Genomic DNA, 332,268 nt, shown 5'->3' on the forward strand with positions numbered 1-332,268 from the left:
TTGCATGTGTTAGGCCTGCCGCCAGCGTTCAATCTGAGCCATGATCAAACTCTTCAATTAAAGTTTTGTTGGTCCTAAGACCGGCTCAATGAATACTGACTTCAAAACTGCTCTTACTCGAAAGTAAGACGTAATTTTAAAGCTATTGTTGTTCCAACAGAACAACAATGAATTGACTGTGCCAAAATCAAGTAAACTTGATTCTGATTGGTCACTCAGTTCATTGATAAATCTTTTTTGATTATCATCAACGAGTGCCCACACAGATTGATAGGTTTATATTGTTAAAGAGCGTTCTTCTCTGGCTTGCCGAGGCTTCCTTTGAAGAGGCGGCCATTCTAGCGAGATAATGAAAAGTGTCAAACACTTTATTAAATTATTTCGTCTTACCGATTTGACCTACTGATTGGCTGGCTAATTGGGCTTGAACCCTTACTGGCTGTGCCGTGTCAGTGAGGCGGCATTATAGGGAGAACGAAGATGAGTGCAAGCGGTTTTTAGAAAAAAGTACCTTCTGATAGCTCAAGTGAACAAAAAGACACCAAAGCGTTAAATATCGATTAATTAGCGACCTATTTCCCTCTCTAAATCTCCTTGTTATCACCAGAGCATTGAGGTGACACACTTCATATTGCGTGCTTTTCTTCGTCAATGAAAGCTCGCACTGAGGCAGTACAAAGAAGCATATTACTCATCACTATCGAAGAAATAAGAGATTCTAGAGCGTGGGTTAAGATAGTCTCGGATTTTATCCGGAAGTTTATGCGGAAGAATAGCATTAACAATTTTCAAATCTCGATCAGCTAAATCAATAATGGGCGCTTGGGTTCGCGGAACCGAAGGGTCGTAAATCAATACATTAGGATATAGTAAGTGGCTGGCGTTTACGGAGATGACTAACCCAACCATATTGTTAGAAAGCTGAACAACGGTTCCTGGAGGGAAAACACCCATAAATTTAACCAATACGTTTAAGTTTTCGTTACTATATAAGTGATTACAATGCTTATACATATAGGAAAGTGCAATATAAGGAATCTTCTGCTCTGCAACGATATTGGGATGACACAAATTATCAAATACATTCGCGACCGTAATGACCTGTGAAAGCTCATCAATAGCCGCTTCCTTTAAACCAAGCGGATACCCACTGCCATCATTAAGTTCATGATGCTGTTCTATTACTCTCTTTGCACTTTCTGGAAAGCTATCGATATGACTCGCAATATCCAAACCATACTTAGTATGTAATTTGAGATAATTTTGTTCGGGCTCTGTCAGTGTTGTTTTCTTTCTAACAATCGCGGTGGGAACCTTAATTTTGCCTATATCATGAAACAGCGCAGCAAAAGCAAGTTCTTTGATTTTTTGAGCATCATACCCTTTCGCTTTTCCTATCATCATTGCAATGACCGAAACGTTGAGTGAATGAAAGTAGATGTCTTCAAACTCACTTTTGCCATTCATTAAATGCAGCGTAACGCTATCTTCACTCAGTAGCTTATCGACAATATCTTCAACCAAAATTGAAGCTTCATCTATCGCATCCTCTGGCCGATTGCGTATCTTGTTCATTACCGCACGCATACGGGATAGAGAACGCTCAAACTCTTTTTCACAGTTTAGAACTCGCCTACGATATGCGTTCAACTTTTCAATCCGTTTCTGCTTCTCTTCCCACAATTTTTCAGCCTCACTCTCCATCTCTGAAGATTCTTCTATGGCTTCCGGCTGCGTATTGACAGGTAAGGGTTGAGTATCGCTTTGCGCAGGATTGATATAAACATGTTGAATCCCCAAGTGTTTTATCAATTGAATCTGTTCTTGGGATTTAATCTTAAAGCTATTAAAAAGAAAGGGGTGTTCGTTCCACTTTACGGGCAACTTAATGTGCAGGCCAGGCTGCAATCTATCTACTGTGATTTTTATGCTTGCCACAATTTATATAACACCTTAAGTACTAAGTAGTTAATGAGTTTAAAAGAAGCCACTCAAAAGTTCATCAACTACATATTAGTAGTGTTGATATAAATGTGTATGGCTAGAAGCGAGAAATGTGCGCTGTTCAATATAGAAGTATGTGAAGGCTATCAAAAGAGTCCCATTTATCTAAGATAGTGGACTATTATTTCGAGGACAAAAACAACAAAGCCCCGACTTTCGTCGAGGCTTTGTTGTTTAAATTATGGTACCGGTGGGCGGACTTGAACCGCCACTCCCGAAGGAAACGGATTTTGAATCCGTCGTGTCTACCAATTTCACCACACCGGCATCTTGGGCATTGCCCTTTGATGGTTGGCATTATACGTAAGAAAGTTATTGGCGCAATAACAAAATATTGAAATACAAATCGTTTGCCGATATTTTCGCCACAAACCTTCAAGCTGTGCGTCTCTTCTCTTTTCAGATCCTCTTCGAGGCTATATGCTGCTGCAATTTCGCGAATACAAAAGATGTTTAGATATGATGAGTAACTCTATTTCTCTACCGCCTGCCGGATTACTACGCCGATTTGGTGCGCTCATTTACGATGCATTAATCATCATTGCTCTTGAGATGATGGCTGCTGGTGTTGTCGTTGCTATATTAGAAGCTCTCGTTGCGTTGAATGTGATGAGCTATGGCTCGTATGCAGATGTCAGCGACCTTCTCACTCGTCATCCCATTTGGAGCTATGTTTACACATTTTACCTTGCCGCTGTCTGGGTCTACTTCTTCGTCTTTTTCTGGACAAGAGCAGGCCAGACATTAGGGATGCGTGCTTGGCGACTTTTGATAATTAACGAACAAGATGGAAATTCAATCAGCGTCACGCAAGCTTTAATACGTTTGTTCACCTCAGGCTTTGGCTTGGCAAACCTCACCGTACCCTTTGATCAACAAAAAAGAGGGTTCCAAGATATTTGGGCCAAAACGAAAGTAGTGGTACTTCCTAAAGTTAATTGAGTCGGAATAACAAAAAGGAAGGTTTGCCCTTCCTTTTTGTTAATAGTTCTTACCTGTCATTTTTAGAGTTTTCGTCTTAACAACATTACGGCAACGCTGAGAAACACCAAACTGGGTGCGACGGCACCAAACACTGGTGGGATACCATAAACAAGACTCAGTGGGCCGAAAAACTCACTGGAAATATAAAATGTAAAGCCTGCAATCACGCCTGACAAAATCCTTGCGCCCATAGTAACGCTGCGCAATGGCCCAAAAATAAACGATAGTGCCATTAGCATCATCACAGCAATAGAAAAAGGTTGAGTAATTTTACGCCACAACGCCAGATCGTACCGTGAAGCATCTTGCTCCGACGTTTTTAAATAGCTGACATAATCATACAAGCCACTCAGTGACAACTCTTCAGGCTTGACCGTGACCACTGCTAGTTTGTCTGGAGCTAATGAAGTCGTCCAACGATATTCGGGTAATGTTTGCTTTGTTATCAATACATCATCGCGCATGTCGGTGATTTGAACATTTTTCATTACCCATTGATTGTCTTTATCGTAATCCACCTCTTCGGCAAAAAGGATGTTTTGCAAACTCTTATTGTTATCAAAGCGCCACATATTTAAGCCATAGAGTTTGTTGTCATCAATTTTACCAATAAAGATAAAATCATTCACATCGCGAGCCCACACACCGCTACGCACTGAAACAATACTACCGCCAGAGAGAGAAAAAGCGCGCAGATCTCGCGCCATCTTCTGCGCTTGGGGTGCTCCCCATTGGCCAAGCAAGGTGACAATGATCATTAATGGCACTGCGGTTTTTAATACCGACATACCGATATTAAGCTTAGAAAACCCCGCAGCTTGCATGACAACGAGCTCAGAACTTGATGCCAACATACCTAACCCAATCAACGCACCGAGTAAGGCGGCCATAGGAAAAAACATCTCGATATCACGAGGAATGCTCAACACCACAAACAGTAAAGCTTGCAGTAAATCGTAGCTTCCTTCCCCGACTTTTCTCAATTGCTCAACATATTTGATAATGCCGGACAAACCAACAAAGGTCGCCAGCACTAGCGAGGTTGTCGCAACAATAGTACGGCCAACGTATAAATCTAAAATCTTAAACACGCGTTATGCTGCCTTCTTTAGTCTTAGTTTATCTTTGAAGCGCCGCACTGGCACACTGTCCATGATATTCACTGAAATCGCCGCCAAAAGTAACGCAGCATTGATTGGCCACATACCGATCACCGTAGCAAGTGAGCCATCTTCAATGGCGGACTTGGTTGCGCTGATGGCCATAAAATAGGCCAAATAAATTAAGATTGCAGGTCCCATTTTCGCAAAGCGTCCTTGCCGAGGGTTAACCGCCGACAAAGGGACCACCAGCATGGTGAGTAACGGAATACAAATCACCAGAGAAATTCGCCATTGCAACTCAGCTTTCGCTCTTCGATCCGGGTTGGAAAGCAGATTGGATGTCGGTAACGCCTCCCAATCACGTCCTTTGGGTTTAACTTCACGCTGCCCAATTAAACCTTCGTATTCGTCAAATTTTGTGATCATATAATCAACGCGTGTTGGCACTCCTTCATAGCGAATCCCGTCATACATGGTGATCATCTGACGGCCATCACTGAGCTCTTTAACATCACCAGAATTAGAGAACATCACACTCGGGAGTATCGAATCCTTTGGTGCAAGCTGCGCAACAAACACATTATGCAGTTTTTTGTTTTCAATATTTTCGATGAAAACTACTGAGGAACCATCTGGTGTGCGTTGAAATTGTCCTTTCTGTAGCAAATCAACACTATTTTCTGCTGCGAGCTGCTCCATTAATTGTGCTTCTTTGTCTTGGCTCCAAGGCGCCAACCAGAATGCGTTAAATGCTGCAGCACCTGAAGTGATCAAAGCCAAATAGAGTGCAGCACGGATCAAAAATTTATTGCCGATGCCAGTGGCATTCATCACCGTAATTTCGCTTTCTGCGTACAAACGCCCAAAAGTCAGTAAGATGCCGATATACAAACTCAAAGGCAGCATTAATAACCCCATTGCGGGCATATTTAAACTTACAATAGATAAGATCATTCGTGCTGGAATGTCACCATCGGAAGCTTCAGCCAAAACGCGAATAAATCGTTGGCTAAGAAACACGAGAAACAGTACGAAAAAGATCGCAAATTGGCTCTTGAGTGTCTCGCGGATCAAATATCTAACAATAATCACGCTGAAATTACCTATACAAAACTTGTTTTTTTGATTGAATCACTATAATTTCCCGTTGAACCTTTTATTTTTAAAATTTTCACTAACTGTTAGGCGTTCAATTAAAAGTAGATCCAAACTCGGATTCAACCACTAAGAGCGCATTATCTAACATTTAGTTCTATTTGTCTTCAGGATGTAGGAGTACGCATGGAGTTCAGTGTAAAAAGTGGCAGTCCAGAGAAACAACGTAGCGCATGTATCGTTGTTGGAGTGTTCGAACCACGCCGCCTTTCTCCAGTAGCAGAGCAGCTTGATAAAATCAGCGACGGCTATATTAGTTCACTACTTCGCCGTGGTGATCTCGAGGGTAAACCCGGCCAGATGCTACTGCTGCATCAAGTCCCTGGTGTTCTGTCTGAACGCGTTTTACTGGTAGGTTGTGGTAAAGAGCGCGAATTAGGCGAACGTCAGTACAAAGAAATCATTCAAAAAACCATCAGCACACTGAACGAAACGGGTTCAATGGAAGCCGTATGTTTTCTGACTGAACTACACGTTAAAGGCCGCGATACTTATTGGAAAGTACGCCAAGCGGTTGAAGCAACGAAAGATGGTCTGTACACCTTTGATCAATTCAAGAGCGTGAAACCTGAGACTCGCCGCCCACTGCGCAAACTTGTCTTTAACGTACCGACTCGCCGTGAGCTTAACTTAGGTGAGCGCGCGATTACACACGGCCTTGCGATTGCATCCGGTGTGAAAGCGTCGAAAGATCTCGGCAATATGCCACCCAACATTGCCAACCCAGCTTATCTTGCATCTCAAGCGCGCCGCTTAGCGGACGACTACGAGAGCGTCACCACCAAAATCATTGGTGAAGAAGAGATGGAAAAGTTGGGCATGACCTCTTATCTCGCCGTCGGTCGTGGCTCAAAAAATGAGTCGATGATGTCGGTCATTGAGTACAAAGGCAACCCAGATCCAGATGCAAAACCAATTGTGTTGGTGGGTAAAGGCCTAACGTTTGATTCCGGCGGTATTTCATTAAAACCAGGCGAAGGCATGGATGAAATGAAGTATGACATGTGCGGTGCGGCGTCAGTCTTTGGCGCAATGAAAGCATTGGCTAAATTGAAATTGCCATTAAATGTCGTGGGTATCTTAGCCGGTTGTGAAAACATGCCAGGCAGCAATGCCTATCGCCCTGGTGACATTCTCACGACTATGTCTGGCCAAACGGTTGAAGTACTCAATACCGATGCCGAAGGTCGCTTAGTTCTATGTGATGCACTCACTTACGTTGAGCGTTTTGAACCCGATTGCGTGGTAGATGTGGCGACACTAACTGGCGCTTGTGTGATTGCATTAGGTCACCACATCAGTGGCGTGGTTTCAAACCACAACCCATTGGCGCATGAATTGGTTAATGCTTCAGAACAAGCAAGTGATCGCGCATGGCGTCTACCAATGGCCGACGAGTACCATGAGCAGCTAAAGAGCCCATTTGCTGATATGGCAAACATCGGTGGTCGCCCTGGTGGTACGATTACCGCAGGCTGCTTCTTATCTAAATTTGCTAAGAAATATAACTGGGCGCATTTGGATATTGCTGGCACGGCATGGAAGTCAGGTGCAGCAAAAGGATCAACAGGTCGTCCCGTCTCATTGCTCGTCCAGTTCTTATTGAACCGCAGCGGCCAAGAGTCTGAGGAATAACCTCAAAATGTGAAAAGGGCCGCAAGGCCCTTTTTTGTTGATGAGCGATTAGATAGTAGGTGACAACATGCAGCGAGCCACCTTTTACATTGTGAACGAAGAAAGCCCTCAAGCAACGCTGGCAGGCTTTGAGCAATATGTCCTATTTCTGGCTCATCACTTCGCCAAACAAGGGGCAAAAATTTATCTGCATTGTGATGATAAAACTCACGCTGAACAGTTTGCCGAACATTTATGGCAAGTACCTGCAGAACAGTTTGTCGCGCACAATCTGGTGGGTGAAGGCCCGAAATACTCTACTCATATCGAGATTGGCTACCCCAACGTCAAACCCAATTGGAATCGTCAACTGGTAATAAATGTGGCGGATAATCATACAACCTTTGCGAACGCCTTTGCTGAGGTGGTAGACTTCGTCCCCTGCGAAGAAAAAGCAAAGCAACGAGCACGCGAAAGGTATAAAATCTACCGTCAAGCTGGCTACCAATTGCAAACAATCGAGATCCAACATCCATAGGTCAAACCTTATAGTTAAGGCGATCTTTAACAAGATCCTTCACTTATGAAGTTTGACTAAGATTAACCATTCACAGTATCCATTTAAGAGCACTATGGAAAAGACATATAACCCAACAGCAATCGAACAAGCTCTGTATCAGACTTGGGAAGAGAACGGCTACTTTAAGCCTCACGGTGATACATCAAAAGAAGCATACAGCATCATGATCCCACCGCCGAACGTCACTGGTAGCCTTCATATGGGTCACGCATTCCAAGACACCATTATGGATACTTTGATCCGCTGCGAACGCATGAAAGGCAAAAATACCTTATGGCAAGTGGGTACAGACCACGCCGGTATTGCTACCCAAATGGTGGTTGAACGTAAAATTGCTGCTGAAGAAGGCAAAACCAAGCATGACTACGGTCGCGAAGCGTTTATCGACAAAATTTGGGAGTGGAAAGGCGAATCAGGTGGAACCATCACTAAACAGCTTCGCCGCCTTGGCGCATCGGTAGACTGGGATCGTGAACGATTCACTATGGATGCGGGCCTATCCAATGCCGTTCAAGAAGTGTTTGTTCGCCTTTACCAAGAAGATTTACTCTACCGTGGTAAACGTCTTGTGAACTGGGATCCAAAACTGCACACTGCAATTTCTGATCTAGAAGTAGAAAACAAAGACGTCAAAGGTCACATGTGGCACTTCCGTTACCCACTGGCTGACGGCGTAAAAACAGCAGATGGTAAAGACTACATTGTTGTTGCGACCACTCGTCCTGAAACCATGCTGGGTGACACAGGCGTAGCGGTTAACCCTGAAGATCCACGCTACCAAGCTCTGATCGGCAAAGAGATCATGCTGCCAATCGTCAATCGTCGCATTTCTATCGTGGGCGATGAGCACGCCGACATGGAAAAAGGCACAGGCTGTGTGAAGATCACCCCAGCTCACGATTTCAATGACTATGAAGTCGGTAAGCGCCACCAACTGCCGATGATCAACATTTTCACCTTTGATGCCAACATTCGTGACGCCGCCGAAGTGTTCAACACCAATGGTGAACCAAGTGACGCTTACAGCAGCGATCTACCTGCTAAGTACCAAGGCATGGAGCGCTTTGCGGCACGTAAAGCCATCGTAGCTGAATTTGATGCTCTCGGCCTGCTTGAAGAAATCAAAGATCACGACCTCACCATTCCTTACGGTGACCGTGGTGGTGTGGTTATCGAACCGATGCTAACCGACCAATGGTACGTACGCACAGCGCCACTAGCGGAAGTCGCAACCAAAGCCGTTGAAGATGGCGAGATTCAATTTGTGCCTAAGCAGTACGAAAACATGTACTTCTCATGGATGCGTGACGTGCAAGATTGGTGTATCTCACGCCAACTTTGGTGGGGTCATCGTATTCCTGCTTGGTATGACAACGACGGCAACGTTTATGTCGGCCGTAGCGAAGAAGAAGTGCGCGAACAAAACAACCTAGCCCCAGTGGTGGTACTGCGCCAAGATGATGATGTATTGGACACTTGGTTCTCCTCTGCTCTTTGGACTTTTGGTACACAAGGCTGGCCAGAAAATACTGAGGCACTAAAAACATTCCACCCGTCTGACGTTCTTGTTACTGGTTTTGACATCATCTTCTTCTGGGTTGCACGCATGATCATGATGACCATGCACTTCTGTAAAGATGAGAATGGCAAACCACAAGTGCCATTTAAAACTGTTTATGTCACAGGCCTTATCCGTGATGAAAACGGCGACAAAATGTCAAAATCTAAAGGCAACGTGCTTGATCCTATCGATATGATCGATGGTATTGATCTTGAGTCTCTGGTTGAAAAACGTTGTGGCAACATGATGCAGCCACAGCTTGCAGCCAAGATCGAGAAAAATACACGTAAAACCTTTGAAAATGGTATCGAACCTTATGGAACCGACGCACTGCGTTTCACGCTAGCAGCGATGGCTTCAACCGGTCGTGATATCAACTGGGACATGAAACGCCTAGAAGGTTACCGCAACTTCTGTAACAAACTCTGGAACGCGAGCCGTTACGTGTTGATGAATACCGAAGATCTCGATTGTGGCTTTAACGCAGGTAGCGAGCTTGAGTATTCGTTAGCCGATAAATGGATCGAGTCTCAATTTGAATTGACGGCTAAAGAGTTCAACAACCATATCAACAACTTCCGTTTAGATATGGCGGCAAATACCCTTTACGAATTCATCTGGAACCAATTCTGCGACTGGTACTTAGAGCTGACTAAACCCGTATTGTGGAAAGGCAGTGAAGCGCAGCAACGTGCAACGCGCCGTACATTAATTACGGTATTAGAGAAAACATTACGCCTCGCGCACCCAGTGATCCCGTATATCACTGAAACTATTTGGCAAAGCATTAAGCCATTAGTGGACGGCGTTGAAGGTGACACCATCATGCTGCAAGCGCTGCCTCAGTACGATGAAACGAACTTCAACCAAGCAGCGCTGGATGATATCGAATGGGTGAAAGCCTTTATTACTAGCATTCGCAACCTGCGTGCCGAGTACGATATCAACCCAGGTAAACCTCTTAACGTGATGCTAAAAGCCGCCAACAAGCAAGAAGTAGCACGTTTAGAAGCGAACAAAGCGGTGCTGTTGTCACTGGCTAAACTGGAGGCTCTACGCGTTCTTGAAGAGGGTGAAGAGACTCCTGCTTGTGCAACGGCGCTGGTTGGTCAATCTGAGCTGATGATCCCAATGGCTGGTTTGATTGATAAAGATGCGGAGCTAGAGCGCTTAGCAAAAGAGATTGCTAAAACTCAAGGCGAAATCAAACGCATTGAAGGCAAACTCAATAACCAAGGGTTCGTCGCTAAAGCACCCGAAGCCGTTGTCGCTATCGAGCGTCAAAAGCTGAATGGCTATCAAGATACCTTGGTTAAACTGGAAGAACAGAAAGCGACCATAGCCGCGCTATAATCGCGATTGCGTTACCATTAAAAAGGTCGGTGTGAAAATACCGACCTTTTTTGTTTATTCACGCCATCAGCAGACGCGATTTTTGTGCTCTCCACGCTCAAACGCGGCAATGTTATCCATCAAAATCGTTGCCAATTGTGAAATAGCTGAGTCACTACCCCATGCCACGTGCGGTGTGAGCAACAAATTTGGCAAATCCATATTGGCTAGTAAGGGATTTGTTTTATCCGCTGGTTCTCGACTGAATACATCCACTCCAGCGCCAGCAATTTGCCCAGATTTCAATGCTGTCACAAGTGCTTGCTCATCAACCAAACCACCACGGCCTGCGTTAATCAACAATGCATTAGGCTTCATCATCTTTAATTCGTTCTCACCTATCAGGTTTCGGGTTTGCTCGCTCAATGGGCAATGTAAACTCACAACATCCGCCTCCGCTAACATTTGTTCAAAGGGCATAAAACCTTGTTGGCATAACTTGGCCCCCTTTCGTTCAGAAAATATCACCTGCATGCCTATCGCTCGTGCTAACGTTGCAGTTGCCTGTCCGAGCGCGCCACTCCCCACAATACCAAGCGTTGAACCTGCAACATCCCCTATCGGATGAGTAAAAAAGCAAAATTGTTGATTGCGCTGCCACTCGCCATTGGCAATATCTTGATGATAAGCAAACAAGTTACGCCTTAAGGCATAAATCATCCCAACTACATGTTCCGGAACAGAACGGGTGGCATAGCCTTGAACATTCACCAGTGCGATGCCTGCTTCACGACAGTAATCGACATCGACATTATTGACGCCTGTGGCCGACACAGCAATCAAGCGCAATTTCGGACATTGTGAGAGTAACGCTCTATCCAGCACCACTTTATTGGTGATTACGATATCGGCTTGAGATAGGCGATCGAGCGCTTGTTCGGCAGAAGTAAAGTCAAACTCAAGCCAATGATGAGCAAAAGGTAAGCTTGGCAATCGAATATAAGCAGGGATTGTGGCCCTATCGAGAAATACAACCGTGGGTAGTGACATATCAGCTCCTTGTCGCCACCCACATCACACTAAGGTCGGGGCAACGTTTTGTAATCTGGTAATTTTCGCTCAGGATCAAAGTGTTGCAAAATTTGCTCTTGTGCTTCGGGATAAAAGTCACAAGCAACAAAAAGGTTACGTAACCAATGACTCTTTGGGTGATAAAAACTGAGCTCTGCGGCATGCAGCGCTAAGCGATCGGAAAAATCTTGCGCTTCTTGCGGGGCATAAAACTCATCACCCACAATCGGATACCCCAAAGCTTGCATGTGCACACGTAATTGATGCGAACGGCCAGTCACAGGAAAAAGACGTACAATTGTCGTTTTTTCTTCTCTTTTCGCTACTTGATATAAAGTTTTTGATGGTTTTCCATCTTCAAAGCAGACTTTCTGTTTAGGCCGATTTGGCCAATCGCAAATCAGAGGTAACTCAACCACCCCCTCGTCAAGCTCCATTACGCCCCACACGCGAGCGTAATAAATTTTATGCGTTAAACGGTATTGAAACTGCTTTTTCAATGCCCCTTCCGCGTATTTATTTTTTGCCAGCACCATCAAGCCAGAAGTCGACATATCCAAACGATGCACAACTTGGATCTCTGGATATTGCTCAGCCAAACGACTCCACATACTGTCGTGATGCTCAGGCAAGCGTCCTGGAACCGACAGCAGACCTGAAGGTTTATTCACCGCGAGAATCTGATCATCTTCATAGACAATATCAATCCAAGGATCTGTGGGCGGCGTGTATTCAAGCATAGCCATCGAAGGTTTCTCCTAAAAAAATCGGCGCATTATAACAACCTCTCCGCCAAGCCAATAGAGAAGAGTCATCTTAGTTTCGTTAAATCACGAAATCGTCAGTAAGTTAGCCTTGCTTAGAAATATCACTTGAAATGTAACTTAAAATTGACAGATTAACTGGGTGTGATATTGATTGATGAGCTTGACATTAAAGTCAGCTTCAAAAGCAAAAATTATAAATAACACAACATCAAGTCTAAGGAACAAGAATGGAACACAGCGTCCCTTATCAATCGGCCAAACGTTTAACCCTGCCACAACTGCTTCGTTCACTCGGGCCGGGCATTATGATGGCAGCAGCAGCCGTCGGCGGCTCTCATCTCGTCGCGTCAACTCAAGCAGGTGCAATTTATGGCTGGCAACTCGCAGGCCTCATTTTGCTGGTCAACTTATTAAAATACCCCTTTTTTAAGGCTGGCATTCAATACACCATGGGGACAGGCAAAAGTTTAGTACAAGGCTATGCTCATCTCGGGCGTGCTTACTTATGGGTTTTTGCCCTCTTAAGCGTGGTATCGGCCATTATAAACACCGCCGCGTTACTGCTGTTTAGCGCCAGCTTACTGGCCTATTTTGTCCCTTTTGAGCTGGGCAATATTGTTCTTTCCGTGATTGTGCTGACCACTTGTTTGCTGATCCTTTTTGCAGGCCACTTTCGCGCGCTCGACTCACTTTCTAAAATGATTATGGCAGTACTGACAATCGCCACCTTACTCGCCGTGGTGATTGCCGTCGCAACCCCAGCGCAGATAGTGGTAGAAACCATTTCGCCTTCACCTTGGACACTCGCCGCGATCGGTTTTTTGGTGGTGACTATGGGCTGGATGCCCGCACCCATTGAGATTTCGAGCATCACTTCGGTGTGGCTCAAGCGTCAATGTCAAGAGCAGCAAGTGACGCCGCAATCCGCACTATTTGATTTCAATGTGGGCTATATCGGTACTGCAATCTTGGCGATTGTATTTTTGTCGCTCGGTGCCTTAGTACTACACGGAACAGGCGTTGAGCTCTCGAAATCTGGCGTCGGCTTTTCGCATCAATTGGTCGGATTGTACGCTTCAACCATAGGTGAGTGGTCACGTTATTTAATTGCAGTGATCGCCTTTTTCTGTATTTTTGGCAGCACCATCACCGTCATTGATGGCTATTCACGGGTGATTGCAGAATCACAACGTCTTTTGCAAAACAAAGAGAGCCAAAGCCCACGTTGCTACCAAACTTGGGTCCTCGTGGTATCGGCTTTAGCGCTAGCCATCATTGCCTTTTGGGCTTCAGCACTGATGCCAATGCTGAATTTTGCGATGATCATGGCATTTATGACCACGCCAATTTTTGCGCTGCTCAACTATATTCTGGTGACTAAAACACCTTTACCGGCTGAACTCGCAGTAGGAAAAAAACTCAAAGCACTATCTATCGTAGGGCTTGTTTATCTGTTTGGCTTTTTAGCGCTATTTATTTGGTGGAAGTGGATTATGTAACAGCAGATAAAACAAAGGCCTTATCGACAAAGGCCTTTGTTATTTTTAATGTAACGCCACAAGGGCCAAGTAAAGGGATCAGTTATGCGTCACAACGATTAAACGCAACGAATCCAGTTGGAATTGCGCTTTACCGATGTAACCGCTTAACTCGTTAATCTGCTCTTCAATCGCGCTGATCTCTTCATCACGAATGTTCGGGTTGACTGCTTTAAGCGCCAATAAGCGCTCCAGTTCACCGTTTAAGCTCGACTGCATCTCTTTCTGCGCTTGTTCACGAATCACTTCAACACGGCTCACAACTTGGCTTTCACTGGCAGCAATTAAGCTATGCACATCATTTTGTACCGACGTAACGAGCTTGCTGGCCAAATGACGATTCACTGGGCTTAATTGGCGATTGAAGCTTTCAAACTCAACTTGAGCGGAGAGATCATTACCACGCGCATCCATCATCAAACGGATTGGCGTTTGAGGAAGGAAGCGGCTGATACCACTGCGTTTTGGCGCTTGTGCATCCACCACATAGATCAACTCAAGCAGCAAAGTCCCAACAGGCAGAGCTTTATTTTTCAGCAGAGAAACCGCCGATGTTCCCACGCCTTCGCTCATCAGTAGGTCGATCCCGCCTTGAATCATCGGGTGTTCCCAACTGATGAAATTCATATCTTCACGCGATAATGCCGTATCACGATCAAAAGTGATGGTCGCTCCTTCATAGGGCAAACCGGGGTAGCTTGGCACCATCATGTGCTCTGATGGTGTGACCACCAGCGCGTTTTCACCCCGATCATCTTGGTTTAAACCGATCGCATCAAATAAGCTCAAAGCGAAAGTAACCAAGTTAGTATCGCCATCCGTTGATGCTATACTTTCGACGATTTTCAATGCTTTTTCGCCACCGTTTGAATGCATTTCAAGCAGTCGGTCACGCCCTTGTTCAAGCTGAGCCTTCAACGTTTTGTTGAGCGTTGCTGACTGTTCAATGATCTCATCCAACGTATCGATATTTCCCGAAGCCAGCATGTCAATCAGATCATCGGCATATTTATCATACACAGCGCGGCCTGTTGGGCAGGTTTCAGCAAATGCATTCAAGCCTTCATCAAACCAACGCGCCAAAATCGCTTGCGATGTGCCTTTAAGGTACGGCACATGGATATCGATATCACGGTGTTGACCAATACGATCCAAACGGCCAATGCGTTGCTCTAAAAGATCTGGGTTAAACGGCAGATCAAACATCACCAACTGGTTAGCAAATTGGAAGTTACGCCCTTCAGAGCCGATTTCACTACAGATAAGCACTTGCGCGCCACCCTCTTCTTGTGCGAAATAAGCGGCGGCTTTATCACGTTCTAAAATCGACATACCTTCATGAAAAACGGTGGCGCGAATGCCTTCACGCTCACGCAGTGCTTGCTCCAGTTGTAACGCGGTGCTAGCGCGAGAAGCGATCACTAAAATCTTTTCGCTGCGTTTCTCTTTCACTTTTTCAAGCAACCAATTCACGCGAGAATCAAACTGCCACCAGCTTGCATCATCGCCTTCAAACTCTTGGAAAATCTCTTCGGGGTAGAGCATTTTCATCGCGCGAGCCTGAGCACTGAGCTTACCGCCGATCATGCCAGCCACTCGCATCGAGGTGGTATATTGCGCGGGGATTTCCATCGGCATCAAGTGCACATTACGCACAGGGAATCCTTTAATCGCAGCGCGGGTGTTTCTAAACAGCACGCGGCCTGTGCCATGGCGATCCATCAGATTATCAATCAGCTCTTGGCGAGCAGAGGCTTTGCTCTCTTCATCGGCATCGCTTTCTATAATGCGAAACAGCGGCTCAACATCTTGTTCTGAAAGTAGCTCAGTTATTTGGTTTTTGGCTTCGTTTTGCAACTTCTCACCCGAAAACAGGGCACTGACGGAATCGGCTACGGGCGCATATTGCTCTTCTTCTTCAACGAACGCCTCGTAATCGTAAAAACGATCGGGATCGAGCAAACGCAAACGCGCAAAGTGGCTTTCACGGCCCAATTGCTCCGGCGTTGCCGTTAGCAGCAATACCGCTGGGGTGTTTTGCGCTAGCCCTTCGACCACTTGGTATTCGCGGCTTGGTTTATCTTGGCTCCATTCTAGATGGTGCGCTTCATCCACCACCAATAGATCCCACTCCGCCTCAAGTGCTTGTTCAAAACGTTGACGACTTTTACGCAGAAAATCGAGCGAACAAAGCACATATTGCTGAGTATCAAAAGGGTTGTGTGCTTCAGCGAACGCTTCAACACAGCGCTCCTCATCAAAAATGGAGAAATGAAGATTAAAGCGACGCATCATCTCCACCAACCATTGGTGCTGCAAGGTTTCCGGCACCACAATCAAAATACGTTCCGCACGGCCAGAAAGCACTTGTTGATGAATGATCATCCCCGCTTCAATGGTTTTACCTAACCCCACTTCATCAGCTAATAACACGCGGGGCGCATGGCGACGGCCAACCTCATGTGCGATATAAAGCTGATGAGGAATCAGGCCCGCGCGCATGCCACATAAACCACGCATTGGGCTTTTGTGTTGTTGATATTGGTTAGTCAGGGCGCGATAACGCAACACAAAGTTATCCATGCGATCAATTTGACCTGCGAACAATTTATCTTGCGGTTTGTTGAAACGGATTTGGTGGCTTAAGAAAATTTCACGTAGCGCCACGCCGCTTTCATCGTTGTCTTCGCGCGTGCCGAGATAAGTGAGTAGTCCTTGTTCTTCAACAACTTGCTCAACGCGTAGCGACCAGCCTTCTTGGCTTTCAACCACATCGCCGCTATTGAACGTCACTCGTGTTACCGGGGCGTCACTGCGTGCATAAACGCGGTTTTCTTCTGATGCAGCAAACATCAAGGTCACAGTACGCGCATCAAGCGCTACCACAGTACCTAAACCAAGATCACTTTCTGTATCGCTTATCCAGCGTTGCCCCAAAGCAAAACTCATGAATCGACTACCTTATTTATTTGGAATGGATTGTATCGATCTGCTACCACGTGAAGGCAACTCCTAATTATGATTGTTGTTGGAGTGTGGTGCAGAAAAAGGTCGCTAATCTTACTTGATGGCGTGATACAGGTCACGTGTAAAGCGAAGGATAACCAAGATTTTTTTCTTCAACTTTTGGTTGACATCAAACTGTAAGAAATCGGTGGCATTTGTAGTAAACAAGGTTGCTATACTTGTTGTAACGATGCTTGCTTTGCCAGTCAAAAGGATGACTCTGGCACGAAGCATGCAGACCAAACAGACAATGAGTATCAACACAGGCTTGCAGTAAGTCATCGAGCAATCGAGTCACTACCGGCATCCATTGATCGATAACCTCTACTTGCTGGCATCTTTTGTTAAGCACGCTGCACAGCAGCAAGGAGACGCTTATGGGCGATACCGATCGGAAACTGTTTGTACTTGATACCAACATCCTGCTTCATGAACCTTTAGCCATATACTCCTTCCAAGAGCATGATGTGGTCATTCCGATGACCGTTCTTGAAGAACTTGACCGGATCAAAGACAGTAAACGCGATGTTGCACGAGATGCGCGGGTCGCAATTCGTGCTTTAGAGCACTTATTCCACGATGCCACCCCAGACGAAATTACCGAAGGTATTCCATTTTCTAAAGAGGCCAGCAAGACGGGAACTATCTCGATCCTTGCCGACTTTGAGTTGCAAGAAACCGTCAAAGCCTTTGCTGACAAAGCTGGCGACAACCGTATCCTCAATGCTGTTCTTTACCTGCAAGCGAAACGAGCGCCACGCGCTGTGGTTCTCATCACCAAAGACATCAACATGCGATTGCGCGCTAAAGGTGCAGGCGTGCGCTATGTTGAGGATTACCGCACAGACCAACTGATTGATGATGTGCAGTACCTGACCAAAGGCTTCCAAGTTCGTGAAGGAAACTTTTGGAACAACGTCAATGAAGTTGAGAGTAGAACCGTCGGCGGAAAAGCCTTCCATACGCTAGATAAGGCGCCGTTTGACCCGACCTTTATTAATCAATATGTCATTGATGAAGAAAGCGATTTTTCGGCGCGCGTGCATGAAATCAACACAGACAGAATTACGCTGCTTGATATTGGCCGCGAGAGAATGATGCACCGCAAAGCGTGGGACATCACCCCGAAAAATATCTACCAAGCGATGGCTCTTGATGCCTTGCTTGATCCAAGCATTGATTTGGTGATTTTAACCGGAGCCGCTGGTAGCGGGAAAACGCTGCTCGCGATGGCCGCCGCTCTTGAACAAACCATTGAGAAGAAGATGTTCGATAAGATTATCGTCACCCGTAACACGCCAGATATCGGAGAATCGATCGGCTTCTTACCCGGAACAGAGGAAGAGAAAATGATGCCGTGGCTGGCGGCGGTTACGGATACATTAGAAGCCTTGCACAAAAACGATCACTGCACCGAAGGTTCACTCAAATACATCTGCGATAAAGCCAATATCCAGTTTAAATCGATCAACTTTATGCGTGGGCGCTCAATCCAAAATGCCTTTGTGCTACTCGATGAGTGTCAAAATTTAACCGCTTCTCAAATCAAAACTATCATCACGCGCTGTGGTGAGGGCACTAAAATTGTCTGTTCTGGTAACTTAGCGCAGATTGACTCCCATTACTTAACCCCTGTGACCTCAGGTTTGACCTATATGGTTGAGCGCTTTAAAAACTTTGAAGGCAGCGCCAACATTCACTTAAACGGCGTCGTTCGCAGCCGCTTGGCCGAATTCGCTGAAGAGAATTTATAGTCAAATTAGGTGAGATATTATTAATATCTCACCTTTGTTTTAAAATAATTATTCACAAATTTAGCATTTATATGTTTTACTAAGGCCATTCATCATTCACCGTTTAGGACTGGGATATGGCTTTAAATTTACGCAACCGCAACTTTCTCAAACTGCTCGATTTTACGCCGAAAGAGATCCAATTTCTGCTCGATCTCTCTGCTGATCTCAAAAAAGCGAAATACGCCGGATCAGAACAGAAAAGATTAGCGGGTAAAAATATTGCGCTGATTTTTGAGAAAGCCTCAACACGGACGCGATGTGCATTTGAAGTGGCCGCGTTTGATCAAGGCGCTCAAGTCTCTTACATCGGGCCATCAGGGTCGCAAATTGGTCATAAAGAGTCGATGAAAGACACCGCGCGCGTACTCGGAAGAATGTACGATGGCATCCAATATCGCGGTTTTGGACAAGACATTGTCGAAGAGCTTGGCGCACATGCTGGCGTTCCTGTATGGAACGGGCTCACCAACGAGTTCCACCCAACACAGATTTTAGCTGACTTTTTAACCATGATTGAGCATGGCCGTGGTAAACAGTTGCACCAAGTGTCACTAGCTTATCTAGGCGATGCACGCAATAACATGGGCAATTCACTGATGGTGGGCGCAGCAAAAATGGGCATGGATATTCGCCTCGTCGCACCCAAACAGTTTTGGCCAGAAGCGTCACTTGTCACCACTTGCCAAGAAATTGCCAAGCAGACGGGAGCCAAAATCACGCTCACTGAAAATGTACAAGAAGGCGTGCAAGGATGCGATTTTCTCTATACCGACGTTTGGGTTTCTATGGGCGAATCAGCCGATGCATGGGATGAACGCGTGGCCTTAATGACGCCTTACCAAATCAATATGAATGTGATTAAGCAAACTGGTAATCCACAGGTAAAATTTATGCACTGCTTGCCTGCGTTTCATAACGACGAAACCACCGTAGGCAAAGAGGTGGCGGAAAAATATGGCATGAAAGGTTTGGAAGTCACCGAAGAGGTGTTTGAGTCTGAATATTCGATTGTGTTTGATGAAGCTGAAAACCGCATGCACACCATCAAAGCTGTGATGGTCGCGACTCTCGGCGCTTAAAAAACAAGGCAACAATGGATCGAAGCCCGATGAACTTACATGAGTAAGTGATTCGGGTGAGTGAAAGCAGCTAACGCCGCGACAGTGCCAAAGCGACTTTTAATCCTCAAAATCATTAGTGCTGTCGCAAGGCAGCAAGAGAACGAAGCCCGATGAGCTTACATGAGTAAGTGATTTGGGTGAGTGAAAGCAGCTAACGCAGCGACAGTGCCAATGATGAAGAGGATTGCGAGGTAATCGCTTGCGCTCACACAACGAAAGCGTATAATTCCCAGCAATTTGTCTGAGGGGTAGCCATGAAAACGGACGTTGTTATTCACATCTACAACGCAATTCGATTCAATGTAGGTCAGCGTGCTGACTTACTGGGCGCGTTATTTTTCCCCTCTCTTGATTTTTAAAGCCTCCCTATTGGGGGGCTTTTTTATGACTACTAGAAAATTATAGGGAAGACGACCATGGTGAATTCGCTTTATCAAAAGCACATTATTTCGATTCCGGAGCTCTCTCGTGACGAGCTGGAATTGATTGTGAAAACCGCAGGCCAACTCAAAGCGGAACCAAAACCAGAGCTGATTAAGCACAAAGTGGTGGCAAGCTGCTTTTTTGAGCCGTCGACTCGTACTCGTTTGTCTTTTGAAACCGCTATTCAACGCATCGGCGGCAGCGTGATTGGCTTTGATAATGGTGGCAACACGTCACTGGCGAAAAAAGGCGAAACATTGGCCGATTCAGTACAAGTGATCTCCTCTTATGTGGATGCGTTTGTGATGCGCCATCCCCAAGAAGGCGCAGCACGTTTAGCCTCTGAATTTTCAAACGGCGTTCCTGTGATTAACGCTGGCGACGGCGCTAACCAGCACCCAACCCAAACACTGCTTGATTTGTTCACCATTGCCGAAACACAAGGCCGTTTAGATAACATTAATATCGCCTTTGTTGGCGACTTGAAATATGGCCGAACCGTCCATTCTTTAACCCAAGCTTTGGCTAAATTTAACCACATTCGCTTTTTCTTTGTTGCGCCGGATGCGCTGGCTATGCCTGACTATATTTGCGAAGAGTTAGATGATGCAGGCATTGAGTACAGCCTGCACACCGATATGGAAAGCGTTATTCCACAGTTAGATATTCTGTATATGACGCGCGTCCAAAAAGAGCGCTTTGATGAATCAGAGTACGCGCACATTAAATCGGCGTATATTTTAACAGCCGCCATGCTTGAAGGTGCGCGCGATAACTTAAAAGTGCTACATCCGCTTCCGCGCGTGGATGAAATCACCGTTGATGTGGACAAAACGAAGCACGCTTACTTCTTCCAACAAGCAGAAAACGGGGTCTACGCCCGTGAAGCTTTGTTGGCGCTAGTGTTAAACGAAACCCTGTAATAAAGGAGCCCCAACCATGACTAAAGAGACTCAATTGCAGGTTGAAGCAATTAAAAACGGCACGGTTATCGACCACATTCCTGCGCAAATCGGTATTAAAGTATTAAAGTTATTCGATATGCACAATTCTCATCAACGTGTCACGATTGGCTTAAATTTACCCTCTTCCGCGCTGGGCGCAAAAGATCTGCTGAAGATTGAAAATGTGTTCATTAATGAAGCCCAAGCCAATAAATTAGCACTTTATGCACCGCATGCGACTGTCAACCAAATCGAAAACTACCAAGTGGTGAAAAAGCTAGCGTTGACACTGCCTGAGCAGATCAATGATGTTTTTGCCTGCCCAAACAGCAACTGTATTTCCCACAATGAACCGGTCGAAAGCAGCTTTAAGGTTTTCGAAAAGAAAAACGATATTCGTTTGAAATGTAAGTATTGTGAGAAAGTTTACTCACGTGAGATTGTGACCGAACGCGAGTCATAATATAACCCCATTTAAGTCTATCGATGCCTCACTTTAGTGGGGCATTTTGCACTTTACCTGCCGTTTCTTTAAAGGCAAACTGACGCCTACCCTTCCCATAAAAACAGATGGAACACAATCATGACTAAAGTACTTCATACCGAATCCGCTCCTGCCGCAATTGGCCCTTATGTACAAGGTGTCGATCTTGGCAATATGGTGCTAACTTCAGGGCAAATTCCAGTCAACCCACTCACCGGCGAAGTGTCAGCAGATATCGCAGTGCAGGCTCGTCAATCTCTCGACAACGTAAAAGCCGTGGTGGAATCTTCTGGCTTAACAGTTTCTGACATCGTAAAAATGACTGTATTTGTTAAAGATCTGAATGATTTTGGCACGGTGAATGAAGTCTACGGTAAGTTTTTTGATGAACATAACGTGTCAAACTACCCAGCGCGTTCATGCGTAGAAGTCGCTCGCTTACCCAAAGATGTGGGTATTGAAATTGAAGCGATTGCGGTACGTAAGTAAGCATTGCTCATAATCAGCACAGTTTAAGCACCACCAGCATGCCACTCTGACGTGAATGTGCTTTTTCAAACCTCGAACCCCGTTCGAGGTTTTTGTTTAATCCAAAAAATCAATTTTTACACCTCATACTTGCTACTTTAGGGTTAGTCACCAACACTTATCGTACTTTTGAACCGTTCGAGGTCGTGAGATGCAAGGGATTATCTATACCGTTCTTTCTGATTTAGTCATCGAAAAATTTGGCGCACTGTTTTGGGATCAAATGCTCGAGGATTTAAAACCTAGCTCTCAAGGCATCTACACCGCTGGAGAGCAATACTCCGATGACGAACTGCTTGCAATGGTGGCTTATTTGAGCGAGCAGAAAAACATCCCCACCGATGATTTAGTCCGGCTTTATGGGCAATACCTATTTTCTCGCCTGTACAACAGCCTTCCTGAAAATTACCCAAATAAAAACAACTTATTAGAGTTTTTGATTTCGGTCGATCAAGTGATCCATAAAGAAGTGAAGCGGCTCTACCCCGATGCCTATTTGCCGCAATTTCAATGTAAAAGCGAGGGCGATCGATTAACCATGTATTACACCTCGAAAAGAAAATTGTGCGCTGCGGCAGAAGGACTCATCATCGGCGCTTCAGAACAATTTGGTGAAGAAGTCGAAATCGAGCAGCCCCAATGCATGCATCATGGTGCTTCATTTTGTGAAATTGTTGTCACCTTTAAGGGTAAACATGAGTGAAATAGAGCAATACCAACGCATTTATGAGCGTGAGCGTCAGGCTCGTTTGCTGGCAGAGCGGTTACTGCAAGAAAAAAGCCGCGAGCTCTACGATAAAATTTTAGAGCTGCAAGAGACTCTGGATCAACTTCATAGCGCGCAAGCACAGCTTGTACAATCAGAAAAAATGGCCTCCGTCGGTCTGCTGGCGGCTGGCGTTGCTCACGAGATCAATAACCCAATCGGTTTTTGTCTGAGTAATTTAAATACGCTGCGTGATTACTCTCACGCCTATATAGGAATTGTCGCTTTGGTAGCACAGCACAAAGCCGAAATTGCTAACACGGATTTCTACCGCAATTATCAAGATTATTATCAACGCCATGATATTGGTTTTGTCGAAAGTGATTTAACTGACATGCTTCAAGAGACTTCGGGTGGATTGCTCCGCGTAAAAGATATTGTCACTAGCCTACAAAGCGTTTCTCACTCCAGTGATGGCCGATTTGTCGAGTGTGAGTTAAATTCGTGTATTGAATCAACACTACACATGGTCTGGAACCAATTTAAATATACGATGGAGGTCGAGCAGCGGTTGGATGAGGCTTTGCCGAAAATCAATGGGATATCAGCAGAGCTACAACAAGTGTTTATGAACCTATTTATTAACGCCTCTCACGCTTGCGAAGCACAAGGAAAGTTAACGATTAGCACAGATTCTGTGGTCGAAAAAGGGAAACGCTGGGTGAGGGTGACAGTGGCAGATAATGGGCATGGCATGAATCAAGACATCATCAACAAGGTGTTTGATCCTTTCTTCACCACCAAACCTGTCGGCGTAGGGACGGGTTTGGGTTTATCGATTTCATACAGTATTGTTGAAAAGCATGGTGGGAAAATGCAGGTCGAATCTGAAGTGGGACAAGGCACCACCTTCATACTTCTTTTTCCCACCATTTAGTAAAGCGGTTACTGACTGCGTGATGTGACTTTCTTACCATCAAGCATCGCGACCTCTTCATCCAGCTGCGCTAATTTGGCCATCATCTGCTCACGGCATAATGTCGCTAATTCCCGTAAATTTTCTTTTCCATATCCTTCAATACTGATCGGTGGCAGCATCTCAACAATCACATGACCATTGTCCCAACGGTTAAGCTTAATATCATTAGTTGAGCTGCAAACGATGGGGATAATCGGTACACCTGCGCCAATTGCCGCATGAAATGCACCCATTTTAAAGGGCAGCATGCCACGGCCACGCGAGCGAGTACCTTCTGGAAACATCCACACAGACACATCACTGGTTTTTATGCTATCGACAACTTGATCAATGGTGCCTTTGGCTTTGTTGCGATTGGATCTATCAATTAAAATATTCCCTGCTAACCAATACAACTGACCAAACACAGGTGTCCAAACTAAACTTTTTTTCCCTACTGTCACGACTTTCGGCGTTACCGCCGCAGCAACAGTACACAGATCCCAGTTATTTTGATGATTCGCAATGTAGATGTGCTGGCCGCGTTGATAAGCATCTTCTGGGATACGCAGTTCTAATTTAATACCCATCAATTTTGACATGCGGGCGAATAAACGCCCAAACGTAAATACATGTTTGGGATTACGTGGGCTAAGTAAACAGTAGCCACATCCAAAAACAAACATCACAATGGCAAACAGTGCGACTGCCAATAGACGCAAAAGAGCAATCATTTCAGTTCTCCATGGAACAAAGATAAAAAATGAGCAAGGATAAAAAAGCCGAAACCCAGAGATTTCGGCTCCATTGCATGAGCGAGAGTTTAACTGCTGACTTGAATGCGCTCAATATTAGCGCCAAGAGCCGACAGTTTATCTTCAATTCTTTCGTAACCGCGATCGATATGGTAGATGCGATCAACGATGGTTTCACCTTTTGCGATACAACCGGCAATCACTAGGCTGGCTGAGGCACGTAGATCGGTCGCCATCACCTGCGCGCCACTCAACGATTCCACATCACCACAAATCACGGTATTCCCTTCAATCTCCGCTTTTGCTCCCATACGCATCAGTTCAGGAACGTGCATAAAACGGTTTTCAAAGATGGTTTCAGTGATCTTGCCACCACCTTTTGCCATCATATTGAGTAGGGTAAATTGTGCTTGCATATCGGTTGGAAAGCCAGGATGAGGCGCAGTGCGAATCGAAACCGCCTTAAGCTCTTTTCCGGTCATATCAAGGCTTATCCAGCCCTCACCCGTTTCAATCTCAGCGCCCGCTTCTTCCAGTTTTGCTAACACGGCCTCTAACAAATGCGAGTGAGTGTTGTGGCAAACAATTTTTCCACGAGAAACAGCCGCCGCGACTAAAAACGTGCCCGTTTCAATGCGATCAGCCACAACAGCGTGTTTACCACCCCCCAAACGTTCAACACCTTCAATGGTAATGGTATCGGTGCCTGCACCGGACACTTTTGCACCCAGCTTATTCAAAAACAGTGCGGTATCGACAATTTCAGGCTCACGCGCAGCGTTGTCGAGCACAGTTGTGCCTTCGGCAAGGGTTGCGGCGCACATAATGGTAATGGTGGCACCCACGCTCACTTTATCCATGACGATGTGTGCACCTTGTAGACGACCTTCGACACTGGCTTTCACGTAGCCATCTTCTAAGGTGATGGTGGCACCAAGCTGTTCTAAGCCGTGGATATGCAGATCGACAGGACGAGCGCCAATGGCACAGCCTCCAGGTAGCGAAACTTGGCCATAACCAAAACGAGCCACTAATGGACCGAGAGCCCAAATAGAAGCACGCATGGTTTTGACTAAATCATACGGCGCGCAATATTCATCAATTTGACTAGGATCGACATGAACTGAGCCATTACGTTCGACTTTAGCGCCTAAACGTTTGAGCAGTTCCATTGTGGTATCAATATCGCGAAGGTGTGGCACATTGGCCACTTCTACTGGCTCAGAGGCCAAAATAGACGCAAATAAAATAGGCAGTGCAGCGTTTTTGGCACCTGAAATGGTCACTTCACCTTGAAGAGGTTGTGTTGACCCAATAACTCGAAACTTTTCCATCAATAAACCTTACAGCGACATCAACTTTTTATCACGAGCCCACTCTGTTGGTGTGAACGCTTTAATAGAAAGGGCATGAATGTCGTTTCTTTGAATGTACTCCATCAGTGGAGCATAAATAAGTTGTTGTTTTTTAACGCGACTCATCCCTGCAAAACAAGCATCAACAGCGATAACTTCATAGTGGCTACCTTCACCTTTGACGTGGATCTCTTCAAGGTTTAGTGCTTGTTCTAATAACTGTTGTACTTTTGCGCTATCCACAATGTTCCCCTGCTTAATTCTTTATATGTTGAGCCATTAAACGATCAATGTTGCTCAATTGGAATAGTGTGCGCAGTTGCTCTGGCACGAAACTGAGCATTATATGACAGTTTCGTTTTTTTGCATGCTCTATTAGGTGGATTAACATCACCATTCCGGCAGAGTCTATGCGTTCAACGTTTTTCAGTTCAATCTCAAACTGTGTACTCACCGGGTTCCATTTTTGGATAAACGCCCATAAATCAGGCACATGCTCTCTGTCTAATGCGCCCGACAAAGCCGCAATCGGCATATCAGTTTGATGCCACTGCGGATGAATCATTGCGCTTTACCTTCAAAACGGATCGGCTGATCCGCCAATTGTTGCAGTTCATTGGCAACCGCTAAGATGCCATCTTGGCGAATTTTACCGCTCCATTCAGATTGCTTACTGGAGAGCAAACTCACTCCTTCTGCAATCATATCAAAGACTTGCCATTCGCCATTCTTCTCTTTGCGCAATTTAAACTCAAGCTTGATGTTCGGTCGTGGCGTATCAATAATATCCACCTTCACGCTGGTAATGCGTTTATCATCCGACACCGCCTGTTCAGGCTCGAACTCAATAATTTGGTTACTGTATTGAGTCAATACTTGCGCGTATGCACTGACAAGATAGGCACGAAATGCGGTGATGAAAGTGGCGACATCTTCACGCTTGGCCCCTTTTAAGTTTGGGCCCAATAACTTCAGTGCCGCATACTGCTCATTGACGTAAGGCATCAGTTCCTGTTCCACAATTTCTTTCAAATATTCAGGATGGTGGTGAATCGCTTCTTGTTCGGCTTTCAAACGAGTAAATGCCGTTTCAGACACCTGCTTCATCATGGTATAGGGCTGGGTTTTATCCACATTGGCCGCTTGCACAAACATAGCGGCAACAAGGGTAAATACAAAAATCAACGTCCGTTTAAACACTGTTGTTACTCCTTACCTTTTTCTTGTGAGCCACCACCGACGCTATACAGCACTTGACCAATCAAATCTTCTAATACGAGGGCGGATTTTGTGTCTTCAATTAAGTCGCCCTCTTTTAACATCTGTTCATCTTCAAAGACAAAACCGGGCACAAGCCCAATGTACTGCTCGCCAATCAATCCAGAAGTTAGAATTTGCACACTCGACGTTTCTGGAAATTGATCATATTGACTGTTAATAGCCATAGTAACCACAGGCAGCAAGCTCTCTCTATCGAGTTTAATCTCGGCCACTCGCCCAACGACTACACCACCAACTTTGACTGGCGAGCGCACTTTTAAACTACCGATATTGTCAAATTCAGCTTTCAATTGGTAAGTATGGTTGGAACCCAACCCTTTTACGTCAGCGACCTGAAAAATCATCACCAGAATTGCGCAAATTCCAGCAAGGACAAAGCTACCGACCCAAAGTTCTATTTTTCGTGTTTGCTGCATGATTAATTCCCAAACATCAATGCGGTGAGTACAAAGTCTAGCCCTAATACAGCTAAAGACGAATGCACTACGGTTCTTGTGGTGGCACGGCTAATACCTTCCGAGGTTGGAATAGCATCGTAACCGTTAAACAGTGCAATCCAAGTCACTGTGATGGCAAACATCACGCACTTGATCATACTGTTGCCAATATCTTGCCCTAGCTCTACCGATGACTGCATCGCAGACCAAAAACTGCCGTGATCAATCCCTTTCCAATCCACGCCAACAAGCTGGCCTCCCCAAATGCCAACCGCCATAAAAATCATTGCTAGCAACGGCATTGATATTAGCCCAGCCCAAAAGCGAGGAGCGATAATACGTTTGAGCGGATCAACCGCCATCATCTCTAAACTGGAAAGTTGCTCGGTGGCTTTCATCAGGCCGATCTCAGCGGTAAGTGCAGAACCAGCACGCCCAGCAAACAGTAGCGCAGTCACCACGGGCCCGAGTTCACGCAATAAAGAGAGCGCAACCATTTGCCCAAGGCTACCTTCCGCGCCGTAATCGACCAAAATCACATAGCCTTGCAGGCTCAGCACCATGCCAATGAACAAGCCAGAAACGACAATAATCGCCAGCGACTGAACACCAACACTGTAGAGCTGCTTCACTAACAATGGAAAATTCTGAATAGGCCGTGGGCGGCTCACTAATGCGCCAAACAGCATCAAGCTAGCTTTGCCAAAGGCTTGGCAAAATTCGAGCGTACGGCGACCGAGCCCTTCAATCCAGTCAGTCAATGTAGACATCATGAGAATAAATCCTTTTCTAGGCTTTGCGCTGGAAAGCGAAATGGTACTGGGCCATCAGCCTCGCCTTGTAAAAATTGTTGTACGCGAGGATCGCTATTTTGATAAAGATCGTTTGGCGTTCCTTTGGCAATCACTTTGCCGTCAGCCAGCAAATAAACCCAATCGGCAATGCTCATCACTTCAGGAACATCATGAGAGACCACTATCGAGGTCACCCCCAAAGCTTGATTCAAATTGCGGATCAATTCCACCAGCACGCCCATGGTGATCGGGTCTTGCCCCACAAACGGCTCATCATACATGATCAGTTCCGGATCCAGCGCAATCGCGCGCGCTAATGCAGCCCTTCTTGCCATGCCACCGGATAATTCGCTCGGCATGAGCAAGGCGGCACCGCGCAGACCAACCGCTTCTAATTTTAGTAAAACTAATGTCTTAATCAGCGATTCATCTAATTGAGTGTGTTCACGTAAAGGAAAAGCCACATTATCGAACACATTTAAATCGGTAAATAACGCGCCCGACTGAAACAACATGCTCATTTTTTTACGAGCTTGATACAGCTTTTTGCGACTGAGCATCGGGATGTTTTGTTTGTCGAACCAAATCTCACCTTGTTCAGGAAACAGTTGTCCGCCAATAAGACGTAGCAAAGTGGTTTTACCAATACCCGATGGCCCCATAATGGCGGTAATTTTTCCTTGCGGAACGCTGAGACTCACGTCATCGAAAATCTTCCGTCCTGAACGGGAGAAGGTTAAATTCTTGATTGTGACAAGATCGTTGATTGGCATCATGAGTGTTTCACTATTGTTGTCCGCCCCAAAATGATGGGCAATCATAAGCATAACGTTCTAAAATTAAAAGCACTGTTCAATTACATCCTAAAGTAAAGCATCATCTTTCGCCAAAACAATCTTCCGGTCATTTATTGATGGATAGCTAACTAAACCATGAATTGAACGTAATTAATTGGATCTTCAGCTTCCCTTTTCGCAACCAACACGTCAAAATTAGCGGTTAATTGCATCATTTTTTCACTCATTTCATTAATTAGGTATCATCATGATCGAAGCGGTAGCGTTTCTCATTGTAGGTTTGGTGTTTTTAGTCTGGAGCGCTGACAAGTTAGTCTTTGGTTCTGCCGCGCTTGCTCGCAACTTCGGCATCTCGCCATTAGTGATCGGCATGACTATTTTAGCAATGGGATCATCAGCACCAGAGATGATGGTATCGGCAACGGCCGCTTTGGATGGGAAAACCGATACTGCCGTCGGTAACGTGCTCGGTTCTAACATCGCTAACATTGCTTTGATCTTGGGTATTACAGCACTCATCAAACCGCTTTCCGTCAGTTCTGCGGTACTCCGCCGTGAACTGCCGCTGATGATTGCGGTCACACTACTTGCTGGTGCGTTATTGTGGGATAACCACTTAGGATTCTATGAAGGTGTGTTGCTGTTTGCACTTTTCGCCGTGTTTATCATTGCGATGCTCCGCATTAGCCGTAACGAGCAAAAACATGGTGACGCGCTGCTTACCGAGCAGGAATCTGAAATACCGCAGGGCGTGAGCAACGCAAAAGCGGCTATTTGGGTAGTGATTGGGCTTATCATTCTGCCGATTGCTGCCAGCGTGTTAGTCGATAACGCCGTCATTATCGCTAAGTTTTTTGGCATGAGCGACTTGGTAATTGGCCTGACGATCATCGCTGTTGGGACCAGCTTGCCAGAATTGGCCGCCTCACTCACAAGTGTGTTGAAAGGCGAAGATGATATGGCTGTGGGCAACATTATTGGCTCGAACGTATTCAATATTCTTGCCGTGATGGGCTTACCCGGCATTCTTAATCCATCGATACTCAGTGAGCATGCGATGGGACGCGATTTTTGGGTAATGCTTGGCGTATCTCTGCTACTGGTTGCCATGGCTTTAGGGAAATCGCGTAGTATTAACCGCATTGAGGGAGGCGTGCTCTTCCTCGCTTTTATCGGATACCAAGCTTATCTACTTATGAATATGACCGCTTAACCCAAATTCGGAGTATCGAATGTCGAATCAGTTTGATTATCGCAGTGTTGCACAGCAAGTTCTCGCCACCGAAATGGCGGCTTTACAGCAGCTAGAGCAATACTTTGACGACTCATTTTGCCAAGCGTGTGAAATGATCATTGCCAATGATCACGGCAAAGTGGTGGTGATGGGTATGGGTAAATCAGGCCATATCGGTAAAAAAATTGCCGCGACCTTAGCCAGTACTGGCACTTCGGCATTTTTCGTACATCCAGGAGAAGCAGCGCACGGTGATCTTGGTATGATCGAGCGTGGCGACATCGTAATTGCTATTTCAAACTCTGGCGAATCCTCGGAAATTTTATCACTGTTTACTGTGCTAAAACGGCTCAATATTCGCATCATCAGCATGACAGGCAACCCGTCATCGAATATGGCAAAGTTGGCCGATCTTCATTTGCAAATCACTGTCCCACAAGAGGCATGCCCGCTTGGCCTTGCGCCAACCTCCAGCACCACCGCAACGCTAGTGATGGGCGATGCGTTAGCCGTCGCACTCTTGCAAGCACGCGGCTTTACCGCTGAAGATTTTGCGCTGTCTCATCCCGGTGGGGCTTTAGGTCGAAAATTGTTGCTCAAGCTCTCTGATATCATGCACATTGGCGATGCACTACCAACAGTGCAACCAAACGCATTGATCCGCGATGCCTTACTTGAGATCAGTCAAAAAGGCTTGGGGATGACCGCGGTAGTAGACAGCAACATGCAGCTTATTGGCATCTTTACTGATGGCGATTTACGCCGCATCTTAGACAAACGAATCGATATTCACAGCGCGGCAATCAGCGAGGTGATGACGCAAAACCCAACGGTAGCAAGCCCTAAAATGCTCGCGGTCGAAGGGTTAAATCTAATGCAAGATAAACGAATCAATGGCTTGATGCTGTGCGAAAATGGCACATTGATCGGTGCATTAAACATGCACGATTTGCTCAAAGCAGGAGTGATGTGATGACCATGATTGATACACTCTACGGCCCGGTCTCACCGCCTATTCTCAATATAGCTAAGCAGATAAAACTTCTGATCTGCGATGTGGATGGCGTCTTCTCTGATGGCTTAGTTTATATGGGCAATCAAGGCGAAGAGCTAAAAACCTTCCACACTCGAGATGGCTACGGCATAAAATCATTGATGAATGCTGGCATTGAAGTGGCGATCATTACAGGTAGGCAGTCAAAAATTGTCGAAAACCGTATGGCCGTATTAGGCATTACACTGGTTTATCAAGGTCAGGATGACAAGGTCAAAGCCTATAACGACATTTGTCGCCAGCTCAATATTGCCCCAGAACACACAGGGTATATCGGTGATGACTTGATTGATTGGCCGGTAATGGAAAAAGTCGCGCTGAAAGTCTGTGTCGCGGATGGTCACCCGCTATTAGTTAAACGCGCAAACTACGTGACCCATATAAAAGGTGGGCATGGCGCTGTACGCGAAGTGTGTGATTTGATTTTGCAAGCTCGCGGTGAGTTAGATGTGCACAAAGGCTTAAGTGTATGAGTTTATCTCGTGTCCTCTATGTGATACTGATTTTTATCGCATCGTGGTCAGCCTATTACTTGTTCGATAAAGAACAAAATACCGATATACAAGTTGCTCCGAACTTGGAGTTACCGTCGTTTAGTGGAAAAAATCTCGACAACACCACCTATAGCGAGCAAGGTATCCGCAGCTACATCATTCAATCGACGCATCTGGATCATTACGCAAAAAGTGGCGACACCATTTTCGAGTACCCGATACTCAAAGTCTTCCGTGATGGTATTTTGCAAGAGTGGGAGATTACCGCTAAACGCGGCGTACTCGATGAAGAGCAAGTTCTGACACTGTATGACGACGTACTGGCAAAAAACCTATTAGCAGATTCTAGTTTTGATACGCTTTCAACCATTAAGATGAGCATTCAACTCAATAATCGCGATTTTTGGGCCGATAATCAGGTCGATTTGGTTGGGCCACAATTCGAAACACAAGGACAAGCGATGAAAGGCAACTTTGCCGACAATACCGCTATTCTTTATAACCATGTACAAGGTAGATATGAAACTCTCACACCTTAGTCTTATTGCTTGTTTAGCGATTTCTGGTCACGTATCCGCGTTGTCTACCGACAGTGCTCAGCAGATTTATCTGAATGCAGACAGCCAACTGCTTGACATGAAAAGCAACCAAATGACACTCCTTGGTAATGTCAATCTCAAACAAGGCAGTATCAATATCAACGCCGACAAAGTGATTGTAACCCGTGATGCGAAAGATGGCTCCATTCAAGAAATTGAAGGATATGGCAACCTCGCCACTTTTTCGCAATTAACCGACGATGGCAAAACCTTGTATGGTGAGGCGAAAGAGCTCTATTACAAATTGGCCGATGATCAGTTGACGATGATCGATCAAGCCATGTTGTCACAAGATGATAGCATCATCCGTGGTACGAAAATTCGCTACAAAATTTCGTCACAGAAGCTGATGGCTGATGGTAACTCTAACGAGCGAGTATCGACCGTGCTTCAACCGCAAGCCACTACGACACAAGAATAATTATGGCCATACTTAAAGCAGAACATTTAGCGAAAAGCTATAAAAAACGCAAAGTCGTCTCTGACGTCAGCTTGCAAGTAGAATCGGGGCAGATTGTTGGCTTACTCGGCCCTAACGGCGCAGGAAAAACCACATCGTTTTACATGATCGTCGGCCTTGTCGCTCGTGATGAAGGTAAGATCAGCATTGATGATCACGACATCAGCATTTTACCTATGCACAGTCGCTCACGCTTAGGGATCGGCTACTTACCTCAAGAAGCGTCTATTTTTCGAAAATTATCGGTCGAAGATAACATCATGGCGGTACTTGAAACCCGTGAATCGATGACCCGTGAAGAGCGCCAAGATAAACTCGAAGATCTACTAGAAGAATTTCACATTCAACATATCCGCCATAGTGCGGGGATGGCGCTATCGGGTGGTGAACGTCGCCGAGTTGAAATTGCCCGCGCTCTTGCCGCAAACCCACAATTTATTTTGCTTGATGAACCCTTTGCAGGGGTCGACCCCATTTCCGTTATCGACATTAAAAAGATCATCCAACACCTGCGAGATCGTGGCTTAGGCGTTTTAATCACAGACCACAACGTTCGAGAAACATTGGACGTCTGTGAAAAAGCCTATATTGTAAGCCAGGGTCGTTTGATCGCAGAAGGTACACCACATGACGTGCTCAATAATGAAGAGGTAAAACAAGTTTATCTCGGTGAACAATTCCGTCTATGATTAAGTAGAGAGTGACATCAATTCTAAAAATAATAAGGTAACTGGCACTGAATGAAACCCTCATTACAACTGAAGCTCGGCCAACAATTAGCGATGACACCGCAGTTACAACAAGCCATTCGTTTGTTGCAACTCTCCACATTGGAACTCCAGCAAGAGATCCAAGAGGCTCTAGAGTCTAATCCATTATTGGATGTTGAAGAGGCCTATGAAGAGAATGCCACCGCTGATGTTCATAGCATCAATGAGGAGAAAGAAGCCAGTGCTGAGGTGTTAGATATTGAGCCACAAGACAGCTCTGACTTAATTGAAAAATCCGAAATCAGCAGCGAGCTTGAGATCGACACCACATGGGATGATGTCTACAGCGCGAACACAGGCAGCACAGGGATCGCCCTTGATGATGACATGCCCGTGTACCAAGGTGAAACAACGCAAACCCTGCAAGATTATCTACTGTGGCAATTAGATCTTACGCCGTTTAGCGACACCGACCGCAGCATTGCTCTTGCCTTGATTGACGCCATCGATGACTACGGTTATCTCACCGTTTCTTTGGATGATATTTTAGAAAGCTTTGCCGATGAAAATATCGAGCTTGATGAAATTGAAGCCGTTCGTAAACGTGTTCAGCAGTTTGATCCCCTCGGTGTGGCTTCAGTCAACCTTCAAGACTGCCTGCTTTTACAATTAGCGACCTACCCTGCCAGTACCCCTTGGTTAGAAGAAGCTAAACAGCTGCTGATCCAACACATTGATCTGCTCGGCAACCGTGACTACAAGTTGATCATCAAAGAAACCAAGTTAAAAGAAGAAGATCTGCGAGAGGTATTGCAGCTCATTCAACAACTTGACCCAAGACCGGGAAATAATATTTCAACCGAGCACGCCGAATACGTTGTGCCTGACGTGTCTGTTTACAAAGATCACGGCAAATGGGTGGTAACAATAAACCCAGATAGCGTACCAAAACTTAAGATAAATCAACAATATGCAGCATTAGGCAAAGGTAACAGTGCCGATAGCAACTACATTCGCAGCAATTTGCAAGAAGCAAAATGGCTAATTAAGAGTTTAGAAAGTAGAAACGAGACACTGCTCAAAGTTGCCAAGTGTATTGTTGAACATCAACGTGATTTCTTTGAGTATGGTGAAGAGGCGATGAAGCCAATGGTACTCAATGACGTTGCTTTAGCGGTAGAAATGCATGAATCCACCATATCAAGGGTGACAACGCAGAAGTACATGCATACTCCGCGTGGTATTTTCGAATTGAAATACTTCTTCTCCAGCCATGTCAGTACCGACAGCGGGGGAGAGTGTTCATCGACTGCAATACGAGCACTGATTAAAAAACTGGTGGCCGCTGAAAATACAGCCAAACCATTAAGTGACAGTAAAATTGCAGATCTACTGGCTGACCAAGGGATTCAGGTAGCTAGACGGACGATAGCTAAATACCGTGAATCGTTGGGCATTGCTCCATCGAGTCAGCGCAAACGCCTACTGTAAGGCACAAAACAGAGAAGGAAAGTCTATGCAAATCAACATTAATGCCCATCACATTGATCTGACCGATTCAATGCAAGACTATGTAAACTCGAAGTTTCAAAAACTTGAGCGATTTTTTGACCATATCAATAACGTACAGGTTGTTTTACGTGTTGAAAAAGTACAACAGATCGCTGAAGCTACGCTCCACATAAATCAAGGTGATATCCACGCCGTGGCCGACAATGAAAATATGTATGCTGCCATTGATAGTTTAGTGGATAAACTCGTAAGACAACTCAACAAGCATAAAGAAAAGCTAAGTAGTCATTAATCATGCAATTAAGCGAAGTACTCTCATTGGACTGCACGAAAAGTGCGGTCCAATGCACCAGTAAAAAAAGAGCCCTAGAAATCATTAGCGAAATCGCTGCTGAGTATTCAGGTCAAAATTCCACCGAGCTGTTTGAATGCATGCTCAGCCGAGAAAAAATGGGCAGTACTGGTATTGGTAATGGCATCGCCATTCCTCATGCAAGAATGACCAACAGTGATCGTGCCATTGCCGTTTTGCTGCAGTGTGAAGAACCGATTGAGTTTGATGCTATTGATAATCGACCTGTCGATCTACTGTTTGCGTTGCTCGTTCCTGAAGAGCAGTGCAAAGAGCATTTAAAAACGCTCGCTTGTATGGCCGAGCGCCTCAATGACAAACAAGTTTTAAAACAGCTTCGAAGTGCACAAAGCGATCAAGAGCTGTACGACATCATGACTAACCAATAACCACCGAGCCGAAACTATGCGTTTAATCGTTGTGAGTGGTCAATCAGGCGCAGGGAAAAGCGTTGCTTTACGAGTACTGGAGGATCTCGGCTACTATTGTGTCGATAACCTTCCCGTCAACTTGTTGGATGCGTTTATTCAATCAGTCCAAGGCAGCAAACAAAATGTCGCGGTGAGTATTGATATCCGTAACTTGCCCCAGGAGCCTAGTTTGGTTGCGGATGTTTTAGAGCAGCTAAAACAGAATAACGACGTTAGTGTGCTGTTTCTCGATGCCAGTAAAGAGACACTACTCAAGCGCTACAGCGAAACGCGTCGTATCCATCCTCTCTCATTAAACGCCGATAAACCTTCACTTGCGCAAGCGATTGAATTGGAAAAGTCGCTGCTTGCACCGCTCAAAGAGCAAGCCGATTTAGTGCTCGATAGCAGTAATCAATCGTTGCATGAGTTGAGCGAAACTGTACGCATGCGAATTGAAGGACGTGAGCGCAAAGATCTGGTGATGGTCTTTCAGTCTTTTGGCTTCAAATATGGACTACCCAGCGATGCAGACTACGTGTTTGATGTGCGTTTTTTACCCAACCCACACTGGGAACCCGATCTTCGCCCATTAACTGGCCTGGATGCGCCAATTAAGTCGTTTCTTGAACGCCATAGTGAAGTAATTGAACTTAAACAACAAATTCAAAAGTTTGTTGAATACTGGCTGCCGATGCTCGAAAAAAACAACCGCAGTTATCTCACAATTGCGATTGGTTGCACCGGTGGTAAGCACCGCTCCGTTTACCTGACTCAACAGCTTGGCGAGTACTTTGCTCAATTGGGTCACCAAGTACAGATACGCCATACATCATTAGAAAAACAGCAATAGGAGCGATGGTATGCCACTATTAAGTAAAACGGTTTTAATCCAAAATCGCTTGGGCCTTCATGCTCGTGCAGCCGTTAAGCTGGTTGAACTGTCGCAATCTTTTGATGCGGTGGTCACCATTCAAAGTGAAGAAGGAAAAGAAGCCACTGCAGATAGTGTAATGGGTTTATTGATGCTCGAATCCGCACAAGGTCAATACATCACCATCAATGCTGAAGGCTCACAAGCAGAGCCTGCTTTGCAAGCGGTTAGTTCGCTGATTGAACATAAATTCGATGAAGACGAGTAAGCACAAGGCTTACACTCCACTCTCCCACAGACAGCGCATGCGCGCCCCTGATAGTCAAAATAAATTCAGTGCTTAATAAGAACTTATTAAATAAGGCCTAGAATTAAGTTACTATTCAACACATTGTAAGAATCCTAAGTAGGGGGAAACCATGGCCGAGCAAATTGAATTTGATCAAGCTCACCTAACCCTCCAAGAAGTCAGCGAAGCTTTAGAAAATGGTCGTTTTGTCCATGTCCGTCGCCAATTGCAGGACATGGAGCCAGAAGATATTGCTCACCTCTTAGAAGCCTCTCCACGTAAAAGTCGGGAGGTGTTATGGCAACTCACCGACCCAGAAGACTACGGTGAAATCCTTGATGAGCTCAACGAAGACGTCAAAGATGCCCTAGTTTCCAAAATGGCACCCGAAAAACTGGCGGAAGCGACCGAAGGCATGGACACCGATGACGTGGCCTATGTACTGCGTAGCTTGCCAGATGACGTGTCACGCGAAGTGCTTTCGCAGATGGACAGCGCTGATCGCCAGCGCGTTGAAACCGCGCTCTCCTATTCAGAGGAAACAGCCGGCGGGATCATGAATACCGACGTGATCACCATTCGTGGTGACGTTGATATTGACGTGGTTTTACGCTATTTACGCATGCGCGGCGATCTGCCCGAAGCAACCGATGCACTTTACGTGATTGACGATGAAAGTAAGCTGATTGGGCATCTCTCACTCACCACCTTGCTGACCACACAACCGGATATTCCAGTAAGTGAAGTCATGGATGATGCCGATGAGGCGATTTTGGTCACCACCAGCGACTCAGATGTTGCCAGCCTGTTTGAACGTCGCAACTGGGTGTCCGCGCCTGTGGTGGATGAAAACCAGCACTTGGTCGGTCGGATCACCATTGATGACGTCGTTGACATCATTCGTGAAGATGCCGAACACTCAATGATGAGCATGGCTGGTATGAACGATGACGAAGATACCTTTGCTCCGGTAGTCAAATCCGCTCGTAAACGGACCATCTGGCTTGGGGCAAATGTTTTGGCCGCCCTCGCCGCTGCCTCTGTTTCTAACATGTTTGAAGCAACACTGGATCAAATGGCCGCCATTGCCGTGCTAATGACCATAGTGCCCTCAATGGGTGGTGTCGCAGGTAACCAAACTGTGGCCTTGGTCATTCGTGGTTTAGCATTGGGACATATCGGTGACAGTAACCAACGTGAATTGCTATTCAAAGAAGCGGCGATCGGTTTTTTAAATGGCATCATGTGGGCCACCATCATTGGCGGCATTGTGGTGGCATGGAAAGGCAATTGGATGCTTGGCGGCATCATTTCCGCAGCAATGATGGCCAACCTACTCATTGCCGGGATCGCCGGCGTCACCATCCCAATTTTACTGAAAAAAATGAAAATCGACCCGGCTCTTGCTGGCGGAATGGCGTTAACAACCGTCACCGATGTGGTTGGGCTTTCTGTCTTTCTCGGCTTGGCGACCATTTTGATGTAGCCATATTTTGATGTAACCCTATAGTGATACATACCCAAACCACCCATAAAAAAAGCTTGGTTGTTATACCAAGCTTTTTCATATTCAGCTTAAGCGATTATTCGCCCGCAATTTTCATCGATTCAAGTAAAATAGACCCAGTTTGGATTTGCGAGCGTGTTTCGACATCACTCCCTACCGCCACCATTTGCTGGAACATATCTTTCAAATTACCCGCGATAGTAATCTCAGATACAGGGTATTGAATCACACCGTTTTCAACCCAGAAACCAGCGGCGCCACGCGAATAATCACCTGTCACTGCATTTACACCTTGACCCATCACTTCAGTGACTAACAAACCTGTACCCAACGCTTTGAGCATCTGCTCAAAATTTTGCCCTGTGGATTGAACATACCAGTTATGGATGCCACCCGCGTGACCAGTTGGAGTCATCTTCATTTTACGAGCGGCATAGCTGCTCAGAAGATAAGTAGAGAGCACACCATCGGTAATGATTTGGCGGTCTTGCGTAAATACCCCTTCACTATCAAATGGGCTTGATGCCAACGCACGTAATACATGGGGTTTTTCGGCAATATTGAACCAATCGGGTAAAATTTTCTCGCCTAACTTATCAAGTAAAAAGGAAGATTTACGATACAAGCTGCCACCACTGATCGCCATCACCAAATGGCCAATCAAACCTGTCGCTACATCTGCGGCAAACATCACCGGAACTTTGCCCGTCTTCAGTTTTTTTGCATCTAAACGGCTGATGGTTTTTTCTGCGGCTTGTTGCCCGACCAGCTCTGGCGACCATAAATCGTCGCGGTGACGTGCAACGGTATAGCTATAATCACGCTCCATCTCACCATTTTTACCCTCACCGATCACGCAGCAGCTAATGCTATGACGGCTAGAGGCATAACTCGCGAGCAAACCATGGCTATTACCATACACTTTCACACCGTAATGGCTGTCATAACTTGCGCCATCACTTTGTTTGATCTTGTTGCTGTAAGCTAACGCCTTCTCTTCTGCAGCAATGGCAATTTTAGCGGCCATGTCCGGGTTAGGTTCATCGGGATGGAAGAGATCTAAATCAGGAATATTTCGCACCATTAGCTCTTTAGGTGCAGGGCCTGCATAAGGATCTTCAGAAGTGTAAAGCGCAATATCAAGCGCTGCTGCGACCGTCTGCGCAATTGCTTTTTCACTGAGATCTGACGTCGACGCACTGCCTTTACGTTGCCCACGATACACGGTGATGCCTAACGCCCCATCACTGTTAAATTCTACGTTTTCAACTTCACACATTCGCGTCGAAACACTCAGGCCGGTACTTTTGGTGATCGCCACTTCGGCAGCATCAGAACTGAGCGCAGCCATCTCTAATGCCTTAGCAACCGCCGCTTCAAGTTCGATGCGCTGCTGAGCAACTTGTTGTTTTACGTCCATATCTCATCAATTATTAGCAAACAATGTCATTAGGATAACAAGAATTTCGCTTTCTCCCCACGATTCTTGCTAAAATAGCTGACATACATAACTCAATAGATGAAGAAAATGGCGCGTAAGAATCAAAAAGCTCCTTGGGAAGAAGAAGAGGAGATCATTTGGGTTAGCAAAACCGAAATGAAAAACGACATGACTGAGCTACAAAAACTGGGTGAAGAGCTGGTTGCTCTGAAGCCGTCTCAGTTAGCAAAAATCCCGATGTCTGAAGATTTGATGGATGCCATCAAAGATGCTCAGCGTTTTAGCATGGAAGCCAGACGCCGCCAACTGCAATACATTGGTAAAATGATGCGTACCATCGATGCCGAACCGATTCAAGCGGCATTGGATAAACTGCGTAACAAGCACTCACAAAATACCGCCATGCTGCACAAGCTCGAACAGATGCGTGATCGTATTGTGGAGAAAGGTGACAGCGCGATTGAAGATGCGATGGCACTCTATCCAGAGATGGATCGTCAACGTCTGCGCCAATTAGCGCGTCAAGCAAATAAAGAGAAAGCCAACAGCAAACCACCAAGAGCATCACGAGAGATTTTCCAAGTGCTCAGAGAGCATAACGATAAGTCAGTTTAACCTGTCATAGTGCTGATTAGACGCAAAAACCTCACCTAAACGTGTGAGGTTTTTTTATTCCCCTGCACGCACAAAATCACTGAGCTGCGCGTCTACGTGTTGCGCGGAAAGTGCCTCAATGCGATCACTCACTAACACATGTCCTTGAGCCATAAACGCAAAATGGCTCGCAATCGCTTTGGCATCACTAATATGGTGCGTCACCATCACAACAGTGATCTCTCTTTCTGCGGCTAACTGCTTAACCAAAAGCAGCATCTCTTCTCTGAGTAGCGGATCCAAGGCGGAAAAAGGCTCATCCAGCAGCCAGATAGGATGTGGTTGTACAAAACAGCGCGCCAGAGCAACTCGTTGACGCTGCCCCCCTGAGAGCTGCTCAGGCAAGCGATCAAGTAGCGCAGCCAAACCCACTTGCTGCGCGGCGCACTCAACTAACGCCTTTTGCGAAGTGGTTAATTTCAGCCCCGGATGTAACCCAAGGCTAATATTTTCACGCACAGTGAGATGGGCAAAAAGATTGTGCTCTTGAAACAGCATCGAAAAAGGACGCAAGTGTGGCTCCTGCCCAAGTAAGGATTGCCCTTGCACTTGGATATCGCCGCTTTTCGGTGCAATAAAGCCCGCAACTAAGCTCAGTAAAGTTGACTTGCCCGCGCCACTTGGCCCCATCAAAGAGAGAATCGCCCCTCGCGGTACAGAAAGCGAAAATTCAAACCACTCCTGTTGATACTCATAATGTACGGCCTTGAGTTCTAACATTGCTTTACCTTTGAATGTGAGTGAAATAACCGCTCAATGAGGGCAAAACACCCCACACTGAGTAGCAACAGCGTAAGAGAAACCACCGCCGCCGCTTGCATTTGGTAACTGCCCAGCAGTTGGAACAGGTAAAGCGGTAAGGTTCTAAACTCTTGGCTACCAAATAGAGCAATCGCACTTAAATCCCCCATTGAGAGCAAAAAGCTGATCGCAAAGGCATGCGCTAAGGGTTTACGCAACGCACGCAGCTCAATCACTTGCAAACGCTGCCACCCTTTAATGCCAAGGCTGGCACATAACCATTGATATTGCTGCGCGATATGCAGCATAGGTTGCGCCAATGTTTTCAACACATACGGCAATGCCATTAAGCCATTGACGAAAAAAACCACCCAATACGCTAGGCTAAATGCATCGGTCCAGATACGCAGCAACAGAAAAAGCCCGGTGCTGATAACAAGCCCTGGCGTGACCAAAATAATCGCGCCAATCAACTCTAGTTGGTCCGCCTTACGGTTGTGCTGCTGCAGGCGCCAAGCTCGAGTCGTGATGAGTATGGCAACCCCAGCCGAAACAGCAACCACGCTTGCCAATAACGCCACTTGCAGTGAAGCCCAAAGCGCACGCCAGAATTGCTCATCGCTCAAGACGTGAAAAAGCTGCGAATTTAAACCGCTCAAGATGACCATCACCAGCGGCGGAAGTACTAACAGCAACGCAAGGAAGATCCATGCGCCGTCCCAGTATTGTGCTTTTCGATTGTCTCGACTAACCACATAATCACTCGCTTGACGCCCTGTGGTGATGGCTAACGGCTTCGCTAGACGTGAAATGGATAGAGACAGCAGCCCGCATAACAGCATCTGCCACAGCGCAAGCAGCGCGCCGGCTTGTAAATCAAAATCAAATTTGATCGCCTGATAAATCGCCAGCTCAATCGTGGTAGATTTAGGCCCGCCGCCAAGTGCCATCACAGTGGCAAAACTGGTAAAACAGAGCATGAACACCAAACCACAGACATGAGGAAGCTGCTGACGCAAACGCGGCCATTCAACCCAACGAAATTTGTGCCAATGACTCATGCCAAGATGCGCGCATAACTTATGTTGTTCTGCCGGGATCGACTCTAACGCTTGCAGCAATAAACGGCTGGCATACGGGAGATTAAAAAACAGATGCGCCAGTAAAATACCGTTTAATCCGTAAATGGAAAACGGCAGTTTGCTATCAAACCACGCGAGCAGCGAGGCGAGCAGACCGCTATTACCATAAATGGCCAACAAACCAAATACGCCCACCAGCACTGGAAGCACTAAGGTCGTTGCAAACAATTTGATCAGCAGCGCACGTCCGCAAAATCGACGACGGTAAAGTGCGTGAGCAACAGGAACCGCGAAACCAACACTGAGCAGCATCGACAAGCTGGCTTGGTAAAAACTAAATTGAGTAACATGGCGATAATACGGGTCTTGCCATACGTGCATCACATTTAAGCTGGGTGCTTGTAACAGCAACGCCGCCAATGCACTGATGACAAAGGTCGCGACAAGCATCGCGACCCCAATGCCTATTTTAGGAATAGCATTCAAACTTTATCGAACCTTAAAACGTTAAGGCGGTTTGCCACTCACGGATCCACGCTTTACGCATCTCAGACACCTCTTGTGCGCTAAAGGTAAGCGCCTTTGGTGGCACAGCCAGCGTTTCAAAACCTTTCGGTAGCGCGACAGACGTCACAGGATACATCCAGTTTCCGGTTGGCATCACCGACTGAAATTGATCACTTAAAATAAAGTGCATGAACTCATCGGCCAATTTGCCGTTATCACTGTGTTTTACTTTCGCAGCCACTTCCACTTGCATGTAGTGTCCTTCGGCAAAATCGGCAGCCGCGTACTTAGCGTCATTTTCCGCAATCAAATGATAGGCTGGAGAGGTGGTGTAAGAGAGCACCAGATCGGACTCACCGTTTAAAAACATCGCATAGGCTTCTGACCAACCTTTGGTGACTGTCACCGTCTTATTGGCGAGCTGTTGCCATGCCAAATTGGCTTTCTCACCATAGACAGATTTCATCCACAGCAGTAAGCCTTGACCGGGTGTCGAAGTGCGCGGATCTTGATAAATCACTTTAAGATCATCTCGCTTTTCTACCAACTCTTTTAAGCTTTTCGGTGGGTTTGCTAATTTCTCTTTATTGTAAACAAAGGCAAAATAGCCGTAATCATAAGGAACAAATGTTTCATCACTCCAACCACCGGGTAGCGTGACTTGGCCCGTCTCGACATTATGATCTGCCAATAAGCCAGTCTGTTTGGCCTCGGCCATTAAGTTGTTATCTAAACCGAGTACGATGTCTGCTTTACTGTTATTACCTTCAAGACGCAAACGGTTTAGGATCGATACCCCATCATCGAGTGCCACAAACTGAAGATCGCAAGCGCATTGTGCTTCGAATGCTTTTTCAATCGCCGGTCCCGGGCCCCATTCTGATGCGAACGAGTCATAGGTATAAACGGTAAGGATATTGTCAGCGGCATGCACTGAAAAAGAGGTGATGGTGGCAAGTGCAATGGTATTAAGAGTGGTGTTCAACTGGTCGCTCTCCTTGGTTGAGCGGCACAGGCTTGAGGAGGATGAGAATATTCCATTATTCCTATTCTGAGATCCTAACCCAATTCCTACGCCAGCATTATCTGGTTCAGGTTTACGGGTCCCAAGCTCACGCTTGATCTCAGCAGCATTCATTGAGATGAATGATTTGCTCCCCGTTGAGTGAGGTGGATTGTAATTGGAATTAACGCAATAAGCTACACCGTTGGGCGTGAGTCATATCCCCAACGTGGCACAAGCCCTTGTTCAACGCTTAAATGGTCCAAAATACGCGCCACCATAAAATCGACCAAGTCTTCAATTGACTGCGGCTGATGATAAAAACCGGGGGCAGCGGGCATAATGGTGACGCCCATTTGCGACAACTTGAGCATGTTTTCTAAATGTAAGGTGGAAAACGGAGTTTCGCGCACCACTAACACCAGTTGGCCACGCTCTTTCATCACTACATCGGCAGCACGTTCGATCAAATTATCGGACATGCCATGGGCAATCGCCGCAACGCTGCCTGCCGAACATGGGCACACCACCATCTGTTTTGGCGCGGCAGAGCCCGAAGCCACTGGTGAAAACCACTCTTCTTTGCCGCACACGACAAGCTGTGAGGCATCGCAGTGTAAATGTTCCACCAACGCTGCTTTGGCTGCCTCAGTCCCACTGGGCAACTTCAAACCGTGCTCGGTTGCAAGCACAACGCGCGCGGCCGAAGAGATCAAAAGATATACTCGGTAATCTGCAGCCAATAAACACTCCAACAGACGAAGTCCGTAAGGAGCACCTGAAGCGCCAGTAAAGGCTAAAGTGATGGCTTTCTGTTTTGTTGTCATAACTCTCTATTTCGTTTGTGTCGCTGGCATTACATGGCTTGATTTAATGCAAGTAGGAGCTTGTTATGAATACCTTCAAAGCCACCATTGCTCATCACCAAAATGTGATCTCCCGGCTGGGCTTCCTGCGCAATTTGCGCGACGAAAGCATCAATATCATCATTCACTTGCGCTGGTTGTGAGCATTGGTCAGCCACATCCTGCACCGACCAAGCAAGATTGTTCGGCTGATAGAGATAAACTGAATCGGCTTGCTGTAATGACGCCGCTAAAGTTTGCTTATGTACGCCCAGCTTCATCGTAGCCGAACGAGGCTCTAAAACCGCGATAATTTTCTGATCGCCTACCTTGTTACGTAAACCACCCAAAGTAAGTTCAATGGCCGTTGGATGATGAGCAAAATCGTCATACAACGTAATACTGTTCACTTCGCCTTTGAGCTCTAAACGACGTTTGGTATTGATAAATTTGCCCAAAGCTTGACAGGCTAAATCTGGAGTGACCCCCACGTGACGCGCCGCGCCAATCGCCATTAAGGCGTTATCGACATTATGATCGCCAACCAAATCCCAAGTTACGCGCCCCACGCGTTCATTGCCAAAGAACACATCAAATTGCGAACCATCACGCGTGATTTTTTCAGCTTTCCACTGCGCTTGCTCACCGGTAAACTCGGTTTCGCTCCAGCAGCCACGTGCGAGAACATCCGCTAATGCGCGCTCTTTTTGCGGAGCAAAAATACGGCCATTGCCCGGCACAGTACGCACTAGATGATGAAATTGGCGCTTAATCGCTTCAAGATCGTCAAAAATGTCTGCATGATCAAACTCTAAATTGTTCAACACTAAAGTGCGTGGGTGATAATGGACAAACTTAGAACGCTTATCGAAAAAAGCGCTGTCATATTCATCGGCTTCAACCACAAAAAACATGCTTTCGCCCAAACGCGCAGAAATACCAAAGTTGCCAAGTACGCCTCCCACCAAAAAGCCCGGTTGGTAACCGCAATCTTCTAAGATCCACGCCAACATGCTCGACGTGGTGGTTTTACCGTGTGTACCAGCCACCGCAAGGACCCAGCGGTCATGCAACAGGAACTCTTGCAACCATTGCGGGCCAGAAGTGTAACGCAAGTTGTGGTTCAGCACATATTCAACACACGGATTGCCGCGACTCATGGCGTTGCCAATCACCACCAAATCAGGCTTGGGCTCTAATTGAGCAGGGTCAAAGCCTTCGATAATCTCGATCCCTTGAGACTCCAATAACGTACTCATCGGTGGGTAAACGTTGGCGTCGCTGCCGGTAACTTTATGACCTAATTGCCGCGCTAAAACGGCAACACCGCCCATAAACGTACCGCAAATCCCAAGAATGTGAATATGCATAAATCCTAGCCTCGCACATGGCGTTGTGAGTGATTGCCTCCATTATCACCATCCATTTAAGAAAAGCGAGCATGTTTGCAACTTCTAAAAAGTCGACAAACAAATTGAGATCTCAATCTGTTACTTCATTACCATTAAAAAGATCTAAGCCCTAGAATCGCAGTGTTACCCAAACGTTATCAAATGGGTCACTCGTTTCGGCCGACATCCCAACAAGAGGATGCGTTGTGAAACAATCACTCCCCCCTATATAGCTATGTTAAGGAAATAACATGTCTGAGATTCGCACTCTTGGCGAGTTTATTGTTGAGAAACAACATGACTTCCCCCACGCAAGCGGTGATCTTTCATCTCTGTTGTCCTCTATTCGTCTTGCGGCAAAAATTGTTAATAGAGAAATCAACAAAGCAGGCCTTGCTGATATTACCGGTGCAGTTGGTACGGATAATATTCAAGGCGAAGAACAACAAAAACTCGATGTGTACGCCAACGAAAAATTTAAAGCGGCGCTTGAAGCGCGCGATCAAGTATGTGGTGTCGCCAGTGAAGAAGAAGATGAAGCGGTTGCGTTCAGTAAAGAGCTCAACAAAAACGCAAAATACGTGGTGTTGATGGACCCGCTGGACGGCTCATCTAACATCGATGTCAATGTCTCTGTCGGCACGATTTTTTCTATTTATCGCCGCGTATCGCCAGTCGGCACGCCACCAACACAAGAAGACTTCTTACAACCCGGTAATAAACAGGTTGCGGCTGGTTATGTTATTTACGGCTCTTCAACCATGTTGGTGTATACCACTGGCAACGGCGTGAATGGCTTTACTTATGATCCGTCACTCGGCACCTTCTATCTTTCACACCCCAATATGATGACCTTCGATGATGGTAAAATTTACTCCATCAATGAAGGTAACTACATCCGCTTCCCAACCGGCGTCAAAAAATACATTAAATACTGCCAAGAGAATGTGCCTGAAGATAATCGCCCTTACACCTCACGTTACATTGGTTCGCTAGTGGCGGATTTTCACCGTAACCTGCTCAAAGGTGGGATCTATCTATACCCAAGCACGCAAAGCCATCCAAACGGCAAGCTGCGTCTATTGTATGAATGCAATCCTATGGCGTTTTTGATTGAACAAGCAGGCGGTATTGCTTCTGACGGTGTCAATCGCGTGTTGGATATTAAGCCGACAGAACTGCATCAACGTGTGCCATTCTTCTGCGGTTCAAAAAATATGGTCCATAAATTGGAAGAGTTCTTGGAACTCAATCGCGATTAAATCAGCTCAATGAGCGCCTAACTCTAGGCGCTTTTTTTATCGATAAATATGAGGCAAGACTCTCTTTTTACGGTTTACACCGTTTCCTATTTACCGCTAAAGTTGCAACACAAGCGTTTACGTTCTGTTAATCAACCCAAAACAATTCAAGTCCAGCGACGAAAAAGGAAATGCTAAATGAGCTTAAACAACGTTCCGGCAGGAAAATCACTGCCTGATGATATTTACGTGGTGATTGAAATTCCAGCCAACGCCGACCCAATCAAATACGAAGTCGACAAAGAATCTGGCGCGGTATTTGTGGACCGTTTCATGTCTTCACCTATGTTCTACCCATGCAACTACGGTTATGTGAATCACACCTTATCGCTCGATGGCGATCCTGTCGATGTGTTGGTGCCCACGCCTTATCCGCTCATGCCAGGCTCGGTGATTCGCTGCCGCCCAGTTGGCGTATTGAAGATGACCGATGAGTCTGGTGAAGATGCTAAAGTGGTGGCGGTTCCTCACTCCAAGCTAACCAAAGAGTACGACCACATTCAAGACGTAAATGACCTGCCAGTACTACTGAAGGCGCAAATTACACAGTTCTTTGAACGCTATAAAGAGCTTGAAGCGGGCAAATGGGTCAAAGTCGATGGATGGGAAGATGCCGCTGCCGCGCGAGCTGAAATCCTGACTTCATTTGAACGCGCTCAAAAATAGTCACCATCATTAAACAGTCACGATAGTTATATACCCAAACAACTTGGAGTTGCAGGTAGGCGGTAAGTGAGTGAGTCCCCATGAGCATAGGCAAACTATGTGATTGGGGTGAACGAACGTAGCCAACACCGCTGCAGCTTCAAGTAGGAAGGGGATAAGTGTCGTTATAAATAAAAAGCCACATCCTGTTAACGCGCGATATGGCTTTTTTATTTCCATTTTCAACGCCGTTCGTTACATCCGTTGGCACCAGTCTCCAGAATCAATCACAGCAGTAAGACGGCTGTGATCTTGATAGAGATAAATCCACGCACGGCCAAATGGGGTTTCGATCGTTTCACGGCGATATTCGATGGGAATATCTTCTAAAAGATCGAGCTTTGCTAGTGTCTGCTCATCCACTCGATATACCTCACCGACTATCGATTGCTGTCCCTGAACCAAGCCAGGATATGGACCTAGATCATACAGCGCATAGTCAGCTGGCGTGTAGAACGATCCTAACATTTCGCTTGTCTCAAGCAGATGCGCATTACTTTCACCACGGCGTAATGTGCCGTAGACAAAAACCAGATGTTGCATATGACTGTCCCTAGTTAAATTCAAACTGATACAAAAGATCCACCGCGCTATCTAAGCCGGATACCGCTTCAACGTACAAATCCCTCATCAAGCGGTAACGCACGGTAAATTCGCCCACCGAGCTGAAAATACCAACACCATATTTCACTTGTAGCCCCGGTAAAATATAGCCGCTTACCGTCACTTGTGAATCATCACCGGAACCAGCCGTATCCAATTGCAGATCTTGCACACCGAAGGCTTGACCAATTTCGCCCACCACCTTACCGCTTTGTGCCAAGCTCAAACCAATCAGTGCAGTGGTCATCGCATTGCCACCCGCCTCGCCATCAATATTCTGACCACGAAGTAGGTAAGAAAGTGCATTGGCTTGTGGCATCGCGGGTTCTGAAAAAATGGAGACTGTGGGTTCATCGGCAGAGCCGGTCACTTTTACCCCTGCAATCACGCCATCTTGTGTGTTATCCGGGTTGCGCACCGCTTTAATCGAAACATAAGGTTGATCAACCGGTCCATTCATTAAAATTTTGCCTTCTTGGATCAGCAAATCTTGTCCAAAGGATCGATACGAACCATTTTGGATATTTACTTCTCCAGTAATAAAAGGGCCTTTATCCTTTTGCGCCACATTGAGGCGGCCAATCAAGCCGCCTTGCAAACCAAAGGCACTGAGCCGGAAATCATCACCAATCGAGATGTTTACATTCGTTTCAACGTTAAATGGCATGGCGCTTTGCTCGCTCACAGGCTGTAAAGCAGCGTCCAATATCACTTGATCTTTGGAGACACCAATCGCGCTCGGAGGCAACTCTTCTACCACGATACGTCCCCAAGGTAGGTTAATATTCCCTGTCACAGTGGCCAGTTGAGGTTCTAGTGTGATGCTCATGTCTGGGATAACTTTAATCTTGACGATAGGCGGCAGATCCACCAATAGCTCATCGGCCAACACGCGCAGGTTGGCACGCCACTGCTCCATTTTCTGCCAGTCGGCATCCCCCTTGATACTCAACTCGCCATCCGCAGTTTGAATCGCTGCATTGAGCAAGGCTTGGTAACCATTAAAGTCCATCGCCACTCGGCCCGAGGTAACATCCAGCGGCGAAATATCGCCTTTGACGACAATGTCATCCACCACCACGCTGCCCATCACTTTCGGGTGCAACATCGGCCCACTGAAGGCAAGTTGACTGCTAATCTTCGATTTCGCTTGGCTATAATCCCCAAGCAGCGGCTGTAGAAAATCAATATTAAAGGTGGAAAGCGTTAATGCGCCATCCATCATTTTTTCTTTTGCCATTAGATCCGCAATGGTGATTTGCCCCGACAGATCGCCATTATCGGTCACATCCACTAGCCAACGAGCAAACAGCTTGTTCTGTTCAAGCGTACTTTCAATAGTGACGCTATCCCAACCTAAAGTAATGGCTTGGTCGATGTGCTGCGTGACTGCACCTTGGCTTAAGCTGAGTGACACTTTCGCTTGAGGCGCAGTATTGGGCGCCCATTGAGCAGTGAGACTGACATCGGCTTGGCCTTTAAGTTGAGTCTCTTGCGGTAAAAACATTGCGATTTGCTGAAAATCAAAATGGTTGAGAAAGAGCTCGGCCGCACCACTTTGCCCCACAGTCGCGTCTTTATCTAAGCAGAGCGATGCTCCCTCTTGCTGCCAACAATGCGCGGCAATCGTGGCTTGTTGTTTCTCGATATTAACCGCAACAGGTGTCGCTTGGTTTAATAGCCACGGCCCTTGTTCTGTGGACAGTTGTACTCGTTCCAGCGCACCTTGCCACTGCATCGTCGGCTTATCTTCAAAAGATCCGCTGATTACCAAGCTGGTTGAAATCAGATTTGAAATGACGTCTAAGCTCAGTTGATGCTGCGCCTGCGTACCTGAAAAACGCAAGTCCACACTATCAACTAACTGCTGCTGGTAGCTCAACTGGCTCGCCTGCAATTTCACTTCGGCTTGTGGCACAGGAAGTGGCGTAACATCACCAGTTAAAGTCACCTGCTTTAAGGTCGCTTGTTGCTGCCAAGCAAGATCATTTGCATTGAGGCGCAGCTTGATTTGTGGCTGCTGCAAATCACCACGCAGATAAATATCGCCAATCACTTTGCCGTGTAAATCAGGAACACTTTTCACCAGATCCGCAAAATCAACCGATAAGCCCATACGCCACTCTTTATCCAGCTCACCTTTGGCCGTAATCTGGTTGGGTCCATGGGCTAACGTTAAGCCGCTGGTCGACACAGTAAAAGCGCCTTTCCCTGTCATATCTGATGCGTTTAATTGACCTTCAATATTCAGTGGGTAGCCACGCAACACACCCTCAATATCCAAAATAGGCAGCGCAACGTTCCAACCGCCCTGCTCGGTAAGCTCACCCGTAGTTTCGAGCTTACCGCTGATCACGCCTTCGGCTTGCGGCCACTGTAATCCCGGCTGAATCTGCTCTAAATTCAGCGCCGCTTGCCAGTGAATTGGGGCTTGCCAGTTGGCCATCACTTGGCCAGCAATTTGCCCCCCTAAAGTGTCGATTAGCAAAGAATCTAAGTTGATTTGCTGTAAAGTGCCTTTACCAGCAACATCCAGCGTCACATCGGGCAGATCTTTACCTTGCAGTTGGCCATTGAGCGCCACGCTATATCCGTCGAGTGAACCTTGAGTTTTTAAACTCGGTACGCGAACAAAATAGTCTCCTTGCCCAATCAATGGCCACTGTGCTTGAACATCATCCAACGAAATATCAAACGGGATCTCAGGTTGCAGTAGCGCCAATTGCGCATTTAAGTTTGCTTGCGCAAGACCGCCCAGTTTCGCGTTGAGCGTTAAATCACCCAAGCTACCCGAAGCCTCTAGTGCCAGTGTTTGCCCCTGAGCTTCGGCCATTTTGAGCGTGCTTTTTAAAGAGAGATTGAGCGGATAGTCTCCCTTCAACTGCGCATCAGCTTTTAGGTTGGCAATCAATTGTGGCAGCTCAAGCTCAAGTGATTTTAATGAAACACTGCTCTGATAAGCATTGGCGACCAAACCAAGATGCTTGACAACCAAAGGCTCAGCTTGCTGAAGAGTAAACTGATTGATATCAAAACGCTCCACTTCCAATTGCAGCGGAATGATCACTTCTGGCAAGGTGATGGGCGTTTTCACCGTAGGTGCCGCCGTCGATGATACGGTTGTGGATGGAGTGGATTTAGATTGTGCGCTTGAGGCTGAATCGACATCTTCATTGGTCGCAAGCTTCAGTTGAATATCGCTCCAACTGGTTTTGCCAATCCGTAAGCGATTACCTTGAAATGAGGCATGAGTAGAAAATTGCTTCCATGCCAGCGTATTACCCAAAATATCCAGCTGAATATCATTGAGCTCCACACGGCCAACCTTAATTGGCACCGGTGTAGAGATTGACGTAATGGGATCAGAGGCAGACGAAGGCTCACCTTGCGTCGAAGGGGGAAGCTCTGGCAGTGCCAGCCTTAATCCACTGATCGCAAGTTCATTTAAGCAAATTGAAGGCTCCAATAAGCAGCTAGCACTTATGGCTAATGTCACGCGCTGCACATCGAGATCGAGCTTTAATGCTTCATCGGAAAAGGTGACTTGGTTGAGCGTGAAACGTGGAAAAATTGCACCTTGAGCGCTGGCAACCTGCAGTTGTGGCAGCGCTTTTTGTGCTCCCCACAACAGACCGTTAAGCCCTGTATTGGTAAACAACAAGGCTGCGAGTGCAATAAATACCGCGCCCAACAAGGTGAATAAAATCGCCGATGCCCATTTGGTTATCTTCAACATCACTTTGGTCATAGTTCAGGCCCCAAGGTGAAATGCAGCTGAAATTCATCGCCGGGATTAGCGTCAAGCCCCCATGCAAAATCTAAGCGGATAGGTCCAACCGGAGAAGCCCAGCGAATCCCGGCTCCCACACCAGTTTTCCAATCCGGTGAGTCATTAAAGGCATCGCCGTAATCGACAAACAGTGCGCCCCACCAATTTCCAACCAAACGATATTGATACTCCAACGAACTGGTGGCGATGTATTTGGCCCCAGTCAGTGCGCCGCTGGCATCTTTAGGTGAGATAGATTGATAGCTATACCCTCGCAAATTATTATCGCCACCAGCAAAGAAGCGCAGAGAAGGCGAGAGTTTGTCAAACTCTTCACTGAAGTTTGCGCCGCCGTCTAAACGCAATAAACCACGGTGGTTTTGCCCGGCGCTGCGTATCCAAGCCGTGCCCGCCAACAACCGCACCACACGCGTTTCAGAGACGAAATTTGGATCGCCATACTCAAGTGTGATGCTCTGTTTATCGCCCCACATCGGCATTGAACCACCACGAACACGCGTACGAGAATAGGTCGCTCCCGGTAATACAAACTGGCCGACATCGCTTTGCAAACCTTGTTCGTAGTTTTCTATCAAATAACGAACGAATAGGGTTCGATGCCAACCGCCATCACGCAGCCAGTGGCGCTCAAACGATAAGTTAGACTCCAAACTCTTCGTATCACGGTTATCGACATTCTTCATTCCATACTGAATTCGATAATATTCACGCCGCACATCTTCTAGCGGTATTTTGTAGCCAGCGGTAATAGTCTGCTCTGGGGCAGAAAGGGAGAAACTGCTATCAAAACTGTGGCCGAGGCTGTTAACCCAAGGTTTCTTCCACTTGAATGAACCACGCACTCCCACATCCGTTGAGTAACCTAAACCGGTTTCAAGCTGATTTCGAGCTTGCGGTGCAAGGGAAACCTTCATCGGCAGTTCGCGACCGTTCTCCAGTTGGCTAAGATCGGGTTCAACAAAAACAGAGGAAAACCAATCGGTATTGGATAAGTTTTGGTTATATTCCCCTACCTTGGAAACAAGGTAAGGATCATTGGTTTTATAGGGCTGAAGCGAGCGAACTCGCTGATCTTCAATTTGGCTGCCAGTAATGAGCGAAGGACCAAAATGGTAACGAATACCACTGTTAAAATGAAGGCGTACGAAAGCTTCATTCAACTCTGGCGCAACTTCCAAACGGCTTAATTCAAAATTCCCGTTAAAATAACCTTTTTGCAACGCTAAGTTACGGATACCCGATTTCAAAGCATCGTACTGGCCATGATTAACCGCCGCGCCCACTTTAAGGGCATTGCGGTTAATGAGATTGGCAAAATCAGCATCAGATTCAGCTTCCCCGCTAATCACCACATCCATCTCTTTAATGGTTGTTAGCGGTCCAGGATTGATATTGACCATCAGCTCTTGCTCATCGCTCACCACCACAAACTCAAATTGAGGATGGTAGTAACCCAGCGCGACAAGCGCTTCCGTCATGCTTTTCTCTAAACGAGATTGAAAACGAAGATGCGTTGAATAGTCGCTCTCTGGAATCGACGATAAATAGGCTTCAACATTGTTTTCTAATTCACCCTCTAAACCATTAATGGTTAACGCCACCTTGGCATACGCCGAAGTGGAAATAAGTAGCATCGTGAATAGAACTGGTAATGATTTTCGTCTCATGCTTAATTAAAGGAACAGTTGAGTAAACAGATCGTTAATGGATGGAAATCATACCGCCAATAGCAAGCTCCGTCTGTATGAAATCAGTCAATTATTCGGGCTGAATGTGAAACAGTGGCTCAACAACAATAAATAAAGCCAAAAATCGGTACATAAAAGGAAAGCTCATGCTCAATAAACAAACAATGGTCAGCGCACAAACAGCACTGAAAGGACGAGAAACCCCTATGTCAGTGGAGGAAATTCATTACGTTAACCACAGCAACATCACTGAGCAGCCTAATGAGCATCAGCAACAAATAGTGATTGGTATGGGCTGTTTTTGGGGCGCTGAACGCTTATTTTGGCAACTCGATGGTGTGGTGTCGACTTCAGTAGGCTATGCCGGCGGCTTTACCCCAAACCCAACTTACGAAGAAGTATGCAGTGGTGAAACTGGCCATACTGAAGTGGTACGCGTAATCTTTGATCCACAGCGCTTACCATTAGAAAAGCTATTAAGTCATTTTTGGGAAAAGCACGATCCGACCCAAGGCATGCGTCAAGGTAACGATAAAGGCACTCAGTATCGCTCCGCTATCTATACCTATTCAGAACAACAACAGCAAATAGCACAAGCCTCAAAGCAGCGATACCAGCAGGCGTTGTCAGCCAGTCAACGAGCCTTAATTACCACCGAAATTGCACCCGCTGGTCCTTACTACTACGCCGAAAGCTATCATCAACAATATTTAGCTAAAAATCCGAATGGTTATTGTGGGTTAGGAGGAACAGGCATCTGCTTCCCACCCCAGCTCAGCGAATAAAGCGTGTAGAATTGAGGCTTTGTTAGCATTTTGTTAACCGTTTAATGGCCTCTTTTCGTGGTTTTATTGATTCTATGCTATACCTTTGTTGCTCAACTAAAAGGGACCCCTACAATGAAAAGTAAACGAGTGATCGCCATTCTAATGGCCTGCTGTCCAGCGCTTGCCATGGCACACAACATTACCCAAGGTCAGCAAGTTGCTGATGTTTCAGTGGAAAAATATGGTGAAATCATCCTACAAGATGATAAAACGGCCTTTCAAACTTGGGATACCAGCCAACTGCTAGGCAAAGTGCGCGTCATTCAAGCCATTGCTGGTCGCAGCAGTGCTAAAGCGTTAAATGCACCATTGATGGCTGCCATTACGGCCGCACAATTTCCCGCAGAAGGTTATCAAACCACCTCGATCATCAACCAAGATGATGCGATTTGGGGCACAGGATCGTTTGTCAAATCTTCCGCTCAAGACAGCAAGAAAGAGTTTCCGTGGTCTTCCATGGTGCTAGATGAAGCGGGAAATGTAGCCAAAGCGTGGGATTTAAAAGAGGAATCATCAGCGATCATCGTTCAAGATAAGCAAGGTAAGGTACTGTTTGTTAAGGAAGGTGCATTGAGTGATGAGGAAATTCAAACGGTTTTAGGCTTGATCAAACAGAATTTATAATAACCTTAGGTGGCCGATAACACGGCTGCCTTTGCTAAACATATCGTGGTGAAAGGTGCTTTTATAAAAATAAGAGTACGCTTTATTCTCACAATATTGTTATATTATAACAATTATCATTTTACTACTGTATTGGTTTGATGTTTACCCGTCTACGTTGCCCCCATTACCGAGCTCAAAGCATTGCATTATGTGCCATGCTGCTGATGCTATGGTTGAATGTCGCTTATGTAGATCATCACCTCGATACTAATCCTGCGCATCACGCGCAGCATCATTGCCAACTTTTTTCTGGCTTTCAAAATGGTCTAAGCAGTGCGCTGCCTATCCTTCCTGCCGTTAGTGGCTGCGAAATTCGATCATCAGTAGAGAAAACTCAGCGTCGCCCTTCAGTTCATTACGCTTATCTTGCTCGCTCACCTCCTCACTTTTAGACGTCTTATCTAGTTATTTATGATTTGTTACCCAAAGCCAAAGCGCTAAGGGCTATTTTGATGTTTAAAAGGAATCACCCAATGTTTATCCAACGTAAACTCGCTCTCTCTATCGGCCTAATTTTAAGCATGCCAGCACTGGCAAATGAAGAGTTTCGCCAACATGAGGCTCATGTACATGGCCACGTCGAGTTCAATATTGCTCAAGATGGGCAAGATTTACTGATTGAAATCACCGCCCCCGGCGCTGATGTAGTCGGCTTTGAACATGCACCACAAAATGATGAACAACAACAGCGCTTAAATAAAGTCCTTGAGCAGTTCAGCCACGCCGATGGCATTTTCCAACTGCCCGCTCCGGCCAAGTGTCATTTAGAAGAAAGTCGTATCGCGCATACGTTAAATGGTGAGCACCACGACCACGACCACGACCACGACCACGACCACGACCACGACCACGACCACGACCACGACCACGACCATCATGAAAAACATGATGATAAACATCAAGATAAAGATGCTCAACACGCACACCATGACCATAAAAAAGATGTGCATGATGAAGGCGAGCATAGTGGTCACGGTGAATTCACGATTCAGTACCAATATCACTGCGATAACATGCCGCAATTGCAGTACCTCGACACGCAATGGTTTAACTTGTTCCCAAATACCCAAACAATCTCTGCCAATGTACTGACAGACAAAGCACAATCTGCCTCTGAGTTGAAAACAAACAGCACTCGCATTACGTTTTAAGGCGTATAAGCAACAACCTAGAGTAAGCACACACTTACTCTAGGTTCATTGTCGTTAAAGGAATTCACAATGAGTGATTTGCATATTCTATCGCTGACGTCTGTCATTGAATTGAAAGAGGTCGAATTTCGTTGGCCGAATAGCTCACAACCAGCCTTATCTATCCAGGATCTTTGTGTAAAACGTGGAGAGCACCTTTTTATTAAAGGGCCAAGTGGTTGTGGCAAATCGACCTTACTGAGCTTACTGACTGGGATCAACCAAGCACAACGAGGGGAGGTCTCTATTTTAGGCACCAACCTGTCGACGTTAACTTCCCGTCAACGGGATCGTTTTCGAGCCGATCACATTGGCTACATTTTCCAACAATTTAATTTATTGCCTTATCTCTCAGTGATTGAAAACGTTACGCTACCTTGCCATTTTTCCAGCACTCGCAAGCAGAATGTGGCAGGCGATCTGATTGAGAAAGCAAAACAGTTACTCACTCGCCTACATCTTGCACCTGAACTACTGACTAAACCGGTTATCGAACTGAGTATTGGCCAGCAGCAGCGTGTCGCGGCGGCGAGAGCACTGATTGGCGAACCCAAGCTGATCATCGCTGATGAGCCAACCTCGGCGCTGGATCACGACAATCGACTCGCGTTTATCGAACTGCTATTGGAAGAGGCGAATCGGGCAGGTTCAACACTGGTGTTTGTGAGCCACGATCCCACCTTAGAAGCTTTATTTGACCGCGCAGTTTACCTCCCTCAATTGAATCAGGCAGGAGTGACAGCATGAATGTAATTACCAATCTGGCGTGGAAAAGCGTACTTAACCGCAAAACCACAGCGCTACTCTCCATTCTGACGGTTGCCATTTCAGTCATTCTGTTAATGGGGGTTGAACGCATTCGAACTCAAGCCAAAGAGAGCTTTGCCAACACCATTTCAGGGACGGATCTAATCGTCGGTGGCCGCTCTGGACAAGTCAACTTGCTGCTCTATTCGGTATTTAGAATTGGCAATGCCACCAATAATATCGACTGGAAAAGCTACCAAGCCTTCAGTGAGCATCGCAGCGTCAAGTGGGCGATCCCCATTTCCTTGGGTGACTCACACCAAGGGTTTCGCGTTATGGGCACTAATCACCATTATTTCGAGCATTTCAAATATGGAAGTAAGCAACCACTCACCTTCTCTCAAGGCACTGAGTTTCATGGTTTATTTGAAACGGTATTGGGTTCAGATGTCGCCGAAACCTTAGGTTACCATATTGGCAGTGACATCATTATTGCGCATGGGATAAGCGATGTGGGTTTTAGCCGCCACGACAACCTCCCCTTCAAAGTGGTGGGCATTTTAGCGCCAACGGGAACGCCCGTAGACAAAACGGTACATGTTTCATTAGAAGCAATTGAAGCCATTCACGTGGGTTGGGAATCGGGTGCGCATTTAGGCAATTCGCCATCCAAAGAGCAGCTTGAACAACACAACTTTCAACCCAAGCAGATCACCGCCATGTTGATCGGTTTAAAATCGAGAATTCAAACCTTTGCACTGCAACGTGAAATCAATAACTATCGCCAAGAACCCTTGAGCGCCATTATGCCCGGCGTCGCTCTGCAAGAACTGTGGGGTATGATGTCAATAGCAGAACAAGCTTTAATGGCGGTGTCGGTCTTTGTGGTGGCGGCAGGGTTACTTGGTATGCTCAGCAGCTTACTGACAAGCTTGCAGGAAAGACGCCGTGAAATGGCGATTCTGCGCGCCATGGGCGCACAACCTAAACATATTTTTGCTCTGCTTATCAGCGAAGCGACGACGCTGACCTTCATTGGTATCTGCGTTGGATTAGCGGGGTTATATTCACTGCTCGCACTGGCGCAACCTTTTATTGCGCAGCATTATGGCATTCAAATCACACTCAGCGCCTTAAGCGGCTATGAGTGGCAATTATTAGCTTATGTACAGCTGGCTGGCATTATTATTGGTATAATTCCGGCTCTACGAGCCTATAGACAATCACTTAGCGATGGAATGACCATTCGAATTTAGGACTTAACGATGAAAAAACTACTGCTTATCAGCGCGCTGCTGCTATCAGGCTTGTTACCGATGTACGCACAGAGTAATGAACAAGTACTGACGCTCGATTGGATCGATCTGATCCCGGAGAACGAACGTAACCAATTCAACGCCGATGGTATGCCTGCATTGAACCATGATGGCGAAATGACGGCTGCACAATCAAAAATCGGCGGGGTTAGAAAAGAGCTCAATGGCAGCATGGTCAAAATACCCGGCTTTGTGATCCCACTGGAAGGTGACGCCAATAACGTTACTGAGTTTCTACTGGTGCCCTACTTTGGCGCATGCATTCACGTGCCGCCACCGCCACCAAACCAAATTATTTATGTGAAATATCCGCAAGGTGCTCCAATCCAGCAGCTCTGGGATGTAATTTATCTGATTGGGACACTGAAAACCGAAAGTGTTAGCCACGATCTGGCCGAAACAGCGTATGTGATCGAAGGCACTGCGATCGAAGAATACGACGACATGTAGTTAACAAAATAGCAACCTATTGATTCATCTAAACTAAACGATATATTTAGATAAATACGCTAGCAAAGCGACATATATCAACAATAGTAAAGTAATCGATAGGTGCTTTTTCAGTCTATTTTCTTTCCAACACTTCATAAGCGCCCCACAAATTCCGATAACAATTTTAACAAGTTATTATCATTAGGGATAGCGCAAATTTATGATCTAGAACGAATGTTTTTCCTAGATGGAAAATGCGTTACACGTTACATTTTAATCCATGAATGAAATGGGTGATTGAAGCGGACATAAAATGGCAGATACCAACAACCCTGTAGTGATTGAACATCAAGCTAACTCAGGTCAAAGCCACGAAAAAAAATCGAGCTATATCAAAGACAGTGGTAGTCGCATTTTGAATATTGCTCAATATCACGGCTTAGATGCGCTGCTACAAACGGATCCGCCAGAAAAAACCTCGCTTGATCGCGCCTTATTTAGAGAACAGCAACGTAAAGAGCAGCGACAAAAAAACCTAGAGCAGATCGTCAAACTGGCGCATATCTCTTGTAAAAATGAGACCGCGGGAGAGCCTGATCAAGATTGGTTACACCGTTTTTTCGATATGGCGCAAGACATCCACAACTCTTCGATGCAGCGACTTTGGGCGCAAGTACTCAAACGCGAGGTGACCAACCCCGGTTCAACCTCAATGAAAGCACTGCAAGTATTACAAGACATGACACCGAAAGAGGCGCAGATACTCCAAAAAGCCTCAGCGTTAGCCTGCTGTTTTGGTAGCGATAACAGCCGCAAGCTGTTGGTCGGCATTCGTGCTACTAACGGTATTTTTAGTTTAGGAAAACGCATCAACACATTTGTCATCAATATGGGTAGTTTCCAATTACCCTATTCGAGCCTGTTGGTACTGATCGAGCTTGGCTTACTGCATGCCACTGAACTGGAATCAGGAGAAATTGAACTTGAACCGGCACTGCTGTTGACCTATCAAGGCAAGAATCTGTCACTGCAATCGATGAGTAAAGGGGTAAGGCTGCTCTATTACCGTTTCAGTCCCACTGGCAATGAGCTGTGTAAGCTACTGGGTAATAAACCGAATATGCAGTACTACGATCAGATGTTGGCGGTGCTTAGCCAGAAATTCACTGTCCACACCGAAGTTGCCAGCAGTTCTTTTCATCACGCCGTCTAGCCTCAAAAATAAAGGGCTCAAGCTGATGAGCCCTCTTCTACATTAGGCGATTAGGCGATAATCGCTCGCACTTGCAGCGCTGTTAGGCAAATTTCCACTAGCTCATCAATGCTTTTTTCGCCAGCCGCAAGATCGATCTCAGGGTTTTGCGGCGACTCATACTCAGAGTCAATGCCCGTAAAATTACTGATTTCACCAGCGCGCGCTTTTTTATACAGCCCCTTCGGGTCACGCTGCTCGCACACGTCCAACTTGGTATTGACAAACACTTCGATGAATTCACCTTGTGGCAGCATATCGCGCACTAATTGACGCTCAGCGCGATGCGGTGAAATGAATGCTGATAACACGATTAACCCAGCATCGGCCATCAGCTTCGCGAGTTCACCAATACGGCGAATATTTTCTCGCCGATCTTGCTCTGAGAACCCAAGGTCGCTGCACAAGCCGTGGCGTACATTATCCCCATCGAGTAAATAGGTGTGATACCCGAGTTGAGCTAAACGCTGTTCCAACGCACCAGCAATGGTTGATTTTCCCGCCCCTGACAGCCCCGTAAACCACAATACTGCTGGCTGTTGTTGTTTTAAGTTGGCGCGAAACGACTTATCCACCGTATGCTGATGCCAGACAACATTTTCATCTTTATTGGCCAAATTCGTACTCATTACTCAATCCTTTGTTGCCTCAAACTAGCCAATAGAGGGACGCTGTAAGCGGCAATCCCTCCCACTGAATCACCACAGTTAAGCCTTGAGTAACTGACGAAGATCTTTAGCTTCCCAGTGTGGGAAGTGCTTGCGGATCAAGGTATTCAATTCAACTTCAAACGCAGAATAGACACTTTGAGCATGAGCGATGTTTTGCAAACTATCTCGAACCAAGCCCGCCCCCACCGTCACATTCGTCAGGCGATCGATGATGATAAAACCACCAGTATTTGCACTGTCTAAGTATTTATCCAGCGCGATCGACTCTGTTAGCGACCATTCACACAAGCCAATGCCATTGAGCGGCAACTCTTCACTGTGATAAGTCGATAAATTATTAATATCGTACTGGTGACGCACCGCTTGCAACTGACCGACGGTTTTCTTACCCGCAATTTTGATGTTGTATTCACGCCCGGCTTTGAGTGGTTGTTCTGTCATCCAGACCACATCGGCTAATAGATGGTTAGTTGATTCAACCTGCGCTCCTTGCAGCACAATAAGATCACCACGGCTGATGTCAATTTCATCGCTGAGCGTTAACGTCACCGCTTGGCCTGCTTGCGCTTGCGGCAAATCTCCATCGAAAGTAACAATACGTGCCACGGTGGATGTTTTTCCAGACGGAAGTGCAGTGATTGCATCTCCAACGCTGATACTGCCTGCTGCAATCGTGCCTGCAAAACCGCGAAAATCGAGATTAGGTCGGTTCACATACTGCACTGGAAAACGAAACTCACCGGCTCCTTTTTGCTGATCAACGTCAACCGTTTCAAGCAGCTCCAGCAGTGATGGGCCTTGATACCAACACATATGTTGGCTTGCTTCGACCACGTTGTCCCCTTCCAGAGCAGAAAGCGGGATGATCTGAATATCAGTATCACCTTGCAGATGCTTTGAAAATTCCACGTAGTCTTGACGGATCTGCTCAAAACGATCTTGTGAGTAATCGACCAGATCCATCTTATTCACCGCCACCACAAAATGCTTCAAACCTAACAGATTAGCAATGAATGAGTGGCGACGCGTTTGATCCAAAATGCCTTTACGGGCATCGATCAAAATCACCGCGAGATCGCAAGTGGATGCGCCTGTCGCCATATTGCGCGTGTACTGCTCATGCCCCGGAGTATCGGCAATGATGAATTTGCGTTTTTGAGTAGAGAAATAGCGATACGCCACGTCAATGGTGATCCCTTGCTCACGTTCCGCTTGCAGGCCATCAACTAACAGAGCTAAATCGGGGCGCTCGCCCGTCGTGCCAACACGCTGGCTATCGGAATGGACGGCGGCCAGTTGATCTTCATAAATCTGTTTTGTGTCATGAAGCAAACGACCAATCAAGGTACTTTTTCCATCATCAACTGAGCCACAAGTCAGAAATCTCAGTAACGATTTGTGCTGGTGTTGCGTGAGATAAGCTTCAATACCGATCTCAGAAAGCTGAGCCTGAACTGCACTATTCATAATCTTTCCTTAGAGGCTTAGAAATAACCTTGGCGTTTTTTCAATTCCATCGATCCTGATTGATCGTGGTCGATCGCGCGGCCTTGTCGTTCACTGGAAGTGGCCACCAGCATCTCTTCAATGATGCCCGTTAGCGTATTGGCCTCTGATTCAATTGCGCCAGTAAGTGGATAACAACCTAACGTGCGAAAACGCACACTCTTGTTCTGAACTTCTTCTCCAGGTTGCAGCTTCATCCGCTCATCATCAACCATGATCAGCATCCCATCGCGTTCGACAACTGGGCGAATGTCCGATAAATACAGCGGTACGATCTCGATGTTTTCCAAATAGATGTATTGCCAAATATCCAATTCAGTCCAGTTCGACAACGGGAAAACACGAATGCTCTCACCTTTATTGATTTGGCCGTTGTAGGTTTTCCATAGCTCCGGACGCTGGTTCTTCGGATCCCACGTGTGGTTCTTGTCACGAAAAGAATAAACACGCTCTTTCGCGCGTGATTTCTCTTCATCACGACGCGCACCACCAAAAGCGGCATCAAAACCATATTGGTTCAACGCTTGTTTTAAACCTTGGGTTTTCATGATGTCGGTATGCTTTGAAGAACCATGCTCAAAAGGGCTGATCCCCATCGAGATCCCTTCTGGGTTTTTGTGTACCAAAAGCTCAAAACCATACTTGTGCGCCATACGATCACGAAATTCGATCATTTCACGAAATTTCCAATCGGTGTCCACATGCAGTAGTGGGAAGGGAATTTTCCCCGGATAAAAAGCCTTGCGCGCTAAATGCAGCATCACCGAAGAGTCTTTACCAATCGAATACATCATTACTGGGTTATCAAATTCAGCGGCCACTTCACGTAAAATATGAATACTTTCGGCTTCGAGCTGTTGTAAATGGGTTAAGCGTTGTTGATCCATCTGCATGCTTCCTTTTCGCTCGCATTGCGAGCCTTGTGCAATGAGAAATTGGTTTGAGTATTGAGTTGGAACTAACTGACTAGCCTTGCAATCAGGCGTAATTCACTTGGTTTTGCTGCGCGGGTTGTTCACCAAACCAATGCAGTTTTTCCGACAGCGCCACCACTTCGCCCACCACAATCAAGGCCGGAGCCTGCGCCCGCGCCGCCAGTTGTGATAAGTCACTGAGCTGCCCTTTGAAGACTTTTTGTGAACGCTGAGTACCGCGTTCAATAATCGCGATTGGTGTGTTGGCTTGGCGTCCATGTTCAATTAACTGCTGCTGGATATAACTCGACTTCATCAAGCCCATGTAAATGACTAAGGTTTGATTACCACGCGCCAGTGTTGACCAATCCATGTCATCGTTTTCCGCTTTAAGGTGACCAGTGACAAACAAAGCGGATTGCGCATAATCACGATGAGTCAGTGGAATACCCGCATAGGCCGTTGCGCCTGCCGCCGCTGTAATACCGGGGATCACCTGAAATTTCACCCCCGCATCAAACAGCACTTCCAACTCTTCACCACCGCGGCCAAACATAAACGGATCGCCGCCTTTAATACGCACGACTTTGTAACCTTGCTGCGCAAAATCGATCAGCAATTGATTGGTTTTTTCTTGAGGAACACTGTGGTGTCCAGCGCGCTTACCCACGCAGACTAAGATGGTATCGCTCGGCACCAGCGCCATAATTTCATCAGACACTAGGTAGTCGTACAACACCACGTCGGCTTGTTGTAGAAAGCTCAACGCTTTGAGCGTCAGCAGTTCTGGGTCGCCCGGCCCTGCACCAATCAAAGCCACTTCACCGCAGGTCAATTGGCTTTTGACGTACGATGGAGCGCTACTTGCCAAAGCATCATTGTTGACCGCAACTAAGCGCGGCCCTTTGATTGGCAACTGAGAAATGGTTTCCGTCGTACTCATTGTTGTTATCCATAACTTAATTCATGGATGCATTATGGCGGGCTCTTCATATTACCTGAAATTCTAAAATTTCATTTTTTATATCAAAAGCTGATAAGGGAATGGATAATTCCGAATAAGAAGTGACTATCTCTCTGATTAAAAGCCAATCAATGATGAGATCTTGTCGACAGAATGCCAGTGAGTTAACGCGTAACATCACAAATTGATATTCATTGAAATCATCGTTTCATAAGATTTTGTTACATTAGACGAGTTATTTGTTCCCTACCCCTAACTGGAGTACACAATGAAAGTGGCAGTGAAACCTCTCTCCATCGCGATTTTGAGCGGTATGTTAGCAATGGCTGGCCCAGCAATGGCGGACACCATTAAACTGCGTATCGTCGAAACGACCGATATTCACACCAATGTGATGGATTACGATTACTACAAAGACAAGCCATCGAACCAGATTGGTTTATCCCGTGCGGCGACGTTAGTGAAGCAAGCGCGCAGCGAAGTCGAAAACAGCATTTTGGTCGATAACGGTGATTTACTCCAAGGTAGCCCAATGGGCGACTATATGGCCGCCAAAGGCATCAAGGTTGGTGAGGTTCACCCAGTTTACAAAGCGATGAATCAGCTCGGCTACGATGTGGGTAACATTGGTAACCATGAATTTAACTACGGTTTGTCCTTTTTAAAGGAGAGTATTAACGACGCCGCATTCCCTTATGTCAATGCCAACGTCTATGACCAACAAACGGGCAAACACCTCTTCAATCCCTATCTCATTAAAACGCACACGTTCAAAGATACCGATGGCAAAGAGCACCAAATTAAAGTGGGTTACATTGGTTTTGTCCCACCACAAATCATGGTGTGGGATAAGAAAAACCTTGATGGCAAAGTGTTTGCCAAAGACATCAAGCAAACAGCCGAGGAGCTGATCCCGCAGATGAAGAAAGAGGGTGCCGATGTGATCGTGGCAATCCCGCACTCTGGTGTCTCAGCTAACCCATATTCCGTTGGTGCAGAAAACTCGGTTTACTACCTCACCCAAGTAGAAGGCATTGACGCGATTGCTTTTGGTCACTCTCACGCGGTATTCCCTAGCCAAGATTTTGCCAAACTGCCAGGAGCAGATGTAACTAAAGGCACCATTAATGGCGTAACCGCTGTCATGCCAGGGCGCTGGGGTAGCCATGTTGGTGTGATGGATCTGACTTTGCAAAGCAAAGATGGCCAATGGTCAGTCGTGAATGGTCAATCCCAAGCTCGCCCAATCTTCGATAAAGCCAATAAGAAATCACTGGCAGCAGCCGATACAGGCATAGTGAAAGCCTTAGAGTCGGACCACAAAGGCACGCGAGATTTCGTGAATCAACCGATTGGCCAAGCGAATGATGTGATGTACAGCTTTTTAGCCTTGGTACAAGATGACCCAACCGTGCAAATCGTTAACCTTGCACAAAAAGATTATGTGGAACGCTTTATTCAAGGCGACCCTGATCTTGATGGTTTGCCGGTGTTATCGGCCGCAGCCCCTTTCAAAGTTGGTGGCCGTAAAGATGATCCTGCCGGTTTCACTGAAGTCGAAGCTGGCCAACTGACATTTCGTAACGCAGCAGATCTCTATCTTTACCCTAATACATTAGTCGCGCTGAAAATGACGGGTAAAGAAGTGAAGGAGTGGTTGGAATGCAGCGCGGGGCAGTTTAATCAGATTGATCCGCACAGCACTCAACCACAATCCTTGATCAATTGGGCTGATTTCCGCACGTATAACTTTGATGTGATGGATGGGGTGAATTACCAAATCGATGTGACTCAACCCGCCAAATACGATGGTGATTGTAAAGTGGCGCATAAAGATGCTGAGCGCATTGTAGGCTTAACTTATCAAGGTAAACCTATCGATGTAAAACAGACCTTTATTGTCGCCACCAATAACTACCGCGCTTATAGTAATAAATTTGCAGGCACGGGCGCACAATTTGTTGCCTTTGACTCACCCGACGAAAACCGCACGGCCGTTGCCAACTACATTTCGCGCGTGAGTAAAGAAAAAGGTCAAGTTACGCCAAGTGCTGATAACAACTGGTCGTTTGCTCCGATTAAAACCAATACTGCATTAGATATTCGTTTTGAAACCTCTCCAAGCGAGAAAGCAGCACAGTTCATCAAAGAGAAAGGCCAATACCCAATGACTTTGGTGGAAAACGATGAGGTTGGTTTTGCGGTTTACAGGATTGACCTTACCCAATAACCCCCCACTCAAATCGATTGAAAGAGGCCAATGAATTAAGGCGCTTTCACCCCACAAACGCAGCCTTTCGCTGCGTTTTTTATTTCCCGCTCGGCGACCCTAACTCTGATCTTGATGGTTCTTGACTATCCACGCTTCATTTAAGGTTCGTTACAACCTCTGTTTAATTTTCAAACATTAGTTTGATTAAATTTAATTATAAAAAATCATCAAATATGCAATTTTTCTATTCTTTGGCAGGTCTTTGTCCTCGTAATGAGAATAAAAGCGCAATCAGCGCCTTATTCTATACTTGATCATAATTTGCTAAGGAGGAAGTGTGGCGCTTGCTATCGACATTCAAACCTTTCTAACAGCCGAAAGTCATTCACTGACTTTACTATTCATCGGCGTAATTTTGCTTTCCTATTTGTTAGAGGATGTCGCTATTGTCACCGCCGCCACACTGGCTTTGCAAAATCTCATGCCACCTGGCTTGGCGTTGTTGGCTATTTTTGTCGGCATTGTTAGTGGCGATCTCGGTTTGTATTACTTAGGCCAAGTGGCACAACGCGTTCGTCCGCTTCGTTATCAAGCGCTGACCAATAAACATTTTCGAACCGTCCGTCGCAAGCTGCACCATCATACTTTTTTAAATCTGTTTATTATTCGCTTTGTCCCCGGCCTAAGAACGGTGGGTTTTACTTTGAGCGGCTTTTTTTCTATTCCGTTGGCGCTATTTCTGTGCTCCGTACTGACGGCCACAGCACTGTGGACACTGATCGTTTTTTCAACGCTTTATTACCTAGGGAGTCAGGTTTGGCAACAGTCCTCTCCTTATCAATGGATCATTATTCCTATCGCGGTTGGACTATTAATGCTCACCAATCGTCTTCTCAACAAATCATTTTCTAAAGGATTGTCATGAACGCCAAATTAGAAATGCCTTGCATTGCACATGGCAAAATCAACGCGGGTATGCCGCTTTTAGAGCAAGACACCCAACGCAGCATTTCTCCTTATGAATTTCTGCCCAGTTGGTTTTTCTACACTCCTGTGGTGATTCAAAGCCTGCTGCAAGGGCTGCGTTATGGCAACTGGGGCTTACCTTTAATTGCAAACCCCGGCATCAAGCTCAGCGGCATGGTTGGAGAGTCAAAACACGACATTCTTAATCTAGCCGGTGAATACGCTCAGCAGTGGATATCGCCCTTTATCACCCGAACGAAAAGCCATCAGACTTTGGATCAGCAAACGGCGCAGGCTTTGTCTGCAATGCAACAAGCATCGTTGGATTTCCCTCTTGTCGCTAAACCAGATTTAGGCTGCCGCGGCGTTGGCGTCAAACTGCTGCAAAATGAACAACAACTGAGTGACTACATTCAATCATTTCCGATTAATGCCCGTTTTTTACTGCAACAAAAAGCGCCGTATCAGGCTGAAGCTGGCGTATTTTATGTGCGCTATCCCGGTGAGGCTCAAGGCAACATTATTTCCATCACACTTAAGTATGCCCCGTTTGTCACTGGGGATGGCATTCACACTTTAAAGCAGTTAATTGAACGCTGCCCACGCGCAGGGCAACTCCCTCATCTCTATTTTCCTCGCCACCTTGAGAAGCTCGATCAGGTTCTTGAAGCAGGGCAGGAGTTTCAACTCGCCTTTGCGGGCAGCCATAGTCGCGGATCGATTTTCCGCAATGGTAACCGTTACATTACTCGCGCTCTCACCAACAAGCTGGATGAGATTTTTAACAATGTTGACGGGTTTCATTATGGGCGGCTCGATATCAAGTTTGCCAATATTCACCAATTGATGGCTGGAGAACAGTTCACGATTTTGGAAATCAATGGCGCAAGCAGTGAAGCCGCTCATATTTGGGATAGAGAAACACCGCTGCGTGAGATCTTCTCAACCTTACTTAGGCAGTACCGAATCTTATTCGACATTGGCGCGCAGCAGCGAAAGTTAGGCCATCAAACACCCAAAATGGCTGAACTGCTGAACGCTTGGCGCAAAGAAAAAGCCTTAACCGAACACTACCCAAGCACGGATTAACCTTATCCATAAGAACAATCATAGGGATAGAAATATGTTTGCAATCACCACAAGTTCACAACAAAGCGCATCGCAGCCTAATCATTCCCCCGTGATCCAAGGCGGCATTGAAACACTGGAACAAGCGCACCTATTTCTCGAACAGTTAGAAGATAGGCACTACACCCACTTAGCCACGCCAATTGTCGCCAGTTCAGTGGGGCAACATTTTCGTCATTGGTTGGATCTGTTTCATGCGCTGGCTAACTCAACTAGCACTATTGATTACAACCAACGCCGCCGGGGCCACCTCGTTGAGACGTCCCGCGCTGCGGCCTTGGCCGAAATTGAGTATTTAATTCAATGGCTAACGCAGTGCTCGGCCTCACTCCAAAAATCCGTTACGGTACTTGTTGAAACCTCATTGCAGGAAACGCAAGTGTGCTCTCTCTCATCAACATGGGAGCGAGAGTTAAGCTTCGCCACTTTGCATGCACAGCACCATTTTGCGATGGCTAAAGTGGTCGCTCATTTGCTGCATGTAGAAACCGATGCCGCTTTCGGCTTAGCGCCAGCCACGGCCTCCTTCATTCGGGGGCAATAACATGTGCTCAGTTTCTTGGTTACTCGACAAACACGGCTATCATCTGTTTTTTAACCGTGATGAACAAAAAAACCGCCCATTAGCGTTGCCGCCTAAACAATACACGCAAGCTGGTGTTGAAGTGTTGATGCCGATTGATCCTGCCGGTGGAGGCAGTTGGATCAGCCTTAATGAATGCGGTTTGGCTTTGTGCTTGCTCAATAATTACCAAGGTAAAATCCCCCAAGGAGCCGATGCCGAACGCTTAGTGAGCCGCGGTCAATTGCTTAAGCATTTATCCAGTCAAGTCAGTGTCGAGAAGGTTATCCAAGCGTTTACACAGCTTAATCTTCAGCGATTTGCACCATTCACTTTGCTTGCTTTCGACCCTGATTTAACTGATGTACAAGGCAATGTAATGGCTCTGGCGTGGAATGGTGAACAGAGCCAAATCGCGGTGACGCAATCGCCTCTATTTTCATCCAGTGTCGATTTAGAACAGGTGCAACACTACCGCTCGCAGCTCTATCAAGCTTTAATCGCCGAGGAAGATAGTGTGCAACAGCGCCTAAAGTTTCACGCCCACCACCATGTCGCCCATCCACATTGGGCACCCTGTATGCATCGTCAAGATGCGCACACCGTTAGCTTTACCTATTTACGCGTCACACAACAGCAGCAGTATATGACCTATATCTCAGGTTCACCTTGCTTACAGCTCAGTGAGACATCACTCCACCAGCAGCGCGATGAGATCGACAAAACCACTCCTTGGGTCGCCAATTTATGAGGAATCAACAATGAAACGTTTACTAGGACTATTACTGCTGTTTGTCAGCAACGTGAGCCTCGCTGAGGATGAAATTTACACCAGCTTTCTGAGCAATAAAGCGCTGAGTGGCTATGACACCGTCGCCTACTTCACCGAAGGAGAGCCGATAAAAGGCTCCTCCGATTTTTCGACCCTTTATAAAAATGCGCAGTGGTATTTTTCTTCAAAAGAGAACCTTGAACTGTTTCTGAATAACCCTAACCAATATGCGCCGCAATATGGCGGCTACTGCGCTTGGGCCGTCTCTGAAAAGAATGATTTTGCTCCGGGAGATCCCAATCAATGGGCGATTGTCGACGGCAAGCTCTATCTCAATTACGACAAAAAGATCAAAACATTATGGGATGCCAACCAAGCGGTGCACATCCAACAAGCCGATAAAAATTGGCCCAATTTAATTAAGTAGGAGCTACACCATGACGTTTAAAGCTAGCCAGCATCTCCCCTCAATCTTGATTGCGTTTGTTTTTATTCAATCGCTTGTCTTTAAGTTTTCCGGCTCTTACGAAACCAACTATATTTTTGGCACCTTAGGTGCGTGGTCTGGCCTCGGTTGGTTTGCTGTGTATGGCGGGTATTTAATCGGAACGGCTGAACTGATAGCCTCTATTTTGCTGTTTAGCCGCTGGCATGGCCTTGGTGCACTGATGAGCGTCGGCATTATGAGTGGTGCGATTTTCTTTCATTTATTTACGCCTCTTGGCATTGTGATGCCAGAGTTTAACCAGGTAGGAGAAGTGGTCGGCAATGATAGCGGCCTGCTATTTGCGATGGCTTGTCTTGTTTGGTTGTGTGCGGCTTTTTTGGTACGGCGTGATCTCAAAAACGGTGATGGTTTATTGCACCAGTGGCTGAATAAAGGAGTGTAATTATATGCTAGCCAGTCCTTTTCGTTTACCACGACACACTCCATTTGGCGTCGCAGAATCGATTGTTGAATGGGCCTCTGGGCTTGCAACACTGGATAAACTGTATCAGCAGCGTCCTGCCAAACCCTCTTGCTTTGAGTTTATGCGCTACACGCTAGCGGCACTCAATATCGAATATCGCCTTGCTTTGGGCAGCATCGATAACATTCCACAAACAGGCCCAGTGGTGATCGTCGCTAACCACCCGCTGGGCGCAATTGAAGGGGTGATATTAGCCGATTTAATTGGTTCAGTACGCACCGATATTAAAGTGCTGGCGAATCAGTTGCTAAAGCGCCTGCCTGAAATTAGTGAACTCTTTATCGGTGTCGATGTGTTCAATAGCAAAAGTGCTCGCAGCACCAATGCGCAAGCTATTCGAGATGCGAATCTTCATTTGGCTCAAGGTGGCTTATTGATTATCTTCCCTGCTGGTGAGGTATCTACTTACCCCAAAGGATCGCAAACACTGTCGGATATCGAATGGAGTCAATCTGTCGCCAAATTTGTTAAACGCGCCCAAGCCACCACCGTCCCAATCTTTATTAATGGTAAAAATAGCACTCTGTTTTATCAAGCGGGGCGAATTCATCCACTACTGCGAACGGCATTGCTCGGCCGCGAGCTACTGAATAAGCAGGCGCACAACATTGAAATTTCCATCGGCAATCCCATCCCCTATTCTGAAGTGAAAGCATTTGAACAGGAACGAGACATTGTTCATTATCTGCGTCTCAATACCTATTTAATGAGTGCAGCACCCACTGCAACGCCATCCTCACCAGAGTTAGTGACATCGCCCCTTCCTATTATTGATGCGCTTATTGTAGAGAAGCTTGAGCAAGATCTCGCCGCGCTGCCAAGCGAAAGCAAGCTCTTAGAGCAAGGTGATTGGATTGTCTATTGCGCCGCAAGCGAGCAGTTACCCCACATACTGCAAGAGATTGGTCGAATTCGTGAAGAGAGTTTTCGCGCCGTAGGTGAAGGAAGCGGCTTAGCTTGTGATCTTGATGAGTATGATCGTCATTACTACCAACTCTTTGTTTGGCACAAGAAAGACCGTCAAATTGTTGGAGCTTATCGATTGGGGTTAGTGGATGAACTGATAGCGAAGCAAGGGTTAGCAGGGCTCTATTCCCGTAGCTTATTTCAGTACGATGAAGCCTTCATCAACACACTCGATACCAGTATTGAGCTAGGTCGCTCGGTGGTTTCCTCGAAATACCAGCGCAACCTCAACTCACTGTTAATGCTGTGGAAAGGTATTGCTGCGTTTGTCGCGCGTCATCCACAATACACGCACTTGTTTGGCCCAGTAAGCATTAGCAACGATTACAGCCACACCGCGCGACAATTAATGGCCGCAACACTCTCTATTCATCATTATGATCATGAAAAGGCAACCTTGGTTTCACCTTCCACTCCACTACGGAGCAATGGGAACACATTTTGGCAAACCAACTTGCTCTCCTCTTTGGCAAGCATTTCTCTGCTGTCGAAAGTGTTAGCAAAAATGGAAAATGGCAAGGGCCTTCCTGTATTGCTGCGCCAATATTTAGGGATGAATGGCAAGCTCGTCTGTTTTAATGTCGACCCCGCGTTTAACAATGCGTTAGATGGCTTAATTGTGGTGAACTTGAAACAAGTTCCGCTGCATACACTGGCAAAATACATGGGTAAGGAGCAAGCCAGCGCTTATTTGGATTCGACACCCGTCAGTTCAAAGCCCTCATAAACGCAAAAGCCAGCGAGTTATTCGCTGGCTTTAATTCTAAATGAAGGGGCTTATTTTAGAAGGCGTGCTCTAAATTGGCGTCCTTTCATCTTACCGCTTTCCATTTTCTTCAGTGCTTTTTTCGCCACCGATTTATGGACTGCAACGTAGCTGCGCATCGGTAACATGTTAATTTTACCGACATATTGACCGTCAATACCGTCGTTACTGGTCAACGCCCCTAGAATATCCCCCGGGCGAACTTTCTGCTTTTTACCGCCATCAATCTGGATAGTGACCATATTGGCTTGATAAGGCGCGTTGTTTAGCGCACTGGCATCAGGCAATTTAGCGGGTTCGATGGGCATATCCATATATTCATCAATCATCGCCACTCGGTGCATTTCACTGTCACTGAAGAAGCTAAAAGCTAAACCTTTACTGCCCGCTCGGCCAGTACGCCCAATGCGGTGCACGTGCACTTCAGGATCACGTGATAACTCAAAGTTAAATACTGCATCTAAGTTATCGACATCAAGGCCACGTGCCGCAACATCGGTTGCAACTAAAATGGAGATACTTTTATTAGCAAACTGCACCAAAGCTTGGTCACGGTCACGCTGCTCTAAATCACCATGTAGTTCCACCACACTAAAGCCCTTGTGATGTAGATCTTCAGCAACACTTTGTACTTCTTTCTTTGTATTACAGAACACCACGGCAGATTCAGGCTGATGGTGTAAAAGCAGTAGTTCTAACGCGCGATCACGCGCCTCTGTACCCTCTACTTTATAAAAATATTGCTGAATGCTCGACGTATCATGGGTGGATTCAACTTTGACCATTTCAGGCTCACGCATAATCCGCTGCGCAATTTCTTTGATTTGATTGGGGAACGTAGCACTAAACAGCAATGTTTGGCGGCTGGTTGGCGTTTCATTGATGATCGCATCCAACGCTTCTTGGAAACCCATCTCGAGCATTCGGTCCGCTTCATCAAGCACTAACGTATTGAGTTCAGAAAGATCAATACGACCTTTGTCTAAATGGTCAAGAATACGCCCCGGAGTACCAACCAAAATATGTGCACCGTGCTCTAACGAACCAATTTGTGGCCCCATTGGCATGCCGCCACACAAGGTGAGCACTTTTATATTATGAATGGCGCGGCCGAGTGTGCGAATATCCGTTGCGACTTGATCGGCTAACTCCCGCGTTGGGCATAGCACCAAAGCTTGAACGCGAAAACGCTTAACGTTGAGGTTAGATAATACGCCTAAACCAAACGCTGCTGTTTTTCCTGAGCCTGTTTTTCCTTGGCCAATCACATCCTTACCCGCCAAAATGGTTGGCAAGCTTAACGCCTGAATCGGCGTCATCTTGGTGTATCCCAAAGTATCGAGGTTAGAAAGAAGTTCTGGTTGTAGATTTACCGTTGAAAAAGAGAGATTACTCAAGAGACCGTCCTTTCGTTAGACGAAAATTAAACGCCTATTATCGTTATTTAACCTCGTGTGGCTAGTGAATCTTTATTTATCATTCATCAAGTTTGTAGCTCACTCTTAACCTTTGTTAATGAATCATGCACTTAAGCTTGATAGAGTAACGACATCCATTTTTAAAGGGGCACTACGATGATTACTTGGCACTGTCTTTCATTCTCACAATTAACCACTCATCAACTTTATGCGCTACTTAAACTGCGCGTCGATGTCTTTGTGGTCGAACAAACCTGTCCTTACCCTGAATTGGATAATAAAGATATTCAGCCAGGTGTTTTTCATTTAATTGGTGAACAGGATCAGCAGATTGTTGCCTGCGCGCGCTTACTCCCTGCGGGGATTAGCTACCCAAGTGTCAGCATTGGTCGCATTGCAACCCAAAAAGAAGCGAGAGGAAATGGCCTTGGACACCAATTAATGCAGCAAGCATTAGCCGAATGCCAGAAGCTGTGGCCCAATCAAGATATTGAAATTGGTGCACAGCACTATCTTGCTAGCTTCTATCAAAGTTATGGTTTTCAACAAACGTCGGCGATGTATCTAGAAGATGATATCCCGCATATCGACATGCAGCACAGCAAGTAAATAACCCCCTTGATCAAAGCGTGTTATTTACTACGGCCAAATCCGCCATCTGAGCGCCTGAAAAACATCACTGATTGATCGTTTTTCTCAAGTTGCAGGATATCGAGTTGCCCATCAGCCGCGAGTTTAAAGCGAACTAATTGGCCTTGGGTAATTTGGCTGAGCGGTTTGTCACTGCCTTCAATTTTGACTAAGGCATTAAGATCAGACATCGGTAAATCATTTGCCCGAAAAACCTGCGACAAAGTGTCCCCGTTTTTAACCGTGTACTCTCGCCAGAACTCAGATTTACGATCGGTTTGTTGAGGCGTTTTTTGTTCACTCAACCCAACCGTATTAATGCTGATTTCCACACGCTCACTACTTTTCGGTAGAGCGGCCTGCTCTGTTCGCTCAGGAAAAGGAATAATAATGAGCAAACACACTACTGGAACGATCGCTAATAAAGCGCGCTGGTGAAGCTTAGGCAGCGCCAGCCAAACTGTGCGAACACGTAAAATAAGGCCACGCCAATCGAATGCATGCCACTTCTGTTGGATAAACGCTAAATAATCAGTTTGCGGTTTCTTCTTGTGACGACGATTCATCTTAACCCGTCTCCTTTTCTGTCGAGCTACAGTATAAAAACTCAAGAGGGATCAGTATAGAGCCAAGGTGGCGATAACGTAAACGTTGACACAATCTTGAACATTTTTCTTTGGGATCTGCGATTTGTCACAACCTGAAGGTTCAATATTGGATATTTCCCATTAGCATTTCATCCCATGCTTGAAACTGATATCCTTTGGCACTTGTTTATTTACATAAAAAGAGTGACTGTTTATGTCTGAAGTAAAATTTGACACTGTAGAGCAAAAAGCAAGCTACGGTATCGGTCTACAAATGGGCCAACAACTTGCGGGTAGTGGTCTAGAAGGACTTAACGTTGACGCCATCGCCGCAGGTATCGCAACCGCATTAGTAGGCGACATGCCATCAATTGAAATTGATGAAATCAATAATGCACTGCAAGAGTTGCACATGCGTGCAGAATCTCTACGCCAAGAAGCTGCCAAAGCAGCCGCCGCCGACGGTGAAGTATTCTTAACAGATAACGCACTACGCCCTGAAGTGACCGTGCTTGAATCTGGTCTACAGTACGAAATTCTTACAGAAGGTACGGGGGATATCCCGACATCTGACAAGCAAGTACGTGTTCATTACCACGGTGAATTGACTGATGGTACAGTATTTGATAGCTCTGTATCTCGCGGTCAACCAGCTGAATTCCCAGTAACAGGTGTAATCAAAGGTTGGGTAGAAGCACTACAACTGATGCCTGTGGGTTCAAAATGGAAACTCTATATTCCACAAGATCTTGCCTATGGTGAGCGTGGCGCTGGCGCTGCAATTCCTCCTTTTGCAGCTCTAGTATTTGAAGTAGAGCTACTCGATATTCTATAAATAGAATTGATAGTGAGAAGGTTGGCATTCGCTGACCTTTTTTTATTAGTATTTCTTACTTAGCATCTATCAAAAACGACACTACGCATACTTATCTGGTTAGCCCGTGTTCAAAGATAAAATCTACGCATACAAAAAAGCCGAGTATTACTACTCGGCTTTTTTAATTATACGAACTGATTACTCAGCAGCAGCTTCTACAGCTACGTCTGGGCGATCGACAAGCTCAATGTATGCCATTGGAGCTTTATCACCAGTACGGAAACCGCACTTTAGGATACGTGTGTAGCCGCCTTGGCGAGCTGCAAAACGTGGACCTAGTTCGTTAAATAGTTTTGCCACAACTTCGTTATCACGAGTGCGAGCAAATGCTAGACGACGGTTTGCAACACTGTCAGTCTTAGCTAGTGTAATCAAAGGCTCAACGACGCGACGTAGCTCTTTTGCTTTTGGCAAAGTAGTCTTGATAACTTCATGACGTACTAGAGAGCTAGCCATGTTGCTGAACATCGCTTTGCGATGACTGCTGTTGCGGTTGAGTTGACGACCACTCTTACGATGGCGCATGACCTAATCCTTCTAACTAGTATCGATTAATCTTCAGCGATAGACGCTGGCGGCCAGTTCTCTAGGCGCATGCCCAAAGATAGACCACGTGATGCAAGCACGTCTTTAATCTCTGTAAGAGATTTCTTACCAAGGTTTGGCGTTTTAAGTAGCTCAACCTCAGTGCGCTGTACTAGATCACCGATGTAGTGAATCGCTTCTGCTTTCAAACAGTTAGCAGAGCGAACTGTTAGTTCAAGATCGTCTACAGGACGCAGTAGGATTGGATCGAATTCTGGCTTCTCTTCCTTCTCCTCAGGTACACGTACATCACGAAGATCTACGAACGCATCCAATTGTTCAGCAAGAATAGTTGCTGCACGACGGATTGCTTCCTCAGGTTCTAGAGTACCGTTCGTTTCCATATCGATAACGAGCTTATCTAAATCAGTACGTTGTTCTACGCGAGCGGCTTCCACAGAGTAGGCAATTTTGTCTACTGGGCTGTAAGTAGCATCTACAAGTAGACGACCGATTGGACGCTCATCTTCTTCAGTATGGATACGAGCTGAAGCTGGAACATAACCACGACCACGTTCTACTTTGATACGCATAGCGATCTCAGCGTTGTCATCCGTTAGATGACAAATCACGTGCTCAGGGTTAGTGATCTCTACATCACCATCATGGGTGATGTCACCTGCAACAACAGGGCCCGAGCCTGATTTGTTCAGCGTAATGAACACTTCATCTTTGCCTTCGGCAACGCGAACAGCCAAACCTTTTAGGTTCAGAAGGATCTCAAGGATATCTTCTTGAATGCCTTCTTTGGTGCTGTACTCGTGTAGTACGCCTTCAATCTCCACTTCAGTTACAGCACAACCTGGCATTGAAGATAGAAGAATACGGCGAAGTGCATTACCCAGAGTATGGCCGAAACCACGCTCTAACGGCTCAAGAGTTACTTTTGCGTGTGTCGTGCTAATCTGTTCGATATCAACAAGACGTGGCTTAAGAAATTCTGTTACAGAACCCTGCATTGTGTCCTCTCTTTAGTTTAACCTTACTTAGAGTAAAGCTCGACGATCAATTGTTCGTTGATGTCAGCTGACAGGTCAGAACGCTCAGGCATACGCTTGAATGTACCTTCCATTTGGCCGCCATCTACTTCAATCCAAGTTGGTTTTTCGCGTTGTTCAGCAACTTCTAGAGCTGCTTTAATGCGAGATTGCTTTTTAGCTTTCTCACGGATTGCAACAACGTCGTTAACCGCAACATTGAAAGAAGGAACGTTTACAACTTTACCGTTAACTAGGATAGCTTTGTGGCTTACTAGCTGACGTGCTTCTGCGCGAGTAGCGCCAAAGCCCATGCGGTAAACTACGTTATCAAGACGACCTTCAAGAAGCTGAAGTAGGTTTTCACCAGTATTGCCTTTAAGACGTGCAGCTTCTTTGTAGTAGTTACGGAATTGTTTTTCTAGAACGCCATAAATACGACGAACTTTTTGCTTCTCACGAAGCTGAACACCGTACTCAGATAGACGACCGCGACGAGCGCCGTGTACACCTGGTGCGTTGTCAATTTTACACTTGGTATCAATCGCACGAATGCCTGACTTAAGGAACAAGTCAGTACCTTCGCGGCGGCTAAGCTTCAGCTTAGGACCCAAATATCTTGCCATGATCTTTCTCCAATCTTCCTAGAAACGTTATACGCGGCGTTTCTTAGGTGGACGACAACCGTTATGAGGGATTGGTGTCGCATCAACAATGTTAGTGATACGGAAACCAGCAGCGTTCAGTGCGCGAACAGTTGATTCACGACCTGGACCTGGACCCTTAACCATAACCTCTAGGTTCTTAAGGCCGTATTCTTTAGCCATTTCAGCACAACGCTCAGCAGCAACCTGTGCAGCGAACGGAGTAGACTTACGAGAACCGCGGAAACCAGAACCACCAGCAGTTGCCCAAGCTAGAGCATTACCTTGACGGTCTGTGATAGTTACGATTGTGTTATTGAAAGATGCATGGATGTGCGCTACGCCATCAGCAACTTGCTTGCGTACACGCTTACGTGCGCGAGTTGGTTGTTTTGCCATTGTACTCTATACCCTTCCGACTATTTCTTGATCGGTTTACGCGGACCCTTACGGGTACGAGCGTTGGTTTTAGTACGCTGTCCACGTAGTGGTAGACTGCGACGATGACGAAGACCACGGTAACAGCCAAGGTCCATAAGACGCTTGATGTTCATGGAAACTTCACGACGAAGATCACCCTCTACAGTGTATTTAGCTACACCATCACGCAGTAGATCGATCTGCTCTTCAGTTAGTTCACTGATCTTAACACTTTCAGCAATACCCAAATCAGCTAAGATAGCTTTCGAACGGGTCTTGCCGATGCCGTAGATTGCAGTTAATGCAATTACAGCATGCTTCTGATCAGGAATGTTAATGCCTGCTATACGGGCCACTATTCACTCCTAGTACTTATATAAGAAATTATCCGCAGCAAAGCCCGTCGAGGATACGCTGCGGCATACTACTTCTTTTGCACACAAAAGGTAGGCCGAGGAATATACTCGACCGACCTTTATATTTCAAGTAAAAATTTCTGCTAATTAGCCTTGGCGCTGCTTGTGCTTTGGCTCACTGCAAATCACGCGAACGACGCCGTTACGCTTGATTACTTTACAGTTACGACAGATTTTTTTAACGGAAGCACGAACTTTCATTGCTAAACTCCGTAAGTGAAATCTGAATTAACGGCCGTAGCCCTTCAGATTTGCTTTTTTCAACACAGAATCATACTGTTGGGACATCATATGAGTCTGTACCTGTGCCATAAAGTCCATAATCACAACCACTACGATAAGTAGTGATGTGCCGCCGAAGTAGAAACGTACGTTCCACGCGACCATCATGAACTCGGGAATCAGACAGATAAAGGTAATGTAGAGAGCACCCGCTAAGGTTAGTCTGGTCATTACTTTATCAATGTATCTCGCTGTCTGCTCACCTGGGCGGATGCCGGGTACGAACGCACCGGACTTCTTCAAGTTATCCGCTGTTTCACGAGGGTTAAATACCAACGCTGTGTAAAAGAAACAGAAGAAAATAATCGCTGCTGCATAAAGCATAACGTACAGAGGTTGACCAGGGCTAAGAGCCAAAGACACATCAGTTAACCAACCGAATGTGCTGCTCTCACCATTTTGACCAAACCACTGAGCTAATGTTCCTGGGAACAAAATAATACTCGATGCAAAAATTGCAGGTATTACACCCGCCATATTAATTTTCAATGGCAAGTGAGTACTTTGCGCTGCAAACACTTTACGACCTTGTTGACGCTTTGCATAGTTAACGACAATACGACGCTGACCACGCTCCATGAAAACAACGAAATAAATTACAGCAAAAGAAAGTACCGCAATTAACAACAGAAGAAGCACATGCAATTCACCTTGACGCGCTTGCTCAATCGTTTGTCCGATTGCCGAAGGCAATCCAGCAACAATACCTGCAAAAATCAAAATGGAAATACCATTTCCTATTCCACGCTCAGTAATTTGTTCACCTAACCACATTAAGAACATGGTGCCAGTTACTAAACTCACGGTAGCAATCAGGGTAAACATGGTTTGGTCGATAACAACCAGATTGTTGACCATGTTTGGTAAGCCTGTTGCGATACCAATAGCTTGGAATATTGCAAGTACAAGCGTGCCATAACGCGTATATTGGCTAATCTTACGACGCCCTGCCTCACCCTCTTTCTTGAGTTCGGCTAACGCTGGATGAACTACAGTTAGCAATTGGACAACAATTGATGCCGAAATATACGGCATGATGCCCAATGCTAAGATAGATGCACGCGAAAGAGCACCACCGGAGAACATGTTAAACATTTCAACGATGGTACCTTTTTGCTGTTCGAACAAATCGGCAAGTACAGCTGCGTCAATACCAGGAATCGGCACAAAAGAACCGGCTCGGAATACTAAAAGTGCACCAATTACGAATAATAAGCGCGACTTTAGCTCACTTAAGCCGCTCTGAGCACTACGAAAATCTTGTCCTGGTTTCTTAGCCATCTGTACCTCGTTCCTCGAGATTATTCCTCGATTTTACCGCCTGCAGCTTCGATTGCAGCTTTAGCGCCTTTAGTCACGCGAAGACCTTTCACAGTCACTGCTTTGCTAATCTCACCAGAAAGAACAACTTTAACATTTTCGATGTTCTTAGTGATTAGGTTAGCTGCTTTCAAGCTGTTTAGATCGACCACGTCACCCGTAACTTTCGCTAGCTCAGCTAGACGAATTTCAGCAGACACTAGGCTCTTACGAGAAGTGAAACCGAATTTAGGTAGACGTTGTTTTAGAGGCATTTGACCGCCTTCAAAACCTGGACGAACTGTACCGCCAGAACGTGACTTTTGACCTTTGTGACCGCGGCCACCTGTTTTACCAAGGCCAGAACCGATACCACGGCCTAGACGCTTAGGAGCGTGCTTAGAACCAGCAGCCGGTGATAGAGTATTCAAACGCATTCTGATTACTCCTCAACTTTAACCATGTAGTAAACCTTGTTGATCATACCGCGTACACACGGTGTATCTTCAAGTTCTACTGTATGGTTGATACGACGAAGGCCTAGACCACGCAAAGTAGCTTTGTGCTTTGGTAGACGACCAATTGAGCTTTTAGTTTGAGTTACTTTAATAGTTGCCATGGTGCTTACTCCGAAATCGCTTCAACAGTGAGACCACGTTTAGCTGCAACCATTTCTGGTGACTTCACATCTACTAGACCAGCAACTGTTGCACGAACAACGTTGATTGGGTTAGTAGAACCGTACGCTTTCGCAAGTACGTTATGTACACCGGCAACTTCTAGTACAGCACGCATCGCACCACCGGCGATAACACCTGTACCTTCTGCAGCTGGCTGCATGTAAACTTTAGAGCCCGAGTGACGACCTTTCACCGCGTGGTGAAGAGTGCCTTCGTTAAGAGCGATAGTAACCATGTTACGACGCGCTTTTTCCATTGCTTTTTGAATCGCTGCAGGTACTTCACGAGCTTTGCCGTATCCGAAACCTACGCGACCATTACCGTCACCAACTACAGTTAGTGCAGTAAAGCTCATGATTCGACCACCTTTAACCGTTTTAGAAACACGGTTAACTGCGATTAATTTTTCTTGCAAATCACTAGCTTGTTGTTGTTCTTTAGCCATCTTCCAACCCTACCTTAGAATTTCAGACCAGCTTCGCGAGCAGATTCTGCTAGCGCCGCTACTCGACCGTGGTATTGGAAACCAGAACGATCAAACGCAACAGCTGATACGCCTTTTTCAAGAGCGCGTTCTGCAATAGCTTTACCTACCGCTTTAGCTGCGTCTACGTTACCGGTGTTCTTAACTAGCTCACGGATCGCTTTTTCTACAGTAGAAGCTGCTGCGATAACCTCAGAGCCGTTTGATGCGATAACCTGAGCGTACACGTGACGAGGAGTACGGTGTACTACTAGGCGAGTTGCACCCAGTTCAGCAATCTTACGACGTGCGCGTGTAGCACGACGGATGCGAGATGCTTTCTTATCCATAGTGTTACCTTACTTCTTCTTAGCTTCTTTACTACGCACATTTTCATCTGCGTAACGGACGCCTTTACCTTTATAAGGTTCTGGCTCACGGTAAGAACGGATGTCAGCCGCAACTTGACCCACTACTTGCTTATCGCAACCAGTTAGGACAATTTCAGTTTGGCTAGGACATTCAGCATTGATACCCGCTGGTAGTTCATGCTCTACAGGGTGTGAGAAGCCTAAAGTAAGACTTACTGAGTTGCCTTTAATAGCAGCACGGTAACCAACACCTTTAAGAACAAGCTTCTTAGTAAAGCCTGCAGTAACACCAACAACCATGTTGTTTACTAGTGCACGAGCAGTACCTGCTTGTGCCCAAGCGTTAGCAACACCTTCACGAGGACCGAAAGTAAGGTTGTTTTCTTCCTGTGCAATAACTACGCCTTTATTCAGGACGCGAGTCAGCTCACCTTTACCACCTTTTACAGTGATTTCTTGGCCGTTTAGTTTCACCTCTACGCCAGCTGGAATAGCGACAGGTGCTTTAGCAACACGAGACATATCCTACTCCTTACGCTACGTAGCAAATGATTTCACCGCCAAGACCTGCTTTGCGAGCAGCACGGTCAGACATCAGACCCTTGGAAGTGGACACCACAGCAACACCCATACCGCCCATCACTGTTGGTAACGCGTCTTTTTTCTTATAAACGCGTAGACCAGGACGTGAAACACGTTGGATTTGCTCGATTACTGGTTTAGCTTGGAAGTACTTAAGAGTAACTTCTAGCTCAGGTTTTACTTCGCCTTCAACAGCGAAATCTGCGATATAACCTTCAGCTTTTAGCAGTGCAGCAATTGCAACTTTAAGCTTTGAAGAAGGCATTTTTACAGCAACTTTATTTGCTGCCTGACCGTTACGAATGCGGGTCAGCATATCCGAAATCGGATCTTGCATGCTCATAAGATTTACTCCAAATGATTAAGTGGCAATTACCAGCTAGCCTTACGAAGTCCAGGAATCTCGCCTTTCATGCAAGCTTCGCGAACTTTGATGCGGCTTAGACCGAACTTACGTAGGAAACCGTGTGGACGACCAGTTTGGTTGCAACGGTTGCGCTGACGTGAAGCACTTGAATCACGTGGAAGAGCTTGCAGTTTAAGAACTGCGTTCCAACGATCTTCTTCAGATGCGTTTACATCGCTGATGGTAGCTTTTAGCATTGCACGCTTTTCTGCGAACTTAGCTACTAGCTTTGCACGTTTTACTTCACGTGCTTTCATTGATTGTTTAGCCATAACAGTAACCCTTCACCTTACTTACGGAATGGGAAGTTAAAGGCAGCCAGCAGAGCACGGCCTTCCTCATCGGTACCAGCAGAAGTCGTGATAGTGATATCAAGACCGCGTACACGATCGACTTTATCGTAGTCGATTTCTGGGAAGATGATTTGCTCGCGAACGCCCATGCTGTAGTTACCGCGTCCGTCAAAAGACTTAGCGCTAACACCACGGAAGTCACGTACACGTGGAAGTGCAATAGAGATTAAACGCTCTAAAAAATCCCACATACGTTCGCCACGCAAGGTTACTTTACAACCAATTGGGTAGCCTTCACGAATTTTGAAACCTGCAACAGATTTACGAGCTTTAGTGATCAGTGGTTTTTGACCAGAGATCGTAGCCATATCAGCTGCTGCATTTTCTAATAGTTTCTTATCGTTGATAGCTTCACCAACGCCCATGTTTAGGGTGATTTTATCAATCCTAGGGACTTGCATGACGCTTGTGTAACCGAACTGTTTGGTCAGTTCAGTCACTACAGACGACTTGTAGTAATCATGCAGTTTCGCCATAGTAGAACTCCAAATTACTTCTAATTAGTTAGAAACGATTTCACCGTTAGATTTGAAGAAACGAACTTTTTTGCCGTCTTCAAAACGGAAACCGATACGGTCCGCTTTACCAGTTGCTGCGTTAAAGATTGCAACGTTAGAAGCATCAATAGCTGCTTCTTGTTCAACGATGCCACCTTGTTGACCTAGAGCCGGAACCGGCTTTTGGTGTTTCTTAACAAGGTTGATACCTTCAACGATAACTTTACCAGTTACGAGAACCTTAGTTACTTTACCTTTCTTGCCTTTATCTTTACCAGCAAGAACGATTACTTCGTCATTACGACGGATTTTAGCTGCCATGTGTGCCGCTCCTTACAGAACTTCAGGTGCTAGTGACACGATTTTCATAAATTTCGCATTGCGAAGTTCACGAGTCACTGGACCAAAGATACGTGTACCGATAGGTTGCTCTGTATTATTGTTCAACAATACGCAAGCATTACGGTCGAAGCGAATGACAGAACCGTCTGGACGACGTACGCCTTTACGGGTGCGAACTACCACCGCCTTCAGTACATCACCTTTTTTAACTTTACCGCGAGGAATTGCTTCCTTCACTGTAACTTTGATGATGTCACCGATATGTGCATAACGGCGGTGAGAGCCACCCAGAACCTTAATACACATTACCTTGCGCGCGCCTGAGTTATCAGCTGCATCAAGTGTACTTTGCATTTGGATCATTGTTAGTGCTCCGCTAAATATTAAAACTAGACCCTCTCGGGTCGGGCTGCCTCTTTAAAAGGGACGCGAATTGTACCACCCTTTCCTAAGATTGGGTAGACAAAAAATAAACGGCTCCAAAAAAACTTTGGAGCCGTTTAAAATCATAGAATAACGATGATTACATCTTCGCTTTTTCTATAACTTTAACCAATGTCCAAGACTTAGTCTTAGACAGAGGACGACACTCACGAATCTCAACGGTATCGCCTAGGCCACACTCGTTGTTTTCGTCATGTGCGTGTACTTTAGTCGTACGCTTTACGAATTTACCGTAAATTGGGTGTTTCACCATGCGCTCGATAGCAACAGTGATAGATTTATCCATCTTGTCACTAATAACACGACCTAGTTGAGTACGAATTTTGTCGCTCATTATTCGCCTGCCTTCTCAGTCAAAACAGTTTTAACGCGTGCGATATCACGGCGTACAGCTTTCAAAGTATGAGTTTGCTGTAGTTGGCCAGTTGCAGCTTGCATGCGCAAGTTGAACTGTTCACGTAGCAAATTCAGTAGCTCAGCGTTAAGCTCTTCAGCGCTTTTTGCGCGTAGATCTAGTGCTTTCATCACATCACCTGTTTAATTACGAATGTAGTTTTGAATGGCAGTTTACGAGCCGCTAGGCGGAACGCTTCACGTGCCAATTCTTCAGGTACACCGTCCATTTCGTACATAACCTTACCAGGTTGGATTTGGGCTACCCAGTACTCAACGTTACCTTTACCCTTACCTTGACGAACTTCTAGTGGTTTTTCAGTGATTGGCTTATCTGGGAACACACGGATCCAGATTTTACCTTGACGCTTAACGTGACGTGTCATTGCACGACGTGCCGCTTCGATCTGACGAGCAGTTAGACGACCACGTCCAACGGCTTTAAGACCAAATGTACCGAAGCTTACGTCAGTACCTTTAGCTAGACCGCGGTTGCGACCAGTATGAACCTTACGGAACTTAGTGCGTTTAGGTTGTAGCATCAGTCGACTCCTTACTTACGGCCTTTACGCTGCTTCTTAGGCTTGTCAGCCTTTGGCTCAACAGCGTTTGCAGCTGGCATACCACCAAGGATTTCACCCTTGAAGATCCAAACTTTAACGCCGATCACACCGTATTGAGTGTGAGCCGAAGAAGTTGCGTAATCAATGTCAGCACGTAGAGTGTGTAGAGGCACACGGCCTTCACGGTACCACTCAGAACGTGCAATTTCAGCGCCGCCAAGACGACCGCTTACTTCCACTTTGATACCTTTAGCGCCTAGACGCATAGCATTTTGTACCGCACGCTTCATAGCACGACGGAACATAACGCGACGCTCTAGTTGAGACGCGATGCTATCAGCCACTAATTGGCCGTCTAGCTCAGGCTTACGTACTTCAGCGATGTTAATTTGCGCTGGTACACCTGCAATTTTAGCTACAGCTGCGCGTAGCTTCTCAACGTCTTCACCTTTCTTACCGATAACAACGCCTGGGCGAGCAGTGTGGATAGTCACACGAATGCTCTTAGCAGGACGCTCGATAACGATGCGTGATAGAGACGCTTTTGAAAGTTCCTTAGTAAGGAACTGACGTACCTTGAAGTCGCCGTCTAGGTTGTCAGCGAAATCTTTGGTGTTAGCAAACCATGTAGCATTCCAAGGCTTAACGATGCCAAGACGAATACCATTAGGATGTACTTTCTGACCCATTGCTTACTCTCCTAGTCTCTTAGCGGTCTGCTACAACAACAGTGATGTGGCTTGAACGCTTCAAGATACGATCCGCACGGCCTTTTGCACGAGGCATAATACGCTTCATGACCGGGCCCTCATCTACGAAGATTTTAGCGACATTAAGATCGTCGATATCTGCACCTTCGTTGTGTTCTGCGTTAGCGATAGCTGACTCTAGAACTTTCTTAACTAATACAGCCGCTTTTTTGTTGCTGAAAGTTAGGATTTCAAGAGCCTGATCCACAGATTTACCACGGATTAGATCTGCAACTAAGCGAGCTTTCTGAGGAGAAATGCGAGCAAAGTTATGTTTAGCAATAGCTTCCATCATTTACTCCTTAGCGCTTCTTAGCTTTCTTATCCGCAGCGTGACCACGGTAAGTACGAGTTGGTGCGAATTCGCCCAGTTTGTGACCGATCATTTCATCAGTGACAAATACTGGAACGTGCTGACGACCATTATGGACAGCGATGGTCAAACCAATCATTGATGGAATGATCATTGAACGACGGGACCAAGTCTTAATAGGCTTTTTGTCTCCGCTTTCCACCGCTTTCTCTACCTTCTTCAGCAAGTGTAGGTCAATAAATGGACCTTTCTTGAGAGAACGTGGCATGGCTTATCCTCTTATATAGATTACTTATTACGACGACGTACGATGTACTTGTCGGTGCGTTTGTTGCTACGAGTCTTGAAGCCCTTAGTAGGCATACCCCAAGGAGATACTGGGTGACGACCACCAGATGTGCGGCCTTCACCACCACCGTGTGGGTGGTCAACCGGGTTCATTACTACACCACGTACAGTTGGACGTACGCCGCGCCAGCGTGAAGCACCAGCTTTACCTAGTTCACGTAGCATGTGCTCAGAGTTACCAACTTCACCGATTGTTGCACGGCCTTCAGAAAGTACTTTGCGCATTTCACCAGAACGTAGGCGGATAGTTGCATAAGTACCGTCGCGAGCGACAAGTTGAGCATATGCACCAGCCGAACGAGCTAGCTGTGCACCTTTACCAGGCTTAAGTTCAACACAGTGAATAGTAGAACCCACTGGGATGTTGCGCATTGGCAGAGTGTTACCTGCTTTAATTGGCGCATCAACACCAGACTGGATTGTATCACCAGCTTGAACACCTTTAGGTGCGATAATGTAACGACGCTCGCCGTCTGCGTACAGAACTAGAGCGATATTTGCGCTACGGTTTGGATCGTATTCTAGACGCTCAACTTTCGCTGGGATGCCATCTTTAGTACGTTTGAAGTCAACCAAACGATAGTGTTGCTTATGACCACCACCGATATGACGTACTGTGATACGACCGTTGTTGTTACGACCACCATTCTTAGAGTTTTTCTCTAGAAGAGGTGCGTATGGCTTACCCTTGTGTAGGTCAGCGTTAACAACTTTAACGACGTGACGACGACCAGGGGAAGTCGGCTTACATTTAACAATAGCCATTATTCAACTACTCCTGTTATTCCGCGCCGCCAACAAAGTCAAGATCTTGACCTTCTTTCAAAGTCACATACGCTTTTTTAACGTCGCTGCGGCGACCTTGGCGTAGACCTTGACGTTTGGTCTTACCCTTAGTGATAAGAGTATTTACAGACTTAACTTCAACTTCAAATAGCTTTTCTACAGCTGCTTTGATCTCTTTCTTAGTTGCATCTTTTGCTACTTTGAAAACGATAGTGTTCGCTTTCTCAGCAGTCATAGTTGCTTTTTCAGAGATGTGCGGTGCACGTAGAACTTTTAGTAGACGCTCTTCACTGATCATGCCAGCATCTCCTCAACTTGCTTAACTGCTTCTGCAGTCATTAGAACCTTGTCAAACGCAATTAGGCTAACTGGGTCAAGACCCGCTACGTCACGTGCGTCAACTTTATATAGGTTGCGAGCAGCTAAGAATAGATTCTCGTCTACTTCGCCAGTAACGATGAGTACATCGTTAAGCTCAAGTTCTTTAAGCTTAGCTAATAGCTCTTTAGTTTTTGGTGCTTCTACTGAGAAGTTATCAACAACGATTAAACGCTCTTGACGAACTAGTTCAGAAAGAATGCTCTTCATAGCACCACGGTACATTTTTTTGTTTACTTTTTGGCTGTGATCTTGTGGTTTCGCAGCAAAAGTAACACCACCTGTACGCCAGATTGGGCTACGAATTGTACCAGCACGTGCACGGCCAGTACCTTTTTGACGCCATGGCTTAGCGCCACCGCCAGAAACTTCTGAACGTGTCTTTTGAGCACGAGTACCTTGACGAGCACCTGCTGCATACGCAACAACTACTTGATGTACAAGGGCTTCGTTGAACTCACGTCCGAAAGTAGTTTCGGAAACAGTTAGTGCGTTAGCACCTTTAACCATCAATTCCATTACTTACTCCTAGACGTTATGCTTTAATAGCTGGTTTGACGATCACGTTAGCGCCAGTTGCACCTGGTACTGCACCTTTAATAAGAAGCAGATTGCGCTCAGCGTCAACACGTACGATCTCTAGGTTTTGAGTCGTTACACGCTCAGCACCCATGTGACCTGCCATTTTTTTGCCTTTGAACACGCGACCTGGAGTTTGACATTGGCCAATTGAACCCGGTGCACGGTGAGACAAAGAGTTACCGTGAGTCATATCTTGGGTACGGAAATTCCAGCGCTTAACAGCACCTTGGAAACCTTTACCTTTAGATGTACCAGTAACGTCTACTTTTTTAACTTCGTTGAAAAGTTCTACATTTAGCTCAGTGCCAACTTCAAACTCTTCGCCGTTTTCTAAACGGAATTCCCAAAGACCGCGACCAGCTTCTACACCTGCTTTCGCAAAGTGACCAGCTTCTGGTTTAGTTACACGGTTGGCTTTCTTAGTACCAGTAGTTACCTGGATTGCTGCATAGCCGTCAGTCTCAAGAGTTTTCACTTGAGAAATACGGTTTGCTTCAACCTCAACAACAGTTACTGGGATAGAAACGCCTTCTTCAGTAAATACGCGGGTCATACCCACTTTACGTCCGACTAGACCAATCATTCTTCTAATCTCCCTTAACCTAGGCTGATTTGTACGTCAACGCCAGCAGCTAGATCTAGGCGCATCAGTGCATCAACAGTTTTATCTGTTGGCTCAACGATGTCGATTAGACGTTTGTGAGTACGAATTTCGTACTGATCACGAGCATCTTTGTTGACGTGTGGAGAGATAAGAACAGTGAAACGCTCTTTACGAGTAGGAAGTGGAATAGGACCACGAACCTGTGCGCCGGTACGCTTAGCTGTTTCAACGATTTCCGCTGTAGAAGCATCGATTAGTTTGTAATCGAACGCTTTTAGGCGGATACGGATACGTTGGTTCTGCATGAGACAGAGCTCCAATAATTAAAAATTACACAAACAATATCGCCACTCAAACTCGTTAAAACGAGAGAATGCCGATTGATTTATGTGAAACCGTAGTGCCAAAATTAGGCACATTGTCAGTTAATTTTCGATTAACTTTAATCTATTACTAAACGCAACAGAGCTAATTGTATTAACTGCGAACATAAGCTGAGTATACGTTACTAAACTAACAGCTAGGTCAGTTTACTCCTCACTGCTCATTGGTTCACAACTGGATTTAACCAGTGCGGTGCATTATACAGATCACCATTACACATGCAAGCGCTGTGTAGAAATTAAACTTATAAACTATCTATTTCTTCTTTCACTGAGGAAGTAATAGAAGGGATAGAAGGATGAGGTGAGCACTCACTACCCTATCCTTTTATCCCTGATGCACAATTATACAGCTTGGCGCTGTCTCACTGCTTCAAACAGACATATCCCAGCCGCTACTGATACGTTCAGGCTAGAAACGGTGCCCGCCATCGGTATTTTAATCAGATCATCGCAGGTTTCGCGCGTTAAGCGGCGCATACCATCCCCTTCAGCGCCCATAACAATCGCAAGGGGCCCTGTCAGTTTGGCTTGGTAAATGTCATGCGTCGCCTCACCGGCAGTGCCAACAAACCATACGCCTTGTTCTTGAAGGGCGCGCATGGTACGTGCAAGATTCGTCACTCGTACTAAAGGCACAGTTTCAGCAGCGCCACAAGCGACTTTGCTGACCGTTGCTGTCATTGGTGCTGACTTATCTTTTGGTACGATCACTGCAGCGACCCCAGCAGCATCGGCGTTACGTAAGCATGCGCCGAGATTATGCGGATCGGTAACACCATCCAAAACAAGTAATAGCGGTTGTTCATGCTGTGCGATGATTGCTTCTAAATCATGCTCATTAAGCTGTTTTGCTGGTTTTACACGAGCAATGATGCCCTGATGATTCGCCCCTTGAGCCTTGTCATCCAATGTTTTACGTCCCATCTGTTGAATAGAGACACCGCAATGTTGCAGTTCATTTAACAGTGGAAGCAGGCGATCATCTTGTCGCCCTTTTAGTACAAACGCTTCTATCAATCGCGCTGGATCTTTTTCAAGTACAGCGCTGACCGCGTGAATACCATAAATACATTCGTTACTCATGATTTACCCATTGATCGTTATTTACTAGCACGCGCTTTATTTGCTTTGGCCGCGGGTTTCTTTTTGCGTGCTTTTGTTGTTTTGCTTTTTTTTCGTTCAGGTTTTGAGCCTTCACTACTTTTTTCATCTGGGCGTTTAGTCGCTTCAACTAAAGGAGTTGCCTTTCCTTTACTTGATGTCACCTTCTTGCCACGTGCTTTCTCTCGTGCATCCGTTGCACGTTTCTTCGCTGTCTTGCCTTCTCCGCGCAGCTTACGGCTAGTGCCCACGATTTCAAAGTCAATTTGACGATCATCCAAGTTGACGGATAACACTTTGACTTTAACGGCGTCACCTAAGCGATAGATGTTGCCAAAACTTTCGCCGATCAATCGTTGTCCCACGGGATCAAATTGATAGTAGTCATTCGCTAGCGTTGAAATATGGACCAATCCATCAATGTGCAACTCAGTTAAACGAACGAAGAAACCGAAACCTGTCACGTTGGCTATGACTCCATCAAGCTCTTCGCCTACATGATCTTGCATGTATTCACACTTGAGCCAATCAGATACTTCACGCGTCGCATCATCAGCACGGCGTTCTGTCATTGAACATTGCTGACCATAGAAGTCCATGTCATCAAAAGAGTAGTGATAACCACCTGTGGTTGTCCAACGGTCGGTGTGATTGCCCGATTCTTTGGCAATCAAATATTTAATTGCGCGGTGCAATAGGAGATCAGGGTAGCGACGAATAGGTGAAGTAAAGTGCGCATAGCGTTTGAGCGCTAAACCAAAGTGACCACAGTTATCCGCGTTATACACAGCCTGCTTCATGGAACGCAGTAACATGGTTTGGATCAACTCTTTGTCTTGGCGCTCACCAATCTGTTTCATTAAGTTAGCGTAATCGGTTGGCGAAGGCTCTAGCCCACCCGCTAAGTTCAAGCCAAGCTCGCCTAAGAAATCCCTAAAGCCGGTCAAACGCTCTTCTCCCGGTGATTCATGGATACGGTACAGAGCGGGCTCTTTCGCTTTTTCCACCAGCGATGCTGAAGCAATATTAGCGAGGATCATGCACTCTTCGATTATTTTATGCGCATCATTACGGACAACAGGTTCAATGCTGTCGATTTTACGCTCAGCATTAAAAATAAACTTAGTTTCAATCGTTTCAAATTCGATACCGCCACGCTCATCACGCGCTGCTTTTAGCACCTTATACATCGAATAGAGTTCTTCAAGATGAGGAACCACGGTTTGATAACGTTCACGTAGCTCTTCATCCCCTTCAAGAATGGCATGTACTTTGTTGTAAGTTAAACGGGCATGAGAGTTCATTACGGCTTCGTAATGTTTGTAACCCGAAATTTTGCCCGTTGCAGAGACTGTCATTTCGCACACCATGCATAGACGGTCGACTTGTGGATTAAGTGAACAAAGACCGTTCGACAGTACTTCCGGTAGCATAGGGACGACTTGCGATGGGAAGTAAACTGAGTTACCACGGTTGATCGCTTCTTTATCAAGAGCCGTATCGGGGCGCACATAATAACTTACGTCAGCAATCGCAACCCAGAGACGCCAGCCACCACCTTTTTTGGCTTCGCAATAAACCGCGTCATCAAAGTCACGCGCGTCTTCACCATCAATAGTCACTAAAGGTAATTGACGCAGATCCACGCGCCCTTGCTTCGCCTCTTCTGGAACTTCTTCTCTCAGGTTTTCGACTTGCTTTAATACTTCTTGCGGCCACTCATGAGGGATCTGGTGAGTGCGAATCGCTATTTGTGTCTCCATACCGGGAGCCATATTTTCCCCAAGTACTTCAACAACCCTGCCTGTCATTCCTCTTGCTCTGGCACCGCGATCGGTAATTTCAATCACCACCACGTTCCCCATGCGAGCTCCGCCTTTGTGCTCATTAGGGATCAAGATGTCTTGAGTGATGCGTGAATCATCGGGCACGACATAAGAGTAGCCATTTTCGAGGAAGAAACGCCCAACAAGTTGGGTTTTACGTTCTTCCAACACTCGGACCAAACGCCCTTCTTTACGGCCTCTTTTATCCGTGCCTGTCGGTTGTACCAGCACGTAGTCGCCATGAATAATGGTACGCATTTGGTGATGAGGTAGCAAAACATCGTTATCTTTGCCAACGCTGCCATCAGGACGAACCCACCCATGACCATCTTTATGTCCGATTACGTGACCTTTGATCATTTCCAGTTTTTCTGGCAATGCATAGCATTGGCGACGAGTAAATACCAATTGGCCATCTCGCTCCATCGCACGCAAACGACGGCGTAGCCCTTCGTATTGCTCTTCACCAGATAAACCCAATGCCTCAAAAAGATCATTACGATTCATCGGTACATTGGCTTCGGTTAGAAATTCGAGGATGAATTCTCGGCTTGGAATTGGATTTTCGTAATTGCTAGATTCTCGATCCGCAAAAGGATCGTTATTGATAATTTCAGACATAGGCAGACCTGCTAAAGCAAGGAGAGATAGCCAGAGTATAACTGACTCACGGCAGAAGCTACAGCAGCGTATTGATTATTATAGGCTAATGCGTTAGACGAAAAGCGCAGAAATGACTTCGCCCAACCGTGTGGGCGAAATAAGAAAAGCAATAATGAAGGCTACCAAAACGTATCTCTGCGCTTGGCTCGCGCAACCACATTTTGTGGCATTCGCTGCTCTAACCCCTGCCGGAGCATAGAGATCCGAGAATGTATTCTTTGATCGATAGTCACCGAATTATAGAGCCAGCGATAAGCATCTTCGTAATCGAGCGGGCTACCATAATCACGCAGCAACAGCTCAGCTAGATGGATACGAGCATTAATATTGCCCATCGCAGCGGCTTCACGCAGATAGGGAATAGCTCGCTCTTTATCCTGCTGTACTAAAGTACCACGCGAATAATAACGCCCAAGCTGCTCTAACGCAGCGGGTAAACCTTGATGAGCTGCATTTTCCATATAGTACAAGCCAAGTTCGACATCTTGATCTACACAGACCCCCCACGCTAGCATATCTCCATACAAAAACTCGTAGGAAGGCAGGCTGATGCGAGTAGCACGCGCAACAATATCTTCTACCAATTGGCAGTTGTCGGCCTTGACTTGCTCTAAATGTTTATTTTGCTCAATTAACTTGATTAGTTCAGCTTCGGTGTAAATAGGGACTGGCTCACCCACTTCCGCCACGTTGGCATGACTCAAGGATGAGGTCAGCGCTAAAAACAATGAAGCTGCTACCGTTCGTAGCTTCATACCTGCACTCTTTATGTCTATCGATAGCCTTAAAATTATAGCCTCAGTTTCATCTAGGGCTGGGCTTGATAACTTTATCGACCAGTGCGGCAAACTCTTTAGACAAAATTTGCCGTTATTCGGCCATTTATTGCCACACCAAGGACAAAATATCATCAATACAGGTATAAAAAAACCGGCTCTGAAAGCCGGTTTTAAAAACGTTTATCAATCAACCATTAAACTGAAAATGGGTGAACCTTGATAATGGTTTCGTTACGATCTGGACCTGTAGAAACGATGTCAACAGGTACACCAGTCAACTCTTCAATACGTTTGATGTAATCAAGCGCCGCTTGTGGCAGAGCATCAATTGATTTAGCACCGAAAGTATTTTCAGACCAACCAGGCATAGTTTCGTAAATAGGTGTTACCGCTTCAAAAGCGTCAGCTGCCATTGGTGATACTTGAGCAATTGAGCCATCTGGCATTTGGTAACCCGTACAGATTTTTAGCTCTTCTAGACCATCAAGTACGTCAAGTTTAGTCAAGCAGAAGCCTGTGACTGAGTTAATTTGAATGGCGCGACGCATCGCTACCGCATCAAACCAACCACAACGGCGCTTACGGCCTGTTGTAGCACCAAACTCATGGCCTTTCGTGCCTAGGTGATTACCGATTTCATCATCCAATTCGGTTGGGAATGGACCTGCACCAACGCGAGTACAGTAAGCTTTCGCGATACCTAGAATATAACCTAGATGACGAGGGCCGAAACCAGAACCTGCAGCAACACCACCAGCAGTCGTGTTAGAAGACGTTACGTATGGGTATGTACCGTGGTCAATATCAAGCATAGTACCTTGCGCACCTTCGAACATGATTTTGTCGCCACGCTTACGCGCTGCATCAAGTTCATCGGTCACGTCGATCACCATCGAAGTCAGCAAATCAGCATAGCCTTGTGCTTGCTCAAGTACGGATTCGTAGCTTACTGGTTCAGCTTTGTAGAAATGCTCAAGTTGGAAGTTATGGAACTCCATCACTTCTTTTAGCTTTTCTGCAAATGAAGCCATATCGAACAAGTCACCAACGCGTAAACCACGACGAGCCACTTTGTCTTCATAAGCAGGACCGATACCACGACCTGTCGTACCAATTGCTTTTTTACCACGAGCCGTTTCACGAGCTTGGTCAAGCGCAATGTGGTAAGGAAGAATAAGTGGGCAAGCTTCAGAAATGAAAAGACGTTCGCGGACTGGAATACCACGCTCTTCTAGAGGCTTCATTTCATTGATTAGTGCGTCAGGTGAAAGCACAACACCGTTGCCGATGATGCATTTCACTTTATTGCGAAGAATGCCGGATGGAATTAAATGAAGAACGGTTTTTTCACCGTCAATGACCAAAGTGTGGCCTGCATTATGGCCGCCTTGGTAGCGAACCACGTATTTTGCATCTTCAGTTAAAAGGTCTACGATTTTACCTTTGCCTTCGTCACCCCATTGGGTGCCTAGAACGACTACGTTATTTCCCATCTTTCCAAGTCTGATTGCTAGTTAAAAAAGGATTCTAGCACCGAATCCTTTTCCTTGCAGTCCTTTTTTAAACACGAAAATGTCATAAAAATATAACTTAATAAATGATTCAGTTATTAGGCGCGTAAGTTACTCATCCGAATATATTTTTACGATCAGCTCTCCTTGACGATCAACACATGCACGGTACATACCGGAACTGTTCATTGCAAAATGAATGTCGCCTTGCGCATCAATGGCGATCAATCCACCCTCACCACCGAGCGTTTTAAGTTCACCCTGAATAATGGTTTCACATGCGGTATGAACATCTTCTTTTAAATAACGCATGCGAGCGGCAACGTCACTGGCAACCATTTTACGAATGAAATATTCCCCCATGCCCGTTGTCGATACCGCTACATTACCATTTTCAGCCACCGTACCTGCCCCTATGATGGGAGAATCGCCGACGCGACCAAATTTTTTATTTGTGATGCCACCGGTACTAGTAGCAGACGCAAGGTTGCCTTGTTTATCCAATGCAACTGCGCCAACAGTGCCAAATTTCTTGTCATCTGGGAATTTTGCTTCCGACAAAGCAAATTGATTGTTGCTTTTCATCGCTAGCAACTGTTCATAACGACGCTCAGTAAAAAAGTAATCTTGTTCTGTATATTGATGCCCTTGAGTAAAAGCAAACGCTTCTGCGCCCTCACCAATCAACAACACATGATCACTGTGCTTCATTACATCACGCGCGAGCTGCACCGGATTTTTAATGTGCCGAACCCCAGCGACCGCGCCTGCGTCCATCATTTTGCCATGCATGACAGAGGCGTCCATCTCCACCATCTCTTGATGCGTTAACACCGAACCTTTTCCTGCGTTAAACAACGGAGAGTCCTCAAGTATTTTCACAGCCTCAACCACCGCATCCAGTGCATCACCACCTTGTGCCAGTACTTGATGCCCCGCTCGGACAGCACTTTCTAGCGTGTTCAAAATATCGCGCTTTAATGATTCGCTCATTTGTTGACGAATGATGGTTCCAGCGCCGCCATGAATTGCTATAGCAAAAGGTTGTGACATGAGAATTCCTTAACTTAATAAATTGAGAGGCAATACACTTCTGTTCTACACATTAACTATACCCAAATAACTTGAAGTTGCAGGTAGGCGGCAAGTGAGTACTGTAATAATTAACAAGCAACAAAAAAGCGCTAATCGCATGACGATTAACGCTTTCCATTTCATTGTATCAGTCGGTTATTACTGCCTACTTTGGCACTACCAACCAAAAAATGATTAATGTGAACCGCAGCTGCCGCCACCGCAACAACCTTCTTTTTTCTCACCATGGTCATGGCCTTCACCACCACAGCAACCACCTTCATGATCATGATCGTGGTCATGGTCGTGGCCATGTCCACAGCCACCAGCTTGGTGAATGTGACCATGTTGGATCTCTTCTTCAGTTGCAGCGCGAATCGCAACGACTTCTACATCAAACGTTAATGTTTGGCCAGCCAACATGTGGTTACCATCAACTACCACTTCGTCACCATCCACTTCCGTGATTTCAACTGGAATTTGGCCTTGGTCAGTATCCGCTAGAAAACGCATACCCACTTCAATTTCATCAACGCCTTGGAAAACTTCAGCAGGTACACGCTGTACAAGCTCATCGTTGTATTCACCGTACGCTTCTTCAGGAGCGATAGTTGCTGTGAACTTATCGCCCACAACTTTTCCTTCCAACTCATTTTCAAGGCCAGTAATTAGATTGTTGTGACCGTGAAGGTAATCTAGTGGTGCATCAACTGTTGATTGGTCTACGACTGCACCATCTTCCAATACTAATTGGTAGGCTAGGCTTACAACCACGTTCTTTTCAATTTTCATAACAACTCCAAGGAGGTTTGTTCCTAGGTTGTCATCTTCAAACCTAAGAAATCGATCGGTATGAGGCGTATTATGAAGATCTATTCCAGAAACTCAATTATTCTGGTTTAAAAATCCCGATCATCTCTTGCCGAGCATGTTCACTTTTTTCTACAGATTTGGGCTTTCGCTGCTCATGGTAGTCGCACTCGACACACTCAACGAGCTCTATGTTGTTTTCAACCCACCAGCGCAGAGTATCTTGTGACTGACAACTTGGGCACTTTGCACCGGCAATAAAGCGTTTTTTCTGTTTCACGTTACATCCTACAACTGAATATTGATTGGCGTTATTTTTCCCAATAATGACGAGATTGGCGATCATTATCCATTTCACGCCCAAATATTTCTTCCAGCTCTTTACGTGCCTCTTTGGCGCGCAGTGCGAGTTGTTTGTCTTGGTTATGTTGCGGTAGCAGCTCTTTGAGCATCGCATTATCGAGTTTTCTAAAATGTGCTTCGGCGCGCTTGGCTTGGTAAGGGTGCATGCCCAATTCGACCAGTACTTGTCGGCCGAGGTCCAAAGCGCCTAAGAAAGTTTCCCGCGAGTATTTATCGACCCCATGGCTGAGTAACTGATACGCCTCTACCCGGCTACGAGCGCGAGCTAAGATCTTTAACTGCGGGAAATGGTGCTGACAAAGCTCGACAATTTTCATCACTTCATCGGGCGCATCAGTACAGATGACAATCGCCTCAGCTTCTTCTGCACCCGCGGCGCGCAACAGTTCAAGTTGAGTTGCATCACCATAAAAAACGTTATAACCGTACTCTCTCAATAATTTAATTTGACTGGCATCGCTTTCTAATACGGTAATTTTAATCTTATTGGCGTACATCAAACGCCCTACAATTTGCCCAAAACGGCCAAAACCCGCAATGATGATTTGCGGCTGTTTATTGACGACATCGGAATGCATCTCATCGTCACTGCTGAGGTTCAATTTTCGCGCAAACCATTTGTCCTGAATCGTCAGTAATAAAGGTGTGGTGACCATCGACAGACTGACCACAACGAGCAAAAAGGCCACTTGATCCTGTGATAGCACACCCTGTGCGCTTGCCGCTGTGAAAATCACGAACGCGAACTCGCCGCCTTGGCTGAGGATCGCCGCCATTTTGCTGCGTGCTTTAGAACGCGTACCCGATAAACGTGCGAGGAGATAAAGGATTCCTCCTTTCAGCACCACTAGACCTAATACAGCCGCCAACACTTGCAGCGGCGCTTGCGCCAATAAGCCCAAATTAACCGCCATTCCAACGGCAATAAAAAATAGCCCGAGCAATAACCCTTTAAACGGTTCAATCGCGATCTCAAGTTCATGGCGAAATTCACTTTCTGCCAGCAACACGCCAGCAAGGAAAGTACCGAGTGCCATTGACAAGCCAAGCTGCTGCATTAACAGTGCAATCCCAATCACCAACAATAAGGCGGCAACGGTAAAAAGTTCACGCACACCACTGGTTACAATATAACGAAACAGCGGGCTCAATAGAAAATGCCCCCCGACCAGCAAAGCGGTAATGCCACCCAACATCCAAGTCACATCTAACCAGCTTCCACCGGCGTTGCCTGCCAGTAAAGGCAAAAAGGCCAACATCGGGATGACAGCGATATCTTGAAAAAGCAGTACCGCAAAACCAGACTGGCCAGCTTCACTGCGCGTTAGCCCTTGCTCTTCAATTACGCGTAATGCGATTGCTGTCGAAGAGAGCGCAAGGCCCATACCAATCACTAAACTACTCTGCCAGTTAACGCCTAATAGATAAGCAATACTGGCAATGACTAAGGTACTTACCACTACCTGCGCGCCACCCAAACCAAGGATCGGCCCACGCATCTGCCACAATTTTTTGGGGTTTAATTCCAGCCCAATCAGAAACAACAGCAGCACCACGCCAAATTCAGCAAAGTGCAATATGGCTTGCACATCACTGATTAAACCGAGCCCCCAAGGGCCTATGGCTACACCAGCTAACAAATAGCCGAGCACCGAACCCAGCCCTGCACGCTGAGCAATCGGTACGGCCACCACAGCCGCGGTTAAAAACACCACGCTGCTTTGTAAAAAATCACCGCTTAACGCCATCAAGCTCTCCTTGTGTGGCCAGTGGATGTTGTAACCAGTGCCGATAATGCTCAGCGTGTTGATAGCGCTCCATATCACTCACATTACGTGACCAGTAGAGGACTAACGGTTCCATCCAATTCATACAACACAGAGCCGCGGTTAATTCAAATGGTTGGAGAATTTGATCCAGTGGGTATTTGTTGTAGCCCCGCTCATCAAACGCTTCTTTTTTTCCGCCCGTGGTGATGACGCTACGCCAGTATTTACCATGCAACGCCGTCTGTCCGCCGAAGGCAAACCCTTTGGCAAGCACGCGATCAAACCACTCTTTGAGTAGCGCTGGGCAGGAATACATATAAAGAGGGTGTTGAAACACAATCACATCATGCTCAAGTAGTTTTTGCTGCTCTGCGTGCACATCGATAAAAAAATCGGGATAGGTTGCATACAAGTCATGCACTGTGACGTGGGAAAGTGACGCAATATTGAGCAGCATGGTTTGATTGGCGATGGAGTTTAATGGCTCAGGATGCGCATAAATCACCAATATTTTAGGTGTAATTTGGTCAGGCATGACGGTGGTGGACATTTTTGTCTGCGCTCCCAATAGTTATCAATATGTTATTAAGCATAATAACGCAATTTGCATAATGATCGACATTTATCCTTATTGCCCCTACTATTCCACGCGATAACGTCTCGATATGAAAAATAGATTTTTATGATTACCTTCTCTGATATTCAATTACTGCGCGGCGGTAAACCGCTCCTTGAAAAGGCCTCTGCAACTATCCAGCCGGGCGATAAAGTTGGCCTAGTAGGCAAAAATGGCTGTGGCAAATCAACGCTCTTTGCCCTACTCAAAGATGAGCTGTCTATTGACGCTGGCTCCTTCAGTAAACCAGCTCATTGGGAACTGGCTTGGGTTGCCCAAGAAACTCCGGCTCTTGATCGCAATGCGATTGAATATGTCATCGATGGCGATCGTGAATATCGTGAATTAGAACGACGCCTCAGCGTTGCTGAAGAGGCTGACCAAGGAACCTTGGTTGCAGAGCTGCATGGAAAAATTGAAACCATCGGCGGATACAGTATTCGCGCCCGCGCTTCTGAACTGCTTGATGGTTTGGGGTTTAGCCAAGAACAGATGGGATGGAGTTTAACGCAATTTTCGGGTGGTTGGCGGATGCGCTTAAACTTAGCGCAAGCGCTGTTGTGCCGCTCGGATTTACTGCTGCTTGATGAACCAACCAACCACTTGGATTTGGACGCCGTCATGTGGCTTGAACGTTGGTTACAAAACTATCCCGGCACCTTGATCTTGATTTCCCATGACCGCGATTTTCTTGATCCGATCGTCGGACGCATCATCCATATCGAAAATCAAACCATGAATGAATACACCGGAAACTACTCATCGTTTGAAAATCAACGGGCGCAAAAACTGATCTTGCAGCAAGCCATATACCAGAAGCAGCAAAAGCAGATGGTGCACATGCAAAGCTACATCGACCGTTTCCGCTACAAGGCCTCCAAAGCTCGCCAAGCACAAAGTCGTATCAAAGCGTTGGAACGAATGGAGAAAGTGCTGCCAGCTCAATTTGATAACCCATTTAATTTCGAATTTCGAGAGCCTTCAGCACTGCCTAACCCAATCATGATGATGGACGAAGTCTACGCCGGGTATGGTGAACGTTTAATTTTAGAAAAAATTCGCCTCAACCTTGTACCGGGAAGCCGTATTGGATTACTCGGACGTAACGGTGCGGGTAAATCAACATTAATTAAATTGCTCTCCGGTGAGTTAAAACCGCAAGGCGGCGATCTCACTTATTCGCAGGGTGTAAAGATTGGTTACTTTGCCCAGCATCAGTTAGAAACACTGCATCCAGAAGAGACCCCACTGCAGCACATGATGCAAATCGCCCCGGATAAAAACGAACTTGAGCTACGTAATTATCTGGGTAGTTTTGGTTTCCAAGGCGACAAAGCGCTAGAGAAAATCGCTCCGTTTTCCGGGGGTGAAAAGGCTCGCTTAGTGCTTGCGCTAATTGTGTGGCAAAAACCGAACTTGCTGCTGCTTGATGAACCCACCAACCACTTAGACTTGGATATGCGTCAAGCCCTAACGTTTGCCCTGCAAACCTTTGAAGGCGCGATGGTCATCGTCAGCCATGATCGCTATCTACTGCGCGCAACCACCGATGACTTGTACTTGGTGCACGATCGTCAAGTCGCGCCTTTCGATGGGGATTTGACCGACTACTACAAGTGGCTGACAGAACAGCAAAAAGCGGAACGTAGAGAAGTTCAATCTCAGCAACCTGCCAAAGACAGCAGCAACAGTGCCGCAGCCAAAAAAGATCAAAAGCGCCGAGAAGCGGAATTTCGCATCCAAACCGCACCAATTCGCAAAAAACTGACACAACTCGAAGCGAAAATGGACACATTGAACGCGGCACTGGCGCAAACTGAAGCGCAATTGTCTGATACTTCGCTGTATGAAGCCGAAAACAAAGCTAAACTTACCGAAGTGATTGCGCTTCAAGCTCGCAGTAAATCGGCACTTGAAGCGATCGAAATGGAATGGATGTCGGAACAAGAGACACTCGAACAACTAGAGCAGGAATTCAGTCGCTAAGATGAGCCAAGAGCACGTACGATTATCACTGACTTTAGAACGCTTATGGCAATTCAGTTTGCAATACTACAGCGTGCGAGAAGTGAAAGAGGCGTGCTTAAGTTTACAAAATAACTTCCACGGCAACGTCAACTTATTGCTGCTACTCAAATGGCTTGATGAGCAACAAGTGACGGTTGCCGATGCTGACTGGCAAAATGTCACTCAATGTATCGGTCGTTCAGAAGCGCTGCTGCACAGTTACCGAGAGTTAAGACGACGTTTGAAAAGCATGGTGCCAGATACGCTGTACCGCGAGGCGCTGCAATTTGAGCTGCAGCTTGAAAAGCAGCAGCAAGCTGACCTTGTGGAATGTATCAACGCATTGGCATTGCAGAATAACCATGATGAACAATTAACGCTGCGTTACTGTCGCCAGCTTGGCTGTGAGCATTTGCATCTCGCTTTTAAAACCCCGGCGCCTCATTCTCAAAAACCGTAACTACATCAATTGCTCGCTCGGTGTATACTGGTCGCAATTCATAAAAATAATACGCTATGGTTATGACTCCATTTATCGCTGCTACTGGACTAACAAATCCACACCTTCAGACTCTGCTTCCTCGTTTGTTGCGCAAACGCGCACGTTTTGAGCCGCTGTGGCAAACGCTGTTTACACCTGATGGTGATTTTTTAGACCTTGCTTGGAGTGATGATTGGCGCTCAGAGCGAGTACAAAATAAACCCCTATTTATCTTGTTTCATGGCTTAGAAGGCAGTTTTCATAGCCCGTATGCCAATGGCTTAATGTACGCCTTCGCACAGCAGGGGTGGTTATCAGTCATGATGCATTTTCGCGGCTGTAGCGGCAAACCGAACCATCTGGCACGTGCTTACCATTCTGGTGAAGTTGAAGATGCACGCTTTGTGCTCGAATACATACGCAAGCAATGCCCGAATAGACCTATCGTGGCGGTGGGTATTTCTCTTGGCGGCAATATGTTGGTTAATTACTTAGCGCAATATAATCACGACCCGATCGTTAGCGCGGCAACCGTTGTCTCCGCTCCGCTCGATCTGTCAGCGTGTTCCACACGCATTGAACAGGGATTTTCAAAGGTTTATCGCGCTTACTTACTGACATCATTGAAAAAAAATGCACTAAAGAAACAGCATCTTTTACATAATGAGTTAGGTATTTCTAACCATCAAATTAAACACATCAAAAAACTTTACGAATTTGACGATCTCATCACCGCGCCTTTGCATGGTTTTCAAGATGCGCAGGATTACTACCAGCAGTGCTCAGGCCTTTCAAAGCTGACACAAATTCGCGTGCCGCTACAAATCATTCAAGCGCAAGATGATCCCTTTATGACGGATGCCGTGATCCCCAAATTTTCCTTACCAGAGAACATCCATTACCGCTTATTTACCCAAGGTGGCCATGTCGGTTTTCTCAGCGGTAGCGCGCTTAAGCCTAAATTTTGGCTCGAAGAAGCACTTCCAACCTATTACGAAAACCTGCGTCACGGCAACCCTATTGACCATCAATGCAACGCATGATTAATCACATATCGCTTTAAATCGATACCCTTTTCTCCATGACAGTTTAAGAGGTCGTCATGCTTATTCCTTGGCAGCACATTGCGCCTGAAACACTGGATAATTTGATTGAAACGTTTGTATTACGCGAAGGTACTGATTACGGAGAGCAGGAAGTACCATTGCAGCAAAAAATCGAGCAAATAAAGAAACAGCTCGCAACAGGGGAGGCGATCATCGTCTATTCTGAGTTGCATGAAAGTGTGGATATTCAATTGCGTAAATAATTTCAGCTCAAAACAATCTACTCTTTTCGTGCTATATTGCAGCCATCGATAACAAGTACGTTACATACAGACAGGGTTTGTCATGTCAGCAAAACATCCAATTATCGCTGTCACCGGCTCGTCCGGTGCCGGTACAACTACGACCTCAGAAGCCTTTCGCAAAATGTTCAATATGATGAACATTAAACCAGCATGGGTTGAAGGGGATAGCTTCCATCGCTTTACACGGCCAGAAATGGATGTGGAAATTCGTAAAGCGCGCGAACAAGGGAAGCACATCAGTTACTTTGGTCCACAAGCCAATGATTTTCCTGCATTGGAAGAATTTTTCCGCCAATATGGGAAATTAGGCACAGGCCAAGTTCGTCGTTATCTACACTCTTTTGACGAAGCTGTGCCCTACAATCAAATGCCCGGCACCTTTACACCTTGGCAAGATTTACCAGAAAACTCGGATGTGATGTTTTACGAAGGTCTGCATGGCGGTGTAGTCGATGGCGATGTAAACGTCGCGCAGCATGTCGATTTTTTGATAGGCATGGTGCCAATCGTTAACCTTGAGTGGATACAAAAGTACGTGCGTGATACTCGTGATCGAGGCCATTCACGTGAAGCGGTGATGGATTCCATCGTCCGTTCGATGGATGATTACCTCAATTACATCACCCCCCAATTCTCACGAACTCACATCAACTTCCAACGGGTACCGACGGTTGATACTTCAAACCCACTTAACGCCAAGGGCATCCCTAGTTTAGATGAAAGCTTCGTCGTGATCCGCCTGCGCGGTATAAAGAATGTTGATTTCCCCTATCTACTCGCCATGATTGATGGCTCTTTTATGTCGCGCCACAACACCATTGTGGTGCCGGGTGGCAAGATGAGTTTTGCGATGGAATTGATCGTCAGACCGATCCTGCAGCAATTGATTGAAACAGGTAAAATTGGCTAAGTGATCGGACAAGTTGACGGTTACTTTTCATACCGTGATCATGTGCACAGTTTTGCGTAAAAAATCATGCCACTGACACGATTAAAATCAAGAAATCGTTTCTGAAAAAGGATACTATCCTTAACCGAAACACAAGTTAGCTTGCAGCATTTGGAAAGTGCTCTTATCCTAGTAAGCTTATTTTAGGCTTAGCTACAATATGGAAAGCGGCAAGCGTACCCTGCAGAGGAAGTGAGATATTATGGTTCTAGGTAAACCTCAAACCGATCCAACACTAGAGTGGTTTCTTTCACACTGTCATATTCATAAATACCCATCGAAAAGCACGTTGATTCATGCGGGCGAAAAAGCAGAGACGCTGTACTACATCGTCAAAGGCTCGGTAGCGGTATTGATTAAAGACGAAGAAGGTAAAGAGATGATCCTCTCTTACCTAAACCAAGGTGACTTTATCGGTGAACTTGGTCTATTCGAAGAAGACCAAGAGCGTACTGCTTGGGTTCGTGCAAAATCTCCTTGTGAAGTTGCGGAAATTTCATTTAAGAAATTCCGTCAGCTTATCCAAGTGAACCCAGACATCTTAATGCGTCTGTCTGCACAAATTTCTCGACGTCTACAAGTCACCAGTCAAAAAGTGGGTGATTTAGCCTTCCTAGACGTGACGGGTCGTATTGCACAAACGCTACTCAACCTAGCGAAACAACCTGATGCAATGACGCACCCAGATGGCATGCAAATCAAAATCACCCGTCAAGAGATCGGCCAAATTGTAGGCTGTTCTCGTGAAACTGTGGGACGTATTTTGAAGATGCTCGAAGAGCAGAATTTAATTTCTGCCCACGGTAAAACTATCGTGGTGTACGGAACTCGTTAATCTCAATCAAAATGATTGAAATTGAATGCATAAAGCCACCTTGGGGAACTCAGGTGGCTTTTTCTTTGGTGATATTTCGATACGAAAGTAAAAAAGATGAGAGGCTATTGCATGTCAGTGCTTTCAAATATCTTATCTGCAGAGGCCGCCACAAAACCGCTATAGAGTTCACCGTTGACCATTGGATAGCGTTTGGCAAATTCATAGAATCCACCGGGAATCACCTCCACCCCTTCCGTAAATTGCACCGGTACTTTATCGGCCATGGTCGACGACTGCTCAAGCAGCACATCAGGTGTACCTTTCACTTCTCCACCATTTTCATTGATGGTAAAACCCGCTTGGCGTAAGTGATCATTGACCGCTTTCACTTCATTAAACGCCTGCAGTTGATTAACACTAACAGTGAAATGGTTTGCGCCATAGCCATGCGCCGCCAACCAAGCGGCGTATTCACTTTCGTTGGCAAGCTGCAAATAATCGCTGTAGCTTAGTTGCCATAGACGACCGCCATATAAAAAGTCACTGCTGTTTAATTTATTGCTATCGACTTGATGTACCAGCTTCTCCACAATGGCTTGGAGTGCAGGTGAGCACTCTTCCACTTTCAGCTCGCTTATGAATACTTTAGGCTGAGTCGGATCAGGGTGTTCATAGTGCTTCGCTACCAGCTTCTTACTTTCAAACACATAATCACCACAGGCAACGTAGCCTAAGGCAAGAAAAGGCTTAGCCAGCGTTTCAATACCTAATGGCGCAACATTGAAGGTTCGCAACGCAATATGGTCATTAATCAACGCTTCCTCTTCTTGAAGCAAGTAATGGACTTTGTCGGCAGAAGGGCAAAGGCGCTGAATGTAGTCATTCCACAATGATTGAAATAAAACGGTTGGCGTCATAACGCCTCCTTGTCTGTGCTCGGTTTAAACCATGCTAGTAGGCATGGGGTTTTAGATAAAGTTTACTGCTATAGCTCAACCCCAGGGCTGAGCGTGGCAGGCAGTTCTGTCGAACGGCCTTCCATTGATGCCATTGGGTATGCGCAGTAATCGGCCGCGTAATAGGCGCTTGGTCTTAAATTTCCCGACGCTCCCGGCCCACCAAACGGTGCATCACCACTGGCTCCGGTTAATTGTCGATTACGATTTACAATGCCAGCGCGGATATGATCGACAAAGTAGTCCCATTCGGCATCATTGGTCGACACTAAGCCTGCCGATAAACCAAAGCGAGTTTCATTAGCCAGTTGTACCGCTTGCTCTAAGCTTTGGTAACGTACGACTTGTAACAATGGTCCGAAATACTCTTCATCAGGCAATTGGCTAACTGCGGTGACATCAATAATGCCCGGAGTGACAAACGCCGCCTGCAAAGCTGTCGCGGCCAGCAAGCTGACGCCACCCAAGGCGCGTAAATTGTCCTGAGCAGCAAGAATGAACTGCGCCGCCGCTTGTGATATTTGTGGCCCCATAAAAGGTGCTGGCTCAGCAAAGGGGTGATCAATACGCAATTTTTGAGTGGCACTGACCAGTTTTTCAAGCAATCGATCGCCTTCATTTCCCTCTGGAACATAAAGACGCCGCGCACAGGTACACCGCTGGCCTGCACTTAAAAATGCGGATTGAATAATGGTATACACTGCCGCATCAAGCTCGCCATACTGCTTAGAGATAACCATTGGGTTGTTGCCGCCCATTTCTAAAGCCAGCATTTTCCCCGGCTGCCCAGCAAACTGGCGATGGAGTAAATGACCTGTATTGGCGCTGCCAGTAAAGAGAAGGCCATCAATGCCTTTGGCCTGAGCAAGCGCAATACCCGTTTCCTTCGCGCCCTGCACTAGGTTAAGTACACCCGCAGGTAGGCCTGCTTCTTGCCACAACTTCATCACAAACTCACCAGTCCACGGAGTCTGCTCTGAAGGTTTAAACACAACCGTATTACCCGCTAAAAGTGCAGGCACAATATGACCATTCGGCAGGTGGGCAGGGAAATTATACGGACCAAAAACCGCAAGAACGCCCAATGGACGATGACGTAATACCAGTTGATTACCCGCTGCTTCGCGTGTGTTTTCACCAGTGCGATCATGATAAGCTCGAATGGATATAGCGATTTTACCCGCCACCGCCGCCGCTTCAGTACGCGTTTCCCAAAGTGGCTTTCCTGTCTCTTTGGCGATGATCTGCGCAAGCTCTTCACTGCGCTGTTTCACTTTTTCAGCGAAGGCTAAGACATATTGCTCACGCTCAACAAAAGGACGTTTTTTCCACTCTATAAATGCGACTCTTGCCGCCGTTACCGCAGCTTCTACTTGCGCGGGTGTGGCGCTATCGCCCTGCCAAATCGTCTCATTGTTATAGGGACTAAGCGAAAGCATTGCCTCGCCTTGTCCAGCTAACCATTCACCTGCAATCCACTGAGTCATCTGTTAATCCTTACCTTCCAATATACCTATTTTACTGCGCCAAAATTCGAACAAAATCACCACTATCAACCAATAGAGCTTGCGCCACTTTAGGTGAGATGATCACCGTTTCCGTTTCGCGGTTATAAGCACCTTTTGCAGCAGTAGCACGAAAGTTTTCAAACGAGCTATTGCAGATAAGATAATCTTGCGAGCTTGAATGCTCGGCCACTTCCACTTTAGCTCGCACCGAGTGACGTACGGATTCGATATTGCGCAAATCGCACTCAACCGTTGGACCTGCATCAAAAATGTCTACATAGTTACGGCTGGTGAATCCTTCGCGCTCGAGTAGCGTTAACGCTGGACGGGTATTGTCATGCACTTGACCAATCACCGCCTGTGCCTCTTTACTCAATAAGTTGACGTAAATCGGCAGTTTGGGCATCAGATCAGCAATAAACCCTTTTTTACCAATGCCGGTTAAATAATCAGCCATAGTGAAATCAATCGAGAAAAAATGCTCTTGCAGCCATTGCCAAAAGGGCGAGTTGCCTTCGGCATCAGACACACCACGCATTTCAGCAAAGATGGTTTTAGAAAAACGATGTGGGTGTTCCGCCATCATCAGAAAACGGCATTTAGACATCAAACGCCCATTCAACCCTTGACGAAAATCTGGGCGTAAAAAAAGCGTACAAATTTCACTGCATCCAGTGTAGTTATTACCAAAAGTAAGCAACTTGACGGTATTGTTAACCTTCAGCTTAGGCGACGAATGCACGATCGTGCTGATGTGATAAGAATAGAACGGCACGTCATGGCCAATCGATGCTTCAACGCCAGTCGTCCCTGCTACCTCACCGGTTTCAGAATCAAAACCGACCATCAGGTAACCTTCATCTCCTGGCTCTGAGACGTCGGGTTTAGCGAAGCTGTATTCAGAATGAGTAATACGGTTGGTTAAGAGCTTTTCATTCACGGGTAGTGATGTAAACCCGTGACCGGATTCAATAGCGCATGTGTGTAGCGCATCGTAGTCCGACATTGCGATAGGGCGAACAACTAGCATCAATACTTCCCTCCAGATGCTTGAAGTGGCCCAAGGCATCCTACCTTGGGCTGCTAGGCTTTTTCACTACATGAGTGATGCAATAGCTTTATCTAATCTTGCTAAGCCTTCTTCTATTTCTTGTTTGGTGATCACTAATGAAGGCGTCATACGAACCACGTTCATACCCGCAACCAACACCAGTAAACCTTGCTTGCCCGCGGCTTGTAGGATATCGCGAGCGCGACCTTGCCACTGCTCATTCAATGCCGCGCCAAGCAGTAGACCTTTACCACGGATTTCACTAAAAATGTGGTACTTCTCATTAATGTTAGCCAATCCTTCACGAAAGAGCGCTTCACGCTCCTTCACGCCAGCCAAGGTTTCTGGCTGGCTAACCACATTCACCACCGCTTCCGCTACCGCGCAAGCCAGTGGGTTACCACCATAAGTCGAACCGTGAGTGCCCACTTTAAAATGCGCGGCTAATTCGTTTGTGGTGAGCATAGCGCCAATAGGGAAGCCGCCACCGAGTGATTTCGCGGTACTTAAAATATCCGGCGTGACGCCCAATCCTTGATAAGCATAGAACTCACCAGTGCGGCCATTACCGGTTTGCACTTCATCAAAGATCAACAGGGCGTTGTGCTTATTGCACAATTCACGCACGGCTTGGACAAACTCAGCCGAAGGCGACACAATGCCACCCTCGCCTTGCAAGGGTTCCATCATTACCGCACAAGTGCGATCAGAGATGTGTGCTTGCAACGCTTCAATATCGTTATACGGTAGGTGGGTAACATCCGCAGGTTTAGGACCAAATCCATCGGAATAAGTCGCTTGCCCCCCGACCGTCACTGTAAAGAAAGTACGGCCGTGGAAGCCTTGGTTAAAGGCGATGATTTCTGACTTTTGTTCACCATGGACATCAGCGGCCCAGCGACGCGCCAGTTTGAGCGCCGCTTCATTAGCTTCCGCGCCGGAGTTAGCAAAAAACACCTTTTCAGCAAAACTGACTTGCGTTAATTTTTTCGCCAAGCGCAAAGCAGGCTCATTAGTCATCACGTTACTGAGATGCCACAACTTATTGGCTTGCTTGGTGATCGCATCAACCATCGCCGGATGGCAATGGCCCAAACAACTCACTGCAATACCGCCAGCAAAGTCGATGTATTCATGACCTTGTTGATCCCACACTCGAGAGCCCTGCCCTTTAACTGGAATCATTTCCATCGGGTTATAACAAGGGACCATCACCTCATCAAACAGACTGCGATCTACACTATTTTCCACTGTCATTACACATTCCCTCTTGATACCGCATGCCAAGCAGATTGCGATCTTCCTATTAAACGCTTGAGTGGAAGATATTGTTTCGCTTTTTAGCTAATGCAGCATTGTATTTACAAATTATTAACCATTTCAATAGTGATTTATTCTTTTAGATCGGCAGAACCACCGACAATCGTCACTACTTATGATTATTTATGCATTAAGTCACCTCTTTTATGAAGCACTTTTTTATAAATAATATGAATAAGCACAACAAGGCCTTGAGGCAACAAGCCATCCCTCATTCCAACAGGATGTATGGTGCATAATATTGCAAAGATAAAAAACAGCAGAAATGATGAAGAAAATGTTAAGAAAGGTGATCGCAGTCCGGTTGAGAATGGTTCAACGGCGCAAAAAATTTGCGAGCAGTTGATGACCCTGTTCTGTTTTAATTGATTCAGGATGAAACTGCACGGCATCAATTGGCAGTGTTTTATGTTGGTAACCCATGATTTCGTCCATCGAACCATCGGCCTGTTGAGTCCAAGCGGTGAGCTCAAAACAGTCCGCAAGAGAATCGGCTTTGACCACCAACGAGTGGTAGCGAGTAACGGTTAACGGGTTATTGAGCCCTAAAAAGAGACCACGGTTGGTGTGTTGGATCGGTGAGGTTTTACCATGCATCACCTTTTTGGCTCGCACCACTTGCCCGCCAAACACTTGCGCAATGGCTTGATGCCCAAGGCAGACTCCTAAGATAGGTAGTTTACCCGCAAAATGTTCAATCGCGGCCAGTGAAATTCCCGCCTCATTCGGCGTGCAAGGCCCAGGGGAAATAACCAGATGCGTTGGGCTGAGCGCTTCAATGCCAGCGATATCGATTTCATCATTACGCACCACCGTCACTTGAACTCCCAGCTCACAGAAGTATTGGTACAAGTTGTAGGTAAAGGAATCGTAGTTATCGATGATAAGTAGCATGTGAATTAAAACGCTCAGGGTAAAAGTCAGCGAGAGGCGCTATTGTGCAATACTGGTTTGGAAAGGCAAGAAGTTATCGATTCTGTACTAAATACACTATTTGCACATTCGTTCATTATGTAACCAGTTCGGTTGTGATCATTATTTTACTTGCTCTCATTTGAAAGTAACACTTCTCATCGTATGGTCGAATAAGAGAGCGGAAACAACGATAAAATAAATCTATCCCATAGTTAATGATCGATAAAAATAAAGCCAAGTAATCCGCTTACTTGGCTCTTCATGCTTATTTCCTAAAAATGTCGTTTATTTAAGCTGGGCTTTCTTGTAAATGCTCACTACTTGGTTGTTTGTTATGAGGCTGCCAAGGGGAATTTACCGAATAAGGCTGACGCACCGCTAATTCTGTTTCGGATAACACGCCATAACGAAGTACGGTGTGGTTATTCACCAGTAATATATCGCCAAGTTGTAAATCAAACACATGCTGTACTTGTGAACGTTCAAGAATAGGAGTTAAAACATTGGCTACTTGATTGATATTGTCAATTTCAGTCGACGACGATATATGCTTCGCCAATGATGGGCTCCAGCGTAAATTCATTCCCCAATCCCCCGACATAATCACAGGATAAGCAGCCGTATCATTGTACTGCACAATGGTATTTTTCAGCCAACCACTTGCTTGACCATTAAGACACAACGCAGCCAGTGAGGCATCCAGTAAGTTAACCTTCAGCGGAGCAGATGAACAGTAAATCGCCCATTCATCAGGAGTCATGTCAGTATAAGAATAGCGACGCGCTATGCTCGTTGACGGTGTTTTGAGTCCGTACCAACTGGGCTCTGCTAATGTACTACTCCGAACATATTCTTCCGGAAGCAGAGCATGATTTCCGGCAAACCACGAAGACCAAAATGAAGCTTGAGGCAACGGGTTAAAGCCTTTTAAACAGACAGCAGAGAACGCTTTTACTAATTGGCTCACTTGAGCCTGCGGTAGCGCGGTCAGTGAGCATCCATGGTGTGACTCTAACGTCAGGCCAAACTGCTCTGTTTGTAGAGTGGCTTTCACCTCTCGTATCAACTGTGCCTCGTTAGCGTCTTCGATATTGAAACGCAGTAAACACCACAGCGTTCCTTGATGCATTACGGGAATAATCACGCCTTCACGTTGTTTGTGATTGGCCTGCGTATCAATAATAAATTCTCCGTGGCAAGCATCAAATAAGACACAAGTATGCCAAGGTGTCTTAAACGATCGCTCATCAAAAAGAAACAGCGAATATTTTTTGCCTTGCATTGGGTGTTCATGAATGCTGAGACGGATAGCGTGGCTCAAATGAGTATTGAGGAAATTATCGAGTGCACGTCCTTGCACCATCATTCCCTTAGCCATAAGGGCTAGGCGCTCACGTCGTTTCTTATAACTCAGCGGAGCAAGCGCATATTTCTGATCCTGATGCATGAATTTTTTCAAGCCCAGATAGGTATGGTGCATTGCATTATCATGCTGTTTAAGACGTGCAAAATCACGCTCATATTCAGCATCACCAAAGCGCTGCTTTAATCCATTGAAATATTGATATTCATTTAAGTCATCAAACGCAGAGAAGTGCTCAAAGTTGATAATTTTGAGACAATCACTGGAGTTCATATTTTCCACCATATTCCGTAATTCATCAGAATAAGTGTAGTGATGTTCTAAATCGACATTAATATAATCAGAAAATGTATGATAATCAGAAAAAATGTAAAACATCACTCCTGGAGAATATACAGATTGAATATCACGAATGGCATTAACAAATTTTTGTAAAACTCGGTATTCACCCAAGTCAGGCTTATAACCTAATACCTTATCTAGGTTATTCGTTTTACATGGAAAAGCGGGTAGTAATAATGTAATGACTTTGTTTTCAATGACACACTGAGCTATCTGTTTTTTTAACTTCTGATACCCACTAAAAGTGGCGTCTGTTTGTGCTAATAATTGGTCTAATAAAATAAAAGCAATATTATCCACACATTGCTGCTGTTGATGATCAAGCATAGTGTTTCCTTATTAAAGGCGAAGACCATTGACAGAATGATGCAAAACCCTCGGCCTTCACTCTCGGTTAAAAAGTTTATAGGCCAGCTAACAGTTCAGCCGCGTGCGCAAGCGACGCGAAAGCCGCAATATAACCATCAGGGCGGATCAGTAAAGCCTGCCCCTGGTAGAATGAACTCTCACTCCAATACTGCCCAGGCTTCGCCTGATCGTACAGATGAAGGCAACGCACAAACGGAGGAATTTCTGGTGGTAAGTCCGCATCGCCAGTTAACAGAAGCGTAAAGGAGCGGTAATCTAGCCATTGGTAAAAACGGCAACTCTGCTGATCGCTATGCATCTCAAAGTCATACACTCGAGAACCGTTTAAGCCACCATTGCCATACCCAATGCCCATACCTGTGATGTTACCAGCTCGCTGTTCAACGATTTGTACATAGTCCTCCGCATGGGTTCCTCGTGCAGAATATTTAGTTGCACGCACCAATGCACCAGAGCTTTCAATCACGCTGCGAGCCACTGGTTGGCGCTCAGCCTGATAACTGTCTAGCAGCGTAGGTGATGCCTGACCACGCAACACCATATTGAGCTTCCAGATCAAATTGAACGCGTCAGCAACTCCGGTATTGAGCCCTTGGCCGCCATTGACCGAATGTATATGGCAGGCATCCCCTGCCAGAAATAGCCGTTGCTGGTGGTCATACCGTTCTGCAACAGACTCCTTAACCGAGAAATAAGAAAACCACTCAACCTGCTTAAACGTCAGTGAATGCGGCGACATTGCTCGGTTAATGCGCGCAATAACCTCTTGCTGAGTAAACTCTTCGGTGTCCATACGGATATAAAAACGATCCAAATCACCTTCACGTGGAATCCAGGCGACATCTGACGTCTCAGCCTGAAATACGATGATTTCTGGCACTTTCGGAAAATCTGACTCAATAACACCATCAATCACCGCCCAGATAATCTCTGGTCTCTCGATTTCAAATGGAATCGAAAAATGCTGACGTACAAAAGAGCGCCCACCGTCTGCACCAATCACGTAACGTGAACGAACTCGCTCGCCACTGCTCAGTTCCGTCACGCAGCCTTGCTCATCAACAGTGATATCGACCACAGATAAACCACGGCGCACGGCCGCGTTCTGCGCTTTGACTGCACTATCTAGCGCTTTTTCAATATGTGCTTGCCCCAACATCAGAAAGTGAGGATAGAAGCAGCCTTGCAGCGCTGTCCACCAATGAGACTGGCGTGACAAAAATTGACCATCAGCCCATACCGAACTGGTATTACAGGGTTTGCCTTGCACGTAAAGTGGCTCAAATAAGTCAACGATATCAAGTAACTGCAGAGTTCGAGCATTAAGCGCATCGGCCCGTCCGACCACCAGTGGCCCATTAGATTTATCAATAATTTGTGAGTTCAGACCGCAGCGCTGCGCTAAATAGTGGCACATAAGCCCGACAGGGCCGGCTCCAACGATCATAATATCAGTGTGGTAATCACTCATCGGTAAGACTCCAAACTTGGGTTATCAAACGGTGGATCGCTTAGCACCTGAACTCGACGGATATGACGTGGGGTATGTGATAAAAAGCTTTCTCGACCATGCAGTAAGTTAAAGTTATCCGTAATGACCACATCATCATTTTGCCACTCGTGAGCATAAAAATGACGAGGGTCATACAGTGCGTCACGTAAGCTACGGTGGAACTCAGCTATTTGCTCACTATCAATACCACTAAAGGTCACATTTGGTGGGTTTAGCAGATCGCCACGTTCAGCGAAATGTGGTTCGGCGTAACGAATGACCTCGTGTGAGAGATAGGGATGTTGAGCAATAATGGGGGAAATAGTGTGACTGCAATAGAACTCCATCTCTCGCTGATAGTGCCCCGTGACTTTTCGCCACAATGAGCGCTGCTGTTCGGTTGCGTTCTGTAGCGCCTTGGTTGTATGAGTGAAGGTCGTCCGGCCGCCTTGTGCTGGCAATGGCGCTTGAACACATTGAAATATCTGATATTCAGGCACTTGAGGACGAAACATGCCATCCCAATGCAGCGGCATATAGCTACTATCAAAAATATGGTCCTTTGGCTGATCTTTTTGAATTAAATCTAACACTTTGCCAAATGGCCAAATACTGATCTCTCCCCATTGCTCGCAATATTCCGCAAATTGCTCGGCCTGTTCAAAGGCTTTAAATCCACGTATCAATACCAACTGATGCTCAATAAATAGTTTACGCAGTAGTGCTATTGGTACTTCGCTAATGGGAATTTTTAATCCATTTGCTTCTATTTTTACTCCAAAAGGGTGGAGCTTCGTGACCTGATAATTCATCACCCGTTCCTTTAAATTAATTTTTAATAAAACGTTAGAAATAAAACAACATTGCATCCATCATTTTCGAAAATTCGGCTGGATAATATTAAAAATATTTACACAATATTGATATTTATAAGATTGACATTGCTAATTTAATTATTAATCCCAGTTTATTTAGGAATAGATATCTCAATAGTGCCATCATTCAGAAGAAATTTATTATTTACCCGTATTTAAAGGAAACCAAAATGGTTTATATCTCTCTAATTAGAGCTGTCATTATTTGATGAATGACAAAGGTTGACTAGATAACAAAACAAGAACGAAAGGTTACCAATAAGGGAACAATTATGTTGAGTGAGTTAAAACGTATTGCCATTTTTAATAAAGTGGTTGAATACGGTTCGTTTACCTCGGCTGGTGAATCGTTAGGCATAGCAAAATCGAAAGTGAGCGAGCAAGTTAGCTTGCTAGAATCACATCTTAACGTACGTTTACTGCATCGCTCTACCCGTAAAGTTAGCCTAACGACTGAAGGGCACGCATTTTATCAACATACCAATGGCCTCTTACCGCTGGCAGAAGGCGCGCTACGGGCCGTCCAGCATTTGTCTACCGATGTGGCAGGCGTGATTAGGATCGGTACAACCATTGATGTCGGCAGCTATATTTTAAGTCCGCTGATTTCAACATTTTCTGAGAGTTACCCCAATGTGCTGTTTGATATTCAACTCGAAGATGGTTTACAAGATCCAGTAGCCACACAATTAGATGTGCTGATCAGAATGGGTGAACTGACATCTTGCTCAATGGTTGGCCGCGAATTAATGCCTTTTAAAATGGGGATATACGCCAGTAAAAAATACTTAGCTAGTGCACCTTTATTAAGGAAACTACGAGATTTAGAGCAGCACCCATGGGTTGCGTTAACTTTATTGAATCTTCCTCAAGATAAAGTCACGCTAATCAATCCAAAGGGAGTGAGATGCAACATTAAAACCCGCCCTAAACATATCTGCAATGCGCCGCTTGGTGCGATGTCAATGGTACAACAAGGCATGGGGATCGGCTTGATTGCCAATTTTCTTGCTGACGAAATCAATGATCCTAACCTCGTCAGGCTTTTTCCAGATTATTATCTATCAGATAACACCATGAACATTCTTTACCCGAGCCGTCACCACCTTGCGCCACGAGTAAGGCTATTTATTGATTATTTAATTGAAAAAATCCGAGCTTGAGCAAAACAAAAACGCCCCGTCAGTTAACGGGGCGCACTTTAAGCCTTAACGACGACGTCGCCACATACCAAAGCCGAGTAATGAGAAGAGTGCTCCTAGGCCGAATGAACCGCCATAGATGTTCAGTTCTAACACGGCAGGATCATGATCAGATGCGCGGAAATGATCTTGATATTTGGGCAAATCACCTTTGAATTCACTGTTGTAATCAAACAGTGTCGATTCACCACCGTTGATGTGCCAGTCGGTCGCATCCACCACTTTGCCTTTCAAACTTTTGCTGACCAGCAAATGATCCAGTGCGCCAACTTCATCATTAAATGAGTAACTCCAGCTCTCTGGGTGTTTTATCGCCACGGCGTTAAGGTACCCATAATTGTGAGTAATCAACGCGCCATCATCACCAAACTGAGGAGTACCTGCAATGTAAGTGTTACGTGCCGCACGAATGGTTTTGCCATACTTCTCTGGGCTGTAGTCCGTCAATACGAGCATCGGGTCTTCCATACCGTAAGAGTTCATATCACCCAAAATGACTTTATGCCCTTTTATTTTTTGTAACGCTTCACCTAAAGCAACTGCAGCTGCGACACGGAATTGTTCACATGCACCTTGAAAATCAAGATCTTTACCGCCTTGCCCACCTTGCTCAACTGGTGCAGCATCTTCCCAACATGCCGAGCCTTTGGATTTTAGATGGTTAACCGCGACGGTAATTTTCTCATTGCCACCTTTAACTTTGAAGGTCGGTGCAAGCGTGTCACGCTGGTAATTTTTACCATCTTCAATCACTTTGCCTTTGTCATCCAACACTTCAGGTGCTTGTTGGCTTGGCATTGGAATTACACGATTTTCTGTCAACTTCACCACTTTTTCACGATAAATCACCCCAGTGGTGATCACATCCGTACCGAGCGAGTCCTGCGCATCGGCTTTACCATCATGATTAGAATCAATCGCGACAAAACGGTAATGCTTTTTCTTATCCGAGATCTGGCTGTTGATCTGATTGACCAATTGCGCAATCGCCGAACCTTCACCGAAACCGTTATTCTCAATTTCCATCAAACCGACAATATCGGCATCCAAACGTACAATCGCATTAACGATCTTCGCTTGCTGCAATTCAAATTCTGCAAGGTTATTAGCACCACGATTATCACCATGCTGATTTGCATCACCGCCAAACGGCGAGTTGAAATAGTTAAGCACGTTGAATGTGGCAATGCGCAGATCGCCTTCATCGATATCCGGTTTCTCGCTGCGAGGATCATTGCGCACGAAATTCTCTTGATTGAGCGAATTGGTCACAATCAAACGATATTCGTTGTAACCGTATGAGAGCACACCTTCTAAACCTATGATGCTGTCATCAATGCGGATGTAATCTTCCGTTGAACCATTTTGATCAATATCACTGCGACCAAACTCTGGGTAGTACGGAATTTGGCCATCGGCGGCTTTCGCATCTGATTCAATAAACAAGCGGCGCTGCGCGTTTTCGATGCTCTGCTGTTTGGCTTGCTCAGAGCCCGCAGCGAATAGCTGGTTCGGCTGCATGTTAATACGACCTTGCGCTAACACCATGTTATTGCGACGAGAAGCATAGTCATAACCAAAGGTGCGCGTCACACGCATATCCAGCTCTGGTGTGGTTTTTACCAACATGCCTTCATAACGCTCTAATGTGTGCTCAAAGTTCTCATCGGTGGGCAAAATCTCTATCGCGGTCGCTTGTGGAGCCTCTTGCTCACCTTGTTTTAGCCATTGGTTGTTTTCGACTTTAAGCTGTGTGAGGTTGTAATACTCCTGTACTTTACCTTTCACACAAACCACATCCCCCGGTTTTAAACTTGAACTTGATTGATCGGTAAAAACAAACAAACCTTCAGAGGTATTTAAGTTGTAATCATCTTCCAACGCTTGCAGATAAAAACCTTTAGTCAACCCTGTGGTAATGGCACTCACGACACCTTTGACAAAATATTCTTGGTCGGTGATGTAAGGGTAGCCACTAATAAAAGGAGAGGTTTGCCCTTCACCTTGGATCGCTTGAATAGAGGTAAAGGCGGGCTCAGATCCCTCTTGAGTACAGGTAAATTCAGCCGGTGGCTCAACGGCATCGAGTGCGCCTAACCCTTCAATATTATCCTTGCCTAACGCGCTCCACTGCGCAGCTTGATAAGCCGCTGAGGGCGTGAGGCTATCGCTATTACGCACTAAAGTGGTATCCTTGCCCCAGTTAATGCCGCCCATCACTCCCAACACATCATGTACGCTACCATCACTGTTTAGCAGTGCCACCGGATCATCACCGTTAAAATTAATCACCGAGCCATCATTTTCATCACTCACCGCTTGGATAGCACTATTGGCGCTGACATGAGAAATCACTAACACATCGTTCGCGGCAATTACTCGCCCAGTCAGGGGCAACTGTGTATCCCAGTTCCCACCGCCATTGCTTGATTTCGCTAAAATGAAATTGTCTAAACTGACGGATGCATTGCTAGTGTTAGCAATTTCGATGGCCTTATTGAAGCTGCTGCCTTCTACATACTGAGAAATAATAATCTCAGCTTGAGCTGATACAGCCAATGTGGAGCTTATCGCCGCAGCGAGTAATGTTCGGCCAAAGGGTTTAATTCGTGTCGATTCCATTGTTCACCTCTTTCCCTGCTCTGTAACCGAAGTGGTAAGCAAGGTGTTGTAAATCACGTTTATAAAGGGGATTGGTTCCATTTGCGCGTACAGTGTTGTGTTTTTAAATGAAAGATAAAAACATTCACCATTCATATCGAGATCAACATCGCATAGCTAGAGCAAATACTTGAACTAAGCGCAAACTTTCAACAAAGAAGGTAAAGGGGGTTTTCGACAGTGGTATTGCAGTAAGGTGAAAAGTCTTATTTTTCTAAAAAGAAAAGCAAACAAGGTGCTCCGTACACGACAAACACCTTAGTTCGATTATTGTGGCTGGCTAAAAGAGAGGTAACGATCAAAGACCGCCTGCGCGCGACCAGTTTGCTGCGCATCGAGAAAATAGTCATTAAGCTGATTTAACAGCGGCATCGAATTTTCTAAGCTACGGCGAACTTGCACGTGGTACGGCTTGTTTCTAGCGAGAAAATGATGAACGATTGGCCGATCAATTTTATATAGACCCAACTGAATTCCACCATAAATGGGTTCAATTTCACTCACAAACCAATCACACCGCTCTTTTTGCAGCATATTCAGCGCTTGCTGTACGGAATTTAAATAGAGAGAGGGTTCTCTAGACAGTGCAAAATTCTCATAATTAAAGCCATTAACTCCGCATAATACGCCATCAACGGATGGGTCTTTTAAATCTTCATGGTTGTCTGGCAGCGTAAAATAACCGAGTTGGATCGTATAAAGCGGGACCGAAAAATAGCTGTACTCAGCCCTTTCTGCGCGATAACTTGCATCCCATGTCAGATCGCAGCGACCGCGCTCTTGCGTCAGTTCATGTTGGACTCGCGCCCAAGGCATAAAATAAAACTGGTAATCGATGTTGTGAGATTTTAATGCGTCCAACACCAGCGTTGTGGCTGAGCCAGTCAAGGAATCGGCTTTTTCTTGATACGAGCTCCCCTGCCAATAAGTGAACGGGGGCCAAACATTCACATCACCAACACAAATACGAACTGGCTCTGCGGCGGCGGCACTACAGATGAACATCAATCCTAATAACAGCAGTCGTCTCATGTTCAAAACTCATCATCATGGTTATGATTTAAAGTGTAGACCTAAGCCTACAATACAAAGAGAAAGATCAAATTTTATTAAGCAGAAGTAAAAAATAAAGCTAGGAAAACCTAGCTTTATTTAATGCGAAAAGAGTTAGATTGTCGCAGGAAAAACTAAGGACGCTCGACAAACCCTACCGCTTTAAATGCTTTTTTCAAAGTGATCGCAGCGCGGGCCGAGGCTTTTTCTGCACCCGCTTTCATTACTGAATCAAGATACGCGCGATCTTCTCGAATGCGCGCGTATTCAGCTTGTACAGGCTCCAGCATGGCAACCAGCGCTTCGCCAACATCTTTCTTGAAAGGACCGTACATCTCAACACCTTGATATTGCGCTTCGATCTCAGCAAAGCTTTTGCCTGTCGCTGCAGAGTACAAACTCATCAAGTTGGAGATACCCGCTTTATTTTCGGTATCAAAAGCGATGCGTGGTGGCGTTTCAGTATCTGTCTGAGCCTTATTAACCTTCTTGATAATCGACTTTGGATCTTCCAGCAAAGTGATGACGTTCTTACGGTTATCATCTGACTTAGACATCTTCTTCGTCGCATCTTGCAGGCTCATTACTCGCGCGTTCACTTGCGGAATGTAAGGCTCAGGAATGGTGAAGATCGGCTTTTCAGGACTATAGATATTGTTAAAACGAGTCGCGATATCTCGCGCAAGTTCTAAGTGCTGCTTTTGGTCACTGCCCACGGGTACTTGGTGCGCGCCATAAAGTAGAATATCGGCCGCCATCAACACAGGATAACCGAATAAGCCCGCATTCACATCGTTCGCATAACGTGCTGATTTGTCTTTGAACTGAGTCATGCGGCTCAATTCACCCATCTGCGTGTAGCAGTTGAGAAGCCAACCCAATTGAGCATGCTCTGGTACGTGTGACTGAACAAATAGCGTGCTCTTTTTAGGGTCAACACCAACTGCAAGACAGATTGACAATGCATCTAACGTGGCTTCATGCAGTGCTTTCGGATCTTGACGAACCGTGATCGCATGCAGGTCAACCACGCAGTATTGACAATCATAGTCATCTTGCATCTGTTGCCATTGACGTAGAGCACCCAAATAGTTACCGATACTTAGTTCACCTGACGGTTGAACACCACTCAATACAATGGGTTTGCTCATAGGGATGATTTCCTTGCTACTTAAAATGAGATAAGACTGAAAATGTCTGTGAAAAAAACCGCGCTTATTCGCTAAGTGATACTTGATTTAGCGATAACGCGGTTTATGCAGTGTACTCATTGACGAGTATTTTACTAGCGCATTGTGTGAACTTTTATGCTGAAACTCGCAACACATCAAGCAATTGGTCGATACAGTCCGCCACGTAATCAGGGTTGGAAGCTGAAATGAGCTCACCGTGATTGTAGCCATAAGTCAAACCAAACGAATAACAACCCGCATTTTTAGCCGCTAAAATATCGTTTTTCGAATCCCCAACCATCAACATTTTCTTGGCCGTTAGTTGATGTTTATCCAATAGCCAGTTAAGCGCCATTGGATCAGGTTTTTTGATCGGGAAGGTATCACCACCAATCACATCACTAAAAAAGTGCTCAATACCATGTTGTACCAATACGTCAGGTACAAACTTAGACGGTTTATTGGTCACCAAAGCTAATGTGAATCCAGCACTGTGTAGCTGCGCTAAGGTTTCTTTCACTTGGGGATATAAATGGCTCAGTTTATGGCCCGTTTGGGCATAAAATTCATCAAAACGCTCACGAGCGGTGGCTTTGATCTCATCGCTAAGATCAGGGTTGATGGTTAAACTTTGGCTAAGTGAGCGAGCGATCAGCACATCTGCACCATTACCGACATAATCACGCACTTGCATTTCTGATACTGATGAATAGCCTAACGATTGTACCGCTTGGTCGGCGGCTACTGCTAAATCTGGCACGCTGTCGAGCAAGGTACCATCGAGATCAAAGGCGATTAATTTAATTGAGCTTAAAGACATCTTAACTTCCGAATAATAGACAAGGGGCACAAAGCCCCTTGCTGCGTTATAAGTGTGTTGCGTGGTGATTATTGAGGTGTAGTCAGTATTATGACTTAGCGCGCCACTTTGGCTAATTCTGCGCGCATCTCATCAATCACAGTTTGGTAATTAGGTTGACCAAAAATAGCCGAGCCTGCGACAAACATATCTGCGCCCGCTTGTGCAATTTCACGAATGTTATCGACTTTGACCCCACCATCAATCTCAAGGCGGATATGACGACCCGATTGCTCAATCAATTGACGCACCGCGCGCAGTTTATCCAACGTATGCGGAATAAAAGATTGGCCACCAAAACCAGGGTTAACCGACATCAGTAAAATGAGGTCCACTTTATCCATAATAAATTCGAGATGCGCAAGTGGCGTAGCTGGGTTGAGCACTACACCCGCTTGGCATCCGTGCTCTTTGATCAATTGCAATGTGCGATCAACGTGATCAGAAGCTTCCACATGAAAAGTGATCATCGAAGCCCCTGCTTTGGCAAAATCAGGAATGATGCGATCAACTGGTTTCACCATCAGGTGAACATCAATCGGTGCCGTAACACCATAGTCACGCAGCGCCTTACAAATCGGAGCACCAAAGGTCAAGTTGGGAACGTAGTGGTTATCCATTACATCAAAATGGACAACGTCTGCCCCAGCGGCAAGCACTTTCTCAACATCTTCGCCAAGACGAGCAAAATCTGCTGAGAGTATAGATGGGGCAATTAGGAAATCTTTCATACCTGACCTCTTAGGCTAGTGGGCGCAAATGCGTGATGAGCAAAATTCGCCCGCAATTCTACCTAAGCTGGCCAAGATATCCTAGCGCGACACCCGATTTAACTGCGAAATGTTAACCTTCGCATTCCGCTGTATTGAACAGTGCCAACAACTCATCTACTTTGTTGCGCCCTGCTCCATTACGGCTAATGGTGCGCTTAACCTTGACCACGTTAAGTTCTGCACCATGATATAAACGGCGCGTTAACTTAGTGTCATGATTGGAAATCAGTACCGGTATGCCACGATCATTGGCGGCTTTTTCAGCGACATCGGCCAATGAGGCTTGATCATCCAATGAAAAGCCATTACCAGAATAAGAAGTAAAATTGGCGGTAGTAGAGAGTGGCGCGTATGGCGGATCGCAATAGACAACACAGCCCTTGCGAGCACGACGAAACGTCTCTTCGTATCCTTCGCAAATAAAGGTCGCTTTCTTGGCTTTCTCGGCAAAAAACTCCAATTCTGCTTGCGGGAAATAAGGCTTTTTGTAGGAACCAAAAGGCACATTGAAACCGCCTTTTTTGTTGTAGCGACATAAACCATTAAAACCAAAACGGTTCATGTATAAAAACGCCAACGAACGATACAGTACATCATCGGTTTTATTGAACTCTTTGCGAATATCGAGATACGCTTCTTTACGGTTGTTATCGGCCGTGAACCAACGCTTAGATTCGGTGATGTACAGTTCAGGTTGATCTTTGATCAGGTTGTACAAGTTGATGAGATCAGGATTGATATCGGCCAACAAATACTGTTCAAAATCAGTATTGAGGAACACAGAGCCAGCACCAACAAAGGGTTCAACCAGTTTACGCGCTGGCGGCAGGTGACGTTGAATCTCTTCGACTAGGCCATACTTACCACCAGCCCATTTAAGAAAGGCACGCTGCTTCTTCATTTACTGCTCTATCTTTCAACCACGAAATAAGGCTGCGGAATGTAACATATTTTTGCGTCAAGCTCAGCGTTATTTCGCACGATCAATCTCTCGCTGTACTTGGCTGAGCGATTTGGCCCAAGGGCCTTGCAATTGCAACGCTTTCGGTAAGGTTTCCACGGCATCACGCGCAAACTGGATGGTTGGATAATTACCATAGGTGATGATGTACCACTCCACATCATTGCGTGCTGTCGGATAAATACGCACCTTTTCTTGCAGCGCGTAGGTGTTAATAAAGTTTTGTGCTTCAGCAAGCGAACTGACTGCCGCTAATTGCAAAGTATAACTGCGTGGCGAGAAGGCTTTGAGTTCTTCTCTCGCAAAGGAGAAGGTGATTTTCGTTGGCGCAGCAGCAGTGGCAGTCTCACTTACTGGCACAGTTTGCGCCGTGCGGTTTTGTGCATCAGCAAGTGCATTATTAATCACTGACGTATCGGCTTTGGTCGAATTGCCTTCCAAAAGAGCATCCACAACATCAGACTCAATCACCACTCGTTGCTGATCGCTGTCAATTATGCCCACGCTCTCTGAATTCTCCATCACATCGGGTGGTAACGAACTGGAATCATCTTCAGCATCTAAATAACTCGGGTCACTTTTCGCAAGCTCCTTCCCATTATTGGTGGCGTCAGTTGCTGAATCATCGTTAAGCGTATTGACTGTTGGTGCAGCAGCATCCCCTAGCGTCGGAATCACCGTCTGCTCGAGTGTGCCTGTAATTTGCGACGCTTGCTCATCGGGTGAGGGCTGGGTGAATAGCCACCAGTAACCACCACCGATGATGAGCAGAAGCAGTAAAACCAAGGCAGCGATCTGCACAGGAGAACCGATAATCGAACGGATGATGATCCTTTTTTCCATTTTCTGCTCTCCTAATGCCATGATTTCCCCAGGCACGCGTTTCACCTTTTTGTAAGCGTTGCGTACGCGGCGCTCCATCTCATCGGGTACATAACGCATGACCAGATTTTCAAAAAAGCGATCCGCTTCTTCATTGCTTAGGGCTTCAATCTCAAGCTCTACGGGTTTATGCTCTTGTCCGTAGCTTAAACGAGTCAGCAAAGCATCAAGGCTATTAGCTTGTGCAAATAATACGACATTGATGGTCCACAATGGATTGGCTTGTGCTTCTAACACCAGCATCCATAGCTCAGACACTAAGGTTTCGGAGAGTAGATGAGCGTCATCAACAACAATCACCACATCACAACCGCCACCATCTAGCAGGCGAGCTAAGCTGTCAGAAAGTGTATCGTGAGGATTAAATAACGGGCCTGAAACGATTTGGGTAAGAATGGTCGCTCGACGCTGCTGGTCATCTTGATTGGGATGACACAGCAACAGCGATTGGTTTTTATCTTCGGCCCACGCTTCTAAATAACGCTGCGCTAACCAAGATTTACCAAAACCTAATCCACCACCAACGGTAATGACATTTGAGCCAAAATTGGTCAATAATTGCAAACGCTCAAGTAGCTCGACTTGCGAATCTAATTCCAATATACGTAATTCATTCGCCAAACTCATTAGGCCGTCCTACTGACAGACAACTGTCAAATTAGTATCAATGAAGATTTACAGGGTGCGGCAGAAGTCAATCGCTTGTTCAATGACCGCTTCGGGTACACCTTTCACTACTTGTGATGTACCAATACTGGTTGGTAGCACCAAACGTAGTTCGCCTGAAAGCACTTTTTTATCACGCATCATGTGTTGCATAAAGTCAGAAAACGACATGCTTTCGGGCGTATGAATCGGTAAATTTGCTCTTTTGAGTATAGAAACAATCCGCTCAACTTGCTGATCGTTAATTAAACCTTGTAACTGCGCCGTTTTAGCGGCCATCACCGTTCCGGCAGAAACCGCTTCACCGTGTAGCCAATTACCATACCCGAGCTGCGCTTCAATCGCATGACCAAATGTATGACCTAGGTTCAACAACGCGCGAATTCCCGACTCTTTTTCATCTTGAGCGACCACATCGGCTTTAATTTGACAGCAGCGAGCGATGGCATAACTTAGCGCTTGCTCATCTAAGGCATAGAGTTTATCGAGATTATCTTCCAACCAGACAAAGAAATCATGATCGTAAATGATGCCATATTTGATCACTTCCGCCATACCAGCGGCAAATTCTCGCGCAGGTAAAGTCGCCAAACATTCAGTATCAATAATGACGGCTTTCGGCTGATAAAATGCACCAATCATGTTTTTACCTAAAGCATGATTGACTGCGGTTTTACCGCCAACGGAGGAGTCCACTTGCGAAAGCAGCGTGGTCGGTATTTGGATAAAATCGACTCCGCGCTGATAACAGGCTGCGGCGAATCCAACTAAATCACCAATCACGCCACCACCTAAAGCGATGATCACCACATCACGGCTGTAATTACCTTCCAGCAGGTAACTCATCACCGTGTTAAATGTATCTAAAGTTTTGTACTGCTCGCCATCTGGCAGTTCAAGCAAGGAGACGTTACAAGCATGCGGTGCAAGAAGGGCGAAGATTTTATCCGCGTACAAAGGCGCGACCGTCACATTACTGATGACGACGACTTTTTGTTTGGCCGATAAGAAAGAAAGGAGGGCCGGATCATTAAATAATCCGGCGCCAATTGAGATTGGGTAGCTACGCTCATCTAAACTGACCGTAATCCGTTCCATGGTTTGCACTCCAAATAAAGAACTTAGGAATGTTCTTCTAGCATTTTTACGATCTCGTTGGCTACCACTTTTGCACCTTGATCGTCAGTACGAACCGTAAAATCAGCGATCTCAGCGTAAAGATCGTTACGTTCATCAGCCAAGTATTCTAAGACTTCACGTGGATTGTCTGTTTGAAGCAATGGCCGTTTTTTGTCACGGTTCGTGCGTGCAAGTTGTTTTTCAATCGTCGTTTCAAGGTAGACCACAATACCACGAGCAGATAAACGATTACGGTTTTCTTTACTCTTAACAGAACCACCGCCTGTTGCGAGTACAATACCTTGTTTCTCGGTTAGGTCATTAATTACAGCTTCCTCACGTTTACGGAAGCCCTCTTCACCTTCGACGTCAAATACCCATGCGATATCTGCGCCTGTACGCTCTTCAATGACTGTATCTGAGTCTAAAAACTCCATATGCAGTTGTTGAGCAAGATGTCTACCAATTGTACTTTTGCCGGCGCCCATTGGGCCAACAAGGAAAATATTGCGTTTCTCAGCCATGTTTAGCAGTAATTTACAACGTTAATTCAATGACATCGCCACAAGATTAGCCAGTATAATACTGACCGTTAAGACGCTCGTGGCACCTATTCCTCACAGATGATTCGTGATAAGACCCGAAATTATCTAGATATGGTGCCACTAATGCAACTTTATTTTTTAACCAATCGCAATATCAGCCGTAAGTTATTGAATGACGACTTTCGGTGTCACGAAAATCAGCAGCTCACTTTTGCCCACTTGCTCATAGGAACGGCGGAACAATGCACCAAGTAATGGCAAATCACCAAGTAATGGCACCTTATCTACCGTATTGTTGACGCTATGTTGGAATATTCCACCAAGGACCACGGTTTCTCCATTATTGACCAATACTTGAGTGCCAATACGCTGAGTATTAATTGCAACCGCTTCTCCCGTCCCTGTTTTTACAATATCCCCAGGCCGGTCTTGAGTGACACTGAGATCTAACACTAAACGATTATCCGGCGTTATCTGCGGCGTTACTTTTAAACTCAGCACCGCTTTTTTGAAGGCGACTGTCGTTGCCCCGCTGGAAGAAGACTCCAGATAAGGGATCTCCGTACCCTGCTCGATATAAGCGGGTTTCTTGTTGGTCGTGATCAAACGAGGGCTGGAAATGATCTCCGCTTTCGACTCACGTTGTAGCGCTGAAAGCTCTAAATCCAACAACATATCCGACCCCAACTTAGCCACTTGGAAGGCAATACTTGAGGCGTTAGCGGAGGTCGCCGCTAAGTTTACGTTAAGGAAGTCATCAACGGGCAATGTGCTTTCCCCCAACTTGCCCACTTGGAATAAATTACTTTCAATACTTCCGCCTGCGGTGTTGTTGCCATTGGTCGAAGTAAAGCCCCAGCGTACGCCAAGTTCATCCAAATTACCTTCGTTGACCGTAACAATGCGCGCTTCAATCTGTACCTGTTTGACCGGGATATCGAGCGATTCAATAATTTGGCGTATCACCACAATATTCTCAGCCAATTCGCGGATCAGCAGTGAGTTGGTTCGCTCGTCGATACTGATGGAACCTCGCTCAGACAACATGCTGACTGCCCCTTCGCCGCCAATCATCTGCGCAATATCAGACGCCTTAGCAAAATTAATTTTGATGATTTCAGAACGCAGATCGCCCAACTCTTCAGCCAAACGTGCTTTTTCAAGCTGCTGCTTTTCACGTAAATCCAACTCTTCTTTAGGTGCAACTAAAATCACATTGCCGTCAACACGTTTATCTAATCCCTTGACTTGCAAAATGATATCGAGCACTTGCTGCCAAGGCACGCCATCAAGCCGTAGCGTCAGATTACCAGTGACCGAATCTGAGACGACTAGGTTAAACGCGTTATAATCTGCGATAAGCTGCAAAACATTTCGCACAGGAATATCTTGAAAGTTAATCGAGATAAGCTTGCCCTCTTTCTCAAGAATGCTCTTCGGCTTAGGTTTTTCTTGTTCTTTCAGTTTGCCAATCACCACCTCAAGGTATTTCCCTTTCAAGCTGTAATCATACTTAAACTCGCCATGAATGGTCGCTAGTAACTGTGTACTTGGCTCTTTGCGCAATACCTCGATACTCTCAACAACGGTTGCAAAATCTTTGACGTCCAAGACATACAGTTTCTCATTGGAGACATCCGTCTTAAGCAGTTCAATTTGTAAACCGTCAGCCACTTTCTGCACATTAACTACTGTCGAAGGTGATGCGAGTTCAACAATCAATACAGCGTCTTTGTTTTTATTGACTCGAAAATCAATGCCTTTAAGCTCGTTGGTCTGCGTCGTTTCTGCCGCCACACTTAGCCCTGCCACACTCAATAATAAGCCAAATAAGAGGCTCCGAAATACCATAGTCATTTGTGTCTGTAGTCCTTTAATCATAGTGATTTCTCTAAATTCAAATTCTATTTCAGAGCCAATTTGACGTTACGTTGATTCCAACAACCTAAGCCGTCTGGCAAGGTTTCATTGATCAGCAGGTAATTGGAATTAACTCGAGTAACTTTGCCGTGATTCAAACCTAAATATTGTCCCGCTTTCACGTTGACGACCTTGCCTTGGGGCGCTTGCACTAATGCCGATACCGCGCCCCCGCTACTCATCACGCCTTTTAATCGAAGTTGATTAAGCGGATAGCGCTCTAGTTGGCCATTTTTACTGCGAGCCGGAGGTTGCCAGCAGTCTGCCTTCACTACAGGCTGATTTTGTACAATAGCTTCTTTAGGCAGCACAAAAGGTTCGCGGGATTCATGTTGCGCATAATGAGCAACTTCAAATTGAATAATGGGTTTTAATTTGGAAACTTCTTTGCGTGCTTGCCCCTCGACCTGCTCCACATAAACCTTCAATGAATCTTGATTCGCCTTACAACCAACCAATACACTGGTACTAAACAGCACCATCAGCAGCAGATTATTGTTTTTCATCGTCCACCTCTTGCTTGAATTGATAGGTATAAGCGCGCACCCTAAAATGCAACGTGCTGCTTTCCTGGCTAACCCGTTGCCAATCAACATCATCGAAATTAATAATGCGGGGCAATTTCGCGATCGCCTCTGAGAAATCACCAATGTCGTGGTAATTCCCAGTTAATTCGATATTGAGCGGCAAACGATACAGAAACTCTTTATTCTGTTTTTCTCCCCAATCAATACGTGTAAAGGTTAACGCGTTATCTAGCCCTAGTTCATTGACCGACGCGAGCATGCTTGCGAGCTCTTTTTGCACGGGTAATTGGCGTAATAAAAAATCATAACGTTCAGTTAATTCATCCAGTTGAGCTTGCAACTGGGGTAAGGTAGCAGCTTTGCTGGCCTTAATCCGTAAGGTCGATTTCAGCACCTCTTCTTGCTGTTTTAAGTTCTGCAATTGCTCATTTTGAGGCATAAGATAGAACCACGCGCCAACGCCTTGAATAATCAGCATCAACACCAAAATAACCAGCAGTTGAGGCAGCAACGGCCATTCAGCCATTTCATCCATATCAAGATCTTGAAAACTAGTCATGGACAGCTCCTATAGGCCGAATCTTGGTTAGTGCAGCGCCCTGTGGTGTCGGGGAATGAAACATAAATGACACTTTAAACGTCTGAAACTCCTTACCAAATCGCTTATTACCGTGCACGATAGAGTGCATGTTGACATCGGAAAGTAAGGCTGATTTTTCAAAATTATCGAGCATGGTCGCAAGACGCGCAGTGCTGTCACTGATGCCCGTAATTTCAATTTCTTCACCATTCATTTTGATCTTATCGACGTAGACTCCTTCAGGCATAAGCTGTGGCATCAAGTTCATCAACTCGGTGGTTTTATTGCGTTGACTTTGCAATGACTCAACAACCGATAAGCGAGTTAATAGTGCCTTGTGTTCTTGTTCCGTCATTTTTAATGCATTGATCTGTTTATCAAGCTGCTGAATGTATTGATTCAAATAGGCCAGACGAGACTCTTGCTGCTGCGCTTGCCCAGAGAAATACAAACCGATACCCCATTGAATACCAACAGCGCTCATCACACCTAAGACGACCAAGCCCATAAAACGACGCTTATGCGCCGCTCTTTGTTCCTCTCGCCAAGGCAGTAAGTTAATGCTATGCAACATGAGAAGACTCCAACCACTCGATACCACGCAGTGCAAGGCCAGCCGCGGTGCTAAAACTCTGCCCAGATTGCTTACCTCGCTGGCGTCTCGCTAACTTATTGTTAAACAGACGGAAGGGATCGAGAATCTCGCACTCAAGCTTGAGACGCCGCGAAATCTCTTGCGCCAACATCGGAGTATCTGCGCCACCACCTGAGAGCCAAATGCCTGCTAAACTGCCCGCGCCATTGACGGAGGTGAAAAGCTGCAACTGACGTTGAAGTCGCTCGATCAACTCATGCACAAGGCGCTCGTTTTTATCGGCTAATTCGGCATTGGTGCCCGACATCGCGCTGTCTTGGGACAACCACTGACAACCGAGAGGGATCTCTTTATGAAAAGGGGCTTTATCAGTAAAATCAATACAGAGCGCCGTTTGGGTATGGCCCACATCCATGAGCATCCAATCGCTGCGATGTTGTGCCCTGCTCGCCAACTGCCAAATGTTTAACAAACTGTGTATTTGCACATCAACCGCGATCGGTAAAAAGCCCGCTTTTTGAGCCGCTAACGCACGGCTTTCCACGACGTCTTTACGAGTGGCGTAAACTTGATAACTTACGGTGCTACTGCGACTCACGCTTTTTTCCATCACTTTGACGAAATCGAGACTCAGTTCTTCTATCGGGAACGGTGACTGATGAGAAAATGCCTGATAAATAGCAAACTCTTTTTCACGCGCCTGCAGGTCACTATCTATCTGTAATACCTTACTTATTACTGCATTGTCCGGTACCGATATGGCGACTTTGCGACTAAATAGCGGTAAACCCTTTCTTAGTTCTTTGAGTTTCTTTACAATTTTCTGATAATCCAGCGTGTGGTTATCGGAGAATATGTCCTCAGTAATAAATAATTCTTTATAACCGACGAGTGCATATGAATCACCCGCTAGCTTTAACACCACCGCTTTAATACTATGGTGGCCAATATCTATACCCGTAACCAATGATTTACCCATACGGCTTAGCTCCAGTAACGCTGCTTAGGCTTAGCTCGATTTGCTTATTTTGAGGTTAAATAAGCCACAATTTATTTTTAGAGCTAAATTTTTAGCCTAGAGTACAAGGGTTTGCATAAGGGCAGCCTTAACTAAACAGGGATTATCCGGTGAAGTTCATAAAGCGATTGTTATTACTTTCATTGATTTGCATTATTCTTGGAGTCACTACGATATTTGGCTTCTATTTTTACGTGAAGCCAGACCTCCCCGATGTAGCGACTTTACGTGATGTACAATTGCAGACACCGATGCAGGTCTATAGTCAAGATGGCAAGCTCATCGCCCAATTTGGAGAAAAGCGCCGAGTTCCGTTGCGTATTGAAGAGATCCCGCCTGAACTTATCGAAGCGATTATCGCCACCGAAGATAGTCGCTTCTATGAACACTATGGTTTTGACCCAATTGGTATCACTCGTGCTGCGGTCGCTGTGATCGCCTCAGGTAGCGCTAAACAAGGTGCAAGTACCATTACTCAGCAGCTTGCTCGTAACTTCTATCTCTCTAATGAGAAGAAGATCATGCGAAAAATCAAAGAGATTTTTATCGCTATTCATATCGAACAATTGCTGACGAAAAAAGAAATCCTAGAGCTTTATCTCAATAAAATTTATCTCGGTTACCGATCGTATGGAATTGGAGCGGCAGCCCAAGTTTATTTTGGAAAAGAAGTCAAAGATTTAACGCTGAGTGAAATTGCCCTGATTGCAGGACTTCCCAAAGCACCTTCAACCATGAACCCTATCTATTCTCTAGATCGCGCGACTAACCGCCGTAACGTGGTGCTACAGAGAATGCTTGATGAGAAATACATAACCCCAGCGCAATATGCGCAAGCCCGCTCTGAGCCCTTAATGTCGAAATACCACGGTGCTGAAATTGAACTTAATGCACCTTATGTGGCAGAAATCGCCCGTTCATGGATGGTGGAGCGCTATGGTGAAGAGTCGGCCTATACCTCTGGCATGATTGTCACCACAACGGTAGATTCCAAACAGCAGCAAGCCGCGAGTAAAGCTGCAATCAATAACCTACTCGCCTATGATGAGCGTCATGGCTATCGCGGTGCTGAAAAAGTAGTTTGGAAAGAAGGCCAAACGCCATTGAATGAACAGCAACTGGCCGAGCACTTAAATAATGAACCGACTTATGGAGATTTATTACCAGCCGTCGTTACCCACGTAAGCAGCCAATCGGCTACGGTTTGGGTTAAGAACCAAGGATTGCAGACCATTGAATGGCAAGGCATGAACTGGGCTCGCCGTTTCTTAACTGATTCTCGACAAGGACCAGTTCCGAGTACAGCGACGGAAATCATCGCCGCTGGTGAACAAATTTGGGTACGTAATCGTGCTGAATACAGTGATGACCATACCACCGACGAAGTACCACAGTGGTACTTAAGCCAAGTACCCAATGCCAACACTGCCTTTGTTGCCATGAACCCAGAAAATGGTGCGGTACTGGCGCTGGTTGGCGGCTTTAACTTTGTGCACAATAAATTTAACCGTGCGACTCAATCGGTGCGTCAAGTCGGCTCAAGTATTAAACCCTTTATCTACTCTGCCGCCATCGATAAAGGCATGACCTTAGCGACGCTCATTAATGATGCGCCGATTAACCAGTGGGACCAAAGCCAAGGTACAGCATGGCGTCCTAAAAACTCACCACCGACTTATATTGGCCCAACTCGTCTTCGCGTTGGCTTGGCTCAATCCAAAAACGTGATGGCGGTGAGAGTGCTACGCGCTGTTGGGCTGGATGAAACACGTGAGTATCTCACTCGCTTTGGTTTTGATATTGACCAAGTACCACGCTCAGAAACCATTGCCTTAGGTGCGGGAAGCTTAACGCCGGTTAAGATGGCGCAAGGCTATTCCGTGTTTGCCAATGGCGGCTATTATGTTGAACCCTATTACATCAGCAAAGTTGAAGATCCCTTTGGCAAACTTGAGTATCAAGCCACACCAAAAGTCGTTTGCCAACAGCAATGCACCCCAGACACAAATGAGTTCGATGAGCAAGATGTTGCATCGCACTATGCTCCACAAGTAATTTCCGAACAAAACGCATTTCTTGTCCGAGAGATGATGTACAGCAATATTTGGGGTGGCGGAAATTGGCGTGAAGGAACGGGTTGGAATGGTACAGGCTGGCGTGCACAAAAGCTGGGGCGTCGTGATATTGGTGGTAAAACAGGAACGACCAATGACTCCAAAGATGCGTGGTACAACGGCTATGCACCGGGCATGGTCGCTATTGCTTGGGTCGGATTTGATGATCATAACCGCAACTTAGGTAGGACAACCGAAAACAGCAATGTAGATGACGATGGTGTATCCGGTGCGGAAGCGGGAGCAAAAACGGCACAACCTGCTTGGATTGATTTTATGCGTCAAGTACTGCTCGATGTGCCAGCGCAAGACAAACCCATTCCCGCCAATATTGTGCGGGTAAGAATCGATATCGATACCGGCTTATTAACCAATAAGTTTGATTCAAGTTCGATGTTTGAATACTTCATTCAAGGCACTGAGCCAACCGAGTATGTCGCAGAGAGTGTCTCTGACAACATCTACTCTTCACCTACAGGTGAAGAGCTATTCTAAAGCTCAGTAAAAAGAGGCTACATTTAGCCTCTTTTTTTATTTCTCATTTAGCTTTGTTTTGATTGCGTGAGCCAACTGCTCAAAACGCTGCCTCAGCGGCGATCCCGGCCGATAAGCTAATACTAAGCGGCGTGAAGGCTGCGGGTTGACCGCTTTAAGGTAACAAACGCCATCCTTCTCTTTGACATCTGGTAAAGAGAGCTCAGGTAACAGGGTAATTCCCCCACCCGCTGCGACCATATTACGCAGCGTCTCTAAGCTGGTCGCTTTAAAACGTTCGTCATCTTTTGCGCCTGCCGCAAAACAGAAACCTAAGGCTTGATCGCGTAAGCAATGACCGTCACCTAAAGCCAATACCGTTCGCCCTTTCAAATCCAACATACTTACTTCACTTTTTGCAGCCCATTCATGCCCACTAGGCACGGCAATACTCAATGCTTCGTCATACAGATCAATCTCTTTAAAATGAGCCGTTTCCGCAACGGAGGCCAACACTAAACAATCGAGTTTTCCATCCTCTAGCTGGCGCACAAGCTGTTGGGTTTGCGCTTCGTGTAAATAGAGCTCCAGTTCAGGAAATTGCTCTTTTAAAAAAGGCACAATACGCGGCAAAAGGTAGGGGCCTAAAGTGGGAATGAATCCAATATGGATAGGACCACTCATCGAGCCACCCTGGCCGCTAGCCATATCTCTGAAGGTTTTGATTTCACTTAAAATACGCTTGGCCTGATCGACCAATTGCAGGCCCGAATCGGTGAACAATACTCGGCGACTGCTGCGCTCTAATAATACTGTTCCCAGCTCATCCTCCAGTTTGCGGATCTGGCCACTGAGTGTTGGCTGGCTCACAAAACAAGCTTCTGCTGCTTTACGAAAATGTTTATGTTCAGCTAATGATACTAAGTACTCAAAATCACGAATGTTCATCTTCAATCTCAATAGAATCCACCTATCAAAACCATAGCATCAAACGATTGGAGCTATCAAAGGTTTTCTTCCATAATGGCTTCAACAAATGAGAGCAGCGGCTCTTAAAATCATAACCTAACTTAGAAAATCACAAGGAAAATAGAATGTTAGTATCTAAAGAAGGCCAAGCGGTACCACAAGTCACTTTCCCTACTCGTCAAGGTGATGCTTGGGTTAATCTCACAACAGATCAATTATTCAAAGGTAAAACCGTTATCGTATTTAGCTTGCCAGGTGCCTTCACCCCAACCTGTTCATCAAGCCACTTGCCGCGTTACAACGAACTGTACCCGGTGTTTAAAGAGCATGGCGTTGATGACATCCTATGTGTTTCGGTGAACGATACCTTTGTGATGAATGCTTGGAAAGCAGACCAAGAAGCAGAGAATATTACTTTCATTCCTGATGGCAATGGCGAATTTACTGACGGCATGGGTATGTTAGTTGATAAAAGCCAAATCGGTTTTGGCAAACGTTCATGGCGTTACAGCATGTTAGTCAAAGATGGCATCATCGAAAAAATGTTTATCGAAGCTGATGAACCGGGTGACCCGTTCAAAGTATCAGATGCTGACACCATGCTGAAATACATTGCACCTAACTATAAAACACAAGAATCGGTTACCGTATTTACTAAACCAGGTTGCCCATTCTGCACTAAAGCAAAACAACTCTTGATTGACCACGGTCTTCAATATGAAGAAGTGGTATTGGGTAAAGATGCAACCACAGTGAGCTTACGAGCTATCACAGGCCGTACCACCGTTCCGCAAGTTTTCGTTGGTGGTAAACACATCGGCGGCAGCGAAGAGCTAGAAGCTTACCTGGGCTAATCACGCCTGCCCTAGGAAAATCTTCCTAGGGCATCCTCCTCATTTAGACTCAATGACAGCATTATTAAATGTTGCCATCGACTATTCACATTCCAAATTTAGAGAAAGCGATGATGAAACAGTTAAACGTTGATGTAGCCATTATTGGTGGTGGGACCGCAGGACTCGGCGCTTATCGTGCAGCAAAAGCACATACGACTAGTATCGTCATGATCGAAGGTGGCCCATACGGAACCACATGCGCTCGCGTCGGCTGCATGCCATCTAAGTTACTGATTGCGGCCGCTGAAAGTGTCCACCACATCCACAAAGCTCCTGCTTTTGGTGTTCATCCTCAAGGTGAAATTGTCATTAATGGACGTGAAGTGATGGCGCGGGTAAAACGTGAACGTGACCGCTTTGTCGGATTTGTGCTTGAAGGCGTTGAGGAGATCCCCGCTGAAGACAAAATCTCAGGCTACGCCCAATTTATCGACAACCACACCCTGCAAGTTGACAACCATACACGAATCAGCGCCAAGCGGATCGTGATTGCTACCGGTTCTCGCCCAGCCTACCCCGCGGTATGGCATGAACTTGGCGATCGCTTAATCATTAATGACGACCTATTTGAGTGGGACGACTTACCGGAATCTGTTGCCGTATTTGGCCCTGGGGTGATTGGCTTAGAACTAGGTCAAGCCTTACATCGCTTAGGGGTAAAAGTGAAGCTGTTCGGCATTGGTGGACAAGTTGGCCCATTAACCGACCCTGATGTGATGGCTTACGCCGATAAAACGTTTAAAGAAGAATTCTATTTAGACGCTGACGTTAAAGTGGAAAGCATGAAACGCATTGCTTCTCCAACAGGCCAAAACGACAAAGTTGAAATCCAATTCATCAACCGTGAAGGGCAGCTCGAGACATTTGTCGTTGACTATGTGTTGGCGGCAACCGGTCGTCGCCCGAATGTAGATAAATTGGCAATTGAAAATACCGATATAGCCCTTGATGCGCGTGGCGTACCGACGGCCGATCACTATACGCTGCAAACCTCTGTAGACAATATTTTCATTGCTGGTGATGCCAGTAATCAACTGCCACTGCTTCATGAAGCAGCCGATCAAGGTCGTATTGCAGGGGATAACGCTGGCCGCTACCCAGATATTCGTGCAGGGCTTCGTCGTTCCTCTATCTCAGCGGTTTTTTCAGACCCACAAATTGCGATGGTCGGTGAATCCTACAAACAGCTAACCACTCGTTTGGGAAATTGTGGCTGTTTTGCTATCGGTACTGTGTCGTTTGAAAATCAAGGCCGTTCACGCGTCATGCTGCGCAATAAAGGGTTATTGCATGTGTATGGCGAACAAGGAACAGGGCGATTTTTAGGCGCTGAAATGATGGGGCCGAATGCGGAGCACTTGGCTCATTTACTGGCGTGGGCACATCAAAATCAGATGACGATTTCACAGATGTTGGATATGCCTTTTTATCACCCCGTAATTGAAGAAGGCGTGCGCACCGCGCTGCGTGACCTAAACGCGAAACTTCATTTGGGCCCTGAGATGATCAAGCATTGCATGGACTGCGGTCCGGGCTGTTAACCTTAAATATCCATTCATGCGGTCGCCCTTGTGCGGCCGTTTTTTATACGCTTTAGTTTCAGCCACGCCTTAGACTCACACCTTCGCGCACGTTATACTGCCGTTATTTTCTCTTTAATGAACGCGCTTATGCCTTGCAATAACTGCCAATCTTCGTGGTTTTGGAAAAAAATCGGCCGCTGCCAACGTTGTATGGATCAGCTCACTGTTTTGTCAGTTGGGTGCTGGCTTGTGTGGTGGTGGTTATGCAGGGAGAACCCCAAAACCATTGAATCGATCAGCTTGCTAATAGCGGGCTTTGCCTTTAACGGTTTGCTGTTTTTACATCTGTGGATGAAGTTTGTGGTACTCCCTTGGCGTAAGCGGCAAGGGCGCGACAAATAAAAAGCTAAAGAGCACAAAAGAAAAAGCCCCAGAACCAATAGTAGGTTTGGGGCCTTCTTAGATTCTTCTAAGAAAAAGCAGTGGTACAGTTATAGACCACGCTTTTCTTAAATTGTTCCGTGATCATTCGATCTTTTTGAGATCTTTTTCCAAGGCCTCATTAACAGCAATGATCGCGTTTGTAATCAACGTATTAAGCGACGTTGACTCGCTTGATGATCTGCTCAACCAAATTGATCTCAAGCGCCACTTCATCACAAGCGTGCTGCCGTGGGCATTGTTCACAATCTTTGAGCACTTTCTCTGGCAGTAAGCTTTTTGAGGTTGGAATAAAATCATGCTTCATGAAAAACTCTGGCGTTCGAGTCAGAACAAACACTTTCTTAATCGCCATTTGCCGCGCTTTATTCACCAAATACGAGACGATCGCTTTTCCTTGTCCTTGACCTTGCCAACCTGCTTCTACACCAAGCGAACGAATTTCAGCCAACCCAGAGTCATAGACATATAACGAGGCGCATCCCGTCACTTCACCATGGTGTTCCGCCACGGCAAATGAACCAATATCGCGCACCAACTCATTGCGTGAACGAGGCAGATTTTCTCCCATATTCGCCCAATAAGTGACCATACTTTCTAGCGTTTCAATATCCGTCAAACGGGCAGGACGAACTTTCACCGCCGTGGTGTCACGTTTGTCTAAACGCGCTTTAGCTTGATCAACCGCATAGGCCACTTGTTTTGGCGAAACGCCACCTAAAGCGCTGCGTTTTTCTAAGCAAGATTCAATGGTGAGGATCGCATAAACATCATCTTCAATGACCGACGAAAACTCTTTAAGCTCGGCAAGGGTCAGTTCTTCAAGCGCACACCCTTTCGCAATCGCGCCAACCACAGCTACGCCCACAATATGGTGCGCTTCACGGAAAGGGATCCCTTTGGCGACTAAATAATCAGCTAATTCGGTAGCATTGGCATAGCCTTGTTTAGCCGCTTCTAAAGTCCGTTCGGTTTTAATTTTGATGCCATCAAAGCAAAGCGCAGCCATTTCCATGCAGTCGTTCCAAGTATCCAGCGCGTCAAACAGCCCTTCTTTGTCTTCTTGCATATCTTTGTTATAAGCCAATGGTAAGGCTTTGACCGTCATCATCATGCCCGCAAGCGAGCCATAAACACGGCCAGTTTTGCCACGGATCAGCTCTAATGCATCAGGGTTTTTCTTTTGCGGCATCAAGGATGAACCCGAAGTCACGGTGTCAGCCAGTTCGATAAAACCAGACTCACCCGAGTTGTAGAAGATCATATCTTCCGCCAAGCGCGATAAATGCAGCATCGAGATCGACGCCACCGACATCAATTCCATCACGTGATCTCGGTCGGATACTGAATCGAGCGAGTTACGCGTGGCACGGCGAAACCCTAAATGATGAGCAAGCTGTTCACGATCAATCGGATAGGCCGTACCTGCCAGCGCGCCGGAGCCAAGTGGACAAGTATCAAGGCGCTTAATCGCATCATTTAAACGAGAGTAATCACGCTCAAACATTTCAACATAGGCCAAACACCAATGCGCAAAGGTCACTGGTTGCGCACGTTGCAGGTGGGTATAACCGGGCAAAACCGTCGCTTGGTGCTGCTGAGCAACCGACACTAGTTTCGTTTGCAGGCGATCTAACCCCAACAGTAATTGCTGACCTTGCTGGCGGCACCACAATTTTAAATCGGTCGCGACTTGGTCATTACGAGAGCGCCCAGTGTGCAGCTTTTTGCCTAAATCACCCACTTTGCTGATCAACTGCTGCTCAACCCAAGAGTGAATATCTTCTGCATCAGAGCGTAAGATCTGCTCAGGATCTTCCATCACTTCCAGTTTGAGTTCGTTGAGCGCAAGTTCTAGTTTTTGCTGCTCCTCTTCGCCCAAAACATTCACTGACACCAACGCCTTTGACCATGCTATAGAGCCCACAATGTCTTGTTCAGCCAATCGGTAATCAAAGCGAAGTGAATCGTTGAACTCTTTGAACCTCGTGTCTGCTGCTTGGGTAAATCTACCGCCCCATAATGCCATTGCGTATCTCCTGCTCTTAGGTCGCGACTGAGCGTGACCACATCAAATTGCTCAATCATTTTTATAATAAAGATCGCTACTAGAGCGATCTTTTATTGTTATTTTTGTGTCTCTACCTTGGGTGTTAACCTAGGCTTTATTCTTCTTCGCTTCGTTCAACGCTCTGATCCGGCTTGCCAACGAATAGAGACGAATGAAGCCGCCCGCGTGGCTTTGGTCATACACAACATCTTCACCAAAGGTCGCAAACTCTTCCGAGTACAAGCTGTTTTCAGAACGTTTTTGCGTCACTGTCGCTTGCCCTTTGTAAAGCTTCACAACCACTTCACCATTAACATCCTGTGCCAGCTCATCGGCTGCGGCCATGATGGATTTACGCAGCGGAGTGAACCAACGCCCATCGTATACAAGATGCGACGCTTTGACACCCAGTTCTTCACGAAATTCGAATGAGGCTTTATCGAGCACTAACTGCTCAACAGCACGCAACGCTTCCATCATGATGGTGCCTCCTGGGGTTTCATAACAACCACGAGACTTCATACCAACCAAACGGTTTTCAACGATGTCGATACGACCAACTCCGTGTTTAGAGCCTTTCTCATTAAGGTAAACGAGTGCGTTGTAAGGCGTCATCAGTTCACCATCGACGCCAACGACTTCGCCTTTCGCGACCTGCAGTGTGACAAACTCTGGCTCATTTGGCGCTTGTTCTGGATCTACTGTCCATACCCAGCAATCCTCATTAGGGGCGTTCCAAGTACTCTCAAGCACGCCACCTTCGGTCGAAATGTGCCACGCGTTCGCATCACGCGAGTAAATTTTCGTCAATGAAGCGGCGCAAGGAATGTTACGCTCAGCAAGGAAATCAAGACACTCTTCACGACTCACGATGTCCCACTCACGCCAAGGGGCAATCACATGTAAATCAGGCGCTAGGGCTGCAAACGCACCTTCAAAACGCACTTGGTCATTACCTTTCCCCGTACAGCCGTGACACAGCGCATCGGCACCCACTTTACGCGCTACTTCAACTTGCGCTTTGGCAATGATTGGGCGAGCCATTGACGTCCCAAGCAGGTATTTACCTTCGTAATAAGCACCTGTTTTTAGTGTTGGGTAGATGTATTCAGCGACCATCTCTTCTTTAAGATCGACCACATAACACTCTGACGCGCCAGACGCTTTCGCTTTCTCTTCGATGCCGACCAATTCTTCTTCACCTTGGCCGACATCGGCAACAAAGGCAACCACTTCACAATCGTAGTTTTCTTTTAACCACGGAATGATCACCGATGTATCTAGACCGCCAGAATATGCGACAACGACTTTATTGACTTGAACCTTGCTCATCTTACTTTCTCCATTTCCCGGCGCTGCGCTTGGCGGTCAGTGCTCTGGGTGATTAATTACTTACAGCTGTTATCAACAACTGATTAAATGCGTTTATTGAGGTAAAAATTGGGTCCCGATACTTTCGCCCGCAAACAATTTGCTGAGCTTATCTGGGTAACGCCATGTCGCCACTTCAATCGGGCGACCTAAATCATTTGCCGCTTCCAGCGCCGCTTTCACTTTGACAATCATGCCATCCGTGATCACTTTGCCTTTAATCAGCGCATTGGCCTGCTGCTCATTGAGGCTCGACAACAAATGGCCTTTGCCATCCAGCACACCGCTCACATCGGAAAGCAGAACGAGCTCTGCGTCCAATGCGCCAGCCACTGCAACGGCTGCTTGATCGGCGTTGACATTCATCATTTGGCCATCAGCAGTCAGGCCAATCGAGCTGATAATAGGCAAACCACCAGCGGCTAAAATCGCTTGCACGATTTGTGAATCACCAGGAGAAGCCTTGCCCACTGCGCCGAGTTCTGGATCCAACTCTTCGACTTTGCATAGCCCGCCATCAGCGAGCGATAAACCAACCGCATTTAAGCCATCTTTAATCGCTTGCCCTTGCAGCATTTTGTTGGCTGTCCCAGCCAGCGCGCCTGCAATCAGCGGAATTTGGTCATAAGGCGTGACACGCAAACCTTCTTTCTTCACGGTTTTTAGTTGTAATTTCGCCATCAGGTCATCGACGAGATAACCGCCCCCGTGCACGATGACAATTCGTCGCTGAGCTTGGGCTTGATACAGTGCGATTGCGCCAAACAGTTTGCTTAGCGTTTCAGAACAAGACAGCGCCGCGCCGCCTAACTTAATCACTAATGGATTTTGCTTTGTATCTATCATATTTAACCCTTACGCTTGGTGCGTTACACCAAAGCCGTTAGCTCAGAAAAACCGTAATGAATATTTAAACACTGCATCGCTTGGCTCGATGCCCCCTTTAATAAATTATCGATCGCGGACACGACGATAATATGCTCACCTTGCACTCGCCAACCGAGGTCGCAAAATGGTGTAAATTCAACATCTTTGATGCTCGGCAAGGTTGATTTGAGCCGAACCGCTGGTTTGTTAGCGTACGCCTTCTCAAAAGCATGGCTGACTTGTTGCTCTGAAATACCTGATGCAAGCTTCATTGTCACGGTGGCCAAAATACCGCGTTTGAAATTCCCTAAGTGAGGCGTAAAAATCACATCACATCCTAAATGGGCGACGATTTCAGGTTGGTGGCGATGAGTAAACACGCCGTATGGCTGTAAGCTCACTTCACAAAAACTGTTGGTTAATGTCGCTTTTCTGCCCGCGCCGGTGACACCGCTGGTGGCATTAATCACCGGCCATTGAGTTGTATCTAACAAACCCGCTTCAACCAAAGGCTTTATCGCAAGTTGCGATGCGGTTGGATAGCAACCCGCAACAGCGATCAATTGGCTCTGCTTAATTGCCTCACAATTCCATTCCGCCAGTCCATAAACCGCGTTTTCTAACCATTTAGGGTGTTGATGTTTAAAACCATAGTAATTTTGGTAAAAATCATCACCTTTGACGCGAAAAGCACCAGAAAGGTCGAAAACTTGACAATTTTGCGCAAGAAAAATAGGCGCGAGATCATGGCTCACCTCATGAGCCGTAGCTAAAAACACCACATCACATTGGCTTGCAACGCTCACCGGATCCATTAATGGTTGTACCTGCATGTCGACAATACCGGAGAGTTTGCCATGCAGCTCAGCCATTGGTTTTCCAGCATCTAGGCTATTGGCGGAAACGTATAAACCTGATAGCGTGAGTTGTGGGTGTTTTTGCACCATATACGCCAACTCAGCGCCGGTATAACCGCTAGCTCCGATAATTGTGGTTTTCAACATCTCGTGACATCCAATTTCAAGGTAAAAAAGACAATCTAAAAATGACTATAAATTTCAAAAAAGACACTTAACTCGGTTTTTTATTCACACAAAGTGATTTAATATGTGTTTTACCTTCTCGCAATTACTCTGTCAATACTAGGAGCAAAGATAATATGCAATTACCCAGTTTTCTTGAGGTTTACCAAGGTCTGATTTCAACCTCTTCCATCAGCTCCACAGATGCTCGTTGGGACGAAGGTAACCAGAATGTGATTGATAAATTGGCAAGCTGGTTTTCCAGCTTAGGGTTTGTAGTCGACACCATTGAAGTCGCGCCGGGAAAATACAATTTAGTGGCGAAGAAAGGTTGCGGCGAAGGTGGTCTACTGCTCGCGGGGCACAGTGATACCGTTCCATTTGACGAAGGACGTTGGAATTTTGAACCACACGCGTTAACGCAAGCCAATGATCGTTTCTATGGCTTAGGCACGGCAGACATGAAAGGCTTTTTTGCTTTTATCTACGAAGCGGTGAAAAAAGTCGATTGGAGTAAACAGAGTAAACCGCTGTATGTGTTGGCGACCTGTGATGAAGAAACCACCATGCTCGGCGCACGTCATTTCACTGAACATGCACCATTTCAACCGGATTACTGCATTATTGGTGAGCCGACTAGCCTTGTGCCCATCCGCGGCCATAAAGGCCACGTAGCCAACGCTATTCGAGTGACAGGAAAATCGGGCCACTCTTCTGATCCTGCTCTGGGCGTAAATGCCATCGAAATCATGCATGAAGTGCTGTTCGCGTTAATGCAACTGCGCGACAAATTGATCAAAGAGTACCATCACCCAGGCTTTGCCATTCCTCACCCGACTTTGAACCTCGGTCATATCCACGGTGGCGATAGTCCAAACCGCATTTGTGGCTGCTGCGAATTGCATTACGATGTGCGCCCGCTGCCCGGCATGAGTCTAGATGGGCTCGATAACTTGCTGCGCAGTGCACTGAATGAAGTCAGTGCAAAATGGCCCGGCCGCATTGAGATTACCGCGCTGCATGATGCGATTCCGGGTTATGAATGTCAGCAGGATCACCCCTTTATTGGCAACATTGAAGAGATTTGCAATACCGCTTCACAAACCGTGAATTACTGTACTGAAGCACCGTTCTTACAACAATTATGCCCAACACTGGTACTCGGCCCAGGTTCGATCGATCAAGCGCATCAACCGGATGAATTCCTAGCGTTTGAATTTATTGATCCAACCATCTCGATTTTGTCCAAAGCAATGTATAAATACTGCTTCTAGCCTACCAAGCTTACTCAAGCGATAAATGCCTGACAGCGTTTCTACGGTCGGGCATTTTTGTAATAAAATTTCAGTAATTTACGCCAATTATTCACCAAATGATCACGTTCAATAACATTCAGCAATAATCGTAAAAATAGTCGGCTTTATTTGACTCTACAGGGATCTTTTCGCTAGATTGTGTACTTAGCAAGGAACAATGGATGTAATTTTTTTACAAGGCAGGATGACAATGAACGAAAAATACGCTGCGCTCAAAAGTAACGTGAGCATGCTTGGCCGTTTGCTGGGCAACACCATTCAGGACGCCCATGGTGACGTTATCTTAGAGAAAGTGGAAACCATCCGAAAACTTTCAAAATCAGCCCGTAATGGCAATCAAGCCGACCGAGACAGCTTGGTTGAAGAGATCAAAAACCTTCCCAACGAACAGCTCACCCCAGTAGCGCGGGCATTCAACCAATTTCTTAACTTAACCAACATGGCCGAGCAGTACCACACCATTTCACGTCACTGTGAAGAACATGTGTGTGAGCCTGATGCGATTAATTTACTGTTTACTAAACTGAATCAAAATAAAATCAGTAAATTGGATGCTGCTCAAGCGGTACGCGATCTCAATATCGAGTTAGTGCTAACGGCTCACCCAACCGAAATTACACGCCGCACGATGATCAACAAGCTGGTGAAAATTAACGAGTGTCTCTCCAAGCTTGAACTCAGTGATCTTTCATTTAAAGAGCGCCAAAAAACAGAACGCCGTTTAGAACAGTTGATCGCGCAAAGCTGGCATTCAGATGTGATTCGTAAGCAGCGCCCTACGCCACTGGATGAAGCAAAATGGGGCTTTGCGGTGGTGGAAAATTCTCTATGGCAAGCCGTGCCTGATTTTCTTCGTGAATTTGATGAGCACCTCACCAACTACTTAGGTGAAGGGCTACCAATTGATGCACGCCCTGTGCATTTTTCTTCGTGGATGGGCGGCGACCGTGATGGTAACCCCTTTGTGACTCATAAAATCACCCGTGAAGTAATGCTGCTTTCTCGCTGGAAAGCGGCCGATCTCTACCTAGGTGATATCAATGAGCTGGTCAGCGAATTGTCGATGACCAAATGCAGTGACGCGCTACGCGATTTGGCTGGCATAGATGAACACGAACCTTATCGCGCTATTCTCAAACGCCTGCGTGAACTACTCAGCGAAACACTGGAAGTGTTGGATGCCAAGATCAATGGCCAACAACTGGCACGCAAAGCACCACTGCAAAATATCGCACAGTTGTGGGAACCGCTTTATGCCTGCTACCAATCTTTACATCAATGCGGCATGGGCGTCATTGCCGATGGCTCGCTGCTTGATACTCTGCGCCGGATTAAAGCGTTCGGCGTGCATCTTGTGCGTTTGGACATTCGCCAAGAGAGCACTCGCCACTCTGATGTGATCTCCGAGCTCACCCGTTATTTAGGCATTGGTGATTATGACCAGTGGAGCGAGCAAGACAAAATTGCGTTTCTCACCAATGAGTTGAGCTCAAAACGTCCTTTGTTACCTCGTGACTGGCAGCCTTCAGAAGCGGTACAAGAGGTGATCGACACCTGTAAAATCGTTGCTTCTCAGCCTCGCGAAGCCTTTGGTGCTTATGTGATTTCGATGGCTCGTACCGCATCAGATGTACTTGCTGTACATCTATTGTTGCAAGAGTGTGGCTGCCCTTATCGCATGGACGTTTGTCCACTGTTCGAAACTTTGGATGATTTAAACAACGCAGAAACGGTGATCCGCCAACTAATGGGCATTGATCTCTATCGTGGCTTTATTCAAAACCACCAGATGGTGATGATTGGTTACTCTGATTCCGCTAAAGATGCAGGTGTAATGTCCGCCGGTTGGGCGCAATACAGCGCAATGGAAGCTTTGGTTAATGTCAGTGAAGAGGCCGGAATTGAACTGACACTATTCCATGGACGTGGCGGCACCATTGGTCGCGGGGGCGCTCCAGCACATGCGGCACTGCTTTCACAACCACCCAAAAGCTTAAAAGGTGGCTTGCGTGTGACGGAGCAAGGCGAAATGATCCGCTTTAAACTTGGTCTACCAGAAGTAGCGGTCAATAGTTTTACGATGTACGCCAGCGCCATTTTAGAAGCAAACCTGCTGCCACCACCAGAGCCAAAACAAGATTGGCGCGACTTAATGGAGGTATTGTCTGAAGTCTCTTGCGAAGCGTATCGCCATATTGTTCGCGGCGAGCCGGACTTTGTCCCGTACTTCCGCCAAGCAACGCCAGAGCTAGAGCTGGGTAAATTACCGCTCGGTTCACGTCCGGCTAAACGCAACCCTAATGGTGGGGTCGAAAGCTTACGTGCAATCCCGTGGATCTTCTCTTGGAGCCAAAACCGCCTCGTGCTACCAGCCTGGCTAGGTGCGGGAGAAGCAATTCAGTTTTCTATCGATAAAGGACACCAAGCACTGCTGGAAGAGATGTGCCGTGAATGGCCATTTTTCTCAACGCGTTTGGGCATGCTAGAGATGGTTTACTCCAAGTGCAACATTGAAATCTCACGCTATTACGATGAACGCCTAGTCGATGAATCGTTACGCCCGCTCGGTGAGCGTTTGCGTTCTCAATTACAGAAAGACATCAAAGCGGTATTAAATGTAGAAAACAATGAGAACTTGATGCAAAGCGATCCTTGGGGTCAAGAGTCAATCCGTTTGCGCAATATCTATGTTGAGCCATTAAATATGCTGCAAGCAGAGCTGTTGTACCGCACTCGCCAAACCGAAACCGCACCAGCAGAGTTAGAAGAAGCCTTAATGGTGACTATCGCGGGTATTGCAGCAGGAATGCGTAACACAGGCTAAGTAACAGCATTTTGTTTCACAAACTAGCTAAAAGGCCGCCTCTGTGCGGCTTTTTATTTTAAATCACAAAAATTATTGAGCATATTATCAGTTTTTTTAAGCTAAACTAACAAAGTATTCTACTTTATGCTTATTATTTAGATATACTACTGCTCCTCTGCGGTAGCATACAAACATAACAAATCGCAGGTCGATATGCGTCACGCATATAATCCTAGGTGATAAACGGCTTTTTAAGGTGACACAACCCACTCCGTCAATAGAACGGTGGGTGTTGCTTAAACTCATTCATGATTGATGCCATCAGAAGCACAACACGAGTTTGAGCAAGTTGTTTTTGAGTTTATTAACCATTTGGATTAAAGACATGTCATTACCACACGTTATCCTCACTGTTTTGAGCACTCGCGATGCCACAGGGTACGACATCACAAAAGAGTTCTCTTCGAGCATTGGCTATTTTTGGAAAGCCAGCCACCAACAAGTTTACCGCGAACTGAATAAAATGGGTCAACAAGGCCTAGTCACTTGTGTATTAGAACCGCAAGATGGCAAGCCAGATCGTAAAGTTTACTCCATCACCGATGCAGGTCGCAGCGCTTTAGGTGAATGGTTTGACCAACCTACAGCTCACCCAACCGTACGTGATGAATTTAGCGCTAAATTGATCGCTTGCTCGGTACAACCAGCAACACCTTACCGAATTCAACTGGGTGAATTAGTTGAAGAATCGAAAAAACTGGTTGCTCACTACAAAGAGATTGAGTCTGCGTACTATGCAACACCAGCTACTCTCGATAAGCTACAGCGCCTTGAGCGTCTAACACTACGCCGCAACCTACTGGTTCGCCAAGCGTGGGTTGATTGGGCTGAAGAAGTGCTTGCTGAACTCGATGCAATGGCTTAATGCCAACCATAAAAAAGGGTGATGCTCTGTGAGCATCACCCTTTTTGTTTTTCGCGACCAAATCAAATACCATCACCGGCAATGAAACTTTGAGAACGGCCATTAAATTGTTGGTCCATATCTAACGAAGGCTTATCGGTTTGCGGACGACCGACAATTTTGGCTGGCACTCCAGCGACGGTAGTGTGCGGAGGCACCGCTTGCAATACCACCGAACAAGAACCAATTTTCGCCCCTTCGCCCACTTCAATATTACCGAGAATTTTGGCACCCGCGCCAATCATCACGCCTTCACGAATTTTCGGGTGGCGATCGCCGCACTCTTTACCCGTTCCGCCTAGCGTTACATCTTGTAAAATAGAGACATCATTCTCCACCACCGCGGTTTCACCGATCACAATGCCCGTAGCATGGTCAAGCATGATGCCGCGACCAATACGTGCAGCAGGATGGATGTCCACTTGGCAAGCTACCGAGATTTGGTTTTGAAAATAGGTAGCCAACGCCACTCGACCTTGCTTCCATAACCAGTTCGCGACGCGATAGCCTTGTAAGGCATGGTAGCCCTTGAGATAAAGTAGAGGCATTGAAAACATAGATACCGCGGGGTCACGATTGACAGTCGCGCAGATGTCACACGCCGCCGCTTCCATAATGCTGGGGTCTGCGGCAAATGCCTCTTCGACCACTTCACGCACCGCCATCGCTGGCATTGAGGCCGTATTCAGCTTATTGGCAAGAATGTAGCTCAAGGCCGAGCTTAAACTATCATGCTTAATAATAGTGGCATGATAAAAACTAGCCAGCATCGGTTCTTGCTCTGACTGCTCGCGCGCCTCTTTGACTATGGCTTGCCACACTTTGAGTTTTTCGCAATGTTTCATCGTTGGTTGATCACCCTTCCTCATCCAATCTCTAGAGCGTCAATGTAGATTGCTAATAGGCTTTGTGCCTAATCATGAGCAATGAATTAGCGTTCTGCTTTTTTATCACGAGCCAGCAAATCTTGTGCTGCAACACGCGCATCTTTTCCTTGATACAGCACTTGATAGATTTGATCAACTATTGGCATTTCAACCTCCATGCGCGCCGCTAATAACCACACCTCTTTGGTGTTGCGATAACCTTCAACCACTTGGCCAATTTCTTGCTGCGCCGTATCCACGTCTTTCCCTTGTCCCAACGCCAAACCAAAGCGACGGTTACGTGATTGGTTATCGGTGCAAGTGAGCACTAAGTCACCCAATCCAGCCATCCCCATAAAGGTTTCAGGCTGAGCACCTAACGCTGCACCCAAACGGCACATTTCGGCCAGACCGCGCGTAATCAATGCAGTACGCGCATTCGCACCAAAGCCAATCCCATCGGACATGCCAGCGCCAATCGCAATCACGTTTTTCACCGCACCACCTAGCTGCATGCCAATAAAATCACTATTGGCGTAAACGCGGAAAGTTTTGCTGCAGTGAATTTTGCCTTGCAGATCTTCGACAAACTGCGCGTCAGGCGAGGCAACAGAAATTGCAGTAGGCATTCCCATCGCCAGCTCTTTAGCAAAAGTCGGTCCAGATAACACTGCCAATGAATAGCGCTCGCCAATGGTGTCATAGGCCACATCCATCAGTAACCGGCCCGTTTCAGGTTCAAGCCCTTTGGTTGCCCAACAAATACGGGAATCATCACGCAAGTGAGGCTTTAAACTCTTCATAACAAGGCCAAATACGTGGCTCGGAACTACAACCAACAAATCGCGGCTCGCTTGTACCGCTTTTTTCAAATCGGTTTCCACAATCAGCGAATCGGGAAAATCAATACCGGGTAAAAATTCTTGGTTAGCACGATCAGCGTCAAGACGAGCCATATGCTTAGCATCGTGTCCCCAAAGGACAACATTAGCACCGTTACGTGCTAAAGAAATCGCCAGAGATGTGCCGTAAGAACCCGCACCAACTACTGTCATGGTGATCGCTTTACCGTAAATACTGTTAGGATCTGTCATTGTTTCGTCCATTGCTATTCGTGTTGTCATGTTATACCTAAATTCCTTCCGATACAGCTTTCAATACGGAGTAGCAAGGAACGGAGGTATTGGCATTCGAAATAAACAAAAAATGCACAACGCACCATCATTATCTGGGATGCTTTGTGCATTTTTTATCATCAAAGTCTGACGTGGAACGCCAACGTTAATGATCTCACGTCATTAACGATTAAGCTTCTGCTTGCTCGCCTTGAGTCGCTTGTTGTTGTAGGTAGTTCATGAACAATGCATCAAAGTTCACTGGTGCAAGGTTAAGTTGTGGGAATGTCCCTTTAACAACTAAGCTAGAAATTGTTTCACGTGCATATGGGAACAGAATGTTCGGGCAGAATGCACCTAAACAATGAGCAAGTTGACCCGCTTCCATTTTTTCAGCAGTAAAAATACCACCTTGTTGCACTTCGCATAAGAACGCGATTTCTTCCGCGTTTTTCACTGTCACCGTTAGGCGTAATACGACTTCATACACACCCTCACCCAGATCACGACTTTGAGTGTCAAGATCCAACTTCACATCTGGATTCCACTCTTTTTGGAACATAACAGGTGAGTTTGGCGCTTCAAAAGAGACATCTTTTAGAAAGATACGTTGAATTGCGAAATTTTGTTGTGCTGTTTGTTGTGCGGCTTCAGCCATGATTAAATCCTTAAATACTTACAAATTCAGTGTTGCTTTTAGACTAACCGAGCTGATTTCGAATGACTAGATGAGCTCACGATTACGTGGAAAACATCACAACTCTTAGCATCAAATGCTGGCTTTTCAGCCAGCACACTCAGTTCAAGATAACCGCGATCAGTGAATTATTTATTGCCACGAACCAATGGCAAGTTCGCTTCATTCCAAGCTACAAGACCATTTTTCAGTAAATTCACATTCTCAAACCCAGCTTTAGCAAGCAGGTTGGCACTCTCTTGCGCGGTTTGACCCGTTTTACATACCACAATGATTGGGTCAGACTTGTGCTTTTCAAGGCTAGCCAAGTTACCGGATTTAATATCTGACGGTAAAATGTGAACCGCATCGGTAATATGGCCTTTTTTAAATTCATCTTTCGTGCGGATATCGACAACAACACCGTTTTCACGATTCATTAAAAGCGTCGTTTGTGAAGCGGTGATCTCTTTATAGGCTGCCGTGGTTGATTTCACGATGCTCATGATTAAGGCGACGAGAATACCTACCCATGCCAAAGATAGAATCATATTGTGTTGGAAAAATTCGATGTACTCTTGCATATTCTGTGCTCTTGCAATGTGGGCTTAAAATCAGACAAGGAGTATAACGAGGTTGTCAGCCAGACGCGAGGGCTTACATTGCATAATAAGAAACTGTTGCCGTTTTTCAGCGCGCTCATCGCACTACAAGCGCGCAATCCACATAAGCTTAAAAGCTTAAGCTATCGGAAAAGGAAAAGCCGTCACGTTATCAATATGATCTTGGCCTAACGCCAGCATAATCAAGCGATCAATACCAAGCGCCACTCCTGAACATTCAGGTAAGCCAGCCTCTAACGCCGCTATCAAGTGGTAGTCAATCGGCTGTTCGACCAGCCCCATCGTTTTACGCTTTTGGTTATCCGCTTCAAAACGAGCCAGTTGCTCTTGTGGGTTGTCCAGCTCATGAAAACCATTCGCAAGTTCAATCCCTTTGAAGTAGGCCTCAAAGCGATCCGCAACACGATGATCTTGCGGGTTAATCTTAGCTAGCGCCGCTTGTGATGCAGGAAAATCGTAAACAAAAACGGGGACCTGTTGACCAATTTCCGCCTCAACACCGACACTAAATAGCAGTTGCAGTAAGGTATCTCTATCCTCTTCTGGCTCAGCAATGTCACTTAGACCTAATCGGCTCGCAGCCGCTTTTAACTCGTCCATTGAGCCTTCTAACGGACAAACCCCAAGTACCTGCAAAAATGCTTGTTGGTAACTCATCTTCTGCGCCGATCCACACTGCAAAATAAGTTGCAGTAATTGATCCATCTCATCCATTAAATCATGGTGAGTAAAACCAACCCGATACCACTCTAACATCGTAAATTCTGGGTTGTGATAGCGGCCATTTTCCTCGTTGCGAAACGCTTTATTGATCTGATAAATCGAACCACTCCCCGCTGCCAAAAGTCGTTTCATATGAAACTCTGGGCTGGTCATTAAATAGAGTTGACGGCCATCAGCATATCCTGGACCAACAAATTGGGTTTGGAAGGTTTGCAAATGAATGTCGGTTACCGTGGCATGACTCATAGCTGGTGTATCGACTTCCAATACATCTCGTAGTTCAAAGAAATGGCGGATCTGCTTGAGTAACTGAGCACGCTGTTTGAGTTGTGATATTGATGCGGTTGGCATCCAGTTTTTTCTATTCATGTTCTGGCACACATAAGTTTGGATGATATGAATTTTACTGACTTGAAGCGCAATTCCAAATTCTAACGTGATTATTATCACACAAAGAAAAATAAGTATGCTCGCGCTTGCACTTCCGAAGCAAAAACCTAACAGAATCAATTTTTTCCTTACACAGCTCTTCTACACTACCCGTACCACTTAAGGCTTACGAACCTTTAACTATAACAAGCGGATTTTCCGCATCACACACCGGAGGATAACTGTGCAAATTATCACCACAGATATCGCAGTCATCGGCGCAGGCGGCGCTGGTCTTCGCACTGCAATTGCAGCCGCTGAAGCAAACCCTGATTTAGAAGTTGCTCTGATTTCTAAAGTTTATCCTATGCGATCTCATACGGTTGCAGCGGAAGGAGGCTCAGCAGCAGTTATCAAGGAAGAAGATAGCCTTGACAACCACTTCAACGATACCGTTGGTGGGGGAGATTGGCTATGTGAACAGGATGTTGTTGAATATTTTGTGGCCAACTCGACCCGCGAGATGGTGCAAATGGAACAGTGGGGTTGCCCATGGAGCCGTAAAGAAAATGGCGAAGTCAACGTACGCCGTTTTGGTGGCATGAAAGTCGAGCGTACTTGGTTTGCGGCTGACAAAACAGGCTTCCACATGCTTCACACCCTCTTCCAAACTTCAATGAAGTACCCACAAATCAATCGATTTGATGAGTATTTCGTGGTGGATCTACTTGTTGAAGATGGCGAAGTTCAAGGGCTTATCGCGATTCATATGTCCGAAGGTGAGCTAGTAACCATCAAAGCAAAATCTGTGGTATTAGCCACTGGTGGCGCGGGCCGTGTGTACCACTGCAACACCAACGGCGGCATTGTAACTGGCGATGGTATGGCGATGGCTTATCGTCATGGCGTCCCTCTACGCGATATGGAGTTCGTGCAATACCACCCAACTGGCCTACCTGGCACGGGTATTTTGATGACGGAAGGCTGCCGCGGTGAAGGTGGTATCATCGTCAATAAAAATGGCTATCGTTATCTGCAAGATTACGGTATGGGCCCAGAAACTCCGGTGGGTCAGCCTAAAAACAAATACATGGAACTCGGTCCTCGCGACAAAGTTTCTCAAGCTTTCTGGCATGAACAACAGAAAGGCAACACCATCAAACATCCGCTTGGTGATGTGGTGCTGCTTGATCTTCGCCACCTCGGTGAAGAGTACTTACAAGAGCGTTTACCGTTCATCTGTGAACTAGCGAAAGCTTACGTCAACGTTGATCCAGCAAAAGAGCCGATCCCAATTCGCCCAACCGTACACTACACCATGGGTGGTATCGAAACGGACGGTCAGTGTGAAACGCGCATCAAAGGTCTGTTTGCTGTCGGCGAATGTGCCTCGGTTGGCTTGCATGGTGCAAACCGTTTGGGTTCTAACTCGTTAGCTGAATTTGTGGTTTTTGGCCGCGTTGCGGGTGAAAGTGCAGTGAAACGCGCAGCGGAATTCAAAGGTTGGAACGATGAATCTATCGCCAAACAAGTCAAAGCCGTAGAAGAGCGTATTGCAGCGTTAATGAACCAAGAAGGTGATGAAAACTGGGCCACCATTCGCACTGAGATGGGTCACACCATGGAAGCGGGTTGTGGTATCTACCGCCAAGAAGATTTAATGCAAGCGACGATTGATAAAATCACCGAGCTAAAAGCACGCTACAAGAACATTAGCATTAAAGATAAAGGCAAAGTGTTCAACACCGACCTTCTGTACGCTATCGAAGTCGGTTATGGCCTTGAAGTGGCTGAAGCTATGGTTCACTCAGCTATCTTGCGTAAAGAATCTCGCGGTGCGCATCAGCGTTTAGACGAAGGTTGTACTGAGCGTGATGATGTGAACTACCTCAAGCACTCTTTAGCTTTCTATCAACCAGATGCCGCTCCAAGTATCGACTACAGCGCGGTTAAGATCACGAAATCTCAGCCGAAAGCTCGTCTCTATGGTGAAGCGGCAGAACAGGCTGCCGCCGCGGAAAAAGCGGCAGAAGAGAAAAGCGCAGAGGAGCAAAAATAATGTCAGCAAATCGCATTCAAAAAGTAGACATTTTGCGCTACGACCCAGAAAAAGATGCCAAGCCACGCCTGCAAGCGTTTGAAGTTCCCTTTGATGACACCATGTCAGTGCTCGACGCGATTGGCTACATCAAAGATAACCTCGATAAGGATCTCTCTTATCGCTGGTCTTGCCGTATGGCGATCTGCGGTTCGTGTGGTGTGATGGTTAATGGCGTACCTAAATTGGCTTGTAAAAGCTTCCTGCGCGATTACCCTAATGGCGTGAAAATTGAACCTTTAGCCAACTTCCCAATTGAAAAAGATTTGATCGTGGATATGACTTCGTTTATCGAGCGTCTTGAAGCCATTAAACCCTACATCATTGGCAACGATCGCAAACCTGAAGATGGCACCAACTTACAAACGCCAGAGCAAATGGCCAAATACAAACAATTTGCTGGTTGTATTAACTGCGGTCTTTGCTACGCGGCCTGCCCTCAGTTTGGTTTGAACCCTGAGTTTATTGGTCCTGCAGCATTAACCCTTGCTCACCGCTACAACTTAGATAGCCGTGACCATGGTAAAGCCGAGCGTATGAAGCTCATCAATGGTGATAACGGTGCTTGGGGTTGTACCTTTGTTGGTTACTGCTCTGAAGTGTGTCCAAAACACGTTGATCCAGCAGCAGCCGTCAACCAAGGCAAAGTTGAGTCTTCAATGGACTTCGTGATTGCCATGCTAAAACCTGACGGTTCACCAAAGAAAGTGGAGGGATAAGGATGAGTAACCGTAAACCTTACGTTCGTGAAATGACACGTACTTGGTGGAAAGATCACCCATTCTACCGCTTCTACATGTTGCGTGAAGCCACGGTACTGCCACTGATATTCTTTACCTTATTCCTTACCTTTGGCTTGGGCTGCTTGGTTAAAGGCCCTGAAGCATGGGAAGGCTGGCTAAGCTTTATGGCAAACCCAATTGTGGTCGCAATCAATATTGTCGCGTTAGCGGGGAGTTTGCTGCATGCACAAACCTTCTTTAGCATGATGCCGCAAGTGATGCCAATCCGCTTGAAAGGTAAGCTAATCGACAAGAAAATCATCGTCTTAACTCAGTGGGCAGCGGTTGCGTTTATCTCACTGATTGTTCTCATCGTGGTGTAGGAGCTTATAGTCATGAACAACAATTATAAGGTAAATCGCACGCCAAAACGTTCTGATGAACCTATCTGGTGGGGGCTGTTTGGTGCCGGTGGAACATGGTTTGCGATGATTACCCCGATCACCATTCTCGTGTTGGGTATTTTAGCACCATTAGGCATTATCGATGCTGAAGCAATGAGTTATGAACGCGTTTCGAGTTTTGCGACTAGCATCATCGGCGCACTGTTTATCATTGGCACATTAACCTTACCGATGTGGCATGCCATGCACCGTGTCCATCACGGTATGCATGACCTAAAATTCCACACCGGTTTAGTGGGTAAAATCGCTTGTTATGCGTTTGCAGGGCTGATTTCCGCACTCGCTGTCGTTTTTATCTTTATGATTTGAAGATAGAAAAGTGATGACATCAAAGAGCTGCCTCGGCAGCTCTTTTTTATTACGGCACTCACTCAGCTTTGGAGCAATAAAAAAGGCCGCTAACCGAGCGACCTTCTTACTTATCTTGAGGTGATTATTTGACTCGACCTACGTATTCGCCAGAGCGGGTATCCACTTTGATCACTTCACCGATAGAGATGAACAGTGGCACACGTACCACAGCACCTGTGACCAACGTAGCGGGTTTACCACCCGTACCTTGCGTATCACCTTTCAAGCCCGGATCAGTTTCAGCCACTTCAAGTTCAACAAAGTTTGGTGGTGTTACCGCAATTGGGTTACCGTTCCAAAGCGTCAACATGCAAGTGTTGTTTTCCACTAGCCATTTTGCGCTTTCACCCACCGCTTTATTATCCGCCGCAATTTGCTCGAATGTTTCATTATTCATAAAGTGGTAGAATTCGCCGTCGTTATAGAGATAATCAAGATCGATATCCATTACGTCAGCCGTTTCTACTGAATCACCTGACTTAAATGTTTTTTCCAACACTTTGCCAGAAAGAAGTTTACGGATTTTGACACGGTTGAAGGCTTGGCCTTTACCTGGTTTCACATATTCATTTTCGAGAATGACACAAGGCTCATTATCAAGCATAATTTTGAGACCGCCTTTAAATTCATTCGTGCTAACAGTAGCCATTTTTTCCTCTTACCATTCTTCGAGTTAAATTCAATGCCGCATATAATAACCCGAAAACTTGATTCTGTTGAGCAAAACTGGCTTCAACAATTAACGAATGCGATCTCAAACCCTGCCGAGCTTCTCCAGCAGTTAGAGATTGATCCTGCCCTTTGGCAAAACGGGTTTGCCGCACGCAAACTCTTCGCACTACGGGTGCCACAAAGTTTTGTCGATCGCATGGAAAAAGGAAACCCTTACGATCCCCTGTTGCGTCAAGTTTTGCCACTCAATGAAGAGTTTGAATGGCATGATGGGTACTCAAATGATCCGCTTGATGAGCAAAACAATGCCATTCCGGGATTGCTGCATAAATACCGCAACCGAGTGCTAATGATAGTCAAAGGTGGTTGTGCGATTAACTGCCGTTATTGCTTTCGTCGTCATTTCCCCTACCAAGAGAATAAAGGCTCAAAGCAGGTGTGGCAGCAAAGCGTCGACTATATTGCCGCGCATCCCGAGCTCAATGAGGTCATTTTATCGGGCGGTGATCCGCTAATGGCGAAAGATGAAGAACTGCGTTGGCTCATCGATGCAATCAGCAGCGTGCCTCATATTAAACGATTGCGTATTCACTCGCGCTTACCCGTGGTGATCCCCGCTCGAATCACCGATGCATTGTGTGATCTGCTGCGTGAAACTCGCTTACAAGTCATTTTGGTGACGCACATTAACCATGCCAATGAAATCAATCTAGAATTCAAACAGCAGATGAGTCGTCTGCGCGCCATCAATGTTACCTTACTCAACCAAGGTGTATTGTTAAAAGGTGTTAATGATAGCGTTGACGCGCAAGTCGCGCTCAGCGAAACGTTATTTGATGCAGGAATTTTGCCTTACTACTTGCATGTGCTGGATAAAGTGCAAGGCGCAGCGCACTTTTTTGTTAGTGATCAAAAAGCAAAAGAAATAATGGCAGGTGTCATTGAGCGAGTCTCGGGCTATCTTGTTGCTAAGCTAACTCGAGAAATCGGTGGCAGAGCCAGTAAAACGCCACTCGATCTGCATCTTGAGTAATTACAGAACTTCAAAAGAGCGGTTCGGTGTCAATCAACGAACTCTTACCTTCATACTTTTGGGAAAACCATCATGCAATCTCTCGGACAATTTCTTGATCTTAGTCCATTCAGTTGGTCTGCATTATTGTGCTGTGCTATCAATGGGTTACTGATTGGCGTTGAACGCCAAACCCGCGGTAAACCTGTGGGCATTCGCACATCAATATTAATCATCTCAGGGACTTATCTCTTTCTAGCGATGGCCGTATCACTGTCCCCTAACACCTTAGATCAAGCTCGCGTGCTTGGACAAATTATTACTGGGGTTGGTTTTTTAGGCGCAGGCGTGATGATGACTCAAGATGGGAAAATCCATGGCGTCACCTCAGCCGCTGTTATTTGGGTACTGGCATCACTGGGATTGATGATCGGTCTTGGTTACTTACAGCAATCCATCATTATCACGGTATTGGCATTGTGTGTGTTGTATGGCGTGGATAAGGTAGAAAATAGCTTTCAAAGTTTGCGCCGTGGTGTTCATCAACGCTTTCGTCGTCGTACATAAGGTGAAAAAAAGAGCAGCTTGATGCTGCTCTTTCGATTTCAATTCATCGGCTATTTAGCAAAGTTGATGATAGGAAAACACTTAAAGAAACCATTATCCGCACAGTTAATTAGACCAACCTGAATACCTTCAATTTTTGTGGTTTTGTTGAACAAACCCACTTGCACTTTCGATGTATCTGAGAAGTTTGCTGCACCAACATCAACCATGGTATTACCTTCAGAGTAGTTAACTAGACTGACGTTAGCACCTTGTACATTGTTGGTCAGATTCACTATACCCACGTTAGCACCCACGGTTTGCCCTGTATTCCAGTTTAACAAACCGAGTGAAGCACCGGTCATCTCTTGATTGACTTTCGATGCCCCTAAAAGACCTAAATTTACACCCGTCGTAGAGTCAGTTTCAGATAATCCAACAACGGCGAGATCTAAGCCTTTAACTTCATTCACTTTACCGTAAAGAGCCGCAACACGAACACCTGATACCGCATTTTCATCCGGCGCATTGAAGTTATTGATGGAAGAAAACATAACTGGAGTGCCAGCCATCGCAACAGAAGAAGATAACGCAGCCACTACGGCTAGTGCTGAAAGTACTTTTTTCATAAAGATCTCCATTGACCAATGAAACCGTTAATATTGGGTTTGTTCACGCTATTTCACTCACATCATCACCAAATTGTGATCAGTGAAGAAACGAAGTCTAGAAGAGTCGGATCACTCAAACGTCAGGATTGAGCTAATTATGCGAAAAAAAAACCGGAGGCAAGCTCCGGTTTCTTATTGAGAGAGGATGATTACATCATCCCTCCCATACCGCCCATGCCGCCCATATCAGGCATTGCCGCTTCTTTCTTCGGTAGCTCAGTCACCATAGCTTCTGTGGTGATCATGAGGCCCGCGACTGAAGCTGCGAACTGTAGCGCACTGCGAGTCACTTTGGTTGGATCCAAAATACCCATGTCGATCATATCGCCATATTCACCCGTCGCAGCGTTGTAACCATAGTTACCTTCACCAGCGCGAACATTGTTAGCCACAACAGAATCCTCTTCGCCCGCGTTTTTCACGATTTGACGAATTGGTGCTTCCATCGCACGTAGTGCAACACGAATACCTACGTTTTGCTCTTCGTTGTCACCTTCAAGACCCGCAACTTTAGCAGCCGCACGGATCAGTGCAACACCACCACCCGCAACCACGCCTTCTTCAACGGCTGCGCGAGTTGCATGCAGTGCATCTTCTACGCGATCTTTCTTCTCTTTCATTTCAACTTCAGTGGTTGCACCGACTTTGATCACTGCAACGCCACCTGCCAGTTTGGCCACGCGTTCTTGTAGTTTTTCTTTGTCGTAATCTGAAGTTGCGTCTTCAATTTGTTGACGAATTTGTGCAACGCGACCTTTAATGGCTTGCTCTTCACCCGCACCATCAATGATGGTGGTGTTTTCTTTAGTGATAGAGATGCGCTTCGCTTGGCCTAGATCTTCCAAGGTCACTTTTTCAAGCTCAAGACCGATCTCTTCAGAAATCACAGTACCGCCCGTTAGGGTAGCAATGTCTTGCAGCATCGCTTTACGGCGATCACCAAAACCAGGTGCTTTCACGGCAGCAACTTTTACAATGCCACGCATGTTGTTCACAACCAGCGTCGCCAATGCTTCACCTTCAACATCTTCCGCCACAATCAGTAGTGGACGAGAAGCTTTTGCTACCGCTTCAAGTGCAGGAAGCAGTTCGCGAATGTTAGAAATTTTCTTATCAACCAATAGGATGAATGGGCTATCTAGATCAACACTGCCCGCTTCTTGGTTATTAATGAAGTAAGGAGATAGGTAACCACGATCAAACTGCATACCTTCCACGACATCGAGTTCATCTTGCAGTGCTTGACCTTCTTCAACAGTGATAACGCCATCTCGGCCCACTTTTTCCATCGCTTCAGCAATGATGTTACCCACGCTTGAATCCGAGTTTGCAGAAATAGTACCCACTTGCGCAATCGCTTTAGTGTCTGAACAAGGTACTGAAAGCTCTTTCAACGCTTCAACCGCCGCCACGACAGCTTTGTCGATGCCACGCTTAAGATCCATTGGGTTCATACCCGCCGCTACAGCTTTCAAGCCTTCAGTGATGATCGCTTGCGCTAATACCGTTGCGGTTGTCGTTCCGTCACCCGCTGCATCGTTAGCTTGAGAAGCAACTTCTTTCACCATTTGTGCACCCATGTTCTGGAATTTGTCTTCCAGTTCAATTTCACGCGCAACAGTGACACCATCTTTGGTGATAATAGGTGAACCAAACGATTTATCTATCACAACGTTACGGCCTTTAGGGCCAAGGGTGACTTTTACTGCATCGGCTAGAATATTAACGCCTTCTAGCATTTTAATACGTGCATCGTTACCAAATTTAACGTCTTTAGCAGCCATCTTTAATTTCCTTTTCTAAATTCTGTTTTAATCAATCGTTTTTGAATCAGAGCAAAAATTACTCAATGCTTACTCGACAATCGCCATGATGTCGTTTTCAGACATAATGAGCACTTCTTTACCGTCGATCTTTTCCGTTTTAGTACCGTAGCTTTCTGCAAAAATAACCGTATCACCTACTTTGACATCCAGCGGTTGTACCGAACCATTTTCAAGGATTCGGCCTTTGCCTACTGCTAAGATGACGCCGCGAGTCGATTTCTCTGCAGCGGAACCTGTTAGAACAATGCCACCAGCAGATTTAGATTCAACTTCTTGGCGTTCAACGATAACTCGGTCGTGTAATGGACGAATGTTCATCGGTCGTCTCTCCTGATTAGATTTTCCGTTAGGTTTATGAAAAGGCTGATTACTCAGCTCGTGAGTGATATGTGGGGGAGCAAGCAAGGGATCCCAAGGGGGGAAAACGAAAATTTTGTGATCTATTTAACGAATTGATAGCGAATCTTGGTTCTGTGCTGACAAAAGTTACTAGCGGCTCATCCTGTATAGTCAATAATTTGCTTTATTAAGCTGCTTCTTCATAATAGATAAGGCAAACAGAGGAATGCGATGAAAACCATTGACCGAATACTTCAAACCATCAAACGCGATGGAGCGGTAACCGCTAAACGACTGGCCGACGACCTAGGAATTACCACCATGGGGGCTCGCCAGCACCTACAAAGTTTGGAAGATGATGGCATTGTGGCGTTTCATGATGTCAAAGTAAAAGTCGGACGCCCTACTCGACACTGGTCTTTGACACAACAAGGCCACGACCAATTTGCTGATCGGCATGGCGAGTTGATCATCCAAGTGATTGATGCTGTTGAGCACCTTTTTGGTAAAGAAGGACTAGCCAAAGTGGCGGCAGAACGTGAAGCTCACACATTAGCACAGTATCAACACGCATTAATTGATTGCCACAGTTTAGAAGAAAAACTAGCTAAGCTAGTGACGCTTCGTGAGCAAGAAGGCTATATGGCAGAGCTCATACCATCAACGAACGGTTACACTTTAATTGAGAACCATTGCCCTATCTGTAAAGCTGCGGCACGCTGCCCTAATCTGTGCCAATCTGAACTTAATATTTTCCAAACGTTGATCGGTGAGCAATATGTAGTTGAGCGGAGCGAACACATCATTATGGGTGAGCGTCGCTGCCGTTATCAAATCACACCACGCTAAGATCGTCTCATTAGTAAGAAATGGCGATTTCGTTCCAACTCCTACCTTATTGATCGGTTATGCTTTCATTGTGTTGATAAAATAATCAACAGAGAAATAGTGTAAAGGAGAAAGATATGGAGCCCCCTCAAAAACAGGCCTTACCTTCTTTTGATGAGTTGGTTGAACTTGCCAAACATAATCCAGATGCCTTTACGCAACTGAAAAAAGATATCTGTGAAGAGATGATCCTCTCCTCTTCCAACAACATGCAAGACAGGTTATGGGCTCAGCAAAGTCACATTGACTTGGTGGTGAGCCAATGCAAAAACCCTGTCCATGCTAATGTTATGCTGATGCGTGAGCTCGGCGAACAGATGATGAAATTTAGAAATGCCTTAGATGGCGAATCGGCGCGCACTCAACCGAGCGCGACCATCATTCCATTTGTGCCGCACCACAGCGACTGGCGTTAACCTCGCTATTTGAAGCTTTTTAAAACAACAGGAGGCATTGGCCTCCTGTTGTTTCATCAATTTTTTTCTATCAAGTTTACTCTGGTTCAGGTCCGTAGCGGTTGCGGCTTTGCGTTCCCTTCATAAAACCACATTCGACTAAAATCCATGAGCCACAAACCAGTGCGACCAGCGATACCAATGACTCTGTCATACTGGCTTGAGTGGCAATCTCGGCACTGGCAAAAGGCATACTCATACGGCCTATCACCAAAGGGACATTAAGCAATAACCACCAAGCAGACTTATCTCTGTCATGCCAACGTTTTACCGTGATGGCCAAATCAGGCAGTAACACCACTAGCAAAAACAGCGGCAAGATCAGGTGCGTATAGGCAGGAAACATTTGGTTTGCAGCGAGTGCGAAGCCCATAATGGACGCGTAATAACAGAGATTCCACATCCAAAATACTTTGCGCCCGATGCGTCCTTGAAATGAAAATAGCAGTTCTTTAATTGACATCTTGTTACCTAAAATGGTTAATTTACAACCTTTTGGAAGCAATCTTTATCCATATCACGCACATTCACGGTCAGACTCCTGACTTGACTAGCTTGCTGTTGCAATACCGCCATTAATTGACGTGACAACTCTCTTTTTTGTTCAGGTGTCCGCCCTGACAGCAAATCAAAGCTGAGGTGAATAAAATCAACACTGTCGCCCTCTTCACCAATGCACCAATGGTGGCAGCGTAGCGCCCGTGATTTCACTGAGTCAGCGTCAAATAATCCGCAGCGAAGTGCGACTTGGTGAAGATCTTCCAATAACCCTTGAACATTCACACGTTCATCCACAGAGTTCGAGTATTCCATAACAAGGTTGGGCATACGAATTCCTTTTCTTCATTCATGATCAAATTTCAACACTAGTGAGCCTTATTGGTATCACTAGCTTTTCTTTTAACAGCCACTAATAGCAATTAATCTCGTAAAATCCGAGCCATTATCGACTATTCTGTCTATCTGATCACTGATAAGGGGTGTCACGCATTGCCTAAGATCCCATAAAGTCATGACTCGAATCATGATCTGACCGATTTTATCTGTTATATTCTTTCGCAATCACGTTTATTTTTGACATTCATTCATTTTAACTTTGATAGATAATGGAGATATTCCTATGCGTCATCCTGTAGTTATGGGTAACTGGAAACTAAACGGCAGCAAAGAGATGGTTGTTGAGCTGCTAAATGGTCTGAATACAGAGCTTGAAGGCGTAACTGGTGTTGACGTAGCCGTTGCTCCACCAGCACTTTTTATTGACCTAGCAGAGCGCACTCTGACCGATGCGGGTAGCGCGATCATTCTGGGTGCCCAAAACAGCGACGTACACAACAGTGGCGCATTCACTGGCGATATGTCTCCAGCAATGCTGAAAGAATTCGGTGCAACACACATCATCATTGGTCACTCAGAGCGTCGTGAATACCACAACGAATCCGATGAATTTGTGGCGCAAAAATTTGCATTCCTAAAAGAAAATGGCCTAACACCAGTACTTTGTATCGGTGAATCTGAAGCACAAAACGAAGCTGGCGAAACAGTAGCCGTATGTGCACGTCAACTTGACGCTGTGATCAACACCCAAGGTGTTGAAGCGCTAGAAGGCGCGATCATCGCTTACGAACCAATCTGGGCGATCGGCACAGGTAAAGCAGCAACAGCAGATGATGCTCAACGTATTCACGCTGCCATTCGCGCGCACATTGCTGCAAAATCAGAAGCAGTCGCGAAGAATGTCGTTATCCAATACGGCGGTTCTGTAAAACCTGAAAATGCAGCAGCTTACTTCGCACAACCAGACATTGATGGTGCTCTAGTTGGCGGCGCAGCACTTGATGCGAAAAGCTTTGCAGCTATCGCAAAAGCAGCAGCTGAAGCGAAAAAAGCGTAACTATTCACACTAATTATCATTACGAAGGTCAGCATTTGCTGGCCTTTTTGTTTCTTCACTCTCGTCACGCTTCCCATCCTAGCAGCTATAGTCGCGATCGCCAGAATCAAGTATCCTAACGTTTTGCTTAACCTACGTTGCCAGTAATGCACGATAAACACGGCCTATTAACCGCCCCAATTCCAAATGTGCTCAGTCAAATGACGATCCCAATGATTTTTGGTTTGATCGCGATTTTGATGTTTAACTTGGTCGACACCTTTTTTATCTCACTGTTGGGCACCGAATCTCTTGCCGCCATCAGTTTTACCTTTCCCGTCACCTTTGCGGTCAACTGCATTACCATGGGAATTGGTATTGGACTTTCGACGAGTATTGGCCGCTTACTCGGTCAAGGTGACGCTAAAAATGCGGCGCGTTTTTCTAGTCACGGCGTGTTGCTGGCTGTGGTGCTGGTGACATTCGCTTCAATTCTGGGGTTACTGACCATTAAGCCACTCTTCCTACTGCTTGGTGCCACTGACGATTTAATTCCTTTGATTGAGCAATACATGCAGGTTTGGTATTTGACTATTCCTTTGCTCGTTATTCCCATGGCTGGTAACAGCGCAATTCGAGCCACGGGTGACACCAAAACACCGGCTAAAATTATGATGCTCGCAGGTTGTATTAACGGTCTGCTCGATCCGCTGCTGATTTTTGGTTATGGCCCTTTCCCTGAATTAGGAATCCAAGGTGCTGCTATTGCCAGTGCATTCAGTTGGTTAGGCGCACTGTGTGGATCGCTATATGTCTTAATCAAAAGAGAAAAATTATTGGCATGGCCGTATTTTCCTACTTTATGGCATGATTGGCAGCAGATCTTAAAAGTGGGCACACCAGCGGCACTCTCCAATGCAATGAATCCACTCTCTGGCGCGCTATTAATGATGATGCTGGCCAGTCATGGCACGGCTGCAGTAGCCGCTTACGGCGCCGCGCAGCGTATTGAGTCGATACTCATTTTGGTCTTGATGTCACTAACCTCAGCACTGACTCCCTTTATGGCACAAAACATCGGCGCAAAAAATATCGAGCGTAGCTTTGCTGGCCTGTTCCTCAGCATGCGTTTTTCTATCGTATTCCAATTGATGATTTTTGCGATGATGGTACCGCTGAGCATCCCTTTGTCAGCCCTATTTTCTCAAGAGCCCTCGGTGCGCGATCTATTGTGGCACTATTTGCTGGTGGTGCCACTGAGCTATGGCTTTCAAGGCATTGTGATGATGCTTGTCTCTGGATTGAATGCATTGCATCAACCCATGCGCGCCTTTCAGTGGAGCGTGATGCGGCTATTTGTGTTCACTCTTCCTGCCGCGTGGTTAGGTTCGTATCTCTATGATGTCGAAGGGCTGTTTATCGGTATTGCCGCAGGCAATACCTTAGGTGGGCTGCTGGGTTATTACTACGCCCTGCGTCTAAAACGAACTTACCTGTTTCGCTAATGCTACCATTTATCTGGTTGAGCACGTCGTGGTGAACTAAATATAAAAAAGCCAGCATTCACGCTGGCTTTATCACTTAGAAACATCGCCTTTCAGCGCGAGAAACTACTCTTCAATCTCGTCAAGGTCATCATCTAAGTCCATATCCACATTTAAAGGCTCAGGAGATAAAATAATACCCGTATTATCAGCGTATAAATAATCTTCAGGTAGGAAAGTGACGCCACCAAAATTGACAGGAACATCCACTTCACCGATACCTTGATTGGATGCTCCAACAGGAATAGAGGCGAGCGCTTGAATGCCGATGCTCATCTCTTCGAGTTCATCCACTTCGCGGACACAACCGTAAACAACGATGCCTTCCCACTCATTTTCTTCAGCAAGAGCGGCCAATTCTGCATCAATCAGCGCACGGCGCAGTGAACCACCACCATCAATTAACAGCACCCGTCCTAGCCCATCTTGCTCTAATACTTCACGGATTAAGCCATTATCTTCAAAACATTTAATCGTCGTAAGCTGGCCAGCAAAGGATGCGCTTCCACCAAAGTTACTAAACATTGGCTCCACCACATCGACTTGGTCGAGATAAATATCACATAACGCAGAGGTGTTGTATTCCATAATGGTTCTTCTCTTGCCGAAAATTATCTTCACCGAGTATATAGGGTCATTAAGTCATTGCAATGACAAGCGACAATTAACTCGTCAGAGTTTGAGCTATAACAATTCCAACAAACAACAAGTTGGTGATCAGTGAACATTTGACGATAGCGGGCATCATAGGTGCTATCTGCGCAGGTTGATCACTCACCCACACCGCTTTACTGTGTTTTACCACTACCACAATGCTCAACAAAAAGGGCAAACTTATCCACGTTGGGCTGCTTTGCATCACTAAATACCAAGCAAAAGCGATCACCGCACCCGCCAATAGCATAAAGTGATATTGCTTGGCGCGCGTTTGCCCAAGACGTACGGCAACGGTTTTTTTACCGCAAACTGCATCATTTTCAATATCACGCATATTATTGACATTGAGCACAGCGACCGCCAATAAGCCACAGCCTAACGCGGGTAAGAACAGGCTCGATTCCACATGGCCGGTATGCAAGAAATAGGTTCCAGACACCCCAAGTAAACCAAAGAAAATGAATACGGATAAATCACCTAAGCCGACATAGCCGTAGGGTTTGTTACCGACTGTGTAAGCAATCGCGGCCACAATAGCGAGCACGCCAAGCCCGACAAAAGCCAGAATACTTTGCACGCTATCCAGTGCATAAAAAATCAACACCAAACCCGAGATAACCGTCAATGTGATGTTAATCAGCATCGCTTGCTTCATATCATCGAGCGTCACCGCACCGGATTGAATCGCTCTGATTGGCCCTAAGCGAGCCTCATTATCCGTACCCTTGACCGCATCACCATAATCATTTGCAAGGTTGGATAAGATTTGTAATAAAGTTGCGGTAAGCAGAGCAAGCAGCGCTACTGGCAACGAAAAATGGCCCGATGAGAAAGCTAACGCGCTGCCCGTTAAAATAGAAACTAGCGCGAGAGGGAGCGTTTTAGGCCTGGCCGCATCAAGCCAGATATGGAGCGAATTCTTCATGCAAGGTCACTGCCGTTCAAAAAAGGGGTCAGTATATACTGTTCTGCTGGCGAGTATAACACGGCAATAAAAAGCCCGTCACTTTGGACGGGCTACAAACAGTGTACTGACCATTCGACCAGCTAAAGAATAAAGCGGCTCAAATCTTCATTCTCGACTAACTCACCTAGGCGCTGCTTGACGTAGTCGGCATCGATAATCATTGAGGAGCCCGGTTTTTCTGTTGCATCAAATGAGATTTCATCCATCAAACGCTCCATCACGGTATGCAGGCGACGTGCGCCGATATTTTCCGTGGTTTCATTCACTTTCCACGCGGCTTCCGCAATTTGAGTGATGCCATCTTCAGTGAATTCAATACTCACATCTTCCGTCTTCATCAGCGCAATATACTGCTCGGTCAGAGAGGCTTTCGGCTCAGTCAAAATACGTTTAAAGTCATGGCTCGATAATGCTTCAAGTTCGACGCGAATCGGCAAGCGGCCTTGCAACTCGGGGATTAAATCAGAGGGCTTCGCCACTTGGAATGCACCCGACGTAATAAAGAGGATATGATCAGTTTTAACCATGCCGTGCTTAGTCGAGACGGTACTGCCCTCAATCAAAGGTAGCAAATCACGTTGCACCCCTTCACGCGATACATCTTGACCTGAGCTTTCGCCGCGTTTACAGATTTTGTCAATCTCATCGATGAAGACAATACCGTTATTTTCAACATTAAAAATAGCTTGATCTTTCAGCTCTTCCTGATTGACCAATTTTGCCGCTTCTTCCTCAGTCAAAGCTTTGAAGGCCTCTTTGATTTTGAGTTTGCGTTTTTTCTTGGTATCCCCTGCAAGGTTCTGAAACAAACCTTGCAGCTGATTGGTCATCTCTTCCATGCCTGGAGGTGCCATAATTTCAACCCCCATTTGAGGGACAGCGACATTGATTTCAATCTCTTTGTCGTCGAGCTTTCCTTCACGCAACTTTTTACGGAAGATTTGGCGAGTGTTCGAGCTCTCTTCGCCCTTTTCATTCTCTCCCCAAGCATCACGAGCTGGCGGCAATAAAGCATCTAAAATACGCTCTTCTGCTTGCTCTTGCGCGCGAAATTGCACTTTTTCCATCGCTTGCTGGTGAGTCATTTTTACCGCAACATCGGTTAAATCGCGAATAATGGTTTCCACTTCTTTACCAACATAACCCACTTCGGTAAATTTGGTCGCTTCCACTTTAATAAATGGTGCGTTGGCAAGCTTGGCGAGACGACGAGCAATTTCCGTTTTTCCCACCCCAGTTGGACCAATCATCAAAATGTTTTTCGGCGTTACTTCGGCGCGCAAGCTCTCTTCGAGCTGCATGCGACGCCAGCGATTACGCAGCGCAATCGCCACCGAACGTTTGGCTTTATCTTGACCAATAATATGGCGATTTAATTCGTGAACAATTTCACGTGGAGTCATTTCAGACATCAGATTTTCCTTAATTCTTTACCCTAACACTGTCTTTATTTTTCGGTGGTCACTGTTTGTTGCAGTAGCAATTCCGCCGGTATTTCTAGTTCTTCGATAGTGTGGAAATGGTTGGTAAACACGCAAATGTCGCCCGCAATTTTCAGTGCTTTTTCAGCGATTTCACGTGCATCTAAATCGGTATTTTCTAATAATGCGGTCGCCGCAGCTTGGGCAAAATTACCACCCGAACCGATAGCAATCAGGTCGTTTTCTGGTTGAACGACGTCACCATTGCCCGTAATAATGAGTGATGCCGTTTCATCTGCCACCGCTAAAATCGCTTCTAGCTTACGCAGTGCTCGGTCACTACGCCAATCTTTTGCCAGCTCAACCGCGGCCTTAGTAAGATGACCTTGATGCATTTGCAGCTTACTTTCAAAGCGCTCAAACAAGGTAAACGCATCGGCTGTGCCACCTGCAAACCCTGCCAAGACTTGATTATTGTACAGACGGCGAACCTTGCGCGCGTTGCCTTTCATTACGGTATTACCGAGCGATACTTGTCCGTCACCGGCGATGACAACTTTATTATTACGACGTACAGAGACGATGGTAGTCACGACAGGACCTCTTATTTGTTTTCACGATGGAGTTAGCAAATATATGAGGATGGTTGGGGAAGATTTCAAGTCACAAAAAACACTCACCGCGAATCGATTGGATGCGGTGAGTGATCGCTCTTATTGTGGTTCAGTCCAAATGGCGCACGGCTCAATTTTAGCGCGTTGTAATTTATGCTCGTCACGCTGCGCATCACGCTTATATTTGTATGGCCCTAATACCACGCGATACCAACTGCTGCCTTCCGTTTTTCGGATTTCACTTTTTAAACCCTGAAACGCGATATCAAGTTTACGGCTTTCAGCCTGTGCCGAGGTTTTGTACGCCCCACACTGCATGATATAAGGGATTTCAGACACTTTTTGTTCTTTGGCTACCACTTCTACTTCACGTTTCGGCAAGCTATCCACGTAATCCCATTTTTCCTCTGGGGGCGGTGGGATCACTTTCTCTGGCTTAGGTTTTGCGACTGGTTTTGTAGGAACCACAACCGCTTGAGGCGGCTCAGGATCACGGTTGAGTAAGAACAGCCCATAACCAAAACCGGAAACGAGCAACAGTGCCAATAAGCCACTACGCCAAGGTTTACGACGTGGAGCTGTTTTTTTCGGGGTAGGCTTTTTCGGACTACGACCGCGCCTTACATAATCTTTATTAGCCACAGAGAATTCAAAAGTTGATGGTTTGTGCCAATGTTAATGCAGTTTCCAACGACTTAATAGTGTTGAAAGAGTTGCAGCGCATCAAAAATGCGCTGCATGTGGTTAGCTCAAGCGAGGAGGCGCTGCGCTTTCTCGAATCACTAACTTGGTTTCTAATAGTCGAGAACCTGCGCCAACCTCTTGACCGCGAAGAAGATCGAGCATCATGAGCATCGCTTGACGCCCTATCTCATAGCGCGGCTGTGAGATGGTCGTTAACGGTGGATCGCAGTAGAGCGCAAATTGAATATCATCAAATCCCACCACTGAAATATCTTGTGGAACGCGCAAACCCAATTTTTTGGCTTCCTTAATGACACCGATCGCCATACTGTCATTATGACTAAAAATGGCTGTGGGTGGCTCAGATAACGCCAATAATTGGCGCAGTGCTTTAGCCCCAGCTTCAAAAGTAAAATCACCATAAGTGCAATAATTAGGGTTCATGGTAATTCCTGCGCGGCGTAAAGCTTGTTGATAACCTTGATGGCGGAACTTACACAGCGTGGCCTCTGCTGGCCCCGATATTTGCGCGATGCGTTTGTGCCCGAGCTGCGTCAAATAGTTCACCGCTTCAAACGCTGAAGTAAGGTTATCAATATGTACCGTCGGCAACTCAAGTTCTGGCGCAAATTCACATGCCATGACCATAGGTGGCAGGTTTTTTTGCTCCGGCTTACTAACATCAAACGGCAAATCAGTTCCCAGCAACAACATGCCATCGGCCTGCTTAGTAAATACGAGGTTAACTAACGAACTTTCTCGCTTTTTCTGCTGACCACTATCACCCAACAGTACTAAATAACCATGTTCCATCGCCGCATCTTCGATACCACGAATGATCTCTGTGAAGTAAGGGTCACAAATATCAGGCACGATAGCGACAATGGTTTTAGATTCATTACGGCGTAAGTTGCGAGCGAGAGAATTTGGTGAGTAACCAGCTTCCAAAACAGCATCTTCGACACGCTTTCGCGTTGAAGATGATACTTTTTCAGGGTTCATCAACGCCCTAGATACTGTGGCGGTTGATACACCTGCAAGCTGGGCAACATCCTTCATTGTCGCCATAGAAATTAACCTCTTTAAAAGTTGTTACTGGGCTGAAATCACCCGTTGTTATGTTTATAAAATCCGGTTGTAAAATCTGGTTATCCATTTTGAACGCTGAGCTGTTATTCACAGCGGATATATGAGTGATAGTCTATTCATTTCCACCCAGAAAGTTACGGTCAGATTAACAAATTTTACATAATAAGCGTGAAGCCACTCACATTAGAGAGGATTAAATAGGCTGACAAAAATAACAGTAACCGTTTTAGCACTCGATTGCTTCAATATGTTACATCTCATTTCATCGAAAACGCTACGGAGGTTTAACTGAGATCTTGCGGTTCAATATCTAACGACCAGCGAATTTTCTTGGCTAATGGTAACAGTCCAATCGCAGGCTTAGCACTCATCAATAGTTTTTGCATTTTGGAGCGATGCTGAGTTTGCAGTAATAACTGCCAGCGATATTTGCCCGCTCTTTTCGCCAATGGGGCTGGGGTTGGCCCTAATACTAAGCACGAATCATCAAATAACGGATGCGCTTCTAACGTATGCCTAATTTGGCGTAAAAACTCTTCCACCATCGAAGCTTGATTGGATTCCGCTTTAAACAGTGTGAGATAGGTGTAAGGTGGCAACATCGCTATTTTCCGCTCTTCTAACGCGGTTTCTGCAAAATGACGATAATCCTTTTGCAACAATGCTTGCAGCAAACTGTGTTCCGGGTGATGCGTTTGTAAAATCACTTCGCCGGGTTTACTAGCGCGCCCTGCTCGACCTGCCACTTGAGTAAATAGCTGCGCCAAGCGTTCGGCGGCGCGAAAATCACTGCTGTATAGCGAACCATCCACATCCAATAACGCTACTAAAGTCACATCGGGAAAATGGTGTCCTTTAGCGAGCATCTGCGTGCCAATTAAAATCTGATACTCACCTTGGCGAATCGATGATAACGCACTTTCTAAACTGCCTTTACGACGCGTACTATCGCGATCAATACGCACCGTTTTATATTCGGGGAAAAGCTGCGCCAGTTGCGCTTCAAGTTGCTCGGTACCTACCCCAACCGTAACCAACTGAGTGGAACCACAACCTTGACACTGATGAACCACCGGACGTTGCGAGCCACAATGGTGACAACGCATGTCACTGCTATATTGGTGAAAGGTATAGTACGCATCGCAACGTTTACACTCGGCAATCCAACCGCATTCATGGCACATCAGCGCGGGCGAGAAGCCGCGGCGATTGAGAAACAGCATCACTTGGTTACCTGCGCTGAGGTGTTTTCTCATCTCAGCAATCAGCGGCGCTGATAAACCACTCTCTAAAAACAGGCCTTTCACATCCAACACCTTGTTTTTAGTGGGAACCGCTACGCCCGCACGCTGAGTTAAGCTTAAGTGATGATATTTGCCGCTCAATGCATTATGCAACGTTTCTAATGCTGGAGTGGCAGAACCAAGCACAATCGGGATCTGCTCAAGGTTTGCACGCATTACCGCAACATCTCTTGCATGGTAGCGTAGGCTATCTTGCTGTTTATACGAAGCGTCGTGCTCTTCATCAACAATGATGATACCTAGGTCTGCAAAAGGCGTTAGCAGCGCTGAGCGAGTACCAATGATAATGCCCGCAATATTATCACGCGCCGCTAACCACGCGTTGAGGCGCTCGGTTTCATTGAGCCCCGAGTGGACCACGGCAACTGGCACATTAAATCGCTTACGAAAGCGGTTAATGGTTTGTGGTGTTAGACCAATCTCAGGCACCAGTACCAATGCCTGACGTCCTTTTTCTAAAACGGGCTTGATTAAGTTTAGATAAACTTCGGTTTTCCCTGAACCGGTGACTCCTTCAAGTAAATAGCATGCGAAATGGTGATGGCTATTAATTGAAGCAATCGCGATCGCTTGTTCTTGGTTGAGCTTGGGCTTTTCCACATCCGCTTCAACATTTTGCGGCCAAGCCGTCAGTGTCGGCCGTTTTTCCAGTGATTCTATCCAGCCTTTCTCTTGTAAGGTTTTGAGTACGCTGCTACCTACCTCTTCATCAATAAACAGTTGATGGGGCACAGCGCCAGACTCAAGCATCGTCATCACTTTGGCTTGCTTTACCGCTCGCCCGAATCCTTGCATGAGTTGATCGCGCCCACTGGGCGTCAGTTGCCACTCCACTAAGGTCGAAAAATCGGCCGCTTTCCCTTTGCGTAATGCGCCAGGCAATGCATTAAATAACGTGTCGCCTAATGGGTATTGATAAAATTGGCTACACCATAACAGCAATTGATAGAGTTTCTCTGGCCAGACTGGCTGGCTATCGAGCACCACTTTTAGCGGCTTTAATTGATCGACTGAAAACTCAGACTCACTGACTATAGCGGTGACGATACCCACCAGAGTTTGCCGACCAAATGGCACCGACACTCGTCCACCAACAATCGGAAACAGATGACTTGGGATCTGATAATCAAACTGCTTATCCAATGGGACAGGTAAGGCAACGCGTGCAATGGTGGGGCGCATAATCGACCGTTCGTTCTACAAAAAATGTGAAAAGACAGTCTACTGGATGCGTCACCGAAATTCGAGCTTCGTCATTGGACAAAAATGTGGCGAAAATAGCGGCGAAATGGCTTGATCCACTGAAGAGGATTCATTAATATATCGCGCCTTGATGATATGGCTTCTTGCTTGATGTTAAGCAGTCAGCGGTATCAACATTTTTTTATTAACTACGTGTGGTGTCCGGCATAGATTCGGATAGCGACGCGGCCCAATTTGAGGTTATCCCATGAAAGCTGGTATCCATCCAGAGTACAAAGCAGTTAGCGCGACTTGTTCTTGCGGCAACTCTTTCGAGTTCAGCTCAACGCTAGGCAAAGATTCTATCCACCTAGACGTGTGTGACAAATGTCACCCATTCTACACTGGTAAGCAACGTATCGTTGATACCGGCGGCCGTGTAGATCGCTTCAACAAGCGTTTCGGTGCTCTTTCTAGCAAATAATTTCTTTTTTGCTAGAAAATTAAAAAAGGATGCTTCGGCATCCTTTTTTGTTGGCATTTTTTGTATAGTTGTCAGTACGCACTGGTCTTATCTGCGACATTTTCTCCATTTTTTGATGAAGCACGTCAGGTTCCCGCCTAGGAAGTTTGAGCGACATCCATTAGAATTATGGACCTTTTCCAATCCAACACGAGCACTTATACCTATGTCTGATGACACTCACCAAGAATTAACGGCAGAAGAACAATTTCGCCAACGCGCACTCGATTACCATGCTTACCCAACCGCGGGTAAAATTGCCATTTCATTAACTAAGCCTGCCGACTCGGCTGAAGACCTTGCTCTAGCTTACAGCCCGGGCGTTGCTGAACCGGTTCGTGAAATCGCACAGAACATCGACAACGTTTATAAATACACTGCGAAAGGCAACACCGTCGCTGTGATCTCAAACGGCACGGCTATTCTTGGTTTAGGTAACTTAGGTCCGATGGCTTCCAAGCCCGTCATGGAAGGAAAAGCGCTACTGTTTAAACGCTTTGCTGGGCTTGATTCAATTGATATTGAAGTAAAACACCGCACAATCGATGAATTTGTCGATACGGTTGCCAACATCGCCGACACCTTTGGCGGCATCAACTTAGAAGATATCAAAGCACCAGATTGCTTTGAGATTGAACGCCGTTTGATCGAGCGCTGTAATGTGCCTGTTTTCCATGACGATCAACACGGCACTGCGATTGTTACCGCAGCTGGCATGCTCAATGCGATTGAACTGCAAGGCAAGAAACTCAACGAATGCACTATCGTCTGTCTTGGCGCTGGCGCAGCAGCCACCGCTTGCATGGAACTACTGATTAAGTGCGGCGCAATGCGTGAAAAAATCTACATGCTTGATCGCAAAGGTGTGATTCATACTCGTCGCGATGACATCAATGAATATAAGCAGTTGTTTGCTAATAACACCGACAAACGCACACTGGAAGATGTGATTGAAGGCGCTGACTTATTCCTAGGTGTGTCAGGCCCCAACCTGCTGCCTGCCGAAGCGCTAAAATTAATGGCCGATAAACCGATCGTATTTGCTTGCTCAAACCCGGATCCAGAAATTAAACCGGAACTCGCACGCGCGGTACGTGATGATTTAATTCTCGGCACAGGTCGTAGCGATTATCCAAACCAAGTCAACAACGTGTTGTGCTTCCCATTTATTTTCCGTGGCGCTTTGGATGTCCGTGCTAGTGAAATTAATGACCAAATGAAGCTAGCCGCAGTTGAGGCGATACGTGAACTGGCTAAAGAAGAAGTGCCGGCTGAAGTGTTGAAAGCCGCAGGCGTAAAAGCATTAAGTTTCGGCCCTGAATACATCATTCCAAAACCGATGGACCCACGCCTACTGCCTCGTGTTGCTAAAGCGGTTGCTCAAGCAGCGGTTGACTCTGGCGTCGCTCGAATCGAGATGCCTGTCAATTACATGCAAGAATAATCATAAGCTTGAGCGGCTAAATGCCTCGCTCGAAAAAAAAACCGCTGACTTTCAGCGGTTTTTTTATATTCTGAGACACAGAGCCAAAGTCACAATGGCAACTTACCCAGTATCCTCTCTATTTTATCTCGTTGTACCGCAATTACGCGCTACACTTCTTCATCATCATACGCTTCAAATTCAATGCCCATGGCGGTCATTAATGCTTTTGCTTCCGTCGGAATATCGTCTGGACGATCTTTTCTCAAATCTTCGTCGGTCGGTAAAGGTTGACCAGTATAAGCATGCAAGAAGGCTTCACACAGCAGCTCACTGTTCGTTGCGTGGCGTAAGTTATTGATTTGACGGCGAGTGCGCTCATCAGTTAATACTTTCAACACTTTCAATGGGATTGAAACGGTGATTTTTTTGACTTGCTCACTCTTCTTCCCATGTTCAGCATATGGGCTAATGTATTCCCCATTCCAGTCTGCCATTGCGCACCTTCGTTATCGTAATTGGTCGTTAAAAATTTGAAAGTTGGATTTTAGCGGGATTTACCGCCACAAGCAAAGACATATAGACGTCTAGATATATTGACGTCTTCTTTTGAGTTCAGTAAAGTGTGCCATTATCGACAAAGAGATACCCGAAATACTTGAAATTTCAGCAGAGCGGCAAGTCAAGGCAGCCAGACTATGTTATTGAAGTAGGTGAACCTAGCCAACATCGCAGCAACTTCAAGTTAGAAAGGGGATAGCAATCTCACGCACTATCGGATATAGCTAATACTCGAGACAATGGACGTTGCCCTTTCGTTGTCCCCAGATAAAGCAGGAACCCCTCAATAAAAGTCAGTTTATTGAGTTTAATTAAGTAAGGAAACCGTCATGACCACTCGCAAGCCAGCCACCATCGCCGTTAGAACCGGTATTGAATCCGACTCTCAATATCATGCTGTTGTGCCTCCAATTTATCTTTCGACAAATTATAGCTTTCCTGCGTTTGGTGAAGTGCCTAAATACGATTACACACGCTCTGGCAACCCAAATCGAGGTCTGCTCGAAAAAGCGTTGTTTGAACTCGAATCGGGTCAAGGCGCAGTGGTGACTAACTGTGGCACTTCGGCGCTGAATCTATGGGTTTCCGCCTTTTTAAGTCCTGACGATCTGATCGTGGCCCCGCATGACTGTTACGGTGGCACATATCGCCTGTTTAATACACGCGCCAAAAAAGGCGATTTTAAGACACTCTTTATTGATCAATCCGATCCAAACGCTTTGCAGGCCGCTTTGGCGAAAAAACCCAAATTGGTACTCATTGAAACCCCATCCAACCCATTAGTTCGCGTGGTAGATATTGCTGATATTTGCCAACAAGCACACGCCGTCGGTGCATTAGTGGCGGTTGACAACACCTTCTTAACGCCAGTCTTCCAAAAACCATTAGAGTTGGGCGCAGATTTTGTCATCCACTCCACCACCAAATTCATCAACGGCCACTCCGATGTGATTGGCGGAGTTGTTATCACCAAAACAGAGCAGCACGCTGAAGAGCTAGCATGGTGGGGTAACTGCCTTGGCTCAACGGGAACCCCTTTTGATAGCTATATGACGCTGCGTGGCATTCGTACCTTAGGCGCAAGAATGCGCGTCCATGAGGAGAGCTCACGCGCCATTTTGGACTATCTGCAAAGCGAAGCCTTAGTTAAGGTCATTTATCACCCGAGTTTGCCAGAGCATCCTGGCCATGAGATAGCGAAAAAGCAGCAATCTGGCTTTGGCTCTATGCTCAGTTTTGAGTTTGCGGGCAGCTTTGAACAGCTCAAATATTTTGTCTCTCAGTTAACATTATTCTCACTGGCAGAATCATTAGGAGGCGTGGAGAGCTTAATCTGCCACCCCGCTTCGATGACTCACCGAGCGATGGGCGAAGAAGCGTTGGCCGAAGCTGGTGTTTCACAGCAGCTATTACGCCTATCGGTCGGCTTAGAAGATGCCCAAGATTTGATTGACGATCTCGCGCAAGCCTTTGCTAAAGCGAAGGAGGCCTATTAATGACTGCCCTACGTCAATTGCACAAGTTTGGCGGTAGCAGCCTTGCCGATCCTGAATGCTACAAACGGGTCGTTAATATCTTAAAAGAGTATTCTCAAGCTGATGATTTGGTGGTGGTTTCTGCCGCAGGAAAAACCACCAATCGTTTAATCGAATTTCTCGACGCTCTCAATAAAGATGGCCGAGTGGCTCATGAGAACTTGCAATCGGTCCGTCAGTACCAAATCGATTTAATCAACGCGCTGCTCGATGAAGATGCAGCGCAGCCGTTCATCACTTTACTCACCAACGAAATTCGCACTTTGGGTCAGCTTTGCGCGCCCCTATCGCCAGCTCAACAAGCGGCGGTACTTGGCCATGGTGAAGTGTGGTCATCACGCTTATTGGCGGCGTTACTCAATCAACATAATCTTGCGGCTGTGGCACAAGACGCCCGCGAATTTCTTCGCGCGCAAGCAGGCACACAACCGGAAGTGGATCGCGCTCGCTCCTACCCTTTGCTGAAAGAAATTTTGGCACAACACGCGCATCACCGAGTGATCATCACAGGCTTTATGGCTCGCAGTGAACAAGGTGATACTGTGCTACTTGGGCGCAATGGTTCCGATTACTCCGCCACTATGATCGGTGCACTTGCGGAAGTAAACCGGGTAACGATTTGGAGTGATGTGGCCGGTGTTTATAGCGCCGACCCGCGTATTGTCAGTGATGCCTGTTTACTGCCGCTACTGCGTTTGGACGAAACCAACGAGTTAGCGCGCCTTGCCGCCCCAGTATTACACAGCCGAACTTTGCAGCCCGTGGCGCAAAGCACCATGGATTTGCACTTGCGCTGCAGTTATCAACCCGAAGCAGGATCGACTCGTATTGAGCGTGTATTGGCATCGGGACGCGGTGCCAAAATCATTACTTCACTTGATGATGTGCTGTTGGTTGAGCTTAATTTTGCTCACGGGCATGACTTCCAGCGCCTACAAAACGATGTGCTGCGCAGCTTGCGTCGTGCTCAACTCGAACCGCTAGCTTTCGATACTCAAGCCGATCAACACCAACTGCGCCTTGCCTATACTGCTGAGATTTCAGGTGGAGCCCTAGCCCATCTGCAAGATGCCGCTTTTGAAGCGGAAATTAAACTCAAAGAAGGCTTTTCATTAGTGGGGGCTGTGGGTGCGGGAGTGACGAAAAACCCCAATCACTGCTACGGCTTTTATCAACAGCTACGTTCATCACCGATCGAGTTTATCTGTGAAGCCGAATCTGGGCTGAGTTTAGTTGCGGTACTGCGTAAAACGCCGATCACCCCCTTAGTGGTGGGTATGCACAACCAACTATTTCAGGCGCAAAAACGGGTCGCACTGGCACTGTGTGGCAAAGGCAACATTGGTTCGAGTTGGTTAAAACTCTTTGCTGAACAAAAATCAGAGTTAGAAAAACGCCATGGCATGAACTTCGAGTTGGTCGCAGTGGTCGATAGCCAAACCTATTGGTTTGATGAGCAAGGGATTGATGCGGCATCGGTTTTAAAGCATTTTGACGATGAAGCGATTGCCAGTGAGGGAATGGCTTGGCTACAACGATTAAGCAATATTCAAGGATATGACGAAGCGGTTGTGCTCGATGTAACCGCAAGCAAAGAACTGGCTGATCACTATCTCAGCATTGCTGAAAATGGGATGCACCTCATCTCAGCGAATAAAGTCGCGGGCTCTTCCTCTAGCGTCGATTACCACCAAATAAAAGAAGCGTTCGCGAAAATTAGCCGCCATTGGCTCTACAACGCGACGGTTGGCGCAGGCTTACCCATTAACCACACGGTACGTGATTTGCGTGAAAGCGGTGATGAAATCGTCGCCCTCTCTGGTATTTTCTCTGGCACTTTATCTTGGTTATTTCAGCAATTCGACGGCTCAATACCGTTTAGCGAACTGGTCGATTTAGCATGGCAACAAGGACTTACCGAGCCTGATCCGCGCAGCGATCTGGATGGTTCAGACGTAATGCGCAAACTGGTGATCCTAGCCCGTGAAGCGGGATTACATATCGAACCGGAAAATGTCAAAGTTGAATCACTGGTTCCTGATGAGCTCAAGCACCTTTCACTGGATGACTTTTTAGACAAAGGCCAACTGCTGAGTGAAAAATTAGCAGAGAGACTAACCAAAGCACAACGTGAAGATAAAGTGCTACGCTATGTCGCAAGGCTTGAGAAAAATGGCAAAGCAACGGTGGGGGTTGAAGCTTTAGAGCGTGAACACGCTTTGGCTAACCTTTTACCTTGTGACAACATTTTTGCTATCGAGAGTAAATGGTATCGCGATAACCCGTTAGTGATTCGTGGCCCGGGCGCTGGTAGAGAAGTGACAGCAGGAGCTATCCAATCGGACCTCAACTTGCTGTCAAGCTTGCTGTAACACTCCAGCTTATTCCAGATTAAGGGGCCACTAGGCTCCTTAATTTAACTGCGAAAGGATGATATTAGGTCATGCATACCGAGGTTGAGCATGACTTGAAGGTCACTCACAATCAACATGAATAATATTCATAATTACAGTGTTGACATTAAATGCTATTCAATACATTCTGTGGACATATAGACGTCTAAACGTCAACTTAAGGAATGATAGATTGGCGGAAGAACGCCACAGGGAGAAATAAAATGGGATACACGCACGCCGGTCATATTGATGCACTCAACCAGAACGTGGCTGAGCTATCAGATAATATCAATGTCTCATTTGAGTTTTTTCCACCCAGCTCAGCGCAAATGGAAGAGACATTGTGGAATTCCGTTCACCGTTTAAAAACCCTACAACCTAAATTTGTTTCTGTGACTTACGGAGCAAACTCTGGCGAGCGCGACCGCACCCATTCGATCATTAAAGAGATTAAAGATCAAACTGGCCTTATTGCAGCACCGCACCTCACTTGCATTGATGCCTCTCGCGATGAGCTGATTCAGATTGCCGATGACTACTGGCACAACGGCATCCAGAACATAGTTGCACTGCGTGGCGACATCCCCGCTGGTGGCGGCAAACCAGAAATGTATGCTTCCGACTTAGTTACTCTACTCAAATCTCGCCATGATTTTGATATTTCTGTCGCGGCATTTCCAGAAGTCCACCCTGAAGCGAAAAGCGCGCAATCCGATCTGGTCAATCTAAAACGCAAAATTGATGCAGGTGCAAACCGCGCAATTACTCAATTCTTTTTTGATGTTGAAAGCTACTTACGATTTCGCGACCGCTGCGTAGCTGCTGGTATTGATGCTGAAATTGTACCGGGCATTCTACCGGTATCAAACTTTAAACAAGCTTCTCGCTTTGCCGCGCAAAACAACGTTAAAGTCCCCGGATGGATGGCGAAACAATTTAATGGATTAGATGATGACCCAACCACACGCCAGCTCGTGGGTGCAAGCCAAGCAATTGACATGGTTCGCATTTTAAGCCGTGAAGGTGTCAAAGACTTCCATTTCTATACGCTCAATCGCGCTGAAATGACCTACGCATTGTGCCATACGTTGGGCGTAAGACCGAAAGCATAAACTTTCTCTGCACTCATAACGCTATTATTGGTAAATGTTGCTCGTGATAAAACGCGATGATTGATTAAAAGCAACGCCGACTTGATGTCGGCGTTGTGGTATCACTTAAGTGTGCAGATTATTCCACGTCGTCCATTTTACCAAGTAAGCTACGAATACGATCTTGCCATGCATTCTGCTCTTGCTCCATTTGTTGCGCTTTTTGCTCAAGCTCTTCACGCGCTACTTTTAGCTCATTCGCTTCATTCACGAGCTGCTGTTTCTCTTCTTTAAGCTCTTCCACTTCCATTTGTAGAAGTGCGATGGTGTCAACTGCGGTTTGAATTTTTGCTTCTAGTAGTTCTAATACTTCAAAAGACATGGTGCATACCCTTAGTTATTCGGTTGAGGTGAACAAAATTTCACTTATTGGTTCATTCTACTCAGCACAGCGCTCAGAAACACTCACTATATGCAAATTTTCTCGCTATTTGGCTAAAAAATCGGCTCAACTTAACCGTCAACTCACTTAAGCGCCAAACCTAGGCCGAAAAACACTTTATCTAGCCATGGATTTGCTCAATTTGAGGCTTAGCTTTGATCAAGTGCAACCCTTGTGAACTAAAAAAGCAAACGTTTACTATTTGATATGCTAAAATTCCCGCCGAAATTTCCTATTCCCTTTTCTTTGGAGCTAGCATGAAACGCGATTTAGCAATGGCATTCTCTCGAGTCACTGAAGGTGCCGCACTGGCAGGTTACAAATGGCTTGGCCGAGGCGATAAAAATGCGGCCGATGGCGCAGCGGTAGAAGTCATGCGCAACCTACTCAATAAAACCGACATCCAAGGTGAAATTGTAATCGGTGAAGGCGAAATTGACGATGCTCCAATGCTCTACATTGGCGAGCTTGTTGGCCTTGGTGGCGATGCGGTTGATATCGCAGTGGATCCTATTGAAGGTACGCGCATGACGGCAATGGGCCAGTCAAACGCATTGGCTGTTTTGGCGGCTGGCGAAAAAGGCAGCTTCCTTAAAGCACCTGATATGTACATGGAAAAATTGGTGGTTGGCCCCGGAGCTAAAGGGTGCATTGACCTCAATAAGCCTTTAAAAGAGAATTTAGAAAATATCGCCGCCGCGCTGAATAAACCATTAGACACTCTAGTTGTGATCACCTTAGCGAAACCTCGCCATGATGCCACCATAGCGCAGATGCAAGAGATGGGTGTTCGCGTGTTTGCTGTGCCAGATGGCGATGTCGCCGCCTCGATCCTAACTTGCATGCCTGATAGTGAAGTCGACGTGATGTACTGCATCGGCGGTGCACCTGAAGGAGTGGTTTCAGCCGCGGTCATCCGAGCTCTAGATGGTGACATGCATGGCCGTCTACTACCACGTCATGAAGTCAAAGGCGATACGGAAGAAAACCGCATTTACGGTGCAAAAGAGTTAGCTCGCTGCGCGGAAATGGGTGTCGAAGCTGGCGTAGTGCTGAAAATGGAAGAGATGGCCCGCAGTGATAACGTCATTTTCTCAGCTACTGGTATCACCAAAGGGGATCTGCTGGAAGGTATTACCCGCAAAGGCAACATCGCCACCACAGAAACGCTATTAATTCGTGGCCGCTGTCGTACCATTCGCCGTATTAAATCAATTCACTACTTAGAGCGCAAAGACCCAGAAGTGCGCGCGATCATTTTGTAATCCGCCAGTGCTTTGCTCTGTTTTATTTTAACGACAAAGCATAGAGAGACAAAAAAGACCGCAATGCGGTCTTTTTTACTTAATCACTTTATACCGAGATGGAAGAAGTGATTAGAATAACTCTTCAGCCACTTTATACAAATCAGTGCGAACTGGACGCTTCATATTTTCAATTGCGTCGATAATATCGTGGTGAACCAACTGCTCCTTCTGAATACCAACACAACGACCACCGTGGCCATCAAGCAGTAAATGTACCGCAAAATTACCCATGCGTGACGCAAGAACACGGTCAAACGCCGTCGGGCGACCACCGCGTTGAATATGACCCAGCACGGTAGCGCGAGTTTCACGTCCCGTTGCTTTTTCAATTTCTTTCGCCAGTTGGTTAGCATCCATCATCAACTCAGTCAGTGCAATAATGGCGTGTTTCTTACCTTTCTTAATACCGTCTTGAACATTTGCAATCAGTTGCTCCATATTCAGGCCAGTTTCAGGGGTGATGATGTATTCACAACCGCCTGCAATCGCCGACATCAGAGTCAAATCACCGCAATGACGACCCATAATTTCAACAATAGAAATACGTTGATGAGAAGAGGAAGTATCACGTAAGCGGTCAATCGCATCGATAACCGTATTCAATGCCGTTAAGTAGCCAATGGTGTAATCGGTACCAGCAATGTCGTTATCAATCGTGCCTGGTAAACCAACGCATGGAAAACCCATTTCGGTCAGCTTTTTCGCACCCATGTAAGAACCGTCACCGCCGATGACAACTAAAGCATCAATACCATGTTTTCTTAGGTTTTCGATCGCTTTTTCACGTACTGCGACTTCACGAAATTCAGGGAAACGCGCAGAACCTAGGAAAGTACCACCTTTATTGATAACGTCAGAAACGCTTGAACGATCCAATTTTTTAATGCGATCTTCATAAAGACCAAGGTAGCCATCGTAAATACCAAATACTTCCAAATCAGCACCGAGTGCCGTACGAACAACACCACGGATTGCTGCGTTCATGCCAGGTGCGTCACCGCCACTAGTCAAAACACCGATCTTCTTAATCATGCTCACCCTCGATTTTTTGGGAACTTAATACTAATTTTTTACGCTGTCCGTTAGCGATAAAACCGACAGCAAAATCTTTCTAATCTGTGCATAATGTTACCTTTCCTAAAGAGGAATACTACTGTTATTTGCACGAAATTATGTAAGTTTGCTACTTATGTAAGAGTATTACAGTTTTGAGTTAATGCTTTGTTGATTCATATCAGAATCAGGCTTATTTATTGTTCTTAAAAAGATAGTTAATAAGCGCGTTTTTGTCGCTACCACCCTTGTGATTTTTGCTTTTTTTCTGGTCCAAACACCACAGAATAAGGATCTTGGTGGATTAATACATCAGCTCCAGGGAAAGCCTCGAGTAGCTTATCTTCCACCTCATCGGAAATGCGATGCGCCTCAATCAAGCGGATATTGTCATCTAGTTCCAGATGTAACTGAATGAATCTTACAGGTCCAGACATGCGAGTTCTTAATTGATGCACACCCAACACACCAGCCACAGAAAGACATTCTGTGCGGATTTGCTTCAATTCCTCATCAGGTAACTTACGATCCAATAAGGTCTGAATGGCCTCTTGCACCATACGAAAAGCGCTGTAAAGAATATAAACGCCAATGCCGATCGCAAAGATGGCATCGGCCTGTTTAAAGCCAAACCAGCTCAATATAAGCGCGATCATAATCGCCGCATTCATGAACAGATCGGTTTGGTAATGCAATGAATCCGCGGCAATGGCTTGGCTGCCCGTTTTTTTCACGACATGCTTTTGGAACAACACTAAGCCAAAAGTCACTAGCATTGCAAACAGGCTGACATAAACGCCATATTCAGGAGAAGTTAATTCGTGTGGGCGGAAAAAACGGTCAACCCCATTGAGGATAAGAAAACAGGCCGAGCCTGAAATGAACATCGCTTGGGCAAGAGCCGCAAGCGATTCCGCCTTACCATGACCAAAGGCGTGCTCTTTATCTGCGGGCTGCAGTGCGTAACGCACCACAATTAAATTGACCACGGAAGCGGCAATATCAAGTAAGGAATCAATCAAGGATGCGAGTAGGCTGACCGAGCCAGTAACCCACCAAGCGATCACTTTTACTATCAGCAACAATGAGGCTACAAGGGTTGCTGTCCAGGCAGCAAGCGTAACAAGGCGTGCGTATTCTTGTTTCATATCACTAAAATCAGCTTGAGAATGAGCAGGTAGTATACCTTCTCAAATTAAGAATGAATATGACACAAAAATGAACAGGCCTCACCCGAGGCCTATTATCAATGATTAGCGGTTATCAATGACTAGCTATTTTTTTTCATGTGCTTAGGACCATTTTCCATGCACTTCTGCATGCGATCTTGTTGTAGCGTTTGCAGTTTTGCTTTTTGTTCCGGAGTTAGCACACTCATCATGTCATGACGTTTTTCTAGCATCTTGACACGGTGAGCGACCTGTTGATCGACCATCTCTTTGGCTAGTTCATTTGCCGCTGCCGCATCAAAGTTCTCAGCGAGCACGAGAGCCTGTACTTTGTCATGGTGCGCTTTCATTTTCGCTTGGCGTTGACCTTTGTGCTCACCCTTCATCGCTTCGCGATTCGCCTCACGCATTCCTTTCAACTTTGCTTGTTGATCAGACGTCAAATCAAGCTGCTGCATCATGCCGCGATCAAAACCGCCACACTCATCATTTGGGCCTTTATGCTGCTCTTTACCACCAAATGCAAAGACGCTTGCTGTGCTAAGAGTCAGAGGAAGTATCACCGCCGCAAGTACTAATTTTTTTGCCATTTTCATCATCTATTCCTTCACTAAGTGGATTCTAACAAGCTGTATTCACAGCGCTTGAGTGTAGAATAGGGCCTGTACGGTAAAGCAACGTATAGTGAGCGTAAAGAATCGTAAAGAGCTTACCGCTCACTGAATATCTTGCCTATTTCGCAGTAAACTGTACCCATAACTTCCCCAACGACGAGGCGACACATGGCGCATATTCTTCTGATTGATGATGATACTGAGCTCACCAGCTTACTAAAAGAAGTCTTGAGCTATGAAGGCTTCGATGTCTCTGAAGCGAATGATGGAGAGAGCGGGCTCGCGGCCATTCATGATCGCATTGATCTTGTCTTACTCGATGTAATGATGCCTAAACTTAATGGGATGGAAACGCTGAAAAAGTTACGTGAAAACTGGCATACCCCGGTATTAATGCTCACCGCCAAAGGAGAGGAGATCGATCGCGTCATCGGTCTAGAACTCGGCGCGGATGACTATTTACCGAAGCCTTTCAGTGACCGAGAGCTGCTGGCACGCATTCGCGCGATTTTGCGCCGAACCCAAACCAGCAATGGCACCAAACATAATGAAGTCATTGAGTGCCAAGATATTCAAGTATACCCCAGCAAGCAGGAAGCCTATTGCCAAGGGCAATTGCTGGACCTTACCACCACGGAATTTGCCTTGCTGACTCATTTTGTGCAAAACCCAGGCGAAACCTTAACTAAAGAAGCGCTCAGCCTTGATGTTCTAGGAAAACGGTTGGCGGCCTTTGACCGCGCGATTGATATGCACGTCTCGAATTTACGCAAGAAATTACCTGAGCGTGTCGATGGTAAATCACGGATTAAAACGCTGCGTGGTCGTGGCTACCTCATGATTCTGGAGGATTAATGCGCCTACCTAAAATCAACAGCCTTTATGGCAGAATTTTTGCCATTTTTTGGTTTACGATGCTGCTGGTGCTGATCGCAGTATTAGCACTGCCGCACCTTGATCCTCGTAAAACCCGTGATATACCTAGCGATGAATACCAACGTCTTACACACTTAAAACAAAAAATAGAGAGTATGTTTAAAGATGAGCATGAACTCACACGCATCCTCTTTCGTTTAGAAAGTAGCAGCAACAAGCGTGGTGAAGGGCACATGCGCGAGAAGAACGGCACTCCACAATTCTTTATCACAACGCCAGATGGCACAATTCTCACCACCAAAACTCAAGCCGACTTTAAGTTTAAAGCACTCCAAAATTTCGTGACCAGCATTGAATCCATTGATAAGCCACAACAGAAGCTCTATGGCCGTTATATGATTTCAGGTCCATTGCCAATTACCCTTGCTAAGCAAGATCTACTCATGTTTGTCGGTATTCGCTGGAATGAGCCCCCCCCGTTCTTATTGCAACTATTTGACCGTCCGTTCGGCCTACTGCTTGCCGTGATGCTCGTCAGTACACCACTACTCTTATGGCTCGCATGGGCATTGAGTCAACCCGCCAGCCGCCTCGAGCAAGCCGCCAAACGGGTCGCTCGCGGCGAATTTGTGGTCGACCCAAGCTTAGAAAAAGGCACCAGTGAATTTCGCCAAGCAGGAAAAAGCTTTAACCAAATGGTAGAAGCCGTCAATCAGATGATTTCTGGCCAGCAGCGATTGCTGTCGGATATTTCACACGAGCTGCGCTCCCCTTTAACTCGACTGAGAATGGCCAATGCACTTGCCACTCGAAAACAAGGTAGCAGCTCAGAATTGGAGCGGATCGACACCGAAGCACAGCGTTTAGAGCAGATGATCGGTGAACTTCTGACGCTTTCGCGTATGCAAACCAATAGCCATCTCAGCCGAGAAACTCAACCGCTATCCAGTTTATGGGAGGAATTATTGAGTGATGCCCAATTTGAGGCCGAGCAGATGGAAAAAAGACTCACCTATAATGCGATTCCACCGCACACGATTTCCGGCACACCAAAACTGCTGATGAGCGCATTGGAAAACATTGTGCGTAACGCCATTTACTATGGCAAAGATGAAATCAATATTACCTTTTCGGTCGAAAAAGGCAGACTATCGGTTTGCGTGGAAGACAATGGTGAAGGCGTTCCCGAAAACGAGTTAGACGATATTTTCCGCCCCTTTTATCGTGTTTCCACTGCGCGTGATAGGCACAGTGGTGGTACAGGGTTAGGTTTAGCCATCACCGAAAGTGCCATTCGTCAACACAGCGGTACGATTCACGCAAGTCGCAGCCAATTAGGTGGGTTAAAAGTACAATTCACGCTCCCATTGGATAGTTAAATTCCACTTATGCCTATATTGCCAAATAACGGGTGACTTGTACTCAATAGGCTCGTCACCTTATACTTCCGGCCCACACTCCTTAAGAGCAGCTATACCATGTTTGATATCGCACTTTACGAACCTGAAATCGCCCCTAATACCGGAAATATTATTCGCTTGTGTGCCAATTGCGGCGCTAATTTGCATCTTATTGAACCGCTGGGTTTTGATCTAGAAGAGAAGAAAGTGCGCCGTGCAGGGCTTGATTACCACGATTTAGCGCGCGTAACGCGTCATGCCAACTTGGATGCCTTTATAGACTACCTCAATGCAGAGCGCGAAACGTACCGGATTTTTGCTTGTACCACTAAAACCACGGGGCACCACGTCGATGCGCAGTTTCAAAAAGGAGATGTGTTGATGTTTGGCCCAGAAACTCGTGGATTACCAGCGCAAGTCATCGAAAGCCTACCGATGACACAACGTATTCGTATTCCGATGATGGCAGAAGCTCGCAGTTTAAATCTCTCTAATGCGGTCGCTATTATTGCGTTTGAAGCGTGGCGTCAAATGGGCTTTGAAGGTGCGCAATAACAGCGCTAGTGTTCTAAAACGGTAGGAAGATAAATCACCAAATAGCAAAAAGGCCGCCTAGGCGACCTTTTTATTAATTCTAGATATTAGGCTAGATTACAGAACAGTTACTTGAGCTGCTTGTAGGCCTTTTTGACCGTTTTCTACATTGAAAGATACTTTTTGGCCTTCAATTAGAGTTTTGAAACCGTCAGAAGCGATTGCATTGAAGTGTACGAACACGTCAGCGCCGCCGTTATCTTGAGTAAGGAAGCCGAAACCTTTAGTTTCGTTAAACCATTTTACAGAACCAGTTGTTTTGTTAGACATAATGTGTCCCTTTTATTTAAATTCATAAAGTTATCGCGCTTATGCGCAATGCACTGATAGATTGAATTATTTAATGTTACTAATAAGGTAAGGGAAACACTGAGGACATCAACTTTTACGATGGGATTCTGAGAATTTACTTTTACTTTTATTTTTTGTTTCATTAATAACCCCTGAACAACAGAGCGAGGTAACTATATTCGCTAACGTTGCACTAAGCAATCTATTTCGGCATTTAATTTTTACAACTCAAAACAATAGAGTAAGAAACACCATAAAAAGTCTTTTATTTCAGCCTATTATGCTCATCATCTTTACGTTCAAATTCACCTTCGAAGGTTTTTCCCGTTTCAGATGGTTCAAAGTCACGATCAAATGGGGCTTTGTTATGACGGCTATCATCAAACTGCGCCTGAAAACGGCCTGATACACCATTCACCCCCACTTTATTCATCAAATAGTTGGCAAGCAAAGCCCGAGGCGCAGGCAATAGCACCACCATACCAAGTGCATCGGTCAAAAAACCCGGTACTAAAAGTAGCACACCCGCCACCGCCAGCATCACGCCCTCAATAATTTGCTGCGCAGGTAGCTCACCTTGGTGCAAACGGTGTTGAACGCTAAGTAAAGTTTGTATCCCTTGACTACGAACCAATGATGCACCAACAAATGCCGTAATCAGCACCAAGGCGATAGTTGGCCACATACCTAGCAAGCTGCCTACTTGGATAAAGAGACCAATTTCAATGATTGGCACAAAAATAAAAGCCAGAAGTAAGATTGGAAACACACGCCCTCCTTTGTTTATTGCTCTCACCTTACCGTCAACCACAGGCGACTACAACACTCAACGCTCAATCAAAGAGCACCACCTCGCAGCCTAAATGACTAAACAGAGCCAGTATCTATCTTAAAATAGACCGAATATTGGCTCTATCTGAAATCCATTCATTCGTTCATTTTGCTAACAAAACCTGAACAAATCGCATACCACACAGACAAATCCAACCGCCGGCATCACAACTATTTATCAACGCGATAACTGTTTTTAAAACCTAAAAATAACGCATGTGAGTGCGTATCAAATTTTCATAAAATATTGACCTAAAAGGTGATCCACTTACTATTTTTTAAATCTAGGTTGAGTATGATGTGCCACAGAAGTCAGGACGGATTTTCCAGCCTAAAATTCTGACGAATGGATTCTTAAACTGCAGAAATGGCTAATAATTTCACTAATTATCAGAATAATTCTCTAAGGATCCTGTTATGGCTACCCTATCAGAAACGACAGCTGCTACAGCTAACTCGGCCACTCGTATCGAAGAAGATCTATTAGGTCAACGTCACGTTCCTGCTGACGCGTATTACGGCATTCATACGCTGCGCGCTATCGAAAACTTTAATATTTCAAAATCAACCATTTCTGATGTGCCTGAATTTGTACGCGGTATGGTGATGACCAAAAAAGCCGCCACGCTAGCCAACAAAGAGCTCGGCGTCATTCCAAGCCAAGTGGCTAATTACATCCTCCAAGCGTGTGACTTGATCCTAGAAACAGGTAAGTGCATGGATCAATTTCCGTCAGACGTATACCAAGGCGGTGCCGGTACTTCCGTCAATATGAACACCAACGAAGTGATCGCAAACCTTGCTCTGGAATTGATGGGTAAAGAAAAGGGTCAGTACGAGTTCATCAACCCTAATGACCACGTTAATAAAAGCCAATCAACCAACTGTGCTTACCCTACCGGTTTTCGCATTGCGGTATACAACAGCATCCTGAAACTGATTGATTCTATTGCCTATCTAAAAGGTGCATTTGAGCTAAAAAGCCAAGAGTTCTCTGGCATTTTGAAAATGGGTCGTACTCAATTGCAAGACGCCGTACCGATGACCGTAGGTCAAGAGTTCCGCGCTTGGGCGGTCACCATTAATGAAGAGATCCGCAACCTAGAGTACACCTCTAAACTGCTGCTTGAGATCAACCTTGGCGCAACAGCGATCGGTACTGGCCTGAATGCGGCGCCGGGATATCAAGCGGCGGCAGTGAAACACCTTGCTGCGGTGACTGGCTTAGCTGTGGTACCAGCGGAAGATTTAATTGAAGCAACCTCTGACTGCGGTGCTTATGTTATGGCGCACGGCGCGCTAAAACGCCTTGCTGTGAAACTCTCTAAAATCTGTAATGACTTACGTCTTCTTTCATCTGGCCCTCGCGCGGGTCTAAACGAGTTGAACCTACCTGAACTGCAGGCTGGGTCTTCCATCATGCCTGCAAAAGTAAACCCTGTGGTGCCTGAAGTGGTCAACCAAGTGTGCTTTAAAGTACTTGGTAACGACAACACTATTTCCTTTGCCGCAGAAGGTGGCCAATTACAGCTAAACGTGATGGAACCTGTGATTGCACAAAGCATGTTTGAGTCAATTGAAATTCTTTCAAACGCCTGCATAAACCTTCGTGACAAGTGTGTTGACGGCATCACTGTCAATAAAGAAGTGTGTGAAGCTTACGTATTCAACTCTATCGGTATCGTGACTTACCTTAACCCATATATTGGCCACCATGAAGGTGACATCGTGGGTAAAATTTGTGCGGAAACGGGTAAGAGCGTACGTGAAGTAGTGCTTGAGCGAGGCTTACTCACCGCCGAAGAGCTCGATGACATCTTGTCCGTCGAAAACTTTATGCGCCCTCAGTACAAAGCGAAACGCTACGAATAATCAAAAAAGGCTCTGATTCAGAGCCTTTTTACTTTCTACAAGTTATTAAGTGAGAAAAAATTGCGTTACATCATGGCGCAAAGCATACCGTTCAATATCGCTGAACCTGTAGAATGACCCTATTTTTCATTATCTTTAGGAGTATAAGATGTTCTTAATTGAGTTCCTTATCGTATTAGGATGTATCCTAATTGGTGCAAGGATTGGTGGTATTGGGCTTGGTGTGATGGGCGGTATTGGCCTTGCTGTACTGAGCTTTGGATTTGGCATGCAACCAACCAGCCCACCGATTGATGTGATGTTAATGATCATGGCCGTGGTTGCAGCAGCAGCCTCAATGCAAGCGGCTGGCGGTTTAGATTATTTGATCAAAATTGCCACTAACATTTTGCATAAAAACCCTCGCCACATCACTTTCATCGCCCCTTTGGTAACTTACTTTTTTACAATGATGGCTGGTACAGGTCACGTGGCCTATTCAGTACTGCCCGTTATTGCTGAAGTGAGCCGTCGCAGTGGTATTCGTCCAGAACGTCCTTTAGGTATGGCGGTGATCGCGTCACAATTTGCGATTGTAGCTAGCCCAATTGCGGCCGCCGTCGTGGCGTTAGTCGCCTTCTTAGAACCACAAGGCATCACGCTAACGGATGTGTTGATGATCACCATCCCAAGTACCATTCTTGGTTTGGCTTGTGCGTGCTTATTCGTCAATAAAATCGGTGTTGAACTGAAAGACGACCCAGAATATCAACGTCGCTTGCAAGACCCAGAATTTCGCGCAGAGATGGAACAAGAAGTATCAATTGCTGATATTCAAATCACGCCACAAGCGAAAAAATCGGTCGGGCTATTTTTGTTCGGTGCCATTGTGGTGGTGGTGATGGGTGCATTGCCTAGCTTGCGCCCACAATTTAACGGCTCAGCCATGGGGATGGCGCACACGATTGAAATCGTGATGCTGTCTATCGCGGCGCTGATCATTTTACTGTGCAAACCTGACGGCAACGCCATCAGCCAAGGTTCCGTATTCCATGCAGGTATGCGTGCCATCGTGGCGATCTTCGGTATCGCTTGGTTAGGTGACACCTTCATTGCCGGCCATGGTGCCATGGTCAAAGAAGCGGTCTCTGGCTTAGTGGAAGTCGCACCATGGACATTCGCGTTCGCGTTATTTGCTCTGTCGGTGATGGTCAATAGCCAAGGCGCAACAACAGCCGTGTTAGTCCCTGTTGCAATAACCTTGGGTTTGCCACCAGCCATTATTATTGCGGTTTTCGTTGCCGTTAACGGTTACTTCTTCATTCCAAACTACGGCCCTATCATCGCATCTATCGACTTTGACCGGACTGGTACCACTCGTATTGGTAAGTATATTTTCAACCACAGCTTTATGCTCCCTGGCTTGTTAAGCATGGTGTTTAGTATTGGTTTTGGTTTGTTGTTCTCCAATATTTTGATGTAATCTCTACTATTGTTATAAGGGAGCTTTGGCTCCCTTTTTATTTGTCATGTATAAAATATTGATACATATCAATAAAGCAATAAATAATTACTTCTCTTCACTCATTCAGCTTAATGAATAAAATTTCAATATATTTACCCTACAACGATTATCCGCCTATATCCATGTCTTAGAATAAAAATCGTAAGAATATAATTCCATTATTTACACTCAATTACCCTAAATTAAATCCCCTAAAAAAATGGTGTGTAACTCGGTACTATTGTTTTGTGAAGCAAGACAAAGTTACGCTTTAAAACTCACCTTAGAATTTATACAGATATCTGAGCAAGTGAGCATTTATGTTCACTTAATAATAATTAAAACTTTTCATTTAACGTATTTAATTGAAGTTCCAATAACTTTTTATTCTTTCACCCCTAGTAGATAATATTTTAATGGGATGGAAGACTGAAGAACATTAGCCGCTGAACACACTCAGAATCTCGTTGTTCTCTGAGTGTAAGGAGATCGCTATGACAACCCAAACTGTATCCACTGAACCTAAAGGTGGCTTCTTTGCTAACTTTAAGTTTCCTTCCGCTTACACCATCCTTTTCATTCTAATTGCTCTTGTGGCCCTTTTAACCTGGATTGTGCCTGCCGGTCAGTATCAGCGCACCATGAATGAAGAACTGGGCAAAGAAGTGCCTATTGCGGGAACTTATCAACACGCAGAAGGTAACCCACAAGGGGTGATCGATGTGTTGATGGCACCGATTGACGGCTTTTATGACCACAACAGCTACGAAGCTGCCGCGATTGACGTGTCTCTGTTCATTTTGGTCATTGGTGGCTTTTTGGGCCTAGTGACCAAAACAGGTGCGATTGATGCGGGCATTGAACGCGTAACAGCGCGGCTTGAAGGGCGTGAAGAGTTGATGATACCCATCCTGATGGCGCTGTTTGCCGCAGGCGGTACGATTTACGGTATGGCGGAAGAATCCTTACCTTTCTACACCTTACTCGTACCTGTGATGATGGCCGCTCGTTTTGACCCACTAGTTGCCGCCGCTACCGTACTGCTTGGCGCGGGTATTGGTACGCTGGGCTCCACTATCAACCCATTTGCCACCGTAATTGCGGCCAACGCAGCGGGCATTCCGTTTACTGATGGCATCATGTTGCGCTTAGCAATGTTAGCTGTCGGTTGGGTTATCTGTGTGCTGTACGTGATGCGCTACGCGAAAATGGTGCAAGCAGATCAAAGCAAATCGATTGTGTACGACAAGTACGAAGAGAACAAAGCTCACTTCCTTGGCAATCAAAGTGGAGAGAAACTCGAATTCACCGCCACCCGCAAAGTTATTTTGACCATTTTCGCGGCCGCTTTTGGCGTGATGATTTATGGTGTATCTGTTGCTGGATGGTGGATGGCTGAGATCTCAGCCATGTTCTTGGGCGCAACCATCATTATCGGTTTAATTGCTCGTATGAGTGAAGAGGAATTCACCACCAGCTTTATTGATGGTGCACGAGACCTATTAGGCGTAGCACTGATCATTGGTATCGCACGCGGCATTGTGGTGATCATGGACCGCGGGATGATCACCGACACTATTTTGTTCTCAGCTGAGCAAATGGTTACTGGCCTTTCATCCGTCATTTTTATTAACGTAATGTATTTACTGGAAATTCTTCTCTCTTTCCTTGTACCTTCGTCTTCTGGCCTTGCGGTATTAACCATGCCCATCATGGCTCCATTGGCTGACTTTGCAGGCGTTGGTCGCGACCTTGTCGTCACGGCTTACCAATCGGCTTCAGGGATAGTCAACCTAATCACGCCAACCTCTGCGGTAGTGATGGGCGGCTTAGCAATTGCTCGTGTACCTTATGTTCGCTGGGTGAAATGGGTCGCACCACTGTTAGGCATATTGTGCGTATTCATTATGCTATCTCTCAGCCTAGGTGCGATGCTATAGCGCCAAACTGATGAACGATATGTCGTAGGTGAAAACCGCGTCACACCCTTTAAAAGCCGCATGATTGCGGCTTTTTTATTGGCAGGCCGACTTAGGCTCATTGGCTGCGCAGCTACTCAACTCTAAACATGATACGTTAGCCAAATCAGGAAATGATGGCTTTCAACGTCGTTAGATAGTCATTAGTTTTGATGGCTATTTTTTTATAGCAATCGGCTGGGATAAATAACCACTTTTGGTGACTAAATAAAACGCGGCCTATATTCCTTTATCACCAAATTCAGATCGCCTGCTATTTCATCTCTCATTTTCCGTCCTCTATTACGCCAATTCAGACAAAACATCTACATTAGAAAGCCTGCGTGAGATCAAGTTTTATTAAGAAAGTTATGTTAACACAGCCCATTTCTTCGACTCATATTCAACTATATACCCTTTTCAAGTGCATATTCTTAACCCATTCGATGAATTATCGATGTGTTTTTGGTGCATAAAATTCCCAACCAAAATTCCGATCCTATATGAAATAGCGCTGAGTGAAATTCAAATTGAATGAACATCCATAAAAAAAGCAGTAATAAATATGACACTCACAATATAAACACTGCATAAACATTGTTAAAAAACCCTTATTTTCGCCGAATTTCAATATAAATCATTCTGTGATGGACCTCTAAGAACATATACAGACCAAGGGTAATATTAATTGCAGAACAAAGAAGTGAATAAATAAATTCATACTGAATTCCCTACAGAAATAATTATGTATTTATCCAGAGCAAGTTGAATTTAATGTCAAAAATATAACGGCATAAATGCATATAAATTAAGAGAGATACTATTATGAGTAAGTTATATGTTGGTTCTGAAATTGGTCAATTACGTCGAGTTCTTGTTCACCGCCCAAGACGCTCACTCACTCACTTAACACCATCCAACTGTCACGACCTTTTGTTTGATGATGTATTGGCCGTAGAGCGTGCGGGGAAAGAGCATGATGCGTTCACACAAACGCTACGTGACCAAGGTGTTGAAGTTTTACTGCTGACCGATCTATTAGCCGACACGCTAGCGGTTCCCGTCGCAAAAGAGTGGCTGCTTACTCAACAAGTATCGGATTACCGCCTTGGCAAAACATTTGCGAATGACGTGCGCTGCTACCTCAGCGATCTGCCAAACCTTGAATTGGCAAAAATCCTGACAGGTGGTTTGTCTTACGCTGAAATGCCAATGAAATCCTCTTCAATGATGCAAGGCTTGCATGCACCAACCGATTTCATCATTGAACCACTACCAAACCATCTCTTTACTCGCGATACGTCTTGCTGGGTATACGGTGGAGTGTCAATCAACCCGATGGCAAAACCTGCACGTCAACGTGAAACCAACCATGTGCGTGCGATTTACCGCTGGCATCCAAGCTTTGCGGGCCAAGACTTCATTAAATACTTCGGTGATGACGAGAGCATTAATTACGATAATTCAACCATTGAAGGTGGCGACGTTCTTGTGATTGGCAAAGGTGCAGTACTGATTGGTATGTCTGAGCGCACCACAGCGCAAGGTGTTGAACACTTAGCTGCGGGCCTATTTAAACATGGCCAAGCGAAGCAAATCATTGCGATGGAACTACCAAAACACCGCTCTTGCATGCACTTAGATACCGTCATGACACACATGCGTGAAGACACCTTCTCTGTTTACCCAGAAGTGGTACGCAAAGATGTGAAATGCTGGAGCCTCACAGGCGATGAGTCTGGTGCCGTGAACGTCAAAGAAGAAGGTTACTTCGTGACCGCCATCGAAAAAGCACTTGGCGTCGATAAACTCAACCTAATCACAACGGGCGGTGACAACTTCAACGCAGAACGTGAACAGTGGAACGATGCAAACAATGTCCTAACCGTCAAACCTGGCGTAGTGATTGGCTATGAAGGCAACACCTATACCAATGAAAAATACGATAAAGCAGGCATCACTGTTCTGTCTATTCCTGGTGACGAATTGGGCCGTGGCCGTGGCGGTGCACGCTGCATGAGCTGCCCAATTGAGCGTGACGGTATCTAGCCCTTAGGTTAATCAAATGGGTTGAGGCAAATTTCCTCTGCACGCCTCAACCCACCTTAGAAGAGATAGAATTATGAGCAAACAAACTGTTGTTGTTGCATTAGGTGGAAACGCGCTACTTCGTCGTGGTCAGCCATTAGAAGCAGATGTTCAACGTCGCAACATTGAAATTGCAGTCAAAACCATTTCCGAAATAGCCAAACACTATAACGTGGTGCTGGTGCATGGCAATGGCCCTCAAGTTGGCCTGCTGGCACTACAAGGTCTCGAATACAAAAAAGTAGCGCCGTACCCACTCGACGTATTGGGCAGTGAAACTCAAGGGATGATTGGCTACATGTTGATGCAAGAGTTCAAAAACATGCTGCCTGAACGCAACATTTCGTGCATGTTGACCCAAATGATGGTCGACCCGAAAGACCCTGCCTTTGCCAACCCAACCAAACCGATTGGCCCAGTTTATCAAGAAGCAGAAGCGCGTGAATTGGCTGAGAAATACCACTGGACAGTCAAGCCTGACGGCCAATACTTCCGCCGTGTGGTTCCGAGCCCTCAACCGATAGGCATCGTCGAACATGATGCGATTTCCCAGCTTATCAGTGCTGGTCATTTAGTGATTTGCACCGGTGGTGGCGGTATTCCAGTCAAACGTGAAAACGGCAAATTAGTCGGTGTAGAAGCAGTGATCGACAAAGACATGTCTGCTGCCTTTCTTGCCAAACAATTGAACGCCGACGCGCTGCTAATTTTGACCGATGCTGACGCCGTTTACCTTGATTGGGGTAAACCAACCCAACATGCGCTGCGCAGCACAACGCCAAGCGAGCTTGCCAACTATCAATTTGATGCCGGTTCTATGGGGCCCAAAATTGAAGCCTCGTGCGAATTCATTCAACAAGGCGGGAAAGTCGTTGGGATCGGTGCGTTAGAAGATGGCCTACGCATCTTAGAAGGCACAGCAGGTACCAATATTACGCGTGACTAAAACATTGTTTTTAAAATCTATTTTATAAACCGAATCTGTTTTTAACTTTAAACAACTGTTTTTAACTTTAAACAAATATTAACGCTTTCTTCCACCCTTTCATCAGAAGCAAGCGTTGCAAATGAGGAAAAGATCATGGCTTTTAACTTACGCAATCGTAACTTTCTAAAACTTCTTGATTTCACTCCACGCGAAATCCAGCACCTATTGGATCTATCACTTGAGCTGAAAAAAGCCAAATACAACGGTTATGAACAGCCTCGTCTCAAAGGCAAAAACATTGCACTTATCTTTGAAAAAACCTCAACGCGCACTCGCTGTGCATTCGAAGTAGCAGCGTTTGACCAAGGTGCTCAAGTCTCCTACTTAGGCCCATCAGGTTCACAAATTGGCCACAAAGAGTCGATGAAAGATACCGCGCGCGTCTTAGGCCGCATGTATGACGGCATCGAATATCGCGGCTTTGGTCAAGAGATCGTTGAAGAGCTTGGTGCCTACGCTGGCGTACCAGTATGGAACGGCTTAACTGACGAATTCCACCCAACACAAATTTTGGCTGATTTCCTTACCATGATCGAACATGGCCGTGGCAAACGCCTCCATGAAATGAAATTTGCCTACCTCGGTGATGCACGCAACAACATGGGTAACTCCTTGATGGTGGGCGCTGCGAAAATGGGCATGGACATTCGCCTTGTTGCACCCAAAGCGTTCTGGCCAACCGAAGAATTAGTCGCGGAATGTCGCGCTATTGCAAAGCAAACAGGCGCGAAAATTACGCTCACAGATGATGTTCAAGAAGGCGTTCAAGGCTGTGATTTCCTCTACACCGATGTTTGGGTATCGATGGGCGAAGCGAAAGAAGCATGGGCAGAGCGCATTGAATTGATGCTGCCTTACCAAGTGAATATGGCGATGTTAAAAGCCACTGGTAACCCACATGTGAAATTCATGCACTGCTTGCCTGCTTTCCACGGCGAAGATACCACCGTTGGCAAAGAGCTTGCGAAAAACTACCCAGTGCTTGCCAAAGGTGTTGAAGTGACCGATGAAGTGATTGAATCTGAGCATTCCATCGTGTTCGATGAAGCTGAAAACCGCATGCACACCATCAAGGCCGTGATGGTGGCCACCTTAGGTAACTAACTTAGGGTAGCTAACTTAGGTAACGAATAGTAGATAATGAATGTAGGCGATGAATCGTCTACTTCATCTCTTTGATGTTGAATCGATGCGAGCTTGAATAAAGCTCGCATTTTTTTTCAGTCAATAACACTCACAAATCGCGCTTATGCTTTAGCTGTAAACGTGTAGCAAATAACATCGAAATCAAGCCAATTTCGCATAAAAATCCATTTTATGGATATTTTCCAAAGAGTATTGCCAGCGTGTTTTTTGTCCGTATAATCCTTCGCAATTTGTCTAAACGGAGCAGAAAATGAACCGCAGCACTCCCCATCAACGCCATCCATTACACCCGGCGCCAGTCGAGTTAGTCGTTTTGTTTTTCTATTCTGAACGTTATTGAAGCCTCCTATTTTAGGGGGCTTTTTTTTAAGCAAAATTTCGCAAAGGCTAGTAGCCAAAGCGAACCATACAGAGGGAAGACACGTTATGGCGCATTCGTTATTTAACAAGCACATCATTTCCATTCCAGAACTGAGCCGTGCGGAACTGGAGCTGATTGTTGAAACTGCAACAAGGCTTAAAGCGGAACCAAACCCTGAACTTCTCAAAAATAAAGTAGTAGCAAGCTGCTTCTTTGAACCTTCTACACGTACCCGTTTGTCGTTTGAAACGGCAGTGCAGCGCCTAGGCGGCACAGTGATTGGTTTTGATAATGGCGGCAATACGTCACTTGCCAAGAAAGGGGAAACCTTAGCTGACTCGGTGCAAGTTATTTCCTCTTATGTAGATGCGTTTGTTATGCGCCACCCACAAGAAGGCGCTGCACGTTTAGCCTCTGAGTTTTCCAACGGCGTTCCCGTAGTCAACGGTGGCGATGGTGCTAACCAACATCCAACCCAAACCTTGCTCGATCTGTTTTCCATTTATGAAACGCAAGGCAGGCTCGATAACCTTAACGTCGCGTTCGTCGGCGACTTAAAATATGGCCGCACCGTCCATTCGCTCACCCAAGCCTTATCGAAATTCAACAATGTACGTTTCTTTTTTATCGCCCCAGAAGTGCTGGCGATGCCGGATTACATTTGCGAAGAGCTCTCAGAGGCTGGCATTGCGTTTAGTTTGCACGCCAGCATTGAAGAGGTCGTGCCTGAACTGGATGTGCTGTACATGACGCGCGTACAAAAAGAGCGCTTTGATGCATCCGAATACGCACATATGAAATCGGCTTACATCTTAACCGCAGAAACATTAAAAGAAGCGCGCCACAATTTAAAAGTGCTGCACCCACTGCCTCGGGTCGATGAAATCACCACCGATGTCGATAAAACACCTTACGCCTACTATTTCCAACAAGCCGAAAACGGCGTTTATGCGCGTGAAGCTTTATTAGCCCTTGTTCTTAACCCAACCTTATAAGTAGGAGATAACATCATGGTAAAAGAGACTCAATTGCAAGTTGAAGCGATTCGTAACGGTAGCGTGATTGACCATATCCCTGCCAACCTTGGGATCAAAATTCTCTCTTTGTTTAAGTTAAATGAAACCAATCAACGTGTGACGATTGGCCTAAACCTACCCTCTTCTGCGTTAGGTAATAAAGATCTGATTAAAATAGAAAACCTTTATCTCACCAAAGAGCAAGCGAACCAATTAGCACTGTATGCCCCGAAAGCCACCGTCAATCAAATTGAAGAGTATAAAGTGGTCAACAAACTGACCCTCACTTTGCCAGAGCGAATTGACAGCGTATTTCGTTGCCCAAACAGCAACTGCATCTCTCATGGCGAGCCTGTCGAGAGCCGCTTTAAAGTGCAGCTCAAACAAGAGAATGTGCATCTCAAATGCCACTATTGTGAGAAAGTATTCTCGCGCGAAATCATGACTGAACGTTGCTAAAACAGCACTAAGCGCGCATCCATCGCGTTTACAGCCCTGCCAGCCTCCAGCGTCCTAACTCGGCGCTGGACCAACTTACGAATTTTGCATATTTCCGTGCATATTATTCCATCAAATCAACATAAAACGCCAAAAATCAATCGGTAATCTAGTTTATTATTTGGTGATCCCCCGCAAAAAGCGACACATTGATTAATGTTAAGCTACAGGCATCAATAATAATCCCCCACCACTTATAGAGGGGAAAAGAGCAATGCTCAACCGTTGCGCCATTGGCGTTAAACATAACGTGAACTCACACTCTATGGCTTTGGGAGTGTGCTGGCATGGTAAGGATCACCGATACCCCAGACGCAGTAGCGTGTATAAAAGGAACCGCCCGTGAACAGAAAAATCCCCCACGGCGCAATGCAAACCGATGACAAAACGTTAGCTTCCGCTTGTAAAAAAATCCTACAACAACAAAGTTTTGCTAACCAAAATGAGCTACGACTCAGGCTAATAGAGCTCGGCTACGAAGGCATTAGCCAATCCACTGTGTCACGCTTGCTTTCCCAACTTGGTGTGGTGAAAGTGCAAAATGCGTGCGGCAAAAAAGTGTACTGCATTACGGTCGAAACCGCGCCAGTGCGTGTTGAGTCATCTATCGCCTCACAAATTGAGTTTATCACTCACAATCAATCCACTGTGGTGGTAAAAACTCATCCTGGAAGTGCTCAATTGGTCGCGCGATTGGTTGATATTGATCCCCACACTGAGATTTTAGGAACGGTCGGTGGTAATGACACTGTGCTTATTATTCCCAAAGACATCAATAATATTGAAGCGTGTGAAGCGGTGGTGAAAACTCGCCTAGGTGTCGCTTAACCCCCATCGCCCAGCCAAGTGAGCTCCACAACCTCACTTGGCTTTTCTCGCTTCACTGCCTCATCAACGACGATTTTTCCATCACTGTGAAACTTATTGCGCCGAAAAGCGGTCTGATTGGGTTAAGATGACACTCACCTAATGAAGACTCGATTTTTGTATGCGCCTACTCTTTTCCTTTGTACTGCTAGCTCTGCTGACACTTTCCCAACCTGCGTTGGCGATCTTCGGCAATGACAATCCATTCAATAGTGGTAACAACCTCGCTTTGGCCTCAGCCGACAATCAATTTGTCCCAGTTGACCAAGCGTTTCCTTTTCATGCCGAGCAGCAAGGTAAGCAGGTCTTCTTAGATTGGCAGGTCAAGCAGGGCTATTACCTCTACCAAGATCGGATCAGTATCAGCGCCGAAAATGCACAGCTTGGTGAAATCGAGATGCTTGATGGTCAGCCATATCACGATGAATTTTTTGGTGATGTGAAGATTTATACTGAGCCACTGTTTGTCGACGTACCGCTCCTCAGTGCAGCAGCGAACGCCAAATTAATTATCCAGTACCAAGGGTGTGCAAAAGCGGGCTTTTGCTATCCACCAGAAACGCGAATTATCGACCTTCAAGCTGTGGCAAGCGATACTCGCTCTGACAACAACACGGCGGCCAATATGGCGAAAAGCGAAACAGATTCGCCAAAAGCGCCCGTGGCTGAACAAGACGGGCTAGCAAACCGCCTCGCCGATTCTTGGTGGACACCGCTACTCTTTTTAGCACTTGGCGTTGGCCTAGCCTTTACCCCTTGTGTACTCCCTATGTACCCGATCCTCACCAGTATCGTGCTTGGCCGTGGCCAACTTTCACCACGGCGCGCGTTGATTTTATCGTTTATTTACGTGCAAGGTATGGCGCTCACTTATACCGTGCTTGGCCTAGTCGTCGCTTCGGCTGGGTTACAATTTCAAGCCGCGATGCAGCACCCTTATGTACTGATTGGCCTCAGTACCCTATTTGTGCTACTTGCCCTGTCGATGTTTGGCGTTTATACCTTGCAACTGCCAAGCAAAGTGCAGACGTGGCTAAACAGCCTGAGTAATAAGCAGCAAGGCGGGAACAGTCTTGGCGTGTTTGCCATGGGCGCGATTTCCGGTTTGGTTTGCTCACCGTGCACCACCGCGCCTCTTTCTGGCGCGCTGCTGTATGTCGCGCAAAGTGGCGACCTATTCACGGGGGCGATTGCACTGTATGCCTTAGCCATGGGTATGGGGATTCCGCTGATTTTGGTCGCCGTGTTTGGTAACAAACTACTCCCTAAAGCCGGTGGCTGGATGGAGAGAGTCAAAACACTATTTGGCTTTATTTTACTGGCTGCGCCGATCTTCTTACTTGAACGCTTATTGCCACCAGTGTGGTCAACGGCGCTCTGGTCCGCGCTTGGGATCGTCGCGTTTGGTTGGCTCTATCATTGTAAAAACAGCTTGCCGTTTGGTGGCTGGAAACAGAGCATGGTTGGCATTATTGCGGTATTGGGTCTGTTTGCTTCAGCGCAACCTGCGTTGGATGTGTGGTTTAAGCCAGAACAAACCAACCTAGCAAGCCGTAGCCATGTCGAGTTCATTCGGGTTAATAATATTGCTGAGCTCAACTTGCAGTTGAGCCAAGCCAAATTAGCAGGTAAACCCGTCATGCTCGATTTCTACGCCGACTGGTGCGTGGCGTGTAAAGAGTTTGAAAAGTACACTTTCCATCAGCAAGAGGTCGCGCAGAAACTGCAAAACTTTGTGCTATTGCAAGCGGACGTCACCAAAAATCAGCCACAAGATATTGAGCTACTCAAGGCGATGAACGTGCTAGGGTTACCGACGATTGATTTTTGGAATGCGCAAGGTGAACGCGTTTCAAACGCACGTATCAGCGGTTTTATGCCAGCCGATCGCTTTTTAGCGCACCTCACCGCCCACCAGCTTTAAGGTTTACCGATTATTGCCGACTGTTTGAGCAAGCCATTGCAACCGTCGGTAATAATAGCGCGTGAACGCCATCACTTCTTCTCGAACCGCTTGGCATGCACCACTCTCAGATCAGGCTCAGTCACTACTCAGTATCAGACAAAAAGTGGATACAGTTCAGACTTTTAGCGTATAAAGATTGTTCAGTGAGAGATCGCGGTCAATAATCGATTTAACGACATTGCTAAAAGTGTAAAACGTCATGGATTCGACCTACACCATCATCATTGCTGACGACCACCCTCTGTTTCGCAATGCGCTATTTCAATCGGTGCATATGGCGATAAGCGGTGCCAATTTATTGGAAGCGGATTCGCTAGATGCCCTGTTAGCCTTATTAACCAAACAGAGCGATGTGGATTTGCTGCTGTTGGATCTCAAAATGCCAGGCGCAAATGGGATGTCAGGGCTCATTCACTTGCGAGCCGAATACCCTGATTTACCGATTGTGGTGATTTCAGCCAGTGAAGAACCTTCGGTGGTAGCGCAAGTAAAAAGCCACGGTGCCTTTGGTTTTATTCCTAAATCGAGTGACATGCGCGCGCTGATCTCGGCGCTCAATCAAGTCCTAGCCGGTGACCCATTTTTCCCTGAAGGGTTAATTGCCAATCACGCAGCGTGCAATGATTTAACCAAGAAAATTGCCGCCTTAACCCCGCAACAATACAAAGTATTAGGCATGCTCTCTGATGGGCTACTCAACAAACAAATCGCCTATGAGCTTAATGTTTCTGAGGCGACCATCAAAGCGCACATGACGGCTATTTTCCGTAAACTTGGGGTTAAAAACCGCACTCAAGCAGTAATTTTACTCAATGAGTTGGGCGAGTAGTCGGCTACTCGCTCGCTTCATCTAACGTCTCTTCTAAAGGTAATCGCAAACCGACTTTGGTTGCTTGCCAATCGGCCACGTCCGCTACCACCAGATACAGACCTTGCCATTCAAAATGGTCACCCAGTACTTGTGTGGCTCCGAGCTCTTGGATCAGCAAATCGTTGAGCGTCATCTCTTGATTGAGGTGCTCAATCGTCAAACCATAATAGGCAGCAACGTCAACGAGTTTTGCATCCACATCCAAAAAGAAGTCACCAAAGAAGCGCTCTAACGAGGCTTTTTCTGGCGCTTCACTGAATAGGTTGCTCAGTGATTCGAGATCTTTCTCCTGTGCTAACACGCACAAGACATCGCCCTCTTGCAACTTGGTGCTGCCCGATGGGTGAAGCAGTTGTTCATCACGAAACACGGCGGTAATACGTGTTCCTTCAGGCATAGAGAGATTGCGTAATGGCTCACCAATACACCATTTATCTTGTTTGAGTTTATAGACCAACATTTCCCATTCGCTGCACGGGTATATCTCAACACCGGTACGTGAAATTGGCTCAGGTTTGGGCGGTAGTTCAACGCGAGCCAAAGCGGCCGCTTTCATCAAGGTTCCCCCTTGTACCACTAGCGACACCATCACCACGAAGAAGGCTAAGTTGAAATAGAGCTGCGCATTCGGTAAACCGGCCATCATTGGGAAAACCGCTAAAATAATGGGCACAGCGCCGCGCAGTCCAACCCAAGAGATAAACCACTTTTCACGCGCAGTAAATGCTTTGAATGGCAATAAACCAATCCATACAGAAATGGGGCGCGCAAACAAAATCATACCAAAAGCGAGCGCAAAGCCCGGCACCGCAATGGTCAGCAATTCAGAAGGTGTGACCAATAACCCAAGCACCAAGAACATGCCAATTTGGCTAAGCCACGTCATCCCATCCAGTACGTTCAAAATGGAATAGCGGCAACGGGTCGGTTTATTGCCCAGCAATAAACCCGTCAAGTAGATGGATAGAATACCACTGCCGCCGAGTGAATTGGACAGCGCAAAGATAATCAAACCGCCACTGATGGCCAAAATGGAGTAGAGCCCTTCTGGAAGTTGATTGCTATTAATCAGCTTCCAGAGCAGCCAACCTCCGGCTAATCCAAATAAAGCCCCGAGGCCAAATTGCTGGATAAAACTCAGCAGCAAGAATCCTGCGCTGAGATCATCGCCTTGGCTACCCAGTACCGCAATTAATGTCACGGTTAAAAACACCGCCATTGGATCGTTAGTGCCCGATTCAATCTCTAACGTTGAACCGACGCGCTCATTCAAGCTTCTCCCTTTAAGCAGGGAAAAAACCGCCGCCGCATCAGTTGAGCCAACAATCGCTCCCACCAAAATACCTTGCAGTAATTCCAAATTAAACAGCCATGCCGCCATCAAGCCGGTGAGAATGGTGGTGATCGCCACCCCAAACGTCGCTAACGAAACTGACGGCCAAAAGGCAATCCGAAAACTGGCAACACGGGTACGCATGCCGCCATCTAATAGGATGATGGCAAGCGCTAAGTTACTGACTAAATAAGCAATCGGATAATTATCAAATAAGATGCCACCGGGGCCATCCTCCCCAGCCAACATACCCACCAATAAAAAAACGAGCAGAATAGGAATTCCTAACTTAGAAGAGACTGGACTTAACATCACACTTAATGCAATCAGCAAAGCACCTACGAGAAAAAAACCATTGATAGCGATTGCATCCATATTCCTTCCTTATTGATTTAATTATTATTGATTGAATAACCAACATAAATACGCGTTCCATTGTGCCTTAGTTTAATCCGTTTTTAAGACAACTTTATGTAAACATTGATCGTTTTTATCGCGGCATGAATAACCAACCACATAAAAAATCGTTAACTCGCCATGAGCGATTTTCCAATCAAGAGCTTATGATCTTATACTTTTGGCTAATTTAACATTTACTCAACATAAGAAAGGCCTTCTAAATTGAGGAATTTCATTTAGTTACAATGAATTAAAAAAAACAACCTCCCGACTAAAGTTGCACAGACCCACCACCCTTTCACTGCTATCTTAATTTCGTAACATTAAATTAACACCACGATATGCAAACCGAAGGAGAAGGTCATGGCGTTCCAATCAACCGAACATGCTCAAGCCTACTGGAAGGAAAACTTGGGAATTATGGGCTCACTGCTGGCAGTGTGGTTCTTGGTATCATATGGTGCAGGCGTTCTTTTCGTCGACGCACTGAATACGATTCATTTAGGCGGGTTCAAACTAGGGTTCTGGTTCGCACAACAAGGGTCCATCTATACCTTTGTCGCCTTGATCTTTATTTACGTTGTGCGCATGAATGCGCTCGACAAGAAATACAACGTGCAGGAAGACTAAGAGGTTTACGAAATGGATATTCAAACTTGGACGTTTATTCTGGTCGGTATTACGTTTGCACTCTATATCGGCATTGCCATTTGGGCCCGTGCAGGATCGACCAGTGAATTCTATGTTGCTGGCGGTGGTGTTCACCCTGTTGCCAACGGCATGGCAACCGCAGCGGACTGGATGTCAGCCGCTTCATTTATCTCAATGGCGGGTATCATCTCGTTCATTGGCTATGATGGTACCGTGTACTTGATGGGCTGGACAGGCGGCTATGTGTTATTGGCACTTTGCCTTGCACCTTATTTGCGTAAATTTGGCCAGTTCACCGTGCCAGATTTTATCGGTGAGCGATACTACTCAAAAACCGCGCGCATGGTGGCGGTATTTTGCGCCATCTTTATCTCGTTTACTTATGTTGCGGGGCAAATGCGCGGCGTCGGCGTGGTATTCTCTCGTTTCCTCGAAGTGGATATTAACGTTGGTATCGTCATCGGTATGGGGATCGTGTTTTTCTATGCGGTACTCGGTGGCATGAAAGGCATCACTTATACGCAAGTTGCACAGTTCTGCGTGCTCATTTTCGCCTTCCTTGTTCCCGCCATTTTCACCTCGATCATGATGACAGGTAACCCTCTGCCACAAATTGGTATGGGCTCAACCATTACCGGTACCGATGTTTACCTACTCGATAAACTCGATGGCTTAACTCAAGAGCTCGGCTTCACCGCTTATACCGAAGGCAACAAGAGCACGGTTGACGTGTTCTTTATCTGCGCAGCCTTGATGGTGGGTACTGCTGGTCTTCCTCACGTCATTATTCGCTTCTTCACTGTGCCTAAAGTGCGTGATGCGCGTATCTCAGCAGGTTGGGCATTGCTGTTCATCTCTTTGCTATATACCACAGCGCCAGGTGTTGCTGCTTTTGCTCGCGTGAACATGATTGAGACCATTAATGGCCCAGACATGCAAGGCGTACCCGCAACAGACGCGCCTACTTGGTTTAAGAACTGGGAGAATACTGGCCTTGTAAGCTGGAAAGATAAGAACAACGACGGTCGTATGTTCTACTCTGGCGATGAGCGCAACGAGATGAACATTAACCGTGACATCATCGTATTGGCGTCTCCTGAACTGGCAAAACTGCCAAACTGGGTGGTTGGCTTGCTCGCAGCTGGGGGTTTAGCTGCTGCGCTTTCGACAGCTGCAGGTCTTTTATTGGTTATCTCGACGTCAATTTCTCACGACTTATTGAAGAAAGGCTTCAAACCAAACATGACCGATAAACAAGAGCTGTTAGCCGCACGCTTAGCCGCCATCATTGCGATTGTGGGTGCTGGTTACCTAGGCATTAACCCACCGGGTTTTGTGGCTCAGGTGGTAGCGTTTGCCTTCGGCTTGGCAGCCGCCTCCTTCTTCCCGGCCATTATTTTGGGCATCTTCTACAAGAAGATGAATAAAGAAGGCGCGATCGCGGGCATGGTCGCAGGGATTATCTTTACTGCAACCTACATCATCTACTTCAAATTCATTAACCCGGCAGCCAGCACGCCAGATAACTGGTTGTTTGGTATCAGTCCTGAAGGTATTGGTACGCTAGGTATGTGTTTGAACTTCGTGGTATCGATTGTGGTGAATAAATTTACCGCAGAAGTTCCAACCGAAGTGCAAGAAATGGTGGAATCTATCCGCTTCCCGAAAGGCGCGGGTCAAGCTCACGACCATTAATCTTCACCTACGAGCGTCATGCTCGATGTTCGCTCCGCAGTGAAGCGTGATAACCATAAAGCCGATGTCAACGCATCGGCTTTATGCTGCGCGCTCAACTGGTTCGATTTAACAGCGCACGTAGTTTGAGTGGTTTTATCGGTTTGGGAAGAAAGCTAAAGCCATTGGATTTAATCGCGTCCATCATCTCTTCAGTGCGATCAGCGCTGATGATGACCCCCTCAAAACTATCTCCAAGCCGTAGGCGGCACTGCTGCAGCACCTCCAAACCAGTGCGACCATTATCTAAGCGGTAATCCGACAAAATGACATCGGGCAACCAATTGTTTTCTAATGCTTTCAAGCTTTGCAGTAAGTCCGCTGCTACTTTGACATCACACCCCCACCTTGCGAGCAGATCGTTCATGCCGACTAAAATATCAGCTTCGTTGTCCACACACAGTACGCGCAGATGATTGAGATCAGATGGGATACCTTGCTCTATCGCCAGTGTCGGAGCCTGTTTGACAGGTTCAGCTCGCGTCAAAGAGAGCGAAAACACGCTGCCTTTTCCATGCCAAGAGCGCATCGAAATTTCATGACCCAGCACATATGCAATGCCTTTTGAAATCGCTAAACCGAGCCCCAAACCTTGGTCAGAACGGACTTGGCTACCACGGTTAAACTCTTCGAAGATTTCTTGCTGCTTATCTTGCTCGATACCAATGCCATTATCCCAAACATCAATCCTGACCTGATCTCGCACTCGGCGTACACCCAGCACCACTTTACCTTTAGGGTTGTAGCGAAAAGCGTTAGTGAGAAAGTTTTGTACCACGCGACGTAATAATTTAGGGTCAGACATCACATAGAGCGAGGATGGGATCACTTTAAAATCAATCCCTTGCTGCTTAGCTAAGGCGCTAAATTCAGCGTTAAGATTCGAAAATACATCATTAATGGCAAAGCTATGAGAATGCACATCGAGCTTACCGGACTCTAAACGTGAAATATCCAGCAAATCACCAATCAGATCTTCAGCCGCGCCCAGAGCACTCTCTATATAACCCGCCAACGTTTTCACTTCCGTCTCTTTGGCTACTTCCGAGAGCGAAGAGGCAAACAGGCGCGCAGCGTTCAACGGCTGCATTAAATCGTGGCTGACAGCGGCCAAAAAGCGCGATTTTGATTGCGATTCTTGGTCTGATTTTTGAGTTGCCGCCACCAAGCGTTTGTTGAGGGTTTCAAGCTCTAGGGTTCGTTGGTGCACGCGCTCTTCCAAGGTTTCATTAGCCTCTTTTAATGCCTGCTCCGCCTCGCGAAAAACGGTGATGTCGCTAAAGCTCATCACAAATCCGCCGCCCGGCATCGGGTTGCCTTGCACTTCAATAACTCGTCCATCTGGGCGAATACGCGCCGAGGTGTGTCTGGTTCCTTGCTCAAGGTGATACACCCGCCGCCGCACGTGATCCTCAGGGTCACCAGGGCCGCATAATCCGTGTTGCGCGTTGTGCCGTATCACATCCGCAATCGGCCGCCCCACTTGAATCAGCCCAGCGGGAAACTCAAACAGTTCGAGATAGCGTTGATTCCACGCCACCAGCCGTAGCTTTTTATCGACCAAGGTAATTCCTTGACCAATATGCTCAATGGCCCCTTGCAATAAGCCGCGACTAAAGTCGTACAGTTCGGATGCTTCATCAACAATGGTCGCCACTTCCTCAAGCTGCATGTTGCGTCCTTGCAGCGCAGAAGTGAGCACCAATTTGGCCGAAGAAGCACCAAACACCCCCGCCAGCACTCTTTCTGTATGACGGATTAAGGTAGATGGCGCTTGTTGGTTAGGTAGTAACGTCTCTCTCTGCTGGCTCCAATATTGGCGAAAGGCAGTGCGAACGCGAGTGCGCCCCACAAAACGGGCGGCCAACATTTCAAGCTCAGCCACTGTCACGCGGCTTTGATACAAGCTGAGATTCTCACTCTCAGGCAGCGGCGTACCGACAAAAGAGGCCGATTGTAAACGCTCACTCAAACTCGGACGAGTCACCATAGAGACAATAACGTAGCAGAATGTGTTGAGCGCAACACTGAGCATCATGCCCCAATCTGAGTTTTTCAGCCCCATCTGCACCAACCAATCCGGCGGGGTGATCATCCATAACAGAACGTTACTTTGTGCATCGCCCGCCAGCATGTCGGTTTGGCTCATTAAGGTTACTAGCCACACAGTAAAACCGACCGCCAATCCAACATAAACGCCTTTGCGGTTGCCTTCACGCCAGTACATGCCACCAATCAATGAAGGGGCAAATTGGGTAATCGCCGCAAATGAGAGAAAACCGATCGCCGATAAAGAACCAATCGCATCCAGCGCCTGATAAAAACCCCAAGCGCCAAGCAGCAGCAATAGAATCAACCCGCGACGGATGTTGAGCAACAACCCAGATAAATGACGGTAGTTGCGCTGAGTTAAGCGCATTCGGCGCAGCAGAAGCGGCATCACCAAATCATTAGAAACCATGATCGCCAATGCAATGGTCGAGACAATCACCATGCCGCTGGCCGCTGATGTGCCACCTAGAAACGCCAGTAGCGCTATCTGCTCTGCGCCCACCGACATAGGCACGCTAAGCACATAAGTATCGGCGGGGCTGCCACTTAACAAACTTTGCCCAACCCATGCAATAGGTAGAACAAATAATCCCATTAAAGTCAGGTAAAGAGGAAATAACCAGCGCGCCGTGTGTAGATCTTGCGCGCGTTCATTTTCTACCACCATGGTATGAAACTGACGCGGTAAGCAGATGATCGCCATCATGGTTAATACGGTGTGGATCAACAGCGTTGGCCAGTTGGGCGCTTGATACGTCTGCTGAGCAATCGCACTTAGATCAACCGTTTCACGGCTTGAAGCCAGATAAATGATGAAACCGCCCACGGTTAAAAAAGCGACCAATTTAACAATCGATTCAAATGCAATCGCCATCATCATGCCGCGGTGGTGCTCGGTGTTATCAATATGCCGTGTACCAAACAGCATGGTAAATAGCGCTAAAGCCGCGACCACAAACCACGAGACGTGATAATTCTGATAACCAAATTGCGTAGCGAGGTTGGGGGCGACAATCTCAAGCCCCATAGTGATGCCGCGCAGTTGCAAGGCGATGTAAGGTAAAATGCCCACCACGGCAATCAAAGTTACGGTTACCGCTAATCCTTGCGATTTTCCGTAGCGAGCAGCAATAAAATCGGCGATGGAGGTAATATGTTCGCGCTTCGCAATCAAAATCAGCCGCGCCAACATACGCCAGCCAAGGGTAAACACTAAAATAGGCGCAATGTAGATAGGCAGAAATGACCAAGGGTTGCTAGCCGCTTGACCCACAGTGCCGTAAAAAGTCCAAGAGGTGCAATAGACCGCGATCGATAAGCTGTAGATCCACGGTCGCCATTTCGCCAGCCATTGGCTTTGTCTATCACCATACCAAGCGACGAGAAACAGCACGCCTAAGTAAGCGAGCGAAACGGGAACGACGATCCATCCTTGCATTTGATATCCTTATCGGTTCAAAAAAGCCTCTTCAAAGAAGAGGCTTCATTTAACTAAGGATAATTTTTAATCTCAATCAGTTAAGGTTAATTCTGTGCTTCAGGCGCCGCTTTCATTATCTCAGTACCTGACTCATTGGATGATGTGGGTTCGACTTTAATCAACAGCGCCAAGATGCCCATTGCCGCCATCGCCCAAAATACATTAGCGCCCCAGCGTTCATAACCCCAGCCACTCAAGGTGGTCATCAAAGCAATAAATGCCCCAAGTGGAATGGCGTTATACAGCGCTTGCATAGCCACCATTTTGCTTTGCGGTGCGTGCTGAATGTATTGAATCGCCGCTATATGCGCCATCGCAAACGTCACCCCATGCAGCAGTTGAATCGTCCCTAGCGCAAGCAGCGCGGTGGTCGACGCCATTAAGGTCCAGCGCACCACAACCCCAATCGACGCGGCAACAAATAATGTGCGTAGTGACCAGCCTGAAAAAAGGCGTTTGCTGAGCGCAAATACCGCAACTTCAGCGGCAACCCCAAGGCTCCATAAATAGCCAATCAGCTCTTCCGAATGCCCCGCCGCTTTCCAGTGAATCGAACTGAAACTGTAATACGCCGCGTGACTGCCTTGGATCAGCGCCGCTAAAATCAAGAATTTTATCACTGGCCACTCACGCAATAACTGCGTCAGTTTCGGCCGGACGGCATGTGCATCACCAACCGTCACGGGCATTGGGTTGGGATTGCGCAAGCTAATCAGTAGCGAAACAAATACCCCAGCCAAGGCGGTGTAGAGGATCATGTCAGAACCATAACGTGCCACAAGTACGCCAACCACGGTAGAACCAGCGATAAAAGCCACCGACCCCCATAAGCGGGTGCGACCATAATCGAGCATTTTTAAGCGCGCATAATAGTTAGCCATCGCATCGGATAGCGGCACCACGGGGCCACAGCAAAGGTTAAACAACACAGTAGCTAACGCCATCAGCCAGAAACTGCCGCCCGTAAAGAAGTGAAAACCAATAAATAAAAACGCCGCCAAACTTAACCAACGCAGTGCTGGTAGAAGAAGCTCGGCCTTATGGATACGCGGCGTAATCACCAAATTAGCGACGCAACGCGTAGCAAAGCCCATACCGATTAATACGCCGATATCGGTTGCTGATACGCCTTGGTTTTCAAACCACAGCGCCCAAAATGGCAAATAGACGCCATACGCAAAGAAGAAACCAATAAAGTACTGCGATATCCAACCATATGGAGAGGGGTTAAGCATGATTCATCCTGAACAAAATGAGGGAGAGAAAACCGCCGTATTATGCAGGCAGTTTAGGCTTCTAAAAAGGGAAGTTTACTGACAAATCTGTTTCCTTATTCACAACCTTGCGGGTCATATCACTCATTAGACCAAAGTCGTCTGGAGGTAGTGGCGATTTTTGTCACACTTAGATAGGAATTTCTTCTGAGTGACGATCGTTATGCCTGACAAATTCAACATGCAGTCACCGCCCTTTGACCGCTTAACATTGCCGCAGCAACAGCGACTTCGCTCATCCTTGGATGTGGCGTATTTTCGTAGCAACGATCTGCTGCAGGCCAGTGACAGGCCCAGCGTGTATCTGCACGTACTCATCAAAGGCGCGGTCGAAGAACGCTCGCCAGATGGCAAAGAGATTTTTGCTCACTACGCCAACGATGACATGTTTGATGTACGCGCACTGTTTGAAGAAAAAGCCAAGCATCAGTACGTGGCGCTGGAAGACACCTTAAGCTATCTGCTGCCGAAAGCCGTCTTTCTCGAACTGTATAATGACAACGGTCAGTTCGCCGCCTACTTCGACAATAACCTCGCCAAACGCCAAGCTCTGCTTGATGTAGCACACCAGCAAAAGAATTTAGCCGAATTTATTTTAACTAAGGTGGATGACTCGATTTACCATCCACCGATGATTTTAAACCCAGATCAACCGCTCAACCAAGTGACCCAGCAATTACGCGATAACGGAGTTGATGCGGCCTTAGTTCGTCTTGCCGAGCATGATCAACGCTTAATCGAAAACCCCAGCGCGCACCCCTATGCTATCGTCACGCGCACCAATATGCTGCATTCCGTTATGCTCGATAACCACCCGCTCGATACCCCTGTTGGGAAAATTGCTACCTTTCCTGTGCTGCATATCAACGATGGCGATTTTCTGTTTAATGCGATGATCGCCATGACGCGCAATCGCATAAAACGAGTGATGGTGTGTGATGGTCATCAAGCCGTTGGCATGCTGGACATGACACAAATCCTCAGTGCTTTCTCCACTCATTCTCACGTGCTGACATTAAGTATTGCTCGCGCCAACTGCGTGGAAGAGTTAGCTCTCGCCTCCAACAAACAACGGCAACTGGTTGAAAGCCTAATCAACAATGGCATTCGCACTCGTTTTATTATGGAGCTGATTTCAGCGGTCAATGAACAGATCATCGAAAAAGCCTTTCATTTGGTTGTGCCACCCGCGCTGCATGATCACTGCTGCTTGATCGTACTCGGCTCCGAAGGCCGTGGAGAGCAGATCCTCAAAACCGACCAAGATAACGCGCTGATCATCAAAGATGGCTTGCAGTGGCATCAAATGGGGGTGGTCATGAACACGCTCACCCACACCTTACAGCAGCTCGGCTATCCGCTTTGTCCGGGCAATGTGATGGTCAATAATCCCAAATGGGTTAAAAGCCAAACTGAGTGGAAAACCACGCTTAGCCAATGGGTGAAAGCGGCCAAACCCGAGCAAGTGATGAACATTGCGATCATGGCCGACGCACACGCAGTTGCGGGCAACAAACACTTATTGGCCCCTATTAAACAGCACTTGAGCCATTTAATGGCCGACCAAGAATTGATTTTGATGGAGTTTACTCGCCCCGCGCTGAGTTTTTCTGTGCCACTTACGCTGTTTGGCACTGTGAAACACTCCAAATCTGGCTTAGATATTAAACAAGGTGGCATTTTCCCGATTGTGCATGGCATTCGCGCCCTAAGCCTTGAACATCAAGTTCAACAAAACAACACCTTTGAACGCATCGAGGCGCTAGTAGAGCAACGGGTTTTGGAAAAAGAAACCGCCGATAATCTCAGTGAAGCGCTCAAACAGTTCTTTAAATTGCGCTTAGCTCAGCAACTGAGCAATCAACACAGCACCAATAAACTCGATTTAAAACAGCTCGACCGAACCGAGCGTGACCTGCTCAGGCACAGTTTACACGTGGTGAAAAAATTCAAGCAGTGGCTTGGCTATCACTATCAAATTCGCGAATAGTGGAGTCTGAAAATTGAATTGGTTTACACGCCATTATTGGTTTCACAAACTAAAAGACTCGCCTTATCGGCCGCTGTTTGCAACGCCGATGCAAGGGGAATATGTATCGCTCGATTGCGAAACCACCAGCCTTGACCCGAATCGCGCCGAGTTAGTGACGATTGCCGCCACCAAAATTATCGACAACCGTATTTTAACCAGCCAGCCATTTGAAGTGCGTTTGAGCGCGCCACAATCGCTCGACTCGGGTTCAGTCAAAATCCACAAAATTCGCCATCAAGATCTGGTCGATGGCATCGACGAGCAAGAGGCCATCACTCACCTATTAGACTTTATCGGCAACCGACCTTTAGTGGGCTACCACATTCGTTATGACAAAAAAATCCTCGACCTCGCTTGCCGGCGACATTTAGGCTTTCCACTGCCCAATGCCCTCATCGAAGTAAGTCAGATCTATCATGATCAGTTAGAGAGAATGCTGCCGAACGCGTACATCGACCTCAGCTTAGAGGCGATTTGTCGCCATCTCGACTTGCCGATGCAGGATAAACACGACGCGCTGCAAGATGCCATCGCTGCGGCATTAGTGTTTGTGCGCTTGACCAAAGGTGATCTGCCTCCCTTTGTTGCACCTTACTCGCGCTAGCACTTACCCCACACTCATCCTAAAGTCTAATTGTAGAAAATCGCACTCTGGCTGACAGTTACCCACATACAGATTTTCCTTTCAGCGCAATTTGATCGCCAATCAACAGGGAAATTGTTCGAATTCACAAGGAGAAAAGCAATGAGTGAAGCCCACGTTTATCCGGTAAAAGAGAACATCAAAGCCAAAACACATGCGGATAATGACACTTACCTAGCGATGTACCAACAATCAGTGACCGACCCAGAAGGCTTCTGGAGTGAACACGGCAAGATTGTGGATTGGATTAAGCCTTTCACTCAAGTGAAACAAACCTCGTTTGATACTGGCCATGTAGATATTCGCTGGTTTGAAGACGGCACATTAAACGTCTCTGCTAACTGCATCGATCGCCACCTTGCCACTCGTGGTGATGAAGTGGCGATTATCTGGGAAGGTGACGATCCGGCTGACGATAAAATCCTCACCTTTAAAGAACTCCATCAACAAGTGTGTCGCTTTTCTAACGTGTTGAAAGAGCAAGGAGTACGCAAAGGAGATGTGGTCTGTCTTTACATGCCAATGGTGCCAGAAGCAGCCGTTGCGATGCTCGCTTGTACTCGAATAGGCGCAGTGCATACTGTGGTGTTTGGTGGCTTTTCACCGGAAGCCCTTTCCGGTCGCATCATTGATTCCGATTCCAAAATAGTCATCACTGCCGACGAAGGTGTGCGTGGCGGTCGCGCTGTGCCCTTGAAGAAAAACGTCGATGAAGCCTTGACTCACCCTGAAGTGAAAAACATCAGCAAAGTGATCGTCTTTAAACGCACTGGTGGCCAAATTGACTGGCACGAACATCGTGATGTGTGGTGGCATGAAGCAACCGCAAAAGCTTCCGACCACTGCCCAGCCGAAGCCATGAAAGCGGAAGATCCCCTCTTCATTCTCTATACCTCTGGTTCAACGGGTAAACCCAAAGGTGTGCTGCACACAACCGGTGGCTACCTTGTTTACGCGGCGATGACCTTCAAATATGTGTTTGACTATCAGCCGGGCGAAGTGTTTTGGTGTACCGCCGATGTGGGCTGGATCACTGGCCACACCTACTTGGTTTACGGTCCTTTGGCCAATGGTGCAAAAACCGTTCTGTTTGAAGGGGTTCCCAACTACCCAGACACCAACCGCATGAGTCAAGTGGTGGATAAACACCAAGTCAACATTCTTTACACTGCGCCGACCGCTATTCGCGCCTTGATGGCGAAAGGCAATGAAGCCGTCAAAGAGACGTCACGCACCAGTTTGCGCATTATGGGTTCGGTGGGAGAACCGATTAACCCAGAAGCGTGGGAGTGGTACTACAAAACCATCGGTAACGAAAAATCACCGATTGTCGATACATGGTGGCAAACCGAAACGGGTGGCATTTTAATTACGCCACTGCCGGGCGCGACAGCACTTAAACCGGGTTCGGCCACACGGCCATTCTTTGGCGTGCAACCAGCCTTGGTCGATAACATGGGCAACATCATTGAAGGAGCTGCCGAAGGTAACTTGGTTATTTTAGATTCATGGCCGGGCCAAATGCGCACCGTTTATGGCGATCATGACCGTTTTGAACAAACCTATTTTTCAACCTTCAAAGGCATGTATTTCACCAGTGATGGCGCACGCCGCGATGAGGATGGCTACTACTGGATAACGGGCCGTGTGGATGACGTGTTAAACGTTTCTGGCCACCGCATGGGCACCGCGGAAATTGAATCCGCTTTGGTTGCTTTTGATAAAATTGCAGAAGCGGCAATTGTCGGCGTACCACACGATATTAAAGGCCAAGCCATTTATGCTTACATCACCTTAAATGATGGCGTCTACCCCAGTGCCGAGTTGCACAAAGAGGTCAAAGATTGGGTACGAAAAGAGATTGGCCCTATAGCAACGCCCGATGTACTGCACTGGACCGATTCACTGCCCAAAACCCGTTCTGGCAAAATCATGCGTCGTATTTTGCGTAAAATCGCCACCGGCGACACCAGTAATTTGGGCGATACCTCGACACTGGCCGATCCTAGCGTAGTGGATAAATTGATCGCCGAAAAAGCAGAATTGTCTTAACGCTAACGATTCTACCTGCCGCGAGGCATTGAGATGATTAAGCCGTCACACTTGTGGCGGCTTTTTCTTTCCCTCTCAGTTCTTCTCATTCTGTTAACTCGGTTGCAGAATTAAATGAGTAAACTATCTGATAAGACCAGTAAATTGCTGCCATTTGCGCTGAATTAGCTATAATCTTGGGCAATTTCTTAAATTCAGGGAATTTTTGACGAAAAATTCACTCTGACCTAAGAATAATATGGGAATATTAATATTCGTTTCACGATATAGGGAGATGTCGACACAATGACTGCTAAATCTCGCATTCTGGTCTTAAATGGGCCAAATCTTAACCTGTTAGGGCTACGTGAACCTGCACATTATGGTTCTGACACCTTAGCGCACATTGTCGAGACATTACGCGAACAAGCGCAAAAAGCAGATATTGAGTTAGAACATCTTCAATCGAACCGCGAATATGAGCTGATCGAAGCCATCCATGCCGCTTACGGCAAGGTCGACTTCATCATCATTAATCCCGCCGCATTGACGCACACCAGTGTGGCACTGCGCGATGCGTTATTGGGTGTCGCCATCCCATTTATTGAAGTGCATCTATCCAACGTTCACGCACGTGAACCTTTTCGCCACCACTCCTATCTGTCGGATAAGGCGCAAGGGGTGATTTGCGGGTTAGGTGCACAAGGTTATGAATTTGCTCTTGCAGCTGCCATAAAAGCGCTACAGGCAAAATAACCCACATACGATCAACGACAAACAAACACTCTACGGCCCAACCTTAAGGGCTGACGTATTCACAAGATAAAGAGAAAGAAAAGATGGATATTCGTAAAATCAAGAAGCTTATCGAACTGGTAGAAGAATCTGGCATTTCTGAACTAGAAATCTCTGAAGGTGAAGAATCGGTACGCATCAGTCGTAACACTGCGCCAGTACAGATGGCTCAGATGCATTACGCTGCACCAGCGCCAGCACAACAAGCCGCGCCAGTCGCTGCCCCTGCGCCAACGGCTGAAGCCGCCGCGCCTGTAGCGCCAAAAGGTCACCAAGTACTTTCGCCAATGGTCGGTACTTTCTACCGCTCACCAAGTCCAGATTCAAAAGCGTTCATCGAAGTCGGTCAAAGTGTTTCAGTCGGTGACACACTATGCATCGTTGAAGCGATGAAAATGATGAACCAAATCGAAGCCGATAAAGCAGGTATCGTTACTGCAATCCTACTTGAAGACGGCCAGACCGTTGAATTCGACCAACCGCTTGTTGTTATCGAATAATCGAGGTTTGTTTTATGTTAGATAAATTAGTCATCGCGAATCGAGGTGAAATTGCACTTCGTATTCTGCGCGCATGTAAAGAGCTTGGCATCAAAACTGTTGCCGTGCACTCAACTGCCGATCGTGATTTAAAACACGTACTGCTGGCCGACGAAACCATCTGTATTGGCCCAGCACGTGGTATTGACAGCTACTTAAACATTCCACGCATTATTTCTGCAGCAGAAGTAACTGGCGCCGTAGCAATTCACCCCGGTTACGGTTTTCTTTCTGAAAACGCCGACTTTGCTGAACAAGTCGAGCGTTCAGGCTTCATTTTTGTTGGCCCGAAAGCCGATACCATTCGCATGATGGGTGACAAAGTGTCAGCCATCAGCGCAATGAAAAAAGCGGGCGTTCCTTGTGTGCCGGGTTCTGACGGCCCACTGGATGGCGATGAAGTCAAAAACAAAGCTCATGCGAAACGCATTGGCTACCCTGTGATCATCAAAGCTTCTGGTGGCGGCGGCGGTCGTGGTATGCGCGTGGTCCGTAGAGAAAATGAACTGACCCAAGCGATCGCAATGACGCGTGCCGAAGCCAAAGCAGCATTCAACAATGACATGGTTTACATGGAAAAATTCCTAGAAAACCCACGTCACGTTGAAGTACAAATTATTGCGGATGGTCAAGGTGGCGCAATTCACCTTGGTGAACGTGACTGCTCAATGCAGCGTCGTCACCAAAAAGTGGTTGAAGAAGCTCCAGCACCAGGTATTACCGAAGAGATGCGTAAATACATTGGTGAACGTTGTACACGCGCTTGTCTCGAAATTGGCTATCGTGGTGCCGGTACGTTTGAGTTCCTATACGAAAACGGCGAGTTCTACTTCATTGAGATGAACACGCGTATTCAAGTTGAGCACCCAGTCACTGAAATGGTCACTGGCGTTGACCTCATCAAAGAACAGCTTCGCGTCGCCGCAGGTCAACCACTGTCGTTTACCCAAGATGACATCAAGATCCGTGGCCATGCAATTGAATGCCGTATCAACGCGGAAGATCCGGTTCGTTTCCTCCCTTCACCGGGCAAAATTGAACGTTTTCACGCGCCGGGCGGTATGGGCGTTCGTTGGGAATCGCACATTTATGCTGGCTACACAGTGCCGCCACATTACGATTCAATGATCGGCAAGCTCATCACTTACGGTGAAAACCGTGACGTGGCGATTGCGCGCATGAAAAATGCGTTAAACGAAATGATCGTCGATGGCATTAAAACCAATATCACCTTGCAGCAATCAATCATGCAAGATGAGAACTTCCAACACGGTGGAGCGAACATCCACTACCTTGAGAAGAAATTGGGTTTACAGCACTAATTTTCGCGTCGCGAGAGACCAAATGCTCACTTCGGTGAGCATTTTTGTTTTCGGCAGCCGAGTCAGTTTCTGCTAAACTCTGCGCCAACTGACGACATAACAGAGCAACTGACATGCCTTGGATTCAAATTAAACTGAACGCAACTAACGCCAATGCCGAGCCAATTGGCGACATGCTGATGGAAGAGACGGGCGCAGTATCCGTCACTTTTCTTGATGCTCACGATACCCCTGTTTTTGAACCGCTTCCGGGCGAAACTCGCCTTTGGGGCGATACCGACGTGCTGGCGCTGTATGATGCCGAAGCCGATAGCGCATGGATCATAGACCAAATTCGCTCAAGCAAACTGCTGAGTGATGACTTTGCCTACAAAGTTGAACAGCTCGAAGATAAAGACTGGGAACGTGAATGGATGGACAACTTCCACCCGATGAAATTTGGTCAACGTTTGTGGATTTGCCCAAGCTGGCGTGAAATCCCAGAGCCTGACGCTGTCAACGTAATGCTCGACCCGGGCCTTGCATTCGGTACAGGTACTCACCCGACGACCGCATTATGTTTAGAGTGGCTCGAAGGGCTCGATCTGACAGGCAAAACCGTCATCGATTTTGGTTGTGGTTCAGGCATCTTAGCCATTGCGGCGATCAAATTGGGCGCAGCCAAAGTCGTCGGTATTGATATCGACCCACAAGCACTGCTTGCTTCTAACGACAACGCAGGGCGCAATGGCGTAGCTGACCAACTTGAAGTGTATTTGCCACAAGACCAACCTGAAGGCTTAATCGCTGACGTGGTTGTGGCCAACATTTTGGCCGGCCCACTGCGTGACCTGAATGGTGTGATAAAAGGGTTACTTAAGCCCAATGGCCAACTTGCGATGTCCGGTGTTTTAGACACTCAAGCCGAAGAAGTTGCCAACCATTATCGTGACGAGCTTCACATTGACCCGATAATTGAGCTCAATGAGTGGTGCCGCATCTCGGGTCGCAAGCAAGGCTAGATAAGACTTTGCGTGCTAATAGACTGTATTTTATACGATTTACTAAAACAAATTGTAAATGCTCAAATATTAGTCTTTTCACGCAGTAAAAAAATGCGTAAAATGCGCGCCCTTGCTGGTACAGAACTGTGATGACGTTTTGAAAATCGGAAACTATCAACTTAAGAACAATCTTATCGTTGCCCCTATGGCAGGAGTAACTGACAGACCATTTCGAGAGTTGTGTCTTCGCTATGGAGCAGGCATGGCCGTCAGTGAAATGATGTCCTCTAATCCTGCTCTATGGAATACGTCAAAGTCGATGCAACGTATGGTACATGAGGGCGAATCGGGCATTCGCTCGGTACAAATTGCGGGAGCCGACCCACAGCTTATGGCCGATGCAGCCCAATTTAGTGTTGAGAACGGTGCTCAGATCATCGACATCAACATGGGTTGCCCAGCAAAAAAAGTGAATAAAAAGCTGGCGGGTTCAGCCTTACTCCAATTTCCGGAGACGATTGAACAGATCTTGAAAGCGGTGGTGAACGCCGTTGATGTCCCAGTGACATTAAAGACCCGTACTGGCTGGGACACAGACAACAAAAACTGTGTCTACATCGCTAAATTAGCCGAAGACTGCGGCATACAAGCTTTAGCCCTGCATGGCAGAACCAAAGCGTGTATGTACAAAGGCGAGGCCGAATACGACAGCATTAAAGCGGTGAAAAACGCCATCTCTATTCCGGTTATTGCTAACGGTGATATCGATAGCCCAGAGAAGGCGAAATACGTGCTGGATTACACCGGCGCTGACGCTTTAATGATTGGACGCCCTGCCCAAGGTCGCCCGTGGATTTTCCAAGAAATCCAACACTATTTGGAAAACGGCACCACGATGTCTGAACTTCCGGCTGCGGAAGTGAAAGATATTATGCTTGGCCATGTACAGGCTCTCCACAGTTTCTATGGTGAGTATTTAGGCCCTCGCATCGCTCGTAAGCATGTGGGTTGGTATCTGAAAGAACATGAACAAGCGAGTGAGTTTCGCCGTACCTTCAACGCTATTGACGCAGCACCGCTGCAAATTGACGCGCTCGAAGGTTATTTTGATAACGTTGCATCATAATTAAGAGAAGAGCTAGACCGCATATGTTCGAACAAAACCTGACTTCAGAAGCTTTCACAGTAACAACCGTAACTTCACAAGATCAAATCACGCAAAAGCCACTACGTGATTCAGTTAAAGCATCTCTTAAAAACTACCTTGCGCAGTTAAACGGCCAAGAAGTGACAGAACTATACGAGTTAGTTCTTGCTGAAGTTGAACAGCCACTACTCGACACCATCATGCAGTACACTCGCGGTAACCAAACTCGCGCAGCAACCATGATGGGCATCAACCGCGGCACTCTTCGTAAGAAGCTAAAAAAATACGGCATGAACTAATCTAGCTACTGCACAAATCTAGCAACTAGATACCATCGCTTTTAAAACCGAGCCTCTGCGCTCGGTTTTTTCATTTTCACCCAACGGATAACTAAAATATCAACGGGCTGCTTTACTTTGCATTAATGCAATAAAGAGATCTGATTGTTTGAGCGGGCTCTCTCTTCTTCTGTTGTCGCATTTACGCGACCGCAACAAACTGGTTACATTGTGCATGTGATGGAAATTTACCGACCGATCCCCAAATCACTTGTCGTGAACAGTGCATACAATGAGTAAGGCTTTATCCCCCCAAAAATGGAGTGACTAAGATGAGCTCGGCGACGCAACAATCTAAACACCAAGTCAAATGGGCCTATAATGATAAAACCACTCGGAAGATTGACAAGGAGTGACGTCAATGAGCTTACTGAACTTGCGCCAGACCAAAATTAGAACGCGTTTATACCTGCTGACCACGGTCACCACACTGCTACTGTTGATCCCATTTGTCTCCATGCTCAATAGTTATCAACACGATTTAATGCAATCAAAACAGACGAAAACTCGCCACATCGTCGAAACAGGATACGGCGTATTAAGCTACTTCCACCAATTACAAATCGATGGCACCTTGTCCGAGCAGCAAGCACAGACTCAAGCCAAACAAGCCATCGCGAAACTGCGCTACGATGCTGATGATTATTTTTGGATCAACGACCTTCAGCCAAGTATGATCATGCACCCAATGAAGCCCCAATTGGACGGCAAAGATCTCTCAAATGCCGCCGACCCGACCGGAAAAAAACTGTTTGTAGAATTTACTAAAGTCGCTAAACAGCAGGGTGAAGGCTTTGTCGACTATATGTGGCCCAAACCAGGTTCTAGCGTCGATGTGGGTAAAATCTCTTATGTAAAATTATTTAAACCTTGGGGTTGGATCCTCGGTTCTGGAGTCTACATCGACGATGTCAATGCGTTGATTTGGCAACGCCTACAATCGATATTGCTCATTCTTAGCCTCGTCATTATTGTGATGCTGATTCTTTCAGTAGTGATAGGAAATAGCATCACTAAACCGTGTGAAGAAACCAAACAGGCACTCGAAGAAATCGCCAAAGGCGACGGTGATTTAACCAAACAGCTCTCGGTGCAAGGTAGTGATGAGCTGTCACACATAGCGCAAGCCTTCAATGAGTTCACAGAGAAGATTCGTCATACCATTACCAATATCACACCGATCACCGACAATGTTAACCACTCGGCAAATGAGCTTACTCAACTCTCACAACATGCCTCAATCAAAGCCTTAGAGCAGCAGCAATCCGTCGATACAGTCGCATCAGCAATGAACGAACTGCATGCGAGCAATCAAGAAGTGGCTAATGCAGCGAGTAGTGCCGCGAAAGCCGCGCATACGGCCAGCAGCAAAGGCAAAGAAGGCAGCTCGGTGATTGGCAAAGCTTCTGATTTTATGGACTCCCTGTCTGCACTACTGACCACCACTGACACCACCACTAAAAACCTCGCGAAAGAGACACAAGATGTCGGAGCGATACTGGCGGTCATCCAAGGGATAGCTGAACAAACCAACTTATTGGCCCTGAATGCGGCGATTGAAGCAGCACGTGCTGGTGAACAAGGAAGAGGCTTTGCGGTCGTCGCGGATGAAGTACGGGCGCTGGCAACGCGTACTCAAACCAGCACCAACGAGATAGAGCAGATAATCAATAGATTACAGGCTCGCGCAAAAGAGCTGGGAGAATTTATGGCTCAAACGCAGCAACAATCAACCGCCACACAGCAACAAGCCGTTTTAGCTCAGCAAGTACTCAATGAGATCGATGAGCAAGTAAAACAGATTCTCTCACTCAATGAACATATTGCTGAGGCAAGCGCCCAGCAAACCACCGCTACAGAAGAGATTAATCGCAATCTGACTCATATTGCCGAGCACAGCTCCCAAGCTGCAGCCCAAGCCGATCAAGTGTCGACAGCCAGTCAATATCTCTCAGACAGTGGCCAACAACTGAAACAGAGCATTAGCCATTTTAAAGTGTGAGTAACTCACGCCTTATCGGCTGATGAGATCACTCCAATGCCGCTAAAATTGAGCAGTGGCTGGCGTTGTCGTCTATATGACCGCAGCACGCATCGTTGATTTTTTTTAGCGCTTGACGAATCGCCGTTAACTCGGCGATTTTTTGATCAATCACCACCAGCTTAGCGCTGGTGATCGATTTCACTTCTGCACAGCTGTGTTCGGTCGCTTCCAGCTTTATTTCCAGTAACTCTTTGATCTCATCCAGACTGAGCCCTAGCTCTTTGGCTTTAAGAATAAAACTCACCTGCTGCTGATTTTTTTGATTATATAAACGATAACCAGACTCACTGCGCCCCGCCGGTTTTATTAGCGCATTTTTTTCATAAAAACGCAGCGTATCGGTTGAAACTTTACAGCGTTTGGCGAGCTCTCCAATTTGAAACATCTCATTCTCCTTTAACGTTTTTATTACGTTTGATACCCAATATCGCCGTTTTTATAAAAAATTTTGCGATGCCAAACGATTGCGCGAGCTTTTTGATGATTGTTTGGTTAGAATGTGCGCCATCAAATTTCCTATTAACTCCATGATTTGAGGAAGACCGAAGCATGAATAACGCTCGTCCTATTCACCGCGCATTGATCAGCGTATCAGACAAAACCGGCATTGTTGAGTTCGCTCAAGCTCTCGCGAAGCGCGGTGTCGATATTCTTTCTACTGGTGGCACCGCTCGCTTATTAGCAGACCAAGGTATTGCTGTTACAGAAGTTTCTGACTACACCGGTTTTCCTGAGATGATGGACGGTCGCGTAAAAACATTGCACCCGAAAGTACACGGTGGCGTGTTGGGCCGCCGCGGTCAAGATGACGACATTATGCAACAACACGGTATTAAGCCGATTGATATGGTAGTCGTCAACCTTTACCCGTTTGCCGAAACCGTTGCTAAAGCAGGTTGTACCCTAGCTGATGCGGTAGAAAATATCGACATTGGTGGGCCAACTATGGTGCGTTCTGCGGCGAAAAACCACAAAGACGTGACCATAGTGGTGAATGCACATGACTACGACCGTGTCATTGCCGAGATGGATGCGAACAACAATTCGCTAACACTCGAAACACGTTTTGACCTTGCGATTGCTGCTTTTGAACACACCGCTGCTTACGATGGCATGATCGCCAACTACTTCGGCACTATGGTTCCATCCTATGGAGCCTCTTTACTTGATGAAGAAGGAAAGAAGGCTGATGAAGAGAGCAAATTCCCGCGTACCTTCAACCAACAATTCCTGAAAAAACAAGACATGCGTTACGGTGAGAACAGTCACCAAGCGGCCGCTTTCTATGTTGAAGCCAACCCAGAGGAAGCGTCAGTCTCTACTGCACGCCAACTCCAAGGTAAAGCGCTCTCTTACAACAACATCGCCGATACCGACGCCGCTCTTGAGTGTGTGAAAGAGTTCGCTGAGCCAGCGTGTGTGATTGTCAAACACGCCAACCCATGTGGCGTTGCCTTGGGCAGCGATATTCTTCAAGCTTACAACCGCGCTTACCAAACCGACCCAACGTCTGCCTTTGGTGGCATCATCGCGTTCAACCGCGAGCTAGACGCACAAACCGCAGCGGCGATTGTTGAGCGCCAGTTTGTTGAAGTGATCATCGCACCAACTGTTTCAGCGGAAGCGATTGAAGTGGTTGCGGCGAAGAAAAATGTGCGCCTGCTTGAGTGCGGTGAGTGGTCAGCGAAAACCACCGGTTTTGACGTGAAACGCGTCAATGGTGGCTTGCTGGTGCAAGATCGCGATCAAGGCATGGTTAGCCTTGATGATCTCAAAATCGTAACCAAGCGCCAGCCGAGTGAAGAAGAGATCAAAGATGCTCTTTTCTGCTGGAAAGTAGCTAAATACGTCAAATCAAACGCGATTGTTTACTCAAAAGGTGACATGACTGTTGGCGTGGGCGCAGGCCAAATGAGCCGCGTTTATTCAGCCAAAATTGCGGGCATTAAAGCGGCCGATGAAGGCTTGCAAGTCGAAGGATGTGTAATGGCTTCTGATGCCTTCTTCCCGTTCCGTGACGGCATTGATGCTGCGGCGCAAGCGGGCATCAAGTGTGTGATTCAACCTGGCGGTTCGATGCGCGATGACGAAGTGATTGCCGCCGCCGATGAACACGGCATGGCGATGATCTTTACTGGTATGCGTCACTTCCGTCACTAAAAATCTTACCCCACCCTAGCCCTCCCCTAGAAGGGGAGGGAATAGAAACCAAGTGACCTTACTTCCCTTTTAGGGGAGGGAGAATAGAACGAAGTGACCTAACTTTCAGAAAGAGGTATTGTTCTCTAACTTCCTTCCTCTTCAGGAGGAGGGAATAGAACGAGGTGACCTTACCTAACTTTTAGGAAAAGGTATTGTTCTCCAAGTTCCTTCCCTTTAAGGGGAGATATTGTCATCCAAGTTCCTCCCCCTTTAAGGGGGAGGTTAGGAGGGGGTAAATGGCAACAAACAAACTCTATACGTTAAAGGATACTCATAGATGAACATTCTGATTATAGGTGCTGGCGGCCGTGAGCACGCTCTGGGTTGGAAAGTCGCTCAAAACCCAAATGTTAAAACTGTCTTTGTTGCTCCGGGTAATGCGGGCACAGCGCTTGAGCCTAAACTTGAGAACGTCAACATTGCAGTGGCAGACATTGCTGGTTTGGTCGCTTTTGCTCAAGAAAAACGTATTGAACTAACCATTGTTGGCCCAGAAACACCCTTAGTGCTTGGCGTGGTGGATGCTTTCCGTAAGGCGGATTTACCCATCTTTGGCCCGACTCAAGCAGCAGCGCAGCTCGAAGGCTCTAAAGCGTTCACCAAAGATTTCTTAGCTCGTCATCATATTCCTACTGGGGCTTACGCTAATTTCACAGAAATTGAACCTGCTTTGGCATACGTCCGCCAGCAAGGCGCGCCGATTGTGGTCAAAGCCGATGGCCTTGCCGCTGGCAAAGGGGTCATTGTGGCGATGACGCTGCAAGAGGCCGAAGACGCGATTCAAGATATGCTCGCAGGCAATGCCTTTGGTCATGCAGGCAGCCGCGTGGTGATTGAAGAGTTCTTAGATGGAGAAGAAGCGAGCTTCATTGTCATGGTCGATGGCGTAAATGTTCTCCCTATGGCCACCAGCCAAGATCATAAACGCGTCGGCGATAAAGACACTGGCCCCAATACTGGCGGCATGGGTGCTTACTCGCCAGCTCCGGTGGTCACGCCAGAGATCCATGAGCGCGTGATGCAAGAGGTGATTTATCCAACGGTGCGCGGTATGGCGGCAGAAGGCAACCCTTACACAGGTTTTCTGTACGCTGGGCTGATGATTGACGCACAAGGCACACCGAAAGTGATTGAGTACAACTGCCGCTTTGGTGACCCTGAAACTCAGCCGATCATGATGCGGATGCAATCGGATTTGGTCGAACTCTGCTTTGCCGCTCTAGAAGGCAAACTCGATCAAGTGGAGTCAAAATGGGACCCACGCGCTTCTATCGGTATTGTTTTGGCCGCTGGCGGTTACCCTGCCGACTACGCGAAAGGGGATGTCATTTCTGGCTTACCAACGCAAGAAGTCGCGGGTGAGAAAATCTTCCACGCAGGCACAAGCAACCAAGCTGGAGAAGTCGTCACCAACGGTGGTCGCGTGTTATGCGCAACCGCACTTGGTAACACGGTTTCACAAGCGCAGCAGCGCGCTTACCAATTAGCCAAACAGGTCAACTGGGATGGCATGTTCTATCGCAGCGATATTGGCTACCGCGCGATAGCTCGTGAACAACAGACAACAAAATAACAACGACAAAGCTAGGTTATGATCCAATAAGGCGCTCATTGAGCGCCTTATTTTTATACTTCATGTTCATACTTCTGTATTGGCTTGGTGCTAAACCCACTTCGAGATGAACTTAATCATCACTTCAACAATTGCGGTTTGTCGACACAGCCATGATTCTCATCAGCAAGCATTAATAGCTCTTCGATATAGACACGGTTATTGCGGATTTTACCTAAAAATGCGATGTAGTTATCCAATGATGCTAAACGACTGACCACAAAACTGGGCAGCGTTTGGTTAAATTCCATCTGCGTGTATTCATGACCCGTACAGGTTTCAAACACTTCGCCATCCCACACTCCTTGAATCAGTTCTAACCCTTGGTTGTCTTTATTTTTGGTTTCTGAGATCAGGTATTGTGCTTGTTGCAGGTAATGGGAAAGCTGTTCTTCATCGAGTGGCAGTATTTTTCCATCGACACGGTATTGTTGATAAATGGCCTCGCCAGCGTCATTAAAACGTAAGTGAACCGAATAAGGTACGAGCGATTTCTTTTGTAGCTGCTCACCTTCGCGCTTGAGCTCTCTTAATGTCCCTTCATCCCAGCGATAATTGGTTTTATACCAACCATAATCACCTGATGCGACATAATCGGCGGCGCTGTTTGGAGAGGCTGAACGCTCGATATACCAATAAAAACTGGTGGCATCACCCATGGTTTGCCCACTGGTATAATTGGAATATTGTTCGAGACTAGGCGTATGGCTAGAGGAGGAGCATCCCACTAAGACTAGGGGAAATAGAATGGATAAAAGAATTTTTTTCATGGGAGAAATCTACGCCGAGAGAGTATCTCGGCGTAGTATAAATTATTTCACTGAATCTTTCAGTGCTTTACCGGCTACAAATGCTGGAACGTTAGCTGCTGCGATTTGAATCTCAGCACCTGTTTTAGGATTACGGCCAGTACGCGCTGCACGGTGGTTTACTTTGAATGTACCAAAACCAATTAGTTGAACTTGGTCACCCTCTTTGAGAGCGCCTTCAACTGCGCCTAAAGTCGCTTCAAGAGCAGCTTTTGCTTGTGCTTTAGATAAGTCTGCTTTTTCAGCGATAAAGTCGATTAATTGGGTCTTGTTCATTAGGTTTCCCTTCTCATGTGTTATCGAATTGACCTCACTCTAAAACATAAAGCCCCCGTCTGGCAAAGGTTTGTCGCTGATCTTTTGTCTCTATGCCGCACTTTTAACCACAATATGAGCAATAACTCACAATTTGTTACTGATTGACAAAGAATATCCGCTTGTTTTTGACGCTGTAAGCCCTTATTTATAGCGTACTTATGCTTGGATACCTGATATTTCAGGTCACTTAAGCGACCTAATATATCAGTGCAATCCTACGCAGGAGAGCCGCCAATGACCGACATTGGCATGGAGCAAACTCAACGCAGTATTGATTTGGTATAGATTAAAACTAAGGAACAATCATGTTTTTGCTTACGGTTTATATTGCCGTTGCCATCGGTGTCTCTTTTATCTGTTCGGTTCTTGAAGCTGTGCTACTGAGCATCACACCAAGCTACCTTGCTCAGTTGCGCCAAAACGCTCACCCTTCAGCTGATAAATTAAGCAAGCTCAAAGCGGACATTGACCGTCCCTTGGCATCGATTCTCACGCTCAACACTATTGCTCACACCATCGGTGCCGCCAGCGCAGGTGCACAAGCGGCGGTCGTATTTGGTAGCGAATGGCTCGGCGTATTTTCTGCGGTGCTAACTCTAGGCATTTTGGTGTTGTCGGAAATCGTACCGAAAACCATTGGTGCGACCTATTGGCGTCAACTTGCGCCAGCTTCTGCGGTAGTTTTACGCTGGATGGTGTGGGCGCTGACACCTTTTGTCTGGTTTTCAGAGCAGATCACCAAACGCTTAGCGCGTCACCATGAAGCGCCCAAAATGCGTGATGAACTCTCCGCGATGGCCATGCTGGCCAATGAAAGCGGTGAGTTTGCCGATGGCGAATCAAAAATACTCAATAACTTGTTGGCTATTCAGCACGTCCCAGTGACTCAAGTGATGACACCGCGCCCGGTTTTGTTTCGTGCCAGCGCGCAACTCACTATCGACGAGTTTCTCGTGCAACATAGAGATACGCCCTTCTCGCGTCCGCTTATTTATGGCGAAAGCAAAGAGGACATCATCGGTTTTGTGCATCGCTTAGAGCTATTTAAACTGCAACAAAAGGGCCAAGGCAGTAAACGTTTAGAAGAAGTCATGAGGCCGCTTCATGCGCTGCTCAATAAAATGAGCTTATTAAAGGCGTTTGATCAAATGATGCAAAAACGGCTGCAATTGGCGTTAATCGTTGATGAATACGGCACAGTACAAGGCATTCTGACCTTAGAGGATATTTTTGAATACCTACTGGGTGAAGAGATCATTGATGAAGCAGATAAAACCACCGACATGCAGCAGCTCGCTTACCAGCGCTGGGAGCGTTGGAAGAAAACACACGGCGTCATTGAAAACAGGGATGAGGAATAGAAAATAAAGGAAATAGAATGGAATCTAATCCTAAATCGACAAAAATGCGGCGTAGAACATTGCGTACTAACGCTACAGCATCAGAACAGAAAGTGTGTGGGCAAAGTTACGATGCCAACAACTAGGCACTAAATTTCGCCGTCAGTTTGGTATTGGTCCTTATATCGTGGATTTTTATGCGCCAAGTCATCAGCTGGTGATTGAAATCGATGGTGACTCTCATTTCAGCGAGTCTTCTTATATCTACGACCAAGCAAGAACTGATTATCTAGAGCAATTTGGCATTCGTGTTTTACGGTATACAAACGAGGAAGTACGAATACAACTTGATGATGTTGTTGAGGATATTTGTCGCTACTTAAACACCCCACCCTAACCCTCCCCTCAAAGGGGAGGGAATTTAAAAGCGATCACTGAAATCAGCACATTTCAGCACCCAAAACGAACATGCTTTTAGTCTCTCCCCTTCAAGGTAGACGAGAGCGCTTTTAGTCCCTCCCCCTTCTAGGGGGAGGTTAGGAGGGGGTGTACTACAAACTCACGCCAATGTTGCTCACGCCTTCGTCGCGTAGCTCTTGGCGTAGGTCTTTAATCAAATCAATATCTCGCTCTACGGCTTCACGCAGAGGGCGGAAAATAGCCCACTGCACATCCCATTCGGCGCAGACCGCTTCATTTTGTTTTTGATTGTCGTTGGTGATATCTTCGCCCGTTTGCGCTTCTTCTAACTGCGCCACTGTCAGCACCGACACCTGACTGATTTTTTGCATGTTTTCATACAGATAATCGCGATCAAGCAGGCCATGAAGTAGGTGAGACAAAGCCACACACGCATCAATTGCTGGATACACAGCGTAAACATCAAAATCTTCTGAGCTTGGAATGATCTCTTCCAACTTCTCCAATTGGTTCTCGAAATTGATTTTGGCACTTTTTACCGTGAGCAATTCCCAAACACTGTCGAGAATATCTCGATATACTCGCGTGTGAGCAAATTCAGTATTGTCGCAAAACATGGCATAGTTCGGGTACATACGTTCACACAAACACGCCATAAAAGTAATTTGTTGCCAAGGTTCAAATTTCTCAAGACGAACCTGCAGAGGGTTTTGTAGCATAATCACTCAATCGCAGCAGAAAAAGACAGCGGAAGTGTACTTGATAACCAACAGGGAAAAAAGCAAAGCCGATGAACAATTTCACTCATAAACTCTATATTCTGACCGAACACAACGATATTTATCGACAAGCGATTGAACAGGCGCAGTTGAGCGGCTTAACCATCACTGACGATCGCAGCGAAGCAACCATTTTGCTGGCCGCGCCACCACTGGCGGCAAAGTATTTGGACGATTTTCCGCAACTGGAATGGTTGCACTCGGAATATGCAGGCGTCGACACCTTAATGTCGCCACAACTTCGTCAAGATTATGAGCTCACCAACGTTAAAGGCATCTTCGGCCAGCAAATTGCTGAATACGTTCTGGGCAACCTGATTGCACACTTTCGCCACTTTGCTTGCTACGCGCAGCAACAAGCGGCCAAACAGTGGCAAACCCACCCTTATCAATCGATCAATGATAAAACCATGGTAATCCTCGGCACAGGCTCGATTGGCAGCCATTTAGCGAAAGTAGCCAAAGCCTTTGGTCTACACGTGATTGGCGTCAACCGCACTGGCATCCCAGCCAAAAACGGGGGTTTTGATAAAACCTATCACATTAACGAGCTTGCTACTGCCCTCGCTCACGCGGAGGTTGTGGTCAGTACGTTACCCAACACGCCGCACACCAAAGGCTTGCTCAATCAAAGTACGTTGAGCTATTGCCACAATGCATTGCTGTTTAATGTCGGGCGCGGTAAAAACCTTGTTGAGAGTGATTTGATTGCACTGATTGAAGAGGGTCACATTCAACACGCCTACCTCGATGTGTTTGAAAAAGAGCCATTAAGCGAAGATCACCCGTTCTGGACGCACCCTGCCATTAGCCTTACCCCGCACATCGCAGCAGTGAGTTTTCCTGAACAAGTGGTGGAGATTTTCACCCGTAATTACGGCTTGTGGCGAGACGGGTTTCAACTTGAGAACAGAATTGATTTTGAAAAAGGCTATTAGGTCAAATAGCGGTTAATAATCGGCACTAAGCCTAGGGAAACCCTAACTCAATGTTACTATAGACACGCAAACCACTTGCCATTGCTGTCGAGAATACACTGCCGCATCGAACACGGGTTAATGCGGTAAAACAGGAACGGTATCGCCTACTGACACAAGGAGCAAATCATGCCTTCAGCCATCACTTCGTGGCTACAATCACTGAACATTAATTTAGAACAACTGCTGCCGATTGCTGAAGCACTTGGGCTTATCGCGCTTATTTCTATCGTTATCCATTTAGTGTTGCACCGAGGGGTGAGCCTATGGCTACAGCGGCGCACAACCAACGCACAAGTTTTACAAAACATTCTGTTTAGCAAAAAGCTTTTCAGCCGCTTTGCCTTGTTAATTCAAGGGATTGTCATTTCAATTCAAACTCAGTTATGGCTTAGCCACGCCAGTGCGACTTACGAACTGCTGCATACATTAACCTTACTGTGGATTATTCTATTTGGCTTATTAAGCAGTTACGCCCTGCTCAATGTGGTGGAAACGCTACTTTATCGCAGCGCAACCAGCCGTAACATTCCGCTCAAAGGCATTATTCAAAGCATCAAAATCATCGCATTTGTTATCGCCGCACTGTTTGCGACGTCGATTTTAATTGGCAAATCGCCAGTGCTACTGCTGAGCGGTTTAGGTGCGATGACCGCGGTCATCATGCTGGTATTTAAAGACCCGATTTTAGGATTAGTGGCGGGGATTCAGCTTTCAGCGAACCAAATGCTAAGCGTCGGTGACTGGCTTGAAATGCCCAAATATGGCGCAGACGGTAACGTCATCGACATTAGCCTGACCACAGTCAAAGTGCAAAACTGGGATAAAACCATCACCACGATTCCTACTTATGCCTTGATCTCCGATTCGTTTAAAAACTGGAAAGGGATGCAAGAATCAGGCGGCCGACGCATTAAACGCAGCGTATTAATTGATGCCAATAGCATTCACTTTCTGACGCCAGAAGAGCAAAGCTACCTACGCAAAGCACAACTTTTAGAGCCCTACTTGGCCGAAAAAGAACAAGAGCTCAACGCCTATAATCAGATGAGCCAACTCGATTTAGCCTGCCGCATCAATGGCCGCCGCTTAACCAACATTGGCAGTTTTCGTGCCTATCTAGAACGTTACTTGCGTAACCATCCCCAGATTCACCAAGGCATGACATTAATGGTGCGCCAACTGGCCCCCACGCACGATGGCGTCGCGCTGGAGATCTATTGTTTCACCAATACGGTCGTGTGGGTCGAGTATGAAGGTATTCAATCGGATATTTTTGACCACATTTACGCCGTGCTTCCTGACTTCGGCCTACGCGTTTCGCAAGCGCCAACTGGGAGTGACTTTCAAGCTCTCGCAAGGTAAACATGACATTGCCTGAATTTCCTCCCCCTAATGGGGGAGGTTTAATCGTAAAGTGATCGAGAAGGGTTACAGTTTAAAGCGGTTAATTTCTTGTTGAAGCTCTTTAGATAAGCTAGAAAGCAATTCAGCTTGTTGGGAAGCTTCTTGCGCTTCTTTTGCCAGTTCATCAGACACATCGCGTATACCTTGGGTATTACGCGTAATTTCCTCTGTGACTGACGCCTGTTCTTCTGCGGCGGTTGCAATTTGGGTTGCCATATCGCTGATCGTGCCGACCGCTTCACCAATTTTCACTAAGCTTTGCGCGGCCACGTTAGCATCTTCCACGCTACTTTCGGAAAGCTTGCTACTCTCAGTCATGATGTTCACGGCCTGAGTCGTGGTTTTCTGCAACGTTTCAATCGTCTGTTGAATCTCTTGCGTCGAACTGTGCGTTCGTTGGCTGAGTACCCGAACTTCATCCGCTACCACCGCGAATCCACGCCCTTGCTCACCCGCCCTTGCCGCTTCAATCGCCGCATTCAGTGCCAGTAAGTTGGTTTGCTCAGCAATACCCTGAATCGCCGACAAGATCGTATTGATGTTTTGTGCGTGCTGGTTCAAGTTCTCAATGACTTCTTTGGCTACCGTCATCTCTTTCGACAACTCACTGATCGACTGTTGAGTATTTTTCACCTGCTCAACGCCGTGGTTAGAAATTTTCACCGTATCCAAAGACGTGGCCGCTGTATTATCTGCATTGCCTGCAATCTCTTGCGTGGCGGCTGCCATTTCGTTAATCGCAGTGGCCACCATGTTGATTTCATCTTGTTGCACCATAATGCGTCGGGTACGCTCATGGGCTTGCGCTGCGGTGTTTTCTGCTTGCAGTGTTAACCCTTGCGACACTTCATGGAAACGCTTGATCATGCCGTGCATATTACCGACGAACTGATTAAAGTTATTCGCCAGTGCGCCTACTTCATCTTGATAACGTGGTTCAATGCGCTGCGTAAGGTCAGCATCACCGTCTGCAATTTCCGCTAATGCTTGGGAGACTCGGCCCAAGTCACGCAGTAAGAAGCCAACCAATGCCGAAAACACGATCACGACCAAAATTGTAATGGCGACTGATATCGAGGTTAATTGCATAAAGAGAGCGCCAATATTGGTGTACTCCACCTCTTTATCGAGCTCAATGCCGAGCACCCAGTCAGTCTCAGGAACGGCAGTAAAGAATAATAATTTTTCGACATCACCAACCATCACGGTTTGTATTTTATTCTCTGCCATTGAGCGGTCGATGACTTGCTGCGTTAGGTTAGGACTATAAGAAGCCAGTGGTTTGAGAATCAAATCTTTATTACGGTGTGCAACAATTAACCCTGTATCACGGTTGATCAACATAGCGTTTGATTTTGCCCCTGCATCAATCGCAATGACATCCTTCACTAACTGATCAATTAACACATCAGCACCAATAACGCCCCAAAACTGTCCGTCTTTCTTAATCGGTTCAGCGAGCGTTACCATCAAAGCGCCCGTGATCGCATCAGCATAAGCGGCCGTCAGTATCGTGCCGGAGCTATTTTTCGCTTCTTGATACCATCCTCTTGTCCGAGGATCATAGCTTGCATTGTCTGCGCCTCGAGACGGAATAGAACGGTGCATGGTGCCTTGCTCAGTGCCGAAATAGAGTAAATCAAACTGTGCACCTTGCTGAGCTTGCTGTAAAAAAGGCAGTGAATCTTCCTTCATTGTGTGAGGGATCACCGCGCTAATAACTTTGCTACGAACATCTAACCATTGGGTAATCGAACTCGTTGCCGATTTCGAGATACCATACACCCTTTCCTTGATGCCACTCTCCGTTTCATCTTTCAATAAATTTGCCGACAGTAACGTCAACACCACCGCCATCACAATAACAACAAGCAAACTTGTCATTATCAACTTACCTTTTAACGATAGATTCACAACTCACCCCCATTGGTGAAAATAGATTAGTTTTTTTGTAAGCATCGCCAGCAGCACAAACTTTGCACTTACACCATATTGTGGTTAAGCAACACGGAAGCGAAATCGCAAAGCGTTGTAGTGTAGCGGCTAATCAATACAAATTTTTTACACCTATTAAAAGTAAGTTACTGCTATTAACAATGCAATTAACACGACAAAACATTGCGCTCAATCTATCACCTCATAACCTAAACTGCGCAACGTAACCGCAAAAGCTTGCTTTGTTGCGGGCTCTCCATGAATCAAATGAATTTGCTTAGGTTTAGTCGCAATGCCCTCAATAAAGCGCAACAAATCGGCTTGGTCGGCATGGGCAGAATAACCCGACATGCTGTGAACCTGTGCATTCACAAGTACGTCATCGCCATCGATCATCACCGAGTGATCGCCTTGCGCAATTGCTCGGCCCAGAGTGCCTTGTGCTTGGAAGCCCGCAAAGATCACATCGGTTCTTTTTTCAGGCAACAGTGCTTTTAAATAGGCCATCACTCGGCCACCTTCACACATGCCAGACGCGGCCACCACAATCGCCGCTTCCCCTGTTGAGGCTAAACGGTTGACCAATGCTTGATGGCTTCGATAATCTTGAACGGTAATACACTGTTCAAACGCAAGCGGATGCCTTTGTGCATCCAAACGCTTTTTCGCCTCTTTTCCCCACAATTTTTTAAACTTTCGGTAAGATTTCGTCACCTGTTGCGCCATGGGTGAATCTAAAATAATCGGAATATTGCCATCAATTTCACCGCTGAAGATCAATTGTTCAATATCAAACAGCAGCTCTTGTGTTCGGCCCACACTGAATGCTGGGATTAAAATGGTGCCACCGTCTTGCAAAGAACGGTTGATGATGACCTTTAAGCGCTGCGCCCGCTGTTGCACATTGTCGTGGGTTTTGTTCGCGTAGGTTGATTCAATCAGCAGATAATCAGCGCGACTGGGTCCGGCAATAACGGTGTGTTGCTGGGACCTAAATCCCCTGAAAACAGTACAATTTCATTATTTGGCAGTTTCACTTCAATAAACGCTGACCCTAAAATATGGCCCGCAGGCGTAAAGCGAAAATAAGTATTGTCTAAATCACGAGAAATACGCTGCCACACACCATAATTCACCGGTTTTATTTGTTTATTCAGCCTTTCTAATATTCTTGTACGCTGTGCTTGCCCTAAACCAAGTTGAAGCTTTAACCCATCTTCTAACATTAATGGGAGTAATTCTGCGGTAGCGGGTGTGCAATAAATAGGCTGATAAAAACCAGCCGCTAATAACCAAGGAATACGGCCGACGTGATCAATATGCGAGTGAGTTAACAACAACGCCTGCAGATGAGTTAATGGAAAATCAATCGCCATTGGTCGGCTATCACGCCCCTGAAATAAGCCGCAATCAACCAAAATCCCTTTCTTCCCAAGCCTCAGCTCATGACAAGAGCCCGTGACGGTCTCTTTTCCACCGTGGTGGATGATCTGCATGTTCAATCCTTTCATTTTTTATGGAGTCATTGAATCGATAGTGCGCGCTATTTATTCATCACAACATACGGTCTGTTAAAAAATTCGTCGCAGCTGGCAAAGTTTCATTCTAACCGATGTATAGGCCACTAATATTTTTGCCCCAAAACACAAAAGGGTTCATCACAATATGATAAACCCTTTTTTGATACCGTAATCTAATTTGATTAGTACCTCACTAAGCTCTCTTTTGGAATTGCTCCTGGATGATTTCTCTTCCACACCAAATCACAAATACCATCACTAGGAGTAAAACCTGTCGGTGCTTCAAGCAGCAGCTCACGGATCCGCTCATGATCAAAGTTATGGCAAGCAATATCGAGCTCTTCCAAAAGATGCATGTATTGAGGTAACGGTAAGTTTACTTCTGTCGCGGTCATGATTCGTTCATGTGCAGTATGCTCAACATTGTCACCTATCAGAAGCTCTTCATACAGCTTCTCACCGGGGCGTAGGCCTGTATAACTAATTTCAATATCACCGTATGGGTTCGATTCATCCTTCACTTCCAACCCAGAAAGCTGAATAAGATTTTTGGCAAGATCTGAAATACGCACAGATTCCCCCATATCGAGAACGAAGACATCACCACCTTTGCCCATCGCTCCTGCTTGGATCACTAACTGTGCGGCTTCTGGAATGGTCATAAAATAACGCGTTATTTCAGGATCAGTAACAGTTAAAGGGCCGCCTGTTGCTATCTGTTTTTTAAACAGTGGTACCACGGAACCAGAGGAACCCAGCACATTACCAAAACGCACCATACAAAAACGGGTACCTTTAGGCTTCTCATTTTCTTGCTCTGCCAAGGCTTGTAAACCTAATTCAGCCATGCGCTTAGTCGTACCCATGACATTGGTCGGCCTAACTGCTTTGTCTGTAGAGATAAGTACAAAAGACTCAACTTGAGCTTCTACTGCAGCTTTTGCGGTGTAGTAAGTACCAAATACATTGTTTCTTACCCCTTCAACGACATTGAACTCAACCAAAGGAACATGCTTATAGGCGGCGGCATGGTAAATGGTTTGAATGCTAAAGCTTTTCATCACCATTGATAAACGATTAATACGCTGAACAGAACCAAGCAGAGGTACGATTTCAATATTTAGTTTTTTGCGGACAATAAGTTGACTAAGCTCTCGATCAATTTGGTATAGCGCAAATTCAGATAGCTCAAAAAGAATCAACTTTTTCGGCTGGCTGAGGATAATTTGTCGACATAGCTCTGAGCCAATCGAGCCCCCAGCCCCGGTGACCATAACGACTTTATCTTTAATGTTTGCTTCCATTAACGAGCGCTGTGGTGTAACCGGATCTCGCCCAAGTAAGTCCTCAATCGCAACGTCTTTTAGCTCATCAATACTCGCCTTACCTTCAACAATATCTTTCATATCTGGTACGGTAAGTACTTCCGCTGAAAGGTGAACCAAGGACTCCAGTATTTTCTTTCTTCGAGCACGTGAAGCACTTGGTACTGCAAGTAGTATCTGCTTTACATTATGTTTAGCAACTAGCCTATCTGCATGACCAACATTATGTACACACAACCCCATAATCACGGTCTTTTCAAGGGTTTTATCTTCATCAATAAACCCTACTACTTTATGAGTTTCCGAATTTCTGAGCGCTAGTGCAAGCTGCCTTCCCGCTGAGCCCGCACCATAAATCAGCACAGGCTTGTTTCCTTGACCATTAAGTTGAGCAACGAGCACACGAACGATAAGTCGTGAGCCTCCACACAAAAGGCAGAGAAAGGTTCCGTAAATAATGGGTAAAGAACGCGGAATAGGCGCACTAAAATAAAATGCAAGAACGGCAACAGAAGCCGCTGAAATCACCGTGCCAATACTGACCACCGCTAACGCATGAAAAGTAAGGTAACGCAATACCGCACGGTAAAGCCCAAGCCGTGTGAAAGAAAGGATGGTGATGATAGCAACACAACCCAGAAGATAAGGAACCGTTGGTGATTTGATCAAAACAATTTCACCAATTCTTACCCAATAAGCAGCATAAAAAGAGAAGACGATAAAGAAAAGGTCAATAATGACACTAATAATGCGCTTATTAACCCGCGATAAGTTCCAGATAAAGTTCAGCCTAGCCATATTATTTCTCTATATAAACCAACGCCAGTATTGTACTGGCGTTGGTTTAAAAAGTCTTTGTAGATAAATTGAAAGCAGTGTTACTTCACAGCATCACCACTACCACTTCCCGTTGCTGTCATTAATATGTACTTGAAGTAATCTTTTAGCGTCAAGGTATCAATCATCTGCTTATCTGTTTTTGCCAATAGCTGCGGTGTAGACATATCAATATTTTGCACCTGAGCAAGGCCAGTGATACCGGGTAGAACATCATATACCCCTAATGCATCACGTTCTTTAATCAGTTCTTCTTGGTTGAACAAATTTGGACGCGGACCCACCAAGCTCATTTCACCTTTCACCACGTTAATCAACTGAGGTAATTCATCGAGCTTAGTTTTACGAAGAAAAGCACCGAGTTTAGTGATTGATGCATTGTTTGCTAAGTGGCTTGCTACAGACTTGGTTTCTACCGACATAGTACGAAACTTGATGAGTTTAAAGGGCTTTTTGTTGCGGCCGACACGCTCTTGCACAAAAATCGGCGAACCAGTATCAAACAGGCCAATAATAGTTACGATGAGCAGGATTGGCCATAAAAATAACAAACCGAAAAAAGCTGCGAAGAAATCGATAATACGGATCATTTTTTGTTCTCTTTATTTAACAAGAAGGCCTCAGCAGTTTGTTTGAAGCCTTCTTCTAATGTTTGTGGCGGCTTCCAGCCAAGTGTTTCTTTTGTGTGTGTGATATCAACCTGCAGTGAACCTAATAATCTATCGACTACATCTTGTTTCCCAAAAATACTACCCGCCAATTTGTAACACCATTTAGGAATAGGAAGCTGCCACTGAGGCTTGTTGAGCGATTTAGCCATTTCACGAACCATTTCTGATGTTGATACATCATGGTCATCAGAAACTAAAAAAACTTGATTCGCAGCTTTAGGGTGATCAATGCATGTGATAATAAGATCAACTAAATTGTTAACAGATACTAAACTACGCTTATTGTCAGTAATACACCCAAATGGTAATGGGATACCTTTTGAAACCAAGTTCATTAACGAAGCAAAGTTCGCTTTAACTCCAGGGCCATAAACTAGAGTTGGTCGGATAACCACGACTTCTAAACCAGTATCTTCAGCCAATTGCAATAGTTGTTCTTCTGCTTCAGATTTGGATTTAGCGTAAAAGTCCTCTGGTTTTTTTGGATCACTACTTGTAAACGGTTTACAATTTGATATCGATTCGCCATTTACCTTTATACTGCTGATAAATATGAAGCGCTTAGCACCAGAAGATACAGCCTGCCTAGCTAAGTTTAAAGTTCCTGCTGTATTAACTTCACGGTAATCACGTAAAGAATTGACAGATTCATCATTCATTAAATGAACTCGAGCTGCGCAATGAATCACAACTCGACATCCATTTAGAGCTTTGGCGAAACATTCAAAAGAGTTAATTTCAGCTTGGAAGAAACGAGCGCCACCAAGATAATCATACTTATGGCGCCCAAGTAATGAAATTTTTTCATGCTCTAAAGCCTCAATTAGGTTCCTTCCCAAAAAGCCACTAAAGCCAGTAATTAGAATCATTTATTCCTCGGGTCGAATTTTGCTACTATTACCCCAAAACCACGAGTTAGGCGTGAGGGTAAAAGCGCCCTAAACATTGGATAGCATAGCCCTAAGAAAGGCATAATACCGAAGTCATACTTAATCAAAGGAACAATTCCCAATTTGAAACGGTTAAGCCCAACTGAAAAAGTATTTTTCTTTTCTGAGCCCATAGGATAACGATAATACAGTAAAGGTTCAGCGATATTGGAAATTTTCAAACCATTATCCACAGCACGAATCCAAAGGTCGTAGTCATCTTGACGGTGAGGTGCTGAATTTCGATAGCTTCCAATAGCTAAAATCGATTCTTTCCGAAAAATAACGGAGGGGTGAATTATTGGGCAAGTCCAAATTAGCCTTCTTATATCCCTAGAAAGTATTGGAACTTTTCGCAATTTCAATTCATTACTTTCACCGTCAATATCGATAGCATAACTTCCACATATATCAACACTAGGGTTTTCGTTTAAAAAGTCAATCTGCTCTTCGAAACGATTAAACAAGCAAATGTCATCAGTATCCATTCGTGCTACATAGTCATACCGACAATGACTGAGTCCAAAATTTAACGCGTATGATAGCCCCATGTTCTTATTTAACTTAACCACTTTTATATTAAGGAGCTCAGTCCAACTGGAGGTTATTTCTTTGAGCTCAACTGAGATAGGACCATCAAAAACTACTACAACCTCGTCAGCCTGAAGAGACTGTGAAGCGAGACTTTCTAAGCACTCACGATAGTATCGAGGGCTTTCTTTATCATACAGAGACATCAACACTGAAAATTTCACAATAAAACCTAATCAAATCAAATCAAATCAAATCAAATCAAGGTGTGTTTAGCAAAAAACTCCCTTCATCAAACTCTACGGCGATATATTAAAATATCTCTATGTGTAAAAGATTAAGGGCTAACCAATGCACCGTCTATTTTAATAAAGTCGTCTATAGGCAAACCTAACCTATTTTTATCAATAAAGAAGTTTGATGGTGAGTAGCAAATTGATTTGTTATTTCGCCCTAGAGTTGACGCTAACCAGCTAAAGCTACTATTTGATATTATATAATGGTCGCAGAGCATAAAAGAACAAAAATCACCGATAAAATTATCGTTGTTACAGTGAAAGTTATAAGGTGAGTCTTTAAACAAATCACATTCGACCCAATCGATATCATCAGTAATTACAACTAATTCATACTTGTTAATACCATGTAAATTTATAATATTTGATATTGCTTTGTCATAATATTCTTTACTACAGACACCATATACATTCCGGTGTTTCCCAGTAAGGTAATCTCCTCTACGAACATGAACCCCAATTCTAGGAAGTGAGTATTTCATCTTATCTAGGTTCACCGAAGAACTCAAAGAGTACCTCAAAGAAGCAATGTCTACGGGATCGATAAGATCAATAAAAACTCGATCATGCCAGTATCCATTAAGAAATATTATCTTATTTTTACACTCCCAAATATCGCTTATGCTAGAAGCATCAGTAAAGTGAGAGCCACAAAAAAAAGAAAGAACATGACGAACTGGTGTATTCACCCGCTTATAACTATTACTAAAATATCCTTCAGAAGATTTTTGAACCGTATTTCCTTTCAATTTTTGAAATAAGCCATCAAAAGAGTAATCGCTAACGTCTAAGATCAAATCTCGGCCTAGTTGTCTGGATACAGAGCAAGCAAATAAATACTGAATGCATTGATTGGCAAAGCCGCCTTTTAATTTACAATATAAGTACATAAGCCAAACCTTAAATAGTTCTATTTAGATAAATATTTAATTATCTTCTTAAAATAAGATGCAAGCCAGCTTCGAATAACGTAATAGTTACCTTTATGGCGAAGACTGATGACCTTAGATTTATCAATAACAATAACACTTGGAGTAGAAATTATATCGCTTGAGTCTGGGCAACAAAACTTCTCAGAAAGAACGTTAAAGATAGCTTTGTTCTTAGAATAGTAATTATTTATATGACTTTCATCATGCCACCTTGCTACTATACTATTCTCTAAATCAACATCAGTATTCCTAGCGATTACATTCGACATCTCTAAAAATGATGATACTCTTCCACCATTAAAACCTCCTGCAATATATATCGATTCACTGCAAGATTTTAAATATGCGGTTGATTTTGAATTTAATTCATACGGATACGTTTTGTATGACTTATCAAAGTAACCTGGGTGTATAGTACAGAACATATCTCGTTCCAAAAATAGCTCCTTGGCTTTAATATTCCTTACAAACTTTAAATTAGCATTACAGAAAATCAAATAGTCTACTTCAGCGTAAAGGTTGGAGTGCTCTAAGAAAGCATGGTACCTAAATAAAGTAGGCTCTGGCCAAGGTTTAGATTCTTTATAAATAAACGATACATCTGATAGTTTTGAATCGATAAGCTCTTTGTTATCAGTAAACACAAAAAATTTCAGCTCGGCATCGATGGCTAAAAACTTCTTTGCATTTTCATAAAACCCTGGCCAAAACTTATGATACTCACCTGTGCAAATGTACAAAACACCGATAGTAATATTAGCCATATCTGTTGCAAACCTCACCCTTATTATTACCCTTACTATAAAACAAAAGAATCAATGTTGACACCAGTAAATAATCTGAGAAAATTAAATACCTACTTTGAAAGAAGCCTATCACAACAGCAAAAACTAAGTAGTTAATAAAAGATAATACCAGCAAGAATCTAATGTCGCCTCTTTGAATTGAAATCCTAGGAAAAAAGCAGAATAACAAAAAAAATGAAATAATCCTTACAACTCCCTGAGCTGTAGAAAAAATAATAGCATAAGAATCAGCTTCAAAGTAAGGAAATGTAATAAAGTATATTGGATTCACTTCTGAAAACACTGTTAATATAAATTTCGCAGGGAAAAACAACCACATATCAACTATATTATCAGCTACGAATCTCATCTTATACCCCCAAGAACTATCTGCATCTATTGAGATCGGTATGTACCATGGGCTTGATAAGTAATCAAAACCAAACATAATCGACAAGAGAAAAACACCGAAGCTAAATGAAAATAATGTAATAAAAGTGATAAAAATAAAGCTATAAATAAAACTGAACGAGCGAACAGACCCAGAAACATATCGTTTAGAAAATATTCCCAAAATAGTAATCAATACAATATTAAACCTTGAAGTTAAGGAAAAAGCCACCGACAAAAAAACAACATTAATCACTTTTACAATCCCGAACTTCTTCGCTCCTCGAGTAATCAAGTATGTGATAAAGGCCATAAAACAATAAAATATACCTTCCTTGCTCAAAGTAGCCACCCAATAAATAGGGCCTGGTAATAATAACATCCCTAATGAAAACAGATAGCGCCTTGTAATTTCAATAGACTTAAACAAATATTGAAAGAAAAAGAAAAGGTAGGAGAATAGAAATATATTGAACAGGGGAAGAATTTGTTCCTCAGCCCCAAACGCCTTGAATATCAACGTGTAATAATACACAATGAGTGCCCAATTTGGGGACATATAGTCTCCATAAAACTCAACAAATGGAGTATCGCTTAAGCTAAGTCCAAAGAAAAACTGCTTTGCCAAATAGACGTACATTCCTGAATCAAAATAGTCATCTGGGCATATAACACTAATGATAAAATCATTAGGAATATAATAAAAATAATAAAAAACCAGATACCCTATTGATAAAACAACAACCCTTACTAAGAAAAAATAAAATATATTCACATATGAATTAAAATTAGCTCTGCAAAGAAAAAATGAATCCAATAAAGAAAGTGTTGATATAGCAATAAAAACATATGGTAAATTAACGTTAAGATTGTCTTTCCTTATAACTAAAAGCACAACCAAGATAATCGAAAAATTTATCAACCATTGGATGACAACATTATTAAAAAGTTTTTTTAAATTGATGACGCTACCCTTTAAACCTTAAAACTATATATATAGTCGACACTGCGTAACTAATATATGACAAGAAAAATGCGACGATGGCACCTTGCAAACCAAAAAAGTAAACCAATGCTATATAAGACAGCACTGAAACTACGCCTGATATTATGTTAGGTGTAATCAATAGCTTGGTTTTTTCCTTTGAGAATATCTCTGCTGTCATAGACATAGCTAATGAAAACAAAGAAAATGAAAAAAACATAGGAGCCAACATATATGCCCCAGAAATATATTTTTCTGACGATATTGCTAAGATAATATTTTCAGAAAAAGTATATACCAATGCGGTTAACACAGGTAAAATAGCCATGCCGAAGAATAAAACTTTAATTATAAATCGCCGTATATAACCAGAATCTGATCTTTCTCGCTGATATAGAATTGGCATAAAATAAACTCCAAAAAATGCTTGCATTGCCCCTGGTAAAATAACAGCAATTGAATTTACAGCGGAAAATAGAGCAACATCAGACAGTTCTAGATAATAATTAATAACCAACCTATTAGACATATCTCTCATCCAACCAAATACAGCCCAAATAACAAGAGGATAAGAAAATAGGATTATTCTTTTTGTAGTATAACTAAATTGAACCTTATCTAATTTATATACCCAGATTCCCTTAGGTACTGTAATAACAACCCCCAAGACATTAGATATCACCAATATATAAAATACGACAATGATATTTGATGGTTCATATAATGAAATCAAAACTACTTTTATTGTAAACTCAGAAAAAACACCGAAAAAAAACCTCGATCGACACCTTGCGGAATTATTAAAAGTATAATGCAACCCTTTAAAAACCTCAGATACAACAAATAACAAGAAATAGAAACCGAAGTCTAAGCCAAATATTGTATCATAAATAAAATACGAGAAAAAATATACAAAAATCACCAGTAAGTTTAACAAAAATACAACTTGGTATATATTTATCCTTACTTTATGTTCATCAGCAACTGATACATACCTTACAACACCTTGCTGTATAGCAGTAAAAGGAAAAGACAAAATGATTGCGCTAAATGATAGAAGGTATGTATATAGACCAAAAATTTCTGTCGGTAAAAACGTTGTGAGCAATTTAAAAACTGCAATCCCTCCCAACATAAGTGTCCCCTGCGTCAAAGCACTATAAATAGACTCTTTCACTTGAGGAATAGCTTAACTAAAGAACGATAGAACCTAAGTTTAGTAAAGTTTTTAAGCACCAATATCTTAGGTAAATAGTAACGAATAGCATATGCCTTATTTTTTCTTGCAAATAAACCAAACCACCTGATATTCCAAGCACTTATGACATCTTGAAAATCTTGGCGTTCTTTGTATTTCAAAATAGTCAGCAACTCTCCCTTCTGCATTTCAAATACATTGGACGATTTGTGATTATTATGTAATCGATAGAAAGACAAACACTCATTTACGTAAATAAACTTATGACGCTCTGCAATTTTCAACCATAATTGAAAATCATCCACATACATTTCTTCTCTCTCAATTTCTTTATAAACACCTGTTCGAACTAGAGTTCCAATACCATTAATAGAATACCTTCCATACAATAAGTCATCAAAAATATCACCTGAATGATAATCTTCACATATCTCCCTTTTCACTTTAGAGTTAGAGTCGATAATAGAAATTTTTGAATATGCAACACTTGCATTTTTATTTTTCTCGAGCGTATCAACTAGTACTTCAATTTTTCTTTCGTGGTATAGATCATCAGAAGAGAACAATGAAATATAATCAGAATTCGGGCTAACCAACCTAAGCAATTGCTCAAGTGTATGTATAAGGCCTTGATTAGCTCTACTGATAAATTTAAAACCATGCACACGGCTCAGTTCGTAAATAATATCTTTACTCTTATCTGAAGAACCGTCATCGATAACAATTAACTCTATATTTGAATATGTCTGTTGAATTATGCTATCAATAGCCTCTCTTATATAACCCTCATGATTATATGAAGGCAATAAAACAGACACTAACGGTTTTTTATTTAATAGGACACTACTATTCATTATTCAAAAACTTCACATTAGGCTCTGAAATACCGGCCAAAATCTCACTATTAATAAATTCATCACTAACCCACAATTTAGGTGCGAATACTATTTTTTCACGATTTTCGTTAAACCAAGAAGCAAACCAACTAAAGCCACTATTAGCAATAATATTATGATCACATTGCGTCATGAAAATAAACGTTTCGACTTCATCAAGTTCTGTAACAAATTCAACATCCATATTGTTTTTAATAGCTAAATTTTCTTTTGCCCAAGCAATATCATCAGAAAAAACAAAATATTTCAATTTATCACCCGCAATGCTTTCCAACTTATCTATAGCTTCATAATAATATTCTAAACTACATGTTTTATGGAATTTAGAGGCTGATGGATTAGATATAAAGTCGCCCCTACGGATGTGTAAAGATACATTTTCAACATTCCTATCTATTTTGTATTTATCCAAAATTAATGAGGCTATATCTTTGCGGATGATAAGTTCTGATAGCTCGTTTTTTAACTCACAAAAATACTTGTAACCAACCCACTCTCCTTCTAAGTATACATTATCAGGAATATTCATGAATTCATTTAATCCGATAAAACTATTATTAACATAGCCTTTAATATCAATGTTAATCCCAAAGAATCGCGATAGGACATTCTTCACTTTTAAAAGTAGTTTACTTGGTTTTAGTGAAGCTATTTCACTTTCGCTAGCTATTTCATACTCCAAAAGGAACTTGTTTAAAGCGAACTCCCAGTTTGTATCTGATTTAGGAGTGTCTTCGAACCAGGATAAGTCTAGCTTCAGTTTTGTATTATGTTTTTTTGCTAGGGTATAGCCTATTGCATATTTATGTAACTGACTAGCTAACCCCCCTACTGGTTTGATTATAATCATACAACATCAACATTATAAGTATTTATGGTCTTAATCACATGATCAATATCTTCATCTGACAGTGCCGAGGATATAGGTAGGCTTACGATACTCTGGGAAATAATTTCAGCAACAGGGAGATTATATAAAGAATACTCAGAATAAGCGACTTGCTTGTGAGGAGGAATCGGATAATGCACCATAGTCTCAATACCTGATTTTTCCATGTATTTTACAAAATGCTCTCTTTCCAAAACTCTTATTACAAACTGATGAAATACATGATTTCGATCATCGTTCCATGATGGCAATATAATATCCATATTATTTATTCCATCTATATATTTATTCGCAATCTCCTTTTTGCGCTCAGTTTCTAGATTCAAATATTTTAGTTTAACATTAAGTAATGCCGCTTGGATTTCATCTAAACGACTGTTCATACCTTTATATTTATTCTTGTATTTCTCGTGTGAACCGTAGTTACGTAAAGCACTAAGAACTTCTAATAATTCTTCATTATCAGTCGTAACAGCACCTGCGTCACCTAATGCACCTAGATTTTTTCCTGGATAGAAACTGAATGCTCCCGCATCGCCCCAAGTACCTGCTTTTTTTCCATCAATCATAGCGCCATGCGATTGAGCACAGTCTTCTAATACCAATAAGTCATGCTTTTTAGCCAATTGCATGATTTCTTTCATTGGTGATATTTGACCATACAAATGCACTGGCAAAATAACTTTCGTTTTTTCTGTTATAGCGGATTCAATTCCGCCAGCCGTTAGGTTAAAGGTATTTATATCTGGCTCAACAAGCACTGGCGTTAAGTTGTTTTCTGAAATCGCTAAGATAGATGCAATGTAAGTATTTGAAGGGACGATAACTTCATCACCATCGCTTAGTTTACCAAGCTCTTTCCATGCTCTCAGTGTTAATATTAAAGCATCCAAACCATTAGCTACACCAATGCAATATTTTGAACCACAATACTCAGCAAATTCTTGCTCAAAGGCCTTTAGTTCATTACCCATAATGTACCAGCCAGAATCAATGACTCGTGAACAAGCCTCTTTTAACTCATCTCTGTATTGTGCATTTACCAACTTGAGTTCTAAAAAATTAATCATTCAAATTCCACTCATAAAAATCAATTACAGCACTTCTTGCGCCAAATCCTTCCTTCTGAGATAACAAACCTTCATTCAAGTATTTTCCATTATTCTCAGTAGAAATACCGAAACTAAATATTCGATTGTCTCCATTATGGAAACGCTCTATCAACGTACCGATCAGTAAGTCAAGAGCACCTACACTCTTACCTTTATCTGAAGTTGCAAGATATTGAGTGTGCTCTACCGATTGAAAATTAAACATCAACGCTCCCGCTAATATCTCGCCATTATCTTCAGCAATATACAATTTTATATTTGTAGGGTGCCTATTTTTTAACAGCTCCAATTCTTCAATTGAGTGAACTGGTTTAACACCATGCTTCTCTAGTGCACTACTCAGAAGTTTATGAAAAACCGCTATGTCTTCTGATTCTGTAATAACTATACCGTTTCCACGTGCTTTACTGATTAACGCTTTACGGCCTTTAGATAACTTTAGTTTACGCCCATTGTATATGATACTAGTAAGATCCCTACGAAATAATCGAGCTCCCTCATTAAATAAAAAATACACGTCCTCCTCTGAAGGTAAATCATGCATGAAATGCGGTGGAGCTTTGTATATAACATTACTAATGTTACAGCTTAATAAGTATGCCTTCAGGCTGGTCAGTATCTGAGTAACTTTATTAGATCGAAGCTTTCTGCATAGAATAAGTCCACCAAAAGTTAACCCTCCATGGCTAACTAACTGATCTTGATTTTGGTTCGCAGGTAAGAGGGCTATCAATTGTCCTTCGTCATAAAACAAAATCGAATGGTCTTCAAATTTATCTGAATGATAATCCATAAAGCTTCTTAAAAAGAAAAAAGCGTTCATTTTACTAGTTTTGACAAAGCCGTTCCAAGAAGCTAAATCTTCCGAGTTATACCTTTTACAGCTTACCATGACTCTAACTCCGCTAATCCGAATCCTTGCTTACCCATATTGTTCCCATTGTAGAAACAAAGTACTTTGCTTCCTAAATCGATAAGCCTTGGGTAGCATAAGTGTTTTGAGTCAAAGCCGTTATTTGAAAGCTCAAGTCCAAATTCTTGATCTTTTCGCTGCCAATTAACACCATCGTGAGAAAACGCCACTCCTGGATAATAATCTTCACCACTAATGCTGCCTTTCGTATAAAACATAAGATAACCAGATTCCAGTTTATAAACTGATGGCCTACCAATACGGTACTCCACACCTTCATTATCCACGCACAAAACGTTTAGCCTATCAGATGAAAAATTAATGCCATCTTTAGATTCGGTGTATTTAATATGGTACTGCGGATAATCAACACCATTGATACTTTCCCAACCAGAACCGGCAGCATACCAAAATCTCCACACTCCATTTTCATAAAGTGCCGTATGTATAGCATTAATTGTTAAGCCATCATCGCTTCTGTCAAGAATTGGGGTTTGCTTTACCCTTTTGAAAGTTTCTCCATCATCATAGCTAATAGCTAATCCTGAATAAGCTAAAAACTTAACCTTTTTAACGAGCTGAAAGCCTACATAATACATTCGAATTTCAGACCCATGTCGAACAACATCACCTAAAATCACACCATTATCATCAAAACAACCATTTTCGCCCACATCCAAACAAGGTTTATCTGACACCTTAAGTATCTTTGCAGGATCATTTATTGATAAATCGACATAGCCAACTCTTGAAATACCTTGAGAATCACGAAAACCAGCATAAACTCTGACAACTTCATCATTTATCTTAAATGGGGTTGGAGTCAAGGCACTATCTGCATGCCAGTCTAAATTGCTTTTTCCATCAAAAATGAGACCAATTTTTTTCCATTTCATAATTCAATTACAATTGTACTGAGTAAGCCGATTTTTTCGGTAATATTTTTGCTGGATTACCATAAAATATTACCCCTTCACCTTCTAAGTTCTTATTTACAAGACTACCTGAAGCTAAGATACAATCCTTACCGATTGATGTTCTATCATTAAATGTCGAGTTAACACCTAGAAAGCAGCTTTCTCCAATATTGCAATAACCTGAAATTACAACATGTGATGAAACAAATACGTTGTTTTGTATTTTAGTTTGGTGGCCAATATGGTTACCACTCCATAAAATAACATTATCCCCAATTTCAACAAATGGCTGTACTGTATTATTTTCAAAAATAAAACAATTTTCTCCAAGCTTTACATTTCTCCATACGAATGCATGAGAACTAATATAAGTTGCAAGTTTGTAACCTTTACTCTTAGCTTCATAAAATAACTGAGTACGAACTTTATTTAGTTTAGAAGCTGGAATTGCGATAAATGCTTCATATTCAGATGGAGGGTATTCCAGCTCAATATTTTCAAATGGCACAACAGGAACCGAGCATATTTCCTTCTCTTTCATATATTCTTCATGTACTGAAAATGCAGCCACTTCATAATCTGAATCATAAGTAAAATATTCATACGCAATAAGAGCAAATTCTCCTGCGCCTACAATAACCAACTTTTTATTTTTAGGCATTTTCCTTCCTTATTTCTTGTAAGAATTCATTATAATCACGAATATAATCTGCTTCATCATAATGATGACTAGCCAAAACCATCAAAACACACTCTTCGCTAAAATCATGCATTTCTCGCCACTTCATACTATCTATATACAAACCAACATTGGCTCTATCTAAAAGAACGGTTTCTTTTTGTTGCCCATCATCTAAAAGAAAGCGGCAGCTTCCTTTTATGCAAATAGCAACTTGCTGTAAATCTTTATGCGCATGAAAACCACGAGAAACACCATCTTTAGTATTAAAGATGTAATAAACACGCTTTATATTAAAAGGAATATTATTATTTCCTTCAAGAGAAACTAAGCCACCTCTATCGTCCCCTAAAGACTTAAATTCAATTAAATTAATTAAACTCATGATATTTACTCTTTAATTAACTTAGATAGATATTGACCATAACTGTTTTTCTTAAACAAAGAGGCAGTATTCTGCACTTGTTCTTTCGTCATCCAACCTTGACGGTAAGCGATTTCCTCTAAACAAGCGATTTTGAAGCCTTGACGCTTTTCAATAGTCTCTACAAAGCTGGCTGCTTCCAATAAACTCTCATGAGTTCCTGTATCTAACCATGCAAACCCACGACCAAGTAATTCAACATTTAGATCATCTTGTTCTAAATACGCTTGGTTTATCGAGGTTATTTCTAATTCACCACGCTCTGATGGTTTAACCATTTTTGCAATATCTATGACGCTATTATCATAAAAATACAAACCAGTAACCGCGAAATTTGATTTAGGTTCTACTGGTTTTTCTTCAATAGAAATGGCTTTATGATTTTCATCAAATGCAACAACACCAAAACGCTCAGGATCTTGAACTTCATAGCCAAAAACTGTCGCTCCAGACTTTTTTTGTGCTGCTGCTAGTAGTTTCGGTGTAAATCCTTGCCCCCAAAAAATGTTATCACCAAGAACCAAACAAACACTGTCATCACCAATAAAATCTTCACCAATAATAAACGCTTGAGCTAAGCCTTCAGGTCTAGGCTGTGCTGCATACTCCAATGAAATGCCGAATTGACAGCCATCACCTAATAATCGTTTAAAACTTTCTTGATCTTCCGGTGTTGTAATAATCAGTATTTCACGAATACCAGCTAACATTAGAACAGACAGTGGGTAATAAATCATTGGTTTGTCATAAACGGGAAGTAACTGTTTTGAGACGCCCATTGTAATGGGGTAAAGGCGAGTCCCTGAACCACCAGCTAAAATAATACCTTTCATTACTTAATTTCCTTTTCAGTCACAACAGGCCCTAAAGCCCCCTCTAAACGCTCACCGGCATAAGAGCCATCCAAAACGCGTGACCACCATTGTTTATTATTTAAATACCATTCAACCGTTTTACGAATACCAGATTCGAATGTTTCTTCTGGTTTCCATCCTAATTCACGCTCAATTTTTGAAGCATCAATGGCATAACGTACATCATGACCAGGGCGATCAGTTACGTAGGTAATTAAATCAAGATACTGATTAACACCTTCAGGTTTATTTGGCACTAATTCTTCAAGCAATAAACAAATTGTCTTTACTACATCAATATTGGCTTTTTCATTATGACCACCTATATTGTAGGTTTCTCCTACTTTACCCTCTGTAACCACTTTGTATAGTGCACGAGCATGATCTTCTACAAACAACCAATCACGAATTTGCATACCGTTACCATAAACAGGTAAAGGTTTACCCTCTAAGGCATTCAAAATCATTAACGGGACCAACTTTTCCGGGAAATGATAAGGTCCATAATTATTTGAGCAGTTCGTTACAACCGTTGGCAAACCATAAGTACGTAACCAAGCGCGAACTAAGTGATCAGAAGACGCTTTTGATGCCGAGTATGGGGAAGACGGTCCATACGGTGTAGTTTCAGTGAATAAATCATCTGTACCTTCTAAATCACCATACACCTCGTCGGTTGAAATATGATGGAATCTGAAAGCCGATTTTTTATCTTCAGGCAACACATTCCAATAAGCACGGGTTGCTTCTAATAATGTATAAGTACCAATGATGTTAGTGTCAATGAATGCGCCAGGCCCATCAATTGAGCGATCAACATGAGATTCAGCAGCTAGATGCATCACTGTGTCAGGTTTATATTCATTAAAGATACGCTGCAATTCAGCAGCATCACAAATATTAACTTCCTTAAAAGTATAGTTTGAACTCTCTTCAATATCGCTCAATGACTCTAGATTACCAGCGTAAGTCAAGCAATCAACATTAACAACATAATCTTGTGAATTCTTGATTATATGACGAATAACCGCTGAACCGATAAAACCTGCACCACCAGTGACTAAAATTTTCATTTTCTCTCTTATATAATTAGATAATAAGGATTAATTACTTCTAAGTTTAGTTACATTACTAAAAATTTATTGACAGAGTATATTTGACAGAAGCTTTATTTCTTTCTCAATTTCATTCTGTTGATTACCAACAAACAAACCATGCTCATCAAGATATTCAGCAGATTCTAAACTGCCTGACACTTCATAATCAAAATACTCAAGTACTTCTTTGTTTTTCAAGAAATTACCAGTAACTATCGGGCGACACTCAATACCATTCGCTGTTAGCAACTTAACTAATTCTTTTCTTGAATATGGCGCATTAGGTTTAATTATTAAAGAAAAACCAAACCAGCTGCTTTTTCCTGTTTCTTTTTGTATTTGCAGGTAAGGGTGATTTTCAAATAAATTTTGAAATAATTTAGCGTTTTCACGGCGAGTTTTAATAAATTTAGGTAATTTCTTAAGTTGCTCAATACCTAATGCTCCACTCATCTCTAATGGACGAACATTGTAACCAGGTAATACAAACTTGAATGATTCTTCAAAATGATCATCACTCTTTTCACCCGTTACTTTATTAAACTTAGGTAAATTACGAGTCCAACCATGTGCACGAATACATAATAAAATGTGGTACAGTTCTTCATCATCAGTAACAACACAACCGCCTTCCATCGTTGCAATATGATGAGAGAAAAATGAACTATATGTACCCATTACACCAAAAGTACCTGCTTGTTTACCATCAATGGTTGCTCCCATTGATTCGCAATTATCTTCTAGAATAAAGATATCTCGCCCTGTGACAATCTCTTTCATCCGATTGAAATCATTAGGGTTACCTAATAAATTAACAGATAAAATAGCGCGTGTGTTTTCAGTGATAGCCGCCTCTAATTTATCTAAATCCATATTTAACGTATTTAAGTCAATATCAACGAACTTTACTTTCAAACCATATTGCTGAAGTGGGAAATAAGTCGTAGACCATGACACAGCTGGAACGATAATCTCATCACCACGCTTCAGCTTTAACGACTCATTTTTAGTGAAAAACAGCGAAGCTATCATTAGTAAATTTGCAGTTGAACCAGAGCTAACCATTAACGCGTATTTTGATCCAAAGAATTTAGCAAAGTCTTTTTCATACTGAGCAACTTCTTTGCCCATAGTAAACATGTCCGAGTCAATCACTCGTTGAATCGCAGAATACTCTTTATCATCCCAGGTGCTGCTCGCTAAAGAATAATTAGTCATTACAATACTCACTTAAATACTCATTTATATAATATGCATAGGTCTTTTCAATTCCAACTTTTAAGCTAGTTTTATAACCCCAACCAAACTCTTTTAGTTTCGCATCATCAATTAGTTTTTGTCTCATACCAACAGGCTTGCTTAAGTCATGTTTAAACACGCCCGTATAACCAACCACATCCGCTACCGCTTGGTAGTATTCGTTAATGGTATAGTCTGTGCCTAAACCTACATTAAGGTTTTGTGGCATTTCTGCAAATTTATCTAGCGCATAGAAAATAAATTCAGCCAAATCTTCAGCATACATAAATTCACGACGCGCCTTCCCATCACCCCAAATATCGATTTCAGGTTGTTGGTTCTTTTTCGCTTCATCGATTTTACGAATTACAGCAGGAATCATATGTGAATAGTTGGGATCAAACTTATCGAAGCGCCCATACAAATTGCATGGAATAATTGTTTTATATAAACGTTCAGGATTTTCTTGGCAGATATATTCACACAAACGCGTGCTTGTCACCTTAGCAAGAGCATACCCTTCATTAGTTGGTTCAAGCTCTCCTTTAAGAATTAAATCTTCAGGCAAAGGATTAAGCGCATCACGTGGATACATACAGGAGCTACTCAAATTCAAAAACTTAGTCACCCCGGCATCATTAGCAGCAGTAAGAATATTTAATCCCATCTGCATATTCTCTACCAGAAACTTAACAGGTTTTGCCATATTCGCCTGAATACCACCAACAATACCAGCTGCATGAATTATCATATCTGGTTGATGAAATTCAACATACTGACGTACAGACATTACATCCAGTAAGTTTAATTCACTACTGTTAGGTGTTAAGAAGTCATGTGGGTGATTAGGCGCAATAGCTAGTATGTTTTTACCAACCATACCACTTGAGCCAGTTAATAATATCTTCATTTCTCTACTCAACTGCTACTGATTTACTATAACCATGCTCTTTTAATATTGCATGCTGTTTAGCCACATCTAAATCACTTGAGACCATTTCAGAGCACATTTCTTCAACAGTGATCTGAGGAACCCATCCTAATTTTTCTTTTGCTTTTGACGGGTCACCAAGTAGAGTTTCAACTTCAGCAGGACGGAAGTAGCGGGGATCAACTTTAACAATCACATCGCCAACTTTGAGCGCAGGGGCATTATCACCGGTTATAGCTTTTACAGTCGCAATCTCATCAACACCTTCACCACTAAATTCAAGCTCAATGCCAACTTCTCTAGCTGATAACGTTACAAACTCACGCACGCTGATTTGCTTACCCGTTGCGATAACAAAATCATCCGCTGTTTCTTGTTGTAACATCATCCACTGCATACGTACGTAATCTTTTGCATGCCCCCAGTCGCGTAAAGCATCCATATTACCAAGGTATAAACAAGACTCTAAACCCTGAGAAATATTGGCAATAGCACGGGTAATTTTACGCGTCACAAAAGTTTCACCGCGACGGGGGGATTCATGGTTAAACAAAATTCCATTACAAGCATACATGCCATATGACTCACGATAATTTACCACTATCCAATACGCATACATTTTAGCTACAGCATATGGTGAGCGTGGATGAAAAGGTGTTGTTTCTTTTTGAGGTATTTCTTGCACTTCACCATATAGTTCAGAAGTAGAAGCTTGGTAGAATTTTGTTCTCTTTTCTAAGCCCAAAAAGCGAATGGCTTCTAATAAACGCAACGTTCCTATTGCATCAACATCTGCCGTATATTCAGGGCATTCAAATGAAACCGCAACATGAGACTGCGCACCTAAATTATATACTTCATCAGGTTGAACATCTTTAATAATACGCGTTAAGTTAGATGAATCGGTTAAATCACCATAATGCAGGAAAAACTTCTGATTTTGCTCATGATTATCTTGATAAATGTGGTCAACACGCTCAGTATTTAACGATGATGCACGGCGTTTAATGCCGTGGACTTCATAACCTTTATTCAATAAAAACTCAGCCAAATATGACCCATCTTGCCCTGTAACACCTGTTATTAATGCAACTTTTTTCTTTGACATAAGCTCCCCCAATAAAATTATTTATATAAAAGATATCTGTTAACTAATTTATCCAATTTTTAGAAGCTAAATATTGAAGATTTTAGCTCATTTAATTAGTGTGATTTGATGATTAAATTCTTTGTATATTTTGGAGTATTTTCACAACAAATTCATTAGCCTGAATATAATTATAAGCTTCTGCATAGCAACGTAATTCAGGTGCATTTCCTGATGGGCGTAAATGTATAATTGAATCGCCTGAGAGTGTAATTCTCATCCCATCTGTTTCATCAACATTTTTTATTTCTATATTTTCAAAGCCTAATTTTGCTAACAATGATGCGGGAGCTATTTTTGCTTGAGCAATAATTGCTTGGCTTTTTTCTGTTGCAAAATTTTGGATGCGATCACTATGCGTAAAGCGCTGTGGCAAAGTGCTCACTAATGTTGAAATAGCTCCATCACCTACGGCAACCAATAACATAATTGCAGGAAGAATAGCATCACGGGTCGGTAGTCTTTTTAACGACTGACCATTCAACTGCACATCGCTACCTAGCAAGAAACCACCATTTGCCTCAAAGCCAGCTACTGAACTATATTTTTTAGCTAAAGTAACGAATTCTGCGATGACATAAGGTGAACCAATTTTAGTTCTTTCAACATGCTTGAATTTATGACTTAACTCTACTGCGGTATTAGTGCTGATAGGTACTGCTAATGCTTCTATATTTAACGCTTCTGCACATAGTAATCCAAGAATATCTCCACGTAACCAATTTCCATTTTCATCGGAAACTAATGGGCGGTCACCATCACCATCTGTCGAAAACACTAAATCTAAATTATATTCAGAGGACCATTTTATTGCTTTAGTTTTATCTTCTTCTGAAACTGCCTCGGTGTCGATAGGTACAAACTCGTTACTACGCTCCAGCGCAATCACCTCAGCTCCGAGTGTTTCAAAGATACGGTAGTAGAGATCACGCCCAGCACTGGAATGCTCATAAATACCAATTCGCTTACCCGCAAGCCAAGGTGTATCAAAAAGTGATGTGTAACGGTTGATGTATTCTTCTGAGGCACGATTGCTAGTGATAAGTTCTGGTAGTTCATTTGGTAGTTCATTTAGAGGTGTAAATTCGACTTGCTCAGTAATGATCACCAGCTCATCTGCTTTGCTAATTTCACCATCTGGTCGGTAAAACTTAAGCCCATTGCGATCAAAGGGAATATGGCTACCCGTGACCATAATTGCTGGCACGTTATCTTTTTGAGCAATATATGCTAATGCAGGCGTTGGAACGACACCGTAATAAACGGCTTTGATACCCAGTTGTTGTAATGCAACTACACACGCTTTTGCCATTGCATTACTGCTTGGACGGTTGTCAATCGCAATAGCGACACTTTCAAAATTGAAATTGCTTTTCATACTCGCGATAAAAGCGACAGTAAAAGCTGCGCAAACATTTGGTGTGAATTGAGTGGCTAAACCACGTGCACCGCTTGTGCCAAAAGTAATACCGCTTTCTGATATGACAGTCGCACTTATGATATTTTGGGGCGTATTTTGCATGCTAATCCTTAAACTCTTCCGTAACGATCTTCAAACCGAACAATATCGTCTTCACCCAGATAACTACCAGTTTGAATTTCGATCATCTCTAATGGAATTTTTCCTGGATTCTCTAATGCGTGAATAGTACCAAGCGGTATATAGGTCGACTCATTTTCCGTTACTAAAATGGTCTTGCCACCATTGAGTACACTTGCAGTACCAGAAACCACGATCCAATGTTCTGATCTGTGGTGATGCTTTTGAATAGAGAGTTTTTCGCCTGGTTTCACCGTAATACGTTTTACCCGATCTCGTTTACCCATATCAATAGAATCGTATTTGCCCCATGGGCGATAAACTTCACGATGTAATTTAGCTTCGCTTCGTTCTGATACTTTTAATTGATTAACAACACTTTTAACATCTTGCACTTTATCTTTATGCGCCACTAAGATTGCATCTTTAGTCTCAATAATAATTAAGTTATCAACACCGACCGTTGATACTAATTTGTTTTCTGCATAAATGTAATTATTGGTTGAGTCAACAGTGATGACGTCACCTTTTATCGCATTTTGGTTTTCATCTTTTTCTGACACATCCCACAATGCAGAGAATGAACCAACATCACTCCAACCTGCATCCATGGGTACAACAACCACATCTTTGCTTTTTTCCATTACCGCATAGTCAATAGAATCGTTGGGGCAAATTTCAAAAATAGCTTTGTCTACACGTACAAACTCTTGATCTTTTGCTGGAGAGGCAATCGCGCGCTTGCATACATCTAACATATCTGGTGCGAACTTTTCTAGCTCTTCAAGGTAGCGACTTGCTTTAAACAGGAACATACCACTATTCCAGTAATAGTTGCCTTGTGTTAGGTAAGATTTAGCTGTTTCTAAATCTGGTTTTTCTACAAACTCATTAACAGAGAAGGCATCTCCTCTTTGAGTACCTGACTTAATATACCCATAACCTGTTTCAGGTGCAGTTGGTACAATACCAAAGGTTACCAATTGTCCATTGTTTGCAAATGGCAATGCATTTTGTACTGATTCTTCAAATGCTTGTGTATTATCGATGATATGATCGGCGGCAAGTACTAACAAAATTGGATCTGAACCCTCTCCGACACTATTAACAGCTTGAAGCGCTGCAAGTGCTATTGCAGGTGCTGTATTTCTACCCACAGGTTCCAGAATGATACCTCCATGCTCAAACCCGCCCAAACGCATTTGCTCTGCAGCAATAAAACGGTGCTCTTCATTACAAATTAAAACCGGTGCTGCATGCTCAATACCTGATAAACGTGCAACAGTTTGTTGTAGCATTGATTGCTCACTCGTTACCGTTAAAAACTGCTTAGGATAAAGTTCTCGGGAAAGTGGCCATAATCGACTACCTGTACCACCTGCCATTATAACGGGTAAAATCATATTAAATTCCTAACCTTATTTTAAAAGCGTGTCGCTAATATTATCTAGCTGATTAGTGTCTTTTTGCCCTGAGGTTCAAAATACCAGCGCGCATGTTTATGTACTTGTGGATGTTCAAGTACTTGCTCAACGGTAAACCAGTTATAATCATCATGTTGTTCCTTTGGTAATGCTAATAGCGCATCATCAATCAACAAGCGATAACCCAATGCCACATAATGTGTGCTAAACTCTTCATCGGTGACGTTGTCGGTATAAAAATGCTCAAAAGGACCGATTAATTGCGCGTCTGATATTGAAAATTCTGCTCCAAGTTCATTTAACGTTAAACGTCTAAAAGCAACTGCTATCGATTCGTCTTTTAGAATGCGGCCACCTGGGACAAACCAGTAACCTTGTGCAGGTCGGTTATTGCGTTTACCTAAAAGTGCTTCATTTTTTTGATTATATACAACCAGATCAATAGAGACTAACGGAGTGTTTTCAATTATTGTTTTAAAAGTATTTATTGGTAGCATGACATAATTTCTGACGAGATTTATTCTAACTGAAGTGAATTTATTTATCTTTACATCTCTGTCTAAAGAGCAGAACTGAAACACATTTTATTCATTTTGATACAGTGGAATTTACGCTATCGCTTAGCCCCAATAGATATTTAAAAAATCTTTTATTTGGACTCTTTCCTAAACGTAAACCTAACCAACACAATGGCTACACCTAACATTCCACCTAACAACGCCCATAACACGGCAATTAGTGCTCGTTTAGGTTTATCTCTATTCAGTGGTATTTGGACATCATCTAAATATTGAAAGGTAGCAAACTCTATATCAGGGTTTATTTTTGTATTATTAATCAGCGTTAGTTTTGAGTCTATCTGCTGTAAACGCGGTTCAATAACACTCAAGTTTGATATGGTTTTTAACGCATTTATTTTGGCTTCAATAGCAGCACTTCCTAGGTTGATTGAAAAAATTTCTTTTTCGCCTAAGTTTTGTACAGGTGTGTCAACCTTTGCTGCTTTCGCTATTTGCAGTGCGTACTCAGCTCGTTGAATTTCAACTTCAAGGTTTTGTTTCGCTTGTAAAGAAAGCGCTGTTTTTTGTTGCAGCAACTCATTTATTTTACTTGTAATAACTGCATTTAAGTTTTGCAAAGCATCACGACGCACGATATCACTAATATAAGTAATATAGTTTTGCAACATATTATAACTATCAAGCTTTGTTGTTGCTTGAACCTTTAGCTCAATAATATTTTTATTGCTTTGATCAGCTTGTGACGCAGTTAGTTTACTAAACCATGCATTATACAAACGACGTGTAGCTTCATCAGCATCAGCATCAGCATCAGCATCCAACTTATTCTTGAAATCTTGAAAAAACGCATTGCTGTCTAAAAAATTACGTTTATTTTTATTCGACTCAAAAGCCATAATGAATGACTGAAATAGCTGTTGTGGCATAACCAAATCATCTAAATAGTTATTCACCAACATCGTACCGTCTTCTTGGTAAACGTCAAAAACTGGTTGGTACTGCTTAACTTGAGACTGGTATTCCGTGAAATCTTGAACTTGCGGCACTGCAATCATCGCGCTACTGCTCCACCACTCTTGCGCCGTTAACGCGTAAGTAATAGCGCCCATCGTAAACACCAAGGTAGTAAAAATAATGATCAATTTCCCTCGCCAAAGAGCAATAAAAAGCTCTTTGAGATCGATTTCATCATTCTGTTCGTAAAAACTTGGAATTTGCGGATGTAGAGGATTTGGGTTGGATGACTGGTAATGGTTATTCACAAATTTCCCTTTTTTCTGACATTTAGGCACGCTACCGCCCTTGGGTATGGCCCCAATACAATAACACTTCATCTTGTGTAGCAGTTAGTCACTGCATTAATTGGCGAAATTGTACCTTAATCATACCAAAGTGGCGATAGTCAGATAGCGAGTTGTTAAACCACTCAGAATGAAGTCATTTTTACAGCCCGTTATTTTATCCAATCTAGACTCCATTTTTTAACTGCACGGAATAACTGTGATGCAACCGACATATCAACAACAGCAATTGCTCACCCTGCAACCAGTTGGTACATCATCTATGCCACTCTTCCTAATACTTCTTGAAATGTTATACTTTCATGCAGCTAACATTTATTCAGGACAAATCTATGATCATCGTAACTGGCGGCGCTGGCATGATTGGCAGCAACATTATCAAAGCGCTAAATGAACAAGGCATTACTGATATTCTTGTTGTCGATAACTTAAAAAATGGGCGTAAATTCAAAAACCTAGTTGATCTGGACATTGCCGATTACATGGACCGAGACGATTTCTTGGTGCAGATCATGTCTAGTGAGGATTTTGGTCCTATCGAAGCCGTATTCCATGAAGGCGCTTGCTCTGCAACAACTGAGTGGGACGGCAAGTATGTGATGCTTAATAACTATGAATATTCTAAAGAGCTACTGCACTACTGCTTAGAGCGCGACATTCCATTTTTGTATGCTTCATCAGCCGCAACCTATGGCGATACTGATACCTTCATCGAAGAAAAAGAGTATGAAGGTGCGCTGAATGTATACGGCTATTCCAAGCAGCAATTTGATAACTATGTGCGCCGCATTTGGCAAGAAGCACAAGCACACGGTGAGACCCTTTCCCAAATTACCGGTTTTCGTTATTTCAATGTCTATGGCCCGCGTGAACAACACAAAGGTTCAATGGCTTCTGTTGCTTTTCATTTAAATAATCAAATGAATGCGGGTGAAAACCCGAAACTGTTTGCAGGTAGTGAAACCTTCCAGCGTGATTTCGTTTATGTAGGTGACGTTGCGGCTGTGAATTTATGGTTTATGAACAACGGTGTATCTGGTATTTATAACTTGGGTACTGGCAACGCAGAATCTTTCCAAGAAGTAGCTAAAGCCGTTATCAAGTACCATGGTAAAGGTGAGGTTGAAACCATTCCATTCCCAGATCACTTGAAAGGTGCTTACCAAGAGTTCACCGAGGCCGATTTAACGAAATTGCGCGCCGCAGGTTGCCAGCATCAATTTAAGACTGTGGCTGAAGGTGTGGCTGAGTATATGGCGTTGATTAATAAGTAGTGATGGCTGTAATCACCCCCTCCTAACCTCCCCCTAAAAGGGGGAGGAACTAGTAAATATATCTCCCTAAAAGGCTGCTCTCCTCTTACTGGAAGACTAATATGGAGTAACCATTGGAAGGGGAAGAATGAAAAATTGATCATGTTTCTTAGACATATAAAAAGCATTGGCTGCTAACTCGTGGAGTATTAATGAATATATTAATGGCCTTATCTCAACTTGAGGTCACTGGGGCGGAGGTTTACGCCACAACTGCTGGCGATGAACTGACAAAGCGTGGGCATAAGGTATTTTATGTTTCCGATACGCTAACAAAACCTCACCAAGGGCTATTTTATAAACTCCGTTTTAATAAACGCAGTATTCCTCGCCGCTTTTGGCATGTGGGTTATCTTATTTATCTGATTAAGAAACACCATATCCAGCTAGTGCATGCTCACTCTCGTGCCTCAAGCTGGAGTTGTCACATTGCTTGCAAATTAACAAATACGCCTATGGTCACCACAGTACATGGTCGCCAGCCTGTACACGCCTCTCGTAAAAAATTTCACGCCATGGGTGACAAAGCGCTGCCGGTTTGTGAGGCTATTGAACAACAACTCATGACTGAATTAAATGTCCCACAAAGTTCGCTCCTCGTAAGCCGAAACGGCATTGAAACGCAAGAATTCGCTTGGCAAAATGCTCCTCAAAATAGCAAACCTGTTGTCAGTGTTATTGGTAGGTTAACTGGCCCCAAAGGGGATCTTTGTTATCGGTTGCTCGATGAGTGTTTAGACTCAGCAAAATACCAGATTCAGGTCATATCTGGCTCTAAAATTGAAGCGCGTTTTGATAAGTTTACTTCTGATGTTCACTTTCTTGGTTATTCACAAGATGTCGTCTCGATACTTGCTCAATCAGACTTAGTCATTGGGGCTGGCAGAGTGGCAATGGAATCTTTGCTGTGTGGACGGCCTACCCTGGCAATCGGTGAGGCAAGTGCAATTGGTATTGTCGATGACGATAATATCGCTGCGGCCATGGCAAGCAACTTCGGTGACATCGGGCCTAAAGATCTCGATATTGATTTTTCAAGAGTTAGTCAATATGTAGAACAAGGGTTAAAAACACCACACTGCTCGCCACAAGTCAGTGAGATAATTCAGAACAGCTACAGCTTAACCAATGTGGTCGATCAAATAGAAGATATTTATCAAACGGTTTATGTTGAAAAGCTGCGTAAAGAGATGCCGATTATTATGTATCATCGCTTTATTAAGGATGAGAGTGAAAAAGGCGTACATGGAACCTATCTGCATATAGACATGCTTGAAAAGCACTTCAAACTGCTAAAAAAAATGGGGTTTGAAACGCTAACCTTTAAAGATTTAGCGGATAAAGGGCTTATTCACCGCCTTGAATCAGGCAAGCGCTATATCATCTTAACGGTTGATGACGGGTATCAAGATAACTACGAATTGATGTTGCCGCTATTACAAAAATACGGTTTTAAAGCAGTTGTCTATGTAGTAACGGGGGAGGATTTTAACCGTTGGGATGTTGAAGTACCGAGCAACCCAGAAAAAGAAGTTGCATTGATGCACGAACACCAAATTAGGGAATTACACCAATCTGGTCATGTAGAAATTGGCGGTCATACAATGACTCACCCATTTCTCAGCAAACTCAGTGAATCTGAACAGCGTAAAGAGATCTCACGCAATAAGCTTGAACTCGAAGAGCTACTAGGCGAACAATTGGTTTCTTTTGCATACCCCTATGGCGATCATGATGCGCTCTCAAAACAGATCGTGCATCAATGTGGCTATCAATTTGCGGTTGCTACTAACAGCGGCCCATTATTAATGCATAAAGATTTATATCAAATACGACGTATTGCTATCTTCCCTAAAACCGATGTATTTGGCCTATGGCGCAAGGTACGCGGTAATTATACATTCAGAAAATCGGTGAAATAATAAAAATGGAATCACGAATGAACAAATTTCTTAACGTGGATAAATTTGCGCTGTCATCATTATTCTTAGTTCCAGCATTACTGCTATCAACAAATAACTTTAGTGTTGTCATTGTCGCCTTTGTCGTTGTATTCTCAATTCACTACCTAGTTAAGAATAGAACTCATTGTGATTTTAATAAATATGACTTACTGATCACTTGCTGTCTTGGTGCCTATTTTTTTGCCAATTTACCAATCACAATAGTCGATGGTGGCACACTTAGATACTTTCAAGGCGGAAGTCGTCTATTGCTATGTATTCCTATTTATTTAATGTTCAGAAAAGCTTTCATCCTACGCTCGGCACAAGCCTATGAATGGTTATCTATTGGCGTCATAGTTGGTTCTTTTGGTGCGCTGGTTCTTGCTCTTTATCAGTTCGTTATACTCCATATGCCCCGTGTCGACGGTTTTCTCTTTAGTATCAACTTTGGTTATTTAGCCTGTTCATTGGCTTTTCTCGCCCTGTGCTTAAGTATAAAGTCTAAATATAAACACTTGTTATTGATCGCATTTATAGCATCGATTATTTCAACAGTATTAACTTTAACTCGTGGCGCCATATTTGCTATTCCGCTACTTCTGATATTGTGTGCGCTACTAAATTGGAAAAGATTAAACCTAAAATTAACATCAACGTTCATTGTGGGTTTTATCGCTCTATCATTAGGGACTTATTGGAATTCCGATTCAGTAAAACAACGAATAGATTATACAGCTTATGAGGTGTCTCATATTATTTCCGGAGATGTAAAAGCGGCAACATCTACTGGTACTCGACTCTATTTGTGGAAAGCTGCTACAGAAGCATTTAAACAAAGCCCATTCATTGGTCTACCTTATGATGAACGGGAAACTCTCAATAAGCAGCTTTATGCAGAAGGTAAAGTAAATGAATATACGCGGGATCTTAATCGCGGCCATGCCCATAGCCAATATTTCGAAATGCTGGCGAGTAATGGAATATTGGGTATAGTTGCCACTATTATGATGCTTGCAGTACCTTTTGTAGTCTTTACTCAACACTATAGAAAAACCAATAGCCTCTGGGGTTACACAGGTGCGGTATTTGTCGCTGGGTTTATGCTCTTTTGCTTAACAGAAGCACCATTACAAGCTAACTTAATCAGCGCATTCTATGGCTTTATGCTCGCAACCTTCTTTGCTCTTATCCGTATAGAAAAGTACAATGCCGTTCAACAGCCAAACTGATGAGCAGCAGAACATGAAGATTCTGATTATCGGCCCTTCTTGGGTTGGCGACATGGTCATGTCGCAAAGCTTCTATACCACATTGAAGCGAAACTACCCCGTTGCGACGATTGATGTTCTCGCACCTGCGTGGTGTAAACCGATTTTAGAACGAATGCCAGAGATCAACTGTGCGATTGAAATGCCAATAGGGCACGGCGCATTCAACCTTGCAGGTCGATGGGCACTGGCTAAAGAATTAAAGCGCAATGGCTATACGCACGCATACGTTTTACCTAACTCGGCTAAGTCAGCTTTAATTCCTCTGTTTGCTGGCATTCCATCTCGTACGGGCTGGAAAGGTGAATTTCGTTATGGTTTGCTCAATGATCTTCGCCCAAATCGCAAAGTTTTTCAGTTTATGGTGGAACGTTATGTTGCTCTTGCTTATTCTAAGGAAAGCATGCTTAGTGAAGTTCAGCTAGAAACCTGCCCTCGCCCTTCTCTATTCATCGATAGCAAAGCTCAACAGTATGCAATGTCAAGATTAGGCTTATCGACCATAAAACCGATTATCGGTTTATGCCCAGGAGCAGAATTTGGCCCAGCTAAAAGATGGCCAGATAAATACTATGCTGAAGTTGCGAAAGCTTTGATTGAAAAAGGCCAGCAAATTTGGTTATTCGGTTCAGCCAAAGATAAAGTGGTAACAAGCGCTATCCGCAATACACTTCCAAAGGAATTACAAAATTCATGCTTTGATCTAGCCGGTGAAACTTCCTTAATTGAGGTAGTTGATTTGCTTGCAGCTTGCCATACTGTCGTCTGCAACGATTCTGGGTTGATGCATGTATCAGCCGCTGTTGGGTGTAATATTGTTGCAATATATGGCTCAAGCTCACCAAAATACACACCACCATTGGCAGATAATGTCGAAATTATACACACTGACATAGAATGCCGCCCTTGCTTTAAACGCGAGTGTCCACTTAAGCACCTTGACTGTTTGAACAAGCTATCACCAGATTTGGTAATGGCTGCCGTAAACAAATTTATTGGATAAACTTGATGCAACATCTTTGGTTTGAACGCGGTGCTTATGCATCCAAGCAAGCAAAAAAATACTTAATTCATGAGTTTTCACCCGAGAAAGTGAAAAAAATTGCAATTTTTCGTCACGCTGCATTAGGTGATCAGGTCATTGTTCGACCCTTTCTTATTGAAGCGAGAAAATTTTTTCCGAACGCGAAAATCACGCTAGTGGGTGTCTCTAACTATCAATATGGAACACCTTCAGATCTCGCTGATGAAACCATTTTTATGATTGGTCGACACCGCAAGCATGAACTGAACTGGAAGCAGAAGATCCAGCAATTTACGCAATTAGAAGAGCAAGACATCATCTTTGATGTCGCAGGTACCAGCCGCTCTTACTGGATGACGTTGCTCAGCAAAGCCAAGCTGAAATTTGGTTTCCCATACAAACCTTATTTATGTGGAAGCTTGTACAATATTGCGGTATTTCGATCTGATTTTCAGCCAGAGCTTGAATGCATGCTCGATATGCTGAAAATGCTCGGACATAACCCAAAAAGACCATTAGATTTTGGGTACCCAAGTCACCTGGAACTCTACGATAAAGAGCAAAGCAAACCTAACATTCTCTATTTTAATGGCGCATCAACTCAATCAAAAATTCTGACTCAAGAACAAATGAAGAGTTTCATTGAGCTCGCAATTACAACTTTTCCAAACCATCAACATGTCTATCTAGAAGGCAAAAATGATTTTGAAAAAGGTGATTTTCTTCGTCATTTGGAAGTTAACCGTAATTTCACGATTCAGTCTTGCCTATCATTAGATGAACTAGTCGAATACATTGCCAAGGCACGCTTAGTGGTAGCTCCTGATACGGGAGTGAGAAATATTGCGGTGTCAACTCATACACCAACCGTTGGTATTTTCTACTCAACCGTACCATTTAGATACACTCCACTAGAAGGTGATCACCGCATTGTCATGAATGCGAATGGTGATATTCCTAGTAACCAACAAATTATTGCAGAGATGGCTACTGCATTAGAACAAAATAAAGAGACAGTATGAATAACTTCCCTATTATGGTTGCAAACCGCACCATCAAGTTGATTGGTAATATTTTTAAAGTGCTTTCATACCCATTCCACTTTGTTTTCCCTAAAGTACGATTCACTATTCCTGAATATTCTCCAGCCAAAATTCAAACAAAAAATAGCAGTGGTGTACCTAAAGTTATTTGGCAAACCAACTATTCAAACCATAGTAGTCTACCTATCTATTTGAATTATCTATTCAATCGTCTAATGTCACTAAGCTACGATTATCGCTATGTCAGCACCGAAGCACGAGAAGAATATTTACGCGAAAATGCATCACAAGAAGTTTATGATGCATATATGAAGTTGACCGATGGTGCTGCTCAAGCCGATTTATGGCGTGTGACAACTTTATACCAACAAGGCGGTGTCTATATGGATATTGATGCCACATTGGTTTGGCCGCTTAGTCGACTACTAAAAGGCATCCATGACGCGTTATATATCAAGATCAAAAATGGGACTGAAATTACTAATTACTTTTTAGCGACAGCGCCACAAAACCCTCATTTCCAGAAAGTGATGGATACGATTGTGTATAACATCCAGAACTATGATGTTAAAAAAGGAGTTTACGGGACAACTGGGCCTGCGGTATTCAATGATGTTTTAAAAGATGAATCCATTCAATATCGTCGTCGCCGTCATGTTTGTATCCAAGGCACATTTACCAATGAGTATTTTCAATATTTAGACAAGCCTCGTGGTAAATGGACTCACCAGAAACCTGAAGATCTAATCAAGAAGTAAACGAGGTCATTGTGCTCATTCGTTGGCTGTATACGTTCCTACTCACTATTGTTTCTCCATTTTTGATGTGGAGCCTGTACAGAAAACGAGATGGTAAACCATCCGTTGGTGCTCGCTGGAAAGAACATTTTGGTTTCACGCCACCACTTGAAACTAATAAATCACCGATTTGGATCCATGCGGTATCGGTTGGAGAAACACTTTCCGTTTCTCCACTGATAAAAAAACTAAAATCACAATATCCTGATCAGCCGATTGTTATTACCACCACAACGCCTACTGGCGCAGAACAAGCAGCTAAATTACAAGGCATCGCCGAACATCGCTATATGCCATTTGACTTCTCTTTTGCCATTCGTAGTTTTTTAAATGCTATCAAGCCTAGCCAACTACTCATCATGGAAACTGAGCTTTGGCCGAATACGCTACATACTGTTGCAAGAGCGGGTATTCCTATCACTATCATTAATGCTCGTTTATCTGAGCGTTCATGCCAGCGGTACGCAAAAGTTCAGCCAATATTTAACATGCTAGCTAAAAATTTAACTCGAGTACTATGTCAATATCCCGACGATGCACAGCGCTTTATTCGATTGGGTGTGGCAAAAGAAAAAATTTTCGTCACTGGCTCAATTAAGTTTGATATCGATATAGACCAAACAACCATACAGAAAGGCCAGCAGTTAAGATCTAATCTGGGGAGAAATCGTCCAATTTGGATTGCGGCAAGCACTCATCAAGGTGAGGATGAACAGGTATTAGCAGCCCATGCTGAAGTACTTAAAGAGCACCCTAACGCATTGCTTATTCTTGTCCCGCGTCACCCAGAGCGATTTAATGCTGTTTTTGAGTTGTGTAAAACACAATTTATTAGTGTGAGACGAACTGAAACAGAGGCAGAACTTGATCCAGAAGTGCAGGTGTATCTAGGTGATACAATGGGAGAAATGCTAGTACTAATGGGAGCTGCTGACATTTGTTTTATGGGCGGAAGCTTGCTAGGAGACAAAGTTGGAGGGCATAACGTTTTAGAACCAGCAGCATTAGGTAAACCAATACTAATTGGGCCAAGTTATTATAATTTTACGGATATAACAGAACAACTAATCAAAGCTGAGGGATTAGAGGTTGTCACTACAGCTAAAGCAATCTCAAAATCTACATCTCAAGCATTCAATGATAAAAATGTACTTCATTCTAAATCACAATCAACTCGACTCGTAATTGATAAAAACCGTGGATCACTAGCGAACACAATATCAGCCATTGAACTAATAATTTAATTAGATTAGTGCTTGCTTTAGCTGTTCCTCTTCGAAATTATTGATATCTGTAATAGCAATAATAACATTTGCATGTTCAGAGTTAGGGTGCCAGTTGCTGAAATTAACCTTATCTTGTTTATAAATTGCAATCTGCGGTTTATTAAAACCAGATGCGACGTGAACTATTGATGTATCAACAGAAACCACTAACTTCGCTTTCTCGACAATAGCAATGGCATCATAAATAGAATCACTCTGATCAAAGTGACGAATACTTGTAGTAGTAAGGGACATAGCGTCTAAAAGATCTCTTGTATCAGGAGCCGACAATAGAACCACACTCAATGACTTATCCCATTCTTTGATTGCACTAATGATTTTATTTATCGAGTCCTTGCTCAACTTCCTTTCGTTGCCACTACCAAATGGATTAATAAGCACAAATTCATTGATATTATTTTCAGTCAAGAAAAGTTGTACTTTTTCCATAGAAGAGGGAACAAGAGGAACTATATAATTCTCTGCTGATTCAGTTATACCCAATAGAGTTGCAATATAGTTAAACTTATCAGCATAATGCATATTTCTGATATCATCAGAAATGTTTAAATTAATCAGCTTTAAATCAGGATCTAGACCAATATTTATTTTAGACTTTAACTTGTTCAGCAAATAAATATCTTTCATTTTCATATCAAGATTAAAAGCGACTACTGCATCGACCGACCCAACTTGCGTACAGACTTCTTTCATTTCACTGTATGACGGTCGCTTACTTAGATGCACAACTTGATCAACACCAAAGTGTTCTGTAAACAATGGGGCCATCGCAGAGGTAGTCAGCACTTTAATTTTTATTTCTGGGCGGTACTTTTTAAGTTTCTTGAGTACCCCGGAGGAAACAATAGCATCACCCAATTTTGCATCATTACGGATAAATAGAATGCTATTAACATTCTCTAAATCTAATTTAGATACTTTTGATGAATCAAAAAGAATGATTCCAAGATGACGTCTTATTTTATCTCTGGTAATTTGAAGTCGAGATATGAGTCCCCTTATCATAGATAATTACCTTTTAATTGATTTATGCATAACATTCCACCATGCCAATCTGATGGTCCTTGAAAGCCTTTCTATTTCTCTAAAAATTTTATTCTTTAAGGCAACTTTGGCTAATTTTGTTTTGTTCTGAATTTGGCTTTCCATATCAGATGGATTGTATATAGCATATGGCAATAATCCCATAGAAGATATGTGATGTTTATATGGTTCGCCAATAAAATTATCGACAGCACATAACCATTGCTCACTTTCGTCTAAAAATCTACGTGCCGCTTTCGGTGTAATGCTATATCCCCTAGCTCCTCCAGCATTATCCATCCACATCACAACTTGAAAGCCATCATGAGTATTTTCAATCATTTTACAATTAAAGTTTGTATCCTGAGGCTCAAGACGTAAATAGTCGTATTTTTTATGTAACTCAGGAAGCTTATCAATAACGAGCGAAAAAAATGGTGTTGGTAAAAAATCATCTTCGAATATTACTATGGGCTCATCTAACTCAACGCATTTTTCCCAGAGTAAATAATGACTCGCATATACGCCCTTTTCCCCAGGAGTCAAAGGTCTACCACGATATTTGATTCGATAATCATCATTTGGCTTCATAGCCAACTTAGGTGGTAATCCACTAAAACCATTTACAGCTTCAAAAAACTCACATTCAACATCTATTTCTGACAGTTTTTTCTGGACCCGATCTCGTCTAGCATTGGCCTCTTTCAAGTTAATCACAAATAATTTCATTTTCTTTTACTCTCACTATACGCATGTAATAGTTGATCAAAACTTATCTTTAAGGTGTTGATAGATCTCTTTTTTTGTTCTTTCTCAAACGATCGCTTCAACCTATCTAAATTTCCTTTCTTCCAGCTCTCGCCTTGTTGCTGGCAGCACTTATCAAAATCAATAATCCATATCTTCTCTTGGTCATCAATCAGGATGTTATGGATATTGAGATCGGTGTGATTGACTTGCGCATCATGCATTTTGCGAATTTCCAGGCCGATTTTCTCATACATTTCAGTCGGTAATGGACGTTCTTGTAAAATAGACACCAGATCGCGGGCGTTCGGGATTTTTTCGCTGAGTAAATCGGCCTGGTAACAAAAAGTGCGCTTTACTGCTCGCGCTGCAATCGGGCGTGGAACATTCACCCCAGCCTCTCTCAGTGTATTGAGTAATTCGAATTCTTGAAAACTGCGAGTTTTCTGCCAACCTGAAAAAAGGTAGTGATCACTCACTAACTTACCGAATAATCCACCACGCTTATAGTGGCGTAGTGCTGCTTCTATTTTTTCAGCTTTTACAAACCATGTCGTGCCGCGTCCCGTTGCACTACCTGTGACGCTACCAGCCTGCTGCCAAAATTCAGGGTTAAAACAGCGGAGCGGATCCTCAACTAGCAAATGCTCGTCATACCAAATTGTTTGATTCTCTTTTTTCAGCGTTTTCATCGTTTCACTTTTTAATGACGAGATTGAATGTGCTTCATCGTGCTTGTTTGGCATTTTACATTTATCAGCGCTGTCTGCATAATTCTTACTAACTTTCTCTATATCGATGTCACTTATGGCTCTTTTTTCTTCTGCTCCGCGCTCAATTTGTGTATTGCGTCTGTCGGCGATTGGCGATGTGTGCAATGCAGTGGCGGCCGTGCAAGCAATTCAACACCAATGGCCTGAAACTCATATCACGTGGATCACTGGAAAACTTGAAGCGCAGTTGCTTGCTGATTTGCCGAATGTAAACGTGGTTATATTCGACAAAAAACAGGGATGGAAAGCATATCAAAAACTGTGGGCAGAACTTAAAGGGCAATCCTTCGATGCACTTTTGCATATGCAGTATGCCTTTCGTGCCAGTATTGCCACTCTGGGTATTAAAGCTAAATATAAACTCGGTTTTGATGCCGCCCGCAGCCAAGATTTCCAGCACCTATTTACTAATGTAAAAGTGATATCGCCTCAAGCGCCTCATGTATTAGATGGCTTACTCGCGTTTGCTGAATGCCTTGGAGTCAAAGAGCTAGAACCTAAGTGGTCACTTACTTATTCAGATTCCGATCATCAATGGGCCAAGCAGCAACTTGCACATTCAAAGCGTAATTTAGTCGTGGTTCCTGCCGCGAGTAAGCCTTATAAAAATTGGACCGCTGGAGGTTATGTAGAAGTGATAACGCATGCTCAACAACTTGGTTGGCATATCATTTTAGCCGGTAGCCCTGCGCAAATTGAAGTTGATCTAGCAGCCGAAATAGCGAGTAAACTTACTCAGCCGGTACTCAATGTCGTTGGTAAAAGCCAGCTTAAAGAGATGTTGGCACTGCTCGACTTAGCCGATTTAGTGATAGCGCCAGATACAGGCCCAACGCACATGGCCAATGCAATGAATACTCCCGTTATCGGTTTATACGCTCACCATAATCCGCAGCGCACAGGGCCTTATCAGTATCGTGATTATGTAGTGTCGGCTTATGAAGAAGCACTGTTTGCCGAAACAGGAAAAACGAAAGAGCAAGTCAGTTGGCGTACTCGCGTCAAAGATGAACAAGCGATGCAGCGCATTCAAGCAAGCCATGTTATCCAAATGTTTGATAAGATAACGGCTGATTTTCAGCTAAACCCAATATCCGAGGAATGAATGTGAGCAAACCTACTTTAGCCGTTGCGCTGATCGTTAAAAATGAAGCGCAACATCTGCAAGCTTGCTTGGAAACCGTTCACCAATGGGTAGATGAAATCGTCGTCTTAGATTCAGGTAGCAGTGATAATACCGAAGAGATTGCGCGCCGTTATACTGATAAGTTTTTTGTCAATTCGCAGTGGCCTGGGTTTGGCCCACAGCGCCGCTTAGCGCAGTCGTATGTCGAGTCTGATTATGTGTTGTGGCTAGATGCCGATGAACGCGTGACCAAAGAGTTAAAAGATAGCATTCAGCAAGCGGTCGCGGCTAATAAACCCAATACACTGTATCAATTTGCCCGTTTAAGTTGGGTTTTTGGCCGCTATATTCGCCACTGCGGTTGGTATCCTGATCGCGTGTTGCGCCTCTACCCGACTCAATTAACGCAATATAACGAGGCTTTGGTGCATGAAAAAGTCGAAGTCGCAGATGGCATGAAAGTCGAGAATCTTGTAGGTGATGCGATTCACTACACCTATAACGATATTCATCATTATTTAGTTAAATCAGCAGGTTATGCCAAGGCATGGGCAGAGCAACGAGAAAAACGTGGTAAGAAAAGCAGTATTAGCCAAGGTATTTTGCATGCGTTTGGCTGCTTTTTGAAAATGTACGTTTTAAAAGCAGGCTTTTTAGATGGTAAGCAAGGCTTCTTGCTTTCTTTATTATCGGCGCATTCCACCTTTGTTAAATACGCCGATTTATGGGTTAGAACCAGTACTGAGCCACCCAAGGGTTAAGTTCGGCTAACACCGCATTAATATCAATGCGGCTCATATCGGCCTGAGTTTCTTTGTCTTTTGCTTGTGGTGGACAAAAGGCAATGTGGCGACCTTGTGAATTCAATGGTCGCCAACGCAGTGGCGTGGCTGAACGTTTCGCGGGGAAAAAGCCAACTGTGGGCACATCAATCGCAGCGGCAATATGCAAAGGCCCGGTTGAACCTGCGATAAAAATATCAGCGCAAGCAATCGAGCGTGAGAAATCAACAAGCCCTTCGTTTTTATCATACAATGCCGCTCGCCCGCCCTTTTCTTCAATCAAAGCTTTTAACTGCGCCGCTTTCGCCTCTTCTCCCGGCCCGGCAGTAAGGATAATTTCTTGCTCGCCGTCGATCCCCATCACTAACTGCGTGTATTGCTCTAGCGACAAATTATTCGCTGAACCGCCGCTTCCGGCATGCACGAATACCCACGGTTTACTGGTATCGAGATGCAGTTGCGCAGCCAGTTTGCTTTTTTGTTCAACAAGCTTCGCTTGATCAAATTGCAAATAAGGTGCGCTCGGCTCGACAACCTCTTTGCCAATATCATGCAAAAAAGCGCGTACCAAATCTAAGTTATACTCATATTCTGGTTTGGCTGATTGAGAGCGTTTTTGCTTAATTCGTTTGTTGTAAAAAATTTGAGCGAATTTAGTCGCCGGCGCTAAACGATAAGGAATACGAGATTTCCAAACTAATAGTGCATTGTAAGTGGTCGAGAAGAGGTTGATCGAAGCATCAAAGTGTTGCTGTTTAATCGCTTTAATACATTGCTTTTTCTTCGCAGAGGACGCGTTTTCCGTTGGGTCGACCATCACAGCATCAATCCACGGGCAAAGCTCGGCCAGCGCGACGGTATAGCTGGGGACTAACGCGGTAATATGGCAATCTGGCAACGAGGCTTTTAGCATCGCAAAACTTGGCCAAGCCAGCATGAAATCACCAATTTTATCGTTACGGATCACCAACAACTTGTTCATCGTCTCTTCTCTCACTCGCTAAGTGTCACAGTTTAATGCGGGCTACATCATACCGAGTTCAATAGGTAATTTTGAGTCTTTTTGTTAATATCAATGCCAGTTAACCAATATGAGCCTTCCACTGTGAGCCAAAAAAGAATTTCGCGTGTGATTTATCCCGGCACTTTTGATCCCATCACCAATGGTCATTTGGATCTGATCGAACGCGCCGCCAATATGTTTGATGAAGTGATCATCGCCGTCGCCGCCAGCCCAAGCAAAAACACCATGTTTACTCTGCAAGAACGGGTCGCCTTTGCCAGCGCAGTCACTCAACATTTAGAGAATGTCACTGCCAAAGGATTTGCTGGATTAATGGTCGATTTTGCGCGTGATGAAAAAGCCAATGTGCTGATCCGCGGTTTGCGTACTACGGTTGACTTCGAGTATGAATTTGGTTTGACCAACATGTACCGCCGTTTGATGCCGGGGCTGGAAAGTGTGTTTCTTACACCATCAGAGGAGCATGCGTTTATCTCCTCCACCATTGTGCGTGAAGTGGCGATTCATGGTGGAGAAGTTGATCAATTTGTTCCTGACATTGTCGCTAACGCCTTGCATGGCAAGAAAATATAGCCTTTAGGACGTACCTTATTTTTGGCAAGCAGAGCAGAAAAAGGTGTTACGCTGACCAATTTTCAGCGCTTCAATCGCTTGCCCACACGCTGAGCAAGGCTGCTGTGCTTTGCCATACACATTAAGCTCTTGAGCAAAATATCCCGGTTTGCCATCCGCTTGTGCAAAATCTTTTAAGGTTGTGCCACCTTGTTGAATCGCCGTTGCTAAGACTGATTTGATTTCTCGCACGAGGCAATTCCACTCAGTCAGTGTCAGCGAATGAGCGGGCCGAGTGGGGAGAATTCGCGCATTAAACAATGATTCACTCGCGTAGATATTGCCTACGCCAACCACCACTTTATTTTCCATAATAAATTGCTTAACGGCGATACGTTTGCTGTTCGCTTTTTGCGCAATGTAATCTGCATCAAAATCATCGGTTAATGGCTCAGGACCGATATTACTTAACACCGAGTGGCTTTCTCCTTGCTCGCACCATAACCAAGCACCAAATCGACGTGGATCGTGGTAGCGCAACACCTTGCCATTGGTTAATCGCAGATCAACGTGATCATGCTTACCTGCCGGAAAATCACACTCCAATACTCGCAATGAACCTGACATTCCCAAGTGAACAATCGCACTGCCAATATCGGTCTCTATCAATAAATATTTGGCTCGACGGGCAATATTGCGGATCACTTGCCCTTCTAACTGTTTCAGCTCTTGAGGGATGGCCCAACGTAATTTGGGCGTGCGAAATGTCAGTTGTTGGATCGTTTGCCCAACTAAATGCGGGCTAATCCCCATTTTACTTACTTCAACTTCGGGTAACTCAGGCATGATACATCTCGATTCTTCGTTCGTCGTTATTGGGTATTCGTTCTTGGTTTGTTCAACGCTCACGAGAAATAAAGGCTCAGTTCGGAAAAAGAAAAGCTTCTTCTACCGAAAGTGCCACCCATTTCTCTTGCCAATTTTTCAATAACCAAAACTGGGGGGTTTGGTAGTAGGTGATCCTTTGCGGCTCTTCGCGATCCTGATACCACACCTCCACGGTTTGTGGGTTGCGTAGTAGAGACGCAAGCGACTCGTAAGTGGCATCATCTACTTCTGTACCAACTAAACTCTGCCAGCGTTGTGCTAATATTTCAGGAGCAACTGAAATTGCTTTGCTTGATCGCCAACGGTTTTGATTCAGTTCAAGTGACCAGTCAGTAAAATGCAGTGCTTGCAGCTGTGCATTTGGATTAATCACATAAGGATAAGGGCTAGCAGGCGGTTCAATAAGATAAGTTTTGATGACTGTGGGTAAATTCAAAATGGCAATAAAAGCAATAACAGCCAAGATAAGAATATTATTCCAACGGCGGCGATTGATACGCATAAGTGATCCCTAAGAGTTTATCTTTGAGTAACTTAGCACATTATAGTGAGAGCTGACATTGCAGGGTACAAATTCCAGACAATAAAAAACCCAGCCAAAGCTGGGTCTTTCAATGCTTACAAAGCGTAAAATCAATTACTTGATTTTGCCTTCTTTGTAAAGAACGTGCTGGCGAACTACTGGATCAAATTTCTTGATCTCAAATTTGCCTGGCATGTTGCGTTTGTTCTTGTCAGTTGTGTAGAAGTGACCAGTACCTGCAGAAGATATTAGTCGAATTTTCTCACGAATGCCTTTAGCCATTGCTCAATTCCTCTTAAACGTTTTCGCCACGTGCACGGATATCAACAAGAACAGCATCAATGCCTTTCTTATCGATGATACGCATGCCTTTAGCAGTTAGACGTAGTTTAACAAAACGTTTTTCGCTCTCTACCCAGAAACGATGAGTTTGTAGGTTCGGCAGAAAACGACGCTTAGTAGCATTTCGTGCGTGTGAACGGTTGTTACCCGTTATTGGACGCTTACCAGTTACTTGGCATACTCGGGACATGAATGTCTTCTCCAAATCGTTTCAGCTCGATATCAACCTTGGTGGCCGAACCTCGTTCTCGATGTATTAAGAAGTTTGAGGTTAAAAACCGTTATGGAAAATCCATACAAGGCTATCAAAGGTCGCGTATTATACTAACTTGACATGCATTGCTCAAGACCCGAACAGATCCTTTTTACGGATTTGGCGATCTTTTTTTAAGCAGAGCTGATTTAGGTTGATAATTTAGTGCGCGAATCATACCAGAATAATCTTAAGTCACAACCTAAAATGTGATTCAAATCCACCCTCTTTCTGCAAAAGAAATTACCTCGCCATCGCCCACCACAAAATGGTCCAAAATACGGATGTCCACTAACGCTAGTGCATCGGTTAATCGACGTGTGATTCTGCGATCGGCTTGGCTAGGCTCAGCAACGCCTGACGGATGATTATGGGCCAATATTAATGCCGCTGCATTATGGTGGAGTGCTCTTTTAACCACCTCACGAGGGTAAACGCTGGCCGCGTCAATCGTCCCCTCAAACAGCACTTCATCGCTGATCACTCGGTGTTGATTATCCAAAAACAGAATATAGAAGGCTTCTCGATGGCGATCGCGTAGCACACTCGATAAATAAAGCTTGGTTTGCTCTGGGCTAGTCAAAGCGCCACCTCGTTTGAGCGTTTCGGCCAAATAGCGCTGCGTCATTTCAAGCACCGCCTGCAATTGAACGTATTTGGCTTCGCCCAACCCTTTATGGCGGCAAAACTCTTGCTGGTTGGCCGAAAAAAGCGCTCGAAGTGATCCAAACTCGCGCAGCAGCAGATCCGAGAGAGCGAGTACATTCATTCCTTGAGTACCAGTACGAAGGAAAATCGCCAGCAGTTCAGCATCAGATAATGCCTGAGGACCGCGAGCAAGCAATTTTTCGCGTGGCATTGATTCTGTGGGCAGTGATTTGAGGCTCATTAAGCACTCCTAGGGCTAAAGGTACTCAGACAACATAGAGAAATAGCCAAGCCTGCAACTTTGCTTCTCTTTATTTAGGCTTAATTCATGGTTTTTTGTAATTGATAAGTGATGAAAGACGCAGAAACACTCGTCCAATATAAAAGGATTGAGCGGATCATAAGGTCACTCGATGCGAGAGTTGTGCTAACATAATGCGCAGAATTTTTGAGGAAAAGACAATGCAAACACTGGCAGGAAAAAAGATTCTGCTCGGCATTAGCGGCGGTATTGCTGCGTATAAATGTGCTGAGCTAACGCGTCGCTTGATTGAACGAGGCGCTCAAGTACAAGTGGTGATGACCCACGCTGCAAAAGAGTTTATAACGCCACTGACCATGCAAGCCGTCTCTGGCAGGCCAGTTTCAGATAGCTTATTAGACCCAGCCGCCGAAGCGTCTATGGGCCATATTGAACTTGCCAAATGGGCAGACTTAGTCCTACTGGCTCCCGCGACTGCGGATCTCATCGCGCGCGTCGCCGCAGGGATGGGTAATGATTTACTCACCACTTTGATTTTAGCCACCAATGCGCCAGTAGCCGTCTCGCCGGCAATGAATCAGCAGATGTATCGCAATATCGCCACACAAGAGAATATTGCCACGCTTAAACGCCGAGGCATGATGATTTGGGGCCCAGCAGCTGGTGAACAGGCGTGTGGCGATGTTGGCCCGGGCCGCATGCTTGAGCCAATGCAATTGGTTGAGCGCTGCGAGTTTTTTTTCCAAACAGAGGTGGCAAACAACACACTGCTCGCCGGTAAGTCACTGTTGATTAGCGCAGGCCCAACCCGTGAAGCACTCGATCCAGTCCGCTATATCAGTAACCACAGTTCAGGCAAAATGGGGTATGCGATTGCGCAGGCCGCCGCTCAATTGGGCGCGAAAGTGACTCTGATCAGTGGCCCGGTCAATTTGCTCACACCGCCACAAGTACAACGTATTGATGTGGAAAGTGCCTGCGATATGCATCAGCAAGTGATGGCGCAAGCGCAATCACATGATGTGTTCATCAGTTGCGCCGCCGTAGCCGACTATCGCCCTGAGATCGTCGCCGATCAAAAGATCAAAAAAACCGATGCGAGCGATCACATGCTCATCACCATGGTCAAAAATCCCGACATCGTCGCCAGCGTAGCTGCATTGAAAGAAAACCGCCCGTTCACGGTAGGCTTTGCTGCTGAAACGCAGCAAGTTGAAAAATATGCCCGCGCTAAACTGCTCAACAAAAAACTGGATATGATCTGCGCCAATGATGTTTCTGTTGCGGGCCAAGGCTTTAATAGTAACGACAATGCGCTGACCGTTTATTGGCAAGGCGGAGAGCAAGCATTACCTTTGAGTTCAAAATCTGCATTAGCTCACGCGCTGATGCAACTGATAGCGAGTCAACTGTAGGCTACAAACAGACGTTCTAAGCTTCTTTTAGGGTTCATAGCGTTTATTGGGTGGTAAAATCACCACCCAGTTCAATCATTTTCATTTTTACGCTACGCAGTCCGAAAACTGTCCGTTAAACTACTGCGCTTAATGGACAATACCCAAACCATCTGAAGGGTATAAATATTTGCTCACAAGCATGTGGTAACTAAAAGGAAATCGGGTCATGGCCGTCAATAAGAAAATCAATCGTCGTGAAGAGATTCTACAAGCACTCGCTGAAATGCTGGAATCTAACGATGGTGCATCACGCATCACCACAGCAAAGCTAGCCAAACAAGTGGGCGTTTCTGAAGCGGCTTTGTACCGTCATTTTCCGAGTAAAGCACGGATGTTTGAAGGCTTGATTGAGTTTATTGAAGAGTCTTTAATGTCGCGGATTAATCGCATTTTGGATGAAGAGAAAGATACACTCAACCGCATCCGCTTAGTGCTACAGCTTATCTTGGCTTTTTCGGAACGTAACCCGGGCTTGACACGAATTTTATCCGGCCATGCTCTAATGTTTGAAAATGAGCGACTGCGTGAACGGATCAACCAACTGTTCGAACGCATAGAAACGTCACTACGTCAGATCCTTCGCGAACGTAAACTGCGTGAAGGTAAATCCTTCCCCGTCGACGAAAGCATTTTAGCCACGCAACTGCTTGGCCAAGTGGAAGGAAGCCTAAATCGCTTTGTGCGATCTGACTTTAAATACCAACCGACGGCAAATTTTGAAGAGTATTGGGCATTATTAAGCGCTCAGATTCAGTAAAAACAAACCACCACCGTCGTGACAAAGAATCATCAGTGAAAGAATCAAGAGTAATGAGCAAAGAAAAATACGGTAAACCTGAGTTTTCCCTCTCGCTACTGCACCCTAAATATTGGGGCGTGTGGCTTAGCTTTGGGCTACTCGCTTTAGTGGTCAACCTGCTTCCTTATTCTGCGTTACTAAAAATAGGACGCAGCATGGGCGCGTTTGGAATGCGCTTTGCTAACAAGCGAGTACACATTGCCACGCGTAATCTACAGCTATCTTTTCCAGAGAAAAGTGCAGGTGAGATTGAGCATATTGTTAACGAAAACTTTAAAAACACTGGCATGGCACTGATAGAAACCGGAATTACTTGGTTTTGGCCGACTTGGCGTTTTGCTCGCCTACTTGATGTGAAAGATGTCAGCGCCCTTTTGCAACTCAAACAAGAAAAACGTGGCGCACTGCTGTGTTGCGTACATGCGTTAAATTTAGAAATTACGGCACGTGCTTTTGGTGTAATAGGCCTTGAAGGCTATGGCGTTTACCGCCCACACAGCAACCCTGCGTATGAATTTATCCAATACCGTGGTCGCACACGCAATGGCAATAAACTAATCTACCGCACCGACATTAAACAGATGATCCGCGTACTCAAACAGGGCGAACGCCTATTTTATCTACCCGATCAAGATTACGGCCATAACAAATCGGTGTTTGTTCCCTTCTTTGCGGTCAAAGAAGCATGTACCACCACAGGCACCAGTATTCTGGCTTATACTAGCCAATGTGCGATTGTCCCTGGTTCAGGGTTTCGAAACGCCAACGGAAAATACGAAATCATCGCCGATAAAACCATTGATGGCGACTATCCAAAAGATGACATGACCGCCGCCGCCGCTTACATGAATAAATACGTTGAAGAAGTGATTCTACGCGCACCAGAACAGTGGATGTGGCTGCATAAGCGTTTTAAATCTTTGCCAGATGAAACGTTAACTAACTCTCGCTATTTATAACTAGAAAAAGGTTTTGCTTTCAATGAGCAACAACGAAAACAGCACAGACAAACACTTGCACAACCCCACATTCCAATGGTCTTTTTTACACCCAAAACATTGGGGAACTTGGATTGGGATCTTCTTTGCCGCTCTGTTCGCCTTTATGCCACCCGTATGGCGAGATAGGCTAGCACGCAAATTATCCACCTTTGCGGTACGTAAAAACGGCCGTGTTGTACGCCGCACGCGAGTGAATCTGGAAAAATGCTTTCCTGAAAAATCCCCGCAAGAACGCCAGGCTATTTTGGAAGAAACCTTTGTCAAAGCAGCACAATACATGCTCGGTTATTCGGAGTTTTTGGTTCGTTCCACAAAACACAATCAGCAACGCGGCATCATGATTGGTGAAGAGAACTTATTGCCATTGTTAGATACTGGCGAGAACGTGATCATCCTCGCCCCTCACGCTTGGGCGGTCGATTACCCTGCGGTAATGCTTGCGGCAAAAGGCTATAAAGTAACCACCATCATGAAGCCACAGCGCAATCCTATCGGTGATTGGTTAATGCACGTCCAACGCATGCAATATGGCGGGCGTATTTTTGCACGTGATGCTGGAGTAAAACCGTTTGTACGTTCAATTAAAGATGGATACTTAGGCTACTGGCTGCCCGATGAAGACTTTGGCCCGGCCAACTCGGTCTTTGTTCCATTCTTTGGCACTGAAAAAGCCACGTTAAAAGGTTTTGGTAAAATGGCGCGCCTATCAAAGGCGAAAGTCGTGCCAATTTTGCCTGCTTATAACGATAAAACCTGTAAGTACGAAGTGCATATTTTGCCTGCATTAGAAAACTTTCCAACGGGCGATGAAGAGCAAGATGCACGCGCTATGAATAAGGCGATTGAAGATTTAGTCACACCACGCCCAGAACAGTACATGTGGAATTTATCACTGTTGAAAACGCAGCGTGATGGCTCGGAAATTTACGATAACTCGCACCATGGCGATCAAAGTTAATCGCTAGAATCACTAAACTCATAACAAACAAGCCCCGAGCGACAAACTCGGGGCTTTTACTTTTCAACAAGTAGCTCTACGATTCGCAAATAAGTTGATGCTTAAATTCCGTACTGCGCACGATACGCTTTTACCGCCTCAAGGTGCTTAGCATCTGCCCCTTTCTCTTCAAGGTAAGTAACCAGATCGGTCAGGCTAACAATTGAGATGATCGCGCAACCAAAATCACGCTCGACTTCTTGAATTGCAGAAAGCTCTCCTTTGCCTTTTTCTTGGCGGTCAATTGCTACCAAAACACCAGCAAGATCCGCACCGTTAGCTTGAATGATTTCCATCGACTCACGAATGGCAGTACCAGCTGTAATGACATCATCCACCAGCATAATGCGCCCTTCTAATGCGCTACCGACCAAGTTACCGCCTTCACCGTGGTCTTTCGCTTCTTTACGGTTAAAGCAATACGGCGTATCAACATCATGATGATCAGCCAACGCTACTGCAGTTGTAGTCGCAATGGGGATCCCTTTGTACGCAGGTCCAAATAGCACATCAAACTCAATCCCAGAATCGACCAAAGCAGCGGCATAAAAACGCCCTAAGCGCGCTAAATCACGGCCAGTATTAAACAAGCCAGCGTTAAAGAAATAAGGGCTTTTTCGGCCAGACTTCAAAGTAAACTCGCCAAACTTCAAGACTTCTTTTTCTAGTGCAAATTCAATAAATTCACGCTGGTATGCTTTCATGATTTTCTCTCTCTTAACTCATACACTTTGGTTTATTTCTCTTTCTCAACAAGAACAACCCCCTCCTAGCCTCCCCCTAAAAGGGGGAGGTACTAAAGTGGTGCTCACCTCCCCCGAAAAGAGAGAGGTACTAAGCTGGTGCTCACCTCCCCCGAAAAAGGAGAGGTACTAAGATGCTGCTCGCCTCCCCGAAAAAAGAGAGGTACTAAGATGGTGCTCGCCTCCCCTAAAAGGGGAGATACTAAGATGATGAATTCCCTCCCCTCAAGGGCAATATTAGGAACACTTCCTTTATTCCCTCCCCTTATAGGGGAGGGTTAGGGTGGGGTCATCACGTACAACAATACAATGAATAAAACGGGCAAAAAAATAGCCCCCAACTGGGAGCTACTTGATCAATCTAATAACGATGCTTTCTGCGCTTCAACAATATCAGCGATGCCTTTCTTGGCAACGGCCAGTAAATCCATCAGCTCTTCATGGCTAAACGGTTCACCCTCTGCGGTACCTTGAATTTCAATCATCTTACCGTTTTCAGTCATCACCACATTCATATCAGTGTCGGCGGCAGAATCTTCCACGTATTCCAAATCACATAAAATATTTTCACCCAAGATGCCTACTGAGACAGCAGCAACATGGCCTTTCATTGGATTCTTCTTCAATTTACCGCTAGCAACCAGATGAGCAAACGCATCCGCCAGTGCCACACTTGCGCCCGTAATTGATGCAGTGCGAGTACCGCCGTCCGCTTGAATAACGTCACAGTCAACCGTGATCATCACCTCTGGCATTGCCTCTAAATCCACCACAGCACGTAAGCTGCGAGCGATGAGACGTTGAATCTCCATGGTGCGGCCACCTTGTTTACCGTTGGTCGCTTCACGACGAGTCCGTGAATGGGTTGCACGTGGCAGCATGCCGTATTCGGCAGTAACCCAACCTTTACCCTGACCTTTCAACCAACGAGGAACACCCTCTTCGACAGTGGCATTACACAATACTTTGGTATTACCAAATTCCACCAATACTGACCCTTCAGCATAAGCAGTGTAGTTGCGAGTGATTTTAATTGGGCGAATTTGATCGGCCGCGCGGTCATTTGGACGCATAGTGCATCTACCTTTTATCGGGTGAGACGGAATCGATTGGGGCGAGATTATAGCGGATTAGCCGCCTTGACGCTAGGTTGGTCACCCTTTGCATTGGCGTGAACCTAGTACACGCGTGAAGCTAGTGCTAACATACCTCTCGTTTGATATTTCATCTTCGTGAGCAAAGGACAAATCAATGATTTACAGCATGACCGCGTACGCGCGTAAAGAAGTTAAAGGTGATTGGGGTACAGCGGTATGGGAAATTCGCTCGGTAAACCAACGTTATCTTGAAACCTACTTCCGCCTGCCGGAACAATTTCGTGGTCTTGAGCCTGTACTGCGTGAACGCTTTCGCCAACGTTTAGCGCGCGGCAAAGTAGAATGTCACTTACGTTATGAAGCAAACCCTGCGGCTAAAAGTGAGCTGAATATCAATGAAGCACTCGCCAATCAAGTGATTAAAGCCGCCAACCAAGTAATGCACATGACAGGCGAGCTAAGCCGCATTAATCCGTTTCAAATCATGCAGTGGCCCGGCGTAATGGAAACGCCAGAACAAGATATGGACAGCATTAATAAAGCCTTATTAGCAGGCTTTGATGACGCAATCATTGAATTCATTGACGCACGTGGCCGTGAAGGTGACAACATGAAGGCGTTAATCGAACAACGCCTGACGGCGATCAGTGAAGAAGTGGTAAAAGTGCGCGCACGCATGCCAGAAATCCTGCAATGGCAACGTGAACGTCTATTGACTAAGTTTGAAGAAGCAAAGATTGAGCTTGATGCAACGCGCGTCGAGCAAGAGCTGATTTTACTTGCACAAAAGTCAGACGTTGCCGAAGAGTTAGACCGCCTCGATTCGCATGTCAAAGAAGCACGTAATGTGCTCAAAAAAGGCGGTTCATGCGGCCGTAAGCTCGATTTCATGATGCAAGAATTTAACCGCGAATCGAACACGTTAGCCTCGAAATCAATCAGCACCGACATCACGGCCTCTGGCGTAGAACTTAAGGTTCTGATTGAGCAAATGAGAGAGCAGATCCAAAACATCGAATAGTTTTTCAGCTTCGGCAACTCAGATTAAGTTGATGACGATGGATAAAAACACGGAAGGCACCATGACCTTCCGTTATCTAGTTAACTCACAAAGTAACCATACAGGCTACTTACTGACACTGATCATTTCGTTGAAGTACTCGACTTGCTGTTCCATGCTCAGACTTTGATTATTTGAACCCAACGCCCAGATAAAGAAACCACCGTAACCATTCTCTTTTTGCCACTTGGCACGGTTGAGGTTGTTTTCACGGCTCTCCACAAAATTGCCGTTTGGCCCCCACTGGCTATTGATCGTATTGCCCAAAACAATTTTCGACTTATCTCCAATGTATTGAGCGTAATTGGCCATCGCGACATCGTAGAGGAAGTTTTGGCCAGCGTCATAGGTCATGACGTTGAAGAAGTCGAAATCGTTCTTGGTTGCTTGTAACAGATCGATCACTTCACCATGGTGAGACGAGCGACCTGATGGCTCAACGTAAGAACAATTTTCAAACACACTTGAATCCATGCATGCCACAGGATCAGCACCGACATGGTATGTGGTCAGCGACAACACTTTATTGTCTCCCACTTTTTGGCGTATCAGTTTAATCAATGCGGTTAGGTCTTGGTTCTCTTTATCGGTAATGCGCGCGGCTTTCTCGAAGTCGAAGTCAAGACCATCGATTTGCACATAACCCGCTAATTGGTACTTGCTGTAATCACATTGGCCATCACCACCCGTCGCAAGGCAGTCACCCACTACCTCTTCTGGTTTTAGGTTCTTCTTATAGACAGGGAAGGGTTTGTTGACCAATTCAACGAGGCCATTGGCCACCGCCTCCCGATTTACATCGCTACCAATCGCAGACCAAATACTTTCATAAGTTTGACCACCAAACGCGACCATCATGGTGACATTGCTATTATCGTGTTTTAAGGTTGACCACGCTAAGTACTGAGATGGCATCCAATCTGGGTTGTAACTTGGTGGGGTTACCATGTCATCAGAAATCGTAATGTTACCGCTAGCATCCCATTTACCAAACGATAATAAATAACCGTCACCTTCAGAATTAAACAGTTTTTCATAATCGTTTAATCCCCAAGAAGTGAGATAACTAATGGCACGGTCTGGGTTATCGGCAAGGCCACCACCACCGGTACTCGCTTTCACTGTAATATTGGATGGGGCTGACATTTGCTCTTGATTGGCACTGTTGAGCGCCTTTGCGTAAATAGCGTAGTTACCTGCTTGCGCTCCAATCCACTCATATTCATAAGGTGCTTCGGTGTCTTGATTCAGCACCTTGCCGTTGGCAATAAACGTCACGGACGTCACCTCGCCTTCATAGCTCTTAGCATCCGCTTTGATTGAGATCGCTCGGCCTTCAAAGAAGCTTGAACCGTCTACAGGGGAAGAGAGTGACACCAGCAGATCTTTATCAGTAATGGCAATCGAAATCGGTGCAGTTTGAGCACTTGCGCCTTGATCGTCATACGCGGCAACCGTGAGAGTGTATTGTCCTTCAACTTGAGCAGGCACAGTGATGGTATAGAGATCGCCCGAAGAAGAGGTGGATGTTGCAACGACTTCGCCATTCAATTGAACATCGACACGCGCCACTTGGGTATCGTCGCTCGCCTCAACGACCACCTCAAATGGCTGATTGGGTGCTATTTTTTGTCCATTTTCTGGCGATTGAACATGCACTTCAGGAACAGGGTTAGGATCGCACTCACCAACGTCATTCCATGCATCTTTCCATGCATCTGGATAATTTGGATGCCCAGTACCCGGTATCCATACTGGGTTACCACACCAACCTGCGATTTTACATGAGTAGATATGGCCAATATTGGTTACCTCATCTCCCACTTGATAGCTCACGCCATCTTGGTACTGAGCAACGTCACCGCAACTACCACTCACATCAGTAACCGTAATCGTCAGATTTTTTTGTGTTACATGCCGTTCATCATCTTGCGCTTCAACACGTAATGCAGCGCTTCCGGCCATTTGAGGGGTCCAGTCACAAGAGAACACTTGCTCTGTTTTGGCATCGATACTGCAAACTTCGGTGTCATTAGCAAAAAATTTAACGGTAGCCAGATCATTATCAGCATCGGTCACTTCAGCAGAGATCGTCAAACTTGTGCCTTGTGGGTGGGACGATCCCGCTTCTGGGGAAATGAACTCAACGACCGGAGGATTAGGCGCCGTCGATTCTGACTCGACAGAAACAGGCACGCTTTGCTCAGAGAGCTTATCGCCTTCCTCATTGAACGCGATAACTGAAATGGAAGCGGCTCCTATTTCTTTCGGTTGCCACACTTGCTGATACTCGGTGACACCTTGCTTCAATGGTTGTTGAGCAATTTTGTCTTGGTTAGCCCAAAACTCAAGCTTACCGGCACTCTCACCATCAATATGAGCCATAATGCTAACGTCTGTGCCCGTGTATACCACTGAATTTGGCGCTGGAGAGAGAATATCTAGCGAAAAATCGGGCGGTGGTGTGATGCCCCCTTCCATTTTCACAATAACAGAATCTTCAAAAGCACTCAGGTTTTCCAATGAGCCAGCAAAAGCTATCGTCAAGGAGAGTGATTCTGAGGAATTCAGAATGCTGTCAACCCAAACACCTTCAGGGAATTTAAGCGCCACTGAATGGAGAATACCGCCCGCTTGAGCGGTATGAGATAGACTCCACGTAGGATGGGATAGCGCCGATGATTGCCAACCTATATCGTTAATCGCAACGGGTAATACAAATTCGATGACCGCATCGCGCATATCCGCTGACTCTGCTCCTGTATTTTTAATCGCTAAGGTGTAAGTGCTCCACCACTGCCCCTCTGACTCAGCGACCGCATCCGCGCTAAACTCAACAGCAATAGCCTGAGATATTGGGTTTAGCAATAGACCCGAAAAAAGCATGGTTAGGCCTAAGACCCGGTAATAGTTTTTGTCGGCCATTGAGACTGGCGTGTTTTTTTGATTAAACATTATTTTATACCCTCATATTAAATTTATAATATTCAGTATATTTATTAGCACCACCGTTAATAATTAACATCAACAATTTTAGATTAAAATATTTTTTGGAATGACAATCAATGTTTATTTAAAATCCAAATAATTAAGATGAATACATTAAATTATATTGATAACATTTTAAAATAAATTAAAGCCATGATAAATTTTGATTTTTTATTCTAATTAAACGAAATCGTGAATATTATATTACCTATATTTAAATAAGTAACATTAAGCCAAAAATATAAAAAATGATGATCTTCATCATAAAAATAACGCCCCCAATAGGGGGCGTTATTTTTAGATTGCAGAAGTAGTGCTGGGTAATATCTTAATACTCAGTCGTTTGTCTGCTTGTAAATATTGATTAGCAACATGACGCAGATCATTCATACTCACCTGATTGATGGCATGACGAACCTCCTGCCAACGACTATAGCGATGCGGGTAAGTTTGAGTTAGCGATGCGACATCAAGCCAAAATACATTCTTTTCTGGCAGGCTATCTAACCATTGTAGAAGCGGTTGTTTCGCTCGTTGCAACATATCAGCATCGATGCCATGATCAGCTTTCACTCGAGACAATACCGCATCAAAACTCTCTTCCACTAATTTAAGTTGCGTTGTGTCTGTCACACTGAACAGCCCCAAATAACCAAATCCTGTGGGAAGAAAATCATTGCTGCTAAATGGGTAAGGTGAGTAACTCGCGCCAGCCTTTTCTCTCACTTCTTCCGTCAACAAAATACGGAGAACCTCTTCAAGCAGCATCAGTTTTGCGTAGTGTTCGGCATTCACCTTATCGGTCGTTGGCCACAGCCAAGCCAGTGCCGCGGCATTGGCTGAACCTTGATGCTCAACAATATGTGAAGCAGGTAATGGTGGAAACTCAACGCGCTCAACTTGCAGCTCTTTTTCTGGATGACGCGGCAAAGCGCCCAGTGTTTTAGCAACCGATTGAATCGTTTTCTCTTCGTCAAGATCACCCACAATGGCTATTTCTAAAAGGCCTTTATCTACCGCCGAGGCAAACACTGGAACTAATTCTGAAAAATGACGCTTTAACAGTTCCTCGTCATGGCTACGAAATCGTGGGTCGTCAGGGTGCAATAATTCAGGTAACACCGTCCAAAATGCCTCTTCTGGCGTCGTGTTCTGGCTGTTACTCGCTGCCTGTACTCGTTGACGAAATTGGTTCATCCCCTCTTCTCGCCAGCCCGGGCTCGTTAAAAATGCCGTTTGCAGTGCTAACTGTTGGTCAAGCGACGCTGGATTGGTGAAATCCTGACTCGAAAAACCAAGCGTTCCGACATTGAACCCCGTCGTCACATTGGCAGCAGAAAAGAGATGAATTAACTGCTGAAACGAATGCTGCTCTAACCCACCCGCAACAAAGCCATCATTAAACAGTGCCTGAATGCCCTCTTTTCTAGGTAACGGATATTCGCCAAAACCTAATGCAAGATTGAGGTAGATGACGTTTTTCTCTAACTCGGTTGGCTTGATGTTGAGCTTAACGCCATTGGCAAATTTCAACATCCGAATCCCCGTTTCGGGATCTCGCTTGTCGTGAACGAGCGTGCCCGCCTCACCAAATTCACGGTAGGCAAATGCCTCGACCGATGATATTTGATAAGGCTCTACTGGCTGTTTTTGGCTTTGTTCATATACATCGAGTAGCGTTTGATTGATTTTCTCAACCTTGTATGGCCCAGAAAGATAAATCCACGGCTTACCTTGCCAACGTTCTGTAAGCAGGTCGTGCAATCGAGCGGCGGTGATTTGAGGTTGATAAGCTTCAAAAAGAGCAAGCGCGAACGTCGGTTCAATCGGGACAAATTGCTGAGCATCACTTGTCACTAGGCGTTGCGCAATCGAAAAACTATGCAAGGTATCGCTACTTGCTGCTCTTTGCTGATAATCAGCATGCATTGCCTTGATCGCTTGATCAATTTCGCTCTGATTAAAGCCATATCGAATCGCTTGTCGCACTGTCTGTTCAAGTAATGTCAGCCCATGCCGCCACTGCTCAGGCAAGGTTACCAGTGACAATTCCATCCGTGATGCGATACCGAAATCTTGTTCAATATTAACAAAAGCATTCGTTATCCCCTCTTGGTCTATCAGATGGGGAAGTAAACGTTGGTAGAGTAAGTTCGACAATATTGATTCAAGGATCATTTCATGGCGACTTTCAACGCTATCTGCTTGTCGCTCTTGTGGTGCAATCACACCAAGCGAAATTTGGGTCGGCAAACGAGCATCAAAGAAAGCATCAGCTTGCAAGTGTGTCCTTACTGCAGGCAACATCAAATGGTCAGCCCGTAGCGGTACTGCATCCCGGTGAGGTACCCAGTTAGAAAAAAGTCGTTTGATCTGCTCTTCGGCCTGAGCAACATCAAGGTCTCCCACCACAATGATTGTGGTGCGCTCTGGCGTGTAAAAGCGTTGATAGAGTGAACGTAACTGCTCTGAGCTAGCATGTTTTACTACATCGAGATCACCAATTGGCAAACGTTTTGACAAAGGGCTCCTCGGATATAAGAAGCTCAGCTGTTGACGATAATTCTCAACATCAGCGGAATTTCTCTCTTTCCATTCCGCAACAACAACCGGTTTTTCTTGCTCCAACGCCTTTGGTTCAAGCTTAAGGCGATCCGCAATCTCTCTCATAAGCCACAAACCAGTTGCTACTTTTTGTGAGTCTCCTTGAGCAATATTGAACTCATACACGGTTTGATTGAATTGAGTCACCGCATTGGTATCGGATCCAAAACTTAATCCTAAGCGTTCAAGTTGGCGAATCATCTCCCCTTCGGCTACAGAGTCCGAACCTTTAAACGCCATGTGTTCTAAAAGATGCATCAAGCCTTGTTCTTGATCTGACTCGACTAAAGAACCACCCGCAATGCGCATACGCATAATGACAGCATGAGCAGGTGTCGTGTTATGGACTAATTGGTACCTTAAGCCGTTTTCAAGCTGACCTTCGTGAATGCGATGACTTTTAGGTAACTCCGTCGATAGCGAACTGGCCGATATGACAAGCAGCAATAATAAGCTCAATGGGTGAAAAAATAGAATATTACGCAAATTAAGATTCTCAGTATGTATGGAACGACACTCATTCGAATTGAGCGCTTATTATCACCCATTTATTGAATTTATAAATACATCAAGACAATTCCATACAAAACAGTACAATATTTTCAACATCATGCCATAGTGATCAAACGCGTACCACGCCCCTTGAATATCAGCTTGGCTGGCTTATATTGCTCTACAAAAACTTTGTGCAATAACGTAGCCAAATCACAAGAAAACACAGTATTATCACCCCTTATTCCACATACTTCGTGGAGATCATAAACGGAATAATTATGGAAAATATCGTCGAAAAACTACTCTATTCAGCACGCTGGATTATGGCCCCTATCTATTTGGGGTTAAGTTTAGTGCTGCTGGCATTAGGCATTAAATTTTTCCAAGAAGTGTTTCATCTGCTACCTAACATCTTGAGCACCGATGAAGTCAGCCTGATTTTAGTGACACTTTCTTTGATTGATATTTCATTGGTTGGTGGGTTGATTGTGATGGTGATGTTTTCAGGCTATGAGAATTTTGTCTCTAAAATTGATATCGCCGAAGAGGATGATAAGCTCGGCTGGCTCGGAAAATTAGACACAGGATCGTTGAAAAATAAGGTTTCGGCATCGATTGTCGCCATCTCCTCAATTCATTTGCTGAAAGTCTTCATGAACACTGAAAATATCGACAGTGAAAAAATCAAGTGGTACTTACTGCTACACATTACCTTTGTCTTATCGGCCTTTGCGATGGGTTATTTAGATAAAATCACCAAAAAATAGCCGCAAGCCCTGTATTCACAGGGCTATTCGTTAACACTATCGATGCCAATGGTAAATAGACTGAGCTTATTTTGAACGGTTGACCAACAGTAACAGCAAGAAATAGCTCCCACCGAGAATCGCCACGAGCGTGCCAGCCGCAATTTTCATCGGATAAACGATCACCTGTCCGAGCCAATCTGCCCACAACATTAATGATGCACCGACTAAACTTGCCACCAGCAGTTGGGTTTTACTTTGCTGTGCGCCTAGCATCATCGCCATGTGTGGCGCAATCAAACCCACAAACGACACTGGCCCCATCGTCGCCGTCACCAACGCACATAACAGCGCCACAATGGTCAATAAAATCAAACTGGTGCTTTGCGCATTAACGCCACGCGCACTGGCAAAACGACGACCAATGGAGATTAAAGTAAGCCAACGCGACAGTGCGATGGTGGCCGCGGCCAGCAACAGCACCAAAACGGCCAGCAACAGCGCTTGGTCAGGCGTAACGCGATAGGTTGAGCCTGCCAACCACTGTAAAATTCGATAGCTGTCTTCTGACCCTTTAGCCAAACAAAATTGCACTAAGGATTCAAGCAGTGCGGTGATGGCTATCCCGGTTAAAATCAAACTCGACGCGGCGTATTGGTGGCGCTTACCCAGCACAACTAATGCCGCCAACACCAGCAAACTACCCAACAACGCTGTCACCCAATGAGCGGCTAACAAGCTTTGACCTAAAAAGAGATTGGCAAACACCAACGCAAACGTCGCCCCTGACGAGACCCCTAAAATATCTGGGCTGGCTAACGGGTTGTATATCAAGCGTTGCAAAATGCTACCAGCCAGGGCAAGACCAATACCGGCACACAATGCGGTGAGCATGCGCGGCCAGCGTAATGACCACTGATAGCTGCTTGGCAGCGCCAATTGCCAACTGAGTTCGTTCATTTGAAACAACGTATGCAACCCAAGTGCTGCCAGCATCATTAGCAACAACCCCAATAGTGCGACACGGCTTAATGATGCGCGCGACTGAGGCAGTGAGATAGTCAATGTATCTTGCGCCCTGAGCTGACGGCGACTAAACCAGATCAATGCGGGCGCGCCAATCGCCGCGGCTGTGATACCGCTGGCGATGACTTGCGTAGTCCATAGGCTCAAGCACATTGCGAGCATATCGGTTAATAAAAGCAGTAACGCGCCAAGCAGTAAGCTCGAATAGAGCTCTTGTTTGGGCGTTCTTGCCCCCATAGCACGGGCGATGTTTGGCGTGAGTAGCCCGATAAAACTGATGACGCCCACCGCTGTAATCGAGGCTGAAACCAACCAAATCCCGAGCATCATTAAGATTAAAAATGCAGGAATGACAGGCAGACCACGAGCCGCAGCACCTTGATGACCTAAACGCAATAACGTCAGAACCCTTGGTGCAAACAGTAAAATCAATAAAGAGACCGATAACCGCGGCAGCAACCACTGCACCCAATCCCAGCCATTTTGCGCCAGATCGCCCGCGCCCCACATGAAGACGTTTTTGGCGTATTGTTCATTGAGTAGAATCAGTGCCGTCGCAATCGCGCCAAGTAGCAGGTTCACCACCATACCTGCCACAATCAACGGCAAGCCCGCCATGTTACGCACGCCCGCAATCACCACGATCAACGCAAATGCGAGCAAAGCACCACTCATTGCCGCCAACGCGCTGTAACTGGCAACTAGGCTTGGAAAACTAATGTTGAGAATAATCAGCGCCAGCCAAGCTCCAGATGAGGTGCCCAGCGTCAATGGTGAAGTGAGGTTATTCTGCGTCAGTTGTTGCATCACACTGCCGACCAAACCCAACATCGCGCCCACCAGCAACGTCATCACCAAACGGGGCAATTGACCATATAGGAAATTGAACTCAGCAAAAGAGCTCGCTCCACGTTGCGCCCACAAAAGTTGCCATTGCGTGACTAGATCGACGCCATTGCCAATTTGCACACTGAGCATCGCCGCAAGCAGCAGCGCACTACTCAGTGCGAGAAACACTTTTCCGTTCATGACTTAGGCGCAACCTCAAGCAAACTGCGTGTCAGCGCTTCTGCAATGTATTGTAGTGACATCGCACCGCCGTAGTTCCAGACACTCTCAACCGAGTTCACTCGCGCTTGACGCACAAACGGCATCGCTTGCCAAAGCATTGATTTTTCTAGCTGTGCTTGCTGGGCAAATGGCAAGAAATAGAGCACATAACCTTGCTCAACATACTGCAGATCCGTTAACCGATGTTGCACAATCCCCCACTCTTTGGCAGGCTGAGGCAGCGCTTCATGCAAGCCCAATTGCTTCAGCACATAATGAGTGGTGGAGTTTTCACCGTAAAGGAACACCGAGGTTGGATTAGCAAAACGCATCGCCACCACCGCGGGTGTTTGATGAGAAAATGCGATGTCAATTTGTGCTTTTAACTGCGCAAAACGTTCCGTCATTGTGGTCAGTTTTTGCTCGGCGAGCGCTTGCTTGTCAAAGAGCTGCGCTAATTGGCGAAAATGGTCAATCGCGACTGCGCCACTGTCATCACTGGATTGAAAATTAGAGAAATAGAGTACCGGAGCAATGCGCTCTAACGGTGTGATTAAATCTTGCTGCGGCGCAGCAGCGAGAATGAGATCTGGTTTCAGTGCAGCAATTTTTTCCAAATTGGGTTCAACGCGCGTGCCGATATCTTCTACCCCTTGCGGCACTTGCGGTTTGACAACCCAATCTTGATAACTGGCAAGCTCTGGCGCGCCAACGGGTGTGATACCCAGTTCAATCACTTGCTCAAGTAAATCCCAATTGAGCACCACCACACGTTGTGGCCGCTGCTGTAGAGTTTGCTCTCCGCGGCTGTCGTGTACAGTCAATGGCGCGCTAAAAGCGACACTCGAAAAAACAGAGAGTAAGCCAGCAACCAGCCAGCGCTTTACAAGGTTTAAGCACATACAATCGCGACCTTATGCGTGTGAGAATCTGAATTGGACATTGGGTGATCCAGCAGTTGGATCGGCGTTTGATAAAGCGCCGATAAACGTGCTTCATCGGCCAATAAAGAGGCATCGCCTTCAAAAGCAACCTTGCCCTGCTTGAGCGCGACAATGTGGGTCGCGTAACGTAGCGCAAGGTTCAGATCATGCAAAATGACGATAATTCCGCAGCCTTGTGTCTGGTTTAATTGCGCAAGCAGAGCCATTAACTGATATTGGTGCTGCACATCTAACGCTGAAGTTGGCTCATCTAAAATCAGCACCGGAGACTGCTGCGCCAACAGCATCGCCACCCAAGCGCGTTGCCTTTCACCGCCAGACAATTCATCTGCCAAGGTATAGGCAAATTCAGTGACGCCGGTTTGGGCGATCGCTTGATCGATGATCACTTCATCCTGATTTTGCCAGCGACCAAAAGGACCACGCCACGGAAAACGCCCAAGGCGCACTAACTCTCGTACCGTTAACCCCGCTGAAGTTGGCAATTTTTGTGGTAAAAACGCCACCGCTTTAGCCAGCGCTCTGGCGCTGAGCTCGGCAATCGGCTGCTGGTTAAGTAACACGTCGCCACGGTCAGGTGCTTGCTGACCAGAAATCAAACTCACCAGTGTGGATTTACCAGAGCCATTATGGCCGAGTACCACAGTTAACTCTGTGGTGGGAATATTCAGTGATTCAATGGATAAAATGCTTCGTCCACCGCGTACCACTTGAACATTTGATAAGGTAAACATCACTCTCCCCCAAAAATCGAACCACCTAAAACACACATCCCCGCCGGCGCGGGAATGTTCAAAAACCGTCAAACTCACCTTCAGCGAAGGTGAGTTCATGCTGACTTACCAGCGGTAATTCACGCTTGCCACCATACGGCGTGATTCGCCGTAATAGCAGGTTCCGAAATCACAACCAGCAAGGGACTCGTCATCCAAAATATTATTGAGGTTAACCTGCACATCCCACTGTGTATTGATGGCGTAGCTTGCCATTGCATCCCACAGCATATAAGCAGGCACCTTTTTATCGAGCGAGGCATCCACAGACGTTCCGGTATAACGCACGCCAGAGCCCAACGTCAGCCCCTCAATCCCAAGGCCTGCAAAATCATAGCTCGCCCAACCTGTCGCTAAGTGGCGCGGAATCATCGACTTGCGCTTCTGGCTCGTTCCTTCACCCGTATGAGCATCGAGATAGGTGTAGCTGGCATTCAGCATCAGATTCTCTGTCACAGCCATGCGAGCTTCCACTTCGAACCCTTGCGTATTGGTTTTTGTGCCCGATTGACTGGTGGTTAACGCGCCATTGCTGCCGACGGTAGAGGCGGTTGCGTTTTTCTGGTCGATATCAAACCACGCCAGATTGACATAGCCATCGAGCCAGCTTGGCATGTATTTCACACCCACCTCGGTTTGGTTGCTCTCAACGGGTTTGTAGAGTTTGTTGGTGGTAAAATCTAAGCTGCTGATCACATAGAAAGATTCAGAGTAGCTCACATAAGGTGACAAACCGTTATCGGCTAAATAGATCAAACCGCTGTTTAATGACAGTTGGCCATCATCAAGCTCATCTTTATTCAAACCTTTGCTTTCAACATCAATTTTGTCGTAGCGGCCACCTAAATTCAGCACCCATTTCTGTTGCCACTTCGTTTGATATTGCGCGTACACTCCCAGTTGCTGTTTGACAATCTCATTGTCATACAAGCTGCTTGAGAGATCAGGCACATTGCCGTAGATCGGATTAAGGCTGTTGATCACGCCCACCTGTGAACCAGTGCCATTACCCAGCCATTTATTTTGGTGATACTGAATGTCAAACCCGGTCAGTAAGCGGTGCTCAAATTGGCTACTTTGCCACTGTGCTTGGGCGTTGTTATCTAAGGTTACGCTGTGTGCATCACCATCATTGATCAAGGTATAACGTGCCAATGTGTATGGGTCGCTGTCTTGCCAAGCATTTTGATAGGCCGAAGAACTTCGTAGGTACAGATCAACATAGGCGTAGTTGAAGTTTTGCTTGAGGCTCCAAGTGTCGTTCAGTTGATGAGAGAGTTGGTAGCCGAACGACAGTTGTGTTTTATCGAAATCATCGTGATCCGGCTCGCCAAAGTTGCGGTTAGGCGCAATCGTCTCGCCATTGGGCAGCGCCACTAATGTGCCATCGCTTGGGAAGAAACCGTTTTGTGGCACGCCGTTATCTTTCAAGAAAGTGGCCATCAGCGTTAGCGTGGTTTGATCTGATAAATCGATAGCATAGCTTGGCGCAACATAAACGCGCTGGCTCTTAATGCCATCCAATTCACCCTCTTTTTGATTAACCATCGCCACCAAGCGGTAGCGCTGGCTGCCATCTTGGTTGGCCCAATCGGCAATATCGACACCCAACTGCTGGTAATTTTTATTCCCCACCGACAGAGATACGGAATGCTGCGCCCCATCGGTCGGCTTTTTCTGCACCACGTTGGCAATACCGCCCGGCATGGACTCACCATACAGCACCGAAGACGGGCCTTTCACCAATTCAACTCGCTCTAAACCAAAGGGTTCAACCGTCCAAGCAAAGAAACCTTCTTTATAAAGACGGTTACCATCGAGATAGACACTCGGTTCAAAACCACGCACAAACATCCACTCGGCGTCGTTATCCGCGCCATAAGGTGAGGTGTACCCCGGCGTATAGCGCAATGCTTCATCCAGTTTTTGTACGTTATGCTGGTCGAGTTCATCACGTTCAATGACAGTGACCGACTTTGCGGTTTCTTGTGTCGGGGTATCGACTTTCAATGCCGATGCCGTTACCACGATCGTGTCTAAAACTTGTGGTGGTGTTTGCTCAGCTTGTGCCGTAGCCGAAACCATGAACAGACAAGGTAATGCGCTGATTTTTAATATGTTGTGAATTGCTGTCCCCAGCAAGCTTGGGCGAATGAGATCCATTAAAGGATACCTCCTGCTTTAATTAGTTTGAGAAACGTTTTTATTATCATTATTATTGCCCGTCATTTTACTGATAAATTCAATATTTAACAGATAAAAATAAGAATGAATCTCACTCGCACATCACCATAAGTTAATCACCTATGTTTCAATGGTTTGAAAATCTCACGACGGCGTTTCCTAAAGAAGAGCCGCAACAACCGCCTAACTCCTTATTAGCCTTCTGCCGTCATTACACGCGAGGTTTTGAAGTACCGTTATTGGTCATGTCACTGCTCAGTGCTTGTGTGGCGATTGCCGAAGTCACCCTCATTCGCTATATGGGTGAATTGGTTGATATGCTTGGCAGCCAACAACGTGCCACATTCTGGGCTGATCAGAGTGACCGCTTGTGGGTAATGGCCGCGCTGGTGGTGGTCATTATGCCGCTGCTGGCTTTCTTCCACTCCATGATCATGCACCAAACGCTACTGGGTAATTACCCGATGTCGATACGTTGGATGATCCACCGCTACTTACTCAAACAGAGCGTCAGTTTTTTCCAACGCGATTTCGCGGGGCGGATCGCCACCAAAGTGATGCAAAGTTCACTCGCCGTGCGAGAAACAGTGATGAAACTGGTCGATGTACTGGTTTACATCGCGGTCTACTTCGTCTCGATGATTTGGATGATGGGCGAATCTGACCGCATCTTGATGATCCCGATTCTGATTTGGCTCGTGGCCTACATCATCATTCAATTGTATTTCATTCCCAAGATGAAAAAAGTGGCGACCGATCAAGCCGATGCTCGCTCAACTATGACGGGCAGCATAGTCGACAGTTACACCAACATTGCCACCGTGAAACTGTTTTCCCATTCGCAACGAGAAATGCAGTACGCCAAAAGCAGCATGAAACGGTTTTTGAACACCGTGTACCAACAGATGCGCATGGTGACGTGCCTGTTGTGGAGTGTTGACGCCATCAACTATTTACTGCTGTTTTCTATCGCCGCTTTATCAATCAATTTGTGGCTCGATGCCTCAGTGACTGTCGGTGTCATTGCGATTGCGATTAGCATTGCGCTGCGCGTACAAGGCATGTCGAAATGGATCATGTGGGAAGTGAGCGCACTATTTGAAAATATCGGTACTGTGGTGGATGGAATGAATACCTTGTCGCAACCAGTGACCATAACGGATGTAGCCAATGCGCCGCCGCTGCAAGTAACGCAAGGGCAAATCAGCTTCCATAACGTTCACTTTCACTATGGACAAGAAAACACTGTGTTTGAAGCGCTTAACTTTGAGTTAAAAGCGGGCGAAAAAGTGGGGTTAGTAGGTCGTTCGGGCGCGGGTAAATCAACACTGGTTAACTTGCTGCTGCGATTTTACGATTTGAATGGCGGCAAAATCTGCATTGATGGGCAAGATATTTCGCAGGTTAGCCAAGATTCACTGCGCCAACACATTGGTATGATCACGCAAGATACTTCTCTGTTGCACCGCTCAATCCGCGACAACATTCTCTATGGCAACCCAGATGCCGGGGAAGAGGCGCTGATAGAAGCAAGCCGTCAAGCGCATGCTCATGATTTTATCGCGCAGTTGCAGGATGAGAATGGCAACCTCGGCTACGATGTTCAAGTGGGAGAACGCGGTGTCAAACTCTCTGGCGGCCAACGCCAACGCATTGCGATTGCCAGAGTGCTATTAAAAAATGCGCCGATTCTGATCATGGATGAAGCCACCTCGGCCCTAGATTCAGAAGTGGAAGCGGCTATTCAAGAAAATTTTGAAACGCTGATGGAAAACAAAACCGTGATCGCCATTGCGCACCGTTTATCAACCATTGCTGCCATGGATCGCTTAATTGTGCTGGATGAAGGACGAATCATTGAACAAGGCTCACACCAAGAGTTGCTGCAACAACAAGGCGTTTATGCTCAGCTATGGGCGCATCAAACGGGTGGTTTTATAGGCGAACTTGCGTAGTGGATGCTCTTTAGGCCAAAGAAAAGGCCTTTAGACACATCCAACAAAGAAAGAAGATGTGCTAAAGGCCGCGCTATTTCACCCAATACCCTCACTTGACCGAGTTTGGGTATTTTGCATACTATTTTGCATACTATTTTGCATACCATACATAGGGGGGGGTGAATTAGCTTAAATCGACATCTTTGCAGCCAAAAAAGTAGGTCGCGAGAAAGCCAACAGTGTAGGAGATTAAAAGACCGCCAACAAACACCATCATCCCAGCAAAAATCCCTTGCTCGGAAGTCATCAATGGAATGGCGACAATGCCTGACGGGCCAAACACCGTATTTAATCCTACTGGCAAACCAAGGTAAGAAACTAAGCCGACGAAGAAACCGCCCGCTGCACCACCAATGCAAGCGGTGACAAACGGTTTAACCCGCGGCAAGGTCACGCCATAAATCAGTGGTTCGCCAATCCCCAAAATACCGGGAATGATCGCCCCTTTCACTTGCGTGCGCAGCAACGCATCTTTATTCGCTTTGAAATAGAGTGCCAGCGAAGCGCCCACTTGGCCGCCGCCCGCCATCGCCAAAATAGGAAACAGAGAGTTAAACCCTTGTACATCCATCAGCGCAAAATAGACTGGCACAAACCCTTGGTGAATACCAAACACCACCGAAATTAAGAACAAACCCGACAGTAACGCCGCGCCCAACGGGTTATCATTGAGGTTCAAAAACAACCATGACATGCCTTTAAACAGCTCACCACCAATCGGCATGATCACCAAGAAAGTCACCGCGCCCATGATGAGTAACGTCACCACAGAGGTTAAGATCATATCCAAATCATCAGGCATGTATTGACGCACTTTACGTTCTACTTGCGCGCCCAGAATAGAGGCCAATAGTACCCCGATGATGTTGCCGCGTGGGTCAATGGCGAAGCCAAAGAATTCACTCATACCCGAGTAGATACCCGTTGTCGCCTCTGGGTTATACCCCAGCACAAACAGCGAAGCTAAAATGGCACCATTAACACCCGAGCCACCGAAAGCTTGCTGCGCGTTATAACCAATTAAAATACTCAAGAAAGCAAAGAGCCCTTTACCAAACACTTTCATATAAGTAATGAGATCGAGCATAAACTGGCTAGGCGATTGATCGATAACGAACATTTGCTCCAGCAAAGTGGCAAAACCAAGCAACAAACCCGCAGCAATGAAACCGGGGATCAGCGGCGTAAAAATGGTCGCAAATTTGCTTAAAAAACGTTGTACGCCGCTGGTCTGTTTGCTCTTCATCTGCTTTTTCTGCTCAGCAGCAATCGCGGATAGATCGGCAGTTACGGCCATATCCGTCTCAGCACCGTCACCGTTAGCGATCATCTCATTCATCATATCGGCCGCCGTTTGCGCTTTGCCTGGGCCTAAAATGATCTGCAGTTGTTGGTCACTCTCCACCACGCCCATTACGCCGGGAAGGGTTTTCAGCAGAGCCTGATCGGCCAATGCCGTATTATTTAATGTTAAACGTAAGCGCGTCATGCAGTTACCACACTTACCGATATTGCCACTACCACCGACTGCACTAAGCAGCTTGGCGATCATATTTGAGGTTATTTTTGCCATTGGGACATCCTTGGATAGATCCAGTCGGGTTATTGATCATTCAGTGCCGCGCGAATAAAACCATTGTGCTTGGCCAGTTTTTGCGTCGCTTGCTCGGCGCTTAGCCCCGCAAGAATCATTACAATGGCGGTTTTACAGTGACGATGGCAGGCGCTCAGTGCTTGTTCTGCTTCCTCTTTACTGCAACCTGTCGCTTCGACCACAATGTTATTTTGGCGCTGAATCAACTTAGCGTTGGTCGCCTCGACATCGACCATAAGGTTGCCAAACACTTTACCGCAACGAATCATCGCACCGCTGGTTAACATGTTAAACACCAGTTTTTGCGCCGTGCCCGCTTTCATACGTGAAGAGCCCGTGACCACTTCCGCGCCCACCACAGGCACAATGGCAATGTCAGCCGCGTGCTGCATCGCGCAATCTGGGTTGCACACTACTGCCACAACCGTTGCACCCAGTGATTTAGCGTAAGCCATGCCGCCTAGCGCATAGGGTGTACGACCACTGGCGGCGATACCCACCACCACATCGTTGCGGGTCAAATTAATATTTTTCAGATCGCTTTGCCCAAGCTCAACATTGTCTTCGGCATTTTCAACCGCTTTAAGAATTGCTGGGTGTCCGCCCGCAATAAGCCCAACCACTTGTTTAGGATCAGAGCCGTAGGTGGGTGGGCACTCGCTAGCATCTAAAATCCCCAAGCGACCGGAGGTTCCCGCTCCCATGTAGATCAAACGTCCACCCGCTTGAAATGCCAAGGTAATGGCATCCACCGCTTGCGCTATCTGCGGTAAGGTTTTTTCAACCGCCAACGCGACCAGTTGATCTTCATGGTTAATGACTTGCAGCATCTCTAAGGTGGAAAGGGTGTCAATGTCAGCACTGGCAGGGTTGCGGCTTTCGGTAACCAACAGGGTTAGGTCTAGGTTCATCGTCTATTTCTCGGTTTTAATTCGGAACTGAGGGCGATTCTACGGAATAAAATATTCCACTTTGGTGACAAAAATCACAACAAAGGTTATTCTTTGACCAGTCATTACATGGAATAATGGCCTACAATGCACCGATATCTTTTAAGCCTCCGAACAAAAGGCCAGTTAATACAAGCCACTACACTAATGTTCGTTATTTTAAATTTGGAATAATTTATTCTAAAAAATACAAGGATCGCGCATGTCTGTGATGCATAAAATCGTCAGCCGCCGCACTCAACTCTCTCGCAGTGAATTACAAATCGCCGATTGGATCATCGCTCATCCAGAAAAAGCCGCGCTCGCCACCAGCCAAGCATTGGCCGAACACGCAAAAGTCAGCCAATCGAGCATTGTCAAATTTACCCAGAAAATTGGCTTTAGGGGCTACAGTGAGTTTAAGTTAGCGCTGGCCGAAGAGCTTGGCCGTAAATTGGCGTTTCAGACCACGCCACTGCACAGCAATATTCTGGCTGACGACCCACTGGCGGTGATCGCACAAAAATTAGTGCAAGCGAAAACAGAGGCGATGTTTCACACCACCAACGCGCTTTCATTTCCCCACTTCAACCAAGCGGTACAGTGGATAAACCTCGCCAACCGCGTGCAAATTATCGGTATCGGCGGCTCTGCGCTCACCGCAAAAGATTTGGCTTTTAAGCTCCTGAAATTAGGCATCACCGCGCTCACAGAACAAGATAGCCACGTACAAATCGCCACCGCACGCACGCTGGGTGCGCAAGATGTTCAAATTGTGATTTCATTTTCAGGAGAGAGAAAAGAGATTTTGATTGCCGCCGAAGCGGCCAAGCAGCAAGGAGCAAGCGTTATCGCGCTCACCTCTCCGAAGAAAAATCGATTACGTGAATTAGCCGATCTCTCTTTTGATACGATTGCCGATGAAAATGAACATCGCAGCTCATCCATCGCCTCTCGCACCGCGCAGAACGTTCTAACCGACCTGTTGTTTATTACTCTTGTACAGCAAAGAGACGAGTCGGCGCGTCAATTGATCCAAGACATTTCATCTGATATTCGTCAAATCTTTTAACGGAACTAATCGCTCTCTTCAATGCAGTGCATGCGATGAAAAACGCGATGAATGATCGGCGCAAATAGGGTGGCCAATGAAACGAAAAAGACCGTTTCGATAAATAAGCTGTAAAAGGCTAAAAAGAGATGCAAGCTCGGCGCAAGATGCAGATTGATTATCGGGTAGGGAAGTTCGAGACCACTGACCATCGAAAGCGCATTCAACCACGCTTGCGCCGCCGGGAGATCAGCTAGGTAGACAAAACCCACCACTCCGGGAATGAGGCCAGTCAACAGCAGTAACGCAGCGATCGCCGCATAGCGTAAGCAGCGCCATGTAAAACGCTCAACGGAGATAACTTCTTGATGAATCGATTCAAATTTCACGCCAGCCTCCTTGATGTTTGCCTCATCATAAGCAATGGCAGCTTAATAATGAAGGACCAAAAGGCGGATATGCAGAGTTGATCTACACGCTTAGAAACCTCGCGCTAATAATTGCGCGAGAAACGCCAACTCTTCTTGGCTCTCTTTGATGACAAGTGCTTCAAGCCAAACCGACTCGCTGTAATGCTCAGCTTTGAGAAAAAGTAAGCAACCTTCAAAATCAATCAACCATGAGTGAACGTCCGCATCCCACTGTTTTTCTATCACTGTAGCCGAAAGCTGCTTGACCAAACGCTCGCCTAGTGCAGGAAAAGTATCGACATCAAAACGCGGTGTACTCAAGACGAGTCGCCCTTCATCTTGTAAATTGTGTGCTAAACCGAACTCAGCCATAGTGGGTTAAGTGCTCCTGAATCAGGTCTAAAAATGGGTCGGCGTATTTTTCAAGCTTGCGCTGCCCAACACCGTTAACGGCCAACATTTCTCCGTACGAAGTGGGCAATATTTCCGCCATATCAATTAAGGTCGCATCACTAAAGACCACGTAAGGCGGTAGGCCATCTTCATCAGCAATCGATTTACGCAATTTACGCAATTTGGCAAACAGTGGTTTGTCGTAGTTTTTGTTGGATAACTTATCTGATTTCGCCGCACGAGCGGCTGTGTCTAAGCGTGGAATAGCTAACTCTAATGGCATTTCTCCACGCAACAGCGGTCGCGCCTCTTCCGTCAACTGCAAGGTCGAATTGCGAGTAATGTTTTGCTGCAACAACCCTTTATGGATCAACTGACGGAAAATACTCACCCAATAATCATGGCTATGATCGCGACCAATGCCGTAAGTAGTGAGCTTGTCGTGGCCATTTTCACGAATACGGATATTTTGCATACCGCGCATCACTTCCACCACATAACCAATACCGAAACTTTGGTTGACGCGATAAACGCACGATAATGCTTTTTGCGCCTCTTGCGTGGCATCGAAATGCTTGGGGGGATCAAGGCAGATATCGCAGTTGCCGCAAGGTTTGTCTCGATATTCACCAAAATAATTGAGCAACACTTGGCGGCGACAAGTTTGTGCTTCAGCAAAAGCGCTCATCGCGCCCAACTTATGGCTTTCCACCTGCTTTTGTGGCCCTTCCGGCTTCTCATCTAACATTCGACGCAGCCAACTGATGTCGGCCGGATCATAGAGCATCATCGCTTCGGCTGGCAAACCGTCTCGCCCTGCGCGCCCGGTCTCTTGATAGTAAGATTCGATGTTGCGCGGAATATCAAAATGCACCACAAAACGCACGTTGGGTTTATTAATCCCCATTCCAAATGCGACGGTAGCAACTACTATCTGAATGTCATCACGCTGAAATGCTTCTTGCACATAAGCGCGCTCATCAGCGTCCATACCCGCATGGTAACTGGCTGCTCGTAAATGGTTGTTGCACAGTTTTTCTGTCAGCATTTCTACTTTTTTGCGACTGCCACAGTAAATGATGCCGCAATGTCCTCTTTGCGTATCAAGATAGCGGATCACCTGTGAAACCGGTTTGTGCTTTTCGACCAAGGTATAGCGGATATTAGGGCGATCAAAGCTGCCCAGATAGACATGCGGTTCTTGCAACTGCAAACGGTGCAAAATATCCACGCGCGTGGCGTCATCGGCCGTTGCCGTCAGTGCCATAAAAGGCACGTGTGAAAAATGCTGTTTAAGTTGGCCTAACGCCGCATACTCAGGGCGAAAATCGTGCCCCCATTGAGAAATACAGTGTGCTTCATCCACGGCAATCATCGCCAATGGCAACTGCTGCAAGCGTTCGATGAAATCGGGCATCAAAACGCGCTCAGGCGACGCGTAAATCAGCTTCAGTTGCCCCGCGTTCATTCGGTTATACACCGACATCAGCATCTCACGTGACATACTTGAATTAATACACTCAGCCGCGACACCGTTGGCTTTGAGCTGATCCACTTGGTCTTTCATCAACGAAATGAGCGGCGAGATGACTAAAGTGATGCCCTCTTTGACTAACGCAGGGATCTGATAACAGAGCGATTTCCCGCCACCCGTTGGCATGATAACTAAGCTATCTTGCCCCGCTAACGAAGCGTCAATCACCTCTTGCTGGCCGACACGAAACGACTGATAACCGAACACAGTCTGTAAAATACTGTGCGGTGTATCAGGTTGAGGATCGGTTTGTTGAGCCATTAACGTTGCGGTCATGAAATTTCCAAGGGTGAACAAAAGGGGTAGAGCAACCGCTATACCGCAAAGCGTCTTATTGTAGTGGGGTTCGATGGTGAATAAAACCGCAAAATGTAGCGGTAAAGCGAATCACTTGATTCTCGGCCATTATTCGCCACTCAAACTCCCGAGTAGGCGGTCGATTAACAAAGCTGCAACTTACTTGAGGAACAGTATATACTGTCGAATCGTTTCGCTGGCTCAGCACTTCACTCCTTTGAGAATTCATCATGACCGCAGAAGAACAACAACGCTCCAGACAAGGCGTTTTACTCGCTATTGGTGCTTACACTATGTGGGGCATCGCACCGATCTATTTTAAAGCAATCAACAATGTTCCTGCACTTGAGATCCTCACTCACCGCGTAGTGTGGTCGTTTTTCTTGTTAGCAGCACTACTTCATTTTGGCCGCAACTGGCGTAGTGTACGCAGTGTGATTACTCATAAATCAAAGATGATCTATCTAATGACCACCGCTTGTCTGGTTGCGGTGAACTGGTTAATTTTCATCTGGGCGATCAATGCTAATCATATGTTAGATGCCAGTTTAGGCTATTACATTAACCCACTGCTCAATGTGGTGCTCGGCATGCTTTTTCTTGGTGAGCGATTACGCAAACTGCAGTGGGTCGCGGTAGCGCTAGCCACCATTGGTGTGGCCATTCAGTTAATTGTGTTTGGTTCGATTCCTGTGGTCGCCATCGCTTTGGCTACCACTTTTGGCTTGTATGGCTTACTGCGTAAAAAAGTGGCGGTTGATGCCCAAACAGGTTTGTTTATCGAAACCTTGGTAATGTTGCCCGCGGCGTTGATTTATCTGTTGTTTATCGCCAGCTCGCCAACTTCAGATATGGCGCTCAATCCGCTTAACCTCAACCTACTGCTGATCGCAGCTGGCGTCATCACGACCTTGCCTTTGCTTTGTTTCACAGGAGCAGCAACGCGTTTAAAACTTTCAACGCTGGGTTTCTTCCAATACATCGGCCCAAGCTTGATGTTTTTGCTCGCTGTCTTGGTTTACGGTGAAGCCTTCTCTAGTGATAAAGCCATTACTTTTGCCTTTATTTGGGCTGCATTGTTGCTGTTCAGTTTTGATGGTTTAAAAACAGGCCGGACCGCGCGACGCGCTCAACGGGCATCCGTTTAATTAGGATTGTTTATTCCCCTCGTTCGTCAAAGCGATCGAGGGCACTGTGATCATTTTTTACAAGACAGTGGCGACATGGCTGGCTAAGCTTGCATTATTCAACCCTAAATTTTGGTCTCTATGGATAAAGTGAGCTACAGCCAAACGGCCTATCCTGCGATCGGTCTGATTGATGCAGACTATCGTCAGTTTGCGTTTGATCGCCACTACCATCTTGATATTCATATTGGCCTTATCACTCAAGGAACGCAGCGCTTCTACCACCAAGGCGCTTGGCATCAGGTACAACGGGGCGGCGTAGTTCTGATGTCGCCAGATGAACTGCACGATGGGCAAGCACACAATGGCTCTGGCTACCAAGTGCAAGTGTTTGCTATTGAACCTACTTGGCTACAGCAAACCTTAGAAGCCAAGCAGATTGAACAAGTGCTGGGTTTTGAGCAGTTAATAGTCGATGACGCGCCACTTTTTTGCTCACTGCTGCAACTTCATCACACCATGAAGCAGGATAAGCTCAGTCAACTCGCTAAAGATTGCTTACCCTACCAAGGGTTCACACCTTTACTTGAACGCTATAGCCACTTGAAACTGCCGGAGGTTAAACCGCTTGGCCAGCGCAACCTCGCCACGCTGAAAGAGTGGGTACTCAGTCAACTCGACCAACCAATCCGCCTTGAGCAACTCGCTCAGCTTTGCCAGCTTTCACCCACTCAGTTTCAGCGCCATTTCAAGGCGCAAACGGGCATCACACCTTATGCGTGGTTATTGCGTTTACGTTTAGAGCAAGCGATGAAATTGTTGAAAACCGGCACCTCTAGCACTGAAGTCGCCTATCAAGTCGGTTTTTATGATCAAGCCCATTTCAGTAAGGCGTTCAAAGCAACCTTTGGCCTGCCACCCTCCGCTATCAATCGCACACTTTACTAACCAAACTGTCAGAAATTTACAAGGCAAGCACGTTTTCTCCACGCATACTCACCGTAAAACATGAGGAGAATACATGAACGAACTTTCCATATTGGCCACATTGGCTGGCGTACATTTTATGGCATTACTAAGCCCCGGCCCAGATGTGGCACTGGTGGTACAAAATGCCACCCGTTACGGTCGCAAAACCGGAGTTTTTATTGCGCTAGGGTTATCATGTGGCATTGTCATTCACTCATTGCTTAGCCTCACAGGGATAAGCTATTTGGTGCATCAACAACCCGCACTGTTTGCGATGGTGCAACTGGCCGGCGGGGGGTATTTATTCTATTTAGGCTTGGGCGCACTCAAATCCATCTACACCACCTGGCGATCGCCACAAGCTGTCGGAGTCAACAATGAGCGCGACAAGCTGATCGAAAATCAACGCCAAGCCTTTTCCCGCGGTTTTATCACCAATATTTTTAATCCAAAAGCTTTGGTCTTTTTTATCAGCTTAATGTCGAGTTTAGTGCCTGTGGGGATGTCCTTTTCAGGTAAAGGTATCGCCTTGCTGATTCTTTGGGGGCTCTCTTTTATGTGGTTCTCAACCTTGGCGTGGATGCTCTCCACCGCCCGCCTACAAAAACGTTTGCAATCACTCACTGTGTATATTGATGCGGTATGTGGCATCATTTTTACGCTCATCGGTGGACTTATTTTATTGCAAGCGCTGCTTAGCCTTAGCCATTGATGCAGCGATTCGCGCCCATTTTTGTGCGAGATCTCTTACAAGCGAGTGAGCAAATATCGCTTTTTGAGTAGGAAAATCAACACCAAAAAACTTAACTGATTGATTTTAAATAAAATAATAACCATATAGAGAAACCCTTTGCGAAAAAAGCGTTTCTCTAGCATTGCCGATAAATTAGAGATGGGTAATATGAACCTTGTCGGAAGGATTCTGACACGGAACAGGAAAGCACCACGGATTGGTCATCTTCAGGATGAAGAGACGACTGCTCAGGATGAATGGTCGGCACGGAAAGCAAATTGGACATTGAATGGACGCAATAGTAGCTAGGATGGTTACTACTAAGGAAAGACGATGGACACCTCTGGACGAGGCAAGGACTGAACATCAGGATGATGTAAAGGACACCGCTCAAGGAACAAGTGAAGCGCGCTAACGTGGATGGTTAGCAGACTAGGAAGTCACCAAGGACACCGCTAGGAAGGCGAAGAACGGATTAAGCTGACGGAATTCAGCCACTATCATGGATTTGATGCATGGAGCACTTTCGTAGCTGGATTGCTGCAAGTAAGACTATAACCCCGCAGGGCGCAAGCCCTCGGGGTTTTTCTTTTGGATCGGATAAGTAGATGAGTTATCCAGCTTTCATATCTTGAACAACTAGGTTAGGTATTTGGTTTAAACAACGCCATAAACACCCCCTCCCTGCCTCCCCCTCAAAGAGGGAGGAGAACAATCCAACCATCTCAGCAAAGAAAAGTACCCTTTCTTCGTACAAGGAAGATCATAGTTTCTCTAGCTTGGCATAAGCAGTCACTAGCCATTTAATGCCTTCACCGTTAAAAGCGACTTGCACTCGACTTTGCGGGCCACTACCTTCGAAATTAATGATGGTGCCTTCACCAAAAATAGGGTGTTTCACGCGTGCGCCCAAACTAAAGCCCGTCTCGTTAAAGTTCTCTTTGACCGCTGTTTGACTAAAACGCCCAGCACTGCTTGGTCGGCTCACTTGCGCTTTCATGCGCACTTCATCAAGGCAGTTTTCTGGCAGCTCACGGATAAAGCGTGACGGCTTATGGTATTTATCCTGACCGTATAAACGGCGAATTTCAGCGTAAGTAATGTAGAGCTTTTGCATGGCGCGCGTCATTCCGACGTAACACAAACGGCGCTCCTCTTCCAATCGCCCCGCTTCTTCGGCCGACATTTGGCTGGGGAACATGCCCTCTTCAACGCCAACCATAAACACCAACGGGAACTCTAACCCTTTCGCGCTGTGCAGTGTCATTAACTGTACGGCATCATCAAATTCGTCAGCCTGCCCTTCGCCCGCTTCCAGCGCTGCGTGGGTTAAAAAGGCCGTCAACATGCTCATCTCATCCGCTTCTTCTGGCTTTTCAAATTGGCGTGTTGCGGTGACTAGCTCTTCCAAGTTTTCAATTCTGGCTTTAGACTTTTCACCCTTTTCAAGCTGATACATCTCAAACAAACCTGATGTTTTGATTACATGGTCGGTTTGACTGTGTAACGGCATCTCAGCGCTATCATCTTCAAGGGCATTGACCAGCTCAATAAACCGGCTTAATGCGCTTGCCGCACGTCCTGTGAGCACTTTTTCTTCCAACAGCACAAGGCTCGCTTGCCACAAGGTACAACCGCGATCTCGCGCCGCAAAACGAATGGTTTCCAGCGTTTTATCACCCAAGCCACGCGGTGGCGTATTTACGACTCGCTCAAAGGCCGAATCATCATTGCGGTTAGACATCAAACGCAAGTAACTTAACGCATCTTTGATCTCTTGGCGCTCGAAGAAGCGCATGCCGCCGTAGATGCGATAGGGCAAGCCTGCTTGAATCAAGGCTTCTTCTAAAACACGAGATTGGGCGTTGTTGCGATAAAGCATCGCACAATCCTCTAATGCGCCACCTTTATCTCGCCACTCTTTGATTTTATTGACGGTAAAACGCGCCTCATCAAGATCGTTGTAGGCCGAATAGATAGAAATTGGCTCGCCTTCGCTGCCATCGGTCCAGAGCTCTTTACCCATTCGCTCGGTGTTGTTCGCGATCAGTGCGTTCGAGGCTTGCAAAATGGTTTTGGTTGAACGGTAGTTTTGCTCTAAACGAATGGTATTAACGCTCGGAAATTCCTGCGTGAATTTTTCGAGATTTTCAATTTTGGCACCACGCCAGCCATAAATGGACTGATCATCATCACCGACGATCATCACGTGGCAATCGCGCCCAGCCATCATGCGCAGCCACGCGTATTGGATGTTATTGGTGTCTTGAAATTCGTCGACCAAGATGTGTTTAAAGCGCGCTTGATAATGTTCACGAATGTGCTGCTTATCACGCAACATCTCGTGGCAACGCAGCAAAATTTCGGCAAAATCAACCAAACCTGCGCGATCGCACGCCTCTTGGTACGCGGAATAAAGCTGCAAATAGGTTTGAGTCACGGGATCGCGGTACGCATCGATGTGCTTCGGACGAAGACCTTCATCTTTTTTACCGTTAATCCACCAGCACACCTGGCGCGTAGGCCACTGCTTCTCATCTAGGTTTTGTGCTTTGATTAAGCGACGCAGCAAACGCAGTTGATCTTCAGAATCGAGGATCTGAAAATCCTCAGGCAGGCGAGCGTCAAGATAGTGAGCGCGTAAAATACGGTGGCAAATACCGTGGAAGGTACCATTCCACATGCCCGATGCACTGCCCATCATCAACTCTTCAATTCGGCCACGCATTTCCGCCGCCGCTTTGTTGGTAAAAGTCACCGACATGACTGAAAAAGGCGAGGCGTTTTCAACCGAGATAAGCCAAGCAATGCGATGCACCAATACTCGGGTTTTACCACTCCCCGCTCCGGCAAGCACCAGCAAGTTTTCTAAAGGCGCGGCAACCGCTTCGCGCTGTTTATCGTTGAGACCGTCGAGTAAGAGAGAAGGATCCATCATGGCTAAGCTACTGGTTATTTATACATAATTGCCCAGATTATAACCTCAAATCGCGGCAAGATGCTCGTCTCTATCACATTTTTCTGGGCATTCAAAAATGAAAAGCCCACCGCAAAGGTGGGCTAATTCGAGCTTCATCGCCTTTCAAGCGTGTGACTACGCGGCGATCCCCGCATGACGCAACAACGCATCAATTTGCGGCTCGCGGCCTCTAAAGCGTTTAAATAGCTCCATCGGCTCTTCACTACCACCCATTTCAAGGATGTTATTCAAGAAACTTTGCCCAGTCTGTGGGTTAAAAATCCCCTCTTCCTCAAAGCGAGAAAACGCATCCGCCGAAAGCACTTCTGCCCATAAGTAGCTGTAGTAACCTGCGCTGTAACCGCCAGCAAAGATGTGGCTAAAGCTGTGTGAGAAACGGTTCCATTCAAGGCTTGGTAACACGGCCACTTTCTTTTTCACTTGGGCGAGAGTTTCCAACACTTGCGGGCCTACTTCGGGATCGTAAGTGGTGTGCAAGGTGAAATCGAACAAACCAAATTCAAGTTGGCGCAAAATAAACATCGCTGACTGGAAGTTTTTCGCCGCGAGCATTTTATCGAGCATTTCTTTCGGTAGCGGTTCACCCGTTTCGTAATGACCTGAAATAAACGCTAACGCCTCTTCTTCCCAGCACCAGTTTTCAAGGAACTGACTGGGCAGTTCAACCGCATCCCACGGTACACCGTTGATGCCAGATACCGCACCCACTTCAACTTGAGTCAACATGTGGTGGATCCCGTGTCCAAACTCATGGAACAAAGTGACCACTTCATCATGAGTAAATAACGCAGGTTTATCACCGATTGGGCGATTAAAGTTACAGGTCAAATAAGCCACTGGGGTTTGTAGCTCGCCATTTTGAGTGATACGGCGGCCACGGCAATCATCCATCCACGCGCCACCACGCTTATGTTCGCGCGCATACAGGTCGAGATAGAAGCTGCCACGCAGTGATCCTTTCGCATCAAAAATATCGAAAAAACGCACCGATGGATGCCAAATATCAACCCCAGAGCGCTCTTTGACGCTCATGCCAAATACGCGGTTGAGCACTTCAAATAGGCCGCTCACCACTTTCGACTCTGGGAAATAAGGGCGCAGCTCTTCATCTGAAATATCAAACAAGTGCTGTTTCTGTTTTTCGCTGTAGTAAGCGATATCCCACAACTCTAGCGTGGTCACGCCAAACTCTTGCTGCGCAAATTGACGCAACTCTTCTACTTCACGCTCACCTTGCGGTTTCACTTTGGTGGCTAAATCATTTAAAAACCCTAACACTTGATCGGGCGTTTGCGCCATTTTGGTCGCTAGTGATTTTTCACTATAGGTATTAAAACCGAGCATACGGGCTATTTCATGACGCAGTTTGAGCTTCTCAGCGATGATTTCGCTGTTATCCCACTTGCCCGCATTTGGCCCGCGATCCGAGGCACGCGTAACATACGCTTCATAAAGCTCTTTGCGCAGAGCTTGGTTATCACAATAAGTCATCACTGGCAGATAAGAAGGAATGTCGAGCGTTAATAAATAACCATCGAGCTCTTTGGCTTGCGCCGCCGCTTGTGCAGCTGCCAACGCCGATTCTGGCATGCCCGCTAATTGATTGGCGTCGGTAATGTGCTTGGTCCAGCCCATAGTGGCATCCAGTACATTGTTAGAGAACTTAGAACCCAACTCAGATTGACGTTTACTGATCTCGCCGTACCGTTTTTGCTCTGCCAATGGCAAGCCGATACCCGATAGCTCAAAATCACGCAGTGCATCATTGATGGTTTTTTGCTGCGCTTGAGAGAGCGAGGAAAAAGTATCGCTGGCTTTCATGCTCTTATAGGCTTCAAACAGGCCTTTATGTTGCCCAACCCAAGTGCCGTATTCAGACAGCAGCGGCAAACAGCTTTCGTACGCATCACGCAGTTCATCGCTATTGAGCACGGAATTAAGGTGGCTCACTGGCGACCAAATACGGCTTAAGCGATCATCCACCTCTTCAATGGGTGCAATCAAGTTTTTCCACGTTGGGGTGCTATTGCCAGCAAGGCGTTTTTCAATTTCGGTGCGGCAATCTTCTATCGCTTTCTCGACCGCAGGCTTCACATGCTCTGGCTTAATGGCGGAAAACGGCGGTAAATCCGTGAAAGTGAGAAGTGGATTAGACATAAAACATTCCTTTTAAGTTAAGACGCGCCTGCACGTTGATGCATTTCTCTGCAACAGTCACTGATTGTTTCACGGCAACCGTCGATTTTGTTTATCTGAAATAGTAAATATAGGTAGGTTCAGCAATTTTCAATAGTGGCGTATAATCAGCCAATACGTTTGATTGATGAAACACACTCCATTTGGGGTGTTTTGAGAGCCTATTTTGCTAAGTTATCGCCACAGTTTTCACGCGGGCAACCACGCGGATGTATTAAAGCATATCGTACAAAGCCTTATCCTCAATGCATTACAGCAAAAAGAGAAGCCTTTTGTTTATCATGACACCCACTCTGGCGTGGGCCGTTATGACTTGACCCATGAATGGTCAGAAAAAACCGGTGAATATAAACAAGGGATTGCTCGTATTTGGCAACAAAATGTAACGCCACCCGCCATTCAAAGCTACCTTGAGGCAGTAAAAGCACTCAATGAAAGCGAAGAGTTACGCTACTACCCCGGCTCACCGCGCGTAGCGCGTGCTCATCTACGCGCGCAGGATCGTATGGTGCTCACTGAATTGCATCCGAGCGATTACCCTTTGCTCGAGCAAGAGTTCCACCGAGATCGTCAGGTATCGATTTACAAAGAAGATGGTTTCCAACGCTTAATCGGTAGCCTGCCACCGAAAGAGCGTCGCGGCTTAGTGTTGATCGATCCCCCTTACGAATTGGCAAAAGAGTACAGCGATGTCGTAAGAGCCATTGCCCAAAGTTATAAGCGCTGGGCGACGGGTATCTACGCCATTTGGTATCCCGTAGTGAATCGCGACACCATTGAGGACTTGCTTGAAGGGCTGGCAAGCCTCGGTATTCGCAAAATCTTACAAATTGAATTGGGCGTGTCGCCAGACACCCATGAACGTGGCATGACCGCTTCAGGCATGATAGTGATTAACCCACCGTGGACACTGGAAGGGCAAATGCAGGAAATTTTACCGTTTCTTCAGCAAGCGATTGCCCCGGTAACCGGTCATTTTAAAGTCGAATGGGTTGTACCAGAATAAACTGACCCAATCTATCAAAGAAGTAGAGAACCTTTTTCGCCTTGCTATGGTTGCCAACACCGTACAAAACCAAGGTCAAATAGGATGAAAAAAGAATAATGGAGAAAGTAATGACAACGCATTTTGATTATATCTGTATCGGTGGTGGCTCTGGTGGTATCGCTTCAGCGAACCGCGCGGCAATGTATGGTGCGAAAGTCGCACTGATTGAAGCCAAAGACCTTGGCGGCACTTGTGTCAACGTCGGTTGTGTTCCGAAAAAAGTGATGTGGCATGGCGCGCAAATTGCTGAAGCAATGCACCTTTATGCCAAAGATTACGGCTTCGATGTCGATGTCAAAGGATTAGATTGGTCAAAACTGATTGAGAGCCGCCAAGCGTATATTGGCCGTATTCATCAATCATACGACCGCGTATTGGGCAATAATAAAGTGGAAGTGATCCGCGGTTTTGCACGCTTTGTTGATGCAAAAACCGTAGAAGTAAACGGTGAACACTACACAGCAGACCATATCCTGATTGCCGTTGGCGGACGCCCAACGATTCCGGCGATTCCAGGGGCACAATACGGCATTGATTCCAATGGTTTCTTTGACTTGACCGAACAACCTAAACGCGTCGCGGTTGTGGGCGCAGGTTATATTGCGGTTGAAATCGCGGGCGTACTCAACGCACTCGGCACTGAAACGCACCTTTACGTGCGCAAAGAATCACCACTGCGCAGCTTTGATCCCATGATCATCGAAACACTCACTGAAGTCATGGCGGCGGAAGGCCCAACATTACATACTCATTCAGTGCCAAAAGAAGTGATCAAAGAAGCCGATGGCAGCCTGACTCTACACCTTGAAAATGGCCAAAGCCAAAACGTTGATACGCTCATTTGGGCAATCGGCCGCCACCCAGCAACCGATGCGATAAACCTAGCAGCAACGGGTGTGGCAACCAATGCACAAGGCTATATTAAGGTTGATGAGTACCAGCAAACCAACGTCGCGGGCATTTACTGTGTCGGCGATATCATGGAAGGCGGTATTGAACTCACACCTGTTGCCGTCAAAGCAGGCCGTCAACTTTCAGAGCGCCTGTTTAATGGCAAAACCGATGCGAAGATGGATTACAAACTGGTCCCGACCGTGGTCTTTAGCCATCCGCCAATCGGCACAATTGGCCTCACCACGCAAGAAGCCCAAGCGCAATATGGCGAAGAGAATGTCAAAGTATATACCTCTAGCTTCACGGCCATGTACACCGCCGTCACCTCTCACCGTCAACCATGCAAAATGAAACTAGTATGCGCTGGCCCTGAAGAAACCGTTGTTGGCCTACACGGCATCGGTTTTGCGGTTGATGAAATGATTCAAGGCTTTGGCGTAGCCATGAAAATGGGCGCAACCAAGGCCGATTTTGATTCAGTTGTGGCAATACACCCAACGGGTAGTGAAGAGTTTGTTACTCTTACACGTTAGTGTAGAAACTCTACTGCTACACATTTGTAACTCTGGAAATTAATCTACTTCAGGCTGCACATTTGACGATTCGCTCTCAATGCAGCCTGTTTTTATTAATTATCGCTATGGAGTACAAATGGCAACAATCATCCAATCTTCAAACGTATTTACTGATACACAAATTTCTCATACTAGAAATGGCCCAATCACTTTACATCCACACGGATATAACATTGGACCATTACCCACATTGTACGATCACCACGGCAAATTCATTGCTGTTGCCAACTCATGGTTTTTTGATCTAAAAACCGTAAAAAGACTCAAGTGTTTGAACTCTTCAGCAAGGGCGATCTTATGCTATTGGTCATTCTTAGAAGAGTTTCAACTAACTTGGGACAATATCCCACCTATCGATAGGCTAAAACCCACCTACCAATTTCGTCATTATTTACTGCTTAAAGTTCAAGATGGCAACATGGCCTATTCAACGGCAAACTGTTACATGAATCATGTGGTTCAATTTTATCTCTGGGCCATCTATGAAACCTATCTCGTTGTGCAAGAAGAAAAAAAAGCCCCTTTTCGAATCGAATACACCACGATCAATCGACAGGATAAATTGGCTCACCTTAAGCCAAAGCTGATTGTGCAAACCAGCGATTTACGGATACGAGTCCCCAAACACGCTCACTCCTCACAAGTACGAACTCTCATGCCATTAAGCCGAGAATCACTTCAGTTGGTCTCAAATCACCTCCGATATCAGTCGGTAGAGTTTCAACTGCAATGCAGACTTGCCATTCAAACTGGGCTCCGCGTCAATGAAGTGTGTTCATTAACACTCACCGCTATAGATCAAGCCTTTCCGATCACAGACTCTCGCCAACGCTATTATTTACCGATTGGCCCATCAAATGGTGTAAAAACCAAATTTGATAAAGAACGCAAAATCGAGATCTCATCCTCACTACTTAAGATGCTACAAGATTACAGCATCAGTGAAAGGCGCTTAAAGCGGCAGATAAAAATGGACAACAAGTTATCGGTCACGGATCGTCTGACCATCCCCCTAACACACACCACTCAACATCCGCCTCTCTTTATCAGCGAGCAAGGTAATCCCCTCACAGCCAAAGTCCTTGGAGTTAGGTGGTGTGAGTTTAGAAAAGTGCTGCAAAAGTCAGAGCCGGGGTTCAATCATAAATTCCATGATTTACGCAGTACTTATGGGACATACCGATTGGGGGACCTACTGACCTCGGGACTGAATAGCAGTGAAGCCCTCGATTGTCTTATGGGCTGGATGGGGCATAACCATGAATCAACCACTTGGAAATACATCCGTTATCTAAAACGCAAAGAAGCCCTGCGAGATAAGTTTTCGATGCTAGATACTCTTATGCATGATGCTTTAACGGCGGATAGTGAGGCTCATAATGAATAATAATCTCATACAACTTCACGATTGGCAGCCAGAGCTGATGATAGAGGTGCAAGATCAGCATGGCCGTCTTTATCGGTGGGATTTCAATCGCGTCCGTTACCGCCATTTCCCCGTCACCAAGAAGATAAAGCAAGGCACTGAAATACTTGCGGATCGAAACGCCCTCGCTTTTGCCATCATGAATAGCATGAAAATAGACCATCGAGCGGTCTCAACTCGCGACGGGCTTTTTTATCAATTAAAAGAATACATTCAATGGTGTGACAAGCATTATTGCTCAACCTTCAATGGCGAATCGGTACAAAACTACTGCATGAGTATTTACATGCAGCTTTTAAAAGGGCAGATAAAAAAGAGTACTTATAAGCAAATACGGACACAAGTCACCACGTTATGCCGGTTCCTCGATCATCCAATGACTTGGTTTGATGAACTGCCAGTGGTCAATTGTGATGATACCGAATCCTTTGAAGCTTATAGCCAATCAGATTTGAAACAGTTACTTCCACTACTGCGAGCAATTTTCAAGCAATTATCAGTCCAGTTTCTTGACAATCCGGAGCTTCATCTGAAGTCCAAGAAACACTCACCGACGATGAGCTTTCAATGGAAAGGCCAATCGTTTCCAATACGCACGGGGCTAACTCGGCTCATGGTCGCGGCGACTTACTTATTGGCGTATTACACTTTCTGTAATACTTCAACACTCCTACAACTAAAGCGCCCCTCTGTCGCCAGTCAACCTTTAGGTGACGTTTGGTATAGCATGCCAGCCTTTAAACGACGGGCTTTTAAAACGCTCACCGTTGAGATTGGGGAACATAAACTGAACATACCCAAATACTGCCTTGATTTCTTTGATACGTTATTGAAAGTCTCCCAAGCTGTCGATCGTCAACCCGAAGCCTTATTACTTCAGACGGTGATTAACGGACACCATAAGACGATCACTCCTTATCATTTCAGAGATTTTAATGTGTCCATCCTTCGAAAGTGGTTTGCATTAGTCGACAATCAAGGGCGAGAGCTACGCCCAGTCATTTCCCGCTTTAGAGAAACGGGCAGCTTAATGACCCAACTGCGGCTAGGCGATATTGCGGCCTCTGAATTACTCGATAACACCCCCTCAACCATACGTAGGCATTATTCCACCGGGAACCATCACGACAACAATGCCATGATGCAAGAAACCATTGCCATACGAGCCCATCAAGCCAAGCATAAGGTTAGCCTCTCTGTGGCGAAATCTCAGGTGATGGAGACGTTTAATATTCAGGTTCTCACTTACGAGGAATGGCTCACTCAAACCTTACCGACCTCTGTATCGGCTCATGGGAGCCACTGCAAACAACCCTTTCACGTGCAATCTGAAGCCTTTAGTCGTAGAGCACAACGACATCACCTATCAGATGGCGAGCGCTTGGCTTGCGCTGAACTACTGAAGTGTTTTGGTTGTGAGCATCAAGTCATCGTGCAATCAACCGAAGATATTTGGTGCCTGCTGTCCTTCAAAGAAGCGCTCGAAGAGTCACGTTACTTTCATCTCGACTCTCATCATTTCCACAAAAACTTTGGTGAAGTCATCCACTTTATCGAAAAACGTATTTTACCCAACATTAAGCGACCCATTTTATTGCAAGCACAAGATAAGCTAATGATTGAAGGTCGGCACACATTATGGAAAGACATCACCTCCGTCATTTTGTTACAAGGAAAAACCGCATGAACCATTCAAACCAACCGTTAGGCGCTGAGTTTCAAGTCGATTTTATTGATACCGTCTCTTTAAGTATGAGCCGCATTAACGTGATTGAATTAGTGAAACAGGGAGATCTCGATAACTTAAACGCGGTGGTCGTCTGCTCAGATAAAAACAATTTGGTGGTCACAATATTTGGTGATAACAAATGGGATCTAAGTCCTTACTTTGCACAAAGCCGCTCCCAAACCACCTGCCTAAATTTCGATAAATTTAGCGTCTCTCCAAGCCTCTTATTAGAAATGAAATTGCTGACTTATGGTTGGATATTTCACAAAAGTGGCTCGCAAAGTACTGGGGCAAAACTGTCAACTATCTGTACCCGTGTCACCAAAATGAAAGCGGTCTACAATTTCCTGCTGGAGCATGGTTTTCACTCACTTGCTGCGTTGAGCAATCGAACCATATGGCAGAAATTTGAAAGCCACCTCAGCAACCAAGCCTTATCGTTAAGTACGCTTGAACAAATTTTCACTGGCATCAATAGCGCCTTAAAACTGGAAAAATGGTTAGGGATCCACTTTGGTTTAGATAAAGTGTCATCAAACAAATTGGCTCAAGATTTATGTGCAAAAAATAAATTACAGAAGTCCCAAACTTTAGCCATTCCACAACGTATCGCGGATGAAATTTTTGGCAAAGCCATTGAGTTAGTTGAGCAAGCTTGGGACAGCCGTCACTCATTAGCGCAGATTGAGCAACGGCTACATGACAACTATATTGCGGGTCGAACTATCGTCCAAAATAACGTGAATGAAGGGCGATGGAACTTTCTAACCAATACACAAGGCGAGATCATGAATCGCCATCAATACGCACAAGAGATACATAAAGCGACACCTAACGAGATTGGGGAATTACTGCAAGGTTTACCTGCTTATATGCCCCGTGACATCAATGGAAATGATTGGCGACGATATTACGGTCAACTGATCACCGCTTGTTTTATTTGTTGTGGGGCTTTCTCTGGAATGCGAGTCTCTGAATTAACCGAGCTGACCCCTCACAGCTATTTCAATACTGAGTTTGATGGCACCACTTTCCACATGTTGCAATCTCGCACCTTCAAATTAGGGCAAAAGAAAGCCACATGGGTCACCGCTCCCATCGTTGAAAAAGCGATTCAACTGGTCACCGTCCTAACCGAGGCATGGAGGCTGGAGTACAACCAACTGAGCACTCGTCCACTGGATATTCTTTGGTTCAACCGAGGAGCACGATCAAAAAAACCGGTTCTTATCAGTGATTGGAACGTACGTTTGCAAAGATTTGTCCGTCATTTCAATATTACAGTAACCCAAGAAGACTACCAAGAATGTGTAACCTGTAATCCAAACAGCACAGAAAGTATCCATAAATACATTCATCAAGGTAAACCTTGGCATCTCAACACGCATCAATTTAGGCGAACCCTCGCCTTTTTCACAATCAAACACCGTTTGGGGAATACCATCGCCCTCAAACAACAATTTAAACACCTATATCTGCAAATGACCGATTGGTATTGCGCGGGCGGCGTGGCCAGCCGCATTCAAAATATCGAGATTGACGAAGAGTTACAACAGTTACTTGATTCGACCCAGATTGAAGCCAGTGCGAATAAATTTTTTGAATGGACCCAACAAGATACCGACTTATCAGGGGCTCATGGCAAAGCGATTGTTGCCATGCGTAAAGAAGGATTGCCTCACATTTACAGCAGTTGGGAGGTAATTTACAAGGCGGTTAAAGAAAAAAGGCTAACGCTACATGGTACGTTTCATAGCTATTGTAAAAATGGCTACCATTGCGATATGGATGGTGCTGTCAATCCGGCATTTTGCGTTGACTGCTCCAGTGGAAGTAGCATTATTGATCGAGACAATGCGCTATGGTGGCAATCTCGCCATCTAGATTTAACACACTATCTTCATCATCATTTAGCTGTGTCCCCATCCGTCTATGCACACTGCATAACACAAATTCGCGCCGCCGAGCTCGTGATGAACGATTTTAGTATTGAATACACCCCTTACCAACATGCCATTGAGGTCGTCGCTGTATGAGTAAAAAGGAACAGACATTGCTGGCACTGGATGCCGCTCTTCATCGTTTGATTCAAGGCAAACCGAAACGGGTACTGGTGACGAGAAAACTGAGTATTCGAGCCATTGAGGAAGAGGCAAATTTAGGCAATGGCAGTGGGTATTACTACCCTGAATTTGTTGAAAAAGTGAAGCAAATTAAACGTAAGCAAACCCGCAAAGAGAAAAGTACGAATAAAAGCGATAATCAACGCCTTCATGAGACATTAAAAAATGAAAAACGGATCAAAGAAAAATATCGTTCGGCGATGGAACAACTCACGCTGCAAGTCCACCAAATGGCTGCGGAGCATCACCACCTTAATGATTTATTGAGAAAAGCGCTATCACGTACCGAAGAGCTCGAGCGATTTAATCAAGAGCTAAAGGATCAACTGGTTTCGTTACGGCGTTCTACAATAACGTCAATCAATTCACGTAACACTTAGTAAAACGGTCAGCTTTAGCTGACCGTTATTTCCTTACCCAATCATCACATCCGATGATGCGGAGGCGATGGTCCCTCCACAATCAATCGCATCGCCTAAACGGACGGCGGGTTTGCCATCAATCAGCACCCCACTTGAACCACCAGAAATACTGCGTGGGTGGCTACCGTGGGGTTTTTCAGAGCATGGGCAGCCATGATCTTGCAGTGCATCGCCTTGACGCACCGCGGGTTGGCCATTAATAAACACACCACTACTGGCAGAAATAATCGGCGTTGGCGGGAAGCAATCATGCTCTGATCCTATATCACCTAATCTTGCGGCACCGGGCATCTTAAGTCTCCTAGCGTGATACTACGACTCGTCCATCAATCATGGATAAGTAGGGTAAGACAGAGAAAATTAAATTTTGCTCATCGGAGCCAATTCTCAGGGGTGAATGCCCTCGTTTATCTTCTAATTGTACGAGGCGCCCTCCCATATAGCTTTTTAACTTGTACTCATGCCACTCGCGTCTAGGTTCAACTTTTCCATCGCTGTATCTCTTAAAGGTGGATTCAAAACCAACAGCATCAAAAAACTCATCAGGGGTAGAATAATAAGCATCGGCCATTGCATTTTCCCTATTTGAAAGAGACCAAGCCATATTTAGCCCTTCCAAATCGCGTTTTTCCATTAATGTTAGGAGATTGGTATAAGCACGGTAGAGCTGTTTCATCTGCTCTGGGTTATCTTCACGAATCGGCGTCGCATCCACCCAGCGCCAACGCGGGATAGTTTTAATGTAAATCGGGCGAGTAAAAATGGTCCGACGATAGGGAGTCACACCATCGACATTTACTAACGGAGTTTTATGCTTATCTGGGTAAATTGTTGAGGTTTTTACGTTCGGTTTGCCATCGATAATAGTAGCTGTTAGGTTAGAAATTTCTTGTTTTTTACCATCAGGAAAAGCGCCAAAGATTGTGAGCTCACAACGATCGTTTTCGTTATAAGTAAAATCTCCGTTGTATGCACCGACAGGAACCGTCCAAAGATTGAGTTCATTCTCACCTGGTTGTAAAAAAGCGGTCGCATTAAATCCAGATGAAAACGTACCAGAATCTGAGCCGAGATTATCTAATTGCTCCATGCCGTTTATTTGTCCACCACAAAAGATGTTTTTTGAATTGATGTTCGCCGTGTAGAGCACTGGAGGCTTTTCACCTTCGTTATCGATGCTCATCGCAACCGTTGAGACTTGTTCTCTAATATTCATTCGTTCCTCGTCATTCCCTGTACAGCCACTCAGTAATAGCAGGGTTAATAGGGTTAAATATGGTTTCATCATTAGACTCTTCTTATCCGCTAATTAAGGTTGTACGGCAGAGTGAATTGGCTTCACTTAATGCTTTTGCCCAAATCCACTCTTTGGTATTTGTTTTTTTAGCACTGATCTCAGTAGAACTTTCTACATAATCCCAAGAATTAGGGCCGCTGTTACCCATTGTGTTTTTCGTATTTTCACTATTTTTACGAGCCGCCACTTCAATTTTTACTTCTGCTTTAATTCCATCGTGGAAAAAAATCAGTTCGACAAGAGGTTTTTTGTCTTTAATTTTGCTTCTTAAGGCAATTTTTCCTTCTGCAACCACCTTTGCTTCTAATAAAAATGCCCCTTCCACGACCCAAACTTTTGCCCCTCCTCTTAAATTGACTAAAGAAGAGAGCGTGACCGTTGCCACTTGCGACAGATCGTAATTGGCGGGTTGAGCAGAACTGAAAGTAACTGTGCCGGAAGCATCAAGCTTTGTGGCGAGTGAAATGAAAAACTCTGCACCTGCGTAAGCACCGATTTCTCCCGCTTTAACTTTGTCTTCTAGGCTTTTGGCTTGTTCTCGAATTTCTGCGACGGCCTTTTCCATTTTAAAGTATGCTGCCGCCGCCAAAATTAAGTCGAGGCTAATTTTTAAGTCCAACAGAGGATCGAGCTTTAAGGTTACATTACCGGTCGTCACGACTTTTGAATCGACAATCTCACTGCTTCTCTTGCCCTCTAGGACAAGTTTGGGTGGCCCAAAGTCAAGACTGACCAGTTTTACTTTGTCCGCTCCAGTATTTTGGTAAGTACCATTTTTTAACTGCTCAACGATGCCAATGATACCGTTAATCAAGCTCCATTGTTCTCGGAAATTTTCAAAGGAGTCTTGTATGTTTTTGACGTTAACCAAATTGCTTTTAGTCATTGTCTTTGATGCCGAGTACTCGGTTTTTGAACTTCCTTGAGATACGGTCAATGTGCCAGAAAGATTAAATTTCTTTTTGATCTCTTGAGTGGGTATCGGAGTGCCATCATGCATCCCCTTTTTTTGACGCTCTATATATTGCGTATATCTTTGTTCATCAGTTAGATTGGATTTTGAGCCGGAATAGTCCAGAGTTAGCTTCGATTCAATGTCTACCTTTGGATAGACGTCAATGTAAGTGTCATAGGGGAGCTCTCCCAACAGATATTGAATAGGTGGTGTAAGCCACTGTGTTTGCATCGTTTGTGGTTTTCCCGCACATTGAGTAATGCATACTTTATATCGAGTATAGGGGATCCCTGCATATCCATCTTGAGCCAATAAGTATTGTATTGCGTTAAACAAGCCGACTTCTTGTCCTGATTTTTGACGATAAACCAAGGTATGGTCTTTACATTGCGAAGTAGAAAGCGCTTCTGAGAAAGAGCGTTCGTCCGACAAGTAACCTGTTGGGCATGTGGTCAGATTGTTGGTGCATTTTCCTTCTATCGCAATGTTGACTTTGGTTCCTTGTCCTTTATCGACAAGCTTAATGTTCGAAATTTTGTTATCGCCATTTTTAAACTCAAAAAGGCCCGCATCGCTAGTGATTTGGTAGCGAACTAAACAATCGCCTTTTAGATTACAGCGGCAGGCAACACCTGCCGGGTGTTTACATGACATGAGTTGTCCTTACTTCAGACTGAAGACGCATGATTCGGTAATCCGCTGGATATTGAGTGTTCGATAACAGTGTTTGCCACGGCTTGGGAAAGTTAAGCAGACTAGTAATTTTCTCATCTGAACACCACTGTGCAACCCTTTTGATGTGAGTTGGAAGGGAGATCTCCCATTCAATCAATTGGTTGACCAGCGCTTCGCTAAAAACTTTGTCCGTATCGCCAACAATGCTGGCAACTTCATCGACCAAGTTTTGCTCACACTGAGCAAGGATAGCTTGATAGTGAGTGCGCTCTATTGGAAACGGTGTGAATGTTTCATACCCAAATCGGCGATAGGGTGTCAGCAATGGCTCGAAGTCTGACGCACGTTGTTGTGGGAATGTGGTATGAACGCTCTGTATCGGGCCGAGGAAGTGGTTTAGCCAGAGTGGCTCAAATCCATCGAGGACAGCCCATAGCACTCGTGGATCGTAATAACGAAAAAATAGCCGCTCTTTGGTCTGTAGGATCTCAATATTCATCAGACGACGAAGATGAGCGCGAAGCGTCTTGTGGTCATGATCTGATTGAAGGAAAAATCCCCAAGGGGCATTTTTCGTGGTGAGCTGCGCGGTAAGCTCTGGGGTCATGAGCACCAGAAAAGGAGCCACTAAGGCAAAGTCTTCTTCGATTGGCTCTGGAAATAAACACCAATGTTCGTTATTCGACTCTTTCACTTCGGCAATAAACTCAGGAGCCACGGCTCGATCTACCACGGCATAATTGACTAAATGACGCATCAGCTCATCTCCGGGCAGTTAGCGACAAAAGCGCTCCCAGCTGAGGCGGCCGCTTCTAAAACCTCCGCGCTTGAAGGAAGGGCTAGTGAGCCGGGTGAGCCTCCCGATTTAATCAAGATGGTACCACCATCTATCGCGACGCCACTGGCATCAATCACCACAAAACTTCCGCCAACTTGTAGGGTAATTTTGCTGCCACTTTTTATCGTAACGTCGCCGTCGGCACTGACCCCGATGGCACCCGCAATTTTGCGTGCCAAATCACCGCCGATGGATTCGTGTTTATCCCCTTGAGTATCAGAGATATAGTTACCTTTTGTAACCTGGTTTTGTGAGCCATCCACCGTGAGCTTGCGGTCATTGGCGACGACATGCATGTCATCATGACCAATACTCACGCTCTGGTCATAGTTGATGCGGGCATGATGAGAGTTCTCGACCTTCACTTGCATATCTTTTTGCGCGTGCACATACACCAACTCTTGCCCAGCTTGGTCTTCAAAGCTCAGTTCATTAAACCCTTCGC

Annotated in this window: 314 protein-coding genes, 1 tRNA gene, 1 pseudogene and 1 riboswitch; of the genes and pseudogenes, 134 read left to right on the forward strand and 182 right to left on the reverse strand. The window is 45.4% G+C overall.

Going from position 1 to position 332,268, the window contains the following annotated elements; genetic code table 11:
- Positions 1-687: 687 nt before the first annotated feature.
- The gene (locus AACQ75_RS13190; protein ID WP_017045406.1) at positions 688-1,938 is read right to left on the reverse strand and encodes an HD-GYP domain-containing protein; all 1,251 of its coding nucleotides are present in this window, start codon (positions 1,936-1,938) and stop codon (positions 688-690) included.
- 248 nt (positions 1,939-2,186) lie between these two features.
- Positions 2,187-2,271, reverse strand: a tRNA-Leu gene (locus AACQ75_RS13195).
- A 153-nt stretch (positions 2,272-2,424) separates the two neighbouring features.
- On the opposite strand from AACQ75_RS13195, the gene AACQ75_RS13200 reads away from it, so the two are divergent.
- Positions 2,425-2,946, forward strand: a complete 522-nt coding sequence (locus tag AACQ75_RS13200; protein WP_161437733.1) for an RDD family protein — start codon at positions 2,425-2,427, stop codon at positions 2,944-2,946.
- Between the two features lie 62 nt (positions 2,947-3,008).
- On the opposite strand, the gene lptG is transcribed toward AACQ75_RS13200, so the two are convergent.
- Together lptG and lptF are read right to left on the reverse strand one after the other, a co-directional pair.
- A complete protein-coding gene (lptG, locus tag AACQ75_RS13205; RefSeq protein ID WP_013855998.1) occupies positions 3,009-4,079 on the reverse strand; it encodes an LPS export ABC transporter permease LptG in 1,071 nt (356 codons plus the stop codon).
- A gap of 3 nt (positions 4,080-4,082) precedes the next feature.
- On the reverse strand, positions 4,083-5,183 hold the full coding sequence (gene lptF / locus AACQ75_RS13210) for an LPS export ABC transporter permease LptF (RefSeq protein ID WP_013855997.1): 1,101 nt from the start codon (positions 5,181-5,183) through the stop codon (positions 4,083-4,085).
- 189 nt (positions 5,184-5,372) lie between these two features.
- Here lptF and pepA point away from each other — a divergent pair, with 189 nt between their 5' ends.
- The 3 genes from pepA to AACQ75_RS13225 all read left to right on the forward strand — a co-directional run bounded on the left by pepA (position 5,373) and on the right by AACQ75_RS13225 (position 10,354).
- The gene (pepA, locus tag AACQ75_RS13215; RefSeq protein WP_010318842.1) at positions 5,373-6,881 is read left to right on the forward strand and encodes a leucyl aminopeptidase; all 1,509 of its coding nucleotides are present in this window, start codon (positions 5,373-5,375) and stop codon (positions 6,879-6,881) included.
- 67 nt (positions 6,882-6,948) lie between these two features.
- Positions 6,949-7,398 carry a DNA polymerase III subunit chi gene (locus tag AACQ75_RS13220; protein WP_017043380.1) on the forward strand — a complete coding sequence of 150 codons (450 nt, stop codon included), beginning with the start codon at positions 6,949-6,951 and terminating at the stop codon, positions 7,396-7,398.
- Between the two features lie 94 nt (positions 7,399-7,492).
- A complete protein-coding gene (locus tag AACQ75_RS13225; RefSeq protein ID WP_170888807.1) occupies positions 7,493-10,354 on the forward strand; it encodes a valine--tRNA ligase in 2,862 nt (953 codons plus the stop codon).
- A gap of 66 nt (positions 10,355-10,420) precedes the next feature.
- Here the strand turns inward: AACQ75_RS13225 and AACQ75_RS13230 are convergent, their stop codons facing one another.
- On the reverse strand, positions 10,421-11,383 hold the full coding sequence (locus AACQ75_RS13230) for a D-2-hydroxyacid dehydrogenase (protein ID WP_170888808.1): 963 nt from the start codon (positions 11,381-11,383) through the stop codon (positions 10,421-10,423).
- Between the two features lie 29 nt (positions 11,384-11,412).
- On the reverse strand, positions 11,413-12,150 hold the full coding sequence (locus tag AACQ75_RS13235) for an RluA family pseudouridine synthase (protein WP_170888809.1): 738 nt from the start codon (positions 12,148-12,150) through the stop codon (positions 11,413-11,415).
- Positions 12,151-12,398: 248 nt separating this feature from the next.
- Here AACQ75_RS13235 and AACQ75_RS13240 point away from each other — a divergent pair, with 248 nt between their 5' ends.
- A complete protein-coding gene (locus AACQ75_RS13240) occupies positions 12,399-13,670 on the forward strand; it encodes an NRAMP family divalent metal transporter (RefSeq protein WP_170888810.1) in 1,272 nt (423 codons plus the stop codon).
- 78 nt (positions 13,671-13,748) lie between these two features.
- On the opposite strand, the gene rapA is transcribed toward AACQ75_RS13240, so the two are convergent.
- On the reverse strand, positions 13,749-16,658 hold the full coding sequence (rapA, locus tag AACQ75_RS13245; protein ID WP_170888811.1) for an RNA polymerase-associated protein RapA: 2,910 nt from the start codon (positions 16,656-16,658) through the stop codon (positions 13,749-13,751).
- A 434-nt stretch (positions 16,659-17,092) separates the two neighbouring features.
- Between rapA and AACQ75_RS13250 the strand changes: the two genes are divergently transcribed.
- The 7 genes from AACQ75_RS13250 to AACQ75_RS13280 all read left to right on the forward strand — a co-directional run bounded on the left by AACQ75_RS13250 (position 17,093) and on the right by AACQ75_RS13280 (position 23,654).
- Positions 17,093-18,469 carry a PhoH family protein gene (locus AACQ75_RS13250; protein ID WP_170888812.1) on the forward strand — a complete coding sequence of 459 codons (1,377 nt, stop codon included), beginning with the start codon at positions 17,093-17,095 and terminating at the stop codon, positions 18,467-18,469.
- 116 nt (positions 18,470-18,585) lie between these two features.
- Complete coding sequence (gene argF / locus AACQ75_RS13255; RefSeq protein WP_170888813.1) at positions 18,586-19,590, forward strand: ornithine carbamoyltransferase; 1,005 nt, start codon at positions 18,586-18,588, stop codon at positions 19,588-19,590.
- A gap of 458 nt (positions 19,591-20,048) precedes the next feature.
- Positions 20,049-20,978 carry an aspartate carbamoyltransferase gene (gene pyrB, locus AACQ75_RS13260; protein ID WP_013855987.1) on the forward strand — a complete coding sequence of 310 codons (930 nt, stop codon included), beginning with the start codon at positions 20,049-20,051 and terminating at the stop codon, positions 20,976-20,978.
- A 16-nt stretch (positions 20,979-20,994) separates the two neighbouring features.
- Positions 20,995-21,462 carry an aspartate carbamoyltransferase regulatory subunit gene (gene pyrI / locus AACQ75_RS13265; RefSeq protein ID WP_010318833.1) on the forward strand — a complete coding sequence of 156 codons (468 nt, stop codon included), beginning with the start codon at positions 20,995-20,997 and terminating at the stop codon, positions 21,460-21,462.
- Positions 21,463-21,582: 120 nt separating this feature from the next.
- A complete protein-coding gene (locus tag AACQ75_RS13270) occupies positions 21,583-21,972 on the forward strand; it encodes a RidA family protein (RefSeq protein ID WP_170888814.1) in 390 nt (129 codons plus the stop codon).
- A 190-nt stretch (positions 21,973-22,162) separates the two neighbouring features.
- Complete coding sequence (locus AACQ75_RS13275) at positions 22,163-22,714, forward strand: heme NO-binding domain-containing protein (RefSeq protein WP_013855985.1); 552 nt, start codon at positions 22,163-22,165, stop codon at positions 22,712-22,714.
- On the forward strand, positions 22,707-23,654 hold the full coding sequence (locus tag AACQ75_RS13280; protein WP_017047037.1) for a sensor histidine kinase: 948 nt from the start codon (positions 22,707-22,709) through the stop codon (positions 23,652-23,654). The genes AACQ75_RS13275 and AACQ75_RS13280 overlap by 8 nt, the downstream gene beginning before the upstream one ends.
- A gap of 8 nt (positions 23,655-23,662) precedes the next feature.
- On the opposite strand, the gene AACQ75_RS13285 is transcribed toward AACQ75_RS13280, so the two are convergent.
- The 8 genes from AACQ75_RS13285 to mlaF form a co-directional block, all read right to left on the reverse strand.
- Positions 23,663-24,409, reverse strand: a complete 747-nt coding sequence (locus tag AACQ75_RS13285) for a 1-acylglycerol-3-phosphate O-acyltransferase (protein ID WP_013855983.1) — start codon at positions 24,407-24,409, stop codon at positions 23,663-23,665.
- An 89-nt stretch (positions 24,410-24,498) separates the two neighbouring features.
- Positions 24,499-25,764: a UDP-N-acetylglucosamine 1-carboxyvinyltransferase gene (murA, locus tag AACQ75_RS13290; protein ID WP_026029130.1), complete on the reverse strand. Its 1,266-nt coding sequence runs from the start codon at positions 25,762-25,764 to the stop codon at positions 24,499-24,501.
- A 9-nt stretch (positions 25,765-25,773) separates the two neighbouring features.
- Positions 25,774-26,028: a BolA family iron metabolism protein IbaG gene (gene ibaG / locus AACQ75_RS13295; RefSeq protein ID WP_013855981.1), complete on the reverse strand. Its 255-nt coding sequence runs from the start codon at positions 26,026-26,028 to the stop codon at positions 25,774-25,776.
- A 13-nt stretch (positions 26,029-26,041) separates the two neighbouring features.
- A complete protein-coding gene (locus AACQ75_RS13300; RefSeq protein WP_010318828.1) occupies positions 26,042-26,350 on the reverse strand; it encodes an STAS domain-containing protein in 309 nt (102 codons plus the stop codon).
- Positions 26,347-26,985, reverse strand: coding sequence for a phospholipid-binding protein MlaC (mlaC, locus tag AACQ75_RS13305; protein WP_029190030.1), 639 nt, complete (start codon positions 26,983-26,985; stop codon positions 26,347-26,349). Before mlaC ends, AACQ75_RS13300 begins: the two co-directional genes overlap by 4 nt.
- Positions 26,986-26,990: 5 nt before the next feature.
- A complete protein-coding gene (gene mlaD / locus AACQ75_RS13310; RefSeq protein ID WP_010318826.1) occupies positions 26,991-27,482 on the reverse strand; it encodes an outer membrane lipid asymmetry maintenance protein MlaD in 492 nt (163 codons plus the stop codon).
- A 2-nt stretch (positions 27,483-27,484) separates the two neighbouring features.
- A complete protein-coding gene (mlaE, locus tag AACQ75_RS13315; RefSeq protein ID WP_013855979.1) occupies positions 27,485-28,276 on the reverse strand; it encodes a lipid asymmetry maintenance ABC transporter permease subunit MlaE in 792 nt (263 codons plus the stop codon).
- Positions 28,273-29,070, reverse strand: a complete 798-nt coding sequence (gene mlaF, locus AACQ75_RS13320; RefSeq protein ID WP_026029128.1) for a phospholipid ABC transporter ATP-binding protein MlaF — start codon at positions 29,068-29,070, stop codon at positions 28,273-28,275. Before mlaF ends, mlaE begins: the two co-directional genes overlap by 4 nt.
- 271 nt (positions 29,071-29,341) lie before the next feature.
- On the opposite strand from mlaF, the gene AACQ75_RS13325 reads away from it, so the two are divergent.
- From AACQ75_RS13325 to mgtE, 12 genes are all read left to right on the forward strand, one after another.
- Positions 29,342-30,307, forward strand: a complete 966-nt coding sequence (locus AACQ75_RS13325) for a calcium/sodium antiporter (RefSeq protein ID WP_017043395.1) — start codon at positions 29,342-29,344, stop codon at positions 30,305-30,307.
- A gap of 19 nt (positions 30,308-30,326) precedes the next feature.
- Positions 30,327-31,301 carry an arabinose-5-phosphate isomerase KdsD gene (kdsD, locus tag AACQ75_RS13330; RefSeq protein ID WP_170888815.1) on the forward strand — a complete coding sequence of 325 codons (975 nt, stop codon included), beginning with the start codon at positions 30,327-30,329 and terminating at the stop codon, positions 31,299-31,301.
- The gene (gene kdsC / locus AACQ75_RS13335) at positions 31,298-31,855 is read left to right on the forward strand and encodes a 3-deoxy-manno-octulosonate-8-phosphatase KdsC (RefSeq protein ID WP_170888816.1); all 558 of its coding nucleotides are present in this window, start codon (positions 31,298-31,300) and stop codon (positions 31,853-31,855) included. Before kdsD ends, kdsC begins: the two co-directional genes overlap by 4 nt.
- On the forward strand, positions 31,852-32,415 hold the full coding sequence (gene lptC, locus AACQ75_RS13340) for an LPS export ABC transporter periplasmic protein LptC (RefSeq protein ID WP_170888817.1): 564 nt from the start codon (positions 31,852-31,854) through the stop codon (positions 32,413-32,415). The genes kdsC and lptC overlap by 4 nt, the downstream gene beginning before the upstream one ends.
- The gene (lptA, locus tag AACQ75_RS13345) at positions 32,396-32,896 is read left to right on the forward strand and encodes a lipopolysaccharide transport periplasmic protein LptA (protein ID WP_017046455.1); all 501 of its coding nucleotides are present in this window, start codon (positions 32,396-32,398) and stop codon (positions 32,894-32,896) included. Before lptC ends, lptA begins: the two co-directional genes overlap by 20 nt.
- A gap of 2 nt (positions 32,897-32,898) precedes the next feature.
- Entirely contained in the window at positions 32,899-33,624 is a 726-nt protein-coding gene (gene lptB / locus AACQ75_RS13350) for an LPS export ABC transporter ATP-binding protein (RefSeq protein WP_013855971.1), read from the forward strand.
- A 51-nt stretch (positions 33,625-33,675) separates the two neighbouring features.
- Positions 33,676-35,136 (forward strand): RNA polymerase factor sigma-54, encoded by a 1,461-nt coding sequence (locus tag AACQ75_RS13355; protein WP_013855970.1) that lies wholly within the window; start codon positions 33,676-33,678, stop codon positions 35,134-35,136.
- Positions 35,137-35,161: 25 nt separating this feature from the next.
- A complete protein-coding gene (gene hpf / locus AACQ75_RS13360; protein WP_013855969.1) occupies positions 35,162-35,449 on the forward strand; it encodes a ribosome hibernation promoting factor in 288 nt (95 codons plus the stop codon).
- A 2-nt stretch (positions 35,450-35,451) separates the two neighbouring features.
- Complete coding sequence (ptsN, locus tag AACQ75_RS13365) at positions 35,452-35,898, forward strand: PTS IIA-like nitrogen regulatory protein PtsN (protein WP_013855968.1); 447 nt, start codon at positions 35,452-35,454, stop codon at positions 35,896-35,898.
- Positions 35,899-35,914: 16 nt separating this feature from the next.
- Positions 35,915-36,772, forward strand: coding sequence for an RNase adapter RapZ (gene rapZ, locus AACQ75_RS13370; protein ID WP_010318814.1), 858 nt, complete (start codon positions 35,915-35,917; stop codon positions 36,770-36,772).
- Positions 36,773-36,782: 10 nt separating this feature from the next.
- Entirely contained in the window at positions 36,783-37,061 is a 279-nt protein-coding gene (locus tag AACQ75_RS13375; RefSeq protein ID WP_013855967.1) for an HPr family phosphocarrier protein, read from the forward strand.
- A gap of 151 nt (positions 37,062-37,212) precedes the next feature.
- On the forward strand, positions 37,213-38,568 hold the full coding sequence (mgtE, locus tag AACQ75_RS13380; protein ID WP_013855966.1) for a magnesium transporter: 1,356 nt from the start codon (positions 37,213-37,215) through the stop codon (positions 38,566-38,568).
- A gap of 97 nt (positions 38,569-38,665) precedes the next feature.
- On the opposite strand, the gene pmbA is transcribed toward mgtE, so the two are convergent.
- A complete protein-coding gene (gene pmbA, locus AACQ75_RS13385; protein WP_010318811.1) occupies positions 38,666-40,009 on the reverse strand; it encodes a metalloprotease PmbA in 1,344 nt (447 codons plus the stop codon).
- Between the two features lie 108 nt (positions 40,010-40,117).
- On the opposite strand from pmbA, the gene yjgA reads away from it, so the two are divergent.
- On the forward strand, positions 40,118-40,645 hold the full coding sequence (yjgA, locus tag AACQ75_RS13390; protein ID WP_010318810.1) for a ribosome biogenesis factor YjgA: 528 nt from the start codon (positions 40,118-40,120) through the stop codon (positions 40,643-40,645).
- A gap of 54 nt (positions 40,646-40,699) precedes the next feature.
- Here the strand turns inward: yjgA and thiQ are convergent, their stop codons facing one another.
- From thiQ to mpl, 5 genes are all read right to left on the reverse strand, one after another.
- Positions 40,700-41,404, reverse strand: coding sequence for a thiamine ABC transporter ATP-binding protein (gene thiQ, locus AACQ75_RS13395; protein ID WP_170888818.1), 705 nt, complete (start codon positions 41,402-41,404; stop codon positions 40,700-40,702).
- Positions 41,398-42,993 carry a thiamine/thiamine pyrophosphate ABC transporter permease ThiP gene (gene thiP / locus AACQ75_RS13400; RefSeq protein ID WP_170888819.1) on the reverse strand — a complete coding sequence of 532 codons (1,596 nt, stop codon included), beginning with the start codon at positions 42,991-42,993 and terminating at the stop codon, positions 41,398-41,400. Before thiP ends, thiQ begins: the two co-directional genes overlap by 7 nt.
- Positions 42,994-43,006: 13 nt before the next feature.
- Positions 43,007-43,999: a thiamine ABC transporter substrate binding subunit gene (gene thiB / locus AACQ75_RS13405; RefSeq protein WP_170888820.1), complete on the reverse strand. Its 993-nt coding sequence runs from the start codon at positions 43,997-43,999 to the stop codon at positions 43,007-43,009.
- Positions 44,000-44,065: 66 nt separating this feature from the next.
- Positions 44,066-44,185: riboswitch (TPP riboswitch) on the reverse strand.
- Positions 44,186-44,214: 29 nt separating this feature from the next.
- Complete coding sequence (locus tag AACQ75_RS13410; RefSeq protein WP_170888821.1) at positions 44,215-44,844, reverse strand: flavin prenyltransferase UbiX; 630 nt, start codon at positions 44,842-44,844, stop codon at positions 44,215-44,217.
- A gap of 29 nt (positions 44,845-44,873) precedes the next feature.
- Positions 44,874-46,232, reverse strand: coding sequence for a UDP-N-acetylmuramate:L-alanyl-gamma-D-glutamyl-meso-diaminopimelate ligase (mpl, locus tag AACQ75_RS13415; RefSeq protein WP_013855959.1), 1,359 nt, complete (start codon positions 46,230-46,232; stop codon positions 44,874-44,876).
- A gap of 272 nt (positions 46,233-46,504) precedes the next feature.
- Here mpl and fbp point away from each other — a divergent pair, with 272 nt between their 5' ends.
- Together fbp and ppa are read left to right on the forward strand one after the other, a co-directional pair.
- Positions 46,505-47,515, forward strand: a complete 1,011-nt coding sequence (gene fbp, locus AACQ75_RS13420; protein WP_013855958.1) for a class 1 fructose-bisphosphatase — start codon at positions 46,505-46,507, stop codon at positions 47,513-47,515.
- A gap of 177 nt (positions 47,516-47,692) precedes the next feature.
- Positions 47,693-48,220, forward strand: coding sequence for an inorganic diphosphatase (gene ppa / locus AACQ75_RS13425; protein ID WP_170888822.1), 528 nt, complete (start codon positions 47,693-47,695; stop codon positions 48,218-48,220).
- Between the two features lie 234 nt (positions 48,221-48,454).
- On the opposite strand, the gene AACQ75_RS13430 is transcribed toward ppa, so the two are convergent.
- From AACQ75_RS13430 to tamA, 3 genes are read right to left on the reverse strand one after another with little or no spacing between them, the layout of a single operon-like run.
- Entirely contained in the window at positions 48,455-48,802 is a 348-nt protein-coding gene (locus tag AACQ75_RS13430; RefSeq protein ID WP_047690483.1) for a gamma-glutamylcyclotransferase family protein, read from the reverse strand.
- A gap of 10 nt (positions 48,803-48,812) precedes the next feature.
- Complete coding sequence (gene tamB, locus AACQ75_RS13435) at positions 48,813-52,610, reverse strand: autotransporter assembly complex protein TamB (RefSeq protein ID WP_170888823.1); 3,798 nt, start codon at positions 52,608-52,610, stop codon at positions 48,813-48,815.
- Complete coding sequence (gene tamA, locus AACQ75_RS13440) at positions 52,607-54,319, reverse strand: autotransporter assembly complex protein TamA (RefSeq protein WP_013855954.1); 1,713 nt, start codon at positions 54,317-54,319, stop codon at positions 52,607-52,609. Before tamA ends, tamB begins: the two co-directional genes overlap by 4 nt.
- A gap of 167 nt (positions 54,320-54,486) precedes the next feature.
- Between tamA and msrA the strand changes: the two genes are divergently transcribed.
- The 8 genes from msrA (at position 54,487) to AACQ75_RS13480 (ending at position 60,731) form a co-directional block, all read left to right on the forward strand.
- Positions 54,487-55,125, forward strand: coding sequence for a peptide-methionine (S)-S-oxide reductase MsrA (gene msrA / locus AACQ75_RS13445; protein WP_088729165.1), 639 nt, complete (start codon positions 54,487-54,489; stop codon positions 55,123-55,125).
- A 114-nt stretch (positions 55,126-55,239) separates the two neighbouring features.
- Positions 55,240-55,791, forward strand: a complete 552-nt coding sequence (locus tag AACQ75_RS13450; protein ID WP_170888824.1) for a YtfJ family protein — start codon at positions 55,240-55,242, stop codon at positions 55,789-55,791.
- Positions 55,792-55,931: 140 nt separating this feature from the next.
- Positions 55,932-56,225 (forward strand): DUF2607 family protein, encoded by a 294-nt coding sequence (locus tag AACQ75_RS13455; protein ID WP_081989810.1) that lies wholly within the window; start codon positions 55,932-55,934, stop codon positions 56,223-56,225.
- A gap of 81 nt (positions 56,226-56,306) precedes the next feature.
- A complete protein-coding gene (gene zrgA / locus AACQ75_RS13460; protein WP_170888825.1) occupies positions 56,307-56,984 on the forward strand; it encodes a zinc uptake protein ZrgA in 678 nt (225 codons plus the stop codon).
- A gap of 69 nt (positions 56,985-57,053) precedes the next feature.
- Positions 57,054-57,770 carry an ABC transporter ATP-binding protein gene (locus tag AACQ75_RS13465; RefSeq protein ID WP_013855948.1) on the forward strand — a complete coding sequence of 239 codons (717 nt, stop codon included), beginning with the start codon at positions 57,054-57,056 and terminating at the stop codon, positions 57,768-57,770.
- A complete protein-coding gene (locus tag AACQ75_RS13470) occupies positions 57,767-59,026 on the forward strand; it encodes an ABC transporter permease (RefSeq protein ID WP_170888826.1) in 1,260 nt (419 codons plus the stop codon). Before AACQ75_RS13465 ends, AACQ75_RS13470 begins: the two co-directional genes overlap by 4 nt.
- A 9-nt stretch (positions 59,027-59,035) precedes the next feature.
- Positions 59,036-59,536: a DUF3299 domain-containing protein gene (locus AACQ75_RS13475; protein ID WP_170888827.1), complete on the forward strand. Its 501-nt coding sequence runs from the start codon at positions 59,036-59,038 to the stop codon at positions 59,534-59,536.
- 295 nt (positions 59,537-59,831) lie between these two features.
- A complete protein-coding gene (locus AACQ75_RS13480; protein ID WP_088721320.1) occupies positions 59,832-60,731 on the forward strand; it encodes a TIGR03899 family protein in 900 nt (299 codons plus the stop codon).
- Between the two features lie 50 nt (positions 60,732-60,781).
- On the opposite strand, the gene cysC is transcribed toward AACQ75_RS13480, so the two are convergent.
- The 4 genes from cysC to cobA form a co-directional block, all read right to left on the reverse strand.
- Positions 60,782-61,399 (reverse strand): adenylyl-sulfate kinase, encoded by a 618-nt coding sequence (gene cysC / locus AACQ75_RS13485; protein WP_047690501.1) that lies wholly within the window; start codon positions 61,397-61,399, stop codon positions 60,782-60,784.
- Positions 61,400-61,477: 78 nt separating this feature from the next.
- A complete protein-coding gene (gene cysN / locus AACQ75_RS13490) occupies positions 61,478-62,908 on the reverse strand; it encodes a sulfate adenylyltransferase subunit CysN (RefSeq protein WP_170888828.1) in 1,431 nt (476 codons plus the stop codon).
- Between the two features lie 17 nt (positions 62,909-62,925).
- Complete coding sequence (cysD, locus tag AACQ75_RS13495) at positions 62,926-63,834, reverse strand: sulfate adenylyltransferase subunit CysD (protein ID WP_249339359.1); 909 nt, start codon at positions 63,832-63,834, stop codon at positions 62,926-62,928.
- Between the two features lie 91 nt (positions 63,835-63,925).
- Entirely contained in the window at positions 63,926-64,804 is an 879-nt protein-coding gene (gene cobA / locus AACQ75_RS13500) for a uroporphyrinogen-III C-methyltransferase (protein ID WP_094133341.1), read from the reverse strand.
- Between the two features lie 289 nt (positions 64,805-65,093).
- Here cobA and cpdB point away from each other — a divergent pair, with 289 nt between their 5' ends.
- The 8 genes from cpdB to AACQ75_RS13540 all read left to right on the forward strand — a co-directional run bounded on the left by cpdB (position 65,094) and on the right by AACQ75_RS13540 (position 73,129).
- Positions 65,094-67,055 carry a 2',3'-cyclic-nucleotide 2'-phosphodiesterase gene (gene cpdB, locus AACQ75_RS13505; protein ID WP_013855940.1) on the forward strand — a complete coding sequence of 654 codons (1,962 nt, stop codon included), beginning with the start codon at positions 65,094-65,096 and terminating at the stop codon, positions 67,053-67,055.
- 319 nt (positions 67,056-67,374) lie between these two features.
- On the forward strand, positions 67,375-67,962 hold the full coding sequence (locus AACQ75_RS13510; RefSeq protein ID WP_170888830.1) for a DedA family protein: 588 nt from the start codon (positions 67,375-67,377) through the stop codon (positions 67,960-67,962).
- Positions 67,959-69,092, forward strand: coding sequence for a D-alanine--D-alanine ligase (locus AACQ75_RS13515; protein ID WP_170888831.1), 1,134 nt, complete (start codon positions 67,959-67,961; stop codon positions 69,090-69,092). Before AACQ75_RS13510 ends, AACQ75_RS13515 begins: the two co-directional genes overlap by 4 nt.
- A 34-nt stretch (positions 69,093-69,126) precedes the next feature.
- Entirely contained in the window at positions 69,127-69,675 is a 549-nt protein-coding gene (locus tag AACQ75_RS13520; RefSeq protein ID WP_094124065.1) for a hypothetical protein, read from the forward strand.
- A gap of 1 nt (position 69,676) precedes the next feature.
- On the forward strand, positions 69,677-70,444 hold the full coding sequence (locus tag AACQ75_RS13525; RefSeq protein ID WP_170888832.1) for an NRDE family protein: 768 nt from the start codon (positions 69,677-69,679) through the stop codon (positions 70,442-70,444).
- Positions 70,445-70,454: 10 nt separating this feature from the next.
- Complete coding sequence (locus AACQ75_RS13530) at positions 70,455-70,892, forward strand: YHS domain-containing (seleno)protein (protein WP_170888833.1); 438 nt, start codon at positions 70,455-70,457, stop codon at positions 70,890-70,892.
- Positions 70,893-70,902: 10 nt separating this feature from the next.
- Positions 70,903-71,355: a hypothetical protein gene (locus AACQ75_RS13535; RefSeq protein WP_094146937.1), complete on the forward strand. Its 453-nt coding sequence runs from the start codon at positions 70,903-70,905 to the stop codon at positions 71,353-71,355.
- A gap of 4 nt (positions 71,356-71,359) precedes the next feature.
- Complete coding sequence (locus AACQ75_RS13540; RefSeq protein WP_170888834.1) at positions 71,360-73,129, forward strand: lysophospholipid acyltransferase family protein; 1,770 nt, start codon at positions 71,360-71,362, stop codon at positions 73,127-73,129.
- Between the two features lie 50 nt (positions 73,130-73,179).
- Here the strand turns inward: AACQ75_RS13540 and dbpA are convergent, their stop codons facing one another.
- Positions 73,180-74,565, reverse strand: a complete 1,386-nt coding sequence (gene dbpA, locus AACQ75_RS13545) for an ATP-dependent RNA helicase DbpA (RefSeq protein ID WP_088729171.1) — start codon at positions 74,563-74,565, stop codon at positions 73,180-73,182.
- A 177-nt stretch (positions 74,566-74,742) separates the two neighbouring features.
- Between dbpA and AACQ75_RS13550 the strand changes: the two genes are divergently transcribed.
- Positions 74,743-75,195 carry a GNAT family N-acetyltransferase gene (locus tag AACQ75_RS13550; protein ID WP_170888835.1) on the forward strand — a complete coding sequence of 151 codons (453 nt, stop codon included), beginning with the start codon at positions 74,743-74,745 and terminating at the stop codon, positions 75,193-75,195.
- Between the two features lie 23 nt (positions 75,196-75,218).
- On the opposite strand, the gene AACQ75_RS13555 is transcribed toward AACQ75_RS13550, so the two are convergent.
- Positions 75,219-75,782, reverse strand: a complete 564-nt coding sequence (locus AACQ75_RS13555) for a LysM-like peptidoglycan-binding domain-containing protein (protein ID WP_026027801.1) — start codon at positions 75,780-75,782, stop codon at positions 75,219-75,221.
- A 235-nt stretch (positions 75,783-76,017) separates the two neighbouring features.
- Here AACQ75_RS13555 and AACQ75_RS13560 point away from each other — a divergent pair, with 235 nt between their 5' ends.
- A complete protein-coding gene (locus AACQ75_RS13560; protein WP_010318783.1) occupies positions 76,018-76,638 on the forward strand; it encodes an FKBP-type peptidyl-prolyl cis-trans isomerase in 621 nt (206 codons plus the stop codon).
- 180 nt (positions 76,639-76,818) lie between these two features.
- Here the strand turns inward: AACQ75_RS13560 and rplQ are convergent, their stop codons facing one another.
- From rplQ to kefG, 37 genes are all read right to left on the reverse strand, one after another.
- Positions 76,819-77,205, reverse strand: a complete 387-nt coding sequence (rplQ, locus tag AACQ75_RS13565; protein WP_170888836.1) for a 50S ribosomal protein L17 — start codon at positions 77,203-77,205, stop codon at positions 76,819-76,821.
- 26 nt (positions 77,206-77,231) lie between these two features.
- Positions 77,232-78,224, reverse strand: a complete 993-nt coding sequence (locus AACQ75_RS13570; protein WP_010318781.1) for a DNA-directed RNA polymerase subunit alpha — start codon at positions 78,222-78,224, stop codon at positions 77,232-77,234.
- Between the two features lie 23 nt (positions 78,225-78,247).
- Positions 78,248-78,868 (reverse strand): 30S ribosomal protein S4, encoded by a 621-nt coding sequence (gene rpsD / locus AACQ75_RS13575; protein ID WP_013855928.1) that lies wholly within the window; start codon positions 78,866-78,868, stop codon positions 78,248-78,250.
- 27 nt (positions 78,869-78,895) lie between these two features.
- The gene (rpsK, locus tag AACQ75_RS13580; RefSeq protein WP_001118870.1) at positions 78,896-79,285 is read right to left on the reverse strand and encodes a 30S ribosomal protein S11; all 390 of its coding nucleotides are present in this window, start codon (positions 79,283-79,285) and stop codon (positions 78,896-78,898) included.
- Between the two features lie 20 nt (positions 79,286-79,305).
- Positions 79,306-79,662 carry a 30S ribosomal protein S13 gene (rpsM, locus tag AACQ75_RS13585; RefSeq protein WP_010318779.1) on the reverse strand — a complete coding sequence of 119 codons (357 nt, stop codon included), beginning with the start codon at positions 79,660-79,662 and terminating at the stop codon, positions 79,306-79,308.
- A gap of 147 nt (positions 79,663-79,809) precedes the next feature.
- On the reverse strand, positions 79,810-79,923 hold the full coding sequence (gene rpmJ, locus AACQ75_RS13590; RefSeq protein ID WP_000868186.1) for a 50S ribosomal protein L36: 114 nt from the start codon (positions 79,921-79,923) through the stop codon (positions 79,810-79,812).
- Positions 79,924-79,950: 27 nt separating this feature from the next.
- Entirely contained in the window at positions 79,951-81,285 is a 1,335-nt protein-coding gene (gene secY / locus AACQ75_RS13595; protein WP_017046739.1) for a preprotein translocase subunit SecY, read from the reverse strand.
- Between the two features lie 20 nt (positions 81,286-81,305).
- Complete coding sequence (gene rplO / locus AACQ75_RS13600; RefSeq protein ID WP_010318777.1) at positions 81,306-81,740, reverse strand: 50S ribosomal protein L15; 435 nt, start codon at positions 81,738-81,740, stop codon at positions 81,306-81,308.
- A gap of 5 nt (positions 81,741-81,745) precedes the next feature.
- Positions 81,746-81,922 carry a 50S ribosomal protein L30 gene (rpmD, locus tag AACQ75_RS13605; RefSeq protein ID WP_004398455.1) on the reverse strand — a complete coding sequence of 59 codons (177 nt, stop codon included), beginning with the start codon at positions 81,920-81,922 and terminating at the stop codon, positions 81,746-81,748.
- Between the two features lie 5 nt (positions 81,923-81,927).
- Positions 81,928-82,428, reverse strand: coding sequence for a 30S ribosomal protein S5 (gene rpsE / locus AACQ75_RS13610; RefSeq protein ID WP_010318775.1), 501 nt, complete (start codon positions 82,426-82,428; stop codon positions 81,928-81,930).
- A gap of 14 nt (positions 82,429-82,442) precedes the next feature.
- Positions 82,443-82,796 (reverse strand): 50S ribosomal protein L18, encoded by a 354-nt coding sequence (rplR, locus tag AACQ75_RS13615; protein WP_013855926.1) that lies wholly within the window; start codon positions 82,794-82,796, stop codon positions 82,443-82,445.
- A gap of 9 nt (positions 82,797-82,805) precedes the next feature.
- The gene (gene rplF / locus AACQ75_RS13620) at positions 82,806-83,339 is read right to left on the reverse strand and encodes a 50S ribosomal protein L6 (protein WP_010318773.1); all 534 of its coding nucleotides are present in this window, start codon (positions 83,337-83,339) and stop codon (positions 82,806-82,808) included.
- A 10-nt stretch (positions 83,340-83,349) separates the two neighbouring features.
- On the reverse strand, positions 83,350-83,742 hold the full coding sequence (rpsH, locus tag AACQ75_RS13625) for a 30S ribosomal protein S8 (RefSeq protein WP_010318772.1): 393 nt from the start codon (positions 83,740-83,742) through the stop codon (positions 83,350-83,352).
- A gap of 29 nt (positions 83,743-83,771) precedes the next feature.
- Positions 83,772-84,077, reverse strand: a complete 306-nt coding sequence (gene rpsN / locus AACQ75_RS13630) for a 30S ribosomal protein S14 (RefSeq protein ID WP_010318771.1) — start codon at positions 84,075-84,077, stop codon at positions 83,772-83,774.
- A gap of 17 nt (positions 84,078-84,094) precedes the next feature.
- On the reverse strand, positions 84,095-84,634 hold the full coding sequence (gene rplE / locus AACQ75_RS13635) for a 50S ribosomal protein L5 (protein ID WP_010318770.1): 540 nt from the start codon (positions 84,632-84,634) through the stop codon (positions 84,095-84,097).
- Between the two features lie 24 nt (positions 84,635-84,658).
- Complete coding sequence (rplX, locus tag AACQ75_RS13640) at positions 84,659-84,976, reverse strand: 50S ribosomal protein L24 (RefSeq protein WP_010318769.1); 318 nt, start codon at positions 84,974-84,976, stop codon at positions 84,659-84,661.
- Between the two features lie 12 nt (positions 84,977-84,988).
- Positions 84,989-85,360 (reverse strand): 50S ribosomal protein L14, encoded by a 372-nt coding sequence (gene rplN, locus AACQ75_RS13645; protein ID WP_010318768.1) that lies wholly within the window; start codon positions 85,358-85,360, stop codon positions 84,989-84,991.
- Between the two features lie 160 nt (positions 85,361-85,520).
- The gene (rpsQ, locus tag AACQ75_RS13650; protein WP_013855925.1) at positions 85,521-85,775 is read right to left on the reverse strand and encodes a 30S ribosomal protein S17; all 255 of its coding nucleotides are present in this window, start codon (positions 85,773-85,775) and stop codon (positions 85,521-85,523) included.
- On the reverse strand, positions 85,775-85,966 hold the full coding sequence (gene rpmC, locus AACQ75_RS13655; RefSeq protein WP_010318766.1) for a 50S ribosomal protein L29: 192 nt from the start codon (positions 85,964-85,966) through the stop codon (positions 85,775-85,777). Before rpmC ends, rpsQ begins: the two co-directional genes overlap by 1 nt.
- Positions 85,966-86,376 (reverse strand): 50S ribosomal protein L16, encoded by a 411-nt coding sequence (gene rplP / locus AACQ75_RS13660; RefSeq protein ID WP_010318765.1) that lies wholly within the window; start codon positions 86,374-86,376, stop codon positions 85,966-85,968. Before rplP ends, rpmC begins: the two co-directional genes overlap by 1 nt.
- 11 nt (positions 86,377-86,387) lie before the next feature.
- Positions 86,388-87,086 (reverse strand): 30S ribosomal protein S3, encoded by a 699-nt coding sequence (rpsC, locus tag AACQ75_RS13665; protein ID WP_010318764.1) that lies wholly within the window; start codon positions 87,084-87,086, stop codon positions 86,388-86,390.
- Between the two features lie 19 nt (positions 87,087-87,105).
- Complete coding sequence (rplV, locus tag AACQ75_RS13670; RefSeq protein ID WP_026027327.1) at positions 87,106-87,438, reverse strand: 50S ribosomal protein L22; 333 nt, start codon at positions 87,436-87,438, stop codon at positions 87,106-87,108.
- Positions 87,439-87,448: 10 nt separating this feature from the next.
- Complete coding sequence (gene rpsS, locus AACQ75_RS13675; protein WP_010318762.1) at positions 87,449-87,727, reverse strand: 30S ribosomal protein S19; 279 nt, start codon at positions 87,725-87,727, stop codon at positions 87,449-87,451.
- Positions 87,728-87,747: 20 nt separating this feature from the next.
- Positions 87,748-88,572: a 50S ribosomal protein L2 gene (rplB, locus tag AACQ75_RS13680; protein ID WP_013855922.1), complete on the reverse strand. Its 825-nt coding sequence runs from the start codon at positions 88,570-88,572 to the stop codon at positions 87,748-87,750.
- A 16-nt stretch (positions 88,573-88,588) separates the two neighbouring features.
- A complete protein-coding gene (gene rplW / locus AACQ75_RS13685; protein ID WP_010318760.1) occupies positions 88,589-88,891 on the reverse strand; it encodes a 50S ribosomal protein L23 in 303 nt (100 codons plus the stop codon).
- Positions 88,888-89,490, reverse strand: a complete 603-nt coding sequence (gene rplD / locus AACQ75_RS13690; protein ID WP_010318759.1) for a 50S ribosomal protein L4 — start codon at positions 89,488-89,490, stop codon at positions 88,888-88,890. The genes rplW and rplD overlap by 4 nt, the downstream gene beginning before the upstream one ends.
- Positions 89,491-89,506: 16 nt before the next feature.
- On the reverse strand, positions 89,507-90,136 hold the full coding sequence (rplC, locus tag AACQ75_RS13695; RefSeq protein WP_013855921.1) for a 50S ribosomal protein L3: 630 nt from the start codon (positions 90,134-90,136) through the stop codon (positions 89,507-89,509).
- A 14-nt stretch (positions 90,137-90,150) separates the two neighbouring features.
- Positions 90,151-90,462, reverse strand: a complete 312-nt coding sequence (gene rpsJ / locus AACQ75_RS13700; protein ID WP_001181007.1) for a 30S ribosomal protein S10 — start codon at positions 90,460-90,462, stop codon at positions 90,151-90,153.
- A gap of 423 nt (positions 90,463-90,885) precedes the next feature.
- Positions 90,886-91,626 carry a 23S rRNA (guanosine(2251)-2'-O)-methyltransferase RlmB gene (gene rlmB / locus AACQ75_RS13705; RefSeq protein ID WP_017042851.1) on the reverse strand — a complete coding sequence of 247 codons (741 nt, stop codon included), beginning with the start codon at positions 91,624-91,626 and terminating at the stop codon, positions 90,886-90,888.
- A 17-nt stretch (positions 91,627-91,643) separates the two neighbouring features.
- Positions 91,644-94,091, reverse strand: a complete 2,448-nt coding sequence (gene rnr, locus AACQ75_RS13710; protein WP_170888837.1) for a ribonuclease R — start codon at positions 94,089-94,091, stop codon at positions 91,644-91,646.
- A 161-nt stretch (positions 94,092-94,252) separates the two neighbouring features.
- The gene (motX, locus tag AACQ75_RS13715; protein WP_013855917.1) at positions 94,253-94,888 is read right to left on the reverse strand and encodes a flagellar protein MotX; all 636 of its coding nucleotides are present in this window, start codon (positions 94,886-94,888) and stop codon (positions 94,253-94,255) included.
- 218 nt (positions 94,889-95,106) lie between these two features.
- Positions 95,107-96,405, reverse strand: a complete 1,299-nt coding sequence (locus tag AACQ75_RS13720; protein WP_013855915.1) for an adenylosuccinate synthase — start codon at positions 96,403-96,405, stop codon at positions 95,107-95,109.
- A gap of 129 nt (positions 96,406-96,534) precedes the next feature.
- Positions 96,535-97,476 carry an isoaspartyl peptidase/L-asparaginase family protein gene (locus tag AACQ75_RS13725; RefSeq protein ID WP_017046741.1) on the reverse strand — a complete coding sequence of 314 codons (942 nt, stop codon included), beginning with the start codon at positions 97,474-97,476 and terminating at the stop codon, positions 96,535-96,537.
- 216 nt (positions 97,477-97,692) lie between these two features.
- The gene (gene slyD, locus AACQ75_RS13730; RefSeq protein ID WP_013855912.1) at positions 97,693-98,289 is read right to left on the reverse strand and encodes a peptidylprolyl isomerase; all 597 of its coding nucleotides are present in this window, start codon (positions 98,287-98,289) and stop codon (positions 97,693-97,695) included.
- Positions 98,290-98,386: 97 nt separating this feature from the next.
- Positions 98,387-98,587 carry a YheV family putative zinc ribbon protein gene (locus tag AACQ75_RS13735; protein WP_010318749.1) on the reverse strand — a complete coding sequence of 67 codons (201 nt, stop codon included), beginning with the start codon at positions 98,585-98,587 and terminating at the stop codon, positions 98,387-98,389.
- A 31-nt stretch (positions 98,588-98,618) separates the two neighbouring features.
- Positions 98,619-100,418 (reverse strand): glutathione-regulated potassium-efflux system protein KefB, encoded by a 1,800-nt coding sequence (gene kefB, locus AACQ75_RS13740; RefSeq protein WP_088732893.1) that lies wholly within the window; start codon positions 100,416-100,418, stop codon positions 98,619-98,621.
- Positions 100,402-100,989, reverse strand: coding sequence for a glutathione-regulated potassium-efflux system ancillary protein KefG (kefG, locus tag AACQ75_RS13745; RefSeq protein WP_026029181.1), 588 nt, complete (start codon positions 100,987-100,989; stop codon positions 100,402-100,404). Before kefG ends, kefB begins: the two co-directional genes overlap by 17 nt.
- Before the next feature lie 132 nt (positions 100,990-101,121).
- On the opposite strand from kefG, the gene AACQ75_RS13750 reads away from it, so the two are divergent.
- The 6 genes from AACQ75_RS13750 (at position 101,122) to crp (ending at position 106,678) form a co-directional block, all read left to right on the forward strand.
- Complete coding sequence (locus AACQ75_RS13750; protein WP_170888838.1) at positions 101,122-103,041, forward strand: ABC transporter ATP-binding protein; 1,920 nt, start codon at positions 101,122-101,124, stop codon at positions 103,039-103,041.
- A gap of 1 nt (position 103,042) precedes the next feature.
- Positions 103,043-103,522, forward strand: a complete 480-nt coding sequence (locus tag AACQ75_RS13755; protein WP_013855908.1) for a TIGR02444 family protein — start codon at positions 103,043-103,045, stop codon at positions 103,520-103,522.
- Positions 103,523-103,578: 56 nt separating this feature from the next.
- A complete protein-coding gene (locus AACQ75_RS13760; RefSeq protein ID WP_170888839.1) occupies positions 103,579-104,586 on the forward strand; it encodes a hydrolase in 1,008 nt (335 codons plus the stop codon).
- A gap of 59 nt (positions 104,587-104,645) precedes the next feature.
- Positions 104,646-104,852: a YheU family protein gene (locus AACQ75_RS13765; RefSeq protein ID WP_010318743.1), complete on the forward strand. Its 207-nt coding sequence runs from the start codon at positions 104,646-104,648 to the stop codon at positions 104,850-104,852.
- Between the two features lie 82 nt (positions 104,853-104,934).
- Complete coding sequence (locus AACQ75_RS13770) at positions 104,935-105,804, forward strand: phosphoribulokinase (RefSeq protein WP_010318742.1); 870 nt, start codon at positions 104,935-104,937, stop codon at positions 105,802-105,804.
- 241 nt (positions 105,805-106,045) lie between these two features.
- Positions 106,046-106,678, forward strand: coding sequence for a cAMP-activated global transcriptional regulator CRP (gene crp / locus AACQ75_RS13775; RefSeq protein ID WP_010318741.1), 633 nt, complete (start codon positions 106,046-106,048; stop codon positions 106,676-106,678).
- Between the two features lie 104 nt (positions 106,679-106,782).
- On the opposite strand, the gene AACQ75_RS13780 is transcribed toward crp, so the two are convergent.
- The 8 genes from AACQ75_RS13780 to AACQ75_RS13815 form a co-directional block, all read right to left on the reverse strand.
- On the reverse strand, positions 106,783-107,577 hold the full coding sequence (locus tag AACQ75_RS13780; RefSeq protein ID WP_170888840.1) for a DUF1338 domain-containing protein: 795 nt from the start codon (positions 107,575-107,577) through the stop codon (positions 106,783-106,785).
- 68 nt (positions 107,578-107,645) lie between these two features.
- Positions 107,646-109,103, reverse strand: a complete 1,458-nt coding sequence (gene astD / locus AACQ75_RS13785) for a succinylglutamate-semialdehyde dehydrogenase (RefSeq protein ID WP_017049202.1) — start codon at positions 109,101-109,103, stop codon at positions 107,646-107,648.
- 31 nt (positions 109,104-109,134) lie between these two features.
- On the reverse strand, positions 109,135-110,154 hold the full coding sequence (astA, locus tag AACQ75_RS13790) for an arginine N-succinyltransferase (protein ID WP_170888841.1): 1,020 nt from the start codon (positions 110,152-110,154) through the stop codon (positions 109,135-109,137).
- Positions 110,155-110,220: 66 nt separating this feature from the next.
- Complete coding sequence (locus AACQ75_RS13795) at positions 110,221-111,432, reverse strand: aspartate aminotransferase family protein (RefSeq protein WP_026027324.1); 1,212 nt, start codon at positions 111,430-111,432, stop codon at positions 110,221-110,223.
- Between the two features lie 378 nt (positions 111,433-111,810).
- Positions 111,811-112,389: an aminodeoxychorismate/anthranilate synthase component II gene (locus tag AACQ75_RS13800; RefSeq protein WP_010318736.1), complete on the reverse strand. Its 579-nt coding sequence runs from the start codon at positions 112,387-112,389 to the stop codon at positions 111,811-111,813.
- 310 nt (positions 112,390-112,699) lie between these two features.
- On the reverse strand, positions 112,700-114,442 hold the full coding sequence (locus tag AACQ75_RS13805) for an L-tyrosine/L-tryptophan isonitrile synthase family protein (protein ID WP_170888842.1): 1,743 nt from the start codon (positions 114,440-114,442) through the stop codon (positions 112,700-112,702).
- Between the two features lie 76 nt (positions 114,443-114,518).
- A complete protein-coding gene (locus AACQ75_RS13810; RefSeq protein ID WP_170888843.1) occupies positions 114,519-115,955 on the reverse strand; it encodes an FAD-binding protein in 1,437 nt (478 codons plus the stop codon).
- Complete coding sequence (locus tag AACQ75_RS13815) at positions 115,952-116,788, reverse strand: TauD/TfdA dioxygenase family protein (protein WP_064625957.1); 837 nt, start codon at positions 116,786-116,788, stop codon at positions 115,952-115,954. Before AACQ75_RS13815 ends, AACQ75_RS13810 begins: the two co-directional genes overlap by 4 nt.
- Before the next feature lie 335 nt (positions 116,789-117,123).
- On the opposite strand from AACQ75_RS13815, the gene AACQ75_RS13820 reads away from it, so the two are divergent.
- Positions 117,124-118,014, forward strand: a complete 891-nt coding sequence (locus tag AACQ75_RS13820) for a LysR family transcriptional regulator (protein ID WP_170888844.1) — start codon at positions 117,124-117,126, stop codon at positions 118,012-118,014.
- Between the two features lie 45 nt (positions 118,015-118,059).
- Here AACQ75_RS13820 and AACQ75_RS13825 read toward each other — a convergent pair whose 3' ends face one another.
- The 14 genes from AACQ75_RS13825 to pilM form a co-directional block, all read right to left on the reverse strand.
- Positions 118,060-120,675 (reverse strand): ExeM/NucH family extracellular endonuclease, encoded by a 2,616-nt coding sequence (locus AACQ75_RS13825; protein WP_170888845.1) that lies wholly within the window; start codon positions 120,673-120,675, stop codon positions 118,060-118,062.
- Between the two features lie 306 nt (positions 120,676-120,981).
- A complete protein-coding gene (locus AACQ75_RS13830) occupies positions 120,982-121,746 on the reverse strand; it encodes a substrate-binding periplasmic protein (protein ID WP_088718007.1) in 765 nt (254 codons plus the stop codon).
- 155 nt (positions 121,747-121,901) lie between these two features.
- Positions 121,902-122,918: a tryptophan--tRNA ligase gene (gene trpS / locus AACQ75_RS13835; RefSeq protein WP_013855895.1), complete on the reverse strand. Its 1,017-nt coding sequence runs from the start codon at positions 122,916-122,918 to the stop codon at positions 121,902-121,904.
- A 154-nt stretch (positions 122,919-123,072) separates the two neighbouring features.
- Positions 123,073-123,759 (reverse strand): phosphoglycolate phosphatase, encoded by a 687-nt coding sequence (locus tag AACQ75_RS13840; RefSeq protein ID WP_170888846.1) that lies wholly within the window; start codon positions 123,757-123,759, stop codon positions 123,073-123,075.
- Between the two features lie 95 nt (positions 123,760-123,854).
- The gene (gene rpe / locus AACQ75_RS13845) at positions 123,855-124,529 is read right to left on the reverse strand and encodes a ribulose-phosphate 3-epimerase (protein ID WP_013855893.1); all 675 of its coding nucleotides are present in this window, start codon (positions 124,527-124,529) and stop codon (positions 123,855-123,857) included.
- A gap of 112 nt (positions 124,530-124,641) precedes the next feature.
- A complete protein-coding gene (locus AACQ75_RS13850; RefSeq protein WP_013855892.1) occupies positions 124,642-125,472 on the reverse strand; it encodes a Dam family site-specific DNA-(adenine-N6)-methyltransferase in 831 nt (276 codons plus the stop codon).
- Between the two features lie 69 nt (positions 125,473-125,541).
- The gene (locus AACQ75_RS13855; protein WP_013855891.1) at positions 125,542-127,041 is read right to left on the reverse strand and encodes an SPOR domain-containing protein; all 1,500 of its coding nucleotides are present in this window, start codon (positions 127,039-127,041) and stop codon (positions 125,542-125,544) included.
- Between the two features lie 48 nt (positions 127,042-127,089).
- The gene (aroB, locus tag AACQ75_RS13860) at positions 127,090-128,178 is read right to left on the reverse strand and encodes a 3-dehydroquinate synthase (RefSeq protein ID WP_170888847.1); all 1,089 of its coding nucleotides are present in this window, start codon (positions 128,176-128,178) and stop codon (positions 127,090-127,092) included.
- 23 nt (positions 128,179-128,201) lie between these two features.
- Complete coding sequence (aroK, locus tag AACQ75_RS13865) at positions 128,202-128,723, reverse strand: shikimate kinase AroK (protein ID WP_170888848.1); 522 nt, start codon at positions 128,721-128,723, stop codon at positions 128,202-128,204.
- 186 nt (positions 128,724-128,909) lie between these two features.
- Entirely contained in the window at positions 128,910-130,625 is a 1,716-nt protein-coding gene (locus AACQ75_RS13870) for a type IV pilus secretin PilQ (RefSeq protein WP_017047273.1), read from the reverse strand.
- A 23-nt stretch (positions 130,626-130,648) separates the two neighbouring features.
- Entirely contained in the window at positions 130,649-131,170 is a 522-nt protein-coding gene (locus tag AACQ75_RS13875) for a pilus assembly protein PilP (RefSeq protein WP_170888849.1), read from the reverse strand.
- The gene (locus AACQ75_RS13880; RefSeq protein WP_013855887.1) at positions 131,157-131,750 is read right to left on the reverse strand and encodes a type 4a pilus biogenesis protein PilO; all 594 of its coding nucleotides are present in this window, start codon (positions 131,748-131,750) and stop codon (positions 131,157-131,159) included. The genes AACQ75_RS13875 and AACQ75_RS13880 overlap by 14 nt, the downstream gene beginning before the upstream one ends.
- Positions 131,743-132,345, reverse strand: coding sequence for a PilN domain-containing protein (locus AACQ75_RS13885; protein WP_170888850.1), 603 nt, complete (start codon positions 132,343-132,345; stop codon positions 131,743-131,745). The genes AACQ75_RS13880 and AACQ75_RS13885 overlap by 8 nt, the downstream gene beginning before the upstream one ends.
- A complete protein-coding gene (pilM, locus tag AACQ75_RS13890) occupies positions 132,335-133,345 on the reverse strand; it encodes a type IV pilus assembly protein PilM (RefSeq protein WP_170888851.1) in 1,011 nt (336 codons plus the stop codon). The genes AACQ75_RS13885 and pilM overlap by 11 nt, the downstream gene beginning before the upstream one ends.
- Before the next feature lie 149 nt (positions 133,346-133,494).
- Here pilM and AACQ75_RS13895 point away from each other — a divergent pair, with 149 nt between their 5' ends.
- Entirely contained in the window at positions 133,495-135,993 is a 2,499-nt protein-coding gene (locus AACQ75_RS13895) for a penicillin-binding protein 1A (protein ID WP_170888852.1), read from the forward strand.
- Between the two features lie 36 nt (positions 135,994-136,029).
- On the opposite strand, the gene oxyR is transcribed toward AACQ75_RS13895, so the two are convergent.
- Positions 136,030-136,920: a DNA-binding transcriptional regulator OxyR gene (gene oxyR, locus AACQ75_RS13900; protein WP_026027425.1), complete on the reverse strand. Its 891-nt coding sequence runs from the start codon at positions 136,918-136,920 to the stop codon at positions 136,030-136,032.
- A 146-nt stretch (positions 136,921-137,066) separates the two neighbouring features.
- Here oxyR and AACQ75_RS13905 point away from each other — a divergent pair, with 146 nt between their 5' ends.
- The 3 genes from AACQ75_RS13905 (at position 137,067) to AACQ75_RS13915 (ending at position 139,762) form a co-directional block, all read left to right on the forward strand.
- A complete protein-coding gene (locus AACQ75_RS13905; RefSeq protein WP_013855882.1) occupies positions 137,067-137,795 on the forward strand; it encodes a redoxin family protein in 729 nt (242 codons plus the stop codon).
- A gap of 113 nt (positions 137,796-137,908) precedes the next feature.
- On the forward strand, positions 137,909-139,378 hold the full coding sequence (locus AACQ75_RS13910) for a dihydrolipoyl dehydrogenase (RefSeq protein ID WP_170888927.1): 1,470 nt from the start codon (positions 137,909-137,911) through the stop codon (positions 139,376-139,378).
- Positions 139,379-139,507: 129 nt separating this feature from the next.
- Positions 139,508-139,762, forward strand: coding sequence for a DUF3624 domain-containing protein (locus AACQ75_RS13915; protein ID WP_013855880.1), 255 nt, complete (start codon positions 139,508-139,510; stop codon positions 139,760-139,762).
- A gap of 193 nt (positions 139,763-139,955) precedes the next feature.
- On the opposite strand, the gene argH is transcribed toward AACQ75_RS13915, so the two are convergent.
- The 4 genes from argH to argC form a co-directional block, all read right to left on the reverse strand.
- The gene (argH, locus tag AACQ75_RS13920; RefSeq protein ID WP_013855879.1) at positions 139,956-141,830 is read right to left on the reverse strand and encodes an argininosuccinate lyase; all 1,875 of its coding nucleotides are present in this window, start codon (positions 141,828-141,830) and stop codon (positions 139,956-139,958) included.
- Between the two features lie 129 nt (positions 141,831-141,959).
- Complete coding sequence (locus tag AACQ75_RS13925; protein WP_017043213.1) at positions 141,960-143,183, reverse strand: argininosuccinate synthase; 1,224 nt, start codon at positions 143,181-143,183, stop codon at positions 141,960-141,962.
- A gap of 93 nt (positions 143,184-143,276) precedes the next feature.
- Positions 143,277-144,068 carry an acetylglutamate kinase gene (gene argB / locus AACQ75_RS13930; protein WP_017049212.1) on the reverse strand — a complete coding sequence of 264 codons (792 nt, stop codon included), beginning with the start codon at positions 144,066-144,068 and terminating at the stop codon, positions 143,277-143,279.
- 23 nt (positions 144,069-144,091) lie between these two features.
- On the reverse strand, positions 144,092-145,093 hold the full coding sequence (gene argC / locus AACQ75_RS13935; protein WP_017049213.1) for an N-acetyl-gamma-glutamyl-phosphate reductase: 1,002 nt from the start codon (positions 145,091-145,093) through the stop codon (positions 144,092-144,094).
- A 155-nt stretch (positions 145,094-145,248) separates the two neighbouring features.
- Between argC and argE the strand changes: the two genes are divergently transcribed.
- The 3 genes from argE (at position 145,249) to AACQ75_RS13950 (ending at position 150,158) form a co-directional block, all read left to right on the forward strand.
- A complete protein-coding gene (gene argE, locus AACQ75_RS13940; RefSeq protein ID WP_170888853.1) occupies positions 145,249-146,385 on the forward strand; it encodes an acetylornithine deacetylase in 1,137 nt (378 codons plus the stop codon).
- Between the two features lie 232 nt (positions 146,386-146,617).
- Positions 146,618-149,251: a phosphoenolpyruvate carboxylase gene (ppc, locus tag AACQ75_RS13945; protein ID WP_026027891.1), complete on the forward strand. Its 2,634-nt coding sequence runs from the start codon at positions 146,618-146,620 to the stop codon at positions 149,249-149,251.
- A gap of 367 nt (positions 149,252-149,618) precedes the next feature.
- Positions 149,619-150,158 (forward strand): PadR family transcriptional regulator, encoded by a 540-nt coding sequence (locus AACQ75_RS13950; protein WP_038149150.1) that lies wholly within the window; start codon positions 149,619-149,621, stop codon positions 150,156-150,158.
- Positions 150,159-150,220: 62 nt separating this feature from the next.
- Here the strand turns inward: AACQ75_RS13950 and cysE are convergent, their stop codons facing one another.
- The 5 genes from cysE to epmA all read right to left on the reverse strand — a co-directional run bounded on the left by cysE (position 150,221) and on the right by epmA (position 154,569).
- Positions 150,221-151,042 carry a serine O-acetyltransferase gene (gene cysE, locus AACQ75_RS13955; protein ID WP_010317654.1) on the reverse strand — a complete coding sequence of 274 codons (822 nt, stop codon included), beginning with the start codon at positions 151,040-151,042 and terminating at the stop codon, positions 150,221-150,223.
- A gap of 86 nt (positions 151,043-151,128) precedes the next feature.
- The gene (gene gpsA / locus AACQ75_RS13960) at positions 151,129-152,187 is read right to left on the reverse strand and encodes an NAD(P)H-dependent glycerol-3-phosphate dehydrogenase (RefSeq protein ID WP_013855871.1); all 1,059 of its coding nucleotides are present in this window, start codon (positions 152,185-152,187) and stop codon (positions 151,129-151,131) included.
- A gap of 181 nt (positions 152,188-152,368) precedes the next feature.
- Complete coding sequence (gene secB, locus AACQ75_RS13965; RefSeq protein ID WP_013855870.1) at positions 152,369-152,836, reverse strand: protein-export chaperone SecB; 468 nt, start codon at positions 152,834-152,836, stop codon at positions 152,369-152,371.
- A gap of 167 nt (positions 152,837-153,003) precedes the next feature.
- Positions 153,004-153,438: a rhodanese-like domain-containing protein gene (locus tag AACQ75_RS13970; RefSeq protein ID WP_010317649.1), complete on the reverse strand. Its 435-nt coding sequence runs from the start codon at positions 153,436-153,438 to the stop codon at positions 153,004-153,006.
- A 156-nt stretch (positions 153,439-153,594) separates the two neighbouring features.
- Positions 153,595-154,569, reverse strand: coding sequence for an elongation factor P--(R)-beta-lysine ligase (gene epmA, locus AACQ75_RS13975; protein WP_170888854.1), 975 nt, complete (start codon positions 154,567-154,569; stop codon positions 153,595-153,597).
- Between the two features lie 244 nt (positions 154,570-154,813).
- Between epmA and frdA the strand changes: the two genes are divergently transcribed.
- The 4 genes from frdA to frdD are packed head-to-tail and all read left to right on the forward strand — an operon-like array spanning position 154,814 to position 158,162.
- Positions 154,814-156,628, forward strand: a complete 1,815-nt coding sequence (gene frdA / locus AACQ75_RS13980; protein WP_013855868.1) for a fumarate reductase (quinol) flavoprotein subunit — start codon at positions 154,814-154,816, stop codon at positions 156,626-156,628.
- Entirely contained in the window at positions 156,628-157,386 is a 759-nt protein-coding gene (locus AACQ75_RS13985) for a succinate dehydrogenase/fumarate reductase iron-sulfur subunit (protein ID WP_017046770.1), read from the forward strand. The genes frdA and AACQ75_RS13985 overlap by 1 nt, the downstream gene beginning before the upstream one ends.
- A gap of 2 nt (positions 157,387-157,388) precedes the next feature.
- Positions 157,389-157,772 carry a fumarate reductase subunit FrdC gene (frdC, locus tag AACQ75_RS13990; protein WP_017043204.1) on the forward strand — a complete coding sequence of 128 codons (384 nt, stop codon included), beginning with the start codon at positions 157,389-157,391 and terminating at the stop codon, positions 157,770-157,772.
- 12 nt (positions 157,773-157,784) lie between these two features.
- Complete coding sequence (gene frdD / locus AACQ75_RS13995; protein ID WP_170888855.1) at positions 157,785-158,162, forward strand: fumarate reductase subunit FrdD; 378 nt, start codon at positions 157,785-157,787, stop codon at positions 158,160-158,162.
- 124 nt (positions 158,163-158,286) lie between these two features.
- On the opposite strand, the gene efp is transcribed toward frdD, so the two are convergent.
- Positions 158,287-158,853 (reverse strand): elongation factor P, encoded by a 567-nt coding sequence (gene efp / locus AACQ75_RS14000; protein ID WP_017043203.1) that lies wholly within the window; start codon positions 158,851-158,853, stop codon positions 158,287-158,289.
- A 33-nt stretch (positions 158,854-158,886) separates the two neighbouring features.
- Between efp and epmB the strand changes: the two genes are divergently transcribed.
- Positions 158,887-159,909 (forward strand): EF-P beta-lysylation protein EpmB, encoded by a 1,023-nt coding sequence (gene epmB / locus AACQ75_RS14005; protein ID WP_019282863.1) that lies wholly within the window; start codon positions 158,887-158,889, stop codon positions 159,907-159,909.
- Between the two features lie 72 nt (positions 159,910-159,981).
- Positions 159,982-160,455: an MgtC/SapB family protein gene (locus AACQ75_RS14010; protein WP_013855863.1), complete on the forward strand. Its 474-nt coding sequence runs from the start codon at positions 159,982-159,984 to the stop codon at positions 160,453-160,455.
- Between the two features lie 50 nt (positions 160,456-160,505).
- On the opposite strand, the gene AACQ75_RS14015 is transcribed toward AACQ75_RS14010, so the two are convergent.
- The 3 genes from AACQ75_RS14015 to AACQ75_RS14025 form a co-directional block, all read right to left on the reverse strand.
- A complete protein-coding gene (locus tag AACQ75_RS14015; RefSeq protein ID WP_170888856.1) occupies positions 160,506-161,063 on the reverse strand; it encodes a VC2662 family protein in 558 nt (185 codons plus the stop codon).
- A gap of 191 nt (positions 161,064-161,254) precedes the next feature.
- Complete coding sequence (gene groL, locus AACQ75_RS14020) at positions 161,255-162,889, reverse strand: chaperonin GroEL (protein WP_013855861.1); 1,635 nt, start codon at positions 162,887-162,889, stop codon at positions 161,255-161,257.
- A gap of 69 nt (positions 162,890-162,958) precedes the next feature.
- Positions 162,959-163,249, reverse strand: coding sequence for a co-chaperone GroES (locus tag AACQ75_RS14025; RefSeq protein ID WP_010317634.1), 291 nt, complete (start codon positions 163,247-163,249; stop codon positions 162,959-162,961).
- Between the two features lie 252 nt (positions 163,250-163,501).
- On the opposite strand from AACQ75_RS14025, the gene AACQ75_RS14030 reads away from it, so the two are divergent.
- Positions 163,502-164,119 carry a helix-turn-helix transcriptional regulator gene (locus AACQ75_RS14030; RefSeq protein WP_013855859.1) on the forward strand — a complete coding sequence of 206 codons (618 nt, stop codon included), beginning with the start codon at positions 163,502-163,504 and terminating at the stop codon, positions 164,117-164,119.
- A gap of 116 nt (positions 164,120-164,235) precedes the next feature.
- Positions 164,236-164,574 carry a DUF3135 domain-containing protein gene (locus tag AACQ75_RS14035; protein WP_170888857.1) on the forward strand — a complete coding sequence of 113 codons (339 nt, stop codon included), beginning with the start codon at positions 164,236-164,238 and terminating at the stop codon, positions 164,572-164,574.
- Positions 164,575-164,650: 76 nt separating this feature from the next.
- Here AACQ75_RS14035 and AACQ75_RS14040 read toward each other — a convergent pair whose 3' ends face one another.
- The gene (locus tag AACQ75_RS14040) at positions 164,651-165,076 is read right to left on the reverse strand and encodes a DUF805 domain-containing protein (protein WP_029190043.1); all 426 of its coding nucleotides are present in this window, start codon (positions 165,074-165,076) and stop codon (positions 164,651-164,653) included.
- A gap of 17 nt (positions 165,077-165,093) precedes the next feature.
- Entirely contained in the window at positions 165,094-165,441 is a 348-nt protein-coding gene (locus AACQ75_RS14045) for a 5-carboxymethyl-2-hydroxymuconate Delta-isomerase (RefSeq protein ID WP_017043199.1), read from the reverse strand.
- Positions 165,442-165,733: 292 nt separating this feature from the next.
- On the opposite strand from AACQ75_RS14045, the gene tpiA reads away from it, so the two are divergent.
- Together tpiA and AACQ75_RS14055 are read left to right on the forward strand one after the other, a co-directional pair.
- On the forward strand, positions 165,734-166,507 hold the full coding sequence (tpiA, locus tag AACQ75_RS14050) for a triose-phosphate isomerase (RefSeq protein WP_088729193.1): 774 nt from the start codon (positions 165,734-165,736) through the stop codon (positions 166,505-166,507).
- 146 nt (positions 166,508-166,653) lie between these two features.
- The gene (locus tag AACQ75_RS14055) at positions 166,654-167,991 is read left to right on the forward strand and encodes an MATE family efflux transporter (RefSeq protein WP_088729194.1); all 1,338 of its coding nucleotides are present in this window, start codon (positions 166,654-166,656) and stop codon (positions 167,989-167,991) included.
- Between the two features lie 105 nt (positions 167,992-168,096).
- On the opposite strand, the gene rraA is transcribed toward AACQ75_RS14055, so the two are convergent.
- The 7 genes from rraA to priA all read right to left on the reverse strand — a co-directional run bounded on the left by rraA (position 168,097) and on the right by priA (position 175,948).
- Positions 168,097-168,618, reverse strand: coding sequence for a ribonuclease E activity regulator RraA (gene rraA, locus AACQ75_RS14060; protein WP_026027418.1), 522 nt, complete (start codon positions 168,616-168,618; stop codon positions 168,097-168,099).
- A gap of 76 nt (positions 168,619-168,694) precedes the next feature.
- Positions 168,695-169,612: a 1,4-dihydroxy-2-naphthoate polyprenyltransferase gene (locus AACQ75_RS14065; protein WP_170888858.1), complete on the reverse strand. Its 918-nt coding sequence runs from the start codon at positions 169,610-169,612 to the stop codon at positions 168,695-168,697.
- Between the two features lie 122 nt (positions 169,613-169,734).
- Entirely contained in the window at positions 169,735-171,066 is a 1,332-nt protein-coding gene (gene hslU, locus AACQ75_RS14070; RefSeq protein ID WP_170888859.1) for an HslU--HslV peptidase ATPase subunit, read from the reverse strand.
- Between the two features lie 35 nt (positions 171,067-171,101).
- Positions 171,102-171,668 carry an ATP-dependent protease subunit HslV gene (gene hslV, locus AACQ75_RS14075; RefSeq protein WP_010317615.1) on the reverse strand — a complete coding sequence of 189 codons (567 nt, stop codon included), beginning with the start codon at positions 171,666-171,668 and terminating at the stop codon, positions 171,102-171,104.
- A 120-nt stretch (positions 171,669-171,788) separates the two neighbouring features.
- Positions 171,789-172,331, reverse strand: a complete 543-nt coding sequence (locus tag AACQ75_RS14080) for an SPOR domain-containing protein (RefSeq protein ID WP_170888860.1) — start codon at positions 172,329-172,331, stop codon at positions 171,789-171,791.
- 102 nt (positions 172,332-172,433) lie between these two features.
- Entirely contained in the window at positions 172,434-173,441 is a 1,008-nt protein-coding gene (gene cytR, locus AACQ75_RS14085; protein WP_017043195.1) for a DNA-binding transcriptional regulator CytR, read from the reverse strand.
- 305 nt (positions 173,442-173,746) lie between these two features.
- The gene (gene priA, locus AACQ75_RS14090; RefSeq protein ID WP_170888861.1) at positions 173,747-175,948 is read right to left on the reverse strand and encodes a primosomal protein N'; all 2,202 of its coding nucleotides are present in this window, start codon (positions 175,946-175,948) and stop codon (positions 173,747-173,749) included.
- Positions 175,949-176,216: 268 nt separating this feature from the next.
- Here priA and rpmE point away from each other — a divergent pair, with 268 nt between their 5' ends.
- Together rpmE and AACQ75_RS14100 are read left to right on the forward strand one after the other, a co-directional pair.
- Positions 176,217-176,432, forward strand: a complete 216-nt coding sequence (gene rpmE, locus AACQ75_RS14095) for a 50S ribosomal protein L31 (protein ID WP_010318344.1) — start codon at positions 176,217-176,219, stop codon at positions 176,430-176,432.
- Between the two features lie 205 nt (positions 176,433-176,637).
- The gene (locus AACQ75_RS14100; protein WP_026027888.1) at positions 176,638-177,915 is read left to right on the forward strand and encodes a malic enzyme-like NAD(P)-binding protein; all 1,278 of its coding nucleotides are present in this window, start codon (positions 176,638-176,640) and stop codon (positions 177,913-177,915) included.
- Positions 177,916-178,064: 149 nt separating this feature from the next.
- Here the strand turns inward: AACQ75_RS14100 and metJ are convergent, their stop codons facing one another.
- Positions 178,065-178,391: a met regulon transcriptional regulator MetJ gene (metJ, locus tag AACQ75_RS14105; RefSeq protein ID WP_010318342.1), complete on the reverse strand. Its 327-nt coding sequence runs from the start codon at positions 178,389-178,391 to the stop codon at positions 178,065-178,067.
- A 393-nt stretch (positions 178,392-178,784) separates the two neighbouring features.
- Here metJ and AACQ75_RS14110 point away from each other — a divergent pair, with 393 nt between their 5' ends.
- The 3 genes from AACQ75_RS14110 to metF all read left to right on the forward strand — a co-directional run bounded on the left by AACQ75_RS14110 (position 178,785) and on the right by metF (position 183,498).
- Complete coding sequence (locus AACQ75_RS14110) at positions 178,785-179,951, forward strand: O-succinylhomoserine (thiol)-lyase (protein WP_017049224.1); 1,167 nt, start codon at positions 178,785-178,787, stop codon at positions 179,949-179,951.
- A complete protein-coding gene (locus tag AACQ75_RS14115) occupies positions 179,951-182,362 on the forward strand; it encodes a bifunctional aspartate kinase/homoserine dehydrogenase II (RefSeq protein WP_170888862.1) in 2,412 nt (803 codons plus the stop codon). The genes AACQ75_RS14110 and AACQ75_RS14115 overlap by 1 nt, the downstream gene beginning before the upstream one ends.
- A gap of 245 nt (positions 182,363-182,607) precedes the next feature.
- On the forward strand, positions 182,608-183,498 hold the full coding sequence (gene metF / locus AACQ75_RS14120; protein WP_017043191.1) for a methylenetetrahydrofolate reductase: 891 nt from the start codon (positions 182,608-182,610) through the stop codon (positions 183,496-183,498).
- A gap of 118 nt (positions 183,499-183,616) precedes the next feature.
- Here the strand turns inward: metF and zapB are convergent, their stop codons facing one another.
- Positions 183,617-183,859, reverse strand: a complete 243-nt coding sequence (zapB, locus tag AACQ75_RS14125; RefSeq protein WP_010318338.1) for a cell division protein ZapB — start codon at positions 183,857-183,859, stop codon at positions 183,617-183,619.
- 317 nt (positions 183,860-184,176) lie between these two features.
- Between zapB and glpX the strand changes: the two genes are divergently transcribed.
- Complete coding sequence (gene glpX, locus AACQ75_RS14130; protein WP_013855841.1) at positions 184,177-185,184, forward strand: class II fructose-bisphosphatase; 1,008 nt, start codon at positions 184,177-184,179, stop codon at positions 185,182-185,184.
- A gap of 111 nt (positions 185,185-185,295) precedes the next feature.
- Here glpX and pfkA read toward each other — a convergent pair whose 3' ends face one another.
- From pfkA to AACQ75_RS14145, 3 genes are all read right to left on the reverse strand, one after another.
- The gene (gene pfkA / locus AACQ75_RS14135) at positions 185,296-186,258 is read right to left on the reverse strand and encodes a 6-phosphofructokinase (RefSeq protein WP_026027886.1); all 963 of its coding nucleotides are present in this window, start codon (positions 186,256-186,258) and stop codon (positions 185,296-185,298) included.
- A gap of 260 nt (positions 186,259-186,518) precedes the next feature.
- A complete protein-coding gene (gene fieF, locus AACQ75_RS14140; RefSeq protein ID WP_010318335.1) occupies positions 186,519-187,427 on the reverse strand; it encodes a CDF family cation-efflux transporter FieF in 909 nt (302 codons plus the stop codon).
- Positions 187,428-187,549: 122 nt separating this feature from the next.
- On the reverse strand, positions 187,550-188,047 hold the full coding sequence (locus AACQ75_RS14145; RefSeq protein WP_017049227.1) for a CpxP family protein: 498 nt from the start codon (positions 188,045-188,047) through the stop codon (positions 187,550-187,552).
- A 183-nt stretch (positions 188,048-188,230) separates the two neighbouring features.
- Between AACQ75_RS14145 and AACQ75_RS14150 the strand changes: the two genes are divergently transcribed.
- The 3 genes from AACQ75_RS14150 (at position 188,231) to trmL (ending at position 190,893) form a co-directional block, all read left to right on the forward strand.
- Entirely contained in the window at positions 188,231-188,917 is a 687-nt protein-coding gene (locus AACQ75_RS14150; RefSeq protein WP_013855837.1) for a response regulator, read from the forward strand.
- A complete protein-coding gene (gene cpxA, locus AACQ75_RS14155) occupies positions 188,917-190,317 on the forward strand; it encodes an envelope stress sensor histidine kinase CpxA (RefSeq protein WP_013855836.1) in 1,401 nt (466 codons plus the stop codon). Before AACQ75_RS14150 ends, cpxA begins: the two co-directional genes overlap by 1 nt.
- 99 nt (positions 190,318-190,416) lie before the next feature.
- On the forward strand, positions 190,417-190,893 hold the full coding sequence (gene trmL, locus AACQ75_RS14160; protein WP_170888863.1) for a tRNA (uridine(34)/cytosine(34)/5-carboxymethylaminomethyluridine(34)-2'-O)-methyltransferase TrmL: 477 nt from the start codon (positions 190,417-190,419) through the stop codon (positions 190,891-190,893).
- 96 nt (positions 190,894-190,989) lie between these two features.
- Here the strand turns inward: trmL and cspE are convergent, their stop codons facing one another.
- Together cspE and AACQ75_RS14170 are read right to left on the reverse strand one after the other, a co-directional pair.
- Positions 190,990-191,202, reverse strand: a complete 213-nt coding sequence (gene cspE / locus AACQ75_RS14165; RefSeq protein ID WP_013855834.1) for a transcription antiterminator/RNA stability regulator CspE — start codon at positions 191,200-191,202, stop codon at positions 190,990-190,992.
- Between the two features lie 286 nt (positions 191,203-191,488).
- Positions 191,489-191,992 (reverse strand): FxsA family protein, encoded by a 504-nt coding sequence (locus tag AACQ75_RS14170; protein ID WP_339605555.1) that lies wholly within the window; start codon positions 191,990-191,992, stop codon positions 191,489-191,491.
- A gap of 479 nt (positions 191,993-192,471) precedes the next feature.
- Here AACQ75_RS14170 and aspA point away from each other — a divergent pair, with 479 nt between their 5' ends.
- From aspA to AACQ75_RS14225, 11 genes are all read left to right on the forward strand, one after another.
- On the forward strand, positions 192,472-193,926 hold the full coding sequence (gene aspA, locus AACQ75_RS14175) for an aspartate ammonia-lyase (protein WP_017042195.1): 1,455 nt from the start codon (positions 192,472-192,474) through the stop codon (positions 193,924-193,926).
- A gap of 148 nt (positions 193,927-194,074) precedes the next feature.
- Complete coding sequence (locus AACQ75_RS14180) at positions 194,075-195,388, forward strand: anaerobic C4-dicarboxylate transporter family protein (protein ID WP_017042196.1); 1,314 nt, start codon at positions 194,075-194,077, stop codon at positions 195,386-195,388.
- 515 nt (positions 195,389-195,903) lie between these two features.
- The gene (locus AACQ75_RS14185; protein WP_026027156.1) at positions 195,904-197,349 is read left to right on the forward strand and encodes a YfcC family protein; all 1,446 of its coding nucleotides are present in this window, start codon (positions 195,904-195,906) and stop codon (positions 197,347-197,349) included.
- Positions 197,350-198,192: 843 nt separating this feature from the next.
- Complete coding sequence (gene arcA / locus AACQ75_RS14190) at positions 198,193-199,416, forward strand: arginine deiminase (protein WP_017046788.1); 1,224 nt, start codon at positions 198,193-198,195, stop codon at positions 199,414-199,416.
- Positions 199,417-199,489: 73 nt separating this feature from the next.
- Entirely contained in the window at positions 199,490-200,401 is a 912-nt protein-coding gene (gene arcC / locus AACQ75_RS14195; protein ID WP_013855827.1) for a carbamate kinase, read from the forward strand.
- A gap of 135 nt (positions 200,402-200,536) precedes the next feature.
- On the forward strand, positions 200,537-201,547 hold the full coding sequence (locus AACQ75_RS14200) for an ornithine carbamoyltransferase (protein WP_088732918.1): 1,011 nt from the start codon (positions 200,537-200,539) through the stop codon (positions 201,545-201,547).
- A 468-nt stretch (positions 201,548-202,015) separates the two neighbouring features.
- Positions 202,016-202,945 carry an aspartate carbamoyltransferase gene (gene pyrB, locus AACQ75_RS14205; RefSeq protein WP_017042200.1) on the forward strand — a complete coding sequence of 310 codons (930 nt, stop codon included), beginning with the start codon at positions 202,016-202,018 and terminating at the stop codon, positions 202,943-202,945.
- A gap of 15 nt (positions 202,946-202,960) precedes the next feature.
- Positions 202,961-203,425, forward strand: a complete 465-nt coding sequence (gene pyrI / locus AACQ75_RS14210; protein ID WP_017042201.1) for an aspartate carbamoyltransferase regulatory subunit — start codon at positions 202,961-202,963, stop codon at positions 203,423-203,425.
- A gap of 408 nt (positions 203,426-203,833) precedes the next feature.
- On the forward strand, positions 203,834-204,292 hold the full coding sequence (locus tag AACQ75_RS14215) for an arginine repressor (protein WP_088718009.1): 459 nt from the start codon (positions 203,834-203,836) through the stop codon (positions 204,290-204,292).
- 160 nt (positions 204,293-204,452) lie between these two features.
- Entirely contained in the window at positions 204,453-206,255 is a 1,803-nt protein-coding gene (locus tag AACQ75_RS14220; protein WP_170888865.1) for a protein-disulfide reductase DsbD, read from the forward strand.
- Positions 206,256-206,496: 241 nt separating this feature from the next.
- Positions 206,497-207,126, forward strand: coding sequence for a response regulator transcription factor (locus tag AACQ75_RS14225; RefSeq protein WP_013855820.1), 630 nt, complete (start codon positions 206,497-206,499; stop codon positions 207,124-207,126).
- A 4-nt stretch (positions 207,127-207,130) separates the two neighbouring features.
- Here the strand turns inward: AACQ75_RS14225 and AACQ75_RS14230 are convergent, their stop codons facing one another.
- A complete protein-coding gene (locus AACQ75_RS14230) occupies positions 207,131-208,876 on the reverse strand; it encodes a potassium/proton antiporter (protein ID WP_170888866.1) in 1,746 nt (581 codons plus the stop codon).
- Positions 208,877-209,263: 387 nt separating this feature from the next.
- Here AACQ75_RS14230 and AACQ75_RS14235 point away from each other — a divergent pair, with 387 nt between their 5' ends.
- Positions 209,264-209,530 (forward strand): DUF4212 domain-containing protein, encoded by a 267-nt coding sequence (locus tag AACQ75_RS14235; protein ID WP_013855818.1) that lies wholly within the window; start codon positions 209,264-209,266, stop codon positions 209,528-209,530.
- A 12-nt stretch (positions 209,531-209,542) separates the two neighbouring features.
- Complete coding sequence (locus AACQ75_RS14240; protein WP_013855817.1) at positions 209,543-211,246, forward strand: sodium:solute symporter family protein; 1,704 nt, start codon at positions 209,543-209,545, stop codon at positions 211,244-211,246.
- Between the two features lie 94 nt (positions 211,247-211,340).
- Here AACQ75_RS14240 and AACQ75_RS14245 read toward each other — a convergent pair whose 3' ends face one another.
- Positions 211,341-214,775 carry a PAS domain-containing hybrid sensor histidine kinase/response regulator gene (locus AACQ75_RS14245; protein ID WP_170888867.1) on the reverse strand — a complete coding sequence of 1,145 codons (3,435 nt, stop codon included), beginning with the start codon at positions 214,773-214,775 and terminating at the stop codon, positions 211,341-211,343.
- A gap of 86 nt (positions 214,776-214,861) precedes the next feature.
- Positions 214,862-216,052: a 3-phenylpropionate MFS transporter gene (locus AACQ75_RS14250; protein ID WP_170888868.1), complete on the reverse strand. Its 1,191-nt coding sequence runs from the start codon at positions 216,050-216,052 to the stop codon at positions 214,862-214,864.
- Positions 216,053-216,254: 202 nt separating this feature from the next.
- Between AACQ75_RS14250 and AACQ75_RS14255 the strand changes: the two genes are divergently transcribed.
- The 10 genes from AACQ75_RS14255 (at position 216,255) to AACQ75_RS14300 (ending at position 227,923) form a co-directional block, all read left to right on the forward strand.
- Positions 216,255-218,081 carry a DUF294 nucleotidyltransferase-like domain-containing protein gene (locus tag AACQ75_RS14255; protein ID WP_170888929.1) on the forward strand — a complete coding sequence of 609 codons (1,827 nt, stop codon included), beginning with the start codon at positions 216,255-216,257 and terminating at the stop codon, positions 218,079-218,081.
- 13 nt (positions 218,082-218,094) lie between these two features.
- The gene (locus AACQ75_RS14260; protein ID WP_170888869.1) at positions 218,095-218,727 is read left to right on the forward strand and encodes a 3'-5' exonuclease; all 633 of its coding nucleotides are present in this window, start codon (positions 218,095-218,097) and stop codon (positions 218,725-218,727) included.
- Positions 218,728-218,868: 141 nt separating this feature from the next.
- Positions 218,869-220,818 (forward strand): acetate--CoA ligase, encoded by a 1,950-nt coding sequence (gene acs, locus AACQ75_RS14265; RefSeq protein WP_064625988.1) that lies wholly within the window; start codon positions 218,869-218,871, stop codon positions 220,816-220,818.
- A 285-nt stretch (positions 220,819-221,103) separates the two neighbouring features.
- Positions 221,104-221,553 (forward strand): type II 3-dehydroquinate dehydratase, encoded by a 450-nt coding sequence (aroQ, locus tag AACQ75_RS14270; RefSeq protein ID WP_013855811.1) that lies wholly within the window; start codon positions 221,104-221,106, stop codon positions 221,551-221,553.
- A gap of 83 nt (positions 221,554-221,636) precedes the next feature.
- Positions 221,637-222,092 carry an acetyl-CoA carboxylase biotin carboxyl carrier protein gene (accB, locus tag AACQ75_RS14275; protein ID WP_013855810.1) on the forward strand — a complete coding sequence of 152 codons (456 nt, stop codon included), beginning with the start codon at positions 221,637-221,639 and terminating at the stop codon, positions 222,090-222,092.
- Between the two features lie 14 nt (positions 222,093-222,106).
- Positions 222,107-223,453, forward strand: coding sequence for an acetyl-CoA carboxylase biotin carboxylase subunit (gene accC / locus AACQ75_RS14280; protein ID WP_170888870.1), 1,347 nt, complete (start codon positions 222,107-222,109; stop codon positions 223,451-223,453).
- 113 nt (positions 223,454-223,566) lie between these two features.
- On the forward strand, positions 223,567-224,454 hold the full coding sequence (prmA, locus tag AACQ75_RS14285) for a 50S ribosomal protein L11 methyltransferase (RefSeq protein WP_013855808.1): 888 nt from the start codon (positions 223,567-223,569) through the stop codon (positions 224,452-224,454).
- A gap of 139 nt (positions 224,455-224,593) precedes the next feature.
- Entirely contained in the window at positions 224,594-225,562 is a 969-nt protein-coding gene (dusB, locus tag AACQ75_RS14290; protein WP_010320339.1) for a tRNA dihydrouridine synthase DusB, read from the forward strand.
- 23 nt (positions 225,563-225,585) lie between these two features.
- Positions 225,586-225,882 (forward strand): DNA-binding transcriptional regulator Fis, encoded by a 297-nt coding sequence (gene fis, locus AACQ75_RS14295; RefSeq protein WP_010320338.1) that lies wholly within the window; start codon positions 225,586-225,588, stop codon positions 225,880-225,882.
- Between the two features lie 400 nt (positions 225,883-226,282).
- Positions 226,283-227,923, forward strand: a complete 1,641-nt coding sequence (locus AACQ75_RS14300; RefSeq protein WP_096036699.1) for a methyl-accepting chemotaxis protein — start codon at positions 226,283-226,285, stop codon at positions 227,921-227,923.
- 28 nt (positions 227,924-227,951) lie between these two features.
- Here AACQ75_RS14300 and zntR read toward each other — a convergent pair whose 3' ends face one another.
- Positions 227,952-228,350: a Zn(2+)-responsive transcriptional regulator gene (gene zntR, locus AACQ75_RS14305; RefSeq protein WP_017046798.1), complete on the reverse strand. Its 399-nt coding sequence runs from the start codon at positions 228,348-228,350 to the stop codon at positions 227,952-227,954.
- Positions 228,351-228,514: 164 nt separating this feature from the next.
- Between zntR and purH the strand changes: the two genes are divergently transcribed.
- Entirely contained in the window at positions 228,515-230,125 is a 1,611-nt protein-coding gene (gene purH, locus AACQ75_RS14310) for a bifunctional phosphoribosylaminoimidazolecarboxamide formyltransferase/IMP cyclohydrolase (RefSeq protein WP_170888871.1), read from the forward strand.
- Between the two features lie 319 nt (positions 230,126-230,444).
- Positions 230,445-231,740, forward strand: a complete 1,296-nt coding sequence (gene purD, locus AACQ75_RS14315; protein ID WP_170888872.1) for a phosphoribosylamine--glycine ligase — start codon at positions 230,445-230,447, stop codon at positions 231,738-231,740.
- A 119-nt stretch (positions 231,741-231,859) separates the two neighbouring features.
- On the opposite strand, the gene AACQ75_RS14320 is transcribed toward purD, so the two are convergent.
- Positions 231,860-232,549 carry a DUF1481 domain-containing protein gene (locus tag AACQ75_RS14320; RefSeq protein ID WP_017046802.1) on the reverse strand — a complete coding sequence of 230 codons (690 nt, stop codon included), beginning with the start codon at positions 232,547-232,549 and terminating at the stop codon, positions 231,860-231,862.
- Positions 232,550-232,591: 42 nt separating this feature from the next.
- Complete coding sequence (gene hupA, locus AACQ75_RS14325) at positions 232,592-232,864, reverse strand: nucleoid-associated protein HU-alpha (protein WP_010320328.1); 273 nt, start codon at positions 232,862-232,864, stop codon at positions 232,592-232,594.
- Between the two features lie 347 nt (positions 232,865-233,211).
- Between hupA and AACQ75_RS14330 the strand changes: the two genes are divergently transcribed.
- Both AACQ75_RS14330 and AACQ75_RS14335 read left to right on the forward strand, forming a co-directional pair.
- The gene (locus AACQ75_RS14330) at positions 233,212-234,267 is read left to right on the forward strand and encodes a CNNM domain-containing protein (protein WP_017048893.1); all 1,056 of its coding nucleotides are present in this window, start codon (positions 233,212-233,214) and stop codon (positions 234,265-234,267) included.
- 17 nt (positions 234,268-234,284) lie between these two features.
- Positions 234,285-234,643 (forward strand): annotated as a pseudogene (locus AACQ75_RS14335) (endonuclease domain-containing protein).
- A gap of 154 nt (positions 234,644-234,797) precedes the next feature.
- On the opposite strand, the gene AACQ75_RS14340 reads toward AACQ75_RS14335, so the two are convergent.
- Positions 234,798-235,385, reverse strand: coding sequence for a YjaG family protein (locus AACQ75_RS14340; RefSeq protein ID WP_170888873.1), 588 nt, complete (start codon positions 235,383-235,385; stop codon positions 234,798-234,800).
- 71 nt (positions 235,386-235,456) lie between these two features.
- Here AACQ75_RS14340 and AACQ75_RS14345 point away from each other — a divergent pair, with 71 nt between their 5' ends.
- Both AACQ75_RS14345 and AACQ75_RS14350 read left to right on the forward strand, forming a co-directional pair.
- Positions 235,457-236,383: a D-2-hydroxyacid dehydrogenase gene (locus AACQ75_RS14345; protein ID WP_013855796.1), complete on the forward strand. Its 927-nt coding sequence runs from the start codon at positions 235,457-235,459 to the stop codon at positions 236,381-236,383.
- 168 nt (positions 236,384-236,551) lie between these two features.
- Positions 236,552-237,787, forward strand: a complete 1,236-nt coding sequence (locus tag AACQ75_RS14350) for a mechanosensitive ion channel family protein (RefSeq protein WP_013855795.1) — start codon at positions 236,552-236,554, stop codon at positions 237,785-237,787.
- A 66-nt stretch (positions 237,788-237,853) separates the two neighbouring features.
- Here the strand turns inward: AACQ75_RS14350 and AACQ75_RS14355 are convergent, their stop codons facing one another.
- The 27 genes from AACQ75_RS14355 to AACQ75_RS14480 all read right to left on the reverse strand — a co-directional run bounded on the left by AACQ75_RS14355 (position 237,854) and on the right by AACQ75_RS14480 (position 266,008).
- On the reverse strand, positions 237,854-239,743 hold the full coding sequence (locus AACQ75_RS14355; protein ID WP_017045419.1) for a methyl-accepting chemotaxis protein: 1,890 nt from the start codon (positions 239,741-239,743) through the stop codon (positions 237,854-237,856).
- A gap of 210 nt (positions 239,744-239,953) precedes the next feature.
- Positions 239,954-240,667 carry an MBL fold metallo-hydrolase RNA specificity domain-containing protein gene (locus AACQ75_RS18175; protein ID WP_445285789.1) on the reverse strand — a complete coding sequence of 238 codons (714 nt, stop codon included), beginning with the start codon at positions 240,665-240,667 and terminating at the stop codon, positions 239,954-239,956.
- 35 nt (positions 240,668-240,702) lie between these two features.
- Positions 240,703-241,260: an MBL fold metallo-hydrolase gene (locus AACQ75_RS18180; RefSeq protein ID WP_445285790.1), complete on the reverse strand. Its 558-nt coding sequence runs from the start codon at positions 241,258-241,260 to the stop codon at positions 240,703-240,705.
- A 206-nt stretch (positions 241,261-241,466) separates the two neighbouring features.
- The gene (locus AACQ75_RS14365; RefSeq protein WP_170888874.1) at positions 241,467-243,407 is read right to left on the reverse strand and encodes a polysaccharide biosynthesis protein; all 1,941 of its coding nucleotides are present in this window, start codon (positions 243,405-243,407) and stop codon (positions 241,467-241,469) included.
- 80 nt (positions 243,408-243,487) lie between these two features.
- The gene (locus AACQ75_RS14370; RefSeq protein ID WP_170888875.1) at positions 243,488-244,036 is read right to left on the reverse strand and encodes a sugar transferase; all 549 of its coding nucleotides are present in this window, start codon (positions 244,034-244,036) and stop codon (positions 243,488-243,490) included.
- A complete protein-coding gene (locus tag AACQ75_RS14375; RefSeq protein ID WP_170888876.1) occupies positions 244,033-244,986 on the reverse strand; it encodes a UDP-glucose 4-epimerase family protein in 954 nt (317 codons plus the stop codon). Before AACQ75_RS14375 ends, AACQ75_RS14370 begins: the two co-directional genes overlap by 4 nt.
- Positions 244,983-245,801: a glycosyltransferase gene (locus AACQ75_RS14380; protein WP_170888877.1), complete on the reverse strand. Its 819-nt coding sequence runs from the start codon at positions 245,799-245,801 to the stop codon at positions 244,983-244,985. The genes AACQ75_RS14375 and AACQ75_RS14380 overlap by 4 nt, the downstream gene beginning before the upstream one ends.
- A 113-nt stretch (positions 245,802-245,914) precedes the next feature.
- Complete coding sequence (locus AACQ75_RS14385; RefSeq protein WP_170888878.1) at positions 245,915-246,763, reverse strand: alpha-1,2-fucosyltransferase; 849 nt, start codon at positions 246,761-246,763, stop codon at positions 245,915-245,917.
- Positions 246,764-246,783: 20 nt separating this feature from the next.
- Complete coding sequence (locus AACQ75_RS14390; protein ID WP_170888879.1) at positions 246,784-247,569, reverse strand: glycosyl transferase; 786 nt, start codon at positions 247,567-247,569, stop codon at positions 246,784-246,786.
- Positions 247,562-248,608 carry a hypothetical protein gene (locus AACQ75_RS14395; protein ID WP_170888880.1) on the reverse strand — a complete coding sequence of 349 codons (1,047 nt, stop codon included), beginning with the start codon at positions 248,606-248,608 and terminating at the stop codon, positions 247,562-247,564. Before AACQ75_RS14395 ends, AACQ75_RS14390 begins: the two co-directional genes overlap by 8 nt.
- A gap of 340 nt (positions 248,609-248,948) precedes the next feature.
- Positions 248,949-250,142, reverse strand: coding sequence for an oligosaccharide flippase family protein (locus AACQ75_RS14400; protein ID WP_170888881.1), 1,194 nt, complete (start codon positions 250,140-250,142; stop codon positions 248,949-248,951).
- Positions 250,139-251,017: a glycosyltransferase family 2 protein gene (locus AACQ75_RS14405; protein ID WP_170888882.1), complete on the reverse strand. Its 879-nt coding sequence runs from the start codon at positions 251,015-251,017 to the stop codon at positions 250,139-250,141. The genes AACQ75_RS14400 and AACQ75_RS14405 overlap by 4 nt, the downstream gene beginning before the upstream one ends.
- On the reverse strand, positions 251,010-251,909 hold the full coding sequence (locus AACQ75_RS14410) for an alpha-1,2-fucosyltransferase (RefSeq protein ID WP_170888883.1): 900 nt from the start codon (positions 251,907-251,909) through the stop codon (positions 251,010-251,012). The genes AACQ75_RS14405 and AACQ75_RS14410 overlap by 8 nt, the downstream gene beginning before the upstream one ends.
- Positions 251,906-253,018 (reverse strand): DegT/DnrJ/EryC1/StrS family aminotransferase, encoded by a 1,113-nt coding sequence (locus AACQ75_RS14415; protein ID WP_170888884.1) that lies wholly within the window; start codon positions 253,016-253,018, stop codon positions 251,906-251,908. Before AACQ75_RS14415 ends, AACQ75_RS14410 begins: the two co-directional genes overlap by 4 nt.
- On the reverse strand, positions 253,011-253,952 hold the full coding sequence (locus AACQ75_RS14420; RefSeq protein ID WP_170888885.1) for a GNAT family N-acetyltransferase: 942 nt from the start codon (positions 253,950-253,952) through the stop codon (positions 253,011-253,013). Before AACQ75_RS14420 ends, AACQ75_RS14415 begins: the two co-directional genes overlap by 8 nt.
- On the reverse strand, positions 253,946-254,869 hold the full coding sequence (locus AACQ75_RS14425; protein ID WP_212755033.1) for a hypothetical protein: 924 nt from the start codon (positions 254,867-254,869) through the stop codon (positions 253,946-253,948). Before AACQ75_RS14425 ends, AACQ75_RS14420 begins: the two co-directional genes overlap by 7 nt.
- Before the next feature lie 7 nt (positions 254,870-254,876).
- A complete protein-coding gene (locus tag AACQ75_RS14430; RefSeq protein WP_170888886.1) occupies positions 254,877-255,551 on the reverse strand; it encodes an acetyltransferase in 675 nt (224 codons plus the stop codon).
- Positions 255,544-255,954, reverse strand: a complete 411-nt coding sequence (locus tag AACQ75_RS14435) for a sugar 3,4-ketoisomerase (protein ID WP_170888887.1) — start codon at positions 255,952-255,954, stop codon at positions 255,544-255,546. The genes AACQ75_RS14430 and AACQ75_RS14435 overlap by 8 nt, the downstream gene beginning before the upstream one ends.
- A 5-nt stretch (positions 255,955-255,959) precedes the next feature.
- Positions 255,960-256,826 carry a glucose-1-phosphate thymidylyltransferase RfbA gene (gene rfbA, locus AACQ75_RS14440; RefSeq protein ID WP_170888888.1) on the reverse strand — a complete coding sequence of 289 codons (867 nt, stop codon included), beginning with the start codon at positions 256,824-256,826 and terminating at the stop codon, positions 255,960-255,962.
- Positions 256,826-257,920, reverse strand: coding sequence for a dTDP-glucose 4,6-dehydratase (gene rfbB, locus AACQ75_RS14445; protein WP_170888889.1), 1,095 nt, complete (start codon positions 257,918-257,920; stop codon positions 256,826-256,828). The genes rfbA and rfbB overlap by 1 nt, the downstream gene beginning before the upstream one ends.
- 66 nt (positions 257,921-257,986) lie before the next feature.
- Complete coding sequence (locus tag AACQ75_RS14450; RefSeq protein WP_170888890.1) at positions 257,987-259,162, reverse strand: DegT/DnrJ/EryC1/StrS family aminotransferase; 1,176 nt, start codon at positions 259,160-259,162, stop codon at positions 257,987-257,989.
- Entirely contained in the window at positions 259,155-260,093 is a 939-nt protein-coding gene (locus AACQ75_RS14455) for a GDP-L-fucose synthase family protein (RefSeq protein WP_170888891.1), read from the reverse strand. Before AACQ75_RS14455 ends, AACQ75_RS14450 begins: the two co-directional genes overlap by 8 nt.
- 4 nt (positions 260,094-260,097) lie before the next feature.
- Positions 260,098-261,222 (reverse strand): GDP-mannose 4,6-dehydratase, encoded by a 1,125-nt coding sequence (gene gmd / locus AACQ75_RS14460; RefSeq protein ID WP_170888892.1) that lies wholly within the window; start codon positions 261,220-261,222, stop codon positions 260,098-260,100.
- Positions 261,223-261,334: 112 nt separating this feature from the next.
- Complete coding sequence (locus AACQ75_RS14465) at positions 261,335-262,783, reverse strand: phosphomannomutase (RefSeq protein WP_170888893.1); 1,449 nt, start codon at positions 262,781-262,783, stop codon at positions 261,335-261,337.
- Positions 262,784-262,791: 8 nt separating this feature from the next.
- Entirely contained in the window at positions 262,792-264,204 is a 1,413-nt protein-coding gene (locus AACQ75_RS14470; protein WP_170888894.1) for a mannose-1-phosphate guanylyltransferase/mannose-6-phosphate isomerase, read from the reverse strand.
- A 44-nt stretch (positions 264,205-264,248) separates the two neighbouring features.
- Positions 264,249-264,722: a GDP-mannose mannosyl hydrolase gene (locus AACQ75_RS14475; protein WP_170888895.1), complete on the reverse strand. Its 474-nt coding sequence runs from the start codon at positions 264,720-264,722 to the stop codon at positions 264,249-264,251.
- A 152-nt stretch (positions 264,723-264,874) separates the two neighbouring features.
- The gene (locus AACQ75_RS14480) at positions 264,875-266,008 is read right to left on the reverse strand and encodes a Wzz/FepE/Etk N-terminal domain-containing protein (protein ID WP_170888896.1); all 1,134 of its coding nucleotides are present in this window, start codon (positions 266,006-266,008) and stop codon (positions 264,875-264,877) included.
- A 371-nt stretch (positions 266,009-266,379) separates the two neighbouring features.
- Between AACQ75_RS14480 and rfaD the strand changes: the two genes are divergently transcribed.
- The 7 genes from rfaD to waaA all read left to right on the forward strand — a co-directional run bounded on the left by rfaD (position 266,380) and on the right by waaA (position 274,682).
- Positions 266,380-267,321 (forward strand): ADP-glyceromanno-heptose 6-epimerase, encoded by a 942-nt coding sequence (gene rfaD / locus AACQ75_RS14485; protein WP_170888897.1) that lies wholly within the window; start codon positions 266,380-266,382, stop codon positions 267,319-267,321.
- 191 nt (positions 267,322-267,512) lie between these two features.
- Positions 267,513-269,282 carry a polysaccharide deacetylase family protein gene (locus tag AACQ75_RS14490; RefSeq protein WP_170888898.1) on the forward strand — a complete coding sequence of 590 codons (1,770 nt, stop codon included), beginning with the start codon at positions 267,513-267,515 and terminating at the stop codon, positions 269,280-269,282.
- Positions 269,283-269,287: 5 nt separating this feature from the next.
- Positions 269,288-270,535: an O-antigen ligase family protein gene (locus AACQ75_RS14495; RefSeq protein ID WP_170888899.1), complete on the forward strand. Its 1,248-nt coding sequence runs from the start codon at positions 269,288-269,290 to the stop codon at positions 270,533-270,535.
- Between the two features lie 13 nt (positions 270,536-270,548).
- On the forward strand, positions 270,549-271,577 hold the full coding sequence (waaF, locus tag AACQ75_RS14500) for a lipopolysaccharide heptosyltransferase II (RefSeq protein WP_170888900.1): 1,029 nt from the start codon (positions 270,549-270,551) through the stop codon (positions 271,575-271,577).
- 5 nt (positions 271,578-271,582) lie between these two features.
- Positions 271,583-272,620 carry a glycosyltransferase family 9 protein gene (locus AACQ75_RS14505; RefSeq protein ID WP_170888901.1) on the forward strand — a complete coding sequence of 346 codons (1,038 nt, stop codon included), beginning with the start codon at positions 271,583-271,585 and terminating at the stop codon, positions 272,618-272,620.
- Entirely contained in the window at positions 272,617-273,399 is a 783-nt protein-coding gene (locus AACQ75_RS14510; protein WP_170888902.1) for a glycosyltransferase family 32 protein, read from the forward strand. The genes AACQ75_RS14505 and AACQ75_RS14510 overlap by 4 nt, the downstream gene beginning before the upstream one ends.
- Before the next feature lie 11 nt (positions 273,400-273,410).
- Entirely contained in the window at positions 273,411-274,682 is a 1,272-nt protein-coding gene (gene waaA, locus AACQ75_RS14515; RefSeq protein ID WP_170888903.1) for a lipid IV(A) 3-deoxy-D-manno-octulosonic acid transferase, read from the forward strand.
- On the opposite strand, the gene AACQ75_RS14520 is transcribed toward waaA, so the two are convergent.
- The 3 genes from AACQ75_RS14520 to AACQ75_RS14530 are packed head-to-tail and all read right to left on the reverse strand — an operon-like array spanning position 274,683 to position 277,240.
- Positions 274,683-275,729, reverse strand: coding sequence for a glycosyltransferase family 9 protein (locus AACQ75_RS14520; RefSeq protein WP_170888904.1), 1,047 nt, complete (start codon positions 275,727-275,729; stop codon positions 274,683-274,685).
- 6 nt (positions 275,730-275,735) lie between these two features.
- Positions 275,736-276,476, reverse strand: coding sequence for a glycosyltransferase family 25 protein (locus tag AACQ75_RS14525; protein ID WP_170888905.1), 741 nt, complete (start codon positions 276,474-276,476; stop codon positions 275,736-275,738).
- Positions 276,473-277,240 carry a 3-deoxy-D-manno-octulosonic acid kinase gene (locus AACQ75_RS14530; RefSeq protein ID WP_170888906.1) on the reverse strand — a complete coding sequence of 256 codons (768 nt, stop codon included), beginning with the start codon at positions 277,238-277,240 and terminating at the stop codon, positions 276,473-276,475. The genes AACQ75_RS14525 and AACQ75_RS14530 overlap by 4 nt, the downstream gene beginning before the upstream one ends.
- 61 nt (positions 277,241-277,301) lie before the next feature.
- Here AACQ75_RS14530 and AACQ75_RS14535 point away from each other — a divergent pair, with 61 nt between their 5' ends.
- Both AACQ75_RS14535 and AACQ75_RS14540 read left to right on the forward strand, forming a co-directional pair.
- On the forward strand, positions 277,302-278,372 hold the full coding sequence (locus tag AACQ75_RS14535) for a glycosyltransferase family 9 protein (RefSeq protein WP_170888907.1): 1,071 nt from the start codon (positions 277,302-277,304) through the stop codon (positions 278,370-278,372).
- Positions 278,369-279,154, forward strand: coding sequence for a glycosyltransferase family 2 protein (locus tag AACQ75_RS14540; RefSeq protein ID WP_170888908.1), 786 nt, complete (start codon positions 278,369-278,371; stop codon positions 279,152-279,154). The genes AACQ75_RS14535 and AACQ75_RS14540 overlap by 4 nt, the downstream gene beginning before the upstream one ends.
- Here AACQ75_RS14540 and AACQ75_RS14545 read toward each other — a convergent pair.
- Positions 279,123-280,157 (reverse strand): glycosyltransferase family 9 protein, encoded by a 1,035-nt coding sequence (locus tag AACQ75_RS14545; RefSeq protein ID WP_017050182.1) that lies wholly within the window; start codon positions 280,155-280,157, stop codon positions 279,123-279,125. The two genes, AACQ75_RS14540 and AACQ75_RS14545, sit on opposite strands and share 32 nt — an antisense overlap.
- Before the next feature lie 123 nt (positions 280,158-280,280).
- Here AACQ75_RS14545 and coaD point away from each other — a divergent pair, with 123 nt between their 5' ends.
- Positions 280,281-280,772, forward strand: a complete 492-nt coding sequence (gene coaD / locus AACQ75_RS14550; RefSeq protein WP_026028196.1) for a pantetheine-phosphate adenylyltransferase — start codon at positions 280,281-280,283, stop codon at positions 280,770-280,772.
- Positions 280,773-280,787: 15 nt separating this feature from the next.
- Here coaD and mutM read toward each other — a convergent pair whose 3' ends face one another.
- From mutM to radC, 5 genes are all read right to left on the reverse strand, one after another.
- On the reverse strand, positions 280,788-281,597 hold the full coding sequence (mutM, locus tag AACQ75_RS14555) for a bifunctional DNA-formamidopyrimidine glycosylase/DNA-(apurinic or apyrimidinic site) lyase (protein ID WP_017045920.1): 810 nt from the start codon (positions 281,595-281,597) through the stop codon (positions 280,788-280,790).
- Positions 281,598-281,673: 76 nt separating this feature from the next.
- Positions 281,674-282,141 (reverse strand): hypothetical protein, encoded by a 468-nt coding sequence (locus AACQ75_RS14560; RefSeq protein ID WP_013855728.1) that lies wholly within the window; start codon positions 282,139-282,141, stop codon positions 281,674-281,676.
- 135 nt (positions 282,142-282,276) lie between these two features.
- Complete coding sequence (gene rpmG / locus AACQ75_RS14565) at positions 282,277-282,444, reverse strand: 50S ribosomal protein L33 (protein WP_010318992.1); 168 nt, start codon at positions 282,442-282,444, stop codon at positions 282,277-282,279.
- A 13-nt stretch (positions 282,445-282,457) separates the two neighbouring features.
- Positions 282,458-282,694 (reverse strand): 50S ribosomal protein L28, encoded by a 237-nt coding sequence (rpmB, locus tag AACQ75_RS14570; protein ID WP_004397476.1) that lies wholly within the window; start codon positions 282,692-282,694, stop codon positions 282,458-282,460.
- A 277-nt stretch (positions 282,695-282,971) separates the two neighbouring features.
- A complete protein-coding gene (gene radC / locus AACQ75_RS14575) occupies positions 282,972-283,646 on the reverse strand; it encodes a RadC family protein (RefSeq protein ID WP_010318993.1) in 675 nt (224 codons plus the stop codon).
- A 221-nt stretch (positions 283,647-283,867) separates the two neighbouring features.
- On the opposite strand from radC, the gene coaBC reads away from it, so the two are divergent.
- The 4 genes from coaBC to lpxM all read left to right on the forward strand — a co-directional run bounded on the left by coaBC (position 283,868) and on the right by lpxM (position 287,882).
- The gene (coaBC, locus tag AACQ75_RS14580) at positions 283,868-285,082 is read left to right on the forward strand and encodes a bifunctional phosphopantothenoylcysteine decarboxylase/phosphopantothenate--cysteine ligase CoaBC (protein WP_064626049.1); all 1,215 of its coding nucleotides are present in this window, start codon (positions 283,868-283,870) and stop codon (positions 285,080-285,082) included.
- Positions 285,083-285,290: 208 nt separating this feature from the next.
- Positions 285,291-285,881 (forward strand): nucleoid occlusion factor SlmA, encoded by a 591-nt coding sequence (gene slmA, locus AACQ75_RS14585; RefSeq protein ID WP_170888909.1) that lies wholly within the window; start codon positions 285,291-285,293, stop codon positions 285,879-285,881.
- A gap of 53 nt (positions 285,882-285,934) precedes the next feature.
- Positions 285,935-286,882: an LpxL/LpxP family Kdo(2)-lipid IV(A) lauroyl/palmitoleoyl acyltransferase gene (gene lpxL / locus AACQ75_RS14590; RefSeq protein WP_017048263.1), complete on the forward strand. Its 948-nt coding sequence runs from the start codon at positions 285,935-285,937 to the stop codon at positions 286,880-286,882.
- A 22-nt stretch (positions 286,883-286,904) separates the two neighbouring features.
- Positions 286,905-287,882 (forward strand): lauroyl-Kdo(2)-lipid IV(A) myristoyltransferase, encoded by a 978-nt coding sequence (gene lpxM, locus AACQ75_RS14595; protein WP_170888910.1) that lies wholly within the window; start codon positions 286,905-286,907, stop codon positions 287,880-287,882.
- A gap of 101 nt (positions 287,883-287,983) precedes the next feature.
- Here the strand turns inward: lpxM and pyrE are convergent, their stop codons facing one another.
- Together pyrE and rph are read right to left on the reverse strand one after the other, a co-directional pair.
- The gene (gene pyrE / locus AACQ75_RS14600; protein WP_013855722.1) at positions 287,984-288,625 is read right to left on the reverse strand and encodes an orotate phosphoribosyltransferase; all 642 of its coding nucleotides are present in this window, start codon (positions 288,623-288,625) and stop codon (positions 287,984-287,986) included.
- Positions 288,626-289,020: 395 nt separating this feature from the next.
- Positions 289,021-289,737 carry a ribonuclease PH gene (gene rph / locus AACQ75_RS14605; RefSeq protein WP_017042236.1) on the reverse strand — a complete coding sequence of 239 codons (717 nt, stop codon included), beginning with the start codon at positions 289,735-289,737 and terminating at the stop codon, positions 289,021-289,023.
- 178 nt (positions 289,738-289,915) lie between these two features.
- Between rph and AACQ75_RS14610 the strand changes: the two genes are divergently transcribed.
- The gene (locus tag AACQ75_RS14610) at positions 289,916-290,782 is read left to right on the forward strand and encodes a YicC/YloC family endoribonuclease (protein WP_013855720.1); all 867 of its coding nucleotides are present in this window, start codon (positions 289,916-289,918) and stop codon (positions 290,780-290,782) included.
- Between the two features lie 105 nt (positions 290,783-290,887).
- Here AACQ75_RS14610 and AACQ75_RS14615 read toward each other — a convergent pair whose 3' ends face one another.
- Positions 290,888-293,776: an Ig-like domain-containing protein gene (locus AACQ75_RS14615; RefSeq protein ID WP_170888911.1), complete on the reverse strand. Its 2,889-nt coding sequence runs from the start codon at positions 293,774-293,776 to the stop codon at positions 290,888-290,890.
- A gap of 330 nt (positions 293,777-294,106) precedes the next feature.
- Positions 294,107-296,899 carry a M16 family metallopeptidase gene (locus AACQ75_RS14620; protein ID WP_170888912.1) on the reverse strand — a complete coding sequence of 931 codons (2,793 nt, stop codon included), beginning with the start codon at positions 296,897-296,899 and terminating at the stop codon, positions 294,107-294,109.
- Positions 296,900-297,186: 287 nt separating this feature from the next.
- Here AACQ75_RS14620 and AACQ75_RS14625 point away from each other — a divergent pair, with 287 nt between their 5' ends.
- The gene (locus tag AACQ75_RS14625) at positions 297,187-297,675 is read left to right on the forward strand and encodes a TIGR00645 family protein (protein ID WP_017045929.1); all 489 of its coding nucleotides are present in this window, start codon (positions 297,187-297,189) and stop codon (positions 297,673-297,675) included.
- Positions 297,676-297,741: 66 nt separating this feature from the next.
- On the opposite strand, the gene fhuB is transcribed toward AACQ75_RS14625, so the two are convergent.
- The 4 genes from fhuB to AACQ75_RS14645 form a co-directional block, all read right to left on the reverse strand.
- Positions 297,742-299,709, reverse strand: coding sequence for a Fe(3+)-hydroxamate ABC transporter permease FhuB (fhuB, locus tag AACQ75_RS14630; protein WP_170888913.1), 1,968 nt, complete (start codon positions 299,707-299,709; stop codon positions 297,742-297,744).
- Complete coding sequence (locus tag AACQ75_RS14635) at positions 299,706-300,632, reverse strand: iron-siderophore ABC transporter substrate-binding protein (RefSeq protein ID WP_170888914.1); 927 nt, start codon at positions 300,630-300,632, stop codon at positions 299,706-299,708. Before AACQ75_RS14635 ends, fhuB begins: the two co-directional genes overlap by 4 nt.
- Positions 300,623-301,408 (reverse strand): ABC transporter ATP-binding protein, encoded by a 786-nt coding sequence (locus tag AACQ75_RS14640; RefSeq protein WP_026028190.1) that lies wholly within the window; start codon positions 301,406-301,408, stop codon positions 300,623-300,625. The genes AACQ75_RS14635 and AACQ75_RS14640 overlap by 10 nt, the downstream gene beginning before the upstream one ends.
- Before the next feature lie 105 nt (positions 301,409-301,513).
- A complete protein-coding gene (locus AACQ75_RS14645; RefSeq protein ID WP_170888915.1) occupies positions 301,514-303,610 on the reverse strand; it encodes a TonB-dependent siderophore receptor in 2,097 nt (698 codons plus the stop codon).
- Positions 303,611-303,753: 143 nt separating this feature from the next.
- Here AACQ75_RS14645 and AACQ75_RS14650 point away from each other — a divergent pair, with 143 nt between their 5' ends.
- On the forward strand, positions 303,754-305,586 hold the full coding sequence (locus AACQ75_RS14650) for an ABC transporter ATP-binding protein (RefSeq protein ID WP_017045934.1): 1,833 nt from the start codon (positions 303,754-303,756) through the stop codon (positions 305,584-305,586).
- A gap of 166 nt (positions 305,587-305,752) precedes the next feature.
- Here AACQ75_RS14650 and murP read toward each other — a convergent pair whose 3' ends face one another.
- Positions 305,753-307,201 (reverse strand): PTS N-acetylmuramic acid transporter subunit IIBC, encoded by a 1,449-nt coding sequence (gene murP / locus AACQ75_RS14655; protein WP_019281275.1) that lies wholly within the window; start codon positions 307,199-307,201, stop codon positions 305,753-305,755.
- 29 nt (positions 307,202-307,230) lie between these two features.
- Positions 307,231-308,133, reverse strand: coding sequence for an N-acetylmuramic acid 6-phosphate etherase (gene murQ / locus AACQ75_RS14660; RefSeq protein WP_170888916.1), 903 nt, complete (start codon positions 308,131-308,133; stop codon positions 307,231-307,233).
- A gap of 241 nt (positions 308,134-308,374) precedes the next feature.
- On the opposite strand from murQ, the gene AACQ75_RS14665 reads away from it, so the two are divergent.
- Positions 308,375-309,223 (forward strand): MurR/RpiR family transcriptional regulator, encoded by an 849-nt coding sequence (locus AACQ75_RS14665; protein ID WP_017045937.1) that lies wholly within the window; start codon positions 308,375-308,377, stop codon positions 309,221-309,223.
- Between the two features lie 5 nt (positions 309,224-309,228).
- Here AACQ75_RS14665 and AACQ75_RS14670 read toward each other — a convergent pair whose 3' ends face one another.
- The 3 genes from AACQ75_RS14670 to recQ form a co-directional block, all read right to left on the reverse strand.
- Entirely contained in the window at positions 309,229-309,591 is a 363-nt protein-coding gene (locus tag AACQ75_RS14670) for a hypothetical protein (RefSeq protein ID WP_017043038.1), read from the reverse strand.
- Positions 309,592-309,681: 90 nt separating this feature from the next.
- Entirely contained in the window at positions 309,682-309,984 is a 303-nt protein-coding gene (locus AACQ75_RS14675; RefSeq protein ID WP_064626056.1) for a DUF3630 family protein, read from the reverse strand.
- On the reverse strand, positions 309,977-311,815 hold the full coding sequence (gene recQ, locus AACQ75_RS14680) for an ATP-dependent DNA helicase RecQ (protein ID WP_170888917.1): 1,839 nt from the start codon (positions 311,813-311,815) through the stop codon (positions 309,977-309,979). Before recQ ends, AACQ75_RS14675 begins: the two co-directional genes overlap by 8 nt.
- A 251-nt stretch (positions 311,816-312,066) precedes the next feature.
- Here recQ and rarD point away from each other — a divergent pair, with 251 nt between their 5' ends.
- From rarD to AACQ75_RS14695, 3 genes are all read left to right on the forward strand, one after another.
- Positions 312,067-312,984 (forward strand): EamA family transporter RarD, encoded by a 918-nt coding sequence (rarD, locus tag AACQ75_RS14685; protein ID WP_013855691.1) that lies wholly within the window; start codon positions 312,067-312,069, stop codon positions 312,982-312,984.
- A gap of 120 nt (positions 312,985-313,104) precedes the next feature.
- A complete protein-coding gene (locus tag AACQ75_RS14690; protein ID WP_026028188.1) occupies positions 313,105-313,911 on the forward strand; it encodes an AraC family transcriptional regulator in 807 nt (268 codons plus the stop codon).
- A gap of 118 nt (positions 313,912-314,029) precedes the next feature.
- Positions 314,030-314,644: a LysE family translocator gene (locus AACQ75_RS14695; RefSeq protein WP_405054802.1), complete on the forward strand. Its 615-nt coding sequence runs from the start codon at positions 314,030-314,032 to the stop codon at positions 314,642-314,644.
- A 784-nt stretch (positions 314,645-315,428) separates the two neighbouring features.
- Here the strand turns inward: AACQ75_RS14695 and uvrD are convergent.
- Entirely contained in the window at positions 315,429-317,603 is a 2,175-nt protein-coding gene (gene uvrD / locus AACQ75_RS14700) for a DNA helicase II (RefSeq protein WP_013855687.1), read from the reverse strand.
- 156 nt (positions 317,604-317,759) lie between these two features.
- On the reverse strand, positions 317,760-319,802 hold the full coding sequence (gene prlC / locus AACQ75_RS14705; RefSeq protein WP_170888919.1) for an oligopeptidase A: 2,043 nt from the start codon (positions 319,800-319,802) through the stop codon (positions 317,760-317,762).
- Positions 319,803-320,007: 205 nt separating this feature from the next.
- Here prlC and AACQ75_RS14710 point away from each other — a divergent pair, with 205 nt between their 5' ends.
- The 6 genes from AACQ75_RS14710 (at position 320,008) to AACQ75_RS14735 (ending at position 328,016) form a co-directional block, all read left to right on the forward strand.
- The gene (locus AACQ75_RS14710; RefSeq protein ID WP_017045941.1) at positions 320,008-320,847 is read left to right on the forward strand and encodes a 23S rRNA (adenine(2030)-N(6))-methyltransferase RlmJ; all 840 of its coding nucleotides are present in this window, start codon (positions 320,008-320,010) and stop codon (positions 320,845-320,847) included.
- A 110-nt stretch (positions 320,848-320,957) separates the two neighbouring features.
- A complete protein-coding gene (gene gorA, locus AACQ75_RS14715) occupies positions 320,958-322,316 on the forward strand; it encodes a glutathione-disulfide reductase (protein ID WP_166538068.1) in 1,359 nt (452 codons plus the stop codon).
- Between the two features lie 118 nt (positions 322,317-322,434).
- The gene (locus AACQ75_RS14720) at positions 322,435-323,745 is read left to right on the forward strand and encodes a tyrosine-type recombinase/integrase (protein WP_170888920.1); all 1,311 of its coding nucleotides are present in this window, start codon (positions 322,435-322,437) and stop codon (positions 323,743-323,745) included.
- Positions 323,738-325,471, forward strand: coding sequence for a hypothetical protein (locus tag AACQ75_RS14725; RefSeq protein ID WP_170888921.1), 1,734 nt, complete (start codon positions 323,738-323,740; stop codon positions 325,469-325,471). Before AACQ75_RS14720 ends, AACQ75_RS14725 begins: the two co-directional genes overlap by 8 nt.
- Positions 325,468-327,549 carry a hypothetical protein gene (locus AACQ75_RS14730; RefSeq protein ID WP_170888922.1) on the forward strand — a complete coding sequence of 694 codons (2,082 nt, stop codon included), beginning with the start codon at positions 325,468-325,470 and terminating at the stop codon, positions 327,547-327,549. The genes AACQ75_RS14725 and AACQ75_RS14730 overlap by 4 nt, the downstream gene beginning before the upstream one ends.
- On the forward strand, positions 327,546-328,016 hold the full coding sequence (locus AACQ75_RS14735; protein ID WP_170888923.1) for a hypothetical protein: 471 nt from the start codon (positions 327,546-327,548) through the stop codon (positions 328,014-328,016). Before AACQ75_RS14730 ends, AACQ75_RS14735 begins: the two co-directional genes overlap by 4 nt.
- A 33-nt stretch (positions 328,017-328,049) precedes the next feature.
- Here the strand turns inward: AACQ75_RS14735 and AACQ75_RS14740 are convergent, their stop codons facing one another.
- From AACQ75_RS14740 to AACQ75_RS14760, 5 genes are all read right to left on the reverse strand, one after another.
- Positions 328,050-328,349, reverse strand: coding sequence for a type VI secretion system PAAR protein (locus tag AACQ75_RS14740; RefSeq protein ID WP_088732997.1), 300 nt, complete (start codon positions 328,347-328,349; stop codon positions 328,050-328,052).
- Between the two features lie 10 nt (positions 328,350-328,359).
- Positions 328,360-329,148, reverse strand: a complete 789-nt coding sequence (locus tag AACQ75_RS14745) for a glycosyl hydrolase (RefSeq protein ID WP_105976535.1) — start codon at positions 329,146-329,148, stop codon at positions 328,360-328,362.
- Between the two features lie 208 nt (positions 329,149-329,356).
- On the reverse strand, positions 329,357-330,964 hold the full coding sequence (locus tag AACQ75_RS14750; RefSeq protein WP_170888924.1) for a hypothetical protein: 1,608 nt from the start codon (positions 330,962-330,964) through the stop codon (positions 329,357-329,359).
- A complete protein-coding gene (locus AACQ75_RS14755; RefSeq protein WP_170888925.1) occupies positions 330,954-331,742 on the reverse strand; it encodes a DUF4123 domain-containing protein in 789 nt (262 codons plus the stop codon). Before AACQ75_RS14755 ends, AACQ75_RS14750 begins: the two co-directional genes overlap by 11 nt.
- The coding region (locus AACQ75_RS14760) for a bacteriophage T4 gp5 trimerisation domain-containing protein (RefSeq protein WP_445285791.1) at positions 331,742-332,268 on the reverse strand (527 nt) is incomplete at its 5' end. The genes AACQ75_RS14760 and AACQ75_RS14755, both read right to left, overlap by 1 nt.

Origin of the sequence: Vibrio sp. B1-2, from assembly GCF_963888445.1 — a bacterium.
In the GTDB taxonomy this organism is placed as follows: domain Bacteria; phylum Pseudomonadota; class Gammaproteobacteria; order Enterobacterales; family Vibrionaceae; genus Vibrio; species Vibrio anguillarum.

Coding starts and splice junctions, on each gene's coding strand:
- AACQ75_RS13200 (WP_161437733.1), top strand. CDS start 2,425: ATGCTGCTGCAATTTCGCGAATACAAAAGATGTTTAGATATGATGAGT.
- pepA (WP_010318842.1), top strand. CDS start 5,373: ATGGAGTTCAGTGTAAAAAGTGGCAGTCCAGAGAAACAACGTAGCGCA.
- AACQ75_RS13220 (WP_017043380.1), top strand. CDS start 6,949: ATGCAGCGAGCCACCTTTTACATTGTGAACGAAGAAAGCCCTCAAGCA.
- AACQ75_RS13225 (WP_170888807.1), top strand. CDS start 7,493: ATGGAAAAGACATATAACCCAACAGCAATCGAACAAGCTCTGTATCAG.
- AACQ75_RS13230 (WP_170888808.1), bottom strand. CDS start 11,383: ATGTCACTACCCACGGTTGTATTTCTCGATAGGGCCACAATCCCTGCT.
- AACQ75_RS13235 (WP_170888809.1), bottom strand. CDS start 12,150: ATGGCTATGCTTGAATACACGCCGCCCACAGATCCTTGGATTGATATT.
- AACQ75_RS13240 (WP_170888810.1), top strand. CDS start 12,399: ATGGAACACAGCGTCCCTTATCAATCGGCCAAACGTTTAACCCTGCCA.
- rapA (WP_170888811.1), bottom strand. CDS start 16,658: ATGAGTTTTGCTTTGGGGCAACGCTGGATAAGCGATACAGAAAGTGAT.
- AACQ75_RS13250 (WP_170888812.1), top strand. CDS start 17,093: ATGGGCGATACCGATCGGAAACTGTTTGTACTTGATACCAACATCCTG.
- argF (WP_170888813.1), top strand. CDS start 18,586: ATGGCTTTAAATTTACGCAACCGCAACTTTCTCAAACTGCTCGATTTT.
- pyrB (WP_013855987.1), top strand. CDS start 20,049: ATGGTGAATTCGCTTTATCAAAAGCACATTATTTCGATTCCGGAGCTC.
- pyrI (WP_010318833.1), top strand. CDS start 20,995: ATGACTAAAGAGACTCAATTGCAGGTTGAAGCAATTAAAAACGGCACG.
- AACQ75_RS13270 (WP_170888814.1), top strand. CDS start 21,583: ATGACTAAAGTACTTCATACCGAATCCGCTCCTGCCGCAATTGGCCCT.
- AACQ75_RS13275 (WP_013855985.1), top strand. CDS start 22,163: ATGCAAGGGATTATCTATACCGTTCTTTCTGATTTAGTCATCGAAAAA.
- AACQ75_RS13280 (WP_017047037.1), top strand. CDS start 22,707: ATGAGTGAAATAGAGCAATACCAACGCATTTATGAGCGTGAGCGTCAG.
- AACQ75_RS13285 (WP_013855983.1), bottom strand. CDS start 24,409: ATGATTGCTCTTTTGCGTCTATTGGCAGTCGCACTGTTTGCCATTGTG.
- murA (WP_026029130.1), bottom strand. CDS start 25,764: ATGGAAAAGTTTCGAGTTATTGGGTCAACACAACCTCTTCAAGGTGAA.
- AACQ75_RS13300 (WP_010318828.1), bottom strand. CDS start 26,350: ATGATTCATCCGCAGTGGCATCAAACTGATATGCCGATTGCGGCTTTG.
- mlaD (WP_010318826.1), bottom strand. CDS start 27,482: ATGCAGCAAACACGAAAAATAGAACTTTGGGTCGGTAGCTTTGTCCTT.
- mlaE (WP_013855979.1), bottom strand. CDS start 28,276: ATGATGTCTACATTGACTGACTGGATTGAAGGGCTCGGTCGCCGTACG.
- mlaF (WP_026029128.1), bottom strand. CDS start 29,070: ATGCCAATCAACGATCTTGTCACAATCAAGAATTTAACCTTCTCCCGT.
- AACQ75_RS13325 (WP_017043395.1), top strand. CDS start 29,342: ATGATCGAAGCGGTAGCGTTTCTCATTGTAGGTTTGGTGTTTTTAGTC.
- kdsD (WP_170888815.1), top strand. CDS start 30,327: ATGTCGAATCAGTTTGATTATCGCAGTGTTGCACAGCAAGTTCTCGCC.
- lptC (WP_170888817.1), top strand. CDS start 31,852: ATGAGTTTATCTCGTGTCCTCTATGTGATACTGATTTTTATCGCATCG.
- lptA (WP_017046455.1), top strand. CDS start 32,396: ATGAAACTCTCACACCTTAGTCTTATTGCTTGTTTAGCGATTTCTGGT.
- lptB (WP_013855971.1), top strand. CDS start 32,899: ATGGCCATACTTAAAGCAGAACATTTAGCGAAAAGCTATAAAAAACGC.
- AACQ75_RS13355 (WP_013855970.1), top strand. CDS start 33,676: ATGAAACCCTCATTACAACTGAAGCTCGGCCAACAATTAGCGATGACA.
- hpf (WP_013855969.1), top strand. CDS start 35,162: ATGCAAATCAACATTAATGCCCATCACATTGATCTGACCGATTCAATG.
- ptsN (WP_013855968.1), top strand. CDS start 35,452: ATGCAATTAAGCGAAGTACTCTCATTGGACTGCACGAAAAGTGCGGTC.
- rapZ (WP_010318814.1), top strand. CDS start 35,915: ATGCGTTTAATCGTTGTGAGTGGTCAATCAGGCGCAGGGAAAAGCGTT.
- AACQ75_RS13375 (WP_013855967.1), top strand. CDS start 36,783: ATGCCACTATTAAGTAAAACGGTTTTAATCCAAAATCGCTTGGGCCTT.
- mgtE (WP_013855966.1), top strand. CDS start 37,213: ATGGCCGAGCAAATTGAATTTGATCAAGCTCACCTAACCCTCCAAGAA.
- pmbA (WP_010318811.1), bottom strand. CDS start 40,009: ATGGACGTAAAACAACAAGTTGCTCAGCAGCGCATCGAACTTGAAGCG.
- yjgA (WP_010318810.1), top strand. CDS start 40,118: ATGGCGCGTAAGAATCAAAAAGCTCCTTGGGAAGAAGAAGAGGAGATC.
- thiQ (WP_170888818.1), bottom strand. CDS start 41,404: ATGTTAGAACTCAAGGCCGTACATTATGAGTATCAACAGGAGTGGTTT.
- AACQ75_RS13410 (WP_170888821.1), bottom strand. CDS start 44,844: ATGACAACAAAACAGAAAGCCATCACTTTAGCCTTTACTGGCGCTTCA.
- mpl (WP_013855959.1), bottom strand. CDS start 46,232: ATGCATATTCACATTCTTGGGATTTGCGGTACGTTTATGGGCGGTGTT.
- fbp (WP_013855958.1), top strand. CDS start 46,505: ATGTCTGAGATTCGCACTCTTGGCGAGTTTATTGTTGAGAAACAACAT.
- ppa (WP_170888822.1), top strand. CDS start 47,693: ATGAGCTTAAACAACGTTCCGGCAGGAAAATCACTGCCTGATGATATT.
- AACQ75_RS13430 (WP_047690483.1), bottom strand. CDS start 48,802: ATGCAACATCTGGTTTTTGTCTACGGCACATTACGCCGTGGTGAAAGT.
- tamB (WP_170888823.1), bottom strand. CDS start 52,610: ATGACCAAAGTGATGTTGAAGATAACCAAATGGGCATCGGCGATTTTA.
- tamA (WP_013855954.1), bottom strand. CDS start 54,319: ATGAGACGAAAATCATTACCAGTTCTATTCACGATGCTACTTATTTCC.
- msrA (WP_088729165.1), top strand. CDS start 54,487: ATGCTCAATAAACAAACAATGGTCAGCGCACAAACAGCACTGAAAGGA.
- AACQ75_RS13450 (WP_170888824.1), top strand. CDS start 55,240: ATGAAAAGTAAACGAGTGATCGCCATTCTAATGGCCTGCTGTCCAGCG.
- AACQ75_RS13455 (WP_081989810.1), top strand. CDS start 55,932: ATGTTTACCCGTCTACGTTGCCCCCATTACCGAGCTCAAAGCATTGCA.
- zrgA (WP_170888825.1), top strand. CDS start 56,307: ATGTTTATCCAACGTAAACTCGCTCTCTCTATCGGCCTAATTTTAAGC.
- AACQ75_RS13465 (WP_013855948.1), top strand. CDS start 57,054: ATGAGTGATTTGCATATTCTATCGCTGACGTCTGTCATTGAATTGAAA.
- AACQ75_RS13470 (WP_170888826.1), top strand. CDS start 57,767: ATGAATGTAATTACCAATCTGGCGTGGAAAAGCGTACTTAACCGCAAA.
- AACQ75_RS13475 (WP_170888827.1), top strand. CDS start 59,036: ATGAAAAAACTACTGCTTATCAGCGCGCTGCTGCTATCAGGCTTGTTA.
- AACQ75_RS13480 (WP_088721320.1), top strand. CDS start 59,832: ATGGCAGATACCAACAACCCTGTAGTGATTGAACATCAAGCTAACTCA.
- cysC (WP_047690501.1), bottom strand. CDS start 61,399: ATGAGTACGAATTTGGCCAATAAAGATGAAAATGTTGTCTGGCATCAG.
- cysN (WP_170888828.1), bottom strand. CDS start 62,908: ATGAATAGTGCAGTTCAGGCTCAGCTTTCTGAGATCGGTATTGAAGCT.
- cysD (WP_249339359.1), bottom strand. CDS start 63,834: ATGGATCAACAACGCTTAACCCATTTACAACAGCTCGAAGCCGAAAGT.
- cobA (WP_094133341.1), bottom strand. CDS start 64,804: ATGAGTACGACGGAAACCATTTCTCAGTTGCCAATCAAAGGGCCGCGC.
- cpdB (WP_013855940.1), top strand. CDS start 65,094: ATGAAAGTGGCAGTGAAACCTCTCTCCATCGCGATTTTGAGCGGTATG.
- AACQ75_RS13515 (WP_170888831.1), top strand. CDS start 67,959: ATGAACGCCAAATTAGAAATGCCTTGCATTGCACATGGCAAAATCAAC.
- AACQ75_RS13520 (WP_094124065.1), top strand. CDS start 69,127: ATGTTTGCAATCACCACAAGTTCACAACAAAGCGCATCGCAGCCTAAT.
- AACQ75_RS13525 (WP_170888832.1), top strand. CDS start 69,677: ATGTGCTCAGTTTCTTGGTTACTCGACAAACACGGCTATCATCTGTTT.
- AACQ75_RS13530 (WP_170888833.1), top strand. CDS start 70,455: ATGAAACGTTTACTAGGACTATTACTGCTGTTTGTCAGCAACGTGAGC.
- AACQ75_RS13535 (WP_094146937.1), top strand. CDS start 70,903: ATGACGTTTAAAGCTAGCCAGCATCTCCCCTCAATCTTGATTGCGTTT.
- AACQ75_RS13540 (WP_170888834.1), top strand. CDS start 71,360: ATGCTAGCCAGTCCTTTTCGTTTACCACGACACACTCCATTTGGCGTC.
- AACQ75_RS13550 (WP_170888835.1), top strand. CDS start 74,743: ATGATTACTTGGCACTGTCTTTCATTCTCACAATTAACCACTCATCAA.
- AACQ75_RS13555 (WP_026027801.1), bottom strand. CDS start 75,782: ATGAATCGTCGTCACAAGAAGAAACCGCAAACTGATTATTTAGCGTTT.
- AACQ75_RS13560 (WP_010318783.1), top strand. CDS start 76,018: ATGTCTGAAGTAAAATTTGACACTGTAGAGCAAAAAGCAAGCTACGGT.
- rplQ (WP_170888836.1), bottom strand. CDS start 77,205: ATGCGCCATCGTAAGAGTGGTCGTCAACTCAACCGCAACAGCAGTCAT.
- AACQ75_RS13570 (WP_010318781.1), bottom strand. CDS start 78,224: ATGCAGGGTTCTGTAACAGAATTTCTTAAGCCACGTCTTGTTGATATC.
- rpsD (WP_013855928.1), bottom strand. CDS start 78,868: ATGGCAAGATATTTGGGTCCTAAGCTGAAGCTTAGCCGCCGCGAAGGT.
- rpsK (WP_001118870.1), bottom strand. CDS start 79,285: ATGGCAAAACAACCAACTCGCGCACGTAAGCGTGTACGCAAGCAAGTT.
- rpmJ (WP_000868186.1), bottom strand. CDS start 79,923: ATGAAAGTTCGTGCTTCCGTTAAAAAAATCTGTCGTAACTGTAAAGTA.
- secY (WP_017046739.1), bottom strand. CDS start 81,285: ATGGCTAAGAAACCAGGACAAGATTTTCGTAGTGCTCAGAGCGGCTTA.
- rplO (WP_010318777.1), bottom strand. CDS start 81,740: ATGCGTTTGAATACTCTATCACCGGCTGCTGGTTCTAAGCACGCTCCT.
- rpmD (WP_004398455.1), bottom strand. CDS start 81,922: ATGGCAACTATTAAAGTAACTCAAACTAAAAGCTCAATTGGTCGTCTA.
- rpsE (WP_010318775.1), bottom strand. CDS start 82,428: ATGGCTAAAGAACAACAACAAGCTAGTGATTTGCAAGAAAAATTAATC.
- rplR (WP_013855926.1), bottom strand. CDS start 82,796: ATGGATAAGAAAGCATCTCGCATCCGTCGTGCTACACGCGCACGTCGT.
- rplF (WP_010318773.1), bottom strand. CDS start 83,339: ATGTCTCGTGTTGCTAAAGCACCTGTCGCTATTCCAGCTGGCGTAGAG.
- rpsH (WP_010318772.1), bottom strand. CDS start 83,742: ATGAGCATGCAAGATCCGATTTCGGATATGCTGACCCGCATTCGTAAC.
- rpsN (WP_010318771.1), bottom strand. CDS start 84,077: ATGGCTAAACAATCAATGAAAGCACGTGAAGTAAAACGTGCAAAGCTA.
- rplE (WP_010318770.1), bottom strand. CDS start 84,634: ATGGCGAAACTGCATGATTACTACAAGTCGTCTGTAGTGACTGAACTG.
- rplX (WP_010318769.1), bottom strand. CDS start 84,976: ATGGCAGCTAAAATCCGTCGTAATGACGAAGTAATCGTTCTTGCTGGT.
- rplN (WP_010318768.1), bottom strand. CDS start 85,360: ATGATCCAAATGCAAAGTACACTTGATGCAGCTGATAACTCAGGCGCG.
- rpsQ (WP_013855925.1), bottom strand. CDS start 85,775: ATGAGCGACAAAATTCGTACTCAACTAGGTCGTGTTATTAGTGACAAG.
- rpmC (WP_010318766.1), bottom strand. CDS start 85,966: ATGAAAGCACTAGATCTACGCGCAAAAAGCGCTGAAGAGCTTAACGCT.
- rplP (WP_010318765.1), bottom strand. CDS start 86,376: ATGCTACAACCTAAACGCACTAAGTTCCGTAAGGTTCATACTGGTCGC.
- rpsC (WP_010318764.1), bottom strand. CDS start 87,086: ATGGGTCAGAAAGTACATCCTAATGGTATTCGTCTTGGCATCGTTAAG.
- rplV (WP_026027327.1), bottom strand. CDS start 87,438: ATGGAAGCTATTGCTAAACATAACTTTGCTCGCATTTCTCCTCAGAAA.
- rpsS (WP_010318762.1), bottom strand. CDS start 87,727: ATGCCACGTTCTCTCAAGAAAGGTCCATTTATTGACCTACACTTGCTG.
- rplB (WP_013855922.1), bottom strand. CDS start 88,572: ATGGCTATTGTTAAATGTAAGCCGACTTCCCCTGGTCGTCGTCACGTC.
- rplW (WP_010318760.1), bottom strand. CDS start 88,891: ATGATCAGTGAAGAGCGTCTACTAAAAGTTCTACGTGCACCGCACATC.
- rplD (WP_010318759.1), bottom strand. CDS start 89,490: ATGGAATTGATGGTTAAAGGTGCTAACGCACTAACTGTTTCCGAAACT.
- rplC (WP_013855921.1), bottom strand. CDS start 90,136: ATGATTGGTCTAGTCGGACGTAAAGTGGGTATGACCCGCGTATTTACT.
- rpsJ (WP_001181007.1), bottom strand. CDS start 90,462: ATGCAGAACCAACGTATCCGTATCCGCCTAAAAGCGTTCGATTACAAA.
- rlmB (WP_017042851.1), bottom strand. CDS start 91,626: ATGAGTAACGAATGTATTTATGGTATTCACGCGGTCAGCGCTGTACTT.
- rnr (WP_170888837.1), bottom strand. CDS start 94,091: ATGTCTGAAATTATCAATAACGATCCTTTTGCGGATCGAGAATCTAGC.
- motX (WP_013855917.1), bottom strand. CDS start 94,888: ATGAAGCTACGAACGGTAGCAGCTTCATTGTTTTTAGCGCTGACCTCA.
- AACQ75_RS13720 (WP_013855915.1), bottom strand. CDS start 96,405: ATGGGAAATAACGTAGTCGTTCTAGGCACCCAATGGGGTGACGAAGGC.
- AACQ75_RS13725 (WP_017046741.1), bottom strand. CDS start 97,476: ATGTCACAACCTTTTGCTATAGCAATTCATGGCGGCGCTGGAACCATC.
- slyD (WP_013855912.1), bottom strand. CDS start 98,289: ATGAAAATTGAAAAGAACGTGGTTGTAAGCCTAGCCTACCAATTAGTA.
- kefB (WP_088732893.1), bottom strand. CDS start 100,418: ATGGCGTTAAGCGGTGATTTTTTACAAAGCAGCGTGGTGTTTTTAACC.
- kefG (WP_026029181.1), bottom strand. CDS start 100,989: ATGTCCACCACCGTCATGCCTGACCAAATTACACCTAAAATATTGGTG.
- AACQ75_RS13750 (WP_170888838.1), top strand. CDS start 101,122: ATGATTACCTTCTCTGATATTCAATTACTGCGCGGCGGTAAACCGCTC.
- AACQ75_RS13755 (WP_013855908.1), top strand. CDS start 103,043: ATGAGCCAAGAGCACGTACGATTATCACTGACTTTAGAACGCTTATGG.
- AACQ75_RS13760 (WP_170888839.1), top strand. CDS start 103,579: ATGGTTATGACTCCATTTATCGCTGCTACTGGACTAACAAATCCACAC.
- AACQ75_RS13765 (WP_010318743.1), top strand. CDS start 104,646: ATGCTTATTCCTTGGCAGCACATTGCGCCTGAAACACTGGATAATTTG.
- AACQ75_RS13770 (WP_010318742.1), top strand. CDS start 104,935: ATGTCAGCAAAACATCCAATTATCGCTGTCACCGGCTCGTCCGGTGCC.
- crp (WP_010318741.1), top strand. CDS start 106,046: ATGGTTCTAGGTAAACCTCAAACCGATCCAACACTAGAGTGGTTTCTT.
- AACQ75_RS13780 (WP_170888840.1), bottom strand. CDS start 107,577: ATGACGCCAACCGTTTTATTTCAATCATTGTGGAATGACTACATTCAG.
- astD (WP_017049202.1), bottom strand. CDS start 109,103: ATGACTCAGTGGATTGCAGGTGAATGGTTAGCTGGACAAGGCGAGGCA.
- astA (WP_170888841.1), bottom strand. CDS start 110,154: ATGCTAGTTGTTCGCCCTATCGCAATGTCGGACTACGATGCGCTACAC.
- AACQ75_RS13795 (WP_026027324.1), bottom strand. CDS start 111,432: ATGACAGTGGAAAATAGTGTAGATCGCAGTCTGTTTGATGAGGTGATG.
- AACQ75_RS13800 (WP_010318736.1), bottom strand. CDS start 112,389: ATGCTACTTATCATCGATAACTACGATTCCTTTACCTACAACTTGTAC.
- AACQ75_RS13805 (WP_170888842.1), bottom strand. CDS start 114,442: ATGCTTGATCATCAACAGCAGCAATGTGTGGATAATATTGCTTTTATT.
- AACQ75_RS13810 (WP_170888843.1), bottom strand. CDS start 115,955: ATGAGTGATTACCACACTGATATTATGATCGTTGGAGCCGGCCCTGTC.
- AACQ75_RS13815 (WP_064625957.1), bottom strand. CDS start 116,788: ATGAATTATCAGGTCACGAAGCTCCACCCTTTTGGAGTAAAAATAGAA.
- AACQ75_RS13820 (WP_170888844.1), top strand. CDS start 117,124: ATGTTGAGTGAGTTAAAACGTATTGCCATTTTTAATAAAGTGGTTGAA.
- AACQ75_RS13825 (WP_170888845.1), bottom strand. CDS start 120,675: ATGGAATCGACACGAATTAAACCCTTTGGCCGAACATTACTCGCTGCG.
- AACQ75_RS13830 (WP_088718007.1), bottom strand. CDS start 121,746: ATGAGACGACTGCTGTTATTAGGATTGATGTTCATCTGTAGTGCCGCC.
- trpS (WP_013855895.1), bottom strand. CDS start 122,918: ATGAGCAAACCCATTGTATTGAGTGGTGTTCAACCGTCAGGTGAACTA.
- AACQ75_RS13840 (WP_170888846.1), bottom strand. CDS start 123,759: ATGTCTTTAAGCTCAATTAAATTAATCGCCTTTGATCTCGATGGTACC.
- rpe (WP_013855893.1), bottom strand. CDS start 124,529: ATGAAAGATTTCCTAATTGCCCCATCTATACTCTCAGCAGATTTTGCT.
- AACQ75_RS13850 (WP_013855892.1), bottom strand. CDS start 125,472: ATGAAGAAGCAGCGTGCCTTTCTTAAATGGGCTGGTGGTAAGTATGGC.
- AACQ75_RS13855 (WP_013855891.1), bottom strand. CDS start 127,041: ATGAGTTTGGCGAATGAATTACGTATATTGGAATTAGATTCGCAAGTC.
- aroB (WP_170888847.1), bottom strand. CDS start 128,178: ATGGAACGGATTACGGTCAGTTTAGATGAGCGTAGCTACCCAATCTCA.
- aroK (WP_170888848.1), bottom strand. CDS start 128,723: ATGGCTGAGAAACGCAATATTTTCCTTGTTGGCCCAATGGGCGCCGGC.
- AACQ75_RS13870 (WP_017047273.1), bottom strand. CDS start 130,625: ATGATTAAAGGACTACAGACACAAATGACTATGGTATTTCGGAGCCTC.
- AACQ75_RS13875 (WP_170888849.1), bottom strand. CDS start 131,170: ATGAAAAACAATAATCTGCTGCTGATGGTGCTGTTTAGTACCAGTGTA.
- AACQ75_RS13880 (WP_013855887.1), bottom strand. CDS start 131,750: ATGACTAGTTTTCAAGATCTTGATATGGATGAAATGGCTGAATGGCCG.
- AACQ75_RS13885 (WP_170888850.1), bottom strand. CDS start 132,345: ATGTTGCATAGCATTAACTTACTGCCTTGGCGAGAGGAACAAAGAGCG.
- pilM (WP_170888851.1), bottom strand. CDS start 133,345: ATGGGTAAATCATTGGTTACGGGTATAGATATTGGCCACCATAGTATT.
- oxyR (WP_026027425.1), bottom strand. CDS start 136,920: ATGAACATTCGTGATTTTGAGTACTTAGTATCATTAGCTGAACATAAA.
- AACQ75_RS13905 (WP_013855882.1), top strand. CDS start 137,067: ATGTTAGTATCTAAAGAAGGCCAAGCGGTACCACAAGTCACTTTCCCT.
- AACQ75_RS13910 (WP_170888927.1), top strand. CDS start 137,909: ATGAAACAGTTAAACGTTGATGTAGCCATTATTGGTGGTGGGACCGCA.
- AACQ75_RS13915 (WP_013855880.1), top strand. CDS start 139,508: ATGCCTTGCAATAACTGCCAATCTTCGTGGTTTTGGAAAAAAATCGGC.
- argH (WP_013855879.1), bottom strand. CDS start 141,830: ATGGCATTATGGGGCGGTAGATTTACCCAAGCAGCAGACACGAGGTTC.
- AACQ75_RS13925 (WP_017043213.1), bottom strand. CDS start 143,183: ATGAGCAAGGTTCAAGTCAATAAAGTCGTTGTCGCATATTCTGGCGGT.
- argB (WP_017049212.1), bottom strand. CDS start 144,068: ATGATAGATACAAAGCAAAATCCATTAGTGATTAAGTTAGGCGGCGCG.
- argC (WP_017049213.1), bottom strand. CDS start 145,093: ATGTTGAAAACCACAATTATCGGAGCTAGCGGTTATACCGGCGCTGAG.
- argE (WP_170888853.1), top strand. CDS start 145,249: ATGCAATTACCCAGTTTTCTTGAGGTTTACCAAGGTCTGATTTCAACC.
- ppc (WP_026027891.1), top strand. CDS start 146,618: ATGAACGAAAAATACGCTGCGCTCAAAAGTAACGTGAGCATGCTTGGC.
- AACQ75_RS13950 (WP_038149150.1), top strand. CDS start 149,619: ATGTCATTACCACACGTTATCCTCACTGTTTTGAGCACTCGCGATGCC.
- cysE (WP_010317654.1), bottom strand. CDS start 151,042: ATGAAACATTGCGAAAAACTCAAAGTGTGGCAAGCCATAGTCAAAGAG.
- gpsA (WP_013855871.1), bottom strand. CDS start 152,187: ATGACAACACGAATAGCAATGGACGAAACAATGACAGATCCTAACAGT.
- secB (WP_013855870.1), bottom strand. CDS start 152,836: ATGGCTGAAGCCGCACAACAAACAGCACAACAAAATTTCGCAATTCAA.
- AACQ75_RS13970 (WP_010317649.1), bottom strand. CDS start 153,438: ATGCAAGAGTACATCGAATTTTTCCAACACAATATGATTCTATCTTTG.
- epmA (WP_170888854.1), bottom strand. CDS start 154,569: ATGAATAGAAAAAACTGGATGCCAACCGCATCAATATCACAACTCAAA.
- AACQ75_RS13985 (WP_017046770.1), top strand. CDS start 156,628: ATGTCAGCAAATCGCATTCAAAAAGTAGACATTTTGCGCTACGACCCA.
- frdC (WP_017043204.1), top strand. CDS start 157,389: ATGAGTAACCGTAAACCTTACGTTCGTGAAATGACACGTACTTGGTGG.
- frdD (WP_170888855.1), top strand. CDS start 157,785: ATGAACAACAATTATAAGGTAAATCGCACGCCAAAACGTTCTGATGAA.
- efp (WP_017043203.1), bottom strand. CDS start 158,853: ATGGCTACTGTTAGCACGAATGAATTTAAAGGCGGTCTCAAAATTATG.
- epmB (WP_019282863.1), top strand. CDS start 158,887: ATGCCGCATATAATAACCCGAAAACTTGATTCTGTTGAGCAAAACTGG.
- AACQ75_RS14010 (WP_013855863.1), top strand. CDS start 159,982: ATGCAATCTCTCGGACAATTTCTTGATCTTAGTCCATTCAGTTGGTCT.
- AACQ75_RS14015 (WP_170888856.1), bottom strand. CDS start 161,063: ATGAAAAAAGTACTTTCAGCACTAGCCGTAGTGGCTGCGTTATCTTCT.
- groL (WP_013855861.1), bottom strand. CDS start 162,889: ATGGCTGCTAAAGACGTTAAATTTGGTAACGATGCACGTATTAAAATG.
- AACQ75_RS14025 (WP_010317634.1), bottom strand. CDS start 163,249: ATGAACATTCGTCCATTACACGACCGAGTTATCGTTGAACGCCAAGAA.
- AACQ75_RS14030 (WP_013855859.1), top strand. CDS start 163,502: ATGAAAACCATTGACCGAATACTTCAAACCATCAAACGCGATGGAGCG.
- AACQ75_RS14035 (WP_170888857.1), top strand. CDS start 164,236: ATGGAGCCCCCTCAAAAACAGGCCTTACCTTCTTTTGATGAGTTGGTT.
- AACQ75_RS14040 (WP_029190043.1), bottom strand. CDS start 165,076: ATGTCAATTAAAGAACTGCTATTTTCATTTCAAGGACGCATCGGGCGC.
- AACQ75_RS14045 (WP_017043199.1), bottom strand. CDS start 165,441: ATGCCCAACCTTGTTATGGAATACTCGAACTCTGTGGATGAACGTGTG.
- tpiA (WP_088729193.1), top strand. CDS start 165,734: ATGCGTCATCCTGTAGTTATGGGTAACTGGAAACTAAACGGCAGCAAA.
- AACQ75_RS14055 (WP_088729194.1), top strand. CDS start 166,654: ATGCACGATAAACACGGCCTATTAACCGCCCCAATTCCAAATGTGCTC.
- rraA (WP_026027418.1), bottom strand. CDS start 168,618: ATGGAATACAACACCTCTGCGTTATGTGATATTTATCTCGACCAAGTC.
- AACQ75_RS14065 (WP_170888858.1), bottom strand. CDS start 169,612: ATGAAGAATTCGCTCCATATCTGGCTTGATGCGGCCAGGCCTAAAACG.
- hslU (WP_170888859.1), bottom strand. CDS start 171,066: ATGTCTGAAATGACTCCACGTGAAATTGTTCACGAATTAAATCGCCAT.
- cytR (WP_017043195.1), bottom strand. CDS start 173,441: ATGGCGACAATGAAGGATGTTGCCCAGCTTGCAGGTGTATCAACCGCC.
- priA (WP_170888861.1), bottom strand. CDS start 175,948: ATGCGCCCCACCATTGCACGCGTTGCCTTACCTGTCCCATTGGATAAG.
- rpmE (WP_010318344.1), top strand. CDS start 176,217: ATGAAAGCTGGTATCCATCCAGAGTACAAAGCAGTTAGCGCGACTTGT.
- AACQ75_RS14100 (WP_026027888.1), top strand. CDS start 176,638: ATGTCTGATGACACTCACCAAGAATTAACGGCAGAAGAACAATTTCGC.
- metJ (WP_010318342.1), bottom strand. CDS start 178,391: ATGGCAGACTGGAATGGGGAATACATTAGCCCATATGCTGAACATGGG.
- AACQ75_RS14110 (WP_017049224.1), top strand. CDS start 178,785: ATGACCACTCGCAAGCCAGCCACCATCGCCGTTAGAACCGGTATTGAA.
- AACQ75_RS14115 (WP_170888862.1), top strand. CDS start 179,951: ATGACTGCCCTACGTCAATTGCACAAGTTTGGCGGTAGCAGCCTTGCC.
- metF (WP_017043191.1), top strand. CDS start 182,608: ATGGGATACACGCACGCCGGTCATATTGATGCACTCAACCAGAACGTG.
- zapB (WP_010318338.1), bottom strand. CDS start 183,859: ATGTCTTTTGAAGTATTAGAACTACTAGAAGCAAAAATTCAAACCGCA.
- glpX (WP_013855841.1), top strand. CDS start 184,177: ATGAAACGCGATTTAGCAATGGCATTCTCTCGAGTCACTGAAGGTGCC.
- pfkA (WP_026027886.1), bottom strand. CDS start 186,258: ATGATTAAGAAGATCGGTGTTTTGACTAGTGGCGGTGACGCACCTGGC.
- fieF (WP_010318335.1), bottom strand. CDS start 187,427: ATGAAACAAGAATACGCACGCCTTGTTACGCTTGCTGCCTGGACAGCA.
- AACQ75_RS14145 (WP_017049227.1), bottom strand. CDS start 188,047: ATGATGAAAATGGCAAAAAAATTAGTACTTGCGGCGGTGATACTTCCT.
- AACQ75_RS14150 (WP_013855837.1), top strand. CDS start 188,231: ATGGCGCATATTCTTCTGATTGATGATGATACTGAGCTCACCAGCTTA.
- cpxA (WP_013855836.1), top strand. CDS start 188,917: ATGCGCCTACCTAAAATCAACAGCCTTTATGGCAGAATTTTTGCCATT.
- trmL (WP_170888863.1), top strand. CDS start 190,417: ATGTTTGATATCGCACTTTACGAACCTGAAATCGCCCCTAATACCGGA.
- cspE (WP_013855834.1), bottom strand. CDS start 191,202: ATGTCTAACAAAACAACTGGTTCTGTAAAATGGTTTAACGAAACTAAA.
- aspA (WP_017042195.1), top strand. CDS start 192,472: ATGGCTACCCTATCAGAAACGACAGCTGCTACAGCTAACTCGGCCACT.
- AACQ75_RS14180 (WP_017042196.1), top strand. CDS start 194,075: ATGTTCTTAATTGAGTTCCTTATCGTATTAGGATGTATCCTAATTGGT.
- AACQ75_RS14185 (WP_026027156.1), top strand. CDS start 195,904: ATGACAACCCAAACTGTATCCACTGAACCTAAAGGTGGCTTCTTTGCT.
- arcA (WP_017046788.1), top strand. CDS start 198,193: ATGAGTAAGTTATATGTTGGTTCTGAAATTGGTCAATTACGTCGAGTT.
- arcC (WP_013855827.1), top strand. CDS start 199,490: ATGAGCAAACAAACTGTTGTTGTTGCATTAGGTGGAAACGCGCTACTT.
- AACQ75_RS14200 (WP_088732918.1), top strand. CDS start 200,537: ATGGCTTTTAACTTACGCAATCGTAACTTTCTAAAACTTCTTGATTTC.
- pyrB (WP_017042200.1), top strand. CDS start 202,016: ATGGCGCATTCGTTATTTAACAAGCACATCATTTCCATTCCAGAACTG.
- pyrI (WP_017042201.1), top strand. CDS start 202,961: ATGGTAAAAGAGACTCAATTGCAAGTTGAAGCGATTCGTAACGGTAGC.
- AACQ75_RS14215 (WP_088718009.1), top strand. CDS start 203,834: ATGCAAACCGATGACAAAACGTTAGCTTCCGCTTGTAAAAAAATCCTA.
- AACQ75_RS14220 (WP_170888865.1), top strand. CDS start 204,453: ATGCGCCTACTCTTTTCCTTTGTACTGCTAGCTCTGCTGACACTTTCC.
- AACQ75_RS14225 (WP_013855820.1), top strand. CDS start 206,497: ATGGATTCGACCTACACCATCATCATTGCTGACGACCACCCTCTGTTT.
- AACQ75_RS14230 (WP_170888866.1), bottom strand. CDS start 208,876: ATGGATGCAATCGCTATCAATGGTTTTTTTCTCGTAGGTGCTTTGCTG.
- AACQ75_RS14235 (WP_013855818.1), top strand. CDS start 209,264: ATGGCGTTCCAATCAACCGAACATGCTCAAGCCTACTGGAAGGAAAAC.
- AACQ75_RS14240 (WP_013855817.1), top strand. CDS start 209,543: ATGGATATTCAAACTTGGACGTTTATTCTGGTCGGTATTACGTTTGCA.
- AACQ75_RS14245 (WP_170888867.1), bottom strand. CDS start 214,775: ATGCAAGGATGGATCGTCGTTCCCGTTTCGCTCGCTTACTTAGGCGTG.
- AACQ75_RS14250 (WP_170888868.1), bottom strand. CDS start 216,052: ATGCTTAACCCCTCTCCATATGGTTGGATATCGCAGTACTTTATTGGT.
- AACQ75_RS14255 (WP_170888929.1), top strand. CDS start 216,255: ATGCCTGACAAATTCAACATGCAGTCACCGCCCTTTGACCGCTTAACA.
- acs (WP_064625988.1), top strand. CDS start 218,869: ATGAGTGAAGCCCACGTTTATCCGGTAAAAGAGAACATCAAAGCCAAA.
- aroQ (WP_013855811.1), top strand. CDS start 221,104: ATGACTGCTAAATCTCGCATTCTGGTCTTAAATGGGCCAAATCTTAAC.
- accB (WP_013855810.1), top strand. CDS start 221,637: ATGGATATTCGTAAAATCAAGAAGCTTATCGAACTGGTAGAAGAATCT.
- accC (WP_170888870.1), top strand. CDS start 222,107: ATGTTAGATAAATTAGTCATCGCGAATCGAGGTGAAATTGCACTTCGT.
- prmA (WP_013855808.1), top strand. CDS start 223,567: ATGCCTTGGATTCAAATTAAACTGAACGCAACTAACGCCAATGCCGAG.
- fis (WP_010320338.1), top strand. CDS start 225,586: ATGTTCGAACAAAACCTGACTTCAGAAGCTTTCACAGTAACAACCGTA.
- AACQ75_RS14300 (WP_096036699.1), top strand. CDS start 226,283: ATGAGCTTACTGAACTTGCGCCAGACCAAAATTAGAACGCGTTTATAC.
- zntR (WP_017046798.1), bottom strand. CDS start 228,350: ATGTTTCAAATTGGAGAGCTCGCCAAACGCTGTAAAGTTTCAACCGAT.
- purH (WP_170888871.1), top strand. CDS start 228,515: ATGAATAACGCTCGTCCTATTCACCGCGCATTGATCAGCGTATCAGAC.
- purD (WP_170888872.1), top strand. CDS start 230,445: ATGAACATTCTGATTATAGGTGCTGGCGGCCGTGAGCACGCTCTGGGT.
- AACQ75_RS14320 (WP_017046802.1), bottom strand. CDS start 232,549: ATGAAAAAAATTCTTTTATCCATTCTATTTCCCCTAGTCTTAGTGGGA.
- hupA (WP_010320328.1), bottom strand. CDS start 232,864: ATGAACAAGACCCAATTAATCGACTTTATCGCTGAAAAAGCAGACTTA.
- AACQ75_RS14330 (WP_017048893.1), top strand. CDS start 233,212: ATGTTTTTGCTTACGGTTTATATTGCCGTTGCCATCGGTGTCTCTTTT.
- AACQ75_RS14340 (WP_170888873.1), bottom strand. CDS start 235,385: ATGCTACAAAACCCTCTGCAGGTTCGTCTTGAGAAATTTGAACCTTGG.
- AACQ75_RS14345 (WP_013855796.1), top strand. CDS start 235,457: ATGAACAATTTCACTCATAAACTCTATATTCTGACCGAACACAACGAT.
- AACQ75_RS14350 (WP_013855795.1), top strand. CDS start 236,552: ATGCCTTCAGCCATCACTTCGTGGCTACAATCACTGAACATTAATTTA.
- AACQ75_RS18180 (WP_445285790.1), bottom strand. CDS start 241,260: ATGCAGATCATCCACCACGGTGGAAAAGAGACCGTCACGGGCTCTTGT.
- AACQ75_RS14365 (WP_170888874.1), bottom strand. CDS start 243,407: ATGGCTAGGCTGAACTTTATCTGGAACTTATCGCGGGTTAATAAGCGC.
- AACQ75_RS14370 (WP_170888875.1), bottom strand. CDS start 244,036: ATGATCCGTATTATCGATTTCTTCGCAGCTTTTTTCGGTTTGTTATTT.
- AACQ75_RS14375 (WP_170888876.1), bottom strand. CDS start 244,986: ATGATTCTAATTACTGGCTTTAGTGGCTTTTTGGGAAGGAACCTAATT.
- AACQ75_RS14385 (WP_170888878.1), bottom strand. CDS start 246,763: ATGTACTTATATTGTAAATTAAAAGGCGGCTTTGCCAATCAATGCATT.
- AACQ75_RS14390 (WP_170888879.1), bottom strand. CDS start 247,569: ATGGCTAATATTACTATCGGTGTTTTGTACATTTGCACAGGTGAGTAT.
- AACQ75_RS14405 (WP_170888882.1), bottom strand. CDS start 251,017: ATGAATAGTAGTGTCCTATTAAATAAAAAACCGTTAGTGTCTGTTTTA.
- AACQ75_RS14410 (WP_170888883.1), bottom strand. CDS start 251,909: ATGATTATAATCAAACCAGTAGGGGGGTTAGCTAGTCAGTTACATAAA.
- AACQ75_RS14415 (WP_170888884.1), bottom strand. CDS start 253,018: ATGATTAATTTTTTAGAACTCAAGTTGGTAAATGCACAATACAGAGAT.
- AACQ75_RS14420 (WP_170888885.1), bottom strand. CDS start 253,952: ATGGTAAGCTGTAAAAGGTATAACTCGGAAGATTTAGCTTCTTGGAAC.
- AACQ75_RS14425 (WP_212755033.1), bottom strand. CDS start 254,869: ATGAAATGGAAAAAAATTGGTCTCATTTTTGATGGAAAAAGCAATTTA.
- AACQ75_RS14430 (WP_170888886.1), bottom strand. CDS start 255,551: ATGCCTAAAAATAAAAAGTTGGTTATTGTAGGCGCAGGAGAATTTGCT.
- AACQ75_RS14435 (WP_170888887.1), bottom strand. CDS start 255,954: ATGAGTTTAATTAATTTAATTGAATTTAAGTCTTTAGGGGACGATAGA.
- rfbA (WP_170888888.1), bottom strand. CDS start 256,826: ATGAAAGGTATTATTTTAGCTGGTGGTTCAGGGACTCGCCTTTACCCC.
- rfbB (WP_170888889.1), bottom strand. CDS start 257,920: ATGAAAATTTTAGTCACTGGTGGTGCAGGTTTTATCGGTTCAGCGGTT.
- AACQ75_RS14450 (WP_170888890.1), bottom strand. CDS start 259,162: ATGACTAATTATTCTTTAGCGAGCAGCACCTGGGATGATAAAGAGTAT.
- AACQ75_RS14455 (WP_170888891.1), bottom strand. CDS start 260,093: ATGAAGATATTATTAACTGGCTCAAGTGGTATGGTTGGTAAAAACATA.
- gmd (WP_170888892.1), bottom strand. CDS start 261,222: ATGTCAAAGAAAAAAGTTGCATTAATAACAGGTGTTACAGGGCAAGAT.
- AACQ75_RS14465 (WP_170888893.1), bottom strand. CDS start 262,783: ATGCAAAATACGCCCCAAAATATCATAAGTGCGACTGTCATATCAGAA.
- AACQ75_RS14470 (WP_170888894.1), bottom strand. CDS start 264,204: ATGATTTTACCCGTTATAATGGCAGGTGGTACAGGTAGTCGATTATGG.
- AACQ75_RS14475 (WP_170888895.1), bottom strand. CDS start 264,722: ATGCTACCAATAAATACTTTTAAAACAATAATTGAAAACACTCCGTTA.
- rfaD (WP_170888897.1), top strand. CDS start 266,380: ATGATCATCGTAACTGGCGGCGCTGGCATGATTGGCAGCAACATTATC.
- AACQ75_RS14490 (WP_170888898.1), top strand. CDS start 267,513: ATGAATATATTAATGGCCTTATCTCAACTTGAGGTCACTGGGGCGGAG.
- AACQ75_RS14495 (WP_170888899.1), top strand. CDS start 269,288: ATGGAATCACGAATGAACAAATTTCTTAACGTGGATAAATTTGCGCTG.
- waaF (WP_170888900.1), top strand. CDS start 270,549: ATGAAGATTCTGATTATCGGCCCTTCTTGGGTTGGCGACATGGTCATG.
- AACQ75_RS14505 (WP_170888901.1), top strand. CDS start 271,583: ATGCAACATCTTTGGTTTGAACGCGGTGCTTATGCATCCAAGCAAGCA.
- AACQ75_RS14510 (WP_170888902.1), top strand. CDS start 272,617: ATGAATAACTTCCCTATTATGGTTGCAAACCGCACCATCAAGTTGATT.
- AACQ75_RS14520 (WP_170888904.1), bottom strand. CDS start 275,729: ATGATAAGGGGACTCATATCTCGACTTCAAATTACCAGAGATAAAATA.
- AACQ75_RS14525 (WP_170888905.1), bottom strand. CDS start 276,476: ATGAAATTATTTGTGATTAACTTGAAAGAGGCCAATGCTAGACGAGAT.
- AACQ75_RS14530 (WP_170888906.1), bottom strand. CDS start 277,240: ATGCCAAACAAGCACGATGAAGCACATTCAATCTCGTCATTAAAAAGT.
- AACQ75_RS14535 (WP_170888907.1), top strand. CDS start 277,302: ATGGCTCTTTTTTCTTCTGCTCCGCGCTCAATTTGTGTATTGCGTCTG.
- AACQ75_RS14540 (WP_170888908.1), top strand. CDS start 278,369: ATGAATGTGAGCAAACCTACTTTAGCCGTTGCGCTGATCGTTAAAAAT.
- AACQ75_RS14545 (WP_017050182.1), bottom strand. CDS start 280,157: ATGAACAAGTTGTTGGTGATCCGTAACGATAAAATTGGTGATTTCATG.
- mutM (WP_017045920.1), bottom strand. CDS start 281,597: ATGCCTGAGTTACCCGAAGTTGAAGTAAGTAAAATGGGGATTAGCCCG.
- AACQ75_RS14560 (WP_013855728.1), bottom strand. CDS start 282,141: ATGCGTATCAATCGCCGCCGTTGGAATAATATTCTTATCTTGGCTGTT.
- rpmG (WP_010318992.1), bottom strand. CDS start 282,444: ATGGCTAAAGGCATTCGTGAGAAAATTCGACTAATATCTTCTGCAGGT.
- rpmB (WP_004397476.1), bottom strand. CDS start 282,694: ATGTCCCGAGTATGCCAAGTAACTGGTAAGCGTCCAATAACGGGTAAC.
- radC (WP_010318993.1), bottom strand. CDS start 283,646: ATGAGCCTCAAATCACTGCCCACAGAATCAATGCCACGCGAAAAATTG.
- coaBC (WP_064626049.1), top strand. CDS start 283,868: ATGCAAACACTGGCAGGAAAAAAGATTCTGCTCGGCATTAGCGGCGGT.
- slmA (WP_170888909.1), top strand. CDS start 285,291: ATGGCCGTCAATAAGAAAATCAATCGTCGTGAAGAGATTCTACAAGCA.
- lpxL (WP_017048263.1), top strand. CDS start 285,935: ATGAGCAAAGAAAAATACGGTAAACCTGAGTTTTCCCTCTCGCTACTG.
- lpxM (WP_170888910.1), top strand. CDS start 286,905: ATGAGCAACAACGAAAACAGCACAGACAAACACTTGCACAACCCCACA.
- pyrE (WP_013855722.1), bottom strand. CDS start 288,625: ATGAAAGCATACCAGCGTGAATTTATTGAATTTGCACTAGAAAAAGAA.
- rph (WP_017042236.1), bottom strand. CDS start 289,737: ATGCGTCCAAATGACCGCGCGGCCGATCAAATTCGCCCAATTAAAATC.
- AACQ75_RS14610 (WP_013855720.1), top strand. CDS start 289,916: ATGATTTACAGCATGACCGCGTACGCGCGTAAAGAAGTTAAAGGTGAT.
- AACQ75_RS14615 (WP_170888911.1), bottom strand. CDS start 293,776: ATGTTTAATCAAAAAAACACGCCAGTCTCAATGGCCGACAAAAACTAT.
- AACQ75_RS14625 (WP_017045929.1), top strand. CDS start 297,187: ATGGAAAATATCGTCGAAAAACTACTCTATTCAGCACGCTGGATTATG.
- fhuB (WP_170888913.1), bottom strand. CDS start 299,709: ATGAACGGAAAAGTGTTTCTCGCACTGAGTAGTGCGCTGCTGCTTGCG.
- AACQ75_RS14635 (WP_170888914.1), bottom strand. CDS start 300,632: ATGTGCTTAAACCTTGTAAAGCGCTGGCTGGTTGCTGGCTTACTCTCT.
- AACQ75_RS14640 (WP_026028190.1), bottom strand. CDS start 301,408: ATGTTTACCTTATCAAATGTTCAAGTGGTACGCGGTGGACGAAGCATT.
- AACQ75_RS14645 (WP_170888915.1), bottom strand. CDS start 303,610: ATGGATCTCATTCGCCCAAGCTTGCTGGGGACAGCAATTCACAACATA.
- AACQ75_RS14650 (WP_017045934.1), top strand. CDS start 303,754: ATGTTTCAATGGTTTGAAAATCTCACGACGGCGTTTCCTAAAGAAGAG.
- murP (WP_019281275.1), bottom strand. CDS start 307,201: ATGGCAAAAATAACCTCAAATATGATCGCCAAGCTGCTTAGTGCAGTC.
- murQ (WP_170888916.1), bottom strand. CDS start 308,133: ATGAACCTAGACCTAACCCTGTTGGTTACCGAAAGCCGCAACCCTGCC.
- AACQ75_RS14665 (WP_017045937.1), top strand. CDS start 308,375: ATGTCTGTGATGCATAAAATCGTCAGCCGCCGCACTCAACTCTCTCGC.
- AACQ75_RS14675 (WP_064626056.1), bottom strand. CDS start 309,984: ATGGCTGAGTTCGGTTTAGCACACAATTTACAAGATGAAGGGCGACTC.
- recQ (WP_170888917.1), bottom strand. CDS start 311,815: ATGACCGCAACGTTAATGGCTCAACAAACCGATCCTCAACCTGATACA.
- rarD (WP_013855691.1), top strand. CDS start 312,067: ATGACCGCAGAAGAACAACAACGCTCCAGACAAGGCGTTTTACTCGCT.
- AACQ75_RS14690 (WP_026028188.1), top strand. CDS start 313,105: ATGGATAAAGTGAGCTACAGCCAAACGGCCTATCCTGCGATCGGTCTG.
- AACQ75_RS14695 (WP_405054802.1), top strand. CDS start 314,030: ATGGCATTACTAAGCCCCGGCCCAGATGTGGCACTGGTGGTACAAAAT.
- uvrD (WP_013855687.1), bottom strand. CDS start 317,603: ATGATGGATCCTTCTCTCTTACTCGACGGTCTCAACGATAAACAGCGC.
- prlC (WP_170888919.1), bottom strand. CDS start 319,802: ATGTCTAATCCACTTCTCACTTTCACGGATTTACCGCCGTTTTCCGCC.
- gorA (WP_166538068.1), top strand. CDS start 320,958: ATGACAACGCATTTTGATTATATCTGTATCGGTGGTGGCTCTGGTGGT.
- AACQ75_RS14720 (WP_170888920.1), top strand. CDS start 322,435: ATGGCAACAATCATCCAATCTTCAAACGTATTTACTGATACACAAATT.
- AACQ75_RS14725 (WP_170888921.1), top strand. CDS start 323,738: ATGAATAATAATCTCATACAACTTCACGATTGGCAGCCAGAGCTGATG.
- AACQ75_RS14730 (WP_170888922.1), top strand. CDS start 325,468: ATGAACCATTCAAACCAACCGTTAGGCGCTGAGTTTCAAGTCGATTTT.
- AACQ75_RS14735 (WP_170888923.1), top strand. CDS start 327,546: ATGAGTAAAAAGGAACAGACATTGCTGGCACTGGATGCCGCTCTTCAT.
- AACQ75_RS14740 (WP_088732997.1), bottom strand. CDS start 328,349: ATGCCCGGTGCCGCAAGATTAGGTGATATAGGATCAGAGCATGATTGC.
- AACQ75_RS14745 (WP_105976535.1), bottom strand. CDS start 329,148: ATGGAGCAATTAGATAATCTCGGCTCAGATTCTGGTACGTTTTCATCT.
- AACQ75_RS14750 (WP_170888924.1), bottom strand. CDS start 330,964: ATGTCATGTAAACACCCGGCAGGTGTTGCCTGCCGCTGTAATCTAAAA.
- AACQ75_RS14755 (WP_170888925.1), bottom strand. CDS start 331,742: ATGCGTCATTTAGTCAATTATGCCGTGGTAGATCGAGCCGTGGCTCCT.